Below are 461,373 nucleotides of genomic sequence, written 5' to 3'. Positions count from 1 at the left end.
TTCATGCTTAATATCAAAGATATAAAATATTAAATTATACTTTTAGGAATATTAGTAATAATATTTATAAAATCAATAATTAATATGGATATATTATATACATCTAAAACATCTAAAACATCATTTTTTATAAATATTGTAACAGATTTTGAATTTAAAACATATAATCTTTTTTCATCTTCAAAATACCAAACAATCACTGTTTCCTCTTTAAAATTCTTTATTTCATTAGGTTCACCTTTTGGGAGATATTTCTTTTTTTACGCTCTCCTACTGTTCTGATGTCAATTCTTTTACAAAAGATATATCCATTGCTATCATTCCACTGCCCTCCACATTAATTGCTAATGTATACGGTACAGCCTCTTAATCATATAAAGAGCCAAAATCTTTCGGAGACTTTTAGCAAAGTATATATTCAAAGTTTTGAGCAATCCTTTCATCTTCGTAATCTTCTGGTGTTTCTTTATCTAAAGAAATAACTACATTTACAAAATCCTCTATTTCCATTGGCAAATTAAATGAATCTAAAATTTTTATAACACTATCTACTTCAACAATAATAAAAGCACTTGAATTTAGCATATACGCCCTTTCTTTTTCATCAACAACAAAATACCAAATCGCCATAGTATCTTCCTTATTTTTTTTTATTTTATCGGGTTTACCAATATTTTTTTCTATACTTTCAAATTGTTCATCTATCAATTTATGTTTAAATGGCAACTGAATTACTATCATCTCACTATCACAATTGTAAAACCTAAAAGCAAAAGGCATAAGCTCTTGACCACTAAAACTCTTTTTTAATGATTTTTCTTTAGCAATACCCAGTTTCATACTGTTTATCATACTTTCTATACAGAATGATTCGATTTGATTATATATATTAAATTCATAACCCGCAGATTTTATACGCTTTATCATTGATGTAATTACAGGTGTCATTTCTTTTTTCATAACAAAATTCCTTTCAAAACATACAATCACGAAATAAATATTTAATTTTTGGCATAGGCTATATAAAACTATAACCTATGCCTAGGAGCAACATTTATGTTAATTAAAATGGAGGCAAATTAATCTGAAAATATCTGTATCCAATAATTATTATATTGACTATTAGGCACATAAGCATAACCTACACCTATATAGCGAAATTTAGGATTTAAGATATTTTGTCTATGTCCTGGAGAATTCATCCAAATATTTACTACTTCTTGAGGGGAACTAGCACCAGCCGCTGCATTTTCACCAGCTGTCATATAATGAAATTTTCTTCTATCTAATACAGTATAAAACTGACTTCCATCAGGACGAGTATGAGCAAAAATTATCGCCAATTCATTAGCTCTTATATCCGACCTGTTACATAAATATGGATTTAATATCAATGGTCTTACCCCTGCTTTTAATCGTTCCCGATTGACAAGGGCTGCAACCGATTGAGCATAATTTTTATCCGTATTAGGTTCGTAAGCATAATTAGATGTATTGGAATAATTATAATAATAAACTGGACTTGCCATACACACAGAGCTGAATATACATAAGGAAACAATCAATAAAAAAATCTTTTTCATGAAAATCATTCCTCTCTTTTATTGTATTATTTTTAATATTGACTAACAATACAACTTATGAAATCTTTAATTTGCGTAGATAATTTATATTTTTTTAATACATCTGCATCATCTTGTCGAAAAAACTGCGTTATTGATTTTGAATTTAAAACAACATCTATATTTTTTTTATCATCTGTATACCAAATAGTTATTGTATTATCTGCCAAATTCTCAACTTTATCTGGCTCACCAAGTTTTTTTATCATCTGTTCTTTTACATAATCGTATTTCTCAGATGTCAATTTGTGTGCAAAAGGTTCATCTATTGCTATCATATCGCTTTTATCATTGTAAACAATAATTGTAAGTGGTGCATAATCTTGTCCATAAATACTTTCAAAACCTTTTTCCAAAGGCATTTCAACTTTTATAAGATTTAATCCTAATTCTTTTACTTCTATACTATCTATTTTTGCCATATCTTCAGTAGCAGCCATACTAACACCACTTTGTAAACAAACTGCAATCGCTAAAGCTAAAGCCATCAATAATTTTTTCATAAATATCTTCCTCTCTTTTAAATCATTATCTTATTATATATATCTGCTGTTTTTTCCAAAATTCGGCATGGTTTTTAAAAATTTTTATAAAAAAAAGACATAACTTTAATTTAAGTTATGTCTTTCTTTCATTTTACTGCTAAGCATCACTTGTTAATATTAATCAAAAATTCACCATAAATACATTTAGCATAATTTTACAACCTAAATTACATTATACATTGTTAATGCTTAACAAATCAACTGCCCATGGATAAGCAGATTGCGACCAATGACGAGACCGTACAATGTTAATGCTTAACGGTTCGCTGGAGTGAAGAAGAATATTCTTTAGCTGGTGACGAGACCGTACAATGTTAATGCTTAACCAACTCAATCAAGTAAGAAAACTTGGTTCTTTTGAGACGAGACCGTACAATGTTAATGCTTAACTTCGACACTGGCTATCTTATCCCGATTTATGTTGAGACGAGACCGTACAATGTTAATGCTTAACGTGAGGTTAAATTTGAAACAATAGAAAAAACTTTAGACGAGACCGTACAATGTTAATGCTTAACGCAAAAGCATCTTCATCATAAAATGGGCTTTCATGCGACGAGACCGTACAATGTTAATGCTTAACCGCAGTAAAATCAATATTCTTTTTCTTCATTATATCTTATATATCCTTATTTTTCAATCTTTCATAGAAATTTTACCAGCCGATTTCAGTTTTCTACCTATTTTTTTAATGCTTGATATTATAGGCTTTTTACTTTTTCGGCTGGTAAATTTTTACCTTATTTTAAAACTTGTCTTTCTTATGAATAATACTAATCATCATAATATCTGAAATATACTCTACCGCTTAAATCTCCTATCCATAATAATTTCTCCAATCTTATTTCTAATCTAATTTATATTTCTTTTTCTCTTCTTATTATATATCTTTTACTTTTTCTAAAATTCGGCACGATTTTTTTATTTTATAAAAGCTTAAATATTATTTTTGATAAAACTATAGCCCAATGAAAATTTCATCAGGCTATAGTTTCAATATCTGTTAAATCTCGAACATTACAGCGTAATTATCAAGAAAATGGCTATGTCTATTTTCTGCTAATATTCTGTCTGCATCTTCTACGGAAATAACTACATCACATTTATTAGCTACACGTTGTCGAACTTCTACAATGTCGACTACAAGAGGATTACTTCCCGCACGAGAAGTTCCCATGCGTACCGTATCCCATCCCTGTTGTCCTTTAGCATAGCCAACAACACCATAATCTATTGCGTATTTTTTATCTACGTTATATACACCATAAATTGCTCTACCAGAAGTATCATAAATAGCAGGACAAAATGTTCTGACAAGACCTGCTCCTCTTGCTCTAATTACAAGTCCAGTATAATTTCCATTAATCTGGCTTGTATTAGGATTATATGTTGGACTAGGTGCAGGTACTGGCACTTTCTGATTATTGCCAATTACATTATCAAAAACCACTTGACCTAAGCTACCATCACCATACATCGGCACTGACATTGTAACTCGATAAATACCATCTTCACGAATGTATTCTTCGTCTACTACCCGAGCACCTCTGATGACGCCGCTAACTTTTGAATGTATTGTATCATTTAAAGTCATAGACATTTCTACATTTGTTTCAGAATCAATGGCTACATCTTTTACTGTTTCTAATAAATTACGTTGAGCTTCTACAACTGCTGCTCTTCTTGCCATCAATTTTGCTTGACCAAATGGCTTATTTGGTGGTAATACGCCATAGCCATCAGCTGTTATTGTTTCTGTCTGTGCATAAGCTGGATTTTGATACTGTGCTTCTGCCTTTACAGGTGCAAAATAAGTATTAACAGGCAAGATACTTGCACCAAAACTAAATAAAGCTGCACTAGTTAAAACTATTAATGTTTTTTTCATAAAAAATTCCTCCAGATTTATTTACAACTAAAACAACATTTATGTATAAAAAATCATGTACTCTAAAAACTATTAAATATTTTTAAAGTACATGATTTTATACAATCCTATTATTTATTATTAATATTTAAAGATTTTATTTTTTCTAAGGAACAAAGCTCATCTGTATCCAGAAAATTAAAATCTATATAATAAATACCTTCTTTATTTAATGCAATGAGCTCATCATTATTTTTCCAGCCTTTCATTTCACCTATTATACTATTTTCATTTTTTGCTCCTACTTCACCGAGTTCTTTAGTCATTACCTCCGTTAATTTATCAAATTCTTCATCAGTCAATTTTTCAGGAAAACAATACTGTATCATAAATAATCTATCATTATAAAAACATGCTACGGCTCTTGTATCCATTTCTTGACCATATAAATTTACCTTCTCATCTAAAGTTATTTCACATGTTTCTAATAATGGCTTTATTGAATATTTTGTAGAAAAATCATGATAACTTTCTCCCCATGCTATATCTTTTAGTTGTTTTATACCACTATTATTTGAATTTTCACTAGCAAAGCTCACTGCAGGAACTAAAGCAACCATAGCTAATAATACAAATGTAATAATTATTTTTTTCATAAAAATCCTATCCTTTCTAATATAAATCTAAAAAACTAAAAGAATTTTGTTTCATGTTGATAATACCAATTATATTTATTTTTTCAATTCTCCTTTCTAATTTCTATTATATATATCAACTAAAAAAATTAAAATTCGACATTGTTTCAACTAAATTTTAAAAAATTTTCGGTATAGATTATAAAAACCTATACCGAAAAATAAGAGGGGCTTATTTATTTACGTTTCACTTTGTCTTTAACCATAGGAGTTACCTCACAATCTTTTATTTTAGCTATTGAAAGATTATTTCTTACTTCTTCAACTTTAACAGTACCTACATATTTTTCATCAACGCCAAGGATTTCTCCTGTTACTGGATGAACTATTGGTTCTGCTTCAGCATAAATCGTATAGATGTCACCTTCTTTTACTCCATCTTCGTATCCTAAATCAAAAGTTACAGTGTCTTCATTTGGTTTAACCGCTACTACCATGCCTACTAAAGGATTTATTTTATTCATTCTTTCTAAGACTTTATTAGCTACTTTTTCTGCTGCGTTGTAGATAAGGCTATCGCTATTTACACTCATATGACCTGGCACTAAATCACTTTTGATGAATTTTTTCAAATTATTTTTAGTAGCACTGCTATCAGTATCAGATACCATATCAGAACTTAAAACTTGACCAGTTTCATTGTCCACTATCTGTACCGAAACAGCTACTTTTGCTTTTAATCCTTCATAAGCTAAGTTATTGTATGGATTTATTTCTGCTTCAACAACCTTGCCCATCAAGGTATAATCGGCTCCAGATAAATTACCGATTTCTATAGCTGATGAACTATTCACTACACCTGAATTTTGCAAGCCTAGCTCTCTGAAAATCTGGTCAAGATTACTGCGTTCTACTACTGTATAATTTTTATTTTGTACTAATCCATTTTGAATACTTGATTGTAATTGTTCGCAAATCATCTTGCCATATCTACTTTGTGTACCGTCAATGAAATTACCTACTGCTACAGTTTTCATTGCCGCTTCACTTACAAGACTTGTACCTAAAATCATAACAAATACTGCCAAGCTGATAAAATGTGCAAAATATTTTTTCATGATAACAAAACTCCTTTTATTTTATTAAAAAACTCAAATAAATTAACATTATCCATTAAAAATTTTTCTTTATACCACCTTCTTTCATTATATATATCCTCTTATTTTTCTAAAATTCGGCATTAGTTTCTAAAATTTTTATAAAAAATTTTAATTTTATCTAAGTAAGTAAATCTAAGATAATATACATACCGACACCAATTACAACTAAAATACTAACAAAATCTATTATTAAACCTAGAAAAAAACTTAAAACATATAATATACCATGCCATATTTGTTCATGAAAAATAATTACTGCTATTATAGCCAATATTGATAAAATAAAATTTTTCATCCAAGTTTTCATAATTACCACCTCATCAATTCTTTAATATATATATCTTTCATTTTTTCTAAAATCTGGCATAGTTTTTTAATTTTTTATCTATGTTATATATTTTTTCTATCTCCTATTTATTTTTTATTATCATCTTTAATCTCTATTTTATATATCCTCTGCTTTTTCCAAAATTCGGCATGGTTTTTAAAAAATTTTATAAAAAAAAGACATAACTTTTAATCTAAGTTATGTCTTTCTTTCATTTTACTGCTAAGCATCACTTGTTAATATTAATCAATAATTCATCATAAATACATTTAGCACAACATTACAATCTAAATCACATTGTACAATATTACAGTGTACGAATAGAGATGAAAGAGAGACCGTACAATGTTAATGCTTAACTACTTCAATCTGCTAAGAATGGATTTAAAGGATAAAGGAGAGACCGTACAATGTTAATGCTTAACATACGGTCAAATAATTCATTTATATTTTCAGCAAGGAGAGACCGTACAATGTTAATGCTTAACCGCAGTAAAATCAATATTCTTTTTCTTCATTATATCTTATATATCCTTATTTTTCAATCTTTCATAGAAATCTTACCAGCCGATTTCAGTTTTCTGCCTATTTTTTTAATGCTTGATATTATAGGCTTTTTACTTTTTCGGCTGGTAAATTTTTTTAAATTATTTCAATATCTTCTTGAACTATCTTCACTATATTATTTTCACGTATAGCTTTATATATAAGCATATTATTTTTAAATACTATAGGAAAATATAAATACTGTATTTGTGATGGCATTGCTTGCATTATATTGACAATATATCTACGGTCACTACTAGATAAACCATCATCACCAGCAAAATGTGTATGATAAATTCCATAAAAATCAATTCCATCATCTTGCCATTTATCTATCTGTTTATTTAATAAATCTGTACTTGGATAATATGAATCATAGCAATTTTCCTTACTACCTTTATCTGCAAAGTAACAGGTAATAATATCTTCTTTGCCACCGATTATACCGCCAACTTCTGGAGGTGGTGCAGGACTTTCTACAATTTCTTTAAAGATATTTTCTTTTATTCTCATAATCAAATTCTCCAATCTTATATTTTTCTATTATACTTATACTCTATTTTTTCTAAAATTCGGCATAGTTTATATAAATTTTATAAAAAATTTTAAATCTTATCTTTATGTATAAAAAATCATGTACTCTAAAAATTATTAAATATTTCTAAAGTACATGATTTCATACAATCTTATTATCTCTTAACGCTTAATACATTCATTCTTTCCAAAGAAAAAATGTTATCTGTATCAAATAAACTTAAACCTAAATAATAAATGCCTTCTTTATTTAATGCAACTAACTCATCATCATTTCTCCATGCTATCATTTTACCTATTTCCTTATTTTTATCTTCTGCTACTACTTCACCAAGTTCTTTAGTAATAACCTTAGTTACTTTGTCAAATTCTTCATCAGTCAATTTTTCTGGAAAACAATATTGCATCATAAATAATCTATCGTTATTAAAATATGCAATAGCTTTTGTATCCATTTCTTGACCATATAAGTTTATCTTTTTATCTAAGTTTATTTCGCAAGCTTCCAATATCGGTCTTATCGAATACTTTTCAGAAAACTCATGGTATGACTCTCCCCATGATACACCATTGAGATGTTTTATTTCTTTACTTGAATTTTCACTAGCAAAGCCTACCGCAGGAACTAAAGTTACCATAGCTAATAATACAAAAGTAATGATTGTTTTTTCCATAAAAAATACGTCCTTTCTAATCACTAAAAGATTTTTGAGCATAAGCTACATTTAGTAACTTATGCTCATGGGATACAAATAACTCTATATAAAATTAATTAAGGAGGCAATTTTATTACCAGTTTCTTTCATAAGCAAAGCAGCCTCGTCTTTCTGATGGATAGTACCAATTATCGTAATAACTGCAATGTGCCCTACCATCTGAAGCTCTATTATATTCTTCCCAATGAATACAATCTGAACAATTTCCGCCAAAAAATCCTTTTGGAATACAAATTTTAGTTTTAATTTCATTTGCTTTGTTTTTCATAATACTAACTCCAATCTTAATCATAAAATTTTATTTTACCTTTAAGTTTAATATTTGTTTATTTTTTCATCGCCCTCTTTAATATCTATTCTATATATTATATCTCCTGCTTTTTCCAAAATTCGGCACAGTTTTTAAAAAATTTTTGAGCATAAGCTACATTTAGTAACTTATGCTCATGGGATACAAATAACTCTATATAAAATTAATTAAGGAGAGACTTTATTACCAGTTTCTTTCATAAGCAAAGCAACCTCGTCTTTCTGATGGATAGTACCAATTATCGTAATAACTGCAATATGCTCTACCATCAGAATTTCTATTATATTCTTCCCAATGAATGCAATCTGAACAATTTCCGCCAAAAAATCCTTTTGGAATACAAATTTTAATTTTAATTTCATTTGCTTTGTTTTTCATAATACTAACTCCAATCTTAATCATAAAATTTTAGTTTACCTTTAAGTTTAATATTTATTTATTTTTTCATCACCCTCTTTAATATCTATTCTATATATTATATCCCCTACTTTTTCCAAAATTCGGCACAGTTTTTAAAAATTTTTATAAAAAAAGACATAACTTTTAATCTAAGTTATGTCTTTCTTTCATTTTACTGCTAAGCATCACTTGTTAATATTAATCAAAAATTCACCATAAATACATTTAGCATAATTCTATAACCCAAATCACATTGTACAATATTAATACTTAACTATAATAAGTCCATCTAAAACAAGTGACTTAACTCATGTGAGACCGTACAATGTTAATGCTTAATATAGTGCCATTTATGTAAAAGGCAATCTGATTCAAACACGAGACCGTACAATGTTAATACTTAACAGGTTTATCATGGTTTTTCTATAATTAATTATCAAACATTTAATTATCAAACGCGAGACCGTACAATGTTAATGCTTAACTGCAATAAAATCAATGTTCTTTTTCTTCATTATATATTATATATCCTTATTTTTCAATCTTTAATAGAAATCTTACCAGCCGATTTCAGTTTTATGTCTATCTTTTTTAATATTTAATATTATAGACTTTTTACTTTTTCGGCTGGCAAAACTCATCTTCTTTTATTCCTTCCGAGCAAAGCAGCCTCGTCTTTCTGATGGATAATACCAATCATCATAATAACTACAAAATGCTCTGCCACTTGAGTCTCTATTATATTCTTCCCAATACCGACAACCTGAACAATTTCCACCTAAAGTTCCTTTTGGAATACAAATTTTTGTTTTAATTTCATTTACTTTGTTTTTCATAATACTAGCTCCAATCTTAATCACAAAATTTTAGTTTACCTTTAAATTTAATATTCATTTATTTTTTTATCGCCCTCTTTAATATCTATTCTATATATTATATCTCCTGCTTTTTCCAAAATTCGGCATAGCTTTTAAAAAATTTTGAGCATAAGCTACATTTAGTAACTTATGCTCATGGGATACAAATAACTCTATATAAAATTAATTAAGGAGAGACTTTATTACCAGTTTCTTTCATAAGTAAAGCAACCTCGTCTTTCTGATGGATAGTACCAATCATCATAATAACTACAATATGCTCTACCATCAGAATTTCTATTGTATTCTTCCCAATAAATACAATTTGAACAATTCCCACCGAAAAATCCTTTTGGAATACAAATTTTTGTTTTAATTTCATTTACTTTGTTTTTCATAATACTAGCTCCAATCTTAATCACAAAATTTTAGTTTACCTTTAAATTTAATATTTATTTATTTTTTCATCGCCCTCTTTAATATCTATTCTATATATTATATCTCCTGCTTTTTCCAAAATTCGGCACGGTTTTTAAAAATTTTTATAAAAAAAGACATAACTTTTAATCTAAGTTATGTCTTCTTTCATTTTACTGCTAAGCATCACTTGTTAATATTAATCAAAAATTCACCATAAATACATTTAGCATTATTCTACAATCTAAATTACATTATACATTGTTAATGCTTAGCGTATTTGTTAAAACAAAGCTACCAGAAGGCGCGAAACCATACAATGCTAATGCTTAACTCAAATGCATAGCTACTACCATCAAGGTTCTAGATGTTCGGACGAGACCGTACAATGTTAATGCTTAACAAGAATTTCTATTTTATAGCTACATTTAAATGTTTCGGACGAGACCGTACAATGTTAATGCTTAACGTAGTCCCAGATACATCTGCTGCTGACTTTCCATTGGACGAGACCGTACAATGTTAATGCTTAACTCGACACTATTGAAGATTATCTTATTATTTACCCAACGCGGACGAGACCGTACAATGTTAATGCTTAACTCGACACTATTGAAGATTATCTTATTATTTACCCAACGCGGACGAGACCGTACAATGTTAATGCTTAACCGCAGTAAAATCAATATTCTTTTTTTCATTATAGCTTATATATCCTTATTTTTCAATCTTTAATAGAAATCTTACCAGCCGATTTCAGTTTTCTGCCTATTTAATATTTAATATTATAGGCTTTTTACTTTTTCGGCTGGCAAAAACTCATCTTCTTTTATTCCTTCCGAGCAAAGCAACCTCGTCTTTCTGATGGATAATACCAATCATCATAATAACTACAAAATGCTCTGCCACTTGAGTCTCTATTGTATTCTTCCCAATACCGACAACCTGAGCAATTTCCGCCAAAAAATCCCTTTGGAATACAAATTTTTGTTTTGATTTCATTTGCTTTGTTTTTCATAATACTAACTCCAATCTTAATCACAAAATTTTAGTTTACCTTTAAATATTTATTTTTTTTTCATCACCCTCTTTAGTCTCTATTTTATATATCACCTACTTTTTCCAAAATTCGGCACGGTTTTTAAAAATTTTTATAAAAAAAAGACATAACTTTAATCTAAGTTATGTCTTCTTTCATTTTACTGCTAAGCATCACTTGTTAATATTAATCAATAATTCATCATAAATACATTTAGCATAATTCTACAACCCAAATCACATTGTACAATATTAATACTTAACTAAAGCCACAATTAAAGTATCAAGATAAAATAGAAGGCGACCGTACAATGTTAATGCTTAACAAGACTTTATGTGTCTTAATATGTTTGTTTGCCTTAGCGAGACCGTACAATGTTAATGCTTAACTCGTTAAATCCATATCCTGCTTTTCTATATCTAAAAGTGAGACCGTACAATGTTAATGCTTAACTTAATAGAGAGCGTAAAAATAAGAAGCGCTATATTAAAGTGAGACCGTACAATGTTAATGCTTAACGCAGTAATTTTTTCTGTTTCTATTTTAGGAACAACTAAGTGAGACCGTACAATGTTAATGCTTAACCGCAGTAAAATCAATATTCTTTTTCTTCATTATAGCTTATATATCCTTATTTTTCAATCTTTAATAGAAATCTTACCAGCCGATTTCAGTTTTATGTCTATCTTTTTTAATGCTTGATATTATAGGTTTTTTACTTTTTCGGCTGGCAAATAAAACTTAATATACTACTATCGTTAAAGTATTATACGTAATTTGTTGCAGTTTAAGATTGCAATTTATATTTTGAATTAACTGATTATAAATATTCTGTGGTGTTCCTGAATATTTTATATCAATAGTTGCTGTACCTTCATCATAACTATTTACCCTTGCTGAATTTACTCCTCGAATATTTTGTAAAGCATTATTTACCATATTCACTTTATTATAATCAGTGGTTATAACTTTTAGTTCTATATTTTGTTTATTCCCACTACCATAATTTAAAAGCTTTTCTACAATATAATCTCCCATTTTTTCACCAGCATTATTCAATGCTTTTTTCCCTGCTATAAATTCTGTTACATCAGCAGCTTTGCCATAAGTGCCATTAGCAGAAATTATTTGTCCTGTTTTTGCTATAAAGATTTTAGCTTCTAAACGAGCATTGCATGATAAAATCCCTGTATTTCTCCCTCTGCCATTACCAATAAATTTACTTACATCACCAACACCTTCACTAAAGGCTTCACCTACTACTAATATATCTACATTTAAATTATTAGCGATATTTTGCATATCTTGATTTGTCAAATAATCTAGCTTACCAATAGTATCTCTCATACCTTCTGCATACACTATTCTACTAAATCCAGCTTCTATCAATTTATTGATTACAGCCGTTTCACCAGCAGGGTCAGGAATTTTTGCTCTGATATGATATTCAGGAATTATAACCGCAATCTTTGGGTCACGAAGTTGACGATTAATTATACCCAATCTTGTAAGCTCATTCATCAATTTAGAATTAGGATTTGTATCCACATCAGCTAAAATATTAACTTCATACAAACCATCTTCAAGCCATCTTTTATCTATCACTTGATAATTAGTGATATAACCTTTAGAAAATTTATAAATCTCATCATTAAGTAAGATGCCATTTTTAACTAATGCAGTCGAATCTACCATAGTACCAACTGCTTGCTCTATCGCATTTCTAAGTGCGTCTCTTTCTGCTTCATCATAATTCATACCATGACCAGATACATTTACTGATTGCGCTGATGCCACTGCCCACCATAAACTACATAAAAGGCATACTATTATCATTACATATTTTTTCATAAATATCACCTCATCATCGTTATATTATATCTATCACCTATTTTTACAAAAAAACGGCATGAAAAATGATATCATGCCGTTTTTTTTATTAAAATTTTTCATCTATTAAATTAACACTATTGATTATTGCCTGCGCTATATCAAAATTACTTTCCCGACTAGCTGCCAAACTATTAGCATGACTAACTTGATTACGCCAATCATTAACATAATTAGAATATTCTTCTACAAATTGTAATAATCGTTCTTTAGGTAATTTCGTTTCTATGATATTTTTTTCTAACATCTCCTTAAACATTTCTCTTCGTTCCTTTGATTTTTCTACAGTAGTTAATTTCTTATCTTCTTTTAAATCAAAAATTTCTCTCACTCTATTTTTTTCTATCCCTTTAACAGAATTTAAAACAACTGCTTCCAAATTACTGTTTTCTTTTATAAGTCTTCTTGTTAAATATACTTCAAAATCATTTTCATTTTTTGGCATACTTTCTCTTAAAATCTGTTTTAATATACTATTGTTGGATAAATTAACAACTGCTTTATAAAAACGATAACGAGTTGTTTTCTTTATAAAATCAATTGTTTCCTTTAAAAAATCACTGAATTTTTTATTTTTGTCTTTTACCTTTCCCAAAATTTTATTTGCGGATAAATCACTTTCTATCAAACCTCTAACTGTACTATATGTCAATTCATATTCTTCAACATCTTCCAACTTTATTTGCGACGACTGAGACATTCTATAATTTTTAAAAAAACTGACTTGCCAATTCGACCAAGCTTTATTTTTTCTACATTCTTCTTCAATAGAAGCATCTTTTATTATTACTAATTTATTTTCAATTAAATATACTGGTATCCATTCTGTATAAAAAGTTATCGCTGCTTGTAAAAAATCTCTTTTAGCACACCATTTTATAATAGCAGGTACACTACTAGGCTTGTTATCTTTAGGCAATATATCCGCGTACGTTTTCTCTATCACTAATATCAACTTTGCAAAAAATAACTCTTGTTCACTTAATCTATTACTTTTCGATTTTATTATTCTTTTATAAATTTTCAGAGAATCATTCAATAAAGATAATACATTTGTCATATCTTTATAATTCGTACAAACTTTTATCGCTTCTGAAAAATCTCTCATCTCTTCTAATAGTAATTCAAGCGCTGAAGAACTTGTTCTTAATTTTTTACTATTTAACTTGTCAAAATAATTTTGAATTTGATTTACACTACCAAATGAATTAAATTCTTCTGCTCCACCTAGTAATGTAAACATATCCATGATATCACTAGCATTTTCTATCTTTGCAGTATTGAAATTAACATACAGCACCAATCCAAGCTCCATACCTATATATTTCAACATTCTAATCAATGCCAACATCAACATTGAAGCATGTCTTAAACCACCAGTCATATCTACATGGATAACTACTGTATCATCAGGATTTTTTTCTTTATAAGCCTGCAATTTATCAAACATTTCAGATATACTTTTAAAAGAGCCTTTCATTTCTCCATTGTTATAAAGCGGTACATCAATTATTTTATCTTTATAATATTCATCTTGTATGAGTTCTTTAAATTTATCTAAAGATGTTTCTCGCACTTGTTCAGAAATAAAAGCATATATCTCATCTATCTGTTGCTGTTCTTGATTTAATTTCCATGCTATATATTTCAATGCTGTTTCATTAGTGTGTTTACAACTAGCCTTAAATAAATTACTATCATCTGTGTATTCTTTCTCAATACTATCATCACGATATAAACTCATTATAAATAAAACTATGTTTTTAACCATAATTACACCGCCTTATTTAAATTTAACAACAAAATCTTATATCAATTTTAATAGTATATTTTCTATTTTTTATAACACAATTCCTTTATATATTTTTATGTGGTACTTGATAAAACAAGCACCACATAAATTTTATTAATTTATAAAAATCTAAGCTGCTTTATGATACTTATTTTTTGCACCTCGTTTCAAGACAAAATCATCTAATTCTAAACAATCAATGAGATATGACATATTATGATGAAAATATTTCTTTAAAACCATTAAAGGTATATTATGACTTCTGTTGTACAATACTTTGTTAAGTAAAATTGGAGATTTACAAAAAATATAACAACTTTTTCTATAGTTTTTTGTAAAAGCATATTCATATCCTCTTCCTGGAATAATCAAGTAATAATCTAGTTTGTTCTTATACTTGCTTGAAACCTTCGCAACAACATAAACATTATTTTTAATAGATACTTTATTCATAAACAATCAACCTTTCTTTATAAAAAAACTTATCTATATATATGTATATCCTCTATAATTTTAAAAATCTGGCATGATTATAAATTTTTTAATGAAATTTTAATAAAAGTCTTGATAATTTATATATACCCATCAAAATACAAAAGATTTGCATTACAATTTCTATACTTATCTACACAAACGTAGCAAAAAGTTACTTATTAATAACAAACTAAAAATATTCCTGTATCGATATAATATAAAAAGCTTCCAATACAATTTGTACTGGAAGCTTTTTTACTTAAAACTCTAAATTTCCACTTTCACGTGCTTGTTCTAATACTTTCATCACCATCATGGAATGGTCTAAGTTTTCATAGCATGTTTTATAATCTTGTTGTTTGAACATCTGCTCAAATGCAATGAATTCATTTATCATGCGATGATTGTACCGTTCTTTACTAACGATTTTTTCTGTTTCGCCTTTTTTGTTTACCCTTATCAGCGCACATTCATTTGTTGCACCTTCTAAACGCATATATCCTTTTTCGCCTTGGAAAACAATTCCGCTTACGCTTTCAGAATCTTTAGCTGCACTACATACTACTGTAAATCCATCATAATCCAATAGTGCCGTGCCAGAAGTATCTATGCCATTAAAGCCTAAGTTTGCACGATAAATTATATTTTTAGGCATACCGAATATACCTACAATAAAATGCAAATTATAAATATTTAAATCATACAATGCTCCGCCAGCACTTTCTGGACTGAAAGCTGGTGTTACTTCTTTATTTAAATATTTATCGTAACGACTAGAATACTGTGCATAATTGGCATGTACATAATGAAGTGTGCCAATTTCTTTCAAATTATCCTTTATATATTGATAATTCGGCGCATAAATAACAGTAATCGCTTCAAATAAAAATAAATGCTTATCTTTCGCTATCTGTATTAATTCTTCTGTTTCGCTTGCTTTCACTGTAAAAGGTTTTTCGCAAATAACATTTTTTCCAGCTTCTAAAGCTTGCTTAGTATATTGATAATGCACATTATTTGAAACTGCTACATAGATAAAATCGATATCGCTATCCGATAACATTTTTTGATAATCTGTATAAACCTTGCTAATATTACATTCTTGAGCGATTTTTTCTGCTTTTGCCTTGCTTTGCGCTCTAGAACAAATAGCTTCAATTGATATGCCTGCTACAGTTTTAGCAGCACCTATCATCTCTCTTACAATTTTGCCATTTCCAGCAATCCCAATTTTCATCAAAACTCCCCCTATTTCATTATCTCTGCCAAAATCTTTATTCCCGTTTTTATTTCTGCCAAAGACAATACAGCAAAACTTATGCGCAATTGTCTATGGGGTGCTCTTCGCACAAAAAACGGTGCACCATTTGAAATTATCACCCCTTGTTTTTTAGCATTCTCAATCACATCATCAGCTAGAAGTCTTTCTGGTAAATTAAGCCAAACAGATAATCCCCCTGTAGGTTTTATATATGAAATATCCTTTGGCAAATATTTTTTCATCATCTTTAAAATGAAATCAAATTTAGTTTTATAAATACTGCGAATAGAATTTAAATGTTTTTGCCATAATCCTTCACGCAAATAATAATCAAAAATTCGCTGTGTAAGTCCTGAGGTTGCAATATCTGAAATGTATTTTACATTTAATAATCTTTGCGCTAAATCTGAAGGCACAATCAAATACGCTAAACGAAGCCCAGGCATAAAAACTTTTGATAAAGTGCGAATGTAAATTACCCTATCATCTGTATCATACGTTTTAAGCGGTAACATTTCATTTTTGCTATAATACAGACCACCGATATAATCGTCTTCCAATATATATACATCATGATACCGTGCCAATCCCATGAGTCTATGGCGAACGTATTTACTATAAGAAATCCCTGTAGGATTTTGCACATTTGGCATCACATATATAAGACGCGGTTTAAATAGCTTTAATTTATTTTCTAGGTCTGCTAAATCAATTCCTTCTTTTGTGAGTTTTATATCTATAATCTTTGCTCCACATGAACGAAAAGCCGCCATTGCACCTGGATATGTCGGACTTTCTACAAAAACGATATCTCCGTGTTTTAATAAAGCACGCGCTACAATATCTATTCCCTGCTGTGCCCCTGATATTATCTGCACATTTTGCTGTGTCGTATTTATCTTCTTTTGCGCTAAAGATTGCACAATGGATTGTCTAAGTGGCAAATACCCCTTACTATCTTGATACGTAAATGCATATCCTTTATCTCTTTTTAAAATTTCATCTATTGCCTTTTGAAAGATTTCCATAGAAATCATCTCTGGATTTAAAGATACACTGCTCATATTGATTACATCAGTTGGGATATTTTCTGCATTTACTTCCTCTGCTAAATCAATCAATACATCTTTTTTCTCATCAACTTCCGAGCTAATTGTATTCATTTGCTCAGCTACATAACTGCCACTGCCACGGCGCGTGAAAATATAGCCGTTTTTTTCCAATTCTCTATACGCACTCACGACAGTGCCGTTATTTATATTTAGTTGTTGCGCTAAAATGCGTACCGGTGGCAATTTATAACCAGCAGATAATGTTTTGCATTTTATTTTTTCAGCAATCTCATCATAAAGCTGTACATATAATGGTTTTTTACTTTGTTTATTTAAACTTACAAAATCTATTAAATTCTTATTCATTGCCTGTTTTCAAAAAAAGACTTATTGCTAAAAGCAATAAGTCTTCTCTTTTGTCCTTTTTATCTTTTATTTATTATAAATCTGTCCTAAATAATACGTTACAAATTGTTGTGCAATTCTACCTGAACGACCAGAATGTTCTTGTGCCCATGCACCTGCTTTTATGCGCAATTCTTCTTTATCTAAAACTACACCGTGTTGACGCAATAAACCATCAACGATATCTAAATATTCCTGTTGATTTGGACTTAAATAATTGATGATAAGACCAAAGCGGTCTGACAAGGAAATCGTTTCATTGAGCGTATCATTGCGATGCATATCATCATCATCTACGCCACGATTTTTATAACTTTCTTTTATCAAATGACGGCGATTAGATGTAGCATAAATGAGTACATTTTCAGGTTTAGCAGATGCTCCACCTTCGATTGCAGATTTTAAATATTTATATTCCACTTCAAATTCTTCAAAAGATAAATCATCTAAGAATATGATGAATTTTTTACTGCTGTATGTTCTGAGTCTTTCCATGATTATAGGAAGTGCTATAAGTTGGTCTTTAGTCAACTGTACAAGACGCAAACCTTTATCAAAAAATGAATTTACTACAGCTTTTACACCAGAAGATTTACCAGTACCTCTAGCGCCTACTAAAAGTACATTATTAGCTGGTTTGCCTTCTACAAATGCCAATGTATTATCATTCAACTGCTGTTTTTGCTGTTCATAACCGATGAGTTCATCAAGACTCATTGCTTCAAAATACTTAATGCCGACTAATTCTTCATCGCTATTACTCCAACGGAAAGCTCTATAATCTGCCATATCACCGCTGCCATAAGTACGATAATATTCAATGAAAGCATCAGCTTTTTCTTCTACAGTTTTTGCTGTAAGTAAATTTTCTTCTAATGTTTTAAAAGCAGCTGATACATTTTTAACAGTTGGCTCATAATCATCTAAATATTCACAGCCTAATACTATACTTGGTTTTAATACGAGTAATTTACTCAATATATCAATATCGTGGCAAAAAGCTTTGTATAAACTTGTACCGATTTTGCCACCAGAGCTTTCTACCGCATAGGATACACAATTATTTTTATGGGCTAACATATATAAGATATATACTTTAATGATGTTTCCAGATAAACCTAATTTTTCTGCTTGCTCAATAAACTGTGCTGCAAGTTTTCCTTTATTTACACTTGCGCCTCCCATAAGTTTATTAAAATCTTCAATAGTTTTATCATCTAATAAATGATGACAAACTAATAAATTATGTAAATCTAACATAAAAAAAATCCCTTCTTTTTATCTTAATAAATGTTATAAAAAAAATTATAGCTCATTATGTTCAATTAGTACATATTTTTTCATGAGTTTTGTACTAAAATCCATAATGAGCTATTACTATCAGCCAAAATCAAGCGGTATGAATAAAGTTATCGTCGTTCCCTTTTCCAGTTCACTATCTAATTTTATTTCAATATCATGTGCTTGTGCAATCCATTCTGCAATAGAAAGCCCAAGTCCCGTACCGCCTACACCGTTTTTAGTTCTGGCTGCATCAACACGATAAAAACGTTCAAATATTTTCTTTTGTTCTTCTTTACCAATACCGATACCATTATCAGATATTTTTACAATCATCTTATTGCCATCATTATGCGAAGAAATCTCTATTTTCCCGCCATCTGGTGTATATTTTATACTATTATCTAAAAAGATACGCAACATTTGTCGCATACACAATGGGTCAGCAAAAATATACCCATCTTCATTTAAGCTACAAGTCACACTGTGTTGTGGTGCTATAAGTTGAGTATCTTTAGCGATATCTGCAATAAGTGGTTTCATGCTAATTGATTCTTTATGCAATACCTGTCTTTTTTGGTCAGCGCGTGCCAAAAATAATAATTTTTCAATCAAGCGTTGCATATTTATAGCTTCAGAATGAATTGCTGTTATACATTCATCAGCCGTTTGCGGGTCATCTTTGCCCCAACGTGCCAACATATCTGAATAACCACAAATTACAGTGGCTGGCGTTCTGAGTTCATGCGAAGCATCGGAAACGAATTGTCTTTGCTGTTCAAAGCCCTTTTGCAATCTCTCTAACATTAAATTAAACGTATTAGCGAGTTCTTCAATTTCATCATGCGTTGGTGGCACTTCTATCCGCTTATTTAAGTCCTGAATTTCTATATCTTTAACTTTTTTAGTTATATCGCTGAGCGGTTTTAATAATTTTCTACTAAGCAGAAAACCGCAGATTATAGAAATCAACACACCAACAAGACCAACATATAAAATTGTTTCAGAAAGCTCTTCTAAGAAAACCTTTTCAGCCGTTATCGTACGCAAAAAATGCAGGGTATATACATTATCATCTTTTTCAATCGTTCTTTGGGTGTAGAATATCCAAAAATGCCTAAAATTAATAAACTTTAAGTTCTCAGGCAATAGTGCATTGCGAATGTAATCACCGAAACTAGGACTTTGCGTTTGTAATTGCAAATTATTCTGTACCTTATCATTTGAAATATACATCGGCATGCTGTCGTAAATCACATTATTATCCTTGTCCGTTATGCGCATTACTACACCTGGAATTAATGATGATTTTTCCACATCTTTAATAATCTCTTCTAGCCCTTTTTCATTAGCTTTTTTCTCTACAAAATTTGCTGAAAGCGTGATTGAAATTTCCGCTTCATGATACAGTACATAATGAATGCCAACTAAAGTAGCACTTAATGTTATTATGAGTATCATTGACAACATAATGCTATAAATAAACGCTAATTTCAATGAAATAGGCATATATCTCAAACGAAGATGAATGTGTTCTTTTATATACTGTTTAAGTTTTGATAACATAACCAATTCCTCTTACCGTATGAATGTATTTTTCCTTAAATTCATCATCAATTTTAGAACGCAAATATCTGATATATACATCTACAACATTCGTATCGCCCATGTATTCATAACCCCATATGAACTGCAAAATCTGTTCACGCGATAATACATGGTCATGATTTTGTAACATATACAATAATAAATCGTATTCTTTTTTCGTAAGTTCTACCAATTTACCATTTACAGTAACTTCATGGCGGTCTAAATAAACAATTATATTCTTAAAAACAAAGGTAGCAGCTTCTTCTTGCTTAGCTGTATTATTATGTTTGCGCAATGCTACGCGAATTCGTGCTAAAAGTTCCTGTATAGCAAAAGGCTTTGTTATATAATCATCTGCACCAATATCAAGCCCTGTTACTTTATCACTGATTTCATCTTTAGCTGTGAGCATTATAATAGGAATATCAGATATTTTTCGTACATTTTTACAAATAGTAAGCCCGTCCATCTCTGGCAACATTATATCTAATAATACTAAATCGTAATCTTCTTGTATGATTCGTTCATATGCACGTAACCCGTTACTTTCACTTGCTGTAGCAAAGCCTTCATGCTCTAGTTCCATCTGCAAAAAACGAGCAATGCGTCTTTCATCTTCTACTATAAATATTTTTGTCATTGCAACTCCTCCTTAAAGATTTATCTACTTATATGAAAACATTTTTTTCGACAAATAAAAAGTACTATTCTGTATTTTTAATCAAATTTTAATTTAATTGTAATTTTTCTTTAATAATAATTGTTTATTATATAAGTGTAAGATGTTGTAGTTACCATACTAAAATAAAAAACAAAATTGTAATAATAAATAATATATAATATATGGAGGTTACCTTTATGAAAAAATTACTCATCGCTATTTTAAGTGTTTTAATCATCTGTGTAGTAGGCAGTGCTGCTGTATTTGCTGCTAGACATAATTCTGGCAATATACAGCCAACTACAATTGCTGAAATTCAAAAAAATTCTTATGATGACCAACGTGTATTAATTGAAGGTCAATTCACAAAACACGTTTACGATGATATCTTCACATTCCAAGACAACAATGGAACTGAAATGAATGTAGAAGTTGATGATGATTGCTGGTTCAATTTAGAACTCAACGTACCTGTTCAAATTCTTGCTGAAGTAGATAAAGATTGGCATGGTATGGATTTAGATGTAAAAGGCATTAAGAAATTATAATAAAACCCCTAACATATAGTAGTTACAGAAATCTTTTCTGTAACTATTTTTATTTATATTTCAAAAAAATTTTTAAAAAAATAGTTGCCTAAAAAAACATATCATGTATAATAGTTGAAGACTAATTATTCTAGAGGTATTTACTATATGAAAAAATATTTTTTACAATATTCTATGATTGTAATTGGTGCACTTATATCAGCTATCTCCTGTAATTTATTTCTAATACCAAACCATTTTTTATCTGGTGGAATAACTGGTATAGCTATTATTTTTCATTATCTTTTTGACCTGCCAATTGGTATACAAAATATTGTCTTCAATATACCAATTTTATATATCGCTTATCATTTCTTTGGTAAAATCTATTTTATCAATACCATATTAGGCACATTTTTATATTCAACCTTTATTGACTTGACTTCTTTTTTAACACCTTTGACGCCACTACATAACAATCCTATGCTTTCTGCTATTGTAGCAGGCGTTGTTTCAGGTATCGGTTTTGGTTTAATACTACGTGCTAGTGCTAATACAGGCGGTGCCGATGTAGTAGCAGCATTAATTCGAAAACTTTATTCTTATAATATCGGCACGATGATTTTTGCTTTAAATTGTCTCATTGTTTTATGCGGATTGGTCTTATTCAGTTTTGAGGCAGCTATTTATACTTTGATTTATATGTACATCATGGGCGAAGTAGATAACCGCATCGTTACTGGTTTTAATAAACGAAAATCTATAATGATTGTTTCAGATAAATCAGAAGAAATCGCTGAACATATCATGAATGAACTCGGTCGCGGTGTTACTTTTATTGAGGGTGAAGGTGGTTATACTCACACTAAAAAAAGAATTCTCTATGTAGTAATCACGCTTACACAATTGAGTAAAGTAAAAGAAATTGCCTTAAAATCAGATGCAAAATCCTTTTTTATAATTTCTAATGCTTCTGAGGTAAATGGTAAAGGTTTTTCATATAAATAATAAAAAAAGAGTTTTGCAAAAGCAAAACTCTTTTTTACTTAGATTTTAAATATAGATAAAAATGAGAACTAAAATACCTACAATAATACGATACCAACCAAATGCTTTAAAGTCATTTGTTCTTACATAACGAAGTAAGAATTTAATAGAAATGATAGATACGATAAATGCAACTACCATACCAACTAAAAGCAATATAGTTTCTTCAAATGAAAAAGCTAAACCAAATTTAAATAATTTTAATGCACTTGCACCAAACATTACTGGAATAGCTAAGAAAAATGTATATTCTGTAGCTACAATACGACTTGTACCGAATAAAATACCACCTAAGATTGTAGAACCTGAACGAGATGTTCCTGGTACTAAAGAAAGTACTTGGAAAAAGCCTATTATCAATGCTGTTTTATAATCAAGATTATCGACATCTGTTATTGTTGGACGACGGTGTTTATTGTAATTTTCAACAACGATAAATAACACGCCATATAAAATGAGCATAGCTGCTACAACGTAAGCATTCATGAAATGTTCTTCCATGAAATCATTTAACGCCAGTCCAATTACAGCCGCTGGTATACAACCTACAATAACTTTTCCCCATAAGGATATTGTTTGTCTTTTCTTCAAATATGTTTTTCTACGTGAAAAAGGGTTTAATCTATCAAAGTTTAAAACAACTACAGCTAAAATTGCGCCTAATTGGATAACTACAAGGAACATATCCATAAATTCTTTACTTACATTAAGGCGCATAAATTCGTCTACCAAAATCATATGACCTGTACTGCTGACTGGTAGCCATTCTGTTAAGCCTTCAACGACCCCTAATACAATAGCTTTAATAATTTCTATTGTAAACATAAAAAGCCTCCCTAATATTTATTTCTTATTTTATAAATAATATAAAGTCTATCTTAAAATAATATTAACTACTTAATTTCTTGTAAAACCTAGAAAAAGGCCTCATAAAGAGACCTTTTTCAAATATCATTATATACTTATTATCAGCCTTTACCTTTTATGATATCGATAGAATCAAAAAGTTTGCTTACAGATTTTTTCTGATAAATACGGCTAATAACTTCTCCGATAGGAGCAGCCATAGATAAGGAAATGATTTTGCTAGAATGTTTTTCTTCAGGTAATGGAATAGTATTTGTAACAATTAATTCTTCCATTGGAGAATCTTCAATACGCTGAACTGCTGGGTCACTTAAAATACCATGTGTACAGCAAGCATATACAGATTTTGCGCCATGTGCTACAAGAGCTTTTGCACCTTCACACAAGGAGCCAGCTGTATCTACGATATCATCGATGATAACACAGTTTTTATCTTTTACATCACCAATGAGGTTCATAACTTTTGCACAGCCAGGTTTTGGACGACGTTTTTCAATAATAGCAATTGGAGCTTTTAAACGGTCAGCCAAAGCACGTGCACGAGTTACACCACCAAGGTCTGGAGAAACAACTACTACATCTTCAAGATTTTTAGTTTGAATATAACCTGCTAAAAGAGGTGCTGCTGCTAAATGGTCTACAGGAATATCAAAGAAACCTTGAATTTGACCTGCATGCAAATCAACAGTTACTACACGAGTTACACCAGCTGTAGTCATTAAATTTGCTACTAATTTTGCAGAGATAGGTTCACGACCACGAGTTTTGCGGTCTTGACGAGAATAAGCGTAATATGGCACAACAGCAGTAATACTTTGTGCAGAAGCTCTACGGCAAGCATCAGCCATGATTAAAAGTTCCATGAGATTGTCATTTACTGGCTGACTAGTTGGTTGAATGATAAATACATCCTTACCGCGAATACTTTCGCTAATCATTACCTGTGTTTCGCCATTGTTAAAATGACCTACAAAAGCATGACATAATTCAACGCCGATATACTGCGCAACTTCCTGCGCTAATTTAGGGTTTGCATTACCAGCGAGAATACATAATTTTGAGGTATCGAAGTTCATTTTACTCCTCCTGAAATATATAAAAATAAATAAATAACATATAATAATGTATTATTTACATTACTACCAAACTTTAAATTTTAGTAATAGTATTTTTATTTTCTTTTATCTTTCCAGTGTTCAATGTTTTTTTGTCTTTCACGAGCTATAGCTAGTGTATTTTCTGGAACTTCTTTTGTTATTGTAGAACCAGCACCAACATATGCTCCATCATTAACTTTAACAGGTGCTACTAAATTTGAGTTGCAACCGATAAAGCAATTATTTCCAATTACTGTACGGTATTTATTTTTACCATCATAATTTACAGTAATAGTACCACAACCCATATTTACACCTGAGCCCATATCAGTATCACCGATATAGATGAGATGTGGTAATTTAGAACCTTCGCCAATTGTTGAATTTTTGACTTCAACGAAATTGCCGATTTTAACTTTATCACAAATTTTAGTATTTGGACGAAGATGTACATATGGTCCCATTTTTACATCATCAGCTACTTCACAATCTTCAGCGAAGACGAACATAGCTTCTACATTATCACCTATTACTACATTATTCAAGCGGCTATTTGGACCAATTTTACAATTTCCACCAATTTTACTATTACCTTCAATCCATGTAGATGGATAAATTACAGTATCTTGACCAATTTCTACATCATAGTCAATATATGTTGTTGCAGGGTCCATAAGTGTAACACCCTGTGCCATTAACTGTTTATTTTTACGCTGACGTAGAATTTTTTCAGCATTAGCGAGTTGTTCACGGCTATTAATACCTAATGTATCTTCATAGTTTTCAGCGATAGAAGCATTTATTTTTTGACCTTCTTCACGCAAAATTGATAATACATCTGGTAAATAATATTCACCTTGTGCATTATTATTATTTACTTTTTTAAGGCTTTCAAATAATGCTTTTGCATTAAAGCAATATATACCTGTATTAATTTCATCGATAGCAAGTTCTGTTTCATTTGCATCTTTTTGTTCAACAATTTTTTCTACAGAACCATCTATACCACGAATTACTCTACCATAACCAAATGGGTCTGGCATAATTGTTGTAAGCACGGAAGCCATTGCTCCTGAAACGATATGTTCTTCATAGAATTTTTTTAACATACTTCCTGTTACAAGTGGAGTATCTCCACAAAGTACCATAACAGAAGCATCTTCATCTTTGACAAGTGGCTGTGCTTGCATTACGGCATGACCTGTACCAAGTTGTTCTTTTTGTAAAACAATTTCAGCTTGACCTATTAAAGCTTCTTGTACTTGTTCATGACCGAAACCTACTACAACAATATTATGTGTGGAACCAGCTTCTTTTGCAGCATCAAGCACATGTTTAACCATTGGTTTACCGCCTGCACAATGCAGTACTTTAGGTAATTTTGATTTCATGCGTGTTCCTTTACCTGCTGCCAGTATAATTGTAATCAATCCATCTGATTTCACCGTAAAATTCACTTTCCTTTTTATTTAATAATTTATAACTAATGTCTATTTTTATTATATCATACACTCATTATACTAGTATAGATAAAATAGCTCTTATCTATTCCATGTTACCTTCTTTGTCTTCCATACTTAAAAGCAAAGTATGTTCAGAACGTTCCATATGATATTCAGAAGCTTTTTGTGCTGCCTCTACATTACCTTGAGCAATTGTATCTACTATGCGACGATGTTCTTCAAGTGTTTCTTCCAATCTGCCTGGATATGCCATGGATTTAGCTCGAAAGCTTGTAAGTTGTTCTCTGAGATTATGAATAATACCTACTAAACGATTATTACGGCTAGCCTGATATAATAAATCATGGAATTTAGTATCTGCCTCTACAATTTTATCCATATCTCTTTCTTTAATAGCTTCACCTATGATAACGAGTAAACGTTGAAGCTGTTCTAATTCATCATCTGTTATACGTTCAGCTGCTAAACCACTTGCTAGTGAATCTAATGATGTGCGAATTTCAAAAACTTCATTGATATCTTTAATGGATAAATTTGATACATATGTACCACGACGTGGCATCATGATTACATAGCCTTCAAGCTCCAATTTGCGTATAGCTTCTCTTACTGGAGTACGACTAACACCGAGCTGTTCTGCTAAATGAATTTCCATTAAACGTTCACCCGGTTTCAAAATACCTTTGCGTATAGCATCTCTAAGTGTTTCAAAAACCACTTCACGCAGTGGTTGATAACTATCCAATTTTATAGGTGCAAGTTTATTATTCATACAAACGCCTCCATTAAAAATTTTTTGAAGCTGTTTCTACTGTAAATACTTCGGCATCAAAATCATTTTTTATCTTTGCTGCGATTTCTTCAGCTAAAATTTTATTTTCTACTATAGCAAATACAGTAGGCCCACTGCCCGACATCATCGCCGTCTTGGCACCATAGCTACATAATTTCTCTTTTATATCATTAATTTGTGGATACTGTTTAATAGTTACATATTCTAATACATTTTTTAAACAAGCACAAATTTGATTTATATCTTTTAAAATTAATGCTTTACGCATCTTCTTATTATCAGGATGAACTACTTCATTTTCTACTTTATGATAATTTTTATATACCCATGCAGTAGAAACGTCTATTTTAGGTTTAACTAAAACTAAATTCACCTTCGGCATATCAGCAACTTGTGCTAAAATCTCGCCTCTACCTGTGGCAAGCATCGTGCCACCCATAATACAAAACGGAACATCAGAACCTAGTTTTTCACCTAATTTGCACAAAGACATCACAGATAAATTCATTTCAAATAATTCATTTAATCCGCGCAGTGTAGCCGCTGCATCAGTACTACCACCAGCTAATCCTGCGGCTATAGGAATGCGTTTAATAAGTTCAATCTCTACTCCATTTTGTATTTTGTATGTATCTAAAAACAATTTTACTGCTTTATAAATTAAATTATCTTGCACATTTTCTACACCGCGAACATCACCATGCAAAATAATATCTTTTGTATTCAATTTTTTCAACGTCAATGTATCAAATAAATTAATTGATTGCATTATCATACTAACTTCATGATATCCATCATCACGTTTACCTAATATATCTAAAGTAAGGTTTATTTTTGCATTGGCATTAATTGTTATCATTTCATTCATCCTAGCTAACAAATTTATAATTAAAATACATTCTTTTTACAAAAATAATATAAAAAGTCTACTATTTATTTAATTTAGCATTGATTATCAAAAAATACAATACTTCGTTAATTTATTCTAATTTTCACGAAATTTTGTATGCAAAATACAAAACCCTTAGAATGTATTTCTAAGGGTTGTTATTTCACAAATTTATCAATAGCTTCTTTTAATTTATCAATAGCTGCTTGGTCATTTTCTTTTACAGCTTCTACCAAACAATGTTCAATATGGTCTTTTAATATAATTTTAGAAACATTTTTTAGCGCAGAATTTACCGCAGATAATTGAATTAAGACATCGCTACAATCTCTGCCTTGTTCTACCATGCGTTTTACAGCATTTAAATGACCAATAGCTCTCGATAATCTATTTAAAACGGCTTTTGTTTGAGTATGACTATGTGTATGTCCATGATGTGTATGCACCGTTCCATCTTCATGAACATGCTCATGTATATCATTATTCATTTTTTAACCTCACTATTTTGCGGCTTCATTTGCTAAAAAAATTTGTTTTTGTATTTCATTGAATTTATCCATAGACATAACAACAAGATTTTTGCCATTACTACGCTGTACAATCATTGTTTCTTTTTCATCTACAGCTTTATTAGCATATAAAGTGAATTCGTTTATTAAATCAGATGAAGAAATTACTAACATTTTTACACATCCTTTATTCTATTAACACGATGATAAGCCCAATTTAGGATGTCTTACCGGTTTTAAACTGCGCCGTGTAATAATCTTTAATGCCTCAGTCATATTTATATCTTCTTTTTTATCGGTCGTTTCAAAAATACAAATTGGATTTGAAACACCAATTTCTGAAGCTGGCATATATACATATTCGCAATTTACATTATCACCATAAATCACGCCATCACATAATTCTGCTTCAATTAAGGTTCTCATATTACTAGCCTCGTCAAAACATATTTTTTCGCCACAATACAGTCGCACATATTACAGATAATGCAATGGATATCACACATATATCTATAAAAGCAAAAGGCCCACTTGAAAAGGCTGGAAAACCTTCTACGTTCATACCAAAAAAACTAGATATTACTGTAGGAATTGCTAAAAGTATTGTTATTGCTGTTAAAAATCGCATTACTAAGTTCAAATTATTAGACATTATCGAAGAAAACGTATCTACTAATCTAGCCAAAATCGTGCTGTACATTTCAACCATTTCACGAGCCTGTTTATTTTCGATAATGACATCTTCTAGTAAATCTTCATCTTCTTCATACAATTTAATAATATTTTGCAAATTATAATTTGAACGAAGTCGCATCAATTTATCAAGCACAGCACCATTAGAACGCAAAGAAGCATTAAAATAAGTAAGACCTTTTTGCAATTCCAAAAGACGTAAGATTTCTTTATTCTGCGTAGAATCTCGCAAACGCGATTCAATTTCATCAGATAATTTATCAATCTGACGCAAATATTTCAAATAATAAGTCACTGATTTATACAATATTTGAAACAAAAAACGTGTCTTTTTAAAAGTGCGAAAGGAACGGTATGTTCTTTCATTAAAATCAGATATTACTGGAGTATCTTCCAAACATACTGTGATTATATAATCTGGCGTTAAAATAATCGCAAGTGGCAACGTATCGTATGATTCAAAAGTACGCATAACTGGTACATTTGTTAATACCATGATGGAATTATCTTCAATATCCGTATGTGAACGTTCTTCATTATCTAGTGCAGAACGTAAAAAATCCGGTTCAACTTCGGTAAGATTGCCCACTACTTTTAATTCATACGGTGTAGGTGCTACAATATTTATCCATGCTCCTTTTTCTAGAGTTCTTAAATTCAATTCTTTTAAAGGACCACTTTCCATGGATTTATATATCTTTAACATGCGATAGATTTCTCCCTTCAAAATACGAAGAAAACCTACCACTTTATATTAATTTTATCGATAGTGCACATAATAATGGCAGATTGTTCTTCCGTTTTTAATTGTAAATTTATTATATTTAACCTATTACTCTCCGGATAATCATCCATTATTATTCACCATCCTTATGTTTTTAATCTTGTATTATAAATACTGCATATTAAGTATAATTCATCTATTTTAACTTATCAAGCCTATATCCAGCGTTAATAAAAAAGACACAAAATCTTTACAAATCTTTACAAATCTTTATAAAAAGCTCTTAATTTTTCAGTTGACAATAGCTATATAAAATTGATATACTATTATAGTATCTTAGTGGAAAGGTGTCCGAGTGGTTTAAGGAGCTGGTCTTGAAAACCAGTGATACGGCAACGTACCGTGGGTTCGAATCCCACCCTTTCCGCCATTTAAATTGATAATACAGGGAAATATTTCAAAGTATTTCAAAGTCTTGATAATGCTAGTATTTAAAGGCTTTTTGATAGTTTGAAGTATTTCCCTTTTTTTCATTGCTTTTAAAAAGTCTGCCCCTTTTTTGCCCCTTTGAATTATACTGGTGTTTCATCAGCTATCAAAGACTAAAAATTTAGGGCTTTCAATTTGTTCTTCATTTCATTATTCATATTGTCAGTAACGTGAGTATAAATACTTAATGTTGTCTTTGGGTCGTTATGCCCTACACGCTGCATTATTGACTTTAAAGACAAGCCCAATTCTGATAACATACTAATGTGAGTATGGCGGAAAATATGACTTGATATCTTCTTATCTGCAATCTTAATTTGTCTAAGTTTTTTATTGATATATTGAATGTTAAAAGGATTGCCAGTGCTATTAGTAAATATATACCCTCTATCTTTATATTTTTTACCGTTCCAGCTGGCAAGTCTTTTATTTTCTAAGATTATGGCATCAAGTATATTTTTAGCCCTATCATTTATGATAACATCACGATATGAATAAATATTTTTGGGCGTACCTCGTTGAATATCTTCACCATTGCGAGCTGATTTTAAAAGAGTACCATTTATATTTACTACAGAATTTAATTTATCATAGTCTTGAATACGCAAGGCGAGCATTTCCCCGCAGCGTAGACCAGTAAGGGCTATAAATTCCATGGCTAAAGCAATACGAGGATTTATTTCTTTTAATTGATGCAAACATGATTTCAGTTCATCAGCATTTAGAAATTTATTCTGTAATTTATGGACTTCTTTTTTTGTAGCAGGTCTTTTCTTTAACCTTATATCTATAAAATCGCTTATATCCTGCACATATTTAGACTTTTTAGCATACTTCATTACAGCTTTTATAACTATTAAAGTAGAATTTGAATAACTATATGATAGCTGTTCTTTATAATACATATCAGAAACGATTTTTTCTGCCACAGCTGGCGTAAAATCAACAAATAACATATTTGAAATGACTTTTTTTATACGATTTACATAATTTTTATGATTTATTCTTGTATCTATTTTTACAGTTGGCGAGGTATATTCAAGCCATTCATTAGCAACTTGTATAAAGGTTAGACTATTAATCTTTTCAAGTTGCTTTTTTTCTACCTTGTTTAATACATCATATAATTTAGCTTGCAATAATTCTGTAGCTTTTCTTTTTGCTTGAGCTGTTTTACTGTTTAATGTAACAGATAATTTTATCTTTTTATTATTAACTAAGAACCTTTCACAAAATTTATATCTAGTACCTTTTGAGTTTATAATTTCTTCAATCCACATAATAAATCACCTTTTCAAATTATTACCTTCACATAAACCACATCTATATAAATGCTTATATAACAATTGAAAAGCACTGAAATATTATATAGTTAAAATAAAAAGCATATAAAAATATGCTGGATAAATTTTATAAAGTTCTCATCATAATATGATTAAAATAAATCTGCTATCGTTTCAGCAGCATGAAGTGATTATCATAAATCAACTTCAATATATAAATCATGCTCATTATTATTTGCTAATGCCTGCAATCTAATTAACTCATTCGCTTGAAGTTCTTTAGCAAAAGCCATAAATTCCGCCATGTTTTCAGTATTCAAGCAGTTTATATATCTTTGTTTATCGTTTACAGGTATAACAATAGGCAAGATGTGAGCTTGCAAACAACTATAAACGATTAAGGCCCTGCCAACTCGGCCGTTACCGTCTGAAAACGGGTGTATATGCTCAAATTGTATATGCTGGCGTAAAATACTTTCAATTATTTCATCAGTATTTTTGGCCAATTCTATTTGATATTGTAAATTGGCCCGCCAATCTTCTAATGCACTCGGCACTAAATATGGCGGTGTTGGTGTAAAATCAGCCCCAATCACTAAATTAGGTATAGTCTTAAATCTGCCAGCTACGCCGTCAATAGCATTATTACATAAAATAGCATGAATGGACTTTATAAACTCATTATTTATTGATACATCATGTTTTAAATCATCAATCATTTGATTAACATATGATTTATAATTCAATACCTCGTTAAGTTCTCGCATATTCATAGCACGAGGGATATAGTTATCAATCAAAATACTTTTTGTTTCCCCTTGTGTAAGTGTATTGCCTTCTATGGCGGTGCTATGATGTGCCATTCTAACCAGTAAATCAGAAAAATAATCATTTGATAAATAAATTTTCAATAAATCCACCTCTTTTCTATAAATTAACCGCCATTATAAGCGATTTAAAGCATGACTTATATAAATATATCTATAGATACATATAAACATCTATACAAGGCTTTAACTTAACATAAAAATATTGGCTATGAAAAACATATTACCGCCAAAAAATTTACTGCTATCGTGAAACATGATATTCCAAAACAAGACATCATCTACACTAAAAAAGAGTATATTTAATAAAGCCAATAACACATCAAAAATTTTTTGATGAAATATTCGCCGTTTTAAGCCATTTTCTTTTGCTGGTGCTTATGATTATACCTGCAAAAACAAATAAGCCTTATATTTTACCGCCTAAAAATTATTATGGCGGTATTTTTTTACATTGTATGCATGTCTTTAACTGAACGACGTTTTATCGTGCAGTTTTAAATATATTGTCTTTAGCCAACGCAAAAATGCAGGGGCTAAAAGTTTTACTTCAGCTATTTAATAATTAATTGCTTAGGCAATGCAATCAATCATCAATTAAATAAATAGGTACTTGCCTAGTATATCTATTTATTAATAGCATTACTTATTAAATTATCCTTTAACTTTTCTAACTTTCTATAAATATTTATGTGTTGTAACATTAAATCTTTATAGTTTGGATTATCAAAAACTAATAATTCACGATTAAAGAAAATATCATTTAAATCAGTAGTAAAAATGTTCTCCTGTTCTAATAGTTTAGATATTTTATCTAAATTATTACTAATAGCAGTATTAACAATAGCAAGAGACAAAGTATTTAATATTTCTTTTTCTCGGCTATAAAAATATTTAGAATAACAATCATCTAATATTTTTTTCAAATATGATATATCCACTTCTATTTCTTGATTAGATGTATCATCAATATTTATATTAAAAAATAATGTTTTCGTATGTTCAAAAGAAAGACTTAACGATATATTTTTTTGTTCTTGAATAGATAAAATATCTTCTATTCTTTGCTTTAAATCTTCAATATCCGCACTAAAAACAGAACTATCATATCGACCTATTAATCTATCTATACTCACATTTAAAGCATTAGCAATTTGTATTAATGTTTGATATTTAGGCTCACGTTTTTTATTTTCATAAGCAACATAACTGGCATAAGGTATTTTCAAAACCTCTGCAAAATCTCTAGCAGTTTTATATCCTGCTTTTTTTCTATAATATTTCAAATTCTTTTGAAAGCTCAATTCTACACCTCCTTAAAAACATTATAATAGCTCAAAAGGATAAAATCAAACTAAATATAAGAAAAAATATAAACATATTACTTGAAAAAATTTATTTTTAAATATATAATCTAAATAGGATAATTTTTTATAAAAATAGCTTTAAAAGATAATAAAGGAGGTTAGATGATGTTAAATTTAAATAAAAATAATTTCAATAATGCTATGGCTAAAAAGTTGTTCAATCCTACAGATTTAGCAAAAGAAGCTGGCTTATCTGATACAACAATAAGCAAAATTATAAAAGATAGTGCATTTAGTAGTTATAAAGCATTAGGAAAAATAGCCAAAGCCCTTGATGTTGAACCCAAAGACTTAATACAAGAATAAAAAAGACCGCCAATAAATAATATTTTATAGCGGCACTAATGAAAGGAACAAAAGGCATGGAAAAGAGTTTTTCTTTAGTTACAGATAAAAACAATAAGATAGAAGCTTTCATATGTTCTAACGATAGTAAATCTGCTTATGAAATCTTAGCAATCTATAAAGAAAAAAGAAAAGATGTAACTGTTCATCACAGTATTGTCAATGAAAAAATGCTTGATTTCATGAAGAAATTCATTGCATTAAACGAAAAATATTTAAAGAACTGTTAAAAAGTATAAAAAAAAGCCCTATATAAATATATAAGGCTTGAAAAAGGTACTATATGAATTTAAAAGTTATAACAAAAAAACAATATTTATTAGATAACAATATATTCAACGGTGTTTATGAAAATGTATTTAATTTGACCGCCATTGAATATACGTTAAAAAGCATATTAAAAAATAAAGATGTAACGGATAAAACAAAAGAAAAAGCCTTACATCTTGTATTAAAAAATTTACCAAGTGTGCCGTAAAGCCCCGTGTTTTAACACTGGGGATATAAGGAACGTCCAACGAATTTGCTCTCGTTGAACGATAAATATGGGCAGGGCGTTGTCCATTGCGGAGAGAACTCGTAAGACTGTCATTTGATAGCAAGGTTCGTCAGTATCCCAGAATTCCCTAGCTTTAGCTATGGGGAGTACGTCAAATGATGTAAATGTTGATTTACTTAATGATTTAAAAAAAATAGTCCCTTGCAATAAAACAAGGAACGAATAAAAGACACTTATATTTTATAACAAATTCCAATAAAAATAAATACAAAAGTAAGCATAAACCACATCTATATAAATGCTTATATAAAGGAATTGCACTTCTAAGATTTTAAAAGGAGCAATAAAAAATGGGAACTATAGCAGATACTTTAGTAGATATCAGAATAAAAAATAATGATGTATATGTACAACTAAAGCATATATTAAAGCTCTATGATATCAGTAGATGTACATTATGGCGGTTATTAAATGAAATGCGATTGATACCAAAATATCAAAAGGCTTTCCGTGATGTAAGCCCACAAAAAAAGCTGGTACATCTTGCCAGTTTTGAAGAATTTATCAAAGATAAACATAAAAAATATATGAGAGAATGAAGGCGAAAAAATGAATAATGAGAACGATTTTATTATAGATATTGGCAAAATGAACGACAGATACGAAAGATTTAATCTTGTAGATGATAGTTTTACTTTAGAAATGAAAGATTTAAAAACTAATATCACTACTAAATTAATAGTATCTAAATTGGATAAAAACAAAAATCCATTATATAGGCTTAATATGAACAAAAATACAAGTAAAAACATAGTGATTTATCAAAAAGTTAATGCAGCAACATTTTATTTTTTACTGAACTGGATATCATTACATTTAAACGATTAAATAATAAGCCCCTAAAATTGGGGCTTTTGTATTACATAACGTAAAATTGCGTTCTGATACTTTCTTCATTAAGTATTTGTATTACATAATAAAAATCTTAATATATGCGTGTCCCCAAAATTGGGGAAACCTACTGACTAAGGGCTAAAAATAAGGCCCTTTATGACTTGATAAGGTTATTATCTTAATGACCATACATAAAACTATAACGAAAGGAGCAAAAAAGAATGGCTTATAAAAGAGAAATAATAAGTATCAGAAATGATGATATTTTAGAAATAACAAAAAGTAAAAGATTACCAGTTAAAAATAGATTAAGATGCATCAAGATGAATACTACATCAGAACAACAAGAAAAAAGAAATATTAAATATGCTACAAACTTATTAAGATTATTGCTTCTACAAAATTTTAATGAGAATGATTTATACTGCACATTGACATATGATAAGCCAGTAGCAGGAGAACAGGCAAAAAAACATCTAGCTAACTTTAGAAAAAGATTACAACGCTTGGCCAAAAAGTTAAATGTAGATATAAAATATATTGCAGTAACAGAAATCGGCGGAAAAAATAGAATACATCATCATATCATTATTAATACCAGCAAAAATATTATAAAAGTATCTCATATACGTGATATATGGAAAAATGGATTTGTAAAAATAAAATTATATGGCGGAACGTTGCAAGATGCTGAAAACTTGGCCAACTATTTTATAAAGAAAGATAGTAATGCTTTTTATTTATTACCGAACATATATAAAAAGCGTTGGAACTCTAGCAAAAATTTGCAAAAGCCCCAACGCTCAACGGCTGTCATACACCATAAAAATTGGAGACTGCAGCCAAAAACAAAAAAAGGTTACTACTTAGATACACACTCAATAATAAACGGCTTCTATACGTTTGAAAGTGGTATCGAGTATGAATACCAGTTTTATAGATTGATACGGATACACCCGAAAAACCGCCAATCTAAATAACAAATATATTAACATTTATATAATATCATTATCTACAATATAAGTATATAAAAATTTATACCAATTATATTTATCAATGGTAATGATAATATATATGCCATGAATTATATTTATTATTTTATGATAAAAGGCGGTATATTATGACTTCAAAACAGGATTATCAAAATAAAAATAAACATAATACAAAATACTATAGAAGGCAGATGTCTAAATATCTATCAACATACAATCAAATAAAAGAAGGTATACGATTTAAAGAAGAGGATATACAAAACTTAGAAAAAGAATATTTTGAAGCTTGTCCAGCAGTTCATAAGATAAATAAAACTGGTGTATCATGGACTATAGAAGACAAAAGAAAATATATGGCGAATAAAATAAAAGCTGATATCGCTATAGATAAAATACACATAAAACAAATGGAACGTTGTTTATTCATAGTACAAAAAGAAAAATATTATGATATAATACCTCTCTATTATTTTGAGCATAATACAATTGAAGCTATTGCAGAAAAATTATATTGTGATACAGTAACTGTATACAGAAATAAAAATGCCTTACTAGATAAAATGATAGTGTGCTATTTTGGAGCTAGAAGCATTTTATAATAATATATCAACATTTTATGGCGGTTATATCTTGCCATATAATAGATAAAAAATATGCTGGCATATAATTTGACCTACATTAATAAAAGACGTCTAAAAACGGCTATCATTCAATAATTATTTTGATAAGACATTTTATATTACTTCAAAAGTGCTAAACTGCCACCTTTGAAATTTATCATTTAAACTTATATAAAGGCAAGCGACATATCTTTAAAATGGAATTGCGCTTGCTGGAACAATATATCAGTTTTATTTTTTTAACATTTTGGCGGTTCTAACACTAATTAGATTTTACATCAATCATTTATAGATGTATCAAAAACGTACATTTTTATAAAACGCTGCTAAGCCATATTACAAAAACAGCGTATTTTATAAACTTAGATATATTTCAACAAATAAAAAATCACATTTAATCAGTTAATCACTGTATGAGAATTATTATCAATAATATATGATGCATACTTCAGACTATTTCATAAGTAAACATCTAGCCGCCAAACTAAGACATAATAATTAATGTAATTATCATAGAACTAACCAGTATAACAAATTGAGCTTTGATAATATACTTTAGTAAATACTAACCATAGTTAAATAAAGTAGGTATATAATATAAACAATCTCATTATCATAGCTGATGTAGTTCTTAATGATTACATCAGCTTTTTAATTTATAGCAATATAAATCATTTGGCGAGTATAAATATATTAATCACTAACAGAAAAACCCTGTATCAGCCCGTCATGAATTAATGACATAATATAAAATATTATGAAATGATATCAAAAAGGTACTTCCAAAACAATTTGCCAATGCGGGTAGCTTGCGAGCCCCAACATTCGGCTAGATAAATAAAAATAAAAATCAATTTCCTTCCATGTTGAGAAATTTGCCATTTTAAAAATTTCCCAAATAATATTTTTCCGTAAGTTGAAAAATAAACTGAAATTTCAGTCTATTTTTCTGCTTTGGCGGGATTTATCATGCCTTCTAACTGATTTTTTTCTAACAAATGCATTTTTGCAGTGGTTAATCTTTTCAACCAGCTTAATTTATATTAGTGAACCGCCAAAAAGATTTATCAAAATCTAAAATTAGGAGCTGCTGCATATATCAACGCTCAATTTTAAGTCATGATACTTTTCTGATGAAATATAACTTTATACAGTAACAAGTTTAAGCATAGCCAAAAATATAAATGGCGGTGCTGGTGAATTACCTTAATATAAAAATACGTCTAACAAAGTAAAAATTTGCTAGGTTTTAGCATTTATATAGATGTGATTTATGTGAAGTTGCCCCTTTTTTGCCCCTTTTTTCATAAAATGGCTAAAAAGTATTGATTTTATGCGGAAATCCCACACTTTCCGCCAATTTATTTAATCATAAAGTGAAATATTTCAAAGTGTTTAAAAGCTTTTAACCGCAAGGGTTTAAGCCCATTTTAAACCTTTTGTAATGTTTCACTTTTTTTATATCTGTGCAAGTAGTTTTTCCCTTTTTTTCCCTTTTTTATCTAAAAAATTACATATAACACAACTTTATGCTAAAAACTACAATATAAAACGAATGAAATCTAACATTTAAAACCTTAAAGGCAAGAATTTTTCTTGCCTTTTTTATTATATAAAAACTTATTGACTATCGTTTAACACCATCCTTTATAATATTTGTGATATTAAATAAAAAGGAGTATATCTATGTTAACTAAACGTACATGGTATCGCTTTCGTCGACTGATTACTGTCATGTTACCAGTTTTAGCTACCCAATTATCCATCATTGGTATGAACTTTTTTGATGCAACGATGTCTGGTCATGCAGGTGCAGAACAACTTGCAGGAACTTCTATCGGTGGCAGTTTAATGATGCCAATTATCGCAAGTGCTACAGGTATATTAATGGCTGCGACACCAATTATCGCTCAATTAATCGGCAAAAACCAAAAAGAAAATATCGATTTAGTCATTCGTTCTGGATTGGTTTTAGCTTGTATTATAGAAATAATTCTCTTACTAAGTTATTATTTTTTCATTGATGAACTATTAATATTTTTAAATTTAGAACCTACTGTATCATATGTAGCTCGTTATTATATCTTAGCACTAATCTTAGGATTAAGTGGCGGTCTTTTAACGTTTCCACTGCGTTCTTTAACTGATACTGTTGCCGGCACAGCCGTATCTATGAAAATATATTTAGCAGCATTGCCTATAAATGCCTTTTTAAATTACTGCTTCATTTTCGGCTCATTTGGAATGCCAAAACTCGGTGGTATCGGTGCTGGTATTGCAACTGCCATCACTTATTATGTATTACTTTCTATCTTTATATACATCATCATAAGAAATGAGCAATTTACTAATCTTCATCTATTTAGATTTAAATTTTCTTTTGCATCTTTAAAAGAATATCTATCTATCGGCATTCCTAACGGTTTAGGTATTTTCATGGAAGCCAGTTTATTTGGCTTTATCATAATCTTTATCAGTAAATTCGGCACAAATTATATCGCAGCACATCAAGCTGCTATGAGTTTTTCTAGCGTCTTATACATGTTGCCACTGAGTTATTCTTTAGCTTTAACAATCATAATCGGCATTGAAGTAGGCGCTAAACGCTATCGTGAAGCTAAAAATTATGCTCGTCTCGGTCTTTGTGTTGCCTTTGCTACTGCTTTAATCGTAATAGCTCTCGTATTATTCAATCGAGATTTAGTAGCTCGCATGTACGCTACTGAACCAATTCTTTTAGAATATATACCTCATTTTTTATTCTATACTGTAGCTTGGCAATTATTCGATGCTATTGCTTGTCCAATTCAAGGTATTTTACGCGGTTATAAAGATGTAAAAGCTGCTTTTTATATCAGCATGATGGCTTATTGGGGAATTTGTATGCCAGTTGGTATATTACTCGATTATTACGGACATCAAGGAGCTTTCGCTTATTGGCAAAGCATGGTCTTAGGTATTTTTGCTTCTGCATTCTTATTGTTTATACGTCTTCGCTATATTGAAAATAAAATGTACAAAAAAAAGGAGAAATCTTTATGATTTCTCCTTTTTCATTTTAAAATAATTCTTTTATCTGTTCTCGTGTCATTTTTTGTCCCAAAGCTACCATTAATTTTACAGTTGCAGCTTCTGATGTTAATTTTCCAGCTGGAATGACACCTGCTTTAATCGCTTTAATTCCAACTTCATAGCGGTTCATATGAACACCATCATAAACACATTGCGTCGTACAAACAATAACTACACCTTGCTCAGTCAATTGTTTTATTGCACCACTTATATCTTTAGCTTTATCTTCGGAAAAAGGTATGCCACCTGCTCCATACGCTTCTAAGACAATGCCCTTATAGCCCATTTTAGTTAAAGCAAATAAAATTTCACAATCTAAACCTGGCATAATTTTTATCTGAACGACTTTTTCTTCTAATTCATAATGAACTTTAAATTCGCCGTTTACAGCTACGCATTCAGTCTGTATCCAATTTATATCATTTCCTTTAAATGTAGCTATAGGCAATGTATTAACACTCTGTATAGAGCGCATATCTTCACTGTATAATTTTTTCGCCCATAAGCCCGAGATTACTTGACCGCCACAGACTGCATAAACACCAGCTAAGCCAGATGAAGCAACCGCAAAACTTGCATTTAAATTTTCTTTAGCATCTGTGTTTTCTTCTTCTATTGTAAGCTGTGCACCAATCACCACAACGGGTTTTGCTAAATTTTCCAGCATACATGAAAGAGCACAGCTTGTCCAATTCAACGTATCTGTACCATGCGTAATGACAAATCCATCGTATTTATCATAAAATTTTTCAATAAAATGAGCCATATACTGCCAATCTTTTGGTTGCAAATTTGTGCTATCTAACTGCATGATATCGTAACAATCAATATTGCCATAAGTCTTTAATTGTGGCAATAAATCAAGCATTTCTTGCGCTGTAAATCCTGGCACTAATCCATTTTCACTAGGACGAGAAGCTATCGTACCACCAGTTGCCAGCCAACATAAATTTTTCATTTAAATCTCCTGTTCACTTTGATAATAAGTCTGTAAATCGTATTTATATCCTTCTAATGCACGTCTTGCTATAGCTATCGGACATTCTGCACTGCATACAGGGCAATGACCACATAAATCATCTACAGCTTTTATCGCTTTCGTTACTTGCTCTACTGTATTCATTTATTTCTCCAATCAATATAACATATACTCAAAATTCAATCTCAAATAATCGCCAACAGCTTCGCCAATATGTTTTTTACCTTCATAATCAGGGTGCAATCCATCTGTAGTGAGATTATCCGCTAAAAATCCACGGTCATCAGTCATTTCTTCGGCTACATCAACATAATAATCTTGAGATTTTATCCATTTATTGACTTTTTCTCGTTCATTTTCCCAACCTGAACTTATATCAAGTTTAGCTACAGATTTCATTTTTGGCGGATTAACTGGTGTTACTGTGAGAAAAACAGGTATGATACCATTTTTCTGGCATTTTCCTTTTATTGCATTTAAATTAGAAATTACGGTATCTGCTTTTATACCTGTTCTAATATCATTTACGCCACCCATGATTACTAAAAGTTTCGGTTTAAATGCTAAAACATCGCGGTCAAATCGTTTGAGCATATCTGAAGTTAAATTGCCACTAAAACCAATATTGACAACAGGCACACCTGCATACGTTTCCCAATTGTACAATGTTGCACTCGGTGGCGTACTAACTGCACCACCACCATGAGTGATACTATCGCCCAGTGCTGCTACTTTTATATTATCAGTCTGTACACTAAAATAACTATTTACTGATTCAGCGATTTTTTTATTATCTTTATCATATGCTCTAATATTATAAAAATATAAACCTTTATTTACATAAGCTTTGTCATCATAAAAATCCATATTTTGTGGACTTTTATATGAAGCGACTTTTTCTACATCATTGTGATTATCATCTTTTACATAAAAAACATCAATATCATAATGGTCTGTATTTTTCACTGGCACCCATGAATATACTGGATATACTGGCATATATGCCATTTCATCAAAATGAGTAGTAAGCTTTAAAGGACTTACACTGACATTTTTATCTACTAAATACACATTATTATCTGTTTTAGAAAAACCACTATTATCGTATTTATTATTATCCACTGCCTGCCAATCAGCTGAAAAATCAATACCTTGTCTAACAGGTTGAGGCTTACTGTAATCTGTTACTGGTACTTTATCTATATTTAAACCGCGCACTTGCCAGATTAAATTTTTTTGTAAATCTACTTCTCCATCATCTAATTGATAGCCAGCTGCATATATATTGTATTTACTAAAAACTTTTTCACCTGTTGCAGCATCTTTTACAATTAATTCATACATGACTGCATTTGGTATTTCTTGCCAATTCAATATGACTGATTTTAAATCAGTTTTTGCAACTGGAGTACTTACTATTTCTTCTTTTTTTATCTGTTTATCGCCAATTTGATTAATTTGCGGTTGATTTCCTATTTTTACATCGATGGTTTTACTAGGCATCACTGCTGATGGTTCATTTTGCACATTTCCCATCAACTGTCTTGTCGGTACACTTTCTGCATTTACATTCATAGTAAATCCACATACACAAACACTTGCAATACCTACTGCTTTAAATAATAATTTCTTATTCAAAATTCTACTCCTATTTAAATAACAAAGCAGATAGAACTATTCCACCTGCTCTGATTTATTAATATCTTTTTCTCTTTGTCGAAGACGGATATCCCATTTGTTCACGATATTTCATTACAGTACGTCGAGATATTTTCATATTTTTTTCCTGCAATAAATTAGCTAATTGCTGGTCACTAAGCGGTTTTTGCTTGTTTTCTTTTTCAATAAAATCACGAATAACAGCTTTTACTTTATCAGCTATCATCGCATCATCACTGTCATTTTTATTTATATTAGCAACAAAAAACTTTTTTAATGCAATTATACCATACGGCATTTCCATATATTTATTAGCAACGCAACGACTCACTGTAGACTCATGTACACCAATATTTTCTGCTACTGTTTTCATAGACAGTGGCTTCATATATGCAATACCTTTTCGAAAAACCGCTTCTTGTTGCCTTACTATTTCATTAACTACATTTAATAAAGTTTGGTGTCTTTGTTCTATACTTCTAATAAGCCATATAGCAGAATTTACATGCTGTTCAATGTATTTACGGCTAGCAACATCTAATAAATTACCTCGTTTACATAGTTTATTAATATGAAGTCTCGGCAAACCTGAATCATTAACAATAACTTCTAACTTTCCATTAATATCTTTAACTACAACATCCGGTCTAATGTATTCAGGATTTGATTTACCATATGAAGCACCCGGTTTTGGATTGAAACAGCGAATAATATCTACAGCTTTTTGCACTTCAACTGGTTCTTTTCCCTCTGAAATAGCAATTTCTTTTATTTTTCCTTCTGCTACTTGCTCTAAATGTTTATCAATAATTACCTTTACCAATCCCGTATAAATATCAGCCTTTTCAGCTTGAATTTTTAAACATTCCTGTAAATTTCTAGCTGCTACACCAATTGGCTCAAATGTTTGTATTTTATTTAGTACAGCTTCTATCGAAATAATATCTGCATTTACTAAACTGGCTATTTCTTGTAAATCAACTCTTAAATAACCATTTTGGTCCAACAATCCTATAATATATTTCGCTATTTTTATTTCTTTAGCATTATTAAAAGAAAAATCTAACTGTTCTAATAAAATTTCCTCTAGCGATTGATAATTTTGACATAATTCTTTGATTTTATAATCATCATCAGCTGCTAGAGGTTCTGGTTTTTCATCATCTTTATTTAAATAATTCATAAGTTCTACAGCTTTGTCAAAATTATAAACGGGCTCAAGCTCATCAGATGAGCTTGAGTCCATTTCTAACGCTGGATTTTCCATATATTCTTTTTCAATAAGTTCACTAAGTTCATATGAAGACAGTTGCAAAATGTTTATTGATTGTTGAAGTTTCGGTGTCATTAATAATTTTTGCTTTAAGTTCAACGATAATGACTGCTTCATAAAAAACGCCTCACTAATTAACCTTCAACTGGTTCCATAGCGGCAGCAAGTGCTGCACCGAGTGCTGAACCACCGTTTTCTAAAACAAGTTCTAATTTATCAGCATCGTCTTCCATAATTTCATAAATAGCTTTTTGCATGTTTTCTTTGATTGTAGGCATTTTTTCAAATACAGAACCATCTACAGCTATATACTGTTTTGGAATGCCACCATTTGGATATAAATGCCACATAATACCGCAATATGTTGCTACAACAATACGTGCAGAACGACTAGCTATTGTTTCAGCTAAAGCTTTTACCCAAACAGCATCTTCTGTTTCGATATCCAAATTAGTCTTTTCTTTTAAAAGTGCACATACATCATTTAAAGTATCACTATTATCAGCTAAAATTCGGGAAATATCAATGCTTGTAAAAGATACTTTGCCAATGCCCCAAGCTTCATCTAAGCAATAAGCAAATAATTCACCCATATAGCGACCAGATACCATTTTTTCTAAGCGTTGTTCATATGGTTTTTCGGATTCTAAATCTAATTTATAATCGTATTTATTGATAGCTAATTTATTAAATCCGCCAGATTCCATATTGATAACCATAGCTGGTTTACCTAAACCTGCACTTGTATATGTTTCATAATAGCAAGTGTTATGTCCTGTCGCATAAATAGAACCTACATTTACATTGCCCAATTTATATGCTGCTGCTAATAAAACAGCTACTGTATCATTGATAACAGCTGTTGGCTCAACATTTGATAAGTTTTTACGTGCTAATGCTGCTTTTAAAAGGTCATTTACAACTTCGCCTTCAACGCCTTTTGTAGCAAATTCTTTTGTCCAAATAATAAGACGAGCATTATAAATATTTGTCTGGGCAGATGGGAAAGAGAATGTATGGCCTAAAAGATATTTTTTATCATGGTCGCCATCAACTGCTTTTTCTACCATATCAGCAATGAAATCAAATAATTCATCTGCATTAGCATCTGCGCAAATAAAATCATATTCACCAGGTTTTACAAGTGGTTTAGCTACTTTTTTAATAACTTCAAATTTACCATTACCTTCAAGGCGAATGAGCACTACACGCAAATTAGTTCCACCAAAATCTAAAGCTAAATATTCGCCTTTTTCATTACCTGTTGGAAGTCCAATGTATGATTTTAACATGCGTAAGGAAGATTCTCCTGTTTCTCTTACACCTGCATCAATATCGTAACGAAATGATGCCGCAATTTCCTTTATAGCATCGCTATCAAGTGTAAAATCATCAATCATTTGTTGAAATTTGCTATTTTCCATCTATATTTACTCCTTATATATAAATTAAAATCTACCTTTTGGTATAATTTCTAGCCAATTTCCATCTGGGTCTTTAATAAAATAAATTCCCATTTCTTCGTTTTCATAACAAATACAATTCATCTGTTTATGAAGTTCATGTGCTTTTTCATAATCATCTACTTCAAAAGCAATATGGAAAGTTTCATCACCTAAATTATAAGGTTCCGTTCTGCCTTTTAAGCAAGTTAATTCTAATTGATGTGAATTTTCTCCATAACCCATATAAGCAAGCGTAAAATCAGGTGTATCTAAATGCCATTTTTTAGTTTCTTGTAAACCTAAAGCTTTATTATAAAATTCTATTGATTTTTCTAAATCTAAAACATATATATTACTATGCAAGAATTTAAAATCCATTTTTCCATCTCCCCATAAAAATTTTCTATATTTTTCTATATTTTAGCATATATTACAAACCATAACAAACACAGATTATATCATCTTATATACTCTTTATGCTATAATTATAACAAATTAATCTATCGGAGGCTTATTTATGAACGTATCTATACTTGGCTGTGGACGCTGGGCGAGTTTTCACGCCTGGTATGCCCATCATATCGGCCATAAAGTAACTGTTTGGGGTAGGGAAAACTCCACTAATTTAAAAAATTTAATTACAACACATAAAAATGAATATCTAACATTACCACAAGATATTAATTTTACTTATAATTTAAATACAGCTTTAAATTTTGCTGATATCATCATTATTTCTATCAGTTCTCAACAACTTAGAAATTTAGCCAAACAAATAAATGAAACAAATTTATATCAAAATAAAACTTTTATATTATGCATGAAAGGTATTGAAGTTTCTACTGGAAAACGTTTATCAGAAGTTTTAACAGAAGAATTACACGGTTCATATAACGTCGGAGTTTGGGTAGGTCCTGGTCACGTTCAAGACTTTTTACAAGGAATTCCTAATTGCATGGTCATTTCTGCTAATAATAACGAAATAAGTAAAAAAATTATTCAGATTTTCAGTAGCGATTTAATTCGCTTTTATTACAGTAAAGATTTAATTGGTACTGAAATCGGTGCTGCTGCTAAAAATGTAATCGGTATTGCTGCTGGTATGCTAGATGGTATGCATTATACTAGCTTAAAAGGCGCTTTAATGGCTAGAGGTACACATGAACTCTCTAATTTAATTAAAGCTTTAGGTGGCAACGGCATGACTATTTATGGTTTAAGCCATTTAGGAGATTATGAGGCGACTTTATTCTCTCCATATAGTAATAATCGCCGTTTTGGTGAAGACTTTGTCCAAAATAAACCATTTAATAAATTAGCTGAAGGCGTTTCCACTACAGAGGCTCTCTTAAAAATGGCTAATGAATATAAAATAGAATTACCAATTTGCACTACTATTAATAAAATAATCATTGACCATAAAGACCCAAAACAAGAACTTTTAAATTTATTCATGAGACCACTAAAAGCTGAATAATATATCAAAGGCGGTGATTATATGTCTTCTTTTGCTACTACACTTAGATATATTTTAAAAGAACAAAATTTAAAACAAAATGATTTAGCTAAACTAACAGGTATTAATAAATCTTCTATTAGCGAATATTTATCTGGTAATTATCAACCTAAATATAAAAATATCTTAAAAATTGCACAAGCATTGCATATATCACCGGATACTTTTTTAGAAAAAAATCGTACATTAAAACACATTCCACTACTTGGAAAAATTGCCGCAGGTATTCCAATTTTAGCTAAAGAAAATATTGAAGGATATATGCCTTGCGATGATTATACTAATGCTGATTTTTGTTTGCGCATAAGTGGTGATAGTATGATTGGTGCTCGCATTTATGACGGAGATATTGTTTATATAAAAAAACAGCCAGTAGTTGAAAATGGTGAAATCGCTGCTGTATTAATAGATGATAGTGCTACATTAAAACGCGTGTATAAATTTGAAAACACACTTCAATTACGTGCTGAAAATCCTAAATATGCACCATTAAATTTCACTATAGATAACTGTAATAATATTCGTATTCTCGGAAAAGCTATTGCTTTATATGCAAAATTATAAAATAAAGGTTGTGGTTTTTTAGCCACAACCTTTATTTATTTCTCTCATTTCACTCTCTTATTATTTAGGTAAGGGATTGTCATTTTTTCAGAGTTATTGAGGGGAAATCTCTATTTAATTTTAATTGAGCTTTATCTATTATTTCTGGTTCTGTAAACCAAGATAAAGCATATACTGCTGCAGCAGTATAATCGATAGCATATTCATTTGTAGACCATGAAGTCAATACATCGATATAAGATTTAGCTACTGGAATATGTCCGCTTTCCAAATATTTTGTTTGGTCTGGGTCTCCACCAATAACATGATTTGGTCCGCCTACAACTAATCCTGAAACATATGCTCCTGTACTTTCATGTATACGATTATGTGGATGTTCTGGTGGATTATCACCTACACCAGTCATAAAACTTTTATTTAATGAATTACGACCGAATAAATAATGAATTTGTGATAAAGCTCCATCGAGATATTCTTGTTTAGGTTGGAGTTGATAAGCCATTAATAATATATCTGCCTGAGTCAAAGCATTTTTTGTTGATGCCCATGTATACTCATTTTCTGCTAAAGCACATTCAAATCCATCAGAATTAATTTTCTTTAAAATATCTTCTGCATAACTGATAAAAGCATTGCTAACTTCTGTTTGTAATTTCTTATCAGCATTTGGAGCTTTAGCATACGCAAATTGAGCTAGAGCTAAAGTATTATCCCATGTAAAGAAACTAGGTTTATCTGTTAAACGTTCTTTTTCTTGTTGTAAATAATTTTCATATTTTTTGTCACCTGTTGTCAAAAACATTTCTGCAGATAACCAAAGACGTTCTTCAATATCCGTATTTTTATTATATGGACCAGAACCATTTTCCTGTCCTTCATCAACACGATAAATAGGGTTAGGATTTTTCTGTAAATATTCCCATACACGTTCAGCATCTTTTTTCAAATCTTGTGCATACGTTTTATCAAATGGTTCATAAACACGCGCACCTATAGCTAAACTTGCACCATATATAGCAGAACTGTATGTTGCAGTACTAAAAATATAGCGTTGTTGTGTATCAGTATCTGGTGAAATTTCAAAACTAGGCCAAGTTAATCCTGCTACTTTATGAAAAGTACTGCCATCTTGTCGCTGCATTTTACGCATCCAGTCAATTTCAAATTTTACCTCGGATAATACATCCGGCAGATTGGCTTCACTGTTTACTCCCTTCGGGAATACAAGCTGTCCTTTGGTAAAATGGTCTGGATTTGCTTCATATGCCAGCATAAGCTCAGCACTGCTCAAACCGGCTGTTGTAATGTATTTGCCGTAATCGCCAGCATCATACCAGCCACCGCTGACATCCACCACATCGCCTTTTTTATTTAATTTATCCGTAAAATAAACTTGCGCTTCCTTATCCTGCGGATGACCGCCGTTTAATTTTAAGCCGGAGACATTTGTATCATCAATCGGTGTATTGCTGCGCGATAAAGTGTATGAACGCCAGCTTTGTACAGTAGGAACGGCATATACATTATCACCTATTTCAAAATCATACGATTCACGATTACCCACTTTTAATATATATGTTCCCGGTGTTTTTAAATTTGTAAAATCCGCTTTGCTTAAAGTTTCTTCCGACATAGCATCATATTTTGGTGCGGATAATTTTCCTGTAAATACCACTTTATTTGTCTTGGTATCAATAATTTCAAAAGTCTTGTCTTTTGCATCCGCTACCATAGCTACTTTATCGTGATTTGTAAGATATCCGACCTGGTCCACATGAATACCATCATCGGCCGCCTCCGATACGGAAAACAGCATATTAGTATTTACTAAAACTATACCTGCTAAAGCAAATTGGAGTAGTTTTTTTTTACTAAACAATATCCATGCACCCCTTATTCAGTAAATGGTGTGTATTTTATCCATTGATATTCAGCCTGTACAGGTAAATTTTTGTCATCAAATGCGTTAAGCCATTCATCAACACCTGTACCGCACCATGCGTTCATCATGAGTTTGGCTTTCGTTACAGGAATTGTCGTTCCTTCTAAGCGGTATACTTCTTTACCATCGACGAACCAGATGATTTTATCTTTATGCCATTCAAAACCGTACGTATGGAAGCTCTGTGAAGCATCATAGCCTAAATCATATAAATATTCATGGCCGCCTTTTCCGTCACGAAAATAATTAAACTGTACTTTTGTCGTATCTTTGCCCAAAAATTCTATATCGATTTCATCCCACGGATTATTGTCGGACGGACCGGTATACGTAAAGAACGAAGATACTACACCGTCGTTTTTAATCGGTTTCATGCTGACTTCATAGCGTCCGTATCCGTAAAAGCCCTGACTGCGGAATTCACCACCAGAATAAGGGATTTTACCTGAATTTTTTTCATGGTCAATAACTAATTGTAAATTACCATTATTAAAAGTAACATTTTCTTTATGCCAATTTACATTAAACATATTGCCGTTCGTCCAGCCGTCGGAAGCTTCAAAACCTTTCGGCATACCATTTTTAAAATCTACCTGAAATGCATCTTCTGCTTTTATTTCACTTGCTGGTGCAGCACAAACAACAGAAGAAGTCATATAATTTACAGGTAATACAACTGGTGTGGCACTTAAAGCCATAAATATTGCTGTTGCAAGAGCTTTTTTCTTTAAATTCATAATATTTTCTCCTTTCTTTTTTTAAATACTAAGGTCTTCACCATTTGTTTTTATAACCTTTTGATACCAATAGAATGATTTTTTCGGTACACGTTTTAATGTTCCATTTCCTTGATTATCTTTATCTACATAGATAAAACCATATCGTTTTTCCATTTCGCCCGTACTTGCAGATACGAGGTCTATCGGGCCCCACGGACAGTAGCCCATAAGTGCTACACCATCTTCATCAACAGCTTTTTTCATTTCAGCTATGTGTTCGGCAAAATACTTAATACGTTCATCGTCCTGTACTACACCGTTTTCATCCGGTGTTTCATGCAGTCCGATACCGTTTTCCACAATCATGAGCGGCAGTTCATACCGTTCAGAAAGCACATTCAGCGAATAGCGTAATCCGACAGGGTCTATCTGCCAGCCCCAGTCCGAAGCTTTAACATACGGATTTTTTACTTCTTTTCCTATATGGTCTTTGCCGTCCGGGTCATAAGCACTGACAAAACTCATATAATACGATAAAGCAAAATAATCCACTTTACCGCGTGCCAGAATATCCAAATCGCCGTTTTCAATTTTGATATTATAGCCTTTATTTTCCCATTCCTTTAAAATATATGTCGGATAATGGCCTCTGCACTGTACATCCGAAAAAACAAACGTTCTGTCCATTTCTTTCAATGCTGCCATTTGGTCCATAGGTTTACATGTTTCAGGATATACAGGCGACATTGCTATCATACAACCAATTTGAAAATCTGGATTTATTTTATGACCTTCAATTACAGCCAGTGCCGAAGCTACAAATTCATGATGGGCAACCTGATATAAGACTTCATATCTGTTTTCGCCTTCTTTGTACAATACGCCGGAATTGGTAAAAGCAGTAAATGCCGTATTAACATCGCGCTGATTGTTGATTTCATTAAAAGTCATCCAGTATTTTACTTTATCTTTATAACGGCGGAATACAGTTACAGCAAAACGTACGAAGAAATCAACTAATTTACGATTACGCCATCCACCATATTCTTTTACCAAATGATATGGCATTTCAAAATGGGATAATGTGACAATTGGTTCCATTCCATAGCGATTTAAGGTATCAAATAAATCATCATAAAATTTCAAACCTGCTTCATTTGGTTCTGTCTCATCACCATTAGGGAAAATGCGTGTCCATGCAATACTTGTACGGAAGCACTTAAATCCCATTTCAGCAAGAAGCGCAATGTCTTCTTCATAATGATGATAAAAATCTATAGCTTCATGATTGGGATAAATTTTTCCAGGAAAAACACCGTCCGTTATTTCACGCGGTTTGCCCGGTCCGCCAAGCGTCATTACATCGGCAACACTTAATCCTTTACCGCCTTCTTGCCAGCCGCCTTCTAATTGATGGGCGGCAACTGCGCCGCCCCATAAAAATCCTTTTGGAAAACTCATATTAATCCTCCGTGTCTGTCTTCATTCGACGGTAAACGTCGATGAATTCCTGTGCAATAATTTTAAATCCTTCTGCACTCATTAATTGGTCTTCTGCATGTAAAATTAAGAGATTTACAGCACTGCCTTCTCCAGAAGCTTCTTTTTGTAGCAGTTCATTATGTGCATCATGACCTTCAATAAAAGTTTTTTCTCCTTCTGCAATTAAATCTTCTGCTTGTTTAAAGTTACCTTTTTTAGCTTCTTGAATTGCTTCAATATAACAACTACGCGCTGTTCCAACTGCAGAAATAATTTGAAATGCTGTTAATTCTAATCCTTCCATATCAATCTCAGTCCTTCATCAATTTTTTTGCAAAAGCCAATGCGCCTTTACCATCCATGCGGCCATACATACGCATATCAATAGCATCTACTGGAACACCTGGTAATTCAGAAGCAATTTTACCTTTAGAAAAACGAATTTGTGGACCAAGTAATACTACATCAGCATCTGAAGCTTTTTCCACTGCTTCTGCTGCTGAATAGGCAGCTATTTCACAATCATAATTTTCAGCTTTTGCTGCTTCCTGCATTTTTTTTACTAACATACTTGTAGACATACCGGATGCACATAATAAAACAATTTTTTTCATGATAAATTAACTCCTTTAATTTTGTTATTTATTTTTAGAAGTGGAAATCCACTTGGGTACGAAGTAAATGACGTTTATACTGTTCATTCTGTTTTCCGTAAGTACCGTCATACATATCGGCAATTTCATACATTGTTTCCCATTCTATATTTTTAGCTGGAACATATTTAAAACCAAATACCCAACCGTTAGAACCTGGTTTTAATAAGCCCCATTCTTCATCGCCCATGATATTTCCATGACGACCATAATCAAACCAGCGCGTATAAAGCTGGAAAGAACCTGGGTCGTTGAGATTTGTCCAACGGTAATTCAAACGGATTGATTTACTTGTATTTTCGTCAATATCAAAATTGTTTACGCGGTCGCCGACATATTCAGTTACATGCTGCGTTTCCGCATTAGTGCGTACATAATCTCCAATAAGTGTGATATTTCTTAAAGGATTCCACATCGCACTTAAAACTAAACCATGTGAACCAAATGTATTTACAAGTGGTGCATTTCCATTATATGGGTCATAACCTGGAGATTCATTTTTATCTATATCAAGCATAGCGTAAGCTAAATTAATTTGAAGATTTTTAGAAACTGGTCCTTGAATACCTAATCCATACATAGCAAAATCATATCCTGCATCTGTTGGTTTTTGGTAAAAAGCTAATGCTTTCAAACCATTATTATCTAATGGATAATCCAAAACTATACCATCTGTTTCATTTCCTAATAAAACATTTTGAAAACCTAATCCACGCCATCTACGACCTACATCAACATGTAATTTATCAATATTTCCTTCTGCCCAAACACGCTGAATTACACCGTCAGAATCATCATGACCTTCATGATACTTTACATCACCATTAGAGGTAACATATCTAGCATAACGTTGATTAGTTTCACTTTCAAAATTAAAATTCCAATTATCATTAACCTTAAATGAACCTTTTAAATCAAGATAGAAACGATTATTATCATTTTGATCCGCATATCCTTTTATATTATCATTATCCCAGCTAACTCGGCCGAAACCATATATTTTTACCCGTTCAGCATCTTCTTTTAATTTTTCAATATCTGCTTTATTAGCGTCAATCTGTTTCTGCATATTCTGAATGTCTGCATGAAATTCGGCTTCTAACTGTTTCAGTACAGCTTTATCACCAATATCGCCTTTATCTGATTTCATAGCATTTGCTACAATACTTGCCATTTCATAGCGTGTCATAGTACGGTTGCCCTGAAAAGTTCCATCATTATAACCTTCAATAACACCATGTTGAGCTAAATAATCAAGTGCTTCATAAGCCCAATGACCTTGCGGCACATCACTGAAACTGTCCACTGCGGAAGTATCTTTTTTATCGTCTGCTGTATCTTTTGTTTTTTCATTTCCATCAGAAGCAGCTGTATCAGAAACTTCTTTCACCTGTTCATTTGCCTGTACTGTCTGATTTTCTGCCGCAAAAGCCGTACTCGTCATGCCGACGGCAAGCCCCATTAGGAGCGCCATTGTTTTTTTCTTGTTTAATAAGTTCAGCATAATTTCTCCTTTATCTATAGATAAACTATTTTTATTGGCATTTATCCGATAGTTAATTGCTTCAAGCTGAAGTTTTTTTATTTTTTCTCATCATTGCCTTCATTTTCCATTTCCATCTGTTCCTGTTCTTCTTTTAAGAACGCTTTGTCCTGTGCTCTGAGGAACGGAAAATATATTACTGTCGCTATTGCAAGATTTATGATTTGAACTACAGCTCCCTGCCAGCCGTTAAGCAGAAAACCGGCAATAATAGGCGGTGTCGTCCACGGTACCTGTACCGCGCTGAACGGCGCCATAAAACCTAAAACAATCGAAAAATACGTAACAAACATTGCAATCAACGGTACTAATACAAATGGTACTAATAAATATGGATTAAATACAATTGGTAAACCAAAAATAAGTGGTTCATTTATATTAAAAAGACCTGGTACAAAAGCCATTCGCAATAAGGATTTCAACTGCTGCGATTTTACCGTAAAGATACCTGCCAATAAAAGTCCTAATGTTAAACCGCAACCGCCGCTTTTTACGAATACATCGTTGATTTGGCAGGTGATAATCTTAGCCTGAGGATTGTTTATAAGGCTCATGCCCATATCAATAAGATGCTGATTATCAAGTGAGTTGGCAATCAAAAGCGGTCCTACTACACCACCGACAACATTCGGTCCGTGAATACCGGCCCAGAACAGAATTCCCTGCAATCCGACAATAATACTGCCGCCGGCAAGTGTATCTGAAAGACCCTGAAGCGGAGTCTGGATAACTTTAAAGATGAGTTCTGGAACTGTAGTTGCTCCGACATAATAGCAGATGCCGTAACAAACAGCAGCCGCAGTGAAGAAAATCATACCCGGTACAAGTGCGGTAAAAGCTCTTGCTACGCCTTGAGGCACTGCTCCTGGCATTTTTATGCCGATATGATTTTTTTCACAATAACAAAAAACATGCGATACGAAAAATGCTACGATAATTGCAGTAATAACTCCGTTTGCTCCTGCCCATGTTTTCGGAATAATATCTCCGACAATTTCTCCATTTGCAGTCGTCAATGTCGGTGGCATTAAAATTAAAAACGTGGATAATGCTAAAATGGCAGCCATAATAGCATCGCAGCCTTCATTAGCTACAAATTTGTATGTGATGGCAAGCACGACAATCAATGCCAGTACGTTAAAAGTTCCTCCGGCAACAGCATTTAAAGCTGCTGTCCAATCACTGCCAAATATAGAAGCCATAAAATCACCGTAGCCCGGTATCGGCAGATTGGCAATCAACAAGAAAATTGAACCGCATATCGTAAACGGCGTAGTCATGATAAAGCCATCACGCAAAGCCGCTACAGCACGTATCTGAGCAAAGTTGCCCATAATCTCAATGAAACGGTCAAAAAGTTTTTGCTTATTCATTTGGAATTCTCCTTTTTTATTTATTTTTCTTGAAATTGTGCACGCTTTCAAGGAGCTTTCCTTAAGGTCATTTTTAATATAGCACCTACATAATACCGTTTCAATAGATAAAAGGGATTATGAAACATTGCTACATCAACCGGTTCACAAAAAGTTCTGTTTTGTATCAATGCTACAAATAATCTGAAAATAATATCATTTAAATTAAAATTTAAATAAACACAATCTAACTTATAAAATATAAATGTATATAGTCTTACATTTATCAATAACGAAAATTTTTACTTAACCATTGTTCTTTTTGGCGAGTTTCATTATAGTCAAGTCTTGTCATAAGCATCGCAAAAAGAATATCTGTAACATATTTGACACCTAATAAAAATACACGTGGCCCTAATTCTTCCATATTTTCTACACTGGCAACTGTAAAAGTCACATCGGCCATTGCTGCTAATTCAGAATTCTTATTAGCTGTAATTAATATGATTGGACTCTTTTTCATTTTTAATAAACGCGCAATATCTACAAGCATTCTATTATTACCTGTTCTACTTATAAAAAAACCTAAATGCTTTTTGCCACCTGTTGCTTGTAAATACTGCATAGTCATAGATGAATGTACACTTGAACATTTATTTGCCATGATAAAACCAGATGCTGCTATCCTAGCTATATCCAAATTATTATCCATTGCATAAAAATCAATATGCTCCGATTTAGAAAAAAGAGGTAACGCTCTCAAAAATGCTTCTGGGTCTAACAGTGCTCTTGTATGTTTGAGCGTGTCAATTTCTATTGCTGTCACTTTTTCAATTAAAGAATGAATACTGTCATGCGTTGAAACTAAAAGTTCATTATTTGATGGTCGATTTATATGTTGCATCATTTCTGCTAAAAACTTAACTTTAAATTCTGTATAACCAGTAAATCCAAGTTTTTGACTAAAACGCACAATAGCTGCTGAATTTGTATATGCATTTTTTGCTAATTCTCGTGTAGACATTCCAGCCAATTTACGAAAATTAGCTAATAAATACGTTGCAATCATTGACTCTGATTCAGAAAACCCTTTTTGCTCTTGCAAAATTTTTACTAAACTTTCCATGATAAATACACCTCTCTATTTTCATTTTCAACTAAAAATCGGATATTATTTTATCACGTTTCTTTTATTTTGCATAATAAAAGAACAATAGTATTTATAAATTTATTATATACATACTATTGTTCTTATTTAAAACTCTATAATTTAATTAATCCGTCATTTTCATGCCACATTCTTCCATTAATTTTTTAGCTTCTACATATTGAGCTATACCACGCGCTACTTTTTGAGCATCTTTCATTGCCACAACAACTGTTGCAGGTCCATTAACTACATCACCACCTGAAAATACGCCATGACGCATTGTCATTCCATATGGTTTTTCTCGTGTGATAACATAACCTGATTTATCTACTTCAATACCTGTAGTTGAATCAACTATTCTACTAGCTGGTTTCTGACCTATTGCTATGATAATTTTATCAGCTGGCATATGTAGCTGTTTTTCTGTATCAACAACTTTACTCAATTCATCTTTATACTCACGTACACAACATGTAAGACCCGTTACTTTATCTTCTCCTGTAATTTCCATTGGGCCTAAAAGTACTTTTACCATGATGCCTTCATTTTTTGCCGCTTCTATTTCAGATTTTAATGCAGCCATATCTTCTTCACGACGACGATTTAAAATAGTTACACTTTTAGCGCCTTGTCGCATAGCTGTTCTTGCTGCATCCATAGCTGTATTGCCCCCGCCAATAACAAGTACATCTTCACCTGCTTTAATCGGAATTTCTTTTTTGTCTATTGCTTCACAACTAGCAAGTTCTACCATCTGTAAAAAATATGTTGCTTGTACAACGCCTGGTAAATTTATTCCCTTAATGGATAAAGATTTTGATAATGCATTTCCTGTACCGATAAAAATAGCATCAAAACCTTCTGCAAACATATCATCAACTGTTATATCCACACCAGCCATCACATTAAGACGAAACTCTACTCCCAATTTTTTTATTTTTCGCACTTCACGACGTACAACTTGTTTTGGCAAACGAAATTCAGGTATACCATACATCAATACACCACCAGCTTCAGGATTAGAATCAAACACCGTAACCTTAAAGCCCATTTTTGCCAAATCACCTGCAACTGTAAGCCCAGCAGGACCAGAACCAATTACAGCAATCTTTCCTGGTTGTGAACTTTCTTTTTTCGGTGCTACTAATTCTAATTCACCATCCATGTCGGCAATAAAACGCTCTAATTTACCAATTCTAATACCTTTACCTTTTCGGCTAAGAATACAAGAACCTTCGCATTGACGTTCATGCGGACAAACACGGCCACAAACTGCTGGAAGATTGCTTCGCTCTGCAATTATAGTTGATGCCTTACCCAAATCACCTTGTGATAACGCATGAATGAATTCTGGAATGTTATTGCTAATAGGACAACCCATGCGACATGTAGGTTTTTTACAGTTTAAACACCGTTTAGCTTCAACAATTGCTTCTCGGAGAGTAAAACCGTTTGCATCATATTCTATATATCTTTCCTCTGCATTTGACATATAATTCACCTCTATGGATTTAGTACTTTATTATTTGTTTAAATTATACCTTAAAGTAATTTGATGTACAATTACTTTATAGAAAATAAGCCATTAGTTTTTACTAATGGCTTATTTTCATTTGCTTATTTATCCAATACAGAAATATCTAATTGGTCAAATCCACCTAAAATTTCTTTCATCATAGCTGTGATTTTTGCACAATCGCCTTCACCATTGCCTTCTACATTAAGAGGCATATTAGGGTCATGCAAAGATTGACGAAGTAATGCCCAGCCATTTGCTTCACCTTTAAAGCTAAGACGCACACCTTCATAATTTGGTGTCACAATATGATAGCCTTTTTCTTTAGCGCGGGCAGTAAATACTTCTAAAACTTTTGCACCATACGCTTTGAAATCTTCACCTTTTAATTTTAAGCGGTATTCTGCTGTTTCAAATTGTGGTTCAAGTTTTTCAATCAAGCTATTTAAAGTCTTGCCTTCTGCTTTTGTCTGTGCTGCAGCAATCAAGAGTTTAACAGCCATATATGCGCCATCATCAAGATAATAATTTTCTTTAAGTGCACCATGACCGCTTGTTTCAATGGCAAGTGGAGATACTATGCCTTCTTCATTTAAGCGTTTGCATTCATTGATTACATTTTTATAACCACGTTGGAAACGATGATGTTTTAAATGTAATTCACCTTCTAAAAATGCAGTTAATTTATCTGAAGTTACGGAGTCTGTAACAATAGTAGAATTTGGATAATCTTTCACTAAGATAGCAGCCATCATAGCGATGAGTGCATCGCGATTTACTTCTTGACCATCACTGAATACAGCAGACATTCTGTCTACATCAGTATCAAAAATCAAACCTAAATCAGCTTTATTATTGAGTACTGCTCCACGAATAGCATCCATAGCTTCTTTATTTTCTGGATTTGGAATGTGATTTGGAAAATGTCCATCTGGGTCTAAATATAAGCTACCTGTTGTATCTGCACCTAATTGTGCCAAAACCTTTTGTGCAAAAAATCCGCCAGCACCATTACCAGCATCTACTACGATATGATTGCCAGTAAGTGGTTTATCATAATTGTCTTTGCTATTTATGCCTTCACGAATTTTAGTACAGAGATTTTCAGCGTATAAAGAAACTAAATCAAATTTTTCTACATTGCTGATATCTGCTGTCTGTTCCGTCAATTCACAAGCAATATTTAGCATATCAGTGAGGTCTTTCTTTTCCATACCGCCATTTTCTGGTTCAAAGAATTTAATACCATTGCGATTAAATGGAAGATGGCTTGCAGTAATCATCATAGAACCATCATATTTTGTTTCCGGATATACTAAAGACATAAACATAGCTGGAGTTGTAGCCATAGAACAATCAATAGCAATAGCACCTTGAGCTACAATTGCCATTAAAGCTTGCTGTTTTAACATTGGCGCAGAAATACGTGAATCGTGACCAACTGCAATTTTTAATTCACTTGCTTTTTTACCGCTTTTTTTGCTGAGCCATACGACAAAAGCTTGTACAATACGGTTAGCATATTCTGGTGTCAATGTGACTGGTTCATCAACTACGCCTTCAACAGCCACCCCTCTGACATCACTGCCATTTTGCAGTTTTAAAATTGGATTAATCATTACAAGTCCCCCTCAAAATCTTAATATATATATTTAAAATCATGTCTAAGACACGAATTTTTTTATCACATTTAAAAACTCACTGCCGTATTTATTGAGTTTAAATTCACCAATTCCCCTAATATGACTCATATCTTCTAACGTCACAGGCATTTTTTGTGCCATTTCTATAAGTGTAGCATCTGAGAAAATCATATACGGTGGCAATTTAGCTTTTATCGCTAATTCTCGGCGCACTAAGCGCAATTTTTCAAATAAATCACCTTTAGCCTCAGCTTTATTAATTGTTACAACTTTTTGCCAAACCTTTTTTTGACCACGCAACACTTGCCAAGATAGTGCATTTAATTTTAAAACAGGATATTTGCTCTCTGTAATATTCAAATACTGCATAGCCGTTAAGCGCAAAATTAAATCACTTATTTGCTTTATAGTCAAATCTCTCATCAAGCCATACGTCGATAATCGTTCAAAATTAAATTGTTTCATGTGCATACTTTTTGAACCTTTTAAAATTTCTGCTACTATCTTTACGCCAAAACGTTCATGTACACGATATACACATGATAAAATTTTCTGTGCTTCAATGGTGATATCGACAAATTCACCTTCTATTTTACAATTGCTACAATTATCACACGTTTCATCTACATCTATTTCACCAAAATAATGCAGGATAAACGCTCTTAAACACTGCGGTGTATGGCAATAATCCACCATGGATTGCAATCTTTTATATTCTAATTGTTGCCGAATTTGACTTTCAGTTGATTTACCTATTAAAAATTTTTGAAGTTGTGTATCTTGCGGACTGTATAATAATATGCAACTTCCCGGCAAACCATCTCGACCAGCTCTACCCGCTTCTTGATAATACGCTTCCATATTTTTAGGCATATTATAATGAATGACATAACGAACATTAGGTTTATCTATGCCCATGCCAAAAGCATTTGTTGCCACCATTACTGAAATATCATCATATAAAAAATCTTCTTGCATTTTATTTCGTGCTTCATCGCTCATACCTGCATGATAGCGACCTGCTTTTATGCCTTTTATTTCTAATAAAGCTTGCAGGGCATCTACATCTTTTCGCGTTCCCGCGTAAATAATGCCCGCTTCATTTAAATGCTTTTGTACATAATCTACAACAAATTTATCTTTATTCTCTCCACGCAGTACAGAAAAATATAAATTAGGCCTATCAAAGCCTGTTACAAATACATTCGGATTATTAAGACCTAGTAATTTTATAATATCCTCTTTTACTTCTGGCGTGGCAGTCGCCGTAAATGCCCCAATTAAAGGTTTTTCAACCAAAGACTGAACAAAGGTCAATATATTTTTATAACTAGGGCGAAAATCATGTCCGCATTGTGATAAGCAATGAGCTTCATCAACGGCAATCATGCTTATTGGTAAATTTTTAAATATCGCTGGCAAATACTCTGGCGTAAGCCTTTCCGGTGCTATATAAATTATCTTATAATATCCAGCTGCAATTCCCTGCAAACTATGCGCAAATTCAGTTTTATCAATAGAACTATTGATGTACACAGCCGAAATTCCCAACTCTTTTAAACTATCAACTTGGTCTTTCATCAATGAAATAAGCGGTGATATAACCAATGTAATACCCGAAAAAAGCAACGCTGGTATTTGAAAACAAATGGATTTTCCTGCACCCGTAGGCATTATAGCAACTGTATCTTTGCCACTTAACAAACTTTTTATAACTTTTGCTTGACCGGAGCGGAAATCTTCATAACCATAAAACTTTTTTAAAATGGATTTTGCTTTATCATACATCATAGTATTTCAACAAAGCTTGTGTTCCATCATTTTCATAACCATTTTCAGCTAATTTTTCATATAAAGATTTTGCTAATTTCAATCCCGGTAAATCTAAATTCATTTCTTCCGCTGACTCTATGGCTATCTTCATATCTTTAATGAAATGTTTAATAAAAAAGCCCGGTACAAAATCACCTTTTAACATTCTCGGTGCTAAATTACTGAGTGACCACGAACCAGCTGCACCAGTAGAAATGACATTTAATAAATCCTCTGGATTTAAGCCACATTTTTTTGCATAAGCAATGGCTTCACAAACACCCATCATATTAGAAGCAATAGCTATTTGATTGCTCATCTTCGCATATTGACCAGAACCTACTTTACCAAAATAGCAAATGGTTTTTCCCATAGCTTCAAAAATCGGCAAAACTTCTTCATAAACTTCTTTATCGCCACCAACCATGATGGCAAGTGTAGCATTTTTAGCACCTACATCACCGCCAGATACAGGTGCGTCTAATGCTTTTATTTCATATTTTTTAGCTTCTGTATATATTTCTTGTGCTAATTTAGGACTAGATGTCGTCATATCTATAATCGTGCTATTAGGTTTTAAATTCTTGATTACGCCATTTTCACCTAAATAGATTTCTGCTACATCTTGAGGATAGCCTACCATAGAGATGATTACATCTACATTTTTAGCTAAATCCATTGCGCTATCAAACCATTTAGCACCTTTAGCTAATAAACTTTCAGCTTTTTGTTTAGTTCGCGTATAAATCATGACATCATAACCTGCTTTTAAAAGATTATCTGCCATTGATTTTCCCATAACACCAATTCCAATAAAACCAATTTTATTTTTCTGCATAAATTTCACCACTTTCTTCTGTTTATTTAGATTTTATTTCAACATAAATTTATAATACAAAGCAGCCAAACAAATTGTATAGCTTATAAAATATTCCCATGAACTTCCCACACGAAACAATTTTATTCCTATTTTCTTCTTTCTCCATATAAGCGGTACTTTGCCACAAATTCCATCTTCAAGAATGTGTAACAAAGCTCCCACACAGACAAATATAGGTAATTTAGCTATTTCCCAAGACAAATCATGCAGTATGCCTATTTCATGCAAATAATATAAAACAGCGATTATCGCTAAATAAGGAACTGTCCAATGTGTATTTTGGCGGTGCTTTGAACGCCATTTCCAATAAGCTTTACTCTCTTTTGGTGGTTTACCTTCTAACCTATCAGGCAATACACTACCCAAAAAACTATACGCTGCATATAAAAGATTTCCTGTTCCTGCAAATACAACTACTGTTGTAACTAATTTATGATTAGCCCACTTCACCTGAATTCTCCTTAAATTTATTATCTACGCCATAAAGGATAATCTCTATGTAAAATAAAACGATTGTAAATTATAGCTATAAGAACTAATAAACAAATTCCAGGAACTACATCAAACAAAAAATAATGCACGATACCCTGTTCATTTGCCTTCAATAATATAATTGGCATAGCAGCAGATGGCGGATGAATTGCTTTAAACCAAGATTTAACCAACATAGCTATAGCTACACCTAAAGCGTAAACAATCCAATTATGCCCTAAAGTATAAGCTACTAAAATTCCCACAGTACTCGTAATAATATAGCCTAAAATAATATTTCTCGGCTGAGCATATTCACTATCATACAACAAAAAAGCAATTATACTCGTAGCACCAAACGGTGCTAATAATAAATTATTATCAATAGAGTCAGATACTAAAGCAACGATACCTATACCGAAAAAAATGCCAATAGCTGACAATATCTCATCCTTTTTCATAAAATTGAAATCCTTTATATTTTTTCATTAAATCTAATTGCCATTATATCAAAAAACAAAATTAATTTATAGCATGCTATTGAAAAACTATTCTTGTTTGAGAAAAAAGATAAATGCCATTATAATATATTTTAAAGAAAACGAACCGCATTCATTTTTATAAAATACAAATAAATAGGTGATTATTTTGGAATACAATCTCAGTAAACGTGAAGCAAAAAAAATAAAATCAAAGAAAACGATAATTCAATCTGCTATTATGTTATTTGCTCAAAAAGGCTTAAAAGATACAGCTATTGCGGATATCATGCAAAAAGCTAATTTAGGTATTGGTACATTTTACAATTATTTCCAATCAAAAGATGATTTATTGCGCAGTTTACTAATTCAATTAGCTATGAACATTCGACAACATTATCTTGAGTCTTTAAACAAAGAAAAAACACAAGCACAAATACTAGAAGGACTCGTTTTATACACGGCAAATCTATTAGACCAAAACCGTTTTATTTTGCCATTATTCATGCGCGCTGTAGATAAAAGCGCTTTAACAATGAAGCCTCATGTTTCGATAAAAAAACCGCTTCCTTTTAAAGATATCTTTGATGAAATCATCAAAACCGGACAAGATAATGGCGAATTTCGCAATGATATACCGGCTGAAATCATAACTGAAATGTTTCATTCTCTATTTCAATCCGCTTCATTTAGTAGCTTACCACTCAAATATCAAGACAACATTCGTTATAAACTGAATTTAATTCTTTCAGGAATTATTTTAAAATAAACTATGTACGTATACAAAAAACAAATACACATTTAACAGATATTTTTAATTTATTTATCCATAAAATTACAGTATAGTTGTAAATTTTCTCCAAAAAGAGTATAATTTCGTTATATTATTTTTACATAATATGGAAATATATTTTTAAGGAGAACTCTATAATGACAGCAAAAACGATTATTAATAAGCTTGGTACACTTATTTTAATCGCCATGATTTTGGGCATTGTTGTTGGTTTAGTCTTAGGTGAAACCGCACAAATTTTCGCACCAATTGGCGATTTATTCATGCAATTAATCAAAATGGTTGTAGTACCAATGGTTTTCTTCTCTTTGATAGGTGGTGCAGCTTCACTAGGAAATTCTAGTTCTGCTGGTAAAATCGGTCTATTAACATTCGTTTATTACACAATTACTACTGTTATCGCCACTGCTATCGGACTTGTCTTCAGCTTAATTTTCAAACCTGGTGAAGGTATCAGTTTAGCTAGTTTAGGTGTGCAGGCTTCTAGTGAATATGCTGATAAAGGCGGTATCCCTGGATTTTGGGAAACTTTAATCGGTTTTGTTCCTGCAAATCCTTTCGAAGCACTCGTATCTGGTAATATTTTACAAATAATCGTATTTAGCTTATTTATTGGTTTCGCTATTGCTAATTTAACAGGCGAAAAAAAGGAATTTTTACTTAAATTCTTTAACTATATGACTGAAGTTACTGTAAAAATTATGACTGCTATCATGTGCATCGCACCACTTGGTGTATTTGGCTTGATGGCTGGTTCTATCGGTAAATTCGGTTCAGAAATCTTAGTAAAACTCGTTTATTTAGTAGTATTATATATCGTTGTTCTTGCAATCATTAACTATGGTATTATCGGTGGTAGTGTTGCTATGTTCTCTAAATGCACTACATTTAAGCAATTCTTCAAATCCATGTACAAAGTTCAACTTTTTGCATTCACTACAGCTTCTTCCATGGCTACTTTGCCACTCAATATGAAGACAACTATTGAAGAATTGCACGTTTCAAGAGAAACTACTTCTTTTGCACTTCCACTCGGTGCTACTATCAATATGAATGGTAATGCTGCTTATTATGCTATGGCTGCAATCTTCTTTGCACAGATGTTTGGTGTTGAACTCACATTCACACAATATATCGCAATCATCTTCACATCTACAGTTGGTGCTGTAGGTCAAGCAGGTGTACCTGGTCCTACACTTTTAGTTGTTGCAGTTCTCATGTCTGCTAACATTCCAATTGAAGCACTTCCAATTTTATTTGGTGTTGACCGTATCTTCGATATGCTTCGTACCGCTGTAAATATCACAGGTGATGCTGCTTGTGCAACTATCGTTGATAGATTTAGAACAAAAGCTTAATATTCATTAATTTAATAGATAAGCCACAAGATAATTTCTTGTGGCTTATTTTTATATCTCATGTTCTTCCATTAATTTTAGTTTTTTACGCCAATAACGCGAATAAATTACGCCAAGTGGATTATGAGCAAGAACTCTATCTTTAGCGACCAATGTAGTTACAGGACCGAAACAATTTTTATTGAATATCGCATCATGACCTACACATAAACCACAAGAAATGAATAATTCGCAGCCAGCTTCATTTAAAAATTCAGCTTGGTATTTTGGATTGCACATACTTTCATTTGTACTTTTAGGATTTACTTTTTTTAATCCTAATTTATCTTTTGGTATAGCGCAATTTTTACAACAAATAGATACTACTTCAAATTCACGTGCTAAAAATTTATTGATTAAATGTGCTTCTTTATTTAAACCAATACAAAATGCTAAACCCAATTTTTTATATCCCATTTGTTTAGCAAATTCTACTATTTCCTCTAAACGTGTAAGCTCACTGTAATATGTAGCTTCCACAAAGGCTGCTGCTTTCATTATTTTTTTCTCTTCATCCGTATATAAATCAAGCACTTCTTCTTGATTTATTTTTTTGCAACTAATGCCTTTTCCTGCACAGATATGATTTTTACAATTCGCACAATCGCCTATCATGCTTATCCCTCCATCAATAATTTATTTTATTATACAACAAAACCCTAAAAGTACTAAAACTCTTAGGGTTTTAATCAAGATAATTCCAAAATTTAATTATATGTATAATTCATAATAAATCTAAACAAAACATATATAATAAATTCAATCCATATAAAAACAAAATGATAGAACAAATAAAATTAATATATTTAACAAATCTATATAATTTATTTATAAATTTATGTGCTATAAAAGCTAATGAAGAAAACCATAAACAAGAAGCGATACAAACTCCTATGATAAAATATATAGAACTATCCCCATCTAAAGATGTTCTAAAGCTACCTAAAATCAATGAACCATCAATAATAGCTTGAGGATTTAACCATGCGACAGAAAAAGCCGAAACAATTATTTTTGACAATCTATAATCATAAGTTGATTTTATTTCTAATTTACTATTCGTTCTCCATAAATCAAAAGCAATATAGAAAATGACCATCGCTCCAATAAACATCACAAAATCACGTAAAAATTTATATTTATCTAATAAAATTCCAATACCTAAATAACAACTAATAGCCAACGAAATATCAAATATAATTACAAATATCGTAGTCAGACAAATTATTTTTACATTTCTTTGCATAGCAGAATTAATAACATACATATTTTGTATGCCAATGGGCATAACATAAGCCAATCCAAATAACAAGCCCTGCATAAAATATATCATTTTTATATCCTTAATAATCAATAATTTATTTTTAATTTAAATAAAAAACTATAGCAAAATAAATTCTTTGCTATAGCTTTTATGTTATATTTTATTGTTCACCAATCATTTTAACTTCTGGATATAGTTTTACTCCATGTTTTTCATAAACACGTTTTTGCACTTCAGCAATTAAATCAAGAACATCTTGTGCTGTTGCTCCACCGATATTAACGACAAATCCAGCATGTTTTTTAGAAACCTGAGCTCCCCCTACAGTGAGTCCTTTAAGTCCTGTTTGGTCAATTAAAGTTCCAGCAAAATATCCTGGTGGGCGTTTAAATGTACTACCAGCACTTGGAAGTTCAAGTGGTTGCTTTGCTTCACGGCGCGCAGTTAAGTCTGCCATTTTAGCTTGTATTGCTTCTTTATCGCCAAAAGATAATTCTAATTCAACCTCTAAAATTAAATCACCATTATCTTGAAAAGCACTATGACGATAACCAAATTGTGCTTGTTCATTCGTATAATGAACAACTTCACCATTTTTATTTACAGTTGTAACGGATTTTACAACATTTTTTATTTCTCCGTCATATGCTCCAGCATTCATAAAGATGCAACCGCCAATACTACCTGGAATACCTACAGCAAATTCAATGCCTGTAAGACCACAAGCACCAGCAAATTTAGATACATCTGCCATAAGTGCTCCGCACTGAGCATGTATAGTAGTTCCATCTTGTGTTATCTTAGCAAAACGTTCGTTTAAATTTACAACAATACCTCTAATCCCTTTATCCATTACGAGAAGATTTGAACCATTGCCAAGCATTGTAAACGGTACATCATATTTACGGATTGTCTTTATAACTGACATTGCTTCTTCCACTGTAGATGGCATTACAAAGCAATCAGCTGGCCCCCCGATTTTAAATGTAGTATGTTTAGACATTGGTTCATTGAGTAAAACAGCATCTTGTGGTAATGACTGCTTTAATTCATCTATACAATCTTGCAAATTTTGCATGGTAATTACGTCCCCCTATCAATCCAAGTGGTCGCGTCCAATTTGTTTTAAATTAGCAAAATCAAGCTGGCGCATAGCTTCGTAAGCTATAACAGCTACAGAATTTGATAAATTGAGAGAACGTGATTCACATGCCATTGGTATACGAATACAATCATCCCAATGTTCTTTCAAAATACTTTCTGGAATACCTGCCGTTTCTTTACCAAAAACCAGCATATCATCCATACCATATTTAACATCACTGTATACATGAGCTGCTTTTGTTGTAGCAAAATGGAATTTATGGTCTTTATACAATGCTAAAACTTCTGCGAAATTTTCATGATAATGAACCTTTACTAAATGCCAATAATCAAGACCTGCACGTTTTAAATATTTATCATCTGTTGAAAAACCTAATGGTTTTACAAGATGAAGTTCAATGCCTGTATTAGCACAAAGACGAGCAATATTACCTGTATTTGCCGGTATTTCCGGTTCAATTAAAACAATATGCAAAGTTTTTCACCAGCCCTTATTTTAAAAGCACTTTATGCGAAACATTTATTCTACCTTGACGGTCAATTTCTGTAACTCGTACATCTAATTCATCGCCAACTTTTACAACATCTTCGACTTTACCTACACGTTCTTTAGCAAGTTGAGAAATATGGCATAAACCTTCTTTGCCTGGTAAAATTTCTACAAATGCACCGAAATTCATGATACGTGTAACTTTACCTTTATATGTTGCGCCAACTTCTACTTCACGAGTTAATGTATCTATTATTTCCTGTGCTCTTTGAGCAGAAGCTCCGTCCGGTGCTGTAATAAATACATTACCATCATCATGAATATCTATTTGAACGCCTGTTTCATCGATGATTTTTTTAATAGTTTTACCGCCAGGTCCGATTACGTCGCGGATTTTATCAACAGCGATTTTCATTGTATTAACACGTGGTGCATATGGAGATAATTCTTTATTAGGTTCATTGATGCATTCGAGCATTTTTCCTAAAATAAATTCACGACCACGTTTAGCTTGAGCAAGCGCAGAAGCTAAGATTTCTCTGCTAATACCTGCTACTTTAATATCCATCTGAATAGCAGTGATACCATCAGGTGTACCTGCTACTTTAAAGTCCATATCACCAAGAGCATCTTCCATGCCTTGAATATCTGTCAAAATAGTATAAGCATCGCCATCTTTTACAAGTCCCATTGCGCAACCAGATACAGGTTTTTTAATTGGTACGCCTGCATTCATTAAAGAAAGTGTACTAGCGCATACACTACCCATGGAGCTTGAACCGTTAGATTCTAAAACTTCGGATACGAGACGAATAGTATATGGGAATTCAGTTTCAGATGGAATAACTGGAACTAATGCACGTTCTGCAAGTGCACCATGACCGATTTCACGACGACCAGGGCTACGCATTGGACGAGCTTCACCAACGGAATAACCAGGGAAATTATAATGGTGAATATAATGTTTTGGTGTATCATCGCCGATACCATCAATAACTTGTTCATCACCTAAAGCACCAAGTGTAGTGATATTTAAAATCTGTGTCTGTCCACGTGTGAAGAGTGCACTGCCATGTGTACGAGGTAAAAGACCAACTTCACAACTGATTGGACGAACTTCTTCTAAGCCACGACCATCTGGACGAATTTTTTCATGTGTAATCATATGACGTACAATACCTTTTAAGGTTTTATAAAGTACGTAATCTATTTCCATGTCCATTTCTGGATAAAGTTCAAGGAAATGTTCTTTTGCTTCTGCTTTTACTTCTGCTACATGTTCATCACGGCGCAATTTATCTGCATCGCGTACTGCAGCATTTAATTTATCATAAGTGTATTCATGAATAGCATTAACGAGTTCTTCTGGAACTTCAAATAATTTTGGTTGATGTTTTTCTTTACCGCACTGTGCAGCCATATCTTTTTGGAATTGAACTAAACGTTTAATTTCTTCATGACCGAATAAAATAGCTTCTAATACGACATCTTCTGGTAATTCATTTGCACCAGCTTCAACCATCATTACAGCATCATAAGAACCTGCTACTGTTAAATTCAAATCAGATTTTGCACGTTGTTCAACAGTTGGATTGATTACAAATTCACCATCAACACGACCTACACGCACACCAGCAATTGGGCCTAAGAATGGAATATCAGAAATAGAAAGTGCACAAGAAGCACCAATCATACCAGCGATTTCTGGAGCATTATCCTGTTCTACGGATAAAACAGTAGCTACAATCTGTACATCGTTACGATATCCTTCTGGGAAAAGTGGACGAATTGGTCTATCAATCAAACGGCTATTTAAAATAGCTGATTCGGATGGACGACCTTCACGTTTTATAAAACCGCCAGGAATTTTTCCTACGGAATACATTTTTTCTTCATAATCAACTGTTAAAGGGAAAAAGTCTACACCTTCACGTGGTTCAGCTGAAGCAGTTGCAGTTACGAGTACCACTGTATCACCATAACGAACGAGAACTGCACCATTTGCTTGTTTAGCCATTTTACCAGTTTCAACAACAAAACTACGACCGCCAAGTGTCGTTTCAAAAGTATACATTTTATTCCTCCTAATTATTAATAATATAATTCAATCAGGATAAATATTGCGGCTATAGTAAAGATATTAAACATCTTATCGATAACTAACAAAATATCTAATATCTTTACTATAGAGATTTACAATACCACAATATTTATCTTTAAAAGAAAAAGCGGGAAATGCTCCCGCTTCTTCATTAATTATTTACGTAAATTTAATTTTGCGATAAGAGCACGATAACGTTCTACATCAACATCATATAAGTAGCTCAAAAGTCTTCTACGTTTACCAACCATTTTTAATAAGCCACGACGGGAATGATGGTCTTTTTTGTTCTTTTTAAGATGTTCAGTAAGGTAAGCAATACGTGCAGTTAAAATAGCAACCTGTACTTCTGGAGAACCAGTATCTCCTTCATGAGTTGCATTATCTTGGATAATCTGTAATTTCTGTTCCTGAGTTAACATTTAATTTCCTCCTAAATATTTATTTCTCCCAATTCCACGATATCGTCGGAGTTGCGTCTGTCCTAGAACGGGAATGTCTATCATACATACGAAAATTAATATATCATAAATACTAGGAACTGTAAAGAAAAAGATTAATACATTTATTTTCTAACTTTAAATATATTTCAACTTCCTTGTATAATTGTTACAATATATTTGCATTTTATTTATACAAGAAAGGAATTTATCATGCTAACAGATAAAAAATTCATCTTTTTTGATATGGACGGCACATTGATTGATTCAGTCGGCGTTTGGAACCAAATCGACCAAAAACTCATCGAAAATCAAACCAATAAAATAGTTGATGAAATAATTATTCAAAACGACCGCGATACACAACTTCAAAAATTCAGCTCAGAAGTAAATCCTTATCTATGCTATTGCCAATATCTAAAAGAGAAATACAAATTCCAATTATCCCCAGAAGAAATCATAAAACTACGCTATGAAATAGCTCAAGATTTTCTTCAAAATATAATTGATTATAAACCGCAAGCCGATTTAATCATAAAAAAATTAAAAGAAAAAAATTTCACTCTTGCGATAACTACAACGACTAAACGAACTAATATGGAAATATACCGCACTTTAAATAAAAATATCATCTCTAAAGCACCACTTGATGAATATTTTGATTTGATTTACACACGTGAAGATGTTGCTAAAATTAAACCAAATCCAGAAGTTTATTTAAAAGCCATGCAAGCATTTAATGCTAAACTAGAACAGTGTATCGTCTTTGAAGATTCTTTAGTAGGCATTAAAGCAGCTAAAAATGCAGGTTTAAAAACGGTTGCTATCTATGATAAATACTCTAATAATGATATTGAAGAAATAAAACAACAAGCTGATTTTTTTATCAATAATTACGCCGAACTTCTTTCAATCATTGAAAACTTATAAATCAATATAAAAAAGGCTATGCTCTTGCATAGCCTTTTTCTTTATTAATCAATATTAATCAATTTCAATACCTTTTGTTTCTGGAACAGTAAACCACATGAAAATGAGTGCGATAGGATAAATAACAAATACAAGACTCATTGCACTAATCAAGCTTCCGCCTGTTGCCAAATAACCTATTATAGCAGGACCAAAACCAGATAAGCCGCGACCTGTACCAAAAATTATATTTTCAGCTGTAGAACGTGCTTCTGATGGATAATTTTCAGCGATGACAGCACCATAACCACCCATCATGCCATTTACAGTGAAACCTAATAAGAAACTGCCCCACAATAAACTTGTTTGACTTGTAAAGAAGAAGAAATATATTATGCAGTAAATTGTTCCGCAAATATACCAAAGAGCAAATGTTTTTTTACGGCCAATTTTATCAGCTAAGATACCAAATAAAATTATACCGATAATCATACCTGCAATAGAAATTACCATCCAACCACTTGTCTGAGCTAAACTATAACCATATTTTTGAGATAAAATTGTTGGCATCCAGCTAAATATCGCATAGTAACCAAAATTTTGTACTAAACACATTACAGTAAGACCGATTGTCGTAGCTGTGATTTTTTTAGTGGAAAATAATCTTTTAAGTGGCATACCTACTAAATGGTAATATTCTTTCTGTTCTTTTTCAGTAAGCGTTCCATTTTCTTTTTTAGCTAATAATTCTTTTTGACGCTGTTTTTTGCGTTGCCACAAAATAGGTTCTCTAAGATGCATACGCACATAAATTGCTATAAGTGCAGGAATTAAGCCTACAAGAAATACAGCACGCCAGCCAAACATAGGAACAATTATTGCTGGTATGATAGCAGCTAATAATACACCGCCTTGCCAACCAAGTGCTACCCAAGAAGTCGCTCTTGCTCTCATATCAGGTGCCCAAGTTTCTGTAACAATCGCCATACCAATGCCGAACTCGCCACCAATACCAAGACCAATTACAAAACGCAAAACTAGTAAAATTGTATAATCATTGACAAAATACATTAAAAAGGTAGCTACAGCAAATAAAATTATTGAAAATGATAACGTTCTTGTGCGTCCATATTTATCTGCCAATAATCCAAAAATATATGAACCTATCCACATACCAATAGTCGTTGCTAAGGTAAGATTACCCGCTTCAGCTGTTGTAAGCCCAAAATCCTTAATGATAAAAACTAAAATAAATGACAATAAAAACATATCCAGCCCATCAGCTGCATACCCAAGCACAGCACCAATTAAAGTTTTAATATAATGGTCTGCTTCTCCTTCTACATGTTTTTTTGCCTCCGTCATAAAAATCCTCCTCTTATTATCTTATATATCTATGTACAAAAATACATATATAATCTCAATAATTATACATGTATTTTTTGTAAACTCTTAAATATCCCAATGAATTTTTTCTGGTGGAGGACACGCATGGTCAATGGTGTTCAAAATCCAAGCAATATTATCATGTTTTGCTGAAAAAGCGACTTCCAATCCTTTTTTATACTGTTCTGGAATGTCCATATACGAAAGTGCTTTTCGCATATAATCAAGCGCTTCATCCTTCATCATACCTGTTGCCATAAGTTGCGCTTTAAAACGATAACCGTAGTACAGATAACTAATGTGTTTTACTGGTAAATTGCCGTAAGCTTGTATTTTTTCATCAATTTCACTTTCAGCCGTTTCAATATCGCGCATATCATGGAGTATGTTCCAGCGGTCTGCCCAAACTTCACCGCGTAAGATATATTTATACATATAATCTGTAGACTCAATGAGTTCTATCGCTAAATTGATATAACGAAGAGCATCTTCATATTTTTTATCTTCACGCAAACAAGAGGACAATCTCTGTAAAGCGTAAACCTTTTCTTCTACCTGTTCAGGATTTTCTTCATCAATTTCAACTTCTACTACAGAACGAAATAATTCTACAGCTTCATCTTTTTTCTTTAATTCTGGCATTGCCAAAAAATGAGCAAGACGTGCTCTACTTCTCCAATCATCAAAACCGCCAGCAAATAAACTCGCAGGTGGATGCGCTGGGGAATCCATTACATAATGTGTGAGTTCATGAAAATCATGACTGTTCATTAAAAACCCTCCAACCTTTCAATATAATCCTTTATTCACTAATCTAAAATGTTGTGTTAATGTTAAATTAACACTTTTACTAATGAATATATCTAATATATTCTATCACAAACTATCCTAAAAAGTGAGATTATTATCATGAAAATCGGTTTCATCGGTATCGGTCTTATGGGTGGTCCATTAGCTCGCAATCTCATTCGCGCCGGCAAAGATGTATATTTTTTTGCTAGAAATAAAGAACATATTGAAAAAACCCTAAGTGCTGGCCCTACAGGAAAACTCGTAAATTCTACTAAAGATTTAGCTGACTGTGATATTATTTTCACTTGTTTGCCACTACCGCAAACAGTTAAATCCGTAATGATAGAAGATGATGGGCTTTTAAATCATATGAAGCCGCATTCCGTGTATATCGACACAAGCACTATCGACCCGCATACGGCCGGAGAAATCGAAGCGTACGCCGCACGGAAAAACATTCATTATCTCGGCTGCACACTGGGGCTCGGTCCGGCGCAGGCGGAACTGGCACAGGAACCGATTTTCGCCGGCGGCGACAGAGCGACTTTCGACAGGTGCAAAGATATTCTGGATATCATCGGTTCGCCCGTCCACTATCTCGGCGGCGTAAAACAGGCTTACGCTTTCAAGATTATCAGCAATATGGTCGGCATGACCAATCTGGCCGTCTTAGCCGAAGGAATTCATCTGGCGCAGCGCTCCGGCATCGATACAAACCAGTTTTTGGAACTGCTCGCCATGACCGGCGGCGACTCCAATCAGCTGCACCGCCGCGGCCCGCTGATTATTGAAAAAGATTTTGCCAATCGTTTCGCGGTGGATTTAACCCTAAAAGATTTGACATTAGGCTGTGATATGGCGAAAAAAATGAACTATACGGCACAATTTACTGAAAAAGCCCGTGATTTTTACAAACAGGCTAAAGAAGAAGGCTACGGCAAAGAAGACTGCTGCGCCGTATATAAAGTTTTAAAATAAATTTGCAAAAGACAATGCTTATTATAACAAAGTATAAGCATTGTCTTTTATTTTTATAAAATCTTTTAATTTTACAAAAATTTAATCATATTTTTACCGAAAAAATATATAATTAAATAAATAACTGCTAAAAAGGAAGTGAAAGAATATGGATGATAATTTAATGATGTTTATTATATTTGTTTTTCTTTCAGCTATAATCAGTTCAGCCATTTTAATAAAATTTATATTCAGAAGAATAAACCGTAATAGACAAAAATATATCCGAAACAACCCTATAGAAAAAACAGACGGCATCTCCTCCAATGCAAACAATAAATCTCTGCTCGGTGCCGTTAAAAGTTTTTTACCGTTTGACCGTTGCCCCGGTCCCTTCATTTTAGGTTACGGCTACATTTTATTAATCCTTATTTTTATAACTCCCGGTATTTATTATAATTGCTTTTATGTAAAACAGACTGCTACGATAACCCAGCTTATACCTGACAATGACCCCAAACCCATAGATAAAGATGATAAACCGCCTGAAAATATGAACTTCATCTACGTAACGTACGAATATCAGGGACATATCTATAAAAATATTCCGACTGGAACGTCCAATAATTATTCCAGAATAGGTAATCATCTAGGTATATACATCAATCCGGAAAATCCTATCGATATACAAGAAAATCTTTTTGAAGACCCTGTACTCGTTTTGATATGCGTAGTTTTCGGCGCGATGGGCATTTTCTGTATTCTTTTAGATTTTTATCTGAAACAACGAAATAAACCAACTTTTTCCAATAAAAAATTATAAAAACAAAAAATTTGTCTTCTTTTGATAATTTTTTTAATGCATCATAATATGTGCTTTTAGCTAATTTTGTATAGTTTAATAGGGCTTTTAGAGTATATTTTTTCCTTAATTTAGCAATTACTAAAACTAGTGTCTTCCTTCCTTTTCCCATTGCTTCATTAAGGCATGCCACTTTTTTAATAGGTCATTTTCCATCCTTAATTGATAATTTTCTTGTTCCAATTGTTCAACATAAGAAAGTTCTTTTTTAGGTTTGTTAACCTTATTTTTAAATTTAGATTTTTTCATAGATGGTCTACCTCGTTTCTTAGCAAGCAAACCAGAAAATCCATAAGAACTATACAACTTTTCCCATGTAGAAATTGTACCAGTATTAGGAATGGAAAATTTGGCTGCTGTTTGATTTAATGATAAATGATGTAGCCATTTATATTCAATAACTTTTTGCTTAAAGATAGGAGTATATTTACGATTTTTATGAAGAAGTTGTGAAATGCCACCATTTTCATAATGAAATATCCATCTGCAAAGAGAAGCTGTGTTTGGCATGTTTAGAATTTTAGCTACATGATAAATAGAATCTCCTTTTAAAACCATTTTAATTGCTTTAACTTTAAATTCATTTGAGTATTTAGTCATAAAAAAACTGCACCTCCAAAAGTTGTTTTTTTTGTCCAACTTTTGGGGTGCAGTTCATCCTTTTTTTATTAATAATTAACTTTTTTCTTACCTGCTACTAAGCGTTTAAGTGAATCGACCTGTCTTGTAAGACGATTAATTGCTTTTACAAGTGCTGTTATCGGACGTTCATTGATTTCAGTTTCTTGTTCTTTTGGCAATACAGTTGTAGAAATCACTTTAACTGGAGCTTTTTTTACTTCATGAGTTTCGGTTGATACAATTGGTTGTACATTTTTACGTGGACGACCACGACGTTTTTTAGGAACATTTTCTACCACTGGTGTTTCTACTGGATTTTTACGTGGACGGCCTCTACGTCTTTTTTCTGGTTTATCTTGCACTAGTGTTTTTATTTGTGCTTCTTCATTATTAGATTTGTCTTCAATTGTTTTTAAACTCTGTGCCATTGCTGCAATTTTATTGGTACGTTTTTTTCTTTTTTTAGTCGGTGTTACTTCTTTTTCAACTTCCACTGGATTTTTACGTGGACGACCTCTACGCTTTTTAGGTTCAGCTTCATTTGCTGATTTAGTTTCTGCTATTACACTTTCTTTTACATTTGTTTCTTCTATTATCGGATTTTTACGTGGACGACCTCTACGTCTTTTTTCTGGTTTATTTTCCATATCTACTGCTTCCTTTTTCTCCTCATTATCAATTTTCAATTGACCATCTGCATATAATTTTCTCCATCTAGCAGATGCTCTTTCTATTCGTTTATTACCTAAAATACTAGGGTCAAAACCTGCTGAAACAAATATCTCTGTTGGTCTTTTTCCTGCTAAATAATTTTTTACATAATACACCTTAAATGCTTCTGTATAAATTATTCTTGATGCTTCAACTGACTCTACATACGGATTTTTATTCAACAATTCTCTTTGTTCATCGGTAAAAACTTTTCCTGCCATGCTCAATCGCCCCTTTCATATATATGTTTTATTCCTTCATTTATAATAATATAGCTATTTAATAAATTCAATAATATTCAAAAGAAAAATCACCCTTACTAATACTATTAAGCTTAAAAATAGCACTATTTATCCTAGTACAATAAAAATAAGCTATTACTCCATTATCCAACTAAATAAATTCATGAAGTAATAGCTTAGATTTTTTTATTAAATAAATTTAGAAAACAGCTTCAATCGTACCAATAATATCACCGCGATGATTTTTAAGCACTGGTGGATACATTTCTAATAATTTAGCATGTTCTTCTTCTGTAATAAAATCAAAATACTTCAACATAGCAATAACCATAGGCGTTACTGCTGCATAACTTCCATCTTCAATTTTAAAAGTAATACCAGCTTTCTTTTCACGTGAAGCTAAGCAATATACAGCGTCTGCACCAATTTTAGCTAAAACACGACCTTTAGTGAGTTCTGTTACAGCTTTATCTATGCGCCCTGTACCTGAAACAAGCAATGGATTAGCACACATAGCATCGCGAATTTTTATAGCTGCTTCTGTATACTCACCCCAATTACCTTCTTCTGCATTCATCAAACGTGCATAAGCATAAGCCATTTTATCTATTGGTAAATAAAAGACAGGCACACCACAACCATCAATACCGATATCAAGTTCATCTTCACTGATACCAGCTGACATAGCAACTATTTTATGAATAATTTTTTGAGCTGGATGGTCTGGTTTAATATAATCCTGAACCTCCCACGACTAAAGTCACAGGGTTCTCGGTCAAGTATTCTAACGAATACAGTATCTCCGAGCTATCCCCATAGTTCCTACGGTTCTTGTATATGTTATTCAAGATTAAGCTATGTTTAATATTCTTAATCCTTCATTTCTAATATTTATAGCTGCATTTACATCTCTATCGTGATGTGTTTTACATTCAGGACAGTTCCACTTTCTAACATTTAAGTTTTTTACTTCAGTATTTTTATACCCACAAATATGACATAATTGGCTTGAAGGATAAAATTTATCTATTTTGACAATAACCCTGCCAAACCATTTGGCTTTATATGTTAGTTGTCTCATAAACTCTGACCAACTGACATCAGCTATATTTCTTGCTAATTTATGATTTTTCATCATGTTTTCAACTTGCAAATCTTCAAGACAGATTACATCGTAGTTTCTGATAAGTTGACATGTTACTTGATGTAGTAAATTGCGTCTTTGATTGGCAATTCTATCATGCAACTTTGCTACTTTTACTCTAGCCTTTTCCCAATTTGAACTTCCTTTTGTTTTTCGAGAAAGCTCTCTTTGAAGCTTAGCTAATCTAGTCAATGATTTCTGCAAGTATTTAGGATTACTATATTTTACTGCATCTGAGGTTATGACAAAATCCTTTATTCCTAAATCCAAACCGACATATTTATTCGTTTTTATGAATTCAAGTTGTGGCAGGTCTGTACAACATAGTGCAACGTAATATTTTCCACTAGGAGTCTGTGATACTGTCGCACTTAAAATCCTACCTTCTATTTGGCAATATTTATCTCTTATTTTTATCTTACCTATTTTAGGTAATTTTATTTTATTTCCTAAAAATACAATGTTGTTATTTGTCATATTTGTTTTGTACGATTTATACCGATTCTTTTTAGATTTGAATTTAGGAAAGCCTGCTTTTTGTTTATTAAAAAAGTTTTTATAAGCTGTATCTAAATTCTTTAAAGCATTTTGTAAAGAGGATTTATCTGGTTCTTTAAGCCACTTTTTTTCTTTTTTTAATTGAGTAAGCTCTTTTGAGCATTCATTATAACCTATATTTTTCTTATTTTGTTCATATGCTTTAATTCTTCTATCTAAAAAGTGATTATATACAAAACGTACACAGCCAAAAGTTTTTTGAAGTAAACTTTCTTGTGTTTTATTAGGGTATATCCTAAATTTATAAGCTTTTTCCATAATAAACACTTACGCTTTCTTCTAATTAATGAATAAATATATCCTTTACCACGTATTACTTCCATACTATCATTTAATATAATCATGACATATGTATAGCAATATAGCAAGTGTTTATATATTAACTGCCTATTTTAAATAACGTATACAAGAACTGTAGGTTCTGCTTTAGTCGTATTATGAGGTCTCGTTCATATAGAAACGCTACTTTCTATACAGTTCTCTTATGAACTTCCGTTACTTTCGTAACGGCACAGACTATATCTTATCCCTCAGCTTTACCTGTTAGAGTCTGTCCACTTCCTCAGTCAATAGCTTACTGAGTACTTCCCTCAAGAGGAATAGTCGTTGAACGTTCTCCTATTCGGAGCTTCGCTGCTGATTGTCCATTTTTCAACACTTAGGATTTAACCTTATGCTATATATCTGATTTTTTCTGCTTTCGCCACATTCACGTTTAACTTTATTTCATGTTTACGTTGTAGTTCAGATATCTTTAGGGCTTTCCAGCAATTCAAACAGTATTGGATAGATCTTAGTCTATCTCTACGTACATATTTCTATATACGCTGACTATTTTGTTCGCCTAACTCATGATTAAAATCACAAGTGTGCGGCTCACAATAATCAATTGGAATTTCAAGCAATTGACATAAAGCGATAATACCAGAATGTTTACCAGAGCAAGGGTTATGCAATGCTGATGGTTTTAAATTCTGTCTAACTAATTCTTTAAAAGCCTTACCACTCATAGGACGAGCAGCACCGCAATTTAAAATATCAGGTGTAAGCCCCAATTTATGCAATATAGAAGTAACTGTTTCTACATGAATAGATTCACCACTATGTGAAGAAGCAAGAATTGCTAATTCTGCTTGCGTTAAATTGTATTTTTCCACTCCACCCATTTTTACAAATTGTAATAATTGAAATGGTTTTGCAGCACTGCGCCAAAACATTGGTAAATGAGCATTGCCTAAGCTTCCTAAAATTTTTCCATCTGAAGATACGCAAACAGCATCACCACGATGAATATTTTCCACATGTTTGCCACGTGTATAATGCAATAATTCTACACTCATTATTTCACCTTCACTAATAATTATTTATATTTTTATCATACCATAGCAATTTATTTTTTTATAGTCTTTGTTGCTTTTACATTCAACAACTCTTATAATAAATATGCTAACAAACTTTTACTTTATAGCAAGTTAAAGTAAATAAAATATAATTAGTGAGTTGAATATAATGGAAATTGCTTTTATCGCTCTATTAGCGTTTATTATTGATTGCATAATCGGCGACCCCTATACAAAATTTCATCCTGTTGCCCTGATGGGAAAATTAATCGATTTTTTAGATAAATTATTGCGCAAAGATAATAGCGCTGAACCTACAAAACTCGTTTGTGGTTTTATTCTTGTTCTCATAATGCTCATCATCTCTTATGCCATACCGTACTATTTAATCATGGCCATGAACTTATTCAATATCCCAATTTGGTTAAATATTCTCATTCAAGCACTCATTTTAAGCTTTATGATTTCACCAAAATCATTAGCTAAAGCCGGCAGAGATATTTACGATAAACTCATACAAAATGATATATCTTCCGCACGTGAAAAAGTCAATTATATTGTAAGCCGCGATGCCAATCGCATGAACGAAGCTGATATCACACGCGCTACAGTAGAAACAGTAGCTGAAAATACTGTAGATGGTATAATTTCCCCATTATTTTTCTTTTTCATCGGTGGTTTACCGCTTGCCGTATTATACCGTGCTTCCAATACTATGGATGCCATGATTGGCTATAAAAATGACAAATATTTTTATTTTGGCAGAACAGCTGCACGCGTAGACGATGTTTTAAACTTCATTCCAGCGCGTATTACAGGAATTTTATTAATCATCGTTGCCTTTTTTAATCATCTTGATTATAAAAATGCTTTTAAAATGATGATGCGCGATGCTAAAAAACATCCAAGCCCTAATGGTGGTTATACAGAAGCTACCGTTGCTGGAGCGCTCGGCATTCGCCTCGGTGGTATCAATTACTATTTTGGACGTCAATCTTTTCGCGCATATATGGGTGATAATCTCAATGATTTAAAAGCAAAACATATCGCTCAAACCATAAAATTAATGTATAGCGTATCAGTTTTATTTCTCATCTTATGTTGCCTCATTTCTATCATTAATTTTAAATTCATCGGATTACACATTTAAGGAGGGATTTTACTATGCCAAATAATGATTATGTACACGGACTCACTATCGTTCATACAGGTAACGGAAAAGGAAAAACAACGGCGGCTCTCGGTCTTGCCATACGCGCTTGGGGCGAAGGATTAAAAATATTGATATTACAATTTATAAAAGGTGGCTGGAAATACGGCGAACTAAAAGCACTTAATAAATTTTCTCCCGAAATAACAGTTAAACAATGCGGCGAAGGTTTTACTCGTCGCGGTAATACCGATATTGAAAAACATAAACAAGCCGCACAAAATGCCTTAAATGAAGCTAAAGATGAAATGTTAAGTGGTAAATGGGATATGATTATATTAGATGAAATCAATTACGCTATTGATTTTGATTTAATCTCTCTTCAACAAGTTTTAGATTTAATTGAACATAAACCCGAAACGCTTCACCTCGTTTTAACAGGCAGAAATGCAAAACCTGAAATAATTGATAAAGCTGATTTAGTAACAGAAATGACTGAAATAAAACATCCATTTAAACAAGGAATTAAAGCGCAAAAAGGTGTAGAATTTTAAAAAAAGGTACTGGTTTTTAATAAGTAAAATCAGTACCTTTTTTGTATTACATTCGTCTTTTTGCAATTGCTGAACGCATTTTTTTTATATTAGTAAAACCTTTATCTACATTTTTTTGATAAACACCCATATATAATACATCAACAATAGCCATATGAATTAAACGTGATGCTACTGCCTCTGATTTATAAGCTACTTCTCGCCCCATACCATGTAAAACAATATCAGCTAATTTGCATAATGGTGAATGCATATAACTCGTTATTGCTATAACTGGGATATTATTTTTATGTGCTAATTCTATTGATTGTAATAAATCTATATTGGAACCTGTATGTGATACAGCAATTATTACATCTTTATCTGTTAATACAGATGAAGCCGTTAACTGCATATGTAAATCACAATATGCTTTTATCGGTATGCCAAAACGCATAAAACGTGTTTCTATATCTTTACAAACAGTATATGAATTACCAAAACCATAAACACAAATTTGCCTAGCAGTTGAAATTAAGTCAACTGCTTTTTTTATTTCATTAAAATCTAAAAGTTTTAAAGTATCTTGTAAACCATCAGCTATAGATAAAAATAATTTTTCTGCTATAGTTCTATAAGAATCATTTGTATTTATTTCTTGTGATATAAGTTCATCCCTACTAAAAACTTCACTAGCTAATGCTATTTTCAAACTTTGTAAACCATTAAAACCTAATTTTTTACAAAAACGTGAGATTGTGACTTCTGAACTATTTGTATTTGTTGCTAAATCAGAAATTGTTTGACCTATAACCGTTTTTTCATTTGCTAAAATATAATCTATAATTCTTTTTTCTGATTTAGTCATATTATTATAGCTACTACGCATTAATGTCACAATTGATACATTATTTTCCATATTCATTACCTCATTTATTTTATTTCCTATTATTATTTTAACAGATATTTTTACTTTTTATTACTTCTAAAATGCAATAACTTTATCATTTTTTTTAAAAATAATGATAAAGTTATTGCAAAATTATTTATTATTTGATATACTCTTATCATAAAATAAAGTTGCAACTTACATAAAATAAAAACTTTTCATTTAATTTGTTTTTTTCAATATAGAAAGGAAAGATATCTCATGTTAAATTTTGGCAATATGCATAATAGTGTTTGGATTGGAGTAGATATTGGTACTACTGGTGTAAGAGCAATTGCTTATCAAAAAAATGGTGTTAATCTTTGCGACAGTAACGAATTTTATCCACTTGAAACCCCATATCCCGATTGGGCTGAACAAAATCCAGAAATTATTTATAAAGCTACTGAAAAAGTTATTCGTGATACAGCTAATACTTTGATATATAAAGGAATACCCGTTTCTGGTATAGCTATTAGCACTGTAATGCATAGTTTCGCACCTGCCAATGAAAAACGAGAACTTTTAAGTAACATGATAACTTGGGCAGATAGTCGTAGTGTAGAAATTGTTAATGAATTAAAGAAAGATATTAAACTAACTAGAAATTTCTATGAAAAAACTTGTTGTCCAGTTCATGCTTGCTATCCATTTTTAAAAATCCTTTGGCTAAAAAAAACTTTCCCAGATGTTTTTTCTAAAATGAAATACATTTATTCTTTAAAAGATTATGTATTTGAAAAATTAACTAATAAATGGGTAATTGATAAATCTTCTGCCTCTGCTAGTGGTTTATATAATGCTCATAAAATGGATTGGGATGAAGATATTCTTTCTTTCGCAGATATAAGAAAAGAACAACTTCCACCTGTTGTTTCTACAACATATTCACAAAAACTCACACCGGATGCAGCTCAACGACTTAATTTACCAAAAGGACTACCTGTTGTAATAGGTGCAACTGATGGCGTTCTTGTAAATGTAGGTATTGGAGCGGTTAAACCAGGACAATTAAGTGCAACAATAGGAACAAGTGGTGCTATTCGTATGCTTACAAAAAATCCAAAAGTTGATAAAAAAAATCGTACATGGTGCTACAACTTAACTGATGACATGTGGGTAGCTGGTGGAGCTATAAACAATGGTGGCATTATTATGCGTTGGATGCGTGATAAAATTTGTCATTATAATAGCCGTCGATTAGATGATATTGATATTGACCCATACGATCTCATGACATTAAAAGCTTCAAAAATTCCAGCTGGCGCAGAAGGATTATTACTTTTACCATTTTTTACTGGTGAACGTGCTCCATACTGGAACTCAGAATTACGTGGTATGTTCTTTGGTCTTTCCTTAAACCATAGCCGCTCACATATGATTAGAGCTGCTATGGAAGGTATTTGTTTTAGTTTAAACTGTGTTTTAACAGCTCTTAAAGACTTCGGAAAAATAGAAGATATTCGCGTAAGTGGAAGTTTTACTAAATCAACTTTATGGCTTCAAATTATATCTGATATTTTCGGTGAAAATATTACTTTACCACAAAATAGTGAAGGTGCTGCATTTGGAGCAGCTGTTCTCGGTTTTATTGCAAGTGGAGAAATGAATAGTATTTCTGATACTGCCAATTTAATTCAATCTAAAAAAATTTATTATCCACAAAAAGAAAATTTTTTAACATACAAAGAATTATTTGATATTTATAACAACCTTTATCAAAAACTACAACCTGAATTTACTCGTATAACAACTTACCAAAATCAGATGTATAAATAATAAATTAATTGATATCTATCAATTCAAAATAGAAAGGAAGTTTTTATTATGCCTCTTGCCTTATTAGCTATTGGTATTGTCATATTGTTCATTTTAATTGTAAAATGTAAATTAAATAGTTTCTTATCCTTAATCTTTGTATCTATTTTTATGGCTTTTGTTTTAGGATTACCTGTTGACGACATTATTCCATCTATTACTAAAGGTTTAGGTGGTACACTAGGTGGTCTTGCTATCGTTGTTAGCTTTGGAGCTATGTTAGGCAAATTAATGGCAGATAGTGGGGGAGCACAACGTATTGCTACTACATTAATTTCTACATTTGGCGTAAAAAATGTACGTTGGGCTGTATGCTTAACTGGTTTTGTCGTTGGTCTTGCACTTTTTTATGAAATAGGTTTTGTTCTTTTAATTCCTCTCGTATTTACTATTGCTGCTGAAGCGAAAGTAAACTTATTAGAAGTTGGTATTCCTATGGCAGCCTCCCTTTCTTCTGCTCATGCATTTTTACCTCCACATCCGGGACCTACCGCTATTGCTGTCATTTTTAATGCTGATTTAGGTACCACTCTTATTTATGGCTTTTTAATTGCTGTTCCAACAGTAATAATTGCTGGTCCATTATATTTTAATTTCGTAAAAAATTTACAACCAGAAATTCCCAAAGGTTTATATAATCCTAAAATTTTTAAAGATAATGAAATGCCCTCTTTTGGTATCAGTGTATTTACTGCTCTTGTTCCTGTTATTTTAATGGCTGCTTCTGCTATCGTTAAAATGATATTAAATGATAGTTATACCATTTATCATATTCTTGTATTTTTAGGTAATCCAGATATTGCACTTACCATATCTGTTATTATTGCTATCTTTACATTTGGACTAAATCGTGGTAAATCTATGAAAGAAGTAATGGAAAGCGTTGATGGAGCTGTCAAAACTATAGCCATGATTTTACTTGTTGTTGCTGGTGGAGGAGTATTAAAACAAATCTTAATTGACAGTGGTCTCGGTACCTATATCGGCACACTTATTCAAGACGCAGCTTTATCTCCATTATTTATGGGTTGGCTTATTGCTGCTGTTATTCGTATTGCTGTAGGTTCAGCTACAGTTGCAGCACTCACTGCCGGTGGCATTATAGCTCCACTTATTCCACTTACTGGTGTAAGTCCTGAACTTATGGTTTTAGCTGTTGGTGCTGGTAGCGTAATTTTAAGTCCACCTAGCGACCCTGGCTTTTGGTTATTTAAAGAATTTTTTGGATTAAGTATCAAAGGCACCATGCGTACTTGGTGTGCCCTTGAAACAATCATTGCTGTTGCCGGTTTAATAGGTGTTATAATACTTAATATCATTTTATTTTAAATTTGGAGGTATTTTTTATGAATGCAAATATAGCCGTTATTGGTATGGGTGTTATGGGTAGTTGTCTTGCCCTTAACATGGCAAATCATAACTTCAAAGTTTCTGTATACAACTATACGCCCGATTTAACAGATAAATTTATTAAAAATCATCCGCACAAAAATATCACAGCTTATTATGATATTCAATCACTTATAAATTCAGTTGCACGTCCTCGTAAATTTTTCATCATGGTAACAGCCGGCAAAGCCGTTGATTCAGTAATCGACAGCTTACTTCCACATCTTGACCCAGATGATATCATCATGGACGGTGGCAATTCATTTTATAAAGATACACAACGCCGCTATGATTATGTGACAAGCAAAGGATTTAAATATTTTGGTATCGGCGTTTCTGGTGGTGAAGAAGGCGCGTTAAATGGACCAGCTTTAATGCCAGGAGGTAACGCTGAAAGCTATAAAGAAATTCAACCTGTAATGGAAGCAATCGCAGCCAAAGCTGATGATGGTAAACCATGTTGTACTTATATCGGTGAAGATGGCGCTGGTCATTATGTAAAAATGGTTCATAACGGCATTGAATACGCTGATATGCAACTAATCGCTGAAGCTTACCTTTTATTAAAAAACGTAGGCAATTTATCTAACGAACAAATTTCCCAAATCTTTCATGAATGGAACCAAGGCGAATTAAGTAGCTTCTTAATCAGCATAACAGCTGATATCTTAAAAGAAACTGACGATATGGCTGAAGGTTATCTCGTCGACAAAATTCTCGACAGTGCTGGACAAAAAGGAACTGGTCGCTGGACTAGCATCGCCGCATTAGAACAAGGTGTTAATACATCCATTATGACGAGTGCTTGTAATGCTCGTAACATCAGTTCTTTTTACGCAAAACGCCAGCAATTCGCAGATAGTGATTTAAAACAAACATTGCCTGTTGAAATTGATGAAAACTTTGTAGAAGATGTACGTCGCTCATTGTACACTGCTAAAATAGCAGCTTACACACAAGGATTTGAATTATATAAAAGTGCCTCTGAAATTCATAACTGGCATTTAGATTTAGGTTCAGTAGCTTCTATCTTTAGAGCTGGTTGTATCATCAAAGCTAAATTCTTAAATAATATTACAAATGCTTATCAAAAAAATCCTAACCTAGAAAATTTACTTGAAGATGATTTCTTCTTCCATAAAGTGCAAGAAAACCAACAAAGCCTTAGGAAAACCATTGCTAAAGCAGTTAGCTTTGGTGTACCAATACCAGCATTTTCTAATGCAATGGCTTATATTGATGGTCTTTGTACAAAAACAGTCGGAGCAAATCTCATACAAGCCCAAAGAGATTATTTCGGTGCTCATACGTATAAACGCATTGACCGTGAAGGAACATTTCATCATCAATGGCAAAAACATTATTGATATGATAAAATCAAAACCACCAGTTAAACTGGTGGTTTGCTCAACCCTATAAGGGTTTTTCTCTTGTGGTTGCATCTTAAAAGATGCGCTGAATAATCTGACAACCACATTTTTTTCACTGGCAAAGCCCCTCTTTGGGGCTTTTATTTTTGCCTTATTGTCCCTTGCTACCTGTAAACGGGTCTATATATTCTTTTAAACTTATTTGATCTATCATTATGTCTTCTTCTAATTGGTTTTTTATATATTCTTTTATCGCATTTTCATATTTTCCTACTGTATCTACATAATATCCTCTGCACCAAAAATGTCTATTTCCATACTTATATTTTAAATTTGCATGTCTATCAAATATCATCAAACTACTCTTACTTTTCAAATACCCCATAAATCCTGCTACACTCAAATGCGGTGGTATTGCCACTAACATATGGATATGATTTGGGCAACATTCTGCTTCTATTATTTCTACTTTTTTTCTTTCGCATAACTGTCTTAATATCTTTCCTATATCTACTCTTATTTTTTTATAAATAACTTGTCTACGGTATTTTGGTGCAAAAACAATATGATATTTACATCTCCACTTACTATGTGATAAACTTTTTATATCATTCATTGACACGAACCTCCTATACTTTATATGGTTGCCAGACCACTTATATTGTAGTACGGAGGTTCTTTCCTTTTCTTTAAGAATTCTTAACAACCCCCAGTTAAACTGTGGGTTTTATCATACCTATTCGGCGACAATAAAAAGCAGACTTTTGTCTGCTTTTTTTTGTATAATGAAAATAGTCCATTCCTGAAAGGAGTCTTTTATTTTGAAAATTGCAGTCAGTGATTTTGATGGAACACTATTTTTTCATCAAAATGATACTATTCCGCAAATAAATATTGAAGCTGTAAAAAAATGGCGTAAAGCTGGTAATATTTTTTGTTTTTGCAGTGGTCGCGATGTACGCTCTTTAATGTTTGAAGTCAATAAATCCGATTTAGAATACGATTTTATCATCTGCAATAACGGTGGAACTCTATTTGATAAAAATTTAAATATAAAAAAATCATTTCTTTTAGATAAAAAAATGCTAACTAAGCTCGTTTATTCAGATATAGCAACAAACAGTTGGCACATAATGTATTCTTCTGTAGATATGATGCGAACTACTATACACAGTGATAAATCCCAATTACTCAAATATTTTCAACTACCAAAATACAAAAATCAAAATATCATTAAAATCATCACCATTGAAGAAGCTTTAAAAGAAATAAATCCTGTACAAATAAGTCTTGCTTATGAAAATGAACAAATAGCTGAAATGTATGCTAAACGCATTGAAAGTGAATTTAACAATGCTTTCTCAGCTAATTTGAATTTAAATTGTATTGATGTATGCCAAAAAAATATCACTAAAGCAAATGGTATTAAAGAATTATTAAAACTTCACCCAGATTGGCAAGTTGAAAAAATTTTAACTATTGGTGATGCTCAAAATGATGTACCTATGATTAAAGAATTCAATGGTTTTAGCTTAAATTCAGCTAAAGAACAAGCAAAACAATGCGCTAGCAAATTATATGACAGTGTAGGTGAAATGCTTTTAGACAATCTTTAATCCCTGTATTATTACAAAAATTTCATGCCATGGAGGAATATTTCAAACTTTAATATTCCTCTATTTTATTATTATAAAAACCGTATAAGTTAATTGAAAATTATTTTCTTTATACACCATAATACTTGTATTATATATTCATTATTTGCTAAACTAATATAAGTTGTTTACTAATTTAAAAATTTAAAAGAAAGGAGAATATACTATGGCTTCTATAGATGCACCAAAATATATAGATTTAATGAACTGGATTAGAGAACAGATTTTAAGTGGAGAATTTACTGTAGGTATGCGCTTACCTTCTGAAAATGAATTAGGTAAAAAATTCTCTATAAGTCGTCAAACTGTTCGCCAAGCAACAAGTGTACTCGAAAGTGAAGGCTTACTTGAACGCCGTCGCGGCAGTGGTACATATGTATCAGCTTCAAAAAATCTAATTAAGAAGAACTCCTCTCGTAATATTGGCGTAATCTTAACATATTTAGATGATTATATCTTCCCAAGCATTGTAAAAGGAATAGAAAAAGTATTGACTAAAAACGGCTATTTTATGCAATTAGCTTTTACTTATAATAGAGTAGAAAAAGAAGCATATATTTTAGATAGCATGTTGAAAAATAATATTGATGGATTGATTATCGAACCATCTAAAAGCGGTATACCGTTCATCAACACTGATTTTTATCAAAAAATAAAAGCTTTAAGTATTCCTTGTATCTTTGTTCATGCAGATACCAATCCATTAATGGGCATTCCTAGCATACGAATGGATGACTATAAATTAGGTGAAGCTGCTGCTGAATATCTAATAAAACATGGTCATAAAAATATCGCTGGTATTTTTAAATCCGATGACATGCAGGGTCAACTGCGTTACTCTGGTGTAATAAATGCGCTGAAACACCACCATTTGCTGGCTTCCGAACGAAATATGTACTGGTACACAACAGAAGATATTAAACCTATAATAAGAGGCGACTTAGATAAAGAAATTTTTGACCGTATAGGCGATGCTACTGCTCTAGTTTGCTATAATGATGAAATGGCTAAAACTATCATCGACATTTTCTCTAAGGTAGGTAAAAAAATTCCTGATGATATTTCTATCATCAGTTTTGATGATTTAGCATTAGAATCTACGATAGGGCTAACCACTTTCGCTCATCCAAAACAAGAATTGGGAAAAATCGTGGCTGTTCAGCTTTTAAAACTTTTGGATAATCCAAATTTCAATGCTAGCATAAAATTCCCACCAAAATTAGTAGAACGCGATTCTGTTAAGACAATTTAAGACAAATAGAAAAAACCCGCAGTAGTAGCAGTACCGCGGGTTTTTTTATTTAATTGGAATGACTCATAACATAATCTTTTATGATTTTTACAGCACCTTCGATGCCTGTCTTGCCTGTGTTAATTACTAAATCGTAATCTTTGGCATCACCCCAATTAAGGCTAGTATAATAATTATAATAAGAAGCACGTTTCTTATCTTCTTTTTTAAGTTCATCTAAAGACTTGTGATAAACAAGTTTACCACGTGTTTTTCTAAATTCATCATCAGCTACAATGAAGAATGAAAATGCTTTGTGGTCATCTAAGATATAGTTAGCACAACGGCCAACGAAAATACCAGAACCTTCTTGTTCAGCTAAAGCTCTAATAGCCTTTGCCTGTGGACGGAACATGAACATGTCATCATTTTTAATGACATTATCAAAAATATGTTCATATGGGGATTCTTCACCATAAAGATTAGCATATGTCAAATTAAGTTCTTCTAATTTACAGCCTTTTTCTAAGTGTTCAGCAATGAGTGCAACAAGTTTTCTATCGTATAATGGAAGTTGTAATTCTTTAGCTAAAAGTTCAGCAACTTCACGTCCGCCAGCACCATACTGACGACCAATTGTAATTAACATAATATTTTCCTCCTTGAACTTATCCCATCATTAGCAACCGATATCGCGAAGTTTTTTACCTTCCATAAGATTGCTTTCAATTTTTTCAAGTGAAACACCTTTTGTTTCTGGAACAATGTAGATTGTGCAGAAAATGAAGATTACGTTCAAAATACCATATAACCAGAATGTCTGAGCGGAACCAATACCTTCGAGAAGGGAAAGGAATGTAGCACCGATAATCATATTGGATACCCAGTTTGTAGTAGTGGAGCAAGCAATACCAAAGTCACGGCTCTTAAGAGGTTGAATTTCAGAACATAAAATCCAGATAACAGGTGCAGCACTCATAGCATAACCAGCGATGGAAAGAATTGTCATACCAACAGCAGTGTAAGAAATCCATTGAGCTGTATTGCCACCTTCAAACTGCATGAGGCACCAACCAAGAACGATAAGAGCTAAAGCCATGATACCAAAACCAATTTTTAAAGCAATTTTACGACCAGTTTTATCAATGAACTGCATGGAAATCCATGTGAATACAACGAATGTCATACCATCTAAGATAGTAGCAAACATTTGGTCTGTATGGCTTTCAAAACCAGCAAGACTGAAGATTTTTGGAGCATAGTACATGATAATATTTTGACCAGTGAACTGTTGCATGAACTGCAAGAACATACCGAGGAAAACAACACGACGAACATTTTTATTTGCTTTGAATAAAGAGAAACCAGCTTGTTTAACTTTTAAGCTATCTGTAATATCTTGGAGTTCTTCATGAGCTTTTTCTTTGCTACCACGAAGAACATTAAGTACTTTTTGAGCTTCAGTTGTGAAACCTTTAGATGCGAGCCAACGTGGGCTGTCTGGTAATTTAGAAACAGCGATTACTAATAAGAATGCAGGAATACTGATAATACCAAGCATGAGTCTCCAGCTTTCTGTTGGAGCAAGAAGTGTATCAGAGATGAATGCAATAACGATACCGAAGTTAATCATGAGCTGATACATGGAAATCAAACGACCACGATGTTCCTTTTCACTCATTTCAGAAAGGTAAAGTGGTGCTACATAAGAAGCAACCCCAATGGAGAAACCTAAGATTATACGAGAAACCAACAAAATTTCATAATTTGTAGCGAATGCGGAACCAAAACAACCAATAATAAATAAGAGACCTGCTGTTAAAATAGATTTTTTACGACCTAATTTAGATGAAATCCATAAAGTAATAACCGAACCAATAGCCGCACCAAACATCATAGAACTTACAATCCATTCCTGCATTTGGCTTGTAAGTGATAATTGGTCTGTAATAAATGGCAATGCACCAGCAATTACCCCAATATCAAGACCAAACAACAGACCAGCCATACCGGCTGCAACAGATACTAATTTGCGCATACGTTTACTTTGTTGAAGCGCTTCTGTGTTAATAGCTGTGGACATAGAAAAAACCTACCTTTTCATTTAAATTGTACATATTAGAATTAACTGACAATTCATACATCATACTTATTATGAAATATGTATATAAGTTGTATGATATCTTCATGTGAATTATTGTACTACATTATCGAATATTTGACAATAGGTATTTTAGTTTAATTTTTAATTTTTTTCAGAATTATTTATTTAAAGTTACTTTTACCAAATTTTTCGTTTTCATTTTTTATCCGTTCAGTTATTTTTTCACTTTCCTTCCATATAATTGTGTCAACAAAACTATTCATTGAGAATTAAAAAAATTATAAGATTTTTCTATTTTAGTATTGATAATTGTAAAACATATATGATATAATAAACTCATGTTGTATGACAAATATAAATATAAATTTTCACACAAATTGCAATATTTATATTTGATATACAGGGTTACGTTTATTAAAATTGTTTTAGATAAATATATTTAAGAAAGAAGTTGTTTTTTATGAAAAAATTACAAGACTACAAATTTTGGTTCATCGTTGGTAGCCAGTTTCTCTATGGTCCTGAAGCTTTAAAATCCGTTGAAGACGATGCTAGAAAAATGGTTGACGGCTTAAATGCTTCTGGTAAATTACCAGCTAAAATTGAATTCAAAGCTGTAGGTACTACTGCCGAAGTAATCGACAGATTTGTAATGGATGCTAACTATGACGATACTTGCGCTGGTATCATCACTTGGATGCATACATTCTCCCCATCCAAAATGTGGATTCGTGGCTTGAAAAAATTACAAAAACCTTATTTACATCTTCATACACAATACAACCAAGAAATTCCTAACGAAGGAATTGATATGGACTTCATGAACCTTAATCAGTCCGCTCATGGCGACCGTGAACATGGCTTTATCGGCACTCGTATGCGTCTTGCTCGTAAAGTTGTTGTTGGTTACTGGGAAACTGATGCTGTTCAGCAAAAAATCGCAAGCTGGATGCGTACTGCTATCGGTGTTATTGCTAGCCGTACATTAAAAGTTGTTCGTTTTGGCGACAATATGCGTAACGTTGCAGTAACTGAAGGCGATAAAGTAGAAGCTGAAATCAAATTTGGTTGGTCTGTAAATACTTGGGCTGTTGGCGATTTAGTACAATACATCAACGCTGTAACAGAAGAACAGATTGATGCTCAAGTAAAAGAATATGAAGCAAAATATGAAATGAATACAGATAACATTGCATCTGTTCGCTATCAAGCAAAAATGGAAGTCGGCATTAAAAAATTCCTCGAAGATAATGATGCTGATGGATTTGTAAATACATTTGAAGACCTCTATGGTATGGACCAACTTCCTGGTCTTGCAACTCAAGATTTGACTGCTCAAGGTTATGGCTTCGGTCCTGAAGGCGACTGGAAAATTTCCTGCCTCACTGCTGTTATGAAAACTATGGCACAGGGCATTGATGAAGGTACAGCTTTAATGGAAGACTATACTTACCATTTCGGTAAAGATGGCGAAGATAGCTACAACCTCGGTGCTCACATGCTTGAAGTATGCCCAAGCGTTGCTGCTGGCAAACCAAAAATCGAAGTTCATGAACTCGGTATCGGCGGCAAAGATGACCCAGCTCGTCTCGTATTTGAAGGTAAAGCAGGCAAAGCAATTGTTGCTACATTAATCGATATGGGTGGCAGAATGCGTCTTATCGTAAACGATGTTGAATGCGTTAAACCTATCATGCCTATGCCAAACCTCCCTGTTGCTCGCGTTATGTGGAAACCACTTCCTTGCCTTGAAAAATCCGCTGAAGCTTGGATTTTAGCAGGTGGTGCTCATCACTGCGTAATCAGCTACACTGTAACTGCTGAACAACTCCGCGACTGGGCAAACATCATGGGTATCGAATTCGTTCATATCACAAAAGACCTCGACCTCGATGCTTTCAAAGACCAATTATTCCTTTCCGACATCGCTTGGAAATTAAAATAATTTGCTAACTCTCTTTCTTTCCCCCAATTTTATATTTCCCTTAACTTTATAGGAGGAAAGATTCTTTTTAAAACTACAGCGTATGACTTATTGTCATACGCTGTTTTTTATTATTTATTTCAAACTTTTATTTAATTGTATAGCATTAATTTTGATAGCATTTAATTTTTGCATTAATAATTCGCAATCAGTATCTTTTTTAACAACTATAGCATGAATTAATGTATGATAATCTGGCAATTCATCTAGGCCCCATAAAAGCTTTATATTTAAAAATTCTTCTGTAACTCTACTTAAATCTATACCAAAAGAGTCTAACGAATAGCGCATTTTTTCTGGTTTTCTACATGGATTTCCACTAGGTCTTGTACATTTACAACACCACGCACAACCGCCTGAAGAAAATGATACTGAATTTGGAATTTCTTTTTCTACTTCCAATAAGCAATCTGATAATTGATTTTTCATTTTACGCAATAATTTAGTTGTAAAATCAATTATTTTTTCTTTTGTATTTATTTCTTTTTTTGTTTCTTCATCGTAAATTATTTTTAAACCGATTAGATAAATCTCACTATAATCATTTAAATACGTTTTAGGATTTATCGTAAGTTCTGGACATGACCATTTAGCATTGTAATTTTGACATTGTTTGCAGTACGCCAAAAATCGTGGAACATTCTGAAACTTTGATAAAAACGATGCAACATCACTATGTGCCACTGTTATTTTTGTTGTTATCATTTAAAGCACTTCCTTATCTCTTTGATTTCTCAAATTTACTACATAATATCATGTTTTTCAGCTTTTTTCAGTTTTCTTTTTGATATACAATCAAATTAAAACATCATAGATAGCAGGTGAATAAGATGAAAGATTTTACTATAAACAACAAAAAAATTTTAATTTATGAAAGTAACACAGAAAATAAACCCATCATTTATTTAAACAACTATATTGATGAAAGTAACACAATATATAAATTAATAAAAGATACATATCATGAGGATTTTACACTCGTATCCATCAGTAATCTTAACTGGAATTATGATATGGTTCCATGGAATACACCGCCTATTTTCAAAAATGGCGACTCTTATACAGGTGGGGCAGATGAATATTTAACATTTTTAACGCAAAAAATAATTCCTGCTGTTGAAAAAAATCTATCAAAATCAATCGCTTGGCGAGGTATCATAGGCTATTCACTAAGTGGTTTATTTGCCATTTACTCACTTTATAAAACAGATTTGTTTTCAAGATGTGCTAGTGTTTCTGGCTCTTTATGGTTCCCTAATTTTAAAGAATTTATTTTTTCTCATGAAATGAAAACAATTCCTAAATATTTATATTTTTCCTTAGGTGATAAAGAAGCTAAATCACGCAATCAATTTTTAAAGAAAGTTGAATTAAATACTAAAGAAATCGAACAATTTTATCATGCTAAAAAAATTAATACCGTATTTCAATTAAATCATGGAAACCATTACCATAATTCTGCGCAAAGAACAGCTATGGCAATTAAATGGCTCTTGAATAAATAGCTTATAAAAATGTTTAATTGACAATGTTCATTTATAATACTATCATTTTTATGAGTTATTTTAGATGTTTTACAACAGGAGGATTTTTTATGGATTTATTAATGCAAGGCGTAGAATATTTTCATAAAGGCGGATTTGTCATGTACATTCTGCTATTATGTTCTATTTTTATAATTACCGTTGGTGTAGAGAGATTATTTTATTTTTCTAAAGCGGACTCTGGTAGAAAATTTGCCGATAAATTCTACCGTTTAATGGTAAATGACAAAATTGATGAAGCCAAAAATTTAGCAAACAATACTAAAGGAGATTTAGCTGCTTTATTAAGCTTTGCCTTTAACAAAATGCACAACAAGAATATCAACATCATGTTAATGCTTGAAGTTCAATCAGGTATCAGCTTATCTAAATTTAGAGCTCGCCTGTATTATTTAAATGTAATTGTAACTATGGCTCCACTGCTTGGCTTACTAGGTACTATTGTCGGCATGATTTCTGCTTTTAGTATCTTCAATCTCCAAGAAGGTCAAGCTATTGCCATTACAGGTGGCGTCGGTGAAGCTTTGATAGCTACAGCTACAGGTCTTTGTGTTGCTATCATTTCACTAGCCATTCACTCTTATTTCGTACAGCGCATTGACCATATTGTAACTGATATGGAACAAGCCTTCTCACTAATTGAAGGGTTAATTAATAGAGGTGATAAATAATGCGCCTTCGCAACAGACGTTCTTTCCGCAAACCAGAAGTCATGATTATCCCAATGATTGATATCATGTTCTTCTTACTCGTATTTTTCATGCTCAGCACTTTATATATGGTGGATTTAAAAACAATCCCTGTAAATATGCCTAAGGTGGCTAATGCCCAAACACAGACAAATGTCAATTATCTCGTTACCATGAAAGCTGATGGCTCTTTGTACTTAGAAGATAAACCCATTGATGAAGAAACTCTAATTCAAAATGCCAAGGTACAATACAGTCAAAATCCTGATTTTGCAGTTGTCATTCGCGCTGATGAAAGTATTGATTATGGAAAAATAATGGCACTTTTAGATAAATTAAAAGGAGCAGGAATTACAAAATTTGGACTTGCCACTGATACCATAAACGTTTCCCAACAGTAAAATACCTTGACAAAATATGAATAACAATGGTATTGTAAAAAAAGAGATTAAATTAATTATACAATTAGTTTAATTTATAATTTAATATTGAGTGGAACAGGTGTCCATTATTGGACTTAATAGAGAAAGCAGTATAAGCTGCTACGGTCCCGCCGCTGTAGAAGGGAGCAACTTCAAAATTACGTCACTGGGATATTTTTTATATCCTGGGAAGGCTTGAAGACGCTATGAACTTGAGTCAGAAGAACTGCCTGTTTGTCAATCACCGTTATGACCTGCGAGAGATAGGTAGGAGATTTGAAGCTTTATTAAGCAATCCAAAGAACCTTTTAGCGCGCAGAAGGTTCTTTTTTTTTGAACTTTTAACCTAAAAAGACTAAAGCAGGTATTATCGTGATAACTCATTTGAAAACTTATCGTTTGTCATTATTAAAATTAATAAAATCTTTCTATCAACACTCACTCACTCAACAACACAATTAATTTTAATAGACAACTTTAAGTTTTAGTTTGTACAAAGAGAAAGGAACGATAATATGAAATCAAAATGGAAAAGAATGTTAATTGCATCTATGGCTTGTATGGCACTTACAGGCTTTTGCACCACATCATTTGCAGCTTACAGCCTCAATACTGAAGTAAAAGATGCTACACCTGCACTTTTACAAGCATCTCAAATAGGTGTTCGTACTTATAATACAACTGATGCGGATTTACAAAAAGCTCCAAACAAAGATGCTATCTTAGTTATGAGCTTTGGAACTACTTACCCAGAAACACGTGCAAAAACAATCGAAGCTACTGTAAAACAAATTCAAGCAGCTCACCCTGATACAAAAGTAGTGCTTGCTTTTACTTCCCATATCATCATTGACCGCATAAAAGCCAAAGAAGGCATCACTATTCCTACACCAGAAGAAGCTTTAGCTCAATTAAAAGCAGAAGGTTATACTCGCGTAGCCCTTACATCTTTGGATATAATTCCTGGCATGGAATACAATTATAAAACAGCCGTTTATGACATTTATAAAAATCAATTCAAGAAAATGACAATCGGTACACCTTTAATGTATTGGATGGGACAAGAAAACCAACGAGATGACGTAGAAGACACTATGAAAGCTCTCGGCAGTCAAATGCCAAAACTCGGCAAAGATGATGCTGTGCTTATCATGGCTCATGGCACACCAGACCCTGCCAATGCTTATTACGCTGTAATGCAAGACCGTTTAGATGCTCTTTACGGTGGAAAAGTAATGATTTACACTGTTGAAGGTAAACCAAATCTTGAAGACATTATCCCTAAATTAAAAGCACAAAAAATTAAAAACGTAACTATAATGCCATTAATGATGGTAGCAGGCGACCATGCTAACAACGATATGGCAGGCGATGAACCTGACTCACATAAATCAATATTACAGGCAGAAGGTTTCAATGTAACAACATATATTCACGGCTTAGGTGAAAATGCAAATATTCGCCAATTATTTGTAGATAGAGCTAATGAATCTTGGAATGCTCTTGAAGCTGAATAATATTACTAAGCTTGACGCGTTCTATTTTGCAAGTGTAAAATAAATAACGTATCTAAAACAAGTAAAAAAATAAGGTATGTAGTAGATTTTTCCGCTACATACCTTTTTGTACAGGAGGATTTTTTATGGCAGGAACTTTTTATGGTATTGGAGTAGGACCTGGAGACCCAGAATTATTAACAATGAAAGCGATTAAAGCTATTGAAAAAGCTGATGTTTTAATCGCCCCAAAAACAGAAAAAAAAGATGGTAGCGTAGCACTTAGCATTGCAAAACCATATTTAAAAAAAGATATTGAAATAGTTTACCAGGTATTCCCTATGGTCGTTAATTTTGAAACGACTGATGCTTGGCAAAAAAATAAAGAAGAAATCCTTGCATTACTGCAAGCTGGTAAAAATGTCGTATTCTTAACTTTAGGCGACCCAATGTTTTATAGCACATACATCTATGTTTATCGCCTTTTAGCTAAAGAAAAAGACATCAATATTGAAACAATTCCAGGTGTTCCAGCATTTTGTGCTATTGGAAGTAAACTCGGTTATCCACTCGTTGAAGGAAATGATATTATCAGCGTTATTCCAGCAACAGCAGATAAAGAAACTATCGATAAAGCACTTGCTGTATCAAACAATGTTGTAATGATGAAAGTCTACAAAAATTATCCTGAAATCGTAGATGCGTTAACAGATAATGATATGATTGAAAATGCTGTTCTCGTAAGCCGTTGCGGTTTACCAGATGAAGAAGTAATCACTGATTTACCAGCTCAAAAAGATAAAAAACTCAATTATTTATCTACAATCTTGACTAGAAGGAGCAAAAGCGTTTAATAAACGCTTTTAATAGACGTTATGAGAAATATAAAAATATCTCTGGCATGTCTTTTGCTCATCATTAGCATTTGTTTTATATTCACAGGCTGTGGCAATCAAAATGAACAAACAGCACAAAATACTGATAGTTATTTAACTATTACAGATGCTGCTGACAGAGTCGTAACGTTAAATAAAAAACCTGAAAGAATTCTTCCGCTGTCTGCTTCATTTTTGGAACCACTTCATGCTGTAGACGGCAAAATTATTGCCAGAGTATCTGCAAAAACAGGCATTCCAGATGAAGATAAAGATTTACCTGAAGTCGGCAATGTCTACAATATCAATTTAGAAAAAGTTATCGAACAACAACCTGATTTAGTAATTGCCTATAAAGGCATGAATGACAAATTTGTATCGACTTTTGAAGATAATAACATTCCTGTAATCGTACTTGATATGCGCACTTACGAACAAGTTCAACATACAGTCGATATCTTAGGTCAAATTACAGGCAATACTGATAAAGCTCAAAAACTCATAAATGATATGGACAGTAAAATCGCTGCTATAAAAGCGAAAATTCCGCAAGAAAATAAGCGCATCGCTATTTTACACAGTACATCACAAAATGTTACAGTACAATTAGAAAATAGTATTGCTGGTTCTGTTGCCAAAATCTTAGGCTTCACAAATATCGCAGATGGCATAACACCACTTGAAAGCAATCCTACAGCAGCACCATACAGCTTAGAAACACTCGTAGAAAAAAATCCAGAAATAATATTTGTAACAAGTATGGGGAAAATGGAAACGATTAAAGAAGCTATGCTGAAAAATGTAGAGAACAATCCAGCTTGGCAAACACTTCCAGCTGTACAAACGAATAAAGTTTATTTCTTACCTCAAGAGATGTTTTTGTTAAGCCCTGGTATTCATTATCCAGAAGCTGTAGAAACTATGGCAAAACTGGCTTATCCGGATAAATTCAATTAATGGTGGATTAGACTATGCAAAATAAATCAATTAATGAAAATACAAAATTGGGCATAGCAATTGATAAATGGCGAATACTAATGCTAGCAGTATTCGCCATTTTGGCTTTTACAGGCTTTTTATGCAGTATCATGAACGGCGCAGTTGCTATACCTTTTGATGAATTATGGCAAAATGTATCAACCGGTGCAGTTGGTTCTCATCAACAAATATTGATGAACATTCGCCTGCCTCGCACAATTGTAGCAGCACTCGTTGGTATGAATTTAGCCATTTCTGGTGCTATCTTACAGGCGGTAATGAAAAATCCGCTTGCAGACCCACATATTATCGGTATCTCCTCCGGTGCAGGGCTTACCGGTATATTAGTAATCGTATTATTTCCCAATATGGAATATTTAATCACACCAATAGCTTTTGTTGGTGCTATGTTTGCTGCTGTTTGCATCTATGCCCTTGCTTGGAAAAACGGCATTCGTCCATTGCGCATAATTTTAGCAGGTGTCGCAGTTTCTGCATTTTTAGGTGCAGGTATATCAGCTATACTCGTATTGTACAGTGATAGAGTTCATGGTGCACTGATGTGGATGGTCGGCGGTCTTTCCGCACGCTCTTGGCCACATGTAGAAATCATTTTACCATATGCCATCATTGGCTTTATATTAGCCATGATTGGCTCACGCCATTTAAACATATTACAATTAGGCGATGATATAGCTAAAGGTCTCGGTGTAAATATAGAAGCTACTCGCATCATTTTGACAGCAATAGGGGCACTGCTCGCAGCAAGTGCTGTTTCAGTGGCTGGACTACTCGGTTTTGTCGGCCTCATAGTACCTCATACAGCTCGCCTTATAATCGGTTCAGATTACCGTTTTTTAATACCAGCTTCAGCGCTACTCGGAATAGCTGTCGTAACTTATAGCGATACTTTCTCACGCGTGGCTTTTGCGCCAATGGAACTACCAGTCGGAATTTTTATGGCTATACTTGGAGCGCCATTCTTTTTGTTCCTATTAAGAAAGGAGCTTTAATATGCTATCGACACGTGGTTTAACTATCAAAATAAACAATAAAATCATTTTAAATGATATCAACCTCGATTTTAAACCAGGAAAGCGCACTGCTATCATTGGGCCAAATGGTTGCGGTAAATCAACACTTTTAAAAGCTATTTCTGGTTTATCACGAAATTACAAAGGTGATATATTCTTAGATAGCCAAAATATCAAAAATTGGTCGCGAAAAAAAATCGCTAAAAAGATGGCAATACTGCCTCAAGGAGCTACTACACCGAATGATTTAACAGTAAAAGAACTCGTTTCCTATGGTAGATTTCCTTATCGCTCTTTATTTAAAAGCTCTGACAATCAAAACGATAAAGACATCATTGAAAATGCTATGGCTAAAACTAAAGTAGATAAATTTGCATCCCGCCTCGTTTCAACACTTTCTGGTGGAGAACGACAACGCACTTGGATAGCTATGGCACTTGCTCAACAACCACAGATATTACTTTTAGATGAACCGACAACATATCTTGATATCGCTCATCAATTAGAAGTAATGCAGATTGTAACAGAACTAAATAAAAAAGAAAATATGACTATAATAATGGTATTACACGACATCAACCATGCTCGAATGTATGCCGATGATATTGTCATCATCAAAGATAAACAAGTCTTTGCTCAAGGTAGCCCTCAAAACACATTAAATCCCGATAATCTTGCTAACGTATTCGGTGTAAAAGCCGATATTTACCAAAATTGTCAAAACCCGCAAGATAAGATAATTTTTCCAGTAGCACTAACAAAATAAACAAGGTGAATATATGCTAACTATTAATTCTTTAGTAAAAAAATTTCCTACTAAAAACAAAGATGGAAAAATACTTTTAAAAACAGCAGTGGATAATCTCAATTTAAACATCAATAGTGGAGAAATCTTCGGCCTCTTAGGGCCAAATGGTGCTGGCAAAACAACTACTATTCGTATGCTTACCATGTTAACTAAACCTACTAGTGGAAAGATATTATACGATAATAAAGATATCTTCTCCTATGAACAGGAAATAAAAAAATACATTGGTGTTGTTCCTCAACACATAAATTTTGACCAAGATTTAACAGTATGGGAAAATATGGAACTTCACGGAAGATTGCACCATATGCCGACAAAACAACGCCATAAGCGCATCAATGAATTGCTTGAATATGTAGAATTACAAGATAGAATAAATGATAGCGTAAAAAAATTATCTGGCGGTATGAAGCGCCGTTTGCTCATCGTTAGAGCTTTAATGCACAATCCTAAAATTTTATTTTTAGATGAACCGACCGTCGCATTAGACCCACAAGTTCGCCGCCGTATATGGGATTTAATTCGCCGTCTCCCCAAAGATGGGGTGACTGTCGTTTTAACCACCCATTATATTGAAGAAGCTGAAAATTTATGTAATCGTGTTGCCATTTTAAATAAAGGAAAATTAATCAAACTTGACACCCCTACTGAACTTTGTCATCAACTCGGTAAATACGTCGTTGAGTGGGATGGAGAAAATAGCCGTGAATATAAATTTTTTAATTCTCGCCAAGAATGCGCACAATTCGCTTCTACACTTGATACGAGTACCACTATTCGCCATAGTAATTTAGAAGATGTCTTCGTCGAACTGACAGGAAGGACGGTTAATTGATGTTATACGATATTTGGACTGTTTTTTGGCGTGATTGGGTTGTTTTAAAACATCGCATGATAAAATTCATCTTAAGCCGTATGGTAGCACCTATTTTATATATGGTAGCCTTTGGATGGGGGCTCGGTCGTGCTATAAATACTAGTACAGGGGGTTCATATCTTGATTTTCTCGTACCAGGTATTTTAGCACTAAATTCAATGAATATCGCTTTTAATAGTTTAACCCCTGTTCATGCTGAAAAAGTTTATCATAAATCACTCGAAGAATATTTTATTGCGCCTATAAAACCCCTTGCTTTTGTAGCAGGCAAAGTTTTAGCTGCTGTCTTGCGCGGTATGATATCTTCCGCTATAATCATCATTTTAGCTTACCTATTTGGGGCAAAACTTACTATTACACCTTTATTTTTAATAGTATTAATTATAAATTGTATAATTTTTGCTCAAATTGGTTTTTATGCTGCAATGACCGTACAGACATTTGAAGATATGTCTCGATTTAATACGTATATTTTACTTCCTATGTCTTTTCTTTGCGGTACATTTTTTAATACTGATAAACTCCCTGCACTCTTGCAATATTTTATTGAATGTTTACCCCTAACCCATACGAGCACCCTACTCCGTTCCATAACACATGGACAATCTCCGTCAATTTCATCTATAGGGGTATTGATTTTTTATATGATTATATTGTTTATCCTCTGTAATCACATTCTAAAAAAAATAAAAAACTAAATATAAAAAAGGCACTATTTATATTTAAATTTATAAATAGTGCCTTTTATTTTATATCTTTAAAATCAAATTAAAACAAGAACCGACAGTTTCTTCACTTTCAACTGTAATTTTTCCATTATTTTTTTCTGCCAATATTTTAGCTATGGATAAACCCAATCCATTGCCGTAATCTGTATGAGATTTCTCAGCTCGATAAAAACGCTCAAAAATATGTGGTAAATCTTCTTTAGAAATTCCTTTTCCGTTATCTATAACAGATATTATAACTTCTTGTTTTTGCTTTTGTACTTTAATATTAATTCTTCCATTCTCCGCTGTGTATTTAATAGCGTTATCAATCAAAATAGCTAATATTTGTTCAATATGCAATTTATCCGCATAAATAGAAATATCATCTATCAAATTTAAATTGATTTTAATATTTTTCCTATCAGCTAATAAGAAAAATTTATTGTATAATTTAGTCAATACATCATTTAATGAAAATAAATTTTTGTTTACTTTTAGCGTTTTATTATCATTTCTTGCCGTTATAAGCAAATTATCTATCAATTTTTTCATCCGCAAAGCTTCATCATTAATATCCCCCATCACATCCCGTGAAAATGGCGATAATTTATTATCATCATCTAATTTTAAGACTTCAAGTCCTGAAATTATGATGCTAAGCGGTGTTCTAAGCTCATGTGATGCATTTGCCACAAATTGCTTTTGTTGCTCAAACGATTGTACAACAGGTTCCATAGCCTTGTTTGCCATTCTATAAGCAACATAACGAATAAAAAATCTTGCCAATAAATTAAATAATATTAAATAACAAAAAATACGTACCTGCTCACGTGCCCAATGTGTTGCTTCAATACCGACATAAACTTCACCTAAAAATTTTTGTTGCTCTATCAAAGGATACCTCATTGTCGTAAATAATTTCAAATGGCGATTATCTACTAATTCAAATTTAAAATACACTTTATCATATTCTAATAAATCTTGTGAAATCGCTTTTTCCATAAAACTTTTGCTCCACTCTAGTGTATTGTGTTCAAATACCACATCATGTCTAATATCGAAACCATACACAAAAATTCTAGCAAAATAACCTTCATCTTCAGTAGTGAGTTCTTCTTTAATAGATAAATTTTTCAATCCATTATCATTTAATTTATAAAATAAATCTTCACTTTCTTCTATTGCCAACATTTCTATATGAGAAAGTTGCTCTTTGTACGACATATAAAAACTCGTTACATAAATTGAAAGAGATATCGCCATAAGCAATATACTAGTAAAAAAAGTATAATCTTTAACTATTTTTTGTTTAAATTCTAAAAACATAAATTCAATCCGTTAATCCATTTTAAATTTATAGCCAATACCACGTATTGTATGAATACAATCGTTCGCTTCTATTTTAGATAGCTTTTGACGAATAGCCTTTATCGTGACATCTAATGTATTTGAACTTACTTCCGTATCATATCCCCAAATTTTATCCATAATTTGCTCACGCGGTAAAACACAATCTATATTACGTACAAATAATTCCATTATTTGACATTCTCTTGGACTTAATATAGTTTTTTTATCCTTATAACGTAAATTTGCACTAGAACAATTAAGCTCTAAATCTTTATATTTTATTATATCGCTATAAAAAGTCTTATCAATTCTTCGTGATAAAGCTCTAAGTCTTGCCAGTAGCTCTGGAAATTCAAAGGGCTTTGCTAAATAATCATCAGCACCACTATCTAAGCCTTCTATTCTATCATCTAAAGTATCTCTAGCAGTAAGCATTAATATTGCTATCTGTTTATTTGTCTGTCTAAGTGTACGACAGACTTCAATACCATCTTTTATTGGCATCATCCAATCCAATATCACAATATCATAATCAGATAAGTTAGCATAATCTAACGCTTCTTGTCCATCATATACACAATCAACAATATAATTTTCTTTTTTCAATAAGAATTCTAACATTTTTGATAGACGTTTATCATCTTCTGCCAATAAAATTCGCATATAAATCCCTCTCTATTGTAATTATAATAATATCCTCCAATTTTATTATATCATCATGTTTCTCTTTACAAAAACTCATTTTTCCTTTACAAAAACTCATTTTTCCTTTACAAAAACAAATAATTTTATATTTTTTTTACAAAAAATTAAATATCTATTTACTATAACTTCATAATTATTTTTTATAGTTTTTTTATAATAAAATCCGTTGATGTACAAATGATTAATCTATTAAAGGTAACAAGGATTCTTTAATATGAACATTTGCACATGACATAGTTATTATCTATATTATATTCGGAGGTTATTATTTCATGTCTAAAAAAACTCTTATCTCTGCTATAACAGCTGCTCTTGTAGTCGGTGCAGCAAGCACAACATTTGCCGCTAGCAATCCATTTAGTGATGTTCCTGCTGATAGCTGGGCATATGACGCAGTATCTACACTTGCTGCTGATGGTGTAATCGATGGCTATCCAGATGGTACATACAAAGGTCAAAATACAATGACTCGCTATGAAATGGCTCAAATTGTGGCACGTGCTATGGCTAAAACAGATATCGAAAAAGCAGATAAAGCTCTCGTTGATAAATTAGCCGCTGAATTTGCAGAAGAACTTGATAATCTTGGCGTACGCGTAGCTGACCTTGAAAAGAAAAGCGATAATGTCGTTTGGAAAGGCAAAGTCAAATATAAATACGTTGATGAAAATCACGATGTAGGCAAAGACAAAAATACTAATAGCCTCACACTTCGTTTAGAACCAAAAGCTTATATTGGTAATTCTGGTTGGAGCGCAAATGCTCGTATTGAACATACAATGAATTTAAGTACTGATTCAAACGCTGATGATACTAAAGTCGACCGTGCTTGGGTTGAAGGTCCATTATTTGGTGGCACTGTTCAATCAGGTAAAGTACCTCTTTTCACTGCACAAGGTATGATAATTGATGACCCATTCTCCGGTGTTACAGCAAGTTGGGGCAATGATAAATTAAATGCTATATTCATGGCAGGCCGTTACAATGCTGAGCATGATGCACCTAGCGATAATGAATCAAGTAGAGATGTTACAGCCGAATATTACGGTGCACAATTCGATTATACACCAAATGATAAATTAGCACTCAATGCAGGTTATACAGCTTTAAATAATCTTGAAGCACATGATGTTAAAACTATTGATTTAAATGATGATAGTCTTGGCATTTGGTATGCAGGTGGTAGCTATGCTTTCAATAAAAATGTAAAACTCGTTGGTCAATATGCTCAATCTGATGCTGATAGTTATGAAAAAGCTGGCGTTATTGAACTTGACTATAAAGGTGCCAAAAAATCTGACCCTGGTTCTTGGGGCGCTTATGTAGGTTACCGTCATTTAGGTCAAAATGCCGTTATTGAACCAACATACGATGATGCTAGTGCAGACCAAAAAGGCATGGTTTTTGGCATACAATACGCTTTAACAGAAAATACTATTGCTGATATCGAATATTTCACTGGTAAAGATTTATCCACTGATGAAGATGCTGATACATTCTACAGCAAAGTCGAATTTTCATTCTAAATTCATTAATTAATAGATTGTCTGGTGAAAACTAAATGCTTCATTTGAAAAAAAGCAAAAAACAAATAATTGCTCTATGCCTTACTGCCGCTTTAAGTATTGGCTCTTTCACTGCCTATGCAGCTACAGAACATTGGAATGATGCTTCAACAAAACCGCAGGTAACGACAAAAACTTCATTATCTGATGATACAAACTGGGCACAATGGAAAGCCGGTTGGGATAATCTGAAAACAAATTATCAACAGGTAGCTCTTACTCCTGGAGCTGATTTTTCCAAACTCAATTTCGGCTGGTATTCTGAAAAACAGTCCGACAGTGCTATAGTGCGTATAGCTGACAATAAAGAAATGAATAATGCTAAAGAATTTAAGGGTACCTGTCAGCCGGGTGCAGTAATTAACGGAGTACAATATTATTCCAATAAAGTTACGGCAAGCGGATTTAAACCGAACCGCACGTATTACTATCAGGTATTATTAAATGGTCAATGGCAGCAGGCACAACAGTATAAAACAGGAGACCCGGAAAATTTCAGTTTCATTTTTGTCGGCGACCCGCAAATCGGTTCTTCCTATAAACAGAAAAATACTGAATCGAATGGTAAGAAACTCGGCAATGATATGGCGGCAAGGAATGACTCTTACAACTGGAATATAACGCTGAATAAAGCTATGCAGCAACATCCGGAAATCGACTTTCTCGTTTCTCCTGGCGACCAGATAAGCGTTACCGGTGATGAAAGTCCTAATGCTTTAAAAGAACAAGAAGACCAGTATTCCGGATATTTATCCGCCACTGTTTTCCGTAATCTGCCGCAGGCAAACGCTATTGGCAATCATGACTGCTCCACGCCGGCTTATAAATACCATTTCAACAATCCGAACACATTTTCAGATGAAAGTACACCAACACCTGCCGGCAATGGATATTACTATACTTATGGCAATGCTTTATTCATAGTAATTAACAGCAACAATTTCAACGCCGCTGACCATAAAGCACTTATCGAAAAAGCTGTCAAAACTTATCCCGATACAAAATGGCGTATTGTCGTAATGCACCAGGATATTTATGGAAGCGGACTGGACCACTCCGACTCTGACGGTACTATTTTGCGTACGCAGTTAACACCGATTTTCGATGCTAATGACATTGACGTTGTACTACAAGGTCATGACCATAGCTATGCCCGTACTTATCAGCTCACAAGCGATGGGCAGCCTCATGACAATTTCACAGAATATACACAAGGTCAAAACGGCGATAATCATGATAAGTTTGATGACCTGTTTGATAATAACAGCGTATTCAGAGCTTATTATAAATCACAAAACCTCTGCTATAATATTGCTGACAAATCTCAGGGAACGCTTGTAAATCCGGAAGGCGTGTTCTATTTAACAGCCAACTCTGCTACCGGTTCTAAATTTTACAATTTAATTCCTCAACAACAGGATTATATAGCAGCCCGCAATCAAAACTGGCGTCCGTCATACTCCGTCATCAATATAACAGCGGATAAATTCTCCGTTACCACATATGATGTGGAAACAGGCGCACCAATTGATGAAACGTACACTATTATAAAAAAATAAGATATTTTTCTTGTAGTTTAAATAAGCCCCGAAACAGGGGCTTATTTTTTTCATAAAGTATTTTTATTGACCTTTAAGTAAGATATTGTTATTATAAATATATTGTAAAAATGAATGTCGTTCATAATTTTAATATATTATAAGATAGGTGAGCTAATTGATAAGTGTTACTAAATTACTTTTTGCAACTGATTATTACGGCGATAAACTTCGCTATACAAGCGATGCTCATAAAGCTAAAAATGGCGTACGACCAGGAGCTGGCCCTGTTGTTGTGTGGAATTCAACACGTACTTGCAATTTAAAATGTCGTCATTGTTATATGAGTTCCGATGCAAAAAAATACGCAAATGAATTAACAACAGCTGAAGCAAAAAAATTCATTGACGACCTTGCAGATTTCAACGTACCTGTATTGTTATTTTCTGGCGGAGAACCTCTAATTCGTCCTGATTTTTTTGAATTAGCTGATTATGCTGCTAAAAAAGGTGTTCGTCCTACTCTTTCAACAAACGGAACATTAATCACACCACAAGTAGCTCAAAAAATCAAAGATATCGGTGTTGGCTATGTTGGCATTTCCCTCGATGGTTTACGCGAAGTTAACGATAAATTCCGTGGTAAAGAAGGCGCTTTTGAAGCTGCCATGAATGGTATTAAAAATTGCGTTGCTGTAAATCAACGTGTTGGCCTGCGCTTTACAATAAATCATCATAATATCCAAGAATTAGAAAATATCTTTGACTTTATTGAAGAAGAAAATATCGACCGTGTATGTTTTTACCATCTCGTTTATTCTGGCCGTGGCAATCAAATGATGAACGAAGATGTAACAGCTGAAGAATCCCGCCGCGCTATGGATATCATCATCCGTCGCACACGCGATTTTGAAGAGCGCGGTTTGAAAAAAGAAATTCTCACTGTTGATAATCATTGCGATGGTGTTTATATGTATTTAAAAGCCTTATCAGAAGGTAAAGAAGAACTCGCTAAACAAATAAAAAAATATATCTCCATGAATGGTGGCAATCGTTCAGGCATAGCTTTTGCTGAAGTCGACCCTATGGGTTATGTTCACCCCGACCAATTCACACAACATCACACATTTGGCAATGTTCGTGAACGCAAATTTGGCGATATCTGGCAAGATACTTCTAATCCAATTATGGCAGGACTTAAAGATAGAAAACCTCTTTTAAAAGGCAGATGTGCTAAATGTAAATTCTTAGATAACTGCAATGGTAATTTCAGAACTCGCGCTGAAGCTCGCACTGGTGATTTCTGGGAATCTGACCCATCATGCTATTTAACTGATGAAGAAATCGGTATCGTAGGAGGTTCTAATAAATGATAATTTCTTGGAATACAACGAATGCTTGCAATATGTTCTGTAAACACTGCTATCGTGAAGCCGGTTGCAAAGCTGATGAAGAATTAAATACACAAGAAGCCAAAACTCTCTTAAATCAGATTGCTAAAGCTGGCTTTAAAATCATGATATTTTCTGGTGGCGAACCGCTCATGCGCCCAGATATTTTAGAACTCGTAAAACACGCTACAAGTTTAGGTCTTCGCAGTGTTTTCGGCACAAATGGAACATTGATTACAGAAGAAATGGCATATAAATTAAAAGAAGCCGGTGCAATGGGCATGGGTATTTCACTCGACTCCATGGATAAAGAAAAACACGATACATTCCGCTGCTATAAAGGCGCTTGGGATGGTGCTGTTGCTGGTATGCGCAATTGCAAAAAAGCAGGATTGCCATTTCAAATTCATACAACTGTAATGGATTGGAACCAACATGAATTAGAAGATTTAACCGATTTTGCTGTAGCAGAAGGCGCTGTAGCTCATCATATTTTCTTCTTAGTACCTACAGGAAGAGCTAAAAATATTGAAGCTGAAACATTGCGCGCTAAAGAATATGAAGATGTCATCACTCGTATCATGAAAAAGCAACAAGAAGTAAACATCGAACTAAAACCAACATGTGCACCACAATTCATGCGCATTGCTGACCAAATTGGCATGAAATTGCGTTTCCGCCGTGGTTGCTTAGCTGGAACATCTTATTGCATAATCAGCCCACGTGGAAAAGTTCAGCCATGTGCTTATCTCAATATGGAACTTGGCGATGTTCGTGAAACTCCATTTGATGAAATCTGGAAAAACAACGAAGTACTTAAAAAATTACGCAGCTTTGAATTTGAAGGTAATTGCGGTAAATGCAAATACAAAATGAGCTGTGGTGGTTGTAGAGCTCGCGCTGCTTATTATAATGATGGAAATTATATGGCTGAAGAACCTTGGTGTTTATATAGCCATAAATAATAAAAACACTAAAGGAAGTACTGACAAATGAAATATGATTTTGAAAATATTTCGCCACGTTTTGGTACTGGCTCACAAAAATGGCAAGAAATGAAAAATAACCCACTCGTTACAGATAAAGTCATTCCATTTTCTGTTGCAGATATGGAATTAAAGACAGCACCTGAAATCGTAGAGGGTTTGAAAAATTTTATCGATAATAATATTTTAGGTTATGCTGGCAGTAATAAAAAATACCGCCAAAGTGTACGCAATTGGATGAAAAAACATCACGATTGGGAAGTAAAAGCAGATTGGTTAATTGAAACACATAGCGTTGTAAATGCTTTTTTCACAGCCATTAAAGCTTTTACAAAAAAAAGCGATGGCGTCATTTTATTTACACCAGTGTATTATCCAATGTATAAAGCAATTGAAATAAATGAGCGTAAACTCGTTGAAGTTCCTTTAATAAATAATAATTCTGCTTATGATATCGATTGGGATTTATTAGAAAATAAAGCTTCTGAACCTAATACTAAAATGCTCATTTTATGTAGTCCACATAATCCTTGTGGCAGAATTTGGACAAAAGAAGAACTAACTCATATAAGTGAAATTTGTTTAAAAAATGATGTATTTGTCGTATCTGATGAAATTCATTCCGATTTAATTATGCCAAGTTTTAAACATACTTCTTATGGAACGCTCTCCGATGAAGCTCGCCAAAATTGTATGGTATGCACAGCCCCAAGCAAAACATTCAACTTAGCAGGTATGCAACTTTCTAATATATTCATTCCTAATGAAAAATATCGCAAATTATTCCAAGCCGAACAAGCTACTGATGCAGACTTTTCCTGTAGTATTCTAAGTTATGAAGCTTGTCGTCTCGCTTATGATTACGGTGAAGATTGGTTAAAACAATTAATTACATTAATCAATACAAATAAGCAAATTGTCATTGATTTTATGCATGAATATTTTCCACAAGTAAAAATCACAGAGCTTCAAGCAACATATTTATTATGGTTAGATTTTCGAGCTTTTAATTTATCTTTTAAAGAACTAGAAAAAATCAATCGCGAAAAAGCTTGCTTATACTTTGATGAAGGCTATATCTTTGGCAAAGCTGGCGAAGGTTTTGAACGTTGGAATTTAGCTTGTCCAACTAAGTATATAAAATCAGCTTTGACTCGCTTATACAATGCTTATAAAACATTCGCTGTAAAATAAAAAAATACAAAGAAAAAAGGTTAAGATAAAATCTTAACCTTTTTTTATGCCGTTTGTAGATTTGCTGCCATATACTTAGTTAAATTGGGAATAATTTTGGTAATAACATGAGAAAGAAGGTGGTCATCACAGCTCACGCCGATGATGTCTGCTACTTGTTTTAAATTTTGTGTAGCATTTTGAGCAGCAATGCCATAATCAGCACAGCGAAGCATTTCTATATCATTGTCAAAATCACCAACAGCGATAAATATTTTTCCTTGGTACTGTGGCATTTTACGCAGTTCATTCAACATAATGCCTTTGGAAGCATTTTGGGGAATAATTTCAAAATAACTAGACCAAGAAGTGAAATATTTGGCGATTTTATCAATCTCCATAGCTTGGGCGAAATTATGGAGCCATGATATCAATTCAGGTTTTTCAGTGTAAAACTGGACTTTTAAAATAGGAATGTCTTTTAACTCACCCAAATTTGCACGAACATACGGTAAAGCTTCTCGTTTTATCACTGGGTCATCGTATGCCTTATCCGTAATAACATAAAAAATATCTTTCGTATGAATTTCAATGCACATTTGAGGACAATAAATTAAACATTGTGCTAAAAAAGCTGTTAATTGACTATTTTGTAGTGACAAGGTTTTTAAAGCTACATTATTATACACATTCTGCAATATAGTACCATTATAAAAAATACTAGGAGCGTTTATCGGTAATTCGCCAAGAAAATCTTGACAACTTCTGATTGTTCTACCTGTTGCAACAGCAAAAGTGCCACCATTTTTAGTAAATTGCTCCAATGCGTATTTATTGACCGCAGAAATTTGTGAATTTGAATTAATTAATGTGCCATCCATATCACTTAGCAAAAAAATATTACTGTAATCGTTCATAATCAAATACCTCGATAATGAATTTTTATAGAGGGTAGTTGCTGCCGCGCAGGGCGAGTCACCTTCCTCTATAAAGCTATTTGTACCAGAGGTGCTATTTCCTAACTGATATGCTTTTATTATAAATAAACTATTTTAAAATATAATGAAGCAAATGTAAAAAATTTATAAAAAATTTTTATTTCTATATTGATATTATTTATTAATAATAATATAATATCAATAGAAAATAATTATTAATAACTAGAAAGTACAGTATTATTACAAAGGAGAGGTTATTTATGAGAAGTATCACAAAACTCGACTTACAGTATGCACATCGTTTTTATGGTTTTAAAGGCGAAGCTCAATATCTCCATGGACACACAGGTGTTCTGACTATTGAAGTTGAAGGCTCTATTAATTCTGGTGTAAATATGGTATTCCCTTGTAATGAAATTCAAAAAACAGCATGGGAAGTTCTGAAAAACTTCGACCATGCCTTAATTTTACGCGAAGATGACCCTCTACTCCCTGCTATTTTAGATGTTTATGAAAAACAAGGCATAAAAGGCGGTGCACCTAACAATATAATGAAAGGGCCTGCTTTTAAAACAGAACTTGCTACTGCATATCCAGATTGTCGCCTCGTCGTTACAAAAGAGACAATGACAGTTGAAGGTATGATTAAAATTGTTTATGACCTTTTGAAAGATAAATTAAATATCGTAAAACTCACTTTCTCCAGCGGTGTTAATTTAGCTTCTGAAGAATATGAGCCACATCTCGATGTAGACCGTTGCCCATTATGCGGTATAGCATTAGAAAATGGTGTTTGTCCAAAATGCGGTTATAAAAAACCAAATTAAATAATTAAAAAAAAGCCACAGTGTGTATCATAAATATGCACTGTGGCTTTAATAATTTATTATTTTCCTTGACGGGCAACTGTTCCTGCTCTACCTGGCAAATAGCCATGATATACTTCACATTCTTTAATATTAGGAACATTTTTTCCCTCTTCTAATTTTATAAATTCATAACCAAGTTTTTTAGCTTTTTTTATAAAAGTCTGCAAAATTGGTAATTGTTTTAACCCTTCCATTTCAGAATGAATAGTCAATACATTAAAATCTTGGTCACAATGAGATAACCAATAATCGACGATATTTTCTTCTGTAATTTCTTTTCCATCTAATGTACTGCCTAAACATTCATCCATAGTAAGTAAAGTTCCTGGAATTTGTAATGGCAAATATTTTTTGCCATTCATAACTGGATAAAATGGATAATATCCTCGAACATCACTACAATAAGAAAAACCTAATTCTTGCTGTACTTTTAAACTACGAGGTGTTACTTGCCAACCTGGAGCTGCACAAGCTTTTGCTTTAAATCCAGCCAATTTCTCAAATAAGTTTATTGCTTTTGTTAGTTCATTGCGAATTGTCTCTTCCGATAAATACGGCAATTTATCTTGCCAATAAACATGGTCCCAGCAATGAATGCCACATTCATGATTTTCTTTTATAGCACGTAAAAACGGTGCAGGATTAGGTTCTACAATATGCGGTGCTGGCAAAAGAGTGCCATACATCATTGTCTTAAAACCATAAGTGCTCGGTGCTTTAGTTCTTAGCATTTTAGCTAAAAATCCCTTGCGGAAAATACGGCGAATAGCCTTACCCGAATTATCTGTTCCCATAGAAAAAAAGAAACTAGCTTTTATATTTTCTTGTTTAAAAACATCTAGCATGCGTGGCACACCCACATCATAACCACGTTTCGTATCTACATCTATTTTTATAGCAATTTTCTTTGTCATAATATCCTCATATAAATAAAGCCATCGCACTTTGCGGTGGCTTTACTTTTCTATTAAATTATTTGTTTAATTCTTTTTCATACCACTGCAAAGTATAATAAATAGCATCTTGCAATGTTGTTTTAGGTTTCCAGCCTAAACGAGTTTTCAATTTTTTAACAGACGGCAATCTATCCTGTACATCAGCATAATTTTTGCCATAATAACTATCGGAATTTTCAACGACAAACTGTACTTTTTCTGCTTTTTCTTTAAAGCATGGGAATTTTTTCATTTCATCAACGACAATTTCTGCCATTTCTTTGATGGAATAATTATTATCAGGATTACCGATATTAAATATCTGTCCATCTGCTTGATTATCTTTATTGTTAATAATATCAATAAGTGCTTCTACACCATCACCTACCCATGTGAAGCTACGGCGTTGCATACCACCATTTACAAGAGTGATTTTACCTGTATATAAAACATCATAGATAAATTGTGTAATTGTACGAGCTTTATGTTCAGCTGCATCTTTAAATCTATCAAGACGTGGACCAACCCAGTTAAATGGACGGAATAAAGTAAATTTCAAACCTTTTTCTTGACCTAATGCGAAAATAACTCTATCCATCATCTGTTTACTACAACTGTATATCCAGCGACTTTGTACAATAGGACCAAGTGTTAAATTACTTGTATCTTCATCCATTATATGATTATTAAGGTCTGGCATACCATAAACTTCAGAAGTAGATGGGAAAATAACACGTTTATTATATTCAGCACATTTTTTAACAAGTTTCAAATTCTGTTCAAAATCGAGTTCAAAAGTCCAAAATGGTCTTTCTATATAATATGCGGGACGTGCAATGCCGATAAGTGGTAAAAGTACATCACATTGTTTTACTTGTTCATATAACCAATCTTCTTCTTTAAAAATATCTCCCGTTTTCATTTTAAAACGCGGATTATCAAGAAATTGTTTAAGATTGCTATCACTTAAATCAAAACCCTGTATTTCCCAATCTGTTTTAGCTAATGCCATTTCTAAAAAATGAGAGCCAATAAATCCATTAACTCCAGTAACAAAAATTTTCATTAGAAAGCCTCTTCCTTCTTTAAATATTAAATTTTGTGCCCACTGGCAAATCTTCTACAAAATGAGAAGCGGTTAGTTCCTGTCCATTTTCCCATTGTAATTTTTCTAATTGCAATAAACCATTTCCCGTACCAACACAAAGTGGCTTAACTGATACAATCTCGCCAATGTCACCTTTTCCATCTAGCGGTTTTGCCCACCAAATGAATAATTTTCTATCACCTACAAAAGCAAACGCCCCAGGAAATGGATGTGTTACACCACGAATGAGATTATATAAACTTATAGCATCTTTATTAAAATCTAAAAAGCCATCTTTTGGTCTGCGTCGTGGAAATTTAGTTGCTTTACTATTGTCTTGCGGTGTCAATTTTACTGTTCCCGCTTCAATACTATTTAAGTTATCATGTACAATCTGTCCTGCTATCACACTAACTTTTTTAAATACATCAATAGATGTATCAGTAAATGCAATTTCAAAACCGCGCTGGTCTACAATATCACCTTCATCGGCTTTTTCTGTCATTAAATGCAATGTAGCCCCTGTACATTTTTCTCCATTTACTACCGCCCAATTTATACAAGTTTGCCCACGATATTTCGGTAAAAGCGCTCCATGTAAATTATAAGAACCAAGTCGTGGCATTAAAATTATTTCATTGGGAATTAAACGACGATAATAAAATGAAAATATGAGTTCCGGTTTTAATTGTTTTATATATTGAGCCGTTTCTTCATCAATCTTTTTAGGTCTAAACACAGGTATATTATTCTGCTTTGCTAAATCATACACTGAATGAAACCATATTTCTTCATCAGGGTCATCTTGATGTGTATATACAGCTACAATATTTGCTTTTGCTTTTATCAATTCATTAAGACAAACATAACCTGGTTCACTATATGCGAAAACTATTATACGTGGTCTATTCATTATCTTTTTCCTCATAAATATGGCGAATTATATAATGTGGTCTTTGCTGAATTTGCTTATAAATACGCCCCGTATACTCACCAATAACACCTAGTGCCATGATAGTTATACCGAATAAGAAGAAATTAAGTGCCATCAGTGTAAAAACGCCAGCCGCTTCTGAGCCCACAATAATTCGGCGCACCATCATGTACAAGAAAAATATAAAACTTAAAAGTGAAATTACCATCCCACTCATTGTTACCATTTGCAATGGAGCAATGGAGAAGCTTGTCATCAAATCAAAATTTAATCTCAACAAACGGAAAAAACTGTATTTAGATTCACCAAATTCACGTTCACGATGACTTACAGGTATTTCAATTGGATTTACTGCAAATTTTTGACCGAGTGCTGGTATAAATGTCGTACTTTCACGGCTTTGTACAATAATGTCCACAATTCGACGACTATAACCACGCAACATACAACCATAATCGCTTATGTGCAGACCGCTGATGCGATTTGTAGCCTTGTTTACCAATCGAGAAGCCACTTTTCTAAATAGTGGGTCATGGCGATTTTGACGACATGTTCCAATGACATCATAACCTTCATCCATCTTAGCAATTATTCTTGGGATTTCTTCAGGTGGATTTTGTAAATCTGCATCAAGTGTAATCACATATTGACCACGCACATTTGCAAAACCTGATGTAATAGCCATATGTTGACCAAAATTACCGTTTAAGTCAATAACACGCACTGTTTTATTGTGTTTCTTCTGAAAATCATACAGCATAGAGAAAGATTTATCTCGACTACCATCATTAATAAAAATGATTTCAAAGCTGCGATTTAAATTTTCCATTACCGGATATAATTCCTTAAATAACTGAGGAAGTGATTCTTCCTCATTATAAACAGGAATTACTATTGATATTTCTGGACTATCTGCCATTATTTTTTATCAGCCTTTCATTCCACATATTTCTTTAATCGCTTCAATTACATCTGTTACATCATCATCTGTCATTGCAGGGAAAAGTGGTAATGATACAATGCGTTCTGATACATATTCAGAATTTGGTAAATCGCCAGCTTTAAGTCCAGTGATTTCTCCATAGCAAGTGAATAAATGTAATGCTTGATAATGATAAGCTGTACCGATATTGTGTTTACTCATCTGTGCCATAAAATCATCGCGACTAAAACCAAGTGTATCTATATCGATAAGTGGTGTATAGATATGCCAAGAATGAACATTTCCTTCTTCTATTTCTGGTGGTAAAATCAAACCTCTTACATTAGCTAATTCTCTTTGATATCGTGCAACAATTTCGCGACGACGTGTATTGAATTCTTCTAAATGTTTAAGTTGGTCACGACCAATGGCAGCTTGAATATCCATCATCTGGTATTTTAAACCTGGTTTAAAAATATCATAATGAGCTTTACCATTTGCTTGATAGCGGTTCCATGCGCCTTTACTCATACCATTTTGACGTTGCATAGACATGATTTCTGCTGCATCTTCATCATCAGTGCAAACCATACCGCCTTCGCCAGTTGTAATATTTTTAGTCGGATGAAAACTGAATACTGCTATATGATTTTTACCGCGTCCAGCACCTATTTTCTTGCCTTTATACTGTGCACCAAGCGCATGAGCAGAATCTTCAATAATTCCAAGATTATATTTTTCAGCTAATGCTTCTAATGCATCCATATCACATGGACGACCAGCGAAATGTACAGGGATTATCGCTTTTGTCTTAGGTGTAATTGCTTTTTCTATTGCTTTTACATCAATATTAAATGTATGTGGGTCAATATCAACAAGCACAGGTTTTCCGCCAGCAAAAATAATAGCGTTTACAGTACTTGCAAATGTCATTGCAGTTGTGATAACTTCATCACCTGGCTTAATAAGTGCCATAACAGCTAAATGTAATCCAGCTGTTGCTGAATTTACAGATACAGCATATTTTGAACCTACATAATCGGCAAATTTATTTTCAAAATCAACTGTCTTAGGACCCATTGCCATCCAACCTTTACGAATGGAATCGGCTACATCTGCAATTGCCTCTTCACTTACAAGTGGTTTAGCAAAAGGTAAAAACTCTTTACGCATAATCATATTACTCCTTCAAAACTTATTATTTATTAACTAAAATAGTGTATGCTCCTTCAGTTATCATTTCTTTCGCTGGAGTAGATAATACACTAAGACATTTATCTTTATAACGGTCTTTCACTACAATTATAATACGCTTTTGACTGTTCCACAAATCGTTGAGCTGATTGCCATCAAAATACCAACCATCCCCAGAAGGATGAGATAAACCAAATTCCAATTCACCTTTAAAATCAGCCATCGCTACACGCTGGTCTGTATAAAATACAATTCCGTGATAGAATTCTCCATAATTTACAATCAAACTATCTTGAGGATTTAACTGATTTATTTTCTGACTAACATAATATGCTGATTGATTATTATGAATTTGCTGCTGTACATCGTGCAAACCAAGACCAAAGAAAAATCCCATAATACACAGCACAGTTGCTGTACAACGAAAACGTCTCGTTTTATACCAAGTGATGATTGCCGCTAAAGTTCCTAAAAACAGTGCAGCGGTGAGCATACCACCTTCAGCAATGAATTCATCTAATGTTAAATAATTAGACATCAAAACATAGCCCACAAGAGCAAAGACGAAACCTAAGCACAAAATACTGTTAATTAAAAAACTATGGCAAAGCCAAGAATTTTCTACTTCAAATCGTTTTATTGAAGCCGCAATTAATACAGCCATCGGCATCCAACATGGCATTATATACGGAACTAATTTGGAATCTGAAATCGAATAAAAGACGAAAATTACAGCAAACCATACTAACAAATAAATTATATCAAAGCGATTTCTTTCTGATACACTCTTGCGTATAACGCCTTTTTTGCTGAATAAAGATACCAAAAATCCAGTCCACGGAAGCATACCAATGAAAACAAATGGTATGAAAAACCACCAAGGCTGAAACCTATCATGCATCTTTGTTGTAAAACGCAAGAAATGTTCTCGAATGAAAAAGAAATAGAAGAAATCAGGATTTGCCTGACACACGAGATAAAACCATGGTACTGTAACTATCAAGAAAGCTATTATACCCGGCAAATAAAAAAGCTTTAAAAATAAACGTGGTCTTTTTGTAAAAATCGTATACCAAAACAAAATACCTAATGGCAAAATAATTGCCACAAGACCTTTTGTAAGTACACCTAAGCCCATTGCTATATAAAATAACAGTAAATATTTTTTCTTCTCGGTTCTTTCAAAAGCATAAAAAGACACCATACACCCTGTCATAAAAAATGTAAGTGCCATATCTAAGATATTGATTGAAGCTACAATAAGATTTAAGCATGATGTAGCTAAAACAGCTGCCGCCAATAAACCTACTCGGCGCGTATACATCATAGAACCAAGACAAAAAGTAAGTCCTACGCATCCAATAGCTGAAAGAGCAGGGAAAACTCGTCCTGCAAACTCAGTTACACCAAAAATCTTCATGATAATCGCTGTAGCCCAATATTGAAGTGCTGGTTTTTCAAAATATTCCACGCCATTTAAATGAGGTGTAATAAAATCACCAGTGAGTAACATTTCACGCGGAATTTCATGATATCTACCTTCATCTGGGTCCATTAAATGATATGAACCTAAATGAGCTAAATACAGATAAAAAACAGCCAAAATACATATTCCGACAATAAAACCTTTATTACGTAAAAGAAAATCTCGCAAAAAATAGCCTCCTTTATTAAAAAATAACAAGCGCTATAATTATACTATTTTATTTTATTATCTACAATTAAGAAATTTTATCGTTTTTTCATGAAAATTCTCTGAAAAAACACTATATATATAGCATTTATTTAAACTTTAGCTTAAAATAATATTATAGAGTCACAATAAGTAGTATTATAATATTATATATGTGAAATAAATAATTTGTTAGTTGGTGAAATTATGGGATTAGCTAAAATTGGAAATTCTGATACTTTAGTAAATGAAATTATCACACAACTCTCTCAAGCTATTATTGAAGGTGATTTTAAACCTGGTGACAAACTTCCATCAGAAGCTGAACTATGCGAACAACTCGCTGTCGGTAGAAATTCACTTAGAGAAGCTATTCGTGTATTAAATGCTATGGGAGTAGTTAAAACAAAACGTGGTCAAGGTACTTTTTTACAAGATACAATATCGCACGAAGTATTCAATCCTCTCATATTTCGTTTAATTCTTGACCCCAAAAATACAACTGATGTTTTCGAATTACGTGTAATGGTAGAATCTATTGTTATTATTATGGCTATATATAAAGCTTCGCCAGAAGAAATACAATCCATTCGCGATTTAGTAGATGAAACAAATAATATTGCCAAATCAAATCAAGGTTCGATAGATGATTTAATAAAACTCGATATGCAATTTCACTTATCTATTGCGAAATGCGTACATAATAAATTGATAGAATCCATTTTAGAAACACTTGTTCTAATGTTTGAACCATCAATAAAAAAAGTACTGCAAAAAGATGGTGGTATTGATTTATGTTTAAAAAATCACTATGCTATCGTAAATTTAATTGAACAACGCGATGTAATTAATGTTTTTAATACTGTTAGAGATACATTAGTTGATTCTTTTGCAAAAGAATAAATTAAAATACTTCTAAGTTTAATATAAAACTTAGAAGTATTTTTTTATAAAAAAAGGAATGAGCATAAGCTCATTCCTAAAAAATATTTATTGAACGAGGAAAAGTGAAATTTGAGGAATGTAAGTTATCAGCAATAACACTACAAGAGACACTATAACAAAAGGTAATATAGCTATAGAAAGTTCCTTTAACGAAACTTTTCCTAATCCACAGGCAACATATAAATTCATACCTACAGGTGGCGTAAATAAACCAATTGCTAAATTTACAATAATAACAACGCCAAAATGAATAGGGTCAATTCCTAAAGTCAATGCTACAGGCATAAACAATGGAACAAATATATAAAGTGCTGACGTTGAATCAAGGAAGCAACCTGCAATTAAAAATACGATATTTACCAATATCAAAAATAAAATTGTACTATCTCCAGTGAAATTATAAATTGCATCCCCAATAATTGTATTTAATTTAGCACGTGTAAGTACATAAGCAAAAATAGTTGCTGCAGCTGTTATAAACATAACAACGGCAGTAGTACTAGCAGAATCAATTAATAAATGACAAAATTCTTTAAAATGTATTTTCTTATAAATGAATATACCAACAAATAAACCGTAAACAACAGCAACAGCTGCACTTTCTGTAGGCGTAAAAATACCACCATAAATACCACCAAGGATAATTACTGGCATCATAAGACCCCAAATAGCATCTTTAAAAGCGAGCCATCTTTCTTTATTTGTTGCTTTTTCCATTACTTCCAATTTCATTTTACGGCCTTTCCACAAAGCAACAGCTAAAAGACCGATACCCATTATAATTCCTGGAATTAAGCCAGCAATAAATAATGAACCAATTGAAGTATCTGTGATAGAACCAAAAATAACAAATGTTATACTAGGCGGAATAATTACACCAATTGCCGAAGCTGCCGCCATTAAAGCCGATGAAAACTGAGGATTATATCCTGCAAAAATCATTGCTGGAATTATAATCATACCTAAAGCTGCTACTGTTGCTGGACCCGAACCTGATATAGCTGCGAAAAAACATGCAACAACAACGCAAATAATAGCTAAACCGCCTGTTATATGACCAACGCAAACTTCCGCTAAGCGAATTAACTTTTCAGAAATACCAGCTTTTTCCATGATATTACCGCTCAAGATAAAGAATGGAATTGCTAATAATACGAACTTACTACTTGATGAAGATACTAACATTGGAACAACACTGAGTACTGCTTCCATTGGTCGACCTGCACTATCAGCGATTATAGCAAATACACTAGACATTCCAAGACAGATTGCAATAGGCGTACCAATTAATAGAAAAAAAGCAAATGATATAAATAAAATTGCCGATATCATCTTACATCATCTCCTCCTGACGTTGTTGTTCTAAAGCTTTACGTTCTTCTTTGCGATTTTTACCTTTAATAATATGAATGAGTATCTGTAAAAATCTTACAAGTACAAAAAACGCTCCAATTGGAACAAAAGAACCAAAAATCCATTCTGGCCACTGCATATTAGCTGTTTTTTGTTCCAAATTATATTGACTAATTACCATTAAAATTCCATAGTAAAAAATCAATGCCGAAAAAACTACTGCCATTAAGTAACTTATAAAATTTAAAACTCGTTTTATTTTTGGAGAAACTAAATCTTCAATAACAGTAAATCCTAAATGTTCATGACGTTTAGCCGCTATAGCTGCCCCCATAAGACTTAATAAAACAAATAGATATGTCGTTATCTCATCTGAAAAAGAAAATGACGCATGGAAGAAATAACGTGCACAAACATTAGCAAATGCTAATACTGACATTACAATTAAACATATACCAGCAATAATCTCTTCAATCTTGCCAAATATTTTATCGAATGTAGACATTATAAAACTCCTCTCCTTATCACGGATTTAAACAAAACGCAGCATAATTATCTGCACCATACTGTTGAATAAATTTTTCTCTAACTGGTTCAACAGCTTCTTTAAATGCATTTAATTCTGTTGGAGAAAGTTCTGTAACTATAATTTCATCATCTCTAAATTCTTGAATTATTACATCTTCTTCTTGCTCTACTTGATCGCGGCCCCACTCACAAGCTTCTCTTGCTTTTTCTCTCAATAATTCTTGTGTTTTAGGTTCAAGTGAATTCCATATTTTAGAATTAGCTATAAACAAATCATTTTCATATGAATAATTCCACAGTGTTATATATTTTTGTACTTCATTCATCTTGGAAGATTTTGTAATACTAACACCATTTTCTTGTCCATCAATAGTACCTTGTTGAATAGCTGTGAATACTTCACTCCAACTCATAGCTATTGGGTCAGCACCTAATGTACGGAAAAAATCCATATAAACTTCTCCACCTGGAACACGAATTTTTAAACCTTGTACATCTTCTGGTGTACGCACTTCATGTTTACTATTTGAAATTTGTCTAAAACCATTATGAAATGAACCTAAATAAGTAATTCCTTTTTCTGCTAAGCGTTCTTTATAAAATTCTCCACCTGTTGTATCAATAATCTGTCTTGCTTCTTGATAATTATCAAAAGTATACGGTATTGTCGCTATACCAATTTTTTCATCCAAAGCCGCCATGACACTAGTAGCGTATGCTGCTAAATCCACCGAACCTACTGCTAACATTTCAATACCCTTTGTAGCATTACCGCTTGCCAATTGGTCATTTGGATATACTGATACAGTAACATTACCGCCAGATGCTTCACTTACAAGTTCAGAAAATTTATTAGCAACTTTAGTATCAATCTGAGTATCCGTACCATTGACTGCCATTACTAATTCAATTTTTTGATATTCACTGTTATTATTATTATTAACAGATTTGTCACTATCTGATGAACACCCTGTAAAAAAAGCACATAAAAAAACTATTAATATAAATGATAATTTTTTCATAGCAATTATCCCCCGTATATAATTTAATAACATAGCTACTATAATAAATTTTCATTTTATAAATAAAACAAAAGTAAATATATTGTACTTATAACAATTGATATTATCATTATAGGAAAAGCTACTATAAAATATCCGCCAAAAGAAAGTTTTTCGCCATACATAGCTGCCATACTCGCTACTACAACATTTGCACTTGCTCCAATAATAGTTCCATTACCCCCTAGACAAGCACCTAAAGACAGTGCCCACCATAATGGTTCTAAGTTGCTCATCCCCATCGTTCCCATATCCTTTATCATAGGTATCAAAGTTGCAACAAAAGGAATATTATCAATAAATGCTGAAGCTATAGCACTTAGCCATAAAATCAACATTGTCGTCTTTGTTAAATCTCCTGATGTTAATTCTAATAATTGTTCTGCCATCATTTTTATAACACCAGTTTCTACTAAACCCCCTACTAAAATAAATAAACCTGCAAAAAAGAATATTGCCAACCATTCAACTTCACTTAATACCTTGGATATTTTTCTTTCATTTCCTGAAATACTTATAAGCATTAAAATTGCTGCTCCTGATAAAGCTACTGTTGCAGACTCCAAATGTAATTGTGAATGTAATACAAAAGTAACAATTATCAAAAATAAAACGAACAAACATTTTTTCAATAATGCACTATCTTTTATTTCATCATATTCATTCATAGCCATGACTTTTGCTTGTAACTGAGGCACCGTAACTAATTGTTTACGATATAATAAAAGTAAAATAGCCATAGTCACTGCAAAAATAACTATACATACTATACCTAAATTACTTATAAATGCCATAAAATCCATTTCAGGTACAGCACTACCAATCATGATATTCGGTGGGTCTCCTATAAGTGTAGATGTCCCACCAATATTAGATGAAAGAATTTGTGCTATTAAAAAAGGTTTTACTGGTATATTTAATTTTTTTGTAATACTAAATGTTAAAGGAACAGTCAACAATACAGTTGTAACATTATCTAAAAAAGCTGAACACACCCCTGTTAATAAAGATAACGCAACTAATAACCTTAATGGTTTAGCTTTTACTTTTTTAGCTGCCCATATTGCTAAATAATTAAATAATCCTGTTGTACCTGTAATACTTACAACAATCATCATACCTATTAACAGCCCTATTGTATTAAAGTCAATATGATGTATAGCCATTTCTTGTGTTAAAATACCACAAAGAATCATAAGCATTGCTCCAACTAAAGCAATTACCGTACGATGTATTTTTTCCGATACTATAAAAATATACACTACTATAAATATACTAAGAGCAGTTATCGCTGCTGAATTCATTTAATCACCTCTTATTTATAAATATCTTTTTGAAATACTAATTAATCATATATTACCTTAATAAAAATTAAACTTTTATATGTATAATTTTTAAATAATATTTAGTAATTACAGACAATTTAATCACGTTCATTATTTATACAAATTATAATTTACATAAAAACAGCAGGATAGTTTATATCCTGCTGTTTTTAAAGATGGGGGTATATTATTAAAGAAAATAGCAAGGATAGCCTGTTATTTAATCCATATGAGAGCCACCATTAATATCTACATCTTCACCAGTAATATAAGATGCTTCTTTTGAACCTAAGAAACAAATTGTATTTGCAATTTCTTGAGTTTCACCTGGACGACCAACCGGAATATCAGAAATAATTTTATCAGCTTGTTCTTTTGGTAAAGACTTCCATATTTCAGTATTAATAAGACCTGGACATACACAGTTTACAGTAATACCATCTATAGCTACTTCACGGGCAAGATTTTTAGAGAAACCTAATACAGCTGCTTTAGATGCAGAATAATGAGCACCTCCAAAAATACCACCACCACGCTTACCAGAAACAGAAGATAAGCTAATGATACGGCCATATTTTTGAGCTTTCATAGGTTTTAATACAGCTTGAGAACATAAGAATAAGCCAAACATATTTACGTTAAAAATACGTTTCATATCATCTAAAGTCATATCTTCTACTGTTACTTTTTGAGAAATACCTGCATTGTTTACCAATACATCAATACGTCCAAATGTATCTAAAACAGTCTGTACCATTGCATCAACAGATTCTTTAGATGTAATATCTGTCTTAATACCAATAGCTTCATGACCACTTTGTTTAATAATATCAACTGTTTCATTTACACCAGCTTCATTAATATCAAGAATAACTAGCTTTGCTCCTTGATTAGCAAAAGTTTTTGCAATAGTACGACCGATACCTTTTGGAGAACCACTACCTGTTACGATGACAACCTGATTTGTAAAATCTAACATAATTAAAGACTCCTTCTCTATTTTATATGAAAATTCATTTCAAAAATTAATTAATTTGTAAGTAGTGTAATATTTTATATCATTAAAATTCGTATCCATATAAATACAAAATATTACACTACTGGGGTAGATTAACTACTTTTATTTTTGAATAGCTTTCGCTTGTTCGATAATATTTTCTACAGTGATACCATTCATGGCAAGTAATCTTTCATATGGAGCAGACTGACCAAATTGGTCTTGAATACCAATACGGTAAACTTTACCTTTACCCATTTCTGCTGCCACTTCACAAACCGCACTACCTAAACCATTAATAATATTATGGTCTTCTACTGTAATAATTTTACCAATATCATTTATACAAGAGATAACTGCTTCTTTATCAAGTGGTTTAATTGTATGCATATCAAGAAGACGAACAGAAATTCCTTCTTTTTCCAAAGTTTCTTTTGCTTCGATAGCTAAACGAACTGTATCACCATTAGCAATGATTGCTACATCTTTACCGTCAGAAAGTTTTACAGCTTTACCAATTTCAAATTCAGTATTTTCATCATAAATAACAGGGATGTTATCACGCGTAAATCTTAAAAATACAGGACCATACATTTCAGCAGCTGCTTTTACCAATTTTTTAGCAGCGTAATAATCTGCTGGCATAATTACAGTCATATTTGGAATAGTACGAAGAACACCCATATCTTCAATTGCTTGATGGCTTGCTCCATCATTTGCTGGAGTAACACCGCCATGTGAACAAGCAAATTTTACGTTTAAATTAGGATAACAAACTTCTTGACGAATTTGTTCACACATACGTAACGAACCAAAAACTGCATAAGTTACAACAAATGGAATTTTGCCACAAGTAGCAAGACCTGCTGCCACACCTGCACCATTTTGTTCAGCAATACCTACATTTATATATTGCTGTGGTAATGCTTTCATAAAAGCACTTGTTTTGCAGGATTTACCTATATCATTATCAATAACATAAATTTTATCGTTATTTTTTCCAAGTTCAACAATTTCTTCACCGAAGCCATTACGTGTAGCGATTTTTTTTGTAGTATCCATTATTTTAAACCTCCTTCGAGTTCTTCCATTGCTTGTTTATATTGTTCATCATTAGGAGCAACACCATGCCAACCAACTTGATTTTCCATGAAGGAAACGCCTCTACCTTTAATAGTATTGGCAATAACAGCTTTTGGAAGTCCATTATGAGAAGCTCTAATTTTATCAAGTGTAGCTACAATTTCTTCCATGTTATGACCATCAATGTAAAATACTTCATAACCAAATGCTTCAAAGCGTTTTCCTAAATCAATATTTGGCATTACTTCTTCACAAGTTCCGTCCAACTGAAGTCTATTATTATCTACGAATACAACTAAATTATCTAAATTATATTTATAACCAGTCATTACTGCTTCCCAAATTTGACCTTCATCGCATTCACCATCACCGACCATAGCAAATACTCGATAATCTTTATGGTCACGTTTGCCCGCTATAGCCATACCTACAGCACAAGATAAACCTTGTCCTAAAGAGCCGGTGGAGATATCAATACCTGGGCATTTTTTCATATCAGGATGTCCTTGCAAAATAGAGCCTTCTTGTCTTAACTTATGGAGGTATTCTTCAGGAAAATATCCTAATTTACCTAATACTGCATAAAGTATTGGGCAAACATGACCTTTTGATAAAACAAAGCGGTCTCGGTCTTCCCATTTTGGATTTTTCGGATCAATATTCATTTCTTTAAAATATAAAGCAGTTACAATATCTGCTGCCGATAAAGCTCCACCTGGATGACCGGATTGCGCTTCATAAATCATAGTAACAGCCGATTTTCTAAGTTCGATAGCAATTTGTTTTAATTCACTAATAGACGTATTTTTCATAACTACACCTTCTCGTTTTCAATATCACATACCATCTATGGTATATCACATATCCCATAACCTATGGCTTTAATATAGCACATAAAAAATTATTTGTAAATATGTTTTTATAAATTTTTTAAACAATTTTAAAAATAAATATATTTGTATATATTTCATTTATAATATATACATTTATCATAAACAAACTATCTAGTGGATATTAATAATTATAGAGATTATAATATGTTTATATTTTATTTTCATATTATATTGTTAAAATAATTTACAATAACAATATAATTTATTTTTCATGAGGTGAATTAATTTGACAAACTTACTACTAATATTAACCGGTGTATTACTAAATGCTGCCGCACAACTTGTTTTAAAAAAGGGCATGTCTCAAATTGGTACTATTCAGGTTGATATAAATGCTATCTTAACGATGATATTAAAAGTAAGCACAAATTTATATGTATGGACTGGTTTATTATTTTATGTAATCAGTTTTATTGTATGGTTAATGGTATTATCCCGCGTAGAAGTTAGCTATGCTTATCCATTTTTAAGCATCGGCTATATCATCGCTGCTTTTGTAGGTTATTTTTATTTTGGCGAATCAATGACTTTACAAAAAATTGGTGGAATAGCTATTATTTGCATTGGTGTATTTTTGTTATATCGTTCTTAATTATGTGATACAATAGTAAAAGCTCAAATATTAAGAAGGATTTTATATGCAGACAAAAAATTATCTAAAAATAGGTCTAATAATCTCTTTAATTGCACATGTAGGATTTTTCGCTGTAGGTGGCTATGTTATGAGCAATATGACTAATTCTTTAAATAGTATGTCTGCTCAAAAAGATAATATTACTCAAGATGATATCACTTATGTAGATATACAACTACCAAAAGAAACGACCACAGATGATATAACTAGCTCTGAACAACAAATATCATCGCAATCAGATATAACCGTTACACAGGAAAATATCGAAGTTGCACCTAAAATAGAGCAATTAGAAGAAGAAAAAGAAACTCCTAAAGAAGAAGTAAAACAAAATATCGCTTCTCCTACTCCTGCCACTTCACCCAAAGAAAAAAAGCCTAAATATCGCAAATTAAGCGACCTCAATATTCGTTTAGGAAAAATCGACGAATCTCAATATGATTTCATCAAACAAATTCAATTAGATGTAGATAACCCTGAAAATTTAAAATCGTATAATCCTACTATAAAAAAATCAGCTGAACCAGTATATGACCACAATCTCATTCCAGAAAGTGAAGAAATCTTCGTCATTGTGGAATATATCATGGATGATAATGGAAAAATTATTCAAGCTGATTTTAAATATTCAAGTGAAGATTCTGACCCAGATTTAAGTCCAGAAGTAGCGGAAGATTTAAATGTTGCCGCTTTAGAAGCATTACAAAAATTTGAAATCATTCCGCCACGCGATAAAAAAGGCAATATCGTCAGAATGCCTTATCAACAAAAATTTAAATTTACACATGATACATCTGAAAATGATGAACAACCATAAAAAAATAGCTTTTTGCAGAAATTATCACTGCAAAAAGCTATTTTTTATCGCTTAATTACAATATATCGTTCAAAATCTTTATACTCAACTTTATCTAAATCGATATTCAATGTTTCCAAACAATCTTCTTTTCTCTTTTGAGGCACTACTAAAATAACATTCTCATTATTTTGCCAAGCTTTTAGTAAATCTGTTTTATTAAAAAACCAATTTTGACCACTTTCATGTTTTGAACCAAATTCCAATTCACCATAATAATCGTAAAGTGCAATTCGTGATTTCGTATAAAATGGTAAATCTTGTAAATAATCCTGATAACAAATAATAAGTGTATCTGGATTTTTCCATAAATTAACCACTTGAGCAACATCTTTTCCACTACGATGTTCTGCTACTTCTGTCATTATCGGTTGTACAGAAAAGCTAAATAATATTGCTGAAATAATAGTTATTACAATAATTTGATAAGCATTTTTATACCTAAACCACAAAACTAAACTAATAATATTTGAAATAAGCACTACACAGATTAAAGGACTGCCAAATAACATAAATTCTCGAACAGTTATAAAATCACTTTTTACTACTGTAATTGTCAAAGCCAAAACAATACAAAAAGCTATAACTGCATTTATTATTAAAGGTATTTTTAAATTGATATTATCTTTATCTAAATTAGCCAATCTACTAGCAATCAATATGGCTAAAGGTGGAAAACACGGTATGATATACGGTACTAACTTAGAATCAGATAATGAATAAAAAATAAATACTATACTAAACCAAATAATTAAGTAAATATATTGATTATATCTAAAACTATTTTTTAATCTAGCCCATATTTTTCTTAACGATACTGAAGCAAATAAAAAGCCCGTCCATGGGAAAATACCTAAAATTATACATGGTATAAAAAAGTATGCTGGAGCATATCGATGATGCGTAGTAGTTGTATAGCGCAAAAAATGTTCATGAATGAAAAAGAAATAAAAGAAATCTGGATTATCCCTACAAACAAGATAAAACCAAGGTACGCAAATTATTAAAAAAATACTAATACCAATAGGTGAAAAAAGTTTCCATATCAATTTAAATTGTTTAGTGCATATAGCATATATCACTGCAATCGCTATTGCAAAAACGATAGCAACAAGCCCTTTTGTTAATACCCCAAATGCCATAGATGCATAAAAAATATATAAAAACTTAGATTTTTGTGTAACACTAAATTGATAAAACGATACCATACACAGCGTTATAAAAAGAGATACAGGCATATCTAAAATATTTAAAGAACCAATTATCAAATATAAAAATGATGTTGCTAAAATAATGCTAGCTAATAGACCTGTTTTACGATTAAACATTTTTGTACCTAAATAATATGTACAAAAAACACCACCTAAAGCACATAACGCTGGAAATAATCTCACTGCAAATTCATTTTCACCAAAAATAAGCATAGATATTGCCGTAATCCAATATTGCAAAGCTGGCTTTTCAAAATATTCCACACCATTTAAATGTGGCGTAATAAAATTGCCACTAAATAACATTTCACGTGGAATTTCTGCATATCTACCTTCATCTGGATTGAATAATGGATAATATCCTAAGTGCCAAATATATAATACACATAAGATGGCAAAAATAATATATATTGTAGATTTGGATATAGTAAATTTATCTACTATATCTTTTTTATTTAATATGATATTTATATTTTTACCCACATCTATTAATCCTCCTGTCTTATTCTAAAAAAATACTACTGAATATTTCTGAAAAGAAGCTGAAAAATTTTGCAGGTAAAATAAAAATATTATAAAATGAACTTGCTTATCAATTAATTAACAATAGGAAGAATTATATATAAGTGAGGTAATATTATGAAAAAAGTTTTAACAATTGCTGGTTCAGATTGTAGTGGTGGGGCTGGTATTCAAGCTGATATAAAAACTATAACAGCACATAAAATGTATGCTATGAGTGCCATCACCGCTTTAACTGCACAAAATACTACGGGCGTTTATGGTATTTTAGAAACAGATGCAAAATTTATGGGACTACAACTTGATTGTATCTTTAAAGATATTAATCCTGATGCTGTAAAAATTGGTATGGTAGCTAATAAAGATATCATAAAAACAATTGCTAATAAATTAATTGAATACAAAGCTAAAAATATAGTAGCTGACCCAGTAATGGTTTCTACTGCTGGCAGTCGTTTGATGGAAGAAGATGCTGCTAATACTTTGATTGAAAAATTATTACCACTCGCTACAGTCATAACTCCAAACTTAGCTGAGGCAGAAGTTTTATGTAATTTTCCTATAAAGACTAAGGAAGATTGCATTAAAGCCGCTGAAACTATTTTCAAAAAAATTCCTACAGCTATTTTAATTAAAGGCGGTCATTTAGAAGATTGTGCTGATGATTTACTTTGGGACAATGGTTCTATTCATTGGTTTAAAGGAGAACGCATAGATAATCCTAATACACATGGAACGGGCTGCACACTTTCTTCTGCTATTGCTTCTAATCTTGCCGCTGGACATGACCTTGTAACAAGCATTCAAAATGCCAAAGATTACATCACAGGAGCTTTAAAAGCCAATTTAAATTTAGGTAAAGGCAGTGGGCCTTTAAATCATATGTACAATTTATAATTTATAACGAAAAAAGGTTGAAGCTTAAAGCCTCAACCTTTTATTTTAATATTAATGATGGAATAAACGAATTCCAACAAATGCCATTGCCATATTGTATTTATCACAAGTTTCAATAACATTATCATCACGAATAGAACCGCCACTTTGTGCAACAAATTCTACACCGGATTTATGAGCACGTTCGATATTATCGCCAAATGGGAAGAACGCATCAGAACCGAGAGATACGCCTTTTACTTTAGCAAGCCAAGCTTCTTTTTCTTCTTTAGTAAATACTGGTGGTTTTTCTGTGAATACGCGTTTCCAATCATCGCCACCGAGTAAATCCATATATTCATCGGAGATATATACATCAATTGCATTATCGCGGTCTGGACGGCGAACATCTGGTTTAAATGGTAAGTTCAATACTTGTGGTGCTTGACGTAAATGCCAAATATCTGCTTTATTACCAGCAAGACGAGTACAATGTACACGAGATTGTTGACCTGCACCAATACCGATAGCCTGTCCATCTTTTGCATAACATACGGAATTTGATTGTGTATATTTAAGTGTAATCAATGATATGAGTAAATCACGTTTTGCAGCTTCTGGAATTTCTTTGTTTTTAGTAGGTACATTGTTGAATAATTCTTCTGTGATTTTAATATCGTTGCGTTTTTGTTCAAAAGTAACACCGAATACTTCTTTTGTTTCAAGTTCTGGTGCTTTGTAATCAGGATTCATCTGAATTACAAGATAATTACCTTTGCGTTTTGTCTTTAAGATTTCTAAAGCTTCAGCGCTGTAAGATGGAGCAATGATACCATCGGATACTTCACGAGCTAAGAAACGAGCTGTAGCAGCATCGCATTCATCAGAAAGTGCAGCGAAATCACCATAAGAAGACATACGGTCTGCACCACGAGCGCGAATATAAGCTGTAGCCATAGGTGTGAGTTCTACACCTTCAACAAAATACATTTTCTTTAAAGTATCAGATAATGGCACAGCAACAGCAGCACCTGCTGGGCTTACATGTTTAAATGAAGCTGCTGCTGGTAAACCTGTAGCTTCACGCAATTCACGAACCAATTGCCAGCTATTAAAAGCATCTAAAAGATTAATATATCCTGGTTTGCCATTTAAAACTGTAAATGGTAAATCTTGTCCATCTTTCATATACACACGTGCTGGTTTTTGATTAGGGTTACATCCGTACTTTAATTCCATAGAATTCATTTACGATTTCCTCCTGTAAGTAAATTGATAAATTAATATATTTTGCCCAGACGGTCGGCTGATAATCTACTGTGCTTCATGTAGTTAATTCCACTTCCGTCAGTTACACAGTTTCTAAAATAAAATTTATCATTATATTGCTTTACTTGTCAAGATTAGCATAAGATTTAAAAGGATTTTGTATACCATCTAGCGAAATAATCATAAAATAGAGTTTTTTTATAGATTTATATTGATGTTTTGGAAAAATTTTAGGAGGGTTTTATTTATGGATAAAAATATAGCTGTATTGACTAGTGGTACAGATGCACCTGGCATGAATGCCGCTATTAGAGCTGTTGTTCGTACAATACTTAGCAATGGTTCTCGCGTTTGGGGCGTCTATGATGGATATCGTGGATTAGTTGATGATAATATGGAAGAATTATCTTCTATTTCCGTAGCTGATATAATTCAACGTGGTGGTACTTTCCTTGGTACTAGTTTTTGCAAACGCTGGTACACAAAAGAAGGACGCCAAACAGCTTATGAAAATCTAAAAAAACGTGATATAGATGCACTTATCGTCATCGGTGGTGATGGTAGCTTACGTGGTGCTGAAGAATTTGCTAGAGAAACTGGTTTTCCTGTTATTGGTATCCCTGCAACTATTGAAAATGATATTTGGGGTACAGATTATGCTATTGGCTGTGACACAGCAGCTAACACAATTTTGGAAGCTATCAATAAAATAAGAGATACTGCAGCAGCACATCATCGTATTTTCATCTTAGAAGTAATGGGTAACAAATACGGCTGGCTCGCTACATATACAGCAGTTGCCGGCGGCGGAAATATGGTAATCGTTCCAGATGATGAATACGATCAAGAAAAAGTCGTTGCTAAAGCTAAAAAATTACATGACGAAGGTAAAACTTATCTCGTAATTTTAGCTTCTGAAGGCGTAGGTGATATGCAAGCTTTAGCTAAAGAATTACAAGAAAAAACAGGTGTTTCTACTCGTTTAACTACTTTAGGTTTAGTACAACGCGGTGGTTCTCCAACAGCTAATGACCGTGTGTTTGCTAGTGTTTTAGGTGAACAGGCTGCACTTGCTGCTATATCTGGTTTATATGGTATTGTATTTGGTTTAAATAAAGGACAAATCGTAAGCGTTGATTTACGTGATGCTGTAACCAATAAAAAAGTTTATCCAGAAGACTTAAAACATCTTGCAGAAATCATCTCTTATTGAGAACAAATATTATGCGTTTAAAGATAAAAAGCTGTAATAAATTGAGCTAGCTCAATTTATTACAGCTTTTTTATTCATATAAATTACAAAATAAATAATTCCAAAATAAATACACTACAACAACACGATACAGCGACTTGAAATAAACTTGCTCCAAACCATGCTGTTATAATACCTACAACTAATGCTAATGCTCCTGAAAAAGGACTTTGTGTCGCATTTATTATCGCTGGAAAAGTCATGACAGCTAATGTAATATACGGTACATAATACAAGAAAGATTGTATAAAACGACTTTTTATCTGTTTTTGAATTAAAGTAAGTGGCAAAACACGAATGGCCATACTCACGCCAGCCATTATAAGTATATAAATATAAATTTCACTATTGCTCATTATGTGCCTTCTCCTCTTGTTTTATTGGGAATAAAATTGCTGCAACTGAAGCTAATATAACAGTAAGTAATATTATGCGTGTAGCATCAGATAAATTACAAACATATGGTAAATAATTGGCAATATAACTTGCTACAAAACTTATAAGCACAAATAAACCAATTGTTTTATTTTGATGTGCTGGAGGAATTATTACAGCTAAAAACATACCATATAATGCTACGCTAAATGCGCTGACTAAACTTACAGAAAGTAAATTACCTGCAATAATACCAAGTGCTGTTCCAATAGACCAACATGGCATTGTGACAAGCATTGCTCCATAAGTATAAAATGGATTAAGATATCCAGGGCGTGCAATCGTTATTGCAAAAAGTTCATCTGTAATATCAAAACCAATTAAAAGACGATGATACCACGGCGTATCTGGATGCATACGCTGACTTAAAGCACAACTCATTATTAAATAACGTGAGTTAGCAATCAAAATGACAAGAAACATTTCTAAATATGTAGCCATAGTAGCAATCACTGTAAAACCTGCATATTCACCTGCAGAAGCATTCGTCAAAATACTGGCAAAAAAACCTTGAAACGCAGATAATCCAGCATTTTTAGCAGCAATCCCCAAAGAAAAAGAAACAGCTAGATATCCCAAGGCAATAGGAATACCATCTCGCATACCTTCTTTAAATACTTGTTTGTTATCAGACAAATTCTGATACATGAAATCTCTCCTTTTTTCATATTTTGCATTAATTATTATAACAACCTTATTTACATAAAGAAAACGAATATTTATAATGACTTCATAAGTAATACTAATGGAGGAAAACATGATATCACGTTACGGTATTTTTTGCAAAGTTATTGAACTCACAAGTTTTACAAAAGTCGCTAAACAAATCGGTTATTCACAAAGCGCAATAAGCCAAACGATAAAATCACTTGAGCAAGAATTAGGCGTTATCTTAATTGACCGCAAAAAAGACGGTATAACTCTAACTTCTGATGGAAAAGAATTTTTACCATATCTTCAATCTATTTACCGTGCGGAATGTGCTTTAAAACAAAAACAAAAAGAACTAACTGGATTAGAAAATAGTATTATTCGCATTGGGACTTTTACCAGTGTGAGCCGTAATATCTTACCTCAATTAATGAAGCAATTTAAAAAAATTTATCCCGGTGTAAATTTCATCTTAAAACAAGGAGATTATACCAGCATTCAAAAATGGGTGCAGACAGAAATTGTAGACTTTGGCTTTGTAAATAGCAACGCTGTAAAAGGTATAAAGGTAGAAATACTCTATGAAGATGAACTGTTAGCTGTACTGCCACCTAATCATTCACTCATCGAATATAAAAGTATTTCACTAAAACAACTTGCCAGTGAACCATTTATTTTACTTGATGAAGGTGATTATAGCGTCATAATGAATGCTTTTCAAAAAATAAATCAAACACCACAGATTGAATATGAAGTATATGATGATTATTCTATCTTAGCCATGGTCAGACAAGGACTTGGGGTATCGGCAATGTACAGCCTTGTTTTAAATGGTTTTGAAAAAGGCTTACAAATTAGACCAATAAAAGAAAAACCCATGCGACCTGTAGCACTTGCTTGGAAAAATGAACATACAATGTCACTTGCTTCGCGCCGTTTTATGGATTTCATCAAAAGTTTTTTTCTAAAAAATAAGCAATGTTTATAATCGTCCATGGTATAATGAGGTTAAATTCATATATACTAAAAGGAGTGATTTCATGACATCATCTATGCTTTCTAAAAAATTTATTTTATTGGCACTCATCACATTATTACTTTGTAATATTGCCTACGCTCAAGAGACAAATTATAATGGCTATATTTGGCGAAACGATGTGGAAGATAATACAAATATGCCGCGTAATTTTCGCACATCTAAATCAAATTTTCAAAAAATGTCAGATAAATACGATTTAGATAGCAATTACATTCCATCGCGCAAAGGTCTTTATGAGCTTGATATTTCAGGTAGTGCTCAGTTTTCACCTAAGCAATTTAAATCACTCATCAAATACTTAAAAACACAAACTGATAAAGATATTTACATCATTGATTTACGCCAAGAAACCCACGGCTTTTTCAACGATAATACAGCTGTTAGTTGGTACGGATTACACGATTGGGGAAATATCGATAAAACTACATCCGAAATAATTAAAGATGAACGCCAACGCCTCAATGCTCAAATAGGTAAAACGATTGAAATTGGCAATATCAGTTCAGATAAAGTGATATCCACTGATAAAATCAAAGTACATTCAGCTATGACTGAAAAAGATTTAGTGCATAAATACGGTTTAAATTATGTTCGCATTACTACTACAGACCATATTTGGCCAAAACCAGAATATATTGACCAATTTATCGATTTATATCGCAACTTACCGCCAAATGCTTGGCTTCATTTTCATTGTGAAGCTGGTGCTGGTCGCACTACTGAATTTATGGCAATGTATGATATATTAAAAAATCCTGATATTCCGTTAAAAGATATATTATACCGTCAATACTTAATCGGCGGAAATTATGTTGCTTATACTGTAGATACAAATAAGTCCAATAATTGGAAAGATATTTATTACAATCAAAAAGCAACCATGATAAAAAAATTCTATCAATATGCTAAAGAAAATCACAATAATAACTATAAAATAAGCTGGTCTAAATGGCTACAAACGCATTAAAAAAAAGAGTTATAACAAGTAAAAAATATTTGTTATAACTCTTTTTCTATCTATATATTAATAATTAATTTTTCACGATTAATTTCTTAGCAAGTTCTACCGCTTCAACACCATCAGAAGCATATGCATCAGCACCAACTTTATCGGCGTATTCGCTCGTTACTACGGCACCGCCAATCATGACTTTTGTCTTGAAATCGCTATTTTTAAGCTCTTCTATAACTTCATCAATCTGGGTGATAGTAGTAGTCATGAGTGAACAAAGACCTATCATATCGGCATTATTTTCTTTAGCCGCTTTGATAATATCTTCTTTATCCACGTCTTTGCCAAGGTCAATGACACGATAGCCATTATTTTCTAACAGTGCAGCTACGATATTTTTACCCAAATCATGAATATCGCCTTTTACTGTCGCTATGACAATTTTACCTTTGTCACTCATGCTATCAGCAGGAATGCGTTCTTTTATTTTAATAAATGCTTCTCTCATCGCTTCAGCTGAAAGCATTACCTGTGGTAAAAAGATTTTCTTCGCACCAAAATCCTTGCCGACAACATTCATCGCTGCACTAAGTGCTTTATCTGTTATTTCATTTGGTTTATATCCATCATTTAAAGCTTTTTCCACCATATCAGCAATAGCTTCTTTTTCTCCACTGATAATCGCATTTTTTATATCTTCTATAATATCGCCAGTCGAAGCTACAGTTTTTGCTTTGGCTACAGGAATATTTTGACCTGAATGGCTTATGCTGTAATCTCTACCGCTTGGGTCTTTACCTAAGAGTGCACTTGCCGCAGATAATGCATTTTGCATAGAATCATCATACGGATTCATGATTGGAGCATCTAAACCAGCCGCTAAGCACATTGCAAAAAATGTACTATTGATGAGTGGTCTATTTGGAAGCCCAAAGGAAATATTACTGAGTCCCATAGTTGATGGTGCTCCTATATATTTACGATATAAACGCAATGTATTTAAAACTTCATTACAAGCATCTTTATCCGTAGCTATTGTCATGACGAGAGCATCAAGCAAGAAATTATTATCTTTTAATCCATATTTTTTAGCTTCATCGATAATTTTTTGCACTACAGCTAATCTTTCTTTGCCTGTTTTAGGAATTCCTTCTTCTGATAAAGGCAAGCACAAAATTGCCGCACCATAGCGTTTTGCTAAAGGAATGAAATATTTTAATCTATCTGGTTCAGCACTTACAGAGTTTATCAAAGCTCTTCCTGGGTATGCTTTTAGCCCTGCTTCTAATGCTTTGGCATCACTCGTATCTATAGCTAATGGAATGTTTACAAGTTGAGAAATTTCCATGACTGCTTTTTTCATTGCTTCAGCTTGGTCGATTCCAGCAACACCCATATTTACATCGAGAATTTGCGCACCTGCTTGTTCTTGTTCAATCGCTTCACGTTTTACAGAAATGAACGAACCATTTTTTATTTCTGCCGCTAATTTTTTGCGTCCTGTAGGATTTATGCGTTCACCGATTAAACGTGTAGGTAAATCTTTGCCAATAAATACTGTTTTAGAACGACTAGCTAAAGCTAAATCGTTGCTTGGCTCTTTGCGAACAGGTTCAACTACACCTTTTAAAGCTTCTTTAATCGCTTTGATATGTGCTGGTGTAGTTCCACAACAACCACCAATAAAAGTAGCACCAGCTTTTACTAATTCAGGTGCCCATTTGCCAAAATCTTCTGGCGTCATAGGGAAAACAGTTTTTCCATCAACGAGATGAGGCATACCAGCATTTGGTTGAATACTGATAGGACAACTACAATTTTCTGCTAATTCTTTGACAATCGGCACTAATTGTTCAGGCCCTAAAGAACAGTTTGCACCGATAACATCAGCTCCCATTGCTGATAAAATAATAGCTGCTGACTGAGGGTCTGTTCCTGTTACAGTGCGTCCATCTTCACTGAAGGATAATTGGCAAATTACAGGTAAATCACAAGCATCTTTTGCCGCCAATAAAGCTGCACGCATTTCTTGAATTTCAATACATGTTTCAATCAAAATATAATCTGCTCCAGCAGTAGCTAAAGCTTTTGCTTGTTCATAATAATTTTGATAAACTTCATCAAAATCCAACTCTCCCAAAGGTTTTATAAATCCACCTGTAGGCCCCATAGAACCAGCTACTTTTGCTTTGCCAGCTGTTGCTATTTTTACATTTTGAACAGCAGCTGTATTAATTTCTGCAACCTTATCTGATAAATTATATTCTGCTAATTTAATGCGAGAAGCACCAAAAGTATTCGTTTCAATAATATCAGAACCAGCCTCAAAATAAGCACGATGTACATCTTGCACCATTTTCGGATTTGTTATATTTAAATACTCAGGACAATCACCCGTTTTCATTCCTGCATTTTGTAACATAGTACCCATAGCACCATCAAAAATCTGTATCATAAGCCTACATATCCTTCTTTCTCTTTATCAATTAAGCCTCTTTTGGTTGTGGCTCAAAATCTTTTGTTCGAAAATTACAATCTACCTTCGGACAAAATTTACATGATTGTTTTTCTACTTCAACATCATCTACTTTTGGCACAAGACCAATAATAGCTGTGATGGATTTACGTGGCGTCAACATCAATGAAGAAGTAACACCTACGCCTATTTCATCAGCTTTAGCTAATTCAATCATCTGCTTTTGACAATCAATCGGCCAATCCCCATAACCAGGACTAAAACGCCAACGACGCACAAAGCCCTGCATTAAAAATTTCTGGTCGATGGCTTTTTCTATTCCATCAGCTACTTGTTCAACTGCTGTTGTCGCTGCTGCGTCCATTAGCACAGATAAAGTGTATTCACCATCTTTAAAACGGCGTGAAATCTCGCGTTCTACTTCTTCGCCAATGGTAACAGACATTATGACTACTTTTTTAGCACGACATAAATGTTTCGTCACTTTTTTCCCTTCTAATTTAAACGGAGTAGGTGCTAAAACTATGCCATTTTGTGCATCATAATCGTATACTTCCCATGAACCGCGCGGTTCAGCTACATATAAAATCTCTCTACAAGCTTCTCTTATCGTCTTCTTATTAAAATCCGGTGCTTTATTTAGCCCAGCATATCTTCTCGTTTCATTAACATCAATGGACATTAATGCTGTATTATATTTCGGCATGACAAATCTTCCTTTAAAATAGTATCTAATGCAAAATTGTATCATAAAAGTGAACATATTTACACTGCCAAAAAAATAAATTTATTTTTTATTGCTTGTATTCCATTTTATACGCTAAAATATATTAGTTACGTATTATATCATTACTATAGAAAGGACACATCATGGAATATTTAAAAATAGATGAAATTTTACCTAATCCCTTCCAACCACGTCAAGATTTTTCTGCCGATGAAATGATAGAACTAACTACATCTATTAAAGAATACGGCATTATTGAACCGCTCATAGTACGTATAAACAATCAAGATAAATTTGAATTAATTGCTGGTGAACGTCGCCTGCGAGCTGCCCAAATGGCAGGTCTTTCTGAAGTTCCCGTAATATTAAAAGATTATGATGATAAAAAAACTGCGCAAATCGCTTTGATTGAAAATCTACAACGCAGTAATTTAAACGCCATTGAAGAAGCACACGCATATAAATCCTTAACAGAAAAATTCAGCATGACACAAGATGAAGTAGCCCGCAAAGTTGGTAAAAGTCGCTCTCATATCGCAAATTTCATGCGCCTTTTAAAATTAACTAAACCTATTCAAGAATTAATCTCCATAGGTAAACTCAATATGGGACAAGCTAAACCACTGCTATCAATTGAAGATGAAAAACTCCAACAAAAAGTGGCTAATTTAGTAATTGAAAAAGAACTTTCTGCTCGCAAAACAGAAGAACTTGTAAAAAAAATCCTCAAAAACGATACTTCCATGCTTGATGAAAAACCTGAGCAGGAAGATACAAAAATTTATTTACGCGATGTAGCTGAACAATTAAAACAGATTTTAGGTACAAACGTAAGCATCTCTCAAGGCAAGAAAAAATCTCGCATAGAGATTGAATTTTACAGTGATGATGATTTAGACCGCATCATAGAATTATTACTGTCAAAACAGAAAAATAATACTTCAAAAGTCTTTGATTTCAACGTTTAATCTAAAACAAAATATTTTACAAAAAAAATATCGAATGTTATAATAAAGCTGATTTTCTATAGACTGTTTCATAGAAGAAACAGTCTTTTTTATCAATATACATAGAAAGGAGCTTTTATTTATGTTAAATCAATTTATGCAAGATAATTTAGCTATAATATTGATTGCTATGACTATATTACTGGTATTATTGATTATTTTATCTATTGTTACATTAGTAAAACTCAGTAGCACTAAAAAACGCTATAAAATGCTAGTTAACGGCGCTACAGGTGAAGATTTAGAAAATATTATTGCTGATAATATCGCTCAAATGAATGAACTTGTTGTAAAAAACAATAAAATTGATGAAGATTACGCTGCTATGCGCAATCTCTTTGAAAAATCATTACAAAAAATCGCTGTATACCGTTTCAGTGCTTTTCATGATATGGGTGGAGATATGAGTTATGCTGTTGCTATGTTAGACCATAATAACAACGGTGTTATATTCTCATCTATCTTCGGTCGACAAGAATCTTGTACTTATGTCAAACCAGTTGAAAACGGTATTTCAAAATATCCATTAAGCGAAGAAGAAAACAAAGTTTTACAAGAAGCCATGGCAAAATAGTAAAAGAGCACTTTTCTAAAAAAGAAAAGTGCTCTTTTTTTAATCCACTGTAGGCATAAATAATGCTGGCATATTATTTATCGTATCTGTTACTTTTTGTTCTGTTTCCATTGCTTTATTATGAATGCGTTCTGCTTCGCCTAATTCCTTGTAATCACTCTTATAAATTCCATCAGCATATTTTTTCCATGCCTGAATACTGTAAGAGGCACTTTCTAAGCGTAATTCATGCAAATGACGCGCACCAAGTGGAATTTGATTGTTTTGCAAATAATTATACCAATCTTGATAAGCCGGTATGATTTTATTTTCAATATACGATTTAAGCAAAGCGCGTTGACTTTCTGAAGGATTGTTTTTCAGTCCTTCTGCTAAGATGACAAATTCACTTTGCAATTGACCAAAACGAGCATTACTTCTATCTAAATCAGCTTTTGTCGCAGACAAATAACTTGTGATATCATCGTGATACAATTTAGAAATCGTATTTAAATATTCTTGGTAATTATCAACACCCGTCACTTTCCAAACATTATCTTCATCTTTAGTCAAAGTAACCTTTAAATCAAAATCAGTTTCAGTGTATTTATCCATAACAGCTAAGACAACAGCAACATGCGTATCGTCTATTTGCTCCATTGATTTAACTTCTTTAAAATTGATATTAAACAACAATGAGCGATTAATAAGTTCCGCATAATCTATGCCGAGCTGACGTCCTTTAAGCATAGAATTATAATTGTATCGCTGCCAATTGCCCGTTTGAATGTATTTGTTAATACTCTGTATCGTTCCATCTGTGATAATCGGCTCTATTATTTCATAAAAAGTCTGATACACATTTCGCTCTTGTTCTGTGTAAATAGTATCATGGGCGAAGATATCATCACATAATACTTTATAATTAGGCGAAAGGACGGATTTTAAATCCACATATTTATGAATTTCCTCTACATCTCTTTCGTCAAAAGCTGTCTGTAGCCTTTTTAAAGTATACTCTGGACTATGCGTATGATTATAATATGCATAATATCCAGCACCAATCAAAGCAGCGATTAAAACGATAATAATAAAAAAACAGCCTATTTTATTTTCTCTATAACGAGCTTGTCGTCTTTTTGCTATAGTTTGTTCCCATTTATCATCATTCATTGTAAAAATCTCCATCAATTTATTTTGTCATATCAAATTATACAACATAGCTAAAATTTTTTTCAAACAATCTAAATAAAATTTTTGTAAACTTTACAAAAAACTATTGACAATATATTTTTAATGTGTAATAATATGAGAAAATCAATCAGAAAATTTAATACTTGCCTTATGAAACCTATGAGGTGGAGATAAAAATATGAAATGCACTTACAGAGAGTAGGGGAGCTGAGAGCCTATAGTACGCAGCATATTAAATGGACCACTGAGGGTGCGGTCAAAAGATTTTTAATCTGAGTATTCCGCAACGCAACACAAGCGTTAACTGTGAGGGATATGTTAGTATCCTGCAAAGAGGGACAGATTGTCCAAACAAGGTGGTACCGCGAGTTTATAAAGTATCATAGCTTCTGCTATGCGAGATATTTATACCCGTCCTTGACTTATTATTTTAGTCATAGGGCGGGTATTTTATTTTCAAAAAGGAGAACGACCATGATAAAACCTAGTCTTATTGAATTAGAAAGAATATCTGATAAATATGATATAGTACCTGTTTGCAAAGAAATTTTTTCCGATATACGCACACCTATAAATGTGTTAAGAGCTTTAAAACACATAAGTTCAACAACGTATCTTCTTGAAAGTGCAGAAACGAATGAAAAATGGGGTAGATATTCTTTCTTAGGATTTAATCCTTCACTGGAAATATTTTGCAAAAATCATCAAATGACTATTAAAGGAGCTATGACATCTACTTTTACCACGGATAACCCTACTAAAGAAATTCGTAAAATTCTTCAACAATACAAAAGTCCTAGATTCGATTTCTTACCAACCTTCACTGGTGGCTTAGTTGGTTACTTTGCCTATGAATATATTCGCTACAGTGAACCAAAGCTCGATTTTAAAGATGTAGAAGACATTCCTTTTAACGATGTAGACTTAATGTTATTTGATAAAGTAATTGCCTTTGACCATTATAAAAAGAAAATAATATTAATTGTCAATATTAAGACAAATGATTTAGAAAAAAATTACAATAAAGCAATACGCGAACTAAATGAATTAGCTGATTTAGTGGCTAAAGGTCAACAAGCTCCAATCACTGAAGGAAAGCTCTTATCTGAATTTAAATCAGAATTCACACCAGAAGAATATGAAGATGTCGTGCGTAAAACTCAAGCTTATATCAAAGAAGGCGATATTTTCCAAGCTGTTCCTTCCAATCGAAAACAAGCAGATTTTTCTGGAAGCCTTTTAAACGCTTATAGAGTACTTCGCACTACTAATCCTTCACCGTATATGTTTTATTTAAGCGGCAAAGATATTGAACTGACAGGTGCCTCACCTGAAACACTCGTAAAATTACAAAATGGCTTGCTTGAGACATTCCCTATCGCTGGCACAATGCCACGCGGTAAAAATGAACTTGAAGATAAAGCCTTTGAAGATATATTAATTCACGATGATAAAGAATTAGCTGAACACAATATGCTTGTAGATTTAGGCAGAAATGACTTAGGCAAAATCAGCGAATTCAATTCCGTTAAAGTGACTAGTTTTCATAAAATAGAAAGATTTTCTCATGTAATGCATATAACTTCAACAGTACAAGGAAAAATACGACCTGAATTTGATGCTCTCGATGCTATAAATGCGGCACTCCCTGCTGGAACATTATCCGGTGCGCCAAAAATACGTGCTATTGAAATTTTACATGAACTCGAAAAAAGTCCACGTGGTATCTACGGCGGAGCAATCGGCTATCTCGATTTTTCAGGTAATATGGACGTGTGTATCGGCATTCGCATGGCAGTGGCTAAACAAGGAAAAGTCTTTGTTCGCTCTGGTGGCGGTGTAGTAAAAGACTCCATTCCGCAAAACGAATATCAAGAAACGGTAAATAAAGCTCAATCGATGATTGAAGCAATAAAAAAAGCTCAGGAGGTAAATGATTATGATATTGCTGATTGATAATTACGATAGTTTTTCATACAACTTATATCAGCTCATCGGTTCTATAAATCAAGATATCAAAGTAATTCGCAACGATGAACTTAGTATAAATCAAATTGAACAACTAAATCCAAGTCATATAATCATATCTCCAGGACCTGGCAGACCTAAAGACGCTGGAATTTGTGAAACTGCTATCGATTATTTCAAAGATAAAATTCCCATTCTCGGCATCTGCCTCGGTCATCAAGCCATAGCAGAAACATTTGGCGCAACCATAACATATGCTAAAGAAATCATGCATGGCAAGAAAAGCACGATAAATATAATTGACGAAACACCGTTATTTACGGGATTAGATAAAAATTTTTCAGCTGCAAGATATCACTCCTTAGCTGTTTCACGTGAAACACTTTCTAATGATTTAAAGATTACAGCACAAACAGCTGATGAGGAAATCATGGCTATTGAACATAAAACTTATCCAGTTTATGGATTACAATTTCACCCGGAATCCATTTTAACTAAACAGGGCGATATAATCATTAAAAATTTTTTAGCAATAGGCGGTGGAAATAATGATTAAAGAAGCAATTTACGATGTTATAAACGGCAAAAATTTAGATTTCTCAACAGCTAAACAGGCAATGCAAGAAATCATGGAAGGCAAAGCAACCAATGCACAGATTGGCGGTTTTTTAACAGCACTTCGCTTAAAAGGTGAAACAATCGATGAAATAACAGCATTTGCCCAAGCTATGCAAGAAAAATGCTCTACAGTAAAACATAGCCAAGATGTATTTGAAATCGTTGGCACTGGCGGAGATGAAGCCAATACCTTTAATATTTCCACAACTGCTGGATTTGTAATCGCTTCTGCTGATGTACAAGTAGCAAAACATGGTAACCGCAGTGTATCGAGTAAATGCGGCGCTGCCGATTGTCTCGAAGCTCTCGGAACAAATTTAAATTTAAACGCCAGCCAAAATACACAAATGCTAAATAAAACAGGCATGTGCTTTATGTTTGCTCCACTTTATCATGCTTCTATGAAATACGCCGCTCCTGTAAGACGCGAACTCGGTGTTCGCACAGTATTTAATATCTTAGGCCCTTTAGGCAACCCTGCTGGAGCTACCATGCAGTTAATGGGTGTATATTCTGAAGAACTCGTTGAGCCACTAGCTCAAGTACTCGCTAATTTAGGCATAAAACGCGGTGCTGTAGTCTTCGGATACGATGGACTCGATGAAATCACCGCTTGCAATAAAACACTCGTCTGTGAAATAAACAATGGAAAATTAGAAGTTTACACATTAGACCCTAAAGATTACGGCATGGATTATGCAAAATCAGAAGAACTTGTCGGCGGTGATAAATTTATCAATGCTCAAATCACAAGAAACATTCTATTAGGAGAAAAAGGAGCTAAACGAAACGCTGTTCTCTTAAATGCTGGCATGAGCCTTCACCTCGCTAAACCTGATTTATCCATTGCTGATGGCATAAAATTAGCCCAAAATCTCATAGATTCTGGCAAAGCTTATAAGCAAATGGAACAGTTCATAAAATATTCAAATGAGGTAGCCTAAATGATTTTAGATAAATTAGTACAAGCAACTCAAAAACGTCTTATAAAGCAAAAACAGCAAAAATCCCTTGAAGATGTAAAACGAGAAGCACTCACTTTACCTATAGATAAAAACTTTCCGTTTGAACAAGCGTTATCACAGCAAGATATAAATTTTATCTGTGAAGTGAAAAAAGCTTCTCCATCTAAAGGTATAATCGCTCCTGATTTTCCTTATCTTGAAATAGCAAAAGAATATGAACAAGCTGGCGCAAGTGCTATTTCCGTATTGACTGAACCTGATTATTTTCTCGGTTCAGATACATATTTAAAAGAAATAGCTAAAAACGTTAATATTCCTGTATTGCGCAAGGATTTTACCATAGATGAATATCAAATATATGAAGCTAAAATTTTAGGTGCTTCTGCTATCTTATTAATCTGCGCTATCTTATCTGAAGAAAAATTAAAATACTTTTTGCAAATCGCCGATAGTTTAGGATTATCTTGTCTAGTGGAAGCTCACGATGAAGCTGAAATACAAAAGGCATTAAATGTCAATGCTAGAATAATCGGTGTAAACAATCGCAATCTTAAAGATTTCTCTGTAGATGTTCGCAATAGTTTAAAATTGCGCCATCTCGTACCAGAAAATATAATTTTCGTATCAGAAAGCGGTTTAAAAACAGCTGAAGATATAGAGCTTTTAAGACAAAATCATGTACAAGCAGCCTTGATAGGAGAAACATTCATGCGTGCTTTGGATAAAACGGCTGAACTGAGCAAATTATACGGAAAAATGCCTTCTGTACAAACAAAAATCTGTGGCATAACTCGCCTTGAAGATATCTCTATAATAAATGAAGTTAAGCCCGATTATATAGGCTTTATATTCACCAAATTAAGCCATCGTTATATATCAGAAGATACGGCTACAAAGCTTGTAAAAAATCTCAATCCACAAATAAAAAAAGTCGGCGTATTTGTCGATGAACAGCCTGAAATAATTGAAAAACTCGCTAGTAAATTATCGCTTGATGTAGTGCAATTACATGGCAATGAAGATGAAGAGATGATACGCACCATAAAGCAACAAACTGATGTTCAAGTTTGGAAAGCTGTACGAGTAAAAAGCCTCGCTGATATCGAAAAATGGCAAAATAGCTCAGCCGATATGCTCTTATTTGATACTTATACTGAAAACACTATCGGCGGAACAGGCAAAACTTTCAATTGGCAATTATTAAAAAATGTAAAACGCAAATTCATCTTAGCTGGTGGATTAAATATAAAAAATATCGCTAGAGCCATTCGCACCTGCAAACCGTATGCAGTCGACATAAGCAGTGGCGTTGAAACAAATCATTTAAAAGATGAACGGAAAATAAAACAATTAATGTCTACGATTAGAAAGGTGATAACCATGACTATAGATACAAAACATAAAAAAGGAAGATTTGGCATTCACGGCGGACAGTACATGCCAGAAACTTTAATGAATGCCGTTATTGAATTAGAAGAAGCTTATAATAAATATAAAAACGACCCTGATTTTATCCGTGAATTAGAAGATTTACAGATAAATTATACAGGCAGACCTTCGCTCTTATACTATGCTGAAAAGATGTCCAAAGATTTGGGCGGAGCTAAAATTTATTTAAAACGAGAAGACTTAAATCATACAGGTTCACATAAACTAAACAATGTTTTAGGACAGATATTATTAGCAAAACGCATGGGTAAAACGCGTGTAATCGCTGAAACTGGTGCTGGTCAACACGGCGTTGCTACAGCTACAGCAGCCGCATTGATGGGCATGGAATGTGAAATCTTCATGGGCAAAGAAGATACTGAACGCCAGGCATTAAACGTATACCGCATGGAATTACTCGGAGCTAAAGTACACGCAGTAACTAGTGGTACACAAACTTTAAAAGATGCCGTAAACGAAGCGCTCCGCGAATGGACTCGTCGCATTGATGATACACATTATGTATTAGGCTCTGTCATGGGACCACACCCATTCCCAACAATCGTCAGAGATTTTCAATCTGTAATCAGCCGTGAAGCTAGACAGCAAATACTCGAAAAAGAAGGTCGTTTGCCAAGTGTAGTAATGGCATGTGTCGGCGGTGGCAGCAATGCCATGGGCATGTTCTATAATTTCATCAATGATAAAGATGTAAAATTAATCGGTTGTGAAGCAGCAGGCAAAGGCATTGATACAGACCAACACGCTGCAACAATAGCTAAAGGCACAGAAGGTATATTCCATGGAATGAAATCGTATTTCTGCCAAGATAAATACGGTCAAATCGCTCCTGTATATTCCATTTCTGCTGGGCTTGATTATCCAGGTATTGGGCCAGAACACGCCTATCTTCACGATATCGGCAGAGCTCAATATGTGCCAATAACAGATGATGAAGCGGTTAATGCTTTTGAATACTTATCCCGCACTGAAGGCATTATTCCAGCAATTGAAAGTGCTCATGCCGTAGCGCACGCTATGAAAATAGCGCCACAAATGAATAAAGATGATATCATCATCATCTGTTTATCCGGTAGAGGAGATAAAGACGTAGCCGCTATGGCAAGATATAGAGGAGTGAAAATTCATGATTAAGATAAAAGACGCATTTAAAAACCATAAAGCTTTTATTCCATTCATTGTAGCAGGAGACCCCGATTTAGAGCATACCGAAAAATTTATAGTAGAAATGGCAAAAGCAGGTGCTGATTTAGTAGAAATAGGCGTGCCTTTTTCTGACCCAGTAGCTGAAGGTACTGTTATTCAAGCAGCTAGTAAAACAGCATTAAACGCTGGCACAACTACAGATAAAATATTCGATATGGCTAAAAAAACTAGAACGCAAGTTGACATTCCACTCGTATTGATGACATATGTAAATCCGATTTTCGTATATGGCAAAGAAAAATTTTTCGCAAAATGCAAAGAATGCGGTATTTGTGGTGTAATCGTTCCTGATTTACCATACGAAGAAAAAGATGAAATTCTAAATGAAGCCAATGCTTGTGATGTCGAAGTTGTTTCTTTAATTGCACCAACTTCTGAAAATCGCATTGGCATGATAGCCAGCGAAGCACAAGGCTTTGTTTACTGTGTATCATCACTCGGGGTAACAGGCGTTCGCAGTGAAATAAAAACTGATGTAAAAAGCATTGTTGATATCATTCGTCGATATACAGATATTCCAGTAGCTGTTGGTTTTGGCATAGCAACACCTGAACAAGCATATGATATGGCAAAAATCTCTGATGGCGCAATTGTAGGCAGTGCTATCGTCCGCATTGTTGATAAATATGGTAAAAATGCTGCACCGTATTTATTTGATTATGTAAAATCCATGAAAGAAGCTATCTCAAAAACATAAAATATCTAATAACAAATATATTAGATGTTATTATAATAAATTTTAATAATAAATGAAGTACACTTCTCCAAATAGCTGTTTTAGATTTAAATACGGGATGTATATCATTTTTATAATGAGTTATTTATAAATAAATAGGAGATATATCTAGTGTATTTATAATTTTAGCTATATGGGAATTTTGTTTTAATTTTATTTAAGTATTTAGTTAAAAAAACAACACCTCAAAAGATTGTTTTTTATCTAACTTTTGAGGTGTTGTTCAAGTAGTTTTTTATTTTATTTGATAAAATGTTTTCTAGAATGGATAAATACTTTCTATTGCTTTATATGAAAATGTTTTTAATTTATTTAATGTAACTTTAGGGTCTTTAAAATACGTACATGTTGTGTAAACAGTACTATTTTTATAATAATGAGTTCTGACTTCTTTATTTCCATAATCATCAATCAATATATATATAATTCCGTTTTTAATAGGTATTTTTTCAATATAGATTATATTATTGTATTTGTTTTTTAGATTGTTTTCCCATTGGTTAAGAAAATTATCTGAATTAATATTATAGGGAACACAATGTAATTCATGAATATTTATAACTTCATTATTGCTAGAAGATGAAAAATAGGTAGATGAATTGGGTGTTGTTATATATATTATAGAATAACCTACATAGTTTATTTGTGTTGTTTGTGGGGATATATCCCAAAATATTGTGAAATTAGGTGTTGTTATTTTTGTACTAGCAAAAGATGTTGGAATGTAAATAAATATAGTACCGATTATAATAAAAATAATTAGAAATTTTTTCATAATAATCACCTTTAGTATTTAAACTTTATAATAATTATCTTTATATGGTTTGTAATTAAATTTACAATAAAAAAAGGTATTAAAGAATAAAGATAATTTGTGTTATATTATATTTTGAAATATGAATTAAATAATTTAAATGCAGTATATTATTTTTACTGAAATATCGTATGTGTTGAAAAATATATTACAGTATGGAAAAGGAAAAAATAACTCTTAATTGAATTAAATTTAAATAAATTATATAAGAATAAGTATGTGACAATATCCATTGAATTAACATAGATAAGTAATGACAAAATGGAAATTTTAATGAAATCTATAATAAAGTTATTGACAAAAAATAATGAATATGATTAAAAAAAATCAATATAAAAAGGGATATATCCAAAGATATATCCCTTTTTTGACATGAAAAAAATATATAAATAATTTTTTAGAGGCACAATCTTATATCAAAAGGGAGTTTTTATTTTAAACAGCATTATAACCGAGTTCTAATGCCTGCATATTTTTATCAACTGTATGTGGTGGTACGCGATGTGCCACAGATTGTTTTACTGTTTCAAGTGAAACAATACCTGAAAGTTTTACCATAATACCAAGTGCTACTATATTAGCAAATAATAATTTGCCAAGTTTTTCTGAAGCCATTTTAGTGATTGGCACTTTAATGATATGCGGAAAATCTGGCGCATCTAGTACGAGGTCTTCATCAATGATTAATAAACCATTGTCTTTATCTAAATCGCTATAATATTTATCAGCTGCTTTTTGTGTCATTGCAAGTACGATATCTGGTTTTATAACTTTTGGATGGTAAATAGGATTATCAGAAATGATTACTTCTGCTTTAGAAGCACCACCACGTGCTTCTGGTCCATAAGACTGAGATTGAACAGCCTGTTTACCTTCGCTTACAGCAGCTTCAGCAAAAATAATAGCTGCTGTGATAACGCCTTGACCACCAGAACCGGATAAACGGAGTTGTTTCATCATTTTTCAACACCTCCAGCAATTTCAATAACTTTATCATAAGCATGGTCATAATCAATAAATTGATGTTGATGTAATAAACCAATTGGGAATTTGCCTGCTTTTTTATCATCAGCTAATTTATCAAAAGCTGGTTTCATAACTGCATTATCACGCATCCACATCATCATCTGTGCTGGGTCTGCCATTTTATTTTTACGACCGAAAGCTGTTGGGCACTGTACAATAGCTTCAATCAAAGAGAAGCCTTTATTCTCAATACCGCCCGCTATCATATTAATCAAATGTGGTACATGATAAGCTGTACTTCTTGCCACATATGTAGCACCTGCTGCTGCTGCTAAACTGCATGGGTCGAATGGATTATCAACACAGCCATATGGAGCAGTTGTCGCTTTTTTATCAAGCGGAGTAGTAGGTGATGCCTGTCCACCTGTCATACCATAAATATTGTTATTGAATAATACGACAGTTAAATCAACATTACGTCTTGCACCATGAATGAAATGATTGCCACCGATAGCCATGCAATCACCATCACCTGTTATTACAATTACATTGAGTTCTGGTCTAGCAAGTTTTATACCTGTTGCAAATGGAATAGCTCTACCATGAGCTGTATGAAGTGTATCAAAATCCATATAACCAGAAGCACGAGAAGAGCAACCTATACCAGATACGATTATTGTTTTATCTGGGTCAAGATTTTTCTTAACGATAGCTTCTACAATCGCTTTCATTACAATACCATTACCGCAACCAGGGCACCATAAATGCGGAAGGCGGTTCTGACGAAAATGCTGTTCATAAATTCTAGGTTTCATTAATTATTGCCTCCTTCGCACATTTTAATAATAGCTGTTTCAATTTCAGCTGGAGTGAAAATCTGTGTATCGTATTTACCTAAAAATTCTACTTTGCATTTGCCTTCACTTGCACGCTGTACTTCGTGTACAAGCTGACCATAATTAAGTTCTGGAACTAAAATAGCATCTACTTTATCTGCCAAATTTGCAATGACTTTATCAGCAAATGGCCAAATTGTTATAAGGCGTACCATACCGACTTTATAACCTTTTTTACGAGCATCGAGCATGGCTTCATATGCTGTACGAGCTGTACCGCCATAGCTTACAATTGCATACTGTGCATCTTCCATATTATATGCTTCATAATGGCAAATTTCATCACGCGCAATATCTATTTTCTTATGCAATCTATCAATAACTTCTTTTGTAACGATTGGGCTGCCTGATGGGAAGCCTGTTTCATCGTGAATAAGACCAGTTACATGGATATGATATCCTTTACCAAAATCAGCAATATTTGGCACTAAATCAGTATCAGGAGCATATGCTTTATATTCTGGTGATGGAGTAGTCTTTGGCTGACGACGCGGATAAATTTCTATACCGTCCTTTTCAGGAACATCTATGTTTTCACGCAAATGACCTACAATTTCATCCATCAATAAAATAACTGGAGTACGGAAACGTTCTGCATAATTAACCGCCATAACAGTAACATCAAAAGTTTCACGCACGCTCCATGGAGAAAGCGCAATAATGGAATGGTCACCATGTGTTCCCCAACGTGCTTGCATGATATCGCCCTGTGCTGGAGATGTTGGCTGGCCAGTAGAAGGACCAACACGCTGTACATTGGCAATAACTACTGGAATTTCAGCAGCACAAGCATAACCGATTAATTCCTGTTTTAAAGAAAAACCTGGTCCTGAAGTTGCTGTCAATACTTTATCACCAGCAAGAGAAGCACCTAAAACTGCACCCATACTAGCGATTTCATCTTCCATTTGAACGAATTTACCGCCCATTTTAGGCAATAATTTAGCCATTGTTTCAGCAATTTCTGTAGACGGTGTAATCGGATAACCTGCAAAAAAGCGCACACCAGCCGCCAAAGCACCATAACTGCACGCTTCGTTGCCTTGCATTAATTTAATCATTAAGCTTCCTCCTTATCTACAAAAATAGCATAATCTGGGCAACGCAATTCACATTGTCCACAACCTATACAAGCATCAGCGTTAACAATCTGACAATGATTTAATACATCTAATTGCAAAACTTTTTTTGGACAAAAAGCTACGCAAATACCGCAACCTTTGCACCTCTGTGTTTTCAAATAAATAATATTTTTCAAAATGTCACTTCCAAACTCTCAAATATATACATAAAATTGACATAAATATTAATAGCAATAAATTCACTATATACTACATTCAATATCAATCATGACTTCTATTATATAACAAAAAAGTGTAAAAGTGTAAATGTATACAATATATCTTTTAGAACAAATTCTACTAATAAAATATGAAAATATCTTGACTATTGTTAAAAATAGTATATAATATTAATTAATAATTATTACTTTTTAGTCAGGTTTAAAAAGTAGATTAGAAAGGAAGCGATTTAAATGGAATTAAAAGGTAGCAAAACAGAACAAAATTTATGGGCGGCATTTGCTGGCGAATCTCAAGCACGTAACAAATATACTTTCTTTGCATCTAAGGCAAAAAAAGACGGTTATGTACAGATTGCCAAAATCTTTGAAGAAACTGCTGCTAATGAAAAAGAACATGCTAAAATTTGGTTTAAATTAGTAGATAATATCGGTACTACTGAAGAAAACTTAAAAGCTGCAGCTGCTGGTGAGCACGAAGAATGGACTTCTATGTACCCTGAATTTGCTAAAGTTGCTCGTGAAGAAGGTTTTACTCGCATAGCTAATCTCTTTGAAATGGTTGCAAAAATCGAAAAAGAACATGATGAACGATATAATATCTTATTAGCAAATATTCAAGAAGATAAAGTATTTAAACGCAATGAAAAAATGATTTGGATGTGCTCTAATTGTGGTCATGTATATGAAGGAACTCAGGCTCCTGAAATTTGCCCTGTATGTGCTCATCCAAAAGCATATTTTGAAATTAAAGCTAACAATTATTAATTTCTCCTAAATAAAAAATCCTTGTGCCTAATAGGCACAAGGATTTTTTTAATTCATAAAATACAAACCAGCATTATATATGAACAATATTAAAATTATCGCCATAAAGAATACTTGTCCTCTAAACAGCCATTTACTAACATTTTCTGACAAATTAGCATGTCTACTAACATACATAATAATTAAAACTATTTCCAGTAAGAAATATGTAGCAAAATTAGTTGGAGACTCTAATAACATCTGCCAACTAGTAGCAAGTAAGAAGAAATTCAGTGCAATTAAAATAATCAGCCAAATATCTTTTCCGTATTTCTTCTTTTCCTGTGGCTGTTGTTCTTCTTTGGCTTTATGGATTTTGTTGCTAATGCGTTTACTCATTCTAGCCATTTGAAAACCCCATCCTTAATTCATAATACCTAAAGTATATCAAATATATTTTATAGTCACAAGTTAACACTGAAACAAAATTTTTGAACACTTGTAATTATTTTTTATCAAACTAATTGATACTTTTTTACAGTTTTGCTAATATTAATAATATAAATAGATAATTATTGTACAAACTTTACAGAATTGAGGTTATTTTAAATTATGATTAGAGAACACCGCAATCGCGAAAAATTGATAAATTACTATAAAACCTTTACAACAAAAGGCACTATCGACCCTAATGTCCATCCATGGATTGCTAATTCTTGGCAACAATCCAAAGCACATCAAGTAAACCCTAAAAAAATCTCTTCAAATGTCCATTTATCATCAAATGAATTATCTCAATTACAAAATAAACACGCTGATGCTATAAACTACTTAGACCATTTTATTGACAGTATTATCGACTTTATTCATGAATACGATTTATGCTTAACATTTATGACTTCTGATTGTATTGTTTTAAAAAAATATGCTAATATTTCTTCCCGTTTTATCGATAAATTAGAAGGTGCTTCTTTAGGTGTAGAAAATGTCGGTACACTCAGTTGTAATATCGTAAAAGAAACAAAATCTCCATTTTGGATTTTTGGACCTGAAATGTGGTTCGAAGAATTCCATGATGTTAATTCTGGTTCTGTTCCTGTAATTGTCAATGATGAATTGACTTATATCGTATCACTGACAGCCTTGCAACATGAAAAAATATCACAAGATGTTGTTTTAGCTTTATTATTCACACTTAAAACAGCTTTGGAATTAAATATCAAACAATCTTTAAATATCAAAGCTCAAAAAGCGATTTTAGACGCTGCACCATTTGCCGTTTACCATATTATGCCAGAAGATAAAATCGTCTATACTAATCGCATGGGTAAAGAACGTTTATCCGTAATCAATGCTATTGATGAAAATAATGTAACAGCACATTTAAAAGACGTTGTTTTAAACTATACACATACACCTATTTATGATGGTTTTCAAGGAATTTCCTGTTATAACCGCGAAACAACATGGATTACAAATAATAAAACGTATGAAGATATAACAACAGTTGTACCATTAAAAAATTCTGAAGACGATGAAGAAGTACAAAGCGTTGTTACTGTTTCTATGCCAATTGAAGACTTGCGCACTCTTGTAGCACATGCTTCTGGTTATACAGCAAAATACAGCTTAAGTTCCATGGTAGGCGACAGCAAGACATTTATACAGATGAAAGAACGTGCTTATCGCGTAGCTCGCAATAAAAACCACATATTAATTCAAGGTGAAGCTGGTGTCGGTAAACAACGCTTGGCACATGGCATTCATATGGCAAGCATGCGCATGGCTGGTCCACTCATTTCTATAAATTGCGGTGATTTTACACCAGAACTTTTAGAACAAGATTTATTCGGTGCCGCAACTGAACCAGAAGTAAGTCATCCAGGAAAATTGGAACTTGCTAGCAAGGGAACATTATTCATAGATGAAATAGAAAAAATCCCTAATAATATCGCTAAAATGCTAGCACAAGCATTATCTGAAAAGAAAACTCATCGCATTGGTGAAAGCCTTGAACGCAGTATTGATGTTCGTATCATCGCCGCAACTGATAGCAATTTACGTCGCTTGACAGAAAAAGGCCAATTCAATGAAAAACTCTTTAATATAATTTCCCGTAGCATTATAAGAGTGCCATCGCTTCGTTCTCGCCGTGATGATATACCAAAACTCTCCATAAACATCATTGAAGAATTATCTCGTCAACATCAAATGGAAGCTAAAAAACTTTTACCTGAAACAATTGAATTACTTCGCAATTACGATTGGCCAGGTAATATTAAACAACTTCAAAGTGTATTGGAATACTCCTTCTTCAATACAGCTGGTACTAATATTTTACCTGCTGATATTAATCTCATGGGTAATGTTAAACCAGATAATAAATGGAAAACAGATAAAGAAATCTTCCTTAAAGCTTGGAAAGCTGCTGGTGGTAATGTAAGTCGTCTTTCTAATTTACTCAGTGTAAGTCGCGTAACATTATATCGTTATATTAAAAAATACGGTTTAGAAAAATAAAAATGAATATAAAAATAAAGACTGTCGCAGTATGCGACAGTCTTTATTTTTTAATAAGCGGCATCTCGTCCGTTTTCAGCTTTTATCGGTTTTACATCATTATGTCCTGTACCTGTATGATAAGGGCTATTTTCATTTACAACTGGTTCATGAAGAGTGATATTGCGTTTTTGTAAAACATCTTTTAATATCCATGCTCTATCTGAAATAATACCATCTACACCCATATCTAATAATTCATTCATATCTTTTTCGTCATTTACAGTCCATGGTACAATTTTTATGCCTAAAGAATGTGCTTCATCTACCATTTCCTTTGTCACATCCATATAATATGGAGATACAATATCTACACCTATAGCATGTGCTGCTTTTACTGGGTCATTATCATAGTCTTTTATATCTAAACCACCAAGCCATGGAGATTTTTGATTTCCATAACTTTCCCAAGAAGAAGAAGCTTGCCATAATGCACTTGTAGATATATTAGGATTTAATTTTTTCATTTCAATAAGTGTTCTCCAATCAAAAGACTGTAATACCACTCTATCTTCCATGCCATATTTTTTCACTGTATCATTAAATACTTCTACAAATTTCTTAGGGTCAGCATTATTTTTATATTCCATTGTATTAGGGTCTGGATAAGATTTAGTTTCTATATTTAAAACAATTTTTTTATCACCATACGATTGAATGAGTTGCATTACTTCATCTAATGTTGGTAATTGAGCATCATGCATAATTTGTGTTCTACCGTGAAGGTCATAATATTCACCAATTTCAGGGTTCATTACACCTACATCAAACTGTTTTAATTGGTCAACTGTCATAGTACGAATATCGTATTTATTTTTAGGAACATAATTTCCATCTTTATCGCGTGTAATATCTGGATTTAAAATAGGATTATGACTCATAACAATTTGCCCATCTTTTGTAAGTTGCATATCACATTCTATACTAGTTGCACCCATTTCCATAGCATAAGCATATGAATACAACGTATTTTCTGGTCTAGCATCACGACCACCACGGTGTGCTTCAAAATCAAATACATCATATTGAACTTTAGCTTCTGATATAGATGTGTCCATCATACCAACTCCAGAATATAAACTAAATGCTGCTAATCCTGCTGCTAATAATTTCTTTGTTGTTTTTTTCATGTCAAATTTAATCCTCTCTTTACTTTTATTTTACATATTTTTTATATTTTATAAAAAAATTTCAAATAATCCGATAATATTTTACATAAATTCAACAAATGATTTAATAAATAATTATTATTTTTATTTATTATACTACTAACAAAAATATAAAACAATATTTATTTTAAGCATAAATAAATTACATATTATACAAAAATAGGAAATTGATTATATATCAATTTCCTACAAAATATTTCAATCTTATAAAACAAATTTTTCTATTGCATAAGCAACTCCATCTTCATCACAATCTTTTGTGATAAATGATGCTTCTGCTTTTAAATCAGCAATGGCATTCTCCATAGCTACACTACAGCCAGCGTATTTTATCATAGATAAATCATTATCACCATCACCGATTGCCATAACTTCTTCTTGTTTTACACCTAAATAATCTGCTAATTTTTTCAGTCCTACAGCTTTAGTGATGCCCGGCGGAGTAACATCCATTGTAAAACCTGTATTTTGCTGTAATCCTATTTTACCATTAAATACTTCGGCAACATAATCGTAAATTTGCTGTATTTTTCCATTTATATCGCAGATAACAAGTTGAGTAACATTATTTATATAATTTTTATAATCATTGCCAACTTCTACGATATTTAATCCCTTAGTCGTCTTATATGCAGGAAACATTCTAGCATCTTTATATTTTACATAAATCACATCACCTATGTACCAACGAATATACCAATCATGTTCATAGCACGTTTCAATTAAAGATAAAATTGTTTCAGGCAGAAAATGTGCTTCAAATATAGTATTTTTACTATCAAGCGATTTAACAACACCGCCATTACAAGATACAACTGGACAATTCATGCCAAGATTTTTAGCAAAATAACTAGCTGAAGCTGGCATTCTACCAGTCGCAATTGTCACATGCACGCCATTTTGCATAGCTTTATAAATCGCTTTTTTATTTTTGGGCGAAACTAATTTTTGTCGATTAAGCAATGTATTATCCATATCTAAGGCAATCAATTTTATAGACATCAATATTTTCTCCTTTAAAGATATTATTTAACTTCATTAGACTTTTATAATATATCTAACATAAATTAAATTTTTAATATTATCTATATCGTTTCAAATATTCATATCATTGTCAAGTAAAACAAAAAGCCTTTTACTTTTATCATATTAACTCACAAATAGCAATATTTTATACAAATAAACTAAAAGCTAAAAATAATTGCGTTTTTTAATTGCTAAAAGAATAAATAAGGTATACAATAAAACTAGTTTGTCGTAGAGAAACAACTTTTCTCTCTCTAAATTTATAAGCGGTTACGTAAGTAACCGCTCTTTTTTTATTGCATAGATGGACCATTATCTGTGAAGTAAATCACACTGCCTGCTTTAAGCATCACAATACCACCATTTGGTAGTTGCCAGCTTAAATCTTTTTTAAGCACACCAGAGGTTACATAACCATCTTTAGAAAATGTCACATCATTTCCTTTTTTAAATTCAACAAAACCCGCTTTTTCATCGCCAATCAAGCCTTTTTGCCAACCATAAGGGCGCAAAAACGTATCATCATTTAATCTGCCTTTTCTCACAGAACCATCTGGATAAAAAGATAATTCATATTGGTCATTAAAAGTAACAAGCCCATATTTATCTTTTTGAATGCCGACCGTTACTTCTTCATCAATTGTACCTGATAAAACTGTGCCATCAGCTGCAAATGTAATCGGCTTATCGCCTTTATAGCGCACATGAGCATAAGTAGGCATCGGTATGGATACACTTGTAAATGGGTGGAAAATACGCGGATAAAAAATGCTATTATTGCTTTCTTCATAATAGTCATTTATCATATTGCGCCAGCCCGTTGGACGAAGTGCTATATCACGATTTAATGTACCGCTTATAACTTCGCCATTGCTGTTTAATTCGACAGTCGTACCCTTTTTAAACTTCAAATCTTCATTGATTGTGCTCCAGCCTTGCGGAACGAGAACTTTTGTCTTATCAAGTGTAATCGTCTTAGCCTGCGCAACTGCTGAAAATGCACAGATACCCGCTAAGCAAAAGCACATTGCCCATTTAAACATTTTCATAAAATCACCTCTTATAAATTAAATTCTTATATTTATATAAAAATAGCTCATCAGGGCATAAACCACGATGAGCTATTTATAATTTAAACTAAACTTATTCTGGTTTTTTAATTACTTCAATGCCACCCATATATGGACGAAGTACTTTTGGAATTACAACAGAACCATCTGCCTGCTGATAATTTTCTAATACAGCAGCTACTGTACGACCTACAGCAAGACCAGAACCATTTAATGTATGAACAAATTCAGGTTTTGCTCCTGGGCTACGGCGGAATTTAATATTAGCGCGACGTGCCTGGTAATCGCAAACATTGGAGCAAGAAGAAATTTCACGATACATATTCTGGCTAGGGAGCCATACTTCAATATCATAAGTCATAGCAGCAGTAAAGCCGATATCACCTGTGCAAAGTTTTACAACGTGATATGGGATTTCCAAAAGCTGTAATACTTCTTCAGCATTACGAGTCATTTTTTCTAACTCATCATAAGAAGTTTCTGGTTTAACGAATTTAATCATTTCAACTTTATTGAATTGATGCTGACGAATAAGTCCGCGTGTATCACGTCCAGCACTACCAGCTTCTGCTCTAAAGCAAGCAGTGTAAACGCTGTAGTATTCTGGTAATTTATCGCCATCTAAGATTTCATCGCGATGGAAATTAGTAGCTGGAACTTCACCAGTTGGAACTAAATAATAGTCCATGCCTTCCAATTTAAACATATCTTCGGAGAATTTAGGAAGCTGACCTGTGCCTGTCATGCTGTCTTTATTAGCGATAAATGGAGCAAGCATTTCTGTATAGCCCTGTTTATCTACGTGTAAATCCATCATGAAATTGATTAAAGCACGTTCAAGTCTTGCACCTAAACCTTTATAAAAAGTGAAGCGTGCACCAGTAACTTTTGCAGCTCTTTCTGGGTCTAAAATATCAAGGTCTGCCCCGATATCCCAATGAGCTTTTGGTTCAAAATCGAATTTGCGAGGAGTGCCCCAACGGCGAACTTCTGGATTGTCGCTGTCATCTTTACCAACTGGTACAGATTCATGGCACATATTAGGAATGCGAAGTAAGATATCATGTAATTCATCTTGTACTTCACGGAGTTGTTTATCTAATTGGCTAATTTTTTCACCAACTTGACGCATTTCTAAAATAACAGCATCAGCATTTTCTTTATTCTTTTTCATTTCGCTGATTTTTTTAGAAACAGCATTTTTCTGGCTTTTTAAGCTTTCTGTTTCAGCGATGATTTCACGACGCTGTTTTTCAAGTTCCATAAAACGGTCAAGGTTCATTGGATTATTGCGTTTTTTCAAGTTTTCCAATACGAGCTCTGGATTATCTCTGACGAATTTTATATCTAGCATTATTTCTACCTGCCTTTAAAAAATTTATAACAAAATGCTATTACTATGTAGCATTCTTAATTTTACAACATAATAGACAAAAATAAAAGTTTATCTTACTGTGCGTCAGTCTTATTTAATTCATCTATCAAGGATTGATTGCCATTTATCGGTTTTACATTGGCATATCTAAATAATTGCACGAAAATATCATGTGCTATTGGTGCTGCAATTTGACCACCGTAATAATTATCTGTACCCGGGTCATTGATGACTACAAGCACAGTGAATTGAGGATTTTCCACTGGACCAAAACCGCAGAATGAAGCGATATAATGACCTGGCATATAACCGCCATGTACCATATCAATTTTCTGTGCTGTACCAGTTTTACCAGCGATATTATAACCTTCTATAGAAGCCTTCGAGCCACCACCCGTTGATACTACCTGCTCAAGTACAGACTTTAATGTCTTATCTACATCAGAATCAATACAACGGCGCACTTCTTCTTTTTCCATCTGCTGATAAACTGAACCATCTGCATTGTAAATAGCTTTTACTATATGCGGTTTTAAGAGAACACCATCATTTGCAATCGCCGACATCGCTGTAACCATTTGAAGAGGTGTAACTGCAATACTCTGACCGATAGAAGAAGTAGCCACATCTGATGCTACCATATCTTTCGGGTCAAATAAAATGCCCGGTTCTTCGCCCGGAAGCTCAATGCCCGTCCTTTCACCAAAACCGAATTTGCGAGCATAATTCATCAAGCGTTCACCGCCCAATTTTAAACCGAGTTCAGCAAATCCCGTATTGATGGAATTTTTTACGACATCTAGGAATGTAACTGTGCCGAAGCTATCGCCAGTCCAGTTTTGAATAACTCTGCCAGAAACTTCAATTCTACCTGGGTCTACAAATATATCAGACGGAGAAACGATTTTTTCCTGAAAACCAGCAGCTGCTACAATGGATTTAAAAGTAGAGCCCGGTTCATATATATCGGATACAGCTTTATTTTTCCACGTTTCAGGACTGTATTTATAAAAATAGTTCGGGTCATATGATGGACGCGTTGCCATAGCCAAAATTTCCCCATTTTGCGGGTTCATTACTACAGCTGTTACAGATTGCGCACCATGCTCAACTAATGCTTTATCGAGTGCTTTTTCCACAATGAATTGATACTGTGCATTTATGGTAAGCTGGATATTTTTGCAATTAGCATCTACAGGTGAATTTATCATAAATACTGAATCTAAAATAGGACGAGCCAATGCATCAGTAAAAATAGAAGCCTCTTGGTCTTCACCCTTTATCATGCTATCAAACTGTTGCTCAATACCATCAAGCCCCTTATCATCAGTACCGACAAAACCAAGCACATTAGCAGCTAACATATCATTTGGATAATAGCGCTTACTTTCCTGACGAAAACCAAGACAAGCATTATACTCAGGTTTTTGCTTTATCAAGTTCTTCACAGCATTCGTCATCTCTGGTTCCATCTGTCTTTTGAGCCAAACGAAACCGCCACCACGCCCAATACGTTCCAAAATCTCTTCTTTAGTCATGCCGATAATCGGAGCTAAATCCGTTGCCACCTGTTCTGGATTTTCTGTATGATTTGGGTCAACGAAAAGCGAACTTACCATTGTACTTATAGCCATTTCTTTCATGTTGGCATCATAAATCGTACCGCGTGGCACATGCAAAACACTTTCCTCTTGTACCTGTCCTTTAAGCCTTGCCATCATCTGGTCACCTTCAACAAGTTGCACCCAGCCATAACGCCCAATCAGCACTAAAATCGCAATGATTACACCAAAGAACAGTTTTATTATATTGTTTTGTAATTTATTTTTATTTTTTTGTACTTTCAAGACAAAATATTACTCCTTAGTTCTCATCTTATTATTTTTTTATTATAGCAAAATTTTTTTGAAAATACATTTGCTATTTTATGGTAAAATACATATATATCATAATTAGAGGTGAATTATTGTGAAAATCATTCAAACAAATAATGCACCAGCTGCTGTTGGTCCATATTCTCAAGCTGTAGAAATCGACAATCTTGTATTTGCATCTGGTCAAATCGCACTCAATCCTGCAACAGGTGAAATGGCAGAAGGCATTGAAGCTCAAGCTCATCAAGCTTTAAAAAATGCACAAGCTGTAATTGAAGCTTCCGGAGCAAAATGGGAAAACGTAATTAAAACAACTGTTTTCATCACTAACATTGATGATTTCGGCAAAGTAAACGAAATTTATGCAACATATTTCAAACAGCCATATCCAGCTCGTTCTTGCGTAGAAGTAAGCAAATTACCAAAAGGCGCATTAATCGAAGTTGAAGTAATAGCTACAAAATAATAGCAAAAACAAAAGGTTGAATGTCCACTTTTAGACATTCAACCTTTTTCATTTCTCCATAAAATCTCATCCAGACCATCTATATTTTCCGTACCAGCTTCAATAGCTTTTTGATAATACTCTTCTTTATGCTTTAAAACTTCTAAATTTCTTTGCAAAGAACATATTTTTTTCTCTAACAAATCTTTTTGCTTCAATATGATATTATGCCTTTGCTCTAAAGTACAATCGCCCCTTTGGCATAAATCCATATATTCTTTGATTTCACGAATAGGCATTCCCGTATGCTTTAAGCAGATAAGCGTTCTCACTAAAGTAAAATCCTCATCTTTAAACACACGCCTGCCATTTATTCTTTCAACAAAAGGCAATAGCCCTTCTTTTTCATAATAGCGCAAAGTATATGCAGTCAAACCCAATTTTTTTGCAAATTCCGAAATAGTATATGTCATATTAACTAACCTCTTTTACCCAAACTAGTCAATATCAGACTACATCTTAAAGTGCACTATAAGTCAATACATATTATCAAATATTTGCATTGTTTTCTATCTGCATCAACAACGCTCTACAGCCTCTATCTATATCTACAAATGTTTCATCAAAATTGCCAGTATACCAAGGGTCTTTTACATCACGATTTTCACCAACAAAAGACATCATTTTATATACTTTATGCTCAGTATCTTCACCAATTATATACTTCAAATTATATAAATTGTTATTATCCATTACGATAATATAATCATACATATCATAATCAGCTTTTGTCATTTGAACTGCTTTTCTTTTTGTATAAGGTATGCCCTTTTCACGCAATTTTGCTTTTGTACCATAGTGAATATCACTGCCTATTTCCTCACGGCTAGTAGCTGATGAATTGATAATGAATTTATCCGCCAAACCCGCTCTACGCACTAAATCCTTCATCACAAATTCAGCCATTGTTGAACGGCAGATATTGCCATGGCATACAAACATTAGTTTTATCAAAATGCTTCATCTCCTTATAAATTTTTACTTCTTTTCTTATCGACTTTTGTCAACTCTTTCACTTTACTATAGTTTAATAAATTATACTTTTTCTATCCACTTCTTCATACTTTAATTAAATCTATTTTATCATTATAAACAATAATCTAAATACATGAATTGCACCTATAAATTTAATTTTTAATCTATACAATAAATTTAATAGGAATTATTCTACGTATTTGACTTTTATCAAAAGGTATATCTTCATTATCACTTAAATAATATAAATTTCTACTTTTATGATACAAATTTATCAAAACTATTTCACTTTCTGTCTTAGGCGGATTTCTTTTTAAATAATACTCTATTTTCTCTTCCATTTCACCTACTATATACTTTTTAAATAATTTCTCATCTATATAGTAAATATATTCTTTATCATTATTGACATTTTCTATTACTAAGTCTTTCAACAATCTATATACTGTATTATGTCCAACTATTTCCTTTAAATACATTTCATCATGTACATTATTTAATAAGATAAATACATTATTTTTACTATAATATTTATCATCATATAAATTTATTTTCTTTTCTATTATAGTTTTACATAAATTATCAAATATATTATTTATAATTAAAGCTTTAAAATTTACATCTAATATTTTTAATCCATCATAAGATATAACATTACTAATTAAACATTTTATATTATATATTATATTTAATTTTTTATAATCATTTTTCATTAAATCCACAATCTGATTAAACTTTTCTAATGTGCAATTTCTCAAATATATTATAATAAAGTCCCCTACTCTATTTCTTGAACTCCTACTAAAAGTATTCTTATCATCACTTAATTCTAAAATATTTTTATACAAAACTTTTACTATCAAAAATTCGTTACTACAATCATTTTTTTTAATATAACTAAAAAATTTATCAATCCACAAATATTCATCATTTTCATATTTTATGTTAATATCAATTATTTTTTGTCTAACAAAATCACATAGTAAATTTTCATCTTGTATATAATTTATACATTTTATAAAATCATTAACTTCTTTATTTATTTCCAAAAATCTATTTTCATTTTGTGAAAAATATATATCAAAATATTTACCACTATAAATACATTTATTTATTCTTATAAAATCATAATCTACATCATTATAGTTATTACTAATAATATCTTTGCCTGAAAAATACCTTTGCACAGCAATAAACATATCTGATAACAAATCTTTATATTCCTTGTTCTTATCTTTAATTAATTTATCAAATAACTCTTTAGCTTTTTTACTATCTTCTTTATCTATATCCATATGTTTTGTACTCACATCACAAAGTTTATCCGTAGTTATAAAATATTCCTTATTTTGATAAATATTATAATACATATCCCCATCAAAAAATTTTATTGTATTTAATGCAAATAACGTATACTTTGATAAATAATGTTGTGTAGCAAAAATTTCCGTTACTACTGTATTCAAAAATCTCTTTAGCTTTCTTAAATCATTTACTTCTGATACTATAAAATTTACAATTAATTCATATTTTTCTAGATTTCTTTCACCATAAAATATAAGCAATCTTTCTATACAAACTCTACATATATTCGACAATAATTCTTGTTGAATAGGTGGTACAGATATATTCTGTTGGATAATTTTCTCAATATAATGATAATCTATTTTCAATTTATCAGAAAAGACATCCTTTAATCTATCCTCATCATAAATAATTACATACGTTATTCGTTTTAAGTCAAAAACTTGCCCGATTAACTTAAACAAAAAAATTATATTATCTGCTTCTGCTCGTTCTAAATTATCAATGAATAATACAACTCTTTTTTGATTAAATTCCAAAAAATCATTAAGTTCATTTTTGATTTTTTCAACAGTATCAAAATTATAAAAAAAGTTATTTACAAAAGTATTGTCAAATCCTACCTTTTTAAATATTACATTAACTAATGATTTAAATATTTTTTCATGTTCAAGTGGATTACTTGCGATATTTGCTTCTACTAAAATAGATTTAAGTAATCCTATCATCATATTTTGAGGATTATCGTATATCCAAGGACTAAAATCACTTAATATAAGTTCTTTATCATTTATATTACTTTTTATTTTTTTCTTCACTATATTAACGGTTGTTGTTTTTCCAGAACCCCATGCTCCATTTATACCTATAACAAAACTGTTATTAGCTCTAGTATTTAGTATACTATTATAGATATGCTCAATTATTATATCTCTATGTAAAAAATCATAATCAACATCATTTTCATCTATTAATAAATATTTTACCTCATTGTTTATAATACTATTACTAATATCATTATTATATAAATCTTTTAAATCTATCAAATTACTACATTCATTTTCTCTTTTAAGTATAATATTTTGAAAAGCACTTTCCTTATCTCTTAATATTTTTAATGAAATACCCATTAAAATACATTCTAAACAAAATTTATATATTTCTTTCTCATACACGATAGTATAAACCATACTAAATAAACTTATAAAAAAACCTATTCCTGCCAATCTATCTATTATATTTATTGATTTTACTTTATATGCATCAATAAGTTTTAACTTTGAAAAACACATTACCACTATTAATAAAAATACTAAACCCGCAATAAAAAGTGTAAACATATTTATTAATTTACTTATCAAATTATATCTATTTACAAAAAAGATAGCTAAATATATTAAAATTGACCATATTATAACATTAACAAAAAAGTCCTTTTTCCATAAATCTCGTAAATAGTTCACTCACCAATCAATCCTTTCTTTGTAAAAATACCGCATAATAATATGCGGTATTTTTATTATTCTATCTTTAATTCTTCTATATCAGCTAAAAGCTTATCTAACTTTTCTACTATACGCTTTTGTTCTGCTAATGGTGGCAATGGCACTAATATTTTTTCTACAACACTTCCAGATACTTCTTTAAATGTTGTTCCTGTTCCTAATTTTTTTATTATATCTACCATACCTAATAAAACATAATACAAATAAAGTGATAAATTTAAAGAAAAAGGCACTACCGATTTAAATCCTTGATTAGTAGATACTTCTTCTTTTGCTATGGCAACATATCCAATTGGCGCTCTACTTGAAAAAAGAATACTACCTTTTGGCAATAATTGTGCTGAAGATTTTTCCAAACCTAATAAAGTTATATATTTTTTTCCATACGATATATATTTTCCTTTAACATTTTTCATATCCGCTGGAGTAATCCATGCTATTTTACCATTTTGCCAATACTCTAAATTTGTTGTTTTTGGTGTTCCTCCACCTATAATTTTTCCTATTTCACCTAATCTTACCCATTTCCAATTTTCAGGTATAGCAAATGGTATCTCTTCTTCTGTTATCTCTGGCAATGGTTTTTGTTTTTTTATCTTTTTTTCTTTGATTAAGCGTTCTTTTTCTTCTTTTATCGCCTTTAATAAATCTTCTACTTTATCATCTGTAGCTAATTGTTCCGTCAAATTTCCTTGTATAGCTGATTGTAATATAGATTTTTTTAACTTATCAGGGAAATTCTTTTGTAGTATAGATAATTTTTCTTCATTAGCTTTTAATTCATCTATATCAGCCAAAACATTATCAAGCTTTTCTACTATACGCTTTTGTTCTGCTAATGATGGCAAAGGTATTAATAAATTTTTTATTGTATTCAATGCCAGTTCTTTCTGTTTAGTTGAACCACTACACATATCTTCTATATTATCTTGAATATGTGGAGAAGATAAAAAATACTTTATATATATCTCACTTATTAAACGCGTACTACGCACAACTGTAACATGACTATCTGCTACTATAATAGGATATTTTGAATCTGTTTTAAATAAACATACCCTTCCAACTGTACCTAATCCTGTAGAGTTTATTAATATATCATGTTTCTTTAAATATCTTTCATCAGAATATTTTTCTAATACTTCTGGTGATAAATATTTTGCTGGCTCTAAAGTAAACCCACTCCACTGATTACACTTTTGAGATACAACAGGATATTTTTTTATATCTGAATATGTTGGTGATTTTCCTCTTTGTAAATATATACATATATTATCTAATCTTACCCATCTCCAATTTTTAGGTATTTCAAATGGTATTTCTTCTTCTGTTATTTCTGGCAATGGTTTTTGTTTTTTTATCTTTTTTTCTTTGATTAAGCGTTCCTTTTCTTCCTTTATAGCTTTTAATAAATCTTCTATCTTATCATCTGTAGCTAATTGCTCTGTCAATTTACCTTGTATAGCTGATTGTAATACTGATTTTCTTAATTTATTTGCTAGCATAATTTTACTCCTAAAATATTTTCTATTTCTTGGAGCTTCTTATCTATTTTGGAATTCAAAGTAGCTCTTTTTTCTTTATACTCTAAAATAGTTTCTTCTGGAGATAATACTTCCTCTTCAATCGTAGGATAACCGCATAAATCTATATCATAGTTGCGATTTACGATTTCTTCTAATGTATAAACTTTAGCCTTATAAGTATCAGTTTCTTCATCTTTAATATCGCATCTATCATTCCACCATTTTATACAATCAGCAAAATGTTCTAATTTCATTGGTTTTGTTTTAGAAAAATGTTTATATCCTTCTGGCATATCCAAACGATAAAAATAAGTTTCTTTCGTAGTTCCTGTATTATCAAAGAAGATAATATTTGTTGTAATAGATGTATATGGAGCAAACACAGAAGCAGGCAAGCGGACAATCGTATGCACATTAAATTCACTAAATAATTTTTTCTTAATAGCTACTTTAGCATTATCTAAACCAAACAAAAATCCATCTGGTATAATAACTGCTGCTCTGCCATTTTCCTTTAAGCGATACATAATTAAAGATATGAATAAATCTGCTGTTTCACTACTGCGCAAATCCGCTGGAAAATTATTTTTTATTGCATCTCCTTCAGCTCCACCATATGGTGGGTTCATCAAAATAACTTCAAATTTTTCATTATCTTTATATTCTCTTACATTACGTTCTAATGAATTAGCATTATAAATAGCAGGATTATCTATATCATGCACTAACATATTTGTTACACATAATAAATGCGGTAAAGGTTTCTTTTCTATACCATAAATAGCATTATTATATTCTGCTCTATCTTCTGTATTTTTCATGTTTTTTTCTAAATGATTTAATGTAGAAGTCAAAAATCCACCTGTTCCACAAGCAAAATCAGCTACAGTTTCGCCAAGCTTTGGATTTACCATTTCTACGATAAAATCAGTTACTGCCCTAGGTGTATAGAACTCCCCTGCATTTCCCGCACTTTGCAAGCTTTTTAAGATGGTTTCATAAATTTCACCAAAAGCGTGCAATTCTTTAATATTATCAAAATCTATTTTATTGATTTCATTGATTAATTGACGCAACAAGACACCATCTTTCATATATTGATTGGTGCTTGCAAATACATCTTTTAAAATTCTATGCTTAATAGGTGCATCAGCTGGCAATTTTATATTTTTTAGCTGTTTAAACAGTTTTTCATTAACAAATGTTAATAATTTATCTTCTGTTAACGATTTACCATCTACTTTATCTACTGCCCAATTTTCCCATTTACATTCTTCTGGCAATATGGATTTATAATTATCATCAAAAAGTTCCCATTCTTCTTCTTTTTTAGCATAAATCTTTAAAAATAATAACCATGTTAATTGTTCAATGCGCTGTGCATCACCATTTACACCACTATCACCACGCATTATATTTTGAATGTTTTTTACAAATGTTCCTAAACTCATATCTTAATTTATTTGCTCCTCTTATTGGTTATATACATTATTTCCTTGATTTGTGGATATTTCACTATCGTAAATTAAACTTGTTAATTCATCTACTGCTTTAAAATATTTTTCTTTACCGCCAAACATTTTTACAATTTTAGGCGCGCTTCCCCATTTAGCAAAATTTTTATTACGCAAAACTTGAAGATTTTGTATTTCTCTTATGCCTTCGTTCATGTATTGTTCCATCAAAGCATCTAATACTTCTCTACAAACAGGCGAATATTTAGCAAAATAATCTCTCTTTTTTACATTATTAATGCGTTCTTTTCTAGTCAAAGGTTTTTGGTCATATACGATATGCAGAATTAAATCGAACTCATCTATATCTTTTTTACCTGTAGCTTTATACAATTCGTCTATAGAAACATTATGTTTTGATAATTCTTCAAGAATAACTTGCTTTTTCGCTGTACTACTCCAGGCATTAATGAATTCATCTAATGAAGCATATTCTTTACGAACATTTTTCTTAGTAAAATCAACGACACTTTCTGTTATTAATTTTCCATTAGCATCAAGGTATTGTACACGTTCATTTATTATATTTACATCTACATTATCAACATGGTATTTTACTTTACCTTCATTTACCACTGGTTCTGTAAATGTATTGTTACCTTCGTTTGATGTATCTTCTCCCGTTTTTTCTAGATTATCCGTATCATCATCAATTATGACAATTGGGTCACCATCAAAATTAGGGTCTGAGAATAATCTTGTTACTCCTCTAAAATCCATTATAGTGAAATAATTTTTATCATAATCTGGATTTAAACGAGTACCACGACCAATAATTTGTTTAAATTCTATAATAGAATTTATATTATTTTCTAATACAATCAATTTGCAATTTTTAGCATCTACGCCTGTAGTCATCAATTTTGAAGTAGTGACAATCGTTGGGTATTTTTCGCTAGGGTCAATAAAATAATCTAGCATGGCTTTTCCTTCTCTATTATCGCCTGTAATTCGCATGATATATTTAGGATTAACCTTCATGATATCGCTATTTTCATTTGCAAGTGCTTGCCTCATTCTTTCAGCGTGTTCTATATCTACACAAAAAACTATAGTTTTGCTATACCTGCCATTTTCTTTTAGCCATTTTGTAATACGTTTTGCCACTTCTTGCGTACGTTCATCAATAATTAAATTTTTATCAAAATCTTTGCCTAAATATAATTTATCTTCAATTTGTAAGCCATTTTTATCAAATTGCCCTTTATATGGTCGCCAACCGTCGATATCTCTATCTATATTTACACGAATAACTTTATATGGTGCTAAAAATCCATCTGCTATACCCTGTTTTAAACTGTATGTATAAATAGGTTCTCCAAAATACGATTGATTGCTAACGTCTTTCGTTTCTTTTGGCGTTGCTGTAAGACCAATTTGAACGGCGTCTTTAAAATAATTCAAGATAGTTCGCCACTGTGAATCTTCTCTAGCGCTACCACGATGACATTCATCAACAATGATTAAATCAAAAAATTCTGGCTTAAACTGACGAAAAATCTCTTCGCCATTTTCTCCGACAAGCTGCTGATATAAACTCATATAAATTTCGTAAGCACTATCTAAATGTCTATTTTTAACTTTAGTTATAACCTTTTCAAACGGCTTAAAATCTTGCCCTATGGTTTGGTCTATTAAAATATTTCTATCTGCTAAGTAAAGTACACGATTTACCTTATTAGCTTTAATTAATCTATATACAATCTGAAATGCTGTATATGTTTTTCCTGTACCTGTTGCCATTACTAATAAAATACGTTTTTGATTTTTAGCAACAGCTTCAACAGTTCTATCAATAGCTACTTGTTGATAATATCTAGGTTTTTTATTCGCTAATGGGTCAATATAATATGCTTCTTGTACAACATCAAGCATATTTTTATTCAATTTTTCGCCTTTAATATAACGCTCCCATAATTGTTCAGGTGTTGGAAATTCTTCCAATTTTAAAGCTTTTGTCTTACCTGTAAAAAAATCATATTCTACAAAACCTTTTCCATTTGAAGAATACGCAAATTTTACATCTAGCATTTGAGCGTATTCCATAGCTTGTGGCATACCATGCCCTATAGAATAATTCATTTTTTTAGCTTCTATAATTGCTAATGGTTTTTTATTTATACCATAAGTTAATACATAATCTGCTTTTTTTCGACTTCCTCGTGTTACTTTATTTCCTCGAACTTGAACAGCTCCATTTGTTATACAGTATTCATAAAATACATTATCTTTATCCCAGCCAGATTTTTCTATTGCAGGGGTTATATATTTAAACTTTATATCCTCTTCCGTTAAATCAACACTCATGATACCCCTTCTTTCTTACATTTTTGTATTTACAACCGATTTATTTAAAATCTGTATTAACATTGTCATTTAATTTATATCCTTTATTATCTCACGTATTATATTCATTCTCAAGAAAGTAACCTTAAATACATTTTATTCATCTTTATAGCCAATTTTAAAATAATCCAGTAACTTTTTAAATCTATCTTGAGCTGTCAAACAAGTATCCATTAAATACCCTTTTTCTTTATTCCATTCATGCAAACCTCGATAATAAAACATTTTCAAATCATCACTGATAATAAATGGCACGATATCGTATTTTAAACATTCTTTCAGCATAATTAGCCTGCCTACTCGTCCATTGCCATCTTGAAATGGATGAATTGTTTCAAAAGCCACATGAAAAGCAATTATATCTTCTAAACTCTTTTTAGTCGTAGCATTATAGACATTTAATAATTGTCTTATTTTTTCACTTACCTGTGCAGGTTCTGTCGTCTTTCTTCCGCCAACTTCATTTGGCAATTTCTTATATTCACCAACAGCAAACCAATCTTTCCTGCTATCACTGGTATTAGTTTTTAAAATTCTATGCAAATGTTTAATAAAATCATCTGTCAATTTACCTTTAGCATTATCAATAATCATATCTATACAGCGAAAATGATTTGTCGTTTCTATGATATCATCTACATTTACTACATTTTCTGATATGCCAATAGTATTCGTTTCAAAAATATATCGCGTCTGTTCGTGTGTTAATAAACTTCCTTCAATATGATTAGAATTATATGTCATATCTATTTGCAATCTATGATAGATGCCACCAGATAGTTTACTTTCCTTCTCTCTTTGCAAAACAGCCAATAAATTATTTTTGCTTTTTTTACTGCGTTTTTTTCGCAATGGTTTTTGTGCCGTTTCTGGTATATTCCATGTCTTTCCAGTCAAAAAAGCTCCCGTTATCTTGCCTTTAGCACAATAATTTCGCACTGTTCTTTCTGATAATTGCCATCTTGCCGCCATTTGCGCTACTGAACAATATTTCACAATCTCACCTTCAATCTTTTATAATTTTATGCCGTTATCGGCAAGTTATCAATCAAAAAAAGCTGTTTATTTTCAATTTTAATTTGCCGATAAAAGATAAAAAAATAGCAGATACTTTTCGTACCTGCTATTTTATCGCTATATTTAAATGTTTTCTAAGTTCTTCTGTTTTGTTTCTATGCCTAAGCTAAATACTGCAATGGCAATGATTACAAATACAGCGGCAAACATATAAAATACTGTGTGCATATCGCTACCAGCTTCAAGCATGATACCTACAACAAATGGTGCTGCCATACCGCCGATACGGCCGATACCTGCTGCCCAACCACTGCCCATAGCGCGGATAGATGTTGGATAAAGTTCTGGTGTATAAGTATATACAACGCCCCAAGCACCGAGATTAAAGAAGGACATTACACAGCCCCAGAAAATAATCATTTGAGCTGTATCTGATTGACCAAAGAAGTAACTTGCTACACCGCTCATGCATAAGAAGATTGATAAAGTGTATTTTCTGCCGATTTTATCAACCAGCCATGCAGCACAGAAATAACCTGGAAGTTGAGCAAATGTGATTAAAAGTACATATTCAAAAGTTTTAACAAAAGCAAAACCTTGCTGATAAACGATAGCTGGAAGCCATGTGAAAATGCCATAATAGCTGTAAACGATGCCAAACCATACAATCCAAAGCATGATGGTTCTTGCTAAATATTTTCTGGACCATAAATCTTTTAAATGTGGTTTTTCAACTTTGATTTCTTCTGGTTTTACAGTTAAATCGCCAGTGTATTTTACGCCTAATTTATTTTCTAAATCACTGACAATTTTTTGTGCTTCAGCTACTCTACCTTTAGATAAGAGATAACGTACAGATTCTGGCATATGTAAACGAATGAAAAATACATATATTGCAGGAAGTGCACCGATTAGGAAAGCATAATGCCAGCCATAAACTGGAATGAATAAATAAGCAATGCACGCAGCACAAATCCAGCCAACGCCCCAGAAGCTTTCTAATAAGACGATAAATCTACCGCGTAAATTAGTTGGAGCATATTCAGACATTAGTGTTGCTGCAACAGGAAGCTCGCCACCTAAACCAAAGCCTACAAAGAAACGGAATAATAATAACGATTCATAACTCCAAGATATAGCACAAAGACCTGTAGCTATACTGTACATGATGACGGTGGCTGAAAAGACTGTCTTTCGACCGAAGCGGTCAGCAATTGAGCCTGCAATGACTGCACCGATAGCCATGCCGACAAGACCGATAGAACCGATAGCACCCATTTGAGTTGCTGCAAGTCCCCATTCCTTGCCGAGTACTGGCAATACAAATCCGATAATACCTGTATCCATGGCATCAAATAACCAGCCAAGACCTGTTATGAATAATAACTTATAATGAAAACTACCCATAGGCAACGCTTCTAATCGTTGCAATAACATTTCCAATCTCTCCTTTTACTATTATATATCCTACTGTCATGACAGCAAAATTTACACATAATTGTAATACAAGCCGAAAAATTTTACAACAATTTTTTTTAATTTTAATAAAAAATTCTGTTTTAGATGAGTTTATTTTTCTTTTTTTACAGCGATAAAAGCCGTAAAATATATATAATTACGTATTTGCTATAAACAATAGACTATAAATAAAAAGGATTTTTATTATGTTAAATTTTATTATCGGTAGAGCAGGCACGGGTAAAACGAGCTATTGCTTAAAGATGATTGAAGAAAAACTTCGTCAATCACCGCAGGGTACACCGCTCATAATGCTCTTGCCTGACCATATGACTTTCGCCATTGAACGGCAACTCGCTTACGATTTAAGAGATGTAGGCGGCTTTTCACGTGCTTATATTCTCGGCATGAGTCGCCTTGCTTACCAAATTTTGATGCGCTGTGGCGGTGCTATCTGTCCACATCTTTCTGAAATCGGCAAACAATTATTATTGTCGCGCGTTTTGAGCAGACAAAAACTCTCTATCCTAGCTAAAGCCGCAAGGCAACACCATTTCACTTCTTCCATCTCCAATATCATTGAGGAATTTAAGACTGCTAATATCACGAGTGCTGATTTAAAAGCCGTTGCTTCTGTGATTGAAAATGAAACTTTAAAACAAAAGCTTACGGATTTAACTTCTATCTATGAAGGTCTTAACGCTCAAACGGAAGGGCATTATCATGATACGGAAGATATCATGAGCCTTGCCATAGACAAATTAGATGATTGCACTTGGCTACAAAATTCTGAGATTTGGATTGATGGTTTTGATGCGTTTAATCCGCAACATTATTTAATTCTTGAAAAACTATTAAAACTAGCTGATGATGTTTATTTAACTATCTGTATTGATAATTTAAATGGCATTGAGCATGAAGCGCCTACTGCTTTATTTCACCGCCAATACTCGATTTATCAGCAATTGAGCAAGATAGCACATAAATTAGATATTGTCACTAAAGTAACGATTTTAAATGAAAATCATCGCTATCATAAAGATGCTTTAGCTTTTATCGAACAACAATTATTTAAATTTCCTCTAACTAGCGCAGATTATAGCGATGGCTTAAATATCGTGGAAACTGCCAATCGCCGTTTAGAATGTGAAGCTGTAGCCGCTGATATCTTGCGCTTATGCCGTGAGGAAAATTACCATCATCATGAAATCGGCATCTTATTGCGCGCTGAAGATGAATATGCCAATTTACTAGAGGCTGTGCTTTCAGATTATGAAATTCCTTATTTCAGTGATAGCAAACGCCAATCGGCTCATCATCCATTAGCGGAATTAATCCGTTCTGGCTTAGAAGCTGTTCGTACTTGGCAATATGAACCATTATTTCGCGCGTTTAAAACTGATTTCTTCATTGCCTCTCGCTCTGAAATTGATAAGCTCGAAAATTATGTATTGTCCTTTGGCATCTCCGGTGCTAATCGCTGGCTAAATGAAGAAGATTGGCATTATAGTCAAATTCGCCAAATTGATTCAATGGTGATGGATGAAGAAGAGAAGCAAAATCTCATCGACATCAATAATACGCGCCGCGCGTTGACCGCACCATTAAAGGATTTTTACGCGGAAATAAAAAATTCTGAAACAGTGGAAGATTACACGCGTGCGCTCTATGATTTTCTCGTGCAAATGCAAGTGCCAGAAAAATTATCCCAATGGCAACTCAATGAGCAAAAGGATATGGCACTTGCCAAAGAACATCAACAGATTTGGAATAATATCGTTGAGTTATTCGACCAAATGGTTCAAACGTGTGGCAGTGATTTTATTTCTTTGCAAAATTATGAGCAACTGATAAATGATGGGCTAGATAGCATTAAAATCGCTCTAATTCCGCCTGGTTATGATTATGTCACGATTGCGCCATTTGAACACAATACATTAAACAATAAAAAAGCCATTTACATTCTCGGTGCTAATGAAAAAATCATGCCTCGCCATATGAAAAATGAAGGTTTATTGACTGATGCCGAACGATTAATCATGGCAAGCCAAGGACTTAATATCTCAAGTGGTGTCAGTGAAGATAATTTTGCTGAACGGTATTTACTGTACAAGGGTTTTAGCCTCGCTACTGATTATCTTTGGGTATCTTATGCTCTTGCAGATAGCGAAGGCGCAGGGCTCAATAAATCTATTATAATAACTAATCTTCGCCAAATTCTGCCTAAAGCAAAATTCACATCAATTCCGTTAGAAACTATCAAACAAGATACAACCATGCTCGTTACGACAAAAAGGCGCAGTCTTACAAATTTCACTTTGGCACTGCGCAAATTAAATGAAACGGGACATATGGATGATTTTTGGCAAGATGTTTACGATTATCTATTAAAACAAAAGGATATACCGCTTGATATAGCTATCTCAGGTATTTTCGCTAAAGCACCGCAGGAGACTTTACCTGCTAGTGTTGCCGCTAAATTATACACGAAACGCAAGATATTAAAAGGCAGTGTAACCCGCTTTGAACAATTCTTCAATTGTCCATTTAAACATTTTGCACACTATGCCTTAAATCTACAAGAACGAAAAGAATTCCGCTTTGCTTCACCCGATTTAGGTATATTACTGCATGCTGTTATGCACCAATTCGGCAATATATTGATAAAGGAAAATCGCTCTTGGCAATCCGTTTCACCACAAGAATGTGCTGAGATTTGCGATAAAATAATATCTACAATCGCGCCAAAACTGCAAAATGAAATTCTCTTGAGCAACAATCGCTATAAACATCTGCTAAAGCGTATCCGTGAACTTTCCATCTTGTCTTTAAATCGCTTGATTGAGTTTTCTAAGCATAGCGAATTTAAGCCGCGCGCTTTAGAGCAGAGTTTCAGTTTAAACAGTTCTATGCCTCCACTCATATTCGATGATGATAACGGCCATAAAATCGAGATAACGGGACAAATTGACCGCATTGATATCACGGATAATTATTATCTTGTCATTGATTATAAATCCGGCAGTGCCTTTATCAATCTGCTACAGATTTATTATGGCTTAAAACTTCAACTTTTGACGTATTTATTAGTCGCTAAAAATTCTGCTGATGCACTGCTTGGCAATGGTGATGCCATTCCTGCTGGCATTTTATACTGTTTCTTAAAGATACCTCTCATAACGAGCAAAGCAAAATTATCTACTGAACAATTGCATGCAGAGATTGATAAAAAATTAAAAATGCCTGGCTGGGTACTTGCTGACCCTGAAATCATCAAAAAAATAGATGACTCCTTGAACTTCATCAAAGTTCGTTTAAATAAAAATAAAGACAGCATTTCTGCACTTAGTCGCTCTTATGTAAAAACGAAAGAAGAATTTGATTTGCTCTTAAACCATATAGAAGCGCTGTTAAAAGAAGCTGGCAAGCGAATTTTACAAGGTGAAATGACTATTTTCCCATATAAATCAAAAGATGATACGGCTTGCAAATACTGCCCGTACATCTCTATTTGTCGCTTTGATAAAGCGATTGCAGGCTACGCTTATAACGAATTAAAAGACAATGATGATGATACAATCATGGAAAAACTACGCCAGAAAGAAGGGATTTCATGCCTTGGTCCAAGCAACAACAACGAGCAATAAACACTTATGATAAAAATATCTTAGTTGCGGCAGCAGCAGGTTCGGGCAAAACTTCTGTATTGGTAGAACGCGTCATTTCACATATCTTAAATAAAAAATGCGATATCAATGAAATTCTCGTCGTTACTTTTACAAATGCCGCCGCTAGCGAAATGCGCGAACGCATCGCTCAAGCTATTTCCGAACGATTACCCATAAAAGAAAAAGAACGCCAATTAATACTCTTAAATGCCGCTTCTATCTCCACATTGCATTCCTTTTGTCAGAATATCATTCGCCAAAATTTCCATCAAATAGATTTAGACCCTAAGTTTCGCCTTGCCAATCCGCAGGAAATCGACCTTTTAAAGCTCGATGTATTAAATGCCCTATTTGAAGAAAAATACGATATGGAAAATAACGAAGATTTCTTGGAATTTACCGATACGTATGGCAATGAACGTGGCGATGACAATATATATGACATCATCTTAAAATTATACGAATACGCGCAAAGCCAGCCTTTTCCCGAAAAATGGCTCAAAGCACTGCCTGATTATTTCAATTTATCGCCGAACAGTTCTGATTGTACTTGGCTACAGATAATCAAAGATACTGTCATAAATCAAATTGAACTTGCACTCGATAATCTTAAAATCATGCAACAGGCAGCTAGTGAATTAAATCTCGATTACTATTTAAAGACGATTGATAAAGATTATGAATTAATTTCTAATTTACAGTATTTAGCGCAGAATGATTTCATAAATCTCTATACTGCCATGAATGAATTGAGCTTTTCCACAATGCGCGCCACTAAAGGCACAGATGAAGAGGTAAAAGAACGATTTAAAGCTATGCGCGATGATATAAAAAAAATCATCACCAATTTAAAAGATAATTACTTTGCTAGACCTTTAGATGATGAACTAAACGATATGCCTAAGCTAAAGCAACAGGCAAAAACACTTTGCCAAATAACTTTGGATTTTTCCATGGCTTTTGCTCGCGCTAAAGCAGAAAAAATGATTGTCGATTTTAACGATTTAGAGCATTTCACTTTGAAAATTCTAGCTGATGAAACTTCTACTGCTGATAATTTAATCCCAACTGATACGGCTTATACACTTCAACAAAAATACAAGGAAATAATGGTCGATGAATACCAAGATACGAACGGCGTACAAGAAGCTATTTTAAAATTAATCGCCTCTTCTACCACGCCCAATCTTTTCTTCGTAGGTGATGTAAAGCAGAGTATCTATAAATTTCGCCTAGCTGAACCAGAATTATTCCTTGAAAAATACAATACGTATCCCGATAAAGAAGACTGTGAACGCATTGATTTAGCTCAAAATTTCCGCAGTCGCAAAGAAATTTTAGATGGTGTAAACTTTATTTTCTCTCAAATCATGACAAAAAAAGCCAGCGAACTCGATTATGGCGAAGCTGAAGCTTTGCGCTGTGGTTTTTCTTATCCTCAAAACGATAAATCCCTCTGTTCACCGATAGAAGTAGCTTTATTTGCTAAAGAAATCCATCCCACCCCCAAAGAAGATGACGAAGAAAGTGATTTGCAAGGATTTGAAAAAGAAGCCGTCTATATAGTAAATCGCCTGCAAGAATTGATGCAAAACAATTATCTCGTTTTTGATAAGCACACGAAGGATTATCGACCATTAAAATGGCGCGATATCGTCATTTTATTGCGTTCAGTGCAAAATAAAGCCAAAATATTAGTGGAAAAATTGCGCGATGCTGATATTCCTGTCTATGCCAGCATTGAAACGGGTTATTTTCAAGAAACAGAAGTTCGCATAATGCTGTCTTTACTGCAAATAATCGATAATCCTGAACAGGATATACCGCTCGCAGCCGTTTTATATTCACCGATTATAAATTTAAATGCTGAAGAATTATCGCGCATTCGCTTAATATCACCGCAGGGCAATATGTATAACGCATTGATAAAAGCCAGCCAAGAAGATAGCCCATTAAGGCAAAAACTAAAACAGAAAATCACTAAATTCTTAGAGCAATTAAATAGCTGGAGAAATTATGCTCGCTGTCACAGCGTACCGGAACTCATTTGGCTCCTTTTAAATGAAACGGGATATTATGATTATGTAGGCGGACTACCTGAAGGCATGGTACGTCAAGCCAATTTACGCGCACTTTACGACCGTGCCTCTAGCTATGAACAAACTTCATTTCGCGGTCTATTCCGTTTTTTGCGCTTCATTCAAAAAATGCAAAATACAGGCAATGATTTAGCAGTAGCTAGAAGTCTTGGCGAAAGTGAAGACGTTGTGCGCATTATGAGCATTCATAAAAGCAAAGGATTGGAATTTCCTATCGTTATTTTAGCCGATATAGGTAAACAATTTAATTTAACGGATACGAAAAACCCTGTACTATTTCATAAAAAATTAGGATTAGGCTTGTATTTAAACGATGTAAAACACCATGTTCGCTATCAAACTCTATCGCGCCAAGCTATAAGCCAACAAATAATCCACGAAAATAAAGCAGAAGAAATGCGCGTATTGTACGTTGCGATGACGCGCGCGCGCGAAAAATTAATAATGACTGGCTGTTTGCGTGATTTTGATAAATTTAAATCCTATTGCACAAAGCAAACGAATTCTTCTGAGCGCACTTTACCAGAACATATCATAACGAGCGCTAAATCGTATCTCGATTGGATAGGACCTGCACTAGCCCGCCATGCAGATGGTTTGCCACTTCGTCAAATTCAAGACAGCCCCGCTGTGTTATTAAATGACACTTCCAAATGGCAGATATCCTTTATTGATAAATTGCCTACTTCTACTGAACGTACAGAAGATACTACAGCGCAAATTATTTTAGATACCGTGAAAAAATTAAAACCACTGCCTGAAACGAAAAATAAAGATTGGATAAATGAACGCTTAAATTGGGTATATCCACATCAAGAAGGCTTGAGCATACCGGCTAAACTTTCCGTAACTGAAATCAAGCAACGTTTTAATTTAGGTGCAGATGAATACACTACAAATTACTATGAGGAACTAAGTTTTCATAGACCGCAATTCATTCAAAAACGCACGACGATGACGGCTACTGAATACGGTAGTTTAATGCACACAGTAATGCAACACCTTGATTTTTTCGGCGATTTAAGCGATAAAGGTATTTTAAATCAATTAATAGCCATGGCAGATAAGAAAATCATCGCTAAAGAATATATTAACAATATATATCGCAAAAATATTCGCGAGTTTCTCTTCAATCCCTTAAAAAACAGTACAGAACCGATAATAAAACGATTGCATAAGGCAAAATCTATACAGCGCGAATTGGCTTTTAGCCGCATGCTTCCCGCTAAAAAATTGCTCTTTAATAACGCTAACGATGATGATACTATTTTTGTACAAGGTATTATTGACTTATTATTTGAAGAAGATGATGGCTTTGTATTACTCGATTATAAAACGGATAATTGCACTAAAGATGAAGCGCACGAAAAATATGCTGTTCAAATAAAACTATATGCTAATGCAGCAGCACAGATTTTACAAAAGCCAGTTAAAGAAAAATACCTTTATTTATTCCATAGCGCACAATCAGTCGAAATGAGTGATTATTAATGATATAATTATGATATTCACATATTAATATTAAAGGGGATTTTTATGTATAAATTAATTGCACTTGATATGGACGGTACTTTATTAAATTCCGAAAAACAAATTACCGATAGAACAAAAAAGACATTAGCGCAAGCTAGAGCTAAAGGTGTAAAAATTGTTCTCGCTTCTGGTAGACCGCTTGCTGGACTTCAACCACCACTTAAAGAATTAGATTTAATTCATGAAAATGAATACGTTTTAAGCTTTAATGGTGCTTTAATCGTTGATGCCAAAACAGGCGAAGCCGTATCTAAATGTATATTACAAGGCACAGATTACAAAGATTTATTTAAATTATCTCAAGAATTGGGCGTTCACTGCCAAGCTTTTTCTACTAAACATGGATTAGTGACTAATGAAACTAGTCAATATACAGAATACGAAGCTAGCATCAATAAACTCGATATCAACATCATCAATCCTTTAACAGATATTACAGATGAAGATGACATCATAAAAGTAATGTTTATTGACCCACCAGAAATTTTGGATAAAGCTATTGCTAATTTACCTAATTGGGTTAAAGAACGTTATAATGTATTTAAAAGTGCTCCGTTCTTTTTAGAAATCACAAATAAAGGTGTAGATAAAGGCGTTGGTTTATTACAACTTGCTGATTATTTAAATATCAAACAATCTGAAACTATGGCATGTGGTGACCAAGGCAATGATTATACCATGATAAAAGCTGCTGGTCTTGGTGTAGCTATGGAAAACGGTATTGATAAAGTTAAAGCTATTGCCGATTATGTTACAGATACAAATGATAATGATGGTGTAGCTAAAGCTATTGAAAAATTTGTTTTAAATAAATAAACAAAAACCGCAACATTGATAAATGTTGCGGTTTTTATCTGCCATAATTTAATATTAAGAGCGAGCTTCCAGTTCTACATCATGTTGAGCAGCATACGTTACAAGAGCAATAAATCTATCTCCACCGATTGTTTCCGGTCTTACTGTAATCCATGCTAAATAAGCAGGCTTATCAGTCCAACGATATTTGCCTTCTCTTGTATAAAATTTTTCATCACCAAATAAGATTGACTGTAAGTCTTTATTCAATTTACAATCAGTAATTGTATAATATTTATACTCATTAGAGGCTATCATCACATTCATTTTCCGTTCTTCGTAAACAATGATATTCTTATTGATGGAACCATCTTTATTTCTATCATATTTAATCGTCAATGTGTTGAAAGCATACTCATAATTTTCTGCTGGTCCTATATCAATTACTTCCCAGCCAGCATCTTTGTCTGTTTTTTGCTCTTCAGCAAAAGCTGTACAAAGCATCATAATCCATAAAACAGCTACTAAATAAATTACTCTTTTTAACATATCATCACAACCTTTTCAAAGTATATTTTATCTAAATGAGGTGATTTTCATTATGAAAAAACCAAAATCAACTTGGGAAACTTTTTCTTTTGTAAGTGGCATAGGTTTTCATTTCGTTATAACAATAGGGATATGCATTTTCATTGGCCGTAAAGCTGATTTATATTTTAACACAACACCTGTATGCACATTAATCGGTATCATTTTAGGAATGATTACAGCCATTTACACAGCGTATCAAAAAGTAAAAGATGTTAATAAATAACAATAAGGAGAATTATGCTAAAATACATCGTAAAAAATAATGTCAAAGAACAATCCGCCAAAGATTATTTAAAACGACATGAAAATATTTCATCTTCTCTTTGGAAAAAAATAAAAAAACAAGATGAATTTTTCTTAAATGGACAAAAAATACGACCAACTCGCGCTATTGTAAAACCAGGCGATATAATTGAATATCGCATTGTAGAACAGTCAAATGTCTTGCCCGTCAATTTACCGCTCACCATTTGCTACGAAGATGATTATTTATTAATCGCTGATAAACCAGCCGGTATATTAACTCATCCTTTGACATTTGAAGCTGAAAATACATTAGCAAATGCTGTGATGTATCATTATCAACAGACAAATCAACAAATAGGCTGTCACCCGTTATATCGCTTAGACCGCAATACTTCAGGATTGGTCGTCTTTGCTAAAGTTGGACAGATACAACATTTGCTCGGCAATAATCATCAATTATTAAAAAGATATTATTTAGCCCTCGTCCATGGGAAATTAACAATGCCTAATGGCACCATAGATGAACCAATTGGGCGCTCTTTAAACAGCATAATCTTGCACCGAGTGGATAAAAACGGCAAAAATGCCATAACACATTATCGCACTATAAAAACATATGACGATTACTCTTTAATAGAACTAAATCTTGAAACAGGTCGCACCCATCAAATTCGTGTACACATGTCTTATCTAAACCATCCATTATTAGGTGATGATTTATATGGAGGAAAACGAAACCTTATTTCACGCCATGCCTTACATGCCTATAAATTGCAATTCATTCATCCATTTACACATAAAGAAATAACGATTGAAAGCCAATTACCATTAGATATGCAAAAATTGCTTTAAATATCAAATATTTGGTATCTGCCAATCAATTGGTTTTTCGCCAACACTTTCCAAGAACTTATTTACCTTAGAAAATGGTCTACTGCCAAAAAATCCATTATAAGCTGAAAGTGGGCTTGGATGTGCTGACTCTACTATAAAATGTTTCGGATTTGTTATCATTTTCTTCTTACGACGAGCCGGTGCACCCCATAAAATAAAAGCAATCGGTTTTTCTCTTTCATTTAAAAGCTCAATAATCTTATCAGTAAAATGCTCCCAACCCATATTGCGATGTGAATTTGCTTGGTGAGCACGCACTGTCAGTACAGTGTTTAAAAGCAAAACACCTTGCTCTGTCCATGGTTTTAAACAGCCATTATTAGGCACAAAACAGCCCAAATCATCATGTAATTCTTTAAAAATATTAACTAAAGATGGTGGCGGTTTTATGCCTGGTTTTACAGAAAAACTCAAGCCATGTGCCTGTCCATCTCCATGATATGGGTCTTGTCCTAAGATTACGACTTTTGTATCATGGTAGCTTGTGTAATGTAGTGCATTAAAAATATCATACATGTCCGGAAAAATTTGCTGTGTTTTATACTCATTAATCAAAAATTGTCGCAACTGTAAATAATACGGCTCTTTTAATTCTGAATTCAAATATTGCGCCCAATCATTGTGAAAAATTTCCATATTGCTTAACACCTCTTTCATTCATAATTATGTATTAATTTTATTATACCAAAATATTAACTATAGGAAAAACAAAGGAGATATTAAATGAACACTCATTTAAAAGGCGTTTTAATGGTACTATCTGCCACTGCTATGTGGGGACTTGTAGGCATTCTTGTCCAATATTTAATCAGCCAAAAACAGTTCACACCTGAATGGCTCGTTAATACAAGATTGCTTGCTAGCGGTTTAATTCTTCTAATTGCCACTTATTTTTTTTACGAAAAAAATATATTTAAAATTTTAAAGCACAATCTAGTTGGACTTATTTTACTTGGTATAATCGGTATGCTCGGTTCACAATACGGCTTTTATATAGCTATAAAATACAGCAATGCACCGACTGCAACAATTTTAGTCTTCTTATTACCTGTTTTCATAATGCTTTACACATTAATCATTAAACATAAACGACCTTCTGGTGTTGAATTAATCTGCATTTTATTTGCTATCACTGGTACAATCTGCATCGTTACTAAAGGGGATTTTTCTTCTATTGTTCTTTCTCCAATGGCACTAGTTGCCGGTATTACATCTGCTCTTTGCTGTGTATTTTATACATTACAACCACGTAAGATGTTAGCCAAATACTCACCAACGAATGTCATGGGATGGAGTATGCTCTTTGGTGGAATATTCATATCTTGTTTTAATAATCCATTAGAAATTCCTGGTGAAATAACGATTTATACATTAAGTGCCATTTTAGGCATGATATTATTTGGCACTGTCATTGCTTTTTGCTTTTACTTGAAAAGTCTTGATTATTTACCAGCTACACAAGCCAGCATTTTAACCGTTGGAGAACCACTTTGTTCTATTATTTTATCAGTTATATTTTTAAACGTATCTTTTTCTTTTATAGAATTAATTGGAGCTACCTTTATTTTAAGCACCGTTTTTTTACTTGCTAAAGCTAAATAATAAAAAATAGATAACACCTTGTATAAGGTGTTATCTATTTTTTATTTTGCATTTTTTACACTAAAAATGAAATAAAATACATGTATAAACCATATTAAACCAATTACAATATACCCAACAATTAATCCTTTTGGCATTAAGTATATTGCACCAGCCATCAATATTGTAACTGTAGATATAATCTTTAATTTTGTATCTACACGCATCTGTCTTTTTTGTTCAAAAATCTCTAAATGATTTTTATATAAATCTGTACCCTTAAACCAACGTTCTAACTTTTCTGAGCCTTTAGCAAAACAAAATACAGTTAACATATAAAAAGGAACGGTCGGCAATATTGGCAAAATAATACCAACTGTTCCCAAAATAAAACTTAAACAACCTATAGATATAAAAAAATACCGTGTAAAAATGCTTTTTCGTTCATGCATCTTATATTCTCAATCTCCTAAGCAATATATTCCGTTTAAATATATTATATAGAAAATAGTTTTTTATAAACATAGTAAATCATTTTTTTTGATGAAATAATACTATCACTGCTAATGTAGCTAAAACTGCAACTGTCCCTTCAATATAAAAAGCCATATCTAAGCCATAACTTTCTGAGATAATACCTGAAAACATCGGCACAACTGTCATTCCTACAGCATAAATAGCTTGATAATATCCCATCGCCGTCGAACGCTTTTCTACTGGCACATTTTTCATAGCTTCAGATGTTGCAAAAGAAAATATTATACCTGTTGACATACCAGCTAAAATTTGCGCCAAAATTAATAAATTAGGTGACTGCACATTCGGTACAATAAAACAATAGATAGCTAAACAAAACATTATCGTTGCAATCCAAAATTTAGAACTGTACCGCTGCGCAAAAACAGAAGCTGAAAAATATGAAAAAATTACAGCTGATACGATATATACAATAGACAATAAACCGATTTGTATTGATGTGGCATTTAATTCATGTGCTACTTGCGTAGTAAAACTCATACACGTAGCCATTAGTATTCCTTGCTGCACCAAAGCGATTAATGCAAAGAAAATCAATCTCTTATCTACATAGACCTTTATCAATGAACTCACTTTTAAAGTCGTCGCTTCACTTCTCGTTTCTTTTATTAAAAATGAAAGCAATATCGCTGGAACGCCACTGCAAACACTCAATAGACATAAAAAATTCATGCCTAAATAATTATAAAGCAATGTACTTATGACAAATCCGCCTAAAACCCCAATATTATTTGCCGCAATTATAAGTCCCATTGCTTTTTGTAGATTTTCTTTCGTAAAATAACTTGCGTATAAAACCATGAAGGATATCCACATTGCGGAAGCTAAACCAGATAAAATATTGCCAATAAAAAAACCAATCTCTGGCGAAAGCAGTATGCGAAAAATTGAAGCTAAAGCAGAAGATGCTACTCCTACAATGATAAAAAACTTATGATGACCGTTTTTATCTGCCATGATACCGATTGGCATTCTAAGTGCCATTTGCGAGAAGCCATAAATACCTATGATTATCCCAACCATACTAGAAGATACCTGCATACCGATTAAATATGGCGTTTGAAATGGCACATATACATATTGAGCGAACCAAAATAATACTACAATCGCAATCAATAAATTTTTTTGAAAAACTAAACTATCTCTTTGCACAAAAACATCTCCTGTATTTTATTTCTATGTATATTTAATTTATCATTATCATATTTTCAATATATTATAATTATCTTTTACGATAAACTAAAAGAAGCTACCTTTAATTTTAGATAGCTTCCTTTTTTATATTTATACAATCGGATTGCGTTCTGGTGTTCCTGCTTTGCGTGGATATGTTTTCGGTGTAGATTTTATTTTTTTTATATAAATTACAGCACGTTTGTCATCGATTTCCGGCAATTTAACAGGCATTATATCTGAAATCTCTCCGCCTAATACCTTTATAGCCTTTTGTGCTTGCGCTGCTTCTTCTTCATATTGACGACCTTTTAATGCAATAAATGTTCCACCATCTTTGACAAATGGTAGGCAATATTCACAGATAATCGGCAATCTAGCTACAGCTCTAGCTGTCGCTAAATCAAATTTCTCACGATATTTCTTATTGCGAGCAGCTTCTTCACTTCTAGCATGAATTACCTCAACATCTTTTAAACCCAATTCATCTACAACTAATTGTAAGAATTTCACGCGTTTATTAAGTGAATCTAATAATGTCAATTTAAGTGATGGATAAAAAATTTTAAGTGGCAAACCTGGAAAACCTGCACCTGTTCCAACATCGATTAAAGAAGTATTTTCTTTAAATAAATCAGCTTTAAAACAGCTAAGTGAATCTACCATGTGTTTTATCGCTACGTCTTTAGGCTCCGTAATAGCCGTCAAATTGATTTTTTTATTCCATTCATAAAGAAGCTCATAATACTTATTAAAAGCGCTTATTTGGTCTTCTGTTAAGTTTAAACCGTATTCTGTTGCAGCTATCTTCAATTCATCTACAAAATTCATTGATGTTCCTCCTGTCGACGATGCTGTTCAAGATAAACGAGCAGTACAGATATATCAGCTGGTGATACGCCTGAAATACGACTTGCTTGTCCAATGGATATTGGTCTTATTTTGCTGAGTTTTTCACGTGCTTCATCGCGCAGACTAGATACTTCATCATAATCGATATCAGCAGGCAGTAATTTTGACTCTAATTTTTCCATGCGTTCTACTTGTTCCAGCTGTTTTTTAATATAGCCTTCATACACTATGGAAATTTCTACTTGTTTTTTTACATCATCAGCGAGTTCTGGAAGCTCAATAAGTTGTGCTAATCTATCATACGTTATACCACTGCGTTTTAATAAATCAGCTGCTGTAGCAGTGTTGTGAATAGAGCCTAATTCCAACTCTTGCATCTTAGCTAAAGTTTCTTTATTTGGATAAATCTTGATTTCATTTAAAAGTGCAATAGCTTGTTTTATATCATCACGACGTTTTACAAAGCGCGCATATCGTTCATCTGATACTAAGCCTATAGCTCTGCCTTTTTCCGTCAAACGCAAATCAGCATTATCTTGGCGCAAAAGTAAACGATATTCTGCACGAGAAGTCATTATACGATACGGTTCATTCGTTCCTTTAGTTACTAAATCATCTATCAATACACCGATATATGCTTCAGAACGTTTTAAAATAAGAGGCTCTTTGCCTTGGATTTTAAGTGCTGCATTAATACCAGCTATAATACCTTGTGCTGCTGCTTCTTCATAACCAGATGTACCATTTGTCTGTCCTGCGGAAAAGAAACCACTTATCTTTTTAAATTCCAAAGATGGTTTTAATTGTAATGGATTGATGCAATCATATTCAATGGCATAACCAGGACGCATGATTTTTACATGTTCAAGTCCCGGTATAGTGCGCAAAAATTCCATTTGAACATCAATCGGCATACTCGTTGACATGCCTTGAACGTACATTTCTTCTGTATCTAAACCTTCTGGTTCAATGAATAATTGATGGCGCTGTTTATCAGGGAAACGCACGATTTTCGTTTCAATAGAAGGGCAATATCTCGGTCCAATTCCCTTTATAATACCATTAGCCATTGGAGCGCGCTCAATATTGTCGCGGATTATTTTATGCGTCTGTTCATTTGTATATGTGAGCCAACATGGCACTTGTTCGCGCGTTTTCACATCGCTCATAAAAGAAAAATTGTGTACTTCATCATCACCAGGCTGAATAATCATCTTAGAAAAATCTAAACTGCGACGGTCAACACGTGCTGGTGTTCCAGTTTTAAAGCGCATTATTTCTATGCCTGCTTTTTTCAAGCAATCAGAAAGTTTTACGGCTGCACGCTGTCCATTTGGACCACCTGCATAAGTATTTTCACCGATGATAATTCTGCCTTTTAAATACGTTCCTGAAGCTAATACAACAGCCTTGCATGTATAAACTTCACCTGTTTCTACGACGACACCTGTAACAGCATCATTTTCAAACAAGATTTCATCTATCAATAATTGTTTAACATCGAGATTTTCTTGAAGTTCACACGTTTTCTTCATCATATGCTGATACAGTTTTTTATCTGCTTGAGCACGCAAAGCCTGAACAGCTGGACCTTTACCTGTATTTAACATGCGATACTGAATACAAGTTTTATCCGCATTTACACCCATTTCTCCACCTAAAGCATCAATTTCACGCACTAAATGACCTTTAGCTGGACCACCGACTGATGGATTGCATGGCATCATGGCAATATTATCCATATTAAGTGTTGTAAGAAGTGTTTGACAACCCATCCTAGCACTAGCAAGAGCTGCTTCTACGCCAGCATGACCAGCACCAATGACAATTACATCATAATTTCCCGCAATAAACAAAGATTTCTCCTCCAATCTTCAATCCTTTATTTTCCAATACAGAACTGGCTAAAAATCTGGTCGATAATATCTTCATCGACTGTATCACCTGTTATTTCACCCAATTTTTCCCAAGCAGAACGCACATCTATGACAATAAAGTCTTCTGCCATGTCCATTTTTATCGTATTTAAACATTCTTCTAAATGTTTTTTAGCAGCTTTAAGTGCTTCAGCTTGTCTTAAATTGCTTACAAAACAGCCTTCTGCTTGTCCACTATTACCACTATAAACACGGCTGACAATCTCATCTTCTAAATCCTTTAATCCTTCTTTATTTAACGTAGAGATATAAATATATTTAAAATCACCATGTAGTTTATCTTTTAAATCATCTACATCAATTTCTTTTGGCAAATCCTTTTTAGTCAATAAAATGATACCCTTTTTGCCTTCAAGCATATTTATGATTTCTTCATCTTCTGTAGATAACGGTCGAGAGATATCAAATAACGCTAAAATCAAATCAGCTCTTTGCAAATATGATACAGATTTTTCCACACCGATTTGTTCAACTTTATCCTGCGTTTCGCGAATACCTGCTGTGTCTATTATTCTAAGTGGTACACCTTTAATATTAGCATATTCCTCTAAGCTATCGCGCGTCGTTCCTGGAATATCTGTTACTATAGCTCTTTCTTCTCGCAATAGAGCATTTAATAAACTGGATTTCCCTACATTAGGCTTACCAATAATAGCTGTCATAAGCCCTTCTCGCAAAATTCTCCCTGTATGGAATGTCTTTAAAATCTCATCTATGCGGTCTTTTATCTTACAAATTTTTTCTTCAGCTTCTTGTTTTGCCACATCTTCAATATCATCTTCAGGAAAATCTATTGATGCTTCTAAATGAGCAATTATTTCCAAGATATCATGACGCATGGATTTTATCTCTTCTGAAAAAGCACCCTGTAAATGACCAGCAGCCATGCGAAGTGAAGCATCTGTTCTAGCTTGAATGATATCCATGACTGATTGAGCTTGCGATAAATCCAATCTACCATTTAAAAAAGCTCTTTTAGTAAATTCGCCCGGTTCAGCCATTCTTGCGCCATGACTCAATGCCAATTCTAAAATGCGATGTACTACCAAACTTCCGCCATGGCTTTGTATTTCTACGACATTTTCTTTTGTATAAGAGTTTGGTGCCCACATAGCTATACATAACGCTTCATCAATGACATTGCCTACATCATCGATTACTTTTCCATAAACAGCTTGGTGCGTTTTAAAATCTATTACAGAAAAACCTTTTTTTACAGGTTTAAAAAATTTATCTGCAACAAAACCAGCATTTTCTCCACTTATGCGAACAATGCCGATACCACCTTCACCTGGAGGTGTCGCTATTGCTGCAATTGTATCATTATCTGCAAAATCTTTCATCAAAAATCTCTCCAATCAGACACAAAAGGACTGCCCCAAATAATAACAGATTGGAAACAGCCCTTTCACAGCTTAACAAATCATTTATTTAATTAACAAATCTTCATTTTTATTATGCTTAATATCTACTACAATTTTGCGATGTGGTTCTACACCTTCGCTGTATGTGATAATATCTGCATAATCTTGAAGAGCCATATGAATTATTTTTCGTTCATGACGATTCATCGGTTCAAGTACAACCTTGTTTCTGTATTTACGCGCTCTAGCAGCCAATTTTTGTGCTAATTGACATAAAGTTTCTTCACGGCGACTACGATAATTTTCCACATCTAAAACGATGCGAACTCTAGCGCCCATAACATTTTTATTAGCTGCCATATTTGTTAAATACTGCAATGAATCAAGAGTTTGGCCATGTTTACCGATAAGAACACCTAAATCATCACCGATGAGATTGAATTTATAATTTATATCTTCTTCTACACATTCAATGGCAATATCTTTATGCATTGCCTTAAACACACTTTTTAAAAATTCCTGTCCTTTTTCAAGTGGTGTAAATTCTTTTTCTGTTGCTCTTATTTTAGCTTCTTTTGTACCAATAATACCAAAAAACCCTTTTGATGGTTCTTCTAAGACTTCAAAAATTACACGCTCTTCTGGTAAATTTAACTGTAAAAGAGCAGCTTTTTTTGCCTCTTCGATATCTTTACCAGTTACTTCAATGACTCTTGCCATCAACGATTACTCCTTTTTCGCAGTCGTATCTTCATGTCTGTACATCCACCACTGCTGTAATATCTGCATAACGTTATTAACAATCCAGTATATTACCAATCCAGCAGCAAAGTTACAACTGATCCAACCGATGAATAAAGGCATTACAATAGACATAATCTTCATCTGCATTTGCATCTGTGCTGAGCCTGATGAAGATGCTGTCTGTTTTTGTACTATAAAAGTACTTAAAGCTGATAAGACAGGCAATATATAAAATGGGTCTGGATTAGACAAATTTTTAATCCATAAAAAAGTCGGATCTCCACCATAATCAAGACTTTGTAAAGCATAGAACATACCCATTAAAAATGGCATTTGTACAAGTAAAGGCAAACATCCTGCTAAAGGATTTACACCAGCTGTTTTATATAAATTGCCCATTTCTAACTGTAAACGTTTCGGGTCATTCTTATATTTTTCTTGTAATTTTTTCATTTTAGGCTGCAATTCTTGCATTGCCTTCATGGATTTAACCTGTTTTACAGTAAGTGGATAAAAAATCATCTTAATGATAACTGTTAATACAATTATCGCTATACCGTAAGATTCTATTCCTACAACACTAAAAATATCATGAATAAAACCTAAAATAAATTCCAAAGCTTGCACTAAAGGATTAAAAATAGAAGAAAGAAAGTCCAATTCATCACATCCTAAATTTTATATCTAAAAAATCAAAACTAATATTAAAATCTATTTAACCGGGTCGTACCCACCTTTATGAAAAGGATGACAGCGCATTATTCTCTTAAACGCCATCCAACCACCTTTGTACGCTCCGTATTTTTCTATAGCAATTAACGCATATTCCGAACATGTTGGAATATAACGACAGCAAGGCGGTTTCAAAGGTGATATAAAATTACGATAAAACACAATCAACACAATGAAAATCCGCTTCACTTTTGTTCATCTTCTTTTCTCAAAACATTTGCACGTTGGCATAATGAATAAAATGACTTTTCCATCTCTGTGGATGAAATATCCACAGCTGCGGCTCTGCCAACAAGCAATAAACAATAATTCTCATCAATTTCGTGACGATGTAGTCTATATGCTTCTCTAAGTAATCTTTTTACTCGATTTCTCGTAACAGCATTTCCCAATTTTTTTCCAGCTGCAAAAGCCACACGATAGGATGGATGAAATGCTTTGCAAAAATAAACGACCAAATTCCTATTTGCTAGAGAACGGCCATTTCGATAAATTTTCTGAAAATCACTATTTTGTTTTACTACCATTTTCTTTGGCAAAGTATATTTCATATTATCCCCACAAAACAAATACAAGGTAAAAGGAAAAAGAGGCCACCGTAGTGACCTGTTATTATGCGGATAACTTATGTCTTCCTCTAGCACGTCTTCTTTTTAAAACAAGGCGACCACCTTTAGTTTTCATGCGTTGACGGAAACCATGAGTTTTCTTTTTCCAATGAGTATTTGGCTGAAATGTCTGTTTCAATCTTTACACCTCCTTAAAACACCACAATCGATAAACTGATAACTGTCCTAGATGCAAGATGCAATAAATATTAGCCATTGCAAATCTCACTCATACCTAAAGACAGGAAATTTAGCGTTCCGTTTACTTTATAGATATGCTTTATATCACTATAGCTAGTTAAAGGTTTTACAACACTTTGGATACAATCAGTACAGTTACAGTTGTAATATTTCAAATATAGCTATTAGAATTATAGACTACTGCACTTTTCGTGTCAACTGATTTCAAAATACTTATTGATATATTATAACCATTTTGATAAGATATTTATACACTTATCCACAGGTTTTTAAACCTGTGGATATATTGCTACTTACAGAAAAACAATGAATTTTCCCAAATTGTAGGACAATTCAACGTTATATTTTACAGAAAGGACCTCTTTAATGACCAATCTTGAGCTTCAATTGACCTGGGAAAAAATTTTAAAAAATATTCAACAATCTCTAGCTGAGCACGTTTGTCAAAATTATATAAAACCATTAAAACCTATAAAATTGACAAATGACAGACTAGAGCTTTTAGCACCTAATGATTATTCTAAAGACCGCGTTAAAAGCCGCTATCTTCCATTTTTAAAAGACTCTTGCTATGAAGTAACGCAAAATCACGTAGAAATTACAATAAGCATAGCTCAAGAAGAACAAAACGACGATGATACTCAAAAAGAATTAATGAATCAACAGCTCAAACAAATCAAGCAAAGAAATCGTCGCACTCGGACAAAGAAAAAAGCAAACGACTTAATACAACCGACCTTAACTGAAGCTATCCAATATGATACGGCAGAAACACCAATGCCTATAAATCCTGGTGATAAATCTACGCTTAATCCAAAATATACCTTTGATACTTTCGTTACAGGTAATTCCAATAGCTTTGCCCATGCTGCAGCACTTGCTGTTGCAGAAAATCCAGCTAAAAATTATAATCCTTTTTTCATGTATGGTGGAGTAGGCCTAGGAAAAACACATTTAATGCACGCTATCGGTCATAAAATACTACAAAACCAACCGCAAAAAAGGGTTTTATATATTTCTAGCGAAAAATTTATCAATGAATTAATCAACTCCATCAAAGATGGAAAACCTGAGGCATTTCGTCAAAAATATCGCAATGTAGATGTTTTACTCGTTGATGACATTCAATTTTTAGCTAATAAAGAACGTGTTCAAGAAGAATTTTTCCACACCTTCAATGCCCTAAAAGATGCAAATAAACAAATCATCTTATCAAGTGATAGACCACCTAAAGAAATAGAAAAACTACAAGATAGACTTTGTTCTCGTTTTGAAGGTGGACTTATTGCTGATGTTCAAGCACCAGATTTAGAAACACGTATAGCTATTTTAAAGAAAAAATCTATATTAGAAAACTACAATGTACCTGATGACGTAATGGCATATATCGCTAGTCATATCGACAACAACGTACGCGAACTAGAAGGCGCTTTAACACAAGTCGTCGCTCGTGCATCACTTTGCCATTATCCTATCACAAATCAATTTGCTATGAATGTATTACAACATATAGCTATAAAAAATCCACCGAAACAAAATACAAAAATAATCAATATAAATTCTATTCAAGAAACAGTGGCAAATTATTTTAAAATAACCATAGCAGATTTAAATGGAAAAAAACGCAATCGCAGTATTGCCTTTCCTCGCCAAATTGCGATGTATCTATGTCGAGAATTAACATCGTCTTCATTGCCTCGCATTGGTAAAACTTTTGGGGGTAGAGACCATACTACAGTAATGCATGCATGCGATAAAATAAAAAAACAATACATGGAAAATACAGAAATCGCTAAAACAATTAATAAATTACGTGAACAAATTAATCATGCATAAAGATATCAACAAGGTTGTGGATAAACCTATGGATAACCTTGTGGATAAACTGTGGATAAGTGTATAAACTAGAATCAATTGTGGATATGTGGATAAGTTGTCACAAATTATCCACAAGTTATACACAGGCATCAGCCCAGACAGTACAAGGCTTGATGCCACTTATCAACATATCCACAGCCACCTACTACTACTACTACTAAAATATAAATATATAAATAATAATAGTATTATATAATATAGGAGTGGATAACTTATGAAAATTACCTGTGAAAAAAGAGAACTTACACAAGCAATACAAACAGTATTAAAAGCCATACCAAGTAGACCACAAATGCCTATTTTATCTGGTATCTACATCAAAGCTAGTGAAAATACACTAGAATTAAAAGCAACAGATTATGAACTAAGCATTACATGCAAAATTGATGCAAACATAAATGAAGAAGGCACTATCGTATTACCAGGAAAATATCTATACGAAGTCATCAGAACATTACCTGGAGATTATGTAGAAATAAAAAATAATGAAACAGATAATTCTGTTAATATTTCTTCCAATGCAGCTCAATTTAATTTATTAAATATGCAAGCAACTGATTTCCCAATAATAGAAAAATTACAAGGACAAATAAATTTCACATTAAAAAATAATGTATTTTTAAATTTTATTAAAAAAACATCATTTGCTTGTTCAACAGATGAATCTAGACCTGTATTCACTGGATGCTTAATCGATATTAATAATAATAATATTGTTATGGCTGCAACAAATATGCACAGATTAGCATTAATTCGTGAAAATATAGGTAATTTAACTAACGATAATTTAAAAATAATAATACCTGCTAAAATTTTGAACGAATTTATCCACATTTTTAATTCAGATATACCAGAAGATGTTAAAATATCTTGCACACATAATAAAATAAGCTTTTCTTACGAAAATATTTATGTAATATCTCGTTTAATAGAAGGTCAATTCCCAGATTATAATAGAGTTATTCCAAAAGAATTTAAAACAAATGTGATAATAAATAAAAGTGAATTCCAATCAGCATTAGACCGTGTATCTTTAATTTCTCGTTCTGAAGATTATAATATTATTCATTTTGAATTTATTGATGATAGAGTACGAATTTCTTCTGATAACCCTAATATTGGTAAAGCAGAAGAAACAATTAAAGTTCAAATAGAAGGCCCTGGTATAAATATTTCATTTAATGCAAAATACATTATGGATGTATTAAAAGCTATTGAAAATGAAAACTTTATTTTTTCATTTAATCAACCATTAACTACAGCATCTATAAGAGAAGAAAATAATAGTAATTTTACCTATGTAGTTACACCTGTTAGAACAAAATCCATGTAATAAAAATGAATATAAAAAATATAACCCTTCATAATTATAGAAATTATAAAGATTTAGATATCGATTTAATACCAAATATTAATATTTTTATTGGATATAATGCACAGGGAAAAACCAATATTATAGAAGCAGTGCGTTTTGCTTCTATAGGTATTTCCCATCGCACTCGCAACGATAACGATTTAATTTATTGGCAAGAAAATGAAGCAAATATTAATATAAAATTTTCTAAAATAGATATTACATCTACATTAAAAATTTTTTTGAAACGAAATCAAAGAAAACAATTAAATTTTAACGGAGAAAATATAAAACAAAAAGAATTACCTGGTTTATTGACGATGATATTATTTTCTCCTGAAGATTTAATGTTAATAAAAGGTTCTCCTGTATTGCGCAGAAGATTTTTAGATATAGAATTGTCACAAATTAGTTTGATTTATTATAATCAATTAGTCCAATATAATAAAATATTATTGCAAAGAAATAATTTATTAAAAAAAATAAAAGAAAATAATAAATTAATTAGTATGCTGGATATGTGGGACGAGCAATTTGCTAAAAGTGCAGCTTTTATTGTTGATAAACGTTTAAAAAGTGTGGATAAATTAAATAAATTAGCAAATAATGCACATAATTATATATCTAAAAATCAAGAAAATCTTGAAGTAAAATATATTATGAATAAAAATAATGCAAATTTATCTTTGGATATTACGTATGAAGAATTATACACATATTATATTAATGCTTTAAATAAATTTAGAAAAAATGATATATTTAAAGGTTCTACTAGTATAGGTCCTCATCGTGATGATATTTATTTTTTTATCAATAATGTAGATTTAAAATCTTTTGGTTCACAAGGGCAACAGCGCAGTTCAGTATTATCTTTAAAATTAGCGGAATTAACATTTTTAAAAAATGAAACGGGTGAATATCCTATATTATTATTAGATGATGTGATGAGCGAATTAGATAATAATCGTAGAAATAGTTTATTGGATTATATTCAAGCTAAAAATATTCAAACATTAATTACGGCGACAGATAAATCATTGTTTAGTGTTAATAATAAAAGTAAATTTTTTATTGTTAATAAAGGTATAGTTAGTTAATAAAGGGTGGTGAAAGATGAGAGCACATACAAATAAATTATTTGAAACAGGAAAAACAATTATTCCTAAAACTATGAAGTTATTAGGAAATAAAAATGATAAAAATAATTTAGGTTTACTTAAAATATATTTAAAATATAAATTATTTTATTCTTGGAATGATATAGTTGGTAAAGATATTGCTAAATATATTATTCCACAAGACGTAACTTTTTCTGTTTTATATGTGTATACTTATTCATCAGTTTGGGCTAACAGTTTCCAATATTTAAAATTAGATACGATAAAAAAAATAAATGAATATTTAGGGTATAAACTGATAAAAGATATTCAATTTACACGTTTTAATAAAGTAAAAAGAAAAATTTATTCACCTATTTTAGAGAAAAAAGTAAATTTAGGAAGTTATATAAAACAAGTAGAAATAACGGACGAAGATTTAAATTTAATTGATAAAAAAACCGATTGTATAGAAGATGAAGATTTAAAATCAGCAATAAAAAAAGTGTATATGAAAAATCTTCAATTAAAAAAATTAAAAGAAAAATATAATTGGATACCTTGTAAAAAATGTGGTCATTTAACCCCACCTGAAAATCCATATTGTTATAATTGTCAAAGAGAAATAAAAGAAGAAAAACAACAAAAAATTGCAGAAATTTTATTAGAAATCCCTTGGGCAAGATACCAAGATATTATTAAATATGTAGATTGTAGTATGGATATGGTGAATAAACAAAGAACTAAATTAGTGCAGATTTTAGCAAGTAAATTAAAACCAGGTGTGGATTATCCTGTGGATGATGTGGATAATTTTAAATATAGTATAGATGCACAAACGGTAGTAATGATGTATAAATCTATTCCCCCTGATAAATTAAATAAAAATGTATTAAAAGATACTATTTTTAAATTGCGTTATGATACGGCTTATTGGGAATATAAAAAAAGGACTGAATAAAAATTCAGTCCTTTTTTATTGAGTAATTTATTTTATATATTTTTTAAACTTATCCACAGAGGTGTTAACAATTAGTTCTTCTGGGAAATTTAAATTATCTAATAATTCATGTACATATTTATGGTTGCCAACATCATCGGCAATATGAGCATCGCTGTCGATAATCAGTTCCGTCTGATGCTTCTGGCAGAGTTTAAGCATGGTTTTCATATTATCGCGGGAATTAAGGCGTTCGCCCAAAGGATTTAAAGAACTGTTGTTCAGCTCAAGCAGAACGTGGTATTCTTTAGCAGCTAAAACGATTTTTTCGTAATTTACAGGATAGTAGCCATTGTCGGGATGACCGATTATTTTTACTTTCGGATGTTTCATAGCACCGATTATGGCATTTGTATTTTCTTCTTGACTGCCGGGGTCGATACAGATGTCATGCAGGCTGGCTATTCCGTAATCGATTTTAGAAAATCCCTTTTCGGATAAATCCATATTACCGTAATAATTTATGATATTTATTTCTGCTCCCATACGTATTTCAATATCATCTTGATGACGAGGTATTACTTTAAAATTGCAAAAATATATTTCATGACAAGTACCAGGCATCTTATTAGTATGTTCAGTTATACCAATTAATTTTAAATTTTTCTTTTTTCCGCTTGCAATCATTTCATTTAAAGTACTGTAAGCATGACCGCTAGCAATAGTATGCATATGGGCATCGAGAACATCAATCATAGTTAACATCTTCTTTCATGATAATATAATGATTAATTATTAACACTTATATTTTGATGTATGTTTTTAATGCTGTCAATATAAATTAATATAGATTTTGTATACAAAATTCAAGAAATTTACAATTGATATTTTAATTCAGTGTGATATAATAATTTTAGTCTAATTATGTAAATTTTGTATGAATTTGATAACTATAAGTTATAGAATAAATGGGCCATTTTCTAAAATAAGGCTCTTTTCTATTATATATCATAATATATATAAATACTTATATTAATATGTGTTATTTTAGGAGGTAAGTTTTTATGTTTAAAAGAGTCTTAATAGCCAACCGTGGAGAAATTGCAGTGCGAATTATTCGTGCTTGCCAAGAGATGGGCATAGAAACTGTTGCTGTATATTCAGATGAAGATGTTGATGCAATGCATGTAAGATTGGCTGATTATAGTTATAATATTGGACCAGCTGATGCCAGTGAAAGTTATTTAAATAAAGATGCTTTGATGGAAGCTGCTAGAAATACTGAAGCTGATGCTGTTCATCCTGGTTATGGTTTCTTATCAGAAGATGCAGATTTTGCAGAAATGGTAACAAAATCTGGTATGACTTGGATTGGACCGTGGGCTGATACTATTCGTAAAGTTGGCGATAAAGATATAGCTAGAGCAGCTATGGTGCCATCAGGTATTCCAATGTCAAAAGGTAGTACACCACTTGAAAGCAATGAAGATGCTATTGAAAAAGCAAAAGATGTTGGATATCCTATTATTTTAAAACCTGTTGCTGGTGGTGGCGGTAAAGGTATGCTCATTGCTAACAACGAAGAAGATTTGAAAAACATCTTAAATATTATAGATATCCATAAAGTAAAATATTATTTTGAACATTATATTGAACATTCTCGCCATATTGAAGTACAGATTGTGGCAGATAATTATGGTCATGTTATTCATTTAGGTGAACGTGAATGTTCTCTTCAACGTCGCAATCAAAAATTATTAGAAGAATCTCCATCTATTGCTTTAACTCCTGACCGCCGTGCAGAAGTTGGTGCTTTAGCTATTAAGGCCGCAAAAAGTGTTCATTATAATAATATCGGTACAGTAGAATTTTTGCTTGATTTAAAAACAAATCAATTTAATTTCATGGAAATAAATCCACGTGTTCAAGTTGAACATGGTATAACAGAAGCTGTTACAGGTATTGACCTCGTGCGTACACAAATTCGCATTGCAGCTGGTGAAGCTTTAGAATTACAACAAGAAGATGTTAAATTCACAGGTCATGCTATAGAATGTCGTATCAATGCAGAAGACCCAGATAATAACTTTATGCCATCTCCTGGTAAAGTTGATTTCTTCTTAGAACCAGGTGGCCCTCGTGTTCGTGTAGATAGCGGTGTTTGTGCTGGCCTTTCTATTTCACCGTATTATGATTCTCTTATTGCTAAAATTATTGTACACGGTCGTACACGCGGTGATGCTATTAAAATTATGCGTCGTGCTTTAAAAGAATTCCAAGTTCGTGGTATTAAAACTACAATTCCACTTCATCAGCGTATTTTAAAAGATGAATATTTCTGCACAGGTGATATTGATACAAGATTTATCAGAAATCATTTCTCTAAATATGTACAACCAATGACACCTGCACAGCTTAAAGCTTCTAAGAAAGCAAGAACTGAAGAAGAAATTATCAATGCTATTAATGCAAGTATGTATTATGCTTGATTTAATTTAACGATAAAAAGAGATTGTAACTATATGGGAAATAAATCTCATTATGTTGCAATCTCTTTTTTTTTAGAACAAATTAAAATAAAATTAACCATGTGTTATTATATAGATAGAAAATAGCAATTAAGGAGGGATTAGATATGAAATATAAAGTATTGTGGATATTTTTGCTATTATCAATATTTTTAGTCACAGGTTGTGGAAAAGATGAACAGGCTGTGGATAACTGTGTTTATGTTAAAACACAAAAGGTTATTTATGGAAACCATGATAGTGAAGACAGTTATGCAGGTACGGTAAAAGGCAGATATGAAAGTAATTTATCTTTTCAAGTCAGTGGAAAAATATTATCTCGTAATGTGAATGTTGGGGATAGCGTATCAGCCGGAGATGTGCTTATGAGTATTGATGCTAGAGATATTCAACAAAATTTAAATGTATTTGAAGCACAGGTTCAATCGGCTAAATCTCAATTAGATTTGGCGCAGACTACATTAGCGCGATATGAAAAATTATATGCAGCTTCTGCGGTGAGTGCACAAGAATTAGACCAATATAAAAATTCATATAAAAATGCTTTAGCAGCGTATAATCAAGCTATAGCACAGAGAGAACAGGGACAAAATGCTTTAGATTATACACAGCTTATAGCGGATAATTCAGGTGTTATTTCAGCTATTTCTGGTGAAGTGGGACAAGTGGTTTCAGCTGGACAAACAGTGGCTACAATAGTCCAAGATGGTGATAGAGAGATAGAAATTTCTGTACCAGAAAATAAGATACAGTCGATATCCACAGGGCAAAGTGCATTAGTGACTTTTTGGGCACTTAACAATGTTGAGGTGATGGGCGCTGTTAGGGAAATTGCGCCAATTGCTGACCCTGTAGCGAGAACGTATAAAGTGCGAATAAGTTTATCACAATTACCGGCAGATATTCAGTTAGGCATGACAGCAAATATTGTCTTCAGTGTAAATGATGGCTTAAATTATGCGGTATTGCCATTATCGGCACTGTATCAGATTGAAAATAAAACACAAGTTTGGGTTGTAAATAGTGAAAATAAAGTGGAACTCAAAGATATAAAGGTAAATGCCTTTGGTAAGAATGATGTCGAAGTTACAGGATTAAATGAGGGTGATGTTGTCGTAACGGCTGGCGTTCATAAGCTTTTTGCTGGGCAAGATGTAAAACTTTTGGACGGTGATGCTCTATGAGAAATTTGACAGAAGTATCATTAAGAAATAAAAATCTTGTTTGGTATTTTATCGTAGTTATATTTATTGCAGGTATTTTTTCATATACAAAACTTGGGAGAATGGAAGACCCTGCATATACTATTCGTCAAATGGTTGTAACAGTTGCATGGCCTGGTGCTGATGCTGTGCAAATGGAACAGCAAGTAACGGATAAAATTGAAAAAAAATTGCAAGATACACCAGGACTAGATTATGTGAAAAGTTCTTCGCGTGCTGGTGAAGCTGTGATATATGTAACGCTTAGAGATGATGTAAAAACAGAAAAAATTCGCACGACTTGGCTGGAAGTGCGAAATATGGTAGAAGATATAAAAAAGGATTTACCTGATGGCGTTTATGGCCCATATTATAATGATAGATTTGATGATGTATATGGCTCGATATATGCTATAACGGGTGATGGCTATTCTTATGAAGAAATGCGTCAGAGAGCGGAAAAGATAAGACGTATTTTATTAAGTATAGATAATGTCAGCAAGGTAGAAATAATCGGTGAACAACCAGAAAAAATTTATATTGAAGCTGCAAGAGAAAAATTATCAGAACTTGGCATAAGTCCACAGGATATAGCAAATGCTGTACAAACTCAACAGCAAATGACGCCGGCTGGCATGATTGAAACACAATCGGATAATGTATATGTGCGTTTTAGTGGACAATTTGCTGATGTAGAAATGCTCAAAAATATGCCAATAAATGCAGGTGGCAGAATTTTACGCCTTGGCGATATCGCTACAGTAGAGCGCCGTTATGTTGAACCGGCTGAGCCTAAGATGTTTTATAATGGTGAGCCAGCTGTGGGATTGGCTGTTTCTATGGAAAATGGCGGAAATATCTTAGCTTTAGGTGAAAATTTAAGTGATACAATCGAAAAAGTAGAAAAATTAATGCCGACAGGATTAGAAATACATCAAGTATCAGACCAGCCTCAAGTAGTAAAAAATTCTATTGATGAATTTGTCGGTTCGCTTAGAGAAGCTGTCATAATCGTATTAGCTGTTAGTTTCTTGAGTTTAGGTATAAGAACGGGTTTGGTAGTAGCAGGTTGTATACCGCTTGTTATAGCTGGTGTATTTGTAGGCATGGGGATTGCTGGAATTGATTTGCATAAAGTATCGCTCGGCGCGCTTATCATTTCACTCGGTTTATTAGTAGATGATGCGATTATTGCCGTAGAGATGATGAGTGTAAAATTAGAAGAAGGATTAAATCGATTTGATGCAGCTTGTTATGCGTATAAGGCGACAGCTATGCCGATGCTTAGCGGAACACTTATAACATGTGCGGGCTTTATTCCAGTAGCTTTTTCAAATGGTGTAGCTTCTGAATTTTGTAAAGCTTTATTCCCTGTTGTGGCAATGGCACTTATATTGTCGTGGTTTGTATCAGTTATGGTAGCTCCTTTATATGGATATAAGATAATAAAAGTAAAAGTTAAACGCAATGATAAAGGTGAGATTGACCCATATCAAAATAAATTTTATAAAGCATTTAGAAAAATTTTATACATGTGTTTAACACATAGAAAAAAAGTACTATTAGGGACTGTAGTTATTTTTGGTGTGTCTATATACTGTTTGAGCTTCGTTAAACAAGAATTTTTCCCACCATCTCTTCGTCCAGAACTTGTAGTAGAGATGACGCTTCCTGAGGGTTCATCGATAAAGGCAACGGAAGAACAAGCACAAAAACTTGCTCAAATATTGAATGAGGAGCAAGATAAAATAAATAATTTTGCTTATTATACAGGACAAGGTTCATCGCGCTTTGTATTGCAATTTGACCCAGTATTGCCGAAAGATAATTATGCACAATTCATAATCACGACAAAAGATGTCGATGCAAGAGAAGAATTAAGAAAATCTTTAGCTAAGACTTTAAATGAAGAATTCCCTGAAGTTAAATCAAATATAAAACTTATTGAAATGGGACCACCAGCTGATTATCCAGTTATGTTTAGAGTATCGGGATATGATACAGATAAGGTGAAAGAAATTGCTAATCAAGTAGCCGAAGTAATGCGCAGTGACAGCAATATATATAATGTTAATTTTGATTGGCAAGAAAAATCGAAGACAATTCATTTAGAACTTGACCAAGATAAATTGCGTTCTATGGGTATATCAAGTCAAGTTGTAGCGCAAATGCTTTATACAGAAATAACGGGAGCAACGGCTGCACAATTTTATACAGGCGATAGAACGATTGATATTGTCATGCGTTTGCAGGATAAGGATAGAGATAATCTTGATGAAGTACGCAATTTACCGATTTATTTAGGTCAGTATGGTTATGTACCATTAGAACAAATTGCTAAAATTAGTTATAGGGCAGAAGATGGTGTTATTTGGCGACGTGATTTAAAACCTACTATAAAAGTACAGGGCAATATTTATGAAGGTACAGCTAATGATGCTACAAATAAAATTGCTGCGAAATTAACTGAAATAGAAAATAATTTGCCATTTGGTTATACCCTACATGTTGATGGTAATGTAGAAAATAGTGAAAAATCCTTAAAATATTTAACTGAACCATTGCCTGCGATGTTTTTAGTTATCATAACAGTGTTGATGTTCCAGCTTCGAAGTGTACAGCTCATGATAATAACAGCACTTACTGCACCGCTTGGCATAATTGGTGTAAGTTTTGGTATGTTGATATTTGATAAACCGATTGGTTTTGTAGCTATTTTAGGAATTTTAGCATTATCTGGCATGATAATTAGAAATTCAATTATCTTGATTGACCAGATAAAAAAACATATAGCAAGTGGCGAAAAACCATGGGATGCTATTATAGATTCAGCTGTATTGCGATTTAGACCGATAATGTTGACGGCTGCTGCGGCAATACTCGGTATGATGCCACTCGTATCAAGTCCTCTTTGGGGTTCTATGGCAATTGCTATATCGTGCGGTCTTTTGGTAGCAACAGTGCTTACATTATTGATTTTGCCTACTTTGTATGCTACATGGTTTAAAATTAAACCGGATAGTGAAAATAAAGTAGCAAATAATTCATGATTTATATAGTAAAAAAAGTTCTAGGTGTATAGCCTAGAACTTTTTTAGTGCATTTAATTAGCAAATTTTTTTCGATTTATTTTTCTAATAGGTGGTTTAAGGTACATGGAAGCACTAGTTAAGAACATTAGTGCACCAGCGAAAATAAAGACGAATTTCAAACCGATAAAAGTACCGATAAGACCTCCAACGAGTGGTCCTATTGTTGAACCGACTTGTTGAGCTGAAAACATCAGACCGAATATACGACCACGTTGTTCTGGTGGACTTTTTTTGACGAGAATGGAATTTATAGAAGGATATACCCCTGCATAGAATAGACCGCACATAAATTGTAATATAGCAAAAGGTATTAAAGTATCAGGAATTGATTGCAAGATTAAGACTATACCTGAAATGGCGAGAGTTATACACATAGTGCGGAAAAAGCCATGAGCTTGACCGTATTTACCCCAAAGCGGTGAAGATATAGCGCCTGCAAAGCCACCTAGTGAAAATACAATACCAGATAACATTACAACATTTTCCATGCTGTGATTGAGTTCAGCAATATAAATTGTTAAGATTGGTTGTAAAATCAAGATTGCCATTTGAATGACAACAGCACATTCTAAAAGGCGACGTATCATAGGTATTTTTAATAGATTTACTTGTTCTGCTTTTTGAGCAACGAGTATTTGTTCTGGTGTTTTTTCCACACGTGGTGGTTCTTTAATGAAGATAAATGTAATTATTGTGATTATACCGAGAGCTGCAGCTGCAATGAAAAAAGATATACGCATACCAAAAACGCTAGCAAGGATGCCCCCAAGTAGTGGACCGATGACGCCACCAGCAGTTAATGCGCCTTGCATTACGCCCATACAAAAACCAAGTTTTTGTTTTGGTGCATAAGCAGACATGATAGCAAGTTCAGCAGGCCAAAGACCGGCTGCAAAACCTTGAAATGCACGTGCAAGCATTAATTGAAATGGAGAGCTGACGATACCACAAAGAAAATAAGCGATAGCGAGTCCGGCACCGGAGCGAATAGCCATTAATTTGCGTCCTTTTTTATCGGATAATTTACCCCAAATAGGCCCCATAACAGCACTAACGACAAATGAAATGGAAAAAACTACACCTGACCACATATTAGCATGGTCTGCTGGAACGCCTAGTTCTTGAATCAGATACATAGGCAAGAATGGAATTAGCATTGTGTAGCTGGCTGACATTAACACGACATTACATGTTAATATGGATAAAATAGCTTTCCAACTCAATTAGATCATTCCTTTCTTAACTTAAATAGTTAATTATTTATATTTATTATAATGTATATAATTATTTGGGATAATTATATACTAATCAAATGATTTAGTAATAAGATTATATACCTAAATACTGGTTTTTGGTAGACTAAATATTGACTTTGGTCTACAATAAATTTAGAAAAATGAAAGGAAGCGATTATATGTATAAGTTATCCCCATCACTGTTAGCCGCAGATTTTGGAATTTTAAAACAGCAATTAGAAGAGTTAGACAAAGCAAATGTACCATATCTTCATTTAGATATTATGGACGGCGTATTTGTACCAAATTTATCTTTTGGACTTGCTGTTGTGCAATCTATTAGAAAATACACAAAAATAATATTTGATGTACATTTAATGATTATTGAACCAGAACGTTATGTAGAACAATTTGCTAAAGCTGGAGCAGATATTTTCTGTTTCCATATTGAAGCTACAGAAAATGCTAAAGAACTTATAGCAAAAATAAAAGATTTAGGTATGAAAGCAGCTATTGCTTTAAAACCAGCAACACCAATTTCTACGATTGAAGAACTTTTACCAGAACTTGATATGGTACTCGTTATGACTGTAGAACCGGGCTTTGGTGGTCAAAAATTCATGCAAGACCAGATGGAAAAAGTAAAAGATTTAGTAAAACTTCGCAAGGAAAATAATTATAATTATGATATAGAAGTTGACGGTGGTGTAAATCCTGAAACAATAAAGACTTGTTTTGCTGCTGGCGCTAATGTTATTGTAGCAGGTTCTGCTGTAATGGGTGCTAAGGATATCTCTGCTAGAGTTAAAGAATTTGCAGAAATAGCAAAAGATTATACTCTTTAAAAAAAGGCTTAAATTACCTTGTTGCGGTAATTTAAGCCTTTTTTATTAATATATTATTTTTTATTCAAAGCCATCATTGCTGTTTCAGTTTGTTGATAATTTTTTTTACCAGTCCAACCATATTTTATAGTAAGAGTAGTAATACCAGCGATTAACATAAATATTGCCATAGCAAAATAGCCGATATCAAAAGAACCTGTTTCTGTTTTAATAAAGCCCATCATATAAGGACCAACCCAACCACCGAGATTACCACAAGAATTGATAAGACCGATAGCACCAGCAGCAGCAGGACCAGTTAAAAATGTAGTAGGAACTGTCCACCATACACCCATAGAAGCATAGATACCGATTGCAGATAAGCAAATCAAAAATAAAGCAACAGTTGGACTGCCTGCAAATGGGCTAAGTCCAAGACCGATAGCACCGATAAACATAGCAATAGCTACATGCCAAACTTTATCACCTGTTTTAGTAGATGTATAACCTGCAATTATTTGAACAATTAAAGCAACAGTCATTGGGATAGCAATAGCACCGCCTAATATGGACGTTGACCAGCCAGAAAGGCTTTTTAATACAGTTGGCATCCAGAAATTGAAACCCCAAAAACCAATTACCCACATGAAATAGATAAAGCAGAGTTTTAAAACTTTTTTATCAGTAAATGCTTGCATAACAGTATATTTTTTTACTTTTTGTAAACGAGCTTGTTCTTCATTGAATGCATCTGTTAAATATTTTTTTTCAGCATCATTGAGCCAAGATACTTGGTCAGGTCTATCTTTTACCCAGAAGAAGAATACTACAGCAAAGATGAGAGCAGGAACAGCTTCTAAAATAAATAATTCTTGCCAACCATGCATACCTAAGATGGATGTATTTAATAAAACTCCAGCTATAGGTGCACCAATAATAGTAGATAATAATAAAGAAGAGAGCATTAAAGAAGTAGCACGAGCGCGTTCTTTTGGTGTGAACCAACGTGGAAATAATACGGAATAAATAACAGGATAAAGACTAGCTTCGGATGCACCAAGTAAAAAGCGATAGATATAAAATTCAGTTTGTGTAGACATGAAAGCCATAAGTACGCAAACAAGACCCCATGTGAACATGATACGAGCAATCCATTTACTACCAGAATATTTGGCTGCAATCAAAGAACCAGGAATTTCTAGAAGTAAATATCCCATAAAGAAAATACCAGCACCAGCGCCAAAGATTTCAGGTGTAAGCCATGGTAAATCTTCTGTCATGGTTAAAGCTGCATAAGCTATATTTACACGGTCGATACAAGCGATGATTGAAACTAAAAATACAGGTAAAATAATATGTAAATCACGCTTTCTTTTTAAACTTGAAAAATTGATTTGTTCCATTTTGTGTGCCTCCTAATAAAATTTTGGTAAAACTAAGTATAAATACAAAAAACCTCCGTCCCATAAAGGGACGGAGGTTATATTTCCGCGGTACCACCCTGATTTTGTCTTAACTATGAAGACAACAGCTTTTCAACGTACATCATAATACGTGTTTCTTATAACGTAGAACAAACGTTTTAGCTTACTGGATTTCAGCTAAAATCTTCAAGGATGATTTTCATTTTTCTTTTAGCTACCATTTTCCAGCAAAACAATGGCTCTCTGTAAGCTTTAAGTAAAAACTACTTGTTCCTATCTCTAGATTTATACTTTATTTTATCTTTACAAAATTACAAAATTCATCGTAATTTAATATAATCTTATATTATAAAATTGTCAATAGTTTTTTTAAAATAATTTATGGTAAAATAAATAAATGGTAAATTTTATAGAAAGTAGGTAAGAAAATGGATAATAGAAATTTAATATTGGCGCATAATTTAATAAATTATTCAGTGCGTTTAAAAAAAGGTGAAAAACTTTTAATTGAACTTATTGATGAAGGTATGGAGCTTGCGCAAGCTTTAATACAAGAAGCGTATAAAGTTGGTGGTATACCATTTTTAACTATAAAGAATTTAAGAATGCAGCGTGAATTGTTGCTTGGCGCAACTAAAGAACAAATGGAATTTTGTGCTGAGTATGAATCACTTCGCATGAAACATATGGATGCATATATAGCTATTCGTGGCAGTGAAAATGTGAGTCAGCTTAGTGATGTACCTGCTAAAAATATGGAAATGTATTCTAAATATTGGATGAAACCAGTGCATAGTGATATTAGAGTTCCTAAAACAAAATGGTGTGTGCTTCGCTATCCAAATGGTGCAATGGCACAACTTGCTAATATGAGCAGCGATGCTTTTTGTGATTTTTATTATAATGTGTGCAATCTTGATTATAATAAAATGAATGATGCTATGGATGCCTTAGTAAAACGCATGGAAAATGCGGATATGGTTCATATCGTTGGTGAAGGAACAGATATCACTTTTTCAATAAAAGGTATGCCAGCCGTAAAATGTGCAGGTGATTGCAATATACCTGATGGCGAAGTTTATACTGCTCCTGTAAAAAATTCTGTAAATGGGGTTATTTCATATAACACTCCGACTATCTACCAGGGAACGACTTTTGAAAACATTTCGCTTACATTTGAACAAGGTAAAATAGTAAAAGCTACATCAAATCATACAGATATTTTGAATAAAATTTTAGATACAGATGAAGGTGCACGCTATATTGGAGAATTCTCTTTTGGTTTAAATCCATATATTACTTTTCCAATGAAGGACATTTTATTTGATGAAAAAATAAGTGGTAGTTTACACTTTACACCTGGTTGTGCGTATGAAGATGCCGATAACACTAATCGTTCTGCTGTTCATTGGGATTTGGTACTAATCCAGATAAGTGAATACGGTGGTGGAAAAATATATTTTGACAATGAACTAATTCGTAAAGATGGTCTTTTTGTAGTAGACGACCTAAAATGCTTAAATCCGGAAAATCTTAAATAAATATTCTATATATTGTATAAAAAAACGTAAAACATAGATTTATAGAAGGCAGGATATTTCAAGTAATGACGCGAAAATATCCTGTTTTTTTATTAAGTATAAGAATTTTCAATATATTACATATTTGTTTACAAGTATTTGACATTTTACAAAGCATAGTGTAAAATTGCAGGTATATAAAATACTATTTATGTCTACTATTTATATCTAAACTTGCCTATTGTGCAGGAGGTGTCTAATTTTGGTATACGAAGGAATAAAAGTATATATGCAAAATGGTAAATTAGATGATGTAGAAATAGCATATTATATTAATAAATTAAAGAGAATATCTAAAGGCAAAGAGTTAAAACGTGTAACCTTTATTTTAAACGATGAATATCTTGATTTGAGATATTTATTTAAGAATTATCCGTTTGAACGTATTTGGCGCATTTCTACATGTAATAATTCTGCCGCTGCTATATAGTTTTTGTGATGTTATTGAAATTCAAAGAGAAACTTTGCTACTTAATTAAGTAGCAAAGTTTTTTTGTCTTTATAGCTGTTTTTTTGATAGAATAAAGGCAAAATATTGCTAATAGTAGGTGAATAAAATGGGACAGCAAAAAAGAATACTTGTAGCAGTGATGATAACTTCTTTTACTGGTGCATTTATGGGAAGTTCAATAAATGTAGCAGTTCCATCTATGGCTGAAGATTTTAATTTAAATCCAGATATTTTAACTTGGGCCGTGACGGCTTTTTTAATTGGTTCGGCAGCAGGTCTATTGCCTTTTGGTAGATTATCTGATATTAAAGGGCGACGAAAAATTTATATGATAGGCCTTGTTTGCATTTGTGTTACGACATTTATTTGTGCGTTAATGCAACATTTTTTGTCTTTTATATTTGTGAGATTTTTACAAGGTGTATCTATGTCTATGATTTTTGGAACAAGTATGGCACTGTTAGTATCTTGTTATGATGCGCGAAAACGTGGAAAGATATTGGGAATGTCTGTTTCGTTTGTTTATGCTGGTGTGTCTTTAGGGCCGTTTATCGGTGGCTTTATTACAGATTATCTTGGTTGGCGTATGATTTTTTGGCTCACAGGTATAGTTTTACTTGTAAATCTTATTTTAATGATGAAGGTAAAATTGGATTGGTACGGTGCAAAAGGGCAAAAGTTTGATTTTGTTGGAAGCTTTATTTATATGGTAATGATTGTGTTATTTTTATATGGTTTATCCGATTGGACACGCCATGAAATAGTACATTATTTCCCTATTGTAGCTTTTGTATTATTTTTAGTATTTATTTGGGAACAAAATAAATCATCTTCGCCACTTGTAAAATTATCTTTATTTAAAAATACTGTATTTGCAATGTCTAATTTAGCTGCACTCATTCATTATAGTGCTACTTTTGCTATTGGGTTTATGGTTTCCTTATATTTGCAAATAGTAAGAGGTATGGATGCTTTTACTGCTGGTTCATTTTTGTTAATTCAGCCTTGTCTTATGGCGATAGTATCACCGAAAGCTGGTGCATTATCTGATAAATTTTCACCGCGCATAATTGCTTCATTTGGTATGGGAATTATGATGATAGGTTTATTTTTATTTTCCTTTTTGAGTGGTACTACTTCTTTTTATCTCATTGGAATAAATTTAGCTTTTATCGGCATAGGTTTTGGTCTGTTTTCTTCACCGAATAATAATGCGATTATGGGAGCTGTAAAAGCCGAATTTTATGGGATTGCTTCTTCTATAGTGGCTGTAATGCGCCTTATAGGGCAAGCTGTCAGCATGGCGATTGTAACGCTTATCTTATCGATATATACAGCAGATATAGTCATGGAACAATATGTAGATATGATATTAGCAGCATCGAAAAATACATTTTTATTGTTTAGTATATTGTGCGTCATAGGTCTCATAGCTTCATTAATGCGCGGTAAAGAAAAACAAAATAAATAACTTGCTTTAGCATTAGGGGCGTGCTATAATGAAAAAGCTATGTATTTAGCAGGTTTCAAGAAGTGAAACCTTCCCTGCCCAGTAAAGGGCCGATAGTCCAAAGAGGAGGTGTTTTTGTGAGAAAGTATGAAGTAATTTTTATCGTAAGACCAATGGATGAAGAAGCAACTAATGCTGTCATCGAAAAATTCTCCAAATTACTCGTTGACAATGGTGCAACTATTGACAAAGAAGATCGTTGGGGCAAAAAACGTTTGGCTTATGAAATTAAAGATTGCACAGACGGTTACTACTGCTTATTTAACTTTACAGCTGAACCGGCTTGCGCTGCTGAACTTGACCGTGTAATGAAAATTACTGATGAAGTTTTAAAACATATGATCGTTAGAGAAGACGAAGAATAATTATAAAATTTGTCAGGGAGGAAATTGCTATGAACAGAGTAATATTAGCAGGTCGTCTTGTGCGTGACCCAGAAGTACGCTACACGCAGACGGGAAAAGCGGTGGCAAGCTTCACTTTAGCAGTAAATCGTAGATTTGTTCGCAATGCGGATCAGCAACAGGCAGATTTTATTCCAATCGTTGTTTGGGATAAACTTGCTGAAATATGTGGTAATAACTTAGTTAAAGGTAGCCAGGTTTTAGTAGAAGGCCGTATGCAGATTCGTTCTTATGATGCACAGGACGGAACAAAACGCTATGTTACAGAAGTTGTAGCGCAGGATATTGAATTCATGGGTTCTAGACCAACTGGAGCAGCACCTGTTCATGCTGCAGCACCAATGAATAATTCAAATCCATCTCCAATGGGAGGAGCAGCTGCTTCCTTCGGTTCAGAGTTACCTCCTGACGAAGAAATACCATTTTAAGGAGGGTAATGACATTGGTTAAACGCGATAGAAACAGAAGACCAAAAAGAAAAGTTTGCAGCTTCTGTGCAGATAAAATCGAACATATTGATTATAAAGACGTAGCAAAACTCCGTCGTTTCATTACTGAACGCGGTAAAATTTTACCTCGTCGTATTTCTGGTAACTGTGCTTGCCATCAGCGTCAAGTTACAGTTGCAATTAAAAGAGCTCGTAACATCGCTCTTTTACCTTTCACAGCTGAATAATAAATATGATAGTAAAAGCCGATACAATTTTGTACCGGCTTTTTTCGTTAGAAATATTCTTTTATAATATTTTCAAAGTCTTTATTGTTATAATCCTGCCAAAATTGTTCATAAGTGGCAGGTTTTTTTGTTGGTTTGTGTAGTCTAGGGCTAGTAGAAGTAGAGCGATTGAAGTCTTTTGCTAGATAAAATAAATCATCTTTGGCTAAATCGAATAATGCTTTGCCGTTTTCATTGTTGATTAACATGAAGGAAATACCTTTATCATCATCAATATCAGTGGAATTATCAGCAAAGTAATTCCAAAAATCGCCGATAGTCAAATCGCTATATCGTTTAAGAGATGTATAATCACAATCGTAACATGAAGGGCGAAGAAAATTGCCTTTTAAAAATCCACGAATATATGGGCTGGTGTCTTTGTATGTTATATCTTGTTTTCCACTGGTAAATTCTAAAATTACTTGATAGCGACGCCAACCTGGTTTATGGCGAAATTGAAAATTGATTAATTTATCATCATAAAGTTGTTCCATGTGGGCAATGTATTTTTTGAATATCTCAGGTGAGGGAACACCATGACATAATAAATCTACAGTGAACAATTGGTTTTCATATCTCTTTTTTAGAAAAGTATACAATCCTGATACTTGGCAAGGTGTACCGCTAAATAATACTTTATTACCTTTTAAAAGAAGTGCTCGTATCTGTTTAAATGTGTTTGTTAAATTACTTTGAACGTATTTTGAACCGACTAGCAATTTATAATCTTCTATTTTGTCGATTATGATATGTTTTACTTGCATATCACTTGTCAAAGTAGCACCGCAAACAAAATAATTATGTTTTAGAGCATTTTGCATTAGTGCAGTGAATAATCCACCAGAAGCTGCTTGTTGGCGTTTTGCTTTATCTTTATGCCAGCATGCATATACTTTAGAAACTAAATCAGTTATATTGGGTTTAAAGAGTGCAGGACAGGATTTTTGACAGAGCTTGCATTTAATACATTTTGTTTCGTCAATCTGCATTTGCCAAAAACCTTGTTCATCTGTGATAGCTTTTATGGCATTTTTAGGGCAGATATTTAGACAAGATAGACAGCCAGTACATTTTTCTTTAGTACATAACATAATAACACCTCTAATCATCTAATTTTTTTATAAAAAAATGGCCAAGATAGAAAATCTTGACCATTTATTTACTTATAAAGCTTTAATTAATTGTCCACACGGCGAATATCAGCACCGAGACCACAGAGTTTTGCAACGAGATTATCGTATCCTCTGTCTATATGGTGAATATAAGATACTTGAGTTTCACCGCTAGCTACAAGGCCTGCAAGAACCATAGCAGCACCAGCACGCAAGTCGGTAGCTTTTACTTGGCAACCTGTGAGTTTTGGTACGCCATCTACAATAGCAGTGCGTCCGTCAACTCGGATTACAGCTCCCATACGCTTTAATTCATCTACGTGCATAAAGCGATTTTCGAAAACGGTTTCAGTAACAAATCCTGTTCCGTCAGCTATTGTGAGCATTGCCATGAATTGAGCTTGCATATCGGTTGGGAAACCAGGATATGGCAATGTTTTGATATCAATGGCTTTGGGGCGCTTGTTACAGCTAACACGGATACCATCAATATCTTCTTGAATTGTTACGCCTGCTTCGTTTAATTTAGCGATAACAGGTTTTAAATGCTCACTGATAGCGTTTTCTATATAGATATCTCCACCAGTCATAGCTACAGCTACCATGTATGTACCAGCTTCAATACGGTCTGGAATAATAGTATAATTATGACCTATAAGTTTTGGTACGCCTGTAATTTTTATTACATTAGTACCAGCACCGCGAATTTTGGCACCCATGATGTTTAAGAAATTAGCTAAATCGATAATTTCTGGTTCTTGAGCAGCATTTTCCAAAATAGTTTGGCCTTCTGCCATACAAGCAGCCATCATGATATTTTCTGTAGCTCCTACACTTGGAAAATCGAGATAGATACTAGTACCTTTAAGCCCATTTGGTGCAGTAGCATTGATAAAGCCGTGGCCGATTTCAATTTCCGCTCCAAGAGCTTCGAAGCCTTTTAAATGTAAGTCAATCGGACGTGTTCCGATAGCACAGCCCCCAGGCATGGAAATTTTTGCCTTGCCATAGCGAGCTAAAAGAGGTCCCATTATAACAAAGGAAGCTCTCATTTTGCGAACTAAATCGTAAGGCGCATCAACCGTTTTAAGTACGGTACTGTCAATCGACAGAGTGTGTTCATCACGATTGAAGTTGACTTTAGCGCCGAGCTGACGCAGAACTTCAGCTATTGTGCAGACGTCGTTTAAGTAAGGAACTTCGTCTAAAACACATGGCTTATCCTGGGCCAGAAGAGTTGCAGCAATTATAGGAAGTACAGCGTTTTTTGCACCGCTAATTTTAACACGACCATGCAATTCATGACCGCCATGTATAATCAACTTTTCCAATTTTCATCCTCCACAAGACTTATATCTTTATTATTTTATCATTTCCGTTTATGTATAGCAATAAGAAAATATATATTTACCTTTGATATATTAAGATATACCTTTTAAATAAAAAGGATACTACTTATAGCAGTATCCTTTTTTGTTAAATTTATTGATTTTAATTATTTAACAGCAACTTTTCGGCTATAAATGACAATGGAAGCGATGAAGATTACAGGTAAGATATAATTCATGTAGTTAGTTAAATTTAATAAGAAAGAACCAACTATTTTATCATGTAAAATCATTGTAGCAGAAGTATAAGCTAAAATAGCAGAACCAATAGTGATTAAAATAGGTAATCTATCCATCAAATTGGAAATAATTTGGCTACCCCAGACAACGATTGGAATGCTGATGGCAAGTCCTGTTAATACGAGTATCATATTGCCATGTGCAGCACCAGCGATAGCTAAAACGTTATCAATACCCATGGCTGCATCGGCAATTATGATTGTTTTAATAGCTGTAGCAAAATTACTGGAAGCTTCAAATTTATTAGCTTCATCTAAGCTGTGTTTATTTGGTTTTAACAAGTTAAATGCGATTGGCAGTAAGATTAAACCACCGATTGCTTGTAAAAATGGAATGGTTAAAAGATATGTTGCGATAAGTGTCATTAAAGCGCGAATGACAACGGCACCAGCTGTACCGACGTAAATAGCTCTTCTTCGCAGGCTTTCAGGTAGTTTTCTTGAAGCCATAGCGATTACAACGGCATTATCGCCGGCTAATACTAAGTCTAATAAGATAATAGAACCAAGTGCAAATAAAAATTGAGTTGATAAGATTTCCATAGATATCTCCTTTTCCTTGAATGTTTTGAGCACAAAAAAAGACTTTTAATACACATAGATAATATGCGTATTAAAAGTCTCACTTATCGAAATATGTTCGATGTTATTGCCAGAAGCTAAAAGCTACAGTGATTGTTGACAATAACTCTAGGAAGTTACTCCCCTTTAATATCATGGTTAGATTATATCTGATAAGTATTTATTTTGTCAAATGAAAAACAGGTAAAATTTTATTTAAGTTCTTTTTTTAAATTTAAGCAGATATCAATTACTTCTTGCATTTCAGGTGGAATAAATTTATTTTTGTGATAAACGATATTAAATTGGCGTTTAAATACTAAATCAGGCATAGTAAAAGCTATTAAATTATGCGCATCTAAATCATCTTTTATGGCTTCTGTGGAGATTACAGAAACACCTAGACCTGCAATAACAGCTTTTTTTATAGCTTCCATGCTGTTGTAGATGCCACCTGTTTGATAATAAACATTGTGTTGATGCATTACTTGTTCAAATAATTCGCGTGTGCCACTGCCTGTTTCACGAATGAAGAATTTTAATTTAGCTAGGTCATCATAGGTTATTTTTTTATTAGCAAGTGGATGATTTTTGCTAATGATGAAAACAAGTTCATCATCCATAAATGGTTTAGTAATAAGATATTCAGAGTGAATTTCACCTTCAACGAGGGCTAAATCTAAATTATCATTTAAAAGCATTTCTTCTAGTTCGGATGTATTGTGTATTTCCGAGAAAATTTCTTTAGAAGGGTCATTTTCAGTGATATGTTTGATTAAATTTATTAAAATGCTACTGCCAATAGTGATACTAGCACCAAGTCGTAAATGATAAACTTCATTAAAGGCACGCATGGCTTGTTCAGTTTGCAAATTTAAGTTTATCAGATTGCGTGAATAACGCAGTAAGCGACGACCGGCTTCCGTAATAAAAATTCGGCGACCGAGACGTTCGAATAAAAGTGTTTGATAATGAGCCTCTAGTTCTTGAATTACTTGACTAACAGAAGGCTGTGTCATATGAAGTTTTTTTGCAGCAGCTGTTATGCCGTTTTCTTCACATACTCTAATAAATATAGCTAAATGTCGTAAAGTCATAATTATTCCCCATTTTTTTATTGTTAATAATGATATTAAGACATTTTATCATTTTTAGCAATAGATTATGTTTCACGTGAAACATTTATTACTTTGTTTGTATTTTTGCTCCAGGGCCATCATTAGCAATAGCAACATCAGCCTCAGCAAATGTCTTCATATCTTTTAGCATTTGCAATGAAGCGTCAATCAATTTCATGCCTAAAGCACAGATGCAGCCACCACCTGTTGTGATATGCAAATTGAGATAATCTGGGCAAACGAACATGATATAAGGATTGATAGTTGGCGCTAAAAGAAGTGCATAACGGATAGCAATGCTAGATGGAATATCATCGGATAAAACAAGTATACCTTTACTTGCCGCACCGATTGCTATGCCAGCCATAAATGCTATTTGACATAGATAAGGATTTGGTTCTAATGATAAAAATTTGCGTTTGCTATAGCGCAGTGAATTATCAAAATTGCAAAGTTGTTGTTTAATAGTTAAACTAAATGTTCCACATATTTCTTTGGGATGATTTTCACAACAAGCGATACCCAAAACATCTATATTGTTTATTTTAGAACCGTAGCAAATACCTTGTAATAAGCTAAATGATAAGGTTTGAGGTTTCATTAAATTTTTAGGAATAGATGTAAAATGATAATTTGCATTAGCATGAGAAGCAAAAGCTTGTGTCAAACGATGCTGAACAACACTGCAACTTTCTTGTGGTGTGATTACAAGAATTTTTTTGCGAACTTGAGTTGGTTTTTTTTGTCGTGTAATTCCCGCAATATTTTCAGCTATATTTTCTAATTTACCTAAACTGTAAATTGGTTTAGTCAAGTTATCTATGCGATTTCTACATTTTTCACGTGCTACTTCGTCTGGCAAAGTGATATTGCGTACTTGTTTTAATAATGCCATTTTCGTATCGAAATCTGTTGTAGGAATGTTTGGTTTTATCAATTTGTCTTTTTCTGCTAGGGCAGCTTGACAGACAGAATGATAAGTTTTTATAGCACAGTCTAAGATGTTTACGGCGATTGAGGAACCTGTAGCTTCGCCAAGACGAAATTTTAAATCCATATAAGGTGATAAGTTAAGCTTTTTTAATATGGCGTTGTGAGCGGGTTCTGCTGCTAAATGAGAAGCCATCAGATAGTTTGTAACTTCAGGGCAAATAGCTTGTGCTACTAATGCTGCTGAACCAGTATTAAAACCATCTAAGACAACAAAGCAGTGATTTGCAGCGGCACCTAGTATTATGCCTGTTATACAAGCAAGTTCAAATCCGCCTATTTTACTCATGACATCAAGCCCGTCTGTAGGGTCTGGTTTATTTACAGTTAAAGCTTGTTTTACGACATCTATTTTTATAGCTAATCTTTCATCAGAAATATTTGTACCGCGACCTGTGGCTTGTTTTGGCGTTAAATTGCAAAGACAAGCTACGATGGCAGCGCTAGAAGTGGTATTGGCTATGCCCATTTCACCAGGTAAAAAGCAACAATAACCTTTATTTGCGTACGTATTTACAAGTTGTATTCCTGTTTCAATAGCTTCGATAGCTTGTTCACGTGTCATAGCAGGGCCTTTAGCGCAGTTATTAGTGCCTGGAGCGATTTTATGGTCGATAAGACCTGGAATATCATCAACAGGAGCTTTTATACCCATGTCAACAACAATCATATCAGAACCGCAAAAATTGGACATAGAATTAGCTACAGCGCCTTTAGAGACGAGATAATTACGTGTCATATGTGCGGTTGTTTCTTGCGGATAAGCACTGACATTCATTTCAGCTACGCCATGGTCAGCACAGGTTATTATAGTCAATTTTTTTGGGATTTCTGGTTTTATTTGTCCTGTGATACCAACATAGCGCAATAAGATATTTTGTAATTCACCTAATCCATCAGGATTAGTCATAGTTTGAGATAATTTATTTTTTACAAATTTAATAGCGCGTTGGTCAGGTGGCATTATCTTCTTTATAGTTTGATTAAGCAGGGACATGATTTTTCTCCTTTGGTACTTGTTTTAGGCTTAGTCCAATACGATTGCGTTTAGGGTCAACACTTATGACGATTACATTTAAGATATCACCTACAGATACAACGTCTAAAGGATGTTTTATAAAACGCTTACTAAGCTCAGAAATATGAATAAATCCAGCTGTTTTTATGCCGATATCAACGAAAACGCCAAAATCAGTAATATTGCGAACAGTGCCACGCATGATAGTGCCTGGTTTTATGTCTTCTAATTTGACGATATTTTGACGAGTCAGCGGTGCAGGTAAATCTTCGCGTGGGTCACGACCTGGTTTAGTAAGTGCTTCTAAAATATCAGTGACAGTAGGTATGCCAGCATTTAAATCAGCGGCAAGTTTTTCAATATCGAGCAGTTTTAGTTTTATTTTTAATTGTTCTAATTGGTGTTTATCGCTTAAATCAGAAAGTGAAAAGCCGAGTTTTTGAAGTATTTTTTCAGCTAATGGATATGATTCAGGGTGAACGGAAGTATTATCTAAAGCTAAAGCGGCATTATTAATTCGCAAAAAACCAGCACATTGGGTAAATGTATTTGGCCCTAAGCGTGAAACCTTTAATAATTCTTTGCGTGATTTAAAGGCACCGTGTTCTTCGCGATATTTAATGATGTTTTTAGCAACAGTGGCATTAATACCAGCAATGTGTTTTAAAAGGGCAACGGAAGCAGTGTTTAATTCTACACCGACATGGTTTACAGCCGTTTCAATTACAGCATCTAATGTCTGAGATAATTCTTTTTGATTGACATCGTGTTGATATTGACCGACACCGATTGCTTTTGGTTCAATTTTTACAAGTTCAGCTAATGGGTCTTGAATGCGGCGCGCGATGGAAACTGCACCGCGAATGGTAACATCAAAATCAGGTAATTCTTCAATGGCTAATTTAGAGGCTGAATATACGGAAGCTCCAGCTTCATTAGTAATCAAATAGTGAATAGGTAAATTGTGTTCATGGATTAAATTAGCGACAAATTCTTCTGTTTCATATGAGGCTGTACCATTGCCGATGGAAATTAAATCAACATTGTATTTTTTTATCCAGTTTAAGAGATTTGTAGCAGATTTTTGTTTGGCTTCATCGCTCATCGTTATATACAAAACGCCATGGTCTAAAACTTGCCCAGTAGCGTCAATTATTGCCATTTTACAACCAGTGCGATAGCCAGGGTCTAAGCCCATTACTGTATGACCTGCAAGCGGAGCTTGTAATAGTAATTGTTTTAAGTTAGAAGCGAATACTGTTATAGCTTGTTTTTCTGCGTTTTCTGTCAGCTGATTGCGAATTTCTCTTTCTAGTGCAGGAAAAATAAGGCGTTTATAAGCATCTGTTATCGCAGTGATTAAAAAATCATCAAAAATGGATTTATTAGTGATGACAAATTTACTTATAGTTTGAATGTCTTTATCTGTATCAGATATAAGCTTTACTTTTAAGATTTCTTTTTTTTCACCGCGATTTATCGCTAAAATACGGTGTGAAGGAAGTGTACGAATTGGTTCGATATAATCTTCATACATAGAGAAAGTTCCTTCTGTATCAAGTTCGCTGTTATAAGATACAGAAAGTTGACCGGATTGCCAAATGTGTTTACGAAGTTGGGCACGTATATCAGCTTTATCAGAAATCATTTCTGCAATGATATCATTTGCACCAGCAAGTGCATCATCAATAGAGGTAACAGTTTCATTTAAATAATCACTAGCTAGTGAAGATATATCACCTTTTTGCAATTCTTGTGCCCAGATTGTTTGTGCCAAAGGTTCAAGACCTTTTTCCTTGGCAATCATAGCACGAGTACGTTTTTTTTGCTTATATGGTAGATAGATATCTTCTAAGTCTTGTAATTTTTGTACTTTATCGATGGCAAGAGATAACTCTTCGGTCATTTTGCCTTGTTCTTCAATACTGTTTTTTATTTCTTTTTGACGTTTGATTAAATTGCGTAGATAAGTGAGTTTTTCATCAAGTTCACGAAGTTGTTCGTCTTTCATTGCTCCTGTTGCTTCTTTGCGATAGCGAGCAATAAAGGGAATAGTATTGCTTTCATCTAGCAATTTTACAGCAGCTTCTACTTGATTAGTTTTTAATTGCAGTAATTGGGCAAGCTGCGGTATGATATTTTGTTCTAACATAATAAAAATCCTTTCTTAGAAGTATCTTTAAACTCTAGTAAATTGTATAAATTAGAAATATCTTTTATATATTTACATTAAAACAGGAGTTTTAGAGTACTTTGGATAATTATATCACATTACTAGGAGTTTTAGCATGAAGACGAATGATATTGCCTACATTAATTGACGTGCAAAAATGCCTGTGATAGAATTGAAAACAAGCTCCCTTATGCATAAGGGAGCTTTATTGTAGAAGAAAGGGTTGTGATACTATGCCTATTAAAATTCCCAGCAGTTTACCAGCTGCACAAATATTAGAAAGTGAAAATATTTTCGTAATGGACACGGAACGAGCTTATAAACAAGACATTCGTCCGCTTAAAATTTTGATTTTAAATTTAATGCCAAATAAGACTGTTACGGAAACACAACTTTTGCGACTTTTAGGAAATACACCACTACAGATTGAAGTGGATTTTATATATACGGAATCATATTTACCAAAACACACATCTATTCAATATTTATCTCAGTTTTATGGAACTTTTGAAGATGTAAGAGATAAATTTTATGATGGTTTTATAATTACTGGAGCACCAGTTGAACGTATGGAATATGAAGATGTAGCATATTGGAATGAAGTATGTGAAATTATGGATTGGAGTCGCAGCCACGTTTGGTCAACTTTCCATATTTGTTGGGGCGCATTTGCAGGGCTGTATCACCATTATGGTATAAAAAAATATTATGAACGTAAAAAAGTTTTTGGTGTGTTTAAACATCATTTAAACGTAAAAAATGAAAAATTATTCCGTGGTTTTGATGATGAATTTTATGTGCCACATTCTCGTCATATTAGCATAAAACGTGAAGATATAGAAAAAGTAGATGATTTAACTATCATGGCAGAAGGCGATGCTGGTGTCTATATCGTTGCTAATTTAAAGGATAATGAATTTTTCATCACAGGTCATGCTGAATATGACCCATATAGCTTGAAAAGTGAATATGACCGTGATATTAAAGCGGGCATGGATATGCACATTCCTATAAATTATTATCCAGATGATGACCCAACGAAAGAACCTATTGTCCGTTGGCGTAGTGTAGCTAATTTGTTGTTTAATAATTGGCTTAATTATTATGTATATCAAGAAACACCGTATGATATTGATAATTTGAAAAAAGAACCACGTAAAAGTGGCAAATAGTTAGAAAGAAGCGAAATGTTGATGTTTTTGAAAAAGAAAATAAGTGCTTTATTGATAAGTTTTATGTTGATTTTTAGCGCAATGGCAGCTGCTGCGCCATTGCCAAATCCAGATACTGGTGCTGTATCTGCTTGTCTTATAGATGCGGATGATAATGGTGTCTTATATGGCAAAGATGAAGATAGAATAATGCCACCGGCTAGTACGACAAAGATAATGACAGCAATTATAGCCTTAGAAAGTGGCAAATTAGATGAACCGCTTGTCATTTCTAGAAATGCTGTAAATACAGAACCGTCTTCTTTAGGTCTTAGAATGGGTGACCAAATTACTTTACGTGAAGCATTAGCTGGAATGCTTTTAGTATCAGGTAATGATGCGGCTGTAGCAGTGGCTGAAACAGTAGCGGGTTCTGTTCCAGAATTTGCTAAAATGATGAATGATAAAGCTCAAGAATTAGGAGCATATCGCACGCATTTTGTTAATCCACATGGATTGACGGCACAAGGCCATTATTCAACAGCGCATGATATGGCGATAATTGCTTCATATGCTATGAAAAATCCGTTATTTAGAGAAATGGTAGGAAGAACTTCCTATAATATGAAATACATGGATGGTAGTACAAAATATGTTACAACTACCAATCGTTTCTTAAAAAGTGGTTTTCCTGGAGCAAACGGTATAAAGACAGGTTTTACTAATGCAGCAGGTGATTGTTTGGTTGCTTCAGCTACAAGAGGATTAAAAACTATGATTGCTGTATTTTATAATGATGATTATCGTTGGGATGATGCACCCGCATGGTTGGAATTTGGTTTTAGTTTTTATGACGCTAGTGAATTGCAAGATAGAACGGTAGTAAAACCGAGTACAATTAAATTAAATAAAATTACTGAACAGAGAATAAAATATAGTAGAGAAACAAATAAAAATTTAGCAGCTTTAGATGCTGCTATTGCCAGTAAAGCCAAAAATTTGAATGGTGAAACGGTAAACGATGCGGATGTAGTTCAACAACCAGTTGAAGAAAAAGTTGAAAAACAAGAAACTAAAGTAAAAGATACAAATACAACTAAAAAGATAGTTACAAATACAGAAGCATCTAATGATGTAGATGATAACATAAATAATGGTAGAAATAATAATGAAGAAAATGTTGAAACTGCTTCTGATGTAGCAACAGATGTGAGCACGAGTGAAACAACAGCTCCAGAAGAAACTAATCCATTATTGGCACAGTATGTATATTGATAAAAAATAAAAAGACACTTAGTAGTTATTTACTATTAAGTGTCTTTTTTATGAATTAAAAATGATAGATTATGATTTTTTATTTTTGTAAGGATTGAGTTTATCTTTTTCCGTTATTTTGCGAATTACTCTACAAGGATTGCCAACGGCTACTACATCATCAGGGATATTTTCTGTTACAACTGACCCAGAACCGATTACACTGTGTTTGCCAATTGTTATGCCAGGTAATACTGTCACTCTACCACCAAGCCAAGCCCCATCACCGATATTTATAGCGGAAGTTTTAGCTATGCCATTATTTCTATCATCTATATCATAAGGGCGGAATGAGCAGTTGAGTAGAGATTTTGGACCGATTAAAGCATGAGCGCCAACATTTATTTTATTAGAATCAATGAATACCCCATTGTGATTTACGATAGTTGCTTCACCGATAGAAATATTATTGCCGTATGTGCAAGTAAACGGTGGTATTATATTGGCATTTTCACCGAAATTATTTATGATGGCTTTTGCCATTTTATCTTTATAACAAAGAGTATTAGCAGATATTCTACTATAAGCTTCTGTTTTAGGAGCATTTTGTTGGCGTAATTTTATAAGTTCGGTATCAAAAGTATTATACCAATAACCTTGTTCCATTTTGTCTTTTTCGGATAATGTAGTATTTTGTTCTTTAGCCAGTTCTTGTTTATATTGCGCGATATCTTCTTCAGTGATTTTACGGATTACTTTGGCAGGATTTCCGGCAACAATAGTATTAGAAGGTACATCATGAGTGATGACGCTTCCTGGACAAATGATAGAATTTTCACCGATGGTGATGCCACCAGTAATCGTTACAGAACCGCAAATCCAAACATTATCTTCAATAGTAATAGGTTTAGCGTACTCTATCCATGTTTCACGCTGCTCAGGTAAAAATGGATGAACTGGAGTATAAAAGCTTGTTTTAGGGCCAATTAAAACATTATCACCGATTTTTATATGACCGCTGTTTAACATTATGCAATCGCCCTCAATAATGCTATTGATACCGACTTCTAAGTGATTGCCAAATTCCATATAAAAAGGACTGTTTATGATAGCTCCTTCATCGAATTTTTTGGTAAATGTACGCAAGAAATCACGGCGGCGCTGAATTTCGCTGTTAGATAATTTATTCAAGATATTTACATAATGAACTGTGTTTTCTACTTGAGAGCGCAATGCCTTATCCATAACAAAATACATATAACCGTGTTCTTGTTTATAAACATTATCTTTTGTATCATCATTTAGGGTTAATTGTTCAACGATTTTTTTGTCATCTTCATTGAGTTGTCGAATTACTTTACAAGGATTGCCGACAGCAAGGCTGTTATCTGGAATATCTTTTGTTACGACAGAGCCAGCGCCGATAACGCAGCCTTCGCCGATGGTTACGCCTGGATTTATGATTACATCACCAGCAATCCAAGTGTGTGAACCAACTGTTACAGGTAGAGCGTATTCGGTTACTTTATCCCAACGCAATTCATGATGAATAGGATGGCAAGGTGTGAAGATATTGCAATTTGGTCCCATATAAACATAATCGCCAATAGTCACTTTGGCTGAGTCAAGAAAACAGCAATTATAGTTGATAAAACAATGTTCACCAATTGTGATATTAGGGCCGTAATCACAACGGAATGGTGGTACTATATAGCTTTCAGTACCAAATTTGCCGACAATTTTATTTACGAGTGATAAAACAGTTGTTTTATCTAAAGCATCAACATGGCTTAATTCATTTACAAGACCGTATGTTTTATCTTTTATAGAAGCTAATTCTTCATCGAATACATCGTATAATAAACCTTCTTCTTGTAATTCTTTAGCAGTTTTTGTCATACAACTTTTCTCCTTATTAAACAAATTATTTCTGAAAAAATTATACCGCGAGAATCATGATAAAAAAAGTATTTTGATAAAAATAAAATAAAAAAGAACAGACAATATTGCCTGTTCTTTAAACGGTAAAATATTTGTTTATTAAAGATATCTAAAATAAATGTATGCGCTAGAAATAATGATTGATAAAATCATTAATGGAAATGCTATTTTCATATAACTTATGAATGAAATTTTATGACCGTGTTGACTAGCCATACCAGCTACAACTACGTTGGCACTAGCACCGATTAAAGTACCATTACCACCTAAGCAAGCACCAAGGGATAAAGCCCACCATAAAGGTTCGAGATTAGTCATACCCATAGCGCCCATTTCTTTTATCATTGGGATTAAAGTGGCAACGAATGGAATGTTGTCAATGAAAGCAGAAGCAATAGCGCTAAGCCATAAAATTAACATGGTAGTTGTTGTAACATCACCGTCTGTGATATTGAAGGCTTCTACTGCCATAGCTTTAATAACGCCTGTTTCCATTAGCCCGCCTACTAATACGAATAAACCGACAAAGAAGAAAATAGCAAGCCATTCTAATCTACTTAAGATTTTAGCTACGGATTCTTCATATGTACTGATGGAAATAAGCATCAGAAGTGATGCACCACCAAGTGCTACAGAAGCAGACTCTAAACCAAGTTGAGAATGGAACATAAAAGTAAGAATTGTGAGTGCTAAAACTATCAAACATTTTTTCAAAAGTGTAGTATCGCGTAATTCTTTCTTTTCATTCATTTGCATTATTTTAGCTTGTAATTCAGGTGTAGTAGTTAATTTTTTGCGATAAATAGCAATTAAGATAGCCATTGTTATGATGAAAATAACAATACATATGCCGCCTAAATTAGTTATGAATGACATAAAGTCAAGTTCAGGAACAGCACTACCAATCATAATATTTGGTGGGTCCCCGATGAGTGTTGCTGTACCACCGATATTTGAAGAGAGTATTTGAGCAACTAAGAATGGTTGAACTGGTACTTTTAATTGTGAAGTGATACTGAATGTAACAGGTACAGTTAATAATACAGTCGTTACATTGTCTAGGAATGCAGAACAAATAGCAGTAAGTGCGGATAAAACGAGTAACAGTTTTATCGGATTGGCTTCGACTTTTTTAGCTGACCAAATAGCTAAATAATTGAATAAGCCAGTTTCACTTGTGATATTGACGATAATCATCATACCAGCGAGTAAACCGATGGTATTGAAGTCAATATGATGGATAGCTTGTTCTTGAGTCAAAATTCCTGCAAAAATCATTAACATAGCGCCAGTAAGACCGACAACAGTACGTTGGATTTTTTCGGAAATAATTAAAATATAAGCGATTACAAAAATTGCAATAGCTACATAAGCCATTGTGTCCAAAACATCACATCTTTTCTTTTTAGATTTTTTTGCTTATTAATTATAACATATAGTCAAATTGAATTATATTGATTTTTATAAAAAAGGCCTTGTAGTTAAGATACAAAGCCTTTTTTTATAAATCATTAATCAATTACAGGAACCCAATTTTTATCTTTATAGGCAGCAAAACATAAACGAATTTGTTCTTCTGTATTTTTACCAACAGAAAGATTTGGCAGATTATCGAGTGAAAAGTAAGCGCTTTCGCTTGTTTCTATATTAGGATTAAAATGACCATCGACCACTTCACATAACATGAAAATTTTAGTGATGCCATATGCGTAAAGCGGAGTATTATGGCGATTGCGGTCATGAATAGCAACTAAACGTGTTGGCACGACATTAAGTCCTGCTTCTTCGCGTGCTTCTTTAATGAGGTTATCGCAGATAGATTGATTGACATCTACCCAGCCACCTGGCATGGACCAGCGTCCATCTATTTCTTTGACGAGCAAAATTTTATCATCTTTAAAAATTACAGAGCGCGTATCAAGTTTTGGTGTTTGATATCCTGTTTCATTGCAAAAGAGATTTTGTACTTTTTCTTTTGGTAAATCAGTATATTCAGCCATTATTTCTGCTGCCATTTCACTTAAGCGAGTAAAACGTTCATGGTCAAATCTATCTTTTGTATAGGCAAGTCCTGCTTGAGCAATAAATTGCATCTCCATTGCCGTAGTAAGCCATTTCATATTTTTATACGGTTCTTCAATGCTAGTCAGTAAGTTTAAGATATCATATGGTTGGCGAAAGTAATATTTTGCCTTTATATGTTTGACTGAATTGCATTGCCAAGTAGCTAAACCAAAATCGAGTTTTAACTTTTGGCAGATAATGTTCTTGTCTAAATCTGTACCGATGAATAAACTTGTGTCTTTGTCGGTTATTTGCGTATCATTATCTAAATTTATAAATTCAACTGCATAATTTTTTTGACGAAGCAGTGGAAGTATTTCACAAAGAGCAGTATCGCTATTTAATTTTTGGTCGAATAATAGTTTTTTATACATAGTATCACCTACAGATAAGATTTTAGCTACTTTTTATTATATATTAATTTTATAAAAATTTTTATTGAAAATGTGTCTCATTTATTATATAATTACAAATATGATAATGATTATCAATTAAAAGAGGGATGGACTATGAAATCATATGATAATGTAGAAACGATGTTAGCTTTTCATGGTGCACCAACACTAGAAGGAATAAAACCAGGCAATTTAATTTCTTTTAATAAAAATAGAATAAAAAATTGTCAACGCATTTTAAATCAGTATAAAACTTGTATGGAATGCAATGGTATTTATTTTTTTACTTTATCAGAAACAGAAAATTGGTTATTGCTGTTTATTTATCGAAAAAATACTTTAAAGCAATTAATACAAAATAAGGAAATACGAGAGTTTTTAAGTTCGTATGGATATGAACATTGTAGATATTTAAGTCAGTATTTACGCTATTTAAAGATTAGAATGTCATTGCAGAAAGGTTTTCCTCATGAAATAGGCATATTTTTAGGCTATCCACTAGATGATGTAAAGGGATTTATCGAGCATAGTGGACGTCATTTCAAGATATCTGGGCAATGGAAGGTTTATTCTGATACGAAGCGTGCTGAAGAACTTTTTAACAAATATGCGGAATGCTCAAATAGATATTGTGCTTGTTTATTGAGAGGACAATCCATAGAAGAATTAGTTAAAGCTGTATGAATTTAGGAGGTTTTTATGAATAAAGTAGCAGTTGTTTTTTGGAGTGGTTCTGGTAATACGGAAGCTATGGCTAATGCCATTAAAAAAGGTGTAGAAAAAGCTAACGCAGTATGTGATTTATTTTTTGTTAGCGATTTTGATATAAATTCTGTAGAAAAATATGATGGAATAATACTCGGTTGTCCTGCTATGGGCAATGAAGTCTTAGAAGAATGCGAATTTCAACCAGCATACGATGAAATGGAAAAATTTTTAAATGGAAAATCAGTGGGTTTATTTGGCTCTTATGGTTGGGGCAGTGGTGAATGGATGGAAAGCTGGGAAGCACAAGTAAAAGATGCTGGTGCTAAATTGTTTGAAAAAGGTTTGATAATAAATGAAGCTCCAGATGAAGATGGTTTAAATTCATCTGAAGAATTTGGCATGCGCTTTGCGCAAAGTAAATGAAATGAATATATAGATTAATCGGTGCGTAATAGAATATGTATATAAGTCTTGGGAATAGGAAAAACCTATTCCTTTTTTATTTGACTTATAGTGAACTTTAAGTGATAGGATATAATGGCTATAGAAAAATGACTTTGTTTTATGTTATGATAAATAAAGTTGTATAAGTTATGTAATAGGAGAGATATTCATGGAAAAAGCAGAGGTTTATTTTACCGATATGCGAGCATATCCAGGTAAAGAAAATTTGTTACAGAAACTTAATCGTTTGATGGTTAAAGCTGGTATCGACAAAATTGATTTCAAAAATAAATTTGTCGCAATTAAAATTCATTTTGGCGAACCAGGCAATTTAGCATATCTTCGTCCAAACTTTGCTAAAGTTGTAGCCGATGCAGTAAAACAGCGCGGTGGTAAACCATTTTTAACTGATTGCAATACTTTATATGTAGGTCGTAGAAAAAACGCGCTTGAACATATGGATGCTGCTTATGAAAATGGTTACAATCCATTTACAACAGGTTGTCAGATTATCATTGCAGATGGTTTAAAGGGAACAGATGAAGCATACGTACCAGTTCCAAATGGCGAATATGTAAAAGAAGCTAAAGTTGGTCAGGCACTCATGGATGCAGATATCATCATTGATTTATCTCATTTCAAAGGCCATGAAATGACAGGCTTTGGTGGAGCTATTAAAAATATCGGCATGGGTGGCGGTTCTCGTGCTGGTAAAATGGAAATGCACTGTGATGGTAAACCTTCTGTTGATGCGGAAAAATGCGTAGGTTGCGGTGCTTGTGCACGTATTTGCGCACATGGTGCTCCAATTATCACAGATAAAAAATGCACTATTGACCAAAATAAATGCGTAGGTTGCGGTCGTTGCATTGGTGCATGCCATTTTGATGCTATCAGCCCTAACAACTGGAATGCAGAAGATTTATTGAATTGCCGTATGGCGGAATATGCAATGGCAATTCTTCATGATAGACCACAGTTCCATATCAATATCATCACTGATGTTTCACCAAACTGTGATTGTCATGGTGAAAATGATATGCCAATCGTACCAAATCTCGGTATGGCTGCTTCTTTTGACCCAGTTGCTATTGACCAAGCTTGTGCAGATATCGTAAATGAAGCACCAGTAATCGCTGGTTCTGAACTTGCAGACAATATCTTAAAAGATAGTCTTGAAGCTGCAAAACATGACCATTTCCACAATACACATCCAAATACAAACTGGCGTGTATGTCTCGAACATGCTGAAAAAATTGGTTTGGGTACTTGCCAATATAAATTAATAAAAATTTAATCGTTTAATTAATGAAAAACAGCACTAATTTTATAGTGCTGTTTTTTTATGTTGTGTACCAGTTAATATATATAAATAAACAATAATAATTAATAAGTTTTAATTATTAATATATAGAATATAATTATTTTGGGCTATTGAAAAAATTGAAAATTAGTTTTAAAATAGTTAAGTAGTTAAGTAAAATATAATAAAGAAAGGAAAATTTGCATGGTAAAAAGATATGGTATTTTTTTAATTGGACTTACGTTTATGTCCTTTGGGATTGTTTTGATTATTAAGTCAGCATTAGGCACATCTCCAATTTCTAGTGTACCATATGTATTAAGTTTGGCATTGCCATTTACAGTTGGGCAATTTAATTTTGTAGTTAGTTCATTGATGTTTATTTTACAACCGATTATTTTGCACAGTAAATTTGAATGGGTACAGATATTGCAAGTACCAATGACATTTATTTTTTGTGCATTTATCGATTTGTTTATGTACATATTATCTTGGCTTCATCCACAAGCGTATTATCAACATATTTTAGTATTGTTGATTGGCTGTGTTTTCATGGGTTTAGGTGTTACCTGCCAATTATTAGGTAGAGTCGTTATGCTTCCTGGTGAAGGATTAGTAAATGCGATTGCTACTCATTGGAAATTGGATTTTGGTAAAATAAAAGTTATTTTTGATTGGTCTCTTGTTGCGATTGCAGCAGTGATATCTTTGTATTACTTTGGAACTATAGAAGGTATTCGTGAAGGAACGCTCGTTTCAGCATTTGCTACAGGCATGTTGGTAAAATTCTTTATGAATATGCTTTTAAAGATAAGAATAAAACGAATTGACAAATTAAGACAGCAATGTAAAATTAATAAAATGAGAACTCAATCATAATTATTACGTTGTAATTATAGTAAAAAATCCTGTAAAGCTTTTGGCTTTATGGGATTTTTTCATAAGTTATTAGAAATTGTCTATAGTATAGAAATAAAAAAATCCCGAAGATTTTCTTCGGGATTTTCTATATCGTTAATTAAAATACATCATGAAGAATGATTGTCTGGTCACGGTTTGGTCCTACGGAAACAAAGCCAAGGTCAATACCTGTAACCTGTGCCATTCTTTCGAGATATTTACGAGCGTTTTCTGGTAAATCTTCATATTTTCTAATGCCAGAGATATCTGTTTTCCAACCAGCAAATGTTTCATAAACTGGTTCTACATTAGCGAGAACTTTTAAGCTTGCAGGCATTTCATCTAAGATTTCACCATTGTATTTATAAGCTACGCACATTTTGATTTCATCGAAAGTATCGAGGATATCAAGACGTGTAACAGCCATGTAATCAATACCGCTGAGGTAACCTGCATAGCGAACTACGCAAGCATCAAGCCAGCCAGTACGACGAGGACGACCTGTAACTGTGCCGTATTCATGACCGCAATCACGGATTTTATCGCCGATTTCATTGAGCTGTTCAGTTGGGAATGGTCCTTCACCAACACGAGTGCAATAGGCTTTTACGATACCTACTACTTTATCGATTTTGTTAGGGCCTACACCAGCGCCAGAGCAAACGCCACCAGCTGTTGGATGAGAAGCTGTAACGTAAGGATAAGTACCATGGTCGATATCGAGCATAGTAGCTTGAGCACCTTCAAACATTACTTTTTTGCCTGCTTTAATTTCTTTATTTAAGAAAGCAGATGTATCGATTACATATTTTTTGAGTTTTTCAGCATAGCCGAGATATTCAGTGCGGATATCTTCATAGCTTAATGGTTCTTTACCATAGAGTTTTACGAGTTCACGATTTTTAACATCGAGAGCTGTTTTTAATTTTTCGCTGAAAGTTTCTTTATCGATTAAGTCGCAAACGCGAATACCGATACGATTATCACGGTCCATATAGCATGGGCCAATGCCACGTTTTGTTGTACCGATTTTAAGGTCGCCTTTATTTTCTTCTTCAAGTCCGTCCATGAGGCGATGATAAGGCATAACTACATGAGCACGATTGGAAATTCTCAGTCCGTCAACACTATAACCGTCTTTTTTAAGAGCTTCCATTTCTTGAAGAATAACTTCAGGGTCAAAAGCTACACCATTAGCGATGACACAAATTTTATTATCATAGAGCATACCAGATGGCATGAGTCTTTGTTTGAATTCCTTACCGTCTACGGAAACAGTATGACCTGCATTACTGCCACCTTGATAACGTACAACTATATCAGCTTTTTCTGCTAAATAGTCTACGATTTTACCTTTACCTTCATCACCCCATTGGGTGCCGGTTACAACGACTGTTGACATGTGAAAATACTTCCTTTCTTTTGCTTTATAGTTATTATTCAATGCCGAAACGAGCCATAATCATATCTACATTGCGTAAGAACCATTTATAATCAAAGCAGTTGTCAATTTCTTCTTTAGTAAGATATTTTGTAATATCTGGGTCTTTTTCTACATTTGTGCGGAAATCTTCGCCTTTGAGCCATCTAGCCATAGCATTTCTTTGAACCCATTTATAAGCCTCTTCACGTAATACGCCTTTGCTTACAACAGCGAGCATGATGCGCTGACTGAAGATAAGTCCGCCTGTTTTATTGAGGTTTGCCATCATAGCTTCTGGATAAACGAGGAGTTTATCTAAAAGATTAGTTAATTTACGGCAGCAATAATCAACGTTGATAGTGCTATCTGGTAAGATTACACGTTCAACAGAAGAGTGAGAAATATCACGTTCATGCCAAAGAGTGATATCTTCCATAGCAGCAATAGCATTACCACGAACAAGGCGTGCCATACCGCTGATACGTTCACCAGTGATTGGGTTACGTTTATGAGGCATAGCGGAAGAACCTTTTTGACCTGGTTGGAAGTATTCTTCAGCTTCACGAATATCTGTACGTTGGAGATTGCGAAGTTCAGTTGCAATTTTTTCAAATGTACTAGCTACGATAGCGAGTGTAGTCATATATTCTGCATGACGGTCACGCTGAATAACTTGAGTAGCAAGTTTTACAGGAGTGATGCCAAGTTTTTTGCAAGTAATTTCTTCAATACGAGGGTCAATGTTGGAATAAGTACCAACGGCACCGGAAAGTTTACCAACAGCAACAACATCTTTAGCACGTTTTACACGTTCGATATCACGGCAAACTTCATCATACCATAAAGCAAATTTTAAACCAAAAGTCATAGGTTCTGCATGGATACCATGTGTACGACCGATGCAAACAGTATGTTTATATTTTTTAGCTTGACGTAATAAAACATCACGAAGTTTTTCGAGGTCATCTAAGATGATTTCGGCGGATTTTTTCATCATAATGCCGAGCGCTGTATCTTTAACGTCGCTGGAAGTTAATCCTTTGTGGATGTATTTAGAGTCTTCACCAACGTATTCAGCAACGTTAGTTAAGAATGCAATAATATCATGATTAGTAACTTTTTCAATTTCTTTAACGCGATTTAAATCAAATTTTGCTTTAGCACGAATGTTTTTAGCAGCTTCTACAGGAATTTGACCAAGTTCAGCCATTGCTTCACAAGCTGTAATTTCAACTTCAAGCATTACTTCAAATTCGTGTTGGAGAGTCCAAATTCTTCCCATTTCAGGATTGGTATAGCGTTCAATCATTTAAAAATTTCCTCCTCATATTCAAAAACCAGCTATAAAATTTCTACTGATAACAGCAAAAAGAACTCAAATGGAATGATTGTTTCGACATTTGAGTTATTTGTAAAATCTTTATGTAGCTTTTACCTTCATATCATAGCATTTAATTGGCTTTAGTGTCAATCAAAAGGGATTAATAAAAAACTTCCACTGCTTATAATTAGTAGTGGAAGTGATAGGCGATTAAATATTATCATCATTTGTACGTAAAAGGTCAGCAAATTTAGTAAATTGTTTATGAAAGAATAATTGTATGCTATCTACAGGACCGTTACGGTGTTTAGCGATTATGACGTCTGTGATATTTTTGTTTTCTGTTTCAGCGTTATAATAGTCTTCACGATATAAGAACATAACGATATCGGCATCTTGTTCAAGGGAGCCCGATTCACGCAAGTCACTGAGCATTGGCTTTTTAATTTGACGAGATTCTACACTACGAGAGAGCTGAGAAAGTGCAATGACAGGTACATTGAGTTCACGAGCTAATGATTTTAAGGAACGAGAGATTTCTGAGATTTCTTGTTGTCGATTATCTCCGCCCTTATTATTGCGTCCCTGCATTAATTGCAGATAGTCGATTAATATGAGACTTAAACCTTTTTCTTGTTGCAGGCGGCGAGCTTTAGAGCGCAGTTCCATGATTGTGATACCAGGCGTATCATCAATATAAAGTGGTGCTTTAGAGAATTTATCGGCAGCAGCAATAAGTTTTTGCCAATCCTGTTCATCTAAATCGCCAACGCGCAGTCTTTGCGATTCGACAAGACCTTCAGCGCATAACATACGTTGCATTAATTGTTCTTTAGACATTTCAAGTGAGAAAAATGCGACAGGTTTATTTTCTTTTATGGCAACGTGGGAAGCGATATTTAAAGTGAAAGCTGTTTTACCCATACTAGGTCTAGCTGCAACGAGTATTAAATCTGATGGTTGTAATCCAGCTGTGAGTTTATCTAAATCTTTAAAGCCTGTAGAAAGCCCAGTGAGTCCGCCTTTTGATTCATAAAGGCTTTCTATTTTGCTAAATGTATCAATTACAATTTGCTTTATCGGCGTGAAATCACTTGTTTTGCGATTGGAAGAGATTTCCAAAATCATTTTTTCGGCTTTATCCATGATGGCATCAGCATCTTCGCTGTCTTCATATCCCATGGTAGCGATGGCTGTTGCTGTATTTATGAGACGGCGCATCAATGATTTTTCTCGGACGATTTTAGCATAAAAGATTACGTTAGCAGCTGTTGGAACAGTATTGGCTAATGCTGTAACAAAAGCGATACCGCCGACTTTTTCTAATTGTGCGGATTTATTTAATTGTTCAATTACTGTCAGATTATCTACAGCTTGATTTTTATTTGATAAATCAAGCATGGTTTCATATACAATACGATGAGCTTCACGGTAGAAATCATTCGGACCAAGGATTTGAGCCGCTTCAGCAATCGCTTCTTTAGAGATGAGCATAGCACCGAGAACGGCTTGTTCTGCTTCGATATTTTGCGGAGGCATTCTATCTATCAAGTCTAATCACCTCTTTTTCTTTTTGTTTAAACTAGAGCTAAATCGAGTACTTCTTGTGCTGTTTTTACGGTGTGAACGTCAAGTCCATGCAAATCAGGTGGTATATCTTGTTCATTTTCAGCAGGAATTATAAGAGTTTTTATGCCTGCTTGGCTGGCACCATACGCTTTTTCAAATACTCCACCGACTGGACGAACCATGCCTTGGATGGAAATTTCACCTGTTATAGCGATATTTTGGCGTATCGGTCTATTGGTTATGGCAGAAACAAGTGCTGTTAAAATAGCACTGCCGGCAGAAGGTCCATCGATATTGCCACCACCTATGATATTGATATGAATGTCATAATTATGAATATCTTCACCCGTTACTTTGCGAACAACAGCAGCTGCATTAAATACTGAGTCCTTAGCCATAGAGCCAGCTGTCTGGTTAAAGCGGATAGAACCTTTTCCTTTTTCAGTCGCTTTAAATGCAACAGCTTCTATTTCAATGACAGAACCGATAAAACCAGCTACACCAAGGCCAAAAATCTTGCCAACTTCTGTTTTATCTGATGCTTTTTTGGTGATAAATGGTGATAAACGGCTGACTTGAGCTACTGTATAAACATCTTCAGCTTTAATCATAACATCATCAATATTGCCATCATTATTAGATAAGGCATTGCTATAAGCATCAGCTAAAATATTGATAGCTTTACGTCCTTCTATCGTGTATTCACTGATTAATTGCGCTACATTGTCATCAAGTTTAGCGTTTAATTTTGTAGCAGCGTTTTTAACGATAGTTTGAATGTGTTTTGGTGTGAGTGGTTCAAAGTAAATTTCAGCGCAGCGTGAGCGAAGTGCTGGATTTATATAGCTTGCATCACGTGTCGTAGCACCGATTAATACGAAATCAGCTGGAGCACCTTCATCAAACAGTTTTTTGATGTATGTTGGAATGTTTTCATCGGTTGGGTCGTAATAAGCGGAGTCAAAATATGCTCGTTTATCTTCAAGTACTTTTAATAATTTATTTTGAAGCATTTCATCGAGTTCGCCTATTTCATCAATGAATAAAATACCACCATGGGCATCTGTTACAAGTCCAGGTTTTGGTTCTGGAATACCGCCATCAGCAAGGTCACGTCTAGCACCTTGATAAATAGGGTCATGAACAGAACCTAAAAGTGGATTTGTTATGCCACGTGGGTCATAGCGAAGTGTTGTACCATCAGTTTCAATGAAAGGTGCATCTTCTTTAAATGGTGTATGTGCTTGCTTACAAGCTTCTTGCAATACGAGGCGAGCAGCTGTTGTCTTGCCGACACCTGGAGGACCGTATAATAATAAATGCTGTGGATATGGAGAGCTTAATTTGGCTTTTAAAGCGTGAATAGCGCGTTCTTGTCCCACAATTTCATCTAAACTTTGCGGTCTTAAAAGTTCCATGACAGATTTAGTCAAATGAATTTTGTTTTTAGCCTCAAGTTCAGCCAGTTTTGCTTTAGATTGTGGAGTATCAACTTCGTGTGTTTCTTCTTTTAAGATTTGTTGACGAATATCATCAATATAATCTTGATGATTTTCTTCCATTTTAGCAGCAATGCGCTTTTCTAGTTGGTCTTCCAAAGAACGGCGTGCCATTTGGTTAGCCATGTATTCTGTCATTTCAGCGATTAAATCGGAGATTTCTGCTTCAGTTGGAACTTTGTCTAAAGTAGGATTTTCATAGATGATTTTTTGCAGTGCTAAAACGCGTTCATTTCTATTATCAGAACGCATTAATTTTAAAGCATTGAGTTTACCTGCTTTTAAAACAAGGCGGTCAGAACCTTCCATATCTATTAATATGGAGTATAAAGCTTCGATATCATGGTCGATTGGTTTTGGTTCATTTTGCGCTTTTTTTGCGGAAATAGTAGGCTGCTGTATATTTACAGCAGCCTTTTTACGTTTATTGTTATTCTTTTGTTTGAAAAAACGAGAAAAAATACTCATTATATCCTCACTTATTTTTCAATGACGTGAACAGTTATAGTAGAACTTATTTCAGGGTGAACTTTTATTGTAGCAGTATAATCACCTAAGCAAGTAATACTTCTAACTTCGATTTTACGTTTATCAATATCGATATTGTGCTGTTCTTTTAAAGTATTGGCAATATCTTTACTTGTTACAGAACCGAATAATTTACTGCCTTCACCAACTCGTACAGGAATTGTGATTTCTACTTGAGAAAGTTGAGCTGCCATTAGGCGAGCTTCATCATTTGCCTGCTGTTTTTTGCGTTCAGCAGATTTTTGTTTTGCACGAGCTTCATTTAAATTTTGTTTTGTTGCTTCTACAGCATATTTTTTAGCGATTAAGAAGTTTCTACCATATCCTTCGGCTACTTCTACGATATCGCCTTTTTTTCCAACTTTTTTAAGGTCTTGTAGCATTATTACTTTCATTTTCGTCAACCTCTCTCATGTATTTTAAAGTAGTATTTACTATATCTGCTTTTAAATCGTCTAAATCGCGGTCTTTAACTTGTGTTCCAGCTACGTTTTGATGACCACCGCCACCAAAATGTTCCATTATGACTTGGACATTTACCTCTCCTGTAGAACGAGCACTGACTCCGATTAAATTATCTTTTAATTTAAAGAATACAATGCTGACGCGGACATTTTCAATACATAATAAATCATCGGCTATTTTGCCAGATGTAGCTTGGATATTTGCCGTATTTTCAGGACAAACGGCAACAAGAAGACCTTCTTTATAAAATCTTGAACTAGCGATAGCTTTACCTACAGCTAAGTTTGCTTCATAATCTGTGCGGAATAAATAGTGAACTGCTTCCGGGTCTGCCCCGCAGCGACGCAGATAAGAAACAGCATCAAATGTACGAACACCAGTATTTACGCGGAAATTTTTTGTATCAACGACAATACCAGAATAAAGGGCGGTTGCTTCTAAGCGTGAAAGATGTACATTTTCATTAAAGTACATCAAAAGTTCAGTGATTAATTCACTTGTAGATGAAGAATATGGTTCGATATAAATTAATAGAGCGTTTTTAATTACATTTTCAGAACGACGATGATGGTCTATGACGATGACATTATTAATAGAAGATAATAAATCTGCTCCTGCTACCAAATACGGTATATGTGTATCGACTACAAATAATACTGGATTTAGAGCTGTCATAGCCAATGCTTCTTTTGTCGTTATAAATAAATTTTCAAAGACTTTTTCAGTTTTGCATAGATTGATTAATTTGTCTACACCTTCATTCATATCACTTAAGATGATATAAACAGGTTTTCCGAGTTGGCGTGCCATATGAGCAACACCGATAGCAGCACCGAGGCTGTCAAAATCTTCATTATGATGACCCATGACAAAGACGAGGTCAGAGTTTTCCATGCGTTCATAAATAGCATGAGCAACAACACGCGCTTTAACGCGTGTATGTTTTTCAACAGCTTTAGCTTTACCACCAAAAAATTGAACTTTGCCATCTAAGTCTACAGCAACTTGGTCGCCTCCACGGCCTAAAGCTAAATCAAGATGAGATTGAGCAAGAGAACCGAGTGCTTCCATGGACATTTTGGGACGACTTTGTACAAGACCAATACTGAGCGTTATTGGATACTTATTATCGCCATGTAAATTGCGAATTTTATCGAGAATATCAAATTTTTCACTGATAGCCAAATCGAGTGCATGGCGTTCCATCATGACAATGTACATATCGTCAGAAAGACGGCGCAGTAAAATGCCGAGATTATGTGCCCATTTATCTAATTGATTGTTGACTTCAAATAAAATAGAAGTACGTTGGGCTTCGCTTAATCCTTGCATAACATCATCATAGTTATCAATTTGGATGTAACCAAATACAAGTGTACGCATGGCTGTATCTAATTTAAAATGTTCATATTCTGTTACATCATAGATATAAAGTGCCATGAATTCGGTATTTTCAGCGTTTTTTATTACGGGACGATGTGTTATCCAATAAAATTTATTATCTTGAGAAAATACGCAGGAGCCATCGCGTCCCCAAAATTTATCAATAGGCATATTAGGCCAAACATTATAAATAAAAGAACCTATTTGAGGTGTAGTCTTGAACCAGCGTTCAAATTCATGATTATACCATTCAATACGAGATTCTTTGTTGATGACTATAATAACTTGAGGTAGTCTTTCTAAAGCAAAATTAGAAAGTTCGTTTACATTTTTTATGATATTTTCATAGTATTTTTTTAATGTTCGACGGCGTTCAATGCAGCGTTCTTTAAGATATAACATTAGGCATATCCATAAAACGACTCCTCCGCCAAAGATATACCAGTTATATTGCAATAATACGATTAATAAACCTAAAGATGCTATCATTGTTATACAAATATCTATCCAAACGGATAATTTGCTAATCATGAAGAAGCCTCCTAATTGCGGTCAGTTTTGATTTTTTTACGATAGTCGACTATCATATCGAAAAATCCTGCAAGTGCAACGATTTGAGCTATTATCATATTTAGACAAACCATTACAATGATAAAAATCCATACAGCAGTAGGCCATTTCTTAAGTTTATAGAAAAAGCGGATAACAGATAATCCTTGAATTAAACCAATAACATTAGCACATAGATAAGTATTTAAAGAAATTTGATATAAAAGACTGATATCACGCGTAGAACCCCAATACATACCAATTAATGAAAAGGCATAAATATAGATGAATATTTTGGGAAAATGCCATAGGGTAAATGGTGGTAGAGTGTTAATATCAGTAGTGCCTAATCTTTTTAAAAGGAAAGAACTAGCCATGTAATTAATAACTAATTTTAACAAAGCATTGAAAACAAATAACATAGGTAAAACAAGAGCTAATGTTTCAATGATATGTTGACTCTGTCTATTAGCATCTATCATTGCTTCGGAGGTTACTCCCATAGAAGAGAACATATCGTTCGTATCTAGCATAGCCGTTTTAAAGGATTCCAATTGTTCCACAAAAATATTGATACCTGTTAAATAAAATGTAAGTATCAAAAATAAAGCTGTGCCGATTAATGAGGCAATAAAACTGCTGACAAATATTTTTACAGCTGACCATTTTAATTTAAAACCAATACCTAAAGTCAAAGCTAAAGGAGTAGATGAAAAAATTAACGGAAGAGCCGTAACAGGTGTTAAAAATAAACAAAGTATTATACCTGATATTAAAACGCTGGCTAAACCGTATTTAAGGTGATGTTTAGCAGTAATTATTGTAATTGGCAAAGTCCAAAATAAAATTACAAAAGGAATGTACAGACCAGCTATTGCAATAATTACAGTTATGGCAGTAAGTAGGCTACTTTCAGTCAAAGGTCGTAGCTTATTATGTGTCATTATAAAATCCTTTCATAAATAAAAATCGAAAAATCTAATATTTAATTATAATATAAAATCTTGTTTACTGCAAAGTATATAGCATATATAAAAAAGCATTTCCCTAAAACAAATTAAGGAAATGCTTTTGCTATTTTTTGGTAAAAATACATTTACCATTTAACCAAGTTTGTTCAACTTCATAATTTTTATTGATAATAATGAAATCAGCATATTTGCCCTTTTTAATACTGCCTAAGTATTTATCTATGTTAAATCGTTTAGCAGGATTAAGCGAAGCCATATTAATTGCATTAATAGGTTTTTCGCCAATATCCTCTATCAGAAGTTTGATTTCTTTTAATAATGTAGTAGTACTGCCAGCAAGGTTACCATCATCGATGCGAGCAATTCCATTTTTTACATTAAATGGCAATGTGCCGAGCATATAGCGTCCATCATTTAAGCCAGTAGCACGAATAGCATCACTTACAAGAATTATTTTATCTTTTGGTTTACAATTTAAAAGAATTTTTATAGCAGGTAAAGATACATGTATACCATCGGCGATTAATTCAGCATATATATCATCGCGAGTGAGCGCTGCACCCAAAAGATTAGGATTTCGATGATGCATTTGTTCCATAGCGCAATAAGTGTGTACACTAGCATCAGCACCAGCATCAAAACAAGCACAAGCCTCTGTATAATCAGCACTGCTGTGACCAAGAGATACTTTTAGATTTAATTTATTAGTTATCCAATTTGTAAAAGTGAAAGCGTTTTCTTTTTCAGGTGCGATGATTATTGTTTTTACAGGACCGAGTGATTGCATATGAAGGATTTCTTCTTTATTTAACGGACGAATAAATTTTTCTGGATGAGCTCCTCTATGCTGTGTGGTGATATAGGGACCTTCGATGAACATACCTAAAATACGAGCGCTATTTAAAGTCTTTTGGCAATTAGCTATGTTAGTAATTGCATTATAAATATCTGAAAGAGGTGCTGTCACTGTTGTTGGCATCCAAGTAGTAGTTCCTTGTGTTAATAAATAATCACTGATATTTTGAATGGCATTAGTAGTGCTATCCATTGTATCGCAACCAACAGCTCCGTGAATATGCGTATCAATTAAACCTGGTAATATATACGAATTGGGAAAATCTTTAACTTCTATATCAGATGTTATATCGTTTTTATCAATAAATCCAGCAAACTTATCATCTTCGAGCAATAGATATTTGTTTAACTCAATAGAAGTTTCCGTAAATATTTTTTGTGCTTTGATAGCTGTTTTACTCACCAATGCCACCTGCTAATTTAGAAATATTAGTTGGTGTAGAACGAGATTGAAATACCTGAATTCTTGATTGATGACTATCAACTAGTATTTCAGCTAAACTAGATGCAGTTTGATTTGTTCTGCTGAATAAAGCTTCTAAAAGTACAGGAATATTTGTACCACTGATTACTTTACTGTTTGCAAGATGTGTAGATAAAATTACACTTTGATTAAATGGTGTACCACCTGCGATATCTGTGCAGAAAATTATATCAGAACAATCCAATCGTTCAACTGCTTGTTTTAATTCTTCGGCTAAGTCTGTGTTTGTAGAACCTACAGGAAAATCAATAGCTTCAAATTTATCTTGTTTACCAGCAATGACTTCAATAGAAGAAGCTAATCCTGAAGCAAATCTACCATGACCAGTAACGATAATACCAATCATATTGAAAAACCTCCTACAGTTTGATTTTTTTTATTTTTTACAGTAATAATTGTATCATATTTACCATAAAATTTAGCATAAAAATGAAAGTTTCTGTAAAATTTACATAAATAATCGATAATTACTATTAAAAACAAAAAATATTTTATAAAAAAATATTTTAAATTATAAAAAATAGAGAAAAAAGAAGAAAATAAAAGAAATTAAGAGAAAATAAAAGAAAAATTGATATTTTTACCATTTGTCTTATAAGTGTAATAAGCATATAATATAACCATAACAGGAAATAATATTGATGATATACAGCGTGTATACTATATCATCAAATCATTTAAATAATGTGTATATAAATTGGAGGAATTAATAATGAAAAAATGGGTTTGCAGCGTTTGCGGTTATGTTTATGAAGGTGAAAGTGCACCAGAACAGTGCCCTATTTGTAAAGCACCTGCTTCTAAATTTGTTGAACAGAGTGGCGATTTAGTATTCGCTGACGAACATCGTGTTGGCGTAGCTAAAGGTGTTGACCCTCGTATTGTTGAAGGTTTACAGCAGAACTTCAATGGTGAATGCTCTGAAGTTGGTATGTACCTCGCTATGAGCCGCGTTGCTGAACGTGAAGGTTATCCTGAAATTGCAGAAGCTTACAAACGCTATGCTTTTGAAGAAGCTGAACATGCTGCAAAATTTGCTGAACTTCTCGGTGAAGTTGTAACTGATAGCACTAAGAAAAATCTTGAACTTCGTGTTGCTGCTGAACATGGCGCTTGCGCTGGTAAAAAAGAACTTGCAACTCTTGCTAAAGAACTTGGCTTAGATGCAATTCATGATACTGTTCATGAAATGGCAAAAGACGAAGCTCGTCATGGCTGTGGTTTCAATGGCCTCTTAAAACGTTATTTCGGTAAATAATTATATAGATAGGATTGAAAAGACACAATCGAATGATTGTGTCTTTTTTTTTCGTACAAAGATATAGTAAAATTTAGATGATGGTATATTGTCTTGATATGAAAATATAGATAAGGAATGATTTTATGAGTTATACAGGTTCATTATTAAATTTTATAAGTAGTTCAACGTCACCATATCATACAGTGTTTACAGCACAAGATTATTTAATAAAAAATGATTTTGAAGAGTTGAGTTTAGATAATGATTGGAAAATAGAGTTAGAGAAAAAGTATTTTGTAAAAATATATGATTCTACACTTATTGCTTTTATACCGCATCAAGCCAGGCGTGATGGTATGCGCATTGCCGTATCACATACGGATTTTCCTTGTTTAAAAATAAAACCGAAAGCGCAGATAATTCAAGATAAATACGGAAAATTAAATGTAGAAGTTTATGGCGGAATGATTTTAAATACATGGCTCGATAGACCGCTTTCTTTAGCTGGGAAAGTTGCCTTAAAAGGAGACGATGTTTTTACTCCTAAAGTAGAGTTTGTTGATTTTAGGCGACCTTTGATGACAATACCAAATTTAGCTATTCATATGGATAGAAATGTGAATGATGGTAAGGCTTTAAACAAACAAAAAGAGATGCTTCCGATTGCATTTATGCAAGGTGATGAAGATGATGCGCAAGATTGTCTGTTAAATTTATTGGCAGAACAATTAAATTGTGAAAAAGAAGCGATTTTAAGTTATGATTTAACTGTTTACCAAACAGAAAGTCCATGTTATTTAGGTTTTAATAGTGAGTTTATATCTTCACCTAGACTGGATAATATAACTTCTGTAAAAGCTTGCGTAGAAGGTATTATCTCAGATAAAAGAAAATCTGGTCTTGATGTAGTCGTTTTATTTGATAATGAAGAAGTGGGTAGTAGAACAAAACAAGGTGGAGCTTCACTTATATTATCAAATATGTTAGAACGCATATACAGTGCTTGTGGTTATTCAAGACAAGTATTTTTAGCAGATTTAGCCAAGAGCTTTATGCTTTCAATAGATGTAGCACATGCACTTCATCCGAATTATTTAGAAAAAAATGATGTGACGAATAAACCGATACTAAATCACGGTTTAGCTATAAAAATGGCAGCTAGTCAGTCTTATGCAGGTGATGCCGAAGCTATAGCGATAATAAAGGCTTTATGTGAAAAATATAAAATCGATTATCAAATGTATGTAAATCGTTCGGATATTCCTGGTGGTTCGACTATAGGTTCAATTGCTTCAGCTTTGTTATCTATGCGTACTTTAGATATAGGTGTACCGATATTGGCAATGCATTCAGCTAGGGAACTGATGGGTAAATATGACCAAAAGTCATTGGAATTTTTAGTTAGAGCGTTTTTTGAAGGATTTAGATGAAAGGAAGGTAAATATGAATATCTTAGTAGTAATGCCATTTAAACAAAAGCATAAAAAACTTATGCAAGAGAATTTTCCAAATGAAAATTTTATTTATGAGCGAAATCCAAGTAAAGATTTAGTCACTAGTGCAGATGTGATAATAGGCAATGTAAAGACGGATTTATTAAAATTTGCTACTAATCTTAAGCTATTGCAATTAAATAGTGCGGGAACAGATGGCTATTGTGATGAGAGTATTTTTCCGAAAAATGCTGTATTAACTAATGCTACAGGTGCTTATGGATTAGCTTTATCTGAATATATGTTAGCTGTGCTTATGGCTATGCAGAAGAAATTATATAAATATCATGATAATCAAAAGCAGAATTTATGGCATGATGAAGGCGAGGTAACATCTATTTGTAATTCTGTGATATTAGTTGTAGGTTTAGGTGATATCGGTGGCAATTTTGCTAAAAAAGTAAAAGCTTTAGGGGCAAGAGTTATTGGTATAAAAAGGCGTATTATCGATAAACCTGAGTATGTAGATGAACTTGGAACTTTAGATAATCTCAAAGAATATTTGCCTAAAGTGGATGTAGTTGTAAATATTTTGCCAGGTACTAAAGCAACCTACCATTTATTCGATAAAGACAAATTTGCTTTAATGAAAGATAAAGCTTTTTTTGTTAATGCAGGTCGTGGAAATGCTGTAGTAGAAGATGATTTGATTGAAGCGGTAGAAAGTGGTCATTTAGCAGGAGCTGCTGTTGACGTTACAGAAATAGAGCCTTTGCCAAAAGAAAGTCGTATGTGGCAGGTTGAAAATATTCATATCACACCGCATACAGCAGGACAATATCATTTAGCAGCTACGCACGATAATATTGTAAATATTGCTAAAGAAAATTTAAGTCGTTTGTTAACTGGAAAAGATTTAATTAATCAAGTGGATTTTACAACAGGATATAAGAAATAAAAAAATACGTTTCCTATTATTTAATAGGAAACGTACTTTTTTTTAAGATTTCCAGAGACTGTGGAGATTGCAGTAAGCATAAGCTGCTACTACTTGTTCTCCATCGAGCAAAGCAAATTGAGCTTTGGGAGCCTTGTTTGGTGCAAGTAATTTGCGCTGATTGCCCATAGTTGTTTCTAATGAAATCCATTCAATATAGTGTTCTGGCACCATTGGATGTTCTACAGAGCCAACTGTAACAGTAACGATATTGCCTTCTTGTTCGATAACAGGAACGTGTTTTTCTACGGCAGCATCACTAGTTCCAGGGATGATTTCTGTCATTTTTTCACCACAGCAGAAAACTGGAACACCTTTGTTTTTTGCAAAAGCAATGATGTTACCGCAATGGGAACAGATATAAAATTTTTGTGACATAAGCTTTCACCTTTATGTTATTAAATTATAGCATTATATACCAATACTGAGCGAGGCGGTATAATGCCAATATGATAAACATCGGGACGTTCATTTTCATCAATAAAGGATTTGTCTTCAAAATCAGTGTTGATGACGAGTTTCCATGGATGATTATCAGGAAGTGCCGGAAGGTGGAGACGATGATTTTCCCAATGAGAATTAACGCAAATATAAATGAAATCATCTCGTCCATCACGTGTCTTACCAGTCAATAAAACACATACAATTCTGTTTGTATAAGAATAATCGAAATTCCAAGGTTCTACACCATGTAAACTTACAGCTGGATAATCTTTTGGTGTTTCTTCACAGCTACGCGAGAATACAGGATGTTGTTTACGAAATGCGATTAAGCTTTTATAGAACTCAAATATAGATTTATTCTTTTCTAATAAAGACCAATCAAGCCAAGAAATTTCGTTGTCTTGACAGTAAGCATTGTTATTGCCAAATTGTGAATTACAGAATTCATCTCCGGCTAAAATCATTGGAGTTCCTATGCTGCAAAGTAAAATAGCTGCTGCATTACGAACCATTTTACGACGCAGTTTTAATATTTCGACGTTAGAAGTTGCGCCTTCTTCGCCACAATTCCAACTAATATTATCATTTGTACCATCTGTGTTATTCCAGCCGTTTTCTTCATTATGTTTTTCATTGTAAGAAAATAAATCCCACAGTGTAAAACCATCATGACAGGTAACAAAATTTATGGAAGCATAATGACCTCGATATGCCGGATTATAAATATCTTCAGAACCGGTAAGACGAGCCGTAAATGCTTTTGCATAGCCTAAATCGCCTCGTAGAAAATGGCGGACGTCATCACGATAGTGACCGTTCCATTCAGCCCAACGTCCATATGACGGGAATGTGCCTACTTGATACAGTCCTCCAGCATCCCAGGCTTCAGCAATTAATAAAGTATTGTTAAGCAATGGGTCATAAGCTAAAAGCTCTAAAAGTGGAGGATTACTCATTGGTGAACCGTCTTGGTTTCGTCCTAATATAGAGGCAAGGTCAAATCTAAAACCGTCAATGTGGTATTCAGATATCCAATGACGTAAGCAATTTAGAATCATTTGACGAACAATTGGATTGTTACAATTTAAAGTATTGCCACAACCACTGAAATTGTAGTATTCGCCATTTGGTCCTAGTATATAGTAAGCTTTATTATCTATGCCTTTATAAGAAATATAAGGACCTCTTTTATCGCCTTCAGCAGTATGGTTAAAAACAACATCCAAAATAACACGAATTTCGTTTTTGTGAAGTTCTTTTATGAGGTTTTTTAATTCATAAATTTGCATAGAATATTTGCCACTGGCAGCATAACTAGCTTTAGGAGCAAAGAAAGAAATCGGATTATATCCCCAATAATTTAATAAACGGTTCCCTTTACTATCATAGCGTACTGTATTATTTATAACATCTTCATTTTCATCAAATTCAAAGATTGGTAAAAATTCAACAGCATTAACGCCTAATTCTTTTAAATAAGGAATTTTTTCAATAAAGCCTGCATATGTTCCACGATGTTTGACACCAGAACTTTTATGCTGTGTAAAACCACGCAAATGAGCCTCATAAATTATAAGGTCATTTTGCGCGGTTGTAATAGGTGGATCGGTTTCTAGTTCAAAATCATTGATTGCAACTTTAGAACGATATTGAAAAATATTATTTTTATCTGGCAAAACGCCCCATTCATTGCGTCCTGATACCATTTTAGCGTAAGGGTCAAGGAGTATTTTACTTTTATCATAAATATCTCCTTTACGGATATTGTATTTGCCATCAATACGAAAACCGTATTCGATATTTTCATAATCTAAATCGAATACAATCATAGCAAATACATTGCCCAAACGATAATTTGGGGGAAATGGGATAGTAGCAAAGGGCTCTTTAGCATTATTTTTAAAGAGAATAAGTTCACAACTGGTTGCGCCAGAAGAATAGATTGAAAAATTTACACCGCCAGGTAAAATAGTAGAACCGTTTAGACGGAAAAAACCACGTCTAATTTTAAATTGTTGATACGTATCAGTAGGCAGTACATCTAAGGGCATGTTTACACCTCGTTATTTTTAAGATACCAGAGCGTATTCTTTAATAGCATCTTCTACTGTTGGTGCAAGTGTGATTGTATCAGTGAAGCCTGTTAAATAGAATATTTCTGATATTTTATCAGTAATAGAAACAAAAATAGCATTTATATTTAATAATTTAGCTTTATCGGCAATAACAGATAATAAATATAAGCCGTAGTTGGAAATATAATTACAATGAGACATGTCAATAATAATGTTTTCTTGAGTAGTCATTTTATCTAATATTTCTTTTTTTGCTTGTTCCGAACCGAATACATCAAGCTTTCCGTTTAAAGAAATAACGTTAAGATTATCATTTTTTGTGATGCGAATTTCCAAAATAACAACTACCTCCATTAAATTAGTTTATATGATAATAAAAAGTTTAATAAATAAAATGATAGTATAAAATTGTAATTAGAATTTATTCGATTGTAATTAAAGATTATAATATAATTTTAAAATAGTAAAAAATTATTAAAATATAAATTTTAACTATGATGGAAAGGATAAAATTATTATCACTGCTACTGATGAACTATATATATTATTAAGTTAAAATGAATTGGTACAATGATAATCTCTAATACCATTTTATAAGAGATTGCGTATTTTTTCAAGATGAATAAATTTATATATTGTATAGGTATAAAAAAATAAATGCAGGCTTAAAAAACCTGCATTTATTATATACTACTATCATTTATTTTTTAATGGTTTTTTCAAAATAGCAAGTAAGAGCATACTTACAACAGCACCAACAGCAATTGCTACTAAATACATTAAAGGATTGCCAATTGTTGGTACTACGAAAATACCACCATGAGGTGCACGTAATGTACATTCAAATGCCATTGATAATGCACCAGTTATAGCAGAACCAATAACGCAGGATGGTATAACGCGAGCTGGGTCAGCAGCAGCAAATGGGATAGCACCTTCTGTGATGAAGGATAAGCCCATTATATAGTTAGTAGGACCAGATTTTCTTTCAGCTTCAGTGAAGCGGTTACCGAAGAATGTAGTACAAAGAGCAATAGCGATAGGAGGAACCATACCACCAGCCATAACAGAAGCCATAACGCCAAATTCACCATCAGCAAGAAGTGCTGTACCTGTTACATAAGCTGCTTTGTTGAATGGGCCACCCATATCGATGGACATCATGCCACCTACAACTGCACCGATTAAGATACGGCTGCTAGGGTCCATGCCTTTTAATGTTTCAACAAGCCATGTGTTAATAGCACTTACAGGAGGATTGATAATGAATGTAATAGCTACACCCATTAAGAATACACCGAGTAAAGGATATAAGAGAATGTTTTTAATACCATCAAGAGATGCTGGAAGTACGCTTAATACTTTTCTGAGACCAATGATGATATAACCTGCAGCAAAACCAGCGATGAGAGCACCTAAGAAACCAGAACCGCCAGTGTTTGCCATAGCACCACCAACGAAACCAGCGACAAGACCTGGGCGGTCAGCAATACTCATACCGATGAAACCAGCAAGTACAGGAAGCATAAATCCGAAGGAAACACCGCCAACATTTTTAAAGAAAGCAGCAAGAGGAGTATTAGAACCAAAGTTTGATGGATTGGCTGGGTCATATACATCGACTAAGAATGCAATAGCGATTAAGATACCGCCACCAACAACGAATGGAAGCATATGGGATACACCATTCATTAAGTGTTTATAGATTTGACGACCGATACTTTCATTTTCAGTGGAAGAAGAACTGCTATCACCATCATCTCCAGAATGATGATAAATTGGTGCATCTTGTGCCATTGCTTTATCTAAGAGTTCATCAGCTTTGTTGATACCGTTAGCAACTTTAGTTATGATGACATGTTTGCCGTTAAAACGGGACATTGGTACATTTTTGTCGGCTGCAACGATGATACATTTTGCATTAGCAATTTCTTCGTCAGTGAGAACATTTTTTCTACCGCCAGCACCGTTTGTTTCTACTTTAATGGAAATATTTTTGCGTTTAGCATGCTGTTCTAATGATTCAGCAGCCATATAAGTATGAGCAATACCAGTAGGGCAAGCTGTTACAGCTAAAATTTCATAGCCATCTTGAGTTTTTGTTTCTTGTGATGGAGCTGCAGCTGGAGTTTCTTCAGTAGTGGAACTATCTTCTTCTTCAGAAGTTTTACCTTCTTCTTTTTCGTTTATGAGTTTTAAGAATTCATCAACGGTTTTTGCATTGATAAGAGCTTCTTTAAAATCAGGGTCCATTACCATCATAGCGAGTTTACTTAAAAGTTGAACGTGTAAATCGCTAGCACTATCTGGTGCAGCAATCATGAAGAATAAGCGAGATGGATTGCCGTCTAATGCTTCAAAATCCATACCATCAGGAACAACCATAGCAGCAAGTCCGGCTTCGCGAACTGCACTACTTTTAGCATGAGGTGTAGCGATGCCATCGCCTAAACCTGTGGAACCAGATTCTTCACGAGCGATTACAGCTTTAACGTATTCTTCTTTATTATTGAGATTGCCACCTTTTTCCATTAAGTCAGCTAATATATTAATTGCTTCAACTTTGCTTTTTGGTGGAGCAACATTTAATTTTATACTGACTGGTTTTAAGATGTCGGTAATTTTCATAATTAAATCTCCTTTATATTAAATTAAAGTTTTTAAAAGTGCTTCTACTTCAGGACGAGTAGCAAGGTTTTCAGAAAATGCGGAAGCAGAACCTGTTGCTACACCCATGTAGAAGGCACGTTTAAAGTCACCTGTTTCATAATATCCAGTCAAGAAACCAGCTACCATAGAGTCGCCAGCACCGATGGAATTTACAAGTTTGCCTTTTGGTACAGGAGAATGGATTGTGGAACCATTTTGGTCTACTAAAATTGCTCCATCTTTACCCATAGAAATAAGTACGTTTTTAGCGCCTAATTCCTGTAATTTTTTAGCATAGAAAATAATATCATCATGACTATTGAGTGTTACGTTGAACATTTCAGCTAATTCATGATTATTAGGTTTGATTAAGAATGGATGATATTTTAATACATTAAGTAAAAGATTTTTTGTAGCATCTACAACGATATTTATACCACGGTTTTCTAATTTTGCCATGATTTTTTCGTAAATATCATCAGGAAGACTTTTTGGAATACTACCAGCTAAAACGAGTGTATCGCCAGCAGTCAATTTATCCAATTTTGCAAAGAGCTCATCAATAGCTTCTTGTGGAATATCTGGTCCTTGACCATTTACTTCTGTTTCTTGTTCTGCTGTTTTGATTTTTACGTTTATGCGAGAAAATCCATTAGGCAGTTCAATAAAATCACTTTGGCAACCAAAGCCATGAAGTTGACGAATGATTTCTTTACCAGTAAAACCAGAGATGAAGCCTAAAGCAGTGCTGTCAAGGCCGAGATTTTTTAATACGATAGAAACATTAATACCTTTGCCTCCGCCTAAAACTTGTTCATAGTTTACGCGATTAGTTGCTCCAGCAACGAATTTATCCATGCGAACAATGTAATCGATTGCTGGATTGAATGTTACAGTATAAATCATTTAGAGCACCTCCAAAATATTTGTAAAATCTAAATATCTTTTATCCTTTAAGATATCAGTAATAATTGTGGCATTTTCTAAATCTGCAAATGTTATTGGAGTTATTTGGTCAAATTTTGTAGAGTCAGCCACAACAAAAGCCTTTTGACAATGCTTCATAGCTGTCTTTTTCACACAAGCTTCTACTGGGTCTGGTGTAGAAAAACCTGCTTGTGTACTTATACCATTAGTGCCGAAAAATCCTTTAGTAAAATTGTACGGTTTCAAATTTTCGATTGCCACTGTGCCGATGACAGCTCCAGTGGATTTTTTTAATTGTCCACCAATGATTATGGATTTAAAACCGCGTTCAGATAATTTATTGGCATGGGAAATACCATTCGTTACATATGTAGCATTGTACTGTGTAAGATAATTAACAATGAGTTCTGTCGTTGTGCCAGCATCAAGATAAACTAAATCATGTTCTTCAATCAAACTAGCTGCTTTTTTTGCAATTAAGTTTTTTTCTGTTATTTGTAAATCATGTTTAGTTTGGATATCTTTTTCTGTAGATGTATAGAAATCTAAGCTAGTAGCTCCGCCATAAACTTTGCGCAATTTACCGGCTTTGTCAAGTGCTGTTAAATCGCGTCGTATAGTAGATTCGGAGGTGTTAAGTAATGTAGTTAATTCCGCTAATGTTACACTGGACTGTTTCTTTAATAAATTTAAAATAGTGGAATGACGATCTTGTGTTAGCATTTATCTCACCTCTCTACTTGCATTATATCATTCAAAAACAGTTAAAGTCAATCATAAATTGCAATATATTTGCAATTTTCATAGAAAACTAATTCAAAGTCGGTCAAATTATGAACTTTATAAATTTAAAATATTAATGATATAATATTAATAACGATATTTTTAGGTAACTTTTAGGGAAAGAGGTTTTTTTATTGGGCAGTGATACAATACAGAAAAAAAGAAAAATAAGTCTTTATGTAAGAAAATATTTATATTTATTTATAGGTGCTATTATAGCAGCAGTGGGACTAGAAGTATTTTTAATTCCTAATCATATTATTGATGGTGGCGTTGTTGGTATATCAATCATGTTAAGTGCGGTAACGGGCATTCCTTTTGGTGTACTTTTAATTGTGATTAATTTGCCATTTTTATTTTTAGGATATAAATATATAGGAAAGCCGTTTGCTATAGCTACAACATTTTCCATCATTTGCTTATCGTTTTGGTCAAACATCTTTTTACCCGTTTTGCCAGTGACAAATGATTTCTTTTTAGCGGCGGTATTTGGGGGTATTATAACAGGTACAGGTGTTGGACTGGTTATCAGAAATGGTGGCTCTTTTGATGGAACAGAGATAGTGGCAATTATAACAGATAGAAAAACAGTTTTTTCTGTTGGTGAAATAGTAATGTTCATCAATTTATTTATTTTGAGTAGTGCAAGTCTTATTTTTGGTTGGGATAAAGCAATGTATTCTCTTGTTGCTTATTTTGTAATTTCTAAGATGATAGATGTGGTAATTAAGGGATTAGAAGAAACGTATGCAGTTATGATAGTGACATCTCAACATGAAGAAATTGCTGATAAATTAATGAAACAAATGGATAAAGGTGTAACGCTTTTGCATGGTGAAGGTGGTTATTCTAAAGAAAAGCGTAAAATTTTATACTGTATTGTTACTCGTTTAGAAATTGATAGTTTAAAAAGTATTGTACTAGATGTAGATGAATCTGCATTTATAACGATTAATCCTGTAAGTGATATTGTTGGAGGCAGATTACGTCGAAAAAAAGGCCATTAAAATTAAATGATGTATAAATTATTTATAAATTATTATGGAAGATTTTTTATTATTATATTTAATAAGGTAAACAAATTTTTTAATGAGGAAAAAACTTGACGATATAACGAGGACAGAACTATAATACAGGTATAAGAAAACTTTATAAAATGTTTAATAATAATAATAAATATATATGACAATATAGTTAAAAATTATAAAATTTTGTACATAATTTTATACATTAAAGGAAATGGTTTTTTAGGAAAAGAATAATATTTTTATTATTTTTTTTATATAAATATTGGGTCTAATATTTTTTTACGTGCATTTTTATGGGCGAAAAACAGGTCTAGTATTTTAATTTATCTAGGAGGGATATTGTGGAAAAGTATAGTTCTATTTGGGACATGTACCAGAAAAAAGGAATGAGTAGACGCTCCTTTATCAAAGCATGCACAGCAATGGCTGCAATGCTTGGAATTGCACCTACAATGTTATCTAATGTTGTAGAAGCTGCTGAAAAAAGATTACCTGTTGTTGTGTGGTTGCATGGTCATGAATGTACAGGTTGTACAGAAGCATTTATTCGTTCAGGTGCACCAATGGCTTCTGATGTTGTACTTAATATGATTGCGCTTGAATATGATGATACATTAGCAGCTGCTAGTGGTCAGCCTTTTGAACAACATTTACAGGAAATTATCAAAGCATATGATGGACAGTATATTTTAGCTGTAGAAGGTGCAGTACCTGCATTAGCTGATTCTGGCTATTGTATGGTAGGTGGTCATGCTTTTATTGACCAATTAAAAGAAGCTGCTGCTCATTGCGCTGCTATTATTAATTATGGTTCTTGTTCATGTTGGGGAGGTATTCAGGCAGCACGTCCAAATCCTACTCAATCTACAGGTGTACCTAATATTATTGGAAATAAACCAATTGTAAATGTACCTGGTTGCCCACCAATTCCAGAAGTAATGACAGGCGTTATTGCTCACTATGCTATGTTTGGTAAATTACCGCCTCTTGATAGTGAAGGTCGTCCAAAACAGTTCTTTGGTAATCGTCTTCATGATACTTGCTATCGTCGTCCATTTTTTGATGCTGGTCTTTTTGCAGAAGATTTCAATGATAAAGGCGCAAAAGCAGGTTGGTGTCTTTATAAATTAGGTTGCCGTGGACCTGAAACTTATAGTTCTTGTGGTAATCTTCGTTGGTATAATGGTCTTTCTTATCCTGTTCAATCTGGTGCGGGTTGTATCGGTTGTACAAATAAAAACTTCTGGGATGAAGATCCACTTTATGAACGTATGCCAGAAGTTCCAGGTGCTAATATGTTAGGTCTTGGTAATGTAGATACACTTGGTGCTGTAGCTCTTGGTGCGATGGCTGTAGGTATTGCAGGACATGCAGCTACTTCAGCTATTCAGAAAAAGAAAAGAGATGCGCTTGAAAAGAACAAAGAAAGAAAGGACGGTTGATAAATAATGGCACATATCGTAGTAGACCCAGTAACACGTATTGAAGGTCATTTACGTGTAGAAATTGAAGTACAAGGAAATCAAGTAACAGATGCTATTTCTAGTGGTACTGCATGGAGAGGCTTAGAAGTAATAGCTAAAAATCGTGACCCACGCGATTTGTGGGCATATATTCAACGTATTTGTGGAGTTTGCACAAGTTCACATTCTCTTGCTTGTGTTCGTGCGGTTGAAGATGCACTCGGCATTAAAATTCCTAAAAATGCAAACTACATTCGTAATATCATGGCAGCAACTCTTACTGTTCATGACCATTTAGTACATTTTTATCATTTACATGCCTTAGACTGGGTAAGTCCTATTGAAGCTTTAAAAGCTGACCCAACAGCAACAGCTAATTTGCAAAATACAGTACTTGCAAATTATAAATTACCATTTGCAGGTCCTATGGATTATGATTTTTCTGCATATCCAAAAGAATTTCCTAAAGCAACACCAGCTTATTTTCAGGCTGTAAAAGATAAAGTACAAGCATTAGTTAGTGGCGGACAGCTTGGTATTTTTGCTGCTAACTGGTGGGATCATCCAGATTATCAAATTCTTCCTCCAGAAGTTCATTTAATGGCTGTAGCTCATTATCTTAATATGCTCGATAAACAGCGTGAAGTTGTTATTCCACATGTTGTTTTTGGTGGTAAAAACCCACATCCTCATTATGTTGTAGGTGGTATGCCATGCGCTATTTCTATGGATGAAATGAATGCTCCAATAAATAGCCAAAGATTAGCTGCTGTAGATACTGCTATTAGATTAGGCATGGATTTAGTAAATAACTTCTATTTACCTGACCTCTTAGCAATTGGTCATATTTGTGCACAAAAAGGTGCTGGTCTTGATGGTGGCGGACTTGCTAAAGACCGTGTACTTGGTTTTGGTGCATTCCCAGAAGAACCATTTAATGGCGTAGCTAATGGTAATGGCGAATGGTTTAGTCAGATTATGATACGTTGCAATGCCGTAGTTGAAAACTTTGGCGCTGGCGTTATGAATGCAAAAGTAACAGATATTACTTCTGACGATTTGAAAGACCCTGAAGTATTGACAGAAACAACAACTCATTCTTGGTATAAAGATGGCGATGCTCTTCATCCTTGGGATGGAAAATCTGAAGCTGAATATACTGGTGATAAAAATGGTAATAAGAGTCATTGGGAACAACTCAATGAACAAGGTAAATATTCTTGGATTAAAACACCAATGTGGCGCGGAAAAACAGCTGAAGTTGGTCCTCTTGCTCGTTATATTATCGTTTATACAAAAGTTAAACAAAATCTCATTCAACCAAATTGGGCTGAAAAAATGATGGTAGACCAAGTAGATGCTATTTCTCGTTTACTCAATGTAGCTCCAGAAAAATGGCTTCCAACAACACTTGGTCGTACAGTAGCTCGTGGTTTAGATGCACAGCTTAATGCTTGCATGAATAAATACTTCTTCGATAAACTTGTTAAGAATATCGCTGCAGGTGATACAGATACTGCTGATGTTACAAAATGGAAACCTTCCACATGGCCAGAAGAAGAAGTAAAAGGCGTAGGTTTATATGAAGCTCCACGTGGTGCTCTTAGCCATTGGGTAGCAATTAAAGATAAAAAATGTAGTAACTATCAGGCAGTAGTACCAACAACATGGAATGCTTGCCCACGTGATGAAGTTGCTGGCCGTGGTGCTTTTGAACGCACTATGATGGAAACCGCTGTAAAAATTCCTGAAAAACCATTGGAAATTGTTAGAGCTGTACGTTCTTTTGACCCATGTATAGCTTGTGCTACTCACTTATATGATGCGAAGGGAAGAACAATAACAACAGTTAATACTGACCCTTATATTAGGGGTGGTTTAAATGGCTAGAGTAAAAGTTATTCATCCAGAAGGACAATTAAGAAAGTACTATATTTTTAGTCCGTTTCTTAGAATATTTCATTGGATTATGGTATGGTGCATAGCTGGTTTATTTGTAACTGGTCTTTGGATCATGGATCCTGTTTCTGGTGGTCCTGGGGTTGAACCAGCTTTAGCAGATTGGCGTTTATCTTTGGATTTAGTACGTAATGTACATTTCTTGCTGGGCTTTATATTTACAGCATCTTTTGTATTGCGTATTTATGGTTGGATTATCAATCGAGGCGACCGTCTACTTCCTAAATTCTGGACAACAAAATATATGGAAGAAATGGTAGAAGTAGGGCTTCACTATAGCTTATTGAAGTATTCTCATAAGCCATATTTGCGTAATCCATTAGCTCGTGGTTCATATTTAGCATTATATGTTATGGTTTTAGTTGAAATTGTAACAGGTTTTGCTATGTATTTTATGCCAAATTCAACAGGACTTCCTGCAACGATTTTTGGCTGGTCTATTGGTATGTATGGTGAAATGATTTTCCACTGGGTACATCATTGCTTTGCTTGGTTTATCATATTCTTTGCTATGGGTCATGTTTATATGGTATTTAGAGCTGACCTTATGGAACGTGAAGGTGAAGCAGGTAGTATGTTCTCTGGTGCAAAAACTTTAGCACATGTTCCATCCGATATTGATGACCTTAAAGATAAAGACGGTAAGATTGCTGAAGACTAAGGAGATGTTCATTAATGTGTCTTACTTGTGGTTGCCTTTTTGGTGGAAAAGGTAATAAATTAAGATTTAAAGTTGAAGGATATACAAAGGAAAATGCTAAAGAACTTAAAGAAAGTTTATTAGGTTTACCGGGAGTATATAACGTTCATATTCATGCGCATAACGGTGAAACAACGATTAATTATAATCCTGCAAAAACACCGCTAACTCAGTTGACTGCTGAATTTTCTCAGCGTGGGTTAACTGCTTTGTTATAAGGAGAATTAAACAGCCGGGTTAATTTCCCGGCTGTTTTGTTATTGTTATTATGCATGAAATGGCATTAGCTGAGGGAATATTAGATATTGTTCTCAGTTATGCGGATAAAAATGAAGCGAAAAAAGTAACAGAAATTTCGATTTTAGTTGGAGAAATGACAGGCGTTGTACCAGAGTCGCTAGAATTTTGTTTTGAATCATTATCAAAAGGAACGAAAGCAGAAAATGCAAAACTTGTTTTGAAACACATACCATTGGTAGCTAAATGCATGGATTGTGGAAATGAAACTAAAGTTGAAAGATATAATTTTACTTGTCCCAAATGTAAATCTTTGCGCATGGAGATTATATCAGGGCGAGAGCTTCGAGTTGAGTCTTTGGAGGCGGAATAATGGATATACCTGTAATGCAAGATATTCTTGGCAGAAATGATATGGTAGCAAGTGAAAATAAAGCATTGTTTGATAAAAATGGTGTATTAGCGATAAATTTATTAGGTTCACCAGGTTCAGGAAAAACAACTTTATTGGAAAAGACAATTGCTAATTTAAAAAGTGATTTGCGCTTGGCAGTAATCGAAGGCGACTTATTTACTGATAAAGATGCAGATAGAATAGCACAGCATAATGTGCCAGTAATTCAAATTAATACAAATGGTGGCTGTCATTTAGATGCACCGATGGTCAAAGAAGTATTAGATGATTTAGATTTGGCAAATCTTGATGTAGTGATTATTGAAAATGTAGGTAATCTCGTTTGTCCTGCTGAATTTATCGTAGGCGAAGATATGAAGGTTACAGTGCTCAGTATCACAGAAGGTGATGATAAGCCTTTAAAATATCCGATTATATTTAAGGAATCACAAGCCGCTATTTTAAATAAAGTAGATATTTTACCATTTACTAATTTTGATATGGAAAGCGCAAAGCACGATTTAAAATGCATTCATCCACAGCTTGAAATCATGGAAACAGCTGCTTCTAATGGTCAAGGGATAGATAAATGGTGTGATTTTATTCGCAGTGAATTTAAGAAAAAACAAGAACGATTAAATAGGGGAAAATAAAATGGCAGATATTTCAGTTGTAGGTATCGGCAATATCATCATGCAAGATGAAGGCTTTGGCGTAAGATGTGCTGAATACTTGCAAAAAATAACTAATTATCCTGATTTTGTACAAATTCTCGATGGCGGTACTTTAGGTATGGATTTAATGCCATATATCGCTGGAACTAAAAAATTATTGTTCATTGATGCAATCGATATTGATGGCAATGTTGGTGATTTTTATCAATTTACAGGTGATGAATTGAACGCTTATTTTAAAAATAAAATGTCTGTACATGATTTAGGCGTTAATGATATGTTAGCTGTATTAAAACTCACTGATAATCCTGTAGATGAAATAATCGTTATGGGTGTAAAACCAGATGTTGTATCTATGGGAACTGAACTCACATCAGCTATCGCTGAAAAAATTGAACCAGTAGCTCAAAAAGTTAAGGAAGTAGTTGATAAATGGGTAGAACAATATCGGGCTTAAAACGGTATAAAATTCGTGTAAGAGGTATTGTGCAAGGTGTAGGCTTTAGACCGTTTATCTATCGTTTGGCAAAAGAGCATAATTTAACAGGCTACGTATTAAATGATAGTGAAGGCGTTTTAATTGAAGCACAAGGTGAGCAGTTAGAGCAGTTTTTAAAAGGGATAAAGCTTTTAGCTCCACCTGCCTCATTCGTTTCAGATATAGATGTAAAGAATTTGCCATTAAGTGGCGAAGAGATAGATTTTATTATTAAAGCAAGTCCTAAAGCTGTAGAAAGAGAAACGCTTATTTCTCCGGATTTAGCAATATGTGATGATTGCAGGCGAGAAATAAATGATAAAAATAATAGAAGATATAGATATGCTTTTACAAATTGCACCAATTGTGGACCACGTTTTTCAATAGTGCAAGATGTGCCGTATGACCGTAAAAATACGACTATGAAAGATTTCATCATGTGTGATGAGTGTTTAGCTGAATATGAAAATCCATTAAATAGGAGATTTCATGCTCAGCCAAATGCTTGTGAAATTTGCGGACCACATTATCGTTTATTTGGTGAAACGGAAATAATTTGTGATGATGTCATCGCTAAAGCACATGATTTAATTAAGCAGGGAGCTATTGTAGCTGTAAAAGGAATTGGCGGTTACCATTTAGCTTGTGATGCTTTTAACAGTGAAGCTGTAGCTAAACTAAGACAGCGCAAAATTCGCGAAGACAAGCCGTTTGCTGTAATGGCAACGAATATGGAAACTATAAAAAAGCTATGCAAAGTAAATGATGAAGAGAAAAAAATGCTTAAATCATCATCAGCTCCCATTGTGCTATTAAAAAAATCAGAGCAGTATAATTTAGCTGAAAAAGTTGCACCGCATAATGCGTATTTAGGTGTAATGCTCGCATATGCGCCTATACATTGTTTGCTTTTAAATGATGATGATGTATTTGTGATGACGAGTGCTAATTTAAGCGATGAACCAATCGTATATCGCGATGAAGAGGTTTTTTCTCATTTAAAAGAGATTGCTGATTATAAATTAGTGCATAATCGTTTGATAAATACGCGTGTAGATGATTCTGTCGTTAGGATTTTTAAAGATAAGCCGATTTTAATACGACGCAGTCGTGGTTTTGCACCAGCACCGATAAATTTAGGCAGTTTAAAATGCAAGGAAATATCTGTTTTAGCCTGTGGTCCAGAGCTTAAAAATACATTTTGTCTGACGAAAAATGATAAAGCTTTTTTAAGTCAACATATCGGTGATTTAGAGAATATGGCAGTGAACAATGCTTATAAAGAAAGTATTGCTTTATTTAAAAAGTTATTCGATATAAGCCCAAATTTAATCGCTTGTGATATGCATCCAGAATATTTTTCTACAAAATATGCTAAGCAATTAAATCTGCCATGTGTACAAGTACAGCATCATCATGCCCATATAGCTTCTGTACTAGCAGAACATGATTTTAATGAAAAAGTCATCGGCGTAGCTTTAGATGGAACGGGATACGGTGATGATGGTAATATATGGGGCGGTGAGTTCATGGTGGCTGATTTGCTTTCTTATAAGAGAGTTGGTCATTTTGCATATATGCCACTTCCAGGTGGTGCAAAAGCGGTGAAAGAACCATGGCGATTAGCACTTTATCAAGCGTATGATATTTACGGTGATGAAATTGCTGAAAAATATCCGGAATTATTAAAACCTAATTGGCGATTATTAATTCAAGCAGCAAAAAATGGCCTTAATGCACCACTATCTTCAGGTGCGGGCAGAGTGTTTGATACTGTATCGGCTTTGCTTGGAATATGCCATAAGATAAATTATGAAGGACAAGCTGCTATAGAATTAGAACGAGCTGCTTACGATAGCGACGGAGAAATTTTACCATTTGATATATGTATGGATGATGGGCAGTATATTTTAAATCTAAGACAGACATATAAATCATTATATGATTTGAAGTTGAATAAAGGTTTAAGATATTCGGCAAAATCATTTCATTTGACTTTGGCTCAAGCAATTGGCGATATTATAGATAAAATAGGCATAGATACGGGCATAAAGACTGTAGTTTTCAGTGGTGGTGTTTGTTTAAATATGACGCTCATGGAATTATTATACAATCGATTGAGCCATGATTTTAATTTATATATGAATGAAAAAGTGCCAGTAAATGATGGCGGAATATCATTAGGACAAGCCGCTGTTGCTTTAAAACGATATAAAAATGATTTAGTGGATTTAAATGTTTAAATGAGAGGGGACAGGGCAATGTGTTTGGCAGTACCTGCTAAAGTTATTGAGAAAAAAGATATGATGGCTACAGTTGAAGTTGAAGGCATTCGTCGTGATATCAGCATGATGCTTTTGCCAGAAGCTAAAGAAGGCGATTATATTTTAATGCACGCTGGATTTGCTATTCAAGTGATTGATGAAGAAGAAGCGCGCATAACTAGTGAATTATTGAAAGAGGTGCTAAATCCTGATGGCGACACTTACAGCGAAGCAGACAAAACAGGCAGCGGACTTCTTTCTTAAAGAAATAGATAGAATGATTGATAGACCAGTGCGTTTTATGGAAGTATGTGGAACGCATACAGTAGCTATTTTTCGCGCGGGTATTCGTCAATTATTGCCAGAAAAAGTAGAACTTGTCAGTGGTCCAGGTTGTCCTGTCTGTGTTACACCGAATGATTATCTTGATACGGCTATTGCCTATGCACGTCAAAAAGATGTAATCATTGCTACTTTTGGTGATATGCTCAAAGTGCCTGGTACAACTTCTAGTTTAAACGCAGTGAAAGCAGAAGGCGCAGATATAAGAGTTGTTTATTCACCATTAGATAGCTTGCAAATAGCGAAAGATAATCCTACAAAAAAAGTTATTTTCTTGGCTGTTGGCTTTGAAACGACATCTCCAACAGCTGCTGCAACTATATTTACTGCAAAACAGCAGAATATAAAAAACTTTTATGTGTTAACAGCACATAAATTGACACCGCCAGCAATTAAAGCATTATTGTCTGAGCATAATGTAAAAGTTGATGGTTTCTTATTGCCTGGTCATGTTTGTGTTATAACAGGCAGAAAGCCATTTGAATTTATAGCGCAAGATTATCATTTGCCAGCCGTAGTAGCTGGTTTTGAACCGCTCGATATTTTAGCTTCTGTGTATATGCTAGCAAAACAGCTTTATGAACATAGAGCTCAGATAGAAAATCAGTATAAACGCGTTGTAAAAGATGAGGGCAATATTCAAGCACAGAAAATCATGCAAATGGTATATAAATTGTCTGATGCGAATTGGCGCGGTTTAGGTAAAATAGAAAATTCGGGACTTGATGTCAATGAAGCTTTTGCTGATTTTGATGCTTTAAAAGTGCTTCCAGTGGAAAAAGAAATATCTAAAGATGCACCGGGTTGCCGTTGCGGTGAAGTATTAAGAGGTTTAGTAAAACCGACACAATGTCCTTTATTTGGCAAAGTATGCACGCCGATGCATGCTGTTGGTTCGTGCATGGTATCAGTAGAAGGAACATGTGCAGCATGGTATAAATACGGAGCGAGAACATTCCATTTTGAATAGTAGATAGGCGGTGATTTTGTGCAAGAAGAAATAATAACGATGGCACACGGTAGCGGTGGCGCGGCAGGTCATGAATTGATGAAAGAGGTATTATTGCCGGCTTTTGATAATAAGTATTTGCGTGAAATGCACGATGGAGCAAAGCTTGATTTATCAACGAATAAAATAGCTTTTACGACAGATTCGTATGTAGTAAAACCGCTCTTTTTTGCTGGTGGAAATATCGGCAAATTAGCTGTATGCGGAACAGTAAATGATTTAGCTATGACAGGTGCTGTAGCTAAGTATATTTCTGTAGGCATGATAATAGAAGAAGGCTTCCCTATTAAGGATTTGCGTGAGATTGTATCTACTATGCGCCGTGCAGCTGATGAAGCTGGAATTTATATCGTTACAGGTGATACAAAAGTTGTAAACAAAGGTTCAGCAGATGGAATTTTTATCAATACAGCTGGTGTGGGTGAACGCATTGATAATGTAGATATTTCACCACTTAATGCTAAGGCTGGACAAAATATCATTGTGAGCGGTTATCTTGGCGACCATGCGGCAACTATCATGGCATCACGCCATAATTTAGAATTGCCAGATACAGTTAAAACGGATTGTGCACCACTTAATCATATGGTAAAAGAAATGCTTACTGCTGTACCGAATATCGCTGTACTTCGTGACCCAACACGTGGCGGAACAGCTGCTGTATTAAATGAAATAGCAGAACAAGCTAAAGTGGGAATATTATTAGAAGAAGAAGCGATACCAGTTCGAGAAGAAGTACGTGGTTTTTGTGATATATTAGGTTTTGACCCATTGTATTTAGCAAATGAAGGGAAATTAATTGCTTTCGTTAATGCAGAAGATACAGATAAAGTCTTATCCATTATGCATAAGTATGAATATGGTAAACATGCTTGTGTAATTGGTAAAGTAATAGATAAGGCTATTGGTGAAGTAGGACTAAAAACAGCAGTTGGTGGAATTCGCATTGTTGATATGCCACAAGGCGAACAAATACCGCGTATTTGTTAAATTTTTCGATTTAGATGTTGACAAAATGTATTTAGGCTAATATAATATTATAAGTCAGCAAGATATAGGGGTATCGCCAAGTTGGTAAGGCACGGGTTTCTGAATCCCGCATGCGTTGGTTCGAGTCCAGCTACCCCTGCCATTTAGAAATTTACGTCGCTTTTATAGCGGCGTTTTTTTGTATATAAAAATAGGTGAAATGGAGATGCGCGATGAGTAAATTTAAATATATATTATTTGATTTAGACGGAACATTGATTGAATCTGGCAAAGGCATAATGAATGCCGTTAAATATGCTTTGAAAAAATATGGCATAGATGAAACGAATGAAGCTGTGCTTAGAAGTTTTGTAGGACCTCCACTCAATCAGCAATTTGCAAAATGCTATGGTTTTTCAGCTGAAAAAAGTTTAGAAGCCGTTTTGGTTTTTCGTGAATACTACGAAACAAAGGGTATTTTAGAAAATGAAATGTATACGGGTATTGATAAAGTATTACAGCAATTGAAAAATCAAGGAAAATATCTCATGGTAGCGACATCTAAGCCGGAAAAATTCGCTCATAATATTTTGGCGCAGCATGATTTGGAAAAGTACTTTGATTTTATCGGCGGTTCACTGACGGACGGCAGCCGCATAACTAAAATTCAGGTGCTTGATTATGTATTGAAGACGAACAAAATAGAAAATACGGATGAAGTATTGATGATTGGCGATACGAAATTCGATATACTCGGTGCTAAAAATTTCGATTTGAAAAGTATGGCTGTTACGTACGGCTATGGCACGGAAAAGGAACTTATGGAAGCTAAGCCGGATTTTACAGCAGGTTCGCCGAAAGAAATTTTGCAGGGAATATGATGAATAGAAACCGTAAGGAATGATAAATTCTTTGCGGTTTTTTATTTTGGCAAAAGATAAATTATGGTAAAATAATATTTCTAATTCTAGAACGAATTTAAAATAGGTATATAATAATATAAAAAGATAAAACAGGAGGCTAAGCATGATACGTGATATTGTAGATAAGAATGAAAAAGTGAATGCAGGCACATATGAGATGAAAAAATTAAAAGAAGTTATACCGCAGTGTTTTAATGAGGATAATACTTTTGATATGGAAAAGTTTCAATCTTTATTGAAAGGCAAAATAAATATCAGAAATGAAGGGTACGGGCTTCATTTTCTGGGTAAAAGTTATGCCCGTATGCTGGCGAGTTTGGATACGGAAACGGTTATTACACCGAATGAAGAACATAATGCAAAAAGTGAAAATAAAGATAGCGAAAATATCTATATTACAGGCGACAATCTCGATGCGTTGAAACATCTTTTGAAATCGTATATCAGAAAGATAAAGTGCATTTATATCGACCCGCCGTATAATACAGGCACGGACGGCTTTGTCTATAAAGACAGTTTTGATTTTAAAGCAGAAGAGCTGGCGGAAAGATTGAGTATAGATGAAGATGAAGCACAAAGAGTGCTCGATTTGACGAAAAGAGGCAGTGCCTCTCATTCGGCATGGCTTACTTTTATGTATCCGCGACTTTTACTTGCCCGCGATTTACTGACCGATGACGGAGTTATTTTTATTTCTATAGACGATAATGAACAGGCAAATTTAAGATTACTTTGTGATGAAATTTTCGGTGAAGAAAATTTTGTAGCTGATTTTATATGGAATAATAAATATACAGTTTCAAATGATACAGATGTATCTTATCAGCATGAACATATAACTTGTTTTGCCAAAAATCGTTCTAATTTTAACTTAAATTTATTAGATAGAACAGAAAAACAAAATAAAATGTATAGAAATAAAGATAATGATCCTAAGGGAGCATGGAAACCAACACCATTACATGCAAGAAGTGGAAATGAAAATAATTTATATGAAATAACATTTCCAAATGGTGTTGTTTGGAAAGCTCCTACTGGACGATATCCAAGATATTCAAAAGAACGATTATTAGAATTATACAATTCTGGTGAATTATATTTTAACGAAAATGGTGGAATTGATAAGAAAACATATTTATCGGAAGTACGAAATGGTGTTACATGTGGAACTTTTTGGAGTTATGAAGTAGTAGGTCATTCTCATGGGAATAATGAGGAATTGGCAAACTTAATGGGAAAAGGTATATTTAATGATCCTAAAGGTGTGCCTTTATTATCAAGGGTAGTTCGATTATCAACAGGTAAAAATGATATAATATTAGATTTTTTCTCCGGTTCGGCAACTACTGCCCATGCTGTTATGGATTTAAATGCAAAAGATAACGGAAATCGTAAGTTTATTATGGTTCAGCTGGCGGAGGAGATTGCGGAAAATAAACCTGCTTATAAGGCTGGATACAGAACTATTGATGAGATAGGTAGGGAGCGTATTGTGCGTGCCGCAAAAAAGATTAGAGAGGAAAATCCTGATACTGCGGCAGATTTGGGATTTAAGCATTATGTGCTTAATGATGTAAGTGATAATGTATTCGACACATTGGAAGAATTTAAACCGGATGAAAATTTGATTTCGGATAATCATATACTTAATATGTTCGGGGCTAAAACGGTACTTACTACATGGCTTGTTTATGACGGTTACGGCTTTAGCCCGGAAGTTGAAATAGTGAAATTCGGCGAATATACGGCTTATCACTGCCAGAAGCATTTGTACTTTATCTATGATAATTTTGATGATGAAGCTATACAGGCATTGATTGAAAAATATGACGGCGATGGAATGTTCAATCCTGAAAATTTAATTGTGTTCGGATACAGTTTCACATGGACACAAATGCAAATGATTAAAGACAATCTGCACAGATTGAAAGTAACAGACAGAAATATTGCCGTGAATATTGATATAAGATATTGAGGAGATATTATATGGAACTTATACTTGAAAAGGGACTTTCTCATCAGCAAAAGGCAGTTGAAGCGATAAGTGCCGTATTTGAAAATGTAGAGATAAGCGATAAATTGCAGGAGTATTATCAAAATCCCGTTATAAATCTTCAATCAAAAAATTTGCTGAAGAATATAAAAAAACAGCAGGAAAAAATTATTGCAGAGCACAGAGGCAGTAATGATATAGAAAATTATCTTAATCTTGATATAAAAATGGAAACGGGTACGGGAAAAACATATGTATATACGAATACTATTTATGAATTGCACAGGCAGTATAAAATGAATAAATTTATTATCGTTGTGCCAAGTCTGTCCATAAAGGCGGGGACAAAGCAGTTCATTGAAGACAGTTATACGCAGAAACATTTTGCCGATGTATGCGGTTATGACAGTAATATTGAGCTTTTAACTTTGGAAGCACAGAAAAATAAAAAAGGAAAAAGATATTTTCCTGCATCCGTACGTGATTTTGTTATAGGTTCGTGTCAGGATAAAAAGAAAATATATGTACTGCTCGTGAATATGCAACTTTTAACGAGTGGAAAAATGCTTTCGCGTGATGACTATGATTACGGCGTAGAAAGTTTTTATCAGCCGCTTCGTGCATTAGAAGCGACACGGCCGGTTGTCATTATTGATGAACCGCACCGCTTTTCCAAAGGGCAGAAGGCGTTTTCCGTTATAACCGAAAAGATAAAACCGCAATGTATCATTCGTTTCGGGGCAACTTTTCCGGAGATAACGAAAGGAAAAGGAAAAAATAAATATCAAACACGAGATTATCATAATCTGATTTACGAACTTGATGCCTGCGATGCGTTTAATCAAAATCTTATAAAAGGCATAGCAAAAGAACATTTTGAATCGTTGTCGCATAATGAAGAAAAACTGAAAATCGTTAATATGAAACGCAATGATTATGTGACGTTTCATCATATTATGAAGGATAAACCGATAAAAACGTATACGTTGAAAGTGAATGAACCGTTATCGCTTATTAGTTCTGTCTTTGAAGGAATTACCATTACGGCTATAAAATCTTCGTCGGTGGAGTTCTCCAATGGTCTGGAAAAAAACAAAGGTGAAGAGTTGGATATAAATGTATATATGAATTCCTATCAAGAGCAGATGTTAAAACTTGCACTAAGGCGCCATTTTGAAGCGGAAAAAATAAATTTCTGCCAGCGACGCTTCAAGATAAAAACATTGGCACTGTTTTTCATTGATGATATACATTCTTATAGAGTTGATAAGCAATCGGATAAAAAACCGTACCTGTTGGAAATGTTTGAAAAACTGTTGCGGGAATATCTGAAAAAAGCTATAGATAATTGCAATGATGAGGAAATAGAATACAGATTGTATCTGGAATACAGTTTAAAGCATATCGGCGATTGTCATGCCGGTTATTTTTCAGAGGATAATTCTGATACTGATGAAAGTATAGCTAAAGAAGTAAATGATATCTTGCATAATAAGAAAATGCTCCTGTCATTTAAAAATTTAGACGGAACGTATAATGTGCGGCGGTTTTTGTTTTCCAAATGGACACTGAAGGAAGGATGGGACAATCCGAATATCTTTACTATAACGAAATTGCGTTCCAGCGGCAGTGAGAATAGCAAATTGCAGGAAGTAGGAAGAGGGCTTCGTCTGCCGGTGGATGAAAACGGACACCGCGTTTCGGAAGAAAATTTTTATCTGAATTACATTGTTGATTTTACAGAAGCTGATTTTGCGCAGAAATTGATAAATCAGATTAACGGAGAACGCCCAAGTGCAGCAACTGTTACCGATGAAATGTTGCGAATTATTGCGGATAAAAGAGGCATTGATAGTACGGACCAAATATTTTTTGAACTTGGCTGTAAGGGATACATTGATAGGAATAGAAATATATCATCAGATAAACGGGAACAGCTGTTTAATGAATATCCGGAAATTGCAACTGGTTTAAATCTTAATAAGATAAAAGATGTAAACAGGCAAAAACCGGTAAAAATAAAAATTAGACCGAAGGTGTATGATAAATTAAAAAATTTATGGGAAACACTCAATCAGAATTATGTTTTAATTTATGATAAGGATATTGATAATATCCTTACGGAAGAGATAGATAAAATGTTGGATAATAGCGTATTTACGCGTCATTATCTGCAAAGTTTCAGGCAGAAAGTTGATATTGTCAGCCATATAGCCAAAGTAAAGGAAGAAGGCAGTGTAGAAGAAACAGTAGATAGTCCTCTATTGTATGGTGAGTTCTTGAAGCGGATTAATAAATTAACGGGAGTACCGGTAAAAGTATTTCATAAAGCTATGATAAACTATGCACAAAAACATAAATCTGTTGATATTAATGATTTTATTAATGAGCAGGCAGTAAATAATTTTGTAACAAAATTTTCTCAATGGAAGAAAAATTTTCTGCAAGGTAGATTTAGATATAAACGTTGTGATACTTTTTTGCATGAAACGGCACTGTCCAACAGCGATGGAACGGTAAAAAGTGAAATTGTTCAAGGCAGAATTGGTACAAGGATAGTTGAAGGCAAACCGTGTGAAAAATATCTTTATGATAAGATAGCATATGATTCGGATTTGGAAAAGGACAATATTTTATCAGGAGAAATTGATAATATTATCGTTTATGGAAAAATACCGCGCCGCAGTATTGCTATACCGACGATAACAGGCGGGACATACAGTCCCGATTTTATGTATGTGATTAAACGTACAAACGGTGAAAAGGAACTTAATATTATTGTAGAAACGAAAGATGTAAAAGAACAATCGAATTTGAGAGATGAAGAAAACATAAAAATCGATTGTGCTAAAATTTTCTTTGAACAGTTGAAGCAGGATGGCTATGATGTGAAGTTTAAAAAGCAGTTGAGCGGTAAAAAAATAAAAGCAATAATTGATGAAGTTCTTGATTTTGGGTAATAAAAAAGCAGTAGAAAGATTTTCTCTCTACTGCTTTTTATTGTCGCCGAATAGGTATGATAAAACCCACAGTTTAACTGGGGGTTGTTAAGAATTCTTAAAGAAAAGGAAAGAACCTCCGTACTACAATATAAGTGGTCTGGCAACCATATAAAGTATAGGAGGTTCGTGTCAATGAATGATATAAAAAGTTTATCACATAGTAAGTGGAGATGTAAATATCATATTGTTTTTGCACCAAAATACCGTAGACAAGTTATTTATAAAAAAATAAGAGTAGATATAGGAAAGATATTAAGACAGTTATGCAAAAGAAAAAAAGTAGAAATAATAGAAGCAGAATGTTGCCCAAATCATATCCATATGTTAGTGGCAATACCACCGCATTTGAGTGTAGCAGGATTTATGGGGTATTTGAAAAGTAAGAGTAGTTTGATGATATTTGATAGACATGCAAATTTAAAATATAAGTATGGAAATAGACATTTTTGGTGCAGAGGATATTATGTAGATACAGTAGGAAAATATGAAAATGCGATAAAAGAATATATAAAAAACCAATTAGAAGAAGACATAATGATAGATCAAATAAGTTTAAAAGAATATATAGACCCGTTTACAGGTAGCAAGGGACAATAAGGCAAAAATAAAAGCCCCAAAGAGGGGCTTTGCCAGTGAAAAAAATGTGGTTGTCAGATTATTCAGCGCATCTTTTAAGATGCAACCACAAGAGAAAAACCCTTATAGGGTTGAGCAAACCACCAGTTTAACTGGTGGTTTTGATTTTATTACAGTTGATTGTTTTTAAGATGGTCGAAATACTTTTTCGTTTCGGCTACGATTACGCCAGACAGACCGAGAAGAGCGATAAGGTTCGGGATGGCCATGAGGCCGTTTACGATATCGGCGAGAACCCAGATGGACTGAAGTTCAAGATATGCACCGGAAGCAACGAGGATAGTGAAGATGATGCGGTACGGTACGATGCCTTTAATGCCGAACAGATACTGGCAGGCACGTTCGCCGTAATAGTTCCAGCCGAGAATTGTCGTGAAGGCGAATAAAATGAGTGAAACTGTCAGGATAATACCGCCGACTGTACCGTAGTCGTAGCTGAAAGCGGCATTCGTCATAGCGGCGCCGGCATGAGTTCCCGCCCATTCACCGGTCAGGATAAGTGTTGTACCCGTCATAGTGCAGATGAATAATGTGTCGATAAAAGTACCGGTCATGGAGATAAGACCTTGTTCCGCCGGCCAGTTCGTTTTAGCGGCAGCAGCGGCAATCGGTGCAGAGCCGAGACCGGATTCGTTGCAGAATACGCCGCGGGCGATACCGTTCTGCATAGCCATCATCATAGTGGAGCCTGCAAAACCGCCGAGGGCTGCATGACCGTTGAAAGCGCTGTCGATAATCAGCATGATGGCAGCCGGGATTTCCGTGATATGGAGAATTAGAATACTGAAGCAGGTAACGAAATACAGCACAGCCATGAACGGAACGATTGCCGTAGCGGCGCGGGCGATGCTTTTCAGCCCGCCGAAGATAATGATACCTACTAAAAGTGTAAGAACAATATCGGTTATGTAAATAGGCACACCGAAGGAAATTTGCATACTGTCAACGATAGCATTTACCTGAGCAAATGTACCGATACCGAAGAAGGCTACGAGAATAGTGAATACGGCAAATAAAATAGCAAGCGGACGGAATTTTTTACCGAGACCGAGCTCGATATAATACATAGGTCCGCCGGCAACTTGTCCGATTTCGTCTTTGGAACGGAATTTGATGGCGAGTAATCCTTCGGCGTATTTTGTCGCCATACCGAAAAATGCCGATACCCACATCCAGAAAATGGCACCGGGACCGCCGACAGCGATAGCCGTAGCGACGCCGACGATATTACCCGTACCGATAGTGGCCGACATGGCAAGGCACAGTGCCTTAAAGCTGCTGATATCACCCGAGCCTTTGTTTTTGGCCGTTAAAATCAGCTTCATAGCCAGCGGCAGCTTGAATACCTGAATTAAATGCAGACGGCAGGTGAGGAAAATCCCCGTGCCAACCAGCAGGATAATCAAAGGTGGTCCCCAGATGAACGTGTCAATTGTTTGAATTAGAGTATAAAAGTCCATTAAATAAGTCCTCCTAAACTAAAATAAAAATACAAGTGCAATATAGTGATATATAATATCACATAAAAATACAATTGTCACCTATAAAAAAACAAAAAATAATATGATTTTTGTAATGTAATAACCGCTGTGAAGTATAAATATTAATTTTATTCGATATAGTAAAATAAATTCACTTATGTCTATAAATGCAGGAATAATACGACAAGATATTTGATAACTATAAATAGAAATGATAAAATATAATAGTATAAAGGAGGACGAAAATGGCTGATTTTAACGAAAAAACACAAGGTGAAATAGATAAAAATATAGATGAAACAATAAAAATTCATTTGGATGAAGAAAGTGCACAAGTAACTGCTGTAGAAGGTGATTATGGTGCTAATCAAATTCAGATTTTAGAAGGATTAGAAGCAGTGCGCAAACGCCCTGGTATGTATATCGGCAGTACGTCATCACGTGGTCTTCATCATTTAGTATATGAAGTTGTAGATAATAGTATCGATGAAGCATTAGCAGGATATTGTACACATGTAGAAGTTACTATTCATAAAGATAATAGCATTACTGTAACAGATAATGGCCGTGGTATACCAGTAGATATGCATGAAAGTGGAAAACCTGCAGTAGAAGTAGTTCTTACTGTACTTCATGCCGGTGGTAAATTCGGTGGTTCTGGTTATAAAGTTTCTGGTGGTTTGCACGGTGTAGGTGTGTCTGTTGTAAATGCACTCAGCTCTTATATGGATGTAAGAGTTAAACGCGATGGTAAAATTTACGCTATTTCTTTTGAAAAAGGCGTTACAAAAGAACCATTACACGTTATTGGAGAAACAACAGAAACAGGAACATATGTACATTTCTTACCTGATTCAGAAATCTTTGATGAAACAGTTTATGATTATGATACATTAAGACATCGTTTGCGTGAATTATCTTTCTTAAATCGTGGAATTACAATCACTTTATCTGATGAACGTGGAGAAGAATTGCGCAAAGAAGTTTTTTACTTTGAAGGCGGTATCAGTTCTTTCGTAGAACATTTAAATAGAAATAAAGAAGTAATTAATCCTGAACCTGTTTATTTTAACGGTACAAAGGATACTACTGTTGTAGAAATAGCACTTCAGTACAATACAAGTTATAGTGAAAATATCTATAGTTTTGTAAATAACATTAATACAGAAGAAGGCGGAACGCATTTAGCTGGTTTTAAGAGCGCTTTAACTCGTGCAGCTAATGATTTTGCACGCCGTCAAGGTATTATTAAAAACAATGATGATAATTTACAAGGTGAAGATATTCGTGAAGGTTTAACTTGTGTAATCAGCATAAAACTTCGCGAACCTCAATTTGAAGGTCAGACAAAGACTAAATTGGGAAATTCTGAAGTACGTGGTATTGTTGATTCTATTGTTACAGAAGGTTTATCAGAATACTTTGAAGAAAATCCTGTTATTTCTAAAAGAATTATTGAAAAATCTATCATGGCATCTCGTGCTAGAGAAGCTGCACGTAAAGCACGTGAATTGACTAGAAGAAAAAATGCATTAGAAGTAAGTTCACTTCCTGGTAAATTAGCAGATTGCTCTGTAAAAGACCCAGAACAAGCAGAAATTTATTTAGTCGAAGGTGATAGTGCTGGCGGTAGTGCAAAACAAGGCCGTGATAGACGTTTCCAAGCAATATTGCCACTTCGCGGAAAAATTTTGAACGTAGAAAAAGCACGTCTTGATAAAGTGCTTAATAATGAAGAAATTCGCACTATGATTACAGCTTTTGGCAGTGGTATCGGTGAAGAATTTGATATCACAAAACGCCGTTATGGCAAAATCATTATCATGACTGATGCCGATGTCGATGGTGCGCATATCCGTACTTTGCTTTTGACATTCTTCTATCGTTATATGAAACCACTCATTGAAAATGGTCATGTATATATTGCTCAACCACCTCTTTATCAGATTAGAAAAGGCAAGAGTCATTGGTATACTTATAGTGATGAAGAATTAGCACAGAAATTAGATGAAATTGGTCGCGATGGCATAACTGTACAACGCTATAAAGGTTTGGGTGAAATGAACCCAGAACAATTATGGGAAACAACTATGGACCCAGAAAAACGTACTGTATTGCAGGTTGATTTGCGTGAAGCAGAAGAAGCAGATGCTATCTTTACTGTATTGATGGGCGATAAAGTTGAGCCGCGTCGTCGTTTTATTGAAGAACATGCAAGTCTTGTTCGTAACCTTGATATTTAATTGTATTAAAGCAAAAAGACTTACTACTTATGAACTGCACCCCAAAAGTTGGACAAAAAAACAACTTTTGGAGGTGCAGTTTTTTTATGACTAAATACTCAAATGAATTTAAAGTTAAAGCAATTAAAATGGTTTTAAAAGGAGATTCTATTTCTCATGTAGCTAAAATTCTAAACATGCCAAACACAGCTTCTCTTCGTAGATGGATATTTCATTATGAAAATGGTGGCATCTCACAACTTCTTCATAAAAATCGTAAATATACTCCTATCTTTAAGCAAAAAGTTATTGAATATAAATGGCTACATCATTTATCATTAAATCAAACAGCAGCCAAATTTTCCATTCCTAATACTGGTACAATTTCTACATGGGAAAAGTTGTATAGTTCTTATGGATTTTCTGGCTTAATTTCTAAGAAACGAGGTAGACCATCTATGAAAAAATCTAAAAACAAACTTAACAAACCTAAAAAAGAACTTTCTTATGTTGAACAATTGGAACAAGAAGTTTATCAATTAAGGATGGAAAATGACTTATTAAAAAAGTGGCATGCCTTAATGAAGCAATGGGAAAAGGAAGGAAGACACTAGTTTTAGTAATTGCTAAATTAAGGAAAAAATATACTCTAAAAGCCCTATTAAACTATACAAAATTAGCTAAAAGCACATATTATGATGCATTAAAAAAATTATCAAAAGAAGACAAATATAAAGGATTAAAAACATTAATTCATAATATTTGTAATAAAAATCATGGAAGATATGGATATAGAAGAGTAACTTTGCAGCTGCATAAACAAGGAATAAAAGTCAATCATAAAGTAGTTATGAGATTAATGAAAGAAGAAAATTTAACATGCAAAGTAAGAGCAAAGAAATATAAATCGTATAGAGGGCAAGAAGGGAAAATAGCTAAAAATATATTAAATAGAAATTTCAAAGCAGAAAAACCAAACGAAAAATGGGCAACAGATGTAACAGAATTTGCATTATGTAATGAAAAAATATATTTATCACCAATAATAGATTTATATAACGGAGAAATAATAAGTTATAAAATATCGAAAAGACCAATACTAAAGCAAGTATTAGATATGGTAAAAGATGCAACAAGAAAGATAAAAGAAACAAAAGGAATAATTCTACATTCAGACCAAGGATGGCAGTATCAGAATAGAAGATATCAGGAGTTATTAAAAGAAAAAGGCATTATCCAAAGCATGAGCCGAAAAGGAAATTGCTTAGATAATGCCGTAATAGAAAATTTCTTTGGTTTGCTAAAAAGCGAATTGTTTTATTTAAAAAAATTTAAATCCGTTGAAGATTTTATAAAAGAGTTAAAATCTTATATAAAATATTATAATACAAAACGGATAAAGATAAAACTAAAAGGACTTAGTCCCGTAGAATACAGAACTAAGTCTCAATTAATAGCTTAATTAATATGTCCAATATTTTGGGTGCATATCACTTATTAGTAGTAAGTCTTTTTTTATATGTTAAGAGAAGGAATGGACATAGAAATATATCCGAAATGAAAAATAATAGTTAATATTAGAATGATATTTAAGATACAAATAAAAATATTTAATTTTTTATTAGGTATTAATTTAGATAGAAAATTTTTAAATTGGCTTATTAGCCAACAATTACAAGCAAATAATAATATAAAAAGAGGATGGGATTTAAAAGAGTGTAGAGCGCTCAATAATAAATAAGATATAGATATAAAGTTAATGCTAAAGATTAATACTTCTATAGAATTTTTTAATTTATTAGCTTTACTCATTCCTTATCTTATAGAATTTAAATTATTTACAATATCATTACCATTTTCACCGTATTCAACGACCATTATTGCTTGATTACCCATATATATTGTATTTCCGTTTAGATAAGCTTTTGGTGGATTTTTAGGATGATTGTGATAAACAGCAGCTAAATTACCTGCAATTAAATAAGCTCTTTCTTGACAGCTCATATCATTTGCTTCAACAGGAATTATAAAATCATGGCGATTTACAGTAATCATGCCAGTTTTAGCATCTACTTTTACTTTATCATTACTGTATTCAGTGAGTTTTTCAGAATAATTTTCACGGCGTGATTGATGGCTTGGATGGTCAGATGGTGAGAATAGTTCACCGACAAAATTCTTTTTAGACTCACCCATTTTATCAATAAATCTTTGCCATGTAGCAGCGCCAGCACCGATATTATATCCTGCTTTAACCGTATAATCAAAAGCAATGTCATCAGCTGATTGTTCTTGTTTCTTTGAAATTCCGTTTGCTTTCATATTATTTGCTAAAACATTTGCACCAATGATAGAAATTATATCAGGATTTTGGGAAGCGTATAGATTAGCTAATAAATTTATAGAAAAACTTTTTTTAGCTGAACTTTGGACATGTTCTTCTTGACCGTGTGCTAATTCATGAGCTACAACGATAGCTAATTCATCTTGATTGTTATTTAATAATTTAAACATACCAGTATTAACTGTCAGATTATGACCAACAGTGCAGAAGGCATTGTATGTTTCATCATTATTAATAAAGTAATTATATGGTTTATCTTTTATGGATGGGTCATCAAGTGATATTACATAAGTTAAGCGGTTCATGATATCATCTAAAATAGCATTGTATTCATAATTGTGGTTTTCGCCTAATTCTGCCTTCATTTGATTGAAATGTTCATATCTACCATCTGTATCAAGATAGTTGATTTGTTTTTCTAATTGTTGCTGTTGAGCTACAGTAACAGCTGTTGCTCCTATGGCTCTGCCCCAATTGAACGCTTGAACTGGTTGAGGTGGAACAGCACTATAAGATATAGTCAAACCTAAACTGAGAGCAATGCTCATTGACAACCATTTCTTTTTATTAAACATGAAAAACACTCCCTTCATTGCAATAATAACTATGTATATTATTATTATAATCTATATGGTTATAGAACAGAATTAAAATATGATTAAATTTTTCATAAAAAATTTGAAAAAAAGTGTTGACAAGATATTCTGTTTTAGATATAATATTTTTCGTCGCTGATGAGGCGGACAAAACTTCAGAAAAAATGTTAAGAAAAAAATAAAAAAAGCTTGACAAGATATTCTGAATAAGATATAATAGCTAAGCACTCGATGAGAGGGCAAAACTTAAAAGAGAAAATAAAGTACTGAAAAATAAATTAAAAAAAGTGCTTGACAAACTCTTCTAAGTAAGATAAAATATTTAAAGTCAGCTCGAGAGAGTGGAAAACAAGAGACAAGATGTTCTTTGAAAACTAAACAATGCACAATGTTTTCTAACAGACGAATGTGCGGTAATTCATGAAAATGAATTTACCTTTAAATTTCTTTTAAACAGATAATTAAGAGCCAATCGGTTCTTCGAAAAATAATTTTTTGGAGAGTTTGATCCTGGCTCAGGACGAACGCTGGCGGCGTGCTTAACACATGCAAGTCGAACGGGGTGTTTATTTCGGTAAACACCAAGTGGCGAACGGGTGAGTAACGCGTAAGCAATCTACCTTCAAGATGGGGACAACACTTCGAAAGGGGTGCTAATACCGAATGAATGAGAGATGACCGCATGGATATTTCTCTAAAGGAGGCCTCTGAAAATGCTTCCGCTTGAAGATGAGCTTGCGTCTGATTAGCTAGTTGGTGAGGGTAAAGGCCCACCAAGGCGACGATCAGTAGCCGGTCTGAGAGGATGAACGGCCACATTGGGACTGAGACACGGCCCAGACTCCTACGGGAGGCAGCAGTGGGGAATCTTCCGCAATGGGCGAAAGCCTGACGGAGCAACGCCGCGTGAACGAAGAAGGTCTTAGGATCGTAAAGTTCTGTTGTTAGGGGCGAAGGGTAGCATTTTGAATAAGGGTGCTATTTGACGGTACTTAACGAGGAAGCCACGGCTAACTACGTGCCAGCAGCCGCGGTAATACGTAGGCGGCAAGCGTTGTCCGGAATTATTGGGCGTAAAGGGAGCGCAGGCGGGAAGTTAAGCGGACTTTAAAAGTGCGGGGCTCAACCCCGTGAGGGGGTCCGAACTGACTTTCTTGAGTGCAGGAGAGGGAAGCGGAATTCCTAGTGTAGCGGTGAAATGCGTAGATATTAGGAAGAACACCAGTGGCGAAGGCGGCTTTCTGGACTGTAACTGACGCTGAGGCTCGAAAGCTAGGGTAGCGAACGGGATTAGATACCCCGGTAGTCCTAGCCGTAAACGATGGATACTAGGTGTGGGAGGTATCGACCCCTTCCGTGCCGGAGTTAACGCAATAAGTATCCCGCCTGGGGAGTACGGCCGCAAGGTTGAAACTCAAAGGAATTGACGGGGGCCCGCACAAGCGGTGGAGTATGTGGTTTAATTCGACGCAACGCGAAGAACCTTACCAAGACTTGACATCGACTGACGTACTTAGAGATAAGTATTTTTACTTCGGTAAACAGGAAGACAGGTGGTGCATGGCTGTCGTCAGCTCGTGTCGTGAGATGTTGGGTTAAGTCCCGCAACGAGCGCAACCCCTATACTATGTTGCCAGCACGTAAAGGTGGGAACTCATAGTAGACTGCCGCGGACAACGCGGAGGAAGGCGGGGATGACGTCAAGTCATCATGCCCCTTACGTCTTGGGCTACACACGTACTACAATGGGATGAACAGAGGGAAGCGAAGTCGCGAGGCAGAGCGGAACCCTAAAAGCATCTCTCAGTTCGGATTGCAGGCTGAAACTCGCCTGCATGAAGTCGGAATCGCTAGTAATCGCAGGTCAGCATACTGCGGTGAATACGTTCCCGGGCCTTGTACACACCGCCCGTCACACCACGAAAGTCATTCACACCCGAAGCCGGCTAAGGGCCGAAAGGAACCGACCGTCGAAGGTGGGGGCGATGATTGGGGTGAAGTCGTAACAAGGTAGCCGTATCGGAAGGTGCGGCTGGATCACCTCCTTTCTAAGGAGCATGCGTTACCGGAAGGTAAGGTATGAGTCGAGCACATTCGTAAGCATTGTTTGGTTTTGAGAGAATATCTCTCTATATGGGGGTGTAGCTCAGTTGGGAGAGCACCTGCCTTGCAAGCAGGGGGTCAGGAGTTCGAATCTCCTCATCTCCACCATATATGGGCCTATAGCTCAGCTGGTTAGAGCGCACGCCTGATAAGCGTGAGGTCACTAGTTCAAGTCTAGTTAGGCCCACCATAATTGTTCTTTGAAAACTGCACAGAAGAATATAAATGCAAAACTAATTCACCGAAAAGAAAAGCAAATGCTTCTCTTAGAGTTTAGTGGATTGAACCAAGCATTTTAGGATTTAAAAACATTAGCGAAGACAAAAGCAAATGACCTTAAGTAAGTTAAGTGAACAAGGGCATACGGCGGATGCCTTGGCGCCAAGAGCCGATGAAGGACGCGGTAAGCTGCGAAAAGGTATGGTAAGGAGCAAGCATCCAGTGACCCATACATTTCCGAATGGGGCAACCCATCATCAGTAATGTGATGATACGAAAGAGGCAGACCCGGGGAACTGAAACATCTAAGTACCCGGAGGAAAAGTAATCAAATGAGATTCCCTAAGTAGCGGCGAGCGAAAGGGGAAGAGCCCAAACCAGATAACTTCGGTTGTCTGGGGTTGAGGACCGGCAGAAAGAGGAAACTTCTTAGCCGAATGGTCTGGAAAGGCCATGCGTAGAAGGTGAAACACCTGTAGGCGAAAAGGAGTCAATCTGGCTGGTATCCAGAGTACTACGAGACACGTGAAACCTTGTAGGAAGCAGGGGGGACCACCCTCCAAGGCAAAATACTAATTGGCGACCGATAGAGAATAGTACCGTGAGGGAAAGGTGAAAAGAACCCCGGGAGGGGAGTGAAATAGAACCTGAAACCGTATGTCTACAAGCAGTCGAAGCACCTTAAGAGTGCGACGGCGTGCCTATTGAAGAATGAACCGGCGAGTTACATTATGTTGCGAGGTTAAGTGGGAGACACGGAGCCGAAGCGAAAGCGAGTCTTAATAGGGCGACTAGTAACATGGTGTAGACCCGAAACCGCAGTGATCTATCCATGGTCAGGTTGAAGCGCAGGTAAAAATGCGTGGAGGACCGAACCCGTGAGTGTTGAAAAACTTTGGGATGAACCGTGGATAGGGGTGAAATGCCAATCGAACGCGGAGATAGCTGGTACTCCCCGAAATAGCTTTAGGGCTAGCCTCAGGGAAGATTATAGACGGTAGAGCACTGTTCTGGTAAGGGGGCGTAAAGCCTACCGACCCTAGACAAACTTCGAATGGCTATAATTAAGACCCTGGGAGTCAGACTGCGAGTGATAAGACCCGTAGTCAAGAGGGAAACAGCCCAGACCACCGACTAAGGTCCCCAATGCTGTACTAAGTGGAGAAGGATGTAAGACTTCATAAACAACCAGGATGTTGGCTTAGAAGCAGCCACCATTAAAAGAGTGCGTAATAGCTCACTGGTCGAGAGGCCTTGCGCCGAAGATGTCCGGGGCTCAAGTACAGAACCGAAGTCGTGGCAGGATGAATAATTCTGGGTAGGGGAGCGTTGTGTATTCGACTGAAGGTGTACCGTAAGGAGCGCTGGAGGATACACAAGAGAGAATGCCGGTATGAGTAGCGAAAAGAACAGTGAGAATCTGTTCCACCGAAAGCCTAAGGTTTCCTGAGCAACGCTCGTCGACTCAGGGTAAGTCGGGACCTAAGCCGAGGCAAAAAGCATAGGCGATGGACAACAGGTTAATATTCCTGTACCGCTTCAAATCGTTTGAGCAATGGAGTGACACAGAAGGTAGCTTGAGCACGCGATTGGAAGAGCGTGTCGAAGGTGGTAGGTTGTGATATAGGAAAATCCGTATCATAAGACCGAGAGCTGATAGATAGACGATACTTCGGTAGAGTCAAATTCAAGTGAGCCATGCTGTCGAGAAAAGCTTCTAGTGAGAGATGGAGCGCCCGTACCGAAACCGACACAGGTAGGCGGGGAGAGAATCCTAAGGTGCGCGGGACAACCCTCGTTAAGGAACTCGGCAAATTGTATCCGTAACTTAGGGATAAGGATAGCCGGAGGATGTGAAGGGATTAACTTCTGGAGCGTCAGCCGGTGGCACAAGAGAGGCCCAAGCGACTGTTTAGCACAAACACAGGTGCCTGCGAAAGAGAAATCTGAAGTATAGGTGCTGACACCTGCCCGGTGCTGGAAGGTTAAGAGGAGGGCTTAGAGGCAACTCGAAGGCTTGAATTGAAGCCCCAGTAAACGGCGGCCGTAACTATAACGGTCCTAAGGTAGCGAAATTCCTTGTCGGGTAAGTTCCGACCCGCACGAAAGGTGTAACGACTTGGGCACTGTCTCAACGAGGGACCTGGTGAAATTGAAGTACCTGTGAAGATGCAGGTTACCCGCGACTGGACAGAAAGACCCCATGGAGCTTTACTGCAACCTGACATTGATGTTTAGTAAATAACGTACAGGATAGGTGGGAGACTGGGAAGTCTGGGCGTTAGCCTAGATGGAGTCGACGTTGGGATACCACCCTTTATTTATTGAACCTCTAACTGTAGGAGTAACGAAACTCAGGACAGTGTCAGGCGGGCAGTTTGACTGGGGCGGTCGCCTCCCAAAATGTAACGGAGGCGCCCAAAGGTTCCCTCAGCGCGAACGGAAACCGCGCAAAGAGTGCAAAGGCAGAAGGGAGCTTGACTGCGAGTCAGACACGACGAGCAGGTACGAAAGTAGGGCTTAGTGATCCGGTGGTTCCGAGTGGAAGGGCCATCGCTCAACGGATAAAAGCTACCCTGGGGATAACAGGCTAATCTCTCCCAAGAGTCCATATCGACGGGGAGGTTTGGCACCTCGATGTCGGCTCATCACATCCTGGGGCTGGAGCAGGTCCCAAGGGTTGGGCTGTTCGCCCATTAAAGTGGTACGTGAGCTGGGTTCAGAACGTCGTGAGACAGTTCGGTCCATATCCATCGCGGGCGTAAGAGACTTGAAGGGGGCTGCTCCTAGTACGAGAGGACCGGAGTGGACGGACCAATGGTGTACCAATTATCCCGCCAGGGGTACAGTTGGGTAGCTACGTCCGGAAAGGATAAACGCTGAAAGCATCTAAGCGTGAAACCAGCCTTGAGATGAGGTCTCCCGAAGCGTAAGCTTGAAAGACACCTTAAAGAAGATGAGGTTGATAGGCCAGGAGTAGAAGTTCAGTAATGAATGTAGCGGACTGGTACTAATAAGTCGAGAACTTAACTTAAAAGCTTGGTAGGGCAAAGAAATTCTTCTGTGAAGTTTTGAGGGAACAAACCTCAAAAAATGAATATCCGGTGATGATGCCTAAATGGAACCACCTGTACCCATACCGAACACAGTAGTTAAGCATTTAGAGGCCGAAAGTACTTGCATGGAAACGTGCTGGGAGGATAGGAAGTTGCCGGTTAAGGAAAAGGCACTGATTATTCAGTGCCTTTTTTCTATTTTATTTTAACATGATTGTATATACCTTACTTTCAAATTATAAAATCTTAAATTAGGTTATAATGTAATAAAATATTACAGTTGTAATTATATTGTTACATCTACTGTAATATAAATGTTACAAAAATAATGATAATTATAAAAAATACTTATTTTATAATATTTTTGGTTTATTAAAAAAGTTGGCACACTACTTGCATTATATTATAGGTGTAAGAGAAATTCGTAAAAAATAAATCAATATATATTTCTTAACCTAAAGGAGGGTTTTATAATGATTATTAGTGTTATCAAAGAAATTAAAAACAATGAAAATCGTGTTGGTTTAACACCTGCAGGTAGTGAAGCTTTAATTCGTTCTGGTCATACTGTATTGGTGGAAAAATCAGCAGGTGTAGGCAGTGGTTTTACGGACGAAGCTTATATTGCTACTGGCGCACAAATTGTTGAAGATAAAAAAGAACTCTTTGATAGAGCTGATATGATTATTAAAGTAAAAGAACCTTTACCATCCGAATATGATTTGTTCCATGAAGGTCAAATTCTTTATACTTATTTACATTTAGCTCCAGAACCTGAACTTACTGATGCACTTTTACGTCATAAAGTTGTTGGTATTGCTTACGAAACAGTTAGAGGTAGAGATGGTCGTTCTTTACCACTTCTTTCCCCAATGAGTGAAATCGCAGGTCGTATGTCAATCCAATTAGGTGCTCAATTCCTTGAAAGTCAATATGGTGGACGTGGCGTTTTACTTGGTGGCGTTAGTGGTGTTTGCCCAGGTCAAGTTGTTATTGTCGGCGGTGGTATTGTTGGTACTAATGCGGCTAAAATGGCAGCAGGTCTTGGTGCTCGTGTAACAATTATTGACCTTTCTATAGATAGACTTCGTTATCTTGATGATATTTTCCATGGTCGTGTAGTTACTGAAATGTCTAATAGCTATAATATTGCTAAATGGGTAGCTAGAGCAGATTTACTTATAAGTTCTGTACTCATTCCAGGTGCTAAAACTCCTATTTTGGTTACTGAAGAAATGATTAAGACAATGAAACCTGGTTCAGTTGTTGTCGATGTAGCTATTGACCAAGGTGGCGCTGTTGAAACTTGTGACCATTGTACAACTCATGATGACCCAACATTTGTAAAACATGGCGTAATTCATTATTCTGTAGCAAATATTCCGGGTGCGGTATCTAGAACTTCTACTTTAGCATTAACGAACGCTACTTTGCCTTATGCTTTAGCAATTGCTAATAAAGGATATAAACAAGCTTGTCTTGATGATCCTGGTTTAATGCAAGGTATTAATACAATAGACGGTAAAGTAACATTTAAAGGCGTAGCAGATGGTTTGAATTTACCATATCATGACATTCATGAAATTTTAAAATAAAAAGCTAAGGCCTGGGTTTACCAGGCCTTTTATTTTTGTGAAAAATATTTTTAGAAAGTAAGGGATATATTCATGTTTTAAAAAGGAGGGTTTTTTATGGATTTATTCCGAAAGAAGGATATTGGCGCATTGCGTTCAATGGCGCAAAAATCAGGACTTACTAGGAATTTAAGTGCATTTGATTTGGTTTTCTTAGGAATTGGTAGTGTAATTGGCACAGGTATATTTGTATTAACAGGTGTTGGTGCAGCACTTTATGCAGGTCCTGGTATATCGTTATCCTTCGTGCTTGCTTCTGTAGCATGTGCATTTGCAGGTCTTGCATATGCAGAATATGCTTCAATGGTACCAGTTGCTGGTAGTGCCTATACGTATACGTATGCATCATTAGGTGAATTTGTAGCTTTCATCGTAGGTTGGAACTTAGTTTTGGAATATACAGTTACATGTAGTACAGTAGCTTCAGGTTGGTCGGGATATGTAGTTGGTTTACTTGCTTCAGGTGGTATAGATTTACCAATTGCTTTTACAAAAGTACCTGAAGAAGGCGGTATTATTAATATTCCAGCGATTGCAATTACAATGTTTTTGTGCATTTTATTAGTGCGTGGTACAAAAGAAACAGTAATGATTAATCGTATTTTAGTATTTGTAAAATTAGCGGTTATTGCTATTTTCTTTGTAATTGCAGTTCCTCATGTTGACCCTACTAACTGGGACCCATTCCTTCCATTTGGTTATCAAGGTATTGCCTCTGGTGCAGCTATTGTATTTTTTGCTTATATTGGATTTGATGCCGTGGCTACATCAGCAGAAGAAGCGAAAAATCCGTCACGCGATTTACCTATTGGTATTTTAGGTTCATTATTTGTCTGTGCAATTTTATATTTCTTTGTAGCGTTAGTTTTAACAGGTATTGTTCCATATACAGACTTAAATACACCTGAACCAGTAGCATATGCACTTCGTGCAATCGGTTATCCAATTGGTTCTGCCATTGTAGCGGTTGGTGCAATTTGCGGTATAACAACGGTATTGTTAGTTCTTTTATATGGACAAGCTCGTATCTTCTTTGCGTTATCTCGTGATGGTATGATTCCAGCTGGTATCTGTAAAATTCATAAATTATATCGTACTCCTTATTTAGTAACTATCGGTGGTTGTATATTAGTTGCAGCAATAGCAGGTTTTGCACCTATTCATTTAATTGCTGAAATGGCTAATATCGGTACATTATCTGCCTTTTTCTTAGCAGGTTTTGGTGTTTTATATTTAAGAATAACTCGTCCAGAAATAAAACGTGGCTTTAGATGCCCTGCGATTTATTTTGTAAGTCCAATGGCAATGCTTTCATGTGGCTATTTGATGTATAACTTACCAATTCACACTTGGATTCGTTTTGTAATATGGTGTGTTATTGGTTTAATTATATATTTTGGTTATAGTTATAAACACTCTAAAATTCAGTCAAATGAAAAATAATAAATAAATAAAAACTGGAATTACAAATTATACGTAATTCCAGTTTTTGTTGTCGCCGAATAGGTATGATAAAACCCACAGTTTAACTGGGGGTTGTTAAGAATTCTTAAAGAAAAGGAAAGAACCTCCGTACTACAATATAAGTGGTCTGGCAACCATATAAAGTATAGGAGGTTCGTGTCAATGAATGATATAAAAAGTTTATCACATAGTAAGTGGAGATGTAAATATCATATTGTTTTTGCACCAAAATACCGTAGACAAGTTATTTATAAAAAAATAAGAGTAGATATAGGAAAGATATTAAGACAGTTATGCAAAAGAAAAAAAGTAGAAATAATAGAAGCAGAATGTTGCCCAAATCATATCCATATGTTAGTGGCAATACCACCGCATTTGAGTGTAGCAGGATTTATGGGGTATTTGAAAAGTAAGAGTAGTTTGATGATATTTGATAGACATGCAAATTTAAAATATAAGTATGGAAATAGACATTTTTGGTGCAGAGGATATTATGTAGATACAGTAGGAAAATATGAAAATGCGATAAAAGAATATATAAAAAACCAATTAGAAGAAGACATAATGATAGATCAAATAAGTTTAAAAGAATATATAGACCCGTTTACAGGTAGCAAGGGACAATAAGGCAAAAATAAAAGCCCCAAAGAGGGGCTTTGCCAGTGAAAAAAATGTGGTTGTCAGATTATTCAGCGCATCTTTTAAGATGCAACCACAAGAGAAAAACCCTTATAGGGTTGAGCAAACCACCAGTTTAACTGGTGGTTTTGATTTATTCTTTGAAATGTAAATTATATTCTTTCATTTTGCGAATGATGCTAGTATGGGAAATACCTAAAGCTGCACCAAGTTTACGAGACGAATTAAATTCTTTTAAGGCTTCACGAATAATTCTCTTTTCAGTATTTTTTACAGCTGCATTTAAATTAAAATCAATGATTTTATTATCATAATTATTGGTATTTACTGATTGATTTTGGGTAGAGAAGACAATATCATCAGGTGTGATTACAGGTTTTCTAGCCATATTGATAGCACGTTCAATTATATTGCTCAATTCGCGGACATTACCTGGGTAGTCATAACTTTCTAATTTTTTTATAGCTTCAGGTGAAAGGGTTTTTACACTAGGGTTGATGTCAGAAACAGTAGAATTAAATAGATAGTTAGCAAGCAATGCAATATCTTCTCTGCGTTCACGTAGTGGAGGTAAGCAAAGTGGAATTACGTTCAATCTATAATATAAATCTTGACGGAACATTCCATTTTGTACCATTTCTTCTAAATTGCGATTGGTGGCAGATATAATGCGAACATTGATGGGAATTTCACGATTTCCACCGATGCGACGGACTGTGTGCTCTTGCAAAACACGTAATAATTTAGCCTGTAGAGTAGAAGAAATGTCACCTATTTCATCGAGAAATAATGTACCATCACAGGCAAGTTCAAATAAACCAAGTTTTCCGCCTTTATTAGCTCCTGTAAAAGTGCCTTCTTCATAACCAAATAATTCACTTTCTAAAAGAGTATCGGGAATTGCTGTGCAATTTATTGCTAGAAAAATATTATTGCGACGAGATGAAGCGTTATGGATAGCACGAGCAAATAATTCTTTGCCCGAGCCTGTTTCTCCACGTATTAAAATGGTAGAATTGCTACTAGCATAATGTTGTGCTGATAATATCAATTCTTCCATGATTTGACTTTGATGAATAATATCGTTGAAGCTGGTAGAAGGTTGTCCTGTAATTTTTTGATAAATTTGACGTACTGTTTTCATATCACGGATAACAGCTACACCACCGAATAAATTGCCATTTTCATCTAGTATAGGCTGACTGCTAACCATATAGTGGTTGTTGTATTCTTCAGAGTAAACTTCATGGTGAAGATATTTTTTACCAGTAGCAAGTGTTTTGGAAAGAAGCTTACAAAATGGTAATACTTTAGAAATTGTTTCACCGATAATGGATTTATCATCTACTTTTAAAATAGAAATGGCTGCTTTATTGATGTATATGATTTCACTTTTATTATTAGCGATGACAATACCTTCATTAATGGTGTTAAAAATAATGTCCATTTGTTGATATTTTTCGTCATGTGGCATTAACATGATTGGTTTTATATTGATAATGCCATTTAATGCGTTAAGTTCTGCGAGAATGCGTTGTTCAATTTTATAGGATAAGGCTTCTGTTTCTAAATATGTAGTGTTTTTGATAACTTCCATAGAAAGGATGTTTATATTGTATTTTAACAATATTTTGGATATATCATAAACTAATCCATGGCGGTCTTTATTTTCAATACATATTTTCATAATAATTCCTTTTTTTATAGGAGATTTTAATCTTCTATGCCTTTACGGCCTTGTATACCTTTTTGATAATAGTGTTTTATTTCTTTCATTTCTGTAACAAGGTCGGCACGTTTTATTAACCAATCGGGGGCGTAACGACCGGTACAGACAACTTCTACATTTTTAGGTAACTTATCCAAAAAATTTTCTAAGGTTTGACGAGTAATTAAATCATAGAACATAGTGACATTAATTTCATCTAAAATAATTAAATCATAATGGTTGTCATTGACTGCTTGAAGTGTTTCCTTTAAATTATCATTGACTAATTTTACATAATCTTCTGGCGGATTATCAGCGGGATAAACTTTTATCATATCGCCCCATTTAGCTATTTCTTCTTTTGAGAGCATGCCTTCTTTAGCAATAAAATATGGTTTGCCACTTGTTTTTAAAGTGAGATTTGGTGAAAACTGTTGCAAAATAATCTGTTCACTATATGATAGAGTTTTCATAAATTGTGAAAAATAAACTTTTTTACCGGCTCCTAAACAGCGAATGGCAAGACCAATTGCTGCTGTAGTCTTGCCTTTGCCATTACCAGTATAAACTTGAAGCATAATATCACTTCGCTTTCTGTTTAACGGTTATCTATTTTTTCTAAGCTATATAAATCATGTGTTTCAAAACGTTTTTGAGCTAAACTTTCGTATTTAGTATTTGGTCGGCCATAATTTGTATATGGGTCAATAGAAATGCCACCGCGTGGTAAAAATTTTCCCCAAACTTCGATGTATTTAGGGTTCATGAGTTTTATTAAATCTTTCATGATGATATTTACGACATCTTCATGAAAATCACCGTGATTTCTAAAGCTGAATAAATATAATTTTAAGGATTTACTTTCTACCATTTTTATGTCTGGTACGTAAGAAATATATATAGTGCCGAAATCTGGTTGACCAGTGATAGGGCATAATGTGGTAAATTCAGGGCAATTGAATTTTACCCAATAATCATGGTCAGGATGTTTATTATCGAAAGTTTCTAAAACATCAGGGCGGTAATCAAAATCGTATTTTACATTTTTTTGACCGAGTAATGTGATATCTTGTACTTCTTCTTTAGTGCGCATTATATCCTTCCTTTGTAGTATTATTGGTATAAATATTATAACATAAAAGAAATGATGTTACTAATTTTGTTTTTGTCTTTTATTGGTGTTAACTGTGTTTTTATATTTACAAATTATCACTTATTATGTTAATTTTTTACTTGACTAAAATACTTTTGTAGCAGTAAAATTAACATATTATATTTATTGCCATTAAAAAAGCTTGTATTTTAATCAAATGTGTATTTAAAGGCCTTTGGACAATAGTATGATAAATATTTCACAATAAATGTACTGAGCGAAATAGCAAAACTGTACAGATTTTGGAGGATTTTACATGGAAAATCGTATTTATAATTTTAATCCTGGTCCTGCTATGCAACCATTAGAAGTTTTACAAGAAGCACAAAAAGAATTTTTAAATTTCGCTGGTAGCGGAATGTCTATTATAGAAATCAGTCATCGTTCAAAACAGTATGAACAAGTACATAATCAAGCTAAAGCTGATATAAAAGAACTTATGGGTCTTGGTGATGATTATGAAGTATTATTCTGCCAAGGTGGAGCAAGCATGCAATTTACTATGCTTCCACAAAACTTTGCAGTAGATGGCAAAGTAGGAAATTACGTTCTTTCTGGTAGTTTTGCTTCTAAAGCATATGATGAAGCTAAATTATTAGGTGTAGGTCATGTTGCAGCTTCTAGCAAAGATGTTAATTTTAAACATATTCCTACACAAGATGAAATAAAACTCAGTGATAATGCAGCATATTTACATCTTTGCTATAATAATACAATTTACGGTACAGAATATCATTACATTCCAGAAACAGGCGATGTACCACTTATCGCTGATATGTCTTCTGATATGTTATCTCGTCCACTTGATTTTTCTAAATTCAGCCTTATCTATGCTGGTGCACAGAAAAATCTTGGCCCTGCTGGCGTAGTAGTTGTAGTTGCTCGTAAATCCTTTATTGAAAATTCACCAGAATCTGTTCCAACAATGCTTCGTTATAATACTTATTTGAAAAAGAATTCTTTATATAATACACCACCTGCTTTCTGCATTTATATGGTTGGAAAAGTTGTTGCATGGATTAAAGAAATGGGTGGCTTGGAAGCTATGGCTAAAAGAAATGCAGCTAAAGCTAAACTTGTTTATGATGTTATTGATAATAGTGATGGTTTCTATACAGGCCATGCAGATAAAGACAGTCGTTCTTTCATGAATGTAACATTTAGATTGCCAAGTGTAGAACTTGAAAATAAATTTGCAGCTGAAGCTTTAGAACATGGTTTAGGTGGCGTAAAAGGTCATCGCTCTGTTGGCGGTATGCGTACATCTATTTATAATGCAATGCCAATGGAAGGCTGCCAAGCACTTGTAGACTTCATGGAAAAATTTCGTAAAGAAAATAAATAATGATGTAAAAAAAGATGGTTTACTGCTAAATGGTAAATCATCTTTTTTTTATGGTTTATTTTTTTATTGGAATATCGAGATAAATAGTATCTAGTTTTGTGATTTTACAGCGAGCTGCTGAGAGATTTGTTATATCGTTTAAAGTATTGTCACTATCGTTTTGTGGCAATAAAATACTGATATCTACTTTATCAGTGTAGTTTTTATCTTTAATGCGTATTTCATTTTGATGAAGATAGTTTTCTAATGTACCTAGTAAATTATAATCTAAAGATAAATTATAACAATTAAAAATGGATTTTTTTACTACGGTAGAAGCATCAATGCCTAAAGTGGCAGATTTGCCATATGCACGAATTAGACCGCCAGCACCCAGTTTTATTCCGCCAAAATAGCGAGTTACGACAATTACAACATCACTTAATTCATTTTTTTTAAGAACTTCTAAAATAGGGACGCCAGCCGTTCCACTCGGTTCACCATCGTCACTGGATTTTTGAATATCGCTGTGTTCACCTATAATATAAGCATAACAATTATGGCGAGCATCAAAGTGTTTTTTCTTGATTTGATTTACAAAATCTTGTGCTTGTTCTTCTGTTTCAACGTGGTTTATGTAGGAAATAAATCGGGATTTTTGAATTTCCCATTCTGTAGTTGCATATCCTTGTATAGTTTTATATTCTAACATTGTTTCACCTCGAAAAATTTTCATGATTATATTATATAAAAATTGAGATATAAATTGAATTGAAAAAATTTTTTTACAAAATTTTGCTTTTTGTATGGTAAAATTAATAGTTTTATAGTATTATTTTCATAATAAAACATTAAATTATATTATTAAAAGAAAGGTTGTGTTATTAAGGAGATGAACAACAAACCTATAATGAATAGGGGTCTGAAAAACAGACATATACAGCTTATTTCTCTGGGAGGAATTATTGGTAGCTGTTACTTTTTAGGTACTGGCTATGTACTTGAACAAGCAGGACCTGCTTCTATACTAGCTTATTTATTAGGCGGAATGGTAGTATTATGTGTAATGCTATGTTTGGCTGAACTTGCAGTTGCTCAGCCTGTATCAAGTTCTTTTGTTACGTATGCAAATGACCATATATCACCAACTTGGGCTTGTGGTGTTGGTTGGGCATATTGGCTTAATTGGGTAGTTTATGTACCGGCAGAGATGATTGCCGCGGGAATAATAATGAACCAGTTTGTTCCAGAGGTCAGCCAGCTGTGGTGGGCTGTATCGTTCGGTTTAGTAGTAACGTTTATAAACCTATTCAGTGTAGGTAAGTTCGGTGAAAGTGAATTTTGGTTATCAATTATTAAAATAACAGCATTAATTATTTTCAGTATCATTGCTTTTGCAATTTGTATGGGTTGGGCTGGTGGAACTGGTGAACCTATTGGTACAAAAGTTTTATTAGGCAGTGGCGGATTTGCCCCACATGGATATTGGGCAATTATCATGACCATGGTTATTATACTTGTTAATTTCCAAGGTTCAGAAATAATTGGCTTAGCTGCTGGAGAATGTAAAGACCCAGCAAAAAGTATTCCAATAGCAGTTCGCAATGTTACATGGAGAATTATTGCTTTATATATAATTCCGATTACGCTTCTTATTTCAATTTTACCGTGGGATGAAGCTAGTTTAACTGAAAGTGTGTTTGCCGCAGCAATGCATCGTTATGGTTTTGATTATTTTGGTTATATGTTTGCTTTTGTAATCTTAACAGCAGCTATTTCTTGTTCTAATTCAGGATTATATGGTGCAGGAAGAGCATTACATGGTCTTTCTAAACACGGCATGGCACCTAAATTCTTAGGTAAATTAAATCATAATGGTATGCCACAGAATTCCATTATTGTTTCAATCTGTGCTTGTTGGCTTGTAATTTTGTTATATACTATAGATACAAGTGAAACAGCATATACTTATTTATTAGCTGTTTCTGGTTTTACAGGTGCGATGGCATGGATTTCTATTTGCTGGAGTCAATATAATTTCCGTAAAAAGATGATTGCAGCTAATAGAGAATCTGAATTAAAATATAAAACGCCGTTTTTCCCATATGTTACTTTAATTGGTATTTGGGTACAGGTATTTTGTTTAGTTGTAATTGCTTTTACAGATGAACTTCGTTCTACACTTTATGTTGGTGTACCGATGATGGTTGTACCGATGATTATCTTTAAATTAAAGCAAGTAAAAGCACATAAAACGGCAGTAATACGAAATAAAGGTGAACTATAAAAATAAAAGCTGTACAGATTTTTCTGTACAGCTTTTTTAAATGGGAACCTTCTTTATGACAATATTTTCGACGGTTTTTTTTATACTAAAAATATCCTTGCCAAAAGAAGCTTCAACAGCGGCGACAACAGAACCTTCAACAAGTGGAGCGTTGGCAATTTTAATTTTACTGATATCTTTGTTGTCCTCATCTAACATGTCTATAACCATTTCTGTTGTCAAAACAGAGCTACCTAAATCAGTGAGAATTAATACGCCTTCCGGACCATTTACTTTTTCTATGGCAGATTTTATTTTTTTCATGTCTGTGCCTAATTTGCCGTCTGATGTGCCACCTGCAGCGATGATTTTTAGTGCAGGGTCTGCCATTTGGAGAGCAAGCTCTTTAGTTCCTTCAGCAATTAAGAAACTATGAGAAACGATTACAAGTCCAATCAATTCAAGCACACCTTTATAATTTATTATGTGGATAAAACTAAATATTCCATAATAATGATATGTTATTTGCTTTTAAGTGTCAATCTAGTAAAATTTTATTAATATTTATTTTATTATAGGAAAAAAATGATATCAAATATTTATTAAATATGTTGCATAACTACAGCGGCGGTGGCATAATTGGAATATATATGGTTTTTGATTTTGTTTTTCGGAGGAAATGTTTATGGTATTATCGGCGCAAACTAAATTAAAAATTTTTATCGTAGCATTAGTAGTGGTAATAATAGGAATAGGAGGTTGTATAGCATATTTTAATTTTTATGTTAAAACTCCAGAATATACTTTAAAAGCAGTTCAAGAAGCCGTAGAAACTCATGATATAGACGAATTTAATAAATACGTAAATGTAGATACTGTTGTAGCTGGAGTTACGAATAATATGTTAGATGCAATCATAGCTTCACAGAATAATTTACCAGAAGAAGCTAAAGTGGCTATGAATAGTTTGGCAACAATGTTTAAAGCACCACTTGTCGCAAGTTTAAATGATGGTCTTAATACTTTTGTAAAAACAGGTAGTTGGGAAGCTACAGAAGATGTAAAAGACAGTCAAGGTGCTATGATTAATTCAAAAATGATTTTAGACCAAACTGGACTGATGGATTTAACTTATTTAGGAACTGACTATATCAATATTGATGAAGAAAATGGCACAGCTCAGGCAGGTATAAGAACACAACAAAATGAAATTAATCAACCATTTGTTTTTCAAGTGACTTTAGAAGAACAGCCAGATGGTTATTGGAAAGTTGTTAGTGTAGATAATTTTGCAGATTTTATAAAGTTATTACAAGATGGAAGAAAAGCATATATTGAAGAATATTTAAATAAAACAGCAACTGTTTTGAATGATAAAGAAAAAACATTGACAGAAAATGAAGCTAAATTGAATGCTTCGTTAAAAATGGGTGTACTTGGTGATGAAAAATCTCGTATGGAATTAAAATCAACGATAGAAAGTACTATTTTGCCACAATTAAAAGAAGTACAAGCAAATTTACAAGAAGTTAATGTTCCGAAAGCAGCAGAAACTTTGCATAATTTACGTTTAAAAGCGTGTGAAAGTAAAATTGCATACTATGAAAATTATGCAAAATGGTTAGAAAATAAGGATATAAAAACATTGCGAGAAGCTACAGACAATATGAAAAAAGCAAAAACTATGGAACATGAAGCTGAGTTATTAACAAATAGAATTCAAGGACAATTGAGTTAAAAATAAGAAGGCAGTAATAAATGAGTTGCATGAAATAGTAAGTAGAAAACTATTTAGAAAGTGCATATCAAAAAGCTGCCTTTTTTTATTAATCATGTTCTTGTCGAATGTTTTTATATATTTTATAATATGGGGCGAGGTGAAATTTCGATGATAAAAAAAGAAGAAATAATATTACTTTATAATTTTAAAGATAAAACTGAATTAGAAAAATTAAAAGCATTGCTTGAAAAATTAAAGATAAAATTTATAGTTGCTGATGAAAAAGCATATCAGCAAAAAGTCGGTTATTTATTTGGTTTAAAGGGCTTTAGTGAAACTGAAGACGATGGAACTGTTTTTGATTTCAAATATGAATTGATGATGTTTCATAATTTTTCTAGAGCTCGTTTAGATAGTGTATTGAAAAAAATGCGTGAAGAAGAAATAAAAGTACCTATTTGCAAAGCTATAGTTACATCTTTTAATCGTTTTTGGAAATTGCGTCGTGTTTGTGAAACCATGGAAAAAGAACATCTTTCTATGAGTAAAGAGAAAAATTAAAAGAAAGGTGAATTTTGTTGGACGATAAAAATTCTTGGCATAGAAATGATATACCTAAAAATGATGAACCGACTAGATTTTTAACAAAAGAAGAAATGGAACAGTTGGAACAAGGTATATTTGAAAATGCAAATTCTGACAAAGCAGAAAAAAAGGCCTCTAATATAAAAATAGAAGATTTGCCAAAGCAAGAAAAAAATTTTTCTGTAAAAAGTAAAAAGCCAATAAAAGAAAAAATAAAAAAATATATTAAGAGATTGCTTTTGACAGTGGTGTTTGTTGCAGCGGGAATAGCTGGTTTTTATTTATCTTTTTCATGGAGTTTGCATAATCAAAGTGAACAAAATGCTAAGGAATATGATGTAAAACAATTAGAACTTAGACAGCAGAAGCTAGATGAACAAGAAAAAGATTTGGAAATGCAAATAGCTCAATTAAAACAGGAAAAAGATGAGTTGTCTAAAAAGCATGAAGAGGTATCAAAGGATAAATCTTTTTTAGTTGAGTTGATAGATAAATTTACAGGTAAAGATGCTGAAGATAGAGCTACAGCAGATGATTTACAAAATAAAATAACTAAATTAGAACAAAATTTAGATGATATGAATTTACAAATGGATAAATTAAAAGATGTAAAAAATCAAGTGGATGATTTGAAAGTAACAGCTCAAAAGGAATTAGATGAACATAGAGATGTCATTGATACAGTAAAATTTCAAATAAAAGAGATGGCAGATGATTTTTTACAAAAATAATTTTAAGACAGAGTTTTCTCTGTCTTTTTTTGTATACAGAAAAACTATGCAGTACAATGAAAAGAAAATAGATAGATATTAAATTAGTTAATAACTATAAATAATTGATATTAATAGAAATCATAAAAAACGTTGATGTTTGTTTTTATATTTATTAATGTATAAATATAATAAAAAAATTTTTAACTTTAATATAAATCCTTTGATGTATAAGCTTTTGTTTAAAGTATACATTTTTGAAATATGCATAAATATATTGACATGATAGTGACAAGTTTATATAATGTAAAGTGCACTTTTTAAATAAAAGTCGTATTTAAAACACATTTGTCTTTTATTTGGAAAAGCAGTTGTAAATATAAATAGTAACTTACTATTGTGTATAAATGTATTGTTTTGGAGGCGATTATTTTGTGTAGAATAGGTTCAATAAAAAGTAAAGTACCTGTTAGCCCAGCAAAGGCTTTGAAATTAATGATTCCTCAACAAGAGGGTCATGATAACTCTGGTTTTGCCATGGTAATGAAAGATTTGTACGGTATTTTTTCCGATTATAAGGATAAGCCTCTGCTTTCACTTGCTTGCACACAGCGTGGTGCTGAAATGGTTGAAGAATACATGGATAGCCATAACTTTGTACAGTTGTCAGAATGGATTCCAGTTCCAGATAAACAACCAGGACTTGATATTCAAGCTATGCCTTATTATATTTTCCGTAATTACGATTATCCAGAATATTATCGTGATAAATCTGAAGATGAAAAAGGCGAACTCTTACTTGATACAAGACTTGCTCTTCGTAAAATATTAGAAGAATCTGGTAATGGTTTTGTATATTCTTTCTGGCCAGATGTACTTACATTAAAAGAAATTGGTGATCCTGCTGATATTGCTACATATTTCCATTTATGGAACGAAAATGGCTGTTTACTTGCTAAAAATATTGTGGCACAGTGTCGTCAAAATACGAACTATGATATCGTTCGTTATGCAGCTCATCCATTCTTCTTACAAGGTTATACACTTTGTGCAAACGGTGAAAATACATTTTTCACTAAAAATAAAGAGTTTCAAAAATCTTTACATCGTGGTTATATCGGTTTTGAATCAGATTCTCAAAACTTCTTATATACACTCCACTATGTATTACATGAACTCAAATGGCCGATTGAATATTATAAACACGTTATAACACCGCTCCCTTTTGAAGAAATTGATAAACGCCCAGATAAAGAAGTTTTGACAGCTATTCGTCAATCTCTTGCTAATCTGGAAATAAATGGCCCAAATACTATTATTGCTAACTTGCCAGATGGTCGTATGATGACTTGCTGCGATTCTAAAAAATTGCGTCCTGTAGTCGTTGGCGGCGATGAAAATATGGTAGCAATATCCTCAGAAGTATGCGGTATTAACGAAATTTTGCCAAATAGAGATATGAGTAAAGATATTTATCCTAATGAACGCGAAGTTGTTGTAATAACTAATGACCTGGAGGTTCAAAGATGGAAGCAGTAAGAACACAAGATATAAGCGTAAATGACTTAAACTGGAAAATAGAATATGATATGAACCGTTGCACAATGTGCGGTAGCTGTCTTGCTACTTGTACTTTTCATGCTATTGAAGCTGATGTGTTACGCATTGATAAAACTACTTCTGACAGTGCTTTTCCAGAACCAAAACACACACATAAAGCTGTTCCTGTAATAAAACAGATAAAAACACTTGCAAATGCTTGTGTTGGTTGCGGTATGTGCGAAAAAGTTTGTCCAAATGGCGCTATTCGCCCAGTAAGAAATGTAGATACAAGAAAAACACTTCTCTCCCGCGATAATGGTCCTATTAAACGTGGTGGTCGTACTAACTTAAATGCACAAAGAACACTCGATAGTATCGTAGTTGGTCGTATTTCTCAGATGACTGACCCTTCACTTGACTCTCAGCGTCATACTTTTGATATTCGTTCTCCATTTGGTCGTGTACTTCCAGCAAAACAATTGCCATTTAAAATGGAAAACGGCAAACTTGTTATGGACCATAAAGCACCTCCAGTAAGATGGATTTATCCACTTATTTTCTCTGATATGTCTATCGGTGCGCTCTCTACAAGAGCATGGGAAGCAGTAGCACTCGCATGTGCTTACTTGAATGAAAAATGCAACATTCCAATTCGCATGAGCTCCGGTGAAGGCGGTATGCCTAGCAAACTTTTGGAATCTGATTACTTAAAATATATGATTATCCAGATTGCTTCTGGTCATTTTGGTTGGAACCGTATCGTAAAAGCTTTGCCAAAAATGAAAGTTGACCCAGCTGGCGTCCTCATCAAAATTGGTCAAGGTGCAAAACCTGGTGACGGCGGACTTTTACAGGCTGCTAAAGTTGCAGAACACGTTCAAGCAATTCGTGGTGTACCAAAAGCTACACTTTCTTCTCCACCAAACCATCAAGGTCTTTATTCCATTGAAGAATCAGTACAGAAAATGCACTTATCCATGAATGCGGCATTTGGCTTTAGAGTACCTGTTGCAATAAAATGCGCAGCTTCAGCTACTTCCGTATCCGTATATAATAATTTACTTCGTGACCCTTATAAAATTTGTGGTGGTTTCTTCATCGATGGTATCCAAGGTGGTACTGGTGCGGCTAATGAAATTTCTCTTGACCATACTGGTCATCCTGTTGTTTCTAAAATCCGCGATTGCTATTTAGCAGCAGTAAAACAAGGTTTACAAGGACAAATTCCACTTTATGGTGGTGGCGGTATTGGCTTGACTGGTAATGCAGCAGCTGATGCATTCAAAATGATTTGCCTTGGTGCAAACGGCGTATTCTGCGGTAAAATCTTAATTCAACTTCTCGGTTGTATCGGTAATGAACATGGCCGTTGCAATGCTTGTAACACAGGCAAATGCCCAACTGGTATTTGTACACAAGATGCTCGTCTTGTTAAACGTCTTGATATCGATAAAGGCGCACAGAAAATTGTCGATTATGTTTTAGCTTTTGATGCAGAACTTAGAAAACTCATGGCTCCTATTGGTAACTCTTCACTTCCAGTAGGCAGAAGTGATGCTCTTGTTTCTACTGATAAAGCTGTTGCAGATAAACTTGGAATTCAGTATGTATGCTAATAGGTGAGGAGGAAAAAGCAAGATGTTTACTATAGATACTTTAGTTGGACATGAACGTATGTCCACACAAGATTTGCTCCTTGCTATTGGCGAGGCTGTAGCCAAAGGAGAAACTGAATTTGAAATACATGCTTCTGGTCAGCATGATATTGGCGGTCCATTATGGCATCCAGAAGGAAAGAAATTATTTTTCCATGTAACAAACGCTGGTCAGCGTGTTGGTTGCATGTGTCTTGATAATACAGAAATTGTTGTAGATGAATCTTCATCTGCCGATGTTGGTTGGCTTAATGCTGGCGGTAAAATCACTGTACGCGGTGATGCTGGTGATACAGCTGGTCATTGCTCCGCAGGTGGTAAAATTTACATCGGTGGTCGTGCAGGTACTCGTTCTGGTTCCCTCATGAAACACGACCCTCTTTATGAAGAACCACAATTATGGGTACTTAAAAATGTAGGTTCTTTCTCATTCGAATTCATGGGTGGCGGTAAAGCTGTCGTTTGTGGCGTAGATAGCGAAGAATTTGACAGTGTACTTGGCGAACGTCCATGTGTCGGCATGGTTGGCGGTACTGTATATTTCCGTGGTAAAATCCATGGTTACCCTGCTGATATTCGTTTAAAAGATTTAACACAAGAAGATATTGATTTCCTCAACAACAACATGGATGAATTCTTGGAATCCATCGGTAGAACAGAACTTCGTGATGAATTGTCTAAATGGGATGAATGGCATAAATTAGAAGCGCTTACTTTTGAAGAAAAACAAGCAGCAGCTAATAAACAACCAGATTTAAAATCCTTCCGTTTAAATGAATGGATAAAAGGCGGTATGTTCAGTGATGTTGCTGTTGATGATTTTGTTGTAAATCCTACAGTTGTTACTGGTCTTTATCGTCAGAGAGTTCCAAAATGGGAAAATGCAAAATTTGCAGCTCCTTGCGAATTCCATTGCCCATCAAATATTCCAACTCAAAAACGTTACAATTTAATTCGTCAAGGTAAATTAGAAGACGCAATTAAACTTGTGTTAGAATATACACCATTCCCTGGTTCTGTTTGTGGTAGTGTTTGTCCAAACCCTTGTATGGAAGGTTGTACTCGTGGCAATATTGATGAACCTGTACAGATTGGACCACTTGGTTATCTTTCCGCATTCACTAAAGTTGATGCACCAAAAGTTAAAACTGGCAAAAAAATCGCCGTTATCGGTGGTGGCGTAGCTGGTTTATCCGCTGCATGGCAGCTTGCTCGCAAAGGTCATGATGTAACGGTTTATGATGATGATAAACATATGGGTGGTAAACTTGAACAAGTTATTCCTCGTGCTCGTCTATCTCATGAACTTTTACAATCCGAACTTAAACGCATTGAAGATATGGGCGTTAAATTTGTACCAGAATGTAAAGTTAATGCAGAAAAATTCGCTGAAATCAGAAGCAATTCTGATGCAGTAGTTGTATCTACTGGTGGTCATAAATCCCGTTTCTTTAACTGGGAAGGCAAAGAAAAACTCGTTATGGGTCTTCAGTTCTTAAAAGCTGTAAACCGTGGAGATAATCCAAAAGTTGGCAAACATGTAATCGTAATTGGTTGCGGTAATGCCGGCATGGATACAGCTCGTGGCGCTTATGATATGGGTGCTGAAACTGTTACTTGTATCGACGTTCAGAAACCAGCAGCTTTTGATGAAGAAATTGAATACATTGAAAGCCGTGGCGGTAAATTAATTTGGCCATTCATGACAACAAAAATTACTGATGAAGGTATTTATGATGATAAAGGTCGCTTTGTTCCTGGCGATATGGTTATGGTATCTATCGGTGAAGCACCTATTCTTGATTATTTACCTGAAGATGATAGCATTAAAAAATTCCGTGATTGGGTTGTTCCAAATAACGACGCTTCCATTTTAGATGGCGTATTTGCTGCCGGCGACGTAATCAAACCTGGCCGTTTGACTGATGCTATTGGTTCTGGTCAAAAAGCAGCTTATTATGCTGATGCTTATGTAATGAATAAAGAAGTTGCTCCATTCCCTGAAAAGAAACAGATTAATAAAGACAATTTACACAAAGCATATTTTGATAAATGTCATCATTGCAATCTCGGTGACCCAGCAGACGATGTAAATCGTTGTATCAGCTGTGGTACTTGCCGTGATTGTGAAACTTGCCTTGAATCTTGTCCAGAAAAAGCAATTTCTCGTATTCAGCATTTAGATGGAACATTTGAATATGTTTCTGATGATAAAAAATGCATTGGTTGCGGTATTTGTGCTGGTGTTTGTCCATGCGGTATTTGGACTTTAATTGACAATCCAGAAAAAATCAAAATGTATAGAACTAAAGCAGAATAAATTTGACATAAAAAAGCTATCTGTTATACTGAACAGATAGCTTTTTTTATTGAATGAAAAAGTTATATGGTATTATAAACTTTTATTGAACGATTTATTAAGGAAGTGTAGTTTTATGAAAAAACCATTACTGATGAAAGTTTTGATTTTGTGTGTATTATTGGTGATTGGTGCTGTTTTTCATGTATTAGAAGTACCAGAACTCATAGTAGAATTCGTAAGATTTGCCGCAGTGATTGTTGCGCTCGTGATGATAAAACAAATTTTTGATTATTTACATGAAAAAAGAGAATGAAAAATTTTAGAGGAATTGAAAAAAATTTTGTGGAAATAAAGTATAGATGATTTTAAGGAGGTTTTATAAATGAATGAAATTGTAAAAGCCATGATAGAAAGAAGAAGTTGCCGCAAATATAAACCTGAACAGATTAAAGATGAAGATTTACAGACTATAATTGAAGCCGGTAAATATGCTGCTACAGGAAAAGGTTTGCAATCTCCTAAAATGGTAGTAATTCAAAATCCAGAAGTAATCGCTAAATTATCTAAATGGAATGCTGATATCATGGGAGTAAAATCTGACCCATTTTATGGTGCACCTACAGTTATTTTAGTTTTGGCAGATGCTACAAGACCTACAGCAGTTCAAGATGGTTCACTTGTAATGGGAAATTTAATGCTTGCTGCGCATAGTTTAGGTCTTGGTTCTTGCTGGATTAATAGAGCAAAAGAAGAATTTGAAACAGCAGAAGGCAAAGAACTTTTAAAACAATGGGGTATTGAAGGCGATTATATCGGTGTTGGTCATTGCGTCATTGGTTATCCGGATGGAGATTTGCCGAAAGCGGCACCGCGTAAGGATGATTATGTTATCACGATAAAATAAATATTAGGACAAAGCTTCCGAATACATTTTTTGTATTTGGGAGCTTTTTTTGTTGACTTTGAAAAAAAATTGCAGTAATATATGAAATACACACTGTAAATATGTAAACATAATATCACTTATAAAATCTATTATTTACGCAGTAATATTAATTTTAATTATATATTTGACGTTATGTATATATTTCAGTGTATATTTTATACAGTGGACTAAAAGTTTTGCAGGAGGGATTTTGGATGAAAGCATTAGAAGCTTTAAGCAATTTTATTTCTAAGTATATGGCGGCTTTTGTTATCATCGTGGCAGCGGTTGCCCTGTTTATGCCGTGGACATTTAAATGGGCGGCAGGTTATGTTACATATTTATTGGGTATCGTTATGTTCGGCATGGGGATGACGCTGCGTTTTGAAGATTTCAAGCTGGTTTTCCAGCGTCCGAAAGACGTACTTGTCGGAGCTGTGGCTCAGTTTACGATTATGCCGGGTCTTGCCTGGCTGCTCGCGACGCTTTTCCAGCTTCCGCCGGAACTGGCTGTCGGCGTAATTCTGGTCGGTACGTGTCCGGGCGGTACGTCTTCCAATGTAATGACGTATCTGGCACGCGGTGATGTGCCTTTGTCCGTATCCATGACGATGACGACGACAATTCTGGCACCGGTTGTTACGCCGCTTCTTACATGGTGGCTGGCCGGAGCATGGATTGAGATTTCTCTGGCGGCTATGATGATTTCCATCGTGCAGGTCGTTGTGGTGCCGATTGTTTTAGGTATTGTCATCAATAAATTATTCGGTGATTTTGTACGCAGAGCGATAAAGCTGCTGCCGCTTATTTCCGTAATTGCAATCGTGCTGATTGTCGGTGGTGTAGTTTCCGTAAGTTCGCAGCAGATTATGCAGACGGGACTTTTGATTATGGCTGTGGTAATGCTGCACAATCTGCTTGGTTATGCTTTGGGCTTTGCTGTAGCTAAAGCTTTGAGAATGAATTTGGCGAAATCGAAAGCTATATCTATTGAAGTCGGAATGCAAAATTCCGGACTGGCTTCTTCTTTGGCTTTAATGCACTTCGGTGCGGCAGCGGCAATTCCGGGCGCAGTGTTCAGCGTATGGCACAATATCTCTGGTTCGCTCGCAGCTAATTATTTAGCAGGCAAAATGGAGAAGGCGGAGAAAGCCAAAGCTGAAAAACTGGCGCATAATTAATCTCTTGCAGGGAACTTATGGATATGATATATTATTATTTATGATATACCTACAAGGGGAGTAGCTGAACGATTGCTATCGTCAATACGGGCAAAATGCCCCGGTACAGTCGGCAATTATTTTTGTAAGCAAGACCTTGTTCCATACGAATTTTTATCTGTATGGAACAAGGTCTTTTTATATTATATGAAGAAATAAAGAAAGAAGCGATGGAAAAGTGGAAGGTATATTTACTGCACCGTGGTTTGCGGCGCTCGGCAGTATCTTACTGCTGGATTTGATTTTGAGCGGCGATAATGCCATAGTTATTGCGATGGCGTGCAAGTCCCTGCCGGATGGTGAACGTTTGAAGGGCGTAATAATCGGCGGTGCGGGAGCTGTGATAGTGCGAGTTTGTCTTACACTGTTTGCTACGGAGCTTTTGGGACTTCCGTATCTGCAATTCATCGGCGGAGCACTGCTTGTATATATAGCGGTAAAACTGCTTATGGATAATGATGAAGATGAGGGCGGCGGCAAGCAGGCAACGACACTGTTTGCGGCGGTGAGGACAATTATGATAGCCGATTTTATTATGAGTCTTGATAATGTGCTGGCACTTGCAGGCGTTGCCAATATGGTGCCGGAGGCAAAATGGAGCCTTATTATATGCGGTTTGATGATTAGTCTGCCGATTGTACTTTGCGGCGCACAGCTTTTCATGCTGATAATGAAGAAGCTGCCGTGGCTTATTTATCTGGGCGGCGGAATTTTGGCATATACGGCAGCGGAAATGATGACGATGGATAAAGTAATCGGTGTTTATCTTGAAGATTGGAGTCTGATTATAAAAGTAGTTTTAGTAGTAGCTGTTTTAAGTTTCGGCTGGTTTAAAAATCACAGTATGTGTAAATGTCAATGATTGTTTGATTTAATTTAGGAGGAAAATTTTTATGAATATGTTAAAGACGACTGTACTGATGGCAGCCTTAATGGGTATTTTAATAGCTATCGGCGGAGCAGTCGGCGGCAGTACGGGTGCTCTCGTGATGTTTGTCGTTTCACTTGGTATGAATATATTTATGTACTGGAACAGTGTGGATATGTGCTTGAAAGCATACGGTGCACAGGAAATAACACGGGAAGATGCACCGAATTTGTATGATTTGGTGGAAAGACTTGCAAAAAGAGCGGAACTGCCGATGCCGAGAGTATGTATTATTGAAGCGGATGAACCGAATGCCTTTGCAACAGGCAGAAATCCGGAACATGCGGCAGTTGCCGTGACAACAGGTATTATGCGTGTTTTAAATTATGAAGAACTGGCGGGCGTACTAAGCCATGAATTGGCTCATGTAAAGCATCGCGATATTTTAATCAGCACGATTGCCGCTTCGATGGCGGGTGCTATTTCTATGATTGCCAACGTAGCGCAGTTTGGTGCTATTTTTGGCAGTAGCAACAATGATGATGAAGAAGGCGGCTCCAATATGGCTACTTTATTGGCAACGGCTATTATTGCACCGCTGGCGGCAGGTATTATCCAGATGGCGGTATCCCGTTCGCGCGAATACGACGCTGATGCCGAAGGCGGCAATATCTGCGGCAATCCGCTGTATTTAGCCAATGCGCTGGAAAAAATCGACTATTATGCAAAACATGGTGAAATGCCGAATGCCACACCGGCTACGGCACATATGTTTATCATCAATCCGTTTGAAGGTGCCGGCAAGAGACTGGCCAACATGTTTAGCACGCATCCTTTAACGGAAGACAGAATTGCAAGACTGCATGAACAGGCAAGTGAAAAAGGAATTACAACTGTATAACGGTAAAATAAAAAGGAACTCAAAAATTGAGTTCCTTTTTTTATGAAAATATTACTGACCGAGCAGTGCGAGCATGATACCGCCTGAGATAGCAGTGCCGAATACACCGGCGAGATTTGGTCCCATAGCGTGCATGATTAAGAAATTATTGCGGTTTTCTTCCTGACCGACTTTATGCGATACGCGGGCAGCAATCGGAACGGAAGCGATACCGGCGGAACCGATTAACGGATTGATTTTGCCGCCGCTGATTTTGTTCATAATGCGGGCGCAGACAACGCCGGAGGCAGTACCGAAAACGAAAGATACGAGGCCGAGGAAAATAATTAAGAGCGTCTGAGACGTTAAGAAAGTATCTGCACTCATTGTAGAACCGATAGCAATCGTCAAAACCAATGTGATAATGTTTAAAAACGGAGTGGAAATTGTTTCTGCCATACGGTCAAGCAGCAAACATTCACGGATTAGGTTGCCGAACATGAGCATGGTGATGAGCGGGGCAACCGGCGGCAGGAAAAGATTTACGATGATGATCATAACGACAGGAAATACGATTTTTTCCAAACGGGAAACGTAACGCGGCTGTTTCATGATGATTTTGCGTTCTGATTTAGTAGTTAAAAGCCGCATTACTGGCGGCTGAATAAGCGGCATTAATGCCATATACGAGTATGCGGCAACGGAAATCTGCGGCAGAAGATGCGGTGCAAGCTGGACTGTGGTATAAATTGCCATAGGACCGTCGGCACCTCCGATAATACCGATGGAACATGCTTCGGCAAGTGAAAATCCCATTAGTTTTGCCATAATGAGGGCAACGAAAATACCGAGATGAGCTGCTGCACCCAATATGACGAGTGAAGGATTGGCAATCATCGGACCGAAATCGGTCATAGCACCTACGCCTAAGAAAATAAGCGGCGGCAAAATGAGTGATTCTACACCCTGATAAGCGTAATGGAATAGACCGCCTTCTTCGACAAGGCCGGAACCCGGAATGTTGGCAACAATACATGAAAGTCCGATGCCTACGAGCAGAAATGGTTCATATTTTTTGATAATACCGAGATATAGCATAACACCGCCGACTAATATCATTATAATATTGCCGAATGACATGGACATTAGACCTGTTTGTAATAATAATGCTTCTAAAAGAGCGCCGAAATCTATCATAAAAATCACACTTCCCTAAATTTAATAATGGTCTTCCTCGTTGACTTCACCTAATTTGTTCAAATACGGGAATAGGTACAATACGGCACCTACTCCGCCGATAAATACAAAACTCAATATAAAGTCAATAATACTCAAGGAAAAAGCTCCCCATAAATCGTCAGATATCATCATAATGAATTATCTCCTTCCAAAATTATCCAAACGTTTGTTAGTTAAAAAACGTGTTCTGCGTTCAGCATTCTTCATTAAATGTTCCTTGCTTACAATACTTCTTTTGTGCATACCGTAGCCGATTTCGCCCTGTTCATCCCATGCTTCAATGCGAAGGTCGACTTCATGGTCTTCAATACTTACGATACTGACTTTTACCGTTAAAGTCATTCCCAGACTTGTAGCCGCCGTATGGGCGAATTTTATACTGAAGCCGATGCTTACGTAATCGTCCGGCAGATATTTATCGATAGTTTCCATAGAAGCGCGAATTGCCAAATCGATAATAGTCGGCGTAGAAAGAAACTGATTTAAATCTTTGGAATAAGCCGCTGCCGTATCGGAACGCTGGACAACTTTTCTAATCATAAAATTTTGTCCAACCGTTAATATTTCGTTTAAATCTAACATAGCAAACACCTCTTAGTATAAATTTAATGATAAAAATAATTTTTCTGATTAATAGATATTTTATTCGCTGTAGATGGAAATTATCCTTTTTATTATGGAAAAATATCGTTTTTATGTAGAATAAATTTCATATATGGCAGTTTTATAATAAATTGTTATGAAAGCCGCTTGACTATAATGTAAATAATAGCACTTTATATATAGCATGTCTAATGATATATAATATTAGAATAGATTACTAAAAGTTATTAATAAGGCATATTGAAGTATGAAAATAAGGTTTGAGAAAAATTTTATAAAAAAGATGAAAAAAAGTATTGACATGAAGTTCTGTTTTGGATATAATATTTTTCGTCGCTAATGAGGCGGCACAAAAACTGAAAAAACTTGTTAAGAATTTGAAAAAAATGCTTGACAGAATAAATTCAGTAAGATATAATACTTAAGCACTCGATGAGAGGGCATCACTTAAAAGAAAAAAACAAAGCCTTTGAAAAACAAATTAAAAAAAGTTGAAAAAAGTGCTTGACAAAATCTTCTAAGTGAGATAAAATAAACAAGCTGACTTTGAGAGGTCAGATGTTCTTTGAAAACTAAACAATGCACAATGTTTTCTAACAGACGAATGTGCGGTAATTCATGAAAATGAATTTACCTTTAAATTTCTTTTAAACAGATAATTAAGAGCCAATCGGTTCTTCGAAAAATAATTTTTTTGGAGAGTTTGATCCTGGCTCAGGACGAACGCTGGCGGCGTGCTTAACACATGCAAGTCGAACGGGGTGTTTATTTCGGTAAACATCAAGTGGCGAACGGGTGAGTAACGCGTAAGCAATCTACCTTCAAGATGGGGACAACACTTCGAAAGGGGTGCTAATACCGAATGAATGAGAGATGACCGCATGGATATTTCTCTAAAGGAGGCCTCTGAAAATGCTTCCGCTTGAAGATGAGCTTGCGTCTGATTAGCTAGTTGGTGAGGATAAAGGCCCACCAAGGCGACGATCAGTAGCCGGTCTGAGAGGATGAACGGCCACATTGGGACTGAGACACGGCCCAGACTCCTACGGGAGGCAGCAGTGGGGAATCTTCCGCAATGGGCGAAAGCCTGACGGAGCAACGCCGCGTGAACGAAGAAGGTCTTAGGATCGTAAAGTTCTGTTGTTAGGGGCGAAGGGCAACATTTTGAATAAGGGTGTTGTTTGACGGTACTTAACGAGGAAGCCACGGCTAACTACGTGCCAGCAGCCGCGGTAATACGTAGGCGGCAAGCGTTGTCCGGAATTATTGGGCGTAAAGGGAGCGCAGGCGGGAAGTTAAGCGGACTTTAAAAGTGCGGGGCTCAACCCCGTGAGGGGGTCCGAACTGACTTTCTTGAGTGCAGGAGAGGGAAGCGGAATTCCTAGTGTAGCGGTGAAATGCGTAGATATTAGGAAGAACACCAGTGGCGAAGGCGGCTTTCTGGACTGTAACTGACGCTGAGGCTCGAAAGCTAGGGTAGCGAACGGGATTAGATACCCCGGTAGTCCTAGCCGTAAACGATGGATACTAGGTGTGGGAGGTATCGACCCCTTCCGTGCCGGAGTTAACGCAATAAGTATCCCGCCTGGGGAGTACGGCCGCAAGGTTGAAACTCAAAGGAATTGACGGGGGCCCGCACAAGCGGTGGAGTATGTGGTTTAATTCGACGCAACGCGAAGAACCTTACCAAGACTTGACATCGACTGACGTACTTAGAGATAAGTATTTTTACTTCGGTAAACAGGAAGACAGGTGGTGCATGGCTGTCGTCAGCTCGTGTCGTGAGATGTTGGGTTAAGTCCCGCAACGAGCGCAACCCCTATACTATGTTGCCAGCACGTAAAGGTGGGAACTCATAGTAGACTGCCGCGGACAACGCGGAGGAAGGCGGGGATGACGTCAAGTCATCATGCCCCTTACGTCTTGGGCTACACACGTACTACAATGGGATGAACAGAGGGAAGCGAAGTCGCGAGGCAGAGCGGAACCCTAAAAGCATCTCTCAGTTCGGATTGCAGGCTGAAACTCGCCTGCATGAAGTCGGAATCGCTAGTAATCGCAGGTCAGCATACTGCGGTGAATACGTTCCCGGGCCTTGTACACACCGCCCGTCACACCACGAAAGTCATTCACACCCGAAGCCGGCTAAGGGCCGAAAGGAACCGACCGTCGAAGGTGGGGGCGATGATTGGGGTGAAGTCGTAACAAGGTAGCCGTATCGGAAGGTGCGGCTGGATCACCTCCTTTCTAAGGAGCATGCGTTACCGGAAGGTAAGGTATGAGTCGAGCACATTCGTAAGCATTGTTTGGTTTTGAGAGAATATCTCTCAATTGTTCTTTGAAAACTGCACAGAAGAATATAAATGCAAAAAACTAATTCACCAAAAAGAAAAGCAAATGCTTCTCTTAGAGTTTAGTGGATTGAACCAAGCATTTTAGGATTTAAAAAACATTAGCGAAGACAAAAGCAAATGACCTTAAGTAAGTTAAGTGAACAAGGGCATACGGCGGATGCCTTGGCGCCAAGAGCCGATGAAGGACGCGGTAAGCTGCGAAAAGGTATGGTAAGGAGCAAGCATCCAGTGACCCATACATTTCCGAATGGGGCAACCCATCATCAGTAATGTGATGATACGAAAGAGGCAGACCCGGGGAACTGAAACATCTAAGTACCCGGAGGAAAAGTAATCAAATGAGATTCCCTAAGTAGCGGCGAGCGAAAGGGGAAGAGCCCAAACCAGATAACTTCGGTTGTCTGGGGTTGAGGACCGGCAGAAAGAGGAAACTTCTTAGCCGAATGGTCTGGAAAGGCCATGCGTAGAAGGTGAAACACCTGTAGGCGAAAAGGAGTCAATCTGGCTGGTATCCAGAGTACTACGAGACACGTGAAACCTTGTAGGAAGCAGGGGGGACCACCCTCCAAGGCAAAATACTAATTGGCGACCGATAGAGAATAGTACCGTGAGGGAAAGGTGAAAAGAACCCCGGGAGGGGAGTGAAATAGAACCTGAAACCGTATGTCTACAAGCAGTCGAAGCACCTTAAGAGTGCGACGGCGTGCCTATTGAAGAATGAACCGGCGAGTTACATTATGTTGCAAGGTTAAGTGGGAGACACGGAGCCGAAGCGAAAGCGAGTCTTAATAGGGCGACTAGTAACATGGTGTAGACCCGAAACCGCAGTGATCTATCCATGGTCAGGTTGAAGCGCAGGTAAAAATGCGTGGAGGACCGAACCCGTGAGTGTTGAAAAACTTTGGGATGAACCGTGGATAGGGGTGAAATGCCAATCGAACGCGGAGATAGCTGGTACTCCCCGAAATAGCTTTAGGGCTAGCCTCAGGGAAGATTATAGACGGTAGAGCACTGTTCTGGTAAGGGGGCGTAAAGCCTACCGACCCTAGACAAACTTCGAATGGCTATAATTAAGACCCTGGGAGTCAGACTGCGAGTGATAAGACCCGTAGTCAAGAGGGAAACAGCCCAGACCACCGACTAAGGTCCCCAATGCTGTACTAAGTGGAGAAGGATGTAAGACTTCATAAACAACCAGGATGTTGGCTTAGAAGCAGCCACCATTAAAAGAGTGCGTAATAGCTCACTGGTCGAGAGGCCTTGCGCCGAAGATGTCCGGGGCTCAAGTACAGAACCGAAGTCGTGGCAGGATGAATAATTCTGGGTAGGGGAGCGTTGTGTATTCGACTGAAGGTGTACCGTAAGGAGCGCTGGAGGATACACAAGAGAGAATGCCGGTATGAGTAGCGAAAAGAACAGTGAGAATCTGTTCCACCGAAAGCCTAAGGTTTCCTGAGCAACGCTCGTCGACTCAGGGTAAGTCGGGACCTAAGCCGAGGCAAAAAGCATAGGCGATGGACAACAGGTTAATATTCCTGTACCGCTTCAAATCGTTTGAGCAATGGAGTGACACAGAAGGTAGCTTGAGCACGCGACTGGAAGAGCGTGTCGAAGGTGGTAGGTTGTGATATAGGAAAATCCGTATCATAAGACCGAGAGCTGATAGATAGACGATACTTCGGTAGAGTCAAATTCAAGTGAGCCATGCTGTCGAGAAAAGCTTCTAGTGAGAGATGGAGCGCCCGTACCGAAACCGACACAGGTAGGCGGGGAGAGAATCCTAAGGTGCGCGGGACAACCCTCGTTAAGGAACTCGGCAAATTGTATCCGTAACTTAGGGATAAGGATAGCCGGAGGGCGTGAAGGAACTTGCTTCCAGAGCGCAAGCCGGTGGCACAAGAGAGGCCCAAGCGACTGTTTAGCACAAACACAGGTGCCTGCGAAAGAGAAATCTGAAGTATAGGTGCTGACACCTGCCCGGTGCTGGAAGGTTAAGAGGAGGGCTTAGAGGCAACTCGAAGGCTTGAATTGAAGCCCCAGTAAACGGCGGCCGTAACTATAACGGTCCTAAGGTAGCGAAATTCCTTGTCGGGTAAGTTCCGACCCGCACGAAAGGTGTAACGACTTGGGCACTGTCTCAACGAGGGACCTGGTGAAATTGAAGTACCTGTGAAGATGCAGGTTACCCGCGACTGGACAGAAAGACCCCATGGAGCTTTACTGCAACCTGACATTGATGTTTAGTAAATAACGTACAGGATAGGTGGGAGACTGGGAAGTCTGGGCGTTAGCCTAGATGGAGTCGACGTTGGGATACCACCCTTTATTTATTGAACCTCTAACTGTAGGAGTAACGAAACTCAGGACAGTGTCAGGCGGGCAGTTTGACTGGGGCGGTCGCCTCCCAAAATGTAACGGAGGCGCCCAAAGGTTCCCTCAGCGCGAACGGAAACCGCGCAAAGAGTGCAAAGGCAGAAGGGAGCTTGACTGCGAGTCAGACACGACGAGCAGGTACGAAAGTAGGGCTTAGTGATCCGGTGGTTCCGAGTGGAAGGGCCATCGCTCAACGGATAAAAGCTACCCTGGGGATAACAGGCTAATCTCTCCCAAGAGTCCATATCGACGGGGAGGTTTGGCACCTCGATGTCGGCTCATCACATCCTGGGGCTGGAGCAGGTCCCAAGGGTTGGGCTGTTCGCCCATTAAAGTGGTACGTGAGCTGGGTTCAGAACGTCGTGAGACAGTTCGGTCCATATCCATCGCGGGCGTAAGAGACTTGAAGGGGGCTGCTCCTAGTACGAGAGGACCGGAGTGGACGGACCAATGGTGTACCAATTATCCCGCCAGGGGTACAGTTGGGTAGCTACGTCCGGAAAGGATAAACGCTGAAAGCATCTAAGCGTGAAACCAGCCTTGAGATGAGGTCTCCCAAAGCGTAAGCTTGAAAGACACCTTAAAGAAGATGAGGTTGATAGGCCAGGAGTAGAAGTTCAGTAATGAATGTAGCGGACTGGTACTAATAAGTCGAGAACTTAACTTAAAAGCTTGGTAGAGCAAGAAATTCTTCTGTGAAGTTTTGAGGGAACAAAACCTCAGAAAAAATGAATATCCGGTGATGATGCCTAAATGGAACCACCTGTACCCATACCGAACACAGTAGTTAAGCATTTAGAGGCCGAAAGTACTTGCATGGAAACGTGCTGGGAGGATAGGAAGTTGCCGGTTAGAAAAGGGCACTGGTTGTTCAGTGCTCTTTTTTTATATAAAATTTGACAAATGGATAGATATCGGTTATTCTATAGGTGAAAATAAAAATGAATATGAATAAGACATTGGTCAATTATGCTGAGATTTAAGCGATAAACTTTGTTGCACAACGCGACAGAGTTTATCGCTTTTTTATTTTTATTAATTTAGGAGGTTTTTATATGGGCTGGATGAATGTTATTTTAGCCGTTATCTGTGAACTTATTTGGGTGACGGGACTTAAGTATGCTAATGCTGCTTGGGAATGGGTATTTGTAGCGGTGGCATTGGGACTAGGCACGTATTTTCTGATTGCGGCGGTAAATACTTTGCCTGTCGGCACGGCGTATGCCGTTTTTGTCGGAATGGGGTCATTGGGAACTATTTTGGTGGAATTTTTTGTTTTTGGTATTGTGCCGGCTTTGACACAGATATTTTTTATCGTGCTGTTGCTGACCGGTGTAATCGGGCTTAAATTGCTGAAGGAATAAAAGTGGGGAGGATATAATTATGGAATGGCTGTATGTAATTGTCTCCGGTTTTTGTGAAGTGATGTTTGTAAATTATATGAATGTATGGCAGTTAAAGCGAAAAAAGCTAGCTATTGTGAAAATGTGTATGGCGTTTGGCATGAGTCTGTTTTTATTGCATTTGGCGATGCGTGTTCTGCCAATGAGTGTTACGTACGCTGTTTGGACAGGTATGGGAGCTGTCGGCGGTGTGGGCATAAGCATTATAAAATACGGAGAAAGTGCTGATTGGCGCAGGCTTATCTGTATTGCTATGATAATTTTTGCTGTTGTCGGTTTGAAACTTACGGCATGAAAATAAAGGATTTAAAATCGTTTATCCCGAAAAGATTATATGATTTAATTTTTTAGGAGGATAACAGATGAAAGCGCAAGCTTTATTCGTAGCACCGTTTAAAAAGCTAGCTGATTGTAAGATACATCATTGAATTTTTTGTTAAAATGAGATTTGATTAAAAGTAAATGATTGTTGTGCTAGTAAGACATCGAGTTTTTAAGCCAGCAGTATAATTATTTATATTCTTGATATTTAACCTCACTAAATATAAACTATTATACTGCTTTGAGAAATCAACTAGCGCAATAAGTAATGAATTATAAAAATAAATGAAAATGCGGTGTTTTTATGGAAAGCTGGAAAGATTATTTTGAAAAGAGGATACTGGACCGAGGACGCAGTTATTATAATAACGGAGCAGTTCAAAACCTGAGGAAAACGGCTGAGGGATATGAAGCGTATGTAAGCGGCACGGTGCGGTATGAAGTTGAGATTGAAATGGAAAACGGGAAAGTCGAATACATGTCCTGCGATTGTCCTTATGCCGACAGCGGCGAGAACTGCAAGCATATGGCGGCCGTTATGTATGCGATAGAAAAACAGGAAAACGGCACGATAGAATTAAACGGTAAAAGCGGAAGAAATAAACAAACGGCAAAAGAGAACTTGCAGGATATCGTGGACAGTATTCCGGAAGCGGAGCTTCGTGATTACGTTTATAATTTGGCGAAAGATAACAAGAGTATTGAAAATTATATAAGGATAAATTACGGCAGCAGCATTGACGCGGAATATATAAAAAATCTGAAGAAGGATTTGCGGGCGATTATCCGTCGATACAGCAATGATGGGTTTATTGCATGGGAAGATGCGTTCGATTATATATCGGACGTGGAGGCTTTTATGAAAACCAACATAGAGAGCATGATTGACAAGAACTTTCTTGTGGAAGCGTTTGAGCTGACCAATTACGTTCTCGATAAAATAACAAATCAGCCGATGGATGATTCGGACGGCGGAATAGTTGCCGTTGCCGGCGATTGCAAGAATTACTGGCTGGAAATCATGGAGAAAGCTGATGATAAAAGCAAGGATAAAATGTTTCGGTGGTTCAATAATAAACTTTTGAAACATCAATTAGATGATTTTATCGAAGATGTTGTATATGAATTTATTATGAAAAATTTTGCTGAAGAAAAATATCTGGAGAAAAAACTGGCACTGCTTGATGAATTTATAAAAGAGGACAAATTTAGTTATAATTACAGCAAATATATAGGTGAAAAACTGAAAATCATGCAGAAGCTGAATTATCCGGCTGAACAGATTAATTTGTATAAAGAGAGATACTGGAAGCTGCCGGAAATCAGAAAAGTTGTATTTGATGAATATATAGCGCAGGAGGATTGGCAGAAAGCCATTGAAATTTTAGAAGAAAGTAAAAAGCTGGACGAAGATAATTACCTGTTCATGGCAAGGTACCGCAAAAATCTGATTGAGCTGTATAAAAAAGTAGGTAATAAAAAAGCCTATAGAAAAGAATTGACGGAGTTTATATTTGATAGTTGCGGAAGCGATTTATCCCTTATTTATGAATTGAGGGAAGACTGTACGCCGGAGGAGTGGCTATCATACAGAGAAAAAATTCTGGCGGGAGAAATGTTGCGGGAAACAAAATTGGAATTGTTGGAAAAAGAGGGCATGTACGAGGAGTTATGGCAAGAAATTTTCGAGCGTGCTGAACTGTATGAGATTGACAGATATGAAAAGGTATTGAAAAAAATATTTCCGGAGCGGATGCTGGATTTATATGTTGATTATATAAGGAAAAATCAAATGAAAGTTTCCAACCGTGAGCAGTACAGTGATTTGATTAAATATTTAAAGAAAGTAACACTGTATTCGGGCGGCGAGAAGAAAGCAAAAGAGATTGCCGCAAACTGGCGCGATGTATTTAAACGCCGCAGAGCGATGATGGATGAACTGAATAAAGCTGGGTTTTAAAAATCAGATTTTTAGAAAGGAAAATGAAAATGCAGCAGAATGAAGCTTTACTCCATGCAGAGTCTTAATCTGCGATAACTGCATGGAGTAAATATATCGCAGCTAGGGCTCTGCAACTTGATGAATTTATCAAGAAGGAGCCTTAAAAATGAAATATATTAATGCAAATGAAATTTTGCCGAAACCGTTAATAAAAGAATTGCAAAATTATGTTCAAGGTGGATATGTCTATGTACCGATTAAAACGGATGAACGGAAAAACTGGGGCGAACAGTCCGGTTACCGTTTGGAGCTGGATAGACGGAATGAAAAAATACGGCAGGAATATAAAAACGGCGTATCTTTGGATATTTTAGCCGACAGATATTATTTATCCGTATCAGCTGTCAAAAAGATAATTTATAAAAAATAATTCTGTATTGTATTGTGGATAGAAAAACTTTGACAGGCATAATAATATAAGAAAAGAAAATAAAAGGAAGTGTTATTATGCAGCCAGAGAAAATTTATCCGCGAAAATATGATAAAACGACAGTTTATTTAAAAAATGTGGTCAGTGACCCGGAAATAATTGTCGGCGACTTTACGATTTATAACGATTTTGTTCATGACCCGCGTGATTTTGAAAAAAATAATGTATTATACCATTATCCAGTGAACCACGAAAAGCTTATAATCGGCAAATTCTGTTCGATAGCCTGCGGGGCGAAATTTCTATTTAACAGTGCTAACCATACGCTAAAATCTTTGTCTACATATCCTTTTGCGCTTATGTATGATGAATGGAATATGGATAAAAAAGATGTGGCTAAAGGTTGGGATAATAAAGGTGATATTGTAATCGGCAATGATGTATGGATTGGCTACAATGCGATTATTTTATCAGGTGTAAAAATCGGTGACGGTGCAATCGTGGCGACAGGAGCCGTTGTGACGAAAGATGTTAAGCCTTATGAAATTGTCGGAGGAATACCGGCAAAAGTAATTCGCAAAAGATTTTCGCATGAAGTAATAATAAAACTGCAAAAGATGAAATGGTGGAATTGGCCGGCTGATAAAATCAGAAGAAATTTGACAGAAATTCAAAATGGAATTTAATTGTTCATTTTTCTTTTGAAAGGTCAAAAGAAAAACGAACCAAAAAGAAAAGACCTTTTTAACGTTTCGCTTACGCTGCACTGGGCAAGCCTTCGTAGTCTTTCTATAAACATAGTCGGTACAACAGCTCGAAACATTTGGAATTTGGCTCGTGCCTTTTAGTTCCAGTAAGAACTCAATTTGAGTTATAAACACTGCTGTTGCTATTCATGCTAAAATTTTGTCTGCGTTGGGGATTTTTACGGTAGCTTTAGCTATTAAGAAAATGGTTTTTTAGCTCTGTTTTTAGTTTAAATGTTTGAGCGAAGCGAGTTTTTAAACGTTAGAGATAAAAAACCATTTTCTTAAAGTAAAAATCTCTTAGCAGTGCACGAACTAAAAGGTTTTAAGATAGCTCTTAGTGCTTTAGCACTTAGAGATATCTTATGCCGTAAGGTGAATTTTCGGCAACTTTTCTTTGCCTTCAAAGAAAAATTGCCCGGCGCAATATAAGAATAAATTAATAAATAACTATTTTTAACGTATATTGTGCCGAACAGGCACTTTCTTTAATTGAACTTAGTAAATAGAAATCTGCGAGTAATAAAAAAACTGTTGCATTTAATTTAAGCAACAGTTTTTTTATGTGATTATTAAAGCTTAGCAATAATAGCTTCGCAGTATTCTTCCGTTGTAGCCGTGCCGTGCAAATCCGGTGTGAGGTGTTTTCCTTCGTTCAGCACTTCATCAACGGCTTTTCTGATTTTGCCTGCTACATCATTTTGACCGAGGTATTCAAGCATCATGCAAGCAGACCATAAAAGAGCTGTTGGATTTGCGATGTGTTTGCCTGCGATATCTGGTGCGCTGCCGTGAACGGCTTCAAACATAGCGTAATCTTTGCCGAGGTTGCTAGAAGGTAAAAGCCCAAGTCCACCGATTAAGCCGCTAGTGAGGTCAGATACGATGTCTCCGTAAAGATTAGGCATTACCATGATATCAAATTGTTGTGGGTTCATGACAAGTTGCATGCATGTGTTATCAACGATTTTATCATCAGCTTGAATTTGTGGATAATCTTTAGCGATATCATAAAAAATGCTGAGGAATAAACCATCACTCATTTTTAAGATATTGGCTTTATGAACGCAAGTTACTTTTTTGCGGTTATGAGCTACAGCATATTCAAAAGCATCTTTGATAATGCGTTGGCTTGCTGCTCTTGTGATTATTTTTGTAGCATGAACTGTGTTTTCATCGATTTGTTCTTCTACGCCTACATAAAGGTCTTCTGTATTTTCGCGGAATACGATTAAATCTACATTTTCAAAAGGTGTTTTAACAGCTTTATTTGATTTTGCAGGGCGAATATTAGCGTATAAATCGTATTTTTTACGCAATGTTACATTGAGTGAACGGAAACCTTTGCCAACAGGTGTAGTGATTGGTGATTTTAACAATACTTTATTTTTATCAAAAGAAGTAAATGCTTCATCAGGGATTAATTTACCATTTTTTTCATATTCTTTAGCGCCAACGTTAAAGATTTCATATTCAAGGTCTGCACCAGCAGCGTTTAAAATTTTAAGTACAGCATCAGTTATTTCAGGACCAATGCCATCGCCTTTAAAAACTGTAATAGTTTTTGTCATTTTATCTTTCCTCCATGGGTATATATTCATTTATAGTGCCTACGTATTTTGTTGCAGGACGCATAATTCTGCCATCGTAAAGTTTATTTTCGAGATTATGAGCAAGCCAGCCTACCATGCGACTGATTACGAATAATGGAGTGAACATATCGCGAGGTATGCCGAGCATATCATAAGCGAAACCACTGTAATAATCGACATTAGCGCAAGCTGTTAAGCCTTTCATTTCAAGTAAAGTATCTTTGACAATGCGTTCAAAGCGTAAGTAAAATTCAAATTCTTCTTCGCGTCCTTTTTCACGCGCAACGATACCGCAATAATGGCGTAGAACTTCAGCACGTGGGTCAGATATTGTATAAACGGCATGACCGAAGCCATAAATAAGACCAGATTTATTGTAAAATTGTTTGTTTAATAATTTTACTACAATATCTTTAATTTTGTTGTCATCGCGTGTATAACCAATTTCAGAAATTACAGCATCCATCATTAAGGCTACTTTTATATTAGCACCACCGTGGCGAGGGCCTTTGAGAGAGCCAATGGAACCAGAAACTGCAGAATAAATATCTGTATCTGTAGAAGAAATTACTACGTTTGTGAAAGTGGAGTTATTACCGCCGCCGTGGTCAGCATGTAAAAGTAACATGATATCTAAAAGATTTGATTCTTTTTCGCTAAATTTTCCATCTAGGCGAAGCATGTATAAGATATTTTCTGCTGTGGAATAATCTTTGCGAGGATAATGAATGACAAGACTTTTATGTTCATAATAGTGCATTTTAGATTGATAAGCATAGCAAGCGATAGATGGCAATTTTGCCATAATCTGTACGCCTTTTAAAAGTGTTTCATATACATCAGTATTGTCTGGGTCTTCATCATAATTGTATAAAGTTAAAATTGCATGTTGTAATTTGTTCATGAGGTTTTTACCAGGCATACGAAGCAAATTCATTTCAAGAAAATCATCTGGTAATTCATAGTTATCTTTAAGTATTTTGCAGAATTTGTCTAATTCGCTTTGTTTTGGCAGATAACCGAATAATAGTAAAAAACAAGCTTCTTCATAAATATAACGAAGTCCATTGCGATTTTTTACGATTTCATTAATATCTATGCCACGAAAATAAAGTGTACCTTCTGTATCTATTTTATGGCCTTCATCATCGTATTTGTAACCGACAACATCAGCAACACGTGTAAGACCTACGAGTACACCTGTACCATCTTCGTTGCGTAAACCTTTTTTTACGTTAAAATCTTTGTATAAATGATTAGGAATATCTGTATAAATTTGAGACTTCCCATAAAATTGAGCGAGAAAAGTATTATCCATTTGCATTTTCTCCTTTATTACAAAATATCAAAAAAATTATATAAAAATATAAATAAATGTTATATATGAGAATAACATTGTCTATTATAACACAAATACAGATTATTATAAAATATAATATACACAAAATGAAGTATTTTTTTGTATATGTATACTGTATAAATGAACATCTATGTAATTTTTGTGTTATAATGAACATGTTGTTTTTATATTGAAACTTTATTTTATAAAAATGTATTTTTATAATGAATGAAAGGGAGCTAGAGAAATGCCTACATTGACAGAAAAAATTATAAAAGCTCATTTACAAGAAGGAGTTATGGATAAAGGAAGCCCTATTGCGATAAAAATTGACCAGACTTTGACTCAAGATGCAACTGGTACTATGGCTTATTTGCAATTAGAAGCTATGGGTGTAAAACAGGTTAAAACAGAGCTTTCTGTAAGTTATGTTGACCATAATACACTTCAGAGTGGTTTTGAAAATGCTGATGACCATAAATATTTGCAGACAGTAGCAAAAAAACATGGTATTTATTTTTCTCGTCCAGGAAATGGTATTTGCCATCAAGTTCATTTGGAACGTTTTGCTGCTCCAGGTAAAACACTTCTTGGCAGTGATTCACATACTCCAACTGCTGGTGGTATTGGTGCATTAGCTATGGGCGCTGGCGGATTAGATGTAGCTTGTGCTATGGCTGGCAGACCATTTAATTTAAAAATGCCTAAAGTTGTAAATATAAAACTCACGGGTAAACTCAATAAAGGTGTAAGCTCTAAAGATATAATTTTAAAAGTATTACAGATTATGAGCGTAAAAGGTGGCGTGGGCAAAGTAATTGAATACACAGGTGAAGGTGTAAAAACTTTAAATATTCCACAGCGTGCCACTATAACAAATATGGGTGCTGAACTTGGTGCAACAACATCTATTTTCCCAAGCGATGAAATTACGCATGAATTCTTGAAAAAACAAAATAGAGAAGAATGTTTCGTACCACTTTGTGCTGATGATGATGCTGTTTATGATGAAACATATGAAATCAATCTCGATGATTTAGAACCAATGATTGCTATGCCACATAGCCCTGATGCTGTAAAAACAGTGCGCGAAGTAGCTGGCAAAAAAATAGACCAAGTTGCAATTGGTAGTTGCACTAACTCATCATATCGCGATATGATGATTGTCGCTTCAATTTTGAAAAATCACGTTGTAGCAGATAATGTTTCATTGTGCATTTCACCAGGTTCAAAACAAGTTTTGACAATGTTATCAGAAAATGGTGCACTCACTGATTTAATCAGCAGTGGTGCTAGAATGCTTGAATGCACTTGCGGTCCATGTATTGGTATGGGTCAATCTCCAATTACAAATGCTTGGTCACTTCGTACATTTAACCGTAACTTCTATGGCAGAAGCGGAACATTGAGCGCAAATGTATGCCTCGTTTCTCCAGAAGTAGCAGCATATAGCGCTATTAAAGGTTGTATCGCTGACCCAAGAGAAGCTGATTTTGATATTCCAGCAGAACCAGACCATTTTGAAATAAATGATGCGATGATTATACCGCCAGAAAAAGAACATCCAGAAGATGTTGAAATAGTACGCGGTCCAAATATTAAACCGCTTCCAGAAAATACTCCACTTGCTGATGAAGTAGAAAAACAAGTAGTCATTAAAGTTGGCGATAATATCACTACTGACCATATCGCTCCAGCAGGTGCAAAAGTATTGCCATTCCGTTCTAATATTGAAAAAATATCTGAATTTATTTTCCGTGACGTACAGCCTGGCTTTAAGAAACATTGCCAAGAAGTTGGCGGTGGCTTTATTGTAGCTGGTCAAAACTACGGTCAAGGTTCTAGCCGTGAACATGCAGCACTTGCTCCAATGTATTTAGGCATAAAAGCAGTTATCGCTAAGAGCTTTGCGCGTATTCATTTAGCAAACTTAGTAAACTTCGGTATCGTGCCATTCACATTTGTCAATGAAGCTGATTATGATAGCATTGATGAAGGTGATGTGCTTAAAATTGCTAATTTGCATGAATTACAGCCTGGAAAAAATATGACAGTAGTGAATACGACTAAAAATACTACATTTGAAGTAGCTCATACATTATCTCAACTTGATGTTGATATCTTGATGGCTGGCGGTCGTTTAAATTATATAAAAATGGGTAAATAAAATAAGTGAAAAATAAAAACAGCAGGAGAGGGTTTCCTGCTGTTTTTATTTATAGAGTGTTTATTATAGAATTTTAGAGAGAGAGCATAATTAATTTAATTTCCAAATGTCGTGATTGTATTCAGAAATTGTACGGTCGCTGGAGAAATAACCAGCTTTAGCAATATTTGTTAAGGACATTTTAGCCCATTTAAGGCGGTCTTCATAATCTGCAAAAGCTTTATCTTTTGTTTGAATATATGATTTCAAATCTAAAAGTGTCATAAACCAGTCTTTTGTGCAAAGTTCATGATGTAAGCGATTGAGATTATCGATTTGACCGATAGCCGCCATTTCAGGAGAGTTGATGAAATCAACAGCTGCTTTAATTTCATTATCATTTGTATAATAAGCATTTGCATTATAATCGTGATTAGCATAATGATTGATTACATTAGAACTACTTTCACCAAAGATGTAAATGTTATCATCACCAACAAGTTCATGAATTTCTACATTAGCACCATCTTCAGTACCGATGGTTACTGCACCATTTAACATCATTTTCATATTACCAGTACCACTAGCTTCTTTGCTGGCAAGTGAAATTTGTTCAGAAATGTCACAAGCAGGAATTAATTTTTCTGCATTAGTAACATTGTAGTTTTCTATCATGACTACTTGAATGTATTTAGAAAGTACAGGGTCATTTGCAATGATTTCTTGTACACATAAAATTGCATGAATGATATCCTTAGCAATTACATAAGCTGGAGCAGCTTTAGCACCGAATAAGAATGTAATAGGTGTAGTAGGTCTATAGCCTTGACGAATTCTCAAGATTAAATGAGTGATATAGAGTAAATTCATCTGTTGGCGTTTGTATTCGTGTAAGCGTTTGATTTGAATATCAAAAATGCTATCAGGATTGATTGTAACATTCATAGTGTGTTTTAAATAAGTAGCTAAATCTTTTTTACTATTCATTTTTATTTGTAAAAGATGATTTAAAACTTTTTCATCATTGATGAATTGCATTAAGTTTTCTAATTTCATAGCGTCTTGTTTAAAATCATCACCGATTAAAGATGTGATATATTGGCTGAGTTCATGATTGCAATGAATGAGCCAACGACGGAATGTTATGCCATTTGTTTTATTGTTAAATTTTTCAGGGTATAATTCATAAAAAGAATGGAGTTCACTTTGCTTTAAGATATCTGTGTGTAAGGAAGCAACACCATTAATGCTGTAGCCAAAATGAATATCCATATTAGCCATATGAACACGGTTTTCTTTATCGATTATTTGAACTTGTTCATTATCGCTTTTTTGAGCAACAATATCATTGAGTTTCTGAATGATAGGAATTAAGTGTGGAACTACTTGCTGTAAATAATCCATTGGCCATTTTTCTAAAGCTTCAGCTAAAATTGTGTGATTTGTATAAGCACAAGTATTTGTTACGATATGAACAGCTTCATCAAAATTAATACCTTCATTTGTTAAGCGCCAAATGAGTTCAGGAATAACTAAAGAAGGATGTGTATCATTGATTTGAACACAAACGTATTCGTGTAATTTTCTTAAATCATGGCCTTTAGCTTTTTCTTCCATGAGAATTAATTGAGCAGCATTGCTAACCATGAAGTATTGCTGATAAATACGTAAAATTTGACCTTCTCTTGTGCTGTCATCTGGATATAAGAATAAAGTTAAATTTCTTTTTATATCTGTTAAATCAAAAGAAATGCCATCGCCTTGTACAATGTTTTCATCTACGCTATCAAGGTCAAATAAATGAAGTTTATTTAAACCATGATTGTAGCCGAGTACATCGATATCGTAAAGGTGAGAGTGCAATGTAAAATCTTTAAATTGTACATCAAAACCGATTTTTGTATCGTTTAACCAACTAGGATTTTGTATCCATTCGTTTTTAGTTTCTTTTTGTAAATGATTTTCAAATTTTTGCTTGAATAAACCTAAATGGTAATTTAAACCAACGCCATCACCAGAAAGCTCAAGTGTTGCAATGGAATCTAAAAAGCAAGCAGCAAGTCTGCCTAAACCACCGTTACCTAAAGATGGCTCAAGTTCGATTTCTTCAATATCAGTTAAGTTTTTACCGTGTTTTTTTAGTAAATCATTGATTTCATCATAAATTCCAAGATTGATTAAATTGTTGGAGAGCAATTTACCAATTAGAAATTCAGCGGAAATATAATATAATTTACGTTTTGTTACTGTTACAGTACGATTATTACTAAGAGATTTAACTAACATTAACAAAGCTATATATAATTCTTCGTTAGTGCAAGTGTCTATATTCTTTTTAAATTGCAGTTGTAATAAATTATTTAATTTAGTCAACATAATATCCTCATCCTTATAATTAATATTTTATATAAAATGTTGAATAGAAATAAAAAGTAGTTTATTTCAACAGACCTTAATATAAAAGGTTTTATTGCAATTGTCAACAAAAATTTTTATGATAAATGTTGTTTAAATATTGTATAAATGTTGTATGCTTTTTCTATAATAGTTGATATATAAGCGTTTGTTAATTATAAAAAATATTCATATAAAAATAAAATATAATTATTTAACTATGTATAATAAATGTAAAATTATATTTATTAATATAAAACATATTATTTTAATATGAATTTAATAGGAAGATTTAATTAGATATGTAAAAAATTTATGGTAAATAAAAAAGATGGATTAAAAAATAATTAAAAAAGTGTTTTGTCTAACTTGAAGTTGAACAAAACGTTTTTTTTTATGTTATAATATTAAAATGATTGAGAGTAGCTATTAATGGTAGTTAATAATTTGAATTGAAAAACTTAATGGGGGCGAAGTGTTGAGTCTGGAAGAAGAAAAGCAAAATTCAGCAGAGCAGTCTGAACCAAATGTGGTTGAAAAGACAGAAAAAGTTGAAAAAGTGCAGAATAGTTCTTATACAGTCAGAATTATTCCGGATAAGATAGATAATGTAAAATTATTTACGATAAGCAAGAATATGGTTAAATATTTGATAGCTTCGGTAGTAATAATGTTTATATTAGTCATTGGTTCTTTAGGTTTTGCTGGATATGCGTATATAAATAATCAAAGTGATAAAGAACATATACGCGAACTTCAAGAAGCAAATACTATTCAGCAACAACAATTATCAGAGTTGGATAAGAAGGCCAACAGTTTACAAGAAGATATGGACCAACTCATTAATTTAGAAAATGAATTAAAGCAACTTTCGGGTGTTGAAATTGATGATGAAAATACTGCTACAGATGAAAATGCAGATGAAAGTATAAATCCAGAACAAAATGGACAAGGTGGGCCATATCCACAACCATTAACAATTGAAAATGTGCGTAATACTTTAAATAATGTTGAAAGTAAAATGTCTGGACAACGTAATAATATGCAGCAGTTAAAATTAGAATTGCAAAAAGCAATTGTTATGAAACGTCAACAAATAGCTATTTCTAATCAGACGATTTCAGTAACACCATCTATTTGGCCGGCACAAGGTGTCGTAAGTTCTCCATATGGACTTCGTTGGGGTGGCAGTGATTTCCATCCTGGTATAGATATAGCAAATGATATGGGAACTCCTATCAGAGCTACAGCCGATGGTGTTGTCAGCGTAGCTGGCTGGAATTCAGGCGGTTATGGTAATATGGTTGATATCAATCATGGCAATGGTGTGATGACACGTTATGGACATGCTTCTTATGTAGTAGTATCAGCAGGACAGCAAGTAAGACGTGGTCAAATCATTGCATATATGGGTAGTACAGGATTTTCTACAGGGCCACATGTTCACTATGAAGTACGCATAAATGGACAAGCCGTGGACCCATCAGGTTATTTATTTAATTAAGCAAATAACAGCCCTATACAGATGAATGAAAAATTCAGTGTATAGAGCTGTTATTTTTTTGATTAAAATATATTATGATATTTCATTAATACATAACTAAAAATTATTTTTTAGTTAAACAATGTAAAGTTGTTAATTTTTATGATATAATATAAAGATATCTATATATTTATAAATATCTTATTGTACAGGACTAATAAGGAAATTTTAGTTTTTTTTGAAAATTTATTATTAAGGAGATGTTTTTATTGGCTAACGAGAAAAAAGACAATGTATTATCACCACGGGATGTTGTGGAAAAAACTACAATAGCTGATGTTTATCGCGCTGTTAAAAATTTAGATGGTGTTATAAGAAAAACAGAACTTATTTATAGCGATTATTTTTCTAAGTTATCGCATAATGATATTTATATAAAACCGGAAAACTTACAGAAAACAGGTTCATTCAAATTGCGTGGAGCATATAACTGTATAAGCCAATTGACTGATGAACAAAAATCACATGGTGTTATTGCAGCTTCTGCTGGTAACCATGCTCAAGGCGTAGCTTTTGCAGCACAAAAATTAGGTGTAAAAGCAGTTATCACTATGCCTGCTACAACTCCACTTTTAAAAGTAGAAGCAACTCGCGCTTATGGAGCAGAAGTTGTATTATCTGGTGATGATTTTGATGCTGCAGCTGAAAAAGCAGTAGAACTTCAAAAGAAATACAACTATACTTTTATTCATCCGTTCAATGATATTGAAGTTATCTTAGGACAAGGTACAACAGCATTAGAAATCATAGATGATTTGAAAGATGTTGATGTTATCTTAGTACCAGTTGGTGGTGGCGGATTTGTAAGCGGTGTAGCTGTAGCTACAAAAATGGTAAATCCACATGTAAAAGTAATCGGTGTAGAACCATGTGGAGCAGCTTGTGTAAAAGCATCTCTTCAAGAAGATAAAATCGTAACTTTACCTACAGTTGATACAGTAGCAGAAGGTACAGCTGTAAAAACACCAGGTGATGTTACATTTGAATTCATCAAAAAATATGTAGATGATATCATCACTGTTTCTGAATTTGAAATAATGTCAGCTTTATTATCTTTGATTGAAAAACATAAACTTATTGCTGAAGGTGCAGGTGTACTTTCTTTGGCAGCAAGCCGTAAATTGCCGTTTAAAGGTAAAAAAGTAGCTGCTATTGTAAGTGGTGGTAATATTGATATTTCTACAATTTCTGCACTTATAGATAAAGCTCTTATCGCTCGTGGCCGTGTATTCTGCTTCAGTGTACAGCTTCCAGATAAACCAGGTCAGCTCTTAGCTATATCCAAAATTTTAGCAGATTTAAATGCTAACGTAATTAAACTTGACCATAACCAAGCAAAAGTGACAGATAGCTTCAAAAAAGTTGTATTGGAAGTAACAGTTGAAACAAATGGCATTGACCATATCAATCAAATTACACAAGAACTTAATAAAAACGGTTTTAAAGTAAAGAAAATATATTAATAACGAATAAAACCCCAAGGAGTGTATGCTCTTTGGGGTTTTTGTATATCAGCCAAGTGGAACAGTTGTTTTTTTGCGTTGATTGAATTGCAGACATGTTGTATAACCAAAAGATTTAGCATAAGCGATAGCTTCATCGATGTAATTGCCACAATGTTCAGGTTGATGTGCATCGGATGAAGTGATTATAGGTAAATTATAATCATGAGCTATTTTCATGAAATCAGGATATGGTGAAATTTCTGCAATTGGATAGCGATAATATGTGCCAGTATTGACATCTACTGCCATATTAGCTTTTTGTATAGCTTTAGCTACGCGGATTAAATATGGAGTAACATCAAAATCTGGTAAATTTTTAAATAAACGAATGTTGAAAGGATGGCCTAATACATCATAAATTTGAGATGCACAGAGTTTTTCTACTTCTTGAGCATACCATTCATAGATTTCTTTTAAAGAATGATTGTTCCATTCGTCTTTTATCTGGGAAGAATCATAAGCCCAGCCATGTAAGAAATGAATAGAGCCGATAATATAATCAAATTTATAAGGAGCTAAAATTTCACGAACTTTGTCTTGGTCTTGGAAGTTGCAAACTTCAATGCCGATTTTGGCCTTATAACCGAGTGAATGAAGTTTAGCCATAAAATTGAAATAATCATCTAATGTGTATTTAAATTTATTTTTTTTCAACCATTGCTGTTGAAATTTGCCAACAAAAGAATCATCTAAGATTAAATCTTCATAATAGAGTTTTTTGAATTCAGGAAAAGTGTGACTGTGTTCGGAGATGCCAATTTCATCAAGTTGATGTGTTTTGGCACTATCAAAAAAACCTTTAACCCATTGTTCATCGTATGAACCATATTCAAAATGCATATGGTAATCTAATTTCATTTTGGCATCTTCTTTCTATAAATGAATATGAAATATTTATTTTTGTTCTGCTAATAATTTTTTTATTGTTCGCATTACGCCGTTTTCATAATTTGGTGGAGCTATAAAACGAGCTACTTTTTTTAATTCTGGTACAGCGTTTTCCATAGCATAACTGTAATATACAGATTGAAGCATTTCATAGTCATTTAGATAATCACCAAAAGCGACACATTCTTCTGGTTTTATATTTAATTTTTCTTGTAATTTTTTTATTGCAAGACCTTTATTAGCACCAGTAGGTATTATATCAACCCATACTTCACTACTCAATACAACTTGCATTTTTTCTTTTAAAAAGGATAATTTTTCATAGATATTTTTTCTAGCATTGTGATGATGTGCGTCACAGATGGCAAATTTTATGATATCATCATCTATTTTAGAAAAGTCATCGAGAACTTCGTATTGAGTAAAATAAAGATTTAATTCTTTGACAAAAGCAGGGTCTTGAGAAATTACATAAGAATTTTTTTTGCCACTAACTACTACAAAAACATCTTGTAATTTAGTGAGGCTTTCAAAAATACATTTAATATTATCAGGAGAAAATGTATAAGAGAATAATTCTTTGCCATGTTGGCAAACATAGGTGCCGTTTTCAGAAATAAAGAGTAAATCGTCTTTATATTTTGGAAAATGACAAGCTAAAGCTTGATATTGACGACCGCTAGCAGGTGAAAACATGATATTTTTTTGTTTTAACATTTCCATGACTTCATCAAAGTCATCTGGTAATCTGTTATGGTCGATTAATAAAGTTCCGTCCATATCGGAAATAATCCATTTAATCATAAATAAAGCTCCTTTATCAGTTAATTTTGATTATAAAATGAGTTTATCATAAAAAATTTTTTAGTGGAAGGTGAATATTTTATTTATAAAATAAAAAAAGAGGAAAGAATATATCTTTCCTCTGATAATAGGCATAAAAAAACTACCCAAAAGAGAGAGGGTAGGTACTTATTTTATATGGTGGGCGGTAACAGGATCGAACTGCTGACATCTTGCTTGTAAGGCAAGCGCTCTCCCAGCTGAGCTAACCGCCCATATAATAATAACTCCTTGACAATTACAAGGAGGCAAACTGAGTGGTGCCTCAGAGCGGAATCGAACCACTGACACGGGGATTTTCAGTCCCCTGCTCTACCGACTGAGCTACCGAGGCAAATAAAAATGGCGACCCGAAGGGGACTTGAACCCCTGACCTCCGCCGTGACAGGGCGGCATTCTAACCAACTAAACTACCGGGCCGTAGTGGTGGGCGGTAACAGGATCGAACTGCTGACATCTTGCTTGTAAGGCAAGCGCTCTCCCAGCTGAGCTAACCGCCCATTTTATAATTTTATAAAATGGTGACGCGTATGGGATTCGAACCCATGAAGCCGCCGTGAAAGGGCGGTGTCTTAACCACTTGACCAACGCGCCATATTAGATGGTGGCTCACCCGAGATTCGAACTCGGGACACCCTGATTAAAAGTCAGGTGCTCTGCCAACTGAGCTAGTGAACCACTTGCTACGCTGTCGCTTGACAACGTAGACTATTATATAGAACATTTGAGGAAATGTCAACACTTTTTTTGAAAAAATTTGCTTTTTTTATAAAAATCTTTGATGAGTTGAAAAAATGCCGTTAAATAAGGATTTTTGCCGTACTGCCACGTTCATTTTTTTTCATTATCTGTATCTGTTTATCGATTTTTTCTTTCAATTCATTTACATGAGAGATAATACCGATTAATTTTGTTTGCTCCGTTAATTGATTTAAAACTTTAATTGCTTGAGATAATGATTCACTATCAAGTGAGCCGAAACCTTCATCAATGAACATCGTATCGAGATGAATGCCACCGGCAGAAGATTGGATTTCATCGGCAAGACCGAGCGCAAGGGATAAAGATGCTTTAAAAGCTTCACCACCAGAAAGCGTTTTTACACTGCGTATCGTGCCATTATAGTGGTCGATGACATCTAGTTCCAATCCCGTTTGATAGCGCAGTTGTTCACTGTTTTGAGAACGCTTTAACTCGTATTGTCCTTGGCTCATCATCATCAAGCGAGTATTGGCTCGAATGATAATCCTATCGAAATAAATCATTTGAATGTACGTTTCTAAAGAAATGCGTTCTTTGCCAGAAATTGAACCTGTGGCTGTGTCGTAAAGAGCTTTCATATTTGTATACAGTTTTTCGCAATCGGATAATTTTTCTAATTGCTCTAAGAGCTTTTGCCTCGTTTTGCTATTAGTGCTGATACGAGTGTGCAGGTTTTGAAGCTTTTCATTTAATGATGTTTTTTCTTGTTTTAGTTTTTCCTGTTGCAATAGTAATTCTTCTGTATTTTGCTTTTGCGGAATGATTTGTTGCTGAATTATTTTTAATGAAGTAGTGTATTCATCAACTTTTTTTTGCAGATTTTCCCATTTGCTTTGAGCCTTTAGCATATTTTCTTTTAAAATACTTTGTTTATGTTTATAAATTTGCAATTGTTTTTGAGCTGTCTGCTCATCATCAAATAATAATGTTTGTTTTAGTTCTAGTATCTCTTGAAGAATGTGTTCCTTATCGGCATTGGTTTTAGTGATGAATTGTGTGAGTTTTAATTGCTCATTTTGTAATTTTTTTTCTTTAATAGCCATTTGCTCAAAGCGGTTTGTTAATTTTTCTTTTTGGCGCAATTGTTTATTTTGCTTTTGCATTAAATTTATAAGACTGGCTTTTTTTGTCTGCAATGAATTTTCTTTTTCGATTATGGCACTATTTAATAAAGTTTTATCATCAATATTAAATAATTGTTTTGCTTGGCGAAGAATTTCTTCATTTATATTTTGCCCCTTACCTTTGATTTTACCTAAGTTACTGCTTAAATCATTTAATTTTTTGGCTAGCTCATCACATTGTTTTTGCAATTGTTCTAATTGAGCTTGTGTTGGTGCTTTAGTCGATTTTTGCGCTGGTTTTGGATGATGAAGTGAACCACATACAGGGCAAGGTTCATCTGGTTTTAAATTATCGGCAAGAATGCCAGCTTGTTCATCTAAAAAAGCATGATATTGCACTGTGTGTTCTTGTTTTAATTGCAAGTGAGCTTGCTGAATTGCTTTATAATCTCTTAAATGAGTGGCATATTCTTGGCGGTATTGCTGATAAAGATATACATCATTTTTTAATTTATCCAATTCGGATTGTATTTGTTCTAATTTTTCTAAATCGGATTTTGTCTTTTCAATTTGAGCTGAAATATCATTTAAAGTGTTTAACTCAGTTGAATTTTTTAAACTTTGTTCTTCTAAATCAGCAAGTTCTTTTTGCGCATTGATTAATTGCTGTTTTTTCAATGATAAGTCTTTATGTTGTTGTTCAAGTGATAGTTGTTTTTTAGTTATTTGAGCGTATTTTGGTAATTCTTCAGTAAGCTTGGCTATTTTTATGGTTAAAGATGGAGATTTTTCTTCATAAATATTTTTTTGCTGAAGATAATCTTTTTCTAAGAGAGATAAATTATTTTTATTATCCTCTAAAAATTGCTGAATTACCTGCTGTTTTTGTAATAATTTTTTTTGGTTATTATTTTCTTCAATCGCTTGACTTATATTAAAAAGTTCTGTTTCACATTTTTGCAGTGAATTATTCATTTCGGCAAAAGTCTTGCTGTCATTTGATATTATTTGTTCAAGATATGAAGGATATTCGCTTTGTAAGAGATTTTGAGGCAAATTATCTTCAGGGAAAATTATGTTTTCTATATGTTGCTTGATGCTGGTATCTATTGATGAAAAATCATTTCTTAATAAGTTAAATCGTTCTTTGATTTTATCTTGTAGTATCTGGTAGGGTTTAGTATTGAAGATACGGCGAAAGATTTCACTGCGTTCTTTCGTAGTAGCGTAGATTAGTTTTAAAAATTCACCTTGAGCAATCATGGCTATTTGTGTAAATTGGTTAGCATCGAGTCCAATTAGTTCAATTATGGCATTATTTACATTTTTACTTCCGATGATTGGCTGTTTTTTATCGGGTGAAATGAATATGGCTGAGGCCTTTTCTTTGACAAAACCATCGCCTTTTTTTGCTGGGCGCAAGTATTCGGGGTTGCGCTTTATGGTGTATTTTTTTTGATTATAAGAAAAATCCATTTCTACATAAGTCGGTGTAGAAGCGTTGGCATATTTACTGCGAAGCATATCAACTGAGCGAAAATTACCGCTGGCTTGTCCGTATAGAGCAAAGGTTATGGCGTCAAAAATAGTTGTCTTGCCAGCACCAGTATCGCCGGTGATTAGATATAAACCTTTTTCTCCGAGCTTGTCTAAATCTAATGTGCATACATCGGCATATGGACCAAAGGCGGAAATCGTTAATTTTAATGGTCTCATGGTTGTTCCTCCCAAATAGAGTCAATAAGGTCTTGCATTATTTGCATTTGCGCATCGTTTAAACCTTGATTGTTTTGCAGTTGATAAAATTCATTGAAAAATTCAATTGGTGTTTTTAGTGAATTTATATCGCTAGTATCGATTATTTGATTAGTGCGAGTGCGTTTATTATCGTATTCAAGTTGCATTATATTGGGATAGATGGAACGCAGACGATTTATGGCATCGGGAATGTCTTCTTCATCAGTTAAAGTGGCGAATATATAATCATCAGTGTTTGTGTTGATGTAATTTTGGCGGTTTGTAAGTTCTGCATAACTGCCTTTTATTTTGCGCATATCGTGGAGTGGTTTTATCGGAAATGTAGTTATATTTATTTGCTCTTTTGTAGTGATATCTATAATGGTAGCTGATTTTTGCTGATTGGCTTCAGAAAAAGAGTATTTTAGTAAACTGCCACAGTAGCGAATGGTATCACGTAAAATAGTTTGAGGTGTATGAATATGACCGAGTGCTACATAATCGAAATCGTCAAATATATGAGCATCGATATTATCAAGACCACCGACATTTATTTCCTCAGAGTCTGACACGACTGCACCCGTTACAAATTGATGAGCGATTAATATATTGCGTTCATCTTTATTTAACGGTAGATTTTTCAAAGCGATTTTTAAAGCTTGAGTATGTGATTTAATCTCTTCATCAGAGAAAAAAGGTCGCACCATGGAAGGCTTTAAAAAGGGCAGTAAGTAAAAATTTATATTTCCATAGTTGTCTTTTAAAGTAATGGATTTTATTTCACCATTATATACAGGTGAGATATAAATATTATTATGACTAAAAATATTTAAACCAAAAGATAATCGTTCAGCACTATCATGATTTCCATTGATAATAAAAATGGGCAGATTAAGTTCTGCCCAAAAGTTGAGAAATTCATCGAATAATTGAACGGCATCAGCAGATGGAATTGACTTATCAAAAATATCGCCAGCGATGATGACGGCGTCTATTTTTTGATTTTTTGCCAATTGGAATATCTGTTGATTTACATATATTTGGTCTTCTAATAATGAAAAATTATTTAATCGTTTGCCGAAATGAAGGTCGGACAAATGGAGTATTTTCATAAAAAAACCTTCTTATAATTCTAATTCAATAGTAGCAAGTGAACGACCACATTTACATGTGTCTTTATTTAATTTTGCTGGGATATTCGTTTGAAGGCGAATGATTGGCATAGCTTCAAACGATAAAGGTGTTATGACCAAATTGTCATCAACGATTTCTGGATAAAGGTAATCGTCTTGAATATGAAGTTTATTTTCTTCACAAGTGAAAAAAATACCAGCTAGTCCAAAATATCTAGACATGTAAATTTTGGAGAATGTACAATTCATTTTTGTTTCGATTTCTTTTAATAATATATCTTTTTCAAAAGTATTGACGAGTGCAATCACTTTTGGCGGAAGTGTGTCAGGTGCCTTATTTAATATTTCTTGTAAATTTTTGCTAGTTGTTATAAGTGTGTTAGCATTGAAAATATTAGAAATATCGATAGCAGATTGCACATCATTACAAGGAATGACAGTTGCACCTAAAGCTTCAGCAGCATAATGTAAATCCAATAAGTATTGTGAACTGTATTTGCCACAAATAATTACAGTAGAAGCCTTGTTAATTTCATTACTAGCGAGCGAACGAACTGTAATATCAAGATTGCGTGCAATATCATTTGAGGTAAAGCCACGATAAAGACCACTGATAGTTTTATTTAAACGAAGTGTAACGCTGACTGGTACAGTTAAAAGTTCTAATGGGTCAATTTGTTTTAATTCATCAATTGTCGTTAATGGCAATTTTTTTATATCATCAAGTTCTTTTATTTTGTTGGGATTTATATGAGCTTTTGTGTATTTTTCACGGTAAAAAGAGGATTTCTCATATGCCCAACAAAAGGTCTTTAAAAATCGTTGACTAATGATATCTTTTTTCATTTCAAGTGGCATCATTTCAATTTTAGGATTGGAAATCATGGTTATTCTCCTTTTTGATAATGACTGAAGCTACCAATTGTTATATTAGGGAATTTTTCATGAAGTCTATGGAAAAATTCTTTAGTGCCGATTGCTTTAGTAAATGGTGGCATGATTTCGGCAAATGCATCTGGGTCAACATTGAGATTGCGAATTTGAATCATATCGACATGATTTTCTTGTAAAAAGCTTTCCCATTCCTTGGCTTCGCTTTCGCTATCATTAAAGCCAGGAAAATACAGCATGTTCAATGATATATGCACTCCGTGTTCATGAGCATAGGCTATTGAATTTTTTACATCATCAAGAGAATAACTACAGCGGTAATATGCTTGATAATTTTCTGGGTTAGCACTTATAATGCTGACACGCATGCTATCAAGTCCAGCATCGACTATGCGCTTAATTCCATCAGTGTAACCTGCATTTGTATTGATATTGATTTGACCTTTGTCTGTTTTTTTACGGATTTTTTCAATAGCAGGCACGATATTATCTGCAGCAAGTGATGGTTCACCTTCACAGCCTTGACCAAAGCTGATGATGGCATCCGGTGCTGTTTCTAAATGATAAAGACCAATTTGAGCGATTTCTTTCGGCGTTGGACGGAATTTTATACGGCTTTGAGGAGAAGGGCAACATTCGGCAGGTTGCAGAGATATACAGCCAAAGCAATTAGCATTACATACTGGTGACGTTGGGATACCAGCTTCCCAGCGACGATAAAATAAATTTTGGGCTGTGCAACAATGCCAAGTTAAAGAGCAATTACCGAGATGTTCAACTAAGCGATTATCAGGTAAATCCTTTTGAACTCGTTTTACTAATTTATGTAAATTGCGAGTGTTGTAGTGAGCCGGGTCCCATTTATCGTTTTCATCAGTGTACATAGCAGCTACGTATAATTCATCTTTGTAGATGACAACTGCTGTATAACCGTATAGTGGTAAAAGTACAGCATCATCTTCTTTTTTGAATGCTGGCATATAAAGTCGTGTGTAGCCAGCAGGCAAAATAGCAGCTACAGCGTTGCCCATGATTGGCAAAATTTCATCTTCATATTTAGCTAAAGGCATTCTGTCCGGTAAAAACATTAAATCAGCTGATTCAGGTAATGGAATTAAATCATCAGGTGAAAGTTCTACAATTTCTGTACCTGTTCTAGCAAGTGCTGTAAAACCTTTTGGAGCATCTAAGATATTACCGTTTTCATCAGCATAAAGAGCGCGTATTTCAGCCATTTAATTCACCTTCTTCTTTCTTTGCTTTATGTTTCTTTTGTTTTTTAGGATTGTATTTGTTCATAGCGATATCAATGCCATCTGTTATGATACATTCTATGGCAGGGATAAGATATTTAATCGCTTCATCAACAGCAGTTTTGTCTTCTTGAGGAAATGGAGCGAGAACGTGATTTACTACGCTCCAGCCTGGAAGTGGTCGACCGATACCGAGGCGTACGCGAGCAAAATTTTCACTGCCAACATGGCTTATCAATGATTTTATACCATTGTGACCGCCAGAACTGCCTTTTTTGCGAATGCGAATAGTACCGGCAGGAATGTCCATATCATCATGCGCTACGATGATATCTTCAGGATTTACTTTATACCAACGCATTAATGGGCCAACGGCTTCACCACTGTTATTCATATAAGTCTGCGGTTTAACGAGTAAAACTTTTTCAGCGCCGATGCGACCTTCAGCAATTTGAGCATTGAATTTATCTTTCCAAAGTGAAATATTTAAGTGTTCAGCCAGAGCATCTATGAGCATAAAACCAACATTATGGCGGGTTTTGGCATATTCATTTCCAGGATTGCCAAGACCTACGATTATTTTCATTAATAAAAACCTCCAACAAAAATTAATGCTTTTCTTCAATAAAAAGAAAAGCATCATATAATAGTACATTTTTATTTTATCATAATATATAGTAGATGTTTAATCATAATTTTTCTAATGCCTTTTTATTAAGGATTTTTACTTTTCCGCGCATGAGTTCAACGTAGCCTTCTGTAGAAAAGTATTTTAACATACGTGTCACGACTTCGCGCGCAGTGCCCATGAGTTTTGCAATCTGTTCATGTGTCATATTAATTGTATCTGAATTAATAGTATGGCTTTCATTGAGCAAGAATTCAGCGAGTCTTCTATCGAAACTAGTGAAAATCATTTGTTGCATAGCCCAAGTAACTGTACAAAGACGTTGTGTTGCTAATTTATAAGTTAAAGCTTCTAAGTAAATATTTTCTTGCATGACGCGTGAAAAAGCACAAGGCAAAATCTGAATTAGTTCACATTTAGTTAAAGTATCGATGTAAATATCGAAAGTGATGTCTTTAATCACGCAAGAGGCAGATAAAATACAGATATCACCTGCATTTAAACGATAAAGTGTTATTTCTTTACCTTGTTCAGATAAGGTATAAACGCGCAGGGTGCCTTCTTTGATTATTAAAACACCAGAACAGCCAGCTTGTGTATTTTGAATTAAAGCATTTTTGTCAATAGAAATTAATGTAGCATTGTCGATGATTATTTGTTGTTGTGTTTTAGTCAGTTTAGTCCAAGCTGGAAAATGTGTACTTAAAAGTTCATAGTAATTTTTATTTAGCATATATTCACCTAGATTTCACGTCGAGATTAAATAATAAAGGTAAATTATCAGCTAATTGGCGTAATGGTAAAGTGTTTTTTTGTGTTACAGATAAAATAATGGCACCTTCAGTCATTATAACAGCATTCATAGCTAAAATATTAGCAGTTTCAGCATCATAACCATATTTGATAAAATTATTAGCGTAAATTGATTGCATTTGAGAAAATATTTCTTTGCAGCGGTTGCGAATGGGGTCATTAGAGAAAAAAGTTTCTAAAGCAATTAAACTAATGGATATATTATCTTTATCTTCGCGTGGATTGTCGATGTCTTGTTGTATTTTCTGTGCTAATTGTTGCAAGTGCTGTTGTAAACCCTGTATAGGGTCATCGTATTTTGCAAGAGTTTTTTTTATTTCTGCATATATTTTTTGTGCGGTTAATTCTAAAGATTCAATGGCTAATTGTTCTTTGCCATGAGGAAAATAATAATATAATGAACCTTTAGGTGCTTGACTTTTTTTTAGAATTTCGTTGATACCAGTAGCATGATATCCTTTAATAGCAAATAATGTTGAGGCGGTGTGAAGAAACATTTCTTTGGTGTTGTTTTTCATGAAAATAGCCTGCCTTTATTTTTGAGTTAATTTTATATGCTTTTTAGTTACAAAAAGAAAAATACCAAGTGCAATTAATTCTGCTAAAGCTATTACTAGTGCAGTTGGTACAGCAGTAGTACCACCACCGATACCTACGATTGGTGCGATTAAGCTACCAGAGATATTAGAGAAAAATCCTAATAAAGCTGATGCACTGCCAGCAACTTTCTTTTGTGATTGCATAGCGAGTGAAAAACTAGTAGAAGCTGTAATTGCAAGAGATGTTTCAGATAATAATAATAAAGCTATTAAAATATAAATATTGAAATCGAGTAAAACACCGATTAAAAATAAGATACCAAAAAATGAACCTTGACACAATCCAAAAAATAACAATTTACTATCTGGAATGCGGCCAGTTAAAATATTGGTTAATTTACCAAAAAACATCATACCAATACCTACAAAAGCGAATACGAAGGAGAATTCCTGTGGACTAAATCCATAAATTCCCTGTAAGATAAATGGCATACCAGAAATATATGCAAATAAGGAGCAAAAGATAAAGAATTGAATTGCACATAAACTAGCAAAATAAGGGCGAGCACATAAACTGAAAAATATTTTTAAAACTTGTGAGAGATTGCCACGAATACGTTTTTCAACAGGTAAACTTTCTTTATATTTAAAGATAGATAAAGCAATGATTATTAAGCCAGCGAGCATTAATATTATAAATACACTAGTCCATGGGAAAAATCTGAGTAATTGTCCGCCAGCAACAGGAGCGATGATTGGTGCAATACCTTGAATAATCATTACTGTGGATAAAAATTTAGTGAGCATAGTGCCACTGTAAATATCACTGGCAATAGCACGGCTGATTACAAGGGCAGAAGAAGCGGCAAAGCCACCGATTAGGCGGGCAAAGATAAATAACTCTACAGATGGAGAGAAAATACAAGCGATGACAGAAATCGTGAAGACGATTAAGCCTAAAATAAGTGGTTTTTGTCTGCCGTAAATATCACTTAAAGGGCCTGCTAAAATTTGACCAATAGCAAGGCCAATGAGCCAAGTTGTGATGGTCAATTGAACCATAGATGGTGTTGTAGAGAAATATTGAGTTATTTCAGGAAATGCTGGCAGATACATATCTGTTGCCAGTGGTCCTAATGAACAGATTAAAGCTAATAGAGTGATTAAAAAAACGTTTTCATTATCGGATTTTGCTGAATTATTTACAGCGTTAACCATAAAATACATCCTTTCTTTTTCTAATATAAAAATTATAACAATCGGTCTATATAAGTTTATAACAAAAAATAAAAGCAAAGTCAACAAGACTTCACTTTTATTTAAATAGGTTATTTTTTATTGAAAATATTTTTAATCCATAATTTATTATCAAGTAAATGGATGATAACAAGTAAAATCATGAAATATCCGCAATAGATATGAAAGTATTTCATTGTTCGACGGTTGAACAAATCAAGATGAAAATCCATGCAAACTCCAGTTACGGCAATTATTATGAAAACAATTGCTAATATTATAAAAGTTAAGCGCATACGAGATAATTTGTTCATAGAAACCATCCTTTCAATTCAATATGTAAATATTTATAAAATAATTATAATATATTTACATTAAAAGTAAATTAAGTATTACAAAAATTTAACATAATTTTTATATGATTATCACATATATAGAATAAAATAAGCCTAGTGTTCATAATTATAAAAGGAGCTGGGTCTTATTATGTTTAGTTTAAAAAAAGGGAAAAAAAGAATGGTAGCTCTTTGCCTTACAGCGGCATTGAGTGTAGGTTCATTGACTGCTTATGCAGCTACTGAATATTGGAATGATGCTTCCACTTTACCAGGTTATACAACAAAAACAGTTGTTTCACAAAATACTGACTGGGCACAATGGAAAGCTAATTGGGACAAAATCAAAGTTAACTATGAACAAGTTGCACTCACACCAGGTGCTGATTTTTCAAAATTAAACTTTGGTTGGTACTCTAAAACTAAAGTAGATAATGCTATCGTAAGAGTAGCTAATAATAAAGAAATGAAAAATGCCAAAGAATTTAAAGGCACTTGCCAAGCTGGTACTGTAATCGGTGGCGTACAGTATTATACAAATAAAGTAACAGCTGATGGCTTCCAGCCAAATACTACTTATTATTATCAAGTACAGATTAACGGTCAATGGCAAGATGTACATGAATATAAAACAGGTGACCCACATAACTTCAGCTTTATGTATGTAGGTGACCCACAAATCGGTGCTTCTAAAGGACAAGTTCCATCTGATGGCAGTAGCAAACAAACTGAAGATACTGCAGCAAGAAATGATGCTTTCAACTGGAATAAAACAATGAACAATGCTTTAGCACAGCATCCAGAAATTGACTTCCTCGTATCTCCTGGTGACCAGATTAATGAACCAGCAGGTGACGGCAACGCTGAAAAAATTCAATCTCAGGAATATGAATACTCTGGATATCTTTCTGCAACAGCATTCCGCAATTTACCACAAGCTGTTGCAATTGGTAACCATGATTGCTTGACTCCAGGCTGGAAAAACCATTTCAATGCACCAAACTTATTCACTGAAGAAGCTAACCCAACAGCAGCAGGTCATGGATATTATTACACTTATGGCAGTGCATTATTTATCGTTATTAATGCTAATAACTACAATGCAGCAGACCATAAAGCTTTAATTGAAAAGGCAGTAAAAGCAAATCCAAATGCTAAATGGCGTATTGTTGTAATGCATCAGGATATTTACGGCAGTGGTTTAGACCATTCTGATTCCGACGGAATTATTTTACGTAATCAGTTAACACCTATTTTTGATGCTAATGATATTGATGTTGTATTGCAAGGTCATGACCATACTTATGCTCGTACTTATCAGCTTACAAGTAAAGCAGGTCAATATGATGACTTCGATGAATTTAAAGTAGCAGGTCAGCATGGTCAACATCATAATCTTTTAGATGAAAAATTAAAAGCTGATAAAGCATTTAAAGATTATTATGAATCTCAAAACCGTTGCTACACAATTGCAGATATGAAACAGGGCACACTTGTAAATCCAGACGGTGTATTCTACATGACTTCTAACTCTGCAACTGGTTCTAAATTCTATAACTTAATTGAACAGAAACAAGATTATGTAGCAGCACGCAGTCAGACATGGCGTCCAACTTATTCTGTAATCAATATCACTGATGAAAAATTCACTATCAACACATATGATGCAGAAACTGGTACACCGATTGACCAATCTTATAGCATTGTAAAAAAATAATAATTTAGCAGATAATATATAAGCAATTAACTGCGGCGAAGTATGATTACTTTACCGCAGTTTTATTTTAAAAGATGTGCAATTAGAGGAGTTTGGCATTAAATGGTAAAATTAACGAAAAATATCTGGATTAGAGGAATAATCATTGCCATAATTTTAGTAGCAGGCATATTATTTTTACAATCATATAATCAAATAGAAAAACCTGGTTTGATTAGTACAGAAGGCAGAAGCTTTGAGAAAGCTGTAGTAGTAGAAGTATTAAAGGATAATTTACAAGAAGATGGCAGTCGTGTTGGAGACCAAGTTGTACTGTTAAAAATGGAAACAGGACCGCAAGCAGGTCAGATAGTAGAAGCTAATAGCCCAAATGGATTGCTTTTTGGTACTGTTTGCAGACCGGGCATTGATGTCATAACGATTTCAAGTTTAGTAGGACAGCTTAATGTTACGACTGTGTACAATGTAGATAGGTCTATGCCGATTTATATTTTTATAGCGGCATTTCTCATTTTATTATGTCTAATAGGTGGAAAAAAAGGTGTAAAATCATCAATCGCTTTGATTTTTAGCTTTGTATGTTTTATATATTTGTTTTTCCCGATGATAATGAAGGGCAATTCTCCTTTTTTAGCAGCGATTTTGACTTCTAGTATTGTCATAGCAGCTACGATTTGTTTGATTAATGGTTTCACGATAAAAGCTTTATCCGCGATTATTTCTACATTTTTAGGTCTTTTGACAGCTGGACTAGCTGCAGATATTTTTGGTTATTTTACATCTTTGTCAGGCTACAATGTATCTAATATTGAAGCGTTATTATTTGTAGGACAAAACACGCTTATTGATGTCGGTCAGCTCTTGTTTGCTGGTGTATTATTTGCAAGTTTAGGGGCTGTAATGGATATTGCTATGGATATTTCTTCAGCAGTAAATGAACTTCATCAAAAAAATCCCAATTTGACATTTAAAGAATTGTTTAAAAGTGGTATGAATGTAGGCCGTGATGTCATGGGAACAATGTCGACAACACTTATTTTGGCATTTTTTGGCGGTTCGCTTGGTGTTTGGGTATTAGATTATGTATATGATTTGCCGTACCTTCAATTGATGAATTCAAATTCCATAGGAATTGAGATTATGCAAGGTATATCTGGCAGTTTTGGCGTTATTTTCACTGTGCCAATCGTTGCATTTTTTTCAGCATGGCTTCCAAATTATTTAGAACGAAAAAGTCATTGAGTTATTGTTGCATAAATTTTGATTTGATGATATCATAAACACTATAAACGTAAACAATAATCGGTTGAAGGATACGGGAGAGACCGCGAAAGCGGCGCCGAAGGTGAAAGAGGCACAAACTCTCAGGCAAAAGGACCGTATGTGGACGAAACTCTGGAAAGCATTAAATGCACCGAAGAAGTTAAATCTTTCAGGTAACAAGGACAGAGCGCATGAATTAATTTCATGCGCTCTTTTTGTTTTTTCAGACGCCTAAATTTTAGGAGGCGAAGGTTGTGGATTTATTAAGAACACCTTTATATGAAGAACATGTTAAATGTGGTGGTAAAATGGTACCGTTTGCGGGCTATGAATTACCAGTGCAGTATGCAACAGGCGTAATAAAAGAACATATGGCAGTTCGCACCGCTTGTGGTATTTTTGATGTTTCACATATGGGCGAAATTATCTGTGAAGGCGAAGACGCTTTAGCAAATATAAATATGCTACTCACAAATAATTATACCGATTTAAAAATTAATCATGCGCGCTACAGTCCAATGTGCAATGAAAACGGTGGCGTAGTTGATGATTTGATTGTGTACAAACAGCGTGAAGACAAGTATTTTATCGTCGTAAATGCAGCTAATAAAGATAAAGATTTTAATTGGATGAAATCTCATGCATTTGGTCAAGTAAAATTTGAAGATGTGTCAGCTGATTATGCACAGATTGCACTTCAAGGGCCAAATAGTGAAGCTGTATTGAGCCAATTGACAAAAGACATTCCAGAAAAATACTACACATGTATTTTTGATGCCAAAATCGACGATATAGATTGTATTATCTCTCGTACTGGCTACACTGGTGAAGATGGTTTTGAAATCTATGTAAATAGCAAATATGCTTCTGCTATTTGGAATTTATTGCTTGAACATGGCAAAGAAGAAAATCTCATTCCTTGCGGTTTAGGCGCACGCGATACACTCCGCTTAGAAGCAGCAATGCCACTTTATGGTCATGAAATGAATGATGAAATTTCACCAAAAGAAGCAGGACTTGGCATTTTTGTAAAAATGGATAAGGCTGATTTCATTGGTAAAAAAGCTTTAGAAGAAAAAGGTGTTCCTACAAGACGCCGTGTTGGTCTTAAAGTTACAGGTAGAGGTATTATCCGTGAAGCGCAAGATGTATTTATGGGAGATAAAAAAATCGGCGTAACAACATCTGGTACACATTGCCCATATTTAAAACAAGCAGTGGCATTAGCATTAGTAGATGCAAATTATAAAGATGTTGGCACAAAAGTACAAGTAAATGTACGTGGCCGTATGGTAGATGCAGAAGTTGTAAAATTACCATTCTATAAAAGAAATAAATGATAATTAAAAATAAAAATTAAAAGCTGTAGGAGGATATAAAAATGAATTTTCCAGAAGACTTAATGTATGTAAAATCTCACGAATGGGTTAAAAATAATGGTGATGGAACATATTTAATCGGTATCACTGATTATGCACAAGATGCACTTGGTGATTTAGTATTTGTCAATATGCCAGAAGAAGGCGACAGTGTAGAAAAAGGTGAAACTTTTGCTGATGTAGAATCTGTAAAAGCTGTTTCTGATGTATTCTCTCCAGTTACAGCAATAATTGAAGCTGTTAATGAAGAATTAGTTGATGACCCAGCTCAAATCAACAGTGACCCATATGGTGCTTGGTTCATTAAAGTAAGTAATTTAACAGACCATGAAGATCTTTTAAGTGCTAAAGAATATGAAGATTTTGTAGCTACACTTGACTGATAAAGCTTTATAAATCTTGAGGTGATGGCATGGGAACATATATACCAAATAGTGAAGAAGAAAAACAAGAATTATTAAAAACATGTGGTTTTAATGATTATGCTGATATGTTTGTTGATATACCAAAAAGTGCATTTTTAAAAGATGGACTTAATTTGCCAAGTGGAATGGCAGAACTTGCTGTAAAACGCGAAATGGAAAAGCTTGCTCAGCAAAATAAAGTTTTTCAGCATATATTCCGCGGAGCAGGTGCATATAATCACTATATTCCATCGGAAGTAAAATCTGTTACAAGTAAAGAAGAATTCATTACAGCGTACACACCGTACCAAGCAGAAATCAGTCAGGGAATTTTGCAAGCAATATTTGAATTCCAGACAATGATTTGTGAACTCACAGGTATGGATGTAGCAAATGCTTCTGTATATGATGGAGCAACAGCAGCAGCAGAAGCTGTGGCAATGTGCCATGAAAGAAAACGTCAAAACACTGTGTATGTATCACAGGCTGTCAATCCACAGGTTATTGAAGTAATCAAAACATATTGTTTTGGTAAAGATATCGAAGTAAAAATTGTACCAGCTAAAGATGGTGTGACTGATATCGAAGCTTTAAAACAAATGATAGATAAAGAAGCAAGTTGTTTTTATATGCAACAACCTAACTTTTATGGAAATATAGAAGATGCTAAGTCGATAAGTGAAGTAGTTCATAATGTGAAAGCTAAATTTATCATGGGTGTAAATCCTATTGCAGTGGCAATAATGCAAACTCCAGCAGAAGCTGGTGCAGATATTGCGGTAGGTGAAGGACAACCACTCGGCATTCCTCTCGGTTTTGGTGGCCCATATCTTGGCTTTATGGCAACTACAGAAAAAATGATGCGTAAATTGCCAGGTAGATTAGTTGGTCAAACTGTTGATGTAGACAGAAAAAGAGCTTTTGTATTGACTTTACAAGCTCGTGAACAACATATTCGTCGTGAAAAAGCTAGTTCAAATGTATGTTCTAATCAGCAATTATGTGCTTTGACTGCTTCTGTATACATGGCAACAATGGGACCTGATGGCATACAGGAAGTAGCAAAACAATGCCTCTCTAAAGCTCATTATTTAGCAGCTAAATTGCAAGAAGCTGGATTAAATTTGAAATATAATCAAGAATATTTCCATGAATTTGTAACTGTTTCTGATAAAAAATCACAAGATATTTTGGCTAAATTAGCTGAAAATGGAATTTTAGGTGGTTTAGCACTTAATGAACAGGAAATTTTATGGTGCGCAACAGAAATGAATACAAAAGAAGAAATCGATGAATTAGCTGCATTAGTGAAAGAGGTGTGAAAATGGAATTAATTTTTGAAAAAAGCACTAAAGGTCATAGATGTACAATATTACCACCTTGCGATGTGCCAGAAGTAGAAATTAAATCTAAACGCACTATCGCATTGAATTTGCCAGAGCTATCAGAAAATGAATTGAGTCGCCATTATACAGAGCTTGCAGAAAATGCGCATGGCGTGAATAATGGCTTTTATCCACTCGGTTCATGCACGATGAAATACAATCCGAAAATAGATGAAGAAGTAGCAAGTTTTGCAGGTTTTAAGGATATTCATCCATTACAACCACAAGATACTGTACAAGGTGCGTTAAAAGTACTATCACTGGCAAATAAATATTTGAATGAAATCACTGGTATGGATGCGATAACTTTCCAACCAGCAGCAGGCGCACATGGTGAATTTTCAGGATTATTACTGATTAAAGCGTACCATGCAAGCCGTCATGATGATAAACGCAAAAAGATTATCGTCCCAGATTCAGCACATGGTACTAATCCAGCAAGTGCTTCTATGGCAGATTATGAAGTCGTTTCTATTCCATCATCCAGTGATGGTTGTGTAGATTTAGAAGCTTTAAAATCTGTGCTCAACGATGAAGTAGCAGGGCTCATGCTCACAAATCCAAATACAGTGGGGATTTTTGATAAAAATATTTTAGAAATCACTCGTTTAGTGCATGAAGCAGGCGGTCTTTGCTATTATGATGGTGCAAATTTAAATGCCGTAATGGGCTGGGTTCGTCCTGGCGATATGGGCTTTGATGTAGTACATCTCAATTTGCATAAGACTTTTGCTACACCACACGGTGGCGGCGGCCCAGGTAGTGGCCCTATTGGCTGTAAAAAATTTTTAGCTGAATTTTTGCCAGGCTATAAAGTAACGGAAAATGGTGATAAATTATCACTTGAAAGATATGAACATTCTTATGGAATGGTCAAAGATTTCTATGGTCATTTCTTAATCGTAGTCAGAGCTTTGACTTATATCATGAGTTTAGGCAAAGAAGGTATACGCGAAGCAGCTGCTAATGCTGTACTCAATGCCAACTATATGAAAAAACAATTAAGTGATACTTTTGATATGGCATACGATGGTATCTGTATGCATGAATTCGTCATGACTTTAGAAAAATTGAAACATGAACACAATGTATCAGCACTTGATGTAGCTAAAGCAATGCTCGATTATGGAATGCATCCACCTACAATGTATTTCCCACTTATCGTACATGAAGCATTGATGGTAGAACCTACAGAAACAGAAAGCAAAAAAGAATTAGATAAAGCAATTGCTATTTATAAAGAAATTTATAATACTGCGATAACTAATCCAGATACTATGTCTGAAATGCCGATGAATACGCCAGTTCGTCGTTTAGATGAAGTACAAGCAGCACGTAAACCAGTTTTACGTTATAAATTCGGTGAAGATAAATAAAATAAAATTTTATACTGATGATTGCTTAAATCCCTATCACAATCTAGCTGTAGAAGAGTTTTTGACGACACATGTACAAGAAAATGAATTGATTATGTATTTGTGGCAAAATGAGCATACGATTGTGATAGGGCGCAATCAAAACGCTTGGCAAGAATGTCGTGTTAAAGAATTTGAAAAAAGCGGTGGCAAAATTGCAAGGCGTCTTTCAGGTGGCGGTGCTGTATATCATGATTTAGGCAATTTGAATTTTACGTTTTGCGTTCAAAAAGCAAATTATGATGTTGAACGGCAACTGAATGTGATTTTAAAAGCAGTGCAATCTTTAGGTATAAAAGCAGAAAAAACAGGAAGAAATGATATTACTATTGCTAGAAAGAAATTTTCTGGCAATGCTTTTTATAAAGCTGGCAAATATTGTTATCATCACGGAACATTGCTTTTAGATGTAGATACGGAAAAAATGATGCAATATCTCAATGTAGATATGGAAAAATTGCAATCTAAAGGTGTGTCTTCTGTTAAATCTAGAGTCATCAATTTAAAAGATTGTTGCGTAGATATTAGTCGAAAGATTATGACAGAAAAGATAAAATCAGCATTAAAATTTGTTTATAATTGCGATATTGAAGATATATCAAAAGCAGATTTAGATGAGAGTCAAATAAAGCAATTAGAAAATAAATTTAGCGATTGGAATTGGATTTTTGGAAGAAAGATACAATTTACAAATCATATCAAGCGTAGATTTGCTTGGGGGAATATAGATATATATATTATCGTTTGTGCGGGAATTATAAAGGATATAGAAATTTACTCTGATATGATGGAACAAGATTTTATCTTGGATTTAAAAGAAGTATTAAAAAATTGTCGTTATGACGCTGATGTGATTATAACAAAGATAAAAGATACAGCTATTTCACAAAAACAAAAATGCGATTTAATTGAATTGATACAAACAGAGCTATAAGTGGGAGGTGCACAATGGAAAAATTCGATTTAGCGATTATCGGTGCAGGTCCTGCGGGATATGAAGCAGCAGATTTTGCAGCAAAAAATGGTTTAAAAACAGTATTAATCGAAAAAGATAATCTCGGTGGCACTTGTTTAAACAGTGGTTGTATACCGACAAAAACACTTTTGCACACAGCAGACTTATATCATGATGTAGTAGCGCAAGCAGAAAAAATTGGTTTAAGCTACAGTGAATTTAATTATGATATGGTTAAGATGCAACAGCGTAAAGAAGAAGTTTTAAGTACTTTGCGTGATGGCATTGCTAAACTCATGAAGATGCGCAAAGTAACGGTGCTAAGTGGAGTTGGAAAAGTCATAGATGAACATAAGATAAGCGTGACTAAAGATGATGATGTACAAATCATCGAAGCTGATAAAATTTTATTGACTACAGGTTCAGTTCCTGCGATACCACCGATTGAAGGCGCACAGTATGCAATGACAAGTGATGACCTTTTAAATAGTGATAAAGCATATGATAACTTGATTATCATCGGTGGCGGTGTAATTGGGATAGAATTTGCTTCATTATATACAGCATTAGGCAAAAAAGTCATCATAATCGAAGCTTTAGATAGAATTTTGGCAAATATGGATAAAGAATTTGCGCAGAGTTTGAAAATGCTACTTACAAAAAAAGGTACACAAATTCATGTAAAATCCATGGTTACAAAGCTTGAAAAACAAGATGGCGAATTTATTTGCTATTATACAGAAAAAGATAAACAGCAAATGGCAAAAGCTGATTGCATTTTAATGGCTGTAGGTCGTCGCGCATACAGTAAGAATTTATTTGATGAAAATTTTGCTGTAGAAATGGATAGAGGCAAAATTAAAGTAAATGAATTTTATCAGACTTCTGTGTCAAATATTTATGCAGCTGGTGATGTGATTGGTGGCATTCAATTAGCACATACAGCAACGGCAGAAGCAATAAATGCTGTTTGCCATATGTTAGGAAAAGATATGATTTATGAAACATCATTAATTCCTAGCTGTGTATATACTAATCCAGAAATTGCATCTGTTGGTATGACTGCTGATGAAGCTAAAAAAATTGGCAAAAAAGTTATATCTTTAAAATATCCAATGGGTGCAAATGGCAAGACAGTGCTTTCTTTACAGGAACGTAGCTTTGTAAAAGTGATTGTTGAAGCAGAAACGAATAGAATTTTAGGTGCGCAAATGATGTGTGCTAGAGCAACTGATATGATTAGCCAGTTTACTCAATCTATTGCCAATAAAATGACTTTAGCGGATATGAAAAAAGTAATTTATCCACATCCAACATTTAGTGAATCGATTGGTAAAGTTATTGAATAATAAAAAAAAGACTATGACATTTAAATGATAACGCAAGAGTTTTTCATTTTGTCATAGTCTTTTTTTTAGAGATGTTCTACAAAGTTTTTAATGCGAGCGAGTGCTGCACTGATATTATCAACAGAAGTTGCATAAGAAGCACGGATAAAACCTTCGCCACATTTTCCGAAAGCTGTTCCTGGAATTACTGCTACGTGTTGGCGCATGAGTAATTGTTCAGCAAATTCTTCAGAAGTAAGTCCTGTAGAAGAGATATTAGGGAAGATATAAAATGCACCTTTTGGTTCAAAGCATTTTAATCCCATACTAGTAAAGCCTTCATAAATTAAACGGCGACGACGGTCATATTCAGCGACCATTTTTTTCATGTGTTTTTCGCCGTTGCGAATGGCTTCAAGTCCTGCTATTTGTGCTGTGATAGGAGCACAAATCATACTGTATTGATGAATTTTATTCATGGCATCGATAACAGGTTCAGGAGCTAAGGCATAACCAAGGCGCCAACCAGTCATAGCATATGCTTTAGAGAAACCATTAAGTAAGATGGTGCGTTCTTGCATATCTGGCAAAGATGAAAAACAAACGTGTTCTTTATCACCGTAAGTTAAATCGCCATAAATTTCATCAGACATGACGATTAAATCATGTTTTTTAGCAAAATCTGCTAATGCTAATAGTTCATTTTTTTCTAAAACTGTTCCTGTTGGGTTGTTTGGATAACCGATTAATAAAACTTTTGTTTTATTTGTTACGTATTTTTCTAAGTCTTCTGGTGTAACCTTAAATTCATTAGCAAAGCTAGTTGGAACAGCGACTGCTTTACCGCCTGCAAGAGTAGCGCAAGCTGCATAAGAAACATAGCATGGTTCAGGTATTAAAACTTCATCGCCAGGGTTGATTACGGCACGCATAGCAAGGTCAACAGCTTCACTAACGCCAACAGTTACAATAGCATCTGTTTCAGGATTGTATTTTACATTGAATTTTTTTTCGTACATATGAGTTATGGCATGGCGTAATTCAAACATACCTTTATTGCTAGTGTAAGAAGTATAGCCGCGTTCGAGACCGTAAACACAACTTTCACGAATGGACCAAGGTGTCACAAAGTCAGGTTCACCGATACCAAGACTGATTACATCATCCATGGTGGAAGCGATGTCAAAAAAGCGACGAATACCAGAATGTTTAGTTGCTTGTACTGTATTTGATAAATAATCTTGCCAAATCATGGGGTAATCACCAACCTATGGTCTTTTTCTTTATCGCCAATGATTATGCCATCTTTTTTATAAGGCTTTAACATAAAATGACTGCGTGTAGAAGTTACGCCTTCGATAGTTGATAAACGGCGTGCTACGAAATCAGCAATATTATTTAAAGTCTTGCCTTCGATTATAACGAGAAGGTCAAAGCCACCGGACATAAGATAAACTGTTTTAACTTCATCAAAGCGGTAAATACGTTCAGCAATCGCATCGAAACCAAATTCACGCTGTGGTGTAACATTGACTTCAATAATAGCAGTTACTGTATTATTTCCGTATTTTTGCCAATCAATCATGGTATTATAGCCAAGAATGATTTTATCTTTTTCCAGTTTTTTCATTTGTTCTTCTACTTCATATTCGCTGCGCCCAAGCATGGTTGCTAGTTCTTTTATGCTGCGACGTGCATCATGCTCGAGGAGTTCTAAAAGTTCACGCATTAAAAATCACTCCAATTTAATTTTATTGGTGAGCAAAAAATAAACCCTCGTCCAATAAAGGACGAGGGCTTTCCCGTGGTACCACCTTAGTTAGCATTAAGCTCACTTTAAGCCGATATCGCTGGCACAGCGTCTGGTTTTGCCAGATGCTCACGGGTAGCTTTCTGATTTATAAACTTAACAGCTTGCACCGACCGCTGTCTCTCTGGAAGTTATTTAAATCGTACTTTTCCGCTCATTGCATTACAATATATATTGTAACTATGTTATCACAATATTGTGTAATAAATCAAGATACTTTTGATGATAGCTATTGAAAAAATAAAATATGTCGCAGAAAATATATGGCTGCGACATACTTTGAGATATTTGTCTTTATAAATCATTAAATGAAAAGATGCAAGATAAGATAAACAATACCGCTTAAAATTGCTGAACAAGGAATGGTCATAATCCATGCTGTAAGCATTTGACGAGCAACATCCCAGTGTACTGCTTTGACGCGTTGTGCTGCACCTACACCCATGATGGAACCAGAAACTACATGAGTTGTGGAAACTGGAAGGTGTAAAAGAGTAGCACCGAAAATAACGATGGCAGAGTTTAAGTCAGCAGAAAAACCATGGACAGGTTGCATGCGGAAGATTTTACCACCTACAGTTCTGATGATTTTCCAACCACCAACGGAAGTACCGAGTGCCATTGCAAAGGCACAGAGAAGTTTTACATAAGTTGGAACATCGAACGAACCGATATAACCGCCACTTAAAAGTGCCAGTGTGATGATACCCATGGATTTCTGCGCATCGTTGGAGCCGTGAGCAAATGCCATGAGTGCAGCCGATACTACCTGCAGTCTGTTGCAGTTATCGTTGACCGTTGCCGGTTTGAAGGAATGGCAGATGGCGAAAATCACATGCAGTGTAATCCAGCCGACAACAAGAGCGACGATTGGTGAAAGAACGAGGGATAAGAAAATGTTTAAAATACCGTAGCCGTTCAGACCCATGAAGCCGACGGAAAAGATAACAGCACCGATGATACCGCCGACGAGTGCGTGCGAGGAGCTGCTCGGCATACCGAACCACCAGGTAATCAGGTTCCAGATGATGGCACCAGACAGAGCGGCAATGATGATGACTTCATTTACCATGGAGGCGGACTGGACGATATCGCCGCCGATGGTTTTGGCAACGCCTGTACTAATCATAGCGCCGGCGAAGTTCAAGACGGCTGACATGATGATAGCGACGGCAGGCGGCACGGCGCGTGTTGAAACGCATGTAGCGATTGCATTAGCTGTATCGTGGAAACCGTTTACAAAGTCGAAGATAAGAGCTAAGGCAATAACGATAAATATTAATACGGATGCTTGCTCAAGCATATTTCATAACAACTCCTTTTAATGTGTCAGAAATATGTTTAGTTTGGTCAAGTGTATCTTCTAAACATTGAAGAATGTCTTTCCATTTTATAAGGCTGATAGCGTCTTTTTCAGTTTTGAATAAAGCTGTCATTTCTTTGCGATATACAGTATCGCCTTCAATTTCATATCTCAAAATACGATTAGTAGCTTCAAGAATTGCAATTTGGTTAGCACGAATATTTTTTAAGAGTCCAGTTGCTTTTACAAGTTCTTCTGTAGCTTGAATTAAGAGATTTGTTAATTTGATAGGGCCATCTGTTTTTGGTTGACCAACTTCATACATGATTACGCGTTCTAAGCAACCATGAATATTATCTACACCATCATCTAAACCGTAAGAAAGAGCAAAAATATCTTCACGGTCAATTGGAGTTATAAAAATTTGATTTAATCTTTGAACAGTATCAGCTGTAACTTTATCTGCTTGATGTTCAATTTCTCTGATTTCATCCATTTTAGTATGAGCTATGCTGTAATCATTCATAACATCGTGCATAACTTTTGCACCTTCATGAAAGTATTTAGCTTGTTCATTAAGCATATCAAAAAATTCGTAGTGTTTGTTTCCAATGTCAAACATGATATATCCTCCAATAAATAATTTAGTTTACGGTTAAACAGTATAAAACGCGATTGAGAAGAACGTATTAGATATAAGTAAAATCTATGTAAAATAGTAATTGAATAAATAAACATATGGTCTATTTGAATTTTGTTTAAAGATATGGCGTATTTAGTGCCTGAAATAGATTAAATAATGGACATTACAATTATTCTAAGGTAAAATATAGGTGAGTTTTTTTCTTAATTTACAGGAGGAATAAAATTGGTTAAAAGATTATACGTTGAAAAGCGCCAAGGTTTTGATGTTCAAGCACAGAAACTTTATGCTGATTTGAAAGAACTTTTTAAATTAGATGGAGTAGAAAAAGTGCGAGTTATTCGTCGTTATGATATCGAAGGATTGACTGACGAAGAATACGAACAGACAAAACCTGTTGTATTTTATGAACCACCAGTAGATGCAATTTATGAAGAAGAATTACCACAGATGACAGGTTGTCGTATGTTTGCTGTAGAAGCTTTACCTGGACAATTTGACCAGACAGCAGATTCAGCAGCACAATGCGTTCAGCTCGTTACACAGAAAGAACGCCCTGTTATACGTAGTGCTAAAGTTATTGTTTTAGTTGGTACTATTGATGATGAAACTTTTACAAAGATTAAAAATTACTGCATTAATGCGGTAGAATCACGTGAAGCTTCTTTCGAAAAACCAGATACACTTGCAATGACAATGGAAGAACCTGCTGATGTAAAAATTATGACAGGCTTTACTTCTTTAAATGATGAACAGTTAGAAAAATTACGTTCTGAAATGGGCTTGGCAATGAGCGAAGAAGACTTCAAGTTCTGCCAAGAATATTTTGGTAAAGAAGAACATAGAGACCCTAGCATCACAGAAATTCGCGTAATTGATACGTATTGGTCTGACCATTGCCGTCATACAACATTCACTACAGCTATTGATAATGTAGTTATTGAAGATGGTAAATATGCTCCTACTTTAAATGCTGCATACCAGTTATATTTAAATGACCGTGAACTCTTAGGCAGAACACATAAAGATGTTACATTAATGGATATCGCTGTAATTGGCATGCGCAAATTACGTGAAGAAGGCAAACTTGATGACCTCGATGTATCTGATGAAATCAATGCATGTAGCATCGTAGTTAAAGCAGATATCGATGGCAAACAAGAAGATTGGCTCGTTATGTTCAAAAATGAAACACATAACCATCCAACAGAAATTGAACCATTCGGTGGTGCTGCTACTTGCCTTGGCGGTGCTATTCGCGACCCACTTTCTGGTCGTTCTTACGTATACCAAGCTATGCGTGTAACAGGTAGTGCTGACCCACGTCGTAGCTTAGAAGAAACAATTAAAGGTAAATTACCACAGCGTAAAATCACTCGTGGAGCAGCTCATGGTTATAGCTCTTATGGTAACCAAATTGGTCTTGCTACAGGTCAAGTACATGAAATTTATCATGAAGGTTATGCTGCAAAACGTCTTGAAATCGGTGCAGTTGTAGCTGCAGCTCCAAAAGAAAATGTACTTCGTTTTGAACCAAAACCAGGCGATGTTGTCATTTTAGTTGGTGGCCGTACTGGTCGTGATGGTATCGGTGGTGCAACAGGTTCTTCTAAAGAACATACTATTGAATCATTGACACATTGTGGTGCAGAAGTACAAAAAGGTAATCCTCCTACAGAACGTAAATTACAGCGTTTATTTAGAAATCCTGAAGTTAGTCGTTTGATTAAACGTTGTAATGACTTTGGTGCAGGCGGTGTAGCCGTAGCCATTGGTGAACTTACAGATGGTCTTGTAATTGAACTTGATAAAGTTAAGAAAAAATATGAAGGTCTTGATGGAACAGAACTTGCTATTTCTGAATCACAAGAACGCATGGCAGTAGTTGTTGATGCAGAAAATGCAGATAAATTCATTGACGAAGCAGCAAAAGAAAACTTAGAAGCAACACTTGTTGCAACAGTAACAGAAGAACCTCGTCTTGTAATGAATTGGCGCGGTAAAGATATCGTAAGCATAAAACGTTCTTTCCTTCAGACAAACGGTGTAAAACAACATACAGAAGCTGTTATCAAAATGCCAGAAGGTAAAACTTATTTTGAAACAGCAAAAGAATTTAATGATGATGTAAAAGATGCTTGGCTTAATACATTAAAAGATTTAAATGTATGCAGTCAAAAAGGTTTATCTGAACAATTCGACTCTACAATCGGTGCAAATACTGTACTCATGCCATTTGGTGGCAGTCGTCAAATGACACCAGCAGAAGGTATGGTAGCAACACTTCCACTTTTAGAAGGCACAACAAAAACAGCAACAGCAATGACATTTGGCTTCAATCCATATCTCATGAGCTGGAGCCCATTCCATGGTGCAGTTTACTCCGTAGTTGAAGCTATTACAAAAATGGTAGCAATTGGTGGCGATTACAGTAAAATTCGCTTGACTTTGCAGGAATACTTTGAAAGCCTTGGTAAAGACCATGAAAAATGGGGCAAACCATTTGCTGCACTTTTAGGTGCACTTTGGGCACAGCATAAATTCGGTACAGCTGCTATTGGCGGTAAAGACTCCATGTCTGGTACTTTCATGGATATGACAGTTCCACCATCTTTGATTGCTTTCGCACTTGATATGGTAGAAGCAGATAAAGTTGTATCTCCAGAATTTAAAATGGCAGGTCATAAAGTTGTAGTTGTTCCAGCACAACGCGATGAATTTGAAATGCCTGTAATGGATAAATTAATATCCAACTTTAATACAATTCATAAACTCATAATCGAAGGTAAAGTAGCTGCTGCTAAGAGCGTAGGCGTTGGTGGTATTGCTGCTGCAATCACTCAAATGACATTTGGTGAAAACCTTGGTTTTGAATTTACTGGTGAATTTGATAGTGAAAGCTTATTTGCTTGTGATTACGGTACAATCATTTTAGAATTAAATGATGAAAGCGCATTAGATGATTTAATCACAACTGATGCTTATGAATTAGGTACAGTAACTACTGAAAAAACTATCGTTTGTGGCGATGATATAATCAATCTTGCAGAAGCAGAAGAAGCATATACACAGCCACTTGAACAGATTTTCCCTACACATGTACGCAAATCTACAGGTGAAACAAAAGCTTCTGAAGTATACAATGCATCTAGCATTGCAAAGAGCCCATTAAGCTTTGCTAAACCACGTATCTTCATTCCAGTATTCCCAGGCACTAACTGCGAATACGATACAGCTAAAGCATTTAACCGCGCTGGTGGACAAGCAGATACTTTCGTAATTAAAAACTTGTCTTCTGCAATGGTTGAACAGTCTGTAGATGCTATCGTTGAAGGTATTAAAAAAGCACAGATTATCATGATACCTGGTGGCTTTAGTGGCGGGGACGAACCAGACGGCTCTGGTAAATTCATCGCAGCTATGTTTAGAAATCCACGTATCACAGAAGCTGTACGCGATTTGATTAAAAACCGTGATGGTTTAATGCTCGGTATCTGCAATGGTTTCCAAGCACTTATTAAATTGGGCTTAGTACCATATGGTGATATAAAAGAACTGACAGAAGATGACCCAACACTCACTTATAATGAAATCGGTCGTCACGTATCTTGCATGGTAGAAACAAAAGTAGTATCAAATCTTTCTCCATGGTTTAACAACGTAAAAGTTGGCGATATTCATCGTATTGCTGTATCACATGGTGAAGGTCGTTTCTGCGCAAGTGATGAAGTTTTAGCTAAATTAAGAGCTAATGGACAGATTGCAACTCAATATGTAAATGAAAATGGCAATATCTCCATGGATATTGAAGTTAATCCAAACGGTTCTGTTTGGGCTATTGAAGGTATTACAAGCCCAGATGGTCGTATCCTTGGTAAAATGGGACATTCTGAACGTATTGGACAATATGTATCCAAGAATGTACCTGGTGCAAAAGACCAGAAATTATTTGAAGCTGGCGTAGCTTACTTTAAATAATAACTAATAAAAGATATAAGACTATGATGAGATTTTATCTTGTCATAGTCTTTTTTTATCATGAATTATGCAAATATCATATTGAAAAATAATATATATCAACTACATGCACATTGTAGAAAGATTTGTTATATCATATAATAATTACATCATTTTCATATGAAATTTGCAAAGGCGCAAAACTTATTAAAGAGTTTTGCGCCTTTTTGTTTTGGGGAAGGGAAAGTATATGAGTGTAGAATTTATAAATATTCATAAATCTTTTGATGAGGTTAATGGTAAACCTAAATATATACTTGAAGATATAAATTTAAAAATAAAAACAGGAGAATTTATTTGTGTTTTGGGAAAAAGTGGTTGCGGTAAATCAACTATGCTGAATTTATTAGCAGGATATTTAAAACCAGATAAAGGCAGAATTATTGTTGATGGTGTAGATGTAAATGGACCATCAGCACAACGTGGAGTTGTTTTCCAACAGCATGCTTTATTTCCATGGTATACAGTAAAAGAAAATATTGAATTCGGTTTAAAACTAAAGAAACATAAAAAATCTGAAGTAGAAAAAATTGCCAAACAATATATAGATATGATTGGATTGCAAGGATATGAAAATGCTTATCCAGCAGAATTATCAGGTGGTATGGCACAGCGTGTAGGAATTGCTAGAGCACTTGTTAATAATCCGCAAGTGTTATTAATGGATGAACCTCTTGGCGCTCTTGATGCAATGACAAGGGATACAATGCGTAAAGAATTAATTCGTATTTGGCAAATAAGTAAGAAGACAATTTTCTTTATTACACATAGTGTTCCAGAAGCTGTTTATTTAGCAGATAGAGTTATTTTGTTAAAACAAGGACACATTGCTATGGATACACCAATTAATTTAGTAAGACCTAGAGATATTCGTTCAAAAGAATTTAATGAATACGTTGATTTATTCTCTAAGGGTTTAACAGATGGCTCTAATATGGATGTAATTGTTGAGTAAAGGAGGAAGTATTATGAATGGTCAGCTATTAGAAAATAAAGAGATATCTGTACATGATTTTTTAGTACAGTCACAGTATGTAGTGGAACCAGATTTTGAAGAAGAAATTATTCCACGAAAAATAGTGGAAGCTCATCGAGCTAGGATGAATACGTATTATAAGATTTTTTCTTTATTATTCTTCTTCGGCTTATGGCAGTTAATCAGTTATTTAAATGGCTTAAATGAATGGTTTAATCCAGTATTTTTACCTTCTCCTGCAATGGTTATTGAAACGGCTTATGACTATATTATTGATGGAACATTGATTGGACATATAGGCATGAGTTTTTATCGAATGATAATAGGTTTTGTAATCGGTGTAGTGATTGCAGTTGTGTTGGGAATATTGATTGCAACGAAAAGAGATTTTGATAATATATTCACTCCTATCTTAAATCTTGTTGGACCTATTCCAGTATTTGCATTTTTACCGATGTTTTTGATTTGGTTTGGTATAGGTGAATCTTCAAAAATTGCTTTAATCGCTTATGCTACATTTGTACCGCTTATCACTTACGTTATTGATGGTATAAAAAATACTGACCCAGTATTAATTCGTTCAGCGCGTAGCTTAGGTGCAACGCCATTCCAAGTATTTACAAAAGTTATTTTTAAATCAGCTATGCCACATATTTTTGCTGGTATGAAAATAAGCTTAGCACTTACTTTTTCCGCTTTAGTTGTAGCAGAAATGATGGGTGCTTCTGAAGGTTTAGGCTATATTATTGTAAATGCTAAGAACTGGTTTAAAATGGCTGATATGTTTTTAGCAGCAACCTTAATTGGTTTAGAATATACAATCTTCTATGGAATTTTAACTTTGATAGAAAAAAGATTATTCCGTTGGAAAAAAGTTGGTATGAGTAAAGCTGTAGAAAATTAACAAGAAAGTGGGGAATGTACATGAATAAGAAAAATTTTTGGAAGAAATTTTTAGCAGTAGCTACATGTGCTGTATTTTGCTTAGGTGTATTAAGTGGATGCGGTAGCGAAAAGACACAGGAAAAAGCACAAAATGATGCTACTAGTGGCAAATTGATTGCATATGGAGAATTAGACCCACAGGTATCAGGTCAGCAAATCATCGCAGAAGAAAAAGGCTTTTTTAAAGAAGAAGGATTAGATATTGAAAACAAATTGATGACTGGACCAGATGAAAACGCTTCATTAGTTGCCAGTGGTGATGCAAAGGTTTGTTTTGGTTCTATGTATAACAACATTTCTGTTACAGCAAATGGTGTAAAAGTAAAAGTTGTATCTCCACTTGTTAATGCAGCTGGAACGCAGAGTGTAGTAGCACGTAAAGGTCTTGAAATAAATAGCCCGAAAGATTTAGAAGGCAAAAAAATTGGTATGACTAATGGTGCAGGTGTACTCATTGCTATTAGAAATATGTGCAAAGCTACAGGTGTAGATGTAAATAAAATTCAGTTTGTAAATTTAGGTGTTTCTGACCAATTAGCTGCTTTAGATAGAGGCGATATCGATGCTATGGCAGCTTGGGAACCTTGGGTTGGTAAAGCTATTGACCATGGTGGAACATTGCTCTTTAGTGGTACTAAATCTAATTTACCAGGAGCAGAAGGCGATGTTCATTGGATTGATTTTTATATGACATTACAGGTAACTCAAGATTTTTATGATAAAAACCCAGAAACAGTAGAAAAATTATTGCGTGCTTTGGATAAAGCAACAAACTATATTAATGAACATCCAGAAGATGCAGCTAAGATTATAGCTAAACGCATTAATATAGATGAAAAAGAATGTTTACGTATTATGCAAGAAAACAAATACACTATGCAGTATGACCAACAATTTGTTGATGGCGCTAATAATATGGCAAACTTCATGTTAGAAATGGGCAATATTAAATCAGTACCAAATACTGATGAATATTTAGACCCAACGATGTTGAAAAAGGTAGTTCCTGATGAAGTGAAATTATAATTTTGCTTATAAGAAAAGAGATGGATTGTGATGAATTGGAAGAAAATGATAGCAGTTGTCGCTTGTGCGATGACTTTGACAAGCGTAATGGCTGGTTGCGGACAAGATAAAAGCAAAGAAGCATCAAAAGATGCTTCTTCTACAGAAATTGTAGCTTATGGTGTAATTGACCCACAGATTTCAGCGCAACAGATTATTGCAGATAAAAAAGGCTATTTTAAAGAAGAAGGATTGAACGTTACTAACAAATTTATACAATCAGGTGGCGATATGTCTTCTTTGATATCTGGTGGTTCAGCACAGGTTTCATTTGAATCACCGTATACAGATATTGCTTTAGCAGCTAATGGCGTAGGTGTAAAAATCGTAGCTCCAATGGCTAACATTGGTAATACACAAGCTGTAGTTGCTAGAAAAAATGCCAATATCGTAAATGGTAAAGATTTAGAAGGCAAAAAAGTAGGTATACCAGCGGGTGCTGGCGTTATGATTGCTATTCGCAATATGTGCAATGAATTAAATGTTGATATAAATAAAATTCAATTTGTTACTTTAGGCCCAAGTGATGCGATTGCAGCTTTGGAAAAAGGTGATATTGATGCAATGGCTTGCTGGGAACCATGGATAAGCAATGCACAGAATAATGGAGGAAAATTATTATTCAGTGGTTTGAAGTCTTATTTAGGTGATAAACAAGGTGATGTAAACTGGATGAATTTCTATACTACTATGCAAGTATCAGATACATTCTTGAAAGAACATCCAGAAGAGGTAAAAGCAATGCTTAGAGCTTTGAAAAAAGCAACAGATTTTATAAATGAAAATCCTGATGAAGCTGCAGAAATTATAGCAAAAGAAATAAATCTTGATACAGCACAAGTAAAGAAAATTATGAGTCAAAATCAGTATCAAATGGTATATGATGATAAATTTGTAAATTCTTGTGGTGAAATCGCAGACTTTATGAAGGAAACAAATAATATTTCAAATAAACCAGATTTTGGGAAATATGCAGATTCAAGTATTTTAAAATCTGTAGATGAAACACTTGTCACTGTTAAATAAGGAGTAGTATTATGCTGGATTTATTGATAAGAAATGCTCAAATTGTTACAGAAAAAGAAATATTAACAGGAAATGTAGGCATTAAAGACGGAAAAATAGAGGTTATCACTTCTAAAGATGTATTAGCTAAAGAAGTAATAGATATTGATAATAAGTATTTGCTTCCAGGTGTGATTGATGAACACGTACATTTTAATGACCCTGGATATACATGGCGAGAAGATTTTTATCATGGAAGTAAAGCGGCTGCTAAAGGCGGTGTTACAACCGTTATAGATATGCCGATGCAAAATAAACCAGCAGTTACAACAGCTGATATATTTTTAGGTAAAGAAAAATTGTTAAAAGATAAATCCTTCGTAGATTATGGTTTTTGGGGAGGATTAGTACATGGCAATGAAAATGAATTGAAAAAAATGGATGAAGCTGGAGCTTTAGCTTTTAAATGCTTTATGTGTGACCCTGGTAAAGACTACACAGAATTGTCTTTAGATGAAATTCGTCAAAGAATAGAACTTTTAAAAGAATTTGATGGATTAGCAGGTTTTCATTGTGAAGATTACAAAAACATAAAAGAAAATGAAACAAATGCTATTGAAAAAGGTACAGTGTCTGCTGAAGATTATTTAAAAGCTCGTCCAGTAGAAGCTGAATTAAAAGCTGTAAAAGATATCATTGAAATTTTACAGAAAACAGAAGGCAAAGCACATATTTGCCATGTATCTCATCCGAAAGTTGCTCAGTGCATAAAAGAAGCAAAGGAAAAGGGCATTAATATAACAGCGGAAACCTGTGCACATTATTTATTATTCACAGGTGATGATTTGATAAATAAAGGAGCTATATTTAAATGTTCTCCACCATTGCGTTCTAGAAAAGCAGCCGATGATTTATGGAATTATGTTGTAGATGGAACATTAGATTGTATTTGTTCTGACCATTCACCTTGTCAAATTTCTGAAAAAGATGCGACAAATGATAAAGGCGTTTTCGGTGCATGGGGCGGATTAAGTGGCGTACAGACTAGTTTGCAAACTTTTTGGGATTATGCAGTGAATAAAAAAGGATGCTCTCCTGTACTTGTTGCAAAAGTAATGGCACAAAATCCTGCTAAAGTATTTGGTATTTATGGCAGAAAAGGAGCTATAAAAGAAGGTTTTGATGCGGATTTTGCAGTAGTTGATGATAAAAAGCCGTGGAAGATAGTTGCCGATGAGCTAGAATATAAAAATAAATTTTCTGCTTTTTGTGGTTTAACAGGAATGGGTTTACCTGTGATGACTATTGTTCGTGGCAATGTAGTTTATAATAAAAAATCTTTTAGTGATAAATGTTTGGGACAATTTATAAAAAAGTTAAAGTAATTGGAGTGGATATTTGTGAAGATAGCAATTATTGAACCATTAGGAATTGATGAAAAAGCTGTAGAAAAATTAAAACAAGATTTTTTACCAGAAGATATTGAACTTGTGTATTACAATAGCGCACCACAAGATGATGAAGAAAAAATAAAACGTTCCGAAAACGCAGATATTGTAATGTTGGCTAATATGCCTTTGAGAAAAGATGTATTGGAAAAATGCACTAAATTAAAAATGCTTTCTGTTGCATTTACCGGTGTAGACCATGTAGATATGGATTATTGCAAAGCAAATAATATCATGGTTTGCAATTGTTCTGGTTATGCTAATGAAGCTGTTTGTGAATTGGTTTTTGGTATGGTTGTTGATTTATATCGCAATATTTTTGCAGCAGATGAAGCTGTTCGCACAGGTAAAACAAAAGCAGGACTCAGCCAATTTGAACTTTGCGGCAAAAAGTTCGGCATCATTGGAGCTGGTGCTATTGGCTTAAAAGTAGCAAATGTAGCAAAAGCATTTGGTTGTGATGTATATGCTTATAGCCGTACACCTAAAGATATTGATGGCATAAAATTTGTAGGCTTAGATGAATTATTATCTACTTGCGATGTAGTATCTGTACATGTACCACTCACTAAGCAGACAAAAGACTTAATTAATGCAGAAAATATCACAAAAATGAAATCAACAGCATTGCTTATAAACACAGCACGTGGACCTGTAGTCAATGCTAAAGCATTAGCTGATGCACTTAAAAATAATACTATTGCTGGTGCTGGCGTTGATGTTTTTGATAATGAACCACCAATTGCAATGGATAATCCACTTCTCAGTGCACCAAATGTTGTTTTGACACCACATATTGGTTTTGCGACAAAAGAAGCTATGGAAAAAAGAGCTGTTATTGCTTTTACGAATATCAATAAATATTTGATGGGAAAACCACAAAATATTATGTAATAGGTGATGGAAATGGAAATTAAAGCAAATGCAGAAAATATAAAAACATGGTTGGAAACAATTAATACATTTAATTCCACACCAGAATTTGGCACAACACGAGTTTTATTTACTGATGTAGAAGTAAAAGCAAGAGAATATGTAAAATCTGAAATGCGAAAATTAAATCTGAAAGTACATGAAGATGCTATAGGCAATATTTTTGGTGTACTTGAAGGAACACGACCAGAATTGCCACCTATTTGGACTGGCTCACATATTGATACAGTATTAAATGCTGGTATGTTTGATGGTATGAGTGGCGTTGTTGCAGGTCTTGAAGCTGTAAGACTCATTCAGGCAAATAATTTAAAACATGAAAGAAATATAATTGTTGTTGTATACACATCAGAAGAACCAACTCGTTTTAAACTTGGCTGTTTAGGCAGTCGTGCTATGGCGGGCAAGCTTGATGAAAAACAGGCTAAAGAATTGGTTGATGATGATGGCAATACTTTGTATAAAGTGCTTACAAAACTTGGATTTCCTGTGCAAGATTTTGATAAAGTACCAATAAAAAAAGGCTCCGTTTATGGAGCTGTAGAATTGCATATTGACCAAAATGGTGTTTTAGAAAAAGCTGGAAAACCAATTGGCATAGTAAAAACCATTTGTGCACCGAGCGTTTTTGATGTAGAAGTTGTTGGCAAGCAATCACATGCAGGCGGAACAACAATGGAAGATAGACAAGATGCATTCATGGCAACAGCAGAAATAGCTTTAGCTTTAGAAAAATTAGGAAAGACTTCGCAAAGTGAATATACTACAACTACAATTGGCAGAGTACAGGTAATACCAAATGCAGTTAATGTAATACCGGGAAAAGTTATATCCTCTATCGATATTAGAGACTGCGATTATGATTATAAAAATGATTTGATTGCAAAATTAAAAGAAGAGATAAAAGCTATTGCTAAGAAAAGAAATGTAGTAGTGAATATCACTCAATATAATAATGATTATCCGATGAAATGTGATGAAAATATCATAAAAAAATTGGAAGCAGCATGTGAAAAAGAAAATACATCGTATATTAAAACAATAAGCGGTGCATTTCATGATTCCATGTTAGTAGGAGAATTTGCTCCTGTAGCGATGATTTTTGTACCAAGTAAAGATGGTATAAGTCATAGTCCAAATGAATGGACAGATTTTGCGGATATCGCAGCTGGAGCTAATATTTTGACTGATGTTTTAGTTGAACTGGCAAATGAAGTTTAATTATACTTCAAGCGCAGCTAAACTTAAATAGATGAGAATGTTTTCATTTGAATTATTGAAATCAGTTTGAAGAATTTCTTTTATCTTTTCTAATCTATTTAACATGGTATTGCGATGTAAATAAAGAATTTTTGCAGCTTGACTGGCATTGTAATTACAGGAAAAATAAACTTTTAAAGTATGAACGAGTTTCGTATCATTTTGGCAGTCAAAATCTAAAAGTGGTTGCAATATGTTGTGAATTAATAAATTAGAAGAAGATTGATTTAATAAATGTAATGGTATTTGATGCAAATATGAACCTGGCTTAAAATCATTTATCTGTTGTTGATGTTGAAGTGATTTGAGACTTTCTTTAAAAGCTCGACTGATATTAGTGATTTTTTTATGGCAGGCACTGATGCCCATGAAAATTGGTATTTCATTAAAATTAGTTTGTAAATTTAATGCGAAGTTTTGCACTTGATGTAATGCTTGCAATCGATGATAATTTGCTGGAAATAAAAAGTAAATGCAAAATAAGTTGTTATTAAAACATGTAAAAATACTGCAATATTCTAATGAAGTATTTTTTACAAACTTGTTTAGTTTTGGCAAGAATGATGATTTTGCTTTTTCAGGAATGTTTTGCAAGGATATAGTTAGGCAAATCCATTCTTTGCGATAATCAAAACCGTAAAAAGAGCATAGTTTTTTTATTTCTTCTACATTATTTTGTTTATGGTGAACGAGAAAATGTAAGAAAAAGGTTGAATTATTACTGTAACTGGTGCTTAGTGTTTGATTTTGAACACAAGCAAATGTTAAAAGTTGAATTATATTTTGAAGAAATTTTGAAGTAGGTATTAATGAAATGGAATTTTGTTTATGCAAAAAGCATAAATAACCCGCTTGATTATAAAGTGAAAAAGTTTGTAGTGAGTAGTTTTGACCATTTATTTTGCAAAAACTATCAGCAGTGTTTTTCATTATTTGTAAAGAAAGAAAATCTGTTAGGGAACGTAAATCGTCTTCATTTATATCATTATTTTTATAAGGAAAAGCGCTGGCTATTGGAGTGTAATTTATATCTATTAATAAAACAGGTATAACAAAAAAGCGAGCAATTTGTTGTAAAGAAGTAGATATTGGTTCATGATTTAATATTTGCTGCATAAAATTGGATAAAAAACGTTGTTCATGTTCTGCTTGAGTATTTTTTTCTTTATAAATCTGTTGAAATATCAGCTGTGATATTTCTGAAAATGAATAGAAATACGGTAGTTCAATGATTGGAAAGTCAAGTTTCTTGGCTTCATCAATCATAGCTTCAGGAATTTGACGAAAAAAGCGTTTTGTTTTTATTGCCAGTGCAGTACAGCCAATATCACTCATATCCTTTATCATTTGGCGCTGTAGCATAGGGTCATCTTTAAAGCAATAACCAGTGGTTAAAATCAATTCATTTTGTTTGAACCATTTTAAAACATCTGGATTATCTAAAACGTTAACGCTTTTAATTTCTTTTAAAATGTGATTTTCTCCAGTAATGAGGCGTAAATTATTTAAACTGCTTTCTTGAATTAACCAATTTAAAGTAGGCATAGAAAAATCTCCTTGAAAAATAGATTAATTAAAATTATATCACGTGTTGTATTGATAGAAATATATATTATTAATGAAAGAAGTGTCAAAGTGAATACTACCGATAGAATTAAGGAAACCTTAGAAACATTGAAGATATTTTCTGAGACAACAAATGGCGTAACGAGGTTACCTTTTACTAAGGAAGCTAAGTTAGCTGTGAATTTTTTAAAACAGAAAATGGAAGAAGCAGGACTTGAAGTATTTATTGATGCCTCTGGAGCTGTTCATGGTATTAGACCGGGCATTTCTTCACGAAAAATAATAATTGGTTCACATTATGATTCAGTAAAATCTGGTGGAGCATATGATGGAATAGCCGGCGTAGTTTGTGGCATTGAGATAGCTCGTCTTTTAAAATATGAAACATTGTTTTATACGCTAGAAGTCATCGGTTTTAATGATGAAGAAGGCGTTCGTTTTGGTACTGGATTTTTCTCTAGCAAAGCTTTTTTAGGAGAATGGGATATTGAAAAATTAAAACATCAATATGATGAACAAGGAATAAGCGTTTATGAAGCTATGAAATCATGGAATTTAGTACCAGAACAATTGATAAATAGTGTTTGGAAGTTGTCACAAATTCGTTGTTTTATGGAAATTCATATCGAACAAGGACCGGTTTTAGAAAAAGAAGCCGTAGAACTTGGTATCGTAAATGGTATTGTAGGCATGAAACGATACAATATTCAGGTATTTGGCAGAGCTGACCATGCAGGAACAACACCGATGAATATGCGATATGACGCGCTTACAGGAACAGCTACTGTGATTGAATATATAGAAAAAGCAGCTAAAAAATATGCTGGAGCTGTTGCAACTGTAGGAGCATGTGAAGTTTCTCCAAATGCTGTAAATACAGTACCTGAAAAAGTGAAATTTTCCTTAGATATACGCAGTATGAATAATGATGATTTACATGCATTAGAAAAAGATATATTAACGTATTTGGAAAAGACAGCACAAGAACGCAATTTAACATATGAAATGCAAACAAAATTAGAAGTTGAACCATCTGATATGGATGATACATTGAAGTCTTATTTAAGACAGAGCATTTTAAAATTAGGTTATTCTTCCATAAATATAAACAGTGGAGCAGGTCATGATGCTTTACCGATTTCACGTAAATTACCTACGGCAATGTTATTTGTGCCTAGTAAGGGTGGTAGAAGCCATTGCCCAGAAGAATATAGTAAACCAGAAAACCTAGCAAAAGCTGTTCATGTTATGTTAGATACAATTAAAAAAATAAACAATGAGGAGAATATAAATGAGTTATCCTAAAGATATTTTAAGTACAAGAGTTGTTGTAAAACCAGGTATTTTTGCTGTTTTACCAGAAGATGGATTAGTAAATAATGTAATTCCAGCTATAAAAAATTGCCGAGTAAGCATCGTGGCTTCACCTAAAATGGGTGCAAGTTTTGTAGAATACATTATAACAGCAGAGCCTGGCGGATATTCTACTAAACATTTAGCTTCTGAAGAAGGTGTAGAAAGCTTTTTATATTGCATTGAAGGCAGTGTAGAATGTTCAGTGGGATTAGATGTTTATAATTTAACAGCAGGTGGTTATATTTTTGCTCCATCTGATACTGGCATAAAATTTAAATGTGCAGAAAAAGCAAAATTCCTCTTTTATAAACAAAGATACATTCCACTCGCAGGTGGAGAAAAACCATACGTATGTGTAGGCAATGTCAATGATATGGAATATCAAGAATATGAAGGTATGGAAAATGTTTTCATAAAGGATTTATTACCAAAAGATTTGGCTTTTGATATGAATATGCATATCTTATCTTTTAATCCTGGTGGGTGTCATTCATTCATTGAAACACATGTACAGGAACATGGAGCATATATTTTATCTGGCGAAGGTATGTATTTTATGGAAAATTCTTGGATGCCGATTAAAAAGAATGACTTCATGTGGTTTGGCCCATATGTTGCACAGGGTTGTTACGGTGTAGGTAGAGAACCATTTGCCTATATTTACTCTAAAGATTGTAATCGTGATGTAGAAATATAAAAATATAAATCTAGACAGTGTAGTCTTATGATAATTTGTAGATTGTGAATTAAAAGCAACTGGCATTTTGTCGGTTGCTTTTTTGTTTTAAATAAAGGAGTGGTAATAATGGTAGCGAAAATAAAGAGTTCATTATTTTTACAAGTTGTATTAGCCTTGATATTAGGGCTGATTGTTGGTGTGGTATTTCCAACGCAAGCTCAAGCTTTAAAACCGCTTGGCGATTTATTCATACGATTTATACAATTATTGATTGCTCCGATTGTTTTTTGCGTAGTTGTAAATGGAATTTCTGGTGTAGGTAATATTAAAAAAGTTGGAACTGTAGGCGTAAAGACAATATTTTATTTTGAATGTGTAACGACAATTGCTTTAGCTTTAGGTTTAGTATTAGGTTTAAATAGTAATATTGGTATGGGCATGAATATTGACCCATCTAGCTTAGATGCTTCAGCAATCAGTGCGTATACAGAAAGAGCTCAAACGATAAGCCAAGCCGGTGGCGTATCATTTTTGATGAATCTGGTACCGACAACTGTTGTAGGTGCTTTTGCTAAAGGTGATATTTTACAGGTATTAGTATTTTCAATTATATTTGCGTGTTCTTTAAATTTAGTAAAAGATAAAGCTTCTATTGTAGTTAAAGCTGTATCTGAATTAAGCACTGTATTTTTTAGAGCTATGGGAATTATTGTTCGTTTTGCACCAGTTGGTGTATTTGGAGCAGTAGCTTTTACAGTAGGTAAATATGGTTTAGACTCTTTAGGTCATTTAGGTGCATTAGTTGGTTTATATTTTGTAACTTGTATATTATTTGTAATTGTTGTCTTAGGCGGAATTTTAAGATTGTGTGGCATAAATTTATTCCAATTTTTAAGATATTTACGAGAAGAATTGATGATTGTATTTGCTACGACAGCATCAGATAGCGTATTGCCACAGATTATGAAAAAACTAGAAAATATGGGCATAAAATCTTCAACAGTAGGTTTAGTTATTCCAACAGGATATTCATTTAATTTAGACGGTTTTTCAATTTATTTGACATTGGCTACGATTTTCATAGCTCATGCGACAAATGTAGATTTAGCTTTTTCTGATTTATTGATGATTATCATAGTGTCAATGATTGCTTCAAAAGGTGCACATGGTGTTCCAGGTTCTGCAATCGTAATTTTAGCAGCAACATTATCAGCTATACCAGCAATTCCGATGATTGGTTTAGTATTGATTTTATCAATTGATTGGTTTGTAGGTATTGCTAGAGCTGTAACTAATATCATCGGTAATTGCGTGGCAACAGTTGTCATTGCAAAATGGGAAGGTGATTTGGATATAGAACAGGCACATGAAGTTTTATCAAGTAAAGAAAAATTACAAGTTCAAAATGCTATACATTGATTTTGGGCAAATAAAAAGACGGAACAATTTAGTTCCGTCTTTTTTTATAAATCATATAATTAAATTATAATGTTGAAGGTACATCACTATCATCTAATTGACCTTTTAAGTCGTGGTCTGTCATGGCACAAACAGCGGAGTCTGACCAAACATTTTCTGCTGTTTCAATCATATCAATTATAGTGTAGATAGGTAAGATAACACCCATTAAACCGATTGGAGCGCCGATTGAAGACATTAAAGATAATGTTAAGAAATAGCAACCCATTGGCACGCCTGCATTACCAACAGCGGCGATAACGGCGATGAAGAGCCAAGTTATCATTGTGCCTAAAGATAATTCAAAACCAGCATTTTGCATAACAAATAGAGATGTTACTAAGATAAATGCAGCACAACCGTTCATGTTGATAGTTGTACAAATTGGTAAAACAAAGCGGGAAACTTTTGGATTTACTTTTAGATTTTCTTCAGAGCATGCAAGTGTTACAGGTAATGTACCAGCGGAGCTTTTGGTAAATAATGCAACAGCAAGAGCTGGTGCCATTTTGCGGAATACAACGAATGGATTGAGACCGCGAAGCAAAAGAATGAGTGGTAAAATGATGAAAATTTGAATAGCATTACCACCGAGAACTACGAGAGTGTATTTGCCAAGTGCACCTACAATAACGCCAGCTTCAATTTGAGCGGATAATTGGCCTGCGAAAGCAACAATACCTACTGGTAAAATGAAGAGTAACGCACGAATAAGTGTGAATGCTAATTCTTGTAATCCTTGAATAACACCTAATAATTGTTCACGTGCTTTAGTACGTGGCATAAATGCTAAAGCTAAACCTACAGCTGCAGCAATCAACATAACGGATAATACGTTACCAGAAACGAATGGTTGTAAAACATTATTCGGGATAACGGATAAAATATGGTCATAATAAGATAAAGACTTAAAGTTATCCATTGGAACTGCTGATTGACCAGAAGCGAGAAGGTCCATTGGTAAGTTGCTTGGAGAAATCCATAAATATAGGCATAAACCGATAGCGGCAGCGCAAATGGTAGTAAGTAATGTATAAAATACTGCATGACAGAAAATGCGCCCCGTTTCCTTATTATTGCCAAGTGCTGCTAAAGTAGTGATAACAGCTAATGCTATAGTAGGAATTGCGATGAATTGGAATAAACGAGTAAATACTGTTGCCACAAAATTGAAAAGTTCGTTAAGCCAGTGTATACCCATCCAGCCCAAGATGCCACCTAAAATAAGTGCTCCAAACCATAAAACAAATTGGCGACCTTGTGCTTTGGGCTTGTTTTCGCGCATTGCATTTTGCGCCGTTTCTTTTACAGAATTTTGTTTTTTGTTTTCAGCCATAAAAATCCCTCATTTCTTTTTAAATTTTTGCTTAACTTTATTTAGATATTATATCATAAGGATAAACTTAAATGTATTAAAAATATAGAGAATTTATATTTTAATAAATTATTTATCATACTAAAACTATAGGTAAAATGTAATTTTATATTTTATCATGACTAATGATAAATATATTACTGTATGAAGTTTGATAAAAAAGTAAAATTAAAAAACACTTGAAAAATATCAAGTGCTTTTTAATTTTTTAGAGAGTTGTATTATAGTAAAAGAAAGGGTTTAATTTAAATAAAATACAATAAAGTATTTTAAATAAAAAAATAAGACAAAGATATCGATTACGACGTCTTTGTCTTGCCTAAATAATATCACACAAAAAATAAAGTGTCAATATGTAAACTTTCTATGGCGCGAAATCAATATTTTAATTTTGTAATACAGTGTTATTACTACCCTTTTGATAGCCTGTTAAGTCAATCGTTACAAATTTAAAGCCGAGTTCTTTTAATTTAGTATTGATTAAATTTTTTGTTTTTGGTTCAAGGATTTTTGAAAGTTGATTATCTTCTACTTCAATTCTGGCTAAATCGCCATGATGGCGCACACGCATTTGACCATTGACAAATGGACGAATAATTGCTTCGGCTTGCGCTATTTGGTTTAATTTTTCTGGTGTTATTTCAATACCGTAAGCTAGTCGGGAAGCAAGACAAGCGGAGCTTGGTTTATTCCATACTGGTAAATTCCAATTTTTAGCCATTTGGCGAATTTCATCTTTAGTTATATGAAGTTCTAAAAATGGTGATTTTACTATTTCAAATTCTTTTAAAGCTATCATGCCAGGGCGATAATCACTTTTATCATCTTCATTAGAGCCTTCTAAAAGATAGTTATAATTATTTTTTTGACAAAAATCTTCCATGAATTTGAAGCGATTGATATGGCAATGATAGCAGCGCATTTTGTCATTTGCAATAAATTTATCATCTGCTAAATCGTTAAAATGGAATATTTCATGTCTTATGCCAATCAATTTTGCTATATTTTTTGCATCATTGATTTCAGTTTCTGTCATTAGCGAAGAAACGGCAGTGATGGCAATAGCTTTATCCCCTAGTGCTAAAAAGCAAGCTTTGGCAAGGGCTGAACTGTCTACACCGCCAGAAAAAGCTATAGCTACTGATTTATAGGATTTTATTAATTCGATTAATTGTTGCTGTTTATTCATTTTGTAATTCCTCATTTATTAGAAATAATGCTGTTTGTTGTACTTTTTTTAGTGGAACATTATATTTTTTCGCAGCTTTTTTACAGTCTTCGTATTCTGCGGATATATTTAAAATTTCATTATTTTTTTTAGCAATTTTGCAAGAGATTTTTCCATAAGGGGTATCGATAATTTTAAATTCTCGATTTAAGCTATAACGTATGATTGCTTCTTCGCGAATACCCAGTGTAGAAGTTTCGCTAAAAATTATATCAAGACATTTTTCTTTATCTTCGGGTTTGATTAATACAGATAAAGTGTTGGCAGTGCGAGATTTTTTCATATAAATAGGAGTTAGCCAAACATCTAATGCGCCATTTTGAAATAATTTTTCTGTAATATATTCATAGTTTTGAGGATTAAAATCATCGATATTACAAGATAAGGTGATTAATTTATCAATATTGTAATTTGCCATAAAGTTTACCTCGGTTTTTATCTTTATTTTAATATAATACTTATAGCTCACTTCAAGTCAATATTTTCAATAAAATGTTTTTTAGATAAAAAAACTAGATAAAATCAAATGTATTTGATATTTATCTAGTTATATATTTTATATTGGTGATTTTTTAACGCATGTGATTAATCATGCTAGCAAGACGACCAGCACCAAAGCCGTTATCTATATTCATGACAGCTACGCCAGCAGCACAGCTATTGAGCATAGCGAGCAGGGCTGAAAGACCGCCAAAGGAAGCACCGTAGCCGACACTTGTAGGCACGGCGATGACTGGTTTATTAGCAAGACCACCGACAACGCTAGCGAGAGCGCCTTCCATGCCTGCTGCAACGATGATGACATTAGCCTTATCGATTAAATCTTTGCGAGCTAATAAGCGATGAATACCTGCAACACCAACATCAAAGCAATATTCAACTTTATTATTCATGAGTTGGGCTGTAAGTCCAGCTTCTTTAGCAACAGGGATATCACTAGTACCTGCTGTCAATACGAGAATAAATCGCTTGTCATCAACAGGCGTATTATCTCTCTGTACATAAATGATGCGAGCTGCCTCATCATATAATGCTGTAGGAACTAACTTTAAGACAGCTTCATAATTTTCTTTTGTAGCACGAGATGCAATGATATTTTTTTGACTGTGATTAAATAGATTGAGGAAAATCTCAGCAATTTGTTGATTAGTTTTTCCTGCACAATAGATTACTTCTGGAAAATCTTGTCTATTTGCTCTGCTATGGTCAACTTTAGCAAATCCAATATCATCAAAACTGTCATTTTGGATTTTTTTCATGATTGTTGCATCGTTGATATTTCCTTGTTTATAAGCGTGAAGTAAATCTAGTAATTCAATATTATTCATTTTTTACAACCTTTTTTTATTGCGTTTATAGCGAATGAAGTAAAATAAGCAAATCAGTACGATGAGAGTAGCGACAATGAGGCTTGCTTCATGACCAACAGCGAGCATGCTTTTCCAATTATCGCCAAGGAGCCAACCAATGTAAAGAATAAACATTGTCCAAGGCAAAGAACCGAGGAAGGTATAGATAATAAATTTTTTCATGTTGACGCGGGCAAAACCAGCTGGTAAAGAGATAAATGTGCGAACAACTGGTAATATACGGCTAAAAAATACAGCTTTTACACCGTATTTATCGAACCAGCGTTGTGCTGTATCGACATGGGATTTTTTCATAAAGAAATATTTTCCATAACGGTCAATAAATGGTCTGCCACCATGTGAGCCTACATAATAAGTAACGATAGAACCAACCATACCACCAATCATGCCAGCAACAGTGGCATGGAAAAATTCCATTCTTCCTGCAGAAATTAAATATCCTGCAAAGCCTAAGATGAGTTCACTAGGAATTGGTATGCAGGCATTTTCAAGTCCCATAAGCACGGCTACAGCAACATAGCCCCATGTGTCAATAAAACTTAAAAACATCGTTGAAAATTGTTCCATTAAGATTATCCTTTCATTGTTATAAAATGATGTAAGGGTAAATTATCAATATAGATTTAAAATACCCATACTATTAAGAATACCTAAAACGCCGAATAAAATAAAGATAAAAGAAGCAACTTTTTTAATAATTTTATCAGGAACGTATTTGTGGAGTGCTGCACCTAGTGTAATGCCTATGCCATCAGCAACAAGCATACCAATAGTTGTTCCGAGTAAAATAACGAGTAAATCAGTACCAATTTGCGCGGAAAGTGCTACTGTTGCAAGCTGAGTTTTATCTCCCATTTCTGCAAGAAAGAAAGCAATGGCAACAGTCCAAAAAACACTGAAACGATTTTTTTCTGCTTCGTCTTCTAATTTATCATCTTTTAAAATCCATAAACCGAATACGATAAAAGCGATAGAAGCAACGATTTCTACAATATGTTGTGGTACAAGTGTGTTGAGATAAATACCTGCGGCAATGGCGATGAAATGATTTACTATGGTAGCAAATAAAACACCAAGCATTACTTTTTTCCATGGATATTTAGCAGCAAATGCCATGGCGAGTAATTGAGTTTTATCTCCCATTTCGGCTAAAACCACCATAAGAAAAGCTGTAGAAAAAATGACCATCTGAAAAATCTCTCCTTAAATAAAAATAATTTATAAGTATATGGGCAAAAAGAAAAGACTTTTGGTACGGATTTTATACTTTGTATAAAATCCGTACCAAAAGTCTCACTGTTGATGAAGTACATCAACGAATAAGCCAGATGCAAAAGCATCAGTATGTTGACTTATTCTAATAGCTACTCCCTTTTAGCCGATATAATTACCAATAAATTCATATATACACAAAAGATATAATACACAAAAATGAATATTTTAGCAAGATGTTTAAATTTATTTTTCTTGTTCTTTTTTCATGGCGAAATATTCTCGGTCGAGGATACCCAATATTATGAGATTTTCATAGACGCCATCAGTTAAAATCGTTTCACGAATAAGTCCTTCGCGGACAAGACCAGCTTTTTCATAGACGTGTAGTGCGCGAGCATTATAATCCTTGCAATCAAGCCAGGCTCTATGAAATTTTAAATCATCAAAAGCCCAAGATTTGAGCATTTCAAGAGTTTCTTGACCATAGCCTTTGCCTTTTGTATCCAGTATGATACGAGTCCATTCTATTTCCTTAGAAGGATTATCAAGTCCAGCAATCATCAAAAAGCCTACTTTTTCTTTTGCATCGATTGTTTCAATGATTAAATGTGTAGCAGATGGTGTATCGAGAGTTTGCATATGAACTTCGCGAGTGTATGGAATGACGTATTTAGCATTGCCAGGTTTATATTCTACTTCCATAATATAGTCCATGTCAGCTTCAGTTGCTTGACGAAATCTCAATCTTTTACCAGTTTTTATGATTTTTTCCATAATATTACCACCTTTTAATATGATTAACTAGTTAACAGTTTTTTATGTTTTTAACGATTTTTTTGTTAAGTTTATCGATTTTTAACTGACAGTTTATTAAAATTATAGTATACTTTTTTTAGTATAACAAATCGGGAGGGATAAAAGTGCATTTTGAATATCTGTTCGATATATTATTAATTCCTATCTGCATACAAATCGGTGCACTTGTTATAGGTTTTTTAATTAATAGAATAATTAATAGATATTTGCGTAGTAGTGTAGACCATGGTTCTTGGCAATATATTTTTATAAATGCTTTAAGAGGATTACCGATTTCGTGGTGCTCAGGCGTAGGTTTATATTGGACGATAAATTCACTTGATATACCACCGACGATAAATAAGTTACTTTCTTATCTATTATTTGCAGTGATTGTCTTTACGTTAACACGCGTAGTAGCTAGAACTTTATCGGGTATTATTGATTTTTATACAGTTCGCGACCAAAATATGCCAAAGACTTCATTGCTCAACAATGTAATTAATTTTGTAATTTATGCTATGGGCATTTTAATAGTTTTACAATATTATGGCATTTCTGTAGCTCCTATTTTAACAGCTTTAGGGGTTGGTGGTATGGCAGTGGCTCTTGCGCTTCAAGATACACTAGCAAATGTATTTTCAGGAATGCACTTGATATTGTCTAAACAATTGCGCTTAAATGATTATGTGCGATTGAGTACAGGTGAAGAAGGAAAAGTAACAGATATTACATGGCGTTTTACAACTCTTCAATCTGTTAGCAATAATGTAGTAGTAGTACCTAATCAGAATATTGCTAAAGCGATTATCACAAATTATAGCATGCCAAAACAAGATATAACAGTTAGCATAGCAATCGGGGTTAGCTATGATAGTGATTTGGAAAAGGTAGAAACTGTTTGTATTAGAGTTGGCAAAGCAGTATTATCAAAAATAGACCCAGCTGTGAAAGTTGCACCTGTTGTGCGTTATAATTTGTTAGCTGATTCTAGTATAAATTTTAATGTAATAATGCATGTCAGTGAATTTACTAATCAATATATAGTAAAGCATGAATTTATTAAAGCTATCATGAAGGAATTCCGCAAGGAAAATATTGAAATACCATTCCCAGTTAGAACTATAATAAATGGCAATCAATGATAAATAAATTTTATGACTTTTTTTCTAAAAAATAAATGAACAATATTAATAATAAACCTTTTTATTTTAGTATATATTTGATAAGATATACTTAACTAGACAAATTGATAATTCATTAGGAGAAATAAAGCTGAGATGAAGGAATTTTTATCTGTACGTGGTAAAAAATTGCTGCTACAGATTTTAGTTTGTACTATTATAATAGCAGGTTTTTTAGCAACGTATGGCAAATTACAACTATTAACAGGTGTATTTACGGGTTATTTGTTGGCTGTGATTTGCGTATGGGTCATGGTTTATCGTACATGGCGAGCATCTCATCTAAGTGTGGGAAAAGCTAAAGGCCAAATGTGGCTCAGTTTGATTATGCGTCTTTTGATAATTTTTATAGTACTAAGAACGGCTATAATGCGTTCAGAAGAATTATTTTTTGCCGCAGTTGGTGGTTTTTTCTTAGCTTTTATCATATACATGATACACTTGATGATTTTTGTTTATCATAAGAATATGGAATAATATCTTGTTATTTTAGATATTGTCTGTATATAGCTGGATTTCCAGTGCAAATATAAAGTAAAGAGAGGTGAGGACACTGTTACTTATGTAATGTATAAGCGGCAGTGGGGAAAATGCATGAAATCGGTGTGCGTGAAGTAGTCACTTATGCTGGCATGCAATTTAACATTGAAACGTTAGAAATGACATGGCTGGCAATGGCAATTGTCATCATCATCGCATTTTTAGCCACAAGAGGACTTAAAATGGTTCCTTCAGGTTGGCAAAATGTAATTGAGATGGTAATTGTTTGGCTAAATGAACAGATTGGCACTACAATCGGTTCACGCGGACAGCTTGTGGCACCATTTTTAATCACGCTGTTTCTGTTCTTATTGGTATCAAACTGGATTGGTCTTATACCAACACTGGCATCACCAACAAACGACTTAAATACTACATTAGGTTTAGCTTTGTTGGTAATAGTAATGTTGCATGTATTGGGACTTTATTATAAAGGCTTTAACTACATAAAACATTTCTTCCAACCAGTAGCACCATTTGTAATTATCAATTTGATTGAAGAAATAGCAAAGCCTATTACACTCGCTTTCCGTCTATTTGGCAATATTTTAGCAGGCGAAATTTTAATTATAATTTTACTTTTGTTAGTGCCAGTATGGATGCCGGTGCCTAGTGTTGTTTGGCTTGCATTTAGTTTATTTATTGGTGCAGTTCAAGCATTTATATTTACTATGCTCTCTATGTCTTACTTAGCAAATGCTATGAAAGACGATGAAAAACATTAATTAAATTTTTTTAAATCTAAGGAGGATTTATTTCTATGGAAAACGCAATTATGGTTATGGCAGCATTGATTGGTGCAGGTATTACAATGGGTCTTGCTTCTATCGGTGCAGGTATTGGTGATGGTCTTGTTACTTCTAAATTTATCGAAGGTATCGCTCGTCAACCAGAAGCTAAAAATACTTTATTCATGAACACTCTTATTTCTGTAGGCTTAATCGAAGCTATGCCTATCATCGCAACAGTTATTGCTTTGATTATGCTTTATGCTAATCCACTTATTCAATAATTTTAGGATATTTGATGTTTGGCATAAGGGGGCAATAAATTGATTGATATCAATATGACTCTTGTGGCTCAAGTTCTTAACTTTCTTATTTTAGTAGTGATTTTAAGATTAGTGGCATATAAGCCAATTATGAAAATGCTTAAAGCACGTGAAGAAAAAATTGCTAAGAGCATTGATGCCGCAGAAGCAGATGAAAAAAAGGCTAAAGAATTGCTCGAAGCGTACAATAAACAATTAGCTGATGCCCGCATTCAGGCACAGGAAATTGTAGATAAAGCTATGAAACGCGCACAAGAAGAACGTGATGCTAGTGTAGCTGAAACAAAACGTGAAATCGAACAGATGAGAAAAGCCGCAAAAGAAGACATCGCTAGAGAACGCGACCGCGCAGCAATGCAATTGCGTGCGGAAATGGTGGCTTTATCCATGCAAGCAGCTGGAAAAATTGTTGCTGCTAATATGGATAATAAAGCAAATGAAAAAATGGTCAGCGACTTTATTGACCAATTAGATAAAGATAAAATAGGTGAATTGCCATGCTGAATTTACAGTTAGCAAAAAAATACGCTGTGGCAATGTTTGAGCTTGCTCAAGAAGAAAATAAACTGGTGGAATATGGCAAACAGTTAGAAGAAATTAGACAGCTTTTTGCCGCAAAGCCAGAACTTAAAGCTTTTATGGGCAATCCACAAATTCAGCCCAAAGCGAAAAAAGAACTGCTAAATAAAATTTTCGGCAGTGATATTGAAAAATCAGTGCATAATTTTATGTTATTGCTGGTGGATAAACGTCGCATTACTATAATCGAAGAAATAGTCGGTGAATATCAAGCTCTGTCTAATGAAGTTTTAAATATCGCAGTAGCACATGTTACTACTGCTGTTGCATTAAAAGAAAAGCAACAGAAAGCCTTAACTGCAAAATTAGAAGCTATTACCGGCAAACATATTCAGCTGAGAACACATATTGATAAATCTATTATCGGCGGTGTTGTTGTAAAAATAGGCGATAAATTGATTGATGGTAGTGTAACCAGCAAGATTAAATCTTTAGAAAAGCAGTTAATGGCAAACTAAGTTATTTAAGTGGGGTGACAGAGTCGTTATGAAAATGAATCCAGAAGAAATAACAGCCATTATCAAAGAACAAATTAAAAATTATAATGTTGATTTAAACGTTGATGATGTAGGTACTGTTATTGAAATCGGTGATGGTATTGCACATATTCATGGCTTAGACAAAGCGATGGCAGGAGAACTGCTCGACTTTGGCAATGATATATATGGTATGGTCCTGAACCTTGAACAGGACAATGTCGGCGCTGTTTTATTAGGTGGCGACACAAATATCAAAGAAGGCGACATAGTAAAACGTACTGGTAAAATCATGCAGGTTCCAGTAGGTGAAGCTATGATCGGTCGTGTTGTAGATGCTCTTGGCCGTCCAATTGATGGTAAAGGCCCTATCAATACAACACAAACTCGTCCAGTTGAATATCCAGCTCCAGGTATTGCTGATAGAAAATCAGTTAAAGAACCTCTTCAAACTGGTATTAAAGCTATCGATGCTTTAGTTCCAATTGGTCGTGGTCAGCGTGAACTTATCATTGGTGACCGTGGTACAGGTAAAACTGCAATTGCTGTAGATACAATTCTTAACCAAAAAGGTCAAAATTGTATTTGTATTTATGTAGCTATTGGTCAAAAAGCTTCTACTGTAGCACGTGTTGTTAAAATATTTGAAGACCATGGTGCTATGGATTATACAATCGTAGTAGCTGCTACAGCTGCTGATAGTGCACCACTTCAATACATGGCTCCATACTCTGGTGTAGCAATGGGCGAACATTTCATGTATCAGGGCAAACATGTACTTTGCGTATATGATGACCTTTCTAAACATGCAACAGCTTATCGTGCAATGAGCTTGCTCCTTCGCAGACCACCAGGACGTGAAGCTTATCCAGGGGACGTATTCTACTTACATTCTCGTCTTTTGGAACGTGCAGCTAAATTGAGTGATGAACTCGGTGGCGGTTCTATTACAGCTCTTCCAATCATTGAAACATTAGCAGGCGACGTTTCCGGTTACATTCCAACAAACGTTATTTCTATCACAGATGGTCAGATTATGCTTCAGACAGAAGCTTTCTATTCTGGTATCCGTCCAGCTATCGATGTTGGTCTTTCCGTATCTCGTGTAGGTGGTAGTGCACAGATTAAAGCTATGAAGCAGATTGCTGGTCGTATGCGTCTTGACCTTGCTCAGTATCGTGAACTTGCAGCATTCGCTCAGTTTGGTTCTGACCTTGATAAAGCTACAAAAGAACAGCTCGACCGCGGTGTTCGTATGGTTGAAACATTAAAACAAGCACAGTATTCTCCACTTAAAGTTGAAGACCAAGTACTTGTAATTTACACAGCTGTACGTGGCTTTTTAACAGATGTACCTGTTGATAAGGTTGTTAAATTCCAAAATGATTTCCTTAAATTTATGAATTCTAATCATCCAGAAATTGGACAGACAATCGCTCAGCAGAAAAAATTGGATGACGCATTAGAAGAATCCATTAATAAAGCTATTGAAGAATTCAAATCAACATATTCATATAATAAATAAGCAGTGAGGTGATTTAATTGGCTAGTTTACAGGACATACGCCGCAGAATGAAAAGCGTAAAAAGTACACAGCAAATCACTAAAGCCATGAAGATGGTTGCTACTGCTCGTTTGCGCCGTGCTAAAGAAGCGGCCGTATCCAACCAACCTTATGCAGATAAGATGTATGAGGTTATTGCCGATGTAGCCTCTAATGCAGGAAGTTTTTCACATCCTTTGCTGGAAGTACGTGAAGAAGGTAAAGCTTTATATGTTGTTTTAGCTTCTGATAAAGGTCTTGCTGGTGCTTATGCAAGTAATGTATTTAAAGAAACATTAGCTCATATTAAAGATAAAAATAATACATCTGTAATTACAGTAGGACGTCGCGCTAAAGAATATTTTGTGCCTCGTAAATATGATGTATTGCATTCTTATATGGGTTTTACAGAACGTCCAGAATATCAAAATGCTAGACAAATAGCTATAGATGTTATTGAACGTTTTGTCAAAGGCGATTTTAAAGAAGTATATCTCGTGTATACTAAATTTATTTCTGCTATTTCAGCAGTGCCACAGGTAATAAAATTATTACCATTTACAGCACCAAAGACCTCTCATAGTGAGCCTGCTGCTGAATATATTTATGAACCATCTGCGCAAGAAGTACTCGGATATTTATTGCCGCAGTATATTGTTACAATGATATATTCTGCATTATTGCAATCAGCGGCAAGTGAACTCAGTTCACGTATGAATGCGATGAGCAATGCAACAGATAATGCTGAAGAACTCATCTCTAAACTCAATTTGCATTATAATAAAGTACGTCAGGCTAACATTACTCGCGAAATTACTGAAATCGTGGGTGGCGCGGAAGCTCTGAAGTAAGGAGGTTTCACCTAAGTGGCAAAAGGTAAAATTGTACAGGTTATTGGACCTGTTGTTGATATAGAGTTTCCGGCAGAAGCTTTGCCGGGAATTTTGAATGCGGTAACTATCAAAGGCAAATCCGGTGATATTGACATAGATTTAGTCGTTGAAGTTATGCAGCATTTGGGAGATAATGTTACACGTTGTATTGCTATGAGTTCTACAGATGGTTTAACTCGTGGCATGGAAGCAGAAGATACAGGTTCTTCTATTAAAGTTCCTGTAGGTGATGCTACTCTTGGCCGTGTATTTAATGTACTTGGTAAAACAGTAGACCATGATGATACTCCAGTTAATAATAAAGAATTTTGGCCTATTCATCGTCCTGCTCCAAAATTTGATGAACAAGAAACATCTACTCAGATTTTGGAAACAGGTATCAAAGTAGTTGACCTTATCGCTCCATATTCTCGCGGTGGTAAAATCGGTTTGTTCGGTGGTGCAGGTGTAGGTAAAACAGTTCTTATCATGGAACTTATTCATAACATTGCAACACAACACGGTGGTTATTCCGTATTCACAGGCGTTGGTGAACGTACTCGTGAAGGTAATGACCTTTGGAACGAAATGAAAGAATCAGGCGTTATCGATAAGACAGCTCTCGTTTATGGTCAGATGAACGAACCACCAGGAGCTCGTATGCGTGTAGCTTTAACTGGTCTTACTATGGCAGAATATTTCCGTGATGTACAAAATCAGGACGTGCTTTTGTTCATCGATAATATTTTCCGTTTCATACAGGCTGGTTCAGAAGTATCCGCACTTTTAGGTCGTATGCCATCAGCCGTTGGTTATCAGCCAACACTTGCTACTGATGTAGGTTCACTTCAAGAACGTATCACTTCTACAAAGAAAGGCTCCATCACATCTGTTCAGGCTGTATACGTACCAGCCGATGACTTGACAGACCCTGCTCCAGCAGCAACATTTGCTCATTTGGATGCAACAACAGTATTGTCTCGTCAGATTGCTGAACTTGGTATTTATCCAGCCGTTGACCCACTTGATTCCACTTCTCGTATCTTAGACCCTAATGTAATCGGTCAAGAACATTATGAAGTAGCTCGTGGTGTGCAGGCCATTTTACAGAAATACAATGAACTTCAAGATATCATTGCTATTTTAGGTATGGAAGAATTATCCGATGAAGATAAACTCACTGTATCTAGAGCACGTAAAATTCAGAGATTCTTATCTCAGCCATTCTTTGTTGCGGAACAATTCACAGGTACACCAGGTAAATATGTACCATTAAAAGAAACAATCCGTGGATTTAAAGAAATTTTAGCAGGCAAATATGATGACTTGCCAGAAAGTGCTTTCTACATGGTTGGCAGCATTGATGAAGTTGTTGAGGCAGCAAATAAAATGAAGAAGGAGGGATAATTTATGGCTAAAATAAAGCTGGAAATTATTTCTCCTAATAAGGTAGTGTATTCTGCTGATATTGATATGTTAATCGTTCGCTCAATTAGTGGCGACCTTGGCATATTGCCGAAACATGCTCCACTTTTAGCTGGACTTGTACCACATGCAATGAAGGCAATAATTGATGGAACAGAAAATCTCATCGCAGTCAGCGGTGGTTTCATGGAAGTACAGCCAGATAAAATCGTTGTACTTGCAAGTGCAGCAGAACTTCCTATCGAAATTGATATAAATAGAGCTAAAAGAGCATATGAACGTGCTAAAAAACGTTTGGAATCTTTTAATCAAAATCCAGAAGTAAATATTGACATTGATACAATTCGTGCTCGTGCGGCAATGGCACGTGCCAAAGCTCGTCTTGTTGCTACAAAAACAGATGTTGGCTAATCGAGTCAATAGATGAATTATAGCGGTTGATAGCATTAGCTACAGCCGCTATTTTTATTTTAGAGGTGATATGATGATTAGCATGAATATAAGAGATATAAATGATTTATCATGGAATGAAGACATAAAATATTGTTTAGATTTCTTTAAAAATAATGATATGGCAAATTTTGCCCCTGGAGATTATGAAACAGATAAAGCATATGTAAGTTTGCGTATTGATGAGTATGAAACGCAAATAGCACAAGATAGATATTGGCAGGCACATAAAAATCATATAGATGTATATATTTTAATTCATGGACAAGAACGAATTGATGTTAAAAATATAGAAGGATTGAAGATGTATCATTATGATAGAAGTGGTGATACAATGATGATTGAAGAAACAAGACCTAATAATATCAATTTATTGACAAAATATGGAGATATAGTGATATGCTATCCGAAAGAAGCTCATAAAACAGGAATTCATGTGGAATTGCAGAATAAATTTAAAGTGGCTCTATTTAAAATTGATATAAATAGATGAAATTTGTAGAAAGAAGGATGATTATGAGTAATCATATTGAAGCTAAAAAAGGTGATATTGCAGACGTTGTATTATTGCCAGGGGACCCATTGAGAGCAAAATATATCGCTGAAAAATTTTTAGAAAATCCAGTTTGTTATAATCACATTCGCAATATGTTTGGTTATACAGGCACATATAAAGGCAAAAAAGTATCAATTCAAGGAACAGGCATGGGCATACCATCTATTTCCATTTATACACATGAATTGATTTGTGATTATGGTGCTAAAAAATTAATTCGCGTTGGTACTTGTGGCGGTTTAAAAGATGATGTGCATATCCGTGATGTAGTAATCGCACAGGGAACAACAACAGACAGTGGCATTGTTGTTAGAACTTTTGGCGCTGGACTTAATTATGCACCAATCGCCGATTTTGAACTTTTAGGCAAAGCTTATCACAATGCAAAAAAAATGAATATACCTGTAAAAGTAGGCAATGTTTATTGCCAAGACCGTTTTTATGATGAAGAAGTTGATTTACAAAAACTCATTCAATACGGTTGTCTTGCTGTAGAAATGGAGTCAGCTGCACTTTATATGCTCGCAGCTCGTCATAATGTTAAAGCACTTGCTATTTTCACTGTAAGCAATCATTTATTTACTGGTGAAGAAACAACTGCTAAAGAACGTGAACAATCTTTTGATGATATGATTAAGATTGCACTTGAAACAGCTATTGATGAAAGAAATATCTAAATAAAAAAGCCAAAAAGAGGACAATTAAACATTGAACTGCACCTCCAAAAGTTGTTTTTTTTGTCCAACTTTTGGGGTGCAGTTCAAACTGGCTGCACTTAGCCGAAAAAACAATGAACTAACCAAAAAAAGAAATGAAATCGGAAAGCGCCTCGGCAGCTATAAAACAACACTTACCAATAATCCGGAAAGATACAATGTGATACTTTCTGAGCTGAAAAAGCAAAATGAAGAAACTATTACTAAAAATAAAGCGTTGTATTCCCGCTATAAATACGATATACTTCAAATGCAAAAATATAAATCCACGCGTGAAAAACTGTCTAAAGAACAAGCGGATACCATACTTTTCAGCGAAAAAATCGCGTCTCAATTAGGGCACAAAAACAAGTTAAACGGTACAACTTTTATAAAAGATTTACCGTTTGCCGTAAACAACAACAACATATATTTTTTCACGGAGCAGAAAAACAATATCATCAAAGCTGTTAAAATCGGTGATGATATCGTTAAGGGCAAAGTGCCGGTATATTATTTGAAAGTTGAAAATGCTAATATAAAATCTGTTTCTAAAAGCGATGAGATGGCTTATCTTTATGCGCAAAAAAATCAGACTGTAAGCATGAAAAACCTTCATCCGGTTATGCAGGAGGCTTATAAAAAACGCAGTCAGTCCGTTGCAGACAAAATCTCCAAAATTGCCGATAATCTTGTTAATGACAATATGCAACAATCCAGGGCAAATTGGCAGGAAAACGAGCAGACCACCGACAAGACAAAACTAGCTGAAAAAAAGATGTATAATGAATGGAGTTTATAAAAAATACTTTATTTTTCTTTGCAAGTGTTGTATTCTAATTATAGTAATTCACATGTTTGCCGCGACCTGGTATGCGGAATATAAAAGTCCAGGATATCAAATTATGTACTAAGAAGCCTTATCTATTGATAAGGCTTTTCTTGTTTTAATAGGAGTTTTAAATGTTGCAACTAAAATCGTTCAGATAGCAAAATGAAAGGAAATAATAAAAATGACCAATAATGAGCTTAGAGAACTTAGAAAAAATGTTATTTCTGTTATGAAAAGTTTCGAATTAGAAGGTTTTGTTTATACAGAAGAGGAAAAACGTGTTTTTGATAAAATTGCTAATGGAGAATTATCTTTAGATGAAGGAAGAGCTATTTTCATGCAGGATTTGACTAAAAAATATGGTACTAAACTTTAATTTTTTTATCATGAAATATCAGTGTGTGGAGGATACAAAATGATTAGTATAACAGAACGTAAACGCAGATATGAAGATCTTGCTTATGCAATGGGAAGTTGTGAAATGGAAGGTTGTATTTTTACTGCCGAAATTCGAAAACTTTATGAACGATATGCTAATGGAGAATTATCTTTGAAGGAACTTGGTGATGAAATAGACAAAACATTACCGAAAAAATAGGAGTTTATATGAGCGAAAAAGATATGGAAGAAAAGGAAGGTTTATATATTCCAAGAAGATTAATTGAATTAAAAAACCATCCTATAGAAGGAAATTTTGATTTAAAACATTTATGTAAAATCAATCAATATCTTTTTCAAGATTTACCTAAGTTAGGCGGAAAATACGAGCGATTTTATAAACCTGGGCAATATATAACTGAATTATTGCCATGGAAAACATGGATGAAGCATCGTCCTATTCCAGGAACATCGAAAATTTCTAATATTGTTTATTCAAATATGGATAAAATAATTATAAATGAAACACAAGCTTTTTTGAAAAAGAATATTGATATTAATAAAATGAAAAAAATGCAAGTAAAAACATTTGTAAAAAAAATGACGGAAATCTATTCTAAATTAGATTATTTACATCCATTTAGAGATGGTAACAGTCGAACAATTAGAGAATTTACTCGTGAACTTGCTTTAAAAGCAGGATTTAAAATGAATTGGGAAAAATCCAATTTAAATCAGCATACAAGAAACGAATTATATATAGCTCGTGATTTAGCTGTTAATAAAATTGCCCATGATAGAGCTTTTAGTATGGAACTGAAATATGATATTGAAATGTACATGAAGCCGTTTAAAGATTGTAAAAAGTTAGAAGAAATTTTAGCCGAAAACATAGAAAAAATAAAAGTTCGCAAGCAGAAAATAGTGATGAAGTTTCCGGACAAGGATAAAAGTAATAATCGCAATATAGGACGCTGACTATATACAACATATAGTATTTTTTCTTTCGGCCGTGAGATATAAAAACTATATTTAGTATATAAAGGATATAAAATGATTAGTAAAGCAGAATAAAAGCAGGTGATATATTGAAATACTTATCAGGTATATTTGCTTTGAATTTGATGTGTGATTTAGATACATTCGGCGCTGGCATACATCAGCGATTGATTGGAAAAAACTAAAGTTTTGGGATAGCAGTCATAGTATATGGGGCGATTACGGTATAGAACAAAACAGAACTATTCCGGAAAACAAAGGAAAATTTAATGTTGCTAATCATATCAGAGCATTGCTTGATTTAATCAGTATAGGATATTTTCCTACAGCACAGGGAATGCGGGATAATTTTATCTGCAACGATAAATATACGCCGGAGATTTTTTCTAAAGTCAGTATGTTAAAAAACAACGAAAACTGGCCGGCAATAGATAAATTTATGGGTAAAGAATATATGATGCAATGGGTAAGATATAAAAAAGAAGTTGAGTTATAAGGGAAAGGCTTATCATAATAAATGATAAGCCTTTTTGTGTAATTATTACAGTTATCATATGTATTTATTGTGTATGTATGATGATTACTAATTAAAATTTAATTTATTTTTAAATCAGATATAATATTTTTATAATATAATTTTAATATGAATTAAATATACTATTTTATGAAAGGTGGAAAACCGGATGATTAATCGATTAATTATTCTTATGACTGTATGTTTAATGTCGTTTAGCGCAGTGGCAAATGCCGATTCGCCTAAAGCAAAAGAAGGTGATAATCTGCCGCCGTTGGTTATTGAAACGGATAATCTGACCTATGCCGGGGCTTTTATCGATTGGAGTGGTTCTCCTGGAATAGTTGCTCAAAAAAGTGTATCGCTTCATAAAGAACCGGCTGATAATAGTCCTATCGTCGGCATTGTTCCCGGATATACTTCATCAACAATAGTTAAGCAGGAGATGTTTCCCATCGTAGGTGTTAAAGCTTATATTTATCCTCGTATGGGAAAAACAAAGATTATTGCTTCACCAGAAAAGGCAAAACAATCTGCCGCTTTAACAAATACAGCTGATGTAAATATTGGAGATGATATTTATGTAATTTATAGTGAAAAAAGCGGACTTAAAAGTGTTGTATGGTATAAGGGAAATTTTATCGTAGTACCGTCTAGTGGTATAAAAATACCATATATAAATTCCAATCCGGAACAAAACTATTACCAAGGTTATACCTATGCTGTTTATGAAGGATATTCTACTAATAATGATATTGTAAATGAACCTGTTAGATACGGTGGATATTATGATGACGGAAAACGATATCTTATAACACCGCCTGTTTGTAGACGTAATGCAGATATTTGGCTTCAATTGGAAATGCCCGATAAAGTAACCGGTTGGGTACAAATAACAGATGCATATGCGGGAGCAAATGCACAGCCTGATTGGTGGAAATGTTACACAGGATTTTCATTAGACTGTTTTACTGGATTTTCACCAGATACTCATAAGTTACTTACAAACTAATTTTATTAATTTAGAATGACAAATACACACCAGAGATTTTTTCTAAGGTCAGTATGCTGAAAAACAGCGAAAACTGGCCGGCAATAGATAAATTTATGGGCAAAGAATATATGATGCAATGGGTACGATATAAAAAAGAGGCTGGGTTATAATAGAAAGGCTTATCATAATAAATGATAAGCCTTTTTGTGTAATTATTACAGTTATCATATGTATTTATTGTGTATGTATGATGATTACTAATTAAAATTTAATTTATTTTTAAATCAGATATAATATTTTTATAATATAATTTTAATATGAATTAAATATACTATTTTATAAAAGGTGGGAAACCGGATGATTAATCGATTAATTATTCTTATGATTGTATGTTTAATGTCGTTTAGCGCAGTGGCAAATGCCAGTCCATCTGAAACAAAAGAAGGTGATAATCTGCCTCCGTTGGTTATTGAAACGGATGATGTGAAATATACAGGAATAAATATTGATTGGTCTAAAAATCCTTCAATAAGAACAAGAGAAGATATTATCTTGTATAAAGAACCATCATTAAATAGTTCTACAGTAGGAAAAATTTTAGCGAATGAACGAGTTTCAATACTTAAAACAAAAGCATATATTTATCCGCGTATGGGAAAGACAAAAATTGTGAACGATATAAATACAGATTTGATATTGAGTGGTAACATTGATAATGTACCTAAAATAGGTAATACAGTCTATTTAATATATTATTCCACAGAAACACCAGCTGTTATTTGGTATGAAAATAATTTTTTTATTATATCTAATAAAAGCATAAAAATGCCCGATAATTATTTAACAAATAAAGACGTAGAGAATTTTTCTGCTATATATGAAGGTTATATAAGTGAAAAAGATACATCTAATGATTTTAAACCGTATCAGGAATATGTTATTTCTGGAGATAATATTGGAGAATCAGTTGCTTGGAAAAATATATTCTTCGGATATAATTATCGTCGAAATGCGGATGTATGGCTTTATCTGGAAAACGCTAATAAGAAAAAAGGATGGGTACAATTTTCTAATGCGTATTTAGGAGCTAATGAACAGATTTGGTGGAGACAACAATTTTTAGGAGATGCAGAAGGTTTTAATAATGATGTTATTAATTTAAAGGAGGAAATGTAAATGCCTAATATTATTAATGAATCAAACGTTTATAATTATAAAGATAAATTAAAATATCCGGAACAAGGTATAGATAATATTTCTTGTAAGATTAATACAAATGAATTTTTATTTTATTCAAATAATCCAGAAAAAATATATAACAAAGATTTAGCCGATAACGGAAAATGGCTTTGCGAGAAACCATAACAGGCAATGGACAGATATATACTTGGCATGAAACGAATATGAAGGAACGATAACATCACTTATTTTGATGTATAATCCAACCGACAAAGAAATTGAAATAAACTTTACAAATATAGGTACTACTATTGACCCGAATTGGATTTCTGACGTATATGCTTGGAGAGATTATCTTACAGCCGCTAACAGTCCGGTAAAAATTACACTTTCTCCTTATGAATATGCTAATATTTTTAGCAGACAGATACCGGCATACTGTAATTTCGGTGTTATAAGCAGAGTATCAATTACAGATAAACAAGGCAATCCTGCAGCAATTACTTTCTTTGATTTGGCTTATGTTGATGAAACTAAATCTGGAAATGCTACTGAACCAGCACAAGCAAGTGTTACTGGAAATAAAGCGGACCCGCATAGGGGCGTAGGAGCTGGTTTTTATGAAACGTTCACATTAAATTTATCAATGAGTTCATCTGAACAGGATAAGGCAAAGGTTATTTCTTTTGGTAAAGATAAAACGACTGATACAAGTAATGACGGAGATTCATTTGATGGAAAAGATTTAATCCAGATGACGGATTCTTCCGGACAAATTAAAATTAAAGGATTAGCAGGAAATTACGGTGTACAAATGGACGTAAGACTTAAATTTACTAACAATACCGGTAATACAGGCAATTTCAAAGTTGTTATGTCGAGTTCAGGCGGGAAAATTTATCCCTTTGTTTCACTTAACGGAGTATTTGCTTATCCAGGAAGAAGGATTGAAACTGCAAAAGTTTTGATGGAAATGATAGATTTAGGAACAATAGAAAATGGAAAATCTGTTTCGGTAAATTTCTTTACAGCATTAACAGCTGTATTCACAGCACCTTTTTGAACTGCACCCCAAAAGTTGGACAAAAAAACAACTTTTGGAGGTGCAGTTTTTTTATGACTAAATACTCAAATGAATTTAAAGTTAAAGCAATTAAAATGGTTTTAAAAGGAGATTCTATTTATCATGTAGCTAAAATTCTAAACATGCCAAATACAGCTTCTCTTCGCAGATGGATATTTCATTATGAAAATGGTGGCATTTCACAACTTCTTCATAAAAATCGTAAATATACTCCTATCTTTAAGCAAAAAGTTATTGAATATAAATGGCTACATCATTTATCATTAAATCAAACAGCAGCCAAATTTTCCATTCCTAATACTGGTACAATTTCTACATGGGAAAAGTTGTATCGTTCTTATGGATTTTCTGGTTTGCTTGCTAAGAAACGAGGTAGACCATCTATGAAAAAATCTAAATCTAAAAATAAGGTTAACAAACCTAAAAAAGAACTTTCTTATGTTGAACAATTGGAACAAGAAAATTATCAATTAAGGATGGAAAATGACCTATTAAAAAAGTGGCATGCCTTAATGAAGCAATGGGAAAAGGAAGGAAGACACTAGTTTTAGTAATTGCTAAATTAAGGAAAAAATATACTCTAAAAGCCCTATTAAACTATACAAAATTAGCTAAAAGCACATATTATGATGCATTAAAAAAATTATCAAAAGAAGACAAATATAAAGGATTAAAAACATTAATTCATAATATTTGTAATAAAAATCATGGAAGATATGGATATAGAAGAGTAACTTTGCAGCTGCATAAACAAGGAATAAAAGTCAATCATAAAGTAGTTATGAGATTGATGAAAGAAGAAAATTTAACATGTAAAGTAAGAGCAAAGAAATATAAATCATATAGAGGGCAAGAAGGGAAAATAGCCAAAAATATATTAAATAGAAATTTCAAAGCATCAAAACCAAACGAAAAATGGGCAACAGATGTAACAGAATTTGCATTATGTAATGAAAAAATATATTTATCACCAATAATAGATTTATATAACGGAGAAATAATAAGTTATAAAATATCGAAAAGACCAATACTAAAGCAAGTATTAGATATGGTAGAAGATGCAACAAGAAAGATAAAAGAAACAAAAGGAATAATTCTACATTCAGACCAAGGATGGCAGTATCAGAATAGAAGATATCAGAAGTTATTAAAAGAAAAAGGCATTATCCAAAGCATGAGCCGAAAAGGAAATTGCTTAGATAATGCCGTAATAGAAAATTTCTTTGGTTTGCTAAAAAGCGAATTATTCTATTTAAAAAAATTTAAATCCGTTGAATATTTTATAAAAGAGTTAAAATCTTATATAAAATATTATAATACAAAACGGATAAAGATAAAACTAAAAGGACTTAGTCCCGTAGAATACAGAACTAAGTCTCAATTAGTAGCTTAATTAATATGTCCAATATTTTGGGTGCATATCAAAGTTGAATGAACAGCTTTATAGGTCTTTTTTAGCGTATCTCATAATGGTATAATAAAAAACAAGGCAAATATTATATTTATCTTGCTGAACCTGTCATTTATATGATGGGAGGTGATAGCATGAGTTACAATGATATGATTATGCTGATTATTGATATTGTTGTTACCAGCAACATATCAACAATATTGGCATTTATCGCTGTACTTGCTGTTATCGCTTTTATGCTTAAAGACTAATTGTCGATAAGTATAGTCAGCCACTTTTGAACGATAGCGACTTTATTCACCTATAAGATGAATGATAAGGTATCAGCACGTGTCGGAAGCGTAAAAAAGAAAATATAATACTTGCCGTTTTGTTTTTATTATTATAAATTCATTATAGCGCATGAAAAAACATAAAGCAAATAGATGAAGCGATATTATATTTGATGAGTTTCATATAAATAATTAAAGTATTTTTCATAGAATGCAGGCACTCCGTCGACAATATCCTGTACGGAGCTTTCATCAACTGCCGTGTCTTGCCATACAGTTAGTTTTCCGTCATTTGTTACAGCGGTTGGCTCACCGAAGTTTTTGGTGAAACCGCGCTGTATAAGATAGTATTTGGTGAAGTTATCATACTGCTGTTTAATGGAATTTGTCTTTTTATCAAAAAACAGACCGATTTTGTACAATTTATCATTGTAGATATATAAAATAATAAACGGTTCATCAGGCGAATATTTTTCTGTTACTGGTAATACGTATGATTTGTAATATTTACCGCCATAGCCGGAATATTTCAGATTGTAGATTTCATTTATTTTGGTCAAGTCATCACCCCATGTTAAGGGAAAAGCATTATTCAAAATATCATTGTAGATATAATGGTATGGCGGATTGCTTTTAGGAAGTGTAGCAGAAGATACGGTTTGGGGCGGCTTCTGGTTTTGCCATGTTAGGGTATTGCCGTCTTGACTGATTATGACGGTAGATAATGGTAGTATTTTATTCAGACCGTTTTTTATGACATAATATTTGGAAAAATTATCGTACTGTTGTTTTTGCAGATTAACCTGTTTGTTGAAATACAAAGAGACGGTATACAATTTATCTTCATCAAAATAAAATGTCAGCGACGGTTCATCTTGAGCTAAAGATAAGGTGTATACGGAAACAGAGCCTTCGGAACTTTTAAGCTGTAAATCGTATTTTGATAGAATATCATCTATATCCATATACCAGGCAAGATAATATCTGTTGTGCAGTAAATCTTCATAGATATCGTCAGTGCCGTGTTCTGTAGCAGAATTGGCAAAGGCGATATTTATGGGCAGCAGTAATAAACTAAAAATTATTAGAAATTTTTTCATAGATAAATTCCTCCAATCTAATGAAATATAGGGCAAATAAAACTGTTTTTTATTTCCAGTCAGAAGATACAGGCTCAATATAATTAATAATATACCATGTATTTTCAAATGCAGAGAAACTAAATGTAATCGGTTACAAAGAAAATCTGGGAGGTGCAGTGCCGATGTATTAGATAGAAAAATAGTAGTGGAATATGCGTTGAATTATGCTCTTGTACCCAATATCGGTTCAGAAGATGATTTCTGGTTTTTCGTGCAGGACGGTACAAATTTTGTATCGCAATGCTGGTATACGGGCGGAATTAAACAAAACAGCGGTTGGCACTGGCAAAATCGCAAACACCATACAAAGTCATGGACAGATATGAAAAAGTTTGTGCAATATATGACAAAATATTCAGCTTATTATTCTGATAATAATAAACCTGTTGCCCGGATTTGTCGAGATAAAAATTCAGTCCGAATGGGAGATTTAATTCAGTTCAGAAATAATGCTGATATTTGGTATAAATTGGCAATTATCACTGAAATAAAAAACAGCGAGATATATTATGTACAGCATAGCCCAAATTGTTTGGAACATAGATTGAGTGAAGACAATGCAAAAGAAATTCGCTTTATCTGTGCAAAAAATTGAAATATGAATACAGTTTTTCATCATTTTCTAATATATAGAGAATATAATGATAATAGGAATTCTATTTATGATTAGAAAGAAAGGCTGTGATTGTATGTTTAGGAAATTAGCTATGCTATTATGTTTCGGTATTTTGTTAAGTTTCAGTGCGGTAAGTGCTCAGGCTAATGATGAATTGCCGCCGCTTGTAATTGAAACGGATGATGTAAAATATGCAGGGATAATGTTGAAGTTGGATAAGAACCCGACTATAACGGCACGACAGGAAACAGCTATTCATAAAGAACCTTCACCGAATAGCCCTGTAGTAGGAACAATGCAGCGAAATGATAAAGTTTCAATTATAGGGGCAAAAGCTTATATTTATCCGCGTATGGGAAAAACCAAAATAATAAAGGATATTACTTTGACAGATGAGTTTGGCAATGAAAAAATTTTAAAACCAGGGGATATTATGTATTTGATATCTTATAATATGTATGGCTCATATACTGTTTGGTATAAAGGTACTTTCTTTAGATTAGAATCATATGAAATAAAAATGCCTGCACCATATTTTGCTAGAAGTGCGTACCATCGTAAAGAAATATGTGCCGAATATGAAGGATATACAAATAAGCAGGATGTAGAAGCTGATTTTGAAATGTATATAGAATATCCGAATGACAACCGACGTACACCAATGAGTACATGGTCATTTGTAGAAGGAAATGAGTTTAGATGCAATTCCGATATATGGCTTTATGTGGAATTACCGGATAAAGTAACAAGAGGCTGGGTACAATTACTAAATGCACATTTAGGTTCAAAAACATATAAACAGATATGGTGGAGACAGCCTAATGTAGATGATAGGGAAAGTTTTTATTTTGGTTATTAAGAAAAAATTTAATTTTAGGAGTGAATTTATATGGCTAAAATAGTAGATAAGTTTGATGAATATAGTTTAGAATTAATATATCCTACAGACGAAGAAAAGAAAAATAAAATTAGTTGTGCAGTAAATACAAATGAGTTTTTATTTTACTCAAATAATCCGGAAAGTGTATATTATAAGGATTTTGCTGATAGTGGAAAGTTTTTTTGCCGTGAAACAGTCAAAGGCAATGGTCAAATATATACTTGGCATAGAAACGAATATGAAGGAACGATAACATCACTTATTTTGATGTATAATCCAACCGACAAAGAAATTGAAATAAACTTTACAAATATAGGTACTACTATTGACCCGAATTGGATTTCTGACGTATATGCTTGGAGAGATTATCTTACAGCCGCTAACAGTCCGGTAAAAATTACACTTTCTCCTTATGAATATGCTAATATTTTTAGCAGACAGATACCGGCATACTGTAATTTCGGTGTTATAAGCAGAGTATCAATTACATATAAACAAGGCAATCCTGCAGCAATTACTTTCTTTGATTTGGCTTATGTTGATGAAACTAAATCTGGAAATGCTACTGAACCAGCACAAGCAAGTGTTACTGGAAATAAAGCGGACCCGCATAGGGGCGTAGGAGCTGGTTTTTATGAAACGTTCACATTAAATTTATCAATGAGTTCATCTGAACAGGATAAGGCAAAAGTTATTTCTTTTGGTAAAGATAAAACGACTGATACAAGTAATGACGGAGATTCATTTGATGGAAAAGATTTAATCCAGATGACGGATTCTTCCGGACAAATTAAAATTAAAGGATTAGCAGGAAATTACGGTGTACAAATGGACGTAAGACTTAAATTTACTAACAATACCGGTAATACAGGCAATTTCAAAGTTGTTATGTCGAGTTCAGGCGGGAAAATTTATCCCTTTGTTTCACTTAACGGAGTATTTGCTTATCCAGGAAGAAGGATTGAAACTGCAAAAGTTTTGATGGAAATGATAGATTTAGGAACAATAGAAAATGGAAAATCTGTTTCGGTAAATTTCTTTACAGCATTAACAGCTGTATCCACAGCACCTTTTTGAACTGCACCCCAAAAGTTGGACAAAAAAAACAACTTTTGGAGGTGCAGTTTTTTTATGACTAAATACTCAAATGAATTTAAAGTTAAAGCAATTAAAATGGTTTTAAAAGGAGATTCTATTTCTCATGTATCTAAAATTCTAAACATGCCAAACACAGCTTCTCTTCGTAGATGGATATTTCATTATGAAAATGGTGGCATCTCACAACTTCTTCATAAAAATCGTAAATATACTCCTATCTTTAAGCAAAAAGTTATTGAATATAAATGGCTACATCATTTATCATTAAATCAAACAGCAGCCAAATTTTCCATTCCTAATACTGGTACAATTTCTACATGGGAAAAGTTGTATAGTTCTTATGGATTTTCTGGCTTAATTTCTAAGAAACGAGGTAGACCATCTATGAAAAAATCTAAAAACAAACTTAACAAACCTAAAAAAGAACTTTCTTATGTTGAACAATTGGAACAAGAAGTTTATCAATTAAGGATGGAAAATGACTTATTAAAAAAGTGGCATGCCTTAATGAAGCAATGGGAAAAGGAAGGAAGACACTAGTTTTAGTAATTGCTAAATTAAGGAAAAAATATACTCTAAAAGCCCTATTAAACTATACAAAATTAGCTAAAAGCACATATTATGATGCATTAAAAAAATTATCAAAAGAAGACAAATATAAAGGATTAAAAACATTAATTCATAATATTTGTAATAAAAATCATGGAAGATATGGATATAGAAGAGTAACTTTGCAGCTGCATAAACAAGGAATAAAAGTCAATCATAAAGTAGTTATGAGATTAATGAAAGAAGAAAATTTAACATGCAAAGTAAGAGCAAAGAAATATAAATCGTATAGAGGGCAAGAAGGGAAAATAGCTAAAAATATATTAAATAGAAATTTCAAAGCAGAAAAACCAAACGAAAAATGGGCAACAGATGTAACAGAATTTGCATTATGTAATGAAAAAATATATTTATCACCAATAATAGATTTATATAACGGAGAAATAATAAGTTATAAAATATCGAAAAGACCAATACTAAAGCAAGTATTAGATATGGTAAAAGATGCAACAAGAAAGATAAAAGAAACAAAAGGAATAATTCTACATTCAGACCAAGGATGGCAGTATCAGAATAGAAGATATCAGGAGTTATTAAAAGAAAAAGGCATTATCCAAAGCATGAGCCGAAAAGGAAATTGCTTAGATAATGCCGTAATAGAAAATTTCTTTGGTTTGCTAAAAAGCGAATTGTTTTATTTAAAAAAATTTAAATCCGTTGAAGATTTTATAAAAGAGTTAAAATCTTATATAAAATATTATAATACAAAACGGATAAAGATAAAACTAAAAGGACTTAGTCCCGTAGAATACAGAACTAAGTCTCAATTAATAGCTTAATTAATATGTCCAATATTTTGGGTGCATATCAAGGGAAGATATCTCTTTAATTTCCCGTTAAAAATAAACATCATTATTAGTTATTATTAATGGTGAATTTATTTTTATTATGTTATTCCGAATAATTATACCAAAAAAAATGAAAAGATAAATAAAAAAATGATAGATATAGAGAATATCTATCATTTTTTATTTAATTATCTAGTTTCTTAGTTATTTAATTCTGCTTTACTAGCGTCTTTAACACCAATAAGTTCTTTACCACAATGAACAGCTACAGAAATAGCAAGTACCATTAAAGCGATAGCTAAGATTAATTGGAGACCATCAACTGCAAAAACGAATTGACCAGCAGATAATTTTACGAAGATGCCATAGATTGATTCAACAAGTGCAGTTAAAGTTACGCAGAACATTACAATCATTGGAATATAAAGCATAAAACCTTTACGACCTGTAGTTTTTAAGAATACTGCTAAAGAGATTAAAACGAGTGCAGAAAGTAATTGGTTAGCAGCGCCGAATAATGGCCAAATATTCATGTATCCACCAAGACAGAGGAGATAACCAAAGACGAGAGTTATAATCGTGGAAAAATATTTGTTAGTACAGATTTTTTGGATGGTAGACATTTCTTCTGGATTATCAATGGTGAAGAGTTCTTGGAAGGACATGCGACCGATACGAGCTACAGCATCAAGTGTAGTAAGAGCAAGGGCAGATACGCACATTGTCATGATGCAATTTGCAATATCGTGTGGCAGGCCAAACATGGAGAAAAATCCAGCAACAGCTGTAGAGAAAATCTGGAATGGAGTACCTTCAGGAAGGTGTCCACCTGTTGCTGCAGAGCATACGATTACGAGAGAAACAACACCGAGAACGGATTCTACAAGCATTGAGCCATAACCAACGAACAAAGAGTCTTTTTCATTGGAAAGAGTTTTAGAAGAAGTTCCGGAAGATACAAGGCTATGGAATCCAGAAACAGCACCACAAGCAATGGTGATGAATAAGATTGGGAATAAGTCTTTACCGCCAACAGAGAAGCCGACAAAAGCAGGCATATTAATAGTAGGATTTACAGCAAGAACGCCTATTACACCGCCTAAAATCATAGCTAAAAGTAAAAATGCACTTAAATAATCGCGTGGTTGTTTTAAAATCCACATTGGCATTACAGCAGCTATAAATATATATGCAAATACGATGTAGAGCCAACTCATGCGGTCAAGATAAATTGGATAAGCAATACCAATAGCTAACATGAGGATTAAAAGAATGATACCGATGATGAAACGTAATTTTTCGCTTGGTTTTACTTTTTTTGTAAAGATACCAAAAGCTATGGCTACGAATATAAAGAGCATAGAAATGGAAGCTGCAGCAGCATTTGGTGTGACGAGTGTTCCGTCGCTTGCAAATCCATTAAATGTATTAGCAACGATATCACCAAAAGCAGCAATAACAAGTAGACTGAATAGCCAGCAGAATAAAAGGAATAATCTACGACCTGTTTTACCTATGTACTGTTCAATTAACATACCCATGGATTTTCCTTGGTTTTTTATAGAAGCATAAAGTGCTGTAAAATCTTGTACAGCGCCAAAGAAAATTCCACCGAAAATAATCCATAAAAATGCTGGTAACCAACCATACATAGCAGCGATAATTGGACCAGTTACAGGGCCAGCACCTGTTATAGAAGTGAATTGATGTGAAAATACAGTGAATTTAGAGGCTGGCGTAAAATCTTGCCCATCTTCATATTTATAGGCAGGCGTTTTGGCATTAGGGTCAAATCCCCAAGTTTTTAAAAGCCAGCGACCGTATAAACGATATGCTAAGAAAAAAATTATGATAGCAGAGCCAACGAGCATTATACCGTTCATGAGAAATCTTCCTTTCTATTATTTTATTTGATTTTTGATAAAATATTTAATATATTTGTCCGTTTATATTAGATATATTAAATATAATTTGGTTGTCGAACATCTAGTATAGCATTATCATATTTTAACGTCAATTAAAAAATGTAAATATGTAAATTTTGCTTTTAGCGCAATTAGTCTTTAAATTGACAAAAAAATATAACTCATGCTATTATTTAGCTATTCAGTCTTGGAATACAATTAAAGCAACGTTTAAGTCCTCCCTTAATGTGTGGAAGATTTTATTTGTTTTTTTAGTTTTACACTCCACACTGAGTTAAATTTTTATAAGGAGGCTTCTCAATAATGGGAACAGGAACAGTTAAATGGTTTAATTCTGGTAAAGGCTATGGTTTTATCACTAATGATGATGGTTCCGGAGATTTATTCGTTCATTTTTCCGCTATCAATTCTGAAGGTTTTAAAACTTTAGAAGAAGGCCAGAAAGTAACATTTGATACAGAAACAGACAGTCGCGATGCAAGCAAACTTCGTGCTGTAAATGTTACAGTTGTAAAATAATTATATAGTAAGATAAAGAGCAATCATTTGGTTGCTCTTTTTTTGTATTTAATTTTATTTAGAGGAGGGTTTTTATGGAATTTCGATTGTTAAAATATTTTTTAGTGGTAGCTCGAGAGGAGAATATTACAAAAGCTGCAAATTGGCTTCATATCACGCAACCAACTTTATCGCGTCAGCTCATGCAATTAGAAGATGAATTAGGGGTTAAATTATTTAAACGTGGTAAACATAAGATAATTTTGACTGATGATGGAATGATGTTAAAACGCAGAGCTCAAGAAATATTATCTTTAGTAGATAAAACGAAACAAGATTTTATTCATGTAGAAAATGATTTGACAGGAAAGATATCCATTGGCTGTGGCGAAACCAAAAATATGTCATTTCTATCAAAGAAAATAAAAGCTTTTCATGAAATATATCCTCTTGTTAAATATGAAATTCATAGTGCTACAGCTGATAATATTAAAGATGATTTAGAAAAGGGAATTTTGGATATGGGTCTTTTAACAGAACCAGTTGATGTTGGTAAATATGCTTTTGTACGCATGCCAGAAAAAGAACAATGGGGTGTATTAGTGCGCAAAGATGATGAGCTTGCACAAAAGGATTTTGTTACACCAAAAGATTTAATAAATATGCCACTTATCATTGGCAAGCGTGAAGAAGTGCGCAATGAATTAGCAAATTGGTTTGGTTCTTATTATGAAAAAGTAGAGTTTATTGCTACGTATAATTTGATTTTAAATGCAGCAAATATGGTAAAAAATAAAGTTGGTATCGTATTAGGTTTTAATTTAGGCAATATTTATGAAGATTTATGTCTTATTCCACTTAAGCCATCTTTAGAAACAGGAGCAGTTTTAGTTTGGAAGCGAAATAATATGCTTTCTAGAACAACAGAAAGATTTATAAACTTTGTTAAAAATACAAATTAAGCATTTCTTATAATAGAATATAGGTATTAGATATAATAAAATCTTTATACTAAAATAGGTGTTAGAAGATAACACCTATTTTTTTAGTTTGTAGTAAATTAATTAAGAAATTAGTGTTTACTACGTTAAAAAACAGTGAAAAAGGGGTTGATTTATTTATGCAAAATTTTACAAGACGAAATTTTTTTAAGATGGCAAGTGGTGTTGCTATGGGATTAGCAATATCTCCGTTTATAAATTTTACTCCAGCATTTGCTCAAGCTCCTGTAATTGGTAGTAAAGATTTTACTAATTTAAAAAATATAAATGGTTCTTATGCTAAGGTTTATTTTACAAAATACATTGATGTTGAACATTTAATAAATTTATATGATTTAATTAATGAAAGTATTTATGGTAAAGTTGCGATAAAACTTCATACAGGTGAACAGCACGGACCTAATATTTTACCTCGTGATATGGTTAAAGCATTTCAAGCACATATACCAAATAGTAATATAGTAGAAACGAATACGCTTTATGTAGGAGATAGAGATACTACAGAAAAACATCGAGAAACACTTAAAGTGAATGGTTGGACATTTTGCCCAGTAGATATTATGGATGAAAATGGAACTGCAATGCTTCCTGTGCGTGGTGGTAAACATTTAAAAGAAATATCTGTAGGAAAAAATATGTTGAATTATGATTCTATGGTAGTGCTTACACATTTTAAAGGTCATCCAAGAGGAGGTTTTGGTGGTTCTATGAAAAATTTGGCTATTGGCTGTGCTGATGGACAAGTTGGAAAACGTATGGTACATGGTATAGGACAGATTTTACCAAAAACAAGTGATGAATGGCCTGGTGAAGAACGATTTATGGAAAATATGGCAGACTCGGCTAAAGGAATAATTGATTATTTTGGTAAGCATATTGTATATATCAATGTTATGCGTCGAATGTCTGTTGATTGTGATTGTGTAGGTATAAATGCAGAAGAACCGACAATTCCAGATATTGGTATATTGGCTTCTACGGATTTATTGGCAATAGACCAAGCTTCTGTTGATTTAGTATATGCACAACCAGAGAAATATCGTCATGATTTAGTAGAACGTATTGAGTCGCGTAAAGGGTTACGCCAACTTTCGGCTATGAGTGAATTAAAAATGGGTAATAATAAATATAAATTAATTAATATTGATTAATTTTTAATACAGGGGAAGGTAATATGACAGAACATATTATGACAAAACAAGAAGCAAGCAAACATTTTAATATACCAATTAGAATTTTGGATGAATATGAGCGTTGGGGATTGTGTAGTGCTGTAAAAAAGGTAATGGGCAAATGGCAATATGATGATAGTGATTTAGAAAAACTCAGTTTAATTATGACATTACACGATGTGGGTTTTAATTCGGAGGAAATAGAAATTTATATGCGCCTTTTATTAAATGATAAAGACACAGATAAAAAACAATTAGATATGCTTAATGAAAAAAGAGATGCTATATTGGATAGAATTCATTTTCGTGAAAAACAATTAGATCGATTGGATTATCTTCGTTATGAAATAAATAAGAGTATAAAAAGTAAAAGGTGATTTAAATGAAAATGGTACAGTTAAATAATGGAATTAAGATGCCCATAGAAGGAATGGGTGTTTTTCAGATAACGAATGAAGATATATGTGAACAGGCTGTATCACAAGCTTTAAAGATTGGCTATCGTATGATTGATACGGCAGCTTGTTATGGAAATGAAAAAGCTGTAGGTAAAGCTATAGAAAAAAGTGGTATTGCTAGAAGAGATATATTTATTTCTTCTAAAGTATGGATACAAGATGCAGGATATGAAAAAACGAAAAAATCTTTTGCTAAAACGTTAGAGAATTTAAAAACGGATTATTTGGACTTGTATTTAGTGCATATGCCATATGGTGATTATCATGGAAGTTGGCAAGCTATGGAAGAATTATATGAAGCTGGGAAAATAAAGGCAATCGGTGTATGTAATTTCTTAGAGGATAGATTAATTGATTTGATTTTGAGTCATAAGATTGTACCAGCAATCAATCAGATTGAATTACATCCATTTTGTCAGCAAAAAAAATTGTGTGAAATAATGAAAAAATATGATATAAAGCCAATGGCTTGGGCACCTTTTGCTGAAGGCAGAGATAATATATTTAAAAATGAACTCTTAGTAAATATCGGTAAAAAATATGGTAAAACATCAGCACAGGTCATTTTGCGTTGGTTAAGACAAAAGGATATCATATCAATCCCTAAATCAATACATGAAGAACGTTTAAAAGAAAACTGGGAAATAGATGATTTTATTTTATCTAATGAAGAGATGAAATGTATTGAAGATATGGATAGAAAGCAAAGTTTAATTTTGAATATAACGAGTCTTGAGGAAGTATATCGTCTGCATAATATTCATTTTGAACAATAATAAATATTGATAGGAGTGTATTTTATAATGGAAATGAGAGTTTTAGGAAGAAATGGTCTTAAAGTATCAGCTATTGGTCTTGGTTGTATGGGATTTACACAAAGTTATCCACCGTATTTACCTAAAGAAGAAGCGATAAATGTAATTCGTCAAGCAGTGGAATTAGGTGTAAATTTTTTTGATACAGCAGAGGTTTATGGTCCTTATACGAATGAAGAACTTTTAGGTGAAGCTTTAGCACCATATCGAGATAAAGTTATCATCGCGACAAAATTTGGTTATGATATTGAAAATAATAAATTAGATGAAGCAGGAAGACCGATTGCATTATCAAGCAATCCAAAGGTAATTCGCAGAGCTATTGAAGGCTCATTAAAGCGACTTAAAACAGACCATATTGATTTATATTATCAACATCGTGTTGACCCTGATACACCGATTGAAGAAGTAGCTGAAACGATTAAAGATTTAGTCAAAGAAGGCAAAGTACTTCATTGGGGACTTTCAGAAGCGAGTGCGGCAACTGTTCGCAAGGCACATGCTGTATATCCACTCACAGCTGTACAAAGTGAATATTCTATGTGGTATCGCAATGTAGAAAAAGAATTATTGCCTACATTGGAAGAGCTGAAAATTGGTTTTGTGCCATTTAGCCCTTTGGGAAAAGCTGTACTTACAGGTCGTTTTAATAAAGATACCCATTTTGATAAGAGTGATTTTAGAAGTCAAATACCCCGTTTTAATTCGGAAAATTTACAGCAGAATATGAAACTTGTTGAATATGTACAAATTTTAGCAAAAGATAAAAATGTAACACCTGCACAGATTGCTCTAGCATGGCTTTTAGCGCAAAAACCGTGGATTGTACCAATTCCAGGAACAAAGAAGATAACGCGAGTACAAGAAAATCTTGGCAGTGTTAAGGTTAAATTTACTACAGAAGAATTGATGCAGATTAGAGAAAAATTAAATTCTATTGAAATTGTAGGAGCAAGATATCCAGAAGAACAAGAAAAGCTTACAGGTAAATAAATTTTTAAGTATTGACTTTAAGTAAACTTAATGGTGTAAATTTAATAAAAAGAAAATTTTAAAGAAGGTATGTTTCATGAATAGAGAAGAAAAAGCAGAAGTGATAAATAAAAAATGGTTTAATCAAGAAAATTGTTGTGATGATGGTAAAGATAGTGAATTTAAAGAGATAATTAAAAATTTCGTTTATGGCGATAATTTATCTCGTAATATACTCACTGATAAACAAAAGGTATTGATTATTTTAACAGTACTTACAACAGTGCAAACTTTAAAACCGCTTATTAAATATACAAAAGCAGCTTTGAATTTAGAGGTAAAACCAGAAGAAATAACGGAAACTTTGTATCAGTGTGCGCCGTATATAGGAATTTCAAGAGTACAGGCTGCATTAGATGAAGTAAATGAAGTATTCGTGCAGCAAAATATAAAATTTCCACTTGAAAATCAAGCTACAGTTGATGAAGCAACTCGTTTTATTAAAGGACTTACTGTACAACAAAGTATTTTTGGAAAAGAAAATATCAATACAATGAGAGAAAATGCACCAGAAGAATTAAAGCATATTCAAGATTATTTATCAGCATATTGTTTTGGTGATTATTATACGAGAGGCACTTTAGATTTAAAAATGCGTGAACTCATCACTTTTAGTGCAATCATTTGTTTGGGTGGATGTGAACCACAGGCTAAAGCACATGCTAGTGCAAATATCAGTGTAGGCAATACAAAAGAAATGCTCATTGAAGCAGCTACTCAGTGTTTGCCATTTATCGGTTTTCCACGTACTTTAAATGCAATTGGCTGTATTAGTGCTGTTTGTAAATAAGTTTTATCTAGATATGTCATGGAGAAAGGAAGAGTATAAAATGCGTAATTTGAATTTTAAAGTCATTGTAGATGGTATGCTGATAGTAACCTTGCTTTTATCCATGGCATATTTACTAATCGGCATTGATAATCATGAAATAGTAGGAACAGTATTTTTTATATTGTTTATAGTGCATATTATTTTAAATCGCAAATGGTTTTTTAGTGTATTTAAAGGAAAATATTCTGGGATGAGGATATTTTTTATAGGGCTTAATTTTTTGATATTTGTTATGATGATTGGGCTTATAATCAGTGGAATGATTTTTGCTACGTATACGCCAAATTTTATAAAAACAGCGAATAGTATAGAAATGGCTAGATTGTTGCATTTATTGACTGCATATTGGTGTTTTGTATTATTGTCTTTACATTTAGGTACAAATTTAACTCCTATAGTAAATGCAATTAAATTAAATGATATGTATAAAGAAATAATTCGTTTTGCTGGAATTTTATTGGCTTGTTATGGTGTATTTGCATTTGTAAGGCAGAATATAATATCTTATTTATTTTTACAACAAGGTTTTGTCTTTTTTAATATAAATCAATCTTTATCAGGGTGTTTAATTGATTATATAGCTATAATGAGTTTTGGCACTATGGTGGGTTATAGCATTAAGCGTTTATTTATAAAGATAAATCTTTGTAAGATGAGTAAAGAAATGAAAATAAAAAGCGGTGTAGATTGATGAAAAAATGGATAATATTGGTATTTTTATCATGCTTGATTTTTTCTTTAACAGCGTGTAGTGCTCAAGTTAATGAGGCGGATATAGCTACAAAAGATAATATAAAAGTAGAGGAAGATGTTTCAAATTTAAAAGATGAAAATAAAAAAGATGATGTTAAAGTAGATAAACGGTTTAAAGTGATTAGCGAACAAGGCGATACTATTGTATTTGTTTTAAATGATAGTCAAGCGGCACAAGATTTATACAATCAACTTCCTATTAATATTAAGATAGAGAATTTTAGTAATAATGAAAAAATTTTTTATCCAAGTGGTAGTTTAGATGTAAAAAATACCCCACATCCGTCAAATGTAGATATGGGAACATTGGCTTATTACAGACCATGGGGAAATGTAGTGATGTTTTATGATAAAGCAAATCCTAATAATGATTTATATGAATTGGGATATGCTGTATCGGGTAAAGATTTGATTAAAAATTTATCTGGTAATATCACTGTAGAAAAGCTTGAAGAAATAAAATGAGGAAGATAATGATGAATAGGAGAGAATTTATCAAATTTAGTGGAGCTGGTATATTTACTTTATTTTTAAGTGGTTGTGGCTTATCTATGTTACCGGGAGAAAATACGGATAATGCTAAGGCTGCTACTAATATTGAAGGTGAAAATATGAAAATTGTTGTAATAACGGGAAGTCCACATCGAAATGGTACATCAGCACTTTTAGCAGATAGATTTATAGAAGGGGCGCAAAGTGTAGGACATACGGTTTACCGTTTTAATGCGGCTTTTGAAGATACACATCCATGTCTTGGTTGTAATCGCTGCGGTAGAGATGGAGCTTGTATTCAAGGTGATACTATTGAAAAAGATTTAATGCCACATTTATTAGAAGCTGACCTCATTGTACTTATTACACCATTGTATTACTATGGGATGTCAACGCAGATAAAAACTGTAATTGACCGTTTTTATGCGCGTATTGAAAAATTACAAAATAAAAAATCAATCTTAATGGCTACTGCATGGAATAGTGCGGATTGGACGATGAGTTCACTTGTAAAGCATTATGAATCATTAGTACAGTATATGAAGTGGCAAGATATAGGAAAAGTTTTAGCTATTGGATGCGGATATCGTTCAGCTATAGAACGTAGCGATTTTCCTAATCAAGCTTATCAAATGGGCGTTAATATATGATTTTTTGTATATGAGGAGAAATAAAAATGAAAATAGTAGTAGTAACAGGTAGCCCGCATAAGGAAGGTACATCAGCACTTTTAGCAGATAGATTTATAGAAGGAGCTCAAAGTGTAGGACACACAGTTTATCGTTTTAATGCAGCGTTTGAAGATATTCATCCGTGTCTTGGCTGTGATAGGTGCGGTATGGATGGCGATTGCATACAAAATGATGCAATTCAGCAAAAATTGATGCCACAATTATTGCAAGCTGATTTAATTGTTTTAGCTACACCTGTATATTTTTTCGCGATGACAGCACAGATAAAGACGATAGTTGACCGTTTTTATTCGCGTACAGGTAGATTACATCATAAAAAATCAGTATTACTAGTGACGGCAGGTAGTAATACTGATTTAACGATGATGGCAATAACTGACCATTATAATACTTTAGTTAGGTATATGGAATGGGATGATGTAGGAAGGGTTTTAGCTCCTGGTTGTTTGACTAGAGAACAAATAGAAAAAACAGATTTTCCTAATAAGGCGTATGCCTTAGGAGCGAGTTTATAATTATATGCGATTATTGTCGCCCCACTCGCACATCATATCCAAGATAGGGATTAATGATTTACCGCGTTTTGTTAAACTGTATTCAACTTTTGGCGGAATTTGCGGATATTCTTTGCGGTGAATTAATTTATCTGCTTCTAATTCTTTTAGAGAAACGCTCAAAGTTTTGTAGGAGATATTGCCTATATATCTTTTCATTTCATTAAAACGAACGACGCCAAATTCCATAAGTGTGTATAAAATTGTCATTTTATATTTGCCATTGATTAATGATAAGGTATAGCTAAAGCCTGTTTCATTGAGATTTTCTTGAGAAATACAGCGATTATTCATAATTACACTCTCCTTTAGGTAAGTATTATACTTTAATGTGCGTACTTGTTAAAGGTTATATTATTGCTATAATTGTAGTAACAAATAAAAATAAAGTCAATTTACTACAATTCTTAAAAATAATTTTAAAAATATTGTGTGTATTTGTTGGGAGGAATTATTATGAGTAAGAAAATTGTTGTGATTACAGGTAGCCCACGCAAAAATGGCAATAGTTTTGCTATGACACAAGCTTTTATTGAAGCTTTAGAAAAAAAGGGACATGAAGTAACACGCTTTGATGCTGCTATGAAAAATGTGGGTGGCTGTCATGCTTGTGAAACTTGTTTTAAAACGGGAAAAGCATGTTCTTATGATGATGATTTCAATATGATTGCTCCGGATATTTTAGAAGCTGATACAGTAGTTTTTTCTATGCCGGTATATTGGTATAGTATTCCAGCTCAAATAAAAGCTGTAGTTGATAAGATGTTTTCATTCTGCGTAGCAGGAAAAGATATAGCTGGCAAAGAATGTGCTATAATTGCTTGTTGCGAAGAAGAAGATATGTCTGTTCTCGATGGCGTTAGAATTCCTATCGAACGTTCAGCTGCTCTTTTAAAATGGAAGATGGTAGGAGAAGTTTTAATTCCAGGCGTTTTAAATATAGGCGATATAAATAAAACTGATGGTTGTAAAAAAGCTATAGAATTAGCTGATAAAATTTAGATAGATATTGATGATATAAAAGATGAAAAAGAATTATAAGATGCCTTTGAGTTTGGCGTATTTATAAAATAAAAAGGAAGTACAATTTTGTACTTCCTTTTTTTGATATGTGATTTGAAAATAGAAGACTTAATTAACAATGTTCAATAGTAGCACCGAGATATTTATTGACGATTTCTACAGCGCAATAATCACCGCACATGGAGCAAGCTGTTGTACCTTCAGGATTGCGAGAAGCGCGTTTTTCGCGTGCTGTCTGTGGGTCAATGGCAAGCTTCATCTGAGCTTCCCAATCGAGTTGTTTGCGAGCTTTTGCCATGTTTAAATCCCATTCTCTAGCACCAGGTACGCCTTTTACGATATCAGCTGCATGAGCTGCAATGCGTGTTACGATTACGCCGTCTTTAACATCTTGGTTATTTGGTAAAGCGAGATGCTCAGCAGGTGTTACATAGCATAAAAAGTCTGCACCGTTAACTGCTGCCATAGTTCCGCCGATAGCTGCTGTAATATGGTCATAACCTGGAGCAACATCAGTAACGAGTGGGCCAAGTACATAAAATGGAGCATTATGACAAAGACTTTTTTGTAATTTCATATTAGTAGCAATCTGGTCAAATGGTACATGACCTGGACCTTCAACCATTACTTGTACGCCTCTATCCCAAGCGCGTTTAACAAGTCCGCCTAAATTTAAGAGTTCTTGAATTTGAGCGTGGTCAGTTGCATCTGCTAAGCAACCAGGGCGAAGACCATCACCAAGACTCATGGTTACATCGTATTTTGCACAGATATCTAAGATATCATCATAGCGTTCATAAAGTGGATTATTTTTTTCATTGTAAAGCATCCAGCCAGTTATGAAGGAACCGCCACGACTTACAACGTCCATATAACGGCCTTCAGCGCGCATGCGATTTATAACATCCATAGTTACACCACAATGAATTGTCATAAAATCTGCGCCATCCTTGGCTTGTTTTTCAATAGTATGAAGTAAATCATCTTCTGTCATTTTAACGACAGCACCGCGTTCTTTTATAGCTGTAACAGTAGCTTGATAAATTGGTACAGTGCCAACCATAACAGTGGAATGTTCTAAAATTGCATGGCGAGATGCATCGATATTATTACCTGTGCTTAAATCCATTACGGAATGAGCACCAGCAGCAATAGCGATATTGAGTTTTTCTATTTCTGGTTCTGGGTCTGGAAAAGCACTAGAAGTACCGATATTAGCATTGACTTTAGTACATAATCCTTCGCCTACACCGTATGGATGAAGATTTTTATGATTGATATTAGCACAAATAGCAATTGTACCGTTTGCAACGCGTTCTTTGAGAACATTTATATCCATTTTTTCTTCTTGAGCTACGATTTTCATTTCATCAGTGATTTTGCCAGCTCTAGCAGCTTGCATTTGAGTCATTGTCATATGTTAAATCCTCCTAAAAAATTATGTAAAAAAGCCGATTTGCAAAGTTGCAAATCGGCTATGATTTCCGTTTGCCACTTCCCTACGCTGGTATTAGCCATATCAGGTTCTAAGGGTCAGTTTTAACTTCTCAACCTTGCGGTTCCCCTAGTGGTTTATAAATACTATATGTCGCTATTATTATACGCCTAATTTAATTTTTAGACAATAGCTTTAATTAAAATTGTGCATATAGTAAAAACATTTGATATAGTTACATTATTTAACAGTTTCATATACAGTGCGAATTAAATCGTATTTTGTGGATTGTTTTTTGTATCTAGCGGGACTGATGCCTTTTTCTGTTTTGAATACTTTGCCGAAGTAATTGTCGTTTGAATAGCCTACAGATTGAGCGATTTTTTGCAATGTGTAATTATCGTTAGTTGTCAAAAGGCGACAAGCATTACTAATGCGTATTTCGCGTAGATATTTGCCGGGTGAGATACCGTATTTTTTGTGAAATTCCTTGCACATATAATATTTAGAAATGCCGATATCATCGGCTATAAGGTCTAAGTTTAATTCATTTTTATAGTAATTTTGGTCAATATATCGTTTTACATAATCTATTTTAGACATTTTAGCAGTAGATAGGTTAAGCGCATATTCTGTTAGATTTATCCATAAGTTGTAGGCAATGCGGGTATTTTCGAAAAATGTTTTTATTTGATTGTGCAAAGCCTTAGCATAAATATCAAAAAATTGTTTGATTAGATTTTCAGAAATATTTATTTTTAAAACAGGTCCATTGTTTTGATAGATTTTTCGCATAAATGGAAGGCATTCATAAGAAAATTCCAGATAAATAAACTCCCAAAATGAAGAGTGTTTAGGTAAATAATATTGGCTATTGCTAGGAATATCAATAAGAAAAGCATCGTTTGGTTTGAGAGTATAAAAAATATTATCGATTTTTATAGTACCTTCTCCTTTTAAAGTGTATTGAATTAAACAGATATTATCTTTTCTGGTGCAATTATCCCAAAAGTAATTATGTGTATCAACATATTGAAGTCCAATGCCTTTTAATGTTGGCAGGGATAAATCAGAGGCAAAATCAAAACCAATGGATTGATGTGGTAGAGATATTGGCATAAAATTTTCTCCTTTTAATAGTGATTTATATATTAGAATACACAGCAAGAATTTACCATTATATACATATTATTACTGTTTAAACTTTAAATAAAGGGCGATAAAATAAAGATAAATAAAAAAACGGAGATGGTGAAAATGCAAATTTATAAGCAAGATAATACTTTTATTTTGAGTAATAACGAAATTACATACAGTTTTAGTATTGAAAAACAGCGATATTTAAGACATCGCTATTTTGGCAAACGCATAAATGCCAGTACAAATATAAATCAGCCATATTTTTTTGATAGAGGTTTTTGTTCAAATCCTTTTCCTGATGAGCGAGATTTTTCTTTGGATACACTTTTTCAGGAATATCCGGATATGAACCAAGGCGATTTTAGAAGTCCAGCATATGTAATCCAAACGGAAGATGGAAAGAGAGTTACGCGATTTTTTTATAAAGGATATAAAATAATCAAGGGAAAACCGTCATTAAAGGGATTGCCAGCCATATATACGGAAAATGACAAGGAAGCAGCTACACTTTGCATAACTTTGGAAGATGAATATTTAAAGGCAAAAATAAATTTATATTATACTATTTTTAAAGATTTTGCTGCGATATGTCGTCATGTGGAAATTGTAAATTCGGGAAAACAGAATTTATATTTAGAACGATTGATGGCTATGAGCATGGATTTTGCTGGTACGGATTATGATGTATTAACATTGAGTGGTTCACATATAAATGAAAAAAATATCAATCGAAGACATATATCAGCAGATACAATCGTGATAGATAGCAATAGAGGTGCGAGCAGTCCGCAGGAAACACCAGCTATTTTTCTCATGGAAAGGGAAGCTACAGAAAATTTTGGTCAAGTATGGGGCTTTAATTTTGTGTATAGCGGAGATTTTCAGGCAGTTGTGCAAACAGGACAATATAACAGTGTAAGGGTGCAAATGGGAATGAACCCTTTGACTTTTGGTTGGAGTTTAAAAGAAAATGAAAGTTTTGTATCTCCAGAAACGGTCATGGTATATTCTGATGAAGGCATGAATAAAATGTCGCAGACTTTTCATAATATGTATAGAAAACGTCTTTGTCGAGGTGTATATAGAGAAAAAATAAGACCTATCCTGATTAATAGCTGGGAAGCTTTTTGTTTTGATGTAGATGAAGAAAAATGTCTTTCTTTGGCAAAAAAAGCAGCTGATTTAGGCATAGAATTATTCGTATTAGATGATGGTTGGTTTAAAAATAGAGTCTGCGATAAAAATGCTTTAGGCGATTGGGTAGAAGATGAAAATAAATTTCCTAATGGCATTGAGCATTTAGTAAAAGAAATAAATAAAATGGGTATGCAAGTTGGTATTTGGTTTGAACCGGAAATGGTTTCGCCAAATAGTGATTTGTATAGAAAACATTCGGATTGGATTATACGAAGTCAAAATTATGAACCGATATTGAGTAGATGTCAGTATGTGCTTGATTTATCTAATCCAGAAGTTTGCGATTATGTTATTGAGTCTTTAAGCAAAGTATTGAGCAAAACTAACGTAACATATGTAAAATGGGATATGAATAGGCATATCACAGATTTAGGTTCATATTATCTTGAAAAAGATAGACAGAGAGAATTGTCTCATCGCTATATGCTGGGACTTTATCATATCTTAGATGAATTAAATAAGAGATTTCCTAATGTGTTATTTGAAGGTTGTTCAAGTGGTGGCGGTCGTTTTGATGCGGGAATGCTCTATTATATGCCACAGACTTGGACAAGTGATAATACTGATGCTGTTTGTCGCATGAAAATACAATATGGAACGAGCTTGTTATTTCCGCCGATAACCATGGGAGCACATGTATCAGCTGTGCCTAATCATCAAGTAGGTCGCGTAACACCGCTACAGACAAGATTTATTGTAGCGATGTCTGGAAATTTGGGATATGAAATGGATTTAGCACAGATAAGTGATGAAGAAAAAGAAGCGATAAAAGAGCAGATTGCATTCTATAAAAGTATTAGGGAAGTAATTCAAAAAGGAAGTTTTTATCGTTTAAAAAATCCACAAAATGGAAATGAAGTAGCATGGAATTTTGTTTCAGAAGATAAAAAGACTGTTATATATTGTTATTTTAAAATTCTTGCAGAACCATTGCGCGTCAATACACCTGTTCGTTTAAAGGGCTTAGATGAAAATGGAATTTATAAATCTAAAACGAATGGTATTTGTTATGGTGGCGATGAATTGATGTATGCAGGTATTGTAAGCAAGCCTATTTTAGAAGATTTTGCAAGCTACGTATATGTTTTAGAAAAAGTATAAATAAAAAAGAGATATATTCGATTGTATTTGAGTATATCTCCTTTTTTATTAAGAAGGATAAATTTGTTTGGAATATGGATTTTTGCTATAATGAAAAAAATTGTTGTAAACATGGTGATATAAATGGATTTTAGTAAATTTAAATGGACAAGAGAACCAGAAAGCTACAAAATTAATGGTGATGTAGTAGAAATCGTTACAAAACCGCATACGGATTTGTGGCAAAGAACGTATTATCATTTTCGCAATGATAATGCACCTGTATTTCAAATGGAAACTGAAGAAAAATACTTTAGTTTTGTTGTGAAAACTCAGTTTGATGACAGCCATCATCGCTTTGACCAATGTGGCATAGTTATGTATTTAGACAGCGAAAATTGGCTTAAAGGTTCAATTGAATATGAAAATGAAGAGTATCAACATCTAGGCAGTGTCGTTACAAATCAAGGATATTCAGATTGGGCTACAACTGTTATAGATGCTTCAGTAAAATCTATGTGGTATCGTTTCAGCCGCAGAGAAGATGATTACTGTATTGAATGCTCAACAGATGGCAAAGTATTTAATCAAATGCGTGTTTGTCATATGCATAAAGGTGCGGGAAAAATAAAATTCGGAATATATGCTTGTTCACCAGAAGATTCATCTTTTAAAGCAGTATTTTCTGATATGCAGATAACTGAATGTAAGTGGAAAGCACATGATGGACAAAAACCAGATGAAGATTAATCGTAAGACAAAAAAGGTCAGCTATTTTTTAGCTGACCTTTTGTATTTGCAATAATTATGGTGCGACTGGCGTGAGTCGAACACGCGACCCTTTGCTTAGGAGGCAAATGCTCTATCCGTCTGAGCTACAGCCGCAAAGTAACTAAGCTAAATTCTAACACAATTATAAATCAGTGGCAACTTTAATTATTGACAGGAGCACCGATTGGACCAACAGAACCGATTGGGTTAACTACATCTGTAGCGGCTGGAGAAGTTACTGCTGGAGTTGGAGTAGTGTTAGTTGTAGTTGTAGTACTTGGAGTAGTTGTTGGAGCAGTAGTAGTTGTTGTTGTTGCTGAGTTTTGAACTACTGTAGTTGGATTATTTAACTGATAACGGAAAACCCAAGATGGATTGTTTGCAGCGTATGATTTAATTTTACCAAATTCTACATCTTCAGTGCTTTCTGGAATAATAGAATGTGTACCTGTAACACTTGAAGTTCTATCTTCCCAACCAGTTTGAGCAGACCAGAAATGGTATTTTAAAGTATTAGCTGTTAAAGATTTTGTGTTATACTGTTTTTTCATGAATTGAATAGAAGAAACATTACCAGCATTATCTTTGTTTTCCTGCCAAATCCATGTGTAAATATCGTTACCTACTTGGCGCATAGTAGCTGTATCAGCAGCACTATCTCCAGAGGAATTATCCCATAATGTGAGCCAACGGTCTTTAGATATTAAGCGACCACCTTCACCTTTGTTAAATACACGGTCAACAATCATTGCATAGAATTTTTCATCGAAGGATTGGGAGTTGATATCTTTAACAATAGGATTGGAATATTTTAATGTGTATAAAGCTGTGCCGTCTTTGTCATAAAAAATTTCTTCCATATAGCGCAATGTGCGTTCTTGCGGATTGATTTGAATACGAGCAAGACTGTAGCTTAATTTATTTGGGTCATCAATAGGGAGTTTCATATTACTGATAGCTTCAGCTGCACCACCTGGAGCATAGCCAGTTTTTATCCAGTCTTCAATGCAAGTTGGAATGTTATTCTGACTTGACACTGTTGTAATACGTGTCATAGAAAAGAATTTACTGTATTTATCATCTGAACTAATCCAGTACCATTCTGAGTCAGCAGCAAAGGATACAGAAGCGTGAATTAAACTGAAAACCATTAAAATAGCAAGACAGATTACATTTTTCAATAATCGCATAAAAATAGCACCCTCATTCACAAAATTAGTCTGAAAATCTTTTATTATTAAGTAAGAGCGAAATTGTACTTAATAATATTATATATATTATATCAAAAACTATTTAATAAACAATAAAAAAAGCCTCTTAAAAAGAGGCTTAATGAATTTTTAATCTTTAATCAAAGGAAATTGAATTGTTATAGTCGTTCCTTTATCTAATTCGCTAGAAATACTGAGTTTAGCATGGTGGTATTCGGCTATATGTTTTACAATAGCAAGCCCCAATCCTGTTCCTTCAACTTTGATTTGAGAACGAGATTTATCTGCACGATAAAATCTTTCAAAGACATGTGGCAAGTCTTCTTTAGAAATGCCGATACCAGTATCTTTTACAGATAAAGAAACACTATTTGAGTCTTTACTCAGTAAAATATCGACTTGTCCTTTAGGTTTATTGTATTTTATAGCATTTTCTATTAAGTTATAAACAAGCTCATCAATTAATTGACGAACGGCTGAGATTTCACAGCCAGATGTAGGTGTAAAATTGAGCTTAACTTGTTTCTTTAATGCTTTATCGCTTAGGTATAAAATAGTTTGTTTACAAATAGCTGATAAATTTATCGGTTCTTTCATAAAGGAACTATTTTTTTCATCTAATTGAGAAACCTTTATTATATCTTGTACCAAATTAATTAAGCGTTGTGCTTCTTTGTAAATTTTTCCTGCAAATAGTGGTACATCATTTGGTCTAACCATATTGTTTTGCAAAAGTTCAGCAAAACCAGAAATAGATGTAAGAGGTGTTTTTAATTCATGAGAAACATTTGCGGAAAATTCTTGACGCATTTTTTCAGCCATACGTTTTTCTGTGATATCGACAAATAAAATTAAAGCACCTTTAATCTTATCGCGTTTTGTTACAGGACTGGCTATAATCTGATACGTTTTTTCACCCATTGGAAAATAAAATTCTTGTCGTTCACCATTCATGACGGATTGGATAGCCTGATATAAAATATCGTTATTTACTAAAGTGAAAAGGTTTTTATCGATATAGTTGATTTTATCAGCATTTAAAATTTCTAATGCACTATGGTTGACAGAAAGAATTTTATAAGCATGATTGACGAGAATTAAACCTTCTTCAATATTATTGATTATAGTAGTGAATTCACGCTGTTGATTTTTTAAGGTTTTCATCTGTTGCCTAATTTGTTCATTTTGATTTTCTAAGCGGATTAACATCGGATTGAGTTCTTCATAGAGGTCATTCATTATAGGATGCTCAAGATTTATGGAGTTTATCGGAGCAATGATATTTCTAGCCATGCGTCGTGCCGCTAAAAGCGAAATAGCATAGATTATAAGCATCATGGCAAATAAAATTGGCAATGAACCTTGTAGCATATCATAAGCGCTGACATTAGTGCGCGAAAGACGGAGAATAGTTCCATCATTTAATTTTAAGGCATAATAATAAGTGTTGCTTCCAAGCGTTGTGGAAATGCGATAAGCTTCGCCGACACCAGTACTTAATGCAGATTGAATTTCTTGACGCAATAAATGATTTTCCATATTGGTGGCTTCTGCACTATTATCAAATAAGACATTGCCATCACTATCAATCCATGTTATGCGTGTTTGAGTATGAGTATCGTTTAAAAATTGTATAGGGTCACTTAAGTTATTATTAAAAAGATAAGTTATATATACTGATTCATCTTTAACTTCCTGTTTTGTATGTTTGAAAAATAGTGGATAACATAGTGTAAGTGTAAGTATAAACGTACAGATTACAGAAAGAGAGATGAGAAAGCACATATAATGGAAAATTTTCTTTTTCATATTCATAATATCAGTCCACGATTTTATAACCAACGCCACGTATAGTTTCGATTAATTTACTAGCAGGGCCTAATTTATGGCGTAGTGTTTTAATATGCACATCTACAGTTCTAGTTTCAGCAGCATAATTGTAATCCCATACTTCATCCATGATTTTATCGCGGGAGATTACAATATTCTTATTTTTAAGCAAATAATATAGAAGTTCAAATTCTTTTAAGGTTAAAACAACTTCATCATTATTAACATATACTTTATGAAAATCATAATTTAATTTTAAAAGACCGTTACCAGCGACTAAATCATTGTTATCAGATACAGATGTTGTTGTGATTTTATTGCTACGGCGTAAAACAGCTTTTATGCGGGCAATTAATTCCATAACGCCAAAAGGTTTTGTTACGTAATCATCAGCACCGCTATCAAGTCCAGTGATTTTATCATATTCACTACCACGTGCAGTTAACATGATAACAGGAAGATGTTCCGTTTGAGGCATTTTACGTAATTCATTTAAAATATCAATACCACTTATGCCAGGCAGCATGATATCTAATAATACTAAATCAGGTAAACTTTCTTTTATAGCAGGAAAAAAATCTTCAGAATTAATAAATCCATGAGCTTCAAAACCGGAAGATTGAAGTGCATAAATAACTAATTCGCGGACGCTTTCGTCGTCTTCAACGCAGTATATTTTTTTCACTGAAAACACATCCTTTCAAACAAAAGTAAGTTATTATGTATAATATCAATATTATAAAATTTATATACATATTAAAGGTTAATCTTTATTAGATAAAAAGCAATTATTAAAAATACGCAACTAAATAAGAATAATTGTTAATATGTATAATTAGTATAAGAGTTTTTTATATTTATAACAATAAGATAGTAAAATATTTTACACAATTTTTACTAAAAATTAAAAAAGCATTGTCTTACTATATAGTAAAACAATGCTTCTTTAATATGCCCATAATGCCGTTATCTTTAATATGCCTAGACCTGCGATGGCAGGTGGGTATCCTGGATTTTAGTTTTGCTATTCGTTCAAAGACGATTCAACATCCCTAAAATCACTGCCAGATTCCCGTTTTAAAAAAGAGTAAGGTTAGACAATAATGAAAGACTTACGCACATTGCAGGCATAATCCGTTATCAACTGATATTATAATATCATAAAGATAAAATCTATGCAAGGTATTGACAAATATTGAATTTGAAAGTAACTCTAAAATAACTTGCAGATAATGATATCCTCAGTTAAAATAAGTATAATGCTATTTGATTTCAAAGAAGGGATTATTTTATGGAAAATAAATATAGTGTAGCCATTTCATGTCGTAGTGATTTGGGTTATTTAGAATATGATGAAAATACGAAAATGGTTAACATTGTGCTTGCAAATGAAGAAGCTAAAAAACGTGTTGATGATTTTTTACACACAGATTTGACAATACAGATACCGCATGAAACATTACATGATTTTACTACGGTTACGATTAAACCATTAGAAAATGTAGATAGCTTAGAATTGGCTTTGACTCGTTTATGGGAAACAACTGCTGTACATGTAGATTGGAGTCGTCCTGTAGATTATGTTAAAAATGGTATTCGCAGCTTAAAGGATTTATAATTTATAAATACATTTTGAAATAGTTACAACTTGACAATCGAATTAAAGTTAATTATACTAAGTTTATTCTTAGAGGATAAATTTTCGTTAAACTGTTACATTGTGAATAGAATTTCTTTTTTTTGACAGAAAACGAAGATGCTTGTTTTTAAGAGTTAGCGAATATAATAAATTTAATATTAAATTAGAAACAAAGGCGTTTCATTGTATGATTTATGACAATGAAATGCCTTTTTTGTTTATTTGTTTAGTAGGTGGGATTTTATGATAAAACTAGAACATGTAGAAAAATATTTTGGTAATATTCATGTACTAAAAGATGTCAATTTAGAAGTAAAAGAAGGAGAAAAATTAGTTATTATAGGGCCTTCTGGTTCTGGAAAATCGACGACGGTGCGATGCATGAATTTTTTAGAAGAACCAACTAAAGGAAAAGTTTTTATTAACGGTGAACAGTTAACGCATAAAAACAAGACAAAGATTATAAAAGATAATATTTCAATGGTTTTTCAGCAGTTTAATTTATACCCACATTTAACAGTTTTAGAAAATTTAACATTAGCTCCTGTTAAATTACACCATAAAAGTAAACAGGAAGCTGAAGAATTAGCTTATCATTATTTAGATGTAGTAGGGTTAAGAGATAAAGCACATGTTTATCCTTTAACTCTTTCAGGTGGTCAACAACAGCGTATAGCTATTGCGAGAGCATTATGTACACAGTCAAAAATTATTTTATTTGATGAACCAACATCGGCCTTAGACCCTGAAACTATTCAGGAAGTTTTAGACGTCATGGTAAAACTAGCAAAAGAAGCCAATATCACCATGGTTGTAGTAACACATGAAATGGGATTTGCTAGACAAGTTGCAGATAGAATAATCTTCATGGCTGATGGACAGATTATTGAAGAGGGCTCACCAGCTACGTTCTTTAATAATCCTACCAATGAACGAGTTAAAAATTTCTTGGGAAAAATTATTCATTAAATATAAAATACAGCAAAGTTCAGAGGAGTGGAATTATTTATGAGAAGTTTAAAAAAATGGGTAGTAGGAATTTTAACAGTATGTATGTCTGTTATGATGTTAGCAGGCTGTGGTAGTGATACTGAAACTAAATCAGCATCAAACTCTGATAATCCAAGTGATGTACAGGAAATTATAGATAGAGGTACTTTAAAAGTTGGTGTAAAAAACGTAACTAAAGGTTTTGGTTATGAAGACCCAGCAACTGGTGAATATTCTGGATTAGAAATTTCTTTAGCTAAAAAATTAGCTGAAAGCTTAGGGGTAGATGTAGAATTTACTCCAGTAACAGCAGCAACTAGAACTGCTTTACTTGATTCTGGCGATATCGACTGCGTAATTGCTACATTCACAATTACAGATGAAAGAAAAAATAGTTGGGATTTCACAACTCCATACTATACAGACCATGTAGGTGTATTAGTTGAGAATTCTTCAGGAATTAAAAACTTAGCTGATTTAAAAGATAAAACAGTTGGCGTATCTTCTGGTTCTACATCTGCTAAATCTTTAGTAGAAGCAATGATTAAAGCAGGCGTTATTTCTGGTGATGGTTATGATGCTAAAACATTTGACCCAGCAACTTGGACAACAGGTGTAAAATTCAAACAGTATGATGATTATCCTGCTATTTCTACAGCTTTGAGTGCTGGAGATGTAGACGCATTTTGCGTAGATAAATCTATCTTAGCTATTTATAATACAGATGGACGTTCTTATATTGAAGAAGAATTTGCTCCACAAGAATATGGTATAGCAACTAAAAAAGGTTCTGGCTTATCTAAAGTTGCAGAAGACTTCGTTCAAAAGAGCTTGAATGATGGCACAATAGATACATTGATTACTGAAAATAATTTAAAATAAAATGTAAATTATAAGGGATAATATAATAAATCTAAAGCTTTATATGGCTTTAGATTTATTATTATTATTATTCTATGGTATTTGTGTAAACTATGAATTTATGATTGATTTTAGTGGTGATGTTTATGGAAGAAATTTTTTCTAAAAATGATTGGTTAATGATATGGAATTATAAAGATACGTTTATTTTAGGTTTTTTAAATACCTTAGAAACAGCAATCATCGGTATTATTTTGTCATTGGTTATAGGTATTATAATCGGTTTAATGGGTACAAGTTCTAATAAAGTTTTTCGTACAATAAATCGCATCTATGTCGAAGTAATTCAAAATACTCCGTTATTATTACAATTATGTGTTTTTTATTATGTATTAGCTTTTTCGGGATACAAAGTAAGCATTTTATTTGCAGGTATAATATCTTTAGGTGTTTATCATGGAGCTTATATGGCAGAAGTTTTTCGTGCAGGCATAAGTTCTATACCGAAAGGTCAGTTTGAAGCTGCAACATCACAAGGATTTAATTACGTTCAGAGAATGTATTATATAATTTTGCCACAAAGCATAAAAATTATATTACCGCCAATGGTAAATCAGGTTGTGAACTTAATAAAGAACACATCTTGTTTATATATCATAGGTGGCTCCGATTTGATTTCCTTAACGTATAATTTTGTTACAGGTTCAACTACTGGCGGAGCGTATGCACCGGCTTATATTGTATGTGGCATTTTGTTCTTTATAATTTGTTTTCCATTATCAACCTTGGCTACTGTATGGGAAAGTAGATTAAAGAAAAAAGATGTAATGGCATGATAAAAGGATGTTTTAATTATGAATGAATTTTTAGCGAGTTTATCTATATTAGAAAAGCCAGCAATTTTAGTATTTATATTAAAAGGTGTTGTATTTACTTTAATAATTTCAGTAATAGCAGTACTTTTAAGTATCATATTTGGTTCTGTATTGGCTTTAGTGCGAAATTACTGTACATCAAAGAAAAATGTTATTTTTAAATGGTTGGCTACCATATACATTGAAGTTTTTAGAAATACGCCGTTATTGTTTTGGATTTTCATTGGAATAATTATTATTCCAGTTCCACGTCTTTTTGCGCATAGCATGTTAGGTTTGTCTTCTGTAGAGACTAAATTATTGTTTAAAGCTACATTGGCTTTGACATTGTTCACATCAGCTGTAATTGCTGAAATAATTCGTGGCGGACTTAATGCTGTACCAAAAGGACAATTTGAAGCCAGTTATTCACAAGGTTTTAATACTTTCCAAACAATGGTATATATAATTTTGCCACAGGCATATAGAAATGTAGTACCAACATTATTAAGTCAAGTAATAACTACTATAAAAGACTCTTCGTTCTTAGCTAATGTAGCGACGATTGAATTAATGTCTTGCGTAAAGAAAATATTGAGTAACGCTAGTTTGTACAACGGAACAAATACGATAAATGTATCTGATGTATTCGTATTGTTTGGCTGTGCAGCGCTTATATATTTCATAATAAACTATACATTATCTTGTGTAGTTAGATATTTACAAAGCAAGAATAAACAAGAATCATATGCATAGTAAGAATACACTTCAAAGGATAAAGCTTTTGAAGTGTATTTTTTTATGTCATTTATTAAATAAAATTAGATTATTTAATATTGTCCAAAAGCATTAAAGACTTAATAATATATCTTAAGATTGAAATGTATTAGTGATAAACGGTATAATAAAAATGTAATTTGAAACCGGTTACCTAATAATCATATAAGGACAAATTGTATGAAAATAAATGAACGTTCAAAATTTATAATTAATAAGCTAATAAAGGCAGATGGTTATATTACCGCTAATGAAATTGCTGAAGCATTGCAGGTAAGTAACAAAACAATAGTTAGACAATTAGGAAATGTAGAAAAGATTTTAACACAAAATAATTTATTATTAGAACGAAAAACGAGCAAAGGAATGCGTATTATTGGAACGCAAGAGGATAAAGAGAATTTATTTAATTTAATTGCGGAAAACCAAAATATGCAACATGAATATTTACCAGCAGAACGATGTAATATTATTTTAAGTCAGTTGTTAAAATCGCAAGAACCTATAAAACTTGTGGTGTTATCACAGTTATTAAATGTTACAGATGCAACGATTAGTAATGATTTGGATAAAATTGAGCCATGGATACAAAAAATGAATATGAGATTGATAAGAAAACCAGGTTTGGGTGTTTATTTAGAGGGTTTAGAGAAGGATATACGAAAAGCGATTATCAGTCATATTTATGAAAATATCCATGAACAAGATATTGTTAATTTACTTTATAGTAAGAAGACGAATAATAAAAAATTAATAAGCGATGCAGATAAGTTTTTATTAGATTTAGTAGATAAAAATATTATTCAAAAAGTAGAAGAAGCTATAAAGATAACACTGCAAAAACAAGATAAAAATTTATCCATTAATGCATTTTCAGGATTAGTAGTACATTTAACGTTAGCAGTACAAAGGCTTTTAAAGGGTGAAACGATTAAAATTGATAATGCTTTTTTAGAGAAAATAAAGCAAAAGCGAGAGTTCAATATAGCAAAAGATATTGGCAGAAATATCGAAAAAGTTTTTCAAGTACAAATTCCAGAAGAAGAAACTGCTTATATTACAATGCATCTTTTAGGAGCAAGGAATAATTATGAGCAAGATTTAGATGTACAGTACAGTAGTTTTCATTTAATAAAAATAGCAAAAGAAATGGTGAAAATTGCGCAAAGAGAGAGCGGTATTTCATTATCAAAGAAAAGTAAATTACTGATTGGCTTAGTTAAACATTTAAGGCCAGTAGTCATGCGTATAAAATGGAAGATGGAAATTAGAAATCCGCTTTTGCAAGAAATGAAAGAAAAATATCCTAAATGGATGATTTTAGCAAAAAAAGCAGCGAAGCCATTAGAAGATGAATTAAAAACATCATTACCAGAAGCAGAAATAGCTTATTTAGCAATGCACTTAGGTGCAGCATTAGAAGAAGATAATCTCAATCAAAGAGTGTTTAAAGTATTAGTAGCTTGTCCTACAGGAATAGGAACTTCTAAACTATTAGCAACTCAATTAAAAAGAGAGTTTTCTAATCTAGAAATTGTAGCAGTTGTATCAGCTGTAAATGTTGATTATGACTTATATAAAAGGGAAAATGTAGAGTTTATCATTTCTACAGTACCGATAGAAAATGCAAAACTCCCAGTAATTGTGGTTGACTTTATGCTCAATGAGAATGATAAAGCAAATATTATTCATCAAATGAATATATCGATAGCATTAAAGAAGCATATTGAGCATAAAAAAATTAATTATAGATTAGTGGATAGATTAGACAGAATTCATACTTATATTAAATATATAAATGAAATATTACAGGGATTTTTTTATCGTGAATATCTGGAAATAAAAGATGTGGATGAACTTTGTATTAATGTAAGTCAAATCTTGTCAAATGAGTTAGAGAGAGAAATTTTAGTTCGTGATTTGCAAAAGAGAGAAGATAAAGGCAGTACGGTTTTAAATCACTTAATGATTTTACATGCAAAATCTAAGTCTATAAAATCTTTGCAAGTTGGCGTTATAAAATTACAAAGAGAATATGTAAAGGATAAAATGAATATTTCTACGGTGTTAGTTTTATTAGCACCAGAAGATGTGGAACCAATAGCATTAGAGACTATAGGTCATATATCAGAGAGTTTATTAGAGAGTTTGAATTTATTAGATATTTTGTATGAAGGTTCATTTGATGAAATTTATAATGAACTGGAAAAAATATATGCTATTTATTTCAAAGAAAAATTAAAAAAGGTAATGGAGGGTTAATTATGACAGAAACAAGTAAAACAGGTGCTGCTCAGGAAAAAATGCAAAAGTTCGGTAGATTTCTAAGCGGCATGGTAATGCCTAATATCGGTGCATTTATTGCTTGGGGTTTACTTACTGCATTGTTTATTCCAACAGGTTGGATGCCAAATGAATATTTAGCGGCAGCGGGAGCACCGATGTCTAAATGGTTAATTCCACTGCTCATCGGTTATAGTGGTGGTAGTGCAATTTATCAGCATCGTGGTGGTGTTGTTGGTGCTATTACAACAGCAGGTATTATTGCAGGTTCAGAAATTCCAATGTTCTTAGGTGCTATGATTGCAGGCCCATTTGGTGGTTGGATTATTAAAAAATTTGACGACATGTTCCAAGATAAAATTCCAACAGGTTTTGAAATGCTCGTCAACAACTTCTCAGCTGGTATTTTAGGTGGCTTTCTAGCGATTGTTGCTTATGCAGTTGTAGGTCCTGTTGTAACTACAGTTAGTGAACTTTTACGTGAAGGCGTTGAAGGCATTGTAGCTATTGGTCTTATTCCATTAGTATCAATTCTCGTTGAACCAGCAAAAGTATTATTCCTCAATAACGCTATCAACCATGGTGTATTTAGTCCAATAGGTATTCAAGAATCTCAAGAAGTTGGTAAATCTATCTTCTTCATGATTGAATCTAACCCTGGCCCTGGTTTCGGTATGCTTCTTGCTTTCTGCTTATTCGGTAAAGGTATGGCAAAAAGTTCTGCACCAGGTGCGGCTATCATTCACTTCTTAGGTGGTATTCATGAAATTTACTTCCCATATGTTCTCATGAAACCTATCTTATTATTAGCTTTAATTCCAGCAGGTATGGCTGGCGTATTCACACTTACTTTCTTAAATGGTGGTCTTATAGCACCAGCATCTCCAGGTAGTTTCTTAGCTATCTTAGCAATGACACCAAAAGGTGCATATTTCGCTAATATTGTAGCTGTAGTAATTGCAACAGCAGTATCCTTCGTAATTTCTTCCGCTATTTTAAAAGCTTCTAAAGATGATGGTGATTCATTAGAAACTGCACAGCAAAATATGAAAGATATGAAAGCTCGTAGCAAAGGCGAAACAGTAAATACAAATCTTCCAAAAGATGATGTTGTAGTAAGTGGTAGTGAACTTAAACGTATCATGTATGCTTGTGATGCTGGTATGGGTTCTTCAGCAATGGGCGCAAGTGCACTTAGAAATAAACTTAAAAAAGCAGGTTACGGTTATATTTCTGTTAAAAACTGTGCAATAGGTAACATTCCAAAAGATACACAGCTTGTTGTATCCCATGAAAAATTAGCTGAACGCGCAATTGAAGATTCACCACAAGCAGAACATATTTTTGTAAAAGATTTTATCAAAAACAACGTATTTGATATCATTTTAGCTAAGTTGCAAGACCAAGATGGAGCAGCTAAAAAAGAAGAACAGCCTGTAGAAACAGATGCACCAGAAAAATCTATAGAAGATGAAACAGTTTTAAAACGTGCAAACATTAGACTCGGTTTAGATAGTGTATCTAAAGAAGAAGCTATCAAAATGGCAGGCGAACTTTTATATGAAAGTGGTTATGTTGGTAAAGCATATATCGATGGTATGCTTGCTCGTGAAAGAGATGTAAGCACATTTATGGGCCGTGGGATTGCAATCCCACATGGCGAAAATGCTGTAAAAGATAGTGTTAAAAAATCTGGTATCGTTGTATTGCAATTCCCTCAAGGTGTAGACTTTGGTACAGGCACAGCACATCTTGTAATTGGTATTGCTGGTAAAGGTGATGAACATTTAGCAATTTTAGCTAATATCGCTATAGCACTTGATGAATACAGTGATAAACAAATGGAAGAATTCTTTAAAACTACAGATAAAGAAGCTTTATACGAATTGTTCACAAAGACGAATGAATAATTGGTAATCGATAAAAATAACTCTGGTTGATAATAAATTGTTCATTTAATGATGGTTTATTATCAATCAGATGTTATATAATAACAGAACGTAGTTATTTAATAATAATGGGGGTATTTTTAATGAAAGCAGTACATTTTGGTGCCGGCAATATCGGCAGAGGCTTTATTGGTGAATTATTATTTGAATCTGGATTTGAAACAACTTTTATTGATGTTGTTCAACCAATTATTGATTATATAAATGCAAGCCATAGCTATGAAATGTATGTTATTGATAATAATTATGAAAAAAAGGTTATAAAAAATGTAAAAGCTGTTTCCTCTATCACTGATGAACCAGCAGCTGTAGAAGCTATTTGTGAAGCAGATATTATTACAACTTCTGTTTGTGTAGACAACTTAGATAAAATTGCACCAACACTTGCTAAAGGTTTAAAAGAACGTTTAAATCGTGGCGGTAGCAAAGTAAATGTAATGGCTTGTGAAAATGCTTTTTATGCAACTGATATGTTAAAGAAAGCATTAGTTGAAAATAAAAAAGCTCCTATTACAGAAGCAGAACTTGATGAAATCGGTGCATTTCCAAACGTAGCTGTAGATAGAATTGCACTTTGCAAAGTGGTAGATGGTGTTAAAATACCACAAATTCAATCTACATTTGAACTTGTTATCGAAAAAGATAAAATGGTAGACCCAACAGCTCAACCTATTAAAGGTGCTGAATATGTAGAAAATCTTGGCATGTATTTGGAACGCAAATTATATGTATTTAACTGTGGTCATGCCGCAACTGCATATTTTGGCTATTACAATAATCGTGCAACAATTTTTGATGCACTTGAAGTGCCAGAAATCAAAGCTGATGTAATTGCTGTTATGAAAGAATCAGCAATGGCTATGACTAAAAAATATCCATTTACATTTGAAGAATTAGAAGCATATATTGAAAAAATCATTAAACGTATATCTTTAGAAGAATTACATGATGAAGTTGTACGTGTAGGTCGTTCTCCAATTAGAAAACTCAATGCTAAAGACCGTCTTGTAGGTCCAGCACTCTTAGCTGAACAGTATGGACTTGATAATAGCCATTTAGCAAAAGCTATTGCTGCAGGTTATGCTTTTGATTGTAAAGATGATGAACAGGCTGTAGAAATTCAAAATTATATTGCTGAAAATGGTATTGAAAAAGCAGTAGAAAAATATTCTTCACTTACAGCTGAACATGCACTTTATCAAAAAGTAATTGATGCATATAAAGCATTAAAAGCTTAAGATTTTTAAATAATTATATTGCTATCCCTATCTTAGATAAAAAAATGAAAGCACAGTGTTTATACTGTGCTTTCATTTTTTTATGCGAGCTATATATTTATCTGTTGCAAAATCAAGCATTTCTTGCCAAGTTTTAAATTGAGTATTTTTAGCAACATGTTTATCCATTAATTCTTCTGGTAAGTCTTCAAAATCTTTTTGACAAGTGATGTTGAATTTACCGCCCGAGAGAAATTTAGCAAAAGTTTTATATTTTGTATACTTGCGCATAAAGGAAATATCGAATACTTTGTCAAAATCTATTAATTGTGGTTCAAATTCATTTGGCAATTTATAATAACCAGTTATTTTTACACTCATTTAAAACACTCCTAAATTTAAAATTTCTTTAATTATATAACTGGAATATAATATAATGCAAAAAAGTATTTTACAAATAAATTATTAAGATTAAAAGTATAGGAGGATTTTTATGGAAAATGTATTAGTTGATAAAAAAGACAAGGTAGCTATCATGACGTTAAATCGTCCTAAATGTTTAAATGCTATGAATGATGGATTAGTAGAAGATTTTCATGCAGCATTGACACAATTAGAACAAGATGAAACGGTGCGTGTTATTATATTAACAGGTGCAGGTAGGGCATTTTGTGCTGGTGGAGATTTAAATTATTTAGAGGGGTTGACTGATGATTTAGCAAGACAAAATTTCATTAGACGCGTTGGACAGATGACTTCACATTTAAAAAATTGTGCAAAACCCGTGATTGCTATGGTTAATGGTGTAACAGCTGGAGCTGGCGTGAATTTAATGTTAGCGTGTGATATTGTTTGCAGTAGTGAAAATGCTAAATTTATTCAAAGCTTTGTGAATGTAGGACTTATACCGGATTGTGGTGGTATGTATTTGCTTAAAAAAACAGTGGGACTTCAAAAGGCAAAGGAATTGATGTTTACAGCTGATGTTATAAGTGCACAAGAAGCAGAAAAATTGCAAATGGTAATGCATGTGTACACGCAAGAAGATTTAGTTATTGAAACGGAAAAATTAGCGAATAAAATAGCGAATGGTGCACCTCTTGCTATTCGTTACATGAAAAAAATGCTTAATAAATCATATCATAATTTAGAAGAATTTCTTGATGAAGAAGTTTTAGTACAAGCTTTTTGTTTGAGTACACATGATTGTAAAGAAGGTATACAAGCATTTAAAGAAAAACGTGTTCCTCAATTTATTGGAAAATAATTTATTTCTTTAAGATGATTTTAATTTTATTGTGGTAATATAACCTATATAATAAGAATATTATTTAGGAGGGAAAAATTATGTGGCGTATTTTTGTAAGTGCAATGATGATGCTTTTATTACTTGTAGGCGTAGCTGGTGCACAGGAGGTGTCGCAGGGTTATCAGATAAAAGAAAATCAAATTAATTCAGAATATGTAGAAGGTAAATATCCTACGGTGGACGTGGATAATATTTTGATTAAGTCCAAAATAAATTCTCAAATTGAAAAGATAGTCAATAAATATATTGATTACACTAATCAACAAAATACAGATGGTTATGAAGTTACAGGTTTTGTAAGTTACGATATTAGAGCTAATAATCAAAACTTTTTTAGTTTGACGATTGATTGTTCTTCTATGTTAAAAGGTGCAGCACATCCAAATACGTATACGTATGGCTTGACTTTTGATAATAAAGGTAATGTAATTAATTTTAGTCAGATTATACAAGAAGATAAAATGTCTGGTAAAAATTTATATACGGTAAATAATTTAACAAAAGAAGTTTTAGCTCAATTTGGCGATAAAATTTATGATAGTAATTTTATACCACTCAATATTACAGCATTTCCGAAAGAATTTTATATAGATGATGATGGGAATTTGCATGTATTGTTTCAAAGATATGAAATAACTCCGTATGCTGTAGGATTAGTAGATGTTATCATGCAATAAAGTTAAAAAAAGGCACTATTTAGATGAAATAGTGCCTTTTTATATTGAAATCAAAATAATAAAGAGGTTGGCAAATAAAATACATATGGAGCAGTGAAGATTGCTAAAGAAATGGATAATTTTTGACGTTCTTGCGGAGAAATCAGTGCTTCACGCAAACAAAATCTACTATTGAACCAATAGATTAAATAGGCGGAAATAAAGACTGCAAAAGTCATTAAAATGAATACATAAACATTAGTAAATGCATTGTAATTAATAGCCATCATATTATCATTCCACCACCAATGAAGAGGATTTTCAGGTGAAAATTTTATTATGTTTACAGAAAATAAAATTAAACAGCCAACGAAGTCAGCTAAAAAACCACAAATCCAAGTGCGCCAAATTACGGTTTTTAATATAGTTTTGATATTGGATATTTTTAACACTTTCAAAGTTAACACTATGATAAGAGCATCGAATAAAAGATTAGCTGGCATTATAAATAGCCAAGTTGTAGGAAATATCCATAATAGCCATATGGGAAAGATTATATTATATAATTTCAAATTGAAAACCTCCTGCACAATTATTGAAGTAAATTATTTTTTAATAGGAAATCATGAATTACTTGATTATATTCTTCGGGATAATCAGTGATGCCTTGCGCATGAATGGAGTTTTTAAACATGTGTATTTCTTTTGGAGAATTACAATTATTGTACAAATCAGATAAAGTAGCAGGTGGAATTAATGTATCAGCATCGCCATGTAAAAATAAAATTGGCACTGTAGCTTTTTGTACCGCCATGCGTGGAGAAAGCATATCGAGTGTAGCTCCAGTATGCCAATACATGCAGACTTGAGAATACATCCATAAAATATCAAGTATTTTAGAATTTGTAGGAAGTTGTATCATATTGTGCAAATGACTGTAGTATAGACTTTTTAAATCGCTATAAGAGCTATCTTCAACGTAAAAATCAGCACTTTGTGTTGAAAGACCGCTGTGAAGCAGTGCAAAAGCTCCGCCAAGCGAAACGCCGTGAATGCCTATTGTGTTTTGATGCATTGTACTGCGCAGATAATTGCACCATGTATCAATATCTTTGATTTCGGTTTGTCCCCAAGTTATAGTGCCACCGCTTTCACCGTGACCACGTAAATCAATCAATAAGACGTTAAAACCTAAACGAGCATATGTATCGATATAATTTATACTCATTGAACGATTTTGGTATAGACCGTGAATTAAAATGACGGTTTTTGTCGAATTATTGTTGATGAATGTTCCTGTTAAATTTTGTTTATCATTATATGTTGTAGGCAATACTATTTTTTGTGCATTAGGTAAAGTCTGTTCTAATGTATTTATATTAGTTAAATCTTGTGAATGGTTGATTATACCTGTTAAGTTAATATTTAATTTAGGGTCACTGAGTTCTTGATAAAGAATATTGCCTAAAATTAATCCTAAGGTATTAAATGTAATGATACTGCCAATCAAAATACCTACAATAAAAATGAGGATTTTAGAAAGAAGATTTTTCATAAAATTACCACCTATAAGTTTAAGTACATCAATGAGTATATATTATTTTTTTATAATAATAAAGTTAAAATATGATTATATATCTATGATAATTATTATCTATTAATATCCTTTGTTGCATTTTAATTATTTTTAAATTATACTTAAAGTAAATATTTTATAATAAGGGAGGTTTATACATGGACGTTATAACTTTATCAAGGTTGCAATTCGCAATCACTACAATCTATCACTTTTTATTTGTTCCGATTTCTTTAGGTTTGTCAATCTTTATTGCTATAATGCAAACAATGTATCTGAAAACAGACAATATTGTGTATAAACGTTTGGCAAAATTTATCGGAAAATTATTCATCATTTCTTTTGCTATGGGTGTCGTAACTGGTATTGTACAAGAATTCCATTTTGGCATGAACTGGTCTGAATATTCACGTTTTATGGGGGATATTTTCGGTGCACCATTAGCATTAGAAGCATTGACTGCATTTTTCTTAGAATCCGTATTTTTAGGTGTGTGGATATTCGGTGAAGGTCGTTTGTCGAAAAAATTACATTGTTTGTCTATTTGGCTAGTAGCCTTTGGTAGTAATTTATCTGCATTTTGGATTTTAGTAGCAAATTCCTTTATGCAAAATCCAGTAGGCTATGCATTGCAAAATGGCAGAGCGGAAATGACAGACTTTTTGGCTTTGGTAACTAATCCGTATGTAGTAGGTCAATATGCACATACTGTTTTATCTGGTATTACAACGGCTGGTGTAATAGTCGTAGCTGTTGGTGCTTATAAAATTTTACGTGGTGAAAATATCGAAACCTTTAAAACTGGCATTAAAGCAGGTATCATCTATAGTTTAGTTGGTTTATTCCTCGTAATGGGCAGTGGTCATATGCAAGCGCAATTTATTGGTAAAAATGTACCAATGAAAATGGCTGCTATGGAAGCTTTATGGGAAACTCAAGACCCAGCACCATTTACTGTAATAGCTAATATCGATACAGAAAATAAAGTAAATCATGATGCAATCGAAATACCGTATTTGCTTTCGGGTATGATTTACAATGCACCAGCTGGTGAAGTAAAAGGCATCAATGAAATGCAAGAAACATTTATCGCTCAATATGGCTACGATGATTACATTCCAAATGTAGTTTTATTATTCTGGAGCTTTAGAATAATGATTATTTGCGGTGTAGCTATGATTGCTGCAATGTTCTTTGCGGGCTTTTTGCTCTACACAAAACGATTGGAAAATTGCCGTTGGTTTTTAAATTGCTTAGTATTGATGTTGCCACTTCCATTTATCGCTAATACTTTTGGTTGGATTATAACTGAAGCAGGTCGTCAGCCTTGGATGGTAGTAGGATTACAAAAAGTATCAGATGCAGTATCACAGAATATTACTGTTGGAGAAGTTTTGACAACTTTAATAGGTTTTACGCTTATTTATGCATTGCTTGCAATTGCAGCATTATTTATCGCAGTTAAATTTGTACGCAAAGATGCTCATAAACTGGACGAAGGAGGCGAAGCATGATGGATTTACAAATTGTATGGTTTATTTTAGTAACTGTTTTATTTGTAGGGTTCTTCTTCTTAGAAGGTTTTGATTATGGTGTTGGTACAATTTTGCCATTCTTTGGTAAAAATGATGTAGAACGTCGTATGCTGATAAATACTATTGGCCCTGTTTGGGACGGCAATGAAGTATGGATGATTACAGCAGGCGGCGCGATGTTTGCAGCTTTTCCTCATGTGTACGCTACTATGTTCAGTATGCTTTATATGGCATTGTTTTTAATGCTTTTAGGCTTAATTGTTCGCGGTGTAGCTTTTGAATTTAGAAGCAAACATGAATGTGGTACATGGCGAGCTTTATGGGACTGGATGATTTTTATTGGCAGTGCACTTCCAGCATTTTTATGGGGCGTTGCTGTTACAAACATGATGAAAGGCTTTGCCATCAATGGCGAAATGATTTATAAAGGCACATTTTGGGATTTGCTCTCTTTGTACACAATCATAGGTGGTATCACTTTCTTATTGGTATTTGCTTATCATGGAACAGTATTTTTAACACTTCGCCTTGCTGATACAAAGATGATTGAACGCTTGCGCAAATTATCTGTATGCCTTGGCGGTACAGCAGCAATTTTCTATGTACTCTGCATGATTTTCACTGTTATAGAAACAGATATGTGGAATAGTATAGTATCTGCTATCTTCATGATTTTAGCAGCGGTAGCATTTTTAGCTTCTATTGCATTAGTATACAAATCCGCTCAATATGCAAAAGGATTTATCTGTTCATCACTTGCTATAGTATTTACGACTATATCTGTATTCACAGGTTTATTCCCACGCATTTTGATTTCAACAATAAATCCAGATTGGAGTCTTACAATATACAATGCATCCTCCACTGAATATACATTGACTATAATGACGATTGCAGCTGTTTGTTTCGTGCCAATAGTTTTAATTTATCAGGGCTGGACATATTGGGTATTTAGAAAACGCATTACTCGTAAGGATTTGGAATATTAATTATGTTGGATAAAAATATTTTAAAAGATATTTTTCCATATAAGAAATCTTTAATTTTTATCATTCTTTCAAATATAATACAGGCAACTATGATTGTTTCTATTTCGTATATCATAGCGTATTTAGCCGATAAATTGCTTTTTGATGAATTAAATCATAGTGCAGCAACTCCATTTTTGGCGTTGCTGTTTTTCTTTTTTGTCGTAAAAGCTGTTTTAAATTATATCAATAGATTGAAATTGGAAGAAATATCTTTAAATTTACAAAGCAAATTGCGCTATAAATTATTGCAGGCTTTGGCTTTAGATTTTAAATCTATTCAAAGAAAACCCAAAGGGCAATGGTTGGCAATCATCACAAAAGGCGTGGATAAATTAGATGTGTATTTGACTTCGTTTATACCTCAGTTTGGATTATTAATCACTATCCCGTTAGTTTTGGTGATATTTACATTTATAAATGATTGGATATCCGGATTAATTTTCTTATTCACAGCACCATTAATTCCTTTTTTCATGATATTAATTGGCAAGATTGCCGATAAGGAAAATAAAAAGCAATGGCAAGTCTTTCAAAAATTAGCTGTGTATATGGCAGATTTATTGCCAGGTTTATTAGTTGTGAAAGCGTATAATCAGACGCAAAGACAATTAAAGCAAGTGGAAAAAAATGGTGAAAAATTTAGTGAAGCAACTCTAAAAGTACTGAAGATAGCGTTTATTTCTGCGTTTATGTTGGAATTTATCGCAACAATCAGCATAGCTATAATTGCTGTAAATATTGGGCTTCGTCTATTATATGGACAAGTTTCGTTTTTACCAGCCTTTTTTTGTTTGCTCGTAGCACCGCAATTTTATCAACCGTTTCGCCAATTTGGTTCAGCTTTTCATGAGGCTATGAATGGTATTGTAGCTAGTAGTGAAATTTATAAATTGATACAGGCTGCGCCTAATAATAAACAAAAGAATATTGTTTTAGAAATGGAAAAAGCACCGCAAATTATCTTTGAAAATGTGGATTTTTCATATAAAAATGATGAAAATGTGCTTAAAAATTTGAATTTCACGATAAAAGCAGGTTCACAAGTGGTATTGACTGGTGCAAATGGAGCGGGTAAATCAACGATATTTAAATTGTTGTTGAAGTTATTAGACGTTAAATCTGGCAAAATTTTAATTGATGGCAAAAATTTATATGATATAGATGAACAATCGTGGTTAAATAATATTGGCTGGGTAGCACAGGAACCGTATGTTTTTAAATCTAGTTTGCGTGAAAATATAACGCTGGGCAGAGCTTGTAGTAAAACGCAGTTAGAGCGAGTTACACAATTAGTAAATTTGACGGAATTTATAAAGAAGCAAGAGCATGGTTATGATAGTATTGTAGGTGGAGCTATAAATTTAAGTTCAGGACAAAAAAGAAGATTGGGATTAGCTAGAGCTTTATTGTGCAATCCTAAAGTTTTACTCTTAGATGAACCGATGGAAAATCTCGATAGTAAGAATGAAGAGTTGATAAAATCTGTCTTAGAAAAATTAAAGGGAAAAGTTACAGTGATAATAATTGCACATCGAAGACAGACAATTGAAGCTGCTGATAAAATAATAATTTTAGATAAAGGCACAATTAAAGAATATGGCAGTGCGGAAGAATTGAAAAAAACTAATTCATATTATCATCAGTTGCTCAATCGCTTGGAAGGAAATTTATTATATGATAAATGAAATTAAAACTATATCAAGACCAGTTATTTTCATTTTGAGTGTAGCTGTTTTAGTAGGGACTTTAGCAGGATTAAGTTCCATTAGTTTAATGGGTTTATCGGCATGGCTTATCGCTTCAGCTGCTTTGCAACCACCGTTATATGTCTTATCATTAGCCATTGTGGGTGTACGTTTTTGCGGTATAATGCGAGCTGTATTTCGCTATTTAGAAAGGTATTTGTCACATAAAGCAGGTTTTGTTTTATTCATGCGATTTCGCGTATTCATGCTAGCTAAAATAATAGCCGCATTGCCATTTAAGCGACAAAGTTCCAATGGTGATGTTTTCACTATCATTGTAGAAGCGATAGATAAAATAAGGGATAGTTTTTTACGATTTTTCTTGCCACCTATAACGGCTACACTGGGCTGTTTTATAGTCATGATATGGAGCGGTTTTTATAGCGTTTTACTGCTTTGCATACTGTTTGTAGCGTGGCTTGTTTTTGTAGTAATAATGCCGATGATTGTTTGGCGACTCTATCAAAAAAAATCTGATAATGATTTAATATTAGCAGAAAGTGTTTTAGAATTTTATGATGGCAGTAAAGAATTATATGCTTATAATTATATAGAAGGTAAATTGAAAAATACACAACAGGCGATAAACGATTATCAAGATTATCGCAAGGAACATTTCATCTTAAAAAGCAAGGTGGAATTATCTTGTGAAATCTTATTAGGTTTATTTATTGTTTTAGTTTTAAGTTTGTTGATTTCTTTTATAAATGATGGGCAAATCACTGCTGTTATGGCAATTACTTTTTTATTGACAATACAGTCTGTTTTGGAAATTTTGGCGGCAATACCATCATTGATGGAACATTTAGATGAAGCTAAACGAAGCTGGTTGAGTTTAAAATCCTTTATAAATAAACCGAAAATACAATCGAAAATAAATAGTAACATTTATTTAAAAGATGATGATGCTATATTAAATGTTGTTAATATAAATTTTGGTTACAATGAAATATTGTGTAAAGATATGAGTTTTTATTTATATAAAGGACAAAAAACGTTGCTTGTTGGCAGTAGTGGTTGTGGTAAATCTACATTGTTTTATGTGCTTACTAGATTGTTAGATGTTTTTTCAGGTGATATGTATTTGCAGGGAAAAAGTTATACGCAATGGGATAAAGAAGATTGGCGAAACCATTTTGCACCATCTTTTCAAGAACATCATATCTTTAATATATCTATCCGAGATAATTTTAAGATATTTTATCCCGATATCAGTGATGAAGAAATATGGCAGGCTTTGGATAAAGTGCAATTTACAGCTTTTGTACAACAGTATGGTTTAGATTATGTGTTGGAAAGCGATGGCACAAATTTATCTGGTGGACAAAAACATCGTTTACAGCTCGCAATGTGTTTAGCACGGAAAAAAGATATAATTTTACTTGATGAACCAACAGCGGGACTAGACATCGTGTCAGCACATAAATTTTTAAATCGATTGATTACAATAGATAAAGAAAGTGCAATATTAGTAGCTTCACATGATTTAAGTATAGTAGATTATTTCGATAATATTATAATCATGGAAGAGCAACATATAATTGAACAAGGAAAAATAAAAAGCTTAATGCAAGATGAACAAAGTCAGTTGTTTAAGTTGATGAAGTACAATAATTTGATTTAATTAAAAGGATATATTTACTATATCCTTTTTTTATATCATTAAAAAATAAATTGTTAAGATAAAAATATAGATGTTGAAAAAATGTAAATTGTATATAATATTGTAAATAAAATAATTTTAAAAAGTATTGCTTTATTTTAGGGTTTGATGTATAATGAGATTAGAAAACGTTTACTAATTTTTCATTTTATATATATTTATTCATATTTTAAGGAGGATTTAAAATGGCAATTTTGGTATGTGGCGGAGCAGGTTATATCGGCTCTCATATGGTTTACACATTGATTAATAATGGTGAAGATGTAGTAGTAATCGATAATCTGCAGACAGGTCATCGTGCTTCCGTTCATGAAAAAGCTAAATTTTACGAAGGCGATATTCGTAATACAGCTGACCTTGATAAAGTTTTTACAGAAAATGATATTGAAGCTGTAATTCATTTTGCTGCAAATTCTCTCGTTGGCGAAAGCATGCAAGTTCCTTTAAAATATTTCAACAATAATACTTGCGGTATGGAAACATTACTTGAAGCTATGGTTAAATATGATGTTAAGAAAATCGTATTTTCTTCTACAGCTGCAACTTATGGCGAACCAAAACGCGTACCTATCTTGGAAACGGACGAAACAAATCCTACTAATCCATACGGTGAATCCAAACGTATGATGGAAAAAATGATGAAATGGGTAGACATGGCTAACGGCGTTAAATATGTATCTTTACGTTATTTCAACGTAGCAGGTGCTATTGAAGATGGTCATATCGGTGAAGCTCATACAACAGAAACTCACCTCATTCCTATTATTTTACAAGTACCTCTCGGAAAACGTGACCATATTACTGTATTTGGTACAGATTATCCAACTCCAGATGGAACTTGCATTCGTGACTATGTTCATGTAATGGATTTAGCAGATGCACATATGAAAGCTCTCAACTACTTACGTCAAGGCAATGAAAGCAGCATCTTCAACCTCGGTACAGGTGAAGGCTTTTCTGTAAAAGAAATGATTGATGCAGCTGAAAAAGCTACTGGCTTAAAAATCAAAGTTGAATACGGTCAGCGCCGTGCAGGGGACCCAGCTCGTCTTATTGCTTCCAGTGAAAAAGCTCAAAAAATCCTTGATTGGCATCCTAAATACACTAGCATGGAAGATATCATTAAAACAGCATGGAAATGGCATCAAACTCATCCAAACGGATATGAAGACTAATTGTAATGGTATGATGATTTAATAAAGGGGTTATTTGAGAAATGGATATGAATTTAGAAATAAATCGTCTTTTGAATTTTTCCCTGCAACAAGGACTTATTGCTGAAGAAGATAAGAATTATTGTGCAAATTTATTGCTTGATTTACTCCAAGTTGATGAATTTGAATTAGTTGAAGTAAATGAAACATTACCTATTGCACATGAAATCTTAGAAAATATGCTTGATTATGCAGTAGAAAAAGGTTTATGCGAAGATACTGTGGCACAGCGTGATTTATTCGATACACGCATTATGAATTGTGTAATGCCACGTCCATCTGAAGTAATAAAGAAATTTAAAGCTTTATATGAAAAATCTCCTGTACAAGCAACAGATTATTTTTATAAAACTAATATTGCTTCCAATTATATTCGTAAAGACCGCATTGATAAGAATGTTATTTGGAAGACATCAACTGAATATGGCGATTTAGATGTTACTATCAACTTGTCTAAACCAGAAAAAGACCCAAGAGATATAGCTAAAGCAAAATTGGTTAAATCTTCTTCTTATCCAAAATGCTTACTTTGCCGTGAAAATGAAGGCTATGCAGGTAATGCAAACCATCCAGCACGTCAAACAATTCGCTTAATTCCTATGAATTTCGAAGGTCATAAATGGTTCATGCAGTATTCACCATATACTTACTACAATGAACATTGCATTTTATTAAATAGTCAGCACGTTCCAATGAAAATTTGCCGTGCTACATTTGAAAACCTCTTAAACTTTGTGGATTATCTTCCACATTATTTCTTAGGTTCTAATGCAGACTTACCAATCGTTGGTGGTTCAATTTTATCACATGACCATTATCAGGGCGGTCACTATACTTTTGCTATGGAAAAAGCTCCAGTAGAAGAAACATATACTATTGATGGTTTTGAAAATGTTTCTGTAGGCAGAGTAAAATGGCCTATGTCTGTAATTCGTGCAGCAAGCTCTAATAAACAAGACTTAATTGAATTTGCAGTACATGTATTAGACGCATGGAGAGGTTATTCCGATGCTTCTGTAGATGTTTTAGCAGAAAGCGATGGACAGCCACATAATACAATTACACCGATTGCTCGTATTCGCGACGGTAAATATGAATTGGATTTAGTTTTACGTAATAATCGTACTACAGAACAGTATCCACTCGGTATTTTCCATCCACATGATGAAGTACATCATATCAAAAAAGAAAATATCGGCTTAATTGAAGTTATGGGTCTTGCTGTACTTCCAGCTCGTTTAAAAGATGAATTAGCAAAAGTAAAAGACTACTTCATCGCTAGAAAAGAAGATATCAGTGATGATGAACAAGTAGCGAAACATGCTGATTGGTACAAACAACTTTTAAGCAAATACAAAGACATCAAAAATGATGAAGTTGAAGATATGCTTAAATTTGAAGTTGGTAAAATCTTTATGGAAGTATTGTTGCATGCAGGCGTATTTAAACGCAATATCCAAGGCATTGAAGCATTCAACAAATTTGTAAAGACTTTATAATAAAGTAAAAATAATATATGCCATCTATGTTTATATAGATGGCGTACATTTTGCTTGAAAATATACTGAAAATATTGAAATAATATAACTGTAGCTATATTGACTAAAATTTTAAACGTAAAAAATAAGGAGTCAGTGTATTTATTAGTACATCGCAAGTTATGATTTAGATGAAATAGTATATAATGTAAATAAATTTTATTAAATACAAGGATTTGAGAAAGATGAAATCAATTACTATTATTGATGTAGCTAAAAAGGCACAAGTTTCGGTGGCTACAGTTTCGCGTGTAGTAAATGGAAATTATCCTGTTAAAGATTCTACACGTCGTAAGGTTCTTGATGCTATTAAGGAATTAAAGTATATACCAAATATACAAGCTCGAGAATTGAATACACAACATTCTTCAATAATAGGCATAATTTTGCCAAGTTTATTCAATACATTTTTTGCAGAGGTAATAAATGGGATAGAAAGTTTTACTGCAACGAGTGGTTATTCTTTATTACTTACGTATACAAAGGATAATCCTATCAGTGAAAAAAAGTGTATGAATGAATTGTTGATGCGCAATGTATCAGGAATAATAAATATTAGCCCAAATACGGAAAAAGTGGCAAGTGATTTTTTTGACCAGATTGCAGAGCGCATACCAATGGTATTCATCAATTCATATATTAAAAGACCAGCAATTTCTTATGTAAATAATGATGAACGCATTGGAACTAAAATAGCATTGGAATATTTGATTTCTTTAGGACATAGAAATATATGTTTTATTCGAGGTGACCGTAGTGATTCCTATGAATTTAAACAGGATATATATGAAGAAGTAATGAAGAAATTAAATAATTTCAAAGAAGAATATGTTTTAAATATTGGAGCAGGAAACAGTATTGAAACTGTAGAATTGGCTGCGAACAAAATTATGGAGACATTAAAAGAACATAAAGAAATTACAGCTATTTTTAGTTGTAATGATTTAATGGGAATTGGTGCAGTAAATGGTTGCCATAGATTAGGTGTAAATGTACCGAAAGATGTATCTATAATGGGTTTTGATAATGTGTTTCTTAGCCATTTTATAGAACCGAAACTTACAACAATGGATCAAAATATGATGACTTTAGGTTGGACTGCAGCTAGTTTGTTGATGGAAAAAATTGCTAATGATAATAAAACGAGTCGTCAAGTTGTGTTACAAAATACATTAGTCTTACGTGATACAACAGCCCCTTGTAGAGATTTAAAAAAATAATAAGTAAAAAGGAAGTAAGAAATATGGCAGTAACAAAAAGCGATTTTGGTGTAACATCAAAGGGCGAAAAAGTTTATAGTTTTAAAATTGAAAATGCTAAAGGTGAATATGTAAATATCATCAATTATGGTTGTGTAATTCAAGCAATCGTTGTGGAAGGAAAAGATGGAAAACTTCATGATGTTGTTTTGGGTTATGATGATGTAGCAGGTTATGAAAATGGAACATTTTTCTATGGTGCATTTATCGGACGTTGTGGCAATCGTATAGCTGATGGTAAATTCACTTTAAATGGTAAGGAATATCAATTGGAAATAAATAATGCACCAAACCATTTACATGGTGGTTCTGCTGGTTTTAATACAAAAGTTTATAGCGATTTCACTGTTGGCGAAAATAGTGTATCTTTAAGACGTACTTCTCCAGATGGTGAAGCTAATTATCCAGGCAACTTAGATGTTGAAGTTACTTATAGTTTTGATGATGATGCTTGCCTTAGAATTGACTATAAAGCAAAAACAGATGCTGATACAGTAGTAAATCTTACAAATCACAGCTATTTTAACTTAGATGGTGAAGGTGAAGGCACGGTTTATGACCAAATTTTAAAACTTAATTGTCCAGCAATGGTTCCAATTAATGAAAATTTAATTCCTACAGGAGAAATTCATACAATTCAAAAAGGTGAAGCTTTTGATTTTAGTGAAGGCAAAAAAATCGGTCAGGATATAGATAAAGCAGATAAACAGCTTGAAATTGCAGCAGGTTATGACCATACTGTACTTTTACCTGAACATGAAGGTCTTTATACATTTGCTGAAGCAAAATCTGAAAAAACAGGTATTACATTAAAAGCAGCAACTACACTTCCTGGTGCTCAGCTTTATTCTGCTAATTTCCTTGAAGGCAAACCTGGTAAAAAAGGTCATATTTATGTAAGACGTGGTGCATTCTGTTTAGAAACTCAATATGTACCAAATGCTGTAAATTGTGATAAATTCGATTCCCCTGTACTTAAAGCAGGACAAGAAAGACATACAGTTACAACTTATACTTTTGGTAAATGATGATAAAAAAGCAGACTATTATATAATATAGATAGTCTGCTTTTTGTGTTTTATACAGAAATTTCAAGGGATTTTTACGCAATTTTCATGTATAAACTATACAATTTTACATTTATGTTATATAATAATAGTGAAATTAAGTTATATTGTAGCATTTATTTTAGCACAGATATGCAGTACAGAAATACAATAGTGTTCTGTAAGAACAGCTTTCTTATCACAAAAAATATATGAGGTGATAGTAAATGGCTATAAAAAGAGTTGAAGTAGACCGTCGAGATTGTCAATTATACCGCAACTATTTAAAGAGAGGAGGCTTCATCTCCGCAAGTTATTTATCCGTTAGTGGACTAGATGCCGTTAGATTAAAAAAATTGGCTGTTCAAGGAAAATTAGATGCTGTAAGATGTGCTATAGGTAAGTCTGTAAGATGGTATTATTCCGAAAAACAGGCTGAGCTTGCTCATTTACGCGGAGAAGCATAAAATGCATATTATTTTTTATTAGTAGGCTGTTTTTATGATAAAATAAAAACAGTCTATTTTTTGTCATTTAATAGTTATAAACTAATAGATTTAGAAATAAAATCTTCAATAATATAATAAAATAAAAAATATAGCGCATTTAATATAAATTTTTTAAAATAAAGTGTTGACATATGATAATTGTTCTGGTATTATATATTTCTGTCAGTAACAATAAAATATTGTTTAGAGAGCACATGGAGAGTTGTCCGAGTGGTTGAAGGAGCACGCCTGGAAAGCGTGTATACGGGTTCCCGTATCGAGGGTTCAAATCCCTCACTCTCCGCCATAAAGATGATAAGTAGCAGGATTTTGATTGTACAAAATCCTGTTTTTTGTTATATAAGCAAAAGGAGTTTGTATGCAGCGAATATTTAAATCTTGTGTATTGGTTGTTATTATGTGTATTTTTTTTACTAATTATGTATTTGGTGCTAATAAGATAGAAAATGTACAACATGAAATAAAAGTGGAAGATGTTTCCATGCGATATTTAGCTGCATGGACAGCACTTGCTGTATATAACGATAAGTTATCTTTATTAGCTCGTAATATTTTACAGGAAAATGGCTGGCAAATAGATATTATCAATAAAGAAATAGAAAAATCGGATATAAAATTATTGTTGGCAGAAAAGCAATTAGATAATGAAGAAATATATTTTTTATCTATCAGTGGTACAGTTAGTTGGAAGGATATACAGACCGATTTAGCTGTTGAAAGTGTAGCTTTTAGTGAATTTGATGATAAGTCTTTAGTACATAAGGGCTTTATGCAATATGTACAAGATGGTTTCTTTACAGAAAAAATAAATGAAGATAAAACTTTAGGCGAAGATTTAGTAGAGAAATTAAAAGCCGATAAGTCGCGCAAATTGTATATCACAGGTCATAGTTTAGGTGGGGCGGTAGCTGAATTATTAGCTGCACGACTCAGTGATATGGGAATTGATAAAAATCAATTAAAAGTGATTACTTTTGGTGCGCCTGCTGTGGGAAATCAGTATTTTGTCGATAAATACGCTACTAAATTGGATTTGACGAGGATTACCATGAAAGGCGACCCCGTTAAAAATTTAACTCAAATAGCTAATAGTAAGTTTGTACAATTTGACACTAATATACAATGGGAATTGCCATTGATAGAAAAAGATAAATTTGCTCATAATATGTTACTTTATTTTGACAAAGCTATGCGTGATTATTATGATGTAACACAATTATATAGTAGGGAAAATACAAGTTTATTAAATGAAGTAGATTATGTAATAAGTATTGATATTGATTTTCCAGAAGAAATATATAATGAAGAAAAGTATATACGATTGGTATTGATGGATAAATTAAAAAATAATGGAAAAAGTTATTTATTTATAGAAGGAAATCAAGAACAAGCCTTTGTTAAAGCTAAAAATTTAAATGTTAAAAATGTAGTGATTTACAAATTTGGAGCAACAAAGCAACGAGAAAACACTTCTAATAAAAGATATTATATTGATGAAATGAAATATGTATATGATAAAAATGGCAATTTAATAAATGGCTTTAATGCTGGTACTGACACAAATGAGATGACAGTAGTTCAAGCTGCATTGTATACAGATTATAAAATCGATGATATGTAAAAGAAAAGGATTGTAATAACTTGAAAATTTATTTGAGTTAAATACAATCCTTTTTTATTTATAATTTATCGATATCTATATCCGTTATTTTGTTTACAATAATATTTGCGGCAGATAAATCTTGGTTGCCAGAATTTGGATTGGCAAAACCGATACAATACATTCCAGCGGATTTAGCAGCAATACTGCCATTCTTAGAATCTTCTAAAGCAACACAATCACTTGGTGCGATATCTAGCATTTTTGCTGTTTTTAAATAAATATCAGGAGCTGGTTTACTATGAGGTAAATCTTCACCAGATATTAATGTAGTAAAGTATTCATTTATACCAAATTTTTTAGTGGTAAACTCAATCATATCTAAAGGTGAAGAAGATGCAATGGCAAGTGGAATGTTTTTATCATGTAATTTTTGAATTAAAGGGATAATTCCTTCAATAGGTTTAACGTGGTGTTCTACTATATAATTTTTTAATTTATCCATTTGTCTTTTAGATAATTGTTCTGGTGTATATGGTAGGTTATTTTGTTTTATGAAAATATCAAATACAGCAGTAGAAGCCATACCAGTGAATTTATTGAATTCTTCATTAGTAACGATTATATTGTTTTCAGCTAGAATACTTCTAACTATTTTATTATGGAGAGGTTCGCTATCAATAATGACGCCATCCATATCAAAAATAAATGCTTTCATAGATAATCCTCGTTTCTTAAATATATTAAGTTAATTATAGAATAGCAAAATTATAGTTTTTTTTAAAGAAAATTTTGTGTTAAAATTATAGTAAAAAATGGTGTATGGGAGCGTTTTATAATGTTTAAGACATTTATTGTTTTATTAAGTTTAATTGTATGTCTATCGAGTACAGCATTAGCGCAGATAAAAGAAGCACAAGTAGGAAATGTAGTGAGCATTCGTTCAGACTTTGATTATCAAGACCCAAAAGAGTTAGCTTTATACGAAGCTCAAAAGGCTAAGCAAAAAGCAGATAAAGATAATAGTAAGGATGAAGATGTAGTTGAACCGAAAGATTTATTTCGTGTGTATTTAACACGTGATAGATTTTATAATAGCAAAAATAAATATCGTGAAAATATAACTTTTTCAATTACATCGCATAATATGGATAGAAACTACATATTAGATGGAGATTGTCCACCTTATTTAGAAATTGTGGATAATGAAGGCAAAAAATCTATTTTAAAATTTTCTGATATGAAGTTTGATAATTTGTATTGGATAAGTTTTTCTTTAACTAAAAAAGAAATACATCAATTACAGAATATAAAAGAAGCTAAACTTATACTACCAGAAGCTATGGAAAATATGTTTGTAAGAAATGAGAAAAAAGATAAAATAGAAAAACGCAAATTTAATGATGATATTAAAGTTGAAATGATATCATATGATATACCAGTGGAAATTTTGCAAGAATGGAAACAAGTATTGTCTGCGGATTTAAGTCGTAAATAATGATGGAAAATAAGACACTTAGAGATGTTTTTTCAAGTGTCTTATTTTTTCATAAAAAATTGAAAAAAAGTGTTGACAAGGATATCTGTTTTAGATATAATATTTTTCGTCGCTGATGAGGCGGACAAAACTTCAGAAAAAATTGTTAAGAAAAAATAAAAAAAGCTTGACAAGATATTCTGAATAAGATATAATGGCTAAGCACTCGATGAGAGGGCAAAACTTAAAAGAGAAAATAAAGCACTAAAAAATAAATTTAAAAAAGTGCTTGACAAACTCTTATAAGTAAGATAAAATAAACAAGCTGACTTTTGAAAGGTCAGCAAAAACAAAGATGTTCTTTGAAAACTAAACAATGCACAATGTTTTCTAACAGACGAATGTGCGGTAATTCATGAAAATGAATTTACCTTTAAATTTCTTTTAAACAGATAATTAAGAGCCAATCGGTTCTTCGAAAAATAATTTTTTTTGGAGAGTTTGATCCTGGCTCAGGACGAACGCTGGCGGCGTGCTTAACACATGCAAGTCGAACGGGGTGTTTATTTCGGTAAACACCAAGTGGCGAACGGGTGAGTAACGCGTAAGCAATCTACCTTCAAGATGGGGACAACACTTCGAAAGGGGTGCTAATACCGAATGAATGAGAGATGACCGCATGGATATTTCTCTAAAGGAGGCCTCTGAAAATGCTTCCGCTTGAAGATGAGCTTGCGTCTGATTAGCTAGTTGGTGAGGGTAAAGGCCCACCAAGGCGACGATCAGTAGCCGGTCTGAGAGGATGAACGGCCACATTGGGACTGAGACACGGCCCAGACTCCTACGGGAGGCAGCAGTGGGGAATCTTCCGCAATGGGCGAAAGCCTGACGGAGCAACGCCGCGTGAACGAAGAAGGTCTTAGGATCGTAAAGTTCTGTTGTTAGGGGCGAAGGGTAGCATTTTGAATAAGGGTGCTATTTGACGGTACTTAACGAGGAAGCCACGGCTAACTACGTGCCAGCAGCCGCGGTAATACGTAGGCGGCAAGCGTTGTCCGGAATTATTGGGCGTAAAGGGAGCGCAGGCGGGAAGTTAAGCGGACTTTAAAAGTGCGGGGCTCAACCCCGTGAGGGGGTCCGAACTGACTTTCTTGAGTGCAGGAGAGGGAAGCGGAATTCCTAGTGTAGCGGTGAAATGCGTAGATATTAGGAAGAACACCAGTGGCGAAGGCGGCTTTCTGGACTGTAACTGACGCTGAGGCTCGAAAGCTAGGGTAGCGAACGGGATTAGATACCCCGGTAGTCCTAGCCGTAAACGATGGATACTAGGTGTGGGAGGTATCGACCCCTTCCGTGCCGGAGTTAACGCAATAAGTATCCCGCCTGGGGAGTACGGCCGCAAGGTTGAAACTCAAAGGAATTGACGGGGGCCCGCACAAGCGGTGGAGTATGTGGTTTAATTCGACGCAACGCGAAGAACCTTACCAAGACTTGACATCGACTGACGTACTTAGAGATAAGTATTTTTACTTCGGTAAACAGGAAGACAGGTGGTGCATGGCTGTCGTCAGCTCGTGTCGTGAGATGTTGGGTTAAGTCCCGCAACGAGCGCAACCCCTATACTATGTTGCCAGCACGTAAAGGTGGGAACTCATAGTAGACTGCCGCGGACAACGCGGAGGAAGGCGGGGATGACGTCAAGTCATCATGCCCCTTACGTCTTGGGCTACACACGTACTACAATGGGATGAACAGAGGGAAGCGAAGTCGCGAGGCAGAGCGGAACCCTAAAAGCATCTCTCAGTTCGGATTGCAGGCTGAAACTCGCCTGCATGAAGTCGGAATCGCTAGTAATCGCAGGTCAGCATACTGCGGTGAATACGTTCCCGGGCCTTGTACACACCGCCCGTCACACCACGAAAGTCATTCACACCCGAAGCCGGCTAAGGGCCGAAAGGAACCGACCGTCGAAGGTGGGGGCGATGATTGGGGTGAAGTCGTAACAAGGTAGCCGTATCGGAAGGTGCGGCTGGATCACCTCCTTTCTAAGGAGCATGCGTTACCGGAAGGTAAGGTATGAGTCGAGCACATTCGTAAGCATTGTTTGGTTTTGAGAGAATATCTCTCAATTGTTCTTTGAAAACTGCACAGAAGAATATAAATGCAAAAAACTAATTCACCAAAAAGAAAAGCAAATGCTTCTCTTAGAGTTTAGTGGATTGAACCAAGCATTTTAGGATTTAAAAAACATTAGCGAAGACAAAAGCAAATGACCTTAAGTAAGTTAAGTGAACAAGGGCATACGGCGGATGCCTTGGCGCCAAGAGCCGATGAAGGACGCGGTAAGCTGCGAAAAGGTATGGTAAGGAGCAAGCATCCAGTGACCCATACATTTCCGAATGGGGCAACCCATCATCAGTAATGTGATGATACGAAAGAGGCAGACCCGGGGAACTGAAACATCTAAGTACCCGGAGGAAAAGTAATCAAATGAGATTCCCTAAGTAGCGGCGAGCGAAAGGGGAAGAGCCCAAACCAGATAACTTCGGTTGTCTGGGGTTGAGGACCGGCATAAAGAGGAAACTTCTTAGCCGAATGGTCTGGAAAGGCCATGCGTAGAAGGTGAAACACCTGTAGGCGAAAAGGAGTCAATCTGGCTGGTATCCAGAGTACTACGAGACACGTGAAACCTTGTAGGAAGCAGGGGGGACCACCCTCCAAGGCAAAATACTAATTGGCGACCGATAGAGAATAGTACCGTGAGGGAAAGGTGAAAAGAACCCCGGGAGGGGAGTGAAATAGAACCTGAAACCGTATGTCTACAAGCAGTCGAAGCACCTTAAGAGTGCGACGGCGTGCCTATTGAAGAATGAACCGGCGAGTTACATTATGTTGCGAGGTTAAGTGGGAGACACGGAGCCGAAGCGAAAGCGAGTCTTAATAGGGCGGCTAGTAACATGGTGTAGACCCGAAACCGCAGTGATCTATCCATGGTCAGGTTGAAGCGCAGGTAAAAATGCGTGGAGGACCGAACCCGTGAGTGTTGAAAAACTTTGGGATGAACCGTGGATAGGGGTGAAATGCCAATCGAACGCGGAGATAGCTGGTACTCCCCGAAATAGCTTTAGGGCTAGCCTCAGGGAAGATTATAGACGGTAGAGCACTGTTCTGGTAAGGGGGCGTAAAGCCTACCGACCCTAGACAAACTTCGAATGGCTATAATTAAGACCCTGGGAGTCAGACTGCGAGTGATAAGACCCGTAGTCAAGAGGGAAACAGCCCAGACCACCGACTAAGGTCCCCAATGCTGTACTAAGTGGAGAAGGATGTAAGACTTCATAAACAACCAGGATGTTGGCTTAGAAGCAGCCACCATTAAAAGAGTGCGTAATAGCTCACTGGTCGAGAGGCCTTGCGCCGAAGATGTCCGGGGCTCAAGTACAGAACCGAAGTCGTGGCAGGATTTAATAATTCTGGGTAGGGGAGCGTTGTGTATTCGACTGAAGGTGTACCGTAAGGAGCGCTGGAGGATACACAAGAGAGAATGCCGGTATGAGTAGCGAAAAGAACAGTGAGAATCTGTTCCACCGAAAGCCTAAGGTTTCCTGAGCAACGCTCGTCGACTCAGGGTAAGTCGGGACCTAAGCCGAGGCAAAAAGCATAGGCGATGGACAACAGGTTAATATTCCTGTACCGCTTCAAATCGTTTGAGCAATGGAGTGACACAGAAGGTAGCTTGAGCACGCGACTGGAAGAGCGTGTCGAAGGTGGTAGGTTGTGATATAGGAAAATCCGTATCATAAGACCGAGAGCTGATAGATAGACGATACTTCGGTAGAGTCAAATTCAAGTGAGCCATGCTGTCGAGAAAAGCTTCTAGTGAGAGATGGAGCGCCCGTACCGAAACCGACACAGGTAGGCGGGGAGAGAATCCTAAGGTGCGCGGGACAACCCTCGTTAAGGAACTCGGCAAATTGTATCCGTAACTTAGGGATAAGGATAGCCGGAGGATGTGAAGGGATTAACTTCTGGAGCGTCAGCCGGTGGCACAAGAGAGGCCCAAGCGACTGTTTAGCACAAACACAGGTGCCTGCGAAAGAGAAATCTGAAGTATAGGTGCTGACACCTGCCCGGTGCTGGAAGGTTAAGAGGAGGGCTTAGAGGCAACTCGAAGGCTTGAATTGAAGCCCCAGTAAACGGCGGCCGTAACTATAACGGTCCTAAGGTAGCGAAATTCCTTGTCGGGTAAGTTCCGACCCGCACGAAAGGTGTAACGACTTGGGCACTGTCTCAACGAGGGACCCGGTGAAATTGAAGTACCTGTGAAGATGCAGGTTACCCGCGACTGGACAGAAAGACCCCATGGAGCTTTACTGCAACCTGACATTGATGTTTAGTAAATAACGTACAGGATAGGTGGGAGACTGGGAAGTCTGGGCGTTAGCCTAGATGGAGTCGACGTTGGGATACCACCCTTTATTTATTGAACCTCTAACTGTAGGAGTAACGAAACTCAGGACAGTGTCAGGCGGGCAGTTTGACTGGGGCGGTCGCCTCCCAAAATGTAACGGAGGCGCCCAAAGGTTCCCTCAGCGCGAACGGAAACCGCGCAAAGAGTGCAAAGGCAGAAGGGAGCTTGACTGCGAGTCAGACACGACGAGCAGGTACGAAAGTAGGGCTTAGTGATCCGGTGGTTCCGAGTGGAAGGGCCATCGCTCAACGGATAAAAGCTACCCTGGGGATAACAGGCTAATCTCTCCCAAGAGTCCATATCGACGGGGAGGTTTGGCACCTCGATGTCGGCTCATCACATCCTGGGGCTGGAGCAGGTCCCAAGGGTTGGGCTGTTCGCCCATTAAAGTGGTACGTGAGCTGGGTTCAGAACGTCGTGAGACAGTTCGGTCCATATCCATCGCGGGCGTAAGAGACTTGAAGGGGGCTGCTCCTAGTACGAGAGGACCGGAGTGGACGGACCAATGGTGTACCAATTATCCCGCCAGGGGTACAGTTGGGTAGCTACGTCCGGAAAGGATAAACGCTGAAAGCATCTAAGCGTGAAACCAGCCTTGAGATGAGGTCTCCCGAAGCGTAAGCTTGAAAGACACCTTAAAGAAGATGAGGTTGATAGGCCAGGAGTAGAAGTTCAGTAATGAATGTAGCGGACTGGTACTAATAAGTCGAGAACTTAACTTAAAAGCTTGGTAGAGCAAGAAATTCTTCTGTGAAGTTTTGAGGGAACAAAAGACCTCAGAAAAAAGAATATCCGGTGATGATGCCTAAATGGAACCACCTGTATCCATACCGAACACAGTAGTTAAGCATTTAGAGGCCGAAAGTACTTGCATGGAAACGTGCTGGGAGGATAGGAAGTTGCCGGTTAAGAGAAAGCACTGATTATTCAGTGCTTTTTTCTTTATATTTTATGAATAATTATTGACAACTCATTAAAAATTTTGCATAATATTTCCATAGAAAAATATTGAATTCGTCATTTTAGACTATAACTTTTTCTGTTTCTGAACAAAACAGAGGAGTTATAGTCTTTTTATTTTATAAAAATTAAAAAAATGGAGGAGCAAATTTATTTATGGAAAAACTTTTATGGAAAGAGAAATTATCTTATGGAATAGGAGCTTATGGAAAAGATTTTATTTATAATATGATAGCTGCTTTTCTGATGATTTTTTATACCGATGTAGTTGGTGTATCGTTAATTTTTGTGAGTACTTTATTTTTAGTGGTTCGCATTGTAGATGCTATAACTAATCCTTTTATGGGCTGGTTTGTTGATAATACAAAAACTAAATGGGGAAAATTTCGCCCTTGGATTTTAATAGGAACAATAATAAATTCTTTTGTTTTAATTTTATTATATTTAAATCCGGCAACTTTTTTACAGGGAATTTTGATAAATGTCTGGTGTATTGTTACATATCTATTATGGAGTCTTACATATACCTTGATGGACGTGCCTTTTTGGGCAATGATACCGGCATTTTCAAATGATGCTAAGGTTAGAAATGAAATTTCTATGTTATCTAGATTATTTGCGACTTTTGGTGGTCAAATGATGTCTACAATTGGTTTATTAGTAATCGCTTGTTTAGGCGTGAATATGGGAGCTAGTGAAAGTGATGGCTATTTGAGATTTGCCGTGATTGTAGCTGTTGTATTCAATATTTGTGAAATAATATGTGTAAGAAATGTCAGTGAACATGTAGTTATAAAAAATAAAAGAGATATTAAACTTAGCGAAGTATTGAATTTCTTGAAGGAAAATGATCAATTATTAATTATTATTTTTATGACGATATTACAGCAAATTGCAGTATTTTTATGGACTGGAATGAATATTTATTTTTTCAAATATGTAGTTTGTCATGAAGAATGGTTTTCTATTTTTGGCATAGTTAATTTTATTGTTGGCTCTATAGGTTTGATAGCTTTTCCATCTTTAGCGAATAAATTTTCCCGAAAGGTGGTATATATTTTATCATCTGTTTTTTTAGTATTAGGTTTGTTGGGCATGTTTTTTACCGGCAGCGATGAAAATGCGAATATCTGGCTGTTTTTTTCCATGGCAGGTTTCTTTTGTCTGGGCAATGCTTTAGCCGGTGTTACGACGACTGTAATGCTGGCGGATACAGTTGAATATGGAGAATATAAATCGGGTATCAGAAGCGAGGCTGTCGTGTTTTCTGTACAGACATTTACCGTGAAATTTGGTTCGGCTATTGCTGGTTTTATCGGGGCGATGGTTTTATCCTTGGTGGGTTATGTGCCGAATGCGGTTCAGACGCCAGAAACGGTTTTGGGCTTGAGAGTGATGATGTTTATAATGTCGGCTTTACTGATTATGGTAATTTTGTGTCTATATCTTAAATTTTACAAGTTAAACGGAAGTTTTTATTTTAATATATTGAAGGAGCTTTCCAAAAGACGTGAAAAAATTAGTTTAGATTAAACGGCATTTGACAAATAAAAATAATTTTGTTAAACTACCATAAGTAAATGAAAGCGTCTGAAAAAAGGCTATAGATTTTGCTGTTTCTGAATCAAACAGCAGTCTATAGCCTTTTTTGTTTTATAAAATTAATTTTCAGGAGGTTTTTGTGATGAATATCGGCTGGGTAAAAATTTTAGGTGCTACTTTTTTTGAATTGATGTGGATTACGGGGCTTAAATACGCTGAACTTCCATGGGAATGGGCGGTGACGTGTCTTTCTATCATGGGTTCAAGTTACTGTCTGATTACGGCGGGAAATACATTGCCGGTAGGAACGGCGTATTCCGTATTTGTAGGGCTTAGCTCTATCGGTACGATTTTGGTGGAATTTTTGGGATTTGGCATATTGCCGAGTTTTTGGCAGCTTGTATTTATGGTTACTTTGATTGTTGGTGTAATCGGTTTAAAATTGTTGAATGAACAAGTAGAAAGATGAGGTTTTAAGTTATGGATTGGATTTTTGTTATTGTTGCCGGATTACTGGAAGTTTTAAGTATTAATTATATGAATAAGTGGCAGCTTATTAAAAAATTCGGTTTGAAAAAATCGTCAGTGCTTATCGTGAAGATGTGTCTGGCGTTCGGCGGCAGTCTTGTTTTGCTAAATTTGGCATTAGATACTTTGCCGATGAGCATTACATATGCCGTATGGTCCGGTATCGGTTCTGTGGGAGGCGTGGCTGTGAGTATTATCAAATACGGAGAAAGTGCTAATTGGCGCCGTTTATTTTGTATTTTTTTAATTTTATTTTCAGTAGTAGGATTGAAATTAGTTTCTTAAAGATTATTTTAAACGAGCTAAGGCACGGATATGTCTAAGAAATTTGAAATGATGGTTTACTAAATTTATAAATCTTCCTACTATCAATGCAGAAACGATAGTGCCTAGTCCAATGCCGTTTAATTCGCCAAAGAAAATAAAAGATAAGATACAAGCAATAATGATGAGTGTTACATCAAAATAAATTTTTATAGTGCCGAATTTTACTTTTGGCTTTTTAATAGCAATAGCTAAAGCAAGAGCACGGACAACGCCTTCACCTGGAACAACTATTACATTTGGTGCAACTTCTATACAAATACCAATAGCTAAAATCATACAACCAATGATGAGTGATATGAATTTTGCGATAAAGGTTTCAGGTTGAAAAAAAGCAAGCCAATTCATGCTTACATCAATGAAAAAGCTGAATAAAATATTGGCAAAAACTTGTAAAAATTGGATTGGATGAAAATCACGTCGTAAAATAATTATTTGAATAATGATAAATAAAACGTTAAAAATAAATGTAGTCATACCAAAAGTATAATCGGGAAAAGCTAGCGATAAAACGTAAGGAACAGATGATATTTGCGATGTACCTAAATCACTTTTTGTAACAAATGCTACACCAAAGGAATTTATAAAAATTCCTAAGGCAAAGAAAAAATAGCGTAAACCTATAATTTTCATTGAAAATTTTCCTCTCTTAAGTTTTTTATAATGATATTTAAAGTTTGTAAAAATTGTTGTTTATCTTCTGATGATATATTTTTAAAAGCTATATCATCGACATGACCACAAATTTGTTTGACTTTTTGAGCGCTTTCTTTTCCCTTTTCAGTTAAATATATGGAATAAGCACGTTTATCATTGATTTGATTTTTACGTACAATTAAATTTTGTTTTTCCATGCGAGTTAGTAAACTGGTAATAGTGGATTTATCTAGTACATGGTCACGGCTTATATTTTTGGCAATAGTTCCATCATGTTCTAATAGATATTCTAAAATTTTAGGTTGACCAGGTAGTAAATCTAAATCGTATACTTGTTGGATGATGAGATTATTGCTATGGTTGAATGCTTTAAGTAAAAGAAAATGTAATTCATTATTTAGCATATAAAATCTCCTTTTATTGTAATATAGTTTGATTTCAAACTATATTATAGGAGTTATTAATATTTATTTCAAGAATAATGTTTATGATATAATAAGAAATAATAATTTTAAATTGGCGGTGATGAAATGAGATTGCTGAAAACTTTGTCGGAAAGAGAAAAATTTTCGGCAGTAGAGCAAAATATCATAAAATATATTTTGGATAATCCCAAAGAAATTGTTAATATGTCGATACGAGAGCTTGCCAATAAGACATTTACATCGTCAGCGGCGATTTTTCGTCTTTGCCAAAAATGCGGGTTGAAAGGATATACGGAATTTAAGATAAAATTCATCAGTGAGGTGAACAGAACTT

416 protein-coding genes, 12 tRNA genes, 9 rRNA genes, 1 other RNA gene, 2 pseudogenes, 1 CRISPR repeat array, 5 riboswitches and 2 other annotated features (1 of these 448 cut by a window edge) are annotated in these 461,373 nt (G+C 33.8%); of the genes and pseudogenes, 229 read left to right on the top strand and 211 right to left on the bottom strand.

Features of this window, described 5'->3' with window-relative positions; genetic code table 11:
- Positions 1-402: 402 nt before the first annotated feature.
- The 22 genes from CKV65_RS10300 to CKV65_RS10200 all read right to left on the bottom strand — a co-directional run bounded on the left by CKV65_RS10300 (position 403) and on the right by CKV65_RS10200 (position 21,360).
- On the bottom strand, positions 403-960 hold the full coding sequence (locus CKV65_RS10300; RefSeq protein ID WP_027890297.1) for a hypothetical protein: 558 nt from the start codon (positions 958-960) through the stop codon (positions 403-405).
- Positions 961-1,079: 119 nt separating this feature from the next.
- Positions 1,080-1,583 (bottom strand): CAP domain-containing protein, encoded by a 504-nt coding sequence (locus CKV65_RS10295; protein WP_051177623.1) that lies wholly within the window; start codon positions 1,581-1,583, stop codon positions 1,080-1,082.
- Positions 1,584-1,615: 32 nt separating this feature from the next.
- Positions 1,616-2,125, bottom strand: a complete 510-nt coding sequence (locus CKV65_RS10290) for a hypothetical protein (protein WP_027890296.1) — start codon at positions 2,123-2,125, stop codon at positions 1,616-1,618.
- A gap of 273 nt (positions 2,126-2,398) precedes the next feature.
- A CRISPR array of direct repeats spans positions 2,399-2,750; the repeat unit is 29 nt; unit sequence GACGAGACCGTACAATGTTAATGCTTAAC.
- Positions 2,751-3,170: 420 nt separating this feature from the next.
- Positions 3,171-4,055 carry an LPP20 family lipoprotein gene (locus tag CKV65_RS10285; protein WP_036254934.1) on the bottom strand — a complete coding sequence of 295 codons (885 nt, stop codon included), beginning with the start codon at positions 4,053-4,055 and terminating at the stop codon, positions 3,171-3,173.
- Positions 4,056-4,165: 110 nt separating this feature from the next.
- Positions 4,166-4,690, bottom strand: coding sequence for a hypothetical protein (locus CKV65_RS10280; protein WP_027890672.1), 525 nt, complete (start codon positions 4,688-4,690; stop codon positions 4,166-4,168).
- Positions 4,691-4,905: 215 nt separating this feature from the next.
- Positions 4,906-5,787 carry a CsgG/HfaB family protein gene (locus CKV65_RS10275; RefSeq protein ID WP_027890671.1) on the bottom strand — a complete coding sequence of 294 codons (882 nt, stop codon included), beginning with the start codon at positions 5,785-5,787 and terminating at the stop codon, positions 4,906-4,908.
- Positions 5,788-5,947: 160 nt separating this feature from the next.
- Positions 5,948-6,136 carry a hypothetical protein gene (locus tag CKV65_RS10270; protein WP_027890670.1) on the bottom strand — a complete coding sequence of 63 codons (189 nt, stop codon included), beginning with the start codon at positions 6,134-6,136 and terminating at the stop codon, positions 5,948-5,950.
- A 663-nt stretch (positions 6,137-6,799) separates the two neighbouring features.
- The gene (locus CKV65_RS10265; RefSeq protein ID WP_027890688.1) at positions 6,800-7,216 is read right to left on the bottom strand and encodes a hypothetical protein; all 417 of its coding nucleotides are present in this window, start codon (positions 7,214-7,216) and stop codon (positions 6,800-6,802) included.
- Positions 7,217-7,392: 176 nt separating this feature from the next.
- A complete protein-coding gene (locus CKV65_RS10260) occupies positions 7,393-7,911 on the bottom strand; it encodes a hypothetical protein (protein WP_027890687.1) in 519 nt (172 codons plus the stop codon).
- Between the two features lie 115 nt (positions 7,912-8,026).
- On the bottom strand, positions 8,027-8,221 hold the full coding sequence (locus CKV65_RS10255; protein ID WP_155909594.1) for a hypothetical protein: 195 nt from the start codon (positions 8,219-8,221) through the stop codon (positions 8,027-8,029).
- A gap of 225 nt (positions 8,222-8,446) precedes the next feature.
- Positions 8,447-8,641 (bottom strand): hypothetical protein, encoded by a 195-nt coding sequence (locus CKV65_RS10250; RefSeq protein WP_157738459.1) that lies wholly within the window; start codon positions 8,639-8,641, stop codon positions 8,447-8,449.
- 668 nt (positions 8,642-9,309) lie between these two features.
- Entirely contained in the window at positions 9,310-9,498 is a 189-nt protein-coding gene (locus CKV65_RS10785; RefSeq protein WP_155909598.1) for a hypothetical protein, read from the bottom strand.
- A 224-nt stretch (positions 9,499-9,722) separates the two neighbouring features.
- Complete coding sequence (locus CKV65_RS10245; RefSeq protein ID WP_157738458.1) at positions 9,723-9,917, bottom strand: hypothetical protein; 195 nt, start codon at positions 9,915-9,917, stop codon at positions 9,723-9,725.
- 848 nt (positions 9,918-10,765) lie between these two features.
- Positions 10,766-10,954: a hypothetical protein gene (locus CKV65_RS10240; protein ID WP_155909571.1), complete on the bottom strand. Its 189-nt coding sequence runs from the start codon at positions 10,952-10,954 to the stop codon at positions 10,766-10,768.
- A 762-nt stretch (positions 10,955-11,716) separates the two neighbouring features.
- Positions 11,717-12,826, bottom strand: a complete 1,110-nt coding sequence (locus CKV65_RS10235) for an LPP20 family lipoprotein (RefSeq protein WP_027890018.1) — start codon at positions 12,824-12,826, stop codon at positions 11,717-11,719.
- Between the two features lie 88 nt (positions 12,827-12,914).
- Positions 12,915-14,636, bottom strand: a complete 1,722-nt coding sequence (locus CKV65_RS10230) for a TM1812 family CRISPR-associated protein (RefSeq protein WP_027890017.1) — start codon at positions 14,634-14,636, stop codon at positions 12,915-12,917.
- A gap of 150 nt (positions 14,637-14,786) precedes the next feature.
- Positions 14,787-15,110, bottom strand: coding sequence for a hypothetical protein (locus tag CKV65_RS10225; RefSeq protein WP_027890016.1), 324 nt, complete (start codon positions 15,108-15,110; stop codon positions 14,787-14,789).
- A gap of 280 nt (positions 15,111-15,390) precedes the next feature.
- Complete coding sequence (locus tag CKV65_RS10220) at positions 15,391-16,368, bottom strand: Gfo/Idh/MocA family protein (protein ID WP_027890015.1); 978 nt, start codon at positions 16,366-16,368, stop codon at positions 15,391-15,393.
- 11 nt (positions 16,369-16,379) lie between these two features.
- On the bottom strand, positions 16,380-17,810 hold the full coding sequence (gene pdxR, locus CKV65_RS10215) for a MocR-like pyridoxine biosynthesis transcription factor PdxR (protein ID WP_027890014.1): 1,431 nt from the start codon (positions 17,808-17,810) through the stop codon (positions 16,380-16,382).
- Between the two features lie 66 nt (positions 17,811-17,876).
- The gene (locus tag CKV65_RS10210) at positions 17,877-19,109 is read right to left on the bottom strand and encodes an ATP-binding protein (protein ID WP_027890013.1); all 1,233 of its coding nucleotides are present in this window, start codon (positions 19,107-19,109) and stop codon (positions 17,877-17,879) included.
- Positions 19,110-19,229: 120 nt separating this feature from the next.
- Positions 19,230-20,696, bottom strand: a complete 1,467-nt coding sequence (locus CKV65_RS10205; RefSeq protein ID WP_027890012.1) for an ATP-binding protein — start codon at positions 20,694-20,696, stop codon at positions 19,230-19,232.
- Positions 20,680-21,360, bottom strand: a complete 681-nt coding sequence (locus CKV65_RS10200) for a response regulator transcription factor (RefSeq protein ID WP_027890011.1) — start codon at positions 21,358-21,360, stop codon at positions 20,680-20,682. The genes CKV65_RS10205 and CKV65_RS10200 overlap by 17 nt, the downstream gene beginning before the upstream one ends.
- Before the next feature lie 218 nt (positions 21,361-21,578).
- On the opposite strand from CKV65_RS10200, the gene CKV65_RS10195 reads away from it, so the two are divergent.
- Positions 21,579-21,929: a NirD/YgiW/YdeI family stress tolerance protein gene (locus CKV65_RS10195; protein WP_027890010.1), complete on the top strand. Its 351-nt coding sequence runs from the start codon at positions 21,579-21,581 to the stop codon at positions 21,927-21,929.
- 147 nt (positions 21,930-22,076) lie between these two features.
- Positions 22,077-22,916 (top strand): YitT family protein, encoded by an 840-nt coding sequence (locus CKV65_RS10190; protein ID WP_027890009.1) that lies wholly within the window; start codon positions 22,077-22,079, stop codon positions 22,914-22,916.
- A 45-nt stretch (positions 22,917-22,961) separates the two neighbouring features.
- Here CKV65_RS10190 and CKV65_RS10185 read toward each other — a convergent pair whose 3' ends face one another.
- The 9 genes from CKV65_RS10185 to CKV65_RS10145 form a co-directional block, all read right to left on the bottom strand.
- Complete coding sequence (locus CKV65_RS10185; RefSeq protein ID WP_027890008.1) at positions 22,962-23,780, bottom strand: undecaprenyl-diphosphate phosphatase; 819 nt, start codon at positions 23,778-23,780, stop codon at positions 22,962-22,964.
- 143 nt (positions 23,781-23,923) lie between these two features.
- Positions 23,924-24,898, bottom strand: a complete 975-nt coding sequence (locus CKV65_RS10180) for a ribose-phosphate diphosphokinase (RefSeq protein ID WP_027890007.1) — start codon at positions 24,896-24,898, stop codon at positions 23,924-23,926.
- A gap of 95 nt (positions 24,899-24,993) precedes the next feature.
- Positions 24,994-26,310 carry a bifunctional UDP-N-acetylglucosamine diphosphorylase/glucosamine-1-phosphate N-acetyltransferase GlmU gene (glmU, locus tag CKV65_RS10175; protein ID WP_051177600.1) on the bottom strand — a complete coding sequence of 439 codons (1,317 nt, stop codon included), beginning with the start codon at positions 26,308-26,310 and terminating at the stop codon, positions 24,994-24,996.
- Between the two features lie 154 nt (positions 26,311-26,464).
- Positions 26,465-27,154, bottom strand: coding sequence for a GntR family transcriptional regulator (locus CKV65_RS10170; RefSeq protein WP_027890005.1), 690 nt, complete (start codon positions 27,152-27,154; stop codon positions 26,465-26,467).
- A gap of 13 nt (positions 27,155-27,167) precedes the next feature.
- Positions 27,168-28,034, bottom strand: a complete 867-nt coding sequence (gene ispE, locus CKV65_RS10165) for a 4-(cytidine 5'-diphospho)-2-C-methyl-D-erythritol kinase (RefSeq protein WP_027890004.1) — start codon at positions 28,032-28,034, stop codon at positions 27,168-27,170.
- Positions 28,035-28,222: 188 nt separating this feature from the next.
- Positions 28,223-28,552 (bottom strand): metal-sensing transcriptional repressor, encoded by a 330-nt coding sequence (locus CKV65_RS10160; protein WP_027890003.1) that lies wholly within the window; start codon positions 28,550-28,552, stop codon positions 28,223-28,225.
- A 12-nt stretch (positions 28,553-28,564) separates the two neighbouring features.
- Positions 28,565-28,747 (bottom strand): type II toxin-antitoxin system prevent-host-death family antitoxin, encoded by a 183-nt coding sequence (locus CKV65_RS10155; RefSeq protein ID WP_027890002.1) that lies wholly within the window; start codon positions 28,745-28,747, stop codon positions 28,565-28,567.
- A 21-nt stretch (positions 28,748-28,768) separates the two neighbouring features.
- The gene (locus CKV65_RS10150) at positions 28,769-28,999 is read right to left on the bottom strand and encodes a hypothetical protein (protein ID WP_027890001.1); all 231 of its coding nucleotides are present in this window, start codon (positions 28,997-28,999) and stop codon (positions 28,769-28,771) included.
- A gap of 13 nt (positions 29,000-29,012) precedes the next feature.
- Complete coding sequence (locus CKV65_RS10145) at positions 29,013-29,972, bottom strand: magnesium transporter CorA family protein (protein WP_027890000.1); 960 nt, start codon at positions 29,970-29,972, stop codon at positions 29,013-29,015.
- Between the two features lie 359 nt (positions 29,973-30,331).
- Here CKV65_RS10145 and CKV65_RS10140 point away from each other — a divergent pair.
- Positions 30,332-30,420, top strand: a tRNA-Ser gene (locus tag CKV65_RS10140).
- Between the two features lie 172 nt (positions 30,421-30,592).
- Here the strand turns inward: CKV65_RS10140 and CKV65_RS10135 are convergent.
- The 3 genes from CKV65_RS10135 to CKV65_RS10125 form a co-directional block, all read right to left on the bottom strand.
- Positions 30,593-31,759: a tyrosine-type recombinase/integrase gene (locus CKV65_RS10135; protein ID WP_027889999.1), complete on the bottom strand. Its 1,167-nt coding sequence runs from the start codon at positions 31,757-31,759 to the stop codon at positions 30,593-30,595.
- A gap of 197 nt (positions 31,760-31,956) precedes the next feature.
- Positions 31,957-32,667: a Fic family protein gene (locus tag CKV65_RS10130; protein ID WP_036254606.1), complete on the bottom strand. Its 711-nt coding sequence runs from the start codon at positions 32,665-32,667 to the stop codon at positions 31,957-31,959.
- A gap of 548 nt (positions 32,668-33,215) precedes the next feature.
- Positions 33,216-33,893: a helix-turn-helix domain-containing protein gene (locus tag CKV65_RS10125; protein ID WP_051177598.1), complete on the bottom strand. Its 678-nt coding sequence runs from the start codon at positions 33,891-33,893 to the stop codon at positions 33,216-33,218.
- A gap of 168 nt (positions 33,894-34,061) precedes the next feature.
- Here CKV65_RS10125 and CKV65_RS10120 point away from each other — a divergent pair, with 168 nt between their 5' ends.
- The 8 genes from CKV65_RS10120 (at position 34,062) to CKV65_RS10085 (ending at position 40,348) form a co-directional block, all read left to right on the top strand.
- Positions 34,062-34,262, top strand: a complete 201-nt coding sequence (locus tag CKV65_RS10120; protein ID WP_036254596.1) for a helix-turn-helix domain-containing protein — start codon at positions 34,062-34,064, stop codon at positions 34,260-34,262.
- Between the two features lie 38 nt (positions 34,263-34,300).
- Positions 34,301-34,531 carry a hypothetical protein gene (locus tag CKV65_RS10115; RefSeq protein ID WP_027889998.1) on the top strand — a complete coding sequence of 77 codons (231 nt, stop codon included), beginning with the start codon at positions 34,301-34,303 and terminating at the stop codon, positions 34,529-34,531.
- A 53-nt stretch (positions 34,532-34,584) separates the two neighbouring features.
- On the top strand, positions 34,585-34,779 hold the full coding sequence (locus tag CKV65_RS10110; protein WP_027889997.1) for a hypothetical protein: 195 nt from the start codon (positions 34,585-34,587) through the stop codon (positions 34,777-34,779).
- 371 nt (positions 34,780-35,150) lie between these two features.
- Positions 35,151-35,399 carry a hypothetical protein gene (locus CKV65_RS10105; protein WP_027889996.1) on the top strand — a complete coding sequence of 83 codons (249 nt, stop codon included), beginning with the start codon at positions 35,151-35,153 and terminating at the stop codon, positions 35,397-35,399.
- Positions 35,400-35,448: 49 nt separating this feature from the next.
- Positions 35,449-35,688: a hypothetical protein gene (locus CKV65_RS10100; RefSeq protein WP_169711916.1), complete on the top strand. Its 240-nt coding sequence runs from the start codon at positions 35,449-35,451 to the stop codon at positions 35,686-35,688.
- A 227-nt stretch (positions 35,689-35,915) separates the two neighbouring features.
- Positions 35,916-36,674 carry a rolling circle replication-associated protein gene (locus tag CKV65_RS10095; RefSeq protein WP_027889994.1) on the top strand — a complete coding sequence of 253 codons (759 nt, stop codon included), beginning with the start codon at positions 35,916-35,918 and terminating at the stop codon, positions 36,672-36,674.
- 140 nt (positions 36,675-36,814) lie between these two features.
- On the top strand, positions 36,815-37,285 hold the full coding sequence (locus CKV65_RS10090; RefSeq protein ID WP_027889993.1) for a hypothetical protein: 471 nt from the start codon (positions 36,815-36,817) through the stop codon (positions 37,283-37,285).
- A gap of 1,707 nt (positions 37,286-38,992) precedes the next feature.
- The gene (locus CKV65_RS10085; RefSeq protein ID WP_027889992.1) at positions 38,993-40,348 is read left to right on the top strand and encodes an MATE family efflux transporter; all 1,356 of its coding nucleotides are present in this window, start codon (positions 38,993-38,995) and stop codon (positions 40,346-40,348) included.
- Between the two features lie 16 nt (positions 40,349-40,364).
- Here the strand turns inward: CKV65_RS10085 and CKV65_RS10080 are convergent, their stop codons facing one another.
- Genes CKV65_RS10080 through CKV65_RS10060 form a run of 6 tightly spaced genes read right to left on the bottom strand, consistent with a single transcriptional unit; the run spans position 40,365 to position 46,112 of the window.
- Positions 40,365-41,336 (bottom strand): asparaginase, encoded by a 972-nt coding sequence (locus CKV65_RS10080; RefSeq protein ID WP_027889991.1) that lies wholly within the window; start codon positions 41,334-41,336, stop codon positions 40,365-40,367.
- Positions 41,337-41,501, bottom strand: coding sequence for a hypothetical protein (locus CKV65_RS10835; protein ID WP_027889990.1), 165 nt, complete (start codon positions 41,499-41,501; stop codon positions 41,337-41,339).
- A gap of 12 nt (positions 41,502-41,513) precedes the next feature.
- A complete protein-coding gene (locus tag CKV65_RS10075) occupies positions 41,514-42,995 on the bottom strand; it encodes an SGNH/GDSL hydrolase family protein (protein ID WP_231922677.1) in 1,482 nt (493 codons plus the stop codon).
- Positions 42,996-43,053: 58 nt separating this feature from the next.
- Positions 43,054-44,406, bottom strand: coding sequence for an RNA polymerase factor sigma-54 (gene rpoN / locus CKV65_RS10070; protein WP_027889988.1), 1,353 nt, complete (start codon positions 44,404-44,406; stop codon positions 43,054-43,056).
- A gap of 17 nt (positions 44,407-44,423) precedes the next feature.
- The gene (locus CKV65_RS10065; protein WP_027889987.1) at positions 44,424-45,713 is read right to left on the bottom strand and encodes a hexokinase family protein; all 1,290 of its coding nucleotides are present in this window, start codon (positions 45,711-45,713) and stop codon (positions 44,424-44,426) included.
- A gap of 24 nt (positions 45,714-45,737) precedes the next feature.
- Positions 45,738-46,112: a VOC family protein gene (locus tag CKV65_RS10060; protein ID WP_027889986.1), complete on the bottom strand. Its 375-nt coding sequence runs from the start codon at positions 46,110-46,112 to the stop codon at positions 45,738-45,740.
- A 139-nt stretch (positions 46,113-46,251) separates the two neighbouring features.
- On the opposite strand from CKV65_RS10060, the gene CKV65_RS10055 reads away from it, so the two are divergent.
- Both CKV65_RS10055 and CKV65_RS10050 read left to right on the top strand, forming a co-directional pair.
- Positions 46,252-47,211 carry an NAD(P)H-dependent glycerol-3-phosphate dehydrogenase gene (locus CKV65_RS10055; RefSeq protein ID WP_027889985.1) on the top strand — a complete coding sequence of 320 codons (960 nt, stop codon included), beginning with the start codon at positions 46,252-46,254 and terminating at the stop codon, positions 47,209-47,211.
- Positions 47,212-47,232: 21 nt separating this feature from the next.
- The gene (locus CKV65_RS10050) at positions 47,233-47,814 is read left to right on the top strand and encodes a LexA family protein (RefSeq protein WP_027889984.1); all 582 of its coding nucleotides are present in this window, start codon (positions 47,233-47,235) and stop codon (positions 47,812-47,814) included.
- A 79-nt stretch (positions 47,815-47,893) separates the two neighbouring features.
- Here the strand turns inward: CKV65_RS10050 and CKV65_RS10045 are convergent, their stop codons facing one another.
- From CKV65_RS10045 to CKV65_RS09980, 14 genes are all read right to left on the bottom strand, one after another.
- A complete protein-coding gene (locus tag CKV65_RS10045) occupies positions 47,894-49,693 on the bottom strand; it encodes a glycoside hydrolase family 9 protein (RefSeq protein WP_027889983.1) in 1,800 nt (599 codons plus the stop codon).
- A gap of 14 nt (positions 49,694-49,707) precedes the next feature.
- Complete coding sequence (bglS, locus tag CKV65_RS10040) at positions 49,708-50,493, bottom strand: beta-glucanase (protein ID WP_027889982.1); 786 nt, start codon at positions 50,491-50,493, stop codon at positions 49,708-49,710.
- A gap of 21 nt (positions 50,494-50,514) precedes the next feature.
- Complete coding sequence (locus tag CKV65_RS10035; protein WP_027889981.1) at positions 50,515-51,936, bottom strand: 6-phospho-beta-glucosidase; 1,422 nt, start codon at positions 51,934-51,936, stop codon at positions 50,515-50,517.
- Between the two features lies 1 nt (position 51,937).
- Positions 51,938-52,261: a PTS lactose/cellobiose transporter subunit IIA gene (locus CKV65_RS10030; RefSeq protein ID WP_027889980.1), complete on the bottom strand. Its 324-nt coding sequence runs from the start codon at positions 52,259-52,261 to the stop codon at positions 51,938-51,940.
- A 7-nt stretch (positions 52,262-52,268) separates the two neighbouring features.
- Positions 52,269-52,571 (bottom strand): PTS sugar transporter subunit IIB, encoded by a 303-nt coding sequence (locus CKV65_RS10025; RefSeq protein WP_027889979.1) that lies wholly within the window; start codon positions 52,569-52,571, stop codon positions 52,269-52,271.
- Between the two features lie 34 nt (positions 52,572-52,605).
- Positions 52,606-54,114 carry an S-layer homology domain-containing protein gene (locus CKV65_RS10020; RefSeq protein WP_051177597.1) on the bottom strand — a complete coding sequence of 503 codons (1,509 nt, stop codon included), beginning with the start codon at positions 54,112-54,114 and terminating at the stop codon, positions 52,606-52,608.
- 77 nt (positions 54,115-54,191) lie between these two features.
- The gene (locus tag CKV65_RS10015) at positions 54,192-55,526 is read right to left on the bottom strand and encodes a PTS sugar transporter subunit IIC (RefSeq protein WP_027889977.1); all 1,335 of its coding nucleotides are present in this window, start codon (positions 55,524-55,526) and stop codon (positions 54,192-54,194) included.
- Between the two features lie 265 nt (positions 55,527-55,791).
- Positions 55,792-56,631, bottom strand: coding sequence for a MurR/RpiR family transcriptional regulator (locus CKV65_RS10010; RefSeq protein ID WP_027889976.1), 840 nt, complete (start codon positions 56,629-56,631; stop codon positions 55,792-55,794).
- Positions 56,632-56,779: 148 nt separating this feature from the next.
- Complete coding sequence (locus CKV65_RS10005; RefSeq protein WP_036254592.1) at positions 56,780-58,147, bottom strand: NAD(P)-dependent oxidoreductase; 1,368 nt, start codon at positions 58,145-58,147, stop codon at positions 56,780-56,782.
- 125 nt (positions 58,148-58,272) lie between these two features.
- On the bottom strand, positions 58,273-59,790 hold the full coding sequence (locus tag CKV65_RS10000) for a phosphohexomutase domain-containing protein (RefSeq protein WP_197695381.1): 1,518 nt from the start codon (positions 59,788-59,790) through the stop codon (positions 58,273-58,275).
- 45 nt (positions 59,791-59,835) lie between these two features.
- Positions 59,836-61,602: a DNA helicase RecQ gene (gene recQ / locus CKV65_RS09995; protein WP_036254590.1), complete on the bottom strand. Its 1,767-nt coding sequence runs from the start codon at positions 61,600-61,602 to the stop codon at positions 59,836-59,838.
- Positions 61,595-62,476, bottom strand: a complete 882-nt coding sequence (locus tag CKV65_RS09990; protein ID WP_071601707.1) for an NAD(P)-dependent oxidoreductase — start codon at positions 62,474-62,476, stop codon at positions 61,595-61,597. Before CKV65_RS09990 ends, recQ begins: the two co-directional genes overlap by 8 nt.
- Before the next feature lie 21 nt (positions 62,477-62,497).
- A complete protein-coding gene (locus tag CKV65_RS09985; protein ID WP_027889971.1) occupies positions 62,498-62,956 on the bottom strand; it encodes a metal-dependent hydrolase in 459 nt (152 codons plus the stop codon).
- Between the two features lie 20 nt (positions 62,957-62,976).
- A complete protein-coding gene (locus tag CKV65_RS09980) occupies positions 62,977-63,438 on the bottom strand; it encodes an HPP family protein (protein ID WP_027889970.1) in 462 nt (153 codons plus the stop codon).
- Between the two features lie 178 nt (positions 63,439-63,616).
- Here CKV65_RS09980 and CKV65_RS09975 point away from each other — a divergent pair, with 178 nt between their 5' ends.
- Positions 63,617-64,225, top strand: coding sequence for a TetR/AcrR family transcriptional regulator (locus tag CKV65_RS09975; protein WP_231922675.1), 609 nt, complete (start codon positions 63,617-63,619; stop codon positions 64,223-64,225).
- A 161-nt stretch (positions 64,226-64,386) separates the two neighbouring features.
- Positions 64,387-65,607 carry a dicarboxylate/amino acid:cation symporter gene (locus tag CKV65_RS09970; protein ID WP_027889968.1) on the top strand — a complete coding sequence of 407 codons (1,221 nt, stop codon included), beginning with the start codon at positions 64,387-64,389 and terminating at the stop codon, positions 65,605-65,607.
- Between the two features lie 51 nt (positions 65,608-65,658).
- Here the strand turns inward: CKV65_RS09970 and CKV65_RS09965 are convergent, their stop codons facing one another.
- The 6 genes from CKV65_RS09965 to rpsO form a co-directional block, all read right to left on the bottom strand.
- Positions 65,659-66,261 carry a DUF1847 domain-containing protein gene (locus CKV65_RS09965; RefSeq protein ID WP_027889967.1) on the bottom strand — a complete coding sequence of 201 codons (603 nt, stop codon included), beginning with the start codon at positions 66,259-66,261 and terminating at the stop codon, positions 65,659-65,661.
- A 109-nt stretch (positions 66,262-66,370) separates the two neighbouring features.
- Positions 66,371-66,979, bottom strand: coding sequence for a LysE/ArgO family amino acid transporter (locus CKV65_RS09960; RefSeq protein WP_027889966.1), 609 nt, complete (start codon positions 66,977-66,979; stop codon positions 66,371-66,373).
- A gap of 91 nt (positions 66,980-67,070) precedes the next feature.
- Complete coding sequence (murB, locus tag CKV65_RS09955; RefSeq protein ID WP_027889965.1) at positions 67,071-67,988, bottom strand: UDP-N-acetylmuramate dehydrogenase; 918 nt, start codon at positions 67,986-67,988, stop codon at positions 67,071-67,073.
- Between the two features lie 18 nt (positions 67,989-68,006).
- Positions 68,007-68,489, bottom strand: coding sequence for a tRNA (uridine(34)/cytosine(34)/5-carboxymethylaminomethyluridine(34)-2'-O)-methyltransferase TrmL (gene trmL / locus CKV65_RS09950; RefSeq protein WP_027889964.1), 483 nt, complete (start codon positions 68,487-68,489; stop codon positions 68,007-68,009).
- A 16-nt stretch (positions 68,490-68,505) separates the two neighbouring features.
- Positions 68,506-70,578: a polyribonucleotide nucleotidyltransferase gene (locus CKV65_RS09945; protein WP_027889963.1), complete on the bottom strand. Its 2,073-nt coding sequence runs from the start codon at positions 70,576-70,578 to the stop codon at positions 68,506-68,508.
- Positions 70,579-70,760: 182 nt separating this feature from the next.
- Positions 70,761-71,027, bottom strand: coding sequence for a 30S ribosomal protein S15 (rpsO, locus tag CKV65_RS09940; protein WP_027889962.1), 267 nt, complete (start codon positions 71,025-71,027; stop codon positions 70,761-70,763).
- 231 nt (positions 71,028-71,258) lie between these two features.
- Between rpsO and CKV65_RS09935 the strand changes: the two genes are divergently transcribed.
- Positions 71,259-71,975 (top strand): HAD family hydrolase, encoded by a 717-nt coding sequence (locus CKV65_RS09935; protein WP_027889961.1) that lies wholly within the window; start codon positions 71,259-71,261, stop codon positions 71,973-71,975.
- Positions 71,976-72,029: 54 nt separating this feature from the next.
- Here CKV65_RS09935 and CKV65_RS09930 read toward each other — a convergent pair whose 3' ends face one another.
- Complete coding sequence (locus CKV65_RS09930; protein ID WP_036254587.1) at positions 72,030-73,319, bottom strand: MFS transporter; 1,290 nt, start codon at positions 73,317-73,319, stop codon at positions 72,030-72,032.
- A gap of 87 nt (positions 73,320-73,406) precedes the next feature.
- The gene (locus CKV65_RS09925) at positions 73,407-74,111 is read right to left on the bottom strand and encodes a hypothetical protein (RefSeq protein ID WP_027889959.1); all 705 of its coding nucleotides are present in this window, start codon (positions 74,109-74,111) and stop codon (positions 73,407-73,409) included.
- 99 nt (positions 74,112-74,210) lie between these two features.
- On the opposite strand from CKV65_RS09925, the gene CKV65_RS09920 reads away from it, so the two are divergent.
- Positions 74,211-75,110: an NAD(P)-dependent oxidoreductase gene (locus tag CKV65_RS09920; protein ID WP_331715176.1), complete on the top strand. Its 900-nt coding sequence runs from the start codon at positions 74,211-74,213 to the stop codon at positions 75,108-75,110.
- 148 nt (positions 75,111-75,258) lie between these two features.
- Entirely contained in the window at positions 75,259-75,912 is a 654-nt protein-coding gene (locus tag CKV65_RS09915) for a DUF3592 domain-containing protein (RefSeq protein WP_027889957.1), read from the top strand.
- A 126-nt stretch (positions 75,913-76,038) separates the two neighbouring features.
- Here the strand turns inward: CKV65_RS09915 and CKV65_RS09910 are convergent, their stop codons facing one another.
- The 5 genes and pseudogenes from CKV65_RS09910 to CKV65_RS09890 form a co-directional block, all read right to left on the bottom strand.
- Complete coding sequence (locus tag CKV65_RS09910; protein ID WP_095197710.1) at positions 76,039-76,551, bottom strand: helix-turn-helix domain-containing protein; 513 nt, start codon at positions 76,549-76,551, stop codon at positions 76,039-76,041.
- Positions 76,552-76,619: 68 nt separating this feature from the next.
- Positions 76,620-77,504 (bottom strand): HTH domain-containing protein, encoded by an 885-nt coding sequence (locus CKV65_RS09905; protein ID WP_027890684.1) that lies wholly within the window; start codon positions 77,502-77,504, stop codon positions 76,620-76,622.
- Positions 77,505-77,724: 220 nt separating this feature from the next.
- Positions 77,725-78,264, bottom strand: a pseudogene (locus tag CKV65_RS09900) (asparaginase); the annotation flags it as partial.
- Positions 78,265-78,375: 111 nt separating this feature from the next.
- Positions 78,376-79,485 (bottom strand): IS200/IS605 family element RNA-guided endonuclease TnpB, encoded by a 1,110-nt coding sequence (tnpB, locus tag CKV65_RS09895; RefSeq protein WP_095197726.1) that lies wholly within the window; start codon positions 79,483-79,485, stop codon positions 78,376-78,378.
- Positions 79,486-80,045: 560 nt separating this feature from the next.
- Entirely contained in the window at positions 80,046-80,567 is a 522-nt protein-coding gene (locus tag CKV65_RS09890; protein ID WP_197695380.1) for an asparaginase, read from the bottom strand.
- Between the two features lie 169 nt (positions 80,568-80,736).
- Between CKV65_RS09890 and cbiB the strand changes: the two genes are divergently transcribed.
- Both cbiB and cobO read left to right on the top strand, forming a co-directional pair.
- Positions 80,737-81,717, top strand: coding sequence for an adenosylcobinamide-phosphate synthase CbiB (cbiB, locus tag CKV65_RS09885; protein WP_036254918.1), 981 nt, complete (start codon positions 80,737-80,739; stop codon positions 81,715-81,717).
- Between the two features lie 14 nt (positions 81,718-81,731).
- Positions 81,732-82,271, top strand: coding sequence for a cob(I)yrinic acid a,c-diamide adenosyltransferase (gene cobO, locus CKV65_RS09880; RefSeq protein ID WP_027890639.1), 540 nt, complete (start codon positions 81,732-81,734; stop codon positions 82,269-82,271).
- Positions 82,272-82,317: 46 nt separating this feature from the next.
- Here the strand turns inward: cobO and CKV65_RS09875 are convergent, their stop codons facing one another.
- The gene (locus CKV65_RS09875; RefSeq protein WP_036254917.1) at positions 82,318-83,169 is read right to left on the bottom strand and encodes a MurR/RpiR family transcriptional regulator; all 852 of its coding nucleotides are present in this window, start codon (positions 83,167-83,169) and stop codon (positions 82,318-82,320) included.
- 249 nt (positions 83,170-83,418) lie between these two features.
- Between CKV65_RS09875 and CKV65_RS09870 the strand changes: the two genes are divergently transcribed.
- From CKV65_RS09870 to gndA, 3 genes are read left to right on the top strand one after another with little or no spacing between them, the layout of a single operon-like run.
- Positions 83,419-84,957, top strand: a complete 1,539-nt coding sequence (locus tag CKV65_RS09870; RefSeq protein ID WP_231922674.1) for a gluconokinase — start codon at positions 83,419-83,421, stop codon at positions 84,955-84,957.
- Between the two features lie 48 nt (positions 84,958-85,005).
- Positions 85,006-86,325, top strand: coding sequence for a gluconate:H+ symporter (locus tag CKV65_RS09865; protein WP_027890636.1), 1,320 nt, complete (start codon positions 85,006-85,008; stop codon positions 86,323-86,325).
- A 17-nt stretch (positions 86,326-86,342) separates the two neighbouring features.
- Positions 86,343-87,752, top strand: a complete 1,410-nt coding sequence (gndA, locus tag CKV65_RS09860) for an NADP-dependent phosphogluconate dehydrogenase (protein ID WP_027890635.1) — start codon at positions 86,343-86,345, stop codon at positions 87,750-87,752.
- 154 nt (positions 87,753-87,906) lie between these two features.
- Here the strand turns inward: gndA and tnpA (CKV65_RS09855) are convergent, their stop codons facing one another.
- Positions 87,907-88,371 carry an IS200/IS605 family transposase gene (gene tnpA / locus CKV65_RS09855; RefSeq protein WP_087386512.1) on the bottom strand — a complete coding sequence of 155 codons (465 nt, stop codon included), beginning with the start codon at positions 88,369-88,371 and terminating at the stop codon, positions 87,907-87,909.
- 205 nt (positions 88,372-88,576) lie between these two features.
- On the opposite strand from tnpA (CKV65_RS09855), the gene CKV65_RS09850 reads away from it, so the two are divergent.
- Together CKV65_RS09850 and CKV65_RS09845 are read left to right on the top strand one after the other, a co-directional pair.
- Positions 88,577-89,371, top strand: coding sequence for an HAD-IIB family hydrolase (locus CKV65_RS09850; protein ID WP_027889160.1), 795 nt, complete (start codon positions 88,577-88,579; stop codon positions 89,369-89,371).
- A gap of 205 nt (positions 89,372-89,576) precedes the next feature.
- On the top strand, positions 89,577-90,662 hold the full coding sequence (locus CKV65_RS09845) for a GntR family transcriptional regulator (RefSeq protein WP_027889159.1): 1,086 nt from the start codon (positions 89,577-89,579) through the stop codon (positions 90,660-90,662).
- Positions 90,663-90,711: 49 nt separating this feature from the next.
- Here the strand turns inward: CKV65_RS09845 and CKV65_RS09840 are convergent, their stop codons facing one another.
- Positions 90,712-91,290 (bottom strand): cytidylate kinase-like family protein, encoded by a 579-nt coding sequence (locus CKV65_RS09840; RefSeq protein WP_027889158.1) that lies wholly within the window; start codon positions 91,288-91,290, stop codon positions 90,712-90,714.
- Positions 91,291-91,320: 30 nt separating this feature from the next.
- Positions 91,321-92,724 (bottom strand): sugar porter family MFS transporter, encoded by a 1,404-nt coding sequence (locus CKV65_RS09835; protein WP_027889157.1) that lies wholly within the window; start codon positions 92,722-92,724, stop codon positions 91,321-91,323.
- 481 nt (positions 92,725-93,205) lie between these two features.
- Between CKV65_RS09835 and araA the strand changes: the two genes are divergently transcribed.
- Positions 93,206-94,690 carry an L-arabinose isomerase gene (araA, locus tag CKV65_RS09830; protein WP_027889156.1) on the top strand — a complete coding sequence of 495 codons (1,485 nt, stop codon included), beginning with the start codon at positions 93,206-93,208 and terminating at the stop codon, positions 94,688-94,690.
- 114 nt (positions 94,691-94,804) lie between these two features.
- On the opposite strand, the gene CKV65_RS09825 is transcribed toward araA, so the two are convergent.
- On the bottom strand, positions 94,805-95,434 hold the full coding sequence (locus CKV65_RS09825) for a DUF2284 domain-containing protein (RefSeq protein ID WP_071601694.1): 630 nt from the start codon (positions 95,432-95,434) through the stop codon (positions 94,805-94,807).
- Between the two features lie 125 nt (positions 95,435-95,559).
- Between CKV65_RS09825 and CKV65_RS09820 the strand changes: the two genes are divergently transcribed.
- From CKV65_RS09820 to CKV65_RS09775, 10 genes are all read left to right on the top strand, one after another.
- Positions 95,560-96,234: an alpha/beta hydrolase gene (locus CKV65_RS09820; protein ID WP_027889155.1), complete on the top strand. Its 675-nt coding sequence runs from the start codon at positions 95,560-95,562 to the stop codon at positions 96,232-96,234.
- An 89-nt stretch (positions 96,235-96,323) separates the two neighbouring features.
- Positions 96,324-96,944, top strand: a complete 621-nt coding sequence (locus CKV65_RS09815; RefSeq protein ID WP_027889154.1) for a MotA/TolQ/ExbB proton channel family protein — start codon at positions 96,324-96,326, stop codon at positions 96,942-96,944.
- Positions 96,944-97,363: an ExbD/TolR family protein gene (locus CKV65_RS09810; protein WP_027889153.1), complete on the top strand. Its 420-nt coding sequence runs from the start codon at positions 96,944-96,946 to the stop codon at positions 97,361-97,363. The genes CKV65_RS09815 and CKV65_RS09810 overlap by 1 nt, the downstream gene beginning before the upstream one ends.
- A gap of 81 nt (positions 97,364-97,444) precedes the next feature.
- A riboswitch (cobalamin riboswitch) is annotated at positions 97,445-97,632 on the top strand.
- 267 nt (positions 97,633-97,899) lie between these two features.
- Positions 97,900-98,901, top strand: a complete 1,002-nt coding sequence (locus CKV65_RS09805; RefSeq protein WP_027889152.1) for a sirohydrochlorin cobaltochelatase — start codon at positions 97,900-97,902, stop codon at positions 98,899-98,901.
- Positions 98,902-99,026: 125 nt separating this feature from the next.
- Positions 99,027-99,734 carry a precorrin-2 C(20)-methyltransferase gene (gene cobI / locus CKV65_RS09800; protein WP_027889151.1) on the top strand — a complete coding sequence of 236 codons (708 nt, stop codon included), beginning with the start codon at positions 99,027-99,029 and terminating at the stop codon, positions 99,732-99,734.
- Between the two features lie 21 nt (positions 99,735-99,755).
- The gene (locus CKV65_RS09795; RefSeq protein ID WP_027889150.1) at positions 99,756-100,712 is read left to right on the top strand and encodes an ABC transporter substrate-binding protein; all 957 of its coding nucleotides are present in this window, start codon (positions 99,756-99,758) and stop codon (positions 100,710-100,712) included.
- Between the two features lie 14 nt (positions 100,713-100,726).
- Positions 100,727-101,746, top strand: coding sequence for a FecCD family ABC transporter permease (locus tag CKV65_RS09790; protein WP_051177526.1), 1,020 nt, complete (start codon positions 100,727-100,729; stop codon positions 101,744-101,746).
- Between the two features lies 1 nt (position 101,747).
- A complete protein-coding gene (locus CKV65_RS09785) occupies positions 101,748-102,533 on the top strand; it encodes an ABC transporter ATP-binding protein (RefSeq protein WP_027889148.1) in 786 nt (261 codons plus the stop codon).
- Positions 102,534-102,546: 13 nt separating this feature from the next.
- Positions 102,547-103,410, top strand: a complete 864-nt coding sequence (locus tag CKV65_RS09780; RefSeq protein WP_027889147.1) for an ABC transporter ATP-binding protein — start codon at positions 102,547-102,549, stop codon at positions 103,408-103,410.
- On the top strand, positions 103,410-104,150 hold the full coding sequence (locus tag CKV65_RS09775; RefSeq protein ID WP_027889146.1) for an ABC transporter permease: 741 nt from the start codon (positions 103,410-103,412) through the stop codon (positions 104,148-104,150). Before CKV65_RS09780 ends, CKV65_RS09775 begins: the two co-directional genes overlap by 1 nt.
- Positions 104,151-104,201: 51 nt before the next feature.
- Here the strand turns inward: CKV65_RS09775 and CKV65_RS09770 are convergent, their stop codons facing one another.
- Both CKV65_RS09770 and CKV65_RS09765 read right to left on the bottom strand, forming a co-directional pair.
- Positions 104,202-105,488 (bottom strand): sensor histidine kinase, encoded by a 1,287-nt coding sequence (locus tag CKV65_RS09770; protein WP_027889145.1) that lies wholly within the window; start codon positions 105,486-105,488, stop codon positions 104,202-104,204.
- Between the two features lie 12 nt (positions 105,489-105,500).
- Positions 105,501-106,175, bottom strand: coding sequence for a response regulator transcription factor (locus tag CKV65_RS09765; protein WP_027889144.1), 675 nt, complete (start codon positions 106,173-106,175; stop codon positions 105,501-105,503).
- Between the two features lie 314 nt (positions 106,176-106,489).
- Between CKV65_RS09765 and CKV65_RS09760 the strand changes: the two genes are divergently transcribed.
- The 5 genes from CKV65_RS09760 to CKV65_RS09740 all read left to right on the top strand — a co-directional run bounded on the left by CKV65_RS09760 (position 106,490) and on the right by CKV65_RS09740 (position 112,890).
- Positions 106,490-107,743, top strand: coding sequence for an S-layer homology domain-containing protein (locus tag CKV65_RS09760; RefSeq protein WP_027889143.1), 1,254 nt, complete (start codon positions 106,490-106,492; stop codon positions 107,741-107,743).
- A gap of 35 nt (positions 107,744-107,778) precedes the next feature.
- Positions 107,779-109,341 (top strand): purple acid phosphatase family protein, encoded by a 1,563-nt coding sequence (locus CKV65_RS09755; RefSeq protein ID WP_027889142.1) that lies wholly within the window; start codon positions 107,779-107,781, stop codon positions 109,339-109,341.
- Positions 109,342-109,498: 157 nt separating this feature from the next.
- The gene (gene nirJ1 / locus CKV65_RS09750; protein WP_027889141.1) at positions 109,499-110,692 is read left to right on the top strand and encodes a putative heme d1 biosynthesis radical SAM protein NirJ1; all 1,194 of its coding nucleotides are present in this window, start codon (positions 109,499-109,501) and stop codon (positions 110,690-110,692) included.
- Positions 110,689-111,675: a putative heme d1 biosynthesis radical SAM protein NirJ2 gene (gene nirJ2, locus CKV65_RS09745; protein ID WP_027889140.1), complete on the top strand. Its 987-nt coding sequence runs from the start codon at positions 110,689-110,691 to the stop codon at positions 111,673-111,675. Before nirJ1 ends, nirJ2 begins: the two co-directional genes overlap by 4 nt.
- 27 nt (positions 111,676-111,702) lie before the next feature.
- The gene (locus tag CKV65_RS09740) at positions 111,703-112,890 is read left to right on the top strand and encodes a MalY/PatB family protein (protein ID WP_027889139.1); all 1,188 of its coding nucleotides are present in this window, start codon (positions 111,703-111,705) and stop codon (positions 112,888-112,890) included.
- A gap of 44 nt (positions 112,891-112,934) precedes the next feature.
- On the opposite strand, the gene CKV65_RS09735 is transcribed toward CKV65_RS09740, so the two are convergent.
- On the bottom strand, positions 112,935-113,786 hold the full coding sequence (locus tag CKV65_RS09735) for an HAD-IIB family hydrolase (protein WP_027889138.1): 852 nt from the start codon (positions 113,784-113,786) through the stop codon (positions 112,935-112,937).
- 281 nt (positions 113,787-114,067) lie between these two features.
- On the opposite strand from CKV65_RS09735, the gene CKV65_RS09730 reads away from it, so the two are divergent.
- Positions 114,068-114,634: a 6-pyruvoyl trahydropterin synthase family protein gene (locus tag CKV65_RS09730; RefSeq protein ID WP_027889137.1), complete on the top strand. Its 567-nt coding sequence runs from the start codon at positions 114,068-114,070 to the stop codon at positions 114,632-114,634.
- Positions 114,635-114,693: 59 nt separating this feature from the next.
- Here CKV65_RS09730 and CKV65_RS09725 read toward each other — a convergent pair whose 3' ends face one another.
- The 6 genes from CKV65_RS09725 to CKV65_RS09700 are packed head-to-tail and all read right to left on the bottom strand — an operon-like array spanning position 114,694 to position 121,402.
- On the bottom strand, positions 114,694-115,590 hold the full coding sequence (locus CKV65_RS09725) for a 4-deoxy-4-formamido-L-arabinose-phosphoundecaprenol deformylase (RefSeq protein WP_027889136.1): 897 nt from the start codon (positions 115,588-115,590) through the stop codon (positions 114,694-114,696).
- Between the two features lie 58 nt (positions 115,591-115,648).
- A complete protein-coding gene (locus CKV65_RS09720; RefSeq protein WP_027889135.1) occupies positions 115,649-116,677 on the bottom strand; it encodes a bifunctional UDP-4-keto-pentose/UDP-xylose synthase in 1,029 nt (342 codons plus the stop codon).
- A 19-nt stretch (positions 116,678-116,696) separates the two neighbouring features.
- Entirely contained in the window at positions 116,697-117,611 is a 915-nt protein-coding gene (locus CKV65_RS09715) for a formyltransferase (RefSeq protein WP_027889134.1), read from the bottom strand.
- Positions 117,604-118,551, bottom strand: a complete 948-nt coding sequence (locus CKV65_RS09710) for a glycosyltransferase (RefSeq protein ID WP_027889133.1) — start codon at positions 118,549-118,551, stop codon at positions 117,604-117,606. The genes CKV65_RS09715 and CKV65_RS09710 overlap by 8 nt, the downstream gene beginning before the upstream one ends.
- A gap of 9 nt (positions 118,552-118,560) precedes the next feature.
- The gene (locus tag CKV65_RS09705) at positions 118,561-119,727 is read right to left on the bottom strand and encodes a DegT/DnrJ/EryC1/StrS family aminotransferase (protein ID WP_027889132.1); all 1,167 of its coding nucleotides are present in this window, start codon (positions 119,725-119,727) and stop codon (positions 118,561-118,563) included.
- 25 nt (positions 119,728-119,752) lie between these two features.
- On the bottom strand, positions 119,753-121,402 hold the full coding sequence (locus CKV65_RS09700; RefSeq protein WP_027889131.1) for a phospholipid carrier-dependent glycosyltransferase: 1,650 nt from the start codon (positions 121,400-121,402) through the stop codon (positions 119,753-119,755).
- A gap of 207 nt (positions 121,403-121,609) precedes the next feature.
- Here CKV65_RS09700 and CKV65_RS09695 point away from each other — a divergent pair, with 207 nt between their 5' ends.
- A complete protein-coding gene (locus tag CKV65_RS09695) occupies positions 121,610-122,323 on the top strand; it encodes a FadR/GntR family transcriptional regulator (RefSeq protein ID WP_027889130.1) in 714 nt (237 codons plus the stop codon).
- A gap of 87 nt (positions 122,324-122,410) precedes the next feature.
- Here the strand turns inward: CKV65_RS09695 and CKV65_RS09690 are convergent, their stop codons facing one another.
- The 7 genes from CKV65_RS09690 to CKV65_RS09660 form a co-directional block, all read right to left on the bottom strand.
- Positions 122,411-123,697: a TRAP transporter large permease gene (locus CKV65_RS09690; protein WP_027889129.1), complete on the bottom strand. Its 1,287-nt coding sequence runs from the start codon at positions 123,695-123,697 to the stop codon at positions 122,411-122,413.
- 1 nt (position 123,698) lies between these two features.
- Positions 123,699-124,223: a TRAP transporter small permease gene (locus tag CKV65_RS09685; protein ID WP_051177524.1), complete on the bottom strand. Its 525-nt coding sequence runs from the start codon at positions 124,221-124,223 to the stop codon at positions 123,699-123,701.
- Between the two features lie 19 nt (positions 124,224-124,242).
- Positions 124,243-125,268 (bottom strand): DctP family TRAP transporter solute-binding subunit, encoded by a 1,026-nt coding sequence (locus CKV65_RS09680; RefSeq protein ID WP_036254160.1) that lies wholly within the window; start codon positions 125,266-125,268, stop codon positions 124,243-124,245.
- A 56-nt stretch (positions 125,269-125,324) separates the two neighbouring features.
- The gene (locus CKV65_RS09675; RefSeq protein WP_027889127.1) at positions 125,325-126,611 is read right to left on the bottom strand and encodes an ArsB/NhaD family transporter; all 1,287 of its coding nucleotides are present in this window, start codon (positions 126,609-126,611) and stop codon (positions 125,325-125,327) included.
- Between the two features lie 241 nt (positions 126,612-126,852).
- Entirely contained in the window at positions 126,853-127,611 is a 759-nt protein-coding gene (locus CKV65_RS09670; protein WP_027889126.1) for an SDR family NAD(P)-dependent oxidoreductase, read from the bottom strand.
- Positions 127,612-127,752: 141 nt separating this feature from the next.
- Complete coding sequence (locus tag CKV65_RS09665; RefSeq protein ID WP_027889125.1) at positions 127,753-128,691, bottom strand: transketolase family protein; 939 nt, start codon at positions 128,689-128,691, stop codon at positions 127,753-127,755.
- Positions 128,691-129,524, bottom strand: a complete 834-nt coding sequence (locus CKV65_RS09660; protein WP_027889124.1) for a transketolase — start codon at positions 129,522-129,524, stop codon at positions 128,691-128,693. Before CKV65_RS09660 ends, CKV65_RS09665 begins: the two co-directional genes overlap by 1 nt.
- 307 nt (positions 129,525-129,831) lie before the next feature.
- On the opposite strand from CKV65_RS09660, the gene CKV65_RS09655 reads away from it, so the two are divergent.
- Complete coding sequence (locus CKV65_RS09655; protein ID WP_051177522.1) at positions 129,832-130,197, top strand: DMT family transporter; 366 nt, start codon at positions 129,832-129,834, stop codon at positions 130,195-130,197.
- 46 nt (positions 130,198-130,243) lie between these two features.
- The gene (locus tag CKV65_RS09650) at positions 130,244-131,056 is read left to right on the top strand and encodes an energy transducer TonB (RefSeq protein WP_027889122.1); all 813 of its coding nucleotides are present in this window, start codon (positions 130,244-130,246) and stop codon (positions 131,054-131,056) included.
- A gap of 44 nt (positions 131,057-131,100) precedes the next feature.
- Here CKV65_RS09650 and CKV65_RS09645 read toward each other — a convergent pair whose 3' ends face one another.
- The gene (locus CKV65_RS09645) at positions 131,101-132,789 is read right to left on the bottom strand and encodes a phospholipid carrier-dependent glycosyltransferase (RefSeq protein WP_231922673.1); all 1,689 of its coding nucleotides are present in this window, start codon (positions 132,787-132,789) and stop codon (positions 131,101-131,103) included.
- 156 nt (positions 132,790-132,945) lie between these two features.
- Between CKV65_RS09645 and thiD the strand changes: the two genes are divergently transcribed.
- Positions 132,946-133,725: a bifunctional hydroxymethylpyrimidine kinase/phosphomethylpyrimidine kinase gene (thiD, locus tag CKV65_RS09640; RefSeq protein WP_027889120.1), complete on the top strand. Its 780-nt coding sequence runs from the start codon at positions 132,946-132,948 to the stop codon at positions 133,723-133,725.
- Between the two features lie 51 nt (positions 133,726-133,776).
- Here thiD and CKV65_RS09635 read toward each other — a convergent pair whose 3' ends face one another.
- A complete protein-coding gene (locus CKV65_RS09635; RefSeq protein ID WP_027889119.1) occupies positions 133,777-134,952 on the bottom strand; it encodes a phosphoribosylaminoimidazolecarboxamide formyltransferase in 1,176 nt (391 codons plus the stop codon).
- Between the two features lie 37 nt (positions 134,953-134,989).
- Positions 134,990-135,069, bottom strand: a riboswitch (ZMP/ZTP riboswitch).
- A 151-nt stretch (positions 135,070-135,220) separates the two neighbouring features.
- Here CKV65_RS09635 and CKV65_RS09630 point away from each other — a divergent pair.
- Positions 135,221-136,186 (top strand): ATP-dependent 6-phosphofructokinase, encoded by a 966-nt coding sequence (locus CKV65_RS09630; protein ID WP_027889118.1) that lies wholly within the window; start codon positions 135,221-135,223, stop codon positions 136,184-136,186.
- A gap of 83 nt (positions 136,187-136,269) precedes the next feature.
- On the opposite strand, the gene CKV65_RS09625 is transcribed toward CKV65_RS09630, so the two are convergent.
- The gene (locus CKV65_RS09625) at positions 136,270-136,581 is read right to left on the bottom strand and encodes an AzlD domain-containing protein (protein ID WP_027889117.1); all 312 of its coding nucleotides are present in this window, start codon (positions 136,579-136,581) and stop codon (positions 136,270-136,272) included.
- Entirely contained in the window at positions 136,571-137,308 is a 738-nt protein-coding gene (locus CKV65_RS09620; RefSeq protein ID WP_027889116.1) for an AzlC family ABC transporter permease, read from the bottom strand. Before CKV65_RS09620 ends, CKV65_RS09625 begins: the two co-directional genes overlap by 11 nt.
- Before the next feature lie 109 nt (positions 137,309-137,417).
- Here CKV65_RS09620 and CKV65_RS09615 point away from each other — a divergent pair, with 109 nt between their 5' ends.
- Together CKV65_RS09615 and CKV65_RS09610 are read left to right on the top strand one after the other, a co-directional pair.
- Positions 137,418-138,299, top strand: coding sequence for a LysR family transcriptional regulator (locus tag CKV65_RS09615; RefSeq protein WP_027889115.1), 882 nt, complete (start codon positions 137,418-137,420; stop codon positions 138,297-138,299).
- Between the two features lie 52 nt (positions 138,300-138,351).
- Complete coding sequence (locus CKV65_RS09610) at positions 138,352-139,317, top strand: protein-tyrosine phosphatase family protein (RefSeq protein ID WP_051177520.1); 966 nt, start codon at positions 138,352-138,354, stop codon at positions 139,315-139,317.
- A 64-nt stretch (positions 139,318-139,381) separates the two neighbouring features.
- Here the strand turns inward: CKV65_RS09610 and CKV65_RS09605 are convergent, their stop codons facing one another.
- Positions 139,382-141,757, bottom strand: coding sequence for a homocysteine S-methyltransferase family protein (locus CKV65_RS09605; RefSeq protein ID WP_027889113.1), 2,376 nt, complete (start codon positions 141,755-141,757; stop codon positions 139,382-139,384).
- A gap of 31 nt (positions 141,758-141,788) precedes the next feature.
- On the bottom strand, positions 141,789-142,484 hold the full coding sequence (locus CKV65_RS09600; protein ID WP_027889112.1) for a vitamin B12 dependent-methionine synthase activation domain-containing protein: 696 nt from the start codon (positions 142,482-142,484) through the stop codon (positions 141,789-141,791).
- A gap of 164 nt (positions 142,485-142,648) precedes the next feature.
- Here CKV65_RS09600 and CKV65_RS09595 point away from each other — a divergent pair, with 164 nt between their 5' ends.
- Entirely contained in the window at positions 142,649-143,473 is an 825-nt protein-coding gene (locus CKV65_RS09595) for a ParB/RepB/Spo0J family partition protein (RefSeq protein ID WP_027889111.1), read from the top strand.
- Between the two features lie 121 nt (positions 143,474-143,594).
- Positions 143,595-144,086, top strand: a complete 492-nt coding sequence (locus CKV65_RS09590) for a DUF4446 family protein (protein WP_027889110.1) — start codon at positions 143,595-143,597, stop codon at positions 144,084-144,086.
- Positions 144,087-144,125: 39 nt separating this feature from the next.
- On the opposite strand, the gene CKV65_RS09585 is transcribed toward CKV65_RS09590, so the two are convergent.
- Positions 144,126-145,238: a hypothetical protein gene (locus tag CKV65_RS09585; protein ID WP_027889109.1), complete on the bottom strand. Its 1,113-nt coding sequence runs from the start codon at positions 145,236-145,238 to the stop codon at positions 144,126-144,128.
- A 495-nt stretch (positions 145,239-145,733) separates the two neighbouring features.
- On the opposite strand from CKV65_RS09585, the gene trpE reads away from it, so the two are divergent.
- The 6 genes and pseudogenes from trpE to trpA all read left to right on the top strand — a co-directional run bounded on the left by trpE (position 145,734) and on the right by trpA (position 152,162).
- Entirely contained in the window at positions 145,734-147,215 is a 1,482-nt protein-coding gene (gene trpE / locus CKV65_RS09580; protein WP_027889108.1) for an anthranilate synthase component I, read from the top strand.
- Positions 147,199-147,783, top strand: a complete 585-nt coding sequence (locus CKV65_RS09575; protein WP_027889107.1) for an anthranilate synthase component II — start codon at positions 147,199-147,201, stop codon at positions 147,781-147,783. The genes trpE and CKV65_RS09575 overlap by 17 nt, the downstream gene beginning before the upstream one ends.
- The gene (trpD, locus tag CKV65_RS09570) at positions 147,776-148,789 is read left to right on the top strand and encodes an anthranilate phosphoribosyltransferase (RefSeq protein WP_027889106.1); all 1,014 of its coding nucleotides are present in this window, start codon (positions 147,776-147,778) and stop codon (positions 148,787-148,789) included. The genes CKV65_RS09575 and trpD overlap by 8 nt, the downstream gene beginning before the upstream one ends.
- A pseudogene (gene trpCF, locus CKV65_RS11035) lies at positions 148,790-150,169 on the top strand (bifunctional indole-3-glycerol-phosphate synthase TrpC/phosphoribosylanthranilate isomerase TrpF); the annotation flags it as partial. It lies immediately after the preceding gene.
- Positions 150,170-150,190: 21 nt separating this feature from the next.
- On the top strand, positions 150,191-151,393 hold the full coding sequence (gene trpB, locus CKV65_RS11030; protein WP_027889105.1) for a tryptophan synthase subunit beta: 1,203 nt from the start codon (positions 150,191-150,193) through the stop codon (positions 151,391-151,393).
- Positions 151,386-152,162, top strand: coding sequence for a tryptophan synthase subunit alpha (gene trpA / locus CKV65_RS09560; RefSeq protein ID WP_027889104.1), 777 nt, complete (start codon positions 151,386-151,388; stop codon positions 152,160-152,162). The genes trpB and trpA overlap by 8 nt, the downstream gene beginning before the upstream one ends.
- 298 nt (positions 152,163-152,460) lie before the next feature.
- On the opposite strand, the gene CKV65_RS09555 is transcribed toward trpA, so the two are convergent.
- The 5 genes from CKV65_RS09555 to CKV65_RS09535 form a co-directional block, all read right to left on the bottom strand.
- Positions 152,461-152,976: a hypothetical protein gene (locus CKV65_RS09555; protein WP_027889103.1), complete on the bottom strand. Its 516-nt coding sequence runs from the start codon at positions 152,974-152,976 to the stop codon at positions 152,461-152,463.
- A 474-nt stretch (positions 152,977-153,450) separates the two neighbouring features.
- On the bottom strand, positions 153,451-153,975 hold the full coding sequence (locus tag CKV65_RS09550; RefSeq protein ID WP_027889102.1) for a 2-oxoacid:acceptor oxidoreductase family protein: 525 nt from the start codon (positions 153,973-153,975) through the stop codon (positions 153,451-153,453).
- On the bottom strand, positions 153,972-154,796 hold the full coding sequence (locus CKV65_RS09545; RefSeq protein WP_027889101.1) for a 2-oxoacid:ferredoxin oxidoreductase subunit beta: 825 nt from the start codon (positions 154,794-154,796) through the stop codon (positions 153,972-153,974). The genes CKV65_RS09550 and CKV65_RS09545 overlap by 4 nt, the downstream gene beginning before the upstream one ends.
- Entirely contained in the window at positions 154,796-155,938 is a 1,143-nt protein-coding gene (locus CKV65_RS09540) for a 2-oxoacid:acceptor oxidoreductase subunit alpha (protein ID WP_027889100.1), read from the bottom strand. Before CKV65_RS09540 ends, CKV65_RS09545 begins: the two co-directional genes overlap by 1 nt.
- Positions 155,938-156,135 (bottom strand): 4Fe-4S binding protein, encoded by a 198-nt coding sequence (locus tag CKV65_RS09535; protein ID WP_027889099.1) that lies wholly within the window; start codon positions 156,133-156,135, stop codon positions 155,938-155,940. The genes CKV65_RS09540 and CKV65_RS09535 overlap by 1 nt, the downstream gene beginning before the upstream one ends.
- A 276-nt stretch (positions 156,136-156,411) precedes the next feature.
- Between CKV65_RS09535 and rbr the strand changes: the two genes are divergently transcribed.
- Positions 156,412-156,945: a rubrerythrin gene (gene rbr, locus CKV65_RS09530; RefSeq protein ID WP_027889098.1), complete on the top strand. Its 534-nt coding sequence runs from the start codon at positions 156,412-156,414 to the stop codon at positions 156,943-156,945.
- Between the two features lie 48 nt (positions 156,946-156,993).
- Here rbr and CKV65_RS09525 read toward each other — a convergent pair whose 3' ends face one another.
- The gene (locus CKV65_RS09525) at positions 156,994-157,332 is read right to left on the bottom strand and encodes a hypothetical protein (protein WP_027889097.1); all 339 of its coding nucleotides are present in this window, start codon (positions 157,330-157,332) and stop codon (positions 156,994-156,996) included.
- A 204-nt stretch (positions 157,333-157,536) separates the two neighbouring features.
- Between CKV65_RS09525 and CKV65_RS09520 the strand changes: the two genes are divergently transcribed.
- On the top strand, positions 157,537-159,444 hold the full coding sequence (locus CKV65_RS09520; RefSeq protein ID WP_027889096.1) for a sigma 54-interacting transcriptional regulator: 1,908 nt from the start codon (positions 157,537-157,539) through the stop codon (positions 159,442-159,444).
- Positions 159,445-159,494: 50 nt separating this feature from the next.
- On the opposite strand, the gene CKV65_RS09515 is transcribed toward CKV65_RS09520, so the two are convergent.
- The 5 genes from CKV65_RS09515 to CKV65_RS09495 all read right to left on the bottom strand — a co-directional run bounded on the left by CKV65_RS09515 (position 159,495) and on the right by CKV65_RS09495 (position 165,970).
- The gene (locus CKV65_RS09515; RefSeq protein ID WP_027889095.1) at positions 159,495-160,613 is read right to left on the bottom strand and encodes a glycerophosphodiester phosphodiesterase; all 1,119 of its coding nucleotides are present in this window, start codon (positions 160,611-160,613) and stop codon (positions 159,495-159,497) included.
- A 243-nt stretch (positions 160,614-160,856) separates the two neighbouring features.
- Complete coding sequence (locus CKV65_RS09510; protein ID WP_027889094.1) at positions 160,857-161,654, bottom strand: Cof-type HAD-IIB family hydrolase; 798 nt, start codon at positions 161,652-161,654, stop codon at positions 160,857-160,859.
- A gap of 317 nt (positions 161,655-161,971) precedes the next feature.
- Complete coding sequence (locus CKV65_RS09505) at positions 161,972-162,727, bottom strand: hypothetical protein (protein ID WP_027889093.1); 756 nt, start codon at positions 162,725-162,727, stop codon at positions 161,972-161,974.
- A 94-nt stretch (positions 162,728-162,821) separates the two neighbouring features.
- A complete protein-coding gene (serS, locus tag CKV65_RS09500) occupies positions 162,822-164,102 on the bottom strand; it encodes a serine--tRNA ligase (RefSeq protein WP_027889092.1) in 1,281 nt (426 codons plus the stop codon).
- A 95-nt stretch (positions 164,103-164,197) separates the two neighbouring features.
- Positions 164,198-165,970 carry a peptidoglycan D,D-transpeptidase FtsI family protein gene (locus tag CKV65_RS09495; protein ID WP_027889091.1) on the bottom strand — a complete coding sequence of 591 codons (1,773 nt, stop codon included), beginning with the start codon at positions 165,968-165,970 and terminating at the stop codon, positions 164,198-164,200.
- A gap of 121 nt (positions 165,971-166,091) precedes the next feature.
- Between CKV65_RS09495 and CKV65_RS09490 the strand changes: the two genes are divergently transcribed.
- Positions 166,092-166,463 carry a RidA family protein gene (locus CKV65_RS09490; protein ID WP_036254153.1) on the top strand — a complete coding sequence of 124 codons (372 nt, stop codon included), beginning with the start codon at positions 166,092-166,094 and terminating at the stop codon, positions 166,461-166,463.
- Between the two features lie 38 nt (positions 166,464-166,501).
- Here CKV65_RS09490 and CKV65_RS09485 read toward each other — a convergent pair whose 3' ends face one another.
- From CKV65_RS09485 to CKV65_RS09450, 8 genes are all read right to left on the bottom strand, one after another.
- A complete protein-coding gene (locus tag CKV65_RS09485; protein WP_027889089.1) occupies positions 166,502-166,915 on the bottom strand; it encodes a MerR family transcriptional regulator in 414 nt (137 codons plus the stop codon).
- A gap of 76 nt (positions 166,916-166,991) precedes the next feature.
- Positions 166,992-167,456, bottom strand: coding sequence for a low molecular weight protein-tyrosine-phosphatase (locus CKV65_RS09480; protein ID WP_027889088.1), 465 nt, complete (start codon positions 167,454-167,456; stop codon positions 166,992-166,994).
- 185 nt (positions 167,457-167,641) lie between these two features.
- Positions 167,642-170,245, bottom strand: a complete 2,604-nt coding sequence (locus CKV65_RS09475; RefSeq protein ID WP_036254150.1) for a KAP family P-loop NTPase fold protein — start codon at positions 170,243-170,245, stop codon at positions 167,642-167,644.
- 56 nt (positions 170,246-170,301) lie between these two features.
- Positions 170,302-171,792 carry a restriction endonuclease subunit S gene (locus CKV65_RS09470; RefSeq protein WP_051177518.1) on the bottom strand — a complete coding sequence of 497 codons (1,491 nt, stop codon included), beginning with the start codon at positions 171,790-171,792 and terminating at the stop codon, positions 170,302-170,304.
- On the bottom strand, positions 171,786-173,264 hold the full coding sequence (locus CKV65_RS09465; RefSeq protein WP_027889087.1) for a class I SAM-dependent DNA methyltransferase: 1,479 nt from the start codon (positions 173,262-173,264) through the stop codon (positions 171,786-171,788). Before CKV65_RS09465 ends, CKV65_RS09470 begins: the two co-directional genes overlap by 7 nt.
- A 21-nt stretch (positions 173,265-173,285) precedes the next feature.
- Positions 173,286-175,634: an EcoAI/FtnUII family type I restriction enzme subunit R gene (hsdR, locus tag CKV65_RS09460; RefSeq protein ID WP_027889086.1), complete on the bottom strand. Its 2,349-nt coding sequence runs from the start codon at positions 175,632-175,634 to the stop codon at positions 173,286-173,288.
- 135 nt (positions 175,635-175,769) lie between these two features.
- Positions 175,770-176,669 carry a Fic family protein gene (locus CKV65_RS09455; protein ID WP_027889085.1) on the bottom strand — a complete coding sequence of 300 codons (900 nt, stop codon included), beginning with the start codon at positions 176,667-176,669 and terminating at the stop codon, positions 175,770-175,772.
- 144 nt (positions 176,670-176,813) lie between these two features.
- Entirely contained in the window at positions 176,814-178,127 is a 1,314-nt protein-coding gene (locus tag CKV65_RS09450) for an MFS transporter (protein ID WP_027889084.1), read from the bottom strand.
- Positions 178,128-178,354: 227 nt separating this feature from the next.
- Between CKV65_RS09450 and addB the strand changes: the two genes are divergently transcribed.
- Genes addB through yidA form a run of 3 tightly spaced genes read left to right on the top strand, consistent with a single transcriptional unit; the run spans position 178,355 to position 186,264 of the window.
- Complete coding sequence (gene addB / locus CKV65_RS09445) at positions 178,355-181,795, top strand: helicase-exonuclease AddAB subunit AddB (RefSeq protein WP_027889083.1); 3,441 nt, start codon at positions 178,355-178,357, stop codon at positions 181,793-181,795.
- Positions 181,762-185,406 carry a helicase-exonuclease AddAB subunit AddA gene (gene addA / locus CKV65_RS09440; protein ID WP_027889082.1) on the top strand — a complete coding sequence of 1,215 codons (3,645 nt, stop codon included), beginning with the start codon at positions 181,762-181,764 and terminating at the stop codon, positions 185,404-185,406. The genes addB and addA overlap by 34 nt, the downstream gene beginning before the upstream one ends.
- 45 nt (positions 185,407-185,451) lie before the next feature.
- The gene (gene yidA / locus CKV65_RS09435; protein ID WP_027889081.1) at positions 185,452-186,264 is read left to right on the top strand and encodes a sugar-phosphatase; all 813 of its coding nucleotides are present in this window, start codon (positions 185,452-185,454) and stop codon (positions 186,262-186,264) included.
- A gap of 54 nt (positions 186,265-186,318) precedes the next feature.
- On the opposite strand, the gene CKV65_RS09430 is transcribed toward yidA, so the two are convergent.
- Complete coding sequence (locus tag CKV65_RS09430) at positions 186,319-186,792, bottom strand: hypothetical protein (RefSeq protein WP_027889080.1); 474 nt, start codon at positions 186,790-186,792, stop codon at positions 186,319-186,321.
- 52 nt (positions 186,793-186,844) lie between these two features.
- On the opposite strand from CKV65_RS09430, the gene CKV65_RS09425 reads away from it, so the two are divergent.
- Positions 186,845-187,057: an AtpZ/AtpI family protein gene (locus CKV65_RS09425; protein ID WP_036254144.1), complete on the top strand. Its 213-nt coding sequence runs from the start codon at positions 186,845-186,847 to the stop codon at positions 187,055-187,057.
- A 14-nt stretch (positions 187,058-187,071) separates the two neighbouring features.
- Entirely contained in the window at positions 187,072-187,932 is an 861-nt protein-coding gene (locus CKV65_RS09420) for an RluA family pseudouridine synthase (protein WP_027889078.1), read from the top strand.
- 3 nt (positions 187,933-187,935) lie between these two features.
- Here CKV65_RS09420 and CKV65_RS09415 read toward each other — a convergent pair whose 3' ends face one another.
- On the bottom strand, positions 187,936-188,610 hold the full coding sequence (locus CKV65_RS09415) for a uracil-DNA glycosylase (RefSeq protein WP_027889077.1): 675 nt from the start codon (positions 188,608-188,610) through the stop codon (positions 187,936-187,938).
- Positions 188,611-188,697: 87 nt separating this feature from the next.
- Here CKV65_RS09415 and CKV65_RS09410 point away from each other — a divergent pair, with 87 nt between their 5' ends.
- The gene (locus CKV65_RS09410) at positions 188,698-189,576 is read left to right on the top strand and encodes a DMT family transporter (protein ID WP_027889076.1); all 879 of its coding nucleotides are present in this window, start codon (positions 188,698-188,700) and stop codon (positions 189,574-189,576) included.
- A 41-nt stretch (positions 189,577-189,617) separates the two neighbouring features.
- Here CKV65_RS09410 and CKV65_RS09405 read toward each other — a convergent pair whose 3' ends face one another.
- From CKV65_RS09405 to rpmH, 10 genes are all read right to left on the bottom strand, one after another.
- On the bottom strand, positions 189,618-190,007 hold the full coding sequence (locus tag CKV65_RS09405) for a YbaN family protein (protein WP_027889075.1): 390 nt from the start codon (positions 190,005-190,007) through the stop codon (positions 189,618-189,620).
- A 79-nt stretch (positions 190,008-190,086) separates the two neighbouring features.
- Positions 190,087-191,244, bottom strand: a complete 1,158-nt coding sequence (locus tag CKV65_RS09400; RefSeq protein ID WP_027889074.1) for an MFS transporter — start codon at positions 191,242-191,244, stop codon at positions 190,087-190,089.
- Between the two features lie 132 nt (positions 191,245-191,376).
- Positions 191,377-192,096 carry a 16S rRNA (guanine(527)-N(7))-methyltransferase RsmG gene (gene rsmG / locus CKV65_RS09395; RefSeq protein WP_027889073.1) on the bottom strand — a complete coding sequence of 240 codons (720 nt, stop codon included), beginning with the start codon at positions 192,094-192,096 and terminating at the stop codon, positions 191,377-191,379.
- A complete protein-coding gene (mnmG, locus tag CKV65_RS09390) occupies positions 192,093-193,973 on the bottom strand; it encodes a tRNA uridine-5-carboxymethylaminomethyl(34) synthesis enzyme MnmG (protein WP_027889072.1) in 1,881 nt (626 codons plus the stop codon). Before mnmG ends, rsmG begins: the two co-directional genes overlap by 4 nt.
- Positions 193,974-193,999: 26 nt before the next feature.
- Positions 194,000-195,397 (bottom strand): tRNA uridine-5-carboxymethylaminomethyl(34) synthesis GTPase MnmE, encoded by a 1,398-nt coding sequence (mnmE, locus tag CKV65_RS09385; protein ID WP_027889071.1) that lies wholly within the window; start codon positions 195,395-195,397, stop codon positions 194,000-194,002.
- Positions 195,398-195,481: 84 nt separating this feature from the next.
- The gene (jag, locus tag CKV65_RS09380; RefSeq protein WP_027889070.1) at positions 195,482-196,138 is read right to left on the bottom strand and encodes an RNA-binding cell elongation regulator Jag/EloR; all 657 of its coding nucleotides are present in this window, start codon (positions 196,136-196,138) and stop codon (positions 195,482-195,484) included.
- Between the two features lie 6 nt (positions 196,139-196,144).
- Entirely contained in the window at positions 196,145-196,822 is a 678-nt protein-coding gene (locus CKV65_RS09375; RefSeq protein ID WP_027889069.1) for a YidC/Oxa1 family membrane protein insertase, read from the bottom strand.
- Positions 196,823-196,873: 51 nt separating this feature from the next.
- A complete protein-coding gene (gene yidD, locus CKV65_RS09370) occupies positions 196,874-197,083 on the bottom strand; it encodes a membrane protein insertion efficiency factor YidD (protein ID WP_071601693.1) in 210 nt (69 codons plus the stop codon).
- Entirely contained in the window at positions 197,080-197,445 is a 366-nt protein-coding gene (rnpA, locus tag CKV65_RS09365) for a ribonuclease P protein component (protein WP_027889068.1), read from the bottom strand. Before rnpA ends, yidD begins: the two co-directional genes overlap by 4 nt.
- Before the next feature lie 61 nt (positions 197,446-197,506).
- On the bottom strand, positions 197,507-197,641 hold the full coding sequence (gene rpmH, locus CKV65_RS09360; RefSeq protein ID WP_027889067.1) for a 50S ribosomal protein L34: 135 nt from the start codon (positions 197,639-197,641) through the stop codon (positions 197,507-197,509).
- 428 nt (positions 197,642-198,069) lie between these two features.
- On the opposite strand from rpmH, the gene dnaA reads away from it, so the two are divergent.
- The 4 genes from dnaA (at position 198,070) to CKV65_RS09340 (ending at position 202,993) form a co-directional block, all read left to right on the top strand.
- A complete protein-coding gene (dnaA, locus tag CKV65_RS09355) occupies positions 198,070-199,539 on the top strand; it encodes a chromosomal replication initiator protein DnaA (RefSeq protein ID WP_027889066.1) in 1,470 nt (489 codons plus the stop codon).
- 256 nt (positions 199,540-199,795) lie between these two features.
- The gene (gene dnaN, locus CKV65_RS09350; protein WP_027889065.1) at positions 199,796-200,914 is read left to right on the top strand and encodes a DNA polymerase III subunit beta; all 1,119 of its coding nucleotides are present in this window, start codon (positions 199,796-199,798) and stop codon (positions 200,912-200,914) included.
- 5 nt (positions 200,915-200,919) lie between these two features.
- Positions 200,920-202,032, top strand: coding sequence for a DNA replication/repair protein RecF (gene recF / locus CKV65_RS09345; RefSeq protein WP_027889064.1), 1,113 nt, complete (start codon positions 200,920-200,922; stop codon positions 202,030-202,032).
- Between the two features lie 16 nt (positions 202,033-202,048).
- Entirely contained in the window at positions 202,049-202,993 is a 945-nt protein-coding gene (locus tag CKV65_RS09340; protein ID WP_027889063.1) for a DciA family protein, read from the top strand.
- Positions 202,994-203,020: 27 nt separating this feature from the next.
- On the opposite strand, the gene CKV65_RS09335 is transcribed toward CKV65_RS09340, so the two are convergent.
- A complete protein-coding gene (locus CKV65_RS09335) occupies positions 203,021-203,728 on the bottom strand; it encodes a phosphatase (RefSeq protein ID WP_027889062.1) in 708 nt (235 codons plus the stop codon).
- Between the two features lie 308 nt (positions 203,729-204,036).
- Between CKV65_RS09335 and CKV65_RS09330 the strand changes: the two genes are divergently transcribed.
- The 3 genes from CKV65_RS09330 (at position 204,037) to CKV65_RS09320 (ending at position 209,752) form a co-directional block, all read left to right on the top strand.
- Positions 204,037-205,461 (top strand): acetyl-CoA carboxylase biotin carboxylase subunit, encoded by a 1,425-nt coding sequence (locus CKV65_RS09330; protein ID WP_027889061.1) that lies wholly within the window; start codon positions 204,037-204,039, stop codon positions 205,459-205,461.
- A 146-nt stretch (positions 205,462-205,607) separates the two neighbouring features.
- Positions 205,608-206,684 carry an efflux RND transporter periplasmic adaptor subunit gene (locus tag CKV65_RS09325; RefSeq protein WP_027889060.1) on the top strand — a complete coding sequence of 359 codons (1,077 nt, stop codon included), beginning with the start codon at positions 205,608-205,610 and terminating at the stop codon, positions 206,682-206,684.
- On the top strand, positions 206,681-209,752 hold the full coding sequence (locus CKV65_RS09320) for an efflux RND transporter permease subunit (protein ID WP_027889059.1): 3,072 nt from the start codon (positions 206,681-206,683) through the stop codon (positions 209,750-209,752). Before CKV65_RS09325 ends, CKV65_RS09320 begins: the two co-directional genes overlap by 4 nt.
- 53 nt (positions 209,753-209,805) lie before the next feature.
- On the opposite strand, the gene CKV65_RS09315 is transcribed toward CKV65_RS09320, so the two are convergent.
- Complete coding sequence (locus CKV65_RS09315; protein WP_027889058.1) at positions 209,806-211,017, bottom strand: MFS transporter; 1,212 nt, start codon at positions 211,015-211,017, stop codon at positions 209,806-209,808.
- A 191-nt stretch (positions 211,018-211,208) separates the two neighbouring features.
- On the opposite strand from CKV65_RS09315, the gene rpe reads away from it, so the two are divergent.
- Positions 211,209-211,874: a ribulose-phosphate 3-epimerase gene (rpe, locus tag CKV65_RS09310; protein WP_027889057.1), complete on the top strand. Its 666-nt coding sequence runs from the start codon at positions 211,209-211,211 to the stop codon at positions 211,872-211,874.
- Between the two features lie 53 nt (positions 211,875-211,927).
- Here the strand turns inward: rpe and CKV65_RS09305 are convergent, their stop codons facing one another.
- The gene (locus CKV65_RS09305) at positions 211,928-213,256 is read right to left on the bottom strand and encodes an MFS transporter (RefSeq protein ID WP_027889056.1); all 1,329 of its coding nucleotides are present in this window, start codon (positions 213,254-213,256) and stop codon (positions 211,928-211,930) included.
- Positions 213,257-213,319: 63 nt separating this feature from the next.
- Positions 213,320-213,566: a binding site (T-box leader), on the bottom strand.
- Positions 213,567-213,705: 139 nt separating this feature from the next.
- Between CKV65_RS09305 and CKV65_RS09300 the strand changes: the two genes are divergently transcribed.
- From CKV65_RS09300 to rpsR, 6 genes are all read left to right on the top strand, one after another.
- A complete protein-coding gene (locus CKV65_RS09300; protein ID WP_027889055.1) occupies positions 213,706-214,818 on the top strand; it encodes an aminopeptidase in 1,113 nt (370 codons plus the stop codon).
- A gap of 241 nt (positions 214,819-215,059) precedes the next feature.
- Complete coding sequence (locus CKV65_RS09295; RefSeq protein WP_231922672.1) at positions 215,060-215,287, top strand: hypothetical protein; 228 nt, start codon at positions 215,060-215,062, stop codon at positions 215,285-215,287.
- A gap of 127 nt (positions 215,288-215,414) precedes the next feature.
- Complete coding sequence (locus CKV65_RS09290) at positions 215,415-216,779, top strand: MFS transporter (protein ID WP_027889053.1); 1,365 nt, start codon at positions 215,415-215,417, stop codon at positions 216,777-216,779.
- Positions 216,780-216,895: 116 nt separating this feature from the next.
- Entirely contained in the window at positions 216,896-217,183 is a 288-nt protein-coding gene (rpsF, locus tag CKV65_RS09285) for a 30S ribosomal protein S6 (RefSeq protein WP_027889052.1), read from the top strand.
- Between the two features lie 29 nt (positions 217,184-217,212).
- On the top strand, positions 217,213-217,650 hold the full coding sequence (locus CKV65_RS09280; protein WP_027889051.1) for a single-stranded DNA-binding protein: 438 nt from the start codon (positions 217,213-217,215) through the stop codon (positions 217,648-217,650).
- Between the two features lie 14 nt (positions 217,651-217,664).
- On the top strand, positions 217,665-217,898 hold the full coding sequence (rpsR, locus tag CKV65_RS09275) for a 30S ribosomal protein S18 (protein WP_008539206.1): 234 nt from the start codon (positions 217,665-217,667) through the stop codon (positions 217,896-217,898).
- A 47-nt stretch (positions 217,899-217,945) separates the two neighbouring features.
- Here the strand turns inward: rpsR and CKV65_RS09270 are convergent, their stop codons facing one another.
- The 6 genes from CKV65_RS09270 to CKV65_RS09245 form a co-directional block, all read right to left on the bottom strand.
- Positions 217,946-219,031 carry a Coenzyme F420 hydrogenase/dehydrogenase, beta subunit C-terminal domain gene (locus CKV65_RS09270; RefSeq protein WP_027889050.1) on the bottom strand — a complete coding sequence of 362 codons (1,086 nt, stop codon included), beginning with the start codon at positions 219,029-219,031 and terminating at the stop codon, positions 217,946-217,948.
- 86 nt (positions 219,032-219,117) lie between these two features.
- Positions 219,118-220,383 (bottom strand): UDP-N-acetylglucosamine 1-carboxyvinyltransferase, encoded by a 1,266-nt coding sequence (gene murA, locus CKV65_RS09265; RefSeq protein WP_027889049.1) that lies wholly within the window; start codon positions 220,381-220,383, stop codon positions 219,118-219,120.
- 164 nt (positions 220,384-220,547) lie between these two features.
- On the bottom strand, positions 220,548-221,222 hold the full coding sequence (locus tag CKV65_RS09260; protein ID WP_051177514.1) for a TerC family protein: 675 nt from the start codon (positions 221,220-221,222) through the stop codon (positions 220,548-220,550).
- Positions 221,223-221,452: 230 nt separating this feature from the next.
- Complete coding sequence (locus CKV65_RS09255) at positions 221,453-222,337, bottom strand: LysR family transcriptional regulator (protein ID WP_027889047.1); 885 nt, start codon at positions 222,335-222,337, stop codon at positions 221,453-221,455.
- Positions 222,338-222,425: 88 nt separating this feature from the next.
- A complete protein-coding gene (cobT, locus tag CKV65_RS09250; protein ID WP_027889046.1) occupies positions 222,426-224,345 on the bottom strand; it encodes a nicotinate-nucleotide--dimethylbenzimidazole phosphoribosyltransferase in 1,920 nt (639 codons plus the stop codon).
- Positions 224,332-226,518: a Tex family protein gene (locus tag CKV65_RS09245; protein WP_027889045.1), complete on the bottom strand. Its 2,187-nt coding sequence runs from the start codon at positions 226,516-226,518 to the stop codon at positions 224,332-224,334. The genes cobT and CKV65_RS09245 overlap by 14 nt, the downstream gene beginning before the upstream one ends.
- Before the next feature lie 254 nt (positions 226,519-226,772).
- Between CKV65_RS09245 and metA the strand changes: the two genes are divergently transcribed.
- Positions 226,773-227,711 carry a homoserine O-acetyltransferase MetA gene (metA, locus tag CKV65_RS09240; RefSeq protein ID WP_027889044.1) on the top strand — a complete coding sequence of 313 codons (939 nt, stop codon included), beginning with the start codon at positions 226,773-226,775 and terminating at the stop codon, positions 227,709-227,711.
- Positions 227,712-227,732: 21 nt separating this feature from the next.
- Positions 227,733-228,965 (top strand): D-alanyl-D-alanine carboxypeptidase family protein, encoded by a 1,233-nt coding sequence (locus CKV65_RS09235; protein ID WP_027889043.1) that lies wholly within the window; start codon positions 227,733-227,735, stop codon positions 228,963-228,965.
- A gap of 69 nt (positions 228,966-229,034) precedes the next feature.
- On the opposite strand, the gene CKV65_RS10995 is transcribed toward CKV65_RS09235, so the two are convergent.
- The 3 genes from CKV65_RS10995 to CKV65_RS09220 form a co-directional block, all read right to left on the bottom strand.
- A complete protein-coding gene (locus CKV65_RS10995) occupies positions 229,035-230,843 on the bottom strand; it encodes a sugar O-acetyltransferase (RefSeq protein ID WP_027889042.1) in 1,809 nt (602 codons plus the stop codon).
- Positions 230,844-230,984: 141 nt separating this feature from the next.
- Positions 230,985-232,262 (bottom strand): ArsB/NhaD family transporter, encoded by a 1,278-nt coding sequence (locus tag CKV65_RS09225; RefSeq protein WP_169449326.1) that lies wholly within the window; start codon positions 232,260-232,262, stop codon positions 230,985-230,987.
- 134 nt (positions 232,263-232,396) lie between these two features.
- Positions 232,397-233,323, bottom strand: a complete 927-nt coding sequence (locus tag CKV65_RS09220; RefSeq protein WP_081654818.1) for an NUDIX hydrolase N-terminal domain-containing protein — start codon at positions 233,321-233,323, stop codon at positions 232,397-232,399.
- A 135-nt stretch (positions 233,324-233,458) separates the two neighbouring features.
- On the opposite strand from CKV65_RS09220, the gene CKV65_RS09215 reads away from it, so the two are divergent.
- The 4 genes from CKV65_RS09215 (at position 233,459) to CKV65_RS09200 (ending at position 236,678) form a co-directional block, all read left to right on the top strand.
- Positions 233,459-234,028, top strand: a complete 570-nt coding sequence (locus CKV65_RS09215) for a DUF3793 family protein (protein WP_027889039.1) — start codon at positions 233,459-233,461, stop codon at positions 234,026-234,028.
- Positions 234,029-234,043: 15 nt separating this feature from the next.
- Positions 234,044-234,475 (top strand): flavodoxin, encoded by a 432-nt coding sequence (locus tag CKV65_RS09210; RefSeq protein WP_027889038.1) that lies wholly within the window; start codon positions 234,044-234,046, stop codon positions 234,473-234,475.
- A 190-nt stretch (positions 234,476-234,665) separates the two neighbouring features.
- A complete protein-coding gene (locus CKV65_RS09205; RefSeq protein ID WP_027889037.1) occupies positions 234,666-235,793 on the top strand; it encodes a DUF362 domain-containing protein in 1,128 nt (375 codons plus the stop codon).
- 210 nt (positions 235,794-236,003) lie between these two features.
- Positions 236,004-236,678, top strand: coding sequence for a YczE/YyaS/YitT family protein (locus tag CKV65_RS09200; RefSeq protein ID WP_027889036.1), 675 nt, complete (start codon positions 236,004-236,006; stop codon positions 236,676-236,678).
- A 139-nt stretch (positions 236,679-236,817) separates the two neighbouring features.
- On the opposite strand, the gene CKV65_RS09195 is transcribed toward CKV65_RS09200, so the two are convergent.
- From CKV65_RS09195 to agaF, 9 genes are all read right to left on the bottom strand, one after another.
- Positions 236,818-238,101, bottom strand: a complete 1,284-nt coding sequence (locus tag CKV65_RS09195; protein ID WP_027889035.1) for an adenylosuccinate synthase — start codon at positions 238,099-238,101, stop codon at positions 236,818-236,820.
- Positions 238,102-238,135: 34 nt separating this feature from the next.
- Complete coding sequence (gene purB / locus CKV65_RS09190; RefSeq protein ID WP_027889034.1) at positions 238,136-239,431, bottom strand: adenylosuccinate lyase; 1,296 nt, start codon at positions 239,429-239,431, stop codon at positions 238,136-238,138.
- A 222-nt stretch (positions 239,432-239,653) separates the two neighbouring features.
- Positions 239,654-240,994, bottom strand: a complete 1,341-nt coding sequence (gene dnaB, locus CKV65_RS09185; RefSeq protein ID WP_027889033.1) for a replicative DNA helicase — start codon at positions 240,992-240,994, stop codon at positions 239,654-239,656.
- 26 nt (positions 240,995-241,020) lie between these two features.
- Entirely contained in the window at positions 241,021-242,979 is a 1,959-nt protein-coding gene (gene lonC, locus CKV65_RS09180; RefSeq protein WP_027889032.1) for a Lon family ATP-dependent protease, read from the bottom strand.
- Between the two features lie 11 nt (positions 242,980-242,990).
- The gene (rplI, locus tag CKV65_RS09175; protein WP_027889031.1) at positions 242,991-243,434 is read right to left on the bottom strand and encodes a 50S ribosomal protein L9; all 444 of its coding nucleotides are present in this window, start codon (positions 243,432-243,434) and stop codon (positions 242,991-242,993) included.
- Positions 243,406-245,418, bottom strand: coding sequence for a DHH family phosphoesterase (locus CKV65_RS09170; protein ID WP_027889030.1), 2,013 nt, complete (start codon positions 245,416-245,418; stop codon positions 243,406-243,408). The genes rplI and CKV65_RS09170 overlap by 29 nt, the downstream gene beginning before the upstream one ends.
- 11 nt (positions 245,419-245,429) lie before the next feature.
- A complete protein-coding gene (locus tag CKV65_RS09165; protein ID WP_027889029.1) occupies positions 245,430-246,380 on the bottom strand; it encodes a YybS family protein in 951 nt (316 codons plus the stop codon).
- A gap of 130 nt (positions 246,381-246,510) precedes the next feature.
- The gene (gene nagA, locus CKV65_RS09160; protein WP_027889028.1) at positions 246,511-247,665 is read right to left on the bottom strand and encodes an N-acetylglucosamine-6-phosphate deacetylase; all 1,155 of its coding nucleotides are present in this window, start codon (positions 247,663-247,665) and stop codon (positions 246,511-246,513) included.
- Positions 247,658-248,092 carry a PTS galactosamine/N-acetylgalactosamine transporter subunit IIA gene (gene agaF, locus CKV65_RS09155; RefSeq protein WP_051177510.1) on the bottom strand — a complete coding sequence of 145 codons (435 nt, stop codon included), beginning with the start codon at positions 248,090-248,092 and terminating at the stop codon, positions 247,658-247,660. Before agaF ends, nagA begins: the two co-directional genes overlap by 8 nt.
- Before the next feature lie 366 nt (positions 248,093-248,458).
- Between agaF and CKV65_RS09150 the strand changes: the two genes are divergently transcribed.
- The 3 genes from CKV65_RS09150 to CKV65_RS09140 all read left to right on the top strand — a co-directional run bounded on the left by CKV65_RS09150 (position 248,459) and on the right by CKV65_RS09140 (position 251,377).
- Complete coding sequence (locus CKV65_RS09150) at positions 248,459-249,004, top strand: NADH peroxidase (RefSeq protein WP_027889027.1); 546 nt, start codon at positions 248,459-248,461, stop codon at positions 249,002-249,004.
- 125 nt (positions 249,005-249,129) lie between these two features.
- The gene (locus tag CKV65_RS09145; RefSeq protein ID WP_027889026.1) at positions 249,130-250,416 is read left to right on the top strand and encodes a M18 family aminopeptidase; all 1,287 of its coding nucleotides are present in this window, start codon (positions 249,130-249,132) and stop codon (positions 250,414-250,416) included.
- Positions 250,417-250,429: 13 nt separating this feature from the next.
- The gene (locus tag CKV65_RS09140; protein ID WP_027889025.1) at positions 250,430-251,377 is read left to right on the top strand and encodes a D-2-hydroxyacid dehydrogenase; all 948 of its coding nucleotides are present in this window, start codon (positions 250,430-250,432) and stop codon (positions 251,375-251,377) included.
- Between the two features lie 42 nt (positions 251,378-251,419).
- Here CKV65_RS09140 and CKV65_RS09135 read toward each other — a convergent pair whose 3' ends face one another.
- The 6 genes from CKV65_RS09135 to CKV65_RS09110 form a co-directional block, all read right to left on the bottom strand.
- Positions 251,420-251,794, bottom strand: coding sequence for a desulfoferrodoxin family protein (locus tag CKV65_RS09135; RefSeq protein WP_027889024.1), 375 nt, complete (start codon positions 251,792-251,794; stop codon positions 251,420-251,422).
- Positions 251,795-251,814: 20 nt separating this feature from the next.
- Positions 251,815-253,911, bottom strand: a complete 2,097-nt coding sequence (gene glgX, locus CKV65_RS09130) for a glycogen debranching protein GlgX (protein ID WP_027889023.1) — start codon at positions 253,909-253,911, stop codon at positions 251,815-251,817.
- 18 nt (positions 253,912-253,929) lie between these two features.
- On the bottom strand, positions 253,930-254,271 hold the full coding sequence (locus tag CKV65_RS09125) for an STAS domain-containing protein (RefSeq protein ID WP_027889022.1): 342 nt from the start codon (positions 254,269-254,271) through the stop codon (positions 253,930-253,932).
- Between the two features lie 360 nt (positions 254,272-254,631).
- Complete coding sequence (locus tag CKV65_RS09120; RefSeq protein ID WP_027889021.1) at positions 254,632-256,563, bottom strand: PTS fructose transporter subunit IIABC; 1,932 nt, start codon at positions 256,561-256,563, stop codon at positions 254,632-254,634.
- Between the two features lie 18 nt (positions 256,564-256,581).
- Positions 256,582-257,490, bottom strand: coding sequence for a 1-phosphofructokinase (pfkB, locus tag CKV65_RS09115; RefSeq protein ID WP_027889020.1), 909 nt, complete (start codon positions 257,488-257,490; stop codon positions 256,582-256,584).
- Positions 257,491-258,234, bottom strand: coding sequence for a DeoR/GlpR family DNA-binding transcription regulator (locus CKV65_RS09110; protein ID WP_027889019.1), 744 nt, complete (start codon positions 258,232-258,234; stop codon positions 257,491-257,493). It abuts the gene before it with no gap.
- 194 nt (positions 258,235-258,428) lie between these two features.
- On the opposite strand from CKV65_RS09110, the gene CKV65_RS09105 reads away from it, so the two are divergent.
- The 17 genes from CKV65_RS09105 to tnpA (CKV65_RS09025) all read left to right on the top strand — a co-directional run bounded on the left by CKV65_RS09105 (position 258,429) and on the right by tnpA (CKV65_RS09025) (position 276,326).
- The gene (locus CKV65_RS09105; RefSeq protein ID WP_051177508.1) at positions 258,429-259,301 is read left to right on the top strand and encodes a YitT family protein; all 873 of its coding nucleotides are present in this window, start codon (positions 258,429-258,431) and stop codon (positions 259,299-259,301) included.
- Between the two features lie 362 nt (positions 259,302-259,663).
- The gene (locus tag CKV65_RS09100) at positions 259,664-260,764 is read left to right on the top strand and encodes a hydrogenase small subunit (RefSeq protein WP_027889017.1); all 1,101 of its coding nucleotides are present in this window, start codon (positions 259,664-259,666) and stop codon (positions 260,762-260,764) included.
- A gap of 6 nt (positions 260,765-260,770) precedes the next feature.
- On the top strand, positions 260,771-262,675 hold the full coding sequence (locus CKV65_RS09095; RefSeq protein ID WP_027889016.1) for a nickel-dependent hydrogenase large subunit: 1,905 nt from the start codon (positions 260,771-260,773) through the stop codon (positions 262,673-262,675).
- Positions 262,668-263,405, top strand: a complete 738-nt coding sequence (locus CKV65_RS09090) for a cytochrome b/b6 domain-containing protein (protein ID WP_036254133.1) — start codon at positions 262,668-262,670, stop codon at positions 263,403-263,405. Before CKV65_RS09095 ends, CKV65_RS09090 begins: the two co-directional genes overlap by 8 nt.
- A 14-nt stretch (positions 263,406-263,419) precedes the next feature.
- Complete coding sequence (locus CKV65_RS09085; protein WP_027889014.1) at positions 263,420-263,662, top strand: cation transporter; 243 nt, start codon at positions 263,420-263,422, stop codon at positions 263,660-263,662.
- Between the two features lie 50 nt (positions 263,663-263,712).
- Positions 263,713-264,054, top strand: coding sequence for a hydrogenase maturation nickel metallochaperone HypA (gene hypA, locus CKV65_RS09080; protein ID WP_027889013.1), 342 nt, complete (start codon positions 263,713-263,715; stop codon positions 264,052-264,054).
- Complete coding sequence (gene hypB / locus CKV65_RS09075) at positions 264,054-264,728, top strand: hydrogenase nickel incorporation protein HypB (protein WP_027889012.1); 675 nt, start codon at positions 264,054-264,056, stop codon at positions 264,726-264,728. The genes hypA and hypB overlap by 1 nt, the downstream gene beginning before the upstream one ends.
- A 1-nt stretch (position 264,729) precedes the next feature.
- Complete coding sequence (locus CKV65_RS09070; RefSeq protein WP_027889011.1) at positions 264,730-265,206, top strand: HyaD/HybD family hydrogenase maturation endopeptidase; 477 nt, start codon at positions 264,730-264,732, stop codon at positions 265,204-265,206.
- Entirely contained in the window at positions 265,182-267,470 is a 2,289-nt protein-coding gene (hypF, locus tag CKV65_RS09065) for a carbamoyltransferase HypF (protein WP_027889010.1), read from the top strand. The genes CKV65_RS09070 and hypF overlap by 25 nt, the downstream gene beginning before the upstream one ends.
- Before the next feature lie 18 nt (positions 267,471-267,488).
- Positions 267,489-267,755, top strand: a complete 267-nt coding sequence (locus tag CKV65_RS09060; protein ID WP_027889009.1) for a HypC/HybG/HupF family hydrogenase formation chaperone — start codon at positions 267,489-267,491, stop codon at positions 267,753-267,755.
- Positions 267,703-268,803, top strand: coding sequence for a hydrogenase formation protein HypD (gene hypD / locus CKV65_RS09055; RefSeq protein ID WP_027889008.1), 1,101 nt, complete (start codon positions 267,703-267,705; stop codon positions 268,801-268,803). The genes CKV65_RS09060 and hypD overlap by 53 nt, the downstream gene beginning before the upstream one ends.
- An 18-nt stretch (positions 268,804-268,821) precedes the next feature.
- On the top strand, positions 268,822-269,832 hold the full coding sequence (gene hypE, locus CKV65_RS09050) for a hydrogenase expression/formation protein HypE (RefSeq protein WP_027889007.1): 1,011 nt from the start codon (positions 268,822-268,824) through the stop codon (positions 269,830-269,832).
- A gap of 66 nt (positions 269,833-269,898) precedes the next feature.
- Positions 269,899-269,974, top strand: a tRNA-Gln gene (locus tag CKV65_RS09045).
- A gap of 70 nt (positions 269,975-270,044) precedes the next feature.
- Entirely contained in the window at positions 270,045-270,692 is a 648-nt protein-coding gene (locus tag CKV65_RS09040) for an HAD-IA family hydrolase (RefSeq protein ID WP_027889006.1), read from the top strand.
- 145 nt (positions 270,693-270,837) lie between these two features.
- On the top strand, positions 270,838-272,709 hold the full coding sequence (locus tag CKV65_RS09035; RefSeq protein WP_027889005.1) for a site-specific DNA-methyltransferase: 1,872 nt from the start codon (positions 270,838-270,840) through the stop codon (positions 272,707-272,709).
- 11 nt (positions 272,710-272,720) lie between these two features.
- A complete protein-coding gene (locus CKV65_RS09030) occupies positions 272,721-275,687 on the top strand; it encodes a type III restriction-modification system endonuclease (RefSeq protein WP_027889004.1) in 2,967 nt (988 codons plus the stop codon).
- A gap of 174 nt (positions 275,688-275,861) precedes the next feature.
- The gene (tnpA, locus tag CKV65_RS09025) at positions 275,862-276,326 is read left to right on the top strand and encodes an IS200/IS605 family transposase (RefSeq protein ID WP_095197670.1); all 465 of its coding nucleotides are present in this window, start codon (positions 275,862-275,864) and stop codon (positions 276,324-276,326) included.
- A gap of 149 nt (positions 276,327-276,475) precedes the next feature.
- Here the strand turns inward: tnpA (CKV65_RS09025) and CKV65_RS09020 are convergent, their stop codons facing one another.
- A complete protein-coding gene (locus CKV65_RS09020) occupies positions 276,476-277,825 on the bottom strand; it encodes an alanine/glycine:cation symporter family protein (RefSeq protein WP_027890668.1) in 1,350 nt (449 codons plus the stop codon).
- Between the two features lie 266 nt (positions 277,826-278,091).
- Between CKV65_RS09020 and gyrB the strand changes: the two genes are divergently transcribed.
- Both gyrB and CKV65_RS09005 read left to right on the top strand, forming a co-directional pair.
- Positions 278,092-280,089, top strand: a complete 1,998-nt coding sequence (gyrB, locus tag CKV65_RS09015) for a DNA topoisomerase (ATP-hydrolyzing) subunit B (RefSeq protein ID WP_027890669.1) — start codon at positions 278,092-278,094, stop codon at positions 280,087-280,089.
- A gap of 86 nt (positions 280,090-280,175) precedes the next feature.
- Positions 280,176-281,530, top strand: a protein-coding gene (locus tag CKV65_RS09005; protein WP_423250137.1) for an IS3 family transposase whose coding sequence is annotated in 2 segments (ribosomal slippage) — positions 280,176-280,670 and positions 280,673-281,530 — 1,353 coding nt in all. Because the reading frame shifts where the segments join, the coding sequence is not laid out codon by codon here.
- Positions 281,531-281,883: 353 nt separating this feature from the next.
- On the opposite strand, the gene CKV65_RS09000 is transcribed toward CKV65_RS09005, so the two are convergent.
- On the bottom strand, positions 281,884-282,987 hold the full coding sequence (locus CKV65_RS09000) for a M48 family metallopeptidase (RefSeq protein WP_027890685.1): 1,104 nt from the start codon (positions 282,985-282,987) through the stop codon (positions 281,884-281,886).
- Between the two features lie 513 nt (positions 282,988-283,500).
- Between CKV65_RS09000 and CKV65_RS08995 the strand changes: the two genes are divergently transcribed.
- From CKV65_RS08995 to tnpA (CKV65_RS08960), 8 genes are all read left to right on the top strand, one after another.
- Positions 283,501-285,056: ribosomal RNA gene (locus tag CKV65_RS08995) — 16S ribosomal RNA — on the top strand.
- An 87-nt stretch (positions 285,057-285,143) separates the two neighbouring features.
- Positions 285,144-285,219: transfer RNA gene (locus tag CKV65_RS08990), tRNA-Ala, on the top strand.
- Between the two features lie 5 nt (positions 285,220-285,224).
- Positions 285,225-285,301: transfer RNA gene (locus CKV65_RS08985), tRNA-Ile, on the top strand.
- A gap of 153 nt (positions 285,302-285,454) precedes the next feature.
- Positions 285,455-288,364 (top strand): 23S ribosomal RNA (locus tag CKV65_RS08980).
- Between the two features lie 66 nt (positions 288,365-288,430).
- Positions 288,431-288,547, top strand: a 5S ribosomal RNA gene (gene rrf / locus CKV65_RS08975).
- Together the 16S, 23S and 5S rRNA genes with 2 tRNA genes alongside form the textbook arrangement of a ribosomal RNA operon.
- A gap of 312 nt (positions 288,548-288,859) precedes the next feature.
- Positions 288,860-289,981, top strand: a complete 1,122-nt coding sequence (gene ald, locus CKV65_RS08970) for an alanine dehydrogenase (RefSeq protein WP_027890677.1) — start codon at positions 288,860-288,862, stop codon at positions 289,979-289,981.
- Positions 289,982-290,077: 96 nt separating this feature from the next.
- On the top strand, positions 290,078-291,463 hold the full coding sequence (locus CKV65_RS08965) for an amino acid permease (RefSeq protein WP_027890678.1): 1,386 nt from the start codon (positions 290,078-290,080) through the stop codon (positions 291,461-291,463).
- Between the two features lie 183 nt (positions 291,464-291,646).
- Positions 291,647-292,111 carry an IS200/IS605 family transposase gene (gene tnpA / locus CKV65_RS08960; protein ID WP_095197670.1) on the top strand — a complete coding sequence of 155 codons (465 nt, stop codon included), beginning with the start codon at positions 291,647-291,649 and terminating at the stop codon, positions 292,109-292,111.
- A gap of 145 nt (positions 292,112-292,256) precedes the next feature.
- Here tnpA (CKV65_RS08960) and CKV65_RS08955 read toward each other — a convergent pair whose 3' ends face one another.
- Genes CKV65_RS08955 through queF form a run of 3 tightly spaced genes read right to left on the bottom strand, consistent with a single transcriptional unit; the run spans position 292,257 to position 294,924 of the window.
- A complete protein-coding gene (locus CKV65_RS08955) occupies positions 292,257-293,810 on the bottom strand; it encodes a sigma 54-interacting transcriptional regulator (protein WP_027890487.1) in 1,554 nt (517 codons plus the stop codon).
- 26 nt (positions 293,811-293,836) lie between these two features.
- Entirely contained in the window at positions 293,837-294,409 is a 573-nt protein-coding gene (locus tag CKV65_RS08950; RefSeq protein WP_027890486.1) for a cob(I)yrinic acid a,c-diamide adenosyltransferase, read from the bottom strand.
- A 20-nt stretch (positions 294,410-294,429) separates the two neighbouring features.
- Entirely contained in the window at positions 294,430-294,924 is a 495-nt protein-coding gene (gene queF, locus CKV65_RS08945; protein ID WP_027890485.1) for a preQ(1) synthase, read from the bottom strand.
- Between the two features lie 316 nt (positions 294,925-295,240).
- Between queF and serC the strand changes: the two genes are divergently transcribed.
- Positions 295,241-296,329: a 3-phosphoserine/phosphohydroxythreonine transaminase gene (serC, locus tag CKV65_RS08940; RefSeq protein ID WP_027890484.1), complete on the top strand. Its 1,089-nt coding sequence runs from the start codon at positions 295,241-295,243 to the stop codon at positions 296,327-296,329.
- 55 nt (positions 296,330-296,384) lie between these two features.
- On the opposite strand, the gene CKV65_RS08935 is transcribed toward serC, so the two are convergent.
- The gene (locus CKV65_RS08935) at positions 296,385-297,020 is read right to left on the bottom strand and encodes a YigZ family protein (RefSeq protein WP_027890483.1); all 636 of its coding nucleotides are present in this window, start codon (positions 297,018-297,020) and stop codon (positions 296,385-296,387) included.
- Between the two features lie 198 nt (positions 297,021-297,218).
- On the opposite strand from CKV65_RS08935, the gene CKV65_RS08930 reads away from it, so the two are divergent.
- Positions 297,219-298,595, top strand: a complete 1,377-nt coding sequence (locus CKV65_RS08930; protein WP_027890482.1) for an amino acid permease — start codon at positions 297,219-297,221, stop codon at positions 298,593-298,595.
- Positions 298,596-298,631: 36 nt separating this feature from the next.
- Here CKV65_RS08930 and dhaM read toward each other — a convergent pair whose 3' ends face one another.
- Positions 298,632-299,042, bottom strand: coding sequence for a dihydroxyacetone kinase phosphoryl donor subunit DhaM (gene dhaM / locus CKV65_RS08925; protein WP_231922669.1), 411 nt, complete (start codon positions 299,040-299,042; stop codon positions 298,632-298,634).
- A 217-nt stretch (positions 299,043-299,259) separates the two neighbouring features.
- Here dhaM and CKV65_RS08920 point away from each other — a divergent pair, with 217 nt between their 5' ends.
- From CKV65_RS08920 to htpX, 11 genes are all read left to right on the top strand, one after another.
- Positions 299,260-300,312 (top strand): DUF2939 domain-containing protein, encoded by a 1,053-nt coding sequence (locus CKV65_RS08920; RefSeq protein ID WP_027890480.1) that lies wholly within the window; start codon positions 299,260-299,262, stop codon positions 300,310-300,312.
- Positions 300,313-300,462: 150 nt separating this feature from the next.
- Positions 300,463-300,855, top strand: a complete 393-nt coding sequence (locus CKV65_RS08915; protein WP_036254845.1) for a DUF3783 domain-containing protein — start codon at positions 300,463-300,465, stop codon at positions 300,853-300,855.
- 17 nt (positions 300,856-300,872) lie between these two features.
- The gene (locus CKV65_RS08910; RefSeq protein WP_036254843.1) at positions 300,873-301,610 is read left to right on the top strand and encodes a hypothetical protein; all 738 of its coding nucleotides are present in this window, start codon (positions 300,873-300,875) and stop codon (positions 301,608-301,610) included.
- A 411-nt stretch (positions 301,611-302,021) separates the two neighbouring features.
- Positions 302,022-303,128, top strand: a complete 1,107-nt coding sequence (locus CKV65_RS08905) for a class II glutamine amidotransferase domain-containing protein (RefSeq protein ID WP_027890478.1) — start codon at positions 302,022-302,024, stop codon at positions 303,126-303,128.
- A complete protein-coding gene (locus CKV65_RS08900; protein ID WP_027890477.1) occupies positions 303,116-304,747 on the top strand; it encodes a glutamate synthase-related protein in 1,632 nt (543 codons plus the stop codon). Before CKV65_RS08905 ends, CKV65_RS08900 begins: the two co-directional genes overlap by 13 nt.
- Positions 304,748-304,769: 22 nt before the next feature.
- Positions 304,770-307,106, top strand: a complete 2,337-nt coding sequence (locus CKV65_RS08895; RefSeq protein ID WP_027890476.1) for an FAD-dependent oxidoreductase — start codon at positions 304,770-304,772, stop codon at positions 307,104-307,106.
- Between the two features lie 115 nt (positions 307,107-307,221).
- Positions 307,222-307,401, top strand: a complete 180-nt coding sequence (locus tag CKV65_RS08890; protein ID WP_036254841.1) for a hypothetical protein — start codon at positions 307,222-307,224, stop codon at positions 307,399-307,401.
- 69 nt (positions 307,402-307,470) lie between these two features.
- The gene (locus CKV65_RS08885; RefSeq protein WP_027890475.1) at positions 307,471-307,992 is read left to right on the top strand and encodes a nitroreductase family protein; all 522 of its coding nucleotides are present in this window, start codon (positions 307,471-307,473) and stop codon (positions 307,990-307,992) included.
- A gap of 236 nt (positions 307,993-308,228) precedes the next feature.
- The gene (locus tag CKV65_RS08880; protein WP_027890474.1) at positions 308,229-309,194 is read left to right on the top strand and encodes a bile acid:sodium symporter family protein; all 966 of its coding nucleotides are present in this window, start codon (positions 308,229-308,231) and stop codon (positions 309,192-309,194) included.
- Positions 309,195-309,411: 217 nt separating this feature from the next.
- Complete coding sequence (locus CKV65_RS08875; protein WP_027890473.1) at positions 309,412-310,095, top strand: TerC family protein; 684 nt, start codon at positions 309,412-309,414, stop codon at positions 310,093-310,095.
- 31 nt (positions 310,096-310,126) lie between these two features.
- Complete coding sequence (gene htpX / locus CKV65_RS08870; protein ID WP_027890472.1) at positions 310,127-311,002, top strand: zinc metalloprotease HtpX; 876 nt, start codon at positions 310,127-310,129, stop codon at positions 311,000-311,002.
- A gap of 51 nt (positions 311,003-311,053) precedes the next feature.
- On the opposite strand, the gene CKV65_RS08865 is transcribed toward htpX, so the two are convergent.
- Genes CKV65_RS08865 through CKV65_RS08855 form a run of 3 tightly spaced genes read right to left on the bottom strand, consistent with a single transcriptional unit; the run spans position 311,054 to position 312,802 of the window.
- Entirely contained in the window at positions 311,054-312,178 is a 1,125-nt protein-coding gene (locus tag CKV65_RS08865; RefSeq protein ID WP_027890471.1) for a sodium ion-translocating decarboxylase subunit beta, read from the bottom strand.
- A 21-nt stretch (positions 312,179-312,199) separates the two neighbouring features.
- On the bottom strand, positions 312,200-312,352 hold the full coding sequence (locus CKV65_RS08860) for a hypothetical protein (RefSeq protein ID WP_155909581.1): 153 nt from the start codon (positions 312,350-312,352) through the stop codon (positions 312,200-312,202).
- Between the two features lie 6 nt (positions 312,353-312,358).
- Positions 312,359-312,802 (bottom strand): thioesterase family protein, encoded by a 444-nt coding sequence (locus CKV65_RS08855; RefSeq protein WP_027890470.1) that lies wholly within the window; start codon positions 312,800-312,802, stop codon positions 312,359-312,361.
- 712 nt (positions 312,803-313,514) lie between these two features.
- Here CKV65_RS08855 and CKV65_RS08850 point away from each other — a divergent pair.
- From CKV65_RS08850 to CKV65_RS08815, 8 genes are all read left to right on the top strand, one after another.
- Positions 313,515-315,070 (top strand): 16S ribosomal RNA (locus CKV65_RS08850).
- Between the two features lie 237 nt (positions 315,071-315,307).
- Positions 315,308-318,217, top strand: a 23S ribosomal RNA gene (locus CKV65_RS08845).
- A 68-nt stretch (positions 318,218-318,285) separates the two neighbouring features.
- A 5S ribosomal RNA gene (gene rrf, locus CKV65_RS08840) occupies positions 318,286-318,402 on the top strand.
- Between the two features lie 203 nt (positions 318,403-318,605).
- The gene (locus CKV65_RS08835) at positions 318,606-318,914 is read left to right on the top strand and encodes a DMT family transporter (protein WP_027890533.1); all 309 of its coding nucleotides are present in this window, start codon (positions 318,606-318,608) and stop codon (positions 318,912-318,914) included.
- A 19-nt stretch (positions 318,915-318,933) separates the two neighbouring features.
- Positions 318,934-319,248 (top strand): DMT family transporter, encoded by a 315-nt coding sequence (locus CKV65_RS08830; RefSeq protein WP_027890532.1) that lies wholly within the window; start codon positions 318,934-318,936, stop codon positions 319,246-319,248.
- Between the two features lie 330 nt (positions 319,249-319,578).
- On the top strand, positions 319,579-321,234 hold the full coding sequence (locus CKV65_RS08825; protein WP_027890531.1) for an SWIM zinc finger family protein: 1,656 nt from the start codon (positions 319,579-319,581) through the stop codon (positions 321,232-321,234).
- A 148-nt stretch (positions 321,235-321,382) separates the two neighbouring features.
- Complete coding sequence (locus CKV65_RS08820; RefSeq protein WP_027890530.1) at positions 321,383-321,646, top strand: CD3324 family protein; 264 nt, start codon at positions 321,383-321,385, stop codon at positions 321,644-321,646.
- A gap of 77 nt (positions 321,647-321,723) precedes the next feature.
- The gene (locus CKV65_RS08815) at positions 321,724-322,332 is read left to right on the top strand and encodes a CatB-related O-acetyltransferase (RefSeq protein WP_027890529.1); all 609 of its coding nucleotides are present in this window, start codon (positions 321,724-321,726) and stop codon (positions 322,330-322,332) included.
- Positions 322,333-322,964: 632 nt separating this feature from the next.
- On the opposite strand, the gene CKV65_RS08810 is transcribed toward CKV65_RS08815, so the two are convergent.
- Together CKV65_RS08810 and CKV65_RS08805 are read right to left on the bottom strand one after the other, a co-directional pair.
- Positions 322,965-323,963 (bottom strand): isocitrate/isopropylmalate dehydrogenase family protein, encoded by a 999-nt coding sequence (locus CKV65_RS08810; RefSeq protein ID WP_027890528.1) that lies wholly within the window; start codon positions 323,961-323,963, stop codon positions 322,965-322,967.
- Position 323,964: 1 nt separating this feature from the next.
- Positions 323,965-325,302 (bottom strand): citrate synthase, encoded by a 1,338-nt coding sequence (locus CKV65_RS08805; RefSeq protein ID WP_027890527.1) that lies wholly within the window; start codon positions 325,300-325,302, stop codon positions 323,965-323,967.
- Positions 325,303-325,570: 268 nt separating this feature from the next.
- On the opposite strand from CKV65_RS08805, the gene CKV65_RS08800 reads away from it, so the two are divergent.
- A complete protein-coding gene (locus tag CKV65_RS08800; protein WP_027890526.1) occupies positions 325,571-327,490 on the top strand; it encodes an aconitate hydratase in 1,920 nt (639 codons plus the stop codon).
- Between the two features lie 90 nt (positions 327,491-327,580).
- Here CKV65_RS08800 and CKV65_RS08795 read toward each other — a convergent pair whose 3' ends face one another.
- The gene (locus CKV65_RS08795) at positions 327,581-329,845 is read right to left on the bottom strand and encodes a glycogen/starch/alpha-glucan phosphorylase (protein ID WP_027890525.1); all 2,265 of its coding nucleotides are present in this window, start codon (positions 329,843-329,845) and stop codon (positions 327,581-327,583) included.
- A 502-nt stretch (positions 329,846-330,347) separates the two neighbouring features.
- Here CKV65_RS08795 and CKV65_RS08790 point away from each other — a divergent pair.
- Positions 330,348-331,367: a M23 family metallopeptidase gene (locus CKV65_RS08790; protein WP_479691170.1), complete on the top strand. Its 1,020-nt coding sequence runs from the start codon at positions 330,348-330,350 to the stop codon at positions 331,365-331,367.
- A 239-nt stretch (positions 331,368-331,606) separates the two neighbouring features.
- Positions 331,607-332,869 carry a threonine ammonia-lyase gene (gene ilvA, locus CKV65_RS08785; protein ID WP_051177641.1) on the top strand — a complete coding sequence of 421 codons (1,263 nt, stop codon included), beginning with the start codon at positions 331,607-331,609 and terminating at the stop codon, positions 332,867-332,869.
- A gap of 48 nt (positions 332,870-332,917) precedes the next feature.
- Here ilvA and CKV65_RS08780 read toward each other — a convergent pair whose 3' ends face one another.
- The 17 genes from CKV65_RS08780 to CKV65_RS08700 form a co-directional block, all read right to left on the bottom strand.
- On the bottom strand, positions 332,918-333,769 hold the full coding sequence (locus tag CKV65_RS08780; RefSeq protein ID WP_027890522.1) for a PHP domain-containing protein: 852 nt from the start codon (positions 333,767-333,769) through the stop codon (positions 332,918-332,920).
- Positions 333,770-333,805: 36 nt separating this feature from the next.
- Positions 333,806-334,603: an HAD family hydrolase gene (locus CKV65_RS08775; RefSeq protein ID WP_027890521.1), complete on the bottom strand. Its 798-nt coding sequence runs from the start codon at positions 334,601-334,603 to the stop codon at positions 333,806-333,808.
- A gap of 178 nt (positions 334,604-334,781) precedes the next feature.
- Positions 334,782-334,857, bottom strand: a tRNA-Val gene (locus tag CKV65_RS08770).
- Positions 334,858-334,900: 43 nt separating this feature from the next.
- Positions 334,901-334,976, bottom strand: a tRNA-Phe gene (locus CKV65_RS08765).
- 9 nt (positions 334,977-334,985) lie between these two features.
- Positions 334,986-335,062: transfer RNA gene (locus tag CKV65_RS08760), tRNA-Asp, on the bottom strand.
- Positions 335,063-335,066: 4 nt separating this feature from the next.
- Positions 335,067-335,142, bottom strand: a tRNA-Val gene (locus CKV65_RS08755).
- Positions 335,143-335,161: 19 nt separating this feature from the next.
- Positions 335,162-335,236 (bottom strand) — tRNA-Glu (locus CKV65_RS08750).
- 8 nt (positions 335,237-335,244) lie between these two features.
- Positions 335,245-335,320 (bottom strand) — tRNA-Lys (locus CKV65_RS08745).
- Positions 335,321-335,442: 122 nt separating this feature from the next.
- Positions 335,443-338,184 (bottom strand): AAA family ATPase, encoded by a 2,742-nt coding sequence (locus tag CKV65_RS08740; RefSeq protein WP_027890072.1) that lies wholly within the window; start codon positions 338,182-338,184, stop codon positions 335,443-335,445.
- Positions 338,181-339,317, bottom strand: coding sequence for an exonuclease SbcCD subunit D (locus CKV65_RS08735; RefSeq protein ID WP_027890071.1), 1,137 nt, complete (start codon positions 339,315-339,317; stop codon positions 338,181-338,183). The genes CKV65_RS08740 and CKV65_RS08735 overlap by 4 nt, the downstream gene beginning before the upstream one ends.
- A gap of 12 nt (positions 339,318-339,329) precedes the next feature.
- Positions 339,330-340,223, bottom strand: a complete 894-nt coding sequence (locus CKV65_RS08730) for a phenylacetate--CoA ligase family protein (RefSeq protein WP_027890070.1) — start codon at positions 340,221-340,223, stop codon at positions 339,330-339,332.
- Between the two features lie 2 nt (positions 340,224-340,225).
- Entirely contained in the window at positions 340,226-341,464 is a 1,239-nt protein-coding gene (locus tag CKV65_RS08725; RefSeq protein ID WP_027890069.1) for a radical SAM family protein, read from the bottom strand.
- Positions 341,457-342,068: an aminoacyl-tRNA hydrolase gene (pth, locus tag CKV65_RS08720; RefSeq protein WP_027890068.1), complete on the bottom strand. Its 612-nt coding sequence runs from the start codon at positions 342,066-342,068 to the stop codon at positions 341,457-341,459. The genes CKV65_RS08725 and pth overlap by 8 nt, the downstream gene beginning before the upstream one ends.
- A gap of 103 nt (positions 342,069-342,171) precedes the next feature.
- A complete protein-coding gene (locus CKV65_RS08715; RefSeq protein WP_027890067.1) occupies positions 342,172-342,843 on the bottom strand; it encodes a Crp/Fnr family transcriptional regulator in 672 nt (223 codons plus the stop codon).
- A 4-nt stretch (positions 342,844-342,847) separates the two neighbouring features.
- Positions 342,848-343,441 carry a TetR/AcrR family transcriptional regulator gene (locus CKV65_RS08710; RefSeq protein WP_027890066.1) on the bottom strand — a complete coding sequence of 198 codons (594 nt, stop codon included), beginning with the start codon at positions 343,439-343,441 and terminating at the stop codon, positions 342,848-342,850.
- A gap of 15 nt (positions 343,442-343,456) precedes the next feature.
- Positions 343,457-344,680, bottom strand: coding sequence for a multidrug effflux MFS transporter (locus tag CKV65_RS08705; RefSeq protein WP_027890065.1), 1,224 nt, complete (start codon positions 344,678-344,680; stop codon positions 343,457-343,459).
- A 110-nt stretch (positions 344,681-344,790) separates the two neighbouring features.
- Positions 344,791-345,012 (bottom strand): DUF4405 domain-containing protein, encoded by a 222-nt coding sequence (locus tag CKV65_RS08700; protein ID WP_036254631.1) that lies wholly within the window; start codon positions 345,010-345,012, stop codon positions 344,791-344,793.
- A gap of 172 nt (positions 345,013-345,184) precedes the next feature.
- Between CKV65_RS08700 and CKV65_RS08695 the strand changes: the two genes are divergently transcribed.
- The 8 genes from CKV65_RS08695 (at position 345,185) to lpdA (ending at position 354,900) form a co-directional block, all read left to right on the top strand.
- Positions 345,185-346,750, top strand: a complete 1,566-nt coding sequence (locus CKV65_RS08695) for a purple acid phosphatase family protein (protein WP_027890063.1) — start codon at positions 345,185-345,187, stop codon at positions 346,748-346,750.
- 102 nt (positions 346,751-346,852) lie between these two features.
- A complete protein-coding gene (locus CKV65_RS08690) occupies positions 346,853-347,992 on the top strand; it encodes a YibE/F family protein (RefSeq protein WP_027890062.1) in 1,140 nt (379 codons plus the stop codon).
- A gap of 64 nt (positions 347,993-348,056) precedes the next feature.
- Positions 348,057-348,140, top strand: a riboswitch (glycine riboswitch).
- Positions 348,141-348,143: 3 nt separating this feature from the next.
- Positions 348,144-348,201, top strand: a riboswitch (glycine riboswitch).
- 66 nt (positions 348,202-348,267) lie between these two features.
- A complete protein-coding gene (gene gcvT / locus CKV65_RS08685) occupies positions 348,268-349,353 on the top strand; it encodes a glycine cleavage system aminomethyltransferase GcvT (RefSeq protein WP_027890061.1) in 1,086 nt (361 codons plus the stop codon).
- 41 nt (positions 349,354-349,394) lie between these two features.
- A complete protein-coding gene (gcvH, locus tag CKV65_RS08680; RefSeq protein WP_027890060.1) occupies positions 349,395-349,775 on the top strand; it encodes a glycine cleavage system protein GcvH in 381 nt (126 codons plus the stop codon).
- Positions 349,776-349,804: 29 nt separating this feature from the next.
- Positions 349,805-351,118, top strand: coding sequence for an aminomethyl-transferring glycine dehydrogenase subunit GcvPA (gcvPA, locus tag CKV65_RS08675; protein WP_027890059.1), 1,314 nt, complete (start codon positions 349,805-349,807; stop codon positions 351,116-351,118).
- 2 nt (positions 351,119-351,120) lie between these two features.
- Complete coding sequence (gene gcvPB / locus CKV65_RS08670) at positions 351,121-352,557, top strand: aminomethyl-transferring glycine dehydrogenase subunit GcvPB (RefSeq protein ID WP_027890058.1); 1,437 nt, start codon at positions 351,121-351,123, stop codon at positions 352,555-352,557.
- Positions 352,544-353,530, top strand: coding sequence for a lipoate--protein ligase (locus CKV65_RS08665; protein WP_231922664.1), 987 nt, complete (start codon positions 352,544-352,546; stop codon positions 353,528-353,530). The genes gcvPB and CKV65_RS08665 overlap by 14 nt, the downstream gene beginning before the upstream one ends.
- A gap of 14 nt (positions 353,531-353,544) precedes the next feature.
- The gene (gene lpdA / locus CKV65_RS08660) at positions 353,545-354,900 is read left to right on the top strand and encodes a dihydrolipoyl dehydrogenase (RefSeq protein ID WP_027890056.1); all 1,356 of its coding nucleotides are present in this window, start codon (positions 353,545-353,547) and stop codon (positions 354,898-354,900) included.
- 65 nt (positions 354,901-354,965) lie between these two features.
- Here the strand turns inward: lpdA and CKV65_RS08655 are convergent, their stop codons facing one another.
- From CKV65_RS08655 to CKV65_RS08640, 4 genes are all read right to left on the bottom strand, one after another.
- Complete coding sequence (locus CKV65_RS08655) at positions 354,966-356,132, bottom strand: aminotransferase class I/II-fold pyridoxal phosphate-dependent enzyme (protein ID WP_027890055.1); 1,167 nt, start codon at positions 356,130-356,132, stop codon at positions 354,966-354,968.
- A complete protein-coding gene (locus CKV65_RS08650; protein ID WP_027890054.1) occupies positions 356,129-356,608 on the bottom strand; it encodes an Lrp/AsnC family transcriptional regulator in 480 nt (159 codons plus the stop codon). The genes CKV65_RS08655 and CKV65_RS08650 overlap by 4 nt, the downstream gene beginning before the upstream one ends.
- Positions 356,609-356,662: 54 nt before the next feature.
- Positions 356,663-356,856 (bottom strand) — a binding site (T-box leader).
- A gap of 137 nt (positions 356,857-356,993) precedes the next feature.
- Entirely contained in the window at positions 356,994-357,992 is a 999-nt protein-coding gene (locus CKV65_RS08645; protein ID WP_027890053.1) for an inorganic phosphate transporter, read from the bottom strand.
- Entirely contained in the window at positions 357,985-358,614 is a 630-nt protein-coding gene (locus CKV65_RS08640; protein ID WP_027890052.1) for a DUF47 domain-containing protein, read from the bottom strand. The genes CKV65_RS08645 and CKV65_RS08640 overlap by 8 nt, the downstream gene beginning before the upstream one ends.
- Before the next feature lie 246 nt (positions 358,615-358,860).
- On the opposite strand from CKV65_RS08640, the gene CKV65_RS08635 reads away from it, so the two are divergent.
- The 8 genes from CKV65_RS08635 (at position 358,861) to CKV65_RS08600 (ending at position 370,245) form a co-directional block, all read left to right on the top strand.
- Entirely contained in the window at positions 358,861-362,613 is a 3,753-nt protein-coding gene (locus CKV65_RS08635) for a phosphoribosylformylglycinamidine synthase (RefSeq protein WP_081654848.1), read from the top strand.
- A gap of 229 nt (positions 362,614-362,842) precedes the next feature.
- On the top strand, positions 362,843-363,607 hold the full coding sequence (locus CKV65_RS08630) for an ABC transporter ATP-binding protein (protein WP_027890050.1): 765 nt from the start codon (positions 362,843-362,845) through the stop codon (positions 363,605-363,607).
- A gap of 13 nt (positions 363,608-363,620) precedes the next feature.
- Positions 363,621-364,532 (top strand): ABC transporter permease, encoded by a 912-nt coding sequence (locus CKV65_RS08625; RefSeq protein WP_081654847.1) that lies wholly within the window; start codon positions 363,621-363,623, stop codon positions 364,530-364,532.
- A 20-nt stretch (positions 364,533-364,552) separates the two neighbouring features.
- A complete protein-coding gene (locus tag CKV65_RS08620; RefSeq protein WP_051177603.1) occupies positions 364,553-365,599 on the top strand; it encodes an ABC transporter substrate-binding protein in 1,047 nt (348 codons plus the stop codon).
- A gap of 30 nt (positions 365,600-365,629) precedes the next feature.
- The gene (locus CKV65_RS08615; RefSeq protein ID WP_027890049.1) at positions 365,630-366,664 is read left to right on the top strand and encodes an ABC transporter substrate-binding protein; all 1,035 of its coding nucleotides are present in this window, start codon (positions 365,630-365,632) and stop codon (positions 366,662-366,664) included.
- An 11-nt stretch (positions 366,665-366,675) separates the two neighbouring features.
- Positions 366,676-368,028, top strand: coding sequence for an allantoinase AllB (gene allB, locus CKV65_RS08610; RefSeq protein WP_027890048.1), 1,353 nt, complete (start codon positions 366,676-366,678; stop codon positions 368,026-368,028).
- 15 nt (positions 368,029-368,043) lie between these two features.
- A complete protein-coding gene (locus CKV65_RS08605; protein WP_027890047.1) occupies positions 368,044-368,985 on the top strand; it encodes a 2-hydroxyacid dehydrogenase in 942 nt (313 codons plus the stop codon).
- Between the two features lie 12 nt (positions 368,986-368,997).
- The gene (locus CKV65_RS08600; RefSeq protein WP_027890046.1) at positions 368,998-370,245 is read left to right on the top strand and encodes a M20 family metallo-hydrolase; all 1,248 of its coding nucleotides are present in this window, start codon (positions 368,998-369,000) and stop codon (positions 370,243-370,245) included.
- On the opposite strand, the gene CKV65_RS08595 is transcribed toward CKV65_RS08600, so the two are convergent.
- A complete protein-coding gene (locus CKV65_RS08595) occupies positions 370,246-371,829 on the bottom strand; it encodes a PucR family transcriptional regulator (protein ID WP_027890045.1) in 1,584 nt (527 codons plus the stop codon).
- 90 nt (positions 371,830-371,919) lie between these two features.
- Here CKV65_RS08595 and CKV65_RS08590 point away from each other — a divergent pair, with 90 nt between their 5' ends.
- The 3 genes from CKV65_RS08590 to dctA all read left to right on the top strand — a co-directional run bounded on the left by CKV65_RS08590 (position 371,920) and on the right by dctA (position 375,304).
- Complete coding sequence (locus tag CKV65_RS08590) at positions 371,920-373,155, top strand: M20 family metallo-hydrolase (RefSeq protein ID WP_095197707.1); 1,236 nt, start codon at positions 371,920-371,922, stop codon at positions 373,153-373,155.
- Positions 373,142-373,903, top strand: a complete 762-nt coding sequence (gene allE / locus CKV65_RS08585; RefSeq protein ID WP_027890043.1) for a (S)-ureidoglycine aminohydrolase — start codon at positions 373,142-373,144, stop codon at positions 373,901-373,903. The genes CKV65_RS08590 and allE overlap by 14 nt, the downstream gene beginning before the upstream one ends.
- Positions 373,904-374,011: 108 nt before the next feature.
- Positions 374,012-375,304: a C4-dicarboxylate transporter DctA gene (dctA, locus tag CKV65_RS08580; RefSeq protein WP_027890042.1), complete on the top strand. Its 1,293-nt coding sequence runs from the start codon at positions 374,012-374,014 to the stop codon at positions 375,302-375,304.
- Between the two features lie 64 nt (positions 375,305-375,368).
- Here dctA and CKV65_RS08575 read toward each other — a convergent pair whose 3' ends face one another.
- From CKV65_RS08575 to CKV65_RS08545, 7 genes are all read right to left on the bottom strand, one after another.
- Complete coding sequence (locus tag CKV65_RS08575) at positions 375,369-376,679, bottom strand: dicarboxylate/amino acid:cation symporter (protein WP_027890041.1); 1,311 nt, start codon at positions 376,677-376,679, stop codon at positions 375,369-375,371.
- A gap of 424 nt (positions 376,680-377,103) precedes the next feature.
- Entirely contained in the window at positions 377,104-377,907 is an 804-nt protein-coding gene (larE, locus tag CKV65_RS08570) for an ATP-dependent sacrificial sulfur transferase LarE (RefSeq protein ID WP_051177602.1), read from the bottom strand.
- Positions 377,900-378,364, bottom strand: coding sequence for a nickel pincer cofactor biosynthesis protein LarC2 (gene larC2, locus CKV65_RS08565; protein WP_027890039.1), 465 nt, complete (start codon positions 378,362-378,364; stop codon positions 377,900-377,902). The genes larE and larC2 overlap by 8 nt, the downstream gene beginning before the upstream one ends.
- A 154-nt stretch (positions 378,365-378,518) precedes the next feature.
- A complete protein-coding gene (gene larB, locus CKV65_RS08560; protein ID WP_027890038.1) occupies positions 378,519-379,274 on the bottom strand; it encodes a nickel pincer cofactor biosynthesis protein LarB in 756 nt (251 codons plus the stop codon).
- 3 nt (positions 379,275-379,277) lie between these two features.
- Positions 379,278-379,883: a DedA family protein gene (locus tag CKV65_RS08555; RefSeq protein WP_027890037.1), complete on the bottom strand. Its 606-nt coding sequence runs from the start codon at positions 379,881-379,883 to the stop codon at positions 379,278-379,280.
- Between the two features lie 45 nt (positions 379,884-379,928).
- Positions 379,929-380,504 (bottom strand): TMEM165/GDT1 family protein, encoded by a 576-nt coding sequence (locus CKV65_RS08550; protein ID WP_027890036.1) that lies wholly within the window; start codon positions 380,502-380,504, stop codon positions 379,929-379,931.
- Between the two features lie 270 nt (positions 380,505-380,774).
- A complete protein-coding gene (locus tag CKV65_RS08545) occupies positions 380,775-381,305 on the bottom strand; it encodes a GNAT family N-acetyltransferase (protein ID WP_027890035.1) in 531 nt (176 codons plus the stop codon).
- A 146-nt stretch (positions 381,306-381,451) separates the two neighbouring features.
- Between CKV65_RS08545 and CKV65_RS08540 the strand changes: the two genes are divergently transcribed.
- The 23 genes from CKV65_RS08540 (at position 381,452) to CKV65_RS08430 (ending at position 398,070) form a co-directional block, all read left to right on the top strand.
- Positions 381,452-382,471, top strand: a complete 1,020-nt coding sequence (locus CKV65_RS08540) for a mechanosensitive ion channel family protein (RefSeq protein WP_027890034.1) — start codon at positions 381,452-381,454, stop codon at positions 382,469-382,471.
- Positions 382,472-382,606: 135 nt separating this feature from the next.
- Positions 382,607-382,987: a hypothetical protein gene (locus CKV65_RS08535; protein ID WP_027890033.1), complete on the top strand. Its 381-nt coding sequence runs from the start codon at positions 382,607-382,609 to the stop codon at positions 382,985-382,987.
- Positions 382,988-383,100: 113 nt separating this feature from the next.
- Entirely contained in the window at positions 383,101-383,775 is a 675-nt protein-coding gene (atpB, locus tag CKV65_RS08530; RefSeq protein ID WP_027890032.1) for a F0F1 ATP synthase subunit A, read from the top strand.
- A gap of 35 nt (positions 383,776-383,810) precedes the next feature.
- Positions 383,811-384,062 carry a F0F1 ATP synthase subunit C gene (gene atpE / locus CKV65_RS08525; RefSeq protein ID WP_027890031.1) on the top strand — a complete coding sequence of 84 codons (252 nt, stop codon included), beginning with the start codon at positions 383,811-383,813 and terminating at the stop codon, positions 384,060-384,062.
- Positions 384,063-384,101: 39 nt separating this feature from the next.
- Positions 384,102-384,605 carry a F0F1 ATP synthase subunit B gene (gene atpF / locus CKV65_RS08520; protein WP_027890030.1) on the top strand — a complete coding sequence of 168 codons (504 nt, stop codon included), beginning with the start codon at positions 384,102-384,104 and terminating at the stop codon, positions 384,603-384,605.
- The gene (locus CKV65_RS08515; protein ID WP_027890029.1) at positions 384,599-385,138 is read left to right on the top strand and encodes a F0F1 ATP synthase subunit delta; all 540 of its coding nucleotides are present in this window, start codon (positions 384,599-384,601) and stop codon (positions 385,136-385,138) included. The genes atpF and CKV65_RS08515 overlap by 7 nt, the downstream gene beginning before the upstream one ends.
- A gap of 28 nt (positions 385,139-385,166) precedes the next feature.
- Entirely contained in the window at positions 385,167-386,681 is a 1,515-nt protein-coding gene (gene atpA, locus CKV65_RS08510) for a F0F1 ATP synthase subunit alpha (RefSeq protein WP_027890028.1), read from the top strand.
- A gap of 17 nt (positions 386,682-386,698) precedes the next feature.
- Entirely contained in the window at positions 386,699-387,550 is an 852-nt protein-coding gene (atpG, locus tag CKV65_RS08505) for an ATP synthase F1 subunit gamma (RefSeq protein ID WP_027890027.1), read from the top strand.
- A 15-nt stretch (positions 387,551-387,565) separates the two neighbouring features.
- Positions 387,566-388,978 (top strand): F0F1 ATP synthase subunit beta, encoded by a 1,413-nt coding sequence (gene atpD, locus CKV65_RS08500; RefSeq protein WP_027890026.1) that lies wholly within the window; start codon positions 387,566-387,568, stop codon positions 388,976-388,978.
- Between the two features lie 3 nt (positions 388,979-388,981).
- Positions 388,982-389,407, top strand: a complete 426-nt coding sequence (atpC, locus tag CKV65_RS08495; protein WP_027890025.1) for an ATP synthase F1 subunit epsilon — start codon at positions 388,982-388,984, stop codon at positions 389,405-389,407.
- 70 nt (positions 389,408-389,477) lie between these two features.
- Complete coding sequence (locus CKV65_RS08490) at positions 389,478-389,939, top strand: NanQ anomerase/TabA/YiaL family protein (protein WP_231922663.1); 462 nt, start codon at positions 389,478-389,480, stop codon at positions 389,937-389,939.
- A 20-nt stretch (positions 389,940-389,959) separates the two neighbouring features.
- On the top strand, positions 389,960-390,679 hold the full coding sequence (gene deoD, locus CKV65_RS08485) for a purine-nucleoside phosphorylase (RefSeq protein WP_197695407.1): 720 nt from the start codon (positions 389,960-389,962) through the stop codon (positions 390,677-390,679).
- A 76-nt stretch (positions 390,680-390,755) separates the two neighbouring features.
- Positions 390,756-391,499: a hypothetical protein gene (locus CKV65_RS08480; RefSeq protein WP_162141198.1), complete on the top strand. Its 744-nt coding sequence runs from the start codon at positions 390,756-390,758 to the stop codon at positions 391,497-391,499.
- Between the two features lie 211 nt (positions 391,500-391,710).
- Positions 391,711-391,905 (top strand): antitoxin VbhA family protein, encoded by a 195-nt coding sequence (locus CKV65_RS08475; protein WP_027890021.1) that lies wholly within the window; start codon positions 391,711-391,713, stop codon positions 391,903-391,905.
- Positions 391,906-391,944: 39 nt separating this feature from the next.
- Complete coding sequence (locus CKV65_RS08470) at positions 391,945-392,127, top strand: antitoxin VbhA family protein (protein WP_027890020.1); 183 nt, start codon at positions 391,945-391,947, stop codon at positions 392,125-392,127.
- 23 nt (positions 392,128-392,150) lie between these two features.
- On the top strand, positions 392,151-392,885 hold the full coding sequence (locus CKV65_RS08465; RefSeq protein WP_169711915.1) for a Fic family protein: 735 nt from the start codon (positions 392,151-392,153) through the stop codon (positions 392,883-392,885).
- 313 nt (positions 392,886-393,198) lie between these two features.
- Positions 393,199-393,402 (top strand): hypothetical protein, encoded by a 204-nt coding sequence (locus CKV65_RS10830; protein ID WP_036254619.1) that lies wholly within the window; start codon positions 393,199-393,201, stop codon positions 393,400-393,402.
- Positions 393,403-393,589: 187 nt separating this feature from the next.
- Positions 393,590-394,432, top strand: a complete 843-nt coding sequence (locus CKV65_RS08455; RefSeq protein WP_027890691.1) for a hypothetical protein — start codon at positions 393,590-393,592, stop codon at positions 394,430-394,432.
- A 339-nt stretch (positions 394,433-394,771) separates the two neighbouring features.
- Positions 394,772-395,590, top strand: coding sequence for a hypothetical protein (locus CKV65_RS08450; RefSeq protein WP_027890690.1), 819 nt, complete (start codon positions 394,772-394,774; stop codon positions 395,588-395,590).
- Positions 395,591-395,779, top strand: a complete 189-nt coding sequence (locus tag CKV65_RS08445; RefSeq protein WP_027890689.1) for a hypothetical protein — start codon at positions 395,591-395,593, stop codon at positions 395,777-395,779.
- Positions 395,780-395,846: 67 nt separating this feature from the next.
- A complete protein-coding gene (locus tag CKV65_RS08440) occupies positions 395,847-396,656 on the top strand; it encodes a hypothetical protein (protein WP_095197706.1) in 810 nt (269 codons plus the stop codon).
- Between the two features lie 53 nt (positions 396,657-396,709).
- Positions 396,710-397,222, top strand: a complete 513-nt coding sequence (locus CKV65_RS08435; RefSeq protein ID WP_095197679.1) for a helix-turn-helix domain-containing protein — start codon at positions 396,710-396,712, stop codon at positions 397,220-397,222.
- Positions 397,177-398,070 (top strand): IS3 family transposase, encoded by an 894-nt coding sequence (locus CKV65_RS08430; protein WP_157738442.1) that lies wholly within the window; start codon positions 397,177-397,179, stop codon positions 398,068-398,070. Before CKV65_RS08435 ends, CKV65_RS08430 begins: the two co-directional genes overlap by 46 nt.
- A 454-nt stretch (positions 398,071-398,524) precedes the next feature.
- Here CKV65_RS08430 and CKV65_RS08425 read toward each other — a convergent pair whose 3' ends face one another.
- The gene (locus tag CKV65_RS08425; protein ID WP_027890676.1) at positions 398,525-399,460 is read right to left on the bottom strand and encodes a hypothetical protein; all 936 of its coding nucleotides are present in this window, start codon (positions 399,458-399,460) and stop codon (positions 398,525-398,527) included.
- 79 nt (positions 399,461-399,539) lie between these two features.
- Here CKV65_RS08425 and CKV65_RS08420 point away from each other — a divergent pair, with 79 nt between their 5' ends.
- The 4 genes from CKV65_RS08420 (at position 399,540) to CKV65_RS08400 (ending at position 403,484) form a co-directional block, all read left to right on the top strand.
- On the top strand, positions 399,540-400,097 hold the full coding sequence (locus CKV65_RS08420; protein WP_081654875.1) for an amidase domain-containing protein: 558 nt from the start codon (positions 399,540-399,542) through the stop codon (positions 400,095-400,097).
- Between the two features lie 67 nt (positions 400,098-400,164).
- Positions 400,165-400,977, top strand: coding sequence for a hypothetical protein (locus CKV65_RS08415; RefSeq protein ID WP_027890674.1), 813 nt, complete (start codon positions 400,165-400,167; stop codon positions 400,975-400,977).
- A 30-nt stretch (positions 400,978-401,007) separates the two neighbouring features.
- Entirely contained in the window at positions 401,008-402,075 is a 1,068-nt protein-coding gene (locus tag CKV65_RS08410) for a hypothetical protein (protein WP_095197705.1), read from the top strand.
- A gap of 54 nt (positions 402,076-402,129) precedes the next feature.
- Positions 402,130-403,484 (top strand): IS3 family transposase gene (locus CKV65_RS08400; protein WP_423250138.1). Its coding sequence is split into 2 segments (ribosomal slippage): positions 402,130-402,624 and positions 402,627-403,484, totalling 1,353 coding nucleotides; the frame shifts between segments, so codons are not numbered across the junction.
- 209 nt (positions 403,485-403,693) lie between these two features.
- Here CKV65_RS08400 and CKV65_RS08395 read toward each other — a convergent pair.
- The gene (locus tag CKV65_RS08395) at positions 403,694-405,376 is read right to left on the bottom strand and encodes a carbon starvation CstA family protein (protein WP_027890170.1); all 1,683 of its coding nucleotides are present in this window, start codon (positions 405,374-405,376) and stop codon (positions 403,694-403,696) included.
- Positions 405,377-405,721: 345 nt separating this feature from the next.
- Here CKV65_RS08395 and CKV65_RS08390 point away from each other — a divergent pair, with 345 nt between their 5' ends.
- The 11 genes from CKV65_RS08390 (at position 405,722) to CKV65_RS08340 (ending at position 413,678) form a co-directional block, all read left to right on the top strand.
- The gene (locus tag CKV65_RS08390) at positions 405,722-405,937 is read left to right on the top strand and encodes a cold-shock protein (protein ID WP_027890171.1); all 216 of its coding nucleotides are present in this window, start codon (positions 405,722-405,724) and stop codon (positions 405,935-405,937) included.
- A 74-nt stretch (positions 405,938-406,011) separates the two neighbouring features.
- A complete protein-coding gene (locus CKV65_RS08385; protein ID WP_027890172.1) occupies positions 406,012-406,878 on the top strand; it encodes a LysR family transcriptional regulator in 867 nt (288 codons plus the stop codon).
- Between the two features lie 158 nt (positions 406,879-407,036).
- Complete coding sequence (locus CKV65_RS08380) at positions 407,037-408,068, top strand: DUF362 domain-containing protein (protein WP_027890173.1); 1,032 nt, start codon at positions 407,037-407,039, stop codon at positions 408,066-408,068.
- A 23-nt stretch (positions 408,069-408,091) separates the two neighbouring features.
- Complete coding sequence (locus CKV65_RS08375; RefSeq protein WP_231922661.1) at positions 408,092-408,466, top strand: helix-turn-helix domain-containing protein; 375 nt, start codon at positions 408,092-408,094, stop codon at positions 408,464-408,466.
- A 5-nt stretch (positions 408,467-408,471) separates the two neighbouring features.
- Positions 408,472-409,323, top strand: a complete 852-nt coding sequence (locus tag CKV65_RS08370) for an aldo/keto reductase (RefSeq protein ID WP_027890175.1) — start codon at positions 408,472-408,474, stop codon at positions 409,321-409,323.
- 27 nt (positions 409,324-409,350) lie between these two features.
- Complete coding sequence (locus CKV65_RS08365) at positions 409,351-410,355, top strand: aldo/keto reductase (RefSeq protein ID WP_027890176.1); 1,005 nt, start codon at positions 409,351-409,353, stop codon at positions 410,353-410,355.
- A 76-nt stretch (positions 410,356-410,431) separates the two neighbouring features.
- Entirely contained in the window at positions 410,432-411,184 is a 753-nt protein-coding gene (locus tag CKV65_RS08360; protein WP_027890177.1) for a carboxymuconolactone decarboxylase family protein, read from the top strand.
- Positions 411,185-411,224: 40 nt separating this feature from the next.
- Complete coding sequence (locus tag CKV65_RS08355) at positions 411,225-411,917, top strand: cytochrome b/b6 domain-containing protein (protein WP_051177614.1); 693 nt, start codon at positions 411,225-411,227, stop codon at positions 411,915-411,917.
- On the top strand, positions 411,917-412,444 hold the full coding sequence (locus CKV65_RS08350; RefSeq protein ID WP_027890178.1) for a cyclophilin-like fold protein: 528 nt from the start codon (positions 411,917-411,919) through the stop codon (positions 412,442-412,444). Before CKV65_RS08355 ends, CKV65_RS08350 begins: the two co-directional genes overlap by 1 nt.
- A gap of 8 nt (positions 412,445-412,452) precedes the next feature.
- Positions 412,453-413,121 (top strand): flavodoxin family protein, encoded by a 669-nt coding sequence (locus CKV65_RS08345; RefSeq protein ID WP_231922660.1) that lies wholly within the window; start codon positions 412,453-412,455, stop codon positions 413,119-413,121.
- A 26-nt stretch (positions 413,122-413,147) separates the two neighbouring features.
- Positions 413,148-413,678 carry a flavodoxin family protein gene (locus CKV65_RS08340; RefSeq protein ID WP_027890180.1) on the top strand — a complete coding sequence of 177 codons (531 nt, stop codon included), beginning with the start codon at positions 413,148-413,150 and terminating at the stop codon, positions 413,676-413,678.
- Here CKV65_RS08340 and CKV65_RS08335 read toward each other — a convergent pair whose 3' ends face one another.
- Positions 413,679-414,011, bottom strand: coding sequence for a winged helix-turn-helix transcriptional regulator (locus tag CKV65_RS08335; protein ID WP_027890181.1), 333 nt, complete (start codon positions 414,009-414,011; stop codon positions 413,679-413,681).
- A 162-nt stretch (positions 414,012-414,173) separates the two neighbouring features.
- Between CKV65_RS08335 and CKV65_RS08330 the strand changes: the two genes are divergently transcribed.
- Positions 414,174-414,719: a flavodoxin family protein gene (locus tag CKV65_RS08330; RefSeq protein WP_027890182.1), complete on the top strand. Its 546-nt coding sequence runs from the start codon at positions 414,174-414,176 to the stop codon at positions 414,717-414,719.
- A 133-nt stretch (positions 414,720-414,852) separates the two neighbouring features.
- Here CKV65_RS08330 and thiC read toward each other — a convergent pair whose 3' ends face one another.
- Complete coding sequence (thiC, locus tag CKV65_RS08325) at positions 414,853-416,157, bottom strand: phosphomethylpyrimidine synthase ThiC (protein WP_027890183.1); 1,305 nt, start codon at positions 416,155-416,157, stop codon at positions 414,853-414,855.
- A gap of 62 nt (positions 416,158-416,219) precedes the next feature.
- Positions 416,220-416,316, bottom strand: a riboswitch (TPP riboswitch).
- A 99-nt stretch (positions 416,317-416,415) separates the two neighbouring features.
- Positions 416,416-417,294 (bottom strand): AraC family transcriptional regulator, encoded by an 879-nt coding sequence (locus CKV65_RS08320; RefSeq protein WP_027890184.1) that lies wholly within the window; start codon positions 417,292-417,294, stop codon positions 416,416-416,418.
- A gap of 138 nt (positions 417,295-417,432) precedes the next feature.
- On the opposite strand from CKV65_RS08320, the gene CKV65_RS08315 reads away from it, so the two are divergent.
- The gene (locus CKV65_RS08315; RefSeq protein WP_027890185.1) at positions 417,433-419,613 is read left to right on the top strand and encodes an alpha-galactosidase; all 2,181 of its coding nucleotides are present in this window, start codon (positions 417,433-417,435) and stop codon (positions 419,611-419,613) included.
- Between the two features lie 123 nt (positions 419,614-419,736).
- Complete coding sequence (locus CKV65_RS08310) at positions 419,737-420,342, top strand: DUF1349 domain-containing protein (protein WP_027890186.1); 606 nt, start codon at positions 419,737-419,739, stop codon at positions 420,340-420,342.
- Positions 420,343-420,400: 58 nt separating this feature from the next.
- Here the strand turns inward: CKV65_RS08310 and CKV65_RS08305 are convergent.
- From CKV65_RS08305 to ssrS, 5 genes are all read right to left on the bottom strand, one after another.
- Positions 420,401-420,477, bottom strand: a tRNA-Arg gene (locus tag CKV65_RS08305).
- A gap of 47 nt (positions 420,478-420,524) precedes the next feature.
- Positions 420,525-421,553: a hypothetical protein gene (locus CKV65_RS08300; RefSeq protein WP_036254694.1), complete on the bottom strand. Its 1,029-nt coding sequence runs from the start codon at positions 421,551-421,553 to the stop codon at positions 420,525-420,527.
- Positions 421,554-421,703: 150 nt separating this feature from the next.
- Entirely contained in the window at positions 421,704-423,383 is a 1,680-nt protein-coding gene (locus CKV65_RS08295) for a sensor histidine kinase (RefSeq protein WP_027890188.1), read from the bottom strand.
- Between the two features lie 10 nt (positions 423,384-423,393).
- On the bottom strand, positions 423,394-424,089 hold the full coding sequence (locus CKV65_RS08290; protein WP_027890189.1) for a response regulator transcription factor: 696 nt from the start codon (positions 424,087-424,089) through the stop codon (positions 423,394-423,396).
- Between the two features lie 263 nt (positions 424,090-424,352).
- Positions 424,353-424,537, bottom strand: a non-coding RNA gene (ssrS, locus tag CKV65_RS08285) — 6S RNA.
- Positions 424,538-424,695: 158 nt separating this feature from the next.
- Here ssrS and CKV65_RS08280 point away from each other — a divergent pair.
- The 8 genes from CKV65_RS08280 (at position 424,696) to CKV65_RS08245 (ending at position 433,995) form a co-directional block, all read left to right on the top strand.
- Positions 424,696-425,022 (top strand): hypothetical protein, encoded by a 327-nt coding sequence (locus CKV65_RS08280; RefSeq protein ID WP_027890190.1) that lies wholly within the window; start codon positions 424,696-424,698, stop codon positions 425,020-425,022.
- A 264-nt stretch (positions 425,023-425,286) separates the two neighbouring features.
- Positions 425,287-426,012, top strand: a complete 726-nt coding sequence (locus CKV65_RS08275; RefSeq protein ID WP_027890191.1) for an amino acid ABC transporter ATP-binding protein — start codon at positions 425,287-425,289, stop codon at positions 426,010-426,012.
- 39 nt (positions 426,013-426,051) lie between these two features.
- Positions 426,052-426,915 (top strand): transporter substrate-binding domain-containing protein, encoded by an 864-nt coding sequence (locus CKV65_RS08270; RefSeq protein WP_027890192.1) that lies wholly within the window; start codon positions 426,052-426,054, stop codon positions 426,913-426,915.
- Positions 426,916-427,040: 125 nt separating this feature from the next.
- On the top strand, positions 427,041-427,730 hold the full coding sequence (locus CKV65_RS08265; protein ID WP_036254698.1) for an amino acid ABC transporter permease: 690 nt from the start codon (positions 427,041-427,043) through the stop codon (positions 427,728-427,730).
- A gap of 18 nt (positions 427,731-427,748) precedes the next feature.
- A complete protein-coding gene (locus CKV65_RS08260) occupies positions 427,749-428,504 on the top strand; it encodes an amino acid ABC transporter permease (RefSeq protein ID WP_027890194.1) in 756 nt (251 codons plus the stop codon).
- A 201-nt stretch (positions 428,505-428,705) separates the two neighbouring features.
- Positions 428,706-430,787 carry a BglG family transcription antiterminator gene (locus tag CKV65_RS08255; protein ID WP_027890195.1) on the top strand — a complete coding sequence of 694 codons (2,082 nt, stop codon included), beginning with the start codon at positions 428,706-428,708 and terminating at the stop codon, positions 430,785-430,787.
- Between the two features lie 2 nt (positions 430,788-430,789).
- Positions 430,790-432,718 carry a PTS mannitol transporter subunit IICBA gene (locus tag CKV65_RS08250; RefSeq protein ID WP_027890196.1) on the top strand — a complete coding sequence of 643 codons (1,929 nt, stop codon included), beginning with the start codon at positions 430,790-430,792 and terminating at the stop codon, positions 432,716-432,718.
- Between the two features lie 122 nt (positions 432,719-432,840).
- Positions 432,841-433,995 carry a mannitol-1-phosphate 5-dehydrogenase gene (locus CKV65_RS08245; RefSeq protein WP_027890197.1) on the top strand — a complete coding sequence of 385 codons (1,155 nt, stop codon included), beginning with the start codon at positions 432,841-432,843 and terminating at the stop codon, positions 433,993-433,995.
- A 72-nt stretch (positions 433,996-434,067) separates the two neighbouring features.
- Here CKV65_RS08245 and CKV65_RS08240 read toward each other — a convergent pair whose 3' ends face one another.
- Complete coding sequence (locus tag CKV65_RS08240; protein ID WP_027890198.1) at positions 434,068-434,355, bottom strand: hypothetical protein; 288 nt, start codon at positions 434,353-434,355, stop codon at positions 434,068-434,070.
- Positions 434,356-434,467: 112 nt separating this feature from the next.
- On the opposite strand from CKV65_RS08240, the gene CKV65_RS08235 reads away from it, so the two are divergent.
- Together CKV65_RS08235 and CKV65_RS08230 are read left to right on the top strand one after the other, a co-directional pair.
- Complete coding sequence (locus CKV65_RS08235; protein WP_027890199.1) at positions 434,468-435,241, top strand: enoyl-CoA hydratase/isomerase family protein; 774 nt, start codon at positions 434,468-434,470, stop codon at positions 435,239-435,241.
- An 80-nt stretch (positions 435,242-435,321) separates the two neighbouring features.
- Complete coding sequence (locus CKV65_RS08230) at positions 435,322-435,960, top strand: RsiV family protein (RefSeq protein WP_036254701.1); 639 nt, start codon at positions 435,322-435,324, stop codon at positions 435,958-435,960.
- Positions 435,961-436,010: 50 nt separating this feature from the next.
- Here CKV65_RS08230 and CKV65_RS08225 read toward each other — a convergent pair whose 3' ends face one another.
- On the bottom strand, positions 436,011-436,511 hold the full coding sequence (locus CKV65_RS08225; protein ID WP_051177616.1) for a hypothetical protein: 501 nt from the start codon (positions 436,509-436,511) through the stop codon (positions 436,011-436,013).
- Positions 436,512-436,531: 20 nt separating this feature from the next.
- On the bottom strand, positions 436,532-437,494 hold the full coding sequence (locus CKV65_RS08220) for an alpha/beta hydrolase (protein ID WP_027890202.1): 963 nt from the start codon (positions 437,492-437,494) through the stop codon (positions 436,532-436,534).
- 179 nt (positions 437,495-437,673) lie between these two features.
- Between CKV65_RS08220 and CKV65_RS08215 the strand changes: the two genes are divergently transcribed.
- From CKV65_RS08215 to CKV65_RS08165, 11 genes are all read left to right on the top strand, one after another.
- Complete coding sequence (locus CKV65_RS08215; RefSeq protein ID WP_027890203.1) at positions 437,674-439,029, top strand: cytochrome ubiquinol oxidase subunit I; 1,356 nt, start codon at positions 437,674-437,676, stop codon at positions 439,027-439,029.
- Positions 439,029-440,039 (top strand): cytochrome d ubiquinol oxidase subunit II, encoded by a 1,011-nt coding sequence (cydB, locus tag CKV65_RS08210; protein ID WP_027890204.1) that lies wholly within the window; start codon positions 439,029-439,031, stop codon positions 440,037-440,039. The genes CKV65_RS08215 and cydB overlap by 1 nt, the downstream gene beginning before the upstream one ends.
- Positions 440,040-440,041: 2 nt before the next feature.
- A complete protein-coding gene (gene cydD / locus CKV65_RS08205; protein ID WP_027890205.1) occupies positions 440,042-441,766 on the top strand; it encodes a thiol reductant ABC exporter subunit CydD in 1,725 nt (574 codons plus the stop codon).
- Positions 441,756-443,450, top strand: a complete 1,695-nt coding sequence (locus CKV65_RS08200) for an amino acid ABC transporter ATP-binding/permease protein (RefSeq protein ID WP_027890206.1) — start codon at positions 441,756-441,758, stop codon at positions 443,448-443,450. Before cydD ends, CKV65_RS08200 begins: the two co-directional genes overlap by 11 nt.
- Before the next feature lie 224 nt (positions 443,451-443,674).
- A complete protein-coding gene (gene galE / locus CKV65_RS08195) occupies positions 443,675-444,664 on the top strand; it encodes a UDP-glucose 4-epimerase GalE (RefSeq protein WP_027890207.1) in 990 nt (329 codons plus the stop codon).
- A gap of 41 nt (positions 444,665-444,705) precedes the next feature.
- Positions 444,706-446,202, top strand: a complete 1,497-nt coding sequence (gene galT, locus CKV65_RS08190) for a UDP-glucose--hexose-1-phosphate uridylyltransferase (protein ID WP_027890208.1) — start codon at positions 444,706-444,708, stop codon at positions 446,200-446,202.
- Positions 446,203-446,426: 224 nt separating this feature from the next.
- Positions 446,427-447,461, top strand: coding sequence for a LacI family DNA-binding transcriptional regulator (locus CKV65_RS08185; RefSeq protein ID WP_027890209.1), 1,035 nt, complete (start codon positions 446,427-446,429; stop codon positions 447,459-447,461).
- Positions 447,462-447,484: 23 nt separating this feature from the next.
- Entirely contained in the window at positions 447,485-448,528 is a 1,044-nt protein-coding gene (locus CKV65_RS08180; protein WP_027890210.1) for an aldose epimerase family protein, read from the top strand.
- Positions 448,529-448,773: 245 nt separating this feature from the next.
- On the top strand, positions 448,774-449,013 hold the full coding sequence (locus tag CKV65_RS08175) for a hypothetical protein (protein WP_027890211.1): 240 nt from the start codon (positions 448,774-448,776) through the stop codon (positions 449,011-449,013).
- A 238-nt stretch (positions 449,014-449,251) separates the two neighbouring features.
- Positions 449,252-449,341: transfer RNA gene (locus tag CKV65_RS08170), tRNA-Ser, on the top strand.
- 72 nt (positions 449,342-449,413) lie between these two features.
- The gene (locus CKV65_RS08165) at positions 449,414-450,676 is read left to right on the top strand and encodes a lipase family protein (RefSeq protein WP_027890212.1); all 1,263 of its coding nucleotides are present in this window, start codon (positions 449,414-449,416) and stop codon (positions 450,674-450,676) included.
- A 58-nt stretch (positions 450,677-450,734) separates the two neighbouring features.
- Here the strand turns inward: CKV65_RS08165 and CKV65_RS08160 are convergent, their stop codons facing one another.
- Positions 450,735-451,373 (bottom strand): HAD family hydrolase, encoded by a 639-nt coding sequence (locus CKV65_RS08160; protein WP_027890213.1) that lies wholly within the window; start codon positions 451,371-451,373, stop codon positions 450,735-450,737.
- A 120-nt stretch (positions 451,374-451,493) separates the two neighbouring features.
- On the opposite strand from CKV65_RS08160, the gene CKV65_RS08155 reads away from it, so the two are divergent.
- The 7 genes from CKV65_RS08155 to CKV65_RS08125 all read left to right on the top strand — a co-directional run bounded on the left by CKV65_RS08155 (position 451,494) and on the right by CKV65_RS08125 (position 459,918).
- Positions 451,494-452,153: a hypothetical protein gene (locus CKV65_RS08155; RefSeq protein ID WP_027890214.1), complete on the top strand. Its 660-nt coding sequence runs from the start codon at positions 451,494-451,496 to the stop codon at positions 452,151-452,153.
- A 468-nt stretch (positions 452,154-452,621) separates the two neighbouring features.
- Positions 452,622-454,177: ribosomal RNA gene (locus tag CKV65_RS08150) — 16S ribosomal RNA — on the top strand.
- Between the two features lie 237 nt (positions 454,178-454,414).
- Positions 454,415-457,325: ribosomal RNA gene (locus CKV65_RS08145) — 23S ribosomal RNA — on the top strand.
- A gap of 69 nt (positions 457,326-457,394) precedes the next feature.
- Positions 457,395-457,511: ribosomal RNA gene (gene rrf / locus CKV65_RS08140) — 5S ribosomal RNA — on the top strand.
- A gap of 208 nt (positions 457,512-457,719) precedes the next feature.
- Positions 457,720-459,096 (top strand): glycoside-pentoside-hexuronide (GPH):cation symporter, encoded by a 1,377-nt coding sequence (locus CKV65_RS08135; protein WP_051177643.1) that lies wholly within the window; start codon positions 457,720-457,722, stop codon positions 459,094-459,096.
- Between the two features lie 151 nt (positions 459,097-459,247).
- On the top strand, positions 459,248-459,574 hold the full coding sequence (locus tag CKV65_RS08130; protein ID WP_027890534.1) for a DMT family transporter: 327 nt from the start codon (positions 459,248-459,250) through the stop codon (positions 459,572-459,574).
- A gap of 11 nt (positions 459,575-459,585) precedes the next feature.
- Positions 459,586-459,918 carry a DMT family transporter gene (locus CKV65_RS08125; RefSeq protein ID WP_027890535.1) on the top strand — a complete coding sequence of 111 codons (333 nt, stop codon included), beginning with the start codon at positions 459,586-459,588 and terminating at the stop codon, positions 459,916-459,918.
- 3 nt (positions 459,919-459,921) lie between these two features.
- Here the strand turns inward: CKV65_RS08125 and CKV65_RS08120 are convergent, their stop codons facing one another.
- Both CKV65_RS08120 and CKV65_RS08115 read right to left on the bottom strand, forming a co-directional pair.
- Positions 459,922-460,590, bottom strand: coding sequence for a YczE/YyaS/YitT family protein (locus CKV65_RS08120; protein ID WP_027890536.1), 669 nt, complete (start codon positions 460,588-460,590; stop codon positions 459,922-459,924).
- On the bottom strand, positions 460,587-461,018 hold the full coding sequence (locus CKV65_RS08115) for a MarR family winged helix-turn-helix transcriptional regulator (RefSeq protein WP_027890537.1): 432 nt from the start codon (positions 461,016-461,018) through the stop codon (positions 460,587-460,589). Before CKV65_RS08115 ends, CKV65_RS08120 begins: the two co-directional genes overlap by 4 nt.
- Before the next feature lie 126 nt (positions 461,019-461,144).
- Here CKV65_RS08115 and CKV65_RS08110 point away from each other — a divergent pair, with 126 nt between their 5' ends.
- A protein-coding gene (locus CKV65_RS08110) for a MurR/RpiR family transcriptional regulator (protein ID WP_027890538.1) crosses the window boundary here: on the top strand, positions 461,145-461,373 show its beginning. It continues 659 nt past the right edge of the window; only the first 229 of its 888 coding nucleotides appear in the window; it begins with the start codon at positions 461,145-461,147; its stop codon lies beyond the right edge, outside the window.

It is taken from the genome of Megamonas hypermegale (assembly GCF_900187035.1).
Classification (GTDB): Bacteria; Bacillota; Negativicutes; order Selenomonadales; family Selenomonadaceae; genus Megamonas; species Megamonas hypermegale.
Note: the sequence above shows the minus strand (reverse complement) of the source record. Positions and strands in the feature narration are given on the sequence as shown.

Bases quoted from the DNA above. Each gene is read 5' to 3' on its own strand.
- CKV65_RS10300 (WP_027890297.1), bottom strand. From the start codon at position 960: ATGAAAAAAGAAATGACACCTGTAATTACATCAATGATAAAGCGTATA.
- CKV65_RS10295 (WP_051177623.1), bottom strand. From the start codon at position 1,583: ATGAAAAAGATTTTTTTATTGATTGTTTCCTTATGTATATTCAGCTCT.
- CKV65_RS10290 (WP_027890296.1), bottom strand. From the start codon at position 2,125: ATGAAAAAATTATTGATGGCTTTAGCTTTAGCGATTGCAGTTTGTTTA.
- CKV65_RS10285 (WP_036254934.1), bottom strand. From the start codon at position 4,055: ATGAAAAAAACATTAATAGTTTTAACTAGTGCAGCTTTATTTAGTTTT.
- CKV65_RS10280 (WP_027890672.1), bottom strand. From the start codon at position 4,690: ATGAAAAAAATAATTATTACATTTGTATTATTAGCTATGGTTGCTTTA.
- CKV65_RS10275 (WP_027890671.1), bottom strand. From the start codon at position 5,787: ATGAAAAAATATTTTGCACATTTTATCAGCTTGGCAGTATTTGTTATG.
- CKV65_RS10270 (WP_027890670.1), bottom strand. From the start codon at position 6,136: ATGAAAACTTGGATGAAAAATTTTATTTTATCAATATTGGCTATAATA.
- CKV65_RS10265 (WP_027890688.1), bottom strand. From the start codon at position 7,216: ATGAGAATAAAAGAAAATATCTTTAAAGAAATTGTAGAAAGTCCTGCA.
- CKV65_RS10260 (WP_027890687.1), bottom strand. From the start codon at position 7,911: ATGGAAAAAACAATCATTACTTTTGTATTATTAGCTATGGTAACTTTA.
- CKV65_RS10255 (WP_155909594.1), bottom strand. From the start codon at position 8,221: ATGAAAAACAAAGCAAATGAAATTAAAACTAAAATTTGTATTCCAAAA.
- CKV65_RS10250 (WP_157738459.1), bottom strand. From the start codon at position 8,641: ATGAAAAACAAAGCAAATGAAATTAAAATTAAAATTTGTATTCCAAAA.
- CKV65_RS10785 (WP_155909598.1), bottom strand. From the start codon at position 9,498: ATGAAAAACAAAGTAAATGAAATTAAAACAAAAATTTGTATTCCAAAA.
- CKV65_RS10245 (WP_157738458.1), bottom strand. From the start codon at position 9,917: ATGAAAAACAAAGTAAATGAAATTAAAACAAAAATTTGTATTCCAAAA.
- CKV65_RS10240 (WP_155909571.1), bottom strand. From the start codon at position 10,954: ATGAAAAACAAAGCAAATGAAATCAAAACAAAAATTTGTATTCCAAAG.
- CKV65_RS10235 (WP_027890018.1), bottom strand. From the start codon at position 12,826: ATGAAAAAATATGTAATGATAATAGTATGCCTTTTATGTAGTTTATGG.
- CKV65_RS10230 (WP_027890017.1), bottom strand. From the start codon at position 14,636: ATGGTTAAAAACATAGTTTTATTTATAATGAGTTTATATCGTGATGAT.
- CKV65_RS10225 (WP_027890016.1), bottom strand. From the start codon at position 15,110: ATGAATAAAGTATCTATTAAAAATAATGTTTATGTTGTTGCGAAGGTT.
- CKV65_RS10220 (WP_027890015.1), bottom strand. From the start codon at position 16,368: ATGAAAATTGGGATTGCTGGAAATGGCAAAATTGTAAGAGAGATGATA.
- pdxR (WP_027890014.1), bottom strand. From the start codon at position 17,810: ATGAATAAGAATTTAATAGATTTTGTAAGTTTAAATAAACAAAGTAAA.
- CKV65_RS10210 (WP_027890013.1), bottom strand. From the start codon at position 19,109: ATGTTAGATTTACATAATTTATTAGTTTGTCATCATTTATTAGATGAT.
- CKV65_RS10205 (WP_027890012.1), bottom strand. From the start codon at position 20,696: ATGTTATCAAAACTTAAACAGTATATAAAAGAACACATTCATCTTCGT.
- CKV65_RS10200 (WP_027890011.1), bottom strand. From the start codon at position 21,360: ATGACAAAAATATTTATAGTAGAAGATGAAAGACGCATTGCTCGTTTT.
- CKV65_RS10195 (WP_027890010.1), top strand. From the start codon at position 21,579: ATGAAAAAATTACTCATCGCTATTTTAAGTGTTTTAATCATCTGTGTA.
- CKV65_RS10190 (WP_027890009.1), top strand. From the start codon at position 22,077: ATGAAAAAATATTTTTTACAATATTCTATGATTGTAATTGGTGCACTT.
- CKV65_RS10185 (WP_027890008.1), bottom strand. From the start codon at position 23,780: ATGTTTACAATAGAAATTATTAAAGCTATTGTATTAGGGGTCGTTGAA.
- CKV65_RS10180 (WP_027890007.1), bottom strand. From the start codon at position 24,898: ATGAACTTCGATACCTCAAAATTATGTATTCTCGCTGGTAATGCAAAC.
- glmU (WP_051177600.1), bottom strand. From the start codon at position 26,310: ATGAAATCAAAATTACCTAAAGTACTGCATTGTGCAGGCGGTAAACCA.
- CKV65_RS10170 (WP_027890005.1), bottom strand. From the start codon at position 27,154: ATGAATAATAAACTTGCACCTATAAAATTGGATAGTTATCAACCACTG.
- ispE (WP_027890004.1), bottom strand. From the start codon at position 28,034: ATGATAACAATTAATGCCAATGCAAAAATAAACCTTACTTTAGATATA.
- CKV65_RS10160 (WP_027890003.1), bottom strand. From the start codon at position 28,552: ATGAATAATGATATACATGAGCATGTTCATGAAGATGGAACGGTGCAT.
- CKV65_RS10155 (WP_027890002.1), bottom strand. From the start codon at position 28,747: ATGTTAGTAATTTCTTCATCTGATTTAATAAACGAATTCACTTTATAT.
- CKV65_RS10150 (WP_027890001.1), bottom strand. From the start codon at position 28,999: ATGAGAACCTTAATTGAAGCAGAATTATGTGATGGCGTGATTTATGGT.
- CKV65_RS10145 (WP_027890000.1), bottom strand. From the start codon at position 29,972: ATGTTAAAGATATATAAATCCATGGAAAGTGGTCCTTTAAAAGAATTG.
- CKV65_RS10135 (WP_027889999.1), bottom strand. From the start codon at position 31,759: ATGTGGATTGAAGAAATTATAAACTCAAAAGGTACTAGATATAAATTT.
- CKV65_RS10120 (WP_036254596.1), top strand. From the start codon at position 34,062: ATGTTAAATTTAAATAAAAATAATTTCAATAATGCTATGGCTAAAAAG.
- CKV65_RS10115 (WP_027889998.1), top strand. From the start codon at position 34,301: ATGAAAGGAACAAAAGGCATGGAAAAGAGTTTTTCTTTAGTTACAGAT.
- CKV65_RS10110 (WP_027889997.1), top strand. From the start codon at position 34,585: ATGAATTTAAAAGTTATAACAAAAAAACAATATTTATTAGATAACAAT.
- CKV65_RS10105 (WP_027889996.1), top strand. From the start codon at position 35,151: ATGGGAACTATAGCAGATACTTTAGTAGATATCAGAATAAAAAATAAT.
- CKV65_RS10100 (WP_169711916.1), top strand. From the start codon at position 35,449: ATGAACGACAGATACGAAAGATTTAATCTTGTAGATGATAGTTTTACT.
- CKV65_RS10095 (WP_027889994.1), top strand. From the start codon at position 35,916: ATGGCTTATAAAAGAGAAATAATAAGTATCAGAAATGATGATATTTTA.
- CKV65_RS10090 (WP_027889993.1), top strand. From the start codon at position 36,815: ATGACTTCAAAACAGGATTATCAAAATAAAAATAAACATAATACAAAA.
- CKV65_RS10085 (WP_027889992.1), top strand. From the start codon at position 38,993: ATGTTAACTAAACGTACATGGTATCGCTTTCGTCGACTGATTACTGTC.
- CKV65_RS10080 (WP_027889991.1), bottom strand. From the start codon at position 41,336: ATGAAAAATTTATGTTGGCTGGCAACTGGTGGTACGATAGCTTCTCGT.
- CKV65_RS10835 (WP_027889990.1), bottom strand. From the start codon at position 41,501: ATGAATACAGTAGAGCAAGTAACGAAAGCGATAAAAGCTGTAGATGAT.
- rpoN (WP_027889988.1), bottom strand. From the start codon at position 44,406: ATGAAGCAGTCATTATCGTTGAACTTAAAGCAAAAATTATTAATGACA.
- CKV65_RS10065 (WP_027889987.1), bottom strand. From the start codon at position 45,713: ATGGAAAATAGCAAATTTCAACAAATGATTGATGATTTTACACTTGAT.
- CKV65_RS10060 (WP_027889986.1), bottom strand. From the start codon at position 46,112: ATGGATTTTAAATTCTTGCATAGTAATATATATGTTTTAGATTTAGAA.
- CKV65_RS10055 (WP_027889985.1), top strand. From the start codon at position 46,252: ATGAACGTATCTATACTTGGCTGTGGACGCTGGGCGAGTTTTCACGCC.
- CKV65_RS10050 (WP_027889984.1), top strand. From the start codon at position 47,233: ATGTCTTCTTTTGCTACTACACTTAGATATATTTTAAAAGAACAAAAT.
- bglS (WP_027889982.1), bottom strand. From the start codon at position 50,493: ATGAATTTAAAGAAAAAAGCTCTTGCAACAGCAATATTTATGGCTTTA.
- CKV65_RS10035 (WP_027889981.1), bottom strand. From the start codon at position 51,936: ATGAGTTTTCCAAAAGGATTTTTATGGGGCGGCGCAGTTGCCGCCCAT.
- CKV65_RS10030 (WP_027889980.1), bottom strand. From the start codon at position 52,261: ATGGAAGGATTAGAATTAACAGCATTTCAAATTATTTCTGCAGTTGGA.
- CKV65_RS10025 (WP_027889979.1), bottom strand. From the start codon at position 52,571: ATGAAAAAAATTGTTTTATTATGTGCATCCGGTATGTCTACAAGTATG.
- CKV65_RS10020 (WP_051177597.1), bottom strand. From the start codon at position 54,114: ATGCTGAACTTATTAAACAAGAAAAAAACAATGGCGCTCCTAATGGGG.
- CKV65_RS10015 (WP_027889977.1), bottom strand. From the start codon at position 55,526: ATGAATAAGCAAAAACTTTTTGACCGTTTCATTGAGATTATGGGCAAC.
- CKV65_RS10010 (WP_027889976.1), bottom strand. From the start codon at position 56,631: ATGGAAAGTTTAGTAAAAATTTTGCAAGAGCAAAAAGGGTTTTCTGAA.
- CKV65_RS10005 (WP_036254592.1), bottom strand. From the start codon at position 58,147: ATGTCAAATGCAGAGGAAAGATATATAGAATATGATGCAAACGGTTTT.
- CKV65_RS10000 (WP_197695381.1), bottom strand. From the start codon at position 59,790: ATGATTAATCCAATTTTAAAACTGCAAAATGGCAGTGATGTCAGAGGG.
- recQ (WP_036254590.1), bottom strand. From the start codon at position 61,602: ATGTATGATAAAGCAAAATCCATTTTAAAAAAGTTTTATGGTTATGAA.
- CKV65_RS09980 (WP_027889970.1), bottom strand. From the start codon at position 63,438: ATGAAAAAGGATGAGATATTGTCAGCTATTGGCATTTTTTTCGGTATA.
- CKV65_RS09970 (WP_027889968.1), top strand. From the start codon at position 64,387: ATGACAGCAAAAACGATTATTAATAAGCTTGGTACACTTATTTTAATC.
- CKV65_RS09965 (WP_027889967.1), bottom strand. From the start codon at position 66,261: ATGATAGGCGATTGTGCGAATTGTAAAAATCATATCTGTGCAGGAAAA.
- CKV65_RS09960 (WP_027889966.1), bottom strand. From the start codon at position 66,979: ATGATATATTTTATGCAGGGCTTGTTATTTGGATTGGCTTATGTTATG.
- murB (WP_027889965.1), bottom strand. From the start codon at position 67,988: ATGCAAAATTTGCAAGATTGTATAGATGAATTAAAGCAGTCATTACCA.
- CKV65_RS09945 (WP_027889963.1), bottom strand. From the start codon at position 70,578: ATGTATACTTTTGAAACGACACTTGGCGGTCGTAGTTTTGTTGTTGAA.
- rpsO (WP_027889962.1), bottom strand. From the start codon at position 71,027: ATGTTAACTCAGGAACAGAAATTACAGATTATCCAAGATAATGCAACT.
- CKV65_RS09935 (WP_027889961.1), top strand. From the start codon at position 71,259: ATGCTAACAGATAAAAAATTCATCTTTTTTGATATGGACGGCACATTG.
- CKV65_RS09930 (WP_036254587.1), bottom strand. From the start codon at position 73,319: ATGACGGAGGCAAAAAAACATGTAGAAGGAGAAGCAGACCATTATATT.
- CKV65_RS09925 (WP_027889959.1), bottom strand. From the start codon at position 74,111: ATGAACAGTCATGATTTTCATGAACTCACACATTATGTAATGGATTCC.
- CKV65_RS09915 (WP_027889957.1), top strand. From the start codon at position 75,259: ATGGATGATAATTTAATGATGTTTATTATATTTGTTTTTCTTTCAGCT.
- CKV65_RS09910 (WP_095197710.1), bottom strand. From the start codon at position 76,551: ATGACTAAATACTCAAATGAATTTAAAGTTAAAGCAATTAAAATGGTT.
- CKV65_RS09905 (WP_027890684.1), bottom strand. From the start codon at position 77,504: ATGGCAGGAAAAGTTTTTACCGATGAACAAAGAGAATTGTTGAATAAA.
- tnpB (WP_095197726.1), bottom strand. From the start codon at position 79,485: ATGGAAAAAGCTTATAAATTTAGGATATACCCTAATAAAACACAAGAA.
- CKV65_RS09890 (WP_197695380.1), bottom strand. From the start codon at position 80,567: ATGAGTGTAGAATTATTGCATTATACACGTGGCAAACATGTGGAAAAT.
- cbiB (WP_036254918.1), top strand. From the start codon at position 80,737: ATGGAAATTGCTTTTATCGCTCTATTAGCGTTTATTATTGATTGCATA.
- cobO (WP_027890639.1), top strand. From the start codon at position 81,732: ATGCCAAATAATGATTATGTACACGGACTCACTATCGTTCATACAGGT.
- CKV65_RS09875 (WP_036254917.1), bottom strand. From the start codon at position 83,169: ATGGAAAATAATGTATCAATTGTGACATTAATGCGTAGTAGCTATAAT.
- CKV65_RS09870 (WP_231922674.1), top strand. From the start codon at position 83,419: ATGCATAATAGTGTTTGGATTGGAGTAGATATTGGTACTACTGGTGTA.
- CKV65_RS09865 (WP_027890636.1), top strand. From the start codon at position 85,006: ATGCCTCTTGCCTTATTAGCTATTGGTATTGTCATATTGTTCATTTTA.
- gndA (WP_027890635.1), top strand. From the start codon at position 86,343: ATGAATGCAAATATAGCCGTTATTGGTATGGGTGTTATGGGTAGTTGT.
- tnpA (WP_087386512.1), bottom strand. From the start codon at position 88,371: ATGAATGATATAAAAAGTTTATCACATAGTAAGTGGAGATGTAAATAT.
- CKV65_RS09845 (WP_027889159.1), top strand. From the start codon at position 89,577: ATGGCTTCTATAGATGCACCAAAATATATAGATTTAATGAACTGGATT.
- CKV65_RS09840 (WP_027889158.1), bottom strand. From the start codon at position 91,290: ATGTTAATTACAATTGGTCGTCAGTATGGTGCTGGCGGACGTGAAGTT.
- CKV65_RS09835 (WP_027889157.1), bottom strand. From the start codon at position 92,724: ATGTCCACAGCTATTAACACAGAAGCGCTTCAACAAAGTAAACGTATG.
- araA (WP_027889156.1), top strand. From the start codon at position 93,206: ATGAAAAAATTACAAGACTACAAATTTTGGTTCATCGTTGGTAGCCAG.
- CKV65_RS09825 (WP_071601694.1), bottom strand. From the start codon at position 95,434: ATGATAACAACAAAAATAACAGTGGCACATAGTGATGTTGCATCGTTT.
- CKV65_RS09820 (WP_027889155.1), top strand. From the start codon at position 95,560: ATGAAAGATTTTACTATAAACAACAAAAAAATTTTAATTTATGAAAGT.
- CKV65_RS09815 (WP_027889154.1), top strand. From the start codon at position 96,324: ATGGATTTATTAATGCAAGGCGTAGAATATTTTCATAAAGGCGGATTT.
- CKV65_RS09810 (WP_027889153.1), top strand. From the start codon at position 96,944: ATGCGCCTTCGCAACAGACGTTCTTTCCGCAAACCAGAAGTCATGATT.
- CKV65_RS09805 (WP_027889152.1), top strand. From the start codon at position 97,900: ATGAAATCAAAATGGAAAAGAATGTTAATTGCATCTATGGCTTGTATG.
- cobI (WP_027889151.1), top strand. From the start codon at position 99,027: ATGGCAGGAACTTTTTATGGTATTGGAGTAGGACCTGGAGACCCAGAA.
- CKV65_RS09795 (WP_027889150.1), top strand. From the start codon at position 99,756: ATGAGAAATATAAAAATATCTCTGGCATGTCTTTTGCTCATCATTAGC.
- CKV65_RS09790 (WP_051177526.1), top strand. From the start codon at position 100,727: ATGCAAAATAAATCAATTAATGAAAATACAAAATTGGGCATAGCAATT.
- CKV65_RS09785 (WP_027889148.1), top strand. From the start codon at position 101,748: ATGCTATCGACACGTGGTTTAACTATCAAAATAAACAATAAAATCATT.
- CKV65_RS09780 (WP_027889147.1), top strand. From the start codon at position 102,547: ATGCTAACTATTAATTCTTTAGTAAAAAAATTTCCTACTAAAAACAAA.
- CKV65_RS09775 (WP_027889146.1), top strand. From the start codon at position 103,410: ATGTTATACGATATTTGGACTGTTTTTTGGCGTGATTGGGTTGTTTTA.
- CKV65_RS09770 (WP_027889145.1), bottom strand. From the start codon at position 105,488: ATGTTTTTAGAATTTAAACAAAAAATAGTTAAAGATTATACTTTTTTT.
- CKV65_RS09765 (WP_027889144.1), bottom strand. From the start codon at position 106,175: ATGCGAATTTTATTGGCAGAAGATGATAAACGTCTATCAAAAATGTTA.
- CKV65_RS09760 (WP_027889143.1), top strand. From the start codon at position 106,490: ATGTCTAAAAAAACTCTTATCTCTGCTATAACAGCTGCTCTTGTAGTC.
- CKV65_RS09755 (WP_027889142.1), top strand. From the start codon at position 107,779: ATGCTTCATTTGAAAAAAAGCAAAAAACAAATAATTGCTCTATGCCTT.
- nirJ2 (WP_027889140.1), top strand. From the start codon at position 110,689: ATGATAATTTCTTGGAATACAACGAATGCTTGCAATATGTTCTGTAAA.
- CKV65_RS09740 (WP_027889139.1), top strand. From the start codon at position 111,703: ATGAAATATGATTTTGAAAATATTTCGCCACGTTTTGGTACTGGCTCA.
- CKV65_RS09735 (WP_027889138.1), bottom strand. From the start codon at position 113,786: ATGAACGATTACAGTAATATTTTTTTGCTAAGTGATATGGATGGCACA.
- CKV65_RS09730 (WP_027889137.1), top strand. From the start codon at position 114,068: ATGAGAAGTATCACAAAACTCGACTTACAGTATGCACATCGTTTTTAT.
- CKV65_RS09725 (WP_027889136.1), bottom strand. From the start codon at position 115,590: ATGACAAAGAAAATTGCTATAAAAATAGATGTAGATACGAAACGTGGT.
- CKV65_RS09720 (WP_027889135.1), bottom strand. From the start codon at position 116,677: ATGAAAATTTTTGTTACTGGAGTTAATGGATTTATTGGCTCTCATTTT.
- CKV65_RS09715 (WP_027889134.1), bottom strand. From the start codon at position 117,611: ATGAATAGACCACGTATAATAGTTTTCGCATATAGTGAACCAGGTTAT.
- CKV65_RS09710 (WP_027889133.1), bottom strand. From the start codon at position 118,551: ATGGCAGATAGTCCAGAAATATCAATAGTAATTCCTGTTTATAATGAG.
- CKV65_RS09705 (WP_027889132.1), bottom strand. From the start codon at position 119,727: ATGCGTAAAGAGTTTTTACCTTTTGCTAAACCACTTGTAAGTGAAGAG.
- CKV65_RS09690 (WP_027889129.1), bottom strand. From the start codon at position 123,697: ATGATATCGGCAATTTTATTTATATCATTTGCTTTTTTTCTATTAATT.
- CKV65_RS09685 (WP_051177524.1), bottom strand. From the start codon at position 124,223: ATGTCTACATTCGATAAAATATTTGGCAAGATTGAAGAGATTATTGCT.
- CKV65_RS09680 (WP_036254160.1), bottom strand. From the start codon at position 125,268: ATGAAAAAATTATCATTTATATTAATAGTTTTTTTATGTGCTTTTTTT.
- CKV65_RS09675 (WP_027889127.1), bottom strand. From the start codon at position 126,611: ATGAATTCAGCAGCGATAACTGCTCTTAGTATATTTATAGTAGTGTAT.
- CKV65_RS09670 (WP_027889126.1), bottom strand. From the start codon at position 127,611: ATGTTAGATTTTACAAATCAGGTTGTCATCGTAACAGGTAGTGGTTCT.
- CKV65_RS09665 (WP_027889125.1), bottom strand. From the start codon at position 128,691: ATGGATACTACAAAAAAAATCGCTACACGTAATGGCTTCGGTGAAGAA.
- CKV65_RS09660 (WP_027889124.1), bottom strand. From the start codon at position 129,524: ATGAAAAATACGTCTATTAGTGAATTAAAACAAATTGCTATCGAACTT.
- CKV65_RS09650 (WP_027889122.1), top strand. From the start codon at position 130,244: ATGCAGACAAAAAATTATCTAAAAATAGGTCTAATAATCTCTTTAATT.
- thiD (WP_027889120.1), top strand. From the start codon at position 132,946: ATGAAAAAAGTTTTAACAATTGCTGGTTCAGATTGTAGTGGTGGGGCT.
- CKV65_RS09635 (WP_027889119.1), bottom strand. From the start codon at position 134,952: ATGAATTCTATGGAATTAAAGTACGGATGTAACCCTAATCAAAAACCA.
- CKV65_RS09630 (WP_027889118.1), top strand. From the start codon at position 135,221: ATGGATAAAAATATAGCTGTATTGACTAGTGGTACAGATGCACCTGGC.
- CKV65_RS09625 (WP_027889117.1), bottom strand. From the start codon at position 136,581: ATGAGCAATAGTGAAATTTATATTTATATACTTATAATGGCTGGCGTG.
- CKV65_RS09620 (WP_027889116.1), bottom strand. From the start codon at position 137,308: ATGTATCAGAATTTGTCTGATAACAAACAAGTATTTAAAGAAGGTATG.
- CKV65_RS09615 (WP_027889115.1), top strand. From the start codon at position 137,418: ATGATATCACGTTACGGTATTTTTTGCAAAGTTATTGAACTCACAAGT.
- CKV65_RS09610 (WP_051177520.1), top strand. From the start codon at position 138,352: ATGACATCATCTATGCTTTCTAAAAAATTTATTTTATTGGCACTCATC.
- CKV65_RS09605 (WP_027889113.1), bottom strand. From the start codon at position 141,757: ATGATACAGATTTTTGATGGTGCTATGGGTACTATGTTACAAAATGCA.
- CKV65_RS09600 (WP_027889112.1), bottom strand. From the start codon at position 142,484: ATGCCGAAATATAATACAGCATTAATGTCCATTGATGTTAATGAAACG.
- CKV65_RS09595 (WP_027889111.1), top strand. From the start codon at position 142,649: ATGGAATATTTAAAAATAGATGAAATTTTACCTAATCCCTTCCAACCA.
- CKV65_RS09590 (WP_027889110.1), top strand. From the start codon at position 143,595: ATGTTAAATCAATTTATGCAAGATAATTTAGCTATAATATTGATTGCT.
- CKV65_RS09585 (WP_027889109.1), bottom strand. From the start codon at position 145,238: ATGAATGATGATAAATGGGAACAAACTATAGCAAAAAGACGACAAGCT.
- trpE (WP_027889108.1), top strand. From the start codon at position 145,734: ATGATAAAACCTAGTCTTATTGAATTAGAAAGAATATCTGATAAATAT.
- CKV65_RS09575 (WP_027889107.1), top strand. From the start codon at position 147,199: ATGATATTGCTGATTGATAATTACGATAGTTTTTCATACAACTTATAT.
- trpD (WP_027889106.1), top strand. From the start codon at position 147,776: ATGATTAAAGAAGCAATTTACGATGTTATAAACGGCAAAAATTTAGAT.
- trpB (WP_027889105.1), top strand. From the start codon at position 150,191: ATGACTATAGATACAAAACATAAAAAAGGAAGATTTGGCATTCACGGC.
- trpA (WP_027889104.1), top strand. From the start codon at position 151,386: ATGATTAAGATAAAAGACGCATTTAAAAACCATAAAGCTTTTATTCCA.
- CKV65_RS09555 (WP_027889103.1), bottom strand. From the start codon at position 152,976: ATGAAAAAATTTCTAATTATTTTTATTATAATCGGTACTATATTTATT.
- CKV65_RS09550 (WP_027889102.1), bottom strand. From the start codon at position 153,975: ATGATGAAACAACTCCGTTTATCCGGTTCTGGTGGTCAAGGCGTTATC.
- CKV65_RS09545 (WP_027889101.1), bottom strand. From the start codon at position 154,796: ATGAAACCTAGAATTTATGAACAGCATTTTCGTCAGAACCGCCTTCCG.
- CKV65_RS09540 (WP_027889100.1), bottom strand. From the start codon at position 155,938: ATGATTAAATTAATGCAAGGCAACGAAGCGTGCAGTTATGGTGCTTTG.
- rbr (WP_027889098.1), top strand. From the start codon at position 156,412: ATGGAATTAAAAGGTAGCAAAACAGAACAAAATTTATGGGCGGCATTT.
- CKV65_RS09525 (WP_027889097.1), bottom strand. From the start codon at position 157,332: ATGGCTAGAATGAGTAAACGCATTAGCAACAAAATCCATAAAGCCAAA.
- CKV65_RS09520 (WP_027889096.1), top strand. From the start codon at position 157,537: ATGATTAGAGAACACCGCAATCGCGAAAAATTGATAAATTACTATAAA.
- CKV65_RS09515 (WP_027889095.1), bottom strand. From the start codon at position 160,613: ATGAAAAAAACAACAAAGAAATTATTAGCAGCAGGATTAGCAGCATTT.
- CKV65_RS09510 (WP_027889094.1), bottom strand. From the start codon at position 161,654: ATGTCTATAAAATTGATTGCCTTAGATATGGATAATACATTGCTTAAT.
- CKV65_RS09505 (WP_027889093.1), bottom strand. From the start codon at position 162,727: ATGAAAATGTTTAAATGGGCAATGTGCTTTTGCTTAGCGGGTATCTGT.
- serS (WP_027889092.1), bottom strand. From the start codon at position 164,102: ATGCTAGATATAAAATTCGTCAGAGATAATCCAGAGCTCGTATTGGAA.
- CKV65_RS09485 (WP_027889089.1), bottom strand. From the start codon at position 166,915: ATGACATATACTATTTCGGAATTTGCAAAAAAATTGGGTTTGACTGCA.
- CKV65_RS09470 (WP_051177518.1), bottom strand. From the start codon at position 171,792: ATGCTAGCAAATAAATTAAGAAAATCAGTATTACAATCAGCTATACAA.
- CKV65_RS09465 (WP_027889087.1), bottom strand. From the start codon at position 173,264: ATGAGTTTAGGAACATTTGTAAAAAACATTCAAAATATAATGCGTGGT.
- hsdR (WP_027889086.1), bottom strand. From the start codon at position 175,634: ATGAGTGTTGATTTAACGGAAGAGGATATAAAGTTTAAATATATAACC.
- CKV65_RS09450 (WP_027889084.1), bottom strand. From the start codon at position 178,127: ATGTTATTGCAACGATTAGAAGCGTTGCCTATGGGTAGTTTTCATTAT.
- addB (WP_027889083.1), top strand. From the start codon at position 178,355: ATGTTAAATTTTATTATCGGTAGAGCAGGCACGGGTAAAACGAGCTAT.
- addA (WP_027889082.1), top strand. From the start codon at position 181,762: ATGCCTTGGTCCAAGCAACAACAACGAGCAATAAACACTTATGATAAA.
- yidA (WP_027889081.1), top strand. From the start codon at position 185,452: ATGTATAAATTAATTGCACTTGATATGGACGGTACTTTATTAAATTCC.
- CKV65_RS09430 (WP_027889080.1), bottom strand. From the start codon at position 186,792: ATGTTAAAAAGAGTAATTTATTTAGTAGCTGTTTTATGGATTATGATG.
- CKV65_RS09425 (WP_036254144.1), top strand. From the start codon at position 186,845: ATGAAAAAACCAAAATCAACTTGGGAAACTTTTTCTTTTGTAAGTGGC.
- CKV65_RS09420 (WP_027889078.1), top strand. From the start codon at position 187,072: ATGCTAAAATACATCGTAAAAAATAATGTCAAAGAACAATCCGCCAAA.
- CKV65_RS09415 (WP_027889077.1), bottom strand. From the start codon at position 188,610: ATGGAAATTTTTCACAATGATTGGGCGCAATATTTGAATTCAGAATTA.
- CKV65_RS09410 (WP_027889076.1), top strand. From the start codon at position 188,698: ATGAACACTCATTTAAAAGGCGTTTTAATGGTACTATCTGCCACTGCT.
- CKV65_RS09405 (WP_027889075.1), bottom strand. From the start codon at position 190,007: ATGCATGAACGAAAAAGCATTTTTACACGGTATTTTTTTATATCTATA.
- rsmG (WP_027889073.1), bottom strand. From the start codon at position 192,096: ATGAATTTTGTAGATGAATTGAAGATAGCTGCAACAGAATACGGTTTA.
- mnmE (WP_027889071.1), bottom strand. From the start codon at position 195,397: ATGAAAGATTTTGCAGATAATGATACAATTGCAGCAATAGCGACACCT.
- jag (WP_027889070.1), bottom strand. From the start codon at position 196,138: ATGGCAAGAGTCATTGAAGTAACTGGTAAAGATATCGAAGAGGCAAAA.
- rnpA (WP_027889068.1), bottom strand. From the start codon at position 197,445: ATGAAATATACTTTGCCAAAGAAAATGGTAGTAAAACAAAATAGTGAT.
- dnaA (WP_027889066.1), top strand. From the start codon at position 198,070: ATGACCAATCTTGAGCTTCAATTGACCTGGGAAAAAATTTTAAAAAAT.
- dnaN (WP_027889065.1), top strand. From the start codon at position 199,796: ATGAAAATTACCTGTGAAAAAAGAGAACTTACACAAGCAATACAAACA.
- recF (WP_027889064.1), top strand. From the start codon at position 200,920: ATGAATATAAAAAATATAACCCTTCATAATTATAGAAATTATAAAGAT.
- CKV65_RS09340 (WP_027889063.1), top strand. From the start codon at position 202,049: ATGAGAGCACATACAAATAAATTATTTGAAACAGGAAAAACAATTATT.
- CKV65_RS09335 (WP_027889062.1), bottom strand. From the start codon at position 203,728: ATGATTGATGTTCTCGATGCCCATATGCATACTATTGCTAGCGGTCAT.
- CKV65_RS09330 (WP_027889061.1), top strand. From the start codon at position 204,037: ATGTTTAAAAGAGTCTTAATAGCCAACCGTGGAGAAATTGCAGTGCGA.
- CKV65_RS09325 (WP_027889060.1), top strand. From the start codon at position 205,608: ATGAAATATAAAGTATTGTGGATATTTTTGCTATTATCAATATTTTTA.
- CKV65_RS09320 (WP_027889059.1), top strand. From the start codon at position 206,681: ATGAGAAATTTGACAGAAGTATCATTAAGAAATAAAAATCTTGTTTGG.
- rpe (WP_027889057.1), top strand. From the start codon at position 211,209: ATGTATAAGTTATCCCCATCACTGTTAGCCGCAGATTTTGGAATTTTA.
- CKV65_RS09305 (WP_027889056.1), bottom strand. From the start codon at position 213,256: ATGGAACAAATCAATTTTTCAAGTTTAAAAAGAAAGCGTGATTTACAT.
- CKV65_RS09300 (WP_027889055.1), top strand. From the start codon at position 213,706: ATGGATAATAGAAATTTAATATTGGCGCATAATTTAATAAATTATTCA.
- CKV65_RS09290 (WP_027889053.1), top strand. From the start codon at position 215,415: ATGGGACAGCAAAAAAGAATACTTGTAGCAGTGATGATAACTTCTTTT.
- CKV65_RS09280 (WP_027889051.1), top strand. From the start codon at position 217,213: ATGAACAGAGTAATATTAGCAGGTCGTCTTGTGCGTGACCCAGAAGTA.
- CKV65_RS09270 (WP_027889050.1), bottom strand. From the start codon at position 219,031: ATGTTATGTACTAAAGAAAAATGTACTGGCTGTCTATCTTGTCTAAAT.
- CKV65_RS09260 (WP_051177514.1), bottom strand. From the start codon at position 221,222: ATGGAAATCTTATCAACTCAATTTTTATTTGCACTTGGTTCTATTATC.
- CKV65_RS09255 (WP_027889047.1), bottom strand. From the start codon at position 222,337: ATGACTTTACGACATTTAGCTATATTTATTAGAGTATGTGAAGAAAAC.
- cobT (WP_027889046.1), bottom strand. From the start codon at position 224,345: ATGTCCCTGCTTAATCAAACTATAAAGAAGATAATGCCACCTGACCAA.
- CKV65_RS09245 (WP_027889045.1), bottom strand. From the start codon at position 226,518: ATGTTAGAACAAAATATCATACCGCAGCTTGCCCAATTACTGCAATTA.
- metA (WP_027889044.1), top strand. From the start codon at position 226,773: ATGCCTATTAAAATTCCCAGCAGTTTACCAGCTGCACAAATATTAGAA.
- CKV65_RS09235 (WP_027889043.1), top strand. From the start codon at position 227,733: ATGTTTTTGAAAAAGAAAATAAGTGCTTTATTGATAAGTTTTATGTTG.
- CKV65_RS10995 (WP_027889042.1), bottom strand. From the start codon at position 230,843: ATGACAAAAACTGCTAAAGAATTACAAGAAGAAGGTTTATTATACGAT.
- CKV65_RS09225 (WP_169449326.1), bottom strand. From the start codon at position 232,262: ATGGCTTATGTAGCTATTGCAATTTTTGTAATCGCTTATATTTTAATT.
- CKV65_RS09220 (WP_081654818.1), bottom strand. From the start codon at position 233,323: ATGTATAAAAAACTATTATTCGACCAAAAATTAAATAGCGATACTGCT.
- CKV65_RS09215 (WP_027889039.1), top strand. From the start codon at position 233,459: ATGAAATCATATGATAATGTAGAAACGATGTTAGCTTTTCATGGTGCA.
- CKV65_RS09210 (WP_027889038.1), top strand. From the start codon at position 234,044: ATGAATAAAGTAGCAGTTGTTTTTTGGAGTGGTTCTGGTAATACGGAA.
- CKV65_RS09205 (WP_027889037.1), top strand. From the start codon at position 234,666: ATGGAAAAAGCAGAGGTTTATTTTACCGATATGCGAGCATATCCAGGT.
- CKV65_RS09200 (WP_027889036.1), top strand. From the start codon at position 236,004: ATGGTAAAAAGATATGGTATTTTTTTAATTGGACTTACGTTTATGTCC.
- CKV65_RS09195 (WP_027889035.1), bottom strand. From the start codon at position 238,101: ATGTCAACAGTCGTTGTAACCGGCACCCAATGGGGTGATGAAGGTAAA.
- purB (WP_027889034.1), bottom strand. From the start codon at position 239,431: ATGATTGAACGCTATACCAATCCTGAAATGGGAAGAATTTGGACTCTC.
- lonC (WP_027889032.1), bottom strand. From the start codon at position 242,979: ATGAGTATTTTTTCTCGTTTTTTCAAACAAAAGAATAACAATAAACGT.
- rplI (WP_027889031.1), bottom strand. From the start codon at position 243,434: ATGAAAGTAATAATGCTACAAGACCTTAAAAAAGTTGGAAAAAAAGGC.
- CKV65_RS09170 (WP_027889030.1), bottom strand. From the start codon at position 245,418: ATGATTAGCAAATTATCCGTTTGGATAGATATTTGTATAACAATGATA.
- CKV65_RS09165 (WP_027889029.1), bottom strand. From the start codon at position 246,380: ATGACACATAATAAGCTACGACCTTTGACTGAAAGTAGCCTACTTACT.
- agaF (WP_051177510.1), bottom strand. From the start codon at position 248,092: ATGATTGGTATTATCGTTACTGGTCATGGTAGATTTGCTTCAGGATTA.
- CKV65_RS09150 (WP_027889027.1), top strand. From the start codon at position 248,459: ATGAAAAAATGGGTTTGCAGCGTTTGCGGTTATGTTTATGAAGGTGAA.
- CKV65_RS09145 (WP_027889026.1), top strand. From the start codon at position 249,130: ATGAGTTATACAGGTTCATTATTAAATTTTATAAGTAGTTCAACGTCA.
- CKV65_RS09140 (WP_027889025.1), top strand. From the start codon at position 250,430: ATGAATATCTTAGTAGTAATGCCATTTAAACAAAAGCATAAAAAACTT.
- CKV65_RS09135 (WP_027889024.1), bottom strand. From the start codon at position 251,794: ATGTCACAAAAATTTTATATCTGTTCCCATTGCGGTAACATCATTGCT.
- glgX (WP_027889023.1), bottom strand. From the start codon at position 253,911: ATGCCCTTAGATGTACTGCCTACTGATACGTATCAACAATTTAAAATT.
- CKV65_RS09120 (WP_027889021.1), bottom strand. From the start codon at position 256,563: ATGAAAATTACCGACATCTTAAAACCAGTCAGTATAAAATTAAATGTT.
- pfkB (WP_027889020.1), bottom strand. From the start codon at position 257,490: ATGATTTATACTGTAACATTCAATCCAGCAATCGATTACATTGTTCGC.
- CKV65_RS09110 (WP_027889019.1), bottom strand. From the start codon at position 258,234: ATGCTAACACAAGATCGTCATTCCACTATTTTAAATTTATTAAAGAAA.
- CKV65_RS09095 (WP_027889016.1), top strand. From the start codon at position 260,771: ATGGCACATATCGTAGTAGACCCAGTAACACGTATTGAAGGTCATTTA.
- CKV65_RS09090 (WP_036254133.1), top strand. From the start codon at position 262,668: ATGGCTAGAGTAAAAGTTATTCATCCAGAAGGACAATTAAGAAAGTAC.
- CKV65_RS09085 (WP_027889014.1), top strand. From the start codon at position 263,420: ATGTGTCTTACTTGTGGTTGCCTTTTTGGTGGAAAAGGTAATAAATTA.
- hypA (WP_027889013.1), top strand. From the start codon at position 263,713: ATGCATGAAATGGCATTAGCTGAGGGAATATTAGATATTGTTCTCAGT.
- hypB (WP_027889012.1), top strand. From the start codon at position 264,054: ATGGATATACCTGTAATGCAAGATATTCTTGGCAGAAATGATATGGTA.
- CKV65_RS09070 (WP_027889011.1), top strand. From the start codon at position 264,730: ATGGCAGATATTTCAGTTGTAGGTATCGGCAATATCATCATGCAAGAT.
- hypF (WP_027889010.1), top strand. From the start codon at position 265,182: ATGGGTAGAACAATATCGGGCTTAAAACGGTATAAAATTCGTGTAAGA.
- CKV65_RS09060 (WP_027889009.1), top strand. From the start codon at position 267,489: ATGTGTTTGGCAGTACCTGCTAAAGTTATTGAGAAAAAAGATATGATG.
- hypD (WP_027889008.1), top strand. From the start codon at position 267,703: ATGGCGACACTTACAGCGAAGCAGACAAAACAGGCAGCGGACTTCTTT.
- CKV65_RS09040 (WP_027889006.1), top strand. From the start codon at position 270,045: ATGAGTAAATTTAAATATATATTATTTGATTTAGACGGAACATTGATT.
- CKV65_RS09035 (WP_027889005.1), top strand. From the start codon at position 270,838: ATGATACGTGATATTGTAGATAAGAATGAAAAAGTGAATGCAGGCACA.
- CKV65_RS09030 (WP_027889004.1), top strand. From the start codon at position 272,721: ATGGAACTTATACTTGAAAAGGGACTTTCTCATCAGCAAAAGGCAGTT.
- tnpA (WP_095197670.1), top strand. From the start codon at position 275,862: ATGAATGATATAAAAAGTTTATCACATAGTAAGTGGAGATGTAAATAT.
- CKV65_RS09020 (WP_027890668.1), bottom strand. From the start codon at position 277,825: ATGGACTTTTATACTCTAATTCAAACAATTGACACGTTCATCTGGGGA.
- gyrB (WP_027890669.1), top strand. From the start codon at position 278,092: ATGGCTGATTTTAACGAAAAAACACAAGGTGAAATAGATAAAAATATA.
- CKV65_RS09000 (WP_027890685.1), bottom strand. From the start codon at position 282,987: ATGTTTAATAAAAAGAAATGGTTGTCAATGAGCATTGCTCTCAGTTTA.
- ald (WP_027890677.1), top strand. From the start codon at position 288,860: ATGATTATTAGTGTTATCAAAGAAATTAAAAACAATGAAAATCGTGTT.
- CKV65_RS08965 (WP_027890678.1), top strand. From the start codon at position 290,078: ATGGATTTATTCCGAAAGAAGGATATTGGCGCATTGCGTTCAATGGCG.
- tnpA (WP_095197670.1), top strand. From the start codon at position 291,647: ATGAATGATATAAAAAGTTTATCACATAGTAAGTGGAGATGTAAATAT.
- CKV65_RS08955 (WP_027890487.1), bottom strand. From the start codon at position 293,810: ATGAAAATATGTATTGAAAATAAAGACCGCCATGGATTAGTTTATGAT.
- CKV65_RS08950 (WP_027890486.1), bottom strand. From the start codon at position 294,409: ATGCTTCAAGTTTATACTGGTAATGGCAAAGGCAAGACTACAGCAGCA.
- queF (WP_027890485.1), bottom strand. From the start codon at position 294,924: ATGCGCACTAAAGAAGAAGTACAAGATATCACATTACTCGGTCAAAAA.
- serC (WP_027890484.1), top strand. From the start codon at position 295,241: ATGGAAAATCGTATTTATAATTTTAATCCTGGTCCTGCTATGCAACCA.
- CKV65_RS08935 (WP_027890483.1), bottom strand. From the start codon at position 297,020: ATGTTAGAATATAAAACTATACAAGGATATGCAACTACAGAATGGGAA.
- CKV65_RS08930 (WP_027890482.1), top strand. From the start codon at position 297,219: ATGAATAGGGGTCTGAAAAACAGACATATACAGCTTATTTCTCTGGGA.
- CKV65_RS08920 (WP_027890480.1), top strand. From the start codon at position 299,260: ATGGTATTATCGGCGCAAACTAAATTAAAAATTTTTATCGTAGCATTA.
- CKV65_RS08915 (WP_036254845.1), top strand. From the start codon at position 300,463: ATGATAAAAAAAGAAGAAATAATATTACTTTATAATTTTAAAGATAAA.
- CKV65_RS08900 (WP_027890477.1), top strand. From the start codon at position 303,116: ATGGAAGCAGTAAGAACACAAGATATAAGCGTAAATGACTTAAACTGG.
- CKV65_RS08895 (WP_027890476.1), top strand. From the start codon at position 304,770: ATGTTTACTATAGATACTTTAGTTGGACATGAACGTATGTCCACACAA.
- CKV65_RS08890 (WP_036254841.1), top strand. From the start codon at position 307,222: ATGAAAAAACCATTACTGATGAAAGTTTTGATTTTGTGTGTATTATTG.
- CKV65_RS08885 (WP_027890475.1), top strand. From the start codon at position 307,471: ATGAATGAAATTGTAAAAGCCATGATAGAAAGAAGAAGTTGCCGCAAA.
- CKV65_RS08880 (WP_027890474.1), top strand. From the start codon at position 308,229: ATGAAAGCATTAGAAGCTTTAAGCAATTTTATTTCTAAGTATATGGCG.
- htpX (WP_027890472.1), top strand. From the start codon at position 310,127: ATGAATATGTTAAAGACGACTGTACTGATGGCAGCCTTAATGGGTATT.
- CKV65_RS08865 (WP_027890471.1), bottom strand. From the start codon at position 312,178: ATGATAGATTTCGGCGCTCTTTTAGAAGCATTATTATTACAAACAGGT.
- CKV65_RS08860 (WP_155909581.1), bottom strand. From the start codon at position 312,352: ATGATGATATCTGACGATTTATGGGGAGCTTTTTCCTTGAGTATTATT.
- CKV65_RS08855 (WP_027890470.1), bottom strand. From the start codon at position 312,802: ATGTTAGATTTAAACGAAATATTAACGGTTGGACAAAATTTTATGATT.
- CKV65_RS08835 (WP_027890533.1), top strand. From the start codon at position 318,606: ATGGGCTGGATGAATGTTATTTTAGCCGTTATCTGTGAACTTATTTGG.
- CKV65_RS08830 (WP_027890532.1), top strand. From the start codon at position 318,934: ATGGAATGGCTGTATGTAATTGTCTCCGGTTTTTGTGAAGTGATGTTT.
- CKV65_RS08825 (WP_027890531.1), top strand. From the start codon at position 319,579: ATGGAAAGCTGGAAAGATTATTTTGAAAAGAGGATACTGGACCGAGGA.
- CKV65_RS08820 (WP_027890530.1), top strand. From the start codon at position 321,383: ATGAAATATATTAATGCAAATGAAATTTTGCCGAAACCGTTAATAAAA.
- CKV65_RS08815 (WP_027890529.1), top strand. From the start codon at position 321,724: ATGCAGCCAGAGAAAATTTATCCGCGAAAATATGATAAAACGACAGTT.
- CKV65_RS08810 (WP_027890528.1), bottom strand. From the start codon at position 323,963: ATGACAAAAACTATTACAGTTTTTAAAGGCGATGGCATTGGTCCTGAA.
- CKV65_RS08805 (WP_027890527.1), bottom strand. From the start codon at position 325,302: ATGGATAATACTTTTCTCGCTCAATTTTATGGGAAGTCTCAAATTTAT.
- CKV65_RS08800 (WP_027890526.1), top strand. From the start codon at position 325,571: ATGCCTACATTGACAGAAAAAATTATAAAAGCTCATTTACAAGAAGGA.
- CKV65_RS08795 (WP_027890525.1), bottom strand. From the start codon at position 329,845: ATGTTGACTAAATTAAATAATTTATTACAACTGCAATTTAAAAAGAAT.
- ilvA (WP_051177641.1), top strand. From the start codon at position 331,607: ATGTTTTTATTGGCTAACGAGAAAAAAGACAATGTATTATCACCACGG.
- CKV65_RS08780 (WP_027890522.1), bottom strand. From the start codon at position 333,769: ATGAAATTAGATTACCATATGCATTTTGAATATGGTTCATACGATGAA.
- CKV65_RS08775 (WP_027890521.1), bottom strand. From the start codon at position 334,603: ATGATTAAATGGATTATTTCCGATATGGACGGAACTTTATTAATCGAC.
- CKV65_RS08740 (WP_027890072.1), bottom strand. From the start codon at position 338,184: ATGAGACCATTAAAATTAACGATTTCCGCCTTTGGTCCATATGCCGAT.
- CKV65_RS08735 (WP_027890071.1), bottom strand. From the start codon at position 339,317: ATGAAAATACTCCATTTGTCCGACCTTCATTTCGGCAAACGATTAAAT.
- CKV65_RS08730 (WP_027890070.1), bottom strand. From the start codon at position 340,223: ATGATTTCCAATCCTAAAATTGAAATGATGCCACTTGAAATGAAAAAA.
- CKV65_RS08725 (WP_027890069.1), bottom strand. From the start codon at position 341,464: ATGGCTGAAATACGCGCTCTTTATGCTGATGAAAACGGTAATATCTTA.
- pth (WP_027890068.1), bottom strand. From the start codon at position 342,068: ATGAAAATAATCGTAGGTCTTGGCAATCCTGGAAATGAATATGCCAAA.
- CKV65_RS08715 (WP_027890067.1), bottom strand. From the start codon at position 342,843: ATGCTAAATAAAAATTACTATGAACTTTTAAGTACACATTTTCCAGCT.
- CKV65_RS08710 (WP_027890066.1), bottom strand. From the start codon at position 343,441: ATGAAAAACAACACCAAAGAAATGTTTCTTCACACCGCCTCAACATTA.
- CKV65_RS08705 (WP_027890065.1), bottom strand. From the start codon at position 344,680: ATGGTTAACGCTGTAAATAATTCAGCAAAATCCGATAATGAAAACGTT.
- CKV65_RS08700 (WP_036254631.1), bottom strand. From the start codon at position 345,012: ATGAACAAATTATCTCGTATGCGCTTAACTTTTATAATATTAGCAATT.
- CKV65_RS08695 (WP_027890063.1), top strand. From the start codon at position 345,185: ATGTTTAGTTTAAAAAAAGGGAAAAAAAGAATGGTAGCTCTTTGCCTT.
- CKV65_RS08690 (WP_027890062.1), top strand. From the start codon at position 346,853: ATGGTAAAATTAACGAAAAATATCTGGATTAGAGGAATAATCATTGCC.
- gcvH (WP_027890060.1), top strand. From the start codon at position 349,395: ATGAATTTTCCAGAAGACTTAATGTATGTAAAATCTCACGAATGGGTT.
- gcvPA (WP_027890059.1), top strand. From the start codon at position 349,805: ATGGGAACATATATACCAAATAGTGAAGAAGAAAAACAAGAATTATTA.
- gcvPB (WP_027890058.1), top strand. From the start codon at position 351,121: ATGGAATTAATTTTTGAAAAAAGCACTAAAGGTCATAGATGTACAATA.
- lpdA (WP_027890056.1), top strand. From the start codon at position 353,545: ATGGAAAAATTCGATTTAGCGATTATCGGTGCAGGTCCTGCGGGATAT.
- CKV65_RS08655 (WP_027890055.1), bottom strand. From the start codon at position 356,132: ATGATTTGGCAAGATTATTTATCAAATACAGTACAAGCAACTAAACAT.
- CKV65_RS08650 (WP_027890054.1), bottom strand. From the start codon at position 356,608: ATGCGTGAACTTTTAGAACTCCTCGAGCATGATGCACGTCGCAGCATA.
- CKV65_RS08645 (WP_027890053.1), bottom strand. From the start codon at position 357,992: ATGCTTGAGCAAGCATCCGTATTAATATTTATCGTTATTGCCTTAGCT.
- CKV65_RS08640 (WP_027890052.1), bottom strand. From the start codon at position 358,614: ATGTTTGACATTGGAAACAAACACTACGAATTTTTTGATATGCTTAAT.
- CKV65_RS08630 (WP_027890050.1), top strand. From the start codon at position 362,843: ATGAGTGTAGAATTTATAAATATTCATAAATCTTTTGATGAGGTTAAT.
- CKV65_RS08625 (WP_081654847.1), top strand. From the start codon at position 363,621: ATGAATGGTCAGCTATTAGAAAATAAAGAGATATCTGTACATGATTTT.
- CKV65_RS08620 (WP_051177603.1), top strand. From the start codon at position 364,553: ATGAATAAGAAAAATTTTTGGAAGAAATTTTTAGCAGTAGCTACATGT.
- CKV65_RS08615 (WP_027890049.1), top strand. From the start codon at position 365,630: ATGAATTGGAAGAAAATGATAGCAGTTGTCGCTTGTGCGATGACTTTG.
- allB (WP_027890048.1), top strand. From the start codon at position 366,676: ATGCTGGATTTATTGATAAGAAATGCTCAAATTGTTACAGAAAAAGAA.
- CKV65_RS08600 (WP_027890046.1), top strand. From the start codon at position 368,998: ATGGAAATTAAAGCAAATGCAGAAAATATAAAAACATGGTTGGAAACA.
- CKV65_RS08595 (WP_027890045.1), bottom strand. From the start codon at position 371,829: ATGCCTACTTTAAATTGGTTAATTCAAGAAAGCAGTTTAAATAATTTA.
- allE (WP_027890043.1), top strand. From the start codon at position 373,142: ATGAGTTATCCTAAAGATATTTTAAGTACAAGAGTTGTTGTAAAACCA.
- dctA (WP_027890042.1), top strand. From the start codon at position 374,012: ATGGTAGCGAAAATAAAGAGTTCATTATTTTTACAAGTTGTATTAGCC.
- CKV65_RS08575 (WP_027890041.1), bottom strand. From the start codon at position 376,679: ATGGCTGAAAACAAAAAACAAAATTCTGTAAAAGAAACGGCGCAAAAT.
- larE (WP_051177602.1), bottom strand. From the start codon at position 377,907: ATGAATAAACAGCAACAATTAATCGAATTAATAAAATCCTATAAATCA.
- larC2 (WP_027890039.1), bottom strand. From the start codon at position 378,364: ATGGCAAATTACAATATTGATAAATTAATCACCTTATCTTGTAATATC.
- larB (WP_027890038.1), bottom strand. From the start codon at position 379,274: ATGAATAATATTGAATTACTAGATTTACTTCACGCTTATAAACAAGGA.
- CKV65_RS08555 (WP_027890037.1), bottom strand. From the start codon at position 379,883: ATGGAACAATTTTCAACGATGTTTTTAAGTTTTATTGACACATGGGGC.
- CKV65_RS08550 (WP_027890036.1), bottom strand. From the start codon at position 380,504: ATGGTCATTTTTTCTACAGCTTTTCTTATGGTGGTTTTAGCCGAAATG.
- CKV65_RS08545 (WP_027890035.1), bottom strand. From the start codon at position 381,305: ATGGAAAAAATCATAAAAACTGGTAAAAGATTGAGATTTCGTCAAGCA.
- CKV65_RS08535 (WP_027890033.1), top strand. From the start codon at position 382,607: ATGAAGGAATTTTTATCTGTACGTGGTAAAAAATTGCTGCTACAGATT.
- atpB (WP_027890032.1), top strand. From the start codon at position 383,101: ATGCATGAAATCGGTGTGCGTGAAGTAGTCACTTATGCTGGCATGCAA.
- atpE (WP_027890031.1), top strand. From the start codon at position 383,811: ATGGAAAACGCAATTATGGTTATGGCAGCATTGATTGGTGCAGGTATT.
- CKV65_RS08515 (WP_027890029.1), top strand. From the start codon at position 384,599: ATGCTGAATTTACAGTTAGCAAAAAAATACGCTGTGGCAATGTTTGAG.
- atpA (WP_027890028.1), top strand. From the start codon at position 385,167: ATGAAAATGAATCCAGAAGAAATAACAGCCATTATCAAAGAACAAATT.
- atpC (WP_027890025.1), top strand. From the start codon at position 388,982: ATGGCTAAAATAAAGCTGGAAATTATTTCTCCTAATAAGGTAGTGTAT.
- CKV65_RS08490 (WP_231922663.1), top strand. From the start codon at position 389,478: ATGATGATTAGCATGAATATAAGAGATATAAATGATTTATCATGGAAT.
- CKV65_RS08475 (WP_027890021.1), top strand. From the start codon at position 391,711: ATGACCAATAATGAGCTTAGAGAACTTAGAAAAAATGTTATTTCTGTT.
- CKV65_RS08470 (WP_027890020.1), top strand. From the start codon at position 391,945: ATGATTAGTATAACAGAACGTAAACGCAGATATGAAGATCTTGCTTAT.
- CKV65_RS08465 (WP_169711915.1), top strand. From the start codon at position 392,151: ATGGAAGAAAAGGAAGGTTTATATATTCCAAGAAGATTAATTGAATTA.
- CKV65_RS08455 (WP_027890691.1), top strand. From the start codon at position 393,590: ATGATTAATCGATTAATTATTCTTATGACTGTATGTTTAATGTCGTTT.
- CKV65_RS08450 (WP_027890690.1), top strand. From the start codon at position 394,772: ATGATTAATCGATTAATTATTCTTATGATTGTATGTTTAATGTCGTTT.
- CKV65_RS08445 (WP_027890689.1), top strand. From the start codon at position 395,591: ATGCCTAATATTATTAATGAATCAAACGTTTATAATTATAAAGATAAA.
- CKV65_RS08440 (WP_095197706.1), top strand. From the start codon at position 395,847: ATGTATAATCCAACCGACAAAGAAATTGAAATAAACTTTACAAATATA.
- CKV65_RS08435 (WP_095197679.1), top strand. From the start codon at position 396,710: ATGACTAAATACTCAAATGAATTTAAAGTTAAAGCAATTAAAATGGTT.
- CKV65_RS08425 (WP_027890676.1), bottom strand. From the start codon at position 399,460: ATGAAAAAATTTCTAATAATTTTTAGTTTATTACTGCTGCCCATAAAT.
- CKV65_RS08415 (WP_027890674.1), top strand. From the start codon at position 400,165: ATGATTAGAAAGAAAGGCTGTGATTGTATGTTTAGGAAATTAGCTATG.
- CKV65_RS08410 (WP_095197705.1), top strand. From the start codon at position 401,008: ATGGCTAAAATAGTAGATAAGTTTGATGAATATAGTTTAGAATTAATA.
- CKV65_RS08395 (WP_027890170.1), bottom strand. From the start codon at position 405,376: ATGAACGGTATAATGCTCGTTGGCTCTGCTATCATAATTTTTTTCTTA.
- CKV65_RS08390 (WP_027890171.1), top strand. From the start codon at position 405,722: ATGGGAACAGGAACAGTTAAATGGTTTAATTCTGGTAAAGGCTATGGT.
- CKV65_RS08385 (WP_027890172.1), top strand. From the start codon at position 406,012: ATGGAATTTCGATTGTTAAAATATTTTTTAGTGGTAGCTCGAGAGGAG.
- CKV65_RS08380 (WP_027890173.1), top strand. From the start codon at position 407,037: ATGCAAAATTTTACAAGACGAAATTTTTTTAAGATGGCAAGTGGTGTT.
- CKV65_RS08375 (WP_231922661.1), top strand. From the start codon at position 408,092: ATGACAGAACATATTATGACAAAACAAGAAGCAAGCAAACATTTTAAT.
- CKV65_RS08370 (WP_027890175.1), top strand. From the start codon at position 408,472: ATGAAAATGGTACAGTTAAATAATGGAATTAAGATGCCCATAGAAGGA.
- CKV65_RS08365 (WP_027890176.1), top strand. From the start codon at position 409,351: ATGGAAATGAGAGTTTTAGGAAGAAATGGTCTTAAAGTATCAGCTATT.
- CKV65_RS08360 (WP_027890177.1), top strand. From the start codon at position 410,432: ATGAATAGAGAAGAAAAAGCAGAAGTGATAAATAAAAAATGGTTTAAT.
- CKV65_RS08355 (WP_051177614.1), top strand. From the start codon at position 411,225: ATGCGTAATTTGAATTTTAAAGTCATTGTAGATGGTATGCTGATAGTA.
- CKV65_RS08350 (WP_027890178.1), top strand. From the start codon at position 411,917: ATGAAAAAATGGATAATATTGGTATTTTTATCATGCTTGATTTTTTCT.
- CKV65_RS08345 (WP_231922660.1), top strand. From the start codon at position 412,453: ATGATGAATAGGAGAGAATTTATCAAATTTAGTGGAGCTGGTATATTT.
- CKV65_RS08340 (WP_027890180.1), top strand. From the start codon at position 413,148: ATGAAAATAGTAGTAGTAACAGGTAGCCCGCATAAGGAAGGTACATCA.
- CKV65_RS08335 (WP_027890181.1), bottom strand. From the start codon at position 414,011: ATGAATAATCGCTGTATTTCTCAAGAAAATCTCAATGAAACAGGCTTT.
- CKV65_RS08330 (WP_027890182.1), top strand. From the start codon at position 414,174: ATGAGTAAGAAAATTGTTGTGATTACAGGTAGCCCACGCAAAAATGGC.
- thiC (WP_027890183.1), bottom strand. From the start codon at position 416,157: ATGACAATGACTCAAATGCAAGCTGCTAGAGCTGGCAAAATCACTGAT.
- CKV65_RS08320 (WP_027890184.1), bottom strand. From the start codon at position 417,294: ATGCCAATATCTCTACCACATCAATCCATTGGTTTTGATTTTGCCTCT.
- CKV65_RS08315 (WP_027890185.1), top strand. From the start codon at position 417,433: ATGCAAATTTATAAGCAAGATAATACTTTTATTTTGAGTAATAACGAA.
- CKV65_RS08310 (WP_027890186.1), top strand. From the start codon at position 419,737: ATGGATTTTAGTAAATTTAAATGGACAAGAGAACCAGAAAGCTACAAA.
- CKV65_RS08300 (WP_036254694.1), bottom strand. From the start codon at position 421,553: ATGCGATTATTGAAAAATGTAATCTGTCTTGCTATTTTAATGGTTTTC.
- CKV65_RS08295 (WP_027890188.1), bottom strand. From the start codon at position 423,383: ATGAAAAAGAAAATTTTCCATTATATGTGCTTTCTCATCTCTCTTTCT.
- CKV65_RS08280 (WP_027890190.1), top strand. From the start codon at position 424,696: ATGGAAAATAAATATAGTGTAGCCATTTCATGTCGTAGTGATTTGGGT.
- CKV65_RS08275 (WP_027890191.1), top strand. From the start codon at position 425,287: ATGATAAAACTAGAACATGTAGAAAAATATTTTGGTAATATTCATGTA.
- CKV65_RS08270 (WP_027890192.1), top strand. From the start codon at position 426,052: ATGAGAAGTTTAAAAAAATGGGTAGTAGGAATTTTAACAGTATGTATG.
- CKV65_RS08265 (WP_036254698.1), top strand. From the start codon at position 427,041: ATGGAAGAAATTTTTTCTAAAAATGATTGGTTAATGATATGGAATTAT.
- CKV65_RS08260 (WP_027890194.1), top strand. From the start codon at position 427,749: ATGAATGAATTTTTAGCGAGTTTATCTATATTAGAAAAGCCAGCAATT.
- CKV65_RS08255 (WP_027890195.1), top strand. From the start codon at position 428,706: ATGAAAATAAATGAACGTTCAAAATTTATAATTAATAAGCTAATAAAG.
- CKV65_RS08250 (WP_027890196.1), top strand. From the start codon at position 430,790: ATGACAGAAACAAGTAAAACAGGTGCTGCTCAGGAAAAAATGCAAAAG.
- CKV65_RS08245 (WP_027890197.1), top strand. From the start codon at position 432,841: ATGAAAGCAGTACATTTTGGTGCCGGCAATATCGGCAGAGGCTTTATT.
- CKV65_RS08240 (WP_027890198.1), bottom strand. From the start codon at position 434,355: ATGAGTGTAAAAATAACTGGTTATTATAAATTGCCAAATGAATTTGAA.
- CKV65_RS08235 (WP_027890199.1), top strand. From the start codon at position 434,468: ATGGAAAATGTATTAGTTGATAAAAAAGACAAGGTAGCTATCATGACG.
- CKV65_RS08230 (WP_036254701.1), top strand. From the start codon at position 435,322: ATGTGGCGTATTTTTGTAAGTGCAATGATGATGCTTTTATTACTTGTA.
- CKV65_RS08220 (WP_027890202.1), bottom strand. From the start codon at position 437,494: ATGAAAAATCTTCTTTCTAAAATCCTCATTTTTATTGTAGGTATTTTG.
- CKV65_RS08215 (WP_027890203.1), top strand. From the start codon at position 437,674: ATGGACGTTATAACTTTATCAAGGTTGCAATTCGCAATCACTACAATC.
- cydB (WP_027890204.1), top strand. From the start codon at position 439,029: ATGGATTTACAAATTGTATGGTTTATTTTAGTAACTGTTTTATTTGTA.
- cydD (WP_027890205.1), top strand. From the start codon at position 440,042: ATGTTGGATAAAAATATTTTAAAAGATATTTTTCCATATAAGAAATCT.
- CKV65_RS08200 (WP_027890206.1), top strand. From the start codon at position 441,756: ATGATAAATGAAATTAAAACTATATCAAGACCAGTTATTTTCATTTTG.
- galE (WP_027890207.1), top strand. From the start codon at position 443,675: ATGGCAATTTTGGTATGTGGCGGAGCAGGTTATATCGGCTCTCATATG.
- galT (WP_027890208.1), top strand. From the start codon at position 444,706: ATGGATATGAATTTAGAAATAAATCGTCTTTTGAATTTTTCCCTGCAA.
- CKV65_RS08185 (WP_027890209.1), top strand. From the start codon at position 446,427: ATGAAATCAATTACTATTATTGATGTAGCTAAAAAGGCACAAGTTTCG.
- CKV65_RS08180 (WP_027890210.1), top strand. From the start codon at position 447,485: ATGGCAGTAACAAAAAGCGATTTTGGTGTAACATCAAAGGGCGAAAAA.
- CKV65_RS08175 (WP_027890211.1), top strand. From the start codon at position 448,774: ATGGCTATAAAAAGAGTTGAAGTAGACCGTCGAGATTGTCAATTATAC.
- CKV65_RS08165 (WP_027890212.1), top strand. From the start codon at position 449,414: ATGCAGCGAATATTTAAATCTTGTGTATTGGTTGTTATTATGTGTATT.
- CKV65_RS08160 (WP_027890213.1), bottom strand. From the start codon at position 451,373: ATGAAAGCATTTATTTTTGATATGGATGGCGTCATTATTGATAGCGAA.
- CKV65_RS08155 (WP_027890214.1), top strand. From the start codon at position 451,494: ATGTTTAAGACATTTATTGTTTTATTAAGTTTAATTGTATGTCTATCG.
- CKV65_RS08135 (WP_051177643.1), top strand. From the start codon at position 457,720: ATGGAAAAACTTTTATGGAAAGAGAAATTATCTTATGGAATAGGAGCT.
- CKV65_RS08130 (WP_027890534.1), top strand. From the start codon at position 459,248: ATGAATATCGGCTGGGTAAAAATTTTAGGTGCTACTTTTTTTGAATTG.
- CKV65_RS08125 (WP_027890535.1), top strand. From the start codon at position 459,586: ATGGATTGGATTTTTGTTATTGTTGCCGGATTACTGGAAGTTTTAAGT.
- CKV65_RS08120 (WP_027890536.1), bottom strand. From the start codon at position 460,590: ATGAAAATTATAGGTTTACGCTATTTTTTCTTTGCCTTAGGAATTTTT.
- CKV65_RS08115 (WP_027890537.1), bottom strand. From the start codon at position 461,018: ATGCTAAATAATGAATTACATTTTCTTTTACTTAAAGCATTCAACCAT.